Consider the following 456086-nt stretch of genomic DNA (forward strand, 5'->3'; position numbering starts at 1 on the left):
GAAACTCGGCAGGAATGAATGGTGGATGTTAATGGCGCAGCCATTGAAGGCGGCGCAAAATTCCGGGCTCAGGATTTGCATGTAACGCGCCAGCACCAACAAATCGATATGCTGTTCACGCACCAGCGTTTCGATATGCAATTCCTGAGCGCGCTTCGCTGCCTTATCGGGCATTGGCGGTAGCGCTGCGTGGTGGAAAGGCACACCGTAGTGGTCCGCCAATCCTGCACAGTCGGGGTGGTTGGAGACGACGCCCACAACATCCATCGGCAGCTGGCCCGCACGCCAACGAAACAGCAGATCGTTAAGGCAATGGGCTTGGCGGCTTACGGCGATCAGCACCCGCGCTCGGCGGGCAACAGCGTGGATAGCCGCGCGCATTGCAAAGCGCCGGCGAAGGTCACCAAAGAGCAGGTCCAATTTATCGGGCCCATCCAAATGCGGCGGCGCGGCAAAGTGCACCCGCATGAAAAAAAGACGCGTCGCAGGATCGCCAAACTGTTGTGAATCCAGGATGTTGCAACCAGCCTGGTACAACAACCCTGACACCGAGTAGACGATACCTTTGGTGTCTGCACAAGACAAAGTCAGCACGTAGTCATTGACAGCCGTAGTCATATTTCGCATCAGTCCCGCCCGACTTCAGGCCCATCGTCTTTCGTGCAGAGGATTTTAGACATCATGCCCGCCACCGCCACGCCGTTTCCCCCTGGTTCCAGGGTCGCATCGGTTCGAAGCTGCGCCAAGAGCCCGACTGACGCAGCAGCTTGGCTGGCTACCTGCGTCGCATCGACAAACCGAGACCGCCCTGGAAAGATCCCTGCCGCTTCCTTGCGAGGAACAACCTCTGCAGCAAGCGGATCCAATCGCACGGGTCAGAGCAAATTTGCGCCCCAGCGAACGAGCAACCGCGCAGCGCGAGTGCCTTGGCATCAATCTTCAGACACAAGGAGCCCATCATGCCCTATAAGCAGGCATTTCTAAAAACTGCTGCGGTTCTCGCCACAGCGTGCGCCCTTCCTTTATTCGCCGTGGCCGCAAAACCGGTCCATACCCAAGGCCCCATGTCCATCCAGTACCTTTGCGGGGGAGTTGGCGAGGGCTCACGGCAACAACTCCAGGCCCAAGCGACAAAGTTCAATCTTGGCTTTTGGATGGTCAAGGGGCCGCGCGGGGCATATCTCGCCGACGTTCCGGTCACCATCAAAAAAGGCAACCAAATTGTGGCCCAATTCACTGCCGAAGGGCCCCTGTGCTACCTCAAGGTCCCCGCTGGCGCCTACACGATCGAGGGGCGGCACGATGGTCAGGCCCGAACCATCAAGGTGCACACCGGAAGCAAGGCCTACTATCTGCGGTGGTAGATAAGGTAAGGGTGACCAGCCAACATTTAGCTATGGCGGATCCGCGCGACAACCGCGTCGGTAAAGTCCTTGGTGCTTGCCTTGCCGCCGAGATCGCCTGTGCGCACCCCGTCCGCATTCAGGGTCTCGGAGATCGCTTGGCGCAGGCGCTGCGCCTTGTCATGGAGGCGGACATGGTCGAGCATCAAGCCCCCTGCCAGCATCAATGCAATCGGGTTGGCAATGCCTTTGCCTGCTATGTCGGGTGCCGAGCCATGGACGGCCTCGAAAATTGCGGCGTCTTGTCCGATATTGGCCCCCGGGGCCATGCCTAGGCCGCCAACAAGCCCGGCGGCGAGGTCTGACAGTATGTCCCCGAACAGGTTGGTTGTGACCAACGTGTCGAACTGCCAGGGGTTGATCACAAGTTTCATGCAACAGGCGTCAACAATGACGTCGTCAAGGCCGATTTGCCCCGCGTATTTCTCCTTGTGCAACTGGTACGCGGTTTCCAGGAAAATCCCTGTGAGCGCCTTCATGATGTTGGCCTTGTGCACCACCGTCACCTTCTTGCGCCCCATGCTGATCGCGGTTTGAAACGCATAGTCAAGAATATGCCGCGCCCCCTGACGCGTATTGACGCCGGTCGCGATGGCCACTGCATGCGGGTCGTCGTCGATGGGGATGTAATGCTCATAGCCCATGTACAGGCCCTCCACGTTCTCGCGGAAAACCATCAGGTCGATGTTGTCGAAGCGGCCGCCCGGAATCAGAGTCTTGGCCGGACGCATGTTCGCGTAGAGCTTGAACGCTTCGCGCAATCGCACATTGCTCGATCGGTATCCACCGCCAGAAGGTGTTTCCAACGGGCCTTTGAGCGCCAGACGCGTCTTGCGAATGCTGTCCAGCGTGGCTTGCGGCAGCGGATCGCCTGCCGTGTTCACCCCACCGAGACCGGCGACTTGGGCATCCCAGTCAAACGGCGCCTGCAGCGCCTCGAGCACAGTCAGCGTGGCGGCCATGATTTCGGGACCAATGCCGTCGCCGGCGATCAGTGTGGCGGGGATGCGTGCGGTCATGCGTGGGCTCCAAAGGCTAAGTCACTGTCGCCGACTAATGCCGGCAATAGCAGCGAAGCATAAGCCGTGCGAGCTTTCCCTTGCCTGACGCTACCAGCGAGCGTCGCAAAAGAAGCGATTGAAATCGGCCTTCCCGGCACGATGCAACCCGCTTTGCAGGTGCTCAACTGTCGTAGACGGCGATCGGTTGGGCGGCTCTGCGCGATCGCTCTCTTGAGGTCCGGCATAAAACCCCTGCATATGCGAAAACTGCGCTCCACCGCGCGCAGCGCATGGCCTGCCATTGCAACGCGGGCTCCAGAGAGTTGGCGCAATTGCCTGGCGCGGCCAAACGGGTGCCGGTGTATCCGCGTAGGCAATGCGCCAATGCCGCGATGGCTGGCACCTTGCAGTCAGCGTGCCCTCTGCACAGCGCGCCGCCGGCCAACCGCAACAGATCCGTTTATGGGTCTGGCGCGCCCTAACCTGGCGGGTCCATGAAGCCGGTGGCGCGGTACGTCAGCACCAAAGTATCGCGCCAGCCCGAAGCGTCTGCATTAATCGGCGTGATGGGCGTTGTTTCGTGGATGACGCGCGTGTCATCCATCAGCAGAGCGCTCCAGGGCTGGTCAAGCGTAAAGCGCACTCCGTAGGGTCCGTCGAGCTCGAACACGCGCGTCTCCGCCCCGCGAATGCCGTGGCGCTGCACCAAGACAACGCCCACGAAATCCACGCCATCGCGATGCGCGCCCTCTGGTGTCGGGCGCCCGACGCCACCATGGGTATCGATACGGAACTGGTGCGCCTCGACGAACCACTGTCGAACGGGTCGCTGCCGGGCGAACACACGCCCCAAGCCCGTGACCAGCGCGCGGAAGCACGGCATGGCCACGAGTTGCCCATCCAATGGGGGGTACCACCGGACAAGACCACCGTGCAGCGCGTTGAAGGTGGAGGGCTGGTAATGGGCACGCTGCGGCATCTGTTCCAGATCCGGGGCAGCGCCCGAAGCATCCAGGTGTTGGATAAAACTGCCGTGGCGACGGCTACGGTAATGTCCACCATCCCTTAAATAGCCGTCAGGCGGCAACGCCTCCCAAAACGACGCAGCTGCCGCACACGCACCGGTTGGCACTTCACACAACTTCGCCAGCGCGTCCGGCTGCAACATGCAAAATCCCTGCTCGGACAGGCTTTGGCTAGCCATATCCGCCGCGCCCGCAGGCGACGAACAGCCCGCGGTGAGCTGCGCACCAAGCGTGCGGAGGCCGAGACGCGTCATGGCCAAGTGCAGGATCCGCGTAGCTTGCGCGCTCAGCCTGCGCGCCCGTCGCGCAGTGTTGTCGTGCGGTTAAACACAGCCCGCCCCGGCGCGTGGTCACGAAGGTCGGTCACGAAATAGCCATGCCGCTCGAACTGAAAGCTGGTACCGCAAGGCGCCTGCGCCGCGCTCGGCTCGACCCACCCAGAAACGACGCGCAGACTATCGGGATTGAGCACGCAGAGAAAGTCGCGTCCCCCAGCGTCAGGCTGCGGCTGAGTGAACAGTCGGCCGTACAAGCGCACCTGCGCTGGCGCAGCGTCGGCTGCGCCCACCCAGGTAACCACGCCCTTGACTTTCACCGCATTTGCCCCGGGTGTTCCGCTCTTGGTGTCGGGCACCAGCACGGCCTGGACTTCGGTGACCTGGCCATGCGCGTCGAAGGTCGCGCCGGTGCATTCGATGACATGGCCGTACTTGAGGCGCACCCGGTTACCAGGAAACAACCGGAAAAACCCCTTGGGCGGAATTTGCTCGAAATCCCCGCGTTCGATCCATACCTGGGGACCGAGCTTGAAGTGACGTTGACCCCATTCGGGGTGATGCGGGTGCACCGGAGCGTGGCAGTCATCGAGCACCCCGCTGCCCATGACGGCGTCCCAGTTGGTCAGGACAAGCTTGAGAGGATCCAGCACGGCCATGGCTCGCGGCGCCTGGGGATCGAGGTCGTCGCGCAGCGCGCCGTCAAGGGTCGTGTCATCGATCCACGAGTCGGATTTGCTCACGCCGATGCGCTCGGCGAAAAGACGAAGAGCACCCGGCGTGTAGCCGCGTCGTCGCAGCCCGGCAATTGTCGGTAAGCGCGGATCATCCCATCCGTCGACATAGCGCTCATTCACCAACTGAGCGAGCTTGCGTTTGCTGGTGACAACGTAGGTCAAATTCAGACGCGCGAATTCGTGCTGGTGCGGCAGCGGGCGGGCCAACAGGCCAAGGTCGGCAAGCTGGGCGAGCACCCAGTCGTAGAAAGGCCGCTGGTCCTCAAACTCCAGGGTGCAGATGCTGTGGGTGATGCGCTCCAGAGCGTCCTCAACGGGGTGCGCATAGGTATACATCGGGTAAATGCACCAGCGGTCGCCCGTGCGATGGTGGTGCGCGAACTTGATGCGATAAATGGCCGGGTCGCGCAAGTTGATGTTGGGCGCTGCCATATCGATCTTTGCGCGCAACACCATGCTGCCCTCGGCATGCTTGCCAGCGCGCATGGCCTCAAAGCGTTCCAGGCTTTCGCTCGCCGGCCGCTCGCGCCAGGGGCTGTTCACGCCGGGTTCGGTGAGCGTGCCACGATTTCGACGCATGTCCTCAGGCGACTGCTCGTCCACATAGGCCAACCCTGCCTTGATCAGCGCGCAGGCGCCGCGATACATGAAGTCGAAGTCATCGCTCGCAAAGTACTCATGATTGACGCCGCCGACCACCCAATCAAAGCCTAGCCATCGCACTGCATCGCGTATGGCCTGCACGTACTCCTCGTCCTCCTTCTCGGGATTCGTGTCGTCCAGGCGAAGATGACACACACCGCCATAGTCCTGTGCCAGCCCGAAATTCAGGCAGATGCTCTTGGCATGGCCAATGTGCAGGTAGCCGTTGGGCTCTGGCGGAAAACGCGTGCGAATGCGCGCCGTGTCCAGTGGGGCATCGGCGAGCTCTTGCGCATCACCTGGAGTGCCGGCGAAGCGCCGGCCGGCATCACGGCCGCTAGCCAAGTCGGCCTCGATGATCTGGCGTAGGAAGTTGGATGCTTTGGGGCTGGTGGAATCCGTGGGCTGCATGGGAACTGGGGCCAAACGCAGGCCGAGCACCTGCCCGGTCTGTGTGAAACGCCCTATTCTCCATCAAACGCATTCGCGCGGCGCAAGCCTGCTGTCGCTGCAGAAAGACCGGTGATGCCAAACGCGTGGCGCCGGGCACACCCTGCGGGCGCGTCGCGCGCGCAGCTTGCCCGCATGTCCACATGCCTGGTGCGCCGGCAGGTCGCTCGCCAGCATGCCAAAGCACACCGATTGTGCGGTCGCCGCCTCAATCACGGCGCGGCCTTCACGCGCTCGCTGAGATTTCCCTCGGATTGACGAAGAAGGCGCGGCCTGGTGATCCAGGCCACCGTTGCGCCCAGCGCGACCCCGGCCAGCACGTCGACAGCCACGTGCTGCCCGGTCGCAATGGTCGAGTAGGCAATGGCCGCGCACCAAAGTGCGTTGATGCGACGCATCCGGGTGCCAAAGCCCAACCCTGGGGCCATCCGATCGAGCCAAAATGCAGCGAATACGGCCGTGGCCACATGCAGTGACGGACAGGCGTTGCCGCCCGCGTCGACACCCTTGAGGATTGAAAAATCCGGATGCCGCGCAAAATTGATCGCCACGGGCGGAACCTTGGTCGGGCAGACATAGAACACCGCCAGACCAACCAGACACAAGGCGCCGATGCGCATGCCAAAACCGATGATGTCGCTTCGCGACGCCATCAAGGCAGGCGGCAAGGAAACATAAACCCACAACGACAAATAGATCGGCAAGGCCCACGGCTGGAACCCAATCCAGCGATCAACTGCCGTGAGGGGCATCGTCGTCACATGGCCGTCCGGATGTTTGAGCAAATAAAAGTAGACGACAAAAAATACCAGCATGAACGACGACGTTCCGACGGCTTTGAGCCAAAAATGAGACCGAAGAACTTTCAACGTCCTCAACATCAGTTCTGTTGCGCCGGGGGTCGCTGGTGACGCGCTCGAGTTCGACAACGGCATAAACGATTCCTCATCCCGTGTTTTATCGGCGGCTCATGGGCAGGCCATTGGTCCCATGGGGCTGCCATCTGGCGCAAGCGAACCGAACTGGGTACCGCCGGTTTGCATCCCTGCCACATCTTTAAAGGCGCGCCACGCAACACCGCTGGTCTCGACTGTTGCGCATGCGCGGCCATGATCACACCTGAGCACCACTTGCGCAGGCCCTGGACCAGCCGTCTCAATGATAGATTGCGCCTCGGTCATCGAACCCGATGCTCTTGTGAATGCGTTGAGCTTGTGGGCCAAGACCTTTGAAATCTCGCCGCGATGTTGCATTTAGTCACAGATACGTGGCAAGCACTGTCGGCTCCGCCCATCTCCATCCCGTTATGGACGCCATGTATGCAGTCTCATTTGGAGAAACCTCATGATCCGCACATTCTTGCTGGCCTTGGCCCTGTCGGCGTCTGCCGCCCTGGCGCCTTCCGCCCACGCGGATGGTGTCTATTGGTCGCTGGGCGTGGGCACGCCCGGAGTGGCGGCCAATTTTGGCAACGTCTACCCCGTGGCGCCGCCCCCGGTCTACGTGGCACCGCCCCCCGTGGTCTACGCTCCGCCTCCGGTGGTGTATGCGCCGCCGCGGGTCATCTATAACCCCGGCTATGTCACCTATGGCGGCTATATGCGCGACACGCGCCCCTATTGGGGTTACCGCCGCGCCTGGCATCGCCGTCACGATGATGATGACGATCGCTGAACAAACGGGGTAACGCTCACTCGGCCCAATTCCCGGAGTGAAGCTCGCGCCCGCTCCGGTGAATTTGACGCATGCGCAGCAGGGACTCGAAAGGCCTGGCTCCTTCAGAGAAGCCGCGCTGCGGTTCCAGGCTGAAATGGCGGAGCCGGGTGGTTCCTTTATCATCGCGGGGCTCATTGTGCATACTTTCCACGACTTATTGGCGCCATGCCCGTGCCACAAACACCTGCATTAACCAGCGAACCCGCGCTTCTACGCGATTTGGCGGGCTTGATTATCGAATCACTCAACCTCGAGGTGGCCCCCGCTGAGATCGACCCTGATGCACCGCTGTATGGCGATGGCCTGGGGCTGGATTCGATCGACATTCTTGAGCTTGCCTTGGTCGTGTCCAAGAATTTTGGCGTACAACTCCGAGCCGACGACGCGAACAACCAGCAGATTTTTAGTTCCCTGCGCAGCCTGGCCAATTACGTGGCCGCCCACCGGACACATTGACATGCGCTGGCGCGCTGTCATGCAAGGCGCCTTCATCGCCGCAGCAAGCGTGATCTATGCGGCGGCAAGCTATATTTGCGCCCGGTCGGCCCGCCCCACCCTGCTGGGTGCTGGACTCGCTTACGCGCCCTTGTTGTTGGGCGGCGCGTGGATGGCCCGGAAGTCGCTGCGTCGCATCCGTGCCCTTGCTTTCGTGGTGCTTGCGGCGCTGGTCCTGTGGTTTGCTCGCGATGGACTCCTCCAACACTACCGTTGGGGCTACCTGGTCCAAAGCGCCGGACCGATGACCCTGCTTGCCCTCCTCTTTGGCGGCAGCCTGCGGCGTGGCCATGTGGCCCTGATCACGCAACTTGCGCTCTTGGCGCACGATGGCCACATTTCCGTGCGCACATCGCGCTACACACATGGTCTGACATGGGCCTGGACTGTCTTTTTTGCCGTCATGGCGTTGGTGTCAACCGCCCTGTTTCTCATGGCCGCGCCAGCGGTATGGTCCTTGTTCGCCAACGTGCTGGTCGCGCCGCTTGTGGCCGCCATGTTCGTCGGCGAGTACGCCGTGCGGGTTCTGGCGCTTCCCGCGCACGAGCGCACCGGCCCCCTGCAGGCCGTGGCGGCCTTCATGCGCTATCGCAGACATGGCAGTGCCCCAACCGTGCCGTTACAGCCAGCCATCGGTCCGCAGACGCGCTGACCTGCGTTTTTCCACCCACGCACCCAAGCGTCGCAAGGCCTTGTGTGCCCCATCTTCGATTCTGATGCAACTGCCGCTCGTCTCCTGGCTGTCCACCGACGACATACTGGCTTGGCGCGACGGCCAGGCCGTGAAAGTGCGCGACTTCCTGCTTGACGTGCAATCCCTTGCAAGCCGCCTTCCGGCGAACGGCCATGTCCTCAACGTCTGCAAAGACCGCTACCGCTTTCTGGTGGGGTTCGGCGCCTCGGTCACCGCCGGCAAAATCAGCCTCCTGCCGTCAACACGCACGCCCGAATCGATCCGTCAGCTGCACAACCTTGCCCCCGATGCGTTCTGCCTGAGCGACCATGACGATGGCATCCAACTGCCGCGGGTCGCGTACGCCGATCGCGGCGCCGGTTGCGGAGTGACTGCCATGGTGAACATGCCGCACATCGAAGCCGACCGTGTGGTCGCGCACGTCTTCACCTCCGGATCCACCGCAGCCCCGGTGCCCCATCCAAAGACCTGGGGATCGCTTGCTGAGTGCGTGCAGGCCGGCGCCTTGCGCCTGGGCCTTCGCGACGGCCGCGCCCATGCTCTGGTGGGCACGGTTCCCCCTCAGCACATGTACGGTTTCGAGTCGACAGCGCTCATTGCACTGCATGGTTGCGTGGCCATGAGCGCCGAGCAGCCGTTCTATCCAGCCGATGTTGCCGCCGCACTAACGCGTATCCGCGCTCCGCGAATGCTGGTCACATCGCCCGTGCATCTGCGCGCACTGCTTGCGGCCCATGTGCACATCCCCCCCTTGAGCTTGGTTTTGTCAGCCACAGCCCCGCTGCCACGGGATCTGGCACAACAGGCCGAGAGCCACCTGAACGCCCCTCTTGTGGAGATCTACGGCTCCACCGAAACCGGTCAGATCGCCACCCGCCGCACGGCGCGCACCGACGTCTGGGAACTTTTCCCCAGTGTGCGCCTGGAGCCCGAACCGGACGGCCACGTACGAGTCACGGGTGGACATCTCGCCCAAGCACAGGTGCTGCACGACGTCATTGAAATCGTCGACGATCGGCGTTTTCTCTTGCACGGACGTGGCGCCGACATGATCAACATCGCCGGCAAGCGCAGCTCTCTGGCTCACCTCAACCATCAACTCACCAGCATCCCCGGTGTGCAAGACGGCGCGTTCTTCATGCCCGACGCTGGCGCGGGCGGGTCCGTCGCCCGACTGATGGCCTTCGTCGTCGCTCCCGCGATTGATCCCGCCGTAGTGCGCGACGCGCTGCGCGAACGCCTTGACCCGGCATTCATGCCGCGACCGCTGGTTTTTGTCGACACCTTGCCGCGCAATGCGACGGGCAAACTCCCTCGCGCCGCTTTGTCCGCGTTGGCCACACGTGCACCTGCACGACATCTCATCGACGATGACAGCCATGCCGACTGAATTGCTGACAGCACCGCCTGCCGAGCACCCTGTTTATGCGGGACACTTTCCCGGCAGTCCCATCACGCCGGGAGCAATGCTGCTCGACAGTGTCGTGCATGCCGTGTGCCTAGGCTGCGGCCTTGAAGAAAGCGCGTGGGACGTTGCATCGGTGAAGTTTTTCTCGCCCGTGGTACCCGGCGAGACGCTGGAACTGCGTCAAGACAGCGCGAGCTCGGGGCTCGTGACATTCAGCCTGCACGCCGGCACGCGTGTGGTCGCCCGCGGCCGCCTGCGCGTGGCCGATGGATCCGTTCGATGAGCACGCGCTTACCTCCACCCTCTGGGGAACAAGCTGGTGCCGCGCCAGGGCCACCCCCCGTTTCCGCGCCCGGCCGGCAGGCTCAATGGGTACAGAACCCCGAACGCAGCAACATGCTGATGCTGCGCATCATGACCTGGATTTCTCTGCGATTGGGGCGACGCGCGGCACGTGTCGTTCTGTCTGGCATCGCCGCGTACTTCCTGGTGTTCGCCCCCGCGGCGAGACGGGCTTCACGCCAATACCTCGCGCGTGCGCTCGGGCGTGCACCAGGCATAGGCGACAGTTTCCGCCAGTTTTTCAGCTTTGCCTCGACCATTCACGACCGGGTCTATCTGCTCAATGGTCGTCTCGACCTCTTCAGCATCCGTGTGCATGGGCAGGAGGTCATCGAGGCGGCACTGAACCGTGGTAAAGGCGTGTTCATGGTCGGGGCTCATTTCGGCAGTTTTGAGGTCCTGCGTGCCATTTCACACCAGCGCCCGGGCCTGCGTGTGTGCATGCTGATGTACGAGGGCAACGCGCGCAAGATCAATGCCGCCCTCAAGGCGATCAATCCCCTGGCCGAACATGACGTCATTGCGCTCGGCCACCCCGAGTCGATGCTTCGCCTGCGCGATGCACTCGATGATGGCGCAATCATCGGCATACTGGCCGACCGCTCGCTGCACGACGACGAAACCGTGTGCGTACCCTTCCTCGGCGAGCCCGCACGCTGGCCCGCTGGCCCCTGGCGCATCGCCGCTCTTCTGCGCAAACCTGTCGTCATGGCTCTCGGCGTCTACGGTGGAGGGAATCGCTACGACGTGCATTTCGAATCCTTAGCCGACTTCTCCAACACAGACCGGCGAGCCCGCAGCGAGGCCGAGCATGCAGCGCTTGCGACGTATGTACAACGCCTGCAGGCCCATTGCGAGCGCGAGCCCGACAACTGGTTCAATTTTTTCGACTTCTGGAGCGGCAGTGCGCAACCATCAGCGCCCCCCGCAAAGCCCGAAACGCCATGAAACTGCTATCCCTACTTAGCGTTTGCCTCCGCGCCGGCCTGGCTGGCGCAGCACTGTTGTGGGCGATTGGTGGACTGGCCGCCGGGTGGAATCTGCAGACGCTGATGCAGGCACTGGTCCAGCATCATGGTGGCCGCGCCGATTTCACGGAGACCAAGACCCTCGCCATGCTGAACAAGCCCATCGAGTCATCTGGCGAATTGCGATTCGCGGCACCGGACTTCCTGCAGGTGCGCACGCTCAAGCCCAGGCGGCAGACCTTGACCCTGATGGGCAATCAGCTCACGATGGAAGCAAGCGGACACTCGCAGCAGTTCGACCTGCGTGAACATCCCGACGTCGCCACCCTCATCGACGGCATCCGCGCCACACTCAACGGCGACCTTGACTCCCTGCAACGCCACTACGACCTGACCCTGGATGGCCAGGCCGCGCAATGGACCCTCACCCTGGTTCCGCGCGACGTCAAGGCGCATGAGCACATCAGTGACATCCGCATCAGCGGGATTGAAGGCATCGTGCAAACGGTCACCGTGGAGCAGGCCGACGGTGACCGCTCCGTCATGCACATCCACCCTGCCGCTTCGCCATGAACCGGCGCGCGGCTGTCCCCGTGCTGCTGTGGCTGGCCGTGCTGCTGGCCTGCGCGGTCGTCATCGTCAAGAGTCGATTCGCTGCGGACATGTCGGCCTTCCTGCCGCAGGCGCCCACGGCCCAGGAGCGTATCCTGGTGGACCAACTTCGCCGCGGCCTGGTCTCACGGCTCATCCTCGTCGGCATTGACGGGTCTGACGCCGCGACACGCGCTGATCTGTCGAAGTCGATGGCTGCACGCCTGCGCGCGGATCCCGCCTTCGTCGCCGTGGAGAACGGCCAACCCCTGAACGCACAACGCGACGAGCAATTGCTGTTCCAGTACCGTTACGTGTTGTCGCCCAATACTGCGTCTCAGTTCAGCGTCCAGGGGCTGCACCGCGGCATTACCAACAGTATCGATCGCCTGGCCTCGCCCATGGGGCAAAGCCTCAAAGCGCTTCTCCCCACGGACCCCACCGGCGCGCTGCTGGCCCTCGTGCAGGGTCTTTCGCCGGGCCAGGGGCCCAAGCGAGACCACGGCGTATGGGCCGCAGCTGGGGCGCCGCGCGCCTTGTTGCTGGTGCAAACCCGGGCGCAGGGCACCGACACCGATGCCATGCAAGAAGCCATGACGACCATCCGCGACGACTTCGCCAAGGCGCAGCGTCAGGGCGGTGCAGACGCGCGGCAGGCCACGCTGGTGATGAGCGGCCCGGGAGTGTTCGCTGTGCAGTCGCGAGCGCTGATCAAGCGCGCGGTGGAGCGCGTTTCGCTCCTCGGCGCCGTGCTCATCGTCGGCTTGTTGCTGCTCGTCTATCGTTCGCCGACGGTCTTGGCATTGGGTCTGCTCCCGGTGCTGTCGGGGGTGCTGGCCGGCATCGCCGCCGTCAGCCTTGGCTTCGGCGCGGTGCAGGGCGTGACCCTGGGTTTTGGCACAACGCTCATGGGCGAGGCGGTGGACTACGCGATCTACCTCTTTGTGCAGTCCACTCAGCCCTCCGTCGCCGATCGTACCCTCTGGCTTCAGAGCTTCTGGCCCACCATCCGTTTGGGCATGCTGACTTCGGTGTTTGGCTTTGCCACGCTGCTGATGTCGGGCTTCCCCGGTCTGGCTCAGCTTGGCCTGTATTCCATCGCGGGTCTGCTCGCCGCAGCGCTCGTCACGCGCTTTGTGCTGCCGCAATTGATGCCTGCGCGCCTGTCGATGCGCGAGCTCGCCCCGTTCGGCGCGTACCTGACAGCGCGGCTGCCAGGGCTGCGGCGCCTGCGCTGGTTGCTTGGCGTCACCGTGGTGATTGCCTGCGGCGTGCTCATCGTGCAACGCGATGCCCTGTGGAATACGCAACTCGCCGCGCTCAGCCCCGTGACCCCTGATGCACTGAAGCTGGATGCTCAGCTGCGCCGCCAGCTCGGCGCGCCCGATGCAGGCAACCTTGTGGTCGTCCAAGGTAGCAGTTCAGAAGCTGCGCTGACTGCGGCCGAGGCCCTGGGCCCGCGCCTGCAAAATCTGGTGGCCCGCGGCGTCATCACCGGCTTCGACAGCCCAGACCGGTACCTTCCGAGTGCAGCCACCCAGCGCCGCCGTCTTGCAGCGCTGCCCGATGCGGAAGTTCTGCAGCGCAGGCTGGAGCAGGCCATCGTCGGGCTGCCGGTCAGCGCCCGATTGTTCGCGCCATTTGTGCACGATGTGCAGGCTGCACGCGCGCAGGGCCTGCTCACGCGTAGGCAGCTGGCGCAGACCTCCTTTGCGCTGGCCCTCGATGGCATGCTGCTTCGCCAGACGGATGGACGCTGGCTGGCCGTGCTGCCGCTGCATGCCCAGGCCAACCGGAGCATCGATGGCGCGCAGGTGCGCGCTGCATTGGCTGGCACTCCAGCCAGCTACATCAACCTTGGCCAGCTCAGCAACAGCCTCTACGACAACTACCTGCACACTGCAGCCTGGCTATCGCTGACGGGCCTGGCGTGCATTGCTGCACTGCTCGTGGTCAGCCTGCGCTCCGCATCTCGCACGCTACGCGTGCTTGCTCCCCTCCTGAGCGCGGTACTTGTAGTCGGCGCCGGGCTGCTGCTGGGTGGACAGCAACTGACTTTGCTGCACCTCATTGGCCTCATGCTCATCGTCGCAGTCGGCTCGAACTACGCGCTGTTTTTCGATCAGGGCGCGCAACATGGCGGCATTGCGCCGCGCACGCTGGCCTCGCTCCTGGTTGCCAATCTCACCACTGTGCTCGGCTTCGGGCCGTTGGCCTTGTCCGGCGTGCCTGTTCTGCAAGCCCTGGGGATGACGGTAGGCCCCGGCGTGCTGCTGGCCCTGGTGTTTTCCGCCATACTGTCGGCCTCACCGTCCACCCCCACGCGGCCACCGGCTGCCGTCTAAGAGCAAACCCGCATGCCAGTGTCCAGCCCCGCACCTCAGCCGGCGACCGGCGCCGGCTGGCGGCCCGCGCCGCTCGTCGCGGGGTCCCTAATCCTGCACCCGCTCGTGCTCGGCGCCGTGGTCGTTCAGCCCACCCTATGGCCCTGGGGGCTGAGTATCCTGGCGGTCAACCACATGGTGCTCGCCGGCGCCGGGCTGTGGCCGCGCAGCAAACTTCTCGGCACCAACCACACACGTCTGCCCGACACAGCCGTGGCGCGCGGCGAAATCGCGCTGACGATCGATGACGGGCCCAACCCGCTCGTGACGCCAGGCGTGCTTGACATCCTTGACGCGCACAACGCCAAGGCCACATTTTTTTGCATCGGCGAGCGCGCCAGTGCCCACCCGGACTTGTGCCGTGACATCGTGCGGCGCGGCCACGCCGTGGAAAATCACAGTCACAGTCACCGCCACAGCTTCTCGTTGTCCGGTCCTCGCCGCATTCTCCGCGAGTTGCAGGCCGCCCAGGCCACGCTGGCTGGCATCACCGGACAGCCACCGGCCTTCTTCCGCGCTCCAGCCGGGCTGCGCAACCCCTTCCTCGACCTGGTTCTCAGCCGCCTCGGCCTTCAGCTGGCGAGCTGGACGCGGCGCGGCTTTGATACGCGCGAACGTGATCCAATGAGGGTTCTGCATCGCCTGCGGCATGGCATGCGCGCGGGCGATATCCTGCTGCTGCACGATGGCCATGCCGCGCGCACCGCATCGGGGCAACCCGTCATTCTCGAAGTGCTGCCTGGCCTGTTGGACTCCATCGCTAGCCTCGGGCTGCGCCCCGTCACCTTGCGTCAAGCCTTTTCATGCGCGTAAATCGATCCCTTTCCTATCCGCCCAGCGCCGGCCCTGCGTTCAATCGCATTGGCTTGCGCTTGGCTCGGCGCGTCGTCAGGTTTAGCCACCCAGGCAAGCTGGTCTTCGGCAGCCTGCGGCACGGCGGTCATCTTGTTCTCCAACCACCCATCCGAGGGCTGCTCTGCGCCCAGCGCCCCATGATCTCCCAAATGCCGCCCCCAAGGCGACTGCGCAGCGAAGGCGCCTTCGCCATATTGCATGAGTCTGCCGCTTTGCACGGTATTGAACTTCCTCGCATGGGCGACACGGAGCGCGTCCCTCGGGTCGGCCGCGTCAATGCGCCAAGCGCCGCTGTTGTCTTTGTTGCCCGCAAAGACCCGACCGCCACGGCATCTAGCGCCAGACAAGAGCGCGTTGCGCGGCGGCATTGGGCCGCAAGGGCAGAGGTCTGACCGCCATGTCCACCACGACACCGCCGACCATGGCGCTCATGCGCTACACGGTCAGTAGCTGCTTAGGGCATGGGTTGGCGCCCACGCTCGACGCCTTGCTTGGCACGCGCAGCGGGCTGCGCCCCGAAGGCTTCGACCTGTTCGACCTGCCAGCCTGGACCGGCGCCGTGCCAGACGTGGATGCAGTGCGCCTGCCGCAAGCCCTGCAAGATTACGATTGCCGCAACAACCGCTTGGCCGAACTCGGCCTGTATCAAGACGGATTCGCCGCAGCCGTGCAGCAAGCCGCGGCACGCGTGGGTCCGCACCGCGTGGGGGTCTTTATCGGCACCAGCACATCTGGAATTCTGCAGACCGAACGGGCCTACCGTGAGCGCGATGCCACAGGCGCCTTACCCGCCTCCTTCCGCTATGCCGAGACGCACAATCCGTATTCGGTCACTGCCTATGTGCGCGAGCGCCTCGGCCTGCGCGGGCCGGCCTACACGATTTCGTCGGCCTGCTCGTCCAGCGCGAAGGTTTTCGCCACGGCCCAGCGCCTGCTGGCTTGCGGCGCCATCGATGCCGCTGTCGTCGGCGGTGTCGACAGTCTGTGTTTGACCACGCTCTATGGCTTTAACTCACTGCAACTGATGTCCAGCGATCCCTGCCGTCCGTTTGACGCGCAACGCAATGGCTTGTCCATCGGCGAAGCGGCCGCCTTCGCCTTGTTGGAGCGCGTCGCACATCCCGTTGCTCCCGACACCGTATGGCTCCTCGGCGCAGGCGAATCCAGCGATGCCCACCACATGTCATCGCCCCATCCGGACGGGATGGGTGCGCGCATGGCAATGCAGCAGGCGCTTACCCAGGCGCACCTGAATCCCGGCGATATCGACTACATCAACTTGCACGGCACTGCGACAGCCAGCAATGACTTAGCCGAGGGCCGTGCCGTTGCTGCGTTGTTCGGCGCTGAAACGCCGTGTAGCTCAACCAAGGGTGCCACTGGCCATACCTTGGGCGCCGCGGGGGCGGTCGAGGCCGTGTTCTGCGCACTTGCCCTGCGCCATGGTTTCATGCCTGGAAGCGCTGGCACGCAGGTCCTGGACCCGGCAATCACGGCTGCCGCCGGCCCGCTCAATTACCTGCTGCAAACCCGCGCTCAGACACCGCACCGGGTGCTCAGCAACTCCTTCGGATTCGGCGGCACCAATTGCTGCCTGGTGTTCGGCGTGGGGGGACCGGCATGAGCCCCCGCGCGGCTGGGGAAAGGGTCGAACCCTTGCAAAGAATGGAGCAAAACACCGAGGGCCCGAGCGCAAGCCTTCGACATATCTGCTCGGCAGAGCGCGGCCATCTTCTTCACGTGAACCTGCAAAGCGCGAGGCAACTGCAATGAACCACGCCACGACACCCGCCGCCCTGCTTGAGGCATGGGTTGACGGCGTGGGGCTGCTCGGGCCTGGCCTTGCGGGCTGGCCACAGACGAGCTCCGTGCTGCGCGGGCAAGCCGCTTACACCCCGCAAAGGACGATGCTTCCCATGCCGCAAACCTTGCATGCGGCGGAACGGCGACGCGCAGCAGCGGTGGTCAAGCTTGCCTTGGCCGTCGGGCTCGAGGCGGCACAGGCTGCAGGGCTGGATCCGGCACAACTTGCCACGGTGTTCACCTCATCCGGGGGCGACAGTCACAATTGCCATGCCGTTTGTGCAGCTCTGGCGTCGAACGATCGGCTGCTCTCCCCCACGCGCTTTCACAATTCGGTGCACAACGCCGCATCCGGCTACTGGGGCATCGCCACGGGCGCCATGGCGCCTTCGACCGTGCTGTGCGCCTATGACGGTTGTTTTTCTGCCGGCCTGCTGGAGGCGCTCGCCCAGGTGGTATTGACGCAGGCGCCGGTGCTGCTGCTGGCCTACGACACGGACTATCCCGAGCCACTGCTTGCAGTACGCCCCATTCCGGACAGCTTGGGCGTCGCGCTTGTCCTGTCCCCGCATCCGGGTCCGGGTCCGCTAAGTCTCGGCCGCATTGCCATCGATGCGGCGGCGCCATGCAGCGACGCGGCTGCCGATACGCTGGACCTTCCGCTTCTCGAGACCATGCGCCAGACGATACCCGCCGCGCGCGTCCTGCCCCTTCTTCATGCACTGGCCCACCGTGCTGCTGGGTCCGTACACCTGGACTACTTGCCTGGCCAGACGCTGGCTACCGAGATCACGCCATGCTGAACGTTGCCACCTTGCATGGCCAGCAGCTCGACCATGACTGGATCGCTGGGCGCATTCCGCATCAGGGCACGATGTGCCTACTCGATAGGGTGCGCGCATGGGATGCGGGGCATGTTCTGTGCACCGCGCAAAGCCACCGCAGTCCCACCAACCCGCTGCGCCAATACGGCCGACTGGGCGCGGCCTGTGGAATCGAATATGCTGCCCAGGCCATGGCCGTGCATGGTGCGCTTCGTGCGTCCGGTGGGCCGGGTACCGGGCCGCATCCCGGCATGCTGATTAGCGCGCGTGACGTGCGTTGCCATGTGGCGCGACTCGACAACATTGCCATGGAGCTCCTGGTGCGCGCGACCTGCCATGCGGCCGATGCCGACCTGCTGCGCTATACGTTCGAATTGCGCGCCGAAGAACGCGTGCTGATCGAAGGCCAGGCCACGGTCATGCTCGATGTGCATGCACCCAACGTCGACGGACCTGGCCTGACAGCGTCCATCCCCGACGTCTGGACCACATCATGAGCAAACCCGCGTTCGCGCATTCCCGCCGTGCCCTGGTCACGGGCGGTAGCGGAGAGATCGGCGCCGCCATCTGCCGACGCTTGGCTGCTGACGGCTGCCACGTCATCGTGCATGCCAACCGCGGCATCGACCGTGCCGACGCCTTGGCCGCCGCGCTGCGTGAGCAGGGTTGCAGCGCGCAGGCCGTGTGCTTTGACCTCACCGATCCCAACGCCACGGCCGCCGCCATTGCCGACGTCCTTGCGCACGGCCCCATCCAGATTCTTGTAAACAACGCTGGAGTCCACGACGATGCCGTATTTCCTGGCATGAGCGCTGCGCAATGGCAGCATGTGATTGATGTCAGCCTCAACGGCTTTTTCCATGTCACCCAGCCCCTCATGCTCCCCATGATCCGTACCCGCTGGGGCCGCATCCTGAACATCACCTCGGTGGCTGCCATCACTGGCAACCGTGGCCAGGTCAACTATGCCGCGGCCAAAGGCGCGCTGCACGCGGCCACCAAGTCGCTCGCCCTCGAGGTGGCGAGCCGCGGCATCACGGTCAACGCCGTAGCCCCTGGCATCATCGCCACAGCCATGAGCGCCAGTGCTTTCGACACCGAGTCCATCGCGCGCATGGTCCCGATGAAGCGCGCTGGCCGACCCGAGGAGGTAGCCGACTTGGTGGGTTTTCTCGCCTCCGATCATGCCGCGTATATCAGTGGCCAAATCGTGTCCATCAACGGCGGGATCATCTGACATCCCGGGGCGCCCCAACGGATCTCTGCTGCACCTGCGCCGCAGCGCATGTGCGATGAGGCCGCGCGCCGTCTCAGCCATGCAGACCTTGGCGCCTCACCGCATGATCAATCGCCGCCACAGCAACAGCGGAAACCGCAGAAGGAAGCCCATCAAAAGCCGGGTGTGCATCCAGGTGAGAAGCGCGTTGTCGCGCAAATACTTGAAGTGTGAGACCCCGCCCTCCTCGGGGCGCAGGTAGCGCACCGGCGCGGGGAGGTTGATCGCTCGCACGCCGCGCCAACTCAGTCGCACCACAGCCTCAGGATCGAAGTCAAAGCGACGCATCCATGATTGATGGTGCATGATCCGGCGCAGGGGCTCGACCGGATAGACGCGAAACCCGTAGAGCGAATCCCCGATGCCGGCCCACAGAGTCTCCAGATTGGCCCAGGCATTTGATACCTTGCGCCCTTGCACACGCAGATTGGGCGCGCTGGAGTCGAACACCGGCACGCCCAACACCATGGCGTTCGGATGCTCCTGCGACGCGGCCATGAAACTGGCGATCCGGGCAGCGGGGTGCTGCCCGTCGCAGTCCATGGTCAGCGCATGCGTGTAGCCCGCAGCTGCGGCAGCGTCCAGGCCCTGCAGAACGGCGGCGCCCTTGCCTCGATTCCTGGGCAGGATCATCACACGCAACTGGGGATCGCCTGCAGCCAGCGTCTGCAGGCCTTCGGCGGTTCCGTCCGTGCTACCGTCCACGATCACCCAGACCGGCGCCCAGTGCGCGCGCGCCGCACGCACGGTGTCGTAAACCTTGGCGCCCGGGTTGTAGCTGGGAATGAGTACAAGATGCGTGGGCGAAGGTCCCGGCTGCTTGCCTTGCGTTGTCTCCAGCGATGTCTCAGTCATCGTCCTCGGCTCGCGTCGGCGATAAGGGCAGACCTGCGTCAGCCAGCGCACTGTCGAAATAGGCCTCGAGTTCGGCTACGAACTTTTGCACGTCCTGGGGGGCCGCAAACCTGCGCCCCAGGCGAAGGCGATAGGTAACGGGCATTCGAGGATGACGAAACAAGGGCCATCCCTTGGCAAGAAAAGGGGAATCCATCTCGATGAGCACGGTCTGCACCGGAACCTGCGCCTGCTTAGCAATAAGCCCGACGCTTCCGCGCACCGGTCCGATGGGCTGACGTGTGGAGCGCGTGCCCTCGGGAAAGAGAAGAAGGTGGTGGCCTTGGCGCAGGTCAGCCACGGCGAGCGTGATCATGTTGCGCAGTGAATCATTACGGATGTAGCGCGCCAGGCGCGCGCCAGCGCCCAGCGATGGGTTGTCGAGAATGCTTGCCTTCATGATGCACGCCAGTCCTGGCACGCGTGAGATGACAAGCACCGCATCGATCAGCGATGGATGGTTGGGCGCGATGATCATTGGCGGCTGCCCCCGCAATGCGTCCAGCGCCGAAAGATCGAAGCGGCAGGCACCGATGGCTGCGAGCGTGCGGAGGTAAAAGCGAAATGCGTGGTAGACAAGCGAGCGTCCGAGCGCAATCCCGAACCGGCGCGGCAGAATGTAATAAAGCGGCGCTGCAAGCAGCGACCACAGGAAACCCAGAACCCCGAGCATCCCCAGCCCGAAATACAGACGCAACGCATCCCGCACGGTCCGAAGGTATCCCTGCAACGGCATCGCGCGCATCACATCATCATTCATGACTCTCAACCATTTGTGACGATTGCCCCAGGATCCAGGCAATGCCGATACCCGCAGACAAATTGTGCTGCCGTCGCACCAGCGGGCTGTCGGCAAACACCGCACCGGACACATTGTCGTAGCGAGTGAACGCCCCTACCCAGAAGCCGGCGAAACGCTTGCTCAGGGCCAAAGTGAACTGACTGCCAGCATAACCACCGTGTGCGCTGTAGGCGGGCCGAATCGGCGTGGCATCGGATGGTGCCACGCCATAGAGGGTCTGGGTGTAGCTGCGGTCCGCGAAAATGGGTCCGGCCTGCGCTCCGAGGTTCCACCCCTGCATGCCAGCCACGTCGGCCAGGTCCAGATTCAGCACGGGCGCCAGCAGCCACCCGACTTCGCGTGGATGGGACTCTACGGTGAATACCGCGCGCAGCGGAACCCGAAAGTCAAGGCGCATGCCTCGCGCGGAAGACACCCACAAGTGCACCTTCAGCGCCGGGCCGAATTCGACCATGGGCTTGAGGTCGGCCATGCCGCTGCGTGCGCGGTTGTCGGTGCTGTTGACAGGCGGCGAGGCGCCAAGGCTGAGATATCCGTCGGCATGCACGCTGCCAAACAGTCGCGCCTGTACGCCATTGCGGTCAGCTCTGATGATCGGGCCACGGTAGACGAAATAGGGCACGGGCAGGATGTAGGTGTGCTGTTGGTCGGAGCCCACGTAATCGGGGAAGCTCAGCGCCCCGACACCCAGACCTGCCTCCCAGAGCGGCATTTGGGCCGCTTGGGCACACGCCGGCAAAGCGCCCAGTGCCAAACTGGTCAAAGCAGCAAGAATGCGACTATTGAACATGGATTTCGTATCAATATAAAAAGCGCCTCCGCGCACACGGTTGTCTTCCTGTCCCGGCCCGCGCCTCTGGACGAAGGCGCTGCGAACCAGCCTCTCCTTCCCACCTCCGACAAGGGCCATCCAACCCGCAGTGCGCCCGCTTTCTGTTGCGAGTCGCTCACAAGGCCATCGACAGCTAGGCAGTTTGACCACTTCTTGCGCCGGCGCTGCGCACGCTTCTGCGCGACGTTGCGGACGTTTCACATGAGGCTTACGTCGAAACTCTAGCGGGCCGAACGGGCCTTGGCCCAGCAACGATCGAGCGCGGTGATCGCGACATCTTATCCGTCCCCTCGTAAAACTCCGGCGTTCAGGCCTGAGATATAAAAGCGCCTTGTGTTGCTCAAACAAGACGCCGAAAGGGTCTGGTTGAATGAGGTCTCCAGTGTGGCGCTGCAGCAGTCGTTGCGTCACTTGGACAAAGGATTCGCCAATTTCTTCGCAGGACGCGCCAAATATCCGCGGTTCAAGTCCAAGCGTGACAGCGTGCAAGCTGCCAGCTACATGGCCAACGGCTTCACCCTGCGGGATGGCAATCTCACCCTGGCCAAGCACGACGCGCCGCTCGACGTGCGCTGGAGCCGACCACTGCCCGAAGATGTCAAGCCCACGAGTGTTACTGTCACACGCAACGCCGCAGGGCACTACCACGTGTCCATCCTGGTGGACGTCGACGTGCTCCCGCTGCCTGTGACTGAGAAGGTCGTGGGTATCGACATGGGTCTTGCACACCTGGCTGTCACCAGTGACAGACAGGCGATTGATAACCCCAGGCATCTGGCCCGAAAGCTCGCGCGCATTCAGCGCTGGCAACGCAAGCTCGCTCGCAAGCGCGAAGCGGCCAAGGCATCCATGGGCCTCAAGGGCAAGAGCGACCCGAAGGGCACGCGCATCCCGCGCTCGAACAACGCCTGGAAGGTCGCCAGACGCATTGCCAGAATTCACGCGTCGGTGCGAGACGCCCGGCGCGATCATCTACACAAGGTTTCCACCAAGCTCATTCGCGAAAACCAAGCGATCTGCGTGGAAGACCTTGCAGTCTCCAACATGGTGAAGAACCCGAACCTGGCCCGCGCCATTCAAGACGCGGGCTGGCGGGAACTGCGCTCCATGCTGGAGTACAAGGCAGCGCTCTATGCGCGTGCCTTCGAAGTCGTCAACCGATGGCTGCCGACTTCCAGGCGTTGCAGTTGCTGCGACTACACCCTGGAGTCTCTGCCGTTGAGCACGCGCTCTTGGACGTGCCCTGGCTGTGGCGCCGAGCATGACCGAGACGTCAATGCTGCCCGCAACATGCTTGCGGCCGGCATGGCGCAACTTCACAGTACCGCGGGGCTCGCGGGAATTCACGCCTGTCAGGTGCCGAAAGGTGCAACATGAACGCGGCCAGCAAGGACGTTCAGGGCAGGAACCTGGCTTCGCAAGAACTAGGAATCCCCAGCGTTCACGCTGGGGAGGATGTCAACGAACTGGATTGACATCCAGCCATGCAAAGTTTCTCCCGCCGCCTCGCGCCCGCACCCCCTTTTCTTCGCAGCACGCGTGCCGCAAAGGAACAGCGCAATCGCGCAGGACAGCCCAGCGCCTGCACAGCACAGCCGGCGTACGCGGCCCTGGCGGCGCGGCGCATCGCAGCTGGGGTCTTGAGCGCGCGACCCGAGCCTGACCTGGCCTCCATCGTGAGCCATCTGCCAGACGCGATCCCTGCATGGCAACCCTGCCCTCACGGTCCATGGTCACCTCGAGAAACGCTACATCGGCTGTCCTGACGCCGCCCCGATCAACACGGAACGCCCTCGTGCAGTCCAATTGAAAAGAGCGCTTGCCTGGCTGTATGCGCGTGCCATACCGCAAACGCACACGGCCGAACAGGCAACGGCAGTGCAGAATCGGAAGCTGTCGCGCCATAGACCCCGTGCAACAGGTCTTGTCGCCTCCCCAGGCCTTTCCAGCCCGCCGAAACCGTCATCGGTCGCCTGCACCCTTCAACGGCTGCGTGCAAATCTGGCGCCGACGTTGACGCGCTGCCCGCCATGTCCGGCCCGGACGGTGCAATGCAGAGAAGTAGAAGATGACCTTGAACCGGCGAAGAGCGTTCCAGATCGGCGTACTGCCAAAAATGTCACCAGCCAACATCGACAATAGCGCCTCCTTGACCCGCCAGATGTTGCGGGGTTCCATGAACATGTCGCGCATGGTGGGGTGGTTCACGCGGTAGATGAACCAGGAAAACGCATGCGGGCCAAAGCGGATCGCGCGATCGAACCGGAGCAAGGCTTGCTTCGCTCGCGAGGGCTGGCGCAAGCAGGTCTCCACCGTCTCTGCAGCAATAAAGCCGCCTTGCATGGCCAACATCACGCCGGAGGAAAACACCGGGTCGATGAAAGCGTAGGCGTCGCCAATGAGCAGGTAGCCCGCCCCATGTGTGCGTTCGCTGCTGTATGAGAAATTCCCAGTAGCCTCGACTTCGGACACCCGCGTCGCCGCCTTCAGTCGCTCGGACAGTTCGGGGGACATCGCAATGGTGTCGGCAAAGAACTGGTCAAGCGACGTGTCGCGCGTCCTGAGGTAATAGGGCCAGACGACAGCACCCACGCTGGTCGTACCGTCGGCCAGCGGAATAAACCAGAACCAGCCATGATCGAACCAGAAAATCGAGATGTTTCCCTGATCTTTGCCAGCGTGCCATTGCGCCCCGGTGAAATGGGCATAGAGTGCGGCGCTGTTGTGCCTCGGGTTACGACGCTTGAGTTTGAGGCGACTTGCCAAGAAGGTGTCGCGTCCCGAAGCGTCAATGACGTAGCGTGCGCTCCACTCCACTTGGCTTCCGCCCTCGTGCGCGACACTGACGATTGCGCGCTGTGCGTCCGCGGCAAACTGCACGTCGCGCACCTCGCAGCCCTCCATGACCTGTGCGCCCTTTCGTGCGGCGTTGCGAATCAGGATGTGGTCGAACTCCGATCGCCTGACCTGATAAGCCATCGGCATGGACTTGTTCCAGGCGTCGGCGAAGGCATACGTTTGCGATTTCTGCGCGTGCCACGGTGACACAAACTCCGCACCCCATTTTTCCATCGCAATTGCTTGAACTTCGTCGGCCACGCCAAGCCTATCCAGCAAGGGCAGATTGGCTGGAAGCAGGGATTCGCCGATATGAAAGCGCGGGTGCCGGGACTTCTCAATCAGAATCACCTGCAACCCTCGTTCGGCCAACAGGGCCGCGGCAGTCGATCCAGCCGGACCTCCGCCAATGATGAGGGCGTCAACCGACATTTGCGGCAGAGGCTTGCGGCTGCACGGCTGGATATCGGTCAACGCTTGCCACCCAGAAGGCTTCCTAAAACACCGCGGATGAGTTCGCGCCCGACGGTGCTGCCGATACTGCGAGCGGCTGACTTGGCTAGCGCTTCGAGCATCGAGTCCTTGCGGCCAGTGCCACGACCCAGGCTTCCCAGCCCACCAAGCCAGCCATCGGAAGCCTCACTTGGCTTGGGTGCCCGCGCAAGCCCCTGGCTTTCGGCTATGGACACCCGGCCCTTGAGCAATTCATAGGCTGATTCACGGTCCACCGGCTTTTCGTACACCCCCGCAACGAGAGACCCTTGCATCAGGGCACGACGCTCCTCCGGACTGATCGGCCCCATGCGGCTTCCAGGAGCAAGCATCCAAACCCGCTCCGTGGGCGAAGGCCGCCCCTTCTCGTCGAGCAGCGACACCAGCGCTTCACCCACAGCGAGCTCGGTGATGGCCTGGGCGACGTCCAAACCCGGCTTTGGGCGCATGGTTTCAGCCGCCGCTCTCACGGCCTTTTGGTCGCGCGGCGAATAGGCCCGCAGCGCATGCTGAACGCGGTTGCCGAGCTGGCCGAGCACGCGGTCGGGCATATCAAGGGGATTTTGCGTGATGAAAAAAATCCCGACACCCTTGGACCGGATCAGGCGCACGACCTGCTCAATCTTCTCCACGAGCGCCTGCGGGGCGTCCGTGAACAGCAGATGGGCCTCGTCGAAAAAAAACACGAGCTTGGGCTGATTCACATCGCCCACCTCGGGCAAACGCTCAAACAGTTCGGACAGCAGCCAAAGCAGAAATGTGGCATACAGGCGGGGCGACTGGTAAAGCCTTTCAGCAGCCAAGATGTTGATCATTCCACGACCGCTGCCGTCCCTCTGCATCAAGTCGTCGATGTCGAGCATGGGCTCACCGAAAAACTGTTCGGCGTTCTGCGACTGCAGTTGCAACAGGCCACGCTGGATGGCGCCGATGCTCGCGGCGCTGATGTTCCCATACTCCGTCGTGAACCGTGGTGCCTCGTCGCCCACATGCTTGAGCATGGCGCGCAGGTCTTTGAGGTCGAGCAGCAACAAGCCGCCGTCGTCGGCAATCTTGAAGACAAGATTGAGCACTCCGGCCTGCGTCTCATTGAGCTGAAGCAGTCGCGCGAGCAACAGCGGGCCCATATCCGAGATCGTCGCGCGCACCGGGTGACCCAGCTCGCCGAATACGTCCCAGAGTGTCACGGGGAAAGCGCGCCATTGTGGCTCGGGCAAACCCAGGCTTTTCAATCGCGCCTCCAGCTTGGGGGTCGGCAGCCCTGCTTGACTGATTCCCGCGAGATCGCCCTTCACGTCGGCCATGAACACAGGGGTCCCAATGCGAGAAAACGCCTCAGCCAGAACCTGCAGGCTCACCGTCTTGCCACTGCCGGTGGCACCGGTGATGAGGCCATGCCGGTTAGCCATGCTCGGGAGCAATTGGCATTGCACCGTGCCATGCTGTGCAATGAGTATGGGCTCGGCCATGCGCGATGTCTCCCGGTGAGGGCCGTAAAATGGCCCTTAAGACTTAAATTCCCTGGACGGCCAGTCTAACAACGCAAAAATTACCTGTAGAGCCGCCCCGGGTTCGGCGCGCCCTCTTTCGGGAGTGTGTGTCGATTGCAGTCTGTCTTCTGGGGATTCCACAAAATCGTTAAGGCGCTTCAGCGCCGGGAGAGATCATCTATGGCTGGCCATTCCAAATGGGCCAATATCCAACACCGCAAAGGCCGCCAGGACGAAAAGCGCGGCAAGGTGTGGACGAAGATCATCCGCGAAGTGACCGTCGCCGCCAAGCTTGGCGGGGGTGATCCGGCGGCCAATCCACGCCTGCGCATGGCATTGGACAAGGCGCGCGAAGCCAATATGCCGGCCGACAACCTCAAACGGGCGATTGACCGGGGCACCGGCAACCTCGACGGCGCACACTATGAAGAGATCCGCTACGAGGGGTATGGTCCTGGGGGAGCCGCTCTCATCATCGACTGCATGACGGACAACCGCGTGCGCACTGTGGCTGAGGTGCGCCATGCACTATCGAAGCTCGGCGGCAATCTGGGCACGGAAGGTTCGGTCGCATTCCAGTTCAAGCACTGTGGTCAGTTCCTTTTCGCGCCGGGTACCAGCGAGGACGCGGTGATGGAGGCTGCTCTGGATGCAGGCGCCGAGGACGTCAACGCACTTGACGACGGGTCCGTGGAAGTCATTTGCGAGCCGGGCGATTTCGAGGCCGTGCGCAAGGCCTTCGAGGCGGCCGCGCTAAAGCCGGAGCTGGCCGAGCTCGGCATGAAGCCAAGCGTGGAGGTGGAACTCACGGGCGATGACGCCGAGCGCATGCAAAAGCTCGTGGACGCGCTGGAGGACCTGGACGACGTCCAGCGCGTGGATCACAACGCCATCCTTCCTTGACTCCACCTTGCACCCCAGAACAACCATGAAAATCCTGGTCATCGGGTCCGGCGGGCGCGAGCATGCCCTGGCCTGGAAACTCGCACAGTCCCCGCGCGTCAAAAAAGTGTTTGTCGCACCTGGAAATGGTGGCACGGCGCGGGAAACGAGAGTGGAAAACCTGCCTCTCACCGACATTGCCCAGCTGGCGGATTTCTGTGTTGCCGAGGACATTCATTTGACGGTGGTCGGCCCCGAATCGCCGCTGGCAGCTGGAATCGTGGACCATTTCCGCATGCGCCGCCTGCGCATTTTCGGACCCACGCAGGGCGCGGCCCAACTCGAGAGCTCCAAAGCCTTCGCCAAGGCCTTTATGCAGCGCCACGCCATTCCAACCGCAGACCACCGCACCTTCAGCGACGCGCTCCAGGCTCATGCCTATATTGACGAGCGAGGCGGGCCACTCGTGGTCAAGGCAGATGGCCTCGCCGCAGGCAAGGGGGTCGTCGTTGCGCAAACGCCGGACGAGGCTCACGCTGCTGTCACTGACATGCTTGAGCGCAACACCTATGGCGTGCGGCACGGCGAGGGCGGCGCACGTGTCGTGATTGAAGACTTCCTCCAAGGCGAGGAAGCCAGCTTCATCGTGCTGGTGGATGGGTGCAATGTCGTCCCTCTTGCTTCAAGCCAGGATCACAAGCGACTGAAAGACGGCGACTTCGGTCCCAACACGGGCGGCATGGGCGCGTACTCCCCGGCGCCGGTGGTCACGCCCGAGGTGCACGCGCGTGTGATGCGCGAGATCATCCTGCCCACAGTACAGGCGATGGCCGCTGAAGGCCACCCCTATACGGGCTTTCTCTATGCAGGACTGATGATTGACGCGCAGGGCCGAGCCAAGACCTTGGAATTCAACTGCCGACTGGGTGATCCTGAAACGCAACCGATCCTGATGCGCCTGAAAAGCGACCTCGTCTCCGTGCTGGATGCCGCCATTGACGGCCGGCTCGACAAGCTGGAGTTGCAATGGGACAGGCGCACGGCGCTGGCCGTTGTCATGGCCGCCAGCGGCTACCCTGAAGCCCCAAGGTTGGGAGACCCCATCACCAGTATTCCCAAGCCGGAAGACGACCTCCGTGTCTTCCACGCAGGGACCGTGCTCGACCACGACGTCCTGCGCACAAGCGGCGGACGCGTATTGACGGTCACGGCGCTCGGGGACTCGGTGCGCATGGCGCAAGCCCGCGCCTATGCTGGGGTCAGGCAGATCGCGTTCGACGGAATGCAATTCCGGCAAGACATCGGCTATCGCGCCGTGAAACGCTAGGCGGCGCCGTGCCAGGGCTCGCCCAGACAGGCCATGGCGCCCGTCTCGGGCAAACACGGTTAGCGCGAGGATGGGCTGGCGCAATCGCCTAACACGCATCCAGCGGGCATGCGCTCAGATAACGCCGTCTTCACGCAGCGCCGCAATTTGTGCGCCGTCCAACCCCAACTCGCGCAGCACTTCATCGTTGTGCGCTCCGAGCTCGGGACCGAGCCAACGGGTGCCGCCGGGTGTCACCGACAGGCGCGGGGCAGGAGCCGGAATGTCCACCGGCTGGCCGTCCGCCAGCCGGTGGTGCTCGAACATGCCACGCGACTGAAATTGCGGGTCGGCGGCAATATCGGCAATGCTGTAAATGCGGCTGCTCGGCACGTCCGCGCTGCGCATGGCCTGCACGATTGCCTCGGCGTCTTGCAAGCCCGCCCAGCTTTGGATGGCTGCATCAATCGCCGCCGCCTGTTGCATTCGCCCCGGGTTGTTGGCCAACGCCGGGTCCTCGGCCATGTCCAGCCGGCCGATGGCTCGCATCAAACGCTTGAATATGGCATCCCCATTGCCTGAGATCTGCACCCACTCACCGCCTTTGCTTCGGTACACATTCGACGGCACGATGCCCGGAATGCTCGTTCCGGTGCGCTCGCGCACAATGCCCGCGGCACTGTACTCCATGAGCGTGCTTTCCATCATGTTGAACACGCTCTCGGTCAATGCCACATCCACCACTTGGCCAATTCCGCCCGCCCTGCCCGTGTGGCGACCGCCGGTGGCATCGCGGTGGCGCAGCCCCATGAGCGCGCCAATGACCGCATGCAAGGCGGCGATCGAATCGCCAAGCGATAGATTGGCGCGCATCGGCGGCCGGTCCAGGTCGCCCGTGACGTAACGCATGCCGCCCATGGCTTCGGCTATGGCGCCGAACCCCGGCTGGTTGCACATCGGCCCAGTCTGTCCGAAGCCTGAGATGCGCACCATCACGAGGCTGGGGTTGACGGCCCGCAAGTCATCCCAGCCCAGGCCCAGCTTTTCCAGCGCCCCGGGGCGCATGTTCTCAACCACCACGTCGGCCCGCTCCACAAGACGCCGTACGATGTCTCGCCCTCGTTGATCTTTGAGGTCAACGCTGATGCACCGCTTGTTCCGCGCCTGCGCACTCCACCAGAGCGATGTCCCCTGGTGGAGTTGGCGCCAAGTGCGCAGCGGATCGCCGCCGGGGTTCGAACCGCGTGGCGGGGGCTCGACCTTGATCACGTCCGCGCCAAATTCTGCCAAGATTCGCGTGGCAAAAGGCCCGGCGATAAGGCTGCCAAGCTCAACCACGCGCACACCGGCAAGCGGCCCTTGTGTGGTGCCTGCAACAGCTGCGGACTCAAGCATAGAACGGGGAAAACAACAGCGCGATGTTGACGGCCAGCGCGATTGACCACACCAACGAACGCAAACTTGCGTGATCGTTCACGTAAAGCCAGATGTAGAAGCAGCGCAGGATGATCCACGCCACCAGCAGGCCATTGATCGCGGTGAGATTTGCGTGGGCAAATAGCGCGAACAGCGCAGCCGCGAAGAGAAACGGCAGCGCTTCGAACGAATTGGACTGCGCCGCGTTCGCGCGCCTTCGTCGCGGGTCCGGGTTTTGTTCGAGCCAGACGCGTGGCTCGCGATTGTCATAGCGATGATCGCGGGCCCGGAATGCGCCAGACTTGGCGATCCCCGCTGCCAGGATCGGCAATTGCGAAGCAATGAGCAGCAAAGCAGCGGTCAGCAGCATGTGCGTGTCTCGGGCGGTGGCGACTTCGCGTTAGGGTTCCGCACGCCACGGACCGGCGATCCTGGTCCGTGGCGTGTGCATGCACACGTCCGCAACTACGACTACTTAGCCGACATAGTCGGCTGCAACAGTGGCATCCCGATCATTTGCCATGCCCACGACGCGAAGCGCAATGGTGGCCACGATCGCCACGGCAAAGTTGAGGATCAGCGCATACAGGCCGATATAGGCCGGAATGACCATGCCGGCAATGTGCAGCGCATAACCCGATTTCTGGAATCCGGTGAGCGAAGCAGCCCAAATGCCCCAAGCCAAGCCGCTCGCCCAACCCAGCAACAGCGCCTTCGGGTCGAACCAGCGCGTATAGATGCCCGAGACAATCGCCGGCAGGGTCTGCAGGATCAGTATCCCGCCCAGCAGTTGAAGCTGGATGGCGTAAGTCAGGGGCAGAAAGACGATAAACAGAAGCGCCCCGAACTTGACGATCAGCGACACCAGTTTGGCCATGTCGGTTTCCTTTTGAACCGAGCACTTCGGATTGATGTACGGCTTGTAGATATTGCGTGTGAACAGGTTGGCAGCTGCAATCGACATGATGGCTGCAGGCACCAGCGCGCCGATGGCCACTGCCGCGAAACCCACGCCGACAAACCAGCTCGGAAAGAAGTGCAGCAGCAGGCCCGGCATGGCAAACTGCGGGCCATACTGTTTGAAGTACGGCGCCAATTCAGGCAGCTTCGCGATGCCCGATGCATAAGCCACATAGCCCAGCATGGCAATGAGGCCGAGCATGAAGGAATACGCTGGCAGGAACACCCAGTTGCGCCGCAGCGTGTTGGGTCCTTTGGCAGCCAGCACCGCGGTCGTCGAGTGCGGGTACAGCATCAGCGCCAGCGCCGATCCAAAAGCCAGGGTGCCATAGAAGGAGACCAACCCGGTGTTTCCGTCCTTGATCGGCGGCAGCAGCAGATGCGCCTTTGGAATGGCGGCGAAAATGTTGCCAAAGCCGCCCAACTTGATCGGGACGACGATGATGAGCGCGATGACCGTGACATACACGAGCAAATCCTTCACCACCGCGATCGATGCCGGGGCGCGCAAACCGCTTGTGTAGGTGAACGCCGCCAGGATGACGAAGGCGATGACGAGTGGCACGTCGCCAAGCAGGCCATGCGCCGTTGGAAAACCCAGACCGCCGATCACCACCTGGATGCCCACGAGCTGCAGCGCAATGTACGGCATCGTGGCAACGATGCCCGTGAGGGCGACGGCCAGAGCCAGCCCTTGGCTGCCATAGCGGCCAGCCACGAAGTCCGACGCCGTGATGTAGTTGTGCTTGCGTGCCACGACCCACAGGCGCGGCAGAATGGCAAACACAAGGGGGTACACCACAACCGTGTAGGGCAGCGCGAAAAAGCCGAGGGCTCCTGCGCCAAACACGAGGGCCGGCACGGCGATGAAGGTGTAGGCGGTGTACAGATCGCCGCCAATCAGGAACCAGGTGATCCAGGTGCCGAAGCGGCGCCCACCCAGGCCCCACTCGTGCAAATGGCTCATGTCACCCTTGCGCCAGTGCGCCGAGATGAAGCCAATGACGGTGATGAAGACGAACAGCGCCACGAAAACGACGGTTGCGACAATGTTCATGGCTTCAGTCTCCGCTTCCGGGGGGCACAACCATCTTGTAAACAATGGCGATGAAGACTCCCGACACTGGCACCCAGATGAGTTGCCACCAGTAGAAGAACGGAATGCCGAAGAGGCTCGGCTCGAGCGTGTTGTAGAACGGCACGACGAGTACAGCAATGCATGGGATTGCCAGCAGAATGACCTGCAGCAACCCCAGCTTGCGCACTGGGCTTGGATTGGACATGGAAGCTGTCTCCGAAGTGAAAAGGTTGCGGGATCTTCCGCACAACCAACGTGTTTGGCGCAGCGATGCCGCAGCCGTGCAAGTTCGTCAAAGATTACCGGCGAAACCGACAAAACGAAGTGACACAACGTGTGGTATGTAACTATCAGTTACTGAATAAGGGTTTAACCGTATGAGCTTGCAGCCTCGACGCCACATTGTGGGGATTGGCTGGTGCCCGTTGGAGCCGAGTGGTGAATGGTCAATGCCCGAGGCTCGAGGCTCGAGGCCCGAGGCCCGAGGCTTGAGCCTCGCGCCATAGCACCCGCATGCACCCCAAGCTTGTCTTCCTAAGCGGCGCGCTGGCTCCAGGCTCTTTCGACGCGCTTGACCGAAACGGGTGCGGGAGTGCGCAACTCCTGCGCAAACAGTGCCACGCGCAACTCCTCCAGCATCCAGCGCAACTCCACGAGCTGGGCGTCGACAGGCGTACCTCCCTGTTGCGCCCGCTGCCACTCGCGCCTCAGGCGTGCCAGCAGCGGATCCATCTCGGCTTGGCGGGCTGCGTCTCGCGCAGGATCGACACGGAACTTGTCCAGACGCAGTTGCACCGCTTTGAGGTAACGCGGCAGGTGCGACCGCTTTTCCGGCGGCGTATCAAGCAGAAAGCGCTTGGGCACCAACGCCTGAAGTTGCGCCGTAATGTCCGCATACAAGGCTGCCTGCCCCTTGAAGGCCGCGAGCTTTTTGTTCGCCGCACTCCATTCGGCGAGGATGGTTGCGGCCAGGCGCCCCATTTCCTGCGCCAACAATTGCAGGCGCGGACGGCCCGCCGCGAGCCTCGTCGCGAACGCTTGCGCGTCATCGGGCAGTGGCTCCGCGAGAAACGCCAGATCCAAGGCCGCCTCGAGAATCTGTCGGCGCAAGTCCTCGGCCGTGCCCAGCGGCATATAGAGCATTGCTGCCTGCTGGAACCCAGGCAGATTCTTTTCCGCCGCCCTGAGCGGTTCACGCAGTTGCAGGGCGAAGAGGCGGCGCAAACCTTGGCGATGGACGGATGCTGCAGCCTCGGGCGTGTCAAACACGTCGAGCTGCACATGCTCACCCCGGTCAATCAGCGCAGGAAATCCCACGAGGGTCTGGTCGCCGCGCCGGATTTCAAGCAGCTCCGGGATGCTGTCGAATCCCCAGTCTGTATAACGCGCTTCCGACGGTGCCGTGCTCGGCTGCGGCAGCCCCGCTCGCGCAATCTCGGGCCCATCACGTGTGCCCACTTGCGGAATGGCCGGCGCCCGCGCAGGCTTGAGGCGCGTGTGCGCATCGGCCATGGTCTGTGCAAGCGCCGCCTGCAAGGCGCCCTGTCCCGTCGGCGCGCGCACCGCACTCTGGAACGCGGCGCGCGCCGCGTCAGCCAACTCGCTACGCAAGCGCGCCAGGCTGCGCCCCATTGCCAGCTGACGACCCTGCTCGTCGACAACCCTCAGGTTGAACAGCACGTGAGGGTCCAGCGCGTCCATTTTGAAGTCTTCCGGGCGCGGAATCAGCCCGGTGTGCTCGCGCACCAGCGCCCGCAGGGCGTCAAGCAACTCACCCTGCGCGTAGCGTTCCGGCGCGCTCAATGTGCCAGCGAACTCACGAGCCGTCTCGGGCAGGGGCACCAAACGCGAGCGTAGCTTTTGCGGAAGGCTCTTGAGCAGGGCCGCAAGCTTGGTGCTCAGCATTCCAGGCACCAACCATTGCAGCCGCGCTTCCGGAATTTGATTCAGCGCCGCCAGCGGCACGGTGGCTGTGACGCCGTCGCGCGTACCACCGGGGTCGAAACTGTAGGACAGCGGCAATTCGAGGCTGGCCACGCGAAGGTTGGAGGGAAAAGCTTCGGTGGTCACACCAGAGGCTTCGTGACGCATCAGGGCATCGCGCTCGAGAAAGAGCAAACGCGGCTGTTCCTTGCTCGCGCGTCGATACCAGGCATCAAAGCTTGCGCCGCTCACGACTTCCGAGGGGATAAACCGCTCATAGAAGGCTTCGATCAGCGCTGCGTCAACCAGTACGTCACGCCGCCGCGCCTTGTCTTCCAGCGCCTCCACCTCCGCGATGAGCCTGCGGTTGTGCGCGAAAAACGGCCAGCGGCAATCCCACTCGCCTTCCACCAGCGCGTGACGGATGAACAACTCGCGCGCCTCGACGGGATTCACGCGCCCATAGTCCACCCGACGCCGGTTGTAGACGACGAGCCCGTAAAGCGTGGCGCGCTCAAAGGCGCTGACCTGGGCGGGCTTCTTCTCCCAATGCGGCTCCAGTAAGGTCTTCTGCAACAGGTGGCTGCCAACGCGCTCGATCCACTGCGGCTCGATGCGAGCCACGCCACGCGCATACAGGCGCGTGGTTTCCACCAGTTCGGCAGCCATGATCCAGCGGCCTGCCTTGCGCCCGATCGGCGATGCCGGATGAATCAGAAACTTGATGCCTCGCGCGCCCAAATAGTGGGGTCCGTCGTCAGCCTTGCAGCCAACGTTCCCCAGCAGGCCAGCAAGCAGGCTCAAGTGAATCTGCTCGTCGCCAGCGGGCCCCGCGTTCATTTTCCAGCCCTGCTCGGCCACCACAGTCAAAAGCTGGCTGTGCACGTCGTGCCATTCGCGCATGCGCAGGGGCGAGAGGAATTCTGCGCGCAATTGCTCGTGCAGCTTGCGATTCGATTTCTTGTGCTCGACCAGCGCGTGATAGTGGCCCCACAGCTTCAACCAGCCTGCGAGCTCCGATGAACCCTCCACGAAACGCCTGTGCGCCATGTCGGCGGCTTCCTGCTTATCGGCCGGACGCTCGCGCGGGTCCTGCACGGCCAGGGCCGCGGCGATGATCAACACTTCTGCCAGCGCCCCCTGCTGGCGCGCCTCCAGAGTCATGCGACCGAGGCGCGGGTCCAGCGGCAGCCGGGCCAGTTCATGGCCGAGTGGCGTGAGTTGGCGCTGTGCGTCGACCGCGCCCAGCTCGGTGAGCAACAGGTAGCCGTCGGCGATGGCTTTCCGCGGTGGCTGATCGATAAAGGGAAACTCCTCGATACCTTCCAAGCCAAGCGCCTGCATGCGCAGGATCACCGCCGCAAGCGACGAGCGCAGAATCTCGGGGTCCGTGAAGCGCGGCCGCGCATGAAAGTCTGCCTCATCGTACAGACGGATGCAAATGCCATTGGCCACGCGCCCGCAACGCCCGGCGCGCTGGTTGGCCGCAGCCTGGCTGATTGGCTCGACCTGCAACTGCTCGACCTTTTGCCGGTAGCTGTAACGCTTCACACGCGCGGTTCCGGCATCGATGACGTAACGGATGCCAGGCACCGTGAGCGACGTCTCCGCCACATTGGTGGCCAGAACGACACGGCGGGCGCCGCCGCTTTCGAATACGCGGTCCTGCTCAGCCTGAGATAGCCGCGCGTACAGAGGCAGGATGTCTACGCCACGCCTTGAGGTTTCCATGTGGTGCTTGCGTAAAGCTTCGGTGGCTTCGCGAATTTCCCGCTCACCCGGCAGGAACACAAGGATGCCACCGCTGCCCTCTCGCCAAAGCTCGTCCACCGCATCGCAGATGGCAGCGAACAGATCACGCTCCTCGCGCTGGGCCTGCAAGCGGGGCTGTGCAGTGCTGATGGCCGTTTTGTCGAGTTCAGTTTTGCTGGAGGAATCGAGCCCCACGGGTCGCCAGCGCACCTCCACCGGATACAGCCGCCCCGAAACCTCGATAACCGGGGCAGGCCCACGCGCGCTCGCAAAATGCTGTGCGAAGCGGCCGGCATCAATCGTCGCCGACGTGATCACAACCTTCAGGTCAGGCCTGCGCGGCAGGATATTGCGAATGTAGCCCAGCAGGAAATCGATATTGAGGCTGCGCTCATGAGCCTCATCGATGATCAATGTGTCGTAGGCCCTCAGCAGCGGGTCCCCCTGGGTTTCCGCGAGCAAGATTCCGTCCGTCATCAGCTTGACCGACGCGCCCGGCTGGAAGCGGTCGGCGAAGCGCACCTTGTAGCCGACGTGCTCGCCCAACGGTGAGCCGAGTTCTTGCGCGATGCGTCGCGCCACCGTCACTGCTGCCAATCGACGGGGCTGGGTATGCCCGATGAGCCCAAGGCCGCCGGCTCCGAGGCCGCGCCCAAGCTCAAGCGCGATCTTGGGTAGCTGGGTGGTCTTGCCCGAGCCTGTTTCGCCGCAGACGATCACCACTGGGTGCTCGGCGATGGCGCGCGCGATGTCCATGCGCCGTGCGCACACGGGCAACTCGGCGGGAAAACGAATCGGCGGAACCTTGTTGGCAAGCTTCGGAAAATACGGCATGGGCATCGGGCAAAACGTGCATTCTCGGACATTCCCTGATAATTCCGATATGTCCATGGATCAATCGCAATTTGTGCAATGGCTTCGTTCCGTTGCGCCCTACATCCACGCTCACCGCGGCAAGACCTTTGTCGTGGCGATCGCCGGCGAACTCATTGCGGCAGGTCGGCTCAATGCCTTGGTCCAAGACGTCGCCCTCCTGGTGGCCATGGGTGTGCGGATCGTCCTGGTGCATGGATTTCGCCCGCAGGTGGAGGCCCAGCTCAAGGAAAAGGGCGTGGGCTCACGCTACTCGCACGGCATGCGCGTGACTGACGAAGTGGCACTGGACGCCGCCCAGGAAGCCGCCGGCCAGCTGCGCTTCGAGATTGAAGCCACCTTCTCGCAGGGCCTGCCGAACACCCCGATGGCCGGGGCCACGCTGCGCGTGGTGTCCGGCAATCTCATTACCGCCCGTCCGGTCGGCGTGATTGACGGGTTGGATTTCCAGCACACCGGGCTGGTGCGCAAGGTCGACGCCGCCACGATCCAACGCGCGCTGGAATATGGCGCCGTGGTGCTGATGTCGCCCTTTGGCTTTTCGCCAACCGGCGAGGCTTTCAATCTGAGCATGGAAGACGTGGCAAGCTCGGTGGCGGCAGCCATCAAGGCGCACAAGCTCGTGCTGGTGACCGAGGTGGACGGCGTGATCGGCGAAGATCAGCATCTCGTGCCCGAACTCACTGCAGCCCAGGCCGAAAGCCTGCTCGCTCGCCTGCCCGACCCACAGCAGCCGACTGATACGGCCTTTTATCTGCGCCACGCCGTCAAAGCCGTGCGCGGAGGCGTCGGGCGCGCCCACATCATTCCGTTCAAGCTCGACGGCTCGTTACTGCTGGAGCTATTCACGCATGACGGGGTGGGCACGATGATCGCTGACGAGCATCTGGAACACCTGCGTGAGGCAACGGCTGATGACGTGGGCGGCATCCTGCGCCTGATTGAGCCTCTTGAGGAGCAAGGTGTGCTGGTCAAGCGCAGCCGCACCGAGATTGAGCGCGACATCGCCAATTACACGGTGCTGGAGCATGATGGAGTGATCTTCGGCTGCGCAGCACTGTATCCGTATTGGGATCACAAGACCGGTGAGATGGCCGCGCTCACCGTGGCGCCCGAAACTCAAGGTCAGGGTGATGGCGAGCGCATCTTGAAGCGCATTGAACAGCAGGCACGCGCCGCCGGGCTGCAGAGCATTTTCGTGCTTACCACACGCACCATGCACTGGTTCATCAAACGCGGCTTCGTGCCCGTGGAGCGCGACTGGCTGCCGCAGTCCCGCCGTCTGCGCTATGACGACCAGCGCCGCTCCCGCGTCCTGATCAAGCGCCTGACCTGAGCGCACGAGCCTGACCGTCATTTTTTCAATTCACAAGAGGAATGTCTTATGAGCCGCATGGTGAAGTGCATCAAACTTGGCCGCGAAGCCGAAGGACTCGACTTTGCCCCGTATCCGGGCGAATTGGGTAAACGCATTTTTGAGCAGGTTTCCAAGGAGGCCTGGCAAGCTTGGCTCAAGCACCAAACGATGCTCGTCAACGAGAACCGCCTGAACCTCGCCGATGCGCGGGCCCGGCAGTACTTGGCACGGCAGATGGAGCGCTATTTTTTCGGTGAAGGCGCCGACGCGCCGGCGGGGTACGTGCCACCATCAGCAAGTTAAACGTCGGCGCCGAGCCGCGGCCCGCTCGCGCACCGCGCAGCGGGCGATGGTCCTGCATCTCCTGGGCCGCCGCGGGGCGCGGTCGTCCGTCGACCCAGACAGGCCTCAGCACGGATCGCACTTTTCATCCGCTACTACATCTATGCGCTGTCGTCAAGTGCGGCAAAACAGGATGTAACGTTTCGACAGGGATCTCTAGGATTCGTGGGTCGAAATACTGCTACTGAGATGCAGTATTTTGATGAGGTTCGCCGCCGCTCCCGCGAGCGTCGTTCTTTGCCACCAATCAACCGAGGACGGCCCCACCAGGGGAGACATACACCTATGGAATTGAAAAAACTTGCCGCCGCTTTATTCATCGCCGGCGTCGTCGCGCCAGGCGCCGCCTATGCCACCAATGGCTATTTTCAGCCCGGCCTGAGTGTGAAGTCCGTCGGCATGGGCGGTGCGGGAATCGCCTTTCCGCAAGACGCGCTGGCCGCCGCCGTCAATCCGGCCGGCATGGTCGACATCGGCAGCCGGCTCGATTTTGGCTTGAGCCTGTTTCAGCCGGATCGCAGTGTCAGCGCAACAGGCGCAGTGTATGGTCCGGGTGGCTCGGGCCCTTATCCGATTACGGGCAGCTATTCCGGTAACGACACCAAAAACTTCCTCATTCCCGAATTTGGCTACAACCGCATGATCAACCCGAACATGTCGGTCGGCGTCAGCGTTTATGGCAATGGCGGGCTGAACACGGGCTACTCGACCATCTTCCCCCCGTTCGCTCCTGGCATGGGCGTTGATATGCAGCAGCTGTTCATTGCGCCCACCTTTGCAATGAAGGTCAACCCATCGAATTCGATCGGGGTCACCTTGAACATTGTTCACCAGTCCTTCCGCGCAAATGGGTTGGGCGCTCTATGCCAGCAGTTGTCGGGGGATCCGAACAACTGCACCGACAATGGACACGACGATTCCAACGGCGTTGGCGTGCGCATCGGCTGGATTGGACAACTCACCCCGACCTTTTCCCTGGGCGTGACCTACCAGTCCGAGACCCATATGGGCGGCTTCAACAAGTACAGCGGACTTTTTGCCAATGCCGGGGAGTTCAACATTCCGGCGAACTACGGCATTGGCTTCGCGTGGAAAGCTACGCCTGCGCTCACCGTTGCCGGCGACGTCGTGCGCATCGATTATGGCAGCATCCCGGCAATTTCCAACGGCCCCAATCCTGGTGGACCACTGGGCGGCAGCCCGAACGGGCCGGGATTCTCATGGAACAGCATCAGCGTCTTCAAGCTTGGCGTTGCGTATGAATACAACCAGGACCTGACGCTGCGCGCAGGCTGGAATCATGGCGACAATCCGATCGGCACGAACAATGTGTTCTTCAACACGCTCGCCCCCGGCGTCGTCAAGGATCACCTGACGCTTGGCGCAACCTACGCGATCAACAAATCGACCGAGCTTTCCTTCGACTACGTGCATGCATTTGCGAACTCGGTGACGGGCCCGCTGCCCGCTCCTTATTTCGCGGCGGGGTCCACCGAGACACTCAGCATGAGCCAAAACGTGTTGGGGGTATCGGTTGGCTGGAAGTTTTGATTGATACTGTTGCAGCAAAAAAACCGCGGCCTCGGGCCGCGGTTTTTTTTCGCGTCAAACGATCAAACGGGAAGCACCACGCGGCCCCATGACTCGTTGATCACCTCGGCTCCAGCCAGATAGAACGCCAGAACGGCTGTCACCAGACCCAGATAGCCACCGAACACGGTGAGCCCACCGTTGCCCGTCAAAGCCCCCGCAGCGAGCAAGAAGAAAGTCGGCACAAGCGCCGTGAACACGAGCATCAGGACCTTGCCCTTCTTCCAAGTCGCGATCCACATGTAGGTCGTGAACACACCCCACAGCAGCAGATACCAGCCCACGAATGGGCCTTCGACACCCTTGGCAAAAAATTCCACAAAGAGCGCAAAGGTCCACCAGAATGCGCCGTAACCGCAGAAAGCCAGGAAGCCGAAGCTGTTGCCTGCCCCAGCCTCGAACAGGCCGGCAAAGAACTGGGCTGTACCACCAAAGGCAAAGGCACAGGCCAGCACCATGGGAACGTCTGCACCGCCAAACCATCCAGCGTTGACCATGCTGAGAAGCCAGGTGGTGAGGGCGAAGCCCGAGAGCCCCAGCGGGGCGGGGTTGATCCACTTTTTATCCATCGTTGTCTCCTACGGTCGATTGGAATGCCCCTTGCGTCACGGAACGATCAGCATGGGGTTTTCATGCATCGAACATCGCATTCGTGCACGGCAAGCAATGTCGTTGCGCCGGCTTACGGCCTGCCTACGTAGACAGCTTTCGTCATCCTTTTTACGTTTCGTTTCCTATGGAAAGACGCGCGCCTTTGACAGGTCGCATTTCTCGAACAACTGCTCACGAGACTGGCACAATTCATCACAGCTGACGACGGTCTCGTCCCGTATGCTGTGGGGACTATGGCAATCGAACATATTCTTCCTGCAGCCGCCGTGGTGCTTAGCGCAACACAACACGCCCTGGCTGTGATCTCAGGCTTCGCTGTGGGTTTCTCGCTTGGACTGATCGGCGGGGGCGGCTCCATTCTCGCGGTCCCACTTCTGCTGTACTTCGTCGGGTATCCCAACCCCCACGTGGTGATCGGCACCACAGCTCTGGCAGTATCCGCCAACGCCTACATCAACCTGATTCCGCATGCCCGGGCCGGCAATGTCCGCTGGAAGGAAGCGGTGCTTTTCGCCATTGTCGGCGCGGCAGCCGCGTTCATCGGCTCCAGTTTGGGCAAGGCCGTGGACGGCAAGAAGCTCCTGTTTCTGTTTGCCATTCTGATGTTGGTCATTGCGGGCTTGATGCTGCGCCCGCGCAAACCGACATCGGCGGAGGACGCCATCACCGATCATCCGTCCCACGCCAAGACACTCAAGCTCGTGATCGCCGCCGCCATCGTTGGCACATTGTCCGGTTTCTTCGGCATCGGCGGTGGCTTCCTGATCGTGCCTGGGCTCGTTTTGTCGACCGGCATGTCCATGATCTCGGCCATTGGCACCTCGCTCGTGTCGGTCGGCACCTTCGGTCTGACGACGGCCCTGAACTATGCCCGTTCGGGGCTCCTGGACTGGACTGTTGCCGGACTCTACATCGGCGGTGGCATCCTGGGCGGCTGGATTGGCACGCGCGTTGCCACGCATCTGGGCCGCAGCAGCAAAGGTGCGCTCAACCTGATCTTTGCCGTCCTCGTGGCCGTGGTCGCCCTTTACATGCTGTACAGAAATCTCTCAGCCTTCGGGATCCACCTCTGAGCGCGAACTCTGCGGTCTCGCTTGTTTGGGCAAGCGGCGCTAAAACCCGGCTGCCGAGTCGAAAGGCGTCACAACATGTCCGCCACCAGATCGTGGCCTTGTGTACCGGCCACGCGTACACGTACGAACGCCCCGGAAGCCTGCGCCAATCGCATGCGGGCGGAAGGCTTGGCGGGCTCCCGGATGAGCACCTTGCCGTCGATTTCAGGCGCATCGGCGTACGAGCGCGCCACCGCCCCGCTACGGCTGGCTGCATCCACGATGACGCGCAGTTCCTGGCCGATCCTGCGCTTGAGCTTTCGGATGGACACTTCCTCCGCCACTGCCATGAAACGTGCTTGGCGCTCCATGCGTACGGCCTCCGGTAGCGCCCCTGGCAGATCGTTCGCCGTGGCGCCTTGCACGGGAGAGTAAGCAAAGCATCCGACGCGATCAAGTTCGGCTTCGCGGATAAAGTCGAGCAGGGAGTCGAACTCAGCCTCGGTCTCGCCAGGAAAACCCGCAATAAAGGTGGAACGGATGACGATGTCCGGACAGGCCTCGCGCCAGCGTGCGATCCGCTCCAGAGTCCGCTCGCCGCTAGCTGGTCGCTTCATGCGCCTGAGAACATCGGGGTGGGCGTGCTGAAACGGCACGTCAAGGTAGGGCAGTACGCGGCCCTGCGCCATCAGCGCAAGCACCTCGTCGACATGGGGATAGGGGTAAACGTAGTGCAGGCGCACCCAGGCATCGTGCTGCTCGGCCAATTGTGCCAAGGCCTGCGTGAGTTCGGCAAAGCGCGTACGGATTGGACGCCCGTCCCAGAATCCGGTGCGATATTTCATATCGACGCCATAGGCTGATGTGTCCTGGCTTACGACGAGCAACTCCTTCACACCCGCCTCAAACAGAGCGCGCGCCTCGCCGAGCACGTCACCAATGGGCCGCGAAACCAGATCGCCTCGCATGCTCGGAATGATGCAGAAGGTGCAGCGGTGGTTGCAGCCTTCGGAAATCTTCAGGTAGGCGTAATGGCGCGGTGTGAGCTTGAGCCCGCCAGGCGGGAGCAGGTCGACAAAGGGATCATGCGGGCGCGGCAGTTGCGCATGCACATGCTCCAGAACCTCTTTGGTGGCGTGTGGGCCAGTCACCGCCAGCACTTTGGGGTGGATCTTGCGCACCAGATTTTCCCCGCCATCATCACTGCGCGCGCCAAGGCAACCGGTGACCACAACCTTGCCGTTGGCGTGCAAGGCCTCGCCAATGGCATCCAGGCTCTCCTGGACGGCCGCGTCAATGAAGCCGCAGGTGTTGACGATGACAAGATCGGCTCCGTCATAGCTCTTGCTTGTCTCGTAGCCTTCGGCCCGGAGTTGCGAGATGATGCGCTCGGAATCAACCAGGGCCTTGGGACAGCCAAGCGAGACAAACCCGATCTTTGGCGCGGAAACGGCCGCAACGGCCGCGAGGGTGGATGTTTCAGTCATAGCCCCTATTGTCGCCCAGGACCCGGCGCGGCACACAAGGCCGGGGGCAGTCGCCGGCAAGGCTACTTCTTGGCTGGTGGCTGAAACGCCCCCAGCATCTGTTTGGTTTGCTGCTGCATCTGCTCTTGCATCTGCATGTACAGATTCTTGCTTTGTTCCAGATAGTTACCCATCATCCCCTGCAGCATCGGTGCCTGGCCACTCAGAAATTGCGACCACATTTCCGGGCTAAAACTGCTGCTGTCATAAAGCCCGCGCGACTGTTCAGCCAGTTTTCCCTGAATGTCGATGAACGCTTGCACCGTTTTTTCGAGATAGGTGCCCATCATGCCCTGCATGGCATTGCCGTAGAACCGTATGAGTTGTTCCAGCATGGCCGTGCTCAGCATCGGCACGCCTCCAGCCTCCTCTTCGAGGATGATCTGAAGAAGAATACTGCGCGTCAGGTCTGTGCCCGTCTTGGCGTCCTGCACGACAAAACGCTCGCCTTCCATCACCAATGCCTTCACGTCGACCAAGGTGATGTAGGCGCTGGTTTCCGTGTCGTAAAGACGCCGATTCGGGTACTTCTTGATGACGCGAGCGGGAGTTTCGGAATGGGGCATGGTGGGGTGAGGCAAAAATGGCGGGATTGCGTTGGATTGGAGCACAAAAAAAGCGGCACGCTGCCGCTTTTTCGTGCAGACAAACCCGCAAGCACGTGCACGGGGTTTGCCGATCGGGCGTCGATCAGCTCATGTGCAGACCCCCATTGATGGACAATTCCGCCCCGGTCGTGAAGGCTCCATCCTCGCTCGCCAGCCACGTGACGAGAGATGCCACCTCTTCGGGTTTGCCCAAGCGCTTGACCGGAATGGTCGCCACGATCTTGTCGAGCACGTCCTGGCGAATGGACTTGACCATATCGGTCGCAATGTAGCCTGGCGCCACGGTGTTGACCGTCACGCCCTTCGACGCCACTTCCTGCGCCAAAGCCATGGTGAAGCCATGCATGCCAGCCTTCGCCGCAGAATAGTTGCTCTGTCCGAACTGTCCCTTCTCGCCATTGACCGAGGAGATATTGACGATGCGGCCCCAACCACGCTCGACCATGCCGTCGATCACCTGTTTGGTCACGTTGAACATCGAATACAGGTTGGTCTTCATCACGCGATCCCAGTCGTCATAGCTCATCTTGCGAAATACGGCGTCACGCGTGATACCGGCATTGTTCACCAGGATGTCAACCTGGCCATGCTCGGCAAAGACCTTCTGGAACGCGGCGCAAGTCGATTCCCACTCGGCGACGTTACCCTCCGAGGCGTACACGTCAAGGCCCTGCCCACGCATGGACTCGAGCCATGTGTCCTTCCGCGTCGAATTTGGACCACAGCCGGCAATGACCTTGTGCCCGGCTTCGCACAAACGCCGGCAGATCGCCGTGCCAATGCCCCCCATCCCGCCCGTGACGTAAGCCACTTTCTTACTCATCGCTCGTTCCTCCAAAGTTGTTGTGATGTAATGGTGCCGACCACGCGATCAGCGCTCGATGGCCAGGGCCACACCCATGCCACCGCCGATACACAGCGAGGCCAGGCCCTTTTTCGCGTCGCGCTTGCCCATTTCATGAAGCAGCGTGACCAGGATGCGGCAGCCGCTGGCGCCGATTGGATGTCCAATCGCAATCGCCCCTCCATTGACGTTGACCTTGCTTGTATCCCATCCCATTTGCTGGTTTACCGCAATTGCTTGGGCGGCGAAGGCCTCGTTGATCTCCATCAAATCCAGATCCTGAGCCTTCCAGCCTGCGCGCGACAGACAGCGCGTGGACGCCGGTACCGGCCCCATTCCCATGTAGGCTGGGTCGACTCCAGCGTTCGAATAGGCGCGGATGGTCCCGAGCGGTTTCAGGCCAAGGCTCGCCGCGCGCTTCGCCGACATCACCACCACCGCAGCCGCGCCGTCGTTCAATCCGGAGGCATTCCCCGCAGTGACCGAGCCCGCTTTGTCGAAAGCGGGCTTCAGACCCGCCAAGCTCTCGGCCGTTGCGCCATGACGCACGAATTCGTCGACGGCAAAGGCAATCGGATCACCCTTCCTCTGCGGCAACAGCACCGGCACAATCTCGTCGCCGAAACGCCCAGCCTTTTGTGCCGCCTCGGCCTTGTTCTGGCTGGCTGCCGCGAACGCGTCCTGCATCTCACGGGTGATGCCGTATTTCTTCGCGACATTCTCGGCCGTGGTTCCCATGTGATAGTGGTTGAACGCATCCCACAGGCCGTCGGTGATCATCGTGTCAATCAGATTCCAGTTGCCCATGCGCATGCCTTCGCGCGAGCCCGGGAGGACGTGGGGGGCAGCGCTCATGTTCTCCTGGCCGCCCGCCACCACGATCTCGGCGTCGCCATCGCGCACTGCCTGCGCCGCCAGCATCACCGCTTTCAGCCCTGAACCACACACCTTGTTAATGGTCATGGCGGGCACCATGTCGGGCAAACCCGCCTTGATACTGGCTTGGCGGGCCGGGTTCTGACCGCAACCCGCCTGCAACACCTGGCCCATGATGACCTCGGAGACCTGCCCCGGCTCGATGCCAGCGCGCGCCACGGCCGCTTTCACGACCAGTGCACCCAGATCGACTGCGGAGGTCTTGACGAGCGACCCTCCAAATTTACCGACGCCCGTGCGCACGGCCGAAACGATCACGATATCTTCGCTCATGAATGGATGTCCTTGGTTGACGATGAGGAAAAAAGGGAAAAATCAGGGGCACTGAACGCGAATCAGCACAGAGATCATGCCCGTACTTTGACATAACGGCCGGGAGCTGGCTCGATCGGCTTGTATCCTGCACCGCCATAGGCCTTGGGCGCCGCCTGCAGGGGGCCCGCCTGCCGGGCCAGCCATGCGGCCCAGTCGGGCCACCAGCTGCCCGGATGTTCAGTGGCCGACTCGAGCCATGCGTCCGCGCTTGCCGGCAGCGACGCCGCGCCCGCCACACGGCTGCCTCGAGCTGCCGCATCCAACCGCCAATGGCTACGCTTGCCTTTGGATGCCGGGTTGATCACGCCAGCAATATGACCACTGGCTCCCAGCACGAACCGCGTAGGCCCACCGAGCAGGAGTGCCGAAGCGTAGGCGGAATGCCAAGGCACGATATGGTCCTCGCGCGAGGCATAGACGTACGCCGGGATGGCGATGCGCCGAAAATTCACCGCCTTACCAGCCACCGTCACTGCATCTGGCTTTGCCAGCTTGTTCTCCAAATAGGTGTTGCGCAGATACCAGGCCAGCATGGGCCCTGGAAGGTTGGTGCTGTCTGCGTTCCAGTACAACAGATCGAACGGCGGTGGCGTCTCGCCCTTGAGATAGTTTCCCACCACGTAATTCCAGGTGAGATCGTTGGGGCGAAGGCTCGAGAATGCAGCAGCCAGCTCGGCTCCTGTGAGCAGGCCGCCCTTGCCGATAGTGGCCTCGCGCATTTGCACTTGCGCCTCGTCGACGAACACATCAAGGATGCCTGTGTCCGAAAAATCCAGCAGCGTGGTCAGGAACGTCGCGCTGTGCACAGGCTTGTTGCCTCGTTGCGCGAGCACCGCAAGGGCTGTACCCAGAAGGGTTCCGCCTACGCAAAAACCAAGCGCATTGATGGCGCCATCCTCCCGCAAGGGGGTCTTGCCCGAACTTTGCGATGCCGGCTTCGATGCCTTGTTGGGCTTTGGCCGAGTGGCGACGGCAATATCGCTTGCAACCTCGATGGCACGCAGCACACCGTGTTCAATGTAATCGTCCCACGTCCAATGCGCGCAGCTCGCATCCGGGTTGCGCCACGACATCAACAGCACGCGCTGGCCCTGTTCCAGCGCGTAGCGCACCAGCGAATTCGTCGGCTGCAGGTCCAGAATGTAAAACTTGTTGATGCACGGCGGCACCACCAGCAGCGGGCGCGCATGAACCTGCGCAACCAGCGGCTTGTAGTCGATGAGCTGAAACCACGGGTTTTCAAAAACGACCGCGCCTTCGCTCGTTGCCACGTTGCGACCGACCTCAAACTCGCTTTCATCCGTCTGCGTGAGCTTGCCGCGACGCAAGTCTGCCAGCAAATTGTCCATGCCACGGCGCAGGCTTTCACCGTGGGTCTTCATCGCGGTTTGCATCGCCTCAGGATTGAGAGCCCAAATATTGCTGGGCGCGGCCGCATCAACCCATTGCTGCACGGCGAACCGGATCTTCTGCTGCGTCTTGGCATCAGCCTGCACGGCTTCGACCAACTCCAGCAAGGCGCGCGCGTTGAGCAAGTACAGCGCCGCGGTGTAGGTCGAAAACCGGTTTTCGCGCCAGCTCTCGCTGGAAAAGCGGCGGTCCCTCACTTCGGGCGACTGCACGCTCCCGCTGAGAAGCCCGGACCACAGATCGACATACTCCTTGGCAAACCGCGCCTGAATCGCAGCGACGCGCGCGGGGTCCAGCTTGACAGCCTGCGCCTCCCCGGCCGTCTTCAGCGCCGCGACAAAGGCTTGCTGCAGACCTTGAGCAAAGGCTGCAGCCTGGCCACCGGGCTGCTCTGCGGGCCGGGTGGGTGCAGATGGGTTGGCTGCCATATCGGATCGTACTTTCAAGTTGGGGTGTCTGGGTCAGTATCTGCCAAGTGCCGATACCAGCGCTTGCAAAAGCAAGGCCGGCACGCAGATCAGTCAGCGTAGGAAAGAAGCATTCGGCAATCCCGGAAATGATGCAAACTGCTGGATGTGATGGCCGTTCCTTGATGTTTTCCGGCGGCAACCAGCGTTGACGCGTTCAAGCCATTCTTGAGCAACCGCAAGAAAGTGTCAACGCGGTCAGCCCTGCCTCTCCATGGTTATCCCTGGTGCAGCGATCCACACGAGCCCCGCCTGGCGGCCCGTGATACGGTCGTGGCGAAATGTGTAATACCCCTGGCGTTCGGACACTGTGCATACCCCGCCTCCGTGCACCAGGGCCGCGGACACGCCGGCCGCTTGCAGACGCAGGCGCGCAAGCATGAAGAGGTCCGCCATCCACTTTCCCGGACGGGTCATGCGAAATGCCGTCGCCGACTCAGCCTGCCGATCCACAAAGGCTTCCCGCACATCCTCTCCGACCTCGAAATGCAGCGGTCCTATGGCTGGGCCCAGCCATACTTGAACTGCTGATGGTTCGCATTGCGCCTTGCCGCAAAGGGCCTTCAGCGTGTTCTCCAGCACACCACCGGCAAGACCCCGCCAACCCGCATGCGCTGCAGCCACCGCCGTGCCACCAGGGGCAGCAAGCAGCACAGGCAGGCAATCGGCCACCAGCACACACGCTGCCAGACCGGGGGTCGTGGTGACCGCGGCATCGGCCTGGGGAACAGAACGTCGGTCCCAGGTATCGAGATCCGCCACCCCGGTGCCGTGGACTTGATCGAGATAAACCACCTGCAACCCCGGGGACAGCGCGCCAAGACGTGCCCGATTGGCAGCGACTGCCGCGGGGTCGTCGCCCACGTGGCTACCGAGGTTCATGCCGCCCGTGCGCGCGGCGATGGAGCCACCGCCCGCTCCGTAGGGTCCGACGCTGTTGCCTCCGTGCCTGCTCGTAAACACACCGCGCACCCGTGCATTGTCCGGCCAGGATGCGCAAATCCAGTATTCAGGCCACTCCATCGGATTCCCCCCAGTCGCGCGTGTCAAAGACCTCCGTGCCGCCCCCCAGTGCCTGCCACTGCGCGACGATGTCGGCTGCGACCGGTGACCCAAAGCGCAATGCCATCCTGCTCGTCGGATGCGTGAAACGCAGAACCGCGGCGTGCAAAGCTTGGCGCTGTAAAGATAGTGGGGGCGCGCCACGACGACCATACAGTGCGTCACCCAAAAGCGGCAGCCCAGCATGCTGTGCATGAACGCGAATCTGATGCGTGCGGCCTGTCTCCAGTCGGCAGCGAATCGAGGTGATGGGTCCAAGTGCCGAGTGCAGTACGGCCAATGGAATCAGGTGAGTCCGCGCCGGCTTGCCATTCGCGACGACAGCCATGCGCAGACGGTCGCGGGGATGGCGGCCGATGGGGGCGTCCACCGTCATGGGTCTCGCAAGTTCGCCCCAGCCAAGCGCCAGATATTGACGCCCCATGCTGCGCGCTTGCAACTGGCGCACGAGATCCGTTTGAGCCTCTAGCGTGCGAGCGACGACCAGCAGGCCACTTGTGTCCTTGTCCAATCGGTGAACAATGCCCGCACGCGGCACCCCGGCGGTTTCGGGATAGCGCGCCAACACGCCGTTGAGCAGGGTACCGGTCCAATTACCTGCCGCTGGATGCACCACCAACCCCGCGGGTTTATCGATCACGACCAGTTGCTCGTCCTCCCACACGACAACAAGCGGCACCGGCTCTGGCGAGAACGCCGCAGCTTCAAGATCAGGGGGCACCTGGAGGGCGACCACGGCCATGGCCCGCGCCTTGCTGCGTGGGGCCGCAGGCTTGCCGCCCATGTGCACCATGCCGGCTTCGCACCACGCTTTGAGGCGGTTGCGGGAGAACTGCGGGAACAGCTGAGCCAGCACCTTGTCCAAGCGAATGCCTGCGGCGCTTGCAGGAACATGCTCCTGCAAGATGGAGGCAGTCGTGTCCTGATCTCCCACGTCCGAATCAGGCAAGTCGGCGGACTCGCTACTCAAAGGGGTGCCTGGCACAACGGCAACGTTGGAAGCGGGTACTTGCATGGTGCCAGCATAGTGCAGCCGCCGTACTTGCAGAGATGCGCCCAGCGCCAGGTGAAGGCCGCCGACATCCCGCTTCCTATAATGCTCAGCTTGCCGCCACTACAACGAGTTGCCTTGTGAATCCCACATCATCATCCCCAGGCGTGCGCCTGACTTGGCGCGCCCTCGTTCTGCTGGTCGCGGCCCTGCTTGGCGCCTGCGCGTCCACTGCGGAGAAAGACGTCACAGCTGGATGGTCAGCGGCCAAGCTGTACAGCGAGGCCAAGGACGAGATGAGCAGTGGTGCGTACGATAAGGCCACCCAGTACTTCGAAAAGCTCGAGTCTCGCTATCCCTATGGCGTGCTGGCGCAGCAGGCATTGATGGAAACCGCTTACGGCTATTACAAGCAAGGCGAGCGCGCCCAAGCCTTGGCTGCCTGCGACCGGTTTCTCAAGATCTACCCGAATAACCCCTATGTCGACTACGTGCTTTACCTGAAGGGCCGCATCAACTTCTACGATAACGACAGCTGGTTCGCTGGTCTTTCCGACCAGAAGCTCTACGAACGTGACCAGCACGCGGCCAAGGAATCGTTCGAGGCATTCAAGGAACTGGTCTCCCGGTTTCCCAAGAGCAAATATGCGCCGGACGCGCTCCAGCGCATGGAGTACATCCGCAACTCCCTGGCCGACTACGATACGCATGTGGCGCTGTTCTATTACCGCCGCGGTGCTTACGTGGCAGCCGCCGATCGCGCCCAGGAAGCGATCAAGACTTATCCAGACACGCCCGCCACGCAGTTGGCTCTGGGGGTGCTCATGGACAGTTACGACAAACTCGGGCTGACGCAACTGCGCGACGATACCGAGCGCGTACTCAAACTCAATTACCCGCAAAGCCCCTACCTCAGTCAGGGCCTGCCGCCGCGAAACGAATCATGGTGGAGGCTCTGGTGAGACTTGGGTGCGTTTGTTGATGTGATCTTTAGCTGACATCGTCGCCACCGCACGCCTGCGGCTACCGCTTGCGCGGGAACGGCGCCCATTCTTGCGGCGCGATGCATGCGCGACCTCATGCACAGATTCTTGAACGCTCCCGCCGCTCAACGCGCGGTGTTGTAGCGGGGGTTTTCCACGTCAGCGCCCCAGGTCTGAGGGTATTTCCACCGCCACGGCCAACGGTGGTCTGCGTGGGCGTGACTTCGTCCTGTTCCGGTCCTTGTTGCTTCCGCAGGCGTATCGTGCGCTTGCGGTTCCCCTCTCTCCCGGCACTTGCCCGAGGGGACAAAATCCGCCCGGCGCTGCGCGATCACCTGGGATGCATTGGCGTGGGCGTCGTCCGTGGCCCCACAGCGCTGGCAGCCGAACACGAGGGCACCAGCCTTCACTCCTGTCTTTTCTAATCAGCTTCTGGCTTGTGACTGTGCGCAACCAGAAAATCCATCGCCTCCTCAACCGCCTGCACCCGCCCAAAAGGCTGCAGCGACGCCAACAGGCGCTTTCCCCAACCCGTGGTGACCAAGCGCTGGTCGCAGACGGCCAGCACGCCCCAGTCGCGCTCACTGCGCACCAACCGGCCGGCGCCCTGCTGCAGCGCAAGAGCGGCCTGCGGCAGTGAATAGTCCATGAAGCCGTTGCGCCCCGCCGCCTCCAGACGTTTAAGCCGGGCGGCCACCATGGGATCGTCGGGCGGCGCAAAAGGAAGCTTGTCGATCACCACCAGAGTGAGCTTGTCTCCAGGGAAATCAACCCCCTCCCAGAAACTGTGGCTACCCACCAGTACAGCCCTGGAGTCGATCGAGAACCGCTGCAGAAGCACTTGCTTTGACTCGCTCGCCTGTTCCAAAACGGTCCGCCCTGGTGGTAGCAATTCACGCAAGCGCTGGGCAATGCGGCCGATTGCGCGCAGCGTGGTCGTCAACACGAAGCTGCCGCCAGGATTGACCGCGATGAGCCGCGCAGCCAGATCGGCCACATGCAAGGCATGATCGGCGTCGGATGGATGAAAGCCTGTGCGTGGCACCAGCAAGCGGGTTTGCCGTGCGTAGTCGAACGGGCTTTCTACCCGCAACTCGCGCAGGCGGGGTGCTGAGACCCCCTCCATGGCATCCAGCGCGGGGCTACCCTCACCCAGTCCCAGCCGCGCGCGCGTGTAACGAAACCCGCCATCAAGCGTGAGCGTCGCCGACACCAGTACCCAGGCCTGGGGGCGCTGCGCCAGCAACGCCGAGAACGCCGCTCCTATCCCCAGTGGTGTGGCCAGCAGCCTCAGATGATGGCTGCCCACCTCAAGCCAGCGCACCGCCTCCTGCGCCGCGGGCGGCGCGGTGCTGACATCGGGCTCGATTGCGGTGTCGCGCTGCCAACTGGTGAGAAGCTCGCGCTGTTCACGGCAGCGTGCGATCAAACGCGCAAACTCGGGGGCCAGCGCGTCAAAAGGGTCGAGGGCGACTTCCAGTGCGGCCAGCTCCGCCTGCCACTGCCTCAGCGCATCACGCCAGCCCGGCAACGCCTGTGCTTGGCCCCAGTCCATTCGGTGCTGGCCCATCGGCGCGGTGAGGCGCTGGTCACGCACCGCCTTTTGCAGCCGACTGGACAAACTCTGCCAATCGGCAAGGCCCCGCGCCAACTGCGTTCCACAAGCGAGAATGTCGCGCGCCAGATCGTGCGCTTGTGCAGTACCAATGGCAGTGCCGAGAAATTGTGCACCGATATCAGAGAGCTGGTGGGCCTCGTCCAGCACCACAGTGGTTGCGCTGGGCAAGAGCTCGGCCACGCCTTCATCGCGCAGGGCCACGTTGGCGAAGAAAAGATGATGGTTGATGATCACGACGTCTGCGGCGAGCGCCTCGCGCCTGGCCCTCATCACAAAGCACTGTCGATAGTCGGGACAGTCCGAGCCGAGGCAGTTGTCGCGCGTGGACGTCACAAGAGGAATGATGGGCGAGTGCTCGTCGAGCCCTGATAACGCGGACAAGTCGCCGTCGACTGACGTGCCCGCAAAGCGGGCCACGCGTCGCAATTCCTGCACGGCACGACGCGTGTCCAGGAGGCCGTCACTTTGCGCGCGCTTGAGGCGGTAGTGGCACACATAATTTGCCCGACCCTTGAGAACGGCTGTGCGCACCTGCACGCCCAGCACCTCGCTTGCCAGCGGCAGGTCTTTGCGGGAAAGTTGATCCTGCAAGGCGCGTGTGGCCGTGGATACGATCACGCGCTCGCCATGCATCAGCGCTGGCACCAGATAGGCCAGTGTCTTGCCCGTGCCGGTACCCGCTTCGGCCAGAAGGATGCCGCGCTCGCCAATGGCGCGGGACACCGCCGCGGCAAGCTTGCGTTGACCCGGACGCTCGTGCCAACCCGGCAGCGCTGCCGCAAACAGACCGCGCTCACCCCACAAGGCGTCGGAGAGCACAAAATCATGGGAGCTCGGACTCGCCTCTGCCACATCCGCGCAGGAGGCAGCGCTGTTCTGCCTAAAATGCTCAGGCGCTTGTTCGAGAGGATTCAAGCGGGCTCATCCGGCTGCAAGGCCGATTCCAGGAGTGCGATGTGATCGCGAAGCTGCAGCCGCTTCTTCTTCAGCCTGCGCAACAGGAGTTCCTGATCGGGGGCATGGTGCGCGAGCCGGTCGATGGTGTCGTCCAGATCCGCATGCTCCATGCGCAGTTCGATCAATCGCCGGTTGGCAGAACGCAGGTTCTCTTCCATCGGTCTTACCGCATGCGTGCTTGGGAGGGCATGAGTCCATTGTATGAACCCAGGCCAACGCGCAAGGTAGAGCATCAGACAGTGATTGATTGATGAGTCCGACACATACCCGTCTTCAGTTGCAGGCTGCCACAGGCATCCACCGAGGCGACCGCCAGTATCAGCAGGACCGCATTGAAGTCTTCCCCCACGCACGCGTGCCAGGCTTGGTACTGGCGGTGGTGGCCGACGGTATGGGCGGGCGCAGTGGCGGACGCATGGCAGCTGACCAAGTCATGCTCACTGCACAGCAATTGTTTGACCGCTATGTGCCCAGCCAGGACGATCCGCGCAGCCTGCTGCAGAGCATCGTGCGCGAGAGCCATCTGATGATCAAGCTCAGCGCAATTTCTGCCGAGCAGGAGCCCCATTCCACAGTGGCATGCGCGCTTGTGGAGCCCAATGGAAGCTGCCACTGGGCGCATGTAGGTGACTCGCGCGTACACGTCTTTCGGGGCGGGAAGCTCGAGACCCGCACAAAGGACCACTCCTATGTGCAAGAACTGGTCGATGCAGGCGCGCTGAGCGAGACCATGGCACGCAACCACCCGATGAGCAATGTGCTCACGGCCAGCCTGGGGGCTGACGAGGAGCCACCCTTCAACTACGAAAGCATGCGGCTCAAACCCGGGGACGTGGTTTTGCTGTGCAGCGACGGATTGTGGCATTACTTTGTTGATGCCGAACTGGGCTCGGCACTCGATCGACTCGATCCGCGCGAATCCTGTGAGTTTCTCATCGCAAAGGCCAGGCAGCGGGCCGTCGGAGGAGGCGACAACCTTTCTCTGGCCGTGCTCAAGCTTCTGCGCAGCGATCCCCGATCAACATCCGCACCCCGCATCGCCAAATCCCGATAGGCATCTCGCGGCAACGGCTTGGTCTTCCCGCCGCCGTGCGGCAAGTGGCGCGCGTTCAATACCCGGGTGGTAAAGGAAGCGGGGGAGCCGGTGGCTTTTGCTGGGCGCGTCGGGCAGCGTCTCGTTGGCGGCGCTGGTAGTCGGCAAGTTTGGCCGCATAGGCAGACTCGGGCTGACTGGTATGTGCAGCGGGCGTTGGTACGCGGGGGCGAACCTTGCCATACGGCTTTGGACTGCGCTGCAGCCGCTTGGTGGCCTGCTCCTGCTTGGCTGCATAAGCCGCTTCATGAGCCGCCTCCCGTTCCTGGCGCTCGGCTTGGCGACGTTGCTTGTCGGCCTGTTCCTGCCCAAGTTCTGTAGGTTGCGTTTGGATGGGTTTCACGTTGGGCTGCTGGCGCTCGCGCACATTACGTTCAACCCGTGCTCGCTCGGCTGCAGCGCGCTGTTCGCGAGCGGCAAGATCGAGAGCATTGAGCTGCGCCTCCAACGACCCGGCCGCCGAGCGATAGCGTCGCGAGGCATCCTGCAAGCACTGGTTAACGAAGAACCGGCGCTGGCAGGCGGCCTGTTGGTGCGCGTATGCGGCGTCAAGATCGCGTCGCTGCTGCCGGATCTGCCTGCGCTCAGCGGCGCGTTCGGGTGCGCCATCCGTTGTCGGTGCGATGACTTGTGCGACCGGCAAGGCCGCTCCTGGCGACGAACCAGGCATGTCTGCGGCCGCCTGTGCTTTTCGGCCGCCGGCCATCAATGCGGCGAGCATCACCAAGCAGACCACCATCAGCGCAGCGCTCTGGCAGATGCCGCAGGCACGCTTGGGCGCGGCAAGCGCATGGCGCCAATCGGGCAAGCGGGTACGCATCAGGTGAGCGCGGTCTGGACCTCGCGCCGTCCCTTGGCGAGATAGGCCGATGTCTGCATTTCCAGCAGACGCGAGACCGTTCGCTCGAACTCGTACGCGAGAGGGCCCGACGGGTATAGCGCGGCCGGGTTGACTTCGGCCGAGAGCACGAGCTTGATGTTGCGGTCGTAAAGAACGTCCACTAACAACGTAAAGCGGCGCGCGGCACTGGCACGCTCGGGTGTCATGCGCGGCACGTCCGACACCAGAACGGTATGGAAGCGCGCGGCGATTTCAAGATAGTCGTTCTGCGAGCGCGGTGTATTGCACAGGGATTCAAAGTCGAACCAGATGACGCCCCCCGCCCTGCGCAGGGCAATGAGCTCGCGGAATTCAATGTGAAGCGTGGGATCATCCTCGGCCGCTTCCGCGAGACATTCAAAGGTTTGCTCCATCGCCGTGTCGGCCGCTGGCCCCAGGGGCATGTGGTACAGGCTCATGGCCCGCATGGCGCGGTGCCGATAGTCCCTGCCACCGTCCATGTGCTGCACGTCCATGTTCTTCTTGATCAGATCAATGGCTGGCAGGATACGGTCGCGGTGCAAGCCGTCTGGATACAGGGCATCCGGTTCGAAATTGCTGGTCGCCATCAGCATGACGCCGTCGTCGAACAAACCCTGGAGGAGGCGATGAAGGATCATCGCGTCCGTCACGTCACTGATGTGAAATTCGTCGAAGCAGATCAGGCGAAAACGCCGCGCGATGCGGCGCGACAGTTCCTGCAAGGGATCTTGCGTACCCTGCAGTATGGCCAGTTCGCGCTGCACCTCGCGCATGAACTCATGAAAGTGCAACCGCGTCTTGCGCACCACCGGCACGGTCACATAAAAGGCGTCCATCAGAAAACTCTTGCCTCGCCCCACGCCACCCCAGAGGTATACGCCGCGTGGAAGTTCGGGATGAATCAGCATGCGCCGCACCGCCGTGGAACGGCGCGACTTGTAGGCGACCCACTCGTCAAAGGCGCGCTGCAGACGAGCGATCGAAACACGTTGCGCAGCGTCGGGCTTGAAACCCCGCTCACCCAACGCCTGCAGGGCGTATTCCGTCACATCCATGAACAAGCTTAGAAATTCAGGCTCCGACCGTCCGTGGCGAGTGCAGCTTCCTTCAGCGCCTCTGACAGCGTGGGATGGGCGTGACAGATCCGGGCAATGTCTTCGGCCGCAGCCTTGAATTCCATGGCAACTGCCGCTTCAGCGATGAGCTCGGAAGCCATCGGCCCAATGATGTGCACGCCAAGAATGGTGTCCGTCTCGGCATCGCTCAGCACCTTGACGAACCCCGTTGTGTCACCCAGCGCGCGTGCCCGACCGTTGGCCAAGAAGGGAAAGCTCCCTGCCTTGTAGGCTCGGCCCGCGGCCTTGAGGGCCTGCTCTGTCTGCCCGACCCACGCGATTTCCGGACTGGTGTAGATAACCCAGGGCACGGTGTTGAAGTCCACATGTGGCTTTTGCCCACTGATACGCTCGGCCACCGCCACACCTTCCTCTTCGGCCTTGTGTGCCAGCATGGGCCCGCGCACGACGTCGCCCACTGCCCAAATCCCCGCAATCGAGGTCCGACACTCGTCGTCGACCGGAACAAAACCTCGCGCGTCGGGCTGCAGACCAACCGCCTCCAAGTTCAAACCATCGCTGTGTGGAACGCGCCCGATGGAGACGATAAGCCGATCCACCTCGAGTTCGTGGGCCGCACCCTGGGCATCGGCATACTGCAGTTTCACGCCTTGGGCCTGGGCTTTCACCTCGGTGAGCTTGACGCCGAGTTGGATGTCAAGACCCTGCTTCTTGAACTGCTTGAGGGCCTCCTTGGCCAGTTGAGCGTCGGCAGCCCCGAGAAAATCGGGAAGCGCTTCAAGCACCGTGACTTCAGCCCCCAGACGCCGCCACACGGAGCCCATTTCCAGGCCGATCACACCGGCGCCGACCACGCCAAGACGCTTGGGCACTTCCGTCAACGCCAGCGCTCCGGTATTGGACAAGACCCGTTCTTCGTCAAACGCAACCCCGGGCAGGGCACGGGGGCTGGAGCCTGTGGCGATCACCACCTGTTTGCCGGTATGCGTCTGCGGCGTGGGGCCATCGACCTGCACCTGGAAACCCCCTTCAACCTTGCCAACAAAGGACGCACGTCCATGTACGAACTGCACCTTGTTTTTCTTGAAGAGATAGAGGATGCCCTCGTTGTTCTGGCGCACCACCTGGTCCTTGCGCGCAATCATGCGGGCAAGGTCCAGGCCCAGCCCCTTGAGCTGGATCCCGTGGTCGGCAAAAGCGTGCCCGGCGTGCTCGTAATGTTCGGACGATTGCAATAGCGCCTTCGACGGAATACAGCCCACGTTGGTGCAGGTACCACCCGGAGCCGGCCCCCCCTTGGGGCCCGCCCAGGCGTCGATGCAAACCACCGACATACCGAGCTGCGCCGCGCGAATGGCTGCGATGTACCCGCCGGGGCCGGCGCCGATGACGATGAGGTCCACTGCTTGTGTCATGACCGTGCCCTCACAGGTTTAGCAACAGACGCGCCGGGTCTTCCAGCGCCTCCTTCATGGCGACCAGACCCAACACGGCTTCGCGCCCGTCAATAATGCGGTGGTCGTAACTGAGCGCGAGGTAATTGATCGGACGGATCACGACCTGCCCGTTTTCGACCACAGGTCTATCCTTCGTCGCGTGCACACCGAGAATGGCGGCCTGCGGTGGATTGATGATGGGCGTGGACAGCATCGAACCGAACACACCGCCATTGCTGATGGAGAAGGTGCCGCCAGTGAGATCCTCGATCGCCAGCTTGCCGTCGCGTGCCCGCACCCCGAATTCTGCGATCTGCTTCTCGATGTCCGCGAAACTCATCTGATCGGCATTTCGCAAGATGGGCACAACCAGTCCGCGCGGGCTGCCAACCGCAATGCCGATGTCAAAGTAGCCGTGGTAGATCACGTCGCTGCCATCCACCGAGGCATTGATGATTGGGTACTTGCGCAGCGCGTGCACTGCGGCCTTGACGAAAAAGCTCATGAACCCAAGCTTGACGCCATGCTCCTTCTCGAATCGGTCCTTGTGGGCGTTGCGCAAGTCCATCACGGGCTTCATGTTCACTTCATTGAAGGTCGTGAGGATGGCATTTTCAGCCTGCGACTGCACCAGGCGCTGCGCGATGCGCGCGCGCAGTCGACTCATGGGAACGCGCTGCTCCGGACGCTCTGCGTACGCCGAGAGGTCGATATCGGCGTCCACCGGCGGTAACGCCTGGGGTGCATTGAACGGCCCTGCCTGGGGAACCCGTGCCTGCGGCGCGACCGCCTGCGCGGGGGCTTTCGCCGAGCCCAGCACGTCGGCCTTGGTGATGCGCCCGCCGCGGCCCGTGCCGTCCACGTTCGCGGCATCGATTCCCTTCTCGGCCATGATCTTGGCAGCAGCGGGCATGACCGGCACCGTCGCTGCAGCGGCGGGCGTTGCCACGACCGGCGCTGCAGCGACGGACTGAACCGGCAGCGGGCTGACTTGCGGCTTGGCGTCGGTGTCGATCTTGGCGATCACCTCGTCGGCCACGACGGTTGCGCCGTCAGGCTTGACAATGTGTGCCATGACACCGGATGCCGGTGCCGGCACCTCCAGGACGACCTTGTCCGTCTCGATTTCGATCAGGATTTCATCCTGACTGACGGCCTCTCCTGGTTTTTTCTTCCACTGCAACAAAGTGGCCTCAGCCACGGATTCGGACAATTGGGGAACCTTGACATCGATCAGTGCCATGGTGGTATCTCGCTTGGGATGTGAACGGGTTGTCGCCCCGCGCGCAGCCAGTTGGGCCGACCTCAGGCCTGCCCGGACCGCGGCGCGGAGAGCCTTGGGCTATTTTGTCAGGATGAAGCCCTTGAGCTTGCCGAAGGCAGCTGCAAGGAGTTCCTTCTGCTGCTCGGCGTGTTTGGCGAAATAGCCTACGGCGGTGGATGCCGAGGCTGGCCGCCCGGCATAGCCTAGCCGCTGGCCATCTTGCAGATTCTCGTGAATGTGGTGCTGGATAAAAAACCAGGCCCCCTGGTTTTGTGGCTCATCCTGGCACCACACGAGATCGCGCAACTGCGGATAGCGCTTGAGTTCGGCGGCAAAGGCCTTGTGGGGGAAGGGGTACAACTGCTCGAAGCGCACGATGGCCACATCCTGCGCATCGCGCTGCGTGCGTTCGGCCAGCAGGTCGTAATACACCCGGCCCGTGCACACGATCATGCGCTTGACTTTCGAGGCATCGAGGTCGCTCTGCTCGCCCAGCACAGTGTGGAAGTGCCCGTTCGCCAAGTCGGCTAGCGTCGAGCGCGCCTGCTGGTGCCGCAGCAGGGATTTCGGCGTCATCACCACCAAGGGTTTACGGAATGGGCGAATCATCTGCCGGCGCAACAGGTGAAACATCTGCGCCGGGTTCGTCGGCTGGCAGACCTGAATGTTGGTCTCCGCGCACAGCTGCAGATAGCGCTCGAGCCGTGCTGAAGAATGCTCAGGCCCCTGCCCTTCGTAGCCATGCGGCAAGAAGAGCGTGAGGCCGGAGGCGCGGCCCCACTTCACCTCCGCCGCGGAGATGAACTGGTCGATCAGGACCTGGGCACCGTTGGCGAAGTCGCCAAACTGGGCTTCCCAGATCACCAAGGTGTTGGGGTCCGCGGTCGAATAGCCATACTCAAAACCGAGCACAGCCTCCTCGGACAGGATGGAGTCAATCACCACGAAGGGCGCCTGCCCCTCGGACACGTTCTGCAATGGCACATAGCTGCCTGCGTCCCAGCGCTCCCGGTTTTGGTCATGCAGCACTGCATGGCGATGGCTGAAGGTACCTCGCCCGCAATCCTCGCCCGACAGACGCACGGGGAATCCATTTGCCACCAGCGAAGCAAACGCGAGATGCTCACCCATGCCCCAGTCCAGCGACAGCTCCCCCCGCCCCATCTTGGCTCGGTCGGCGATGACTTTCTCCACCAGTGGATGCAGCTTCAGGTCCTGCGGCAACGTGGTGATGCGATCGGCCAGTCGCTTGATCTCGGCAAGTGGCAGCGCCGTGTCGGCGTTGTCCGTCCACTTGCGGTTCAGGAACGGAGTCCAGTCGACTGCGAATTTGCTTTTGTAATTCGAAAGCACGGGTTCGAGGGCGCGCTCGCCGTCTTCCATGGCTTGTCGATAGGCCTGCACCATGGCGTCGCCATCAGCCTCGCCGATGACGCCCTGGCTGGCCAGCCGGTCCGCATAAAGCTTGCGCGTGCCCGGATGAGCCGCGATTTTCTTGTACATGAGCGGCTGCGTGACAGCTGGTGTGTCCTGCTCGTTGTGGCCGAGCTTGCGGAAGCACACGATGTCGACCACGACGTCGTGGTTGAACTCGGTGCGAAAATCCACCGCAAGCTGATGGCAAAGTGCGACCGCCTCTGGATCGTCGCCATTGACGTGCAGAACGGGCGCTTCGATCATCTTGACGACATCAGTGCAATAGAGCGTGGAACGGGTGTCGCGCGGATCGGACGTCGTGAACCCGATCTGGTTATTGATCACGATATGCACCGTGCCGCCGGTGGAATAGCCCCGGGTTTGGGCCAACGCCAGCGTTTCCATCACGACGCCCTGGCCGGCGAAAGACGCATCGCCATGGACCTGCACGGGCAGAACCTGAACGCCCTTCTTGTCGCCACGGCGTTCCTGGCGCGCGCGCACCGAGCCCTCAACGACCGGATTCACAATTTCCAAATGCGAGGGATTGAATGCCAGCGAAAGGTGGACGGGCCCCGAAGGCGTGGAGACATCGCTTGAAAAGCCTTGGTGGTATTTCACATCGCCCGATGGCAGGTCGTGCGCGTGCCTTCCTTCGAATTCGTCGAACAGATCCTTGGGACGCTTGCCCAAGGTATTGACCAGGACATTCAAGCGCCCGCGATGGGCCATGCCGATGATGACCTCCTGCGCACCACGCTCGCCGCTGCGCTGAATGATTTCATCCATACCGACGATAAAGCTCTCGCCACCTTCGAGCGAAAACCGCTTTTGCCCCACATAACGCGTGGCCAAGAACCGCTCCAAACCTTCCGCCGCGGTGAGCTTGTCCAGGATCTCGCGCTTTTTGTCGGCGCTGAAACTCGGCCGGGTACGGATGCTTTCCAACCGCTGCTGCCACCAGCGCTTCTGGTTCTGATCGCTCAGGTACATGAACTCCACGCCGATGGAGCCGCAATACGTTTCATGCAGGTTGTTGATGAGCTCGCGAAGGCTCATGCTCTCCTTGCCGAAATAGGTGTTGCTCGTATTGAAAACCGTTTCCAGATCCGCATCGGTGAACCCATAGAAAGCAGGGTCAAGATCGGGAATTTCAGGCCGCTCGGTGCGCTTGAGTGGATCCAGGTCCGCCCAGCGCACGCCAACGTTGCGATAAGCGGCGATCAGTTGCTGCGCAGCAACACGTTTGCGCGACATGTCCGCGTCGGACGCAAGCGTGATCGGTCGCGCCGGACCGGTCTTGGCCCGTTGCGCAAAGGCCGACACCACGGGCGCGTGGGGAATATCGCGTGAATTGCTGCCGTCGACGGCCGGCACATGCTGCAAAGCGTCAAAATAGTCGCGCCAATGGTCCGGAACGGCACCAGGGTTTGCGAGATAAGTTTCGTACAGCTCCTCGACGTAAGGAGCGTTGCCGCCAAACAGGTAGGAGTTGGCGCGTAGCTGCTGGATAGTCATGGTGGGCTCACTGGTTCGCCGGGTATCCCGGCATAAAGTGGGTGAAACACCATGCGCCAGCGTGGGTACCCCATGGTGGCGCACAGCGGTCCGATGACGAAAGACCTATATCAACTGTACCAGCCGATTTGATGCAACGCAAAAATGCTTTCGTCTCCGCCCACCACCGCAAGTGGACCCACCGCCTTGCAACGGCGCAATGCCTCAGGCACCGAATGTGGGCTTTGCGCGGCGCCCATAACAAAAAACAGGCGGAAATTACTTCCAGCCTGTTTTTCGTCCGTGATGCAAGGCAAAAGCAACGCCAAGCGCAACAATCACATCTTGGCGTAATCCGCCAAGCCTGGATTTCCCTTGAGACCGATCAGCTTGGGCTCATTCGGCTTGAGCGGCTTAATGACCTTCTGGTGCTTGAGGTATTCCTCCACGATATCCCAGATTGGCGGATTGCTCGCATTTGCCGATGCCTGCTGCACTGGCGCCCAGCCTGCGACCTTGTAGGTCTTTTTCGGATCGAGGGGTTTGCCACCCAAACGCATATCCTGGATCCGGTTGCCAATCTTTTCATTCGGCGCACAGGTGTACTCCAGCGCCCCAACCCGGACCATATCGCCGCCTTGCTGGTAGTAGGGGTCCGGGTTAAACAGGTTGTCCCCCACATCTTCCATGACCGACTTGACGGTCTCCCCTGTCATATCGGTCAAGGTGCAGTACGGATAGGTGATGGCCAACTGGGTCATCATCGCTTCGCGGGTGATGGGTTCGCCCGGCAGCAGGCTGCCCCCCCAACGAAAGCCTGGCGAGAAGGCGAGGTCACCACCGCGCACGGCCAGCATGGCATCCACCACGAGCTGGTCCCAGGTGCCGTTGAAGTTGCCACGCCTGTACAGCACACCTTCCGTGTGGGCAAGCACCTCATTCATCTTGCTCTCGTAAGGTGCGCGGTGCTTTTTGATCAGCGCGTTCATGTCGGCGTCGGCAGGCAGGAGTTCCGAGAATACCGGCAGCAGGCGATATTTGTAGCTGACCATCTTTCCACCACGCACGTCGAAGTCCATCACGGCGAGGAACTTGCCGTGCGAGCCGGCGTTGGTCACCAGGGTCATGCCACCCGATGGGCGCCGAATTTCCACGGCCACGGCTTCGCCGTCGTGGGTGTGTCCACCAAAAATGCAGTCGATGCCCTCAACCAGCGAAGCCATCTTCCGGTCCACATCCATGCCGTTATGGGAGATCACGACCACCAGCTGGGCGCCCTTCTTCTTCACCTCGTTCACCGTTTTTTGCATATGCTCGGTGTCGATGCCGAAGGTCCAGTCGGGGATCAAGTAGCCAGGATTGGCAATTGGCGTGTAAGGAAATGCCTGGCCGATGATCGCCACCTGCACCCCATTCATCTGCTTCATCACGTAATTGGGAAACACCGGGTCCCCAAAATCCGCCGTCTTCACGTTCTGCGCAACGAAATCGATCTTGCCCTTGAAATCCTTATTGACGATTTCCTTGACGCGATCCTGGCCGTAGGTGAACTCCCAATGCGCAGTCATCACATCCACACCCAACTGCAACTGGGCGTCAACCATGTCCTGGCCTTTGGTCCACAACGACAGGCCCGTGCCTTGCCACGTGTCGCCCCCATCGAGCAGCAGCGCGCCAGGGCGGGAGGCCTTGAGTTTCTTGACCAGCGTGGCGATATGCGCATACCCGCCCATCTTGCCGTACTGCTTGCTGGCGCGTACAAAATCCAGATACGTCAACGCGTATGACTCGCGCGTGTTCGGCTGAAAGCCCACGCGCTTGAGGTAGTGCGCCCCCACCAAGTGGGGAAGGTGCCCCTCCATGGTCCCGATACCGATATTCACGCTCGGCTCGCGGAAATAGATCGGCTGCAGATGGGCATGACTGTCGGTCATGTGCAAAAAATGCACGTTTCCCGTCACGGGTGGGCTGTACAGCTTGTCCACCTCAGCTGCACTGGCTTCGCGCATCATCGGAAATCCGCTGACACCGGCAGCAGCCAAAACACTCAGAAACTCGCGGCGGGAAATGCTCATTGTCGATCCTTGAGAAAGAAAAAGCCCGCCAATCGGCAACGATGAGGCGGGCAGGTCAGACGCGGCTGATCGGCTGTCGACCAGCCTCGAAGCTTTGAGATTACTTGTTAACCGGAGAATTCGGGTCCATGAGCAGCGCCATCACATCCTTCATCTCCTGTTCGGTCAGGATCTGATGAGCGCCAAATGGGGGCATGTAACTGCAGGCATTAAAGGCCTGCGAGTCGTAAATGCGCGCCCAGGTGTACTTCAGAACGGCTTCGCTGTTGCCACGCAGCTTGGCATAGTGATACAGCTCGGGGCCGATGTTGCCTTGTGAAGGATCGTTCGCAATCATCTTGTGGCAAGCCAGACAGTTACCCCCATTGGGCGAGCCGGGCTTGTCGCTCCACTGCATGCCTTTACCGTTTTCGGCAATCTTCAGACCCGCCTTCCAGTCGCCGAGGTATTGGCCATCCTTCGGATAGACAACCTTGTCGGCGGCCATCTGTTCGAGCTTTTTCTGCAGGTCCGCTGGCATGGGCTGGCCGAGGTACGCGTATTTCGAGCACTCATATTGATGAGGCGTCTGCTTCAGACGAGCCACAGTCGCCTGCCCTTTGCTGACGAAGTCATTCTTGAGCACGCTTTGGAAGGACTCGGTCGCAAATGGATTGTCGCTGCCACCGGAGGCCGTCGTATTCATGCCCGCGCAGCCGCTCAGCAATGCGGCACCCGCTGCTGCAAGAGTAAAGGTCATTAATTTTTTCATGTCGTCTCCTCGATCAGCGCTTGAATGTGGGCGTGTGGAGCGTGGCGCCATTCGAATTCACCCCCATGTAAGTGATCAGATCGATGACAGCGCGGGAGGTAAATTTGGGAGCCGGCCACCGCTGCTGGCGCTCACACGCCAGCATGCGCCATTCGAGGGTGCGGGCGACACCTTGGGAATTCGGATACGCCGGCCACGTTGCATACGACACAGCGGCCTCCGCGTTCGTCAAATTCGGCAAGGCTGAGATTTTGATGCGCTTTCCACTCTCGGAATGGCAAGCGGCGCACGAGAAGTTGAACGGCCCTGCACGGTAGAAAAACAGCTTCTTGCCGTTCTCGTAGGACTGCTTTTCCAGCGCGTTGTCCTGGGGAATGGCGATCTTCATCCCATCGGACTCATGCGCCACATACATCGCAATGTTTTCCAGCGGCGAAGCGTTTCCACCTTCTTTGGCGAAGGGCGCCTTATCGGCGTCCTTGGCGCTGAAACCTTGCAGGGTTTCCATGCACGTGACCAGGCGCGATTCCAGATCCTGGACCTTGCCGGTATCGGCAAAATAACGCGGCAACTGGGCATACGCGCCCTTCACCACGCCGGGGCCGAGGCCCAGATTGCACTGTTCGAGAGAAACGTTCTTGGGGCCTCGCTTTTCACCCCAAAGCTTCTTGCCGTCGTCGATGTTGAAGTCGGCAGGATTCCCGCCCATTTCATTCATCAACTGAAGGTAAGCGTTGCCTTCTTGGGTTTCCGAAGCCGCCTGCGCTTGATTTACGCCGGCGCCGATCAGCATCAGGGCGGGAACGGTCATCCCGACCAGTGCGGCCATTTTTTTAAGTCGTAGTTTCATAGTCTCCTCGCGAACAGTGCGTACTGCGTCAAACAAGTTGCGAAAACTCAAACACCGATTGATCAGGATACGGTGGTGCTGTCAGTCTGGGTCTCGCCCTTGTTATCCAGCCAGGTCACGGCAACCTTGTCACCCGACTTGCCGCCCTTGAAGCGGAATTCCAGGAACGGATTCTTGGAAATTGCAGTACCCCAGTCACACTCCAGAACGGTCTTGCCATTGTTCGTGCAAGTCACTTTCTGAATGAAATGGGCAGGAATGATCTTGCCGTCTGGGCCCTTCAACAGGCCGGTCTCTTCGGGGTGAGACATCAGGACGCGGACAACCACCGCGTCGCCTTCAACGTTAGCGCGCATGCGCATTGGATTGGGCATTGTGAACTCCAATAAATAGTCTGATTAACCGAGTGGTGGAAAGCGGGGGTTCAGCCGCCGCAACCGCCGAGGGTGACCTTGATTTCCTTCTTGCTGTACAGAAGCTTGTCACCAGCCTTGGCGACGGCATAGACGTGGGATGTCTGCGCCATCTTGATGCGCGTGGCCACGTTCGGCTCGGTACCGTCCTTCATGTGGAAGGCGGCAACCATTGCGGTCGGATTCTTTTGCACCACGATCCCGACCATGGTGGTCCCAGCTGCCGACGACTTCACGCCCACGGGCACCACAGCACCGTTTTCAGCGATATCCGGGCCAACAATGGACACGTCCGTGCTTTCAGTCGGGGTGGCACCCAGGATCTTGGCCACTTCGTCCAGCGATTTGGCTTCGAACAGCTTGGGATCCCAGCCCGGGGCGTCGGCCGCTTGCGCGGTGACGGGCAGAAGACCGGCCGAGGCGGCCAGACCCACAACGGTCGCACCAGCACTGAGCTGCATGACCTGACGACGAGTTTGATTCATACCACTTGCTCCTCAAAATGAAAAATGCGTAAACAGAAAGCCTGGCCGCAAGGGCATAAACGCTTACTGCTTCGCTCCGTCTACAACCCAGTTCGCGACCATCTTGGCATCGGCTTCGCTGATACTCTGCGGTGGCATGGGCATACTCCCCCAAACCCCAGAACCACCTTTCATGATACGCGTGGTCAACTCGCCGACCATGTCGGTTTTACCCGCATACTTCTTGGCGATTTCCTGGTAGCCAGGCCCCACAAGCTTGTTGTCACCGAAGCTATGGCAAGCGATGCAGCCATTGGCCTTGATCAACGCCACGACCTTGGCATTTGGATCAGTGGCAGCAGCATTCTTGCTCTCCTCAGCCTTCTTCAACTCCGCCTTCGACAACGTGACCTGCCCGCGGATGGGGCCCCAGGGGCGGTTCTCGTCAGCCAGATTGCCCCAAGTGTTCATTGCATATTCGGGGATGAAGGTCTGGACGACCGGCTTGGGTGCGCAGTTTTTCATGCACTCAACATTATGGGTATCCGGGATACCCCCATTGCCCAGTTCCTTGCCTGGCCACATGCCGTGATTCCAGGTCATTCCGTTCCGGTTGGGCAGCATGTTCTGGACCTGCTGCACGTTGTCACGCGTGAGTGTGAAATTGGCGGGAACGACGTTGGCCAGGTTGAGCAGGTACGCAACCAGGGAATAGGTGTCGTTCCAGCTCAACGACAGCGGAGCATTCCATGGCATCGCGCGGTGGATGTAGTCGAACAGCGTCGAGAGTGTCGAGAGCTTCTCGATCGACGTACCGCCACCTTCCGTCACGTTGGCCAACTTGGCCACTCGGCCCGTGGCAATATCCTGCTTGGAAGCCTGATAGGCACCGACGATCGGCGGAAACACGGAGTTCGAATCGGCGAAATCACCATGACAGGAGGCGCATTTGGCTTCCCACAGCTTGGTACCCTCGGCAACGGTGCCCTGTCCGGCCGGCAGCCCCTGGAAGTCGGGGCGCACGTCGATATTCCATGCCTTGATCTCGTCCGACGTGGCCCCACGGCCAAGGGTGGACCCCAGATTGGCGCCCCAAGCGACTGAGAATGCCGCAGTGAGCGCCGCCGCGACGGCGGCCTTACGAATTCGCGAGTTGGACATTGCGAACATCTCCAGTTTCTTCAACTTGCCAGGTTTGGATTGCATTGTTGTGGTAGACCGAGCGGGTACCGCGGACTTTGCGAAGCTCTTGGTAGGTAGGCTGCACCATGCCGGTTTCGTCAACCGCGCGACTTTGCAGGAAAGCCGCCTTGCCGTTCCACACCCAGGGGATGTTGAACCGCGTAAGCGCCTTGTTTTGCACCGGCCCTTCGATGCGCGCCTGCTGCCAGCTGGACCCGCCGTCGAAAGACACATCAACCCGCTTGATTTTGCCCCGGCCAGACCACGCGATGCCGGTGACGTTGTAGACACCCTTGTCCATCAGGACCTGGCCGCCGGATGGCGACGTGATGACCGATTTGCACTCCATCACCGACGTGTACTGACGCAGCTTGCCGTCGGGCATGAGGTCAACGTAACCCAGGACTTCGTCTTTGGTCGCAAAGGGCGAGGTACCGAGCTTGATGCGGCGCAGATATTTGATCTGCGAGACACCCTCGACGCCGGGCACGACCAGTCGCATGGGATAGCCGTTCTCCGGGCGCAGCATTTCGCCATTCTGGCCATAAGCCACCAGCACCTCGCCAGAGAGCACGAGCGACATCGGAATGGTGCGATTTTCGTGCGATCCATCGGCACCTTCGGCCATGATGAAGCGAACACCGTTCAAGTTGGCGCCGCAGTCCTCCAGCAGCTTGATCAACGGCACCCCGGTAAATTCGCTGCACGACACCATGCCGTGCGTGTACTGCACGGTGGGCACAGCCACGTTGCCCCACTCCATTGCGGAGTTGGCGCCACATTCGATGAAGTGAATGCGCGACACGGGCTGCATGCGCATGATGTCGCCCACTGTATAGACCTTGGGGTTTTTCACCAGATCCTTCTCGCCCATCACCATGAGGCGATGCTGCGCAGGATCGATGTCATACCAGCCTTGGTGCGAGCGGTTGAAGTGCAGGCCCGACGGCGTGATGATGCCGAACATCCCCTGCAGCGGCGCAAACGCCACATTAGCCTGGTTGACGGCCGCAAGGCCAGGGCTTATGCGTCGCACCAGATTGGCTTCGTACTTCGAAGGCGTGCCATAGGGCGGCTCGTCGACTGGCTTGCCCAGCGTGGTTCCCCACTCGGGCTTGTCCAGAATGAACTTGCTGCCTTTGTCGCCAATCCAGTCCTTGCGCTCTTCAGCGGTGGCGCCGTAGGCGTTTGCCGCCCCTCCAGCTACCAACGTCGCGCTCGCTGCAGTGAACGCCCGACGCAAGAAGTCGCGCCGACCACCCTGAACCTGCGCGATCTGCTCGGCTGTCAGGAAGTTTTCCGGTGCTGGACGCAACCGGCCTAGCCTTTTGCTGTAGTCACTCATCCTCGTACTCGCTTGTTGAAAAGCTAAATGCGCCGAGCCAGGCGCTCTGTTTGGGAAACGGACTCTGGATCGTCCAGCTCGATGGCAATTTGGGTGCAGACTGTCCGGCAAAGCTGGACCGCCTTCTCACTCTGCACCCGGTAATAAACCTGGTTACCCACCCTCCGCTTGGCAACGATCCCTGCCTGATACAACACCTTCAGGTGCTGCGAAACATTGGGTTGCGTGGAATCGACGGCCACCATGATGTCGCCGACGCTTTTTTCCTGGTTGCAAATGGCGTTCAGGATGCGCAGACGCAGGGGCGTGGCCAACACACCAAACAACTCCGCCGCCGAGACAAAAACGCGCTCGGCGCTCTCGTCGTCGTCGGTTGCCGTGTCAAGCAGCGGCAATGGTGGTGAGATTGGCGTGGACATCGAATCTACGTATAAGCAAGAACTTATGAATTGTAGGGGACTCAGCCACCCCGTCCAGACCAGCCGCCTAGGATTTTCCCTAGTTATTGGTGAGCAATTGCTTCACGGATCTGCTCAAGCGCAAGCGGATCTTCCAATGTCGTGAGATCGCCCGGATCGCGTTGCTCGCACAAAGCCTGAATGGAACGCCGCAGCAGCTTGCCCGATCGGGTTTTGGGTAAGAGCGCGACGAAACGCACACGAGCCGGCCGCGCTAGCGCGCCGAGTTGGGTCTGCACCGTCTGCATGATGTCGGCTTCGAGACTAGCGCGACCCGCCGCATCGGCGATTTTGGAGGTCTCGCGGGGCACCACGAAAGCCATGGCAGACTGTCCTTTGACGGGGTCGGCAGCACCGACGACTGCAACTTCAGCCACCGCCGGATGGCTGGAGATGCTTTCTTCGATTTCCCGCGTCCCCAATCGGTGGCCCGCAACATTGATGACGTCGTCTGTGCGACCCAAAATTGTGATGTAGCCTTGCTCGTCGGCGACACCCCAGTCGAAGGTGGAGTACGCCTGCTGCCCGGGGAATGTGGACCAGTAGGTGCTCACGAATCGCTGGTCATCACCCCAGACCGTTTGCATACAGCCGGGTGGAAGCGGCCAACGGATGGCCACGACACCCTTCTCGCCGGGCGCAACGGGCTCACCTGTTGCCTCGTGCAAAATCTGGACGTCATAACCCGGCATGGCCACGCCAGGCGAGCCGAGCTTCGGGGGCAAGGCCTCGACGCCATTGGCGATACCCAGGATCGGCCAACCAGTCTCCGTCTGCCAATAGTTGTCCACGACCGGCTTGCCCAATGCTTGCGACGCCCAAGTGGACGTCGGCTCGTCGAGGGGTTCGCCAGCGAGGAAAAGACGCTGCAGCGACGACAGGTCGTATTTGCGCATGAACTCAGGATCGTATTTCTTGAGCACGCGCAGGGCTGTGGGCGAGGAAAACATCACGTTAACGCGATGTGTCTCGACGAGGCTCCAGAAGATCCCCGCGTCAGGGCGCAGTGGCGTGCCCTCATACATGAGCGTCGTCATGCCACGCAGCAGCGGCCCATACACGATATAACTATGGCCCACCACCCAGCCGATATCGCTGGTGCTGAAAAAGACACCACCCGGATCACCACAGAAAATGTCGCGCATGGAGGCCGCCAGGGCCACGGCGTGGCCACCGGTATCACGCTGCACACCCTTGGGCTTGCCCGTGGTGCCTGACGTGTAGAGGATATAGCTCGGGTGCGCGGCGTCGACCCACACGCAAGGCACAAGCGTATCGCCCACCGTCGCGCATGCAGCCGCGTAGTCGAGATCGCGCCCCGGCACGGGTTGATAGGCATAAAGCCCGCGATCGACCATCAATACCTTTTCCGGCTTATGGGCCGCGCGCCCGATGGCTTCATCGAGCAACGGCTTATAGGGAACCACACGGCCAGCGCGGGAGCCAGCATCGCTGCTGACCACCAGTTTGGGGCGTGCATCATCGATGCGCGTCGCCAGGCTCAGCGCCGCGAACCCTCCAAAAACCACGGAATGAATCGCACCCAGACGCACGCAGGCCAGCATCGCAAACACGGCCTCCGGGATCATCGGCATGTAAATGAGCACGCGGTCGCCCTGCTCCACGCCCTGCCCGCGCAGGATGGCCGCCATGCGCTGCACCTCGGTGTGCAGCTGCGCATAGGTGAGGGTCCGGCTTTGCCCCACTTCGGTCGACTCCCAGATCAAGGCTGGCTGGCTGGCACGCGCAGGCAAGTGACGGTCAACCGCGTTGTGGCACAGGTTGATCAGTCCCCCCGAAAACCAGCTGGCGAACGGACGCTGGCTGCCGTCCAGCACCTGGTTCCAAGGACGGTGCCAGTCGATCAACGCTGCCTGTTCGGCCCAGAAAGCCTCCGGTTGCGCGATCGAACGACGGTGGTATTCGGCGTATTTCATGCTTGGTCTCCTCTTTGTTATAACCCCTCACGTTAGGCAAGCGAGCTGACGCCCTGCTGACCTCAAACCTTTCGAAGCCGGTGAGCTTGTCCTGGGCCTGGGCGGGCGTGCCCGCTCCATCAGCGGGCGCGTCCAGCGCTCCTCGAACGCAGCCCCCTCAGATGGTCACCACCATGCGCCCACGGGACTGGCCGGCCATGATGCTGGCCGCGGCCTCCAACACCCCGTCCAGAGGCACGTCACGGGCCATGCGCTCGAGCTGATTTGCGTCGAGCTCGTCGGCCAGTGCGGCCCAGGCAGCGCGGCGTGCGGCCAACGGCTGCATGACGCTATCCACTCCGACCAGAGTCACGTTACGCAAGATGAAGGGGGCCACGGAACTCGGAAAATCCATGCCCTGGGCCAACCCGCATGCAGACACCACGCCGCCCCATTGAGTCTGCGCACAAGCGTTTGCGAGGATTTGACTTCCCGCCGTGTCCACGACGGCCGCCCAGCGCTCCTTCTGAAGGGGCTTGCCCGGAGCGCTCAAGGTGGCACGATCGATGATCTCGGATGCGCCCAATTCGTGCAAATACGATGCCTCATCCTGCTTACCCGTTGCCGCGACCACGCGGTATCCTCTGCGCGACAAAAGGCTCACTGCCATACTACCCACGCCACCCGTTGCACCCGTGACAAGCACGTCCCCGTCGGCAGGCTTGACGTCGTGGCGAGCGATGGCCTGAACGCAGAGCATGGCGGTATAGCCTGCAGTGCCTATGATCATCGCCTGTCGGGTGTCAAACCGCACCGGCAGGGGCACGAGCCAATCACCCTTGAGACTGGCACGCTCTGCGAGGCACCCCCAATGCGTCTCGCCAACCCCCCAGCCATTCAGTATCCAACTGTCTCCCGGCTTCCACGCGGCATGACGGCTCTCCAGAACCGTCCCGGCGCCATCAATGCCAGGCACCATCGGCCACTTGCGGACGACTGGCGCCTTGTTCGTCAGTGCTAAGGCGTCCTTGTAATTGAGGGTCGAGTGCTGAACTTGCACGAGAACATCGCCCTCGGGCAACTCACGCTCATCCACATCGCGCAGCTGTGCCTGAAACCCATCGTCACCCTTGCTCAATACCCAGGCCTTGAACATCGTCAGTCTCCACGTCGTTGTCGTTGATCGAACCCTATTGTTCCACCGCCGCGAACATTTGCGCGGCCCACGGTGCGAGGCACGTCGACCCAGTGGCGCTGGACCCAAGACTCGCCTCAACCCGAATCCGAACGCAGCGATTGGGCAACTTGAGGTTGACGGCACATGGGGTGACAGTTACATTTGCGCGACTATGGGGAAGAGACCAAGGTACGCACTGCTATGGACTGTTTCGCTCGCCATGTTGGCGTGCTCGGCTGCTGCACGCGCGCAACCCCCTTCCCCGACGACGCCTGACGCGAACGCCGCGCAAGTTTCTGACGCCAACCCGGGCAATGGCGACACGCTGCAGCAGTGGCTCACGCAGAGTGGCTTGGTTCGGCAAGTGTCCGGCCGCGCTTCCGATCTTGTCATTAACGCCTTGAGCTTCCTCGGCGTCAGCTACAAATATGGTGGCGATCATGCGTCCACCGGTTTCGATTGCTCCGGTTTCGTGCGCCATGTCTACCGGCAGACTCTCGGCCTCGTTCTGCCTCATAACGCTGCACAGCAAAGTCGTGAGGGCGAGAGGATCGCGGAAAATCAATTACGCCCGGGCGATCTCGTCTTTTTTAACACTCTGCGCCGCGCGTTTTCGCATGTAGGCATTTACATCGGCAATGGTGAGTTCATTCATGCGCCACGCCCCGGCCAAGAGGTGCAGATTGGCAGTCTCGACAGCCCTTACTGGGCACGGCGTTTCGACGGTGCGCGCCGGCTGATCAGCCGCGCCACCGATGCCGTGCCTGCAGCTCAGGCGACGGCAGTTGACGCGGCGCACACAGATCATTCAGCCCCAGGGGACGCACCCGATCACCGTTCCATCACGGATCGCTCCAGCCAATCGACCACTGCGCGGCCGGAAGCCGTCAATTCGACAGCTGTCGCTGAGTCCTCGCGCTGAAGGCAAAGCAACTGCTCTCGCCGCAGCAGCATGCGGAGAGAGCAGTGTCGCAATCCACGCTCAGCGCTTGGCAGGTGGCAAATCCGTACAAGAACCCTCTGCCACCTCGGCTGCTAAGCCGACCGATTCTCCCAACGTAGGATGGGGGTGGATCGTGCGCCCGATGTCTACGGCATCCGCGCCCATCTCAATGGCTAGTGCGACTTCGCCGATCAGGTCGCCCGCATGCGTGCCAACGATTCCACCGCCAACAATTCGGTGCGTGTCGGCGTCGAACAGCAGCTTGGTGTATCCCTCGTCCCGTCCGTTCGCGATGGCACGGCCCGATGCCGTCCAGGGGAACAGGCCCTTGGTCACCGCGATGCCCTGTGCCTTGGCCGAATCCTCGGTGAGACCGACCCAGGCAATTTCGGGATCGGTGTACGCCACGCTTGGGATCACGCGAGCATCGAATGCGCTGCGCGCAAGCGCCCCATCGCCCTTGAGCTCACCGGCGCAGACTTCTGCTGCCACGTGTCCTTCATGCACAGCCTTGTGCGCCAGCATCGGCTGGCCCACAACGTCGCCAATGGCATGGATATGCGGCACGTTCGTCCTCAGCTGCTGATCGACCGCAATGAAGCCTCGTTCGCTTACCGCCACGCCCGCCCTGTCTGCGCCAATCTTGCGGCCATTGGGTGACCGCCCCACGGCTTGCAACACCATGTCGTAACGCTGCGCCTCGGCCGGTGCGCCCTCTCCTTCGAAACGCACCCACACGCCATCGGGCTTGGCTTCCGCCCCCACCGTCTTCGTCTTCAGCATGATGCGGTCGAATCGGCGCGTATTGAGCTTTTGCCAGACGCGCACCAAATCGCGGTCAGCCCCCGGCATCAGCCCGTCCAGCATTTCCACGACGTCGAGCCGCGCGCCCAACGTCGAATACACAGTGCCCATTTCAAGCCCAATGATGCCGCCCCCAATGATGAGCATCGACTTCGGCATCTGAGCCAGCGCAAGCGCACCGGTGGAGTCAACGATGCGCGGATCGTCCGGAAGGAAAGGCAAGCGCACCGCTTGCGAGCCCACGGCAATGATCGCGCGCTTGAAGCGAACAACCTGGGTCACACCGGTCTTGTCCTGCGCAACACCTTCCGTAATCTCCACGGCCACATGATGCTCATCCACGAAACTACCGTAGCCGCGCACAATGGCGACCTTACGCATTCTGGCCATTGCGCCCAAACCTGCGGTGAGCTTACCCACCACCTTGGTCTTGTGCGCGGCAAGTTTCGTCCGATCCACAGTCGGTGTGCCAAATGTCACGCCCAAGTCGGCAAAATGCGCGGCCTCGTCCATGACTGCGGCCACGTGCAGGAGCGCCTTGCTTGGGATGCAACCGACATTCAGGCACACTCCGCCCAGATTTGCGTAACGCTCGACCAAGACGACTTTCAGGCCGAGGTCCGCCGCGCGGAACGCAGCGGAATAGCCCCCAGGGCCAGCGCCCAGTACCAACAGGTCACATTCATGATCCACGGCGCGAGCATCAATTGACGTGGGCGCGGGCGTGGGCGCCGTCACCAGCCGCTCGCTCGCCGAGGCAGCCGTTGCCGGCGTTTCGGGTGCCGCCACAGCGGCAGGCGCATCAGCCTCCAGCTCCAAAATCACCGAACCTTCGCTGACCTTGTCTCCAATCTTGACGCGAAGGCTCTTCACCACCCCCGCAGCCCCGCTTGGAATCTCCATGCTCGCCTTGTCGCTCTCCACCGTGATCAACGACTGCTCCAGCGCAATACGGTCCCCCGGCTTGACCAGTACCTCAATGATCTCCACATCCTTGAAATCCCCGATGTCCGGAACCTTCACTTCCATCACTGCCATGTTCTCGTCTCCAGTTGTGGCGGCATATCGTGTGCATTGCGCGCGTTACAGCAACACGCGACGCATGTCGGCGAGTAGCTCACCCAACAGGGTGGTGAAACGCGCAGCCATCGCACCGTCGATCACCCTGTGGTCGTACGACAGTGACATGGGTAACATCAGCCGTGGCTGAAAGGCCTTGCCATCCCAAATCGGCTTGATTTGCGATTTGGACATGCCCAGGATGGCCACCTCCGGGGCGTTGATAATCGGGGTGAAGGCCGTTCCGCCCACACCACCGAGGCTGGAAATCGTGAACGAGGCCCCCTGCATGTCTGATGGCTTGAGCTTGCCTTCACGCGCAGATGCCGCCAACTGCCCCATTTCGGACGCAATCTGGGAGAGCCCCTTTTTGTCCACATCCTTCAAGACGGGTACGACGAGCCCTTGCGGAGTGTCAGCGGCAAAACCCAGGTGCACATAGTCCTTCAGGACGAGGTTCTCGCCACTCTCGTCCAACGAGGCGTTGAACGCCGGCATTTGCTTGAGGGCCGAGACGCAAGCCTTCATGACGAAAGCCAGCATGGTGAGCTTCACGCCAGATTTGGTGAGGCGCTCATTGCTGACCTTGCGGAATTCTTCAAGTTCGGTAATGTCGGCCTCATCAAACTGCGTGACGTGAGGGATCATCGCCCAATTGCGGGCTAGATTCGGCCCAGAGATCTTCTTGATGCGCGATAACGGCTCCGTGCGAACGGGGCCGAACTTGGCAAAGTCCACCTTTGGCCAAGGCAGCAGACTTAGGCCAAGGCCCGCCTCCCCCCCTTTACGCGCCGCACCCACGCCTGCTGCAGCAGCAGCCTGGGTGATGGCCTTGCCTGCCATCACGGCCTTCACGAAGGCCTGAACGTCTTCAGAACTAATACGCCCTTTCGGGCCTGTGCCCTTGAGCTCAACCAATGGCACACCGAGTTCCCGCGCCAAGCGTCGCACCGTCGGTGAGGCGTGCGGCAAATGCGCTGCGGCAGGCCCCGGCACGACAGGCTCCAAGGCCACGGTAGGCGGCACATGCTTGATCGGCTCGGATGCGAAGCCCACGCCCACACTTGCAGGCGCCAATGCCGCGGCAACTGGAGCGGCTGCAGCCGCGGTGCTCGCCGAGGCAGCCGTTGCCGGCGTTTCGGGTGCCGCCACAGCGGCAGGCGCATCAGCTTCCAGCTCCAAAATCACCGAACCTTCGCTGACCTTGTCTCCAATCTTGACGCGAAGGCTCTTCACCACCCCCGCAGCCCCGCTTGGAATCTCCATGCTCGCCTTGTCGCTCTCCACCGTGATCAACGACTGCTCCAGCGCAATACGGTCCCCCGGCTTGACCAGTACCTCAATGATCTCCACATCCTTGAAATCCCCGATGTCCGGAACCTTCACTTCCATCACTGCCATGTTCTCGTCTCCAGTTGTCGTTCGCCCCGCGCATGCCGCGTCTGGCTCTTTCGAGGGGCGGCGGGCTCAGGCCAGCAAAGGGTTGATGCGATCGGGGTCAATGCCGTACTTCGCGATGGCCTCTGCCACCTTGACTTGCGGCAGCGCGCCTTCTTCAGCCAAGCTGCGCAGCGCAGCAAGCACGACAAAATGGCGGTCAACTTCGAAATGCCGGCGCAACTTGCTGCGCGTGTCGGATCGCCCAAAACCATCCGTGCCCAGCACCCGGTAGTTGCGACTCTTCGGCAGGTAGGGGCGGATCTGCTCGGCGAACAGGCGTACGTAATCGGTCGAAGCCACCACCGGGCCCGGATGCTTATCGAGCTGTTGCGCCACGAAGCTTTGACGTTGCGGCTGCGCGGGATGCAGAAGGTTCCAGCGTTCGGCATCCCGGCCATCGCGCGCCAGTTCGTTGAAACTCGGGCAGCTCCACACATTGGCGGCAACCCCCAGTCCTTTTCCAGCAAATCTGCGGCGGCCAAGACTTCGCGCAGAATCGAGCCCGAGCCCAGCAGCTGCACGCGGGGCGTCAGTTTGGGCCCCTCCTTGAGCAAATACATGCCTTTGAGAATTTCCTGCTCCGTGCCGGGTTTGAGCCCAGGTTGCGCATAGTTCTCGTTGAGCAGGGTGATATAGAAATAGACGTCCTCCTGACTCTCGACCATGCGCTTTAGCCCGCTATGCAGAATAACGGCCACCTCGTGGGCAAATGACGGGTCGTAGCTGATGCAATTGGGAATGTTGGCAGCCAGAATCTGGCTGTGGCCATCCTCATGCTGCAGGCCCTCCCCGTTGAGCGTGGTGCGCCCTGATGTGCCGCCAAGCAGGAAGCCACGCGCCAGCATGTCGCCCGCCGCCCATGCCAAGTCCCCGATGCGCTGAAAACCAAACATCGAGTAATAGATGTAGAAAGGAATCGTGATGCGATTGCTGTGCGAGTAGGACGTGGCCGAGGCAATCCACGAGCACATGCCTCCTGCCTCGGTAATCCCCTCCTGAAGAATCTGGCCAGCCTTGTCCTCGCGGTAGTACATCACCTCGCCGCGATCCACTGGCGTGTATTTCTGGCCCTCGGGCGCATAAATGCCAATCTGGCGATACAGGCCTTCCATACCGAAGGTGCGAGTCTCGTCGACGAGAATGGGCACCACGCGCGGGCCGAGGACCTTGTCGCGCAGAAGCTGGTTCAGGCAGCGCACATAGGCCTGAGTGGTCGAGATTTCGCGGCCTTCGGCGGTGGGTTCAAGGATCGGCTTGAAAATATCGGCCAAATCGGGGATCGGCAAATGCTCGTCGGCCTTTCTCCGGCGCTGGGGCAGATAGCCGCCCAGCGCCTTGCGACGAGCGTGCAGGTATTGCATCTCCGGGGTATCGTCGGCAGGCTTGAAGAATGGAAGGCCGGGCAATTCGTGATCAGGGATGGGGATGTTGAAGCGGTCACGAAACTCCCGAATGTCCTCATCCGTGAGTTTCTTGACCTGGTGCGCCACGTTGCGCGCTTCGGCCGCCTGGCCCATGCCGTAGCCCTTGATGGTCTTGACCAGCAGCACGCTGGGCTGACCCTGGTGATGGGCGGCGGAGTGGAACGCGGCGTAGACCTTTTGCGGATCGTGGCCGCCGCGGTTCAGGCGCCAGATGTCCTCATCACTCATGTTCTTGACCATCTCCAGAAGCTTGGGATGGCGGCCAAAGAAATGCTTACGCACGAACGCCCCATCGTTGGCCTTCATGGCTTGGTAATCGCCGTCAAGCACGTCCATCATGACCTGACGCAGGATGCCATCCTTATCCCGCGCTAGCAGCGGATCCCAGTATGAACCCCATATGAGCTTGATGACGTTCCAGCCGGACCCCCGGAACTCGGCTTCAAGCTCCTGAATGATCTTGCCATTGCCGCGCACCGGGCCGTCCAGGCGCTGGAGGTTGCAATTGACGACGAATACGAGGTTGTCGAGTTTTTCCCGCGCTGCCAGACCGATTGCGCCGAGCGATTCGGGCTCATCCATCTCGCCGTCGCCACAAAACACCCAGACCTTGCGCTTGGATGTATCAGCGATGCCGCGCGCGTGCAAGTACTTCAGGAAGCGCGCCTGATAGATGGCCATGATGGGCCCCAGGCCCATAGACACCGTGGAGAGCTGCCAGAAATCGGGCATCAGCTTGGGATGCGGATAGCTCGACAATCCCCTGCCATCCACCTCCTGGCGAAAATTGAGTAACTGGTCTTCGGTCAGCCGCCCTTCCATGAAGGCGCGCGCATAGATGCCAGGTGCGCTGTGTCCCTGGAAATAGACCAGGTCCCCACCGTGGTCTGCGGTGGGCGCATGCCAGAAGTGATTAAAACCGGCCCCCAGCATGGTCGCCAGCGAGGCAAAGGAGGCGATATGGCCGCCCAAGTCACCGCCGTCTGCCGGGTGCAGACGGTTGGCGCGCACCACCATGGCCATGGCGTTCCAGCGCATGTAGGCGCGAAGCCTTTCCTCGATTTCCACGTTGCCTGGGTTGCGCTCTTCGAGGTCGGGAGGAATGGTATTGACATAGGCCGTATTCGCCGAGAATGGCATATCCACACCATCCTGGCGCGCCTGGTCGATCAGGGACTCCAACAGAAAGTGGGCACGCTCACGCCCCTCGGCCGCGATCAGCGCCTGCAGCGCGTCAAGCCAGTCGCGGGTTTCCTGGGGGTCACTATCGTTGGCAGGGGAGAACGCGGGGTACTCGGGTACAGCGGACATGGGTTATCTCCTCGTTGATTTGGCGCGAGTATTACAGAGAATTTTTCAAATGGCAAACTCGTTTTTTATATTATGAAATATCATGCTTTTGCTTCGATCAATCCGACGTCACCATTGCATCGGCACGCGCCAACAATGCATGGTGACCATGATCGCGCAATTACCCGCAGCCTGATAGTGCGCTCGCTGCGGGCATACCCGTAGGCCTTCAGGCCGGCGCGGGCAAATCGTTGAAGTTACATAGACTGCGGGCGTGAACACACGTCGCCTTCTTTCCTTTCCGTCGCATCTGAACACTGCGCTCATGCGGTGGCGCCTTCGTGGCCAGTCGTTGCTGCGCACGCGCGGTGCAGACCGCCTGCTTCTCTTCGGGCCGCTGCTGTCGCTTGTCCTTTTCCTTGGCGCCGCCGCTGCGTTGGTGCGCTACACCCAGCAAACCGAACTGCAGCGTGAGCGCGACACACTCCAGCGCGACAGCGAATGGGCGCAACAGCGCATGGGGCTGGAAATGGCACTGATGCAGGAACAACTCCAGTCCATGGTCAACGCGCTGGAATCGTCGCCGCGCCAGCCTACCCGTTTCGAGTTCCTGGCTCACAGCTTCATTCACCAGCATGCAAGCGTCTTGATGGTGTATGCCACGGACGCAAAGGCCACCGTGAGGCAAGTCGCCGTCAGCCCTTCGCTCCCACATGACCTCAAACTGCTGCGATCTGGCGAACCTCTTGCGCTGGCTTTTTCCGAGAGTGCCTATGCGCAAGCGCAGGGCAGCCTGCATACCGCCTACACACTGCCTTACGCGTTACCCCGGGTTGGCTGGGTGGTCGAATCGGTCACGCCCGTACTCCAAAACCAGCAATTTGCCGGCACGGTCAGCGCGGTCTTTTCGGTGGATGGAATGCTTCGAGGCGCCGTGGCTCAGGAGCTAAGTACGCGCTATGCCGTAGCCCTCGTCAACAGCCAGCGGGACGTGCTGGCAAGCACGTCCTCAGCAAATACCGGCACCAAGCCACTGCAGTACCTGGTGGCCTTGCACCCGTTTGAACGTGGCCTGTTCATGCGCGTGAGCAGCTACCACACGGCGCCCGGCTGGGCGCAGCGAAGCCTGTACTGGGCCGTGTTCATGCTCTCGGCATTGATGCTGTGGATGCTTTGGGGAACTTGGCGCCAAATGCGTCAGCGCCTGCAAACCCAGGAAAGCCTGACACGTGAGACAGCCTTTCGAAGAGCGATGGAAAACTCCCTCTCCACTGGCATGCAGGCCATCGACCTGAAAGGGCGCATCAGCTACGTGAACGTTGCATTTTGCAAAATGACCGGCTTCTCCGAAGGGGAACTCGTCGGCCGAGCTCCGCCCCACCCTTACTGGCCGCCGAGGCGCTCGGCCGAGATGGCATTGGCGTTGCAGCAGACCATTGACGGCCTTGCGCCACCTTCGGGCTTTGCACTCAAGCTGCGCCGCAAGGATGGAAGCGAATTCGACGCTCGCATTTACGTGTCTGCGCTGATCGACGCGCGCGAGCGCCAGACTGGCTGGATCACGTCTGTCACCGACATCACCGAACCCACTCGCATCCGCCAGGAGCTGGCCGCCTCGCACGAGCGATTCGTCGCGGTATTGGAAGGCCTTGATGCAGCCGTGTCGGTGCTGGCCATCGACCGTGTCGAGCAGCTCTTCGCCAACAAGCTGTACCGCCAGTGGTTCGGAGCCTCGGCGCATGGACACCATCTCCTCAGCGGCCAGGATCCACCCGCATTCGCCGCGCAAGACAACCATGACGAGGTCGACGCCTTCGCTGGCCTGCCAGCCGGCGAGTTCATCAATCCACAAGCGCAGGCTCACGAAATCCACGTGCCCGCACTTGACCGCTGGTTCGACGTGCGCCAACGCTACATCCAATGGGTCGATGGCCGCGTCGTGCAGATGCTCATCGCCACCGACGTCACGGCGCGCCACCAAGCCGAAGAAGTTGCGCGCACACAGGAGGAAAAGGCGCAGATCACCAGCCGACTGATCGCCATGGGCGAAATGGCCTCGTCGCTGGCGCACGAACTCAACCAACCGCTGACGGCAATCAACAACTACTGCAGCGGAATGATTGCGCGCCTGAAGAATCAGTCGCTTCCGCCGCAAGATCTCAAGGCCACGCTGGAAAAGACGGCTCGCCAGGCACAACGCGCCGCCGCCGTCATCCGGCGCGTACGCGATTTCGTGAAAAAAAGCGAGCCGCACCGTGTACTGTGCCGCGTACAGGACATCGTGCACAACACGCTGGAACTGGCCGAGATCGAATTGCGGCGGCGCAACGTCCGTCTCTTCACGCATATTGCCGCGGGTATCCCGCCGCTCCAAGCCGACCCGATTCTGATCGAACAAGTTCTGCTCAACCTGCTGCGCAACGCCGCGGAGTCGGTGGACAAGGCCGAACGCACAGGCGTGGCCCGCAGCATCGAACTTGCCATTTCTGCTGACGCGCAGCAAGCCACGTTCATCGTGCGGGACAATGGCACCGGCGTGCCTGAAGACGTTATGAGTCACCTGTTTGAGGCGTTCTACACGACCAAGGCGGAGGGCCTTGGCATTGGGCTCAATATCTGCCGTTCCATCATCGAGTTCCACCAAGGCCGATTGTGGGCCGAGAACCAATACAATCACGACGTTTTGACAGGCTGCGTATTCGGATTCACGCTGCCGCTTGAACCGGTGCCGCGTATACCCGCAGGTGAGGGGCATGAAATGAGGCGCCAAGGATCTGAGTCAGGCAACAGCTGGACCGGGCCCGCCGGCGAAAAGTGACAAGCGATACGCAAGGCACCATGCACCGGGTGACAGCCACTAACACCATTGATCCTTCTGCACTTCAACACACGAGCCCATGAAACCTGCAAGCAAAGGGACGGTTTACGTCATTGACGACGATGAGGCAGTGCGCGACTCATTGCAATGGCTGCTCGAAGGCAACGACTACCGGGTGCGTTGTTTCGACTCTGCTGAGACCTTTCTGACGCGGTTTGACCCGCGCGAGGTCGCCTGCCTGATCGTCGACGTGCGCATGCCCGGCATGAGCGGCCTGGAGTTGCAGGACCGGCTGATCCAGCGCGGCGTAAACATGCCGCTGGCCTTTATTACCGGCCATGGAGACGTTCCCATGGCTGTGGCGACGATGAAAAAAGGCGCGATCGACTTCATCGAAAAGCCGTTCAACGAAAACCAGCTCCGCGACCTTGTCGACCGCATGCTCCAAAAGGCGCGTGTCGACCTCGAGGAACATGCCCAGAGCGCAAGCCGCGAAGCCCTGCTGGCGAAGCTGACCAGCCGGGAATCACAAGTTCTTGAGCGTATCGTGGCCGGGCGCCTGAACAAGCAGATCGCCGATGACCTCAACATCAGCATCAAGACCGTGGAAGCGCATCGCGCCAACATCATGGAGAAGCTCGGCGCCAATACCGTGGCCGATCTCCTGAAGATTGCCCTGGGCGCCAGCAAGTAGATCCGCCCGCGTCCTGCATCGCTTGGCGTTGCGGCGTCCTGTTCCCTAGGATACGAATTTCATGACCGCTCGACGCATTGATGGCAAGACCCTGTCCGCTCAAGTTCGCACCGAAGTGGCCGCACGCGCCGCTGCGCTGACTGCATCTGGGCGCCAGCCCGCATTGGCGGTCATTTTGGTGGGCGGCGATCCGGCGAGCCAAGTCTACGTTCGCAACAAGATTGCCGCCTGCAAGCAGGCCGGCATCCGATCCATCCATGAGACGTACGGCGCCGAACTGCGCGAAGGCGAACTTCTGGCGCGCATTCACGCGCTGAATCAGGACGATGGAGTGCACGGCATTCTCGTGCAACTTCCCCTGCCCCCGCATATCAATGCGCAACGTGTGATCGAGGCGATCTCGCCTCGAAAGGACGTCGATGGTTTTCACGTGGCCAACGCCGGCGCCCTGATGGTGGGCCAACCGGGCTTCCGACCCTGCACGCCGTTGGGCTGCATGCGCATGCTTGAGCATGTCGGAATGAGCAATCTTCGCGGCAAGCATGCTGTGGTCGTGGGTCGCTCCAACATCGTCGGCAAACCCATGGCGCTTATGCTGCTAGGAGCCGACGCCACAGTCACGATCGCCCACAGCGGTACGCCGGATCTGGCCGCCACCTGCCGGCAAGCCGACGTGTTGGTGGCGGCCGCGGGCAAGCCGCGGATGATTACAGGCAGCATGATCAAGCCGGGTGCCGTCGTCATTGACGTCGGCATCAACCGACTTCCGGACGGGACCCTGTGTGGAGACGTCGACTTCGCCTCGGCTGAAGGCGTGGCCGATTGGATCACGCCGGTGCCGGGTGGCGTGGGGCCGATGACCATCGCCATGCTGCTCGCCAACACCGTTCAAGCCTGTGAACAGTACTGAATACGCACCATGACGGCGAATCCTCATCCCCGAGACAATCCTCTCCTCGACTTCTCCGGGCTGCCTGCCTATGCCGAGGTGCGTCCCGAGCATGTCAAGGCAGCCATCACTGAACTCATCGCGCAGGCACGTGCTGCCCTGAAGCAAGTCACTGACCCTTCGACGCCCCCCACATGGGAAGCTGTCGTCGACCCGCTGAACCTGGGTACCGAACTCCTCAGCCGCGCCTGGAGCGTCGTGGGCCATCTCAATGCTGTTGCCGACACGCCCGAGCTGCGCGACGCCTTCAATGCCATGCTGCCCGAGGTCACCCAGTTCTGGACTGAACTGGGAGCCGACGAGCGGCTTTACGCCCAATACAAGCGATTGCGCGCTAGCGCGGCTTTTGCCGAACTTGGCGCGACGCGTCAACGCATCATCGAGCACGCATTGCGTGATTTCCGTTTGGGCGGAGCCGAGCTCCAGGGCGATGCCCGTGCGCGCTACGTACGCATCCAGGAACGTAGTGCCGAACTCGCGCAGACCTTCTCCGAACATCTCCTGGATTCCACCACCGCGTTCACGTTGTCAGCGGGCGAAGATGAGATCGCTGGCGTTCCAGATGACGTCCTGCACACCGCGCGCGACGAAGCAGCCAAGGCCGGCAAGAATGGCTATGTGTTCACGCTACACCAGCCAAGCTACTTTCCGGTGATGCAATATGCGCGTGACCGCGGCCTTCGTGAGCACATGTACCGCGCCTACGTAACCCGGGCGAGTGATCTGGGCGACCCCTTGCTCGATAACTCTCAGGTGATGGCCGAATTGCTCGCACTGCGGCACGAGGAGGCGCGGCTGCTGGGTTACACCACGTACGCCGAGCTTTCGCTTGAGCCCAAAATGGCGGACAGCCCTCCCCAAGTCGAGGGCTTCCTCCTTGATCTGGCACGCCGGGCGCGCCCCTATGCACAGCAAGACTTGGCGGATTTGCGTGCTTTCGCCGCGGAGCATCTGGACCTGCCCGGGTTGGCGCCATGGGACATCGCATATGCGTCCGAGCGCTTGCGTGAAGCCCGCTACGCCTACTCCGAACAGGAGGTCAAGCAGTACTTCACGGAACCGCAGGTGCTGACCGGGCTGTTCGAATTGGTGCAGACGCTATTTGGCGTGCGCATTCACGAAGACACCACTGGGCACGGCACGACGTGGCACCCCGAAGTTCAACTCTGGCGCGTGGAAACACCACAAGGCGGCTTGGTCGGGCAGTTCTACACGGATCTGCATGCACGACCGGGCAAACGCTCAGGTGCTTGGATGGATGATGCCCGGGCCCGCTGGCTACGCCCTGGCGGGCAACTTCAGTCACCTGTTGCGTTGCTGACATGCAACTTCGCCGCTGGCGTCGGTGGCAATCCAGCCTTGCTTACGCACGACGACGTGCAGACCCTGTTCCACGAGTTCGGACATGGACTGCACCACCTCCTGACCCAGGTGGACGATATTGCCGCCTCCGGCATTTCTGGGGTCGAATGGGATGCGGTGGAATTGCCCAGTCAGTTCATGGAAAATTTTTGCTGGGAATGGGATGTCCTGCACAAGCTCACTTGCCACATTGACAGCGGCGCGCCATTGCCGCGCGCGCTCTACAACCGCATGCTGGCCGCGCGCAACTTTCAGGCGGGGCTTCAGACCCTTCGCCAGGTTGAGTTCTCGCTGTTTGACCTGAGACTGCACCATGGCCTTTCAAGCTTTACGCCACAGGCCGTGGCAGACATTGCCGACGCCTTACGGCAAGAGGTATCGGTCGTGTTTCCGCCGGACTTCTACCGTTTCCAGCATAGTTTTTCGCATATCTTCGCCGGCGGCTATGCAGCGGGCTACTACAGCTACAAATGGGCCGAAGTCCTCTCGGCCGATGCCTATGCACAATTCGAGGAGCAAGGCGTGCTCGACGCCGGCATCGGTGCGCGCTTTCGCGACGAGATCCTCGCCCGCGGAAGCAGTCGCCCAGCGCTCGAGTCCTTCCGCGCGTTTCGCGGGCGCGATCCCAACATTGATGCCCTGCTGCGCCACCAAGGCATGATCGCATCGGCCTGACCCCAACCCGACCCCTGGAGACTCGCTGCCCATGCATCCACGCACCATTCCTCTCGCCACGGTTTTGGCCTTGCTGCTGGCGCCTTCAGCCTGGGCGGTGTACAAGGTGATCGGCCCGGACGGGCACGTGACGTTTACCGACATTCCACCGAGCCGCGCTGGAGAACAGGTCCAGCGCATCGGCATCCCCGCTCCGACACAACGCGGTCAGGGCGCAAGCGTCATTCCCACGGAACTTGCGCCCGTCGTGCGCCAATACCCGGTTGTGATCTACACGACACCCCAATGCCCCGCCTGTGACGACGGCGTCAAGTTCTTGCGCGCGCGAGGCGTGCCCTACACCGACAAGACCATCACCACCCCAGCCGATGTCACGGCATACAAGCGTGTGAGCCATGGCTCCGAAACACTGCCGCTTCTGACCGTGGCCGGTGTGCAATTGCGCGTGGGCTTCGACCCTGGAGCCTGGAGCCAAGCGCTCACGACCGCCGGCTATCCGCAGCGATCCATCCTGCCCGACGACTACACGTTCGCCGCACCCGAGCCACTGGCGCCGACCCCTGGTGCATCGCGCGCGGGCGCCAACAAGGCAGACAACGCAGACGCACTGCCTGCATCACCGGTTCAGCCTCCGCCGAACCCCAAAGCTCCACCCGGCTTCCAATTCTGACCTGTAGCGGGCGCCATTAGCGGAATGAGCGCTCCTCGACACCGCCGGCCGTGCCTACCAGCGCCAAGTCGGCACCACGGCGTGCGAACAGGCCCACGGTCACGACACCTGGGATCTGGTTGATTGTGTTCTCGACTTGGCGCGGCTCGGTGATGGCCAAGCCGTGCACATCGACAATGACGTTTCCGTTGTCGGTAACGTAGCCCTCACGAAGCTTGGGCTCGCCGCCCAGCGCCCGCAATCGTCTCACCACGAGTTCCCGCGCCATCGGCACCACCTCGACCGGGAGCGGGAACTTGCCCAGCACCGGGACCAGCTTGCTGGCATCGACAATGCACACGAACTGTGCAGCCACTTCGGCGATGATCTTCTCGCGTGTGAGCGCTCCGCCACCGCCCTTGATCATCGCGCCGTTTGCGTCGATCTCATCCGCGCCATCCACGTACACCGGGAGGTCATCCACCGCATTCAAATCCAGCACAGGGATACCGTAGGCCTTGAGGCGCTCTGTACTGCGCTCGGAGCTTGACACCGCGCCGCGCACCCGGTCTTTGAGCGTAGCCAAGGCGTCGATAAAAAAATTGACCGTCGATCCAGTCCCCACGCCGATGATTGCGCCATTTGGCACGTGGCGTAGCGCGGCTCGCGCCACGGCTTGTTTGAGTTCGTCCTGTGTCATGTTCTTGATTGTGAAAAGGGTGGCCGTATTATCGCCGCTCGCCTCGCCATGCACGGTGATCCGAAGACATCCTCCCGCCTCCGTCCACATGCTCCTGCCCTACGCGTTGGTCCGTCCGCTGCTGTTTCTCCTCGACCCCGAGGTGGCCCATACGTTGACGCTGCGCAGCCTGCGTCTGCTGCATGAGTCGGGGTTAGCACTGCTGTACGCACATGCGCGCGTGCACGACCCCGTGCATCTGCTTGGCATGCGATTCCCCAATCGCGTGGGTCTAGCCGCTGGACTGGATAAAAACGGCGAAGCCATCGATGCATTGGCGACCCTTGGTTTCGGTTTCGTTGAGGTCGGAACCGTTACACCTCGACCGCAGCCCGGAAACCCCAAGCCGCGCATGTTCCGGATACCCGAAGCGCAGGCACTGATCAATCGCATGGGTTTCAACAACGCGGGATTGCAGTCCTTTCTGAACCATGTCCGGCACAGCCGGCGAGAGGTCCCACTCGGCCTGAACATTGGCAAAAATGCAGCCACGCCGATTGAGGACGCTCTAGCCGATTACGTGGCCTGCCTGCGCGGCGTCTACGCCCATGCCGATTACGTGACGATCAACGTTTCCTCCCCCAATACCCGAGGCTTGCGACAATTGCAGACCGATGAGGCGCTGGAGGGTTTGCTTGACGGCTTGGCGGACGAACGTGAAAAACTCGCACAATTACACGGCAAGCACGTTCCGCTGCTCGTGAAAGTGGCGCCTGACTTGCAGCCCGAGCAAATCACCGCCTTGGCCGATGCGCTAATGCGCCATGGAATCGACGGCGTGATTGCCACCAATACGACCACCGCGCGCGAAGCTGTCGCCGGTCTTCCGCACGCGGATGAAGCCGGGGGCCTCAGCGGAGCACCATTACGTGCGCAATCCTCGCGCGTGATCACGCAACTGCGCACGCGCCTTGGCCCGACCTATCCGATTATCGGTGTGGGAGGCATCATGAAACCATCGGACGCCGTCGAAAAGATTGAGGCCGGCGCCAATCTTGTGCAAATCTACACGGGGCTGATCTACCATGGGCCAAAGCTCGTTGAAGGCTGCGCCAACGCGCTGGCCAAGCTAGCCTAAGCCCACCTGCTTGCGCAGCCGTTCAGTGGGTACAGTCCCAAGGCCATAGTCCCACGGTGCATCGAAAAACGGGGGTATCCGAACCGGCGCCGTCCGGGTTAGGGTAATGTTGGCCCCTTGCGTACACGCCATGAATGCGCACCGACGGCTGCCTTTGCCAGGCAACCGCCATGAGCCATTCCGTCTTGGCATGATCGCTGTGGCCACCCGGCAGGCAAGCGATGCCTGCCTTGGCAGGGTCCAGGGACAGCTTCAACAGGCTGCCCCCTTCACCAGCCCCAATCGGGGCCAAAAACCAAAGCTTATTTCTGTTTGAGCCGCGTCTTATTGGCGGTAATGTGCTCGTAGATTTCGCGGGAGCGCTGGGACAGTGGCCGACCGAAACCTTCGCGCCAAGGTGAGGAGACCTTGACTTGGGGGCGCTTGCGAAATGTCGAAGCCACTTCGGCAGCGTTTTCCATCATGAGATCCCAGGGATTGGCTTCCTTGGATGCCTGTGGCTTGTTGGCCAGAACATCGGTATCGGAGTCCACGGTTTTGCGCGTAGTAGTCGTTTTCGCCACGGCTCGCCCTCTAACGGAACTTGGGTCATCGAAACAATGATTAGCGGGTTCAAGTCGAACCGACCCGCTTGATCAACACATGTAATTGTAACCCAAAACGTCGCGAAGGCACAACATCAAGCGCGCTTAAGCGACCTATTTGTCCTAGACTCCGTTCGCCCTCAAGCGACGCTTGCCAGCCTATGCATCACGGTGTCGCGCGAGAATAGGGCCAGGACCGCGTCCAGGGAAGGCGTATGCAACCGCCCTGTGACGAGCAGGCGCAAAGGCATGGCTACCTGCGGCATCTTGAGTTGGTGAGTGCCAAGAATCTGTTTCATCGCTGCTGCGATGGCTGGCGCCTCCCAGACAGGCAAAGCCTGCAGTACCGAGCGCAGATCCAAAATTGCGGCGCGTGCAGCAGGGGTGAGATGCTGCAACAACAAGTCGGCGTCCGGCTCGGGTTCAGCATAAAACATGCCGCAGAGTTGTGCGACGTCCAAGAGCGTGTGCGCACGCTCGCGCAACAACGTCGCCGCGGCTGCCAGGTCAACCCCCTGCTCACGCAGTCCCAGGCGTTGCAGGAAGGGGCGCACCTGTTGGGCCAGATCCGCCGGTGCCAGGGCGCGCAGGTAATGGGCGTTCACCCATTTAAGCTTCTCGCCGTCGAACTGCGCGGCAGAACGACCCAGGTGCTCGAGATCGAACCACTGCACGAATTGTTCGCGCGTGAAGATTTCCGCATCACCGTGCGACCAGCCCAAGCGGGCAAGGTAATTCACCATTGCATCGGCGAGATACCCTTCATCACGGTACTGCAGCACACTCCTGGCACCGTTACGCTTCGACAACTTGTCGCCCTGCTCGTTGAGCACGGTCGGCAGATGCGCGTAAACAGGGGGCTCATGACCGAGCGCACGAAAGATATGGATTTGCCGCGGGGTGTTGTTGACATGGTCGTCTCCACGAATCACATGCGAAATGCGCATGTCAATGTCGTCGACCACAACACAGAAGTTGTAGGTTGGTGTGCCATCGGGACGCGCGATGACCAAGTCGTCGAGTTCATCGTTCGCGAAGTCAACGCGACCCTTGACTTTGTCATCCCAACCCACACTGCCCTGCGCAGGCGTGCGAAACCGCAGCACAGGCTGCACGCCTGCGGGCACCTCCGGCAATGCCTTGCCCGGCTCTGGCCGCCACGTACCGTCGTAGCGTGGCTTGAGTCCCCCGGCCATCTGCCGCTCGCGCAACGCGTCGAGCTCCGAGGTGCTCATGTAGCAGGGGTAGGCATGGCCGCCTTCCACGAGTTGATCCAGCACTGCGCGGTAGCGCTCCATGCGCTGCATCTGGTAATACGGGCCTTCGTCGTAATGCAGTCCCATCCAGTCCATGCTGTCAATGATGACCTTGACCGCCTCTTGCGTGGAGCGCTCCGTGTCGGTATCTTCGACACGCAGGATAAAAGTTCCACCATGATGCCGGGCAAAAGCCCACGGATAGAGAGCCGAACGGATATTGCCCAAGTGGATAAAACCCGTGGGGCTGGGCGCGAAACGGGTGCGAATGGGTGCAATGGTTGCGCTCATGCTGACATGGATTCGGAGTGTGGAAAAGGCTCAACGCAAGGTGCCGAGCCCGCGCGCAAGGTCAGCTTGGATATCGTCCGGGTGCTCAAGGCCGACGGCGATGCGGATCAGCCCCTGGCTGATGCCCGCCGCTTGGCGCTGCTGTTCGCTCAGACGACCATGCGAAGTACTGGCCGGGTGGGTGATCGTGGTTTTCGTGTCGCCCAAATTGGCCGTAATCGAACACAGCCGGGTCTGGTCGATGACATGAAAGGCACGCTCACGTGCCTGCTCGGGCGTGGCCGCTTGCACATCGAAAGACAGCACGGCACCGCCGTGCCCGGATTGCTGCGCCATGGCCAACGCGTGCTGGGGATGTGAAATCAAGCCGGGGTAATGCACCTTTCGTACGGCTGGCTGCGCCTGCAACCATTGCGCCAGGAGCAGGGCGCGCCTGCTATGTTCGTGCATGCGCAAGGAAAGCGTTTCCATACCCTTGAGCACCACCCAGGCATTGAAAGGCGACAGGCTGATGCCGGCACTGCGCTGTGCGGGCAGCAGCTTGCCCTCAATGAGATCGCGCGTCCCGCACACAGCTCCGGCAATGACTCGGCCTTGGCCGTCCAGGTATTTCGTTCCCGAATGGACAACAAGGTCGGCGCCGAACATCACCGGCCGTTGCAGCGCTGGTGAGCAAAAGCAGTTATCCACCGCGAGCAAGGCGTCCGCGCCATGCGCGAGATCGGCCAACGCGCGGATATCGCACACCTCGGTGAGCGGGTTGGTGGGTGTCTCCGCAAACAACAACTTGGTCACACCGGGACGGATTGCGCCCTTCCAGGCGTCCAGATCAGTCTGTGGCACGAAACTGCTGGCCACCCCGAATTTTCCGAATTCGCCGGCGATGAGCTTAATGGTTGCGCCAAACACCGACTGGGAACACACGATATGGTCGCCGGCTTTGAGCAAACCGAACAACAGCAGCAGGATGGCACCCATGCCACTCGCCGTGCCGATCGCATCCTCAGTGCCTTCGAGAGCAGCCAACCGGCGCTCCATGCTGTCCACAGTTGGATTGGAAAAGCGCGAGTAGATGTAGCCCTCTTCCTCTCCCGCAAAACGGGATGCGGCCGCTTGTGCGCTTGGCTGAACAAAACTGCTGGTTAGGAACAACGCCTCACTGTGCTCGCCGTACGCCGTGCGCTCGACGGCTTCTCGCACGGCCAAGGTATCGGGATGCCAATGCGGCGCTCCGGTGCAAGCGCGTGGCTCATCGGCATTCACGACTGTGGCTCCTCTTGTTCGGCACTTTGCAGGTTCAACCGGCTACTTGGGACCTCACCGGGAGCTGCAGCGAGCCCCGCTCTGAGCGCGGCGTCGACATCCCCGGTGATGTAAACGCCGTCAAAGCAGGATGCCTCGAATGTGGTGATGTCCTCTCGCACACGGCGCACGGCACGCTTCATGGCTTCAAGGTCCTGGTAGATCAGCGCATCGGCGCCAATGATGCTCCGCACCTGCTCAATGTCGCGCCCGTGCGCAACCAATTCGCCGCCGGTAGGCATGTCGATGCCATAGACATTCGGATACCGCACGGGAGGCGCTGCCGACGCCAAATACACCTTGCGTGCACCGGCCTCACGCGCCATTTGCACAATTTCACGCGAGGTCGTACCGCGCACGATCGAATCATCCACCAACAGGACGTTGCGGCCGGCAAATTCCTGGGAAATGGCATTGAGCTTCTGCCGCACGGATTTTTTGCGCACGGCCTGCCCCGGCATGATGAAGGTGCGCCCGACATAGCGGTTCTTGACGAAGCCCTCGCGGTAGGGTCGCCCGAGCTTCCACGCCAACTGCATGGCCGAAGGCCGGCTGGATTCGGGGACCGGGATCACCACGTCGATTTCGCTGGGCGGCATCGTGGAGATGACCCGTTGAGCAAGGGTCTCGCCCATGTTTAGCCGCGCTTGGTAAACAGAGATGCCATCAAGCACCGAGTCGGGCCTGGCAAGGTAGACGAACTCGAAGATGCATGGGTTTAACGTGGGATGCTCCGCGCATTGCTCACCGTGCATACGCCCCTGAAGGTCCACAAACAGGGCCTCACCCGGTGCAATGTCGCGCACCAACTTGAATCCGTTGCCTTCCAGCGCTACGGACTCGCTCGCCACCATGATGTCGCCGTCAGCCTCGTTTATGCCGAGGCATAGGGGGCGGATGCCATACGGGTCGCGAAAAGCCAAAAGTCCGTGCCCGGCAATGAGCGCGACGACGGCATACGAGCCGCGAACGCGCCGGTGCACTGCCCGCACGGCTCGAAACAGGTCGGCTGCCTTCAGTGGCAAACCATCTGAGGCAAGATCCAACTCACGTGCGAGCACATTGAGCAGAACCTCCGAATCCGAGCCGGTATTAATGTGCCTGTGGTCCCGGGTGGTCAACTCATCGCGCAGCACTTCCGTGTTGGTCAGGTTCCCGTTGTGCGCAAGCGCCAGGCCAAACGGTGCGTTGACGTAAAAGGGCTGAGCCTCTTCTTCGCTGTCAGCGCTGCCTGCGGTCGGGTAGCGCACCTGACCCAGTCCGTAATTCCCAGGCAATCCGCGCATATTGCGTGTGCGGAACACGTCTCGCACCATGCCGCGGGCCTTTTGCATATACAACTTGCCACCGTGCCCGGTGATGATGCCCGCCGCGTCCTGTCCGCGATGCTGCAGTAACAACAGAGCGTCGTAAATCAGCTGATTAACCGGCTGTTTGGAAACGATGCCAACAACTCCACACATGATGCGTGCACTCCAAGACTGAAACGCTGAATAGATGAATCCGGGACTATCGTTGTGGCAACGCCTGGGTTGCCGCCATGGGCAGCAACGGGAGCAACTCGGCGACGGCTGCCGTGGCCGGGGGGATGAGCAAGGAAGTCTTCCACATCGGGCTTTCGGGCAGGGCCGTATAGCGCGCCGCCAGCACCGCGAGCATCAAGAGTACGCCGCCGCGCAGCAACCCGAACACCGCACCCATGCTTCGGTCAAGTAGACCCAGACCTGTGGAGCGCAACAACAGCCGCATCACAGTGGCCATCAGTCCGACCACAAGGACCGTGAGTACGAAACAGGCGACCCATGCCACCCCATTGCGCAAGGATAGTGCGGCAATCCCGTGCAGATATCTGTCGGCCAGCCAGGGCGAGAACTGGCGTGCAACGACAAACGCCACCAGCCAGCCCGCCAAGGTGATCAGTTCGTAGGCTGCACCACGCAGCATGCCCACTAAAGCCGACAGCCCCAGGCCGGCGATCACGAGCCAGTCCAGCGTACTCACAGAGTTAGCACGACAGCGACCAAGCCCAGAGCCTTGATGCGAGCCAGCGCCTTGTCGGCCTCTTGGCGGCTGGCAAAGGGGCCAACACGCACGCGGATGCGCTTGCCGCCAGCCGTATCCACAACTTGAGTGTAGGTCTTGAACCCGGCGTGCTCGATCTTCTGCCGCACTTGGTGCGCGACACGCGTATCGGCATAAGCCCCCGCCTGAATGACGTATCGGGCGGAATTGGGTTCAGCCACAGCCCCGGCGGATTTCGCCAATGCCGCCTCCGCTTGCTGGGTCGAGATCTGATCGGGTTGCTTGCCCTCCAATGCTGCCAGAGCGACCCGGGCGCTGGCAATCTGGTGTTGCGTTTGCTGATGTTTGGTGGGCGCCGCGACAGCGCCAGCCGGCTGCACTCGCGCCAGCGCCTGCCTGGCCGCAGCTGAAGGTTTCGCGGCAGGCGCCTCTTGCGACTGGCTGGACGTCGCCCCCGCCTGAGACGCAGCCGTCGGTGCCTTCAACTGTTGCGCCGTACCCCCTGCCTTGGACTTTTCCTCGTCGCTGGGGATTGGGCTTGCCCGCTCTTTAGCTCGAGCGCCAAGGCCATGCGGCGCGCTGGCCATTTCGGCAGACGATTCGGCAATTGCGGCCGCGGCGCGCGCATCGGCCGCTGGTACCCGGGGCGCGGGCGCCGCCGCGATGCTTGCCTGACTTTGGGACGGAATAACCAGCGACATGGTCGACACCACAGGTTTAGGCTGCGTCTCAAAAATCAGAGGAAACACAACCACGCCGGTGAGCACGAGCACCACGGCGCCGATGAGGCGGCGCCTTGCACGTATGCGCAGGGTCTCTTCGCTTTGCGCCTGGGCGCCGGCCGCCGCGGCATTGGGCGCTCGGCTGGCATCCTTGCCGCGTTTTCCAGGGATTTTCATGAGGATGAATGCGTCAAGTGGGGGCCGTCAATGCGCGGCACACCTTGTGCCAACACGCCACCGACCGTGTAGAACGAGCCGAAAACCACAATTCTATCGGGCGCCTCGGCGACCGAGATGGCCTCGCCGAACGCGGCAGATGGATCCGCGTAGGACCCGACAACCCTTGCCGTTGGGGGTAAGCGTGGCTCAAGCACCTGTGCGATATGCGTGGCACGCGCGGCACGCGCCGTGGGTAGATCGCACACATACCAACGGTCCACCAAAGGTGCGATGCGTTCAATCATTTGCGCCACGTCCTTATCCGCCATCGCACCAAACACGGCATGGGTACAAGGGGCGAAGCCCATGGCATCGAGATTCTCGGCCAATACCGCGACGGCATGCGGGTTGTGCGCGACGTCCAGGACCACAGTCGGCTGGCCGGGAAGAATCTGAAAGCGCCCCGGCAATTCAGCCCGCGCCAGTCCCTGGCGGACATCTTGCGCGCTGGTGGGCAGGCGTTCCTGGAGCGCTTCCAGCGCTGCCAGTGCCGCGCTGGCATTCAGCAACTGGTTGACGCCGCGCATTACTGGGTAGGCCAAGCCTGAGCGCTTCAGCGTGGGCCCCTTATAGCTCCACTGCTGCTGCCCAGCGGCCGTGTAGCCAAATTCGTGCCCCATGCGCCACAGGTCGGCTCCGATGTCGCGTGCTTGGCGCAACACGGATTGGGGAGGATCCGGGTCAGCGACGATCGCCGCACGGCCCGGCCGCATGATCCCCGCCTTCTCAAAACCAATCGCCTCACGATCCGGACCGAGGAACTGGGTGTGGTCCAGCGCAATGCTCGTGACGATGGCGCAATCCGCGTCCACCACGTTGACCGCGTCCAGACGACCACCCATCCCGACTTCCAGCACCACTGCGTCCAGCCCCGACTCAGCAAGCAAGCGCAGGATCGCCAATGTGGTGAATTCGAAATAGGTCAGGTCTGGGGCCGGCTGCAAGCTGACCCTGGCTTGCTCGACGGCAAGGAAGTGCGGCAAAAGGGCGGCTTCTTCAACCATGCGGCCGCCGATGCGGCAGCGCTCTTCGAAATGCACCAAGTGCGGAGAGCCGTAGACACCGACACGATATCCCGCTGCCAGAAGGATGTGTTCGATAAACGCGCAGGTCGAACCCTTGCCGTTGGTTCCCGCCACCGTGAACACCGGGCATGAAAATCGCAGGTCGAGCACCGCCCGCACGCGCTCGACGCGTTCAAGACCAAGTTGGATGGCCTGCGCATGCAGCCTTTCGGCATGCGCCAGCCATTGCTGCAAATTCCAATGTTGCATGGGCACGTCGCCCGCGGCCCGGTGTGCCGTCACTCTGACTGCAAGCGGCTCTTGCGCTGTGGGATCAGCCGGCAACAGCATCAGCCGGTTGGCGCTGCAGCATTGCCAGGAGATGGGCCAACTCGTCGCGCAGCTCGCGCCGGTCGACAATACGGTCCACACCACCTTTTTGCAGCAAAAATTCGGCGCGCTGGAATCCTTCGGGAAGCTTTTCGCGCACCGTGTTTTCGATGACCCGTGGGCCGGCGAAACCGATCAAGGCTTTGGGCTCAGCCAGGACCACGTCCCCGACAAAGGCAAAGCTTGCCGACACACCGCCCATCGTGGGGTCGGTCAGGATGCTGATGTAGGGAATGCGCGCGCTCGCCAGCCGCGCCAGGGCAGCATTTGTCTTTGCCATTTGCATCAGGCTGAGCAAACCTTCTTGCATGCGCGCGCCGCCCGTGGCGGTGAAGCAAAGAAAAGGGACCTTTTGCTCCAGCGCCGTTTCGACGCCGCGCACGAAACGCTCGCCAACCACCGAGCCCATTGAGCCGCCCATGAACTCGAATTCGAAACAAGCCACAACCACAGCAATGCTCTGGATCGCGCCCCCATGACCACCAGGGCGTCGGTTTCCTGTGTATTTTCCAAGGCCTCCTTCAGGCGTTCGGAATATTTACGGCTGTCCTTGAACTTGAGTGAATCGACCGGCAGCACTTCTTGGCCAACCTCGTAGCGACCCTCGCCGTCCAGCAGCGCGTCCAGGCGCTGCCTGGCCCCGATACGCATGTGGTGTGCGCATTTCGGGCAAACGTACTGATTATGCTCCAGATCCGTCTTGTACAGGACCGTCTCGCATGAAGGGCATTTAATCCACAGGCCCTCGGGCATCTGGCGGCGGCTGCCAGATTCCGAATGCTGAATCTTTGGGGGAAGCAGTTTTTCAAGCCAACTCATGATGCACTCCAGTCTTGGTGCGCCTGCGTGGCGGCAACCGCCAACGCCGGCGTGTCGATCGCGATGCGAATCGTACGCACAAAATCGGCTGCAGCCTGCAGGCTCGCCGCGACGGGTTGGTTTTCCATCAACTCGATGATGCGCGAGCCGATCACGACGGCATCGGCGCAGGCTGCGACGGCCCGAGCGCTGTCCGCGTCCCGGATGCCAAACCCTACGCCCAGCGGAAGCTGCACATGCGTACGTATGGCCCGCAACCGCTCGCATACGGCGTGAGCGTCCAAGGTGGCTGCCCCAGTTACGCCCTTGAGCGACACATAGTAGACGTAGCCGCTGGCCAACCCACCGACCTGCTCCATGCGGTCTTCGGTGGAGGTGGGTGCGAGCAGGAAAATAGGGTCGACTCCCACCGCCCGCATCGCCACGGCAAAGTCAGCTGCCTCTTCGGGCGGATAGTCAACCACCAGGACACCGTCCACTCCCGCTTGCGCAGCGTCACGCACGAATGCTGCCACCCCGAAGCGTTCAATGGGGTTCGCATAACCCATGAGCACCAAGGGCGTACGGTCGTCCTGCACGCGAAACTCGCGCACCCAACCCAAAACCTGCGCCAAGTTCACACCGCGCGCCAGCGCTCGCTCGCTGGCGCGCTGGATGACCGGTCCGTCGGCCATGGGGTCGGAAAATGGGATACCCAGCTCAAGCACATCGGCGCCGGCCGCCACCAAGGCATGCAGCAGCGGCACGGTGGCCTCGGGAAGAGGGTCGCCTGCTGTCACATAGGGAATCAGCGCCTTACGCCCGGCAGCTGCGAGTTGCGCGAAAGTTGATGCGATGCGGCTCATCGTGCTGCTTCCTGACGGCATGATGGCCTGCAAAAGAACTGCGCGCCAGTGAGATCGGCGATGTTGCCAATATCCTTGTCACCGCGGCCAGAAAGATTCACCAGCAAGACCTGATCGCTGCGCATTTCAGGCGCCATCTTCATGGCCTGCGCCAGTGCGTGGCTGGATTCGAGCGCAGGGATTATGCCCTCGGTACGACACAACTTATGGAAAGCCGCCAGCGCCTCCGTATCGGTCACAGCAACATATTCGGCGCGCCCAATGTCCTTCAACCACGCATGCTCGGGACCCACGCCAGGATAGTCGAGCCCTGCCGATACGGAATGGGTCTCCATAATCTGTCCGCCCGCGTCCTGCAGCAGGTAGGTGCGATTGCCATGCAGCACCCCAGGTGTCCCCGCTGAGAGAGAAGCTGCATGCCTTCCGGTGGTTAGCCCCTCTCCGCCCGCCTCCACACCAATCAGGCGCACCTTCTCATGTTCGAGATAAGGGTAAAAAATGCCCATGGCATTGCTGCCCCCTCCCACGCAGGCCAACACGGCATCGGGCTGACGCCCGATCATCTCGGGCATTTGCAGGATGCACTCGTCGCCGATCACACGCTGGAAATCTCGCACCATCATCGGGTACGGATGCGGCCCGGCCACGGTGCCAATGATGTAGAACGTGTTTTCCACGTTGGTCACCCAGTCTCGCAGCGCCTCGTTGAGTGCATCCTTCAGGGTCCTGGAGCCGCTTTCGACAGGCACCACCTTGGCCCCCAGCAGGTGCATGCGGTAAACGTTCGGCGATTGGCGCTTGACGTCCTCTGAGCCCATGTACACGACGCATTCCATGCCGTAGCGGGCCGCCACCGTGGCGGATGCCACCCCATGTTGCCCGGCCCCGGTTTCGGCAATAACGCGCGGCTTGCCCATGCGCTTGGCAAGCATGGCTTGACCGATTGTGTTGTTGATTTTGTGCGCGCCGGTGTGGTTTAGATCTTCGCGCTTGAGGTAGATTTGCGCGCCGCCCAACTCGCGGCTCAGCCGCTCGGCGTGGTAGATCGGGCTTGGGCGGCCGACGAAATGCTTGAGATCACGCTGGAATTCGGCAATGAATTCAGGATCAGTGCGGTAATGTTCGTAGGCTTCTTTGAGCTCATCGAGCGCCTTGAACAGAGTTTCAGCGACAAAAGAGCCACCGTAAGGACCGAAGTGGCCACGGGCGTCAGGGTATGCGTAGTTCAACATTGGGGAATTCGTATGCCGGAACGGGGCGGCTTGCGCCGGAAAGTCGCGCGGAGACGGGTTCAGTCCCGCGCGGCAGCATCCGCATCGCGAACGGCCGCGACAAAGCGGCGCATGGCTGATGCGTCTTTCATGCCCTTGGACAGCTCGACTCCTGTTGAAACGTCAACCGCCCAAGGCCTGACCTGCGCAATGGCCTGCCCCACATTTGACGCATGCAACCCACCAGACAAAACGATGGGAAAGTTGGCGCTTTTTGGAATCAGTGACCAATCGAAAATCTCACCGCCACCGCCGTAGGCCTCGACATACGCGTCGAGCAACAAAGCTTGGGCATCCGTGAATCGAGCCTTGAAGTTTAACAAATCCAGGCCCGGACGCATGCGCGCGGCCCGGATGTACGGGTAGGCATAGCGGGAACACTCCGCCGGTTCTTCGTCACCGTGGAATTGCAGCAGACCGGGCCGCACTGCATCCATGACGGCGCGAACCTGCGTCTGCTGCGCATTCACGAACAGCGCCACTGTACTGACGAATGGCGGCAGAGCCCGGGCGATGCTCGTCGCCTGGCGCACCGTGACACATCGTGGGCTCGGGGGATAGAACACGAGCCCCACCGCATCGGCGCCAGCCTCCGCGGCCGCCAAGGCATCCTCAACGCGGGTGATACCGCAGATCTTGATTCGGGTGCGATGCATGGGGTTCCGTGGAGCTTGGGAAATCTAGGTCACCAGGATGGGCCGGTCGTCAGCGGGCTCTGGCAGCCCCCATTGTGACGGATAGCGTGGCCCAAGGAAGTACAGACCATCGGGCATAAAGGTCGGCGCGGCCAAGCTGCGCGTGCGTGAAATCAAAACATGCTGCAACCATTGCGGATCCCGAGAGCCGCTGCCTACAGCGATCAGGCAACCCATGATATTGCGCACCATATGGTGCAAAAAGGCGTTGGCTTCAAAGTCGACCATCCACATATCGCCCTGCCGCGCGATATCCACGGCAAGCAGGGTCTTGACGGGGGTTCTCGCTTGGCAGGAGCTGGCACGAAATGCCGAGAAATCATGGGTGCCAAGCAGGAGTGCCGCGCTGGCGCGCATGGCATCGGCATCGAGTGACAGGTGGGTCCAGCCCACCAGACCCTGAAGCAGCGCGGGACGCACGGCCGCTTGGTGCAAGACGTAACGGTAACGCCGCGATTGCGCGGACTTCTGGGCGTGAAATGCGCCTCCGACTTCTTGCGCCCAACGCACCGCGATGTCCGGGGGTAGGAAGGCATTGACCCCGCGCACCCAGGAAAACGGTTCGCGCACCACAGGGGAGTCGAAATGCACCACTTGCTGCAGCGCATGCACACCAGCGTCCGTGCGGCCCGCACAGGCCACGCGCAGCGGCGCGCCGATAAAGCGAGCCAGCGCGGCTTCAAGGCGATCCTGCACGGTGTGACCGCTTGGCTGGCTCTGCCACCCAAGATACGACAGGCCCCGATAGCTTAGCCCGAGGGCAATACGCATGGGCGCTGCGCCCGCCTCCAACGGCGACACATTGGGGTTAGCCGAGTTCGACCAACATCTTCTCGGCCCGCGCCTTGGCTTCACCGCCGCTTTCGGCGATGATTTCTCGCAGCAGATTGCGAGCCGTATCCAGGTCCCCCATGGCACGGCATTCCGCCACCAGGGCCAAGCGCGTGTCCAAGTCGTCCGCCGATTCGGGCATTGGCTCGGTGAGTGGCCCGGCGTGCGCGGCATCGCGACTCACTGGCGCAGCAGGTGGTGTTGAGGCACCACTAGCCGGGAGATCAAGCGACAGTGACCCAAGGTCAAACTCCAGCGGCTGTCGGCTCGGCGGATGCGCCTCCTCGGGTTCGGCAATGGATGCGCTCGCGTCCGCCGCATGAAAACTGGAGAAATCGAAATTCAAAGGCGCACCCGGATTTCCAGCCGCGGGCGCTGCAGGTGGCGCGCTCACCGGATCCGAGGCCCGGACGGGAGCAGCCGTTGCATCCACCCTCGGTGCCGTCGCGGATGATCCGACGAGGTCGAGATTGAGGTCCAGGCCAGAACCCTCGGGCTTGGCGCTCCCGGAGGCCGCGGAACCCATGATCGACGGCAGGCTGGTGAGCAACTCGGTGGCTGGCTGCGTCGCCGGTGATGTCAACCCTGACGACCCCGTAGGCGCAAAATCGCTCGCCGGTATTGTGGATTGAGCGTTGACGGTGCTCGGGGGCATCGTACTGTGATACAAGGGGTTGACCGGATCGAGATTGCGCCCGAGGTCTTGCGCCTTCTTCCAGTCGGGCCCGACGCCTTCAGTGAGCGCAAACACCTCAGCAGCCGTCATCTCGAAGGATCTCACATCCTTGCGTTTGGCGTAGATCTCCAGAAGCTTCAACCGGGCAGCGCTGCGATCCGGATGGTTTTTCAACGATTCCTTGAGAATTTCCTCTGCTTGCAGATCTCGCCCATAGGCCAGATACACATCGGCTTCGGCCACTGGATCCACGTCGCTGCTGTCGAGCTGGCTGGGCGAGTAGGCAACCGATGACCCCAGGGTGCTGTTGCGCGTGTCGACTCGCTCACCCCCAGTACCCCCAAAAAAGCTGTCTGCCGCACTCAGCCGACTGTCAAACACGGAGCTATCCCGCTGCGGTCTGGACTGCGCCCGGCGGCGCAGGAAAACCCCTGCCGCAAGCAACAGGGCAATGACCACTGCAGCCGGCGCGAACAGAGGATTGGCAAGAAGACTGGCAAGCCAGCCCCGCTCCGATCCGCTCGGCTGCTTGGCCGCCGGCCTGGGGGCCGCGATCGTCGGCGGAACTTGCAGTGCCGGCTTCGACACCGAGGCCACAGGTTTGGGCGTCGACGCAGGCGCAGCCCCGGAAAGGGCTGCAGGAACCTTCGCAGCGGGCGCCGATGCGGCAGCGGCTGCGGTTGGGGAGCTCGTTGCCGCCGCCTTCACAGCTGCGCTGGCGCTTGCCGCGAGTTGAGACAGCGCTGCGACGTTGGCCTTGGCCTCGCTCAGCTTCTTCGCAGTGGCTTCGGCTTGCCTTTGCGCTGCAATCAGGTTCGCCTGGGCCGCGAGGCCCTGAGCGGCACCGACTTTGGCCTGTCCCAATTTGAGTTGCGACTTGGGCATGGACGCCGCTGGTGTCGGCTCCTGCACTTCGGCCTGAATCTTGCCACTCGCCTGACGGGCGTTCGACTCCGCCTTGGGCGCGGCTTGTCCCGTCATTTCTGCCAGCCTGCGCCGATAGGCCTCAAAACTGCGGCTCTGGGCGATGATCACCTGTTGCGCCTGCTTCTGCGGAACGCTCTGTGCATCCTCGGCGCTCGGAATGCGCAGGACGGCACCCGCCCGCAGCAGATTCATATTGCGGTCGATGAAGGCACCGCTGTTGGCCCGGTAAAGCGCGGTGAGCATTTGGTCGAGTGACACCGTTTCGATACCCAGCCCGCGAGCGATGCTCGATAGCGTGTCACCCTTGCGCACCGTGTAGGTACGCTGCGCGGCGGGCGGCACAGCCGAAGCCGCCGCTGGTGCAGCCGTGGCCGGCTGCGCCAACCCCTCAGAGACCTGCGGCCCCGCCTGAGGCGCAATGGAGGTGGCAGGCTGCGGCTCCTGAAAATTCGGCGGGTCGAACAGCAGCGTGTAATCGCGCGTCAACTCGCCGTTGGCCCAATACGCGCGCAACAGCACATCAACGAAGGCGTCCTGGACCGGACGGGAACTGGTCAGACGCAAATAGGGCTGCCCGTCGGGCCTGCGCTCCAGCGTGACGGTGACGTCGGGCAGGATGCTGCTGTAGTTCAGATTTCGCGACTGAAAGGCCGACGCCGGCGCCACGCCCACCTTGAGCGAGGAGGCTTCGTCAGCCGTAATCTGGGTGATGTCAATGTCGGCGCGCAGGGGTTGACCCAACGCGGATTTGACCGTTGCATGGCCCAAGCCAAACGCATAGGCCTGCGAGATTGCCCCTGGCAAGGCCGCCAAACATACCAGGCCCACTGTTTGACGCCAATTGGCCACTTTGAACCCCCTGATTTGAGCTTTGGCTTTGTTCACGGCAGACTGCATTTTGATCGTTAAATCAACATAGCATCCGCTAGTTAGCCTGACAAGCTCGGCCAATCGCTGAACATGCCAAACGGCCTGAATTGTCGCGTTGAGGCCATATCGGAGGCTTCGCGGCGTGCCGTTGGCCCCTTCGCAGGTGAGGCCTGGAGGTGCGCCGGGTCAGGCCCCAAGGAGGATACGCAACATGCGGCGCAGTGGTTCCGCTGCACCCCATAAGAGCTGGTCACCGACCGTAAACGCGCCCAGGTACTGCGTGCCCATCGCAAGCTTGCGCAGCCGCCCGACGGGAATGGAAAGGGTGCCCGTTACGGCCACCGGAGTCAACTCCCGGATGCTGGCCTCGCGTGTATTGGGCACAACCTTCACCCAGGGATTGTCGCTGGCGATGATGGCCTCGATCTCAGTGAGCGGCACGTCGCGCTTGAGTTTGAACATGAGCGCTTGACTGTGGCAGCGCATGGCACCGATGCGCACGCACAAACCGTCCACCGGGATGGCTGCGCTGCCGGCATGCCCAAGTATCTTGTTGGTTTCGGCACCGCCCTTCCATTCCTCGCGCGACATCCCGTTGCCGAGATCCTTGTCGATCCATGGAATCAAGCTACCGGCCAGCGGCACCTCGAAGTGGCGGCTGGCATCGGGCGGCAGTGCACGCTGGGTGGCGATGACATCGCGGTCAATGTCCAGGATCGCGGAAGCCGGATCGTCGAGCATCGGCCTCACAGCAGCGTTCAGGGTGCCAAACTGGGCAAGCAGCTCACGCATGTGCTGCGCTCCCCCTCCAGACGCCGCCTGGTAGGTCATGCTGCTCATCCACTCCACGAGGCCAGCCTTGAACAGCGCGCCCACGCCCATGAGCATGCAGCTCACGGTGCAGTTTCCCCCAATCCAGTTCTTGCCGCCACGAGCAAGCGCGGCGTCGATGACCAAGCGGTTGACAGGGTCCAGAATGATGACCGCGTCATCGCGCATGCGTAAGGTGGAGGCCGCGTCGATCCAGTGCCCGCCCCACCCGCTGCCCCGCAGTTTGTCAAACACTGCGCTGGTGTAATCGCCACCTTGGGCCGTCACGATGATGTCGCAGGCACGTAACGCCTCCAGGTCATACGCGTCTTGCAGCGGGATGCTCGTCGAGGCCCAGTCCGGGGCACGCCCACCAGCATTGCTCGTCGAGAAAAATACGGGATCAATGTGGGCGAAATCACCCTCTTCGCGCATGCGCAGCATGAGCACGGACCCCACCATCCCGCGCCAGCCGATCAGTCCTACTCGCTTGTTTGCCATCTTCTTGCATCCGATTTGGATCTATTCATGGTGGGTCAGCCCAGGGCTGCCACCACTGCGTCGCCCATCGCCGCCGTACCTACGGTGCGCGTACCCGGCTCCGCAATGTCGGCCGTACGCATACCCTGCCGCAACACGGTCTGGACCGCCCTTTCGATGCGGGTCGCCGCCTCGGGCTCTCCAAGCGAGTAGCGCAGCATCATCGCTGCGCTCAGGATGGTGGCCAAAGGATTGGCCACCCCTTTTCCTGCGATGTCGGGCGCCGAACCGTGTGAGGGTTCGTACAAGCCGCGCCTTTCAGCATTCAGCGAGGCCGATGGGAGCATGCCAATGGAGCCCGTGAGCATTGCGGCCTCGTCGCTCAAGATGTCACCAAACATGTTCCCGGTCACGATCACATCGAACTTCTTCGGTTCGCGCACGAGCTGCATCGCTGCATTGTCCACGTACATATGCTCAAGCTGGACATCAGGGTACTGCGCGTGCACTTCAGTGACGACGTCCTTCCAGAACTGAAAGGTCTCCAGCACGTTGGCCTTGTCCACGCTTGTGACTTTCCCCGGGTGGCCGGCTGCCTTGCGAGCACGCGCCGCCTGGAAGGCCACCTCGGCAATACGCTCAATCTCCGGGCGACTGTAACGCATCGTGTCGAACGCCTCGTCGGCTCCCTGGAAAGCGCCATCGGGGCTTTTGCGCCTGCCGCGGGGCTGGCCGAAATAGATATCGCCGGTCAGCTCGCGCACGATGAGGATGTCGAGCCCGGCCACGATCTCGGGCTTCAGGCTCGATGCGCTTGCCAGCTCCGCGTACAACAGGGCCGGGCGCAGATTGGCGAACAGCCCCAGGTTCTTGCGCAGGCCCAGAATGGCCTGTTCGGGGCGAAGGTGGCGATCCAGCGTGTCGAAGCGCGGGTCCCCCACGGCACCGAAGAGCACGGCGTCCGCCGCCTTCGCCAGTTTCAGCGTGGCCTCTGGGAGCGGGCTGCCATGGCTGGCGTAGGCGTTGCCACCAACCGCACCCCACTCGAGCGTCAAGCGCAGTCCATCGGCTTCGAGCCGTTGGAGTACTTTGACGGCCTCGGCGACGATCTCCGGGCCGATCCCGTCACCGGGAAGAACAGCGATTTTCATGGGCATGGACGAGTCACAGGATACGGTGAGCGAGCCAAGGCATGCGCGCGATACGCTCGGCCTCAAAAACGCGAATCTTGTCGGCCTTTTGAAGCGTCAGGCCAATCTCATCGAGGCCTCCGACGAGGCAATGCTTGCGGAAGTCCGTGATGTCAAAAGGCAGCTCGCTGCCGTCGGGCTTGATGACCCGCTGACGCGGCAGATCCACGGTCAGTTGGTAACCAACGAAGGCGTAGACCTCGTCAAACATCCGTGCCACCTCGTGCTCCGGCAGCACGATGGGCAACAGTCCGGTCTTGAAGCTGTTGTTGAAGAAGATGTCCGCGAAACTTGGCGCGATGACCGCTCGAATCCCGTATTGTTCGATTGCCCAAGGCGCATGCTCGCGCGATGATCCACAGCCAAAGTTCTTGCGCGCAAGCATGATGCTCGCGCCCTGGTAGCGAGGTTGGTTGAGCACGAAATCCGGATTCGGCTTGCGGCTTCCGGGATCCTGCCCAGGTTCACCATGATCAAGATAGCGCCACTCGTCAAATAGATTCGGCCCGAAACCGGTGCGCCGGATGGACTTCAGGAACTGCTTCGGGATGATGGCATCGGTATCGACATTTTCACGGTCGATCGGCACGACCAACCCCTGGTGGACGGTAAATGCTTGCATAAACGGCTCGGTGTTCGGTGGACTGGGGTGTTGTGATGCAAGGAACGCTGGTGCGTGCGGCCGCTCCGGTCATCAGACGCCACGGACGTCCACAAAGTGGCCAGCGATGGCGGCTGCAGCAGCCATGGCAGGACTCACGAGGTGCGTGCGCCCTCCCTGACCCTGCCTGCCTTCGAAATTTCGGTTCGACGTCGAAGCGCAACGCTCACCAGGCTCGAGGCGATCGGCGTTCATGGCCAGGCACATCGAGCAACCGGGTTCGCGCCACTCGAAGCCAGCGGCCTTGAAAACCTTGTCCAGCCCCTCGCGCTCGGCCTGTGCCTTCACCAATCCAGACCCTGGCACAGCCAGTGCTAGCTTGATGTTGCCGGCCACGCGCTTGCCCACCAGCACGCGCGCCGCGTCACGCAGGTCTTCAATGCGTGAGTTGGTGCATGAACCGATGAACACCTTATCAACGTAGACATCCGCCAGCGGCTTTCCGGGCTCGAGGTTCATGTAGTGAAGGGCGCGTTCCATCGCCGCGCGCTTGACGGGATCCCTTTCTTTGTCGGGATCGGGCACGCATTCGTCGATACCAGCCACCATCTCCGGGGACGTGCCCCAAGTCACCTGGGGTCTGATACGGGAAGCATCAATCTCGACCACAAAGTCAAACTTGGCATCCGGATCGGAATGCAGAGTGCGCCAGTAGCCCTCGGCCTGTACCCACTCGACCTCGGTGGGAGCGAAGGGTCGTCCCTTGATGAAGCGCAGTGTCGTGTCATCGACGGCCACCAGTCCGGCCCGCGCACCCGCCTCGATGGCCATATTGCACAAGGTCATCCGGCCTTCCATGCTGAGATTGCGTACAACCGGTCCGCCGAACTCAATCGTCGTTCCCGTACCGCCGGCAGTCCCTATGGTTCTGATGATGGCCAGCGCCACATCCTTGGCTGTGCAGCCCGCTTGCAATTGGCCGCCAACGCGCACCAGCATGTTCTTCATCTTTCGCGCCAGCAAGGTCTGGGTGGCCAAAACATGCTCAACTTCGCTGGTGCCAATGCCAAAGGCCAGTGCGCCGAAAGCCCCGTGCGTACTCGTGTGCGAATCACCGCAGACCACGGTCATGCCGGGCAGGGTCGCCCCTTGCTCAGGGCCAATGACATGGACGATACCCTGACGGCGGTCGTTCATCTTGAACTGGGTGATTCCCAGCCCGTCGCAATATTTGTCCAGCGTGTCCACCTGCAGACGCGAGACGGGGTCGGCGATGCCGGCCGAGCGGTCCGTTGTCGGCACGTTATGATCGGACACCGCCAGGTTGGCGCTGACGCGCCACACTTTACGGTGGGCCAGCTCCAGGCCCTCGAAGGCTTGGGGGCTGGTGACTTCGTGCACCAGGTGCCGGTCGATGTACAAAAGCGCCGTGCCGTCGGATTCGACGTCGACCACATGTTCATCCCAGAGTTTGTCGTAAAGCGTACGTGCCATCAGCGCTCCAAAGGCTTGCGAAGGCAGAAGGCCCAAACGCGAACCCATGCCAAAATTGGTGCCAAACGTTAATGTTAAGGCCGCCGGCGAGAAAAAACCCGGCCGCAGCCGGGCTCAGTGCAGGGAGGATCGACTCAACCCCGCTGGGCCATGGGCAACACATCGCGTTTGATCGATCCGGTGAACAATTGCCGGGGGCGACCGATCTTGTACTCTGGATCGGAAATCATCTCGTTGAGTTGCGCAATCCAGCCGACGGTGCGAGCAAGCGCAAATACTGCGGTGAACAGCGACACCGGCACGCCAATGGCCTTCTGCACGATGCCCGAATAGAAGTCCACATTGGGGTAGAGCTTGCGCTGAATGAAGTAATCATCCTCCAGCGCAATCTTTTCCAAAGTCATGGCGAGCTTGAACAGCGGGTCATTCTGAAGGCCGAGCGCGTCGAGCACCTCGTGGCACGTCTCGCGCATGAGCTTGGCACGCGGATCGTAGTTCTTATATACACGGTGCCCGAAGCCCATGAGACGCACCGAGGAGTTTTTGTCCTTGACCTGATTGATGAATTCGCCGATTTTTGCCACACCGCCCTGCGCCTGGATGTCGTAGAGCATGTTCAGACAGGCCTCATTGGCCCCCCCATGGGCTGGCCCCCACAGGCAGGCCACCCCAGCGGCAATCGCCGCAAAGGGATTGGTACCGCTCGAAGCGCACAGACGCACAGTGGAAGTCGACGCATTCTGTTCATGATCGGCATGCAGAATGAAAATGCGGTCCAGCGCGCGCTCGATCACAGGGTTGGGCTCGAAGTCCTCGCAGGGTGTGGCCCACATCATGCGCATGAAATTGCCCGCATAGCTCAACTTGTTCTGCGGGTACATGTAGGGCTGGCCCATGTTGTACTTGTAGGCCATTGCCACCAGGGTGGGCATCTTGGCAATGAGACGGATGGCCGAGATGTCACGCTGCTCCGCGTCATGAAGATTGATTGAGTCGGGGTAGAAGGCGGACATTGCGCCGACCAGACCCGTGAGCACAGCCATTGGATGGGCGTCGCGCCGAAAGCCGCGCAGAAAAAACTGCATTTGCTCGTTGACCATGGTGTGTTGGGTCACACGCGACATGAAATCCTTTTTCTGGACAGCGTTGGGAAGTTCGCCGTAAAGGATCAGGTAGCAGGTTTCCATGTAGTCGCAATTGACGGCCAACTGCTCGATGGGATAGCCGCGATAGAGCAATTCGCCCTGGTCACCATCGATGTAGGTGATAGCGGAGCTGCACGATGCCGTCGAAAGAAAACCCGGGTCATAGGTGAACTTGCCCGTTTGTGCATAGAGCTTGCGGATGTCAATCACATCTGGACCAACCGTCCCCTTGTGGATCGGCAACTCGACACTCGGTGAACCGTCGGAGAAGGACAGCGTGGCTTTCACATCGGATGGGGTCATGATGAAATTCCGGGAGGGAGGGAGGTTGGTTGGACGTCTTGACCGCGCTGGGCGCCTTGAACAGCGCATCGATCGCTCGGATCAAGCAAGAATCACACCGCCCTGAGCAGGCGCAGCACGCGCAATTGCGCCGCGCCACTCAGTTCGGGTGGGGGTTCAGCGTGGCCCAACAGCAGCTCAAGCAGCGTGTTGTCATCCAGTTCAAGTAGATCCTGAAGACCCTTCCACTCGGCTGTGCTCAACGCCTGGGCGTAACGGGCGAAAAAGCGGCCGAGGATGAGATCGTTTTCCAGAAGGCCGCGACGCGCGCGCCAGAGCAGACGGCGCACCGCCACGGCATCCGGGCTTTCTGCATCGACGCTTGCAGGCTGCAGCATGCCTTAGACGGCTCGGCGCAACATCAGATCCTTGATGTTGCCGATGGCCTTGGTCGGGTTAAGCCCTTTGGGGCAGACGTCCACGCAATTCATGATGGAGTGGCAGCGGAACAGGCGGTAGGGATCCTCAAGGTTGTCCAATCGTTCGTTGGTGGCCTCGTCCCGGCTATCGGCGATAAACCGATAGGCCTGCAATAGCCCGGCGGGGCCAACGAACTTGTCCGGGTTCCACCAGAAACTCGGGCATGAGGTGGAACAGCTCGCGCACAGGATGCACTCATACAGACCGTCGAGCACCTCGCGCTGCTCGGGACTTTGAAGGCGTTCCCTTTCAGGCGGTGGGGTGTCGTTAATGAGATAGGGTTTGATGGAGTGGTACTGGTTGAAGAACTGCGTCATGTCCACAATCAGGTCGCGGACCACGGGCAGGCCGGGCAGCGGCTTCAGGACGACCGGCTCCTTGAGCGTGAGCAGGTTCGTCGTGCAACTCAACCCATTCTTGCCGTTGATGTTCATGCCATCCGAGCCGCACACACCTTCGCGGCAGGAACGGCGGAAGGCTACGGTCTCGTCGACATCAGCCTTGATGCGCATGAGCGCATCAAGCAACATTTTGTCGTTGTACTGCAACTCCACCTCATAGTCCTGCATGTACGGCTTGACGTCCTTGTCCGGGTCGTAGCGGTAGATGGAGAATTTCATCTTACGGGTCATGGCAATCTCCGGGCGGCCCGTTCAGAAGGTGCGCGCCTTGGGTTTAAAAGTGTCGACGCTTAGCGGTTTCATCTGAACCGGCCGGTACGCCAAGCGATTGTTCTCGCGGAACCACAGGCTGTGCTTAAGCCAGTTGACATCGTCGCGTTCCGGGTGATCACGATGCGAATGTGCGCCCCGGCTTTCCTGCCGCGCTTCGGCTGACACAATGGTCGCCTTGGCCGTCTCAATCAGGTTCTCCACCTCCAGCGCCTCGACGCGCGCTGTGTTGAACACCTTTGACTTGTCCTTGAGGTGAATGTGCCCCACGCGCTGCGCGATCTCGTCGATGGCGGCGACACCTTCGCGCAGAAGTTCGGCAGTGCGGAACACGCCACAATGCTTCTGCATGCTGCTGCGGATGGCGCCCGCCACGTCTTGGATGGCCTCGCCCGACGTTGACGCGTCAAGTCGGGCCAGGCGTGCCAGCGAGGCATCGGGAGCATCAGCAGGCAAAGGCTTGTGGCTATTCTTGAGCAGCTCGCTTGTGGCGATGTGATTGCCCGCGGCACGTCCAAAAACGACCAGGTCGAGTAACGAGTTCGTGCCCAACCGGTTCGCCCCATGCACGCTCACGCATGAGCATTCGCCAATCGCATAGAGGCCGCCGACCACGCGCTCGCTGCCGTCCGCGCCAACCGTCAGCACTTGGCTGTGAATATTTGCCGGCACGCCCCCCATCTGGTAGTGAATTGTCGGCACGACTGGGATGGGCTCCTTGGTGCAATCCACGTTGGCAAATTTCAGGGCAATGTCGGCAATCGACGGCAGGCGCTTTTGGATGGTTTCCGCGCCGAGATGGTCGAGTTTGAGCAGGACATAGTCCTTGTGAGGCCCGGCGCCGCGCCCTTCCTTGATTTCCTGATCCATTGATCGGGAGACAAAATCGCGGGGAGCAAGGTCCTTGTAGGTTGGGGCATAGCGCTCCATGAACCGCTCGCCATTCGCATTGAGCAGGATTCCACCCTCGCCTCTTACGCCCTCCGTGATCAGCACTCCCGCGCCGGCAACGCCAGTGGGGTGGAACTGCCAAAACTCCATGTCCTGCAGGGGAATACCGGCACGCGCGGCCATACCCAAGCCATCACCCGTGTTGATGTAGGCGTTGGTGGACGCCGCAAAAATGCGCCCCGCACCGCCCGTTGCCAGGACGGTTGCCTTCGCCTCCAGGATCGTCACCTCACCGGTTTCCATCTCCATGGCCACGACGCCGAGCACATCGCCATCGGCATCGCGAATCAGGTCCAATGCCATCCACTCCACGAAGAAATGTGTACGAGCGGCCACGTTCTGCTGATACAACGTGTGCAGGAGCGCGTGGCCCGTGCGGTCGGCCGCGGCGCAGGCGCGCTGCACCGGTTTTTCTCCAAGATTCGCTGTATGCCCGCCGAATGGACGCTGGTAGATCGTGCCGTCAGGATTGCGGTCAAAGGGCATGCCCATGTGCTCAAGCTCGTAGACCGCGCTGGGCGCCTCACGGCACATGAACTCGATCGCATCCTGGTCACCGAGGTAGTCGGAACCCTTGACCGTGTCGAACATGTGCCAGTACCAATTGTCTTCACTCATATTGCCCAGGGATGCACTGATGCCACCCTGCGCCGCAACCGTGTGCGAGCGCGTAGGAAACACCTTAGACAGCACTGCCACGTCCAGGCCAGAGCGTGCCAGTTGCAGGGCGCAGCGCAAGCCCGATCCTCCAGCGCCCACGATAACCACGTCGAATTTGCGTTTATTGACTTGCACGGCTTATACCCTCCACAACACTTGCACGGCCCACCCAGTGCAAGCGACGAGCCAGACGATGGTCAGCACCTGAAGCGACAGGCGAACCCACACAGGCTTGACGTAATCCATCCAGATATCACGCATGCCCACCCACACGTGGTAGAGCAAAGCCAGAAGCGCCACCAGGCTGAAGATCTTCATTGCCTCGTTTGAGAACAGGCCTTGCCAGCTCTCGTAACTGAGAGGGCCAGGCCCGACGAACCAGCCCAGCAGGAAGATGGTATAGACGGCCATGATGACGGCCGTCACACGCTGTGCCAGCCAGTCACGAAATCCATAATGCGCGCCAACCACCAAACGGTGCGCGCCGTAATTGGATGCGCTCATGTCAGGCCCCCAGGAAAAGATGCGCTGCGAAGGCGGCCGTGGCCAGGAGCGAGACAGCGAAGGTCGTCAACGCCAGCATGCGGCCCTGCTCCTTGCTCACCGCTTGAAAAATGTCCATCACCAGATGCCGCACGCCTGCGACAAGATGATGTGCAATCGCCCAGAACAGTCCGAGCACCAGCAGCTTGTAGGGCCACCACCCCAGGATCTGCGCGATATGCGCGTAGCCATCGCGGGAACGAAGGCTCGTGTCGAACAACCAAAGCACGAATGGCAGCAGCAGGAACATCACGGCTCCGCTGGCCCTGTGCAAGATCGAGACAAGCCCGGCCAGTGGGAGGCGGTACCTCGCAATCTGGGTGATACCGATATTGCGGTATTCGGGTCGTTTTCGTGTGTGAACGGTTTGCATGGCTGTTGGACCTCGACCTGTTTGTGATGCCAGTTTATTGCGTTGCAAAAACCTTGATACGGTGCGTCGTGCGGGTGCTCAGCTCAGCGTATTGCGGTAATGGTGCCTTGCTGTGGAATACAGGCCTCGGCGTAATTCGACCGGCTGATCGCCATAGCTGAATGACAGGCGCTCGACGGACAAGAGAGCTTGCCCCAGGGGAATTTTCAAGATTTCTGCTTCCTGCCGGCCGGCGTTGACTGCGCGGATTTTTTCTTCAGCTCGAACCATGCGCGTGCCGAACTCGGACTCAAATAGGGCATACAGAGGCCCCCTGTAACGCTCCAGACGCTCGGCTGTGAGGCTACGAAATGGAGCCCCCGGCAGGTAAATGTCCTCGTAGACGACGGGCTCACCTCCAATATGCAGCGTCCGCCGTATTTCAAGCACCATTTCGCCGCTCTTGATGCCCAGCAGCGAAGCGACGTCTGCCGCTGCGCGCACACGATGGCATTCCAGGAACTGCCGCTCCATGCGCAAAGCCTGGCTGGATCCGGCATCGGGCACCAGACGAAGAAAACGAAACTTGACCTGTTCCTCGTGATGTGTCGAGACGAACGTACCCCGGCCCTGTCGACGCATCAGCAGATTGTCCGCGGCGAGCTCGTCAATGGCCTTGCGCACGGTACCCTGGCTTACCCCATAGCGCGCAGCCAGTTCGGCCTCGCTGGGAATGAGTTCGCCGGGCTTCCATTCGCCACTCTGCAGGCTTCGCGTAATGAGCGCCTTGATCTGCTGATACAGCGGGCTGAACACCGGCGCGGCACCACCTGCGGCCGGGCCGACCGGCTGCGGTGAGGAGTGATGTGTGGGGGCGGCCATGCGCTGCATTGCAGCACAGTCACAGGCCCTTGTCCAGCATGACCTAATAGATGTCTTATATATGACATAAGTTTGTTGACGCGGCGCCCCGTCACCCCTAAACTGCTTGATGCGCTGCATCATGAACGGTCTAATGAAGCGCTCACGAAAACAACGGCGCGCAAGCTGCCGCGCCCAGCCCAAACGCCCATATTTCTCATCCGCACCCCTCTCACCGGAGTTCATCATGACCAAAGCCCCCATGCGTGTTGCCGTCACCGGCGCAGCCGGCCAGATCGGTTACGCCCTGTTGTTCCGCATTGCCTCTGGCGAAATGCTGGGCAAGGACCAGCCTGTGATCCTGCAACTTCTGGAGATTCCCGATGAAAAGGCCCAGAAGGGGCTCAAGGGCGTCATGATGGAACTGGAAGATTGCGCCTTTCCCCTGCTGGCCGGCATGAGTGCGCACGGCGACCCGAACACAGCGTTCAAGGACATCGATGCAGCGTTGCTCGTCGGCGCTCGCCCGCGCGGCCCCGGCATGGAGCGACGCGATCTGCTGTCGGCCAATGCACAGATCTTCACAGCGCAAGGACGCGCGCTGAATGCTGTGGCCAAGCGCGACGCACGCATTCTCGTGGTCGGCAATCCGGCGAACACCAATGCCTACATCGCCATGAAGTCCGCACCCGACTTGCCGAAAGGCAATTTCACCGCCATGCTGCGCCTGGACCACAACCGGGGGCTGTCTCAAATCGCGGCGAAGCTGGGCAAACCCGTATCGTCGATCGAGAAATTCTGCGTCTGGGGAAACCACTCGCCCACCATGTATGCCGACTACCGATTCGCCACTATCGAGGGGCAATCGGTGAAAGACATGATCAACGACGACGACTGGAATCGCAACGTGTTTTTGCCCACGGTCGGCAAGCGTGGGGCGGCTGTCATTGAGGCCCGCGGGCTCAGCTCGGCGGCGTCGGCGGCGAACTCGGCCATTGACCACATGCACGACTGGTTCCTCGGAACGGGCAATCGCTGGGTCACGATGGGCATTCCGTCTGACGGCTCCTACGGCATCCCGGAAGACATCATGTTCGGCGTCCCCGTGACCTGCGAGGGTGGCAAGTACAAGCGTGTCGAGGGCCTTCCCATCGACGCATTTTCGAAATCCTGCATCGACAAGACCCTGAACGAGTTGCTCGAAGAGCGGGAGGGTGTCAAGCACCTGTTGTAAGGTCCGCCGCGGCTCCGGCCGCGCGGCCACGCGCACGCTGCCCTGCGGCGAAAGCGCAAGGCACTGGCCCGATGTTTCCTGCAAACCTAGCGCAAATCACGGAGAAATGCCATGAACCCAACCCCACCGGGCCAGCGCCTGCGCGACGCGCAGCGCCAGGAACAACCCTTGCAGGTCGTCGGCGCCACCTGCGCTCAGCACGCATTGCTGGCCCAGCGCGCGGGCTTTCGGGCCATCTACCTTTCCGGTGGAGGCGTGGCTGCGGGCTCACTGGGCATGCCTGATTTGGGAATCAACACGCTGGATGACGTGCTCACCGACGTTCGCCGCATCACTGACGTCTGCGAGCTGCCACTTCTGGTGGATGTCGATACCGGCTTCGGTCCCAGCGCCTTCAATATCGCACGCACGGTCAAGAGCCTGGTGAAATTTGGCGCTGCTGGCATGCATATCGAAGACCAAGTCGGCGCCAAGCGCTGTGGCCACCGCCCGGGCAAGGAGATCGTCGGCACGGCCGAGATGGTTGACCGGGTCAAGGCCGCCGTGGATGCGCGCACGGACGACAGTTTCGTCATCATGGCCCGTACCGATGCGCTGGCGGTGCAAGGCTTGGATGCCGCCATCGAGCGCGCCATTGCCTGTGTCGAGGCAGGCGCCGACATGATTTTTCCGGAAGCCATCACCGAGTTGTCCATGTACAGGCGCATCGCTGACGTTGTGAAGGTGCCGATACTCGCCAACATCACGGAGTTTGGCAGCACGCCGCTGCTCACGGTGGATGAATTGCGCAGCGCCGGCGTGGGCTTGGCGCTGTACCCACTCTCGGCATTCCGCGCAATGAACAAGGCGGCGGAAAGCGTGTATGGCGCGATTCGCAAAGACGGTACGCAGAAAAACGTCATGGACCTGATGCAAACTCGCGCCGAGTTGTATGACGTTATCGGCTACCACGACTATGAGCGACGGCTTGACAGCCTGTTCCAACAAGGCAAGGCCAAGTAAGCCGTCAGCGTTGTCAAACAACCACCAATTCGAAGGAGACCGTCATGTCAGAAGCACAAGCCGCCGCCACTCCAAAGCCGAAGAAATCCGTCGCCCTCTCTGGCGTCGTCGCAGGCAACACTGCGCTGTGCACGGTGGGCCGCACCGGCAACGACCTGCACTACCGTGGCTACGACATTCTGGACATGGCGGACGTGTGCGAATTTGAGGAGGTCGCTTACCTTCTGGTGCACGACAAGCTGCCAAACAAATCGGAACTCGCCGCCTACAAGGCCCGACTCAGGGCCTTGCGCGGATTGCCCGCACAAGTGCGCCTGGTGCTCGAAGCCCTGCCCGCCTCAAGCCACCCCATGGACGTGATGCGCTCGGCCGTCTCTGCATTGGGTTGCATCTTGCCCGAGAAGGAGGACCACAATATCCCGGGCGCACGCGACATCGCCGACCGACTCATGGCAAGCTTGGGGTCGATGCTTCTCTATTGGTACCACTACAGCCATAACGGGCGCCGCATCGACGTCGAGACGGACGATGATTCCATCGCCGGGCATTTTCTCAACCTGCTGCATGGAAAACCGGCGCCAGAGTTGTGGGTGCGCGCGATGCACACCTCGCTCAACCTGTATGCCGAGCATGAATTCAATGCGTCGACGTTCGCCGCTCGCGTAATCGCCGGAACCGGAAGCGACTTCCACTCCTGCATTACCGGAGCCATTGGCGCGCTCCGTGGGCCAAAGCACGGTGGTGCCAATGAGGTCGCGTTTGAGATTCAGAATCGCTATGCAGACGCCGATGATGCAGAGAGCGACATCACGCGCCGCGTGGCCAACAAGGAAGTGATCATCGGTTTCGGCCACCCTGTCTACACCATTGCCGACCCCCGCAACCAGGTGATCAAAGGCGTGGCACACCGACTTGCCGTCGCGGCACACGACACAAAACTGTTCACCATCGCGGAGCGGCTGGAGACGGTGATGCGCCGGGAAAAGAACATGTTCCCGAACCTTGACTGGTTTAGTGCCGTCAGCTACTCGCTAATGGGCGTGCCCACCGCCATGTTTACGCCGCTCTTTGTCATCTCCCGCACCAGCGGCTGGAGTGCACATGTGATCGAGCAGCGGGTGGATAACAAAATCATTCGCCCGAGCGCGAATTACACTGGTCCAGACGACTTGTCATTTGTGCCGCTGGAGCAGCGCCCCTGAGTCTGCCGAGCGCGGCGAATCCTGCCCTTTTGCGTTTTGGAGACACGATCATGCTGCAAGGACTCATCACCTTCCGCCCCGCCCCGCTGCTGCTTGCCGCCTGTCTGGGCAGCGGCTTGTGCTTGGCTGCGGCCCAGGCGGCCAGCCCGCCAGACGGCGCCGCGCCCGCAGCACGCCACCAGTTGAAGGGGCATGAACTCTCAGCCAAGGCGGCTGCTGAGGATATCGCCGCAGCGGAGTCCAAACCCCTGCTGGACAGCAACGCTCCACCGACGCCCGAGCAACGGGCGGCGGCTGCCGCTGCCGAGCGACAGGCCGTGAACCCCATCTACCAGATGAAAATCGGGCGCATGCAATGCGGCTCGCATGAGTTCATGGACGTCAAACAAGAGGATGTGCACGACCAGTCCATCCTCGTCACCTGGAAAGGGCGGCACTACTTGCTTACGCGCAAGCCAACCACGACCGGCGCCTACCACTTTGACGATGCAAAGGCCGGTTTGGTCATGATCCAGATTCCCGCCAAGAGCATGCTCTTCGACAAGAAGCACATGACACGCCTGGCCGACGACTGCAATCCCATGGTCGCCAGCCGATAACTTCAACTCACTTTCTGCCTGCTCCAATGTCCGCCGCCATCTCCAACACCCGCCCTACGCCCGACCAGGTTCTGGCCGACATTGCCGACTACGTGCTCGGCCACCAACAGTTCCATGGTCTGGCTGTTGAAACGGCCCGCCTATGTCTGATTGACACCTTGGGCTGCGGGCTCGAGGCATTGGAGTATCCCGCCTGCACCAAGTTGCTCGGCCCGATTATTCCCGGCACGGTTGTGCCCCATGGGGCCAAGGTGCCGGGGACTCCCTATCAGCTCGACCCTGTGCAAGCAGCGTTCAACATTGGCGCGATGATCCGCTGGCTCGATTTCAACGACACATGGCTTGCTGCGGAATGGGGTCATCCGTCGGATAACCTAGGTGGCATCCTGGCTGCCGCTGACTGGCTCAGCCGATCGGCAGTGGCATGCGGCAAAGCACCGTTGCTCATGCGGGACGTCCTCAATGCCATGATCCAGGCTCACGAAATCCAGGGTGTCATCGCCCTGGAGAATTCGTTCAACAAGGTCGGTCTCGACCACGTCGTTCTGGTCAAGGTCGCCACCACGGCCGTGGTGGGCCGCCTGCTGGGCCTGACCCGCGATGAGCTCATCAATGCCATCTCGCTTGCCTGGGTGGACGGGCAAAGCCTGCGCACCTATCGCCACGCCCCGAACACAGGCAGCCGCAAGAGCTGGGCTGCCGGCGACGCAACCAGCCGCGGCGTCCGCCTGGCCCTTATTGCCCGGACCGGGGAGATGGGCTATCCGAGCGTCCTGACGGCCAAGACCTGGGGCTTCTACGACGTGTTGTTCAAGGGCGAACCCTTCCGTTTCCAGAGGACCTATGGGTCCTATGTCATGGAAAACGTGCTCTTCAAGATCAGCTTCCCTGCCGAATTTCACAGCCAAACAGCGGTCGAGGCTGCGATGCAACTTCATAGCCAACTCGCATCCATGGGCAAGGATGTGGATGACATCGCGTCCATCACCATCCGTACCCACGAAGCCTGCATCCGCATCATCGACAAGAAGGGACCTTTGAACAACCCGGCCGATCGTGACCATTGCATTCAGTACATGGTGGCCGTGCCGCTCATCTTCGGCCGCCTGACTGCGGGCGACTATGAGGACGCCGTTGCCGCCGATCCGCGCATCGACACCCTTCGGGCAAAGATCACCTGCGAGGAGGACCCGCAGTTCACGAGGGACTATCACGACCCTGAAAAGCGCTCCATCGCCAATGCCCTGACTGTGACCTTCAAGGATGGCAGCCATCTTCCCGAGGTGGAAGTGGAGTATCCAATCGGCCACAAGCGCCGGCGCGCCGACGGCATTCCGCTGCTTGAAGCCAAGTTTCGAACGAATCTGGCACGGCGATTTGCGGCCAAGCAACAGGAGCGCATCTTGCATGCCTCGCTCGACACCGCGCATCTGTCCGCCATGCCGGTTCATGAGTATGTCGACCTGTACTGCCAGGCCTGACACGCCAACGCGTTTCCCAAAGTTTCCGCGGCCCACGGCCGCTTTCCTCGACATTGCCACCGGAGTTCGCCATGGCCACTGCGACCAAGAAGCCCAAGACAGCCAAAGCCCCCAAACACGCGTTCGCAAGCGCGCTCAAATCCTTCAAAACTGCCAGCGGCAAGGCGGGAAAGTTCTACTCGATCCCGGCGCTCGGCAAGGCCTTGGGCGTGGATGTTTCGCGCCTGCCGGTGTCGATCCGCATCGTCCTGGAGTCCGTGCTGCGCAATTGCGATGGCAAGCGGGTGGGCGTCGAACATGTGAACCAACTGGCCCGTTGGAAGCCCAATGCCCCGCGCACGGATGAAATTCCCTTCGTCGTCGCCCGCGTGGTGTTGCAGGACTTCACCGGGGTTCCGTTACTGGCTGACCTCGCTGCCATGCGCAGCGTCGCGGCCAACATGGGCAAGAGCCCAAAGGCGATTGAGCCGCTGGTGCCCGTCGACCTCGTTGTCGACCATTCGGTCATGATCGACAACTATGGGACCAAGAAGGCGCTGGACCTGAACATGCAACTGGAATTTCAGCGCAACCGCGAGCGCTACCAGTTCATGAAATGGGGCATGCAGGCGTTTGACACCTTTGGCGTGGTTCCTCCCGGATTTGGCATCGTGCACCAGATCAACCTGGAATACTTGGCCCGTGGGGTGCACAAGGGCGCCCACGGCGTGTACTACCCGGACACCTTGGTCGGCACCGACAGCCACACCACCATGATCAACGGCGTGGGCGTGGTGGGCTGGGGCGTAGGCGGCATCGAGGCCGAGGCCGGCATGCTGGGCCAACCGGTGTACTTCCTTACTCCCGACGTGGTGGGTGTCGAACTCAAGGGTCAGCTGCGCGGCGGCGTTACCGCCACGGACCTCGTGCTCACCGTGACCGAAATGCTGCGCAAGGCCAAGGTCGTTGGCAAGTTTGTCGAGTTCTTTGGGGAAGGCACCGCATCGTTGAGTGTCCCCGACCGCGCGACCATCGCCAACATGGCTCCCGAATATGGCGCCACGATGGGCTTTTTCCCGGTTGACGATAAGACACTGGCTTATTTCAAGGGCACCGGTCGAAGCAAAGCCGAAATCGAGGCGCTGGAAGCCTACTTCAAAGCACAGAAGCTCTTTGGCATCCCGCGCGCCGGGCAGATCGATTACTCCACGACGCTGGCTCTGGATCTGTCCACTGTCGCCCCATCACTGGCCGGGCCCAAGCGCCCTCAGGACCGCATCGAACTTGGGGCGGTGAAGTCCACATTTACATCGCTATTTTCCGCGCCGATGGATCAGGGGGGATTTAGCCAGTCACCGCAACGCCTTGATGCGTCGGTCACCACCTCTGGGGGGATCGAGCTGCATGATGGCGACGTGCTGATCGCGGCCATCACCTCATGCACCAACACCTCCAACCCCAGCGTGCTGTTGGCAGCAGGACTGCTGGCCAAAAAGGCGGTAGAAGCCGGGCTTAAGGTGAAAAAGCACGTCAAGACGTCCCTAGCCCCTGGCTCGCGCGTGGTCACCGAATATCTGGAGCGGGCGGGCCTGCTGCCCTACCTGGAAAAGCTGGGCTTCTATCTGGCTGGCTACGGCTGCACCACCTGCATCGGCAACGCCGGCCCCTTGGCTGCAGATATCGACGCGGCAATCACCACCAACGATTTAGTGTGCGCGGCGGTACTTTCGGGAAACCGCAATTTCGAGGCACGTATCCACCCCAACATCAAGGCGAATTTCCTCGCCTCGCCCCCGCTCGTCGTGGCATACGCCATCGCAGGCACCGTCACGCGCGACCTCATGACAGAGCCCGTGGGTACGGGCAAGGGAGGCAAGCCGGTGTACCTGGGCGACATCTGGCCGAGCGCTGCTGAGGTGGACAAACTGCTGAAGGTGGCCCTGGATCCGAAGACCTACAAGGCCAACTATGCGCAGTTGCAAGACAAGCCAGGCAAACTGTGGAACCAGATTGCCAAGTCCGCGGGTCAGGTATACAACTGGCCCGAGAGCACCTACATCGCGCAGCCACCCTTCTTCCAGGACTTCAACATGAAGCCCGAGACGGCCGCCTCCAGCGTGCAAGGCGCGCGGGCCCTGGCGCTTTTCGCTGATTCGATCACAACCGATCACATCTCCCCGGCCGGTTCGATCAAGGAAACATCTCCTGCCGGGCAGTGGCTTCTGGCGCACGGAGTGCGCAAGGAAGATTTCAACTCCTATGGCTCGCGGCGCGGCAACCATGAGGTCATGATGCGCGGCACTTTCGCGAACGTGCGCATCAAAAACATGATGATCCCTCCCATGGCGGACGGTTCACGCGAGGAAGGCGGCGTGACGCTGTTCCAGCCCTCAGGCGAGAAGATGTTCATCTTCGATGCAGCAATGCGCTACATGTCCGAGGGTCGGCCAACCGTGATTCTGGCAGGCGAGGAATACGGCACCGGATCCAGCCGGGACTGGGCAGCCAAGGGCACGCAACTGTTGGGTGTCAAAGCAGTCGTGGCGCGCAGCTTCGAGCGCATCCACCGATCCAACCTTATCGGCATGGGCGTCCTTCCGCTCCAATTCTTGGGCAGCGACTCGTGGCAGTCCTTGGGCATTACTGGAGACGAAACGTTTGACGTGCTGCTTGGCGACAGCATCAGGCCGCAGCAAGACGCCACACTCGTCGTCCACCGCGAAGGCCAGCCCGACCAACAAGTCAAGGTCAAGCTGCGCATTGACACCCCGATCGAGGTGGACTACTACCACCATGGCGGCATCCTTCCGTACGTGCTTCGACAATTACTCGCCGCTTGACGGCAAGCGCCAACGGCGCAGTGCGAGGGGCCCGGGCTCTGCCCGGGCTTAGTTTTGCGGTTGTTCCAATGTCCTCAACAGCGAGCTGGTGTCGTCGTCTCCCATGCCGAGCGCCATAAGACGATCCAGCTGCGCATGCACGGCGCCGAGCGCCGGAAGGGCAAGACCAGCCTGCCGCGCGGCTTCCGCAGCGAGGCCGAAGTCCTTGGCATGGAGGCGGGCCGGGATGCCCGCGGCAAAGTCGCGTGCTGCCATTTTGGGGCCCATCAGATCTAGCATGCGGCTACCCGCAAAGCCCGCCGAGATGGCGTGGAGTACCCGATGCAAATCGGCACCCTCCGCTTGCGCGAAACGCATGGCCTCCGCGATGCCCTCGATGTTGATCACCTGGACGATCTGGTTGCAGAGCTTTGCAACCTGTCCACTGCCCGCCGGACCGACGTGAGTGATGGTTGAGCCCAATAGGGACAGCAGCTGCAGCGCTCTCGTGTAAGCCTCAGGTTCGCCTCCCACCATGATCGACAGGGTCGCCTCGCGCGCGCCCTTCTCCCCGCCAGACACCGGCGCGTCCAGAAAATGAATGCCAGCCTCGTCCAGAGCCGCGGCGATACGCCTGGCACCCGCAGGTGCAATCGTGCTGTGGTCAACGCAGATCGTCCCTGGGCTTGCACCAAGAGCAGCTCCTTCTGGCCCCAAAAGGACCTGCTCGACATCCGGCGTGGACGTCACGTTCGTGAAGACGAACGCCGCTCCCATCGCAGCCTCCGCCGGGCTGTCGCAGACCTGCATGCCGGCATGCGCAGCGCGCTCGCGCTTGACGCGATCTCGAGCAAAAACCCTTAGCCTATGGCCTGCGTGTTGCAGGTGGCCGCACATGGCCCACCCCATTGCACCCAAGCCGATAAAGCCAAGCGTAAGCAGGGGCTGGCGCGTGTCGGGTTCGGAAAGGAGCTTGGAATGCGAGGTGGCGCTTGCGTTCATGATCATGACCGTGGGGGCAATGTCCCCGATGCTATGGGCGCGTGCAACAGCGCCGCAAGTTCGATGTCCCGATCTGACGCTCTCAAGGGATAACCTTGCACTGGATAGAGCCTGCCTATGGGCGGGATTGAAAGGGTGAATTGGACAACGTCAAGTTCCCGTTCTAAATTGCATGCTGCCGCGTGCAGCGGCAAGATTGTGTTCCGCTTCTGCACCCTAGGAGAAAACGATGACCGCATTGAAAGGCTCGAAGACCGAGCAAAATTTGAAAGACGCCTTTGCCGGTGAGTCCATGGCCAACCGCCGCTACCTGTATTTCGCAAGCAAGGCCGACGTGGAAGGACAGAATGACGTGGCAGCGCTGTTCCGCTCTACTGCCGAAGGTGAAACCGGCCATGCGCACGGGCACCTGGAGTTTCTCGAAGCTGTAGGCGACCCGGCCACCGGCCTGCCCATCGGGCCGACCCGCGACAACCTGAAGTCGGCTGTGGCTGGGGAAACGCACGAGTACACCGACATGTATCCCGGTATGGCCAAAACGGCGCGCGACGAGGGCTTCGACGAAATCGCCGATTGGTTCTCCACTTTGGCCAAAGCTGAACGCTCACACGCCAACCGCTACCAAAAGGCGCTGGACGTGCTGGCAGACTGATCGCACCTGCCTCTCGGTCGCATGCGCCACGGCAGCCTCGCGCTGCCGTGGCGCATTGTGGCCTGGTGTTTTGCAAGCCGCCGCGAGCCGTTCTGCGCCCGTGGCGGCTGCGGATCCTGAATTCGACAAAGCAAAGGTCTACCTCCATGTCCACGCGCGAAGGCAATCTTGAGGCTCCAACCCGGCATCCGCTGGATTGGCTCAATCCAGCGTTCTATGACGAGCAGGAGTGCTTGCACGAGCTCGAGCGGATTTTCGACATCTGCCACGGATGCAGGCGCTGCGTATCGCTTTGTCAATCCTTCCCCACCTTGTTCGACCTGGTGGACGAAAGCAGCACTGGCGAAGTCGCCAGCGTGGACAAGCAAGACTTCTGGAAGGTTGTGGATCAGTGCTACATCTGCGACCTTTGCTACATGACCAAATGTCCCTATGTGCCGCCTCATCCGTGGAACCTGGACTTTCCGCACACCATGTTGCGTGCCAAGGCGATCCAGTTTAAGCAAGGCAAGGTCTCCAGAGCCAACGTGCTGCTAGCGTCGACCGACGTGCATGGCAAACTGGCTGGCATTCCCATCGTGGTGCAAGTGGCAAACGCGGCAAACAAGACGGCCCCAGTTCGCGCCCTGCTTGAAAGCACCCTCGGCATCGACCGCCATGCCTGGGTACCCGATCTTGCGAGCAAAAAATTCCGCTCTGCTGCCCCCCATGCAGGGGCGAAGCAGGCACCCGACGGCGAGCGCACGCCTGGACGCGTCGCCATATTCTCGACCTGCTACATCAACTACAACGAGCCCAAGATCGGGCTCGACCTCCTCAAGATACTCGACCATAACGGGATCGCCTACGAACTTGTGGACAAGGAGCAGTGCTGCGGTATGCCAAAGTTGGAAATCGGCGATCTGGATGCGGTGGCCCGAGCGAAGGAAGTGAACATCCCCGCGCTTGCGCGGTACGCCCGCGCCGGCTATGCCATCCTCACCGGTGTACCGTCGTGCACATTGATGTTCAAGCAGGAGATTCCCTTGATGTATCCCGAAGATGCCGACGTCAAGGCCGTCCAGGACGCGATCTGGGACCCGTTCGAGTATCTTGTGGCGCGTCATAAGGATGGCCTCCTCAAGACCGATTTCAAGCAATCGTTAGGCAAGGTCTCCTACCAAATCCCGTGTCATAGCCGCGTACAGAACATGGGGCGCAAAACCGAGGAGCTGTTCAAGCTCATCGCTCAGACTGTCGAGGTCCAACTCACCACGATTGAGCGCTGCTCGGGCCATGCGGGCACCTACGGGGTGAAGAAGGCGCATCACGCCGACGCAATGAAGATTGGCAAAGCGGTTTTCAAGTCGATGGACGCGCCGCAGCCCGACTACATCAGTTCAGACTGCCCGCTCGGCGGCCACCACATCGCCCAAGGCATTGCCGAGCAAGGCAGCTCGCATCCTCAACTCGAGCACCCGCTAAGCCTTCTGCGCATCGCCTACGGCATTTGAGATACACCTTTACTGTATACATCCTTCCGGAGATCCCACATGCCGCTGACCCGCGACAGCCTACTGACGCTCGAAGCCTATGCCAAGGCGCGCAAGCAGATGAAGGCCGAGATTATTCGCCATCGCCAGCTGCGCTCAGTGCAGCTCGGCGAGCACATGACCCTGCAATTTGAAGACGAACATACCATTCGCTACCAGATTCAGGAAATGCTGCGCATCGAAAAAATCTTCGAGGAACAGGGCATCCAGAATGAGATCGACACCTACTCCCCGCTCATTCCCGACGGCCGGAACTGGAAGGCGACGTTGTTGCTCGAGTTTCCCGATGTCGAGCAGCGCCGGCGCGAACTGACGCGCCTTATCGGCGTGGAAGACAAGGTGTACATCGAGGTGCCTGGCCACCCTCGCATCTACGCCATCGCCGATGAAGATCTGCCGCGCGAGAACTCCGAGAAGACTTCCGCTGTTCATTTTCTACGCTTTGAGTTCAGCCCATCGGTCATCGCCGCGATGCGTGCCGGCGCTGATACGGTCGTCGGTTGCGAGCACCCCCACTACGATATGCGCCACGTCATCCCGCCTGCTACGCGCCAAGCCTTGCTTGCGGATTTCGCGGCCATTTGAGGCCGCGGCGCGCCATGCCCCGCGCATCGCGCCTAACCGCTGAAACGGGGCGCGATTTCCCGCTTCTTATTGACCCACGCCCTGGGGCCTAAGGCCTCTTTGTCGCTCACGCCGCCATGCTGATTGTTCTTTCCCCCGCCAAGACCCTCGACTTCACCAGCGCGATCCCCGAACTCCCGGTCACCCAGCCGCGATTCATCCCTCAAGCGGCAGAATTGATCAAGATCCTGCGTGAGAAAAGCCCGGCCGAGCTCTCCAGTCTGATGCACATCTCTGACAAACTCTCGACGCTCAACGCACAACGCTATGCGCAATGGTCGCCGCGCTTCACGCCCGACAACAGCCGGCCCGCCATTCTCGCGTTCAACGGTGACGTCTACGAAGGACTGGACGCAGCCCATCTCAAGGGCAAAGACCTCCAATGGGCACAGGACCACATCGCCCTGCTCAGTGGTCTTTACGGTGTGCTGCGGCCCCTCGACCTCATGCAGCCGTACCGCCTGGAGATGGGTACGCTGCTCCCGAACCGTCAAGGCAAAGACCTCTACGCCTACTGGGGCAACCGCATCGCGCAGACCCTTCGCGAACAACTTCAAGGCCATACCCACCCGGTGCTCGTGAATCTGGCCTCAGACGAGTACTTTGGCGCCGTACGTATGGAAGCGCTCGGCCTCCCCGTCGTGCAACCTGTTTTCCAAGACGGCAATGCAGGTGTTTACAAGACAATCAGCTTTTATGCCAAGCGCGCGCGGGGCCTTATGGCTCGTTATGCAATCACCCGTCGCATAGCCGACCCAGATCGCCTCAAAGCCTTTGATCTTGAAGGTTACGGCTACAGTGCCGAAGCTTCGACCACCACCCGCTGGGTCTACCGCCGAGCCAAACCCCAAACAGCTCAGTTATGATTACGCACTGTTGGGGGGGTAGCTCAGCTGGGAGAGCGTCGCGTTCGCAATGCGAAGGTCGGGAGTTCGATCCTCCTCCTCTCCACCACCTACAAGATAAGTTGTTGATTTAACTGGTGAAAATAAGTTTTTCACCAGTTGATTGAGCGCGTTGTTGTACTTTTTGTTGTACAACTTGCTCGATTACAAAGGCTCTGCGACGTTGGTCCACCACGTCCCCGGAGCCTTTTTCATGGTCTATTTCACGCAGCAACGCGGCACCTATATCTTCCAGCTGCGCGTGCCGCGCAAAAATCAAGCCCAATTCGGCCAACTCATCCGCGTTCAGCTGGGCACCAGCGACCTTGCGGCCGCCAAGGTGCTGAGCATGCACTTGGCCGCCCAATGGCTGGCACGCTTCTCCGGCCTGGAGTTGCCAGCGACCTTCGTAGCTCAGCCACCGAGTGTCGACGACGCCGCGACGGGCGGCAACAGCTCGGGAAAGCCCGATACGGGTCCTGGCCTGAAGCCCGACATGGGCCTCCCGCCCGAGGCCCGCAAAGGCCCCGTCCCGCACGCGCAAACCTTTCTCGCCGTCTTTGAATACTGGCGGGACTTGAATCCGAGCCGCCCACTGCGCACCATCGTCGAGTTCGAAGCCGGCGCCGAAGCTTTCGACCGCTTCATTCAGCGACCCGTTGCACAACTCGACCGGCGCCTCGTCGCTGCGTACCGCGATGCGCTGCTCGCCCGCTCGCTGCACCCCAAGACGGTGACCAACAAGCTCAGTCACATCAGCGCCATGCTCCAAGCCGCGGTTGACGCTGGCCTGTAAGCAATGTCAAGCGTAAGCGTCCAGCGAACCCATCTTGACCCCTGCAGTAAGAGTCAGGTGCTGACGGCAGGGGTGTTGGCTTTGGCCCAGTTGTGCGGCAGCAATTCGCCCAAGCGGCTGTTGGGCCAGGTGGGTAGCTTCGTCAGCACGTCCTTGAGATAGGCCCAGGGGTCGACCTCGCACAGCTTGGCCGATTCGATCAGCGTCATGAGCACCGCGGCTCGGCTGCCGGCTTGGGGCGAGCCCACAAAGAGCCAGTTTTTGCGGCCCAGGGCGAGGGGACGAATGGCGTTTTCCACGGGGTTGTTATCGATGGGCACGCGCCCATCGCTGGCAAACACGCACAAGGCGCTCCAGCGGCCCAGCGCATAGTCGATGGCCCGCGCCGTGGCGTCCGCCTTGGCCAGGAGTGGGCGCTGGTCGAGCAGCCAGGCGTGCAAGGCATCCAGCAAGGGTTGGCTTTGGTGCTGGCGCATGACGGTGCGCGCATCGGGCGGATGCTCCCGAAGGGTCTGCTCGATGCCATACAAGGCCCCAATGCGCTCGAGTGCCTCCTGCGCGATGGCGCTGCCGGCCAGCTTGTGCGCCTCGAAGAACTTGCGCCGCACATGCGCCCAGCAACCCGCTTCGACGATCGAGTCCTGGGCATGGAGGGCGGCGTAGCCGCTGAACCCGTCGGTCAGCAAGGTCCCTGACCAGTCCTGCAGGAAGTCGCGCGCATGCGCACCGGCGCGGCTGGCGCAATAGTCAAACACCACGGCCGGGGTCAACGCGCTGCGGTAGACCCAGACATAGGCGCGGTGCGTCTTGCCGGTGCCCGGGGCCAGCTCGGCCACCGGGGTCTCATCAGCGTGCAGCACGGGCTGCGCCAACAGATGGTCTTTGAGTGCCTGGGCCAGCGGCTCCAGGCGCACGCCACAGATGCCCACCCACTGCGCCATGCTCGAGCGCGGGATGTGCACGCCGCTGCGACGATAGATCTCCTCCTGGCGGTACAGCGGCAGGTGATCGTCGTGCTTGGCCAGCACCACCTGCGCCAGCAGGCCGGGAGCGGGGATGCCCTTGTCGATGATCTGGGCCGGCATGGGCGCAGCCAACACCGTCTGGCAGCATGCGCAGGCGTACTTGCCGCGGATGTGCCGGTGCACGAAGAAACGCGTGGGCTCGCAGTCGAGCTGTTCGCTGATCTCCTCACCGATGCGGCGCAGGGCGTGGCCCTGCGGGCACTGCCCCGATTCGATCTCGTAGCGGTGTTCGATGCGCGGCAGTTGACTGGGCAGTGGTTGGCGTTTGGGGCGACGTTTGCCTGGGGCTGTGCGCTCCTCATCGGCTGCCCGGTCCTCGGCCTGTTCCTCGGCTTGCAGCAGCGCCTGCGTCTTGGCATCGAAGAGCTCGCCCTGGGTGTCCAGTGCCTCGCTCGATTGCCCAAAACGCCATTGCTTGAGGCGCGCCAGCTCGAAGCTCAGGGCCTCGATCTTCGTCTGCTTCAACTTCAGATCCGCCTGCATGCGGGCAATGACCGCACGCGCGTACTGCGCCGTCGGATCGTCCCCCAGGGCCTGCAGTCGGTCGGAATCGATGGCGTCGAGCATGGGCACATTCTCGCGCGCGTGAGCGCGCGCGAGCAGTGGGAGTTGTCCGGATCGACAACAACCCGGGTCTACACCACGGCAATGGCTGCTGCCGTGGCGTGCGCCGTCATCCGCTGCCACGGCAGCCCGGCCACCAGCCAGCGCCATTGCTGCTCGCTCAGGTGCAGCGCCTCACGATCGTCCTGCGGCCAGACGAACCGGCCTTCTTGCAGTCGGCGCGTGCACAGCCAGATCCCGGCGCCATCAAACACCAGCACCTTCAGCCTTGTCGCGCTGCGGTTGGCAAACACGTAGGCGTGGTGCCGTTGGGCCGAGCCAAACCGGGCCACAACCTGCCCCAGCAGGCTGTCCATGCCGCCGCGCAGATCACTGGCACCCACCGCCAGCCAGACGGCCTCAATGCGCAGCATGGCTCACCCCAGCCAGGCTCGCAGCCACTGCGCGCACTCCGCCGCATGGGCCACAGGCCAGTCGATCTGCGCCCGCCGAGCGCCAGCCACGCAGGTGATGCGCGCGTGGGCCGGCAGCGCATCGGCGGCCACCGCACCAGACCTCGGGCTGAGCCGGGCTTGCACGAACCCGCTCGCACGCGCAGGCACCTCCTGCCCTGCCAACTGCGCCCGCCAGCGCGGTGCGTGGGACAGCCAGCCCCGAAGCTGCCCGTAGCTGACGCCATGGCTTTGGGCAAAAACCTCGGCACGCCCACCGCTGGCCTTGAGTTCATCGAGGATCGCCAGAATCTCCCCAATCCTCTCCTCACTGAGCTTGTCTGATCGCATGCAGCCTCCCAAAACCCCAAGCTTCGCTCAGCCGTCCTTCACTGAAAAGATGGGTTCGCCAGACGCATACTGTCAAGCGCCGGATAGTCGCGCCCAGCGAGGGCTCGGGCCACCATATCACTCACGGCCTTGGAAGCCACCTGCAAGTCTTCCGCCGCCGGAAGGTCGTAATGCCTTGCATGCACGTCGATGGGTGCGTGGCCCATGAACATGCGGCGCTCATCAGCATCCACGGTGCAACGAAGTCGCCGCCGCCGCGCGGGCTCACCGCCAGGGCATCGAGCTTGCAATTGCGCGACGCCATCTACGAGCGGTCCCTGTTACTCGCAAACCGGTTTCGGGTCATTCGCACCCTCGACATCGTGGCGGCATGCTTCCCCGAGCGCCCATTCAAAGCGGCGCTGACAGCAGCGCAGCGGGCCGTGCGCGGCCTGGTCAAATCGGACCTGTTACGGCGTTACAGAACGGACCGCTTTCAAACGGTCTACGGCTTGAAACAGCGCGGTGTCGATTGGCTCGCGGACCATGGCCACGATGCGGTCTCCTCGGTCCGGCGCGTCAGCGACATGACCAACCCGGAGCCCTGCGCATCGTCGAACAACTCGCCGCGGAGGCTAACGAGAAGGTCCTCATGGAGGGCCGGCAGCACATCAGGAGGTACGGCGACGGCGTGTATGAGGTTTGGACTGCCATTCCATTCAAGCGCAAGGACGGCAGGACGGTGCTCGTCGATGAGCGCAGCCATGTCATCGTGCAAATGTTGCCGACGTGGCTGCCGAAAGTGCGGATTGATGCCAGCAATCGCTGGAGCTGTGACGGATGGTTCAACGACAACTACCTGCCCTACAAGCGGCCGCCGACAACGGGCGATGGGAGGTGCCGGTGTCGCCGTTGATGCCGGAGGATGGGAGGGGCTGCGACGACGCTGGATGACGGTCGCTACACGAAGAAGCGGCAATCATGCCGTTCATTCGAATGAGGACAAAACATGCAAGTATTCGGAACCCGCTCCTCGACAAAGGTGACTTCGTGAAGACGACCGGCAAGCTCAAGGTCGACTATTACTTATCGCGTGAGGGCAAACCGACAGGCACGCTGTTGATTTTGGCATTCGAGGCCACCAAGCTTGCTCGCCCGGCAAGTGCACTCGCCGCAGAGCAAGCCGCAGCGGCCCAGGAGGCTAACCGAGCCGACTGATTTTGCTTGATTTCATCGCCCCCGACCTCGGGCAAGGTGTTGAGCCAACGTGTTGATGATTCACCGACCACTCCAGCCGCAAACGCTGGGGTGGTGTTTTTGTGGCAGCCTCAGGCCTTGGCCGGCAACTCCTCAACCGCTAGAAGAGTTCGCTGTGCGACCCGGTTCGGATGAGCCTGAGCGAGCCGCCCTTGAGCGGCCCCCCTTTGTCGTAGATAAGAAGCCAGTCCGGTGCGACGTGGCACTCGCGGACGCCCGCATACTCGCCTGAGAGTTCATGGTCGCGATGCCTCGGGTCCAGCGGGCGGTCGTTCATCAATTCCTTCACGACATCGCGCATCTCCTCCCAGTCGTAACGACCGGAGCCCTTGATGCGCTTCTTGTCCCGCTTGAACTGACTGGTCTCGTCAAGCGTTCGCGGCACGCTCAGAAATCCTCAAGCGTCGTGCGCGTCGTCTTTCCGGCTTTGGCGTCCCGGATAGCGGCCAGAGTGACAGGATTGGCGCGGGGCAGGTCCATGGGAAGCCCGCCTTTCTCGACTACGCTGCGCAGGAACAAGCGAATGGCTGTGCTCACGTCCAAGCCGGAGGCCTTCAGGACCGCCGCAGCCTCACGCTTGAGCTCGGGCTCGACACGGGAACGAACATCAACGGTCAACATGGTGTACTCCTTCATCGGTAGCTTGAATAGTACCACAATGTAGCTACATTGTGGCGCCAACTCCGACGTTCGGTTCGGAAATCGTCCCGCAACATCAATACGAAATAGAAGCAGAGCCATGAATGCCCAATCTAGCGCCGGGCACCGGAAACCGCTGGCGAGAAATCGTGCCAGACCGCATTGCGGCGTAGAGCCCTGAAGACACAGGGTCATTCCACCAATGTGCCGCCGACGCCAACACGTTGGCTCAACGCCTTGGACCTTGGGGGCCTTTTCATGGGCACAGAAAAAAAAGGCCCGCCAAAATTGGCGGGCAAAGAAGTTCATCAGGCAGCCTGTTTCGCTGCCTCCAACGCGCGGCGCTGGCGGGCCGTGTGCAGCTTCATTTCCTGGAGCTGCGTATTTCAGCCCATCGTGGACGGTATTTCAGGCTGATCGTGGACGGGGTTTCAGCGTGATCGTGGACGGCATTTCAGTCTGATCGTGGACGCTGTTTCAGCGTGATCGTGGACGATTGGGGGGGGGCGGCAAGTGATTCCCTAAACGGGCATAGGCTGGTCGATTTTTGATCGAAGCCGATGCCAACAACAAGAATCACGATGCGCCAGATCCGAGAGACATTGCGCCTGCATCTGCAGGCTGGGCTGACCTACAGCGAGGTAGCCGGCGCGCTCAAGATATCCAAGAGCGTGGTGGGCAAGTACGTGTTGCTGGCCCGGGTGGCTGGTGTGGACTGGGCGGTGGCCCAGACCCTGAGCGACGCCGAGTTGGAGGGGCGGCTATACCGCCCGCCTGTGCCGCGCGCCAGCGATCAGCTGGCCCCCGATTTCGCCGCCATTCACCAAGAGCTCAAGCGCGCCGGCGTGACGCTGATGCTGCTGTGGGAGGAGTACGCCAGCGGCAACGCGTTGGCCTACAAGTACACGAGCTTTTGCATCAAGTACCGCGCGTGGGCACAGAGCCTCAAGCGCTCGATGCGGCAAGTGCATGTGGCAGGCGAGAAGCTGTTCGTCGACTACGCCGGGCAGACGGTGCCGATCACGGACCCGACCACCGGCGAGGTCAGCGCCGCGCAGATCTTCGTGGCCACGCTGGGGGCATCGACCTACACCTTCGCCTGCGCCACGCCGCGCCAGACCACCGCCGACTGGATTGGCGCGCAGGTGCAGGCGCTGGAATTCTTCGGCGGCGTGCCGCGGCTGATCGTGCCCGACCAGGCGCGCGCCCTGATCAAGCATCCCGACACCTACGACCCGCTACCCAACCGCACGTACGAGGAATTCGCCAGCCATTACGGATGCGCGCTGCTGGCCGCACGCCCAGCGCACCCGAGGGACAAGGCTTGGGCTGCACTTTGCACCTCATGTGGTTGATGGAGCGGCGATGAACCGGGCGGGCCGGCCACCGTGGCGGCCGCCAGCGCCACGAATGAGTTGACCACCAAGGGGCGGCTCGTACAAGCAGCGGTGGTTGTTGCCGTACAGGTGCCGTGCCAGCAGGCCCTGGCGACCGAGTTCGTGGATGGTGCTGGTTGACACCCCGAGCTGCTGTGCCATCTCGTCACCCGTGAGCATGCCGCGCTCGCGCAGCCGCTCGAAGCGGCTTCGCAGCTTGTACGCGACTCGCACAACGATGACCTTCTTCTGTGAGAACGACTCGCCCCGCCAATTGCGGTGCCCGAGTTCATTCAGTCGTGCTGCGACCTGCGTATCAGTGGATGAACCGAGCAATTCGTCGATGAGCTTGACCACATCCGGCGGCGTCTTGCGGATCAGCGCGATCGGCCGCGGCTTATCGACGCATAGGCTCTGGGTGCGCCCGCCACGCCAGCGTACATGTACCGCAATGCTTGTTCCGGCGACCAGGGTCACGTCCTCGATCAACATGGCCAGCATGCGCTTGCGCTCCAGCGCACTGGTCCTGCTGTCGCTCCACACGCGAGGGAAGTCGCGCGCCAGCTCGGTGATGCGTTGGCGCGCTGGCGCATCAAGCTGAGCCTGCTCGTCTTGCTGCTGGCGCTCGTGCTCGCGCTTCAGGTGGTCGAGTTCGCGCAGTCGCTGGTTCCAGTCCGCCTCCAAGGCATCGGCCACCAGCCGATTGTCCGGATCCACCTTGGCGTATCGGCGACGCGCCAACTCGGCCTCGTAGCTTGCGCGTTCGAGCTGAGCCTGCCGCCGCACCCCGGCCTGCTCAATGCGCTGGGCGATCTCGTCCTGCACAGCGAGCGCAACCTCGATGGCCGCCGGCGCGACGGTCTGTAGAAGCAGGGCTGCGACGGCCTCGTCGACCGCCAGCCCATGCACCCGCTGGCAAGGCTTGCCGGCCCGGCGCACAGCCTCTTCCGTGCAGCAGTAGTACGGTCGCAGCTGACCCGAGAGTTTCTCGTAGTGGACCCGCATGCGGCAGCCACACTTGCCGCACAGCAGCCGGCCCTGCAGCAAGGCGTTGCCCTCGCGCGGCATGCTGCCGCGCTCGCCCGCAGAGAAGCCCAGGTTCTGACGCAACTTGTGCTGGTTGCGTTCAAACTCCGCCCAGTCAATGTAGCCCTCGTGGGCGTCGCGGATCAGCACCGGCCAGTCCTGCTGCTTGACCTCACGCTGTACGGGGCGCAGTTGGGCGTTGAACGCGATCCGCGTTCTTCCGTAGGCGAAGGCACCTGCATAGCGCGGGTTGTGCAGAATCTGCAATGCGCGAGACACATCCAACGTACCCCACAGCAGATCACCCTTGCCGATGCCGCGCCGGACACGTCGAGGGAACATCACCTCCTGGATCTGCAGACGACGGACCACGGCGCTGGCCGAGCCGAGGTCGCGGAAGACCGCGAACAGCATCGCGACGCTGTCGCGCACCTGGCGGTCAGGATCCAGCACCACCCGGCCAGCGCCGTCGTAGACCAGGCCCACGGGCAGGGGCAATTCGAGCTCACCGCGGCGCGCCTTGTTCAAGATCCCGCCTTGCAGGCGTGACTTCAGGATGTGCAGCTCCGCTTCACTCATCGTGCCCTTCAGGCCCAGCAGCAGCCGGTCGTTGAAACTCGCTGGGTCGTAGACCCCGTCCTCGTCCAGAATCAGGGTGCTCGACATCGACGCCAGTTCGAGCAGCCGATGCCAGTCGGCGTTGTTGCGCGCCAGGCGCGACACCTCCAGTCCCAGCACGATACCGGCGTGCCCCAGCGCGACTTCGGTGACCAGATGCTGGAATCCATCGCGGTCGCGCGCCTGGGCCCCAGACAGGCCCAGGTCGCTGTCGATGACATGCACCCGCTCGATGGGCCAGCCCAGTGCGACAGCCCGTTCGCGCAACGCGTACTGACGCTTGGTGCTTTCGGTGTTCTCGAACACCTGGCGCAGCGACGACTGGCGCACGTACAGGAACGCATCGCGGCGAAGATGGTCGGCGCCAACCTTCAAGGCCGAGTCAGTGAGCATGATGGACCTCCAACTGGGTGGCCAGCACCATGTCGGCCAACAGGCGCACGAGCTGGCGATCGAGTGCGCTGGCAGGTGCCGCGGGCGATCCCAGCGACACGGTCGGTGGATGCGACGATGCAACCGTGGTGCTCGACAGCACCCGCAGGCCATGCCACATCCCGTGGAAGGCGAACGCACCCAGTGCCTCCGGTCGGGCCTGGCCGGCCAGCACCTCGGCCCGCACCCGCTCGTAGGCCTGGGTCGCATCTGCGCTCCAACCCGTGGCGGGTGTTGACGAAGGCGTCAGCGTTTTTTTTTGCGTGCCATCGCCCGCTCGATGCTGCGCGGGTGAACCGTGATCCCCAACTGTGCGCGCACGATCTTGGTCATCTCGCGGGCCTGCAAGGGCGCGCCGCTGAGGTGGTGCGCCTCGATCACGGCCATCACCTCGGGAGTGAGCTTGTGTGCCGACTTGGGGCCACGAGGCTGTGGCAGCAGGCCGGCTATGCCGTCGCGCTCGAAAGCGGCCTCGGCCTGGTAGTAGGTCGGCCGAGACAGGCCGAACAGGCTGGCAGCCTCGGCCTTGGTGACTCCGTCCTGCTGCGCGTGGCGAAGCATCTCGTACTTCACCTGGACCAGGTCGTTGGCGTCGAAGAAGCCGCCGGTCTGGAACCAGGCGGCCAGCACACGCTGCGGTCGGGGATTGAGCGTGCCGGCTTGGCGCAGGCGCTCGATCTTGGTCGTGAACTTGGACACGGTCTGATGGCTGTTCTTTATGCAAAGAACAATATGCCGCACATATCGCCTTGTCAAGCACAACTTGCCGCCATTCGCCAGCGCAATTAGAGCGCCGCACTAGACGTCGCAGATGAGTGGGCGCGCCGCCTGCGCACAGGGCGGCATAAATTGATTTACACATGCGGCGTAATTCTCTTGACACAGCGCTGTCCGCTCTTGTGTCCGCTCCTGACTTCGAAGACCAGCTCAACGAGCGTCAGAAGATCGTCGGCGCGCAGGTATGCGCGGCCAGCTGCCACCTGCGTGCGCGCGTCTGGTGGATCGATGTCAGTCCATGCGGCCGGCAGCGAGCGCACGCGACCCTGCTGGTCGAAGTACATGACGCGGTCCTCGCCCCAGTTTTGCTTGCGCGTGGCCAGCACGAATCGCTGGCCCTTGTCGGGGTGGAAGGGATGCGTGACTTCGACCTCTACGGTCGCTTCAGTCGCTGCACGACATGCAGTTCTGGATCTACTCGAAGCCGAAGGTCGAGGGCGCGGTGCTGCTGGTCGAGAGGTGGATCCTGGCGCGACTGCGCAATCGTCGCTTCTTCAGCTTGGTCGAAGTCAATGCGGCGATCGGCGCGCTCATTGCTGATCTGAACCTGCGCCCGTTCCAGAAGCTGCCCGGCTGCCGCCGCGACGCCTTCCTCTCGCTCGACGCTCCGGCGCTCTCGCCCCTGCCAGCCACGCGCTACACAGTCGGCAGCTGGAAGCAGGCCAAGGTCAACGTCGATTACCACGTCGAGTTCGAGGGCCATTACTACAGCGTGCCGCACCGCCTGGTGGGCAGCGCGGTGGAGATGCGCGCGGGCGCCGGGCTGCTGGAGGTCTTCCATGCCAACCAGCGCGTGGCCTGCCACGCCCTGGACGCCCGGCAAGGCAAGCACACGACCCTGCCCGAGCACATGCCGGCCTCGCACCGCGCGCACCTGGAATGGACCCCGGCCAAGCTCATCAAGTGGGGGAGCAGCATTGGCGTCGCCGCCGCCGGCGTCGTGACCTGGCAGCTTGAGAACCGCCCGCATCCCGAGCAGGGCTACCGCGCGTGCCTGGGCCTGAAGCGCCTTGCACGCGAGTACACCCCGGCGCGCCTGGAAGCGGCCTGCGCCCGCGCGATGGCGATTCGCTCGCCGACCTACCGCAGCGTGGCCTCGATCCTCAAGAGCGGGCTGGACCGCCAGCACGCCTCGACCCCCACGGAGGCGTCCACCACCTTGCCCGAGCACGAGAACGTGCGCGGCGCCGATTACTACCACTGACGGAGAAGAACGATGCTCAATGAACATACGCTCAACCAACTGCGCGAACTGCGCCTGGACGGCATGGTCCACGCCCTGACGGACCAGGCAAGCAGCACGGCAGCAACCGCCCTGGGCTTCGACGAGCGGCTCACGCTACTCGTGCAAAGCGAGATCGCCTGGCGCGACGACCGCCGTATGCAGCGCCTGCTCAAGGCCGCCAAACTCAAGGTCTCCGCGGCCTGCGTGGAGGACATCAACTGGCGCGCCAGCCGCGGCCTGGATCGCCACCTCGTCGCCAACCTGGCCGGCGGCGACTGGCTGCGCAGCGCGCAGAATTTACTCATCACGGGCGCCACCGGTTGCGGCAAGACGTGGCTGGGTTGCGCCCTGGCGCATCAGGCCGCGCGCTCGGGCTTCAGCGTGCTGTACACGCGCGCTGCGCGCCTGTTCGACGAGTTGCAGGTCGCACACGGCGACGGCAGCTATGCCCGGCGCATGACGCAACTGGCCAAGCTTGATTTGCTGCTAATCGACGACTTTGCGATCTCGCCGATGGGCGCTGCTGAGCGAAACGACCTGCTCGAACTGCTCGACGACCGCGTAGGCAGTCGCTCCACGCTGATCACCAGCCAGCTTCCGGTTAAGGCCTGGCATACCTACCTCGACGACCCCACGCTGGCCGACGCCATCCTCGATCGCATCGTGCACAGCAGCCACAAGATCGAACTCAAAGGCCAATCGCTGCGCGAGAAGGACAAGAACCAATGAGCACGCGAAACCACCCCGAGCACGTCGCCGAACACGCCTTATCCACCGCGGCGGCCGGTCCGTCGCAAGCGCCGTCCGCCACCGTGGATAAGGCTGCGCAGCGCCCCATCACGAAGCGCTTCGCGACAGCCGTTTCAGGCTGATCGTGGACGACTGACTAACATTGAACCCATCGCTTGCGCGCACCCCCGGCGCGTCCACGATCGCGCTGAAACGCCGTCCACGATCAGACTGAAACAGGCGTCCACGATCGCTGAAATGCGCATGGAGCTGTTCCCCGAATTGCTTTGGGTCGAGCTCGCCGTCCAAGAGCCTTCTTCCAGTCGCAGACTCATAGAGTTTGACGAGGCAAAAGCGGCTTTCGGGGCTGGCCTTGCGGAGCTCCGGGGTAAGCAGAGACCCCCACTGAGGGTCGTCCTCGATGCATCGCATCGCCGCTTCGACGGCCTTGGCTCTGAACGCCCCAACCTCAAAAAAATCCTCCGCTTTCAGTCGCCCCGACATCATCAGCACCGCCAACCGCGGCAGCCGCAGATAGACCGCGCACGCCTGCACAAAATCATCGGACACCTGGTCAACACGCCGCAGACCGGACATCAGCAAGTTGATATACGGATAGCTGTAACCCAGCGCCTCGGCGAGCTGGGTAATCGACTGCCCACGCTCTGCGGCACATCGCACCAGCGCTGCCATCAGCACGCCACCGGGGCGCTTGATTTGTTTCTCATCGACCGTGCCGCTCCATGCGTCACTGAAATGTGGTGTCTCGTTGGTCGACTCACCCGGAAGGTCCGTAACCGAGGCTCGCCATGCCGTTCGCCTGTGTAGTTTTGGGCAAGTTCAAGCGTCTCTGCCGCGACATGGCAGTCAACCAGCTGTTCAATGAACCAGAGAGGATGCCTGGGAGGTCGGGCGCAGCATCTGAGAGCTCGAGCTCGACCTCGACGTCGGGGAATGAGAAGTCATGACGTTCCTGCCAACCGATAAGCCAGTTTGCCAGCGCTACGCGCACGAGCAGCGCGTCACCCTCGCATTCGGCGCGGAACCTGTAGAACGTCCCTGCCGGTATTGAGTGCTGGTCCGCGCCAATTTTTGGGGCGAGGGGGGCTTTCGTGGGATTCATGTGCATTCCTTTTGTTGATGTTGTTGTGGTCGTCTTTTTCATGGGATTGATGGGTCTGCATTTGTGGTGCGAAGCGGCATCACCATGAACGACTACAACTTATACGTCTAGTTTATATGCGCGTCAATAAAGTAGACGTGTGGCACAATGAACCCATGGTCAACACGCAACTCCACCCATCCACGCCGTCGACGCTCGACCGCGCCAGTCATTGGGGCCAAGGCCGCCGGCTCGAATTCATCGACTTTCGCCTGCGCTGGGAGGGCCGCTTGAACCGGTCTGACCTCATGGAGTTCTTCAGCATCTCCACACCGAGGGCCTCCATGGACATCGGGCGGTACCTGGAACTGGCTCCGGGCAATGCCGTCTACGACCGCAGCTCACGCAGCTACCTGGCAGCCAGGGAGTTCAAACCGCTTTTTCCCGACAACAATCCCGAGCGCTATCTCAGCGAGTTGCTGGCACGTGAAGCTGGCGTCATGCCCAAGGGCCTCAGCTTCATCGGCTGGGTCCCGCCGCTGGCCATGATGCCGCGCCCCGCGCGCGTCGCGCGTGCGGATGTCTTTCTCCAGGTATTGGATGCCATCCGCGGCAACAAGGCCTTGACGGTGGTTTATCAATCAATGAGCACGCCACAGCCACGGGAGCGCGTCATTGCTCCGCACGCTCTTGCCCATGACGGGATGCGGTGGCACGTCCGTGCCTATTGCTCCCTGCGGGAGCGGTACATCGACTTCCAGTTGGGGCGCTTTCTCGAAGTGGGTCCAAGCCAACGCCCCGGTTCCGATGGGTCGGACGACGCTGCCTGGCATCGCATGGTTCCGCTGGTTCTGGCTCCGCATCCTGAGCTGAGCCCTGGGCAGCAGCACGCCATTGCCATGGACTACGGGATGGTGGACGGCTGCACAACCTTGCAGTGCCGCCAATCGATGCTCTTCTACACGCTTCGCTCACTGCGCTTGCTCAAAGAGGGCGTCGAGCCGCCGCAAGCGCAGCAAATCACGCTGAAGAACCGAGCGGCGATTGCGGAGTACCTCCCCAAGGAGGCGGCCCAGAGCTGACGGAGGTCGTTGGTGCGCGAGGCCACCAGCGACCTCTCGTCACCGGCAAGACCCTGGGCACATCTCTTGCAGCAAGCGAATGTGCGGAATCGCAAGGGCCTTTGTCGCTGGCAAATAGTTGCCAGCACACGTGCGGGCTGCAGGGCCTCGCGCGCAGGTCTACACGCCTGCCCCCGATATTGCGCCTGCTAGAACTCACCGCCCCGTCGTCCTTCATCGCTCTGAACGTGGAGCGAGGCCGCACCAAGCCCAGCGTGCCGCGAGAGGTCATTGCCTAACGCTACGGTTCTGCAAGGACTTGGCGACGATGCTCGCCGAACGTGCCGGCGAAAGGCCCGCGCTCGGTGCAGTTAAAGTTCCATCATCATGAAACTCCTCATCAAAGCCCTGGCGTTCGCCGCTGACAAGCACCGCAACCAACGCCGCAAAGATGTCGCGGCGTCACCGTACATCAATCACCCCATTGCATTGGTCGACGTGCTTGCCAACGAAGGCGGACTCGAGGATGAACGGCTCATGGTCGCCGCGGTCCTGCACGACACACTCGAGGACACCCAAACCACCGAACGGGAACTCGACAAGCTCTTCGGCAAGGAGCTGGTGGACCTCGTCAAGGAGGTCACCGACGACAAGGCCTTACCCGTTGCCGAGCGCAAGCGGCTTCAGATTACCCATGCCAAGACGCTCAGCCGTCGCGCCAAACTCGTGAAACTGGCCGACAAAATCTGCAATCTGCGCGACATGGCCCTCGCCCCACCGGCGGGTTGGGGTCTGGCGCGTCGGCAAGACTATTTCGACTGGGCCAAGCAAGTCATTGATGAAATCCGCGGCGTGCACCCCACGCTCGAGCGCATCTTCGATGAAGCCTACTCGCGGCGGCCGACGGCCGCGTCACCTGAACCGCATTGACCGATTCGGTCTGGCGTTCGGATAGCTGCATGCAAGAGCCGAATGGGCTGTTGAATCGTTCTCAAAGAAGACCCAGAACCGGACCATGACCCCAACGCTTCACGCCCATCCTGCCAAGGCACCCTCCAATCATCCATGAACAATCGACCCCTCCTGGGACAGGTTCTCACGTCGGACGCGCTGCGCGAGCTTGCGGATGAGCGCACCTTGGGGCGCGGCATGGACTACTTCAAGCGCAACCTCGTCACGCTCACCGATGTGATGGCCGGTGAGGTGGTGGCCGAAGTCGTTGGAGGCGACATTTACGAAGTGCGATTGTTCGTCGCCGAAGGCGGCCGTTTAGCCTATGCGTGCGATTGCCCAGTGGGCGACGATGGGGTGTTTTGCAAGCATGCCGTCGCTACTGCCTTGGCATGGTTCGCGCAAGGCGAGAAGGACGAGGCCGGCGACGGCTCGGCGCCGTCCGCCACCGCGAACGCAAGGGCGCGCCACCCTCATACACAGGTCGACGTCATATTTGGGTTCCTGCTCGAGCAGGACGAGAGCACGCTGCGCCAGCTTATCCTCGAAGGCTGCCAAATCAGCAAGCGCCTGCGCGAGAAGGTGCTGCTCATGGCACGCATGGACAAAGGCTCGGCTATCGGCGCGCTCAAGGCCGCCGTGCGCCAGGCCACACGCATCAGTGGCTTCCTCGACTGGCAGGATGCACACGGCTATGCCGAGCAGCTCGAAGACCTGGCCACGATGCTGAGCGCACGCATCGCAGATGGCGACAAGCGCTTGGTCGAAGTCCTCGAAATGGCCATTGCGCATGCTGAGAGTGCTCTTGAACATATCGATGATTCCAACGGCCATGTCTTCCCGGCCATCGAGGCATTGCAGAAAGTCCATCTGGAAGCCTGCCTCGCATTGCGGCCCGACCCGGTGGCGCTGGCCGAGCGCCTGCTGGCCTTCCAGATGGAAGGTCAGTGGGACACCTTTAGTGCCAATACTGTTCAGATAGAGTGTAATCAGCGATAATTCGTCCTCATTGAGACTTGGATGAGGGCGGGGCATGGCTAGAACACGCAAGACGCTTGCAGCGCAGGTGGATGTGGCGCACCTGATCAGCGCAGGCGTGCTCGCCAGCGTGTGTCCGCGGGCGCTGATTGAGGAAGTGCTGAGCGAGACAGGCCGAGCCAGTCAGCGTGAGCGTCTATTACCTGCACCGGCGGTGGTGTACTACGTGATGGCGTTGGCGCTGTGGCGCGAAGCGCCTTTGGAGGAAGTGCTGCGGGTGGTCTGCGAGGGCCTGCAATGGCTGGGTGGGGGTCGAGCCGGTGCGGTCCAAGCCAGCAAATCGGCGATTTCGCAGGCGCGCACGCGGCTGGGCGCCGAAGTCCTGCATCGGTTGGCCCAGCGGGTGTTGCGACCGCTCGCTCAGCCCGGGGCGCCGGGCGCCTGGTATCGCGGACTGCGCGTGATGGCCTTGGACGGAAGCTGCATGGATGTGGCCGACGAGGCGGCCAACGCCGACTATTTCGGCTATCCCGGTGCTGCCCGCGGCCAGAGCGCCTTTCCACAGGCGCGGCTGCTGGGCCTGGTGGAGTGTGGAACCCACGCGGTGGTGGCCGCCGACATTGCGCCCTATCACCAGAGCGAACGTGCCATGGCCAGCCAACTACTGCCTGGGAAGTTGACGCCAGACATGCTGGTGCTGGCCGACCGCGGCTTCTACGGATTCAAGCTCTGGAGCCTGGCGTGCGCCACCGGCGCCAAGCTGGCCTGGAGAGTGCGATCCACGATCAAACTGCCGATTGAAAAGACACTGCCCGACGGCTCCTATCTCAGCACGGTGTTCGACAGCGAGGATCGCCAGCGCGAGCGCGTCGGACACACCATCCGGGTCGTCGAGTACCTGTTGAGCAACTCCGCCACGCCGACGCAGGACAGCTACCGGTTGGTCACCAACATCCTGGACCCCGTGGATGCGCCGGCGCTCGAACTGGCGGCGCTCTACCACGAGCGTTGGGAGATCGAGAGCGTCTTCGCCGAATTCAAGACGCATCTGCGCTCCAACAGTACCGTCCTGCGCAGCAAGACGCCGGAGTTGGTGAGGCAGGAACTCTGGGGGTTGCTTCTGGCACACTTCGCCATTCGCCAGCTCATGGCGCAAGCCGCCTGGCCGCGCAGTCTCGATCCGGATCGCCTGAGCTTTACCCACGCGGTGCGTGTGATCAAGCGAAAAATGCCGCAAGCCGCGGCCATTCCCCCCTGAGCATCTGCCCCAGTGGCGCGACGCGCTGCTCGAGGAAATCGCCTGCGGCCGCTGCGTGAGCAGCCGAGGGCAAACCAATCCGCGCGGCGTCAAGCGCAAGATGAGCAACTACCCCTTGCGCCGTCGCGGCGAAACCCTCCATCAACGCCATCAGCCGCAACCGATCCTCCGTATCTGAACAGTATTGCCTTTAGTGCTGTCTTGCCCCAATACCGGACCGCGCTCGGCGCCGAGGGCCTGCGCCACTACGAAGCCTTGCTGCGCGAGCATTGGGATGCGCTACCGGTCCTGGGCAGCGAGGCCAAAGGGCAGTGGGATGCGGGCCGGTACAGTGTCGAGCAGGCGATGGAAGCGCTGGCGCGGACCACCGGAGATATCCACGCTGTGGCTGCGGTCCTCGAGAAGAACCTCTCCAATGCGACGCGCTTCCAGAAGTTGGTGCAGCTTCATCAAGAGCATGGGGACCTCGACCAGGCGCTGCATTGGGCCATGGCCGGGTTGGAAGCGTTCGGATACGCCCACACCACGGAGCTTGCCGATTTCGCCATCAACCTGCACATCCGGCGTGAGGACAAGGATGCTGCGCAGGCGGTGGCTTGGTCGCGTTTCGCGGCAGCACCAGGCCACCGCGCGTTTTATCAGCTGCTCGACACCGCCAAACGTCTTGGGCGCAAGCGCGAGCTTGAAAAACAAGCGCTGTGGTTGCTCGGCGACTGCATGCGGGTTGAGGAAGCCAAGGAGACGAAGCCCACGCCCTGGCAAACCCATTATCGGTCCGAGCTGTTGGCCATTGCCATCCAGAGCAAGCAAAGCGACCAAGCGTGGGAGCTGTTTCGCGGCGGCAAGACCGCAAAGCATTTGTGGGAGCCGCTGGCGGCGCTCAGGGCCCCATCACACCCCCAGGATGCACTGACGGTTTACCGCATCCTATTGCCCTTGCGGGTCGACGAGGGCCGGGGCAATGCGCGTTATGAGAGTGCGTTCGCCATCGTCAAGGCCATGCAGGCGGTTTACCGCCGCATCGGTCAGCTCAACAAGTTCCAGGACGAGCTGGTGGGCTGGAAAGGCCAGTGGCGCAGCAAACGCAACTTCATGAAACTGTTGGCGGCCTTGGGCTAGGCATCTCACGCCAATCCACGTGATTGAACACGAACACCGTGCAGATTCCAGGCAACCATGGCCGACGAATCGCAAGTCCAAATCACACCGCCATTCATCGCCTCGCTTTGTTGCTCGAGCCAGCCCAACCCCGCCACCCCGCTCACCGCCCGCGTCGCTGAAATCAAGGCTTGGCCTGGGCTTGATGGGGGGGCGAGCCAATGGTGTTTGGCGGCGGCGTGCTCCGCCGTTGAAGCCTAAGAGGCGAGGTGAAAGTAATGGGGCTGGCGGAACTCCGCCATGAGCCAGGTTAACTGGCCGCCAAGCCGTTCCAAGAGGCTGTCTGATGGACCCCTGTGGAGCGGTGGCTCAGGCGAATGCGCTTCGGCTATTCGATTGTTATTTCATCCCTCGAACCGGACCTTGTGCTAGAGTGAAAAGGTCGTGGAGTTTGTTGTACAAAGCCTTGTACCTTTGGAGTCAAAGAGGAAATTCTCTAGTCTAATCAACGTGTTAGAACGGCATTCTGGTCGAGCATCCTCCTCTCCACCATACACAAGGGCTCGGATAATCTCCGAGCCCTTTTTCTTGCCCGAAATCCCCGCGCCACGCGGGGTTCCGGCCAACTGTACTGCGGGTGGCCGCCAGCCGAAACGCCCGAAATCGACCTCTTTCTCGGCCAGAGTCGTCTCTATTCTCCGTTTGGCCTGCGGGTAGGCGCAGATTCGGCTCTTGCAAAATCAACAACTTACGCGCGCCGGTTCATCGTCAACCAAGGCCGCCGGTCAGGCATCGAACGGGATTCACGGTGTGGCAAACGTTCCCATCTTGCTCTATCATGAATCGTCAAGATGAATCATGATGGAGATGGCCATGACGACTGCTGTCCGCGAAAAGTTTTCCTCCCAGGCCGCGCCCGATGTGCTAGCGGCGCTGCGCCAGATCGCAGAAAGCCAAGGCCGCCAGTTCCAGGCGGTGCTCGATGACGCCCTGCGCGACTACATCGACCGGCAGCAGAAGGAGCGCCCCCGCCGCCACGTGATGGCCTCTTTCGCTTCCAGTCTGGATGAGTTTGACAGCCTCTACCGCGAACTGGCCAAGTAAACCGTGGCTCACGATTACCTGACCGTGGCCGATGTGCTGGGCATGCACACGGTGCTGATGCAGCGTTACGGCGGCGCGCCGGGCGTGCGTGACCCGGGGGCGCTGGAGGCCGCACTGTTCCGCCCGCAGACCGGCTATTACGACGACATTGTGGCTGAGGCTGCTGCCCTGCTGGAAAGCCTGGCAATCAACCACCCGTTTGTGGACGGAAACAAGCGCATCGCCTTTGCGGCGGCCGACGTGTTCCTGCGCATCAATGGCTGGCGCTTGCAGCGTGCGCCGATGCAGATCTATGCGGAGATGATGCAGATGTTCGAGTCGGGCACTTTTGATATCGCCCACATCGATCCCTGGATGCGCCGATTTGCAAGGGTCGAAGGGGAGTGAAGTGACCGACCAGAACGAATCAATGAACGGCTGGATTCGAATTGCGCTGCGGATGACACCCGAGCAGCGGGACTTGCTGCGCCGCGCGGCAGAAGTTGCAGGGATGCCCGTGTCGACTTTCGTTCTCCGCAGCGCCTGCCAGGAAGCAGACCTGCTTCTTAGCGAGCAGCAGCCCGGTGTACCTGTTTAACACGCGCAGATGTTCGGCAGGCGGTTTTGGGGGCATCGAGTGCGAAGAGCTTATTTGAGGGCTTATTGGCCGCCGACTATGAATGACACCATCAACAGGCTGCTGCTGATCACCGGCCATTCGCAGCTTGATGAGATTTCGTCTGCTAAAACCAATTAATCCGAGGAAATGATGAGCTCAAGTAAAAAAGGCCAAATTGAAAGTGCGAAGATTGTCATTGGCGAGGTGTTCTCGCGCTTCTGGTTTCGAATTCCGGATTACCAGCGTGCCTACGTCTGGGGCAAGGATGAAATTTCTGAGCTGATCGACGATGTGAACTACGCCAGCGAGCACAACCCCGAGGGGCAGTATTTCCTGGGCTCGATGGTTCTGCGCAAAGCGACGCGAACGATGGATGGCGTGGCCTTCGAGGAATATGAATTGCTCGATGGTCAGCAGCGGTTGACCACGCTGATGCTGATGCTGGCCTGCATTCGAGATCGGGTGACGGATGCCAAGCTCAAAGGCGCGTGCCGCGAGATGCTGTACCAGGAAGAGAACAAGTGGAAAAAAATCCCTGGGCGCAATCGCATCGTTTATGACATCCGCGACAACGTGGGTGCATTCATTGAACGCTACATCAAGGCAAACGACGGGTCGCGGAGCGTGGACTTGCCCGCCATCGCTTCCAGCAAAAACCTGTCGCTGGCGAATATGGCCGCAGGTATGCAGACCATCCACGCTAGTTTTGATGACGCCGAGCGCTTCCAGAGTGCGGGCGAATTTGACCGTTTTGTGGGCTACTTGCTGAACAATGCGCTGTTCATCTATGTGTCGACCGAGGATCTGGATGACGCCTTCCGGCTGTTCACCATTCTTAACGATCGGGGTATTCCTCTGTCGAACAGCGACATCCTCAAGGCTAAGAACCTGGGGGCGATCACTGGCGAGAAGGATCGCAGCAAGTGGGCGGAGTACTGGGAGGAGGTCGAGGGTGAGATGGGCCGCGATGAGTTCGACCGCTTCCTGTCTTTGGTGCGCACCATCTATGTGAAAGACAAAGCGCGCGAAGGTCTGCTCAAAGAGTTTGACGAACGCATCTATGGTTCCAAGCCGCCACTGCTGGCGCTGGGCAGTGATACCTTTGAAGCCGTCAAAGCTTACAAGGACGCATTTGATCAAGCCATTCAATTCGATGATCTGCCGACTGCACTGGGCAATGCGTATCGCAACCGCATCAACGTTATGCGCAAGGGGCTTCCGTCCACCGATTGGATTCCTCCGGTGCTTGCCTGGTATCGCAAGTTCAAGGCAGAAAAATTGCTCAATCTGATTGAATGCATCGACAACAAGTTTTCTGCTGACTGGATTCTTCAGCTCACACCCACTCAGCGCATCAGCAATATGAACGATGTGCTGAAGGCCATCGACGGTGCCAAAGTGCCAGCTGACGTGCTGGACAGCAAGGTTTTCGAGTTTGATGGCAAGCAACTGGCTGTCCTGCTGGACGGCGCGATCTATGGTCGCCGCTTTGCCAAGTACGTGTTGCTGCGGCTGGAATACCTGCTCGCCAGCCACGCAGCCCCGCTGAATCTGCCCGATGAAATTAGCGTTGAGCACATCTTGCCGCAGACACCTTCCGCGACAAGCCAATGGGTCAAGGATTTCACAGAGGATCAGAGGGACGCTTGGCTCCACCGCTTGGGCAACCTGATGCTTCTATCGCGTCGCAAGAACACATCCTTAGGGAATCTTGACTACGCCGACAAGCGGGTACGCTACTTTGAGGACCGCGTCGAAAGCTTACCGAACTCTCAGCGCTTGCTGGCCACAACAGCGTTTGCCCTACCTGACCTGGAGACACGGCACAAGGACCTCTTGGATCGCTTGGCGAACTCCTACGGAGCAAAGCTGTGATCAGCGATAAATGCAAGTGAGGGGCTGTGATGGTCAGCAGGAAAGTACCGCCGAATCTGACTAACAAAACAGAGGTTTCCCTCGTCCGCTCCTCGGCGGCCGAGTACCTGACGTTCATCGCAGCCAGCGGCCAGGGCGGCGTGGAAGCGGTGTACGCTGACGAGAATGTCTGGATCACGCAGAAAATGATGGCGCTGCTCTATGACGTTGACGTCCGAACCATCAACTACCACCTAAAGAAGGTTTTTTCCGATAGCGAACTGGAGGCTGATTCAGTTATCCGAAATTTTCGGATAACTGCCTCGGACGGCAAGAGCTACGACACCCAGCATTACAAGCTGCCGGCCATCATCGCGGTGGGCTACAAGGTGAATTCCGAGCGAGCTGTGCAGTTCCGCAAGTGGGCGACGGGCATCATCGAGCAGTTCACCATCAAGGCCTACGTGATGGACGATGAGCGCATCAAGGCTGGTGGTTCGGTCCTCACCGATCAGTATTTCGAAGAGCAACTGCAACGTGTCCGCGAGATCCGCATCTCGGAACGCAAGTTCTACCAGAAGATCACGGACATCTACGCCACGGCCATTGACTACGATGTGACGGCCCAGGCCACAAAGCGTTTCTTCGCCACCGTGCAGAACAAGCTGCACTGGGCCATCCACGGACAGACGGCAGCCGAGGTGGTCTACCACCGCGCCGATGCCGACCAGCCCAATATGGGCTTGACCACCTGGAAGGATGCGCCGGGCGGGAAGATTCAGAAGTTCGATGTCGTGGTCGCCAAGAACTACCTGACCGAGCCCGAAATGGCGCAACTCTCACGCCTGGTCAACGCCTATCTGGATGTGGCCGAGGACATGGCACAGCGCAAAATCCCGATGACCATGCAGGACTGGGAAACCCGCCTGAACCGCTTCATCGAGGCCACCGATCGCGAGGTCCTCCAGGATGCCGGCAAGGTGACGGCGGAAATCGCCAAGGCCCATGCCGAAAGCGAGTTTGAAAAATACCGCATCGTGCAGGATCGGCTGTTTGAGAGCGACTTTGACCGGCTGCTGAAACAGATCGAATCCGGTGATGCGCCCAACACGGGCAAGGACTGACCCGCATGGCAACGAAGAAACCCACAAGGGCTACACCGAGCTGGGGCGATGTCAAAACCAAGCTGGCCGACTTCGACCGCGCAGGTTTGCTGGGGCTGGTGCAAGACCTGTACGCTGCCAGCAAGGAGAACCAGGTATTTCTGCATGCACGCTTTGCGCTCGGCGACGACGTTCTGAAACCCTACAAGGTCACCATTGACCGTTGGCTGTGGCCGGATGTTTTCAAGAACCAGGACACCTCGGTCGCCAAGGCGAAGAAGGCGGTTTCGGATTACAAGAAAGCTGTTGGGCAACCCGACGGACTTGCGGAACTGATGGTGTTTTACTGTGAGCGTGCAGCCGGGTTCAGCAACGACATTGGCCTGCAGGATGAGGGTTACTTCGACGCACTAGTGCGAATGTTCGAACAAGCCTTGAAGGCGATTGCCGCATTGCCCGAGGCGGCGCGATCTACGTTCTGGGAACGTCTGGACGTGGTTCGCAACATCAGCCACAACTTTGGTTACGGTGTGGGCGACGATATGGATGAGTTGCTTTCTGAGTACGGGGTCGATGACTGAACGGACCGCTTATTCAACTCTGCAGGCCGAAAACGCCCGCCTGATCGCGATCCTTGAATCCCACGGCATTGAGTGGCGTATGCCGCAATCGGCCGTCGTCGTGGCGAGTGATCCGGAGCCTTCCCGGCTTTCCACCGCCGAGAAGGTAGCTCTGTTCCGACGCCTGTTTCGCGGGCGCACAGATGTATACCCGGTCCGCTGGGAAGGCAAGACCTCAGGCAAGTCAGGCTACGCGCCAGCCTGCGCCAACGAGTGGCGAGCCGGTGTTTGCGAAAAGCCCAGAGTCAAATGCGGCGATTGCAGCAACCGCCTGCTGATCCCGCTGTCCGACGCGGTGATCTACGACCATCTGGCTGGCGAGCACACCATTGGTGTCTATCCGCTGCTGGAAGATCACACCTGTTACTTCCTCGCTGCAGACTTTGACGAGGCCGACTGGCGTGACGACGCACGAGCCTTCATACAGTCCTGTGAGGAACTGGGTGTTCCAGCGGCGCTGGAAATCTCTCGGTCTGGGAATGGCGCCCACGCGTGGGTTTTCTTCGCCAGCCGTGTTTCTGCACGTGACGCCCGGCGCCTTGGCACCGCCATCATCAGCCACACCTGCTCGCGTACCCGGCAACTGAAGCTGGAATCCTACGACCGGCTGTTCCCGAACCAGGACACGATGCCCAAAGGCGGCTTCGGCAACCTGATCGCTTTGCCGCTGCAAAAGTCGCCTCGCGAGAGTGGCTGCAGCGTGTTCGTCGACGCTGACCTGCAACCTTATCCAGATCAGTGGGGATTCCTGGCGTCTATCCAGCCCATGCCGGTACACGACATCGAGCCGACCATCCTGCGTGCCACAGGTGGCGTCCATCCACTTGACGTCACCTTCATCGATGATGAAGACCTGGCCACACCCTGGAAGCGGCAGAGCACGGCGACCAATAAGCTGGCTGGGCAGATGCCCAAGTCGCTGACCGTGACGCTGGCCAATCTGGTTTATTTTGAGAAGGCCCAACTTCCGCAGGCACTGGCCAACCGCCTGATCCGTCTGGCAGCTTTCCAGAATCCCGAGTTCTACAAAGCCCAGGCCATGCGCATGTCGGTCTGGGACAAGCCCCGTGTCATCGGCAATGCGGAGAACTACCCGCAGCACATCGCCTTGCCTCGCGGTTGCCTCGATGCCGCGCTGGATCTGCTGCGGGTCACCGGCATCGCCTGTGACCTGCGCGATGAGTGCTTCGGCGGGGAACCCATCGACGTCTCCTTCGTCGGCTCTTTGCGTCTGGACCAGGAGGCTGCAGTTGCCGGAATGCTGCATCACGACACCGGCGTGCTGTGCGCTCCAACGGCCTTTGGCAAAACGGTCACTGCCGCCGCAATGATCGCTCGCCGTGGTGTAAACACACTGGTGCTGGTACATCGAACGGAACTGCTCAAGCAATGGCAGGAACGTCTGCAGGCTTTTCTGGGTGTTGGAAAGGGCGTGGTCGGCACCATCGGGGGTGGCAAAGCCAAACCTACTGGCAAGATCGACATTGCCGTGATGCAGTCCGTCTCCCGACAGGGCGAAGTGAACCCGTTGGTAGAAAACTATGGTCAGGTGATTGTGGACGAGTGCCACCACGTTGGCGCTGTGTCGTTTGATGCCATCTTGAAGCGGACCAGGGCCAAGTACGTGCTGGGCCTGACAGCGACACCCATCCGCCGTGATGGTCAGCAACCCATCATCTTCATGCAGTGCGGGCCGATCCGATACACGGCGGCCAGCCCCGCTGGCGCGCCACACGACCTGGAAGTGCTGCCTCGTTCACGCTTTACGCGTATCGACCTGCCCACCGATGCTGGCATCCAAGACGTGTTTCGACATCTCGCCAATGACCAGGCGAGGACGGAGTCCATCGCCGCCGAGGTGCGTGATGCAGTCGGTCAGGGACGCAAGGTGCTGGTCCTGACCGAGCGTACGGAACACCTCGATGCCATCAAGGCCGAGCTCGACGGCCTGCTACCGGTACCGTTCGTCTTGCATGGTCGAATGTCGAAGAAGCAGCGATCGGCGCTGGTTGCAGACCTTGATGCACTACCGCCCGATGCGCCGCGCGTTCTACTTTCGACTGGGAAGCTGGTTGGCGAGGGCTTCGATCACCCGCCGTTGGACACCCTGGTACTGGCTATGCCAGTTTCCTGGAAAGGCACCCTTCAGCAGTACGCCGGGCGCCTGCACCGTGAGCACGCCTGCAAGGCCGACGTGCGGATCATTGACTTCGTGGACACCGGCCACCCGGCGCTACTGCGGATGTGGGACAAGCGGCAGGCTGGTTACAAGGCGATGGGATACCGATTGGGTGGTGACGTGGCTGTGACTGAATGACATTCGCAAGTTCTCACTTAAGCCCAATACTGTTCAGATACGGAGGATCGGTTGCGGCTGATGGCGTTGATGGAGGGTTTCGCCGCGACGGCGCAAGGGGTAGTTGCTCATCTTGCGCTTGACGCCGCGCGGATTGGTTTGCCCTCGGCTGCTCACGCAGCGGCCGCAGGCGATTTCCTCGAGCAGCGCGTCGCGCCACTGGGGCAGATGCTCAGGGGGGAATGGCCGCGGCTTGCGGCATTTTTCGCTTGATCACACGCACCGCGTGGGTAAAGCTCAGGCGATCCGGATCGAGACTGCGCGGCCAGGCGGCTTGCGCCATGAGCTGGCGAATGGCGAAGTGTGCCAGAAGCAACCCCAGAGTTCCTGCCTCACCAACTCCGGCGTCTTGCTGCGCAGGACGGTACTGTTGGAGCGCAGATGCGTCTTGAATTCGGCGAAGACGCTCTCGATCTCCCAACGCTCGTGGTAGAGCGCCGCCAGTTCGAGCGCCGGCGCATCCACGGGGTCCAGGATGTTGGTGACCAACCGGTAGCTGTCCTGCGTCGGCGTGGCGGAGTTGCTCAACAGGTACTCGACGACCCGGATGGTGTGTCCGACGCGCTCGCGCTGGCGATCCTCGCTGTCGAACACCGTGCTGAGATAGGAGCCGTCGGGCAGTGTCTTTTCAATCGGCAGTTTGATCGTGGATCGCACTCTCCAGGCCAGCTTGGCGCCGGTGGCGCACGCCAGGCTCCAGAGCTTGAATCCGTAGAAGCCGCGGTCGGCCAGCACCAGCATGTCTGGCGTCAACTTCCCAGGCAGTAGTTGGCTGGCCATGGCACGTTCGCTCTGGTGATAGGGCGCAATGTCGGCGGCCACCACCGCGTGGGTTCCACACTCCACCAGGCCCAGCAGCCGCGCCTGTGGAAAGGCGCTCTGGCCGCGGGCAGCACCGGGATAGCCGAAATAGTCGGCGTTGGCCGCCTCGTCGGCCACATCCATGCAGCTTCCGTCCAAGGCCATCACGCGCAGTCCGCGATACCAGGCGCCCGGCGCCCCGGGCTGAGCGAGCGGTCGCAACACCCGCTGGGCCAACCGATGCAGGACTTCGGCGCCCAGCCGCGTGCGCGCCTGCGAAATCGCCGATTTGCTGGCTTGGACCGCACCGGCTCGACCCCCACCCAGCCATTGCAGGCCCTCGCAGACCACCCGCAGCACTTCCTCCAAAGGCGCTTCGCGCCACAGCGCCAACGCCATCACGTAGTACACCACCGCCGGTGCAGGTAATAGACGCTCACGCTGACTGGCTCGGCCTGTCTCGCTCAGCACTTCCTCAATCAGCGCCCGCGGACACACGCTGGCGAGCACGCCTGCGCTGATCAGGTGCGCCACATCCACCTGCGCTGCAAGCGTCTTGCGTGTTCTAGCCATGCCCCGCCCTCATCCAAGTCTCAATGAGGACGAATTATCGCTGATTACACTCTATCTGAACAGTATTGCACTTAAGCCCGCAGCAGCCCTCGCCAGTGCTCATAAGCTTGGGAGGCCAGTCAGCACATGGTCAACTGTCCGCCACCATACACAAGGGCTCGGAAAATCTCCGGGCCCTTTTCTTTTCCCGAAATTCCCGCGCCGCCCGGGATTCCGGCCATCCGTGCTGCGGGTGGCCACCTGCCGAAACGCCCCGAATCGGCTACTTTCTCGGCCAGCGCCGTCTCTTTTCTCCGTTTGGCCCTGCGGGTAGGCGCAGATGCTGGTCTTGCAAAATAAACAGCTTACGTGCGCCGGTTCAATGTCACCCAAGGCCACCGGGTACCAGCGCAACTAAACAGTGTATGTCACTTGTACTAACATTGCGGCAAATGATCTAACACAAGAGGTGCTGCCATGACTGCTGTTGCATCGTCGCCTTCCGCTCGCTCCGCCCGACTTGGGCTGCGCGCCACCCCCGAACAGGAGGTGGTGCTGCGCCGTGCAGCTGAAGTGGCCCACAAGTCGCTGACCGATTTCATCCTCGACAGCGCTTGCCTGGCCGCCGAGCAGACACTGCTCGATCAACGATTGTTCATGGTCTCGGGCAGCCAGTACCAGGCCCTGATGGATCTGCTGGAGCGCCCCGAACAGGCCAATGAGGGTTTGCGTGATCTGTTTGCCCGCAAGGCTCCCTGGGACGCGAAGTGACGTTGCGCGCACCGGAGCCCCTGGCCGCGCAACATCGGCTGGAAGGTTTTGATTGCGGCAAGCCCGCACTAAACGACTGGCTCTTCCGCCACTCGCGCCAAGCCCAGGGCAGTGGCTCGGCCAAGACCTTCGTCGTTGCCGAGGACGATGGCCGCGTGGCGGGCTACTTCAGCCTGACCGTGGGGCAGGTTGATTCGCTGGAAGCGCCGGAGCGTATCCGCAAGGGAATGGGGCAGTACCCCTTACCGGTGGTGATACTGGCGAGGCTCGCTGTCTCGGTGGTGGATCAGGGGCGAGGCATAGGCTTTGGCCTGCAGCAGGATGCGATTCGCCGCACGATGCTGATTGCCGAGCAGGCCGGCATCCGGGCCATGCTGACCCATCCCATCGATCAAGAAGCGGCGCGGTTCTACACCCGGTTCGGGTTCAACGCATCACCCCTGCGGGAACAGCAACTTCTCCTGCTGCTCAAGGATGCAAAGAAGGTCGTCTGATGATGCAATCGACAGCGTTGCCCAGCGCCGGCGATGACGAGCAAGTGAGCCTCAAGCCCGACCAGCGCGAGATGGCGGCTCCTACGCGTGAGGGCGTCGAGCGGGCGTTTGTCGACAGCCTTGCGCAGTTCGATGAGCTGTATCGTCAGCTGGCGCGTTGACAGCCAAGGGGTACTTGGACAGGCCAGGGTGGCGTGAATCAAATTCAGAGCATCACGCATCAAACCCCGCCACCACCGCCCGCTGTGCCACCCCGTTGGTTGGCAACGGTTCCCGCTGCGACCACCGCATGCCCATGCATCGGGGCTGCTGCCCGGTCAGGATGGACTGGATGATGATGGGATCCAGCAGCGTCAGTCGCAGGAATTCTTGATCCGCAGCATCCCGCACGAGCCCGATCTATTGCCATGGATCGCAGTGAGACCGGGTTCGCGGGGGCAACAAAACACCACCAACACCCGGTTCGCCAGTATTCATACGAGGTTGCAAAGTGAAGAAAGATCAAGGCCTTGCAGCTCTTTTCATGCCTTAGACGGTGGCAAATGGGCGGGGGTACAAGCCGCATAGGAAGGATGTCTTCTTGCCCCTGTGTGAAACCCTCGGACACCGCCAGTGACTGCCTTCCGCCGCCAGGGGCTTGCCGTGGTCCGATTGTGTGCTGATTGCAGCCTGGATTCGGTTGGTTACCCATTCCAAGCCAAAACCATACCTTCAGTCATTGCAAACTTTCGATACTCCCGGGAATACCGGAAGCCCACATGCGGTCAATGCATCCTGAAGCACAGCTACCGGAGCCGGCGTGACACAATCATTCCATTCTTACCTCACGGTTTCACGACTTCCCAATGACTGCAGACGATCTCAAAACCCAATTCCGCCAGCAATCCCAGTCTGCGCTCAGCCTGAACATTGCCTATATTGGCGTGGTCAACGGCTTGTTCAGCACCCTGCACAACCTTGGCACTGCATCTTCGGCTGCCCTTGCCGAAGCAGGCCAGCTTGACCCCGAGTACGTCCTGCGCTGGTGTGACGCGGCTTATGCGTTCGGCTACCTGGATGTCGACGGTGATGTATTCCGTCTTACGCCAATGGGCCAGGCCATGCGTCCTGAAGCGCCTGACACTCTCATGCCCATGGCCGTGCAATCTGTCCTGTCGGCACACATGGCCGAACGCGCCACCGGCCTCATGCGCACCGGTGAGCGCCCGGGCGAGCAGGTGCTGGCCGAATGCGAGACAGTTCTACCGTGGTTCGGCCCGATGCTCGAAGCCAGTTTCGCACCACTATTTGAGCGCACCATCTGCCCCGCAGTCCCTGCTTTCGCTGACGTCGATGCCCGTGGAGGATTGGCTGTGGATCTGGGCTGCGGCAATGGCTGGTATCTGCGGGCACTGGCGCGGCGCTGCGGCAAGCTGCGTGGTCTGGGTATTGACGGATTCCAGGAGAACATCAGCCAAGCCCAAGCCTTGGCGGCGCGGGAAGATCTGGGCGAGAGGCTGCGCTTCATCCACGGCGACATCCACGCGCTTACCCTGGACGAACCTGCCGACCTGATTGCAATGAACCGTGCACTGCATCATGTGTGGGAAAAGGATACTCCAGCGCTATTCGCCTGGCTGCGCGCCAACCTCAAACCGGGTGGCTACGTTGCCATCTGGGAGCCGGCTTGGCCGGTAGACCGCACAGCCTTGCGCGAGCCCAGCCGCAAGGCTTTGGCGTTTCAGAACCTGAGTGAGCATGTGCAAGGCAACCATTTCCTGCGACCTGATGAAATCCAGGAAGCTTTCACCCAGGCAGGCATGCATTCGCAGGTCTACCTGTTTGCACAGGGCAACGAAGCGGTGGTGGTGGCCCGGCGCTGAAAGCATGACGCATCACGCCACGTCGGGAACGGTGTTCTGCGCGCTCAACGTGTGAATGCTGCATGTGCACCAGCGTTGAGCGTCAACACAGCTCGCCTGCCTCTGCGCTGAGCGGGGCGATGGCAGGCCGGCCGAGCTGGCTGCCGTCCTTGGCCAAGCAGTGATGAGCGGGCAGGCAGCAAGTCCGCCAGCGGTAGGGGCTTGCACCACTCAATAAATAGTTGCGCGAACTTGCGCGATCATATACAAGTTGAGCATGTTTAAGAAGCTCGTCCCGATCCATGAAGCCGCCGAAGCGCTCGGCGTGTCGGCGCAGACCTTGCGCCGATGGGAGCGCGAAGGACGGCTCTTGCCTGACGAGCGCACGGCGGGCGGGCGTCGCCGCTATGACCTTGCGCGGCTCAAGCCGGAGATGTTTCGCGCGCAAGTCGATGCCGCACGCAAGACCGTGGCGTATGCGCGTGTGTCCAGCCACGACCAGAAGGACGATCTGGAGAGGCAGAAGCAGGTCTTGGAGATTTACTGCGCCCGGCAGGGCTGGACGTTCGAAGTCATTGCCGACCTCGGCACGGGCATGAACTACCACAAGAAAGGGCTCAAGCGCCTGCTGGACGCCATCATTGGCGGCGAAGTCGGGCGCTTGGTCATCACGCACAAAGACGGCCTGCTGCGCTTTGGCGCGGAACTCGTGTTCGCGATTTGCGAGGCCAAGGGCGTGGAAGTCGTCATTCTCAACCAAGGGGAGGACGCGACGTTCGAGGAAGATTTGGCGAAGGACGTTCTGGAGATCATCACCGTGTTTTCGGCGCGGCTGTATGGAAGCCGCTCGCGCAAGAACCAGAAGCTCATCGACGCCGTGCGCGGCGTTGTGGAAGGCACGGCACCATGATCCTCGCCCACAAGATCGCGCTCGATCCGAACAACGCGCAGGCGACCTACTTTGCCCGCGCATGTGGCGTTGCGCGCTTCGCCTACAACTGGGCGCTGGCGGAGTGGAAGAGGCAATATGAAGCGACCAAGGCCGATTCAGCCCTTCCGAAACCTTCGCAGATGTCGCTGCGCCGCCAGTTGAACGCCATCAAGCGCGAGCAGTTCCCGTGGATGCTCGAAGTCACGAAGAACGCGCCGCAAATGGCGATCATCCAGTTGGGCGAAGCGTTCAACAATTTTTTCAAGAAGCACGCCCGCTACCCGACGTTCCGACGCAAGGGCGTTCACGACCGCTTTACCCTGACCAACGACCAGTTCAGCGTCGAAGGCTCCCGTATTCGCATCCCGGCCCTTGGCTGGGTGCGCATGCGCGAACCCTTGCGCTTTGAAGGCAAGATCACCTCGGCGACCGTCTCCCGTGTCGCCGATCGCTGGTTCGCCTCCATCGCCGTCGAAACCCAAGATACTTCGCATCTGGCCCAAGCCGAAAACCAAGGCATGGTCGGTGTGGATTTGGGTATCCAGGCGCTGGCGACACTCTCAACGGGAGAAGTTGTTCACGGCCCCAAGGCCCTTGCCATGTTGCTGGCCCGGCTTCGGCGCACGTCCAGGTCTCTGAGCCGCAAGGTTAAGGGATCGGCCAATCGGCGCAAGGCAAGGGCAAAGCTGGCAAAGCTGCACGCGCGCATTGCCAACGTGCGGCAAGATGGGCTGCAGAAGCTCAGCGCCGATCTCACGCGTCGGTTCTCGACCATCGTGCTCGAAGACCTGAACGTGCGCGGCATGGTGCGAAACCGCCATCTGGCGCGTGCAGTCTCCGACATGGGCTTTGCGGAGTTTCGCCGTCAGGTCGAGTACAAGGCTGCGATGCGCGGCGGTGAAGTCATCCTCGCCGATCGCTTCTACCCGAGCAGCAAGACATGCTCGGGCTGCGGTCATGTGCTGGACGTGCTGCCGCTATCGGTGCGCGAATGGACGTGTCCGGCCTGTGGCGCGGCGCACGACCGCGATCACAACGCCGCCGTGAACCTCAAGAACCTGGCCGCAAGTTCTGCGGTTTCAGCCTGTGGAGAGGAAGGCTCTGGCGCGCGCCGCAAGGCTCGCGTGAAACCGGCTTCGACGAAGCAGGAAGTCAGCTTCGATCATGTTTGCGCATGATCGAGCAAGTCTGACGGAGCGGTAAGCGTTCATGCGCAAATTAGGCGGCGCCAACCGCCATCGTGCCTGGAATGCACTGCATTTGCGCCGGCACCCGATCATTGTCGAGAGGATTTACATCGATGTACCTTCCGAGGCATTTTGAGCAGACCGACCCTGCGGCGGTGCGCACACTCATCAGCAGCCATCCCTTGGCGACTTTGGTCACGTTGGGCAGCGAGGGCCTCGACGCGAATCTTGTCCCCTTCCTGCTCGTCGAGGAGGCAAGCAAGATTTACCTTCGTGGGCATGTAGCACGGGCGAACCCGGCGTGGAGGTGCACGCGGGACGGCAGCGAGGCGCTCGCCGTGTTCCGTGGGCCCGACGCTTACGTCAGCCCCAGTTGGTATCCGAGCAAAACCGAGACGCGCAAGGTCGTGCCAACGTGGGCCTACGTGGCGGTCCACGCACGAGGAGTGCTTTGCATCAAGGACGAAGGGCTCTGGGTGCGCCAGCTGGTCGAAGCCCTGACAATGCAGCATGAGGCCGGACGTACCCCACCCTGGGCGGTGGCAGACGCGCCTGCGGATTACATGGACGCCATGGTCAAGGCCGTAGTCGGCATTGAAATCGAGGTGTCGCATCTCCAAGGCAAATGGAAGCTTTGCCAGGACGATGGCCCACGTGATTGTGCGGGGGTGGCGGCTGGGCTACGGAATGGCGGCGCCAAGATCCCTGTCACTATGGCCGATCTCATCGAGCGAGGCACTTAGCCTCTTGACATCCTCACCGCCCTTGGCTGTCGCCACCGCTTGCGCGGAAAGGGCAGAGATTCCTACGGCGCTCACCCCTGCATCGAGCCGGGAAGAGTCGCTTCGGTGGGTTCCTGTTGCTGGCGGCCTAACTGCACCACGCACTTGGCAGGCGATCCGGGCGCGTCCCGCCATCATTGCAGGATAAATAGACAGCACAAGAGAACACCCGGCAAGTCTGACAAGGATGCCTGTGGCATCCGCGCTATCCTTCCCGTCCTGAACAGCGGGGCTTGTCGCGCATCGGGTCATCGCATACCGACTGCAGGCGCATCAGATCCGGCTGAGAGCCTCAGGCATGCGAACCTCGTGTTCAGGCACGCATCAGAGCTGGCGCGGGGCCCCGCGCTCATGCCGGAGCCCCACTCGCTCATCAGTCCTTGTTCGGACCCTCGACGCTGTTCTCCAAGACTGCGCCCGTCTTGGCGTCCACGCCGATTTCGTGCTCGGCCTGGCCGACTTTCACGTCAAACGAGTAGCGCAGACCGCTGCCACCCTTTTCATGCTCCAGTTCCTGGTCCGTGATGGTGGCGCCAGGAATGGCCTTCAGGGCGATGGCTCTGGCTTGCTCCAGCGTGACTTTGGCGTCCTTGGTGTATTGCTGGCCATCAAAGGCATGGGCGGTGACTGCAGTGCCCAATCCGAGGGCAATCGCGCTGGCGGCAAGGAAGGATTTGCTCAATTTCATGGTGATACTCCATCAATGGTGTTGAACGATGCCTCTGCGGAGAAACCGAGAGGCGGCGCATTTCAATTGCGTTGATGAGAGTGTCATGCCACAAACTTAGCTTATGCCGAGTGGAGTATTAGACATGGCTTAGCGCGCTGGAAATCCCGCGCCTTTCCCCGCGCATGCGCGGGGTCGCACTTGTGCTGGCTTGGTTTCAGCGGCAACCCCTAAACTGAGACCGCGTGCACCTCTTGCGGAGCGCGCCCAGTGACGTACCGACCATTGCGCGCCCTTGAATGGCGCGACAGGCTCTCATCGACCAGGACACTCGAATGCGCGCAGTCCGGACGGTGAAAGCCATCGTTTAACGGACCAAGACCGGGGGGATATGAGCTACATCAACCGCAATCTGCTTAGCAACGAGGACGTCATGTTTCGCGGTCACCTCAGCCGCGTCATCTTCATCTCTCCTTCCCTGATCGTGCTCCTGGGCCTCGCCGTCCTCGCTCTTGATGGCGATATCGCGTCCATCGGCGTCATTCTCCTGGCTGCCGGATTGGCGGGATTCCTCAGCGCCTTTGTCCGTTACCAGACGTCCGAGTTTGCAGTGACCAACAAGAGGGTCATCATGAAAGTCGGCCTCATTCGCAGGACGTCCGTGGAAATCGTCCTCAACAAAATAGAGAGCATCAAAGTCGACCAAGGGATTGCGGGAAGGATTTTCGACTACGGCTCGATTGCGATAGTCGGCACTGGTGGCACGCACGACCCGTTTCACAGGATTGCGGCTCCGCTGCAGTTCCGGCGGGCCGTGCAAGAGCAGTTGGCGGGATAGATCTCACCGCGACGCACAAGCCGCGAGGCAACAGCCAACCGCTGCTGCCGAACTCCGAGCCGATCTCCTTTGCTGCCCAACTCAGCGCCGACAACGCCAACATCTTCTGCAATTCCTGCGGCACCAGGATGGTCTGGCTCCCAAGGTCTGCTGCGACCTGGAAAGGCCGGACGAGTGCGACGGACTCTTTCACTTGGCCTCCTCTGTGTCGGAGGGGGGTCAGTTCTCAATGTCGCCTGACATGAGTTGCCTCCGAGAATCGTCTGCGAGCTCAATGGGATTCCGGCGCAGCGAGTATTGCAGCCGCATGGACCAGCGAGTCGCAACGCGACGCCTCTAACGCAGCCGCGCTTGGATCCTCGAGCGGGCGGCGACCATCGCATCAACATGGCGTGGATCGCGACTGCTGACAACGCCATCCCAACAACTGCCAGCATTGGCGCAACGCGGCAACCATTCGATATAGCTCCTTCGGGCTGAATTCAAGGGCGCAAAGCATTTGAAAGCACCATTTGCTGCAAAGCAACAACGTTGGTGTGCGCTCTTGAATCCTGTCGAGAAGCTGTTAGATTAGGGTTAACCCTAGTTTCTATGACAACACTCCTCACGAGGGAGAAGCACCATGGCCGCATTCAAGCAATTTCTTCAAAAAGTTTTTTCAGGCATTGAGTCGCAGGAGCAGCTTGACGAGGATTACCTCGCCCAATCTGTCGATACAGCAGACCTCGAGCGTCGTATCCACGACCTCGAGTACCGCGGCACGGCTCACGATAGTTTTCCGCTGCATGCCGCGCTCACGGGTCATGAAGGGCGGAGGTTTCTGTGGTAGCCGCCTACCCATCTGCCTATAGTCCAGCCTGCCCTCCAGCGCCGTGCGACGGGTTGGTGGGCATTGGCGACGGCGTGCCCTTTGCCTCGGCAGCCAAGGCGCTCTTGCGCGTGCCCTTTGATGCAATGCGTGAGCAGTACGCGAGCGCGGTCCGAGCTGGGCTCATCGAGCGCTCCCTGCTTGACTCAGCACGCTTTGAGCGTAAGCTTGGCAGTCTTGAACGTGCCACGCTAGGCCCTTGGGCACGGCGTGTTTGAGCGCTGCCGAACCGATAGCTTGACATGCCCGCTCTGAGGGGCGGCTGCTTGTGGCTGGTCCAAGTCAAGCCAAGACAGGCGCCAAATGACCTTCAACTGTGAGCCGCCCATGGATGCAGCCATTCTCGAATCAGTGTTGACCTGCCCGCACTGTGGCTTCGCCAAGCTGGAGACCATGCCCACGGACGCATGTCAGTTCTTCTACGAGTGTCAGCAGTGCAAGGCGGTTCTGCGACCACTGCCCGGCGACTGCTGCGTGTACTGCTCGTACGGGTCGGTTCCATGTCCGTCCGTGCAGCTGCAGCGGGCGAGTGCCGCCTGATGTTGCGCAGCATTTCGGTCTCGTCCAAAAACTCTGCGTCAATTGTCTTCGCGCCCGACCCGCGCGCCCCCTTGATCACCCACACTCATCACTTACCGTGTCGAGAATGGTCATCGTGATGCGCCGTCGGCGCTAGTGCGAAGACTGCTAAGCGCAAAGTCTGTCGGCCAAACGAACCGGCTCCATTCGGGGCAGCATAGCCACACCCCTGCAGGCGTCGCTGTTCGTGACTACCATGCGGTGGCTGGTCCGGTGCATGCATCGCAGGCATTGACCCAGGGCCGCTCGGCCCGTTCCTCGACAACCCTGCACAAAGGAGACATCATGGCTCAAGTCACACTCCACGGCTCCCATATTGAAGTCAACGGCCATTTACCGCAGCCAGGCAGTAAGGCGCCGGCGTTCAAGCTGACCAACAAGGAACTGGCTGACGTCGGGCTGGATGCATTCGCCGGCAAGCGCAAGGTCCTCAACATCGTGCCGTCGCTGGACACGCCAACCTGTGCACAGTCAACGCGACATTTCAATGCCGACGCGGGAAAGATGCACAACACGGTCGTGCTTGTGATTTCCGCTGACCTTCCGTTTGGCGCCAGCCGCTTTTGCAGCGTGGAGGGTCTGAATAACGTCATCACGCTTTCGACCTTCCGTCACCCTGAGTTCATGCAAGAGTATGGCGTCAAGATCGCCACCGGGCCACTCGTGGGCGTGACCGCGCGCGCAGTGGTGGTGCTCGATGAACACGACAAGGTTCTGCATTCGGAGCTCGTACCGGAAATCGGCAACGAGCCGAACTATGCTGCAGCGCTAGCAGCACTGCAGTAATCCGTCCGGGCCATACGCGGCCCCAAACTCGTAGCCCGGCACGGGTGCCGTGTCCCGCCCCAGAACTGCCTGCCTTTCTAGGGAGTTAGCGCTTTGCGCACAGCGTGCTCCCACTCCTGCATGCGCTGGCGCGCGCGCTCCACGCCAAGCTGGGGTAGAAAGCGACGTGCAGGTTTCCATAAGGCCTCAATCGCGTCGGACCCTGCGTATACACCACAGCTCAGCCCCGCGAGCATGGCCACACCCAGGGCGGTGGTCTCCAGCACCTGTGGGCGCACGACTGGGATGCCAAGAAGGTCCGCCTGGAATTGCATCAACAGGTCGTTGCTACTGGCGCCCCCATCCACGCGTAACTCGAGTACTTGGCGACCCCCCGCTGCCTGGGTATCCGCGTTCATCGACTCAAGCAAAGCCGCACTCTGAAATGCAATGCTCTCCAGTGCCGCGCGCGCGACGTGCGCGACCGTCGTGCCGCGGGTGAGCCCGGTGATGGTGCCAGTGGCGTCGGGCCGCCAATACGGTGCCCCCAAGCCCGTGAATGCAGGCACGAAAACCACGCCACCGCTGTCAGGCACGCTCTGGGCCAATTGCTCCACTTCTGCACTCGCGCTGATGGCGTGGAGCCCATCGCGCAGCCATTGCACCACCGCACCGCCCACGAACACGCTACCTTCAAGGGCATACTGCGGTCCCTGACCCGCAGCTTGGGCAGCTGCGGTCGTAAGCAGCCCATGCTGGCTTTCCTGCGCAACGTCTCCGGTATGGAGGAGTAAAAAACAGCCGGTGCCATATGTGTTTTTCGCCAATCCGGCCCGCACGCAAGCCTGGCCGAACAATGCGGCCTGCTGATCGCCTGCCATCGCGCCGATGGGCAGGCTGTCGGGTAACAGTCCTGGTGCTGTGTGTGCATAGCCATACCCGGACGTGTGCACCTGAGGCAATACTTCGCGCGGAATATCGAACGCGGCGAGCAAGACATCATCCCAATCTTGGGTGTGAATGTTCCACAACAGGGTACGGCTCGCATTGCTCACGTCAGTCGCGTGCACGGCCCGGGCCCGCGTGGCAGCGTCGGCGCCACCTGACAGCATCCAGAGTAGCCAGGAATCGATGGTCCCAAAGGCGAGCTCTCCCTTTAAAGCCTGCGCACGGGCGCCTGGGATGTTGTCAAAAAGCCACTTGAGCTTCGTGCCTGAGAAATAGGGATCGAGCAAAAGACCGGTGCGGGCATGCACCTCCGCCTCCAGCCCCTGCGTGCGCAATCCAGCACAAAGGTCCGCGGTACGCCGATCCTGCCAGACGATGGCGGGATACAGGGGCTCGCCGGTTGCACGGTTCCACAGCAGCGTGGTTTCACGTTGATTGGTCAGGCCCAACGCCATGACGCGCCGTGCACCCGCCCCCGCAAGCGCCTCACGCGCGGTGGCGCGCTGGTCGGCCCAGATGCGACGCGCATCATGTTCGACCCAACCAGGACGGGGGTAGCTTTGAGGGAGCTCGCGCTGGCTGTGCGCCAGTATGGCCCCTTCCTGGTCGAACAAGATGGCGCGCGTGCTGGAGGTCCCCTGATCCAGGGCGAGAATGGCGCATTGGGTATCCGGCATCAAACTCCTTCGACCGGCCGCAGGATCGCGCAGCACGTGGTCTTAGACATTGCAGCATAGCCAGTCGATTCGAACGCCACAAGCCACGTACGCATGCGCACGCACCCTAGCCGCTACAGTGAAGGTTTGCCATTTTCATTCCTTGACTCCTCCGGGCCTTACACATGTCCAGCCTGATCTGCGGCTCCCTCGCCTTTGACACCATCACCGACTTTCCCGGCCGCTTCTCCGAGCACATCCTGCCAGACAAGGTCCACATGCTCAACGTGGCCTTCCTCGTGCCCACGCTACGGCGTGAGTTTGGCGGCTGCGCAGGAAACATTGCCTATGGCATGAAGCTGCTCGGCGGTGAGCCCCGAATCGTCGCAGCGCTTGGTGCGGACGGACTTGACTATGAGGTGCGGCTGGACCGTCTGAACATTTCGCGCGAGCATGTGCACGTCGTACCGACGGCCCACACGGCGCAAGCACACATCATCACCGACCGCGACAACAATCAGATCACGGCGTTCCACCCTGGCGCGATGAGCCATGCGCACGAACAACCCGTGCCAACGAATATCGGTGCCCACATTGGCATCATCGCCCCGGACGGTCGCCAAGCCATGCTCGATCACGCGTCGCAGATGGCAGCATGCGGCATGCCCTTCGTTTTTGATCCCGGTCAGGGCCTGCCCATGTTCGACGGAACCGAGTTGCGCGATTTCATTGAGCAGGCGACCTGGGTCGCGGTGAATGACTACGAGGCTGCAATGCTCGTCGAGCGCACCGGCTGGAGCCTGCATGAGGTCGCCCAACGTGTACACAGCGTCGTGGTCACCAAGGGCGCTTTGGGCTGCGACGTGTATGAACAGGAAAAGCACATACACGTGCCGGGGCTGCAGGCCACCGCCGTCGTCGATCCAACAGGCTGCGGCGACGCATTCCGTGGAGGGCTGCTATGGGCGCTCGAGCAGGGATGGACCATGGCCGATGCCTGCAAATTGGGCAACGTCCTGGGCGCCTGCAAGATTGCCAGCGCCGGACCGCAGAATTACAGCCTCAATCGCGACGAGGCCCTGCGGCGGTTCCAGTCCGAGTACGGCACACCGCCCGCACAACGTCCGATGGATTAACTCGACCACCCGATCGGTTCGAACCCCCATATGGTTTGGTTTGCGGGCATGTCCGCGGCCTGGCCGAAGTGCCACGCCCCACCCGCCCTTTCTTCGCAGCGGCGCGTGCGAGTTGACACGCGGCACATCATGAAACACCGGCGTCGGGCCGCACTTGTGGCTGATGTACAGCGCACTGCCAGGGTTTGCGCGTCTGGGTCGTGTCCACGCAGGCGTGCGCAGCGACAGGCATGAGCGACCCTGCTCATGCCAAGCCGGCGCACGGCCTGGTCAACGTAGAAGCACCACGCTTGTTTTCCCGGCTTGAGCAAGAAAACGAGGGTGGTCGTAAAGTTTTGCCTGGCGCTGCCTCCTTGCAGCGCGCACCGCGCCCCCCCAGCCCCAACATGTCCACTCCGACCTCCGCGCTGGCTAGTCCAGCGTCTGCACCGCACAACACGCGCTACCGCGTATTGGGTGCAATCAGCTTTTCGCACATGCTCAACGACATGATGCAGTCGTTGATGATTGCCATCTACCCGTTGCTCAAGAATGGCCTGCATCTGAATTTTGCGCAGATTGGGCTTATTACCCTGACCTATCAGTGCACAGCCTCAATCCTGCAACCGATGGTGGGCCTGTACACGGACCGCAAACCGCAACCCTACTCACTCTCGGTTGGCATGGGCTTCACCTTCACGGGTCTGCTGCTTCTGTCGCGCGCCAACAGTTTCGCCCACGTCCTCCTGGCGGCCGCCTGCGTGGGTATGGGCTCATCGATCTTCCACCCCGAGTCCTCGCGGGTGGCGCGCATGGCATCGGGCGGCAAACACGGGCTTGCGCAATCCATCTTCCAGGTGGGCGGCAATGCGGGGAGCGCGCTGGGCCCCCTTCTTGCCGCAGCCATCATCATTCCGCATGGGCAGGCCAGCATCGCCTGGTTTTCCGCAGCTGCACTGCTCGCAATGATCGTCCTCGGCTTCGTCGGGCGTTGGTCCAGGCACCAGTTGCGCCCCGGAAAGCGCAAACCAGTGATGGTCACCACCCAGTCTCATCCGCCAGGGGTCGTGCGCAGAACGATGACGGTGCTTCTGGCCCTTGTGTTCTCCAAGTTCTTTTACCTGGCGTCCATCAACACCTATCTCATCTTTTTTCTGCAACATCGCTTCGGCATCAGCGTGCGCGACGGGCAGCTGCACCTGTTCATCTTCCTCGCCGCCGTCGCCACTGGGACCTTGCTTGGCGGGCCCATCGGCGACCGTATTGGCCGCAAACGCGTGATCTGGGCTTCCATTCTCGGTGTGGCGCCCTTCACGCTGGCGCTGCCTTATGCCAGTCTTGAGGTCTCAGCGTTCCTCACTGCCATTATTGGCTTCGTCCTGGCCTCTGCCTTTCCCGCCATGGTCGTGTACGCGCAAGAGCTCATGCCGGGGAAGGTGGGCGCGGTGTCCGGGCTCTTCTTCGGGTTGGCCTTCGGGCTTGGCGGGATCGGTGCTGCGGCGCTTGGGCAACTCGCCGACGTGGTGGGCATCGTCAATGTGTACAAGATCTGCTCCTTCCTTCCACTGATCGGACTGCTTGCAGCGTTCCTGCCCGATCTGCATGTGCCGAGACCGGCACATGCACCGACCGCCGCAACGCCTGAAGGCTGAGCGGCGTGGGTGATCAGCGTCGGGTGGTCATTGCGGGAGGCGGCATTGCCGGGGCATCCCTTGCCTACGTGTTGGCGCAGCGGCAGGGCGTGAGCATCACCCTGCTGGAGCGCGAGGCGCAATGTGGGGCGCATGCGACCGGCCGCTCCGCCGCGCTCTACATGCCCTCCTACGGGCCGCCGGGAATCCGCGCACTGACGATCGGTAGCGGCGCGTTTTACACCACACCTCCGGCAGGCTTCAGCGAACACGCGCTGCTGTCGCCGCGTGGCGCCCTGCATGTGGCTTGGTCGCGGGACGATCCGCTGGTGACCACTGCCGGCGCCAACGAAAAGCTTGATGCAGTGGAGCGTGACGCGCTGGCAAGCGGGGTTCACGTGCAGCGCCTTTCCGCCGCCCAGTGCTTGCGCATGTGCCCAGTGTTGCGAAGCACGGGACCAAGTCACGCTCTGGTAGGCGGCGTCTACGAACCTCACGCCCAGGACATGGACGTCGACGCAATCCTCCAGGGTTTCTTGCGCGGTGCGCGCAAAGCTGGAGCGACCATCGTGACAGGCGCCGAGGTCCTGGCGCTGGAGCGAGCTGCTGATGCATGGCAAGTGCGCACCAGCGCAGGCATCTGGCCCGCCGATGTGCTGGTCAACGCTGCCGGCGCCTGGGCCGACGCGCTGGGACAATGCGCAGGGGCACAGCCCATCGGCCTGCAGCCCAGACGCCGCAGCGCCTTCACCTTCGACGCTCCAGCAGGCATGGACTGCCATGCCTGGCCCTTGGTGATCGGAGTCGACGAGAGCTTTTACTTCAAGCCCTCAGGCGGCGCCCTGCTTGGTTCACCCGCCAATGCAGACGCCGTAGCCCCGCAGGATGTGCAGCCAGAGGAACTGGACATTGCCGCAGGCATCTGGGCCATTGAACAAGCGACCACGCTCACCATACGGCGCCCACGCAGCACCTGGGCTGGCTTGCGGAGCTTTGTCGTCGACGGCGAACCGGTATGCGGCTACGACCCCGGTGTTCCAGCGTTGTTCTGGCTCGCGGGCCAAGGTGGCTACGGCATCCAAAGCGCGCCCGGCCTGGCGCGTGCGGCGGCCGCTCTGCTGTTGGAGGACACGCTGCCCACTGATCTTCAGTCGCACGGCCTGCGACGTGCCATGCTCGACCCGCTGCGGCTGCGCAACACAGAAGCTTAGGCTTGGTGGTGCGCCTGAGGGCCAGGCATTGCGCACGGCAAGTTACACATGCGTTTGCCCGGTTGCCTGATCCGAAACGATATTGCCGTCGACCAGGTTCAGGATCCGGTCACAGCGCTGAGCAAGGCGAGGATCGTGGGTGACGACAAGTACGGCGCACCCGAACTCGCGGTTGAATCGGCGCAACAAGGCAAAGACGTCGTCGGCGCTGTGCGTATCGAGATTGCCCGTGGGCTCATCCGCCAGCACAAGGGGCGGGCGGGTCAGGAGGGCGCGTGCAATCGCGACGCGCTGCTGCTGCCCACCCGAGAGCTCGTTTGGCCGTTTGTGGGCGTGCGCAGCCAAGCCGACGGCATCGAGCAGGGCCAACCCCTGCCGTTCAAGTTCCTCGGTGCGGCGTGCGCCTTGCACCAGCGCAGGCATCAATACATTGTCCAGCACAGGAAAAGCCTGGATCAGATGGTGGAACTGAAACACGAAGCCGATGGATCGCCCACGCAATGCAGTGCGCTCGGCGTCCTCGAGCATGCGCGTGGGAGTTCCCTGCAGATACAGTTCCCCATCGGAGGGCGCGTCGAGCAGGCCGATGACGTTGAGCAGCGTGGTTTTCCCCGAACCCGATGGCCCCACCAGCGCCGCGAATTCGCCGCGCGCAAGCGCGAAACTGATCCCATGCAAAACCTCAGTCTGCAGCGGCGTCCCCACCTGGTAGGACTTGCGCAAAGCGTCCAGACGCAGCACTGGCTGGGCAGGTAATCCTTGCTGTGACGCGTCGACCCGCAAATGTTCCCCAGCGGAGCCAGGACGTCCTTGAGCAGCATCGAATTGACTATCAGACATAGCGAATCGCCACCACCGGATCAAGCCGGGCTGCGCGCATGGCCGGAAGCGCTGCCGCGACCACACCGGCAAACGTGGCCAGAACCACCGATTCGACAACAAGCGCGAAGGGCACAGGAACGTAGAACAGTGTGGGCCCGTAATTGTTGAAGACCCACACCATGCCAACCCCAGCTGCTGAACCGAGTACCGAGCCGGCGAAACCTACCGCGGCGCCTTCGAGCAGGAATACGGCGAGGATGCGCCGTCGCGTTGCCCCCATGGCTCGCAGGATGCCAATCTCGCGCGTACGCTGCACCACACTCACGGCCAGAACGCTGGCGATCCCGAATGCCACCGACAACGCGACGAAAAAGCGAATGAGGCCGCTGGAGAGGGATTGCGAACGAAGCGCGTTGAGCAACTGGCCATTGGTGGTCATCCAGCTTTCGGACTTCAGACCGGTAAGCCTGCTGATGCGCGCGGCGATGGACTCCGCATCGAAGATGTCATGCACGGTCAGATCGATTTCCGTCACGCCCCCGGGCAGGCCCAGAAGCGCCTGCGCTGGCTTGAGGCCCATGTAGAGGTAGCGCTGGTCGAGGTCGCGCACGCCGAGCGAAAAAATGCCCGCAATATCGAACACCTGAGAGCCGCCGGAGGCTCCTTGCACGCGTAGCTTATCGCCCACGCGCAGGCCGAGATCTTGCGCCAGGCGGTTACCGATGAGAATCTGGCTGGCGCCCACCTCAAATCGGCCCTGCACGATGTCCTTGTCGACCGGGATGACCCGCACATATTGCTGCGGCACGATGCCAATCACGGCGACAGCGCGCACGGCAGCGCCACGCTGCGCGAAAGCGGGACCTGTGATGATGGGCGAGGCCGCGGTCACACCGGCAAGGTGCCGCAGCACGTCCAACACGCCTGGCCAGTTGTTGACCGAGCGCAGGCGTTGCGGGCGGGCGTCGGCTGCGCGCAGGTCCACTGTGCCCGAAGGCACGGGCGAGACGAGAGGCTGCAGATCGGGACTGCTCACCACGATGTGTGCTTGCGTGCCCAGGGTGCGCTGCACAATGTTGCCTTGCAGCCCGTCGACCAGCGCGGTGATGAACACGATGACCGCCGCGCCGACTGCGACGCCAACGATGATCAGGATGGTCTGCGCGCGTCCGTCGCGCAGAAAGTTGTAGGCGATACGCCAGGTCAGTCCCATTGGCTGCTTTGCTCGGGGGACGCTAGCGGGAAGCGCCGGCGACTTCGTTGCGCGGGCTGCTGGCCGTATCGATTCCAGAACCTGCGGTGGAGGGCAGCCCCTGCAACGTGGCACGCACGCGCTGGTGTGGCTGCACGCTGCGCTCGGCGATGACCACGTCACCGGCATGCAGACCTTTGGTCACCTCGCTGGCCACCAAGCCCTGAAGGCCAAGAGTGATGTCCTGCGGCTGCGCGCGGCCTGCGCGCAACACTAAAACCTGGGCGTTGTTGCCGCGATGAGCCCTCAGCACGTCATTCGGCACGACCAGCGCTGCTGCGCGCTGGCCGGTGGTGATGTCGCATGAGGTGGTCATGTCCTGCCTCAGCCAGGAGGGTGGCTTTGCGACCGTCAGTCGCAGCTCGATGGTGCCGCTCGTGGTATCCACCGCCGGGGCGATGAATGTGAGCTCAGCACCAAAAGGCCGATTGGGAAAAGCGTCAGTCAGGCATTGCGCGCCCTGGCCAAGCGCCAGGTGCTCGAGGTTCTGTTCATCCACGGGCAGCGACACCTGTGTGGAGCCAGCGCGCGCCAGGGTGAACAGGACTTGTCCAGGCGTGATCGTATCGCCGACCTCCACGTTGCGCGTGAGCACCTGACCGGCCACCTCGGCGCGTATGAAGCTGCGCTGCTGCACTGCATTGGCCGCAGCGAGTGCGGCGCGCAGTTGCATTTCGGCCGCTCCACCCGGTTTGTCGGCATCCCAAGCGGCACGCGCACTGCGCACCTGGGCCTGCGCTGCGGCCAGCGCCTGCTGCGCCTGCTCCAGTGCCTGCTGCGAAACCGCGCCCTGCGCGACCTGCGCACGGGCGCGCGCCTCTTCGCTGCGCGCGAGTTTCTCCACCGATTCGGCGCTCACGAGCGTCTCGTGCGCCTGTGGTCGCGTTTGCCCAATCAACTGCTGCAGCGCGGCCTGGGCCTGATCGCGCTGTGCACGCGCCTGGTCACTGCGCAGTTCCAACAAGACCTTGCCGGGGCGTACCTCGTCACCCCGATCGACCAGGCGCTTGATCACGACCCCCGTGATCTCACTTGCCACGCTGATGCGCGAAGGCGTGATGATGCGGCCTGTGGCGACCACGTCCTGCACCAGCGGACGGCTCGCCACCCGGTAGGCCACGACCTGCGGCCCGCGCCACCAGTCAACCAGCCAAACTGCGGCCAGCACCAGCACAACAACGGCAGCGATCATCCAAAGGAAACGACGAGGCATAGGGGTAGAGCGGAAGGGAAATGCGCGACGGACGCATCATTGTCCGACAAGCGCACAGCAGCGCGCTCCTAAAAGGTCAAGCAAGCCCGCCGGAACGCCTTGCAACCAATCTGCCTTCGCGCAGGGCGACAATTTCGCCTTCGGCAAGGGCCTCCCAGTTGCCATCGCCCAGGGGCACACTGGCCAGCATGATCAAGGGATGATCGCCGGCGTGGCTGCTGCGCACCTGCATGCCCGCCGCTTCCTGAACATGTGATCGCGCCGCCTTGCGACGCAGCAGATGCAATCCGGGCGTGCGAACCACCCCATCGGCCTGGCGACGGCGGTGCGCATGGGCGAACAGCACGTCACCGTCCGTATAGAGAAAATTGGCGGGGCCGATGGGGCGCAAACCCTCGGCGAAGGTCGCCACGACATCGAGCCTCGCCTCGACGCTCGGAATCTCCCTCTGCCACAGAGGCGCAAGCATGCGCAGAAGCTGACAAAACACGTGCTCCGAATCGGTCTGCCCGATGGGCTTCCAACATCCGGGACCGAGCGGCCAGCGCGTCTGGATGTCAGGGAGGTCGCCGTTATGGGCAAACACGTGTCGACGCCCTGCCAACTCGCGCGAGAACGGTTGGGTGTTGGCAAGGGCAACCGGCCCGCGCGATGCGCGACGCACATGCGAGAGCACAAGCGTGCTGTGAAAGTCGTGATCTTCCAGCACGCGCACGAAGGCACTTTGCACCGCGGGCACGGGCTCGCGCAAGACATGGGCCTCGGCACCATCGAAATAGGCGGCGCCCCATCCGTCGGGATTGCCACCGTGGACATGCGCTCCGTGCAGCGCAAACTCGGCAAAGCGAAGTCGAACCCGCGCTGGGCGGGCACTATTGACAGCGAACAGTTCACACATGGCAATGGTCGGATCGGCACTCAGCGCTGCAGTTGCACAGAGCCCTGCACACTCACGGTCAGCGTGTACACACCAGCCTCAATGGGGACAGGCACCTCGGCAGGGCTGGCAGAGACCAGGGCGCGAAACATGGGTCGTGGCGCGGGAGTTAGCCCTTGCAGGTTCCCAATGCTGACGTCGCGCAGGGCGTAGTCCCGGTAACCAAACTCGTGCGCCGTGGCTTGGGCTCGGGCACGAAACTGTGCAATTGCCATTTTCGTGAGCTGCGTTTGTTCACGCGCCTGGAGATCGCCCGAGATCTCCGTACCAGTGCCATCAACTTGCAGGGTCTGCGCGAGCTGTGCGAGCAGGTGACCCAGCGCGACAAAGTCGGCCGATTTGAGGATCAACTGGGCACGTACCGTCCAGCCGTCCTGTTCGCTTTGACCGGAGACCGTCCGGTAGCGCGGCGTGGTCTGAAAACCTCCGGTCTGGACCGCCACCCCCGCTGTGGCATGCGCTGCCTCAACAGCCGCATCCAGCAACCTTGCGACCTCGACGTTGAGGGCTGCAGCGTCGGGACCCTGGCGCACGGCGGCCAGCGTCGCCACGGCGCGGTCGGGCTTGACTTCGCTGCGCGCCACAGCTTCGAGGTGCACGATGCCTGATGGCGCCGCGGGGCAGCACGGTGCAGCCCGCATGGGCGGCGTGGGCAATGATGACTGGGCCTGGCAGGCCAAAGACAGGAACGCAAACGGCACAGCGGCAAGCAGCCGCTGCATCAACGCTTTGGAAATAAAACGCGGCCTCATGTGCCAACTCCAGTGCGAGCAGTGCGTGCCACCATAACGCAGCGAGCTGTCCGGCAGCAAGCTGCAACAGAGAAAGCCGCGGGCGACCGGTGCAGGTCGCCACCGCTCCCAACCCTGAGAATCTGCGCTGCCTGTGAACTTAAGGCAGTCCTAAGCGGAGGAAAGGATCATTCAACACAAGCAAATTCGATCCCATCCGATCCATCCCGGAGGCACACGATGAAATCCAGAAAACTTTGGGCAGCCCTGGTTGCGGCCGGCATCATCGGCTCCAGCGGCTTTATGGCCTACCAGTTCAGCTATGCCGGCATGCCAGCGCATGTGGAGATGAACCACAAGGCGGTGCCCCTGTTCAACAATCCTCCAGCTGCGGCGATGCAGACTGCCGCCGTGGGCGGGCCGAATTTTTCCACGATCGTGAAGGAATTCGGCTCGACGGTGGTGCACATCAATGTGCGCGGCGAAACCAAGGCCACATCGGGGGCCGACATTTCGCAAATACCGCCGCAATTGCGCAATTCCCCGTTTTTCCAGTTCTTTCAGCAGTTTCAGAACCAGCAGCCCCATCAAGTTCCCACCGAGGGTCTGGGCTCGGGCTTCATCATCAGCTCCGACGGGCTCATCCTCACCAACGCCCACGTTGTCAAGGATGCCAAGTCGGTGACGGTGACACTCACCGACCATCGGACCTACAAAGCCAAGGTCCTGGGCTATGACACCAAGACCGATATCGCCGTCGTGAAAATCCCCGCGACCAACCTGCCTACGGTGCGCGTGGGCAATCCGGCCACCCTGCAGGCCGGCGACTGGGTTCTCGCCATCGGTTCGCCCTACGGCTTTTACAACACGGTGACCGCAGGCATCGTGAGCGCGAAGAGCCGATCATTGCCCGACGATGACATGGTGCCGTTTATCCAGACCGACGTGGCGGTCAACCCTGGGAACTCCGGTGGCCCGCTTTTTGACACAAAGGGCGAGGTCGTGGGCATCAATTCGCAAATTTTCACGCAGACCGGAGCGTTCGAAGGCCTGTCGTTCGCCATTCCGATCAATGTGGCCGAAGCCGTGGCCAAGCAGATCATCCAGAACGGCCACGTCGAACATGCCAAGCTGGGCATCGCCGTGCAAACCGTGTCGCAGCAACTCGCCAATTCCTTTGGGCTCCAGACCCCGCGCGGGGCCTTGGTGGCCGATGTATCCAAGGGCAGCCCCGCTGCAAAGGCCGGCATCAAGGCCGGGGACATCATTCTCAGTGTGAATGGCGAACCGGTGAATGACTCGGCGGACCTGCCGATGATGATCGGACTGATGCAGCCCGGCCAACCCGTCAAGCTCGGCGTGTGGAGCGACCACCACGAGAGCACAGTCACAGCCAGGCTGGGCAGCTTCAGCAACAACATGGTGTTGGCCGACGCGAGCACCTCCGAAGGTGGCCATGGCCTGGGTCTACAGGTGCGTCCGCTCAAGCCGACCGAGGAACAGCAAGCTGATGTGCGTCATGGCCTGCTGGTCGAAAACGTATCGGGTCCAGCCGCACAGGCCGGTGTGCAATCCGGTGACATTCTGCTGGCAGTTGACGGCAAGCCTGTGGACAACGTGGAGCAGGTTCGCTCCATCCTCAAGAGTTCGGGCAAAACCGTCGCCTTGCTCATCCAGCGCGGCAACAACCGGATTTTTGTGCCCGTGGAAATGGGCTGATCCCGGTCGGCGCGACACTCAACGGGGCCATTGCACACGCAACAAGAGGGGCCGAAATCCCGTGCGGGAGGGCACTCCCTCCGCGACGGACCTCGGTCAAAGCAGTCTTCAAGCGAGCGGCAGGAAGTTGAGGCGGGCGGGAACGATTCTCGCCCGCCACTTTTTTTCGAGCACGCCAGCGCAGGCTTCGACAAGCCGATGCCCGGATAAGCGCATCCGAAGACGTCCGCCGCCGACACTGGGATGCGAATGTCCGATGATCAGTTATGGAGCACTCACTGCTCGATGCTGATTTCCTGCGCCAGATTCCCGCCGCCCGGCCCATTCGGTTGGGTGAAACTTACTTCGACGCTTTGGCCATCGGCCAATGCGGTTCCCTGCGGCTTGATCGTTGCGCTGCCAATCTGGATCGGCACGTTGTTGTTGACCATGAAACCCGTCGCATTCAGGCCGAAGAGCGTTCCCTTGATTTCCAACGTCGGCGAAGAAGATCCGCCGTCTCCGCCATTTGCGGTGGATGCGGCGAGCCCCGAAAACGACACGCTGTAGGCCGTCAGCCCGCCAGCGGTGTTGGTCGCTTCGATCTCCACGCTTGCGCCATTGATCAGCTGCGACGCTGAGCCATTGCTGTACACCACGTTGGGCGCCAGAATGACGCTCGACGTATGCATTGCGCCCTCGCTTTGCCACGTCAGCGTAAATGTCCCCGCTGCCGCCGCATTGAGGTTGCTCACCGTACCCTGGTAATCCACGGTTTCGCCGTCGCCGGGGTTGGATTGCAGCGCTACGGTGCTGGCTGTCACCACGTTGCCACCGCCGCTAGCGACATTGCCGACGATATCGACAAAGACACCGTTGCTCAAGGATGCGGAGCTCCCGCCGGTAAAGACAACCCCCTGCCCGGAAGCATCGACAGGTACGCCCCGAACCAGGAAGCTGCTCGCGCTGACAAACCCCGTGATCGTGCCGCGCAACTCCACCTGCGAGGGATTGGCTGCGTAGCTTCGAATGCTGCGGGCCTTGACCACGCCGCTTGCGCCGTCGGCCTGCCCCTGCACGACGATATATTCACCCAGCGTCAGCCCTTGCACAGCTGACGCCAAGGATGCAGCGCTGGCATCCACCGGAATGCCGTCCACCTGAAAGCTGGCTCCAGATCGCGCGGAAACGAGCCCGCCCACCTGCACCGCTCCTGTCGTGCCTTGCAGGGTGCGGATACGAATGAGGTCTGCTGCAATCACGCTCCCCGATGGTTGCGCGCGGCTCCACACATTCACCAGCTGGCCGTTGGCAAGTGATGCCTGCGATGGCTCCACCGCGGTCGACGCTCCAACCTGCACGATGGTGCTACCGATCTGGAAGGTTCCTGTTGCTGGATTGAGCTTGGCCACCACCCCGGTGACGCGCACCACTGGATTCGTTGCTGGCAGCTGCTCAATGCGCGTGGCCTGGATATAGCCCTGTCCGCCAGCATCCACTCCATACGATCCGTGCACGCCAACTTGCATGCCGTTGCTCAATCCGGAATATCCGGATAACCCCGTGTAGTACGTCACCGGGCCCGCCGCAGGATTCGCATTGACCCGTACGGCAACGCCATTGACCGTGAAACCTGAGCCGGATGGATCAAAGTTTGCAACCGCCCCCATGAGTTGGGGCTCGATTATCACCGTTGAGGGGTTTCCCTGGCTGTCGAGTTGGACCCGCAGTTGGTCGCCCAGGTCCACGGCTGTCGACGGCGCCTGTGCCGCCTCGCTTTGGTCTGTACCGGCAAAGTAGTTCGGCGTGGCGCTGTTGTAGGACGTTCCATCGACAACCACGCTCCCGAATCCGGTCACCGTACCCATGGAAATCCCGGTTCCGCCCGTGCCCACACCACCGCTGGACGCAAATGTCCCACCCCCGCCGCAGGAGGTCAGCAAAATGCTCAGCAGCAGGGTGCACAGCGCGAGTGCAGCCCCAATCAGAGATCTATAGGTCTTCACGGTGTCCTCCCTGGGCCGCCGTATCGGTGGATGTTGAGTCTTCCGCGGAGTTCTGGGACCAGAAATACGTGCCAAAGCGGATGCGGCAGGTGGCGTCGTTGCGGTGGAGATCGGCATCGTAGCGACGGGTGGCCTCGGCGATCATCGCGCTGCGCGCGTCCGCCCAAAGTTTGCGCGCCAGCGCACCCAGCGCCTCGGCCGACTCCGCCGTGATGCCCTCGGCGAACACGCTTTGCTCCAGGCGCGGCCCCTGCCCCCGCAGGTTGCCCACCGCCGCCCAGGCGTGGTCCGCCAGATTGGCGCTGAACAGCTCCAGAATCTCGCGCGACCCCGGCGGTGGCACGAAACCGTCGCGATGCGGCACGACCATTTCCTGGCCCTTGACCACCTGCACCTGCACGAGCCCCAGCCGCAGCAGATCGCTCAGCACGCTGTACGGGTGCACGTCGCGCGTGACGCTGCGCGCCAGCGTGTCGAACGACGGCTGCGGCCCCAGCCGCGGCAGCGGGCGCGGCCGCTTGCGCCGGTCGCGGTACAGCGGATCCTGCACCCAGCGCGCGAACACCTGCGAGCTGATCGACAGCTCCTGCGCGATGCGGCCCCGCAGGCCGTTCTCGCGCCACTCCCGCACATCCTTGCGGTGCACGCCGCTGAGCGTGCTGAGGGCCGAATCGGTGTCCCTTTGTCCCGTGCGCAGCAACTCCACACGCGCCTGCTCGATGAACACCGGCTTGAGCTCGGCAGCCAGCCGCGTGTAGTCGATGCCCGCAGCCAGCAGCAACTGCACCAGCGGCGCCATCACCGGCGCCAGCGCGCGCAGCGCGTCGTCCGCCGCCGGCATCGGGTGCGCGGGCGTGTCGACAACGGGCAAAGGACTTGGGGGGCGCCCCATGGATCGGTGGATTGGCGAAGAGATGGCAGGAGTATATCGCAAAAAATCTCTTGAATGTTATTTTTTCCCAGCTATTATTGCCCCCAATCCCGCGTCTGCGGGGTGTGCGCTTCCCTCTCGATCCATCCTCTTGGAGTTCGCCATGAAACATCCGACCATCGCCCTGATCCGTCCGTGGACCCTGTTGCCTCTGGCTGCAGCCCTAGCCTTGAGTCTTTCCGCGTGTGGGGGCGGTGGTGGCGGAAGTGTGGGTTCGCTCACAGGCACGCCAACAGCAGGCAAAGCCACTCTCAGCGGTACGGCAATCGACGCGCCGATCGCCGGCGCTTCGATCACGATCACCGCTGGTGCTCCGCTGAACGATACGGGCGCGACAACCGCAGGCACGATCACGGCGGACGGCAACGGGCAGTTCACGATCACCGTCGCCCTGCCTGCCGGCAACGTGCCGATCTTCGCAAATGCTGTGGATCCGGCAAACCCCGGCGTCATCCTTACCAGCTATCTGGGCTCATCAAGCGCGCTCATTGCAGCCGGCACGCTCACGACATCCAATCTCCCCGATCTGGACATCAGCCCTGTGAGCACGGCAGCACTGGCGGTGTATGCGCAGACAAATGGCGGCAGCTATGCGGGCCTGACGCCGACGACTTATGCGTCCACCCTGCAGACGTATCGCAGCGATATCCTGGCCATTGCGGCGGCCATCAAAGCCGTGGGGGACAACCTCTGCACCCCAAGCCCTGTGCCAACCTCGACGACGAATCTCGCGGCAGAGATTGCAGCCGGCTCCAATCTGACCTCAGGCAACTCCTCAACCTACTCCACAACCCTCACCACGGCCGCAACCACTCTGGGCGGCAACTGCCCGACGGTCCTTGCCAGCCTTCCGCAGGAGATGGCAGCCGACCCGGATTTCGCGCCGGAGCTGGACTTGGGTGACGTGATTGATGCAGGGGTTCAAAGCGTGACTCCGGGCACCTATCAACTCCAGGGAGTCATTGCCGAGACGGGGATGACTAACGCAAGCGGCCCCTCAACCTCGCCCAACCCGGCCAGCGTATTCACGGACAACGCCATCACCGTCGACAGCAGTGGCAACGTCACTTCCGCAGACGGTAACGTCACGGGCACGCTCGTGGGCAATCTGATTAACTTGAGTGTCACCGACACTAGCACCAACGGCACACAGAGCTACAACCTGCGGGGCAAGATTGGTTCCATCCCGACCGCGCTGGTCAACGGAGGCCCGTCCTATTCCATTCAAAGTGGCGGAAGGAATACCTCGAACCAGACATTGACAAACTTCGAGGCGGTGCTGGTGCCCGCTGGAGCCGCACCCGTCTGGAATGGCATTGCAGCGCCTGCCAAGCCCCAAATGGATGGCGTATTTTGCTCGGCGGGCGCCTTCCCTGTGCGGCTGGATGCCTTTGGTGCTGTCATCGGCGGCGGCAGCGTGGGCGAGTGCATTACACCCACTGCAACGGGCTGGAACATGATGCCAGCGGGTCCAGGCGCTTCGTTCAACTTCGATGACGTCAAACCCAATCTGAATCCGCCGAGCCTGTCGAATTTGTTGGATCCGACAGCTCCCGCCGTCTGGACTGAGGTCTCAACCCCCGCATCGCCCTTCATCCTGACGGACTCCAATGTAAGTTTCTCGCGTAACGGGGTCACAACACCCGGCACGACGTATTACGTCATGGGCACGCAGGCTGTGGTGTTCGCCAGCGCGAACCGCAACAATTTGCTCAGTTTGCACGACACGCCCCTGACCCGACTCTCCGAGATGGCCACGAATGATGGAGGCGATTCGAGCAGCCAGCAACAGCAGGATCATTGAAACCGGTGTGTGTCCGACTTGATCGTCCCGCGTCCATTGCGGCGAACGTCGGCCTTCTCCAGGCACGATCCTGGCAGAAGATCGAGGGACGGACAGGCGGGCGCCCCAACTGCGTTTGACTCGCGCAGGGGTTCACGGAGCGCCCGGTGAAGGCGCTCCTGACCTTGGCGCGCCGGTGCCTGCATGACCGGGGCCATCGACGCAGGAAATGAAGCTGCCGTGTCAGTCAGCACCACCTGAAGACCCGTTCCTTGATCGGGTCGATGAGCGTGCCGGTCAAGCTTAGTGCCTGCCGCACAGCTAAGGGTGGGATAAGTGGCGCGGAGAATGATTCGTACCAGGCTCAACGCGGCATGGAAATGCGCGAGCACAGCATGGACTGAGGCTGACCACTAAACGGAGTTGAGAAATCATGATGCGTGAAACCATAATCAAAGGTCTATCTGGCGCAGCGTTTGCGCTTGCCCTGCTTCCTGCCGCGCACGCGGATGGCGACCCTTTCTGGTCGCTCGCGGTGGGCGTGCCCGGACTCGTGGCGAATCTTGGCAACGTCTACCCAGTCGCCGCGCAACCGGTATACGTCGCCCCACCGCCTGTGCAGTATGCCCCTGCCCCCGGTTATTACGTGGCCCAGCCATATGCACCGGCGCCGCCTTATTACTATGAGAGACGGCGTCATTGGCACGGCGACCACCACGAAGACCATGGCGACGAGGGCGACCGCTGAGGCCAGCGTTGCGCCTGCTTGAATCGCGCGCCGCAGACATCGCACTGGCACGCGAGGCGCAGTCCAGGTGGCTGACAAGCAGCGCTGGGCGCGCCATGGCTGCCTGCGCGGAACGACGTATCAGGCAGGGTCCTGCATTGCGCCCGGCCAATCCGGCCTGCCTCAGAGCTTGAAAGCACGACTCGATTGCCACGCTCTCGGTGCGTGAGACCCTTTGCAAGCGTCATGCGAGCGACGCAGGCACCCCCATGCGATTTTGTTCCGCCCCGGGTCGGCAGCCAGCCCTCCTCGACCGTTGTGCCATCTCAGCATGCGCACGACCCAATCTTTTCGGGACCGCCTGCTCTTGCCAAGCGTCCCCCGCTTCGTGCAAACGCGCCCAACGCCAGTCAGTGCCCCTGGACATAGCGGGGATTTCATCTCCCACGCATCCAATCCAAGATCACTGGCTTTGCCACGGATGGATCCAGTCCGTTAAGCTGCCACCGTATGGTTGCCCATTGCGCGCTGCGCGTGGTCACCACTCCAACGAAACCCCTTGAAGCAATTTCCTGAGTCACATGGCGCAATACGTCTTCACAATGAACCGCGTCGGCAAGATCGTTCCGCCGAAGCGACAAATTCTCAAAGATATATCCCTATCTTTTTTCCCTGGTGCCAAGATCGGCGTCCTGGGCCTTAACGGGTCGGGCAAGTCCACCCTGCTGCGCATCATGGCTGGGGTGGACAAGGACTTCGAAGGCGAAGCCGTGCCGCTGGCCGGCACGCGCATTGGCTACCTCCCTCAAGAACCGCAGATCGACGCGGGGCTGACTGTGCGCCAGGCCGTCGAGGAAGGGCTTGGCGGTGTGCTCGCCGCCAAGAAGCGGCTGGACGAGGTGTACGCGGCCTATGCTGAACCCGAGGCGGACTTCGACAAGCTGGCCGAGGAGCAAGCGCAACTGGAGGCCATCATTGCCACTGGTGAGGGCGACAATACCGACCTGCAGCTGGAGATCGCCGCCGATGCACTGCGCCTTCCACCCTGGGATTCCCTGATTGGGCCCCTGTCAGGTGGCGAGAAGCGCCGCGTCGCGCTGTGCCGCCTGCTGCTGTCGAAGCCCGACATGCTCTTGCTCGACGAACCGACAAACCACCTCGACGCCGAGAGCGTGGATTGGCTTGAGCAGTATCTGCACCGCTTTCCGGGAACGGTCGTGGCGGTCACGCACGACCGTTACTTCCTCGACAACGCAGCGGAGTGGATTCTGGAACTCGACCGGGGCCATGGCATCCCATTCAAGGGTAATTACACCAATTGGCTTGAGCAGAAAGAGGCCCGCCTGGAACAGGAAGCGCGCAGCGAAGCGGCCCATCTCAAGACCATGAAGCAGGAACTGGAGTGGGTGCGGCAAAACCCCAAGGGCCGCCAAGCCAAGAGCAAGGCGCGCATGACACGCTTTGAAGAGCTGGCTAGCATCGAATACCAGAAGCGCAATGAAACCAATGAGATCTTCATTCCCGTCGCTGACCGTCTGGGCAATGAGGTGATCGAGCTTCGTAACTTGCGCAAGACCCACGGCGACCGCCTGCTCGTCGACGATCTCAGCTTCAAGGTTCCGGCCGGTGCGATCGTCGGCGTGATCGGGCCGAATGGGGCAGGAAAATCCACGCTCTTTCGCATGATTGCCGGCCAGGACAAACCGGATGGCGGGGAAATCGTCGTGGGCCCCACGGTGAAGCTCGTCTATGAGGATCAAAGCCGCGAGGCGCTACCCGGCGATAAGACAGTTTGGGAAGCCTTGTCGGACGGGCACGACATCCTCACGGTGGGCAAATTCCAGATCGCGTCGCGCGCATACGCAGGACGATTCAATTTCAAGGGTGGTGACCAGCAAAAGTTGGTTGGCCAACTCTCGGGGGGTGAGCGCGGGCGCCTGCATTTGGCCAAAACCCTGGTGTCTGGAGGGAACGTTCTTCTCCTAGATGAGCCCTCCAACGACCTCGATGTGGAAACCTTGCGCGCCCTCGAAGACGCACTTCTGGAGTTCGCCGGAAGCGTCATGGTGAGTAGCCACGACCGTTGGTTCTTGGATCGCATCGCCACCCACATCCTGGCTGCCGAGGGCGATTCGCAGTGGACATTCTTTGCCGGCAACTACCAGGAATATGAAGCCGATAAGAAGAAGCGTCTGGGCGAGGAAGGCGCACGACCCCACCGCCTGCGCTTCAAACCCCTGCGCTGACGCTTGGAGCGTGTGCAGCGAGCCCCGTCGGGATGCGCGTGATGCAGCCCGCAAGTGAACCGTGCGCGGACCGCTTGATCGTTGCCTGCCTGTGCGCACAGTGGTGCAGCGTATGCAGGCAATGGAAGGCCGGCTTCGACAATCTCGCCATGCAATTTCCCCAGGCGAGCTGGATCTGGGTGGATGTGGAAGACAAGGTGGAAGTGCTTGGTGATTTCGAACCCGACAACTTCCCCGTGCTGGCCGTGCAGCGGGGGGCTCATCTGGTGTTTTGCGCCACGCTGCCGCAGCAAACAGGAATTTGGCAGCGTCTGATCGAGGAACTTGGGGCGCTCGATCAGACGCAGGCGCTCAAACAGGCTGAGCGCCTGCGCCGCACGAGCGCCGTGCCACTGGATCTTCGGCAGCTCACATCCGGTCTGTGATCGGGCTGTCTCTCAGCCGATCACAAAGCCACGCGGATCGTTCTCGACTTCGACGTCGACCACCGTGACAGCCGTCACTCGGCTGGCCGGCGACCCCTCCCACAGCCATCGGTGGATGTGCTCCACGGCTTGCGGGTCACCACAAGCAAGGACTTCGACGCGCCCATCGGGCAAGTTACGGGCGTAACCGGCAATGCCAAGACCCACCGCCTTGGAACGGGTGTGCGCGCGGAACGAAACCCCTTGCACCCAACCACTGACCACGAAACGCTTGCACACCCCGCCATCGTCCATGCCTACTCCCCCATGCGTTCGGGACTGACACGCCGTCGCTGCTCAAGCTGCGGCCGTGGCACGCTTGCCCAACGGCCGCTCGCCCATGGCATACACGAGACTGAGGGCGCCCCCGCAAGCGCAGCGCCCGCAACAATGATGCTGCCCTTGCCGCGGGACGCCGTGACGATGCATGCATGAACAACGCTTCGGATCACGGCCGACGTCGCTGACCATCGCACCTCGTCCCACCAGGCTCAGCGGCGGATGTGCAAATGGCACCAATTGCGGCCGCATTGAAGGGTAAACCTGGTACCCAGCCCATCAGGTCGTGGGCGCGAGCCTCGCGCAGCGCATGCTGCACCTTCACGTCTTCTCCCTCCCAACGGCCGTGCTGCGTGCGCCGAAAAGGGCTGTGCCTACGCGCACGATCGTCGCGCCCTCGAGCACGGCGGCTTCCAGATCGGCGCTCATGCCCATGGACAGGGTGTCGAGGGCGAAGCCCTGCCGGTTGAGTGCCTCCATCAGTGAATGCAGCTGCGCGAAGGGCGCGCGTTGCGCCTGTATGTCCTCGTTCGGAGCCGGGATGCACATGAGCCCACGCAACCGAAGGTTCGGCAGCGCGCCCACGGCCCTGGCCAAGTCCTCCAAGGCCTGCGGCGGCACACCGCTCTTGCTCGCCTCGCCGCTGACGTTAACCTGCAGGCAGATCTGGAGCGGCGCAAGCACATGACCGTCGCGCTCCACGGGACGCTGGGCCGAAAGCCGCTGAGCCACGTGCAGACGGTCCACACTGTGCACCCAGTCGAACTGTGCCGCCACCTCTCGCGTCTTGTTGCTCTGCAGCGGGCCGATGAAATGCCAGCGAAGCCGCGGATGCCTGGTGCGAAGGGCTGCAATCTTGCCCACGCCCTCCTGGACGTAGTTCTCGCCGAAGTCAAGCTGCCCGCAGGCGGCGAGCGCGGCCACGGCATCGGCCGAACATGTTTTCGAAACCGCCAGGAGGCATATCGAGGCCGAATCCCGCCCGGCAATGGCGGCTGCGCGGGCGATGCGGCTGCGCACATCACGCAAACGATTGGCTGGGGTGGATTGGGTCATGGGCAGGCCGGGCAAGGGAGCAAAGCTTTGATCGTTCCGTGGAAACAACACGCGGCACCACGCGATGGGACAAACCTGCGGTGAGGAGGCAGGCTGGCCCGTAATATAAGGAAATTGCCAATCTTGGGGGATTGCAGTGGACATCACGCAACTGCTGGCTTTCAGCGTGAAAAACAACGCATCGGATTTGCACCTGTCGGCCGGACTGCCGCCGATGATCCGGGTGCATGGAGACGTGCGTCGCATCAACGTTGAACCGCTCGAGCACAAAACCGTGCATGCGATGGTGTACGACATCATGAGCGACGTGCAGCGCAAACATTTCGAGGAATATTTCGAGGTTGATTTTTCGTTCGAAATCCCGGGCCTGGCGCGCTTTCGCGTCAATGCCTTCAACCAAAATCGCGGGGCTGGTGCGGTATTCCGGACCATTCCGAGCAAGATCCTTTCCCTGGAAGACCTCAACGCCCCGAAGATCTTCGGTGACCTGGCCTTGAAGCCTCGCGGTCTCGTTCTTGTGACGGGCCCTACAGGCTCGGGCAAGTCGACCACCCTCGCAGCCATGGTCAATCACCTCAATGAGAATGAGTACGCACACATTCTGACGATCGAGGACCCCATCGAGTTCGTGCATGAATCCAAGAAATGCCTCATCAACCAGCGCGAGGTTGGTCCCCACACCCTGAGTTTTTCCAACGCGTTGCGCTCGGCCTTGCGCGAAGACCCCGACTCCATTTTGGTGGGGGAGATGCGCGACCTGGAAACCATACGTCTGGCTCTCACCGCGTCTGAAACCGGGCACCTCGTGTTCGCCACGCTGCACACATCCTCCGCGCCCAAGACCATCGATCGCATCATCGATGTGTTCCCCGCAGCAGAGAAGGACATGGTGCGCGCCATGCTGTCGGAAGCGCTGGTGGCCGTCATCTCGCAGACGCTTTGCAAGGTCAAGGACGGTTCCGGTCGCGTCGCGGCACACGAGATCATGATTGGCACACCGGCCATCCGCAACCTCATTCGCGAAAACAAGGTTGCCCAGATGTACTCCATGATCCAGACGAGCCAAGCTCACGGGATGCAAACGCTGGATCAAAACCTCGCCGACCTGGTGCGCCGTAACGCCATTTCGGCAACGGAGGCACGCACGAAGGCCAAGCAGCCTGAGAATTTCCCCGGCACGTGATTTCTGCCCCACTAGAAAGCTCGCTTCATTTCCCAACCCACCAGCGCCCACGTTGATTCGGGCCCGTCGTTCGCAACCGACCACCATGAAAAAAGTCTTCGAGATGCTGCGCAGGAGTAAGACCGTCGAGCAAAACGGGGACGAAGGCGCGGAATCCCAGTTTTTCACCACGGGTTTCCAGGACGTGGACGATGCCACAGTACCTGTCGTGCACTGGGCCGAGCGCGCCAAGGCTACTGGCGCGCGCAAGTTGGCGCGTCCGGCGCCGGTCAAGCGTCTGAAGGATCTTTGGAGTCGTGACCGCTTCATGGCTGGACTGACCCCTGACGACTTGGAGAAGTGCGCCCGGTATTTCGAGTTCTACGCCGTCGATGCCAACAAGGACCTGATCGAGCAGAACGAGTACGGCGGCTTCATGCTGGTGATGTTGCACGGCGTCGTGGCCGTGGACCGCCAGCAGCCCTGGGGCGAGCGCCTCCGGTTGACGGAGGTCAGGGCTGGCAACGTGCTGGGTGAAATGTCGCTTCTGGATGCCGGCCCACGCTGGTCCTATTGCACGACGCTGAACCCCACAGAGGTTGCGGTACTCGAAGCAGGGGCGCTCGACACCATGATGGAACAGGATCCGGGCTCCGCGGCGCGCCTGATCGGCTCACTCGCGCGCCGTCTGTCTCTGCGCCTGCGCAAGCTCGGTGCAACCTCGCAACCCGCATGATGCACATCTTTCCACGCCGTCCCGATAAGGCCGCATTTGACCAGGGAGCCATCTGATGGAACGCGACCAAGCATCCAAGTTTGTGCAAGATCTGCTGCGTTTGATGGTCAGCCGCGGCGGCTCCGATTTATTCCTTACGGCCGACTTTCCCCCGGCCATCAAGGTCGACGGTCAAGTCAGCAAGATGTCGGCGCAGCCACTGACGCCGCAGCACACCCAGGCACTGGCGCGAGCCATCATGAACGATCGCCAGTCCTCCGACTTCGAACGCACGAAGGAATGCAACTTCGCGATCGCTCCGGCAGGCATTGGCCGGTTTCGCTGCAACGCGTTCATCCAGCAGGGCAACATCGGCTTGGTGCTTCGCCTGATCCCACAGACTCTGCCGACGATCGAAAGTACCGGCCTGCCCCGCGTGCTTGAGGAACTCGCGATGAGCAAGCGCGGCCTCATCATTTTCGTGGGCGCCACGGGCAGCGGCAAAAGCACCTCAATGGCGGCAATGCTGGATTGGCGCAATGAGCACTCCTATGGCCATATCGTCACGGTCGAGGACCCCATTGAATTCGTCCATGCGCACAAGAACTGCATCGTCACCCAGCGGGAGGTTGGCATCGATACGGACACGTGGGAGGCCGCGCTGAAGAACACCTTGCGCCAGGCACCGGACGTCATCCTGATGGGCGAAATCCGTGACCGCGAAACCATGGATCACGCCGTGGCGTTTGCCGAAACAGGGCACCTCGTCCTGGCCACGCTGCATGCAAACAATGCGAACCAGGCACTGGACCGCATCGTCAACTTCTTCCCCGAAGAGCGCCGCAATCAGTTGCTGATGGATTTGTCACTGAATCTCAGGGCCCTCATTTCCCAACGCCTTCTGCCTCGTCAGGACGGACGCGGTCGCATGGCGGCAGTGGAAATCATGATCAATTCCCCACTGATCGCCGATCACATCTTCAAGGGCGAGGTGGGTGAGATCAAGGATGTGATGAAGCGTTCGCGCGAACTCGGCATGCAGACTTTCGATCAAGCCCTCTTCGACCTTTACGAAGGCGGGCATATCAGCTACGAGGATGCTTTGCGCAATGCCGATTCGGTCAACGATCTGCGTCTGCGCATCAAGCTCGATAGCAAGCGCGACCAGCAGGATCCATCCAGCGGAACCGAACATCTGGCCATCGTCTGAAGTCGCATGGGATCGGCTACAAGCCGACCCGGGCAGACCCTTTTTGTCTTTTCTGATCTGAGGCGTACATGAAATTATTTTGGCCCCTGTTGCTCTGCTTGGGTCTTTGCACCACCGCACAGGCCGGCGATCCCGGCCTGACCGAGTCACAAATCCTGATTGGCCAGTCAGCACCGTTCACGGGGCCCGCTGCGCAGCTCGGCATCCGCCTTCGCATGGGCATCGAGGCCTACTTCAAGGCGGTCAATGCCGAAGGCGGGGTCGATGGCAGGCAGCTCAAGCTCGTGAGCCTGGATGACGGCTACGAGCCGACACGCGCCGTGGCCAACACCAAACAATTCATCGGGGGCGACAACCAGGTGTTTGCCCTGCTTGGCTACGTCGGCACACCCACGACCCTGGCGGCAAAGCCCATCATCGACGCGGCAAAGATCCCGCTTGTGGGTCCATTTACCGGAGCCATGGCGCTGCGCGCGCCTGTGGACCGCTACGTTTTCAACATCCGCGCCAGTTACAACGACGAGACCCGACGGATCGTCGACAACTTTCTGTTCCTCGGCCTGAAAAAGGTCGCCGTCTTCTATCAGGACGATGCGTTCGGCAAGGCGGGCCTGTCCGGTGTTGAAGCTGCGCTCGCAGCGCACGGCCTCAAGCCCGTGGCCACCGGCACGGTGCAGCGCAACACGGTGGATATCGCTGCCGCGCTGAAGTCGATTCTGCCCGCCAAGCCCGATCTCATCGTTGAAGTGGGTACCTATACGGAAGCGGCTGCCTTCATCAAGGCGTCGCGCGCGCAAGGCTACGGTGGACAGTTCGCGAACGTCAGCTTTGTTGGCTCCGAAGCCCTTGCCAAGGCGCTCGGCCCTGAGGGCGATGGGGTGATGATCACCCAGGTTGTGCCCTTCCCTTATTCCGGGGCCACCGCGATCGTGCGTGAGTACCAGGCTCGCATGATGACAGCGGGGCATAAAGACGACTACGACTTCACAAGCCTGGAAGGGTATATTGATGCCAAGGTGCTGGTCCAGGCCCTGCGTAAGGCCGGACATACGCCAACCCGCACCTCCTTCATCGATGCGCTCAACGCCATGAGCGCCGACGATCTGGGCGGCTTCATGGTGCACTTTTCCCCCACTGACCATGCCGGCTCAGCGTATGTGGATGTGACGAGCATCACCAAGAGCGGCACATTCAGGCATTGAACAAATGCCCGCGCATTCCCCTTCCTCGCCCGGCCCGACGCACAGCGTCGCTCAGGCGAAGCCGTCCGGGCAGGAGGAAATCAAGCGGGCGGGTTTCGCTTGTTGTTCCTCGCCAGGCTGGATAAAATAATGGGCTATCCATTTAGCTCCACAAGGCGGACAATGGTCAGATGTTTGATGTCAGCCCCGTAGCTGGTCGCGATTACCCGAAGACTTGGGTGCAATTTGAAGAGTGGTTCGCGACCGAAGACGCGTGTGTTGCCTACCTCGAGAAATTGAGGTGGCCGGGGGGATTTTGCTGCCCTGCATGCGGCGTGATGGACTCACCCGTTCGCGCGAGCCGGCGCCGATTGGTCTGCAGATCCTGTGCGCACCAGAGCAGTGTGACGGCGGGCACCATCTTTGACAAGACCCGCACGCCCCTGCGGGTTTGGTTCGCCGCCGCTTGGCACATCACGAGTCAGAAGCATGGCGTGAGCGCTCTCGGACTGCAGCGGGTGCTTGGCTTGAGCAGCTACCAGACGGCCTGGGCGATGTTGCACCGATTCCGGCGCGCGATGGTCCGCCCGCAACGCGACAAGCTCGCCGGAACGGTTGAAGTTGACGAGGCCTATCTGGCCCTGAGCCGAAACCCCCGCGTGAAGTCTGGCAAGGCGCGCTCCAAGGCGCACAAAACGTCCCATCTGGTCGCCATTGCGGTGGCCGTTGAAGTGCACGATCCCAAGGGCTTTGGCCGCATCCGGATTCACCGCGTGCAGGGTCCAACCATCGGCGCCTTGATCCCGTTCGTGCGCGAAAACGTCATGCCAGGCGCAACGATCCGCACTGACGGATCGGCGATCTACGGGCCACTTCAGGAAGGCGGATTCGCTCATGAACCGCTCGTCCAACTCGGCTCGAAGATCCCTGCGCACGTGTCCTTGCCGGGGGTCCATCGCGTCATTTCGTTGCTCAAACGCTGGTTGCTTGGCACCCATCAGGGAGCCGTCGATCCGCGACACGTGGACTATTACCTCGACGAATTTGCGTTCCGCTTCAACCGACGCTCATCACGATCACGAGGCATGATGTTCTACCGGCTATTGCAGCAATCGGCCGCCACAACGCCGGCGACCTACGTCAACATACGGGACAACGTGCACTCGGAACCGGCCGCCAACCGGTTTGCTCGACCTGTGGAGCTAAATGGATAGCCCATATAAAATACCAGTCTGAAACGGCGCAAAGTCACGCTCAAGCTGTATCCCAATGCCGCGCAGATGGCGCGGCTGGAGGCGCGGGCACGGCTGCACTGCGAGTTGTACAACGCGCCGCTCGAAGAGCGCATCGACGCCTGGCACAAGGCCAGGAAGTCCATCTCTTACGACGAGCAGCAGAACGTCCTGCCGCAGATCAAGGCGGATCGGCCTGAGCTCAACGAACTCGGCAGCCACGCCTTGCAGCAGACGCTGCGGCGGCTGGATCTCGCCTTCCAGTCGTTCTTTCGCCGGGTCAAAGCTGGTCAAACGCCTGGATTCCCGCGGTTCAAGGCCGCGAAGCGGTTCGCGGGCTTTGCCTATCCCGACCCGGCTGGCTGGAAGCTCATGCAGCACGGCGGTCGTGGTGCCACGCTGCGCATTGGCAGTGGCGAGGCTGCGATGTCCATTCGGGCGCGCGGCCGGCACCGCTTCGGCGATCAGGCAAAACCCAACGACATCACCCTCACGCGCAAAGGTGGTGGGTGGTTCGTGTCGGTGACGCTGCGCGTGCCCGAGTCGGCCTGTGCGCGGCAGCGCACCGCCGATCTACGCCGTGGCGTGGACTTCGGGATCAACGACTGGGCGACGTTCGATGATGGACGGACCATCGATAACCCGCGCTGGGTGCGCGAGGAACTGCCGCGCCTTGCCGCGCTGCAGCGGCAGCGCGCCAGGAAGAAGAACGGATCGTTGCGCTTCAAACGGCTCGGGCGTCGCATCGCACAACTGCACGACCGGATTTCCAATCTGCGCCGGGACTTCGTGCACAAGGAAACAACCAGGATGGTGCGGCAATGCGCCGTCCTGGCCACCGAACAACTCGCACCGAAGAACATGAGCCGCAGCACACGCGGCACGGTGGAGACACCGGGCCGTCGCGTGCGGCAGAAGGCCGGACTCAACCGGGAGATTCTCTCGGCGGGGTTCGGCATGGCGCATCCGATGCTCGCGTACAAAGCGGAAGAAGCTGGTACGCGACTGCATCTGAGCAATACGCGCCAGCTCAAACCGTCGCAGCGGTGCTCCGCCTGTTGGGAGATCGTGCCCAAGACGCTGAGCCAACGCATGCATGTGTGCCCGTGCGGGCACACGGCGCCGCGCGACCAGAACAGCGCAATGGTGGTTCTCATCGACGCGCACAACACGCGGGACACGCCTGGCACGGGCGTGGCGGCGAGACCCAAACCTCTGCCACGGCAACGGGGCAAGTCCAGGTCTGTGACCCGCGAAACCCCCGCTACAACGCCATGCGTTGAGCGGCGGGAGGGTTCATCACAAGCCCCCTCCGGAGCGGTTCGTTGATGCGATCAGCGGGCCAATGCGGTATGCCAAGACTCCAAAGGGCCACGTTGAGATCCGCGGACGCAGCCGATTATTGAGCCGCCCACTGCGCAACGTCCTGCTCTGCGTGAATGGGGATCGGAACTCCATGTCCTTGCATACACTTGCGCATGCCTGCGGCGCATCGGCAGACGCGCTGCGGCAGCTTCAAGAGCTAGGGCTGATCACCGCCGAGGACCAGTCGGCCGCTGCCACCAAGCCCGTTTGGAATTCGACAAAGGGGCAAAGCGAGCCTGCATCCGATGCGCAGGGCCCCGACACCCTGCGGCCGATCGAACTGGGCGCCGACACCCTGAGCGCCTCCAGCGATGACTACCTGCGCTTACATGCGCATATGGAGACGCCAGGCAGCAATCGTGCCCGTGAGCTGCTGCATGACCTCTCGGCTTGACGAAGCCGGGCAACAGCAGTGGCTCTCAACGGGTGCCGAAAAACCAAGTGCACACCGCGATCGACGCCACGATCCCGGCCAGGTCCGCCAGCAGCGCGCAGCCCACGGTGTGCCGCACCCGGCGGATGCCCACGGCGCCGTAATACACAGCCAGCACGTAGAACGTCGTCTCGGTGCTGCCCTGCATGGTGGCGGCGGTAAGAGCGGGGAAACTGTCGACTCCATAATGCTGCATCGTCTCGATGAGCATCGCGCGCGCGGCGCTTCCGGAAAGTGGCTTGACCAGCGCTGTGGGCAGTGCCGCGACGAAATCTGTATTGAGCCCCACGCCCTTCACTACCCAGCGGATGCCGTCAATCGCATAGCCCAGAGCCCCCGAGGCACGCAACACGCCAACGGCACACAGCATCGCCACGAGGTAGGGCAGCAAGTCACGCGCCACGTCGAATCCCTGCTTGGCACCCTCGATAAAGGCCTCATAAACCGGTACGCGCTTAATGGCCCCGGCGAGCAAGAAGACAATGATGACGCCAAACAGCGCCAAGTTGCCAACCAACGATGACGCGTTGGCAAGCGTCGCCGCCGATAGCGTGCCCAGAAACGCGAGCAGTCCTCCCAGCAGCAGCGCAACGGCAGCCATATAGGCCAGCGCCACCGGATCCCAAAGCTTGAGGCGCTGCATAAAGGCCACGCTTAGAAGCCCCACCAGAGTGGAGGCGCTGGTGGCCAGCAGAATGGGCAGGAACACCAACGTCGGGTCGGCCGCCCCCTGCTGCGCACGGTACATGAAGATGCTTACTGGCAGCAGCGTCAGGGACGAGGCGTTGAGCACCAGGAAAAGGATCTGTGCATTGCTCGCCGTGTCGCTACTGGGATTGAGCGTTTGGAGCTCGCGCATTGCACGCAGCCCGACCGGTGTGGCGGCGTTGTCAAGACCGAGCACGTTGGCGGCAAAGTTCAGCGTGATGAGGCCGATAGCCGGATGGCCATCGGGAACCTCAGGCATCAGACGCCTGAACAGCGGCCCAAGCGCACGCGCAAGTGCGGTGACGAGTCCGGCCCGCTCGGCAATGCGCAGAAGCCCCATCCAAAGCGTGAGCGTGCCGAACAACAGCAGCATCACATCAACCGAAAGTTTCGCCATCGAGAAAAGGCTCCCAACGATGGCCGCGAACACCGCCGGGTCGCCACCCAGCAACCAGCGGGCCAGAGCTGCCACCGCTGCCGCAAGAAAAAAGCCGAGCCAGAGACGGTTGAGCATAAAGGGGCGCGTGCCGATCAAAACGGGTCACGCCATGGTAGAGCTTCGCACTGCGCGAGGGTACCGCGAGCACTGGCCAAGCATGAAGACGATCGCTCCCCCGAGATCCCTCGCGGCGACGCACCGAGCCGACGGCCGCTCTCGCCTCGCCTGCATCAGCTTGGGATCATCGCAACCACACGCGTGGCCCCGCGTGTACCGCTTGCGCTCACCCGCTGGGGAGACCGAGGGGAAGCCTCAGCCCCGGGCCGATAACAGCCCGCCGCACCGATCCGCGACACCCCTGAAACGAAGGCTGCGTCCCACGCTGGCGAATGTTCCTTCTGGGTGTCGTCAATTGCCCTTTGCGGGTTAGCGACGTATCGGCTTGCGCTTGGGCGCAGCAGGCTTGGTGCTCCCCGCACGAGTGCTCGCACGCAGGGTCGGCCGCCCCGATCCCGCCACGGGTTTTGCGCGTGTGGCGCCCTCGACCGGAAGGGCCTTTGAACCCTCCCCGACTGCGCTGAGCTTCAGCTGGTGGCCCAGCACCCAGGTTTTCTGGAGGGTCCGCATGACATCCCGAGGCATGCCCGCGGGCAGATCCACAAGGCTGTATTGGTCGCGAATGGCGATATTGCCAATATGCTTGTTATCCAGCCCGGCCTCGTTGGCGATGGCGCCCACCAAATTGCGTACTTCCACGCCATGCGCTCGACCCACTTCCACGCGGTAGGTTTCGAAGGCCATCGCGCCAGGTATTGGCTTAGCTCGGCGTGGCGCAGGACGTGCGGCCCGGACATCGTCCGGCTCGTGCACCGCATGCGCCTTCTCAAGACGTGCCTCGAGCACTCGCTGTTCCAGTTCGCCGAGTGCTGCGTCGGCAATGTCGGTGAGACCCCGAGGCTTGGCGCGCGCTGGTTTGGGCTCGCGCGTTGGAAACCTCACACGATCGTCTCCATGCACCTCGCGCTCGAAGCTCTTCGTGTGTTGCGCACGCGCCGCTGGGCCTGCAGAGCGCTCCCGGGCGCGGGCGCCCATGCCTTCGCTGCTCAGGGCAGATGTGGATTCCGAGCCGGGCGCAAGCAGAAGCGGCTTGCCACCTTGCACCATGCGGGCAAGCGCCGCAGCGATCTCGATCGCCGGAACGTCATGCTCCTGTTCATAGCGCTCGATCAAGCTCTGAAACTGTTCAAGCCCTTCTTGTTCGCGCGCCTCGGTAATGCGATCCAGGAAACGGGCAATGCGCTTATTGTTGACATCCTGTGTGCTCGGCAACTGCATCGGAGTGATGGGCTGACGCGTTGCCCGCTCGATCGCGCTCAATAAATGCCGCTCGCGCGGCGTCACGAACAAGATGGCCTGCCCGCTGCGCCCGGCCCTTCCGGTGCGGCCAATGCGATGCACGTAGCTCTCCGTGTCTGTGGGAATGTCGTAATTCACCACATGGCTGATGCGATCCACATCCAATCCGCGCGCGGCCACGTCGGTGGCCACAAGAATGTCGATCTGCCCGTCCTTCAGGCGCTGCACGGTGCGCTCGCGCTGGGCCTGGAGAATATCGCCGTTGAGGGCCGCCGTCGAAAAACCGCGAGCCCCAAGCTTTTCGGCCAGTTCCTCGGTGGCCAGCTTGGTCCGGGCGAAAACGATCATGCCATCGAAGGTTTCGACCTCCAGAATGCGCGTGAGCGCGTCAAGCTTGTGCAGGCCGCTGACCATCCAATAACGCTGCTGGACCTGTGTGGCGGTACTCGTTTTGGCCTTGATCGTGATTTCCGCAGGCGTGCGCAAATGGGTGCTGGCAATGCGCCGGATCGCCTGCGGCATGGTCGCCGAGAACAGGGCCACTTGGCGCGTTGGCGGGGTCCGCTTCAGGATGGATTCAACGTCGTCGATGAAACCCATGCGCAGCATTTCGTCCGCTTCATCCAACACCATATGCGCCAAACCATCGAGCTTGAGCGTGCCGCGCTCCAAGTGGTCGATGATGCGCCCGGGCGTGCCCACCACCACGTGTGCACCCCGCTTGAGCGCGGCCAGTTGCGGCACATAGCTCTGGCCGCCATAGATTGGCAGAACATGAAAGCCTGGAAGGTGCGTGGCGTAGCTGGAAAACGCCTCGGCCACCTGGATGGCAAGTTCACGCGTCGGTGCCAGCACCAGCGCCTGCGGGTACTTGCGGGCGACATCAATGCGAGCAAGGATTGGAAGAGCGAACGCCGCTGTCTTTCCGGTTCCGGTCTGGGCCTGGCCGACCAGATCGCGGCCTTCCAGGAGGATCGGTATCGTGGCTGCCTGGATGGGCGATGGCGTCTCGTAACCCACGTCGCGGAGCGCCGCAAGGAGATACTCGGGGAGGCCCAAGTCGGCGAAGGATGCGGGCTGGCTTTCGGGTGCTGGGCTTGACATGGCTATGATGAATTTGGAGTCGGTTTCACGTTCGGAAACCCGCTGTGATGGGAATTGGGCTATGCCCCTGCCGCAATTGTGCGCCAGACCCGGTTGCCGTTGAACCTGCCTGACTGCGCTGGACCCTGCGTGGCCCCCAACCGCCCACTTTTTCCGCACAATAGCAGCTTATCGGCGCTTTGCATTGCCCTGAACGCACAAGCGCACCGTCCACGTTTCGTATTTCCGCACGAATGCAAAGGCACACCATGGACTCGCCATCTGTCTCCTCTTCGCTGCCTCGCGTCGTCATCGTTGGTGGCGGCGCGGGCGGGCTCGAACTCGCCACACGTTTGGGTAACACCCTGGGCCGGCACGGCCGTGCCGAAATTACGCTCATCGAGCGAGGACGCAGCCATCTTTGGAAGCCTCTGCTGCACCAGGCAGCCGCCGGAACACTGGACATTGACGACAACGAACTGAACTACCTTGCGCAGTCCACCTGGCATCATTTCAAGTACCGTCTGGGCGCAATGGAAGGCCTGGACCGGGCGGGCCGGCGCGTGTTGGTTGCACCGACCCTGGACGATGACGGACGCGAGATTGTGCCCCGGCGCAGCTTCGACTACGACATTCTGGTCATCGCTGTGGGAAGCCAGAACAATGACTTTGGCACCCCTGGCGCCGCGGAATACGCCATCGCACTCGACACACCGGAAGACGCACGACGGTTTCACAAGCGCCTCGTCAATGCCTGCATTGCGGCGAACACGCAGGATGGTCCGCTACGCCCGGAGCAGCTCAAAGTGGTCGCCATCGGCGCGGGCGCCACTGGCGTAGAACTGGTAGCCGAGCTCCACAATTCCACCCGGGTACTGGCCGCCTACGGGTTGGACCGCATCGATCCAGAGCGCGATGTCCGGCTGAGCCTGGTGGAGGCTGCCCCGCGTATCCTTCCGGCCTTGTCCGAGCGCCTGTCTGCGGCGGCGGCAGCTGAGCTTGCCAAGCTCGGGGTACAAATGCACACGGGCAAGCGCGTCACCGCAGTCACGGCAACCGGCGTGCACACGGCCGATGGAGACTTTCTGCCCGCCGAGCTGGTGGTATGGGCCGCGGGCGTCAAAGCCCCTGACTTCTTGCGCGATATCGATGGCCTGGAAACCAACCGCACCAACCAACTCATCGTATTGCCCACTTTGCAGACGACGCATGATGCCCGGATCTTTGCCATGGGCGACTGTGCAGCCTGCCCTTGGGAAGGGCATGCTGGCAACGTGCCCCCAAGAGCGCAGGCGGCGCACCAGCAGGCAAGTCTTCTCGTGCACCAGGTGCCTCGCCTATTAGCCGGCAAACCATTGCACGCTTTTCGTTACCGGGACTTTGGTTCGCTGGTTTCACTGGGCGAGCACAGCACTGTTGGAAGCCTCATGGGTGGATTGTCCAAGGGCAGCATGTTCATTGAAGGCCACTTTGCCCGGTTCATCTACTGGTTGCTCTACCGCATGCATTTGCATGCGCTCCATGGTTTCTGGAAGACGGTGTTTCTCACACTTGCGCGCATCATTTCGCGCACGACTGAGCCCAGGATCAAGTTGCACTAAGCCGTGGCAACGGACGATTTTGCGCTTGAGCTCCTGGCGTCGACCCCCTTTGACGATGCCGAGCCGGACCCGATCTCGAATGGGCACGATGCACGCGACGGGCAAAAAAATGCCAAGCAGAAGCTTGGCCAAGGGGGGAGGAGACAACAACCGGCACGTGACCGGCGAGATCATTCTTAATCTTTTTTCTCGCCTTCTTGTTTCGTCTTTTCCTGCGCTTTTTCGGGTGCGGAGGCACTGCTCTTGGCCCCCTGCTGAGCGACAGTTATGGCTTGTGCGGCAGTCTCGGCCGGCATCCCGGCGGCATGAGCCTGGCCCCACATCATGGAGGCAGCCAATAGCAGGGCGGCGCTCAGTCCAAATGCGAAAGTCCAGAGTTTCTTTGAGAAAGAAGGTTGCATGGGTTCGTCCTTTATCTTGGGCTATCTGATCCAGGATTGGAGGGATGGATCTTCCTGCGGCACCCTATACAAGCACATTGCGTGCCAGCCTTCTTTTTTTTGCAAAATCAATAACTTATTGACCTCTATGCGAGCCAACTGGCGTTAGTGCATTGCGAGATGCCATTTGAGCTCTCTGAACGTCGCCTCAACCCGACGCTTTGCGCCGACATTTCGCAAGCGACTGTTTTTGCAGGTCTATTTTGTCGCTTTTGAACGACATCGATGGCTTGCTATTCGCTGGTCTTGAACAGCGCCGGTGAAAGTGCGTGCTTTTGCAACAGCCGGTAGAACTCGGTACGGTTGCGCTGGGCAAGCCGCGCCGCCTCCGTGACCTGGCCGCCGGTCAGTTTCATCAGATTGACCAGATATTCACGCTCGAAACGGTCCTTGGCCTCTGCATAGCTCAGGATTTCCGTCGGCTTATTGCGCAGTGCGCGCGCCACGAGCGCCGCGGGAATGCGTACCGTGGTGCACAGCGCACAGCACTGCTCGACGACGTTCATCAACTGCCTGATGTTGCCTGGCCAGTCGGCGCGCATCAGCAGGTCCAGCGCCTCGGGCGCAAAGCCGACGATGCGACGTCCATGCTTGGGAGCCAGTTTTTCCACGAAGTGCTGCGCAAGCGGACCAATATCCTCGCGGCGTTCGCGCAAGGGGGGAATATGCAGGTTGACGACGTTGAGCCGGTAGTACAAGTCTTCGCGGAATTGCTGCTGCCGGATGGCCTCTTCCAGATCGCGGTGCGTGGCCGAGACAATGCGCACGTCCACGGCGACGGATTGGCCGGAGCCCACTGGTCGAACCTCACGCTCCTGCAGCACACGCAGCAGCTTGGCCTGCAGCGCCAGCGGCATGTCTCCGATTTCGTCCAAAAAGACCGTACCGCCCTGCGCCGTCTGGAACAAGCCCTTGCGCGCCGAATCAGCCCCGGTGAAGGCTCCCTTGGCATGACCAAAGAGCTCGGATTCGAGCAGCGCCTCAGGAATGGCGGCGCAATTGATGGCTACGAACGGTCCGCGCCTCCGTGGACTCGCCTGGTGCACAGCGCTCGCCAGCATCTCCTTGCCCGTTCCCGACTCGCCCTGAATCAACACACTGGCTTCGCTTGCCGCCACGAGCGCCACCTCGTCAAGCAGCGCGTTCATCAGCGGACTTGCGGTGACGATTTCTGGGAACCGCTGCTTCGCCGGCTTGCCCACCACGGGGCTACCGGTGCCGACCGCGCGCGCCAGCAAAGCAAGCAACTCGGAGGCTTCGAAGGGCTTGGTGAGGTAGCCAAAGACACCACTCTGGGCGGCTGCCACCGCGTCCGGAATGGTGCCGTGAGCGGTGAGAATGATGACGGGCAGTGACGGGTCTGTGGCGTGGATGCGCTCGAACAGCGCCATGCCGTCCATCCCCTGCATGCGCAGATCCGTGATGACAGCTCGTGGACGCGCCACAGCCAACCGAGCCAGCGCCTCCTCAGCACTGGCCACGGGCACAGGCTTGTAACCGGCCGACTGAAGCCGCATGCCCAGAAGGCGCAAAAGATCGGCGTCATCATCGACCACAAGAACGCTTGGGGCAGCCGTGCTCATGAGGCTTCGCGCTCAAGCCTGGGCGAAATCGCCCGGCCCGGATCCTGTTCGGAGGGCACTTTCTGGGCCCGAAAATCGCTCATTTCGTCTTTCCTGGCCTGCTTTGCGTTCGATCCTGCAATTCCACCTCCAAATTCTTGATCTGACCAATCTTGTCTTGAAGATCCGCCACCTGCTTGTTGGCGCGCGCGAGCTCCGTGCGCAACTGAGCCAACTCCAGGGTCTGCCGGCTCAGTCGCTGGATCACCCGAATAAACTGAATCGAGGCCGGGTCCTCGGTCTGCGCATCCAGCTTACGGAGCAAATCCTGTGCCTGAGTGGCCTCCTCAGTGGTGGGGGCAGCACGGGCTATCAGCAAATACGCCAATTTGAGCTTGTCGGCGGGAGTGCGCTGAGCACCGAGCGCCTGCAATCGCTGCATTTCCGCATTGGCTGCAGGCTGCGATTCGACGGCAATTTTCCGCAAAGTGTCGCCAATCCACGCCATGCTTAACGGTTCGGGCTTGAAGACGGACTGTAATGCCGTGATGGGCGAGGAAGTGGGCTGCGCTTTGGACGGCGCAGCGGGTACCGCGGCGCTTGCGTGCGGCGGATACGCGGCGTCAGGCCGGGCGGGCTGCTGCAATGGAGCGCAACCTGCCAGCGCGCCCAACGTGCTGACGAGCACAAGCCGCCTGAGCAGGAATTCGGTTGGATGTCTCATGACGCCTCGGTCAATAACATGTGCATCGGCCCCTCAGCTCTTGTCATCGGAGGGCTGTGTCGAAACCCAGTCGGAAGACGACTCGGGATCGCCCTCGAGTGCGCCGGCTGCTTCATTCTGGTCGGCATTCGCGGCACCCGCCACCGCATGCGCCTTGCTTTGCGCGGCACTCAGATCGGGGCGAAGCGGCAGGTGCACGCAAAAGCAAGCGCCACCATCCTCCTGGGTCCGACAAAGCTCAATGTCACCGCCATGCAATTGGGCATATTCCCGCGCAATGGCCAGGCCCAGACCACTACCGGGCGCGGCCGCGGGTGGCTGCCGGCTGCCCTGGAAAAAGGGCTTGAAGAGGTGAGCCCGATCCTCTTGGGCCACGCCCGGGCCTTGGTCGCACACAATCACCTCCACCGCCTGCTTTGCGCCCCGCACTGTGATGGCAATGACGCCGTTCACAGGACTGAAACGCATGGCGTTGATCAGCAGGTTTTCAAACAGGGTATCGAGCTTTCCACGGTCGGCTTGTAAAAGGGGGGCGCTGCCCTCACGCTGCACGCGAAGCCGCTTGGCTCGCCGCGCCAAGTCATTGCGCAGCACGAGCGCGTCAAGAAGCGCAGCCAGATCCACTCCCCCCGAGACCAGCGGATCAAGCTGTCGCTGTGCACGGCTGTAGCCGATGAGGTTCTCGATTCGCTGCTGAAGGTCCCGTGCGTTACCGCGCATGATTTGTGTAATTTCGCGCTGCTGCGCGGTCAGCTTTCCGCCCACGCCGTCGGCCAGCAGCTCCACGCCCTCGCGCAGAGATGCCAGCGGCGTCTTGAGCTCGTGCGAAACGTGGCGCAGGAAGCGCAGCTTCTGCTCATCCAGCTCGCGCAGGCGCAGGCGCAGCCAGTCAAGCTGCTGACCGAGAAATACAAGATCGACTGGGCCCTGCACGCGTGGCTGAGGCTGCAGGTCGCCAGCACCCAGCCGGCGAATGGCCTGGTCAATCTGCCGCACCGGACGTGACAACAACCAGGAAAAGAGTGCCGCAATCAAAACGGACAAGAGGACGGCGGCTGCCGCCTGACTGAGTAATACCGTGCGCAAGGTCTGGGCCCGGCGCGTGAGCGCGGCAACTTGGCTGTCCACCATGGCGTTGCCTGCTACCGTCACCTGATCGGCCAGGCGACTCAAGGCCGCAAATTCCGTCGCGAAGGAATCGAAACGCCGCAGACCGACATTGGTGGGGTCGTTCAATTGCGAATACAAGACCTTTTCCCTCTGGTCTATCGTATTGATCCGACTGCTGTTGGAAGGACCAAACGGCAATGCGCGTAGCGTCTGCAGCGCATGATCGACGGCCTCGTGCGCATCACGCATACCTGCACGCAATTGCGGATCCTGCAACACATAAAACTGGCCTGCTGCGCGCTGCAGTGTGGAGATGTCTTCGGCGAGTTGCCGTGTGGTGCGCGTCACCTGCACGGTAATCGCGATAGCTGAGCGCGTCTGTGCCGCCAAGCGCTCCTGAACGTAGGCGGTATAGCCCATGCCCAGCAAAAGCGGCAGCGTGACGAGCGCAAAACCCACCAGAAGCAGGCTGGAAAAGGAGCGCGGATAGGGCAGACGCATGGCAGCTGAATGGCGCGAGAAAGACGCAAATCGAAACTCGCCGCATTATGCTGCCACGTGGCGACGCAAGTTTGCATGCGTCAGATTGGCGTGCAGCACTGCATCCAGCCGTTGCTCGTTCCCACCTTCCGCCTCAGGACGCGACCCTCCTGCCCGCCTGGTGTGCGGGCAGGAGTTGGCCCACACGCAACGACTAGGGCGTAAATCCTTCCAGGACCGACTTCCCCGCTCCATCCTGCCCGAGCGCACGCGCCAGCCAAGGAAGCACGCTTTCCAGGCTCTTTTGCAAGCCGAAGGGTGGATTGATGACGAACATGCCACTGCCCATCAGGCCGTATCCATCTGCGCGTGGAGCGCTGGTGGTGAGTTGGGCATGCAGCCAACTGGCTGGCGCCATGGCCTTAAGACGCTTGGGCAAGCGGATGGCTTCAAGACTTTGCAGTTGCGGGTACCAAACGCAGTACACACCGGTAGCGAAGCGCATGACGGCGTCGCGCAAGGCGGCCACGAGTTGCCCGTAGTCGCTGTCGAGTTCATACGATGGATCAAACAGTACGACACCGCGCCGCGTAGGCGGGGGTAATAAAGCCTTGAGCCCAGAAAATCCGTCGCTGTTGCGAACTTCGACGTGGGGCTGCTGGCCCCACGTCGCGTTGAGCATACGAAAATCTGTTGTGTGCAACTCGAACAGCCGCATGCGATCTTGCGGGCGCAGCACCATGCTCGCCAATGCGGGCGACCCGGGATAAATGCGCAGGTCGCCGTCGGCATTGAACTCGCGGATGCGCTGCACATAGGCTGCAACGGGCCGTGGCAGATCCCTGCGGCCCCAAAGCAAACCAATGCCCGTCTGGTATTCGGCCAGTCGCTGCGCCATGCGCTCGGCAAGTTTGTAGCTTCCCGCCCCGGCATGGGTGTCGATGTACCAGTAGCCCTTTTCTTTTGCGCCCATGCGCTCAAGAACGCCAAGCAGGACAATGTGTTTGAGAACGTCGGCTGCGTTGCCGGCGTGGAAGGCGTGTCGATAGGCGAGCATCGCGAAGTTCGAGTGTGGGATCCCGAACTGTAGCGCGTGGGAATGTGCAACTGTCCGGCAAGGTCCAGCCAATCCCCACCTGCGCGGCGCGCCGTTAATTGCGTTGCGTCCCCTGGGGCTGGACGTCGAACGCCGCCACACGAAGCGTGTGGCGCGGGGATCCTACGCGCGCTGAGCCGAGGCCCGCAAAGGGCCGCGTGCCGACGACAGGCAGATCACGTTTCCAGCAATCGAAAAGTCGGAAAGGGGGCGGCGATGGGCTTTCTTGCCCTTGGCGAGCCGTACTCGGGCGCCTTGCGCACGCTGGCACATCGGCCTTTCGTCCCGTTCATCCGCACGTGGGACGAAAGCCCCCTCGTGGTTCGGTCGCTGCTGTGCGCTGCCTTCGCGTGCGGGGCCGCGCATCACGATCGTGGAAAGTCAAAGTCGCGCATGATCTCAGGCGCCGCGCCAACAATACCCTCATTTCCCAGGCGCCAGCGAACAGTGCCCGGCGTCGGGTGCCGGGCCGTTTCCGAGAGCCAGAGGGGGCGGTTCGGCAAATCGTTGGTGCGGGGCGCTCGTGCGCCAGTCCAGCACGATCAGCGCCAATAACACGGCCCATAGGGCACAGGCAGCCCATGATTTTTTGCACGGAAGTTTCATCGCGCGAACTGCCGTCAACCTTGGATGCTCAGACGCCTGCGCAGGCGCACACCCAGCACACTGCCGAGGAACGCGCAGCCAAACCAAACCCAGCCATGCAAGCTGCCGGTTGCGATCCCGGAGAAATAGGCCCCCACGTTGCAGCCAAAGGCGAGCCGCGAACTGTATCCAAGTGCCAACCCGGCCAACACGGAGGCGGCCCATGCTCGCGCTGTCAATCTCGCACGGGCGTAAGCCTTGCTCCTCCAGCGAGCGGCGATGAGCGCCCCCAGAAGCAGCCCAAGATCCGTGATGCTGGTGTTGTCGGCCAACACGCTGGCGTGGAGCTGTGCCTGTTGGGCTGGCAGACCCCAGAAGGCGTTGTGACGCAGATCCACACCGAGTGCCTGCACGATCTTGCCACCCCATAGCCCCAACCCGTAGACGATACCCCAGGGTTGACCTGCCACCACCAGATTGGCTGCACCCAAAAGACCTAATGCCACGGCCGCGACCCAAACCGCCCCACCCTGCCAACGCGATGGCTGACCTGAGCGCAACCGCCAGAGCAACGCCGCCAACGCGGCGAGCGCACTGAGTTGCACGGTCAAAGTTTGCCACACGCCCATCACCTTCACGAGATCCACCGGCGGTAGAGCGCCCAGAGCCAGCCAAGCTGGCAGCTGCGCTGCACCAAAGAAACTGCCAAACACGAAAGCCGGGAACACCGCGAGGCTTACTGGATGGCCCGCCCCCGCCTTGTACAGTGTGCCCGAGCCACAGCCATCGGCGACTTGCATGGCCGCGCCAAACACGAAGGCGCCGACCAAAAGACTGATGGAAAGCGGCCCATCGGCGCCTTGCAGCTCCGGGTGGGTGCCCAGCAGCGGCACGCTGAATACCATCGCAACGGCAATGCCCACGAACTGCGCCCACAGGCCCTTGGGGTCTCGATCGGTGATCCACACCCTCCAACCGGTGGTGAAACCAAACGCCGCGGCAGACAGCGCGAGTCCATACCCGACACCGATACACCACAGGAGTCCCTGACGCCAGCCAACCAGCCAGGTGGTGATGCCAAACCCTGCAAACGCTGCGCCCAGTAGCAGGACTCGCCGACCCCATGCGGACGCACTGGGCGCTTCATGCGCCCGACGGGGGAAATCGGCCGGGGAGCCCGTTTCGAAAGCCGTATTCAATGTGCTTGCCAAATCTGTCTGAGCTGTGCCCATAGCTGTTCGCTACGCGTGGGGACATGGACCATGGGCTCATCGGCGCGCGACCAGTCCACCATGGAGCCAGGGTAAAGCCTAACGTTCGGCACATGCAACAGCTGCGACAGGACGAACCAGTTTGTGGCAGCCCAGTGTCCTGTGTTGCAAAACGAGACGATCGGCTCGACACCCTCCGGCTGCGGCAAGCCGGCAGCAATGCGCTTCAGCACTGCCATGGGTGGAAGTTCGCCGGAGCCGCGTGGAAACCAGCGCGCATTGTCGAAATTCAATGCGCCAGGCAGGGTGCCAGGCTCAAGCGCTGCCGGCGCCTTGGCTTTACCGAGGTAAAACGCAGCCGGGCGCGCATCCAGCAACAGCACGCCGCGCGGATCATGCACCGCCTGCGCCACTTGTTTACGGCTGGCCAGAATCGATGAATCCAGGCGCGGGACAAACGCCGAGGGCGTCACTTGCGCAGCCTGGCGTGTGACGCCAAGACCGGCCCGCGTCCACGCAAGCATTCCGCCATTGAGGATCGCCAGATGCGACACTCCGAGCCATTTGAGCGTCCAGTACACGCGGGCCGGAGCGCCGAAGTCGCTCGGGCTGCCGCCGTCAGCCACCAGCACCACGCGAGTTCGCGAGTCGATGCCGAGCCGCCGCAGCAGCGCGGTGTAATCTGCGACCGCCAGCAACTGGCCCGGGTCATCCGCGGGACCGCGCCAAGAAGAATACGGCGCCCACAGCGCGCCCGAAATGTGGCCGGCAGCATAGGTCGATGAGCCGCCATCATCTTCGCGTATGTCCACCACACGCACCTGAGGCAGGACCGCATGCAGTTGAGCGGGCGTGAGTAGTGGGCCAAACGTGGCGCGGGCCGCCGGGATCGTGTCCAGACCAACGCCTGGTGAAGTCATGGCGCTCGCGCTTTGACTTAAGGCCCAAGCGGCCAGCAGCCAGAAGAGCACGATGCCAATCTTGAGACGTTCCCACAGTCTGCCAAACGCTTGGGCTGGACGGACGGAGGAGCGCAATGGGGCGCGGTGCTTCTTGCGAACTTCGGATGTTAGGGGGTTCATGGCCGCCATTGTGAGCAATGCCGGATCCCATCGGAAATACAGTTTCGCCATACGCATAGAACTGTCGGATATAAAGGGTCCGCCAACACCCACACCGCGCCTTACAAGCCACAACCAGCCCAGCGTGAAGCCTGAGCAGGCTGCGGCAAGGCGCAGCGCAAGCTCCCGCGCCACACCAGGGGCGGCAGCAACCAACGCAAGCCCACGCGACGCATCGAGGCGCCAGCACGAGAAAAGCGAACACTGGGACTTCGCGTACCCGCCCAGGCATGCCCTCGTTGCCAAACCGTGCCCGCTGCTCGACGTGAGCCGTCAGGGGCGCTGCGTGCTGCAAAGCTGTGGTCGCCGTCCCAGCGGATCGCACCGTGCAGGAATGTGCCGCATACGGGCAGTTTCACCCCGACAACCGCCGATCGGAGGATCGGTTTGTCTGCCAACGCTGCCGGCACATGCATCACCCCGACGCGAACGCCGCGCGCATCATGGCCAAGCGCGGCGTGGATCGGGTCCTGTCCGGCAGAAACAACGGCAAGCCGAGCAAGCGCACCATGCGCCTGCGATCCAAACGCGCCAAAGTGACACATGGGGCGTCGCGCGCAAGGCGCAGGGCTGGAAACAACACTGCGCTGCTGACGCGGAACCATGAAACCCCGACGGCAACCGCAACAGTGGTTTAGTGGCGGGAGGGTTGCTTCACCGCCGTGGCCGCCTGTGTTGAGCCCCAAAGGAACGCCTGTCGCACCTGTGCGGGTCTTGACGTCCGCAGGGGCGAGATTTGTCGCCCCTGCGGCTTAGTACCGCCTCGTTCCACCCGCCAATGCGATAAACAGTCGGGCCGCCAGCGCGACGAGCGGGCGTGTCCACCACGCAATGCGACGATGCAGGTGCAGGTCATCGATGGGCACGGCATGGGCCAATTCACCCTGCACATGCGCCGCCAGCGAACGCGCGAAACGCGCATCGCGAACCATGACGTTGGCCTCGCGGTTGACCAGAAGTGACAGCGGATCAATGTTGGAGCTGCCCACGGTTGCCCAAGCTTCATCCACTACTGCCACCTTGCCGTGCAGGTAGGCACGCTGGTATTCGCAGATGCGCACGCCCGCTTGGAGCAGTTCGCGGTAGAGCGCATGCGCAGCCCAGCCCGCGGCGCGGTAGTCAATGCGCCCCTGCAGCAGCAGCGTCACGCGCACGCCTCGCCCCGCAGCTCGCTTGAGACTTTCGCGGAACGCCTGACCAGGATAGAAGTATGGTGACATAAGAAGCACTTGCGCACGCGCATGGTCGATCGCGTGGATGTACGCTCGCTCGATCGCGCGGCGCTGCAGGAGGTTGTCCCTCACCACAAGAGCTGCACGCATGCCAGATCGACCATCGGAACAGACACGGTGCTGCCGGCCCTCACCCGAAAGCAATCGCTTTTGCGGCGCCTGGACCTCCTCGCGCGGTGGCGCCTCGCCACCCCAAGCAAGGAGTTCGTCCAGATAGCGCTTACGCGCGCTGCGTGAACCCAGCACATCAGGTCCGGGAGCCCTTCTCAGCTGGCGCTGCACACTGCCCGTTGCCACTGTACGCAGCCAGAGTCGACGCATGCTCCAGAGCGCCTGTTGAGCCACCAAGCCCCGCACCCGCACCGCGTAGTCCAGACGCGGCTGAGCGGTCCACCCATGATGGATATCCAGCCGATCGTCAATCAGGTTGATACCGCCAATGAAGGCTGTCTCGCCGTCAACGACGCACACCTTGCGGTGCAACCTGCGCCAGTGCCCACGTTGAATCAGATCCAGCCAGCGGCGCCACGGTCGGTAGACCATGAACTCCACACCGCTGCCATCAAAGAGCGCATCCAGCCTGGGCACACTTCGGGCCGAACCCAGACCATCCACCATCACCCGCACCTGCACGCCCCGCTGCGCTGCATCCACCAATGCCGCAGCAAGGTCGAGTGCCAAAGCATCGTCGTGAAAGATATAGGTTTCCAGCCAAATGCTGGTGTGCGCCTTCGCCCATGCGGCTTTGAGCGCAGGAAAGAGTGCCTTCCCATAAGGCAACAAGTCGACGCAATTGCCGGTGGACCACGCCGGCCCTAGCGCAGCATCCTCATCGCCATCCGGGTCCAGCCGAGCCCCAGCTCCCGGCTGCAGGCGCAGCCAGCGTGCCGCCTGCCAGGTCGCGCGCAGCCACGCTCGCACCCTGACGAATCGAGCGGCTCGCCGAGGAGTGCGTCGAAAAGCACTACGGGCACGTGCGGATGTGGCGAGCGGGGCAGGCATGCGCTGGGATGGGTCCAGTCCGTGACTCTGACATGACATTGCCCAATTGTGCCCGCCCTTGTGGCGGCTGAGCGAGAAACCAGTCGAACTTGAAAATCCAGGGGTCGATCAATAGGGCGGCTGCGCGGGCGTGCCGTGCGATGCTTGGTGCGCACCGGACGACAAAAGGCCATCGTGCTCGCGTTCGAGCTCAACCAGCAACGGTGCGTGGTCCGACAGCCGCGCCCAGCCCGCCCCCCATCCCAGGCTAACCAGTCGAGCGGCGTACCCGCGCGCATAGATGCGGTCCAACGGCATCAGTGGAAGCCGCGCAGGGTAGGTACGCACACGCTGACGCCAGCGGGGCTTGCGCGCATCGCGCCGCTGTGTGACCCTTGTGGACACATCGGTCAACTGAACGGCGCCGAGTTCAGCACCGAGCTGTCCGCGCCAGTCGTTGAAGTCTCCAGCCACAATCACGGGTTCGTCGGGCGGCACTTGGCTCGTGATGTAGTGAACCAGTCTCGCAATCTGGCGCTTGCGGCCACCGCCGAAGAGGCCAAAGTGCACGACGATCGCGTGCAGTGTCTGCTGTGCCGGCGTGGCCTCGGGCAACGGCACACACAGACGCACATGGAGCAGCCCGCGCTGCTCGAACCGGTGGTCCGATACGTCGTGATGCTTCACGCTCAGGATCGGGTAGCGCGACAGCAACGCGTTGCCGTGCTCGCCATGTCGGGTCACGGCATTGGTGTGATAGGCCGTGTGCATGCCCAGGCCTTCCCCGAGCAACTCATGCTGCGGCTGTTCAGGCCAATGCGCAAACCGCCGGGCGTGGCGCTGGTGGGCGAACTGCACCTCTTGGAGAAACACGAGGTCCGCATCAAGCTCGCGCAGCGCTCCCTGAAGGTCGTGAATGCTCAGTCGCTTGACCGGACCCAACCCCACAACTCCCTTGTGGATGTTGTACGACGCCACACGCAGGGCGCTGGACGCGGGAGGTGACGCTTGCGATGTCACTTTGAATTCCCCGGCATCAGGCGCCGCGGCAATTGCCGTATCGCCTCGGCGTTCGATGCTGAAAAACACTGCATTGCAGCCTCTTCCCAGGGAAGCCACACCTGCGCGCGATGCTCCCGCGGCGCCAGGGTCACCGATACTCGAGCCGGCACTTCCAGGCTAAAGACGTGCTCGGTGTTCTTCCATACGCCGGGCGCGTAGCGGTGGCGCCACAAGGGGTAAATGTCATAGACGTTCGACAGATGCCAATCGCGCAGCGCCGACCACGGCACTCCATCGCAGCCAATGCGAATGCCGGTCTCTTCCGCGACCTCGCGCGCGGCCGTGCCGCTGAGGACCTCACCCGGCGTATCCACACTACCCGTGACACTCTGCCAGAAGCCAGGTTGGCGGGCGCGCTCGATCAGAAGCACATCAAGCTGCCGCGTGTGTATCACGACCAGAACGGACACCGGGATCTTATAGATCTCGGCGTGCGTTGGAGAGATTGACGGGGAGTGAGAGGCTGACATGGTTGAGCAATAGGGGGAGTGCCTGCACGGCGCTGTAAGGCACCATGCTCATGTTAGATCCCCGTGGCACGTGCTGCCATGATTGCCCAACCCATGGCCTGAGTCTTGATGTGGGCGTTCGCTTACGTGGCGGCACGTCTGCTGCGCACTGCAGTCGCCAGTTCACGCAGCAGCGGCAACGTGTCGCCCCAGCCCAAGCAAGCGTCCGTGATAGAGATGCCGCTTTCAAGGGGCACTCCCGGGCGCAGCTCTTGGCGGCCTTCACGCAGATGGCTTTCAATCATCACCCCAATGATGCGCCGCTCACCCGCTGCGATGCGCGCCGCAATGTCGCGAGCCACTTCGACCTGCCGACGGGGCTGCTTGCCGGAGTTGGCGTGCGAACAGTCGATCATCACCTGCTCACGCCGGCCGGCACGACGCAGGGTCGCGCAAGCGTCGTCGACAGCCTGCGCATCGTAGTTCGGGACCTTACCTCCACGCAGGATCACGTGACAGTCAGCATTGCCGCGGGTCTCGAATATTGCGGCCACACCCATCTTGGTCATGCCCATGAAGGCATGGGCATTGTCTGCCGCGACGATGGCGTCGGCAGCCACCTGAACCCCGCCGTCCGTGCCGTTCTTGAATCCGACAGGGCAGCTGAGGCCCGACGCCAGCTGGCGGTGGCTCTGGCTTTCGGTGGTGCGGGCGCCAATGGCGCCCCAGGCAATGAGGTCACTGAAATACTGCGGCGAAAGCAGGTCCAGAAACTCGGTTCCGGCGGGCAGTCCGAGCGCGCCAATCTCCAGGAGCAACAACCGCGCTCGCCTCAAGCCCTCGTTGATGCGAAAGCTGCCATCAAGCCGTGGGTCGTTGATATACCCCTTCCAGCCGACTGTCGTGCGCGGCTTCTCGAAATACACACGCATCACCGGAACCAACGCGTCACCCAATTCCTCACTGACCGACGCGAGCAGACGGGCGTATGCCATGGCCTGCTCGTGGTCGTGAATCGAGCATGGTCCGACCACAACGACCAGTCGGTCATCCGCTCCTTGCAAAACCGCAGCGATATCGGCACGGCTACGCTCGACGACAGCCTCGACATGCGAAGTCACGGGCAGCTCTTCAAGCAGTAGCGCTGGCGACACCAGTGCGCGCACGGCCTTGATACGGGTGTCATCGATGCGGGTCGTGTCGAGGGTGGCGTCGGCACGGCCGGCCTCGTGATCATGAGAGGGGTCATCGATGCGTGGCATGTATCAATCCTTGGCGAACAAATCAGAGTCGATCCTGTTGATGCCCATCGTGGCCCGCCCAGCCAAGCGCAGGGTAAGCGTGAGCACCGCTTGGCCGTATGCGTGCCGCCGCTCGGCGGCACCTGTTCCCACGACAGCCGACGAGGGTGGCAAACACATTGCCCAGCATGAGCCGTTCTGCGAATGCCGACCGGCGGTTGGATCGCAAGCCCGAAGACGTCCCAACCTGGCTGGTGTTTGGCAATTTTGCCAGCGCTGCCTCACGTGCGCTGGCCTTTGCGCCGGCCTTCCCTCCTGCCGTGCGCAGCAAGAACGCCTTGCAAGCCCGAATTGGGCCTGGATGGCGCGAACTGCTATGGCGCCTCTGGTACGCCGGACATTGGTCGAGACCCAAAGCGGCTCGCGCATCGCCTGCCGAATGAAATGGGTGAGGGCAAAATCACTGCCCCTGGCCATTTCTCTCACTCCACTGCCTGCGCCTGCCGAAGGCGGATGTGCAGCTCCTTGAGTTGCTTTTCATCGACCGGGCTTGGCGCATTGGTCAGCAGACATTGCGCGCGCTGTGTCTTCGGAAAGGCAATCACGTCGCGAATGCTGGCTGCGCCCGTCATCATGGTCACGATACGGTCCAGGCCGAATGCGATGCCACCATGCGGCGGAGCCCCGTATTGAAGCGCGTCGAGCAGGAAGCCAAACTTGGCGCTTGCCTCCTCGGATCCGATGCCAAGTGCTGCAAACACCTTGCTTTGCATCTCAGCGCGGTGAATGCGCACCGACCCGCCACCGATTTCCCAGCCATTGAGCACCATGTCATATGCCTTGGCCAGACAACGCCCGGGGTCCGTGGCGAGGTAATCGACATGCTCGTCCTTGGGAGCCGTGAAGGGATGATGGCAGGCCACCCAGCGCTGTTCATCGTCGTCGAACTCAAACATGGGAAAATCGACCACCCACAGGGGCTTCCACGCGTCGTCAAACAATCCATGCGATTTGCCAAAGTCGCTGTGGCCGATCTTGACGCGAAGCGCGCCGAGCGCCGCGTTGACGACTTTGGCGCGGTCAGCGCCAAAGAAAATGAGATCCCCGTCCTGAGCGCCGCTGCGCTGCATGATCGCAGCGATGGCGGTGTCGTTCAAATTCTTGACAATGGGTGACTGCAAGCCTTCGCGGCCCTTGGCGACGTCGTTGACCTTGATCCATGCCAGACCTTTGGCGCCGTAGATTTTGACGAAATCGGTATAACCGTCAATCTCACTGCGGGTCATATCGCCGCCGCCCGGCACGCGCAGCGCCGCCACACGCCCGTCGGAAAGTTCAGCGGCCGCAGCAAACACCTTGAAATCCACGTCGCGCATGACGTCGGTGAGCTCGGTGAATGAGAGCTTCACGCGAAGATCTGGCTTGTCGGAACCGAAACGTGCCATGGCTTCGGCATAAGTCATCGAGGGGAAAGGGTCGGCCAACTGCACACCGAGCACGTCCTTGAACACCGTGCGGATCATTGCCTCGAACAGCGGGCGGATTTCATCTTCCCCGAGAAACGAGGTTTCGCAATCGATTTGCGTGAACTCGGGCTGGCGGTCGGCCCGCAAATCCTCGTCTCGAAAGCATTTGGTGATCTGGTAATAGCGGTCAAAACCGGCCACCATGAGCATCTGCTTGAATAACTGCGGCGACTGCGGCAATGCGAAGAAGTACCCGGCGTGGACACGACTCGGCACAAGGTAATCGCGCGCCCCCTCCGGTGTGCTCTTGGTCAGCATGGGGGTCTCGATATCGATGAATCCCTGCGCGTCCAGGTACTGCCGCACGGCCATGCTGACGCGGTAGCGCAGCTTGAGGTTGTGCTGCATCTGAGGGCGGCGCAGATCCAACACGCGGTGGGTTAATCGCGTGGTCTCGGAAAGATTGTCGTCATCGAGCTGAAAAGGTAACGCTGCAGACGGGTTCAATACCTGCAACGTATGGCACAGCACCTCGACTTTGCCCGAGGCAAGGTTCACGTTTTCGGTCCCTGCAGGACGCGAACGCACCACGCCGACCACCTGGACGCAGAATTCGTTGCGCAGATCTTCAGCTGCTGCAAACATCTCGGCGCGGTCGGGATCGCATACCACCTGCACGAGACCCTCGCGATCGCGCAAATCAATGAAGATGACCCCGCCATGGTCTCGCCGGCGCTGCACCCAGCCGCAGAGGCTGATGCTGTGTCCGAGCAGTGCTTCGGTAACGGCGCCGAGGGTATGGCTGCGTAGGCTCATGATGTGTGGGAGAGATAAAAAGGGTGGGCAAAAAGTCGGGAATTGCGAGAACACGCTGCGTGCCGTAGCTGCAGCAATCTCTCGCGCAGGTTCAATGCCCCGTGGTTGCGGGCGTGTGGATGTGGGGCGCGACGACACCCATGGATATCACGTACTTAAGCGCCTCATCCACGCTCATCGCCAGTGCCACCACCTCAGCACGCGGCACCATCAGGAAGAAACCCGACGTGGGGTTGGGCGTGGTTGGCACGTACACGCTGATGTGCTCGCTGGGCAGGTGTGCGGCGACCTCCCCGGCCGGGGAGCCGGTGACGAATGCGATGGTCCATGACCCAGCGCGCGGGTATTGCACCATGACAGCTTGACGGAAGGCCTGGCCACTGCTGGAAAACAGCGTATCCGACACCTGCTTGACACTGCTGTAAATGCTCTTGACGATGGGAATGCGCGCCATCAGCCCGTCCCAGCGTGCAAGCCACCATTGACCAACGATATTGGCGACGAGCAAGCCTGTGAGCACAATGGCCGCGAGCACAAGTACGACGCCCACGCCTGGAATGCTCACGAGCCGATCGAGCGCGGGCGCCGAGCTCGGGGCTACCGCGCTAAGTGCGCCGACGAGCGCGCGGAAGATGCCGTCAAACACCGATAACAGTTGCCACAGCACCCAGATCGTGATGGTCAGCGGCAGCCAGACCAGCAGGCCGGCCATAAAAAGATTCTTTAGGCGCATGCGGGCAGCCCGCTTTGCCGGCAGGCAAAGGCGAGCGTTGACATCATTGAGCGACGGTGCCGGCTGGGCGGCATCGCCGGAGGATAGGATCCACGCAATTCAGTGGCACGCGCAGGATGCCCCGCAGGGCGTGGCTGCAACCTCCGTCTTTGGCGCAGCATCTGGTTTGGCTGCGGTGGCGGCCGTAGCGCTGGTGCCCGCCCCCTTGAAGTCAGTCGCGTACCAGCCCGAGCCCTTGAGCTGGAATCCAGCGGCTGTAACTTGCTTGCTCAACGCATGCTTGCCGCAAGCGGGGCAAACCGTGAGCGGGGCATCAGACAGCTTTTGCAGCGCGTCCATGCTATGTCCGCAGGACTCGCACTTGTAAGCGTAAATGGGCATGACAAACTCCGGAAGGAGAGACTCGAATACAAAAGGAGATGGGTACGGCGCCGCGGGGTTCAAGGTCGGATGCATGTGCCATGCATGCATGAACCGCAGCAAAATCTGTGCCGATTATAAAAGCACCACTCCTGATCGGTCGCGTCGCCCCGGGTCCCCGTGCCCGTCAATCGCCTGGAATCGTCACTCGATGCTGGCCACTTCGCTGCGGAAAACCCGCCAATGCAGCGTCGGCCAGTTTTTGCGCAACCGGCGCGAGCCGCTGGTCATACGACCCGCTCACGGCGCTCGTACGGTAGACCAGGGTACCCGTGGACGTATCGCGGATCTCCAGCTCGAATACTCGTTCGTACCAAGGCGGTGGCCAAGACATTCCTGACCACCACCAAGGATAACCGCTGTAAATCCACGCGCCGTTTGGTAGCAGGATCGGGGCGCCAGGTGGCGGCCAAGCGCTCGGGAAGCTGGTTTCGAAGTCCACGTAACTACGGAAACTGTAGCGTGCCGTAAAGGGCGCCGGCTCGCCAAGCAGCGGGACCATGTGAGCGCGCGTCATCGCATCGGCGACAGCGGTCTGGAAGAGTGACGCCTCGGGGCTGTCCGCATTCGCAGGGGCAGCCTGCACCTGCACCTTGGCTCCAACCAGCGCTTGAGGTGCCGGCTTGGGCGTCACCACGTCGACGCGCACCGCAGTCAATGTGGCGCAGCCACCCAGAAGCAACAAGGCGCCTGTCACCAGCGCCTTGCCCAACCGCCAACGCAACCGCAGCGTTTGCAGGACCTTCCTGGTTCCCGGATTCGAATGCGGGCACAACTCGGTACCGCCTGTGGCAAAGGTTGCGTGCATGGGCGTGGCATCCTCGATCGGTTTGACCCGCCTATCCTATACGCGACGGGCAGAGGCTGTTTAGAGTCCCTTCTGCCATTGGACAGCTGCCACGCCATGGCGTTCCCCATTGCGATACGGCAGCGGGTCTGAACAGGTGGGCTCGTCAAACGCAATGTCTCCGTTGACGTCCGGCTGGCCGCTGGGGCGCAGACTGGCAAATGGGTACGCGTTGCGATCGAGCAGGTGTGAAGGAACCACCTTGCCGAGCGCGCCGAACATGGTCTGAAGGCGGCCGGGGTGGGATTTTTCCCACTCACGCAGCATGCCGGCCACCTGCTTGCGCTGGAGGTTTTCCTGGCTGCCGCAGAGCGTGCAGGGGATAATGGGAAAAGCGCGATGATCTGCCCAACGAGAGAGATCCTCCTCCTCCACATAGGCGAGAGGACGGATGACGATGTGGCTGCCATCGTCGCTCACAAGTTTCGGGGGCATGGCTTTGAGCTGGCCACCGTGGAAGAGATTGAGGAAAAAGGTCTGCAGGATGTCGTCGCGATGGTGGCCAAGTGCAATCTTGGTGGCGCCAAGCTCACTGGCCACCCGATATAGGGCCCCGCGGCGCAGGCGCGAGCAAAGGCTGCACATCGTCTTGCCCTCGGGGACCAGACGCTTGACGATGGAATAGGTGTCCTGTTGCTCGATGTGGAAATCCACGCCCCTGCTCGTCAGGTAATCGGGCAGCACATGGGAGGGGAAACCAGGCTGCTTTTGGTCAAGGTTGACCGCGACGACTTCGAAATCCACGGGCGCGCGCTTTTGCAGGCCGAGCAGGATGTCCAGCAGTGCATGGCTGTCCTTGCCGCCCGACATGCAGACCATGACCCTGTCGCCGGACTCGATCATTGCGAAGTCATCAATGGCTTGGCCCACAAGGCGGTGCAGGCGCTTCGATAATTTATTGATCTCCCGCGCCCTGCGTTGCGCTTGGGCGTGAGTATCCACCGCGGCCGCCTCGTCCACGAAGTGCGTGTTCACGATGCGCTCTCCTTGATGCGAAAGACCTCGACACCCACAGCCTGGCAGTCGGGATAGACGTCGGGCTTCTCGGTGGCAACGCGCACGGCGCGCACACCCGCGTGCTCCAGCATCAACGCAGCCACGTCGTCGCACAGGGTCTCCTGCAGGTGAATGTGGCCACGCGCCAAGCGCTCCGCAATGGTGCGGCGCATGAAGTCATAGTCCACGACCTCCTCAAGCTTGTCCTGCTTCGGGGTGGAATACGCATAAGGCACATACAGGTCCACGTTGATCACCACGCGCTGTTCGCCACGCTTCTCGAAGTCGTGCACGCCAATGTTGATGTGCACCTCATAGTTTTTCAGAAAAAGCCGGCGACAGTCGGCCAGAGCCGGATGATTGAGTGCACTGATCATGGAGTATTTCCGTGGCGATTGCGGAGGGCTCCGCGCGATTCACTCGGGTTGTATGCGGGCAAGAAAAGCAACGTCACGCGATTGAGGCGTGAGGTGCTGGCCACCGTCCACGACCAATGTGGTGCCGGTGACCGCCTTTGCGCTGAGCATATAGCGCACAGCCTGCGCCACATCCTCCACAGTGGAGGCGCGTCCCAGGGGAGTCAAGGTATGGGCGGTGGCAAATTCCGCTGCAGTCATCGTCCCGGATGGAAGGGTCACACCCGGTGCGACCCCAACCACGCGCAGTGTCGGCGCAAGCGCCTGCGCCAGCAGCGTCGTTGCCTCAAGCAGCGCCGCCTTACTCAAGGTGTAGGACAGATAGTCCGGATTCGGGTTCCAGAGCTTCTGGTCCAAAATGTTCACCACACAGCCCTGCCCGCGTCGCTCGCGCAAAAGTGCGTGCAGACCCTGCGCCAACAGCACGGGAGCCACGGTGTTGACGCGCCAGTGGCGCGCGGCGCATTCCCCGCTGAAGCCCGTAGCATCATCATATTCGAACAAAGACGCATTATTGACCACGGCGTCCAGTCGTCCGAAAGTCCCCGCCACGTGCTGGGGAAGCGCACGGACGGCATCCTCGTCGGCCAGATCAGCGGCGAACGCTTCAGCCCGAGCCCCGCACGCCGCGAGAGCAGAGCAGGTCTGCCGCGCCTCATCCGATGAGGCGCGGTGATGCACGGCCACATCCCACCCGGCCGTCGCCAGTTCCAATGCGATCGCTCGCCCCAGGCGGCGTGCCGCCCCCGTTACGAGCACGACGGGACGAACAGGCATGGATTCAGTGGCAAGGCGGGAAGAAGACATGAAACCTAAAATTGCAGCGATGAACAGGTTGCAGAGTCTATCGCCCGATGCCGCGCAGCAGCGGGCCCACGCATTGTTGTCGCATATCGAGCGGGCGATTGCCGAGGCGGGCGGCTGGATCCCATTCGATCGGTATATGGAATTGGCACTATACGCACCCGGCCTGGGTTATTACGCGGCCGACCCGGGTGTGCTGGGCGCTTGGGGCGGCACCAGCGATTTCGTCACCGCACCCGAGCTCACCCCTTTGTTCGCCGCCACGCTCGCGCGACAAGTCGCCGACGTGTCAAGGCTCGAGGATCTCGACACCATCGTCGAGTGCGGCGCGGGAAGCGGTCGCTTGGTCTGCGACCTTCTCGCTGCGCTCGATGTGCAGGGATGGCTGCCTCGGCAATATGCGATCGTCGAGGTGTCTGCCGCGATGCGCGCGCGCCAGCAGGACGCTGTGGCGGGGCTGCCTGAGCATCTGCGCGATCGCATCACATGGTGGGATGCGTTGCCCGACCGCTTTGACGGCGTGGTCATTGGCAACGAGGTGCTGGATGCAATGCCCGTGAAACTCGCCGTACGAACGACAGAGCGCTGGCTCGAGCGGGGGGTGACGTTTGCCCGCGACGCCCAGCAACCTCTGCGCTGGGTCGACCGTGCCACTGCGTTGGAACCGCGCCCGAGCATGCAAACGCTTCCCCCGGGTGCGGTCACCGAATTGCATTTGGCGTCCGACGCCTTCGTCGCCACTCTGGGTGAGCGCCTGGGCCGCGGCCTGCTCCTGTTCCTTGACTATGGCTTTCCGGCGCACGAATACGACCATCCACAGCGCGCATGCGGGACCCTGCGCTGCCACCGCGCCCACCGTGCGCATGACGACCCGTTGTGGCAACCTGGCACGTCGGACATCACAGCACACGTGAACTTCTCCAGCGTTGCGCAGGCTGCGGCAAGCGTGGGGCTCGACGTGCTGGGCTACACGTCGCAAGCGCGCTTCCTGCTCAATTGTGGTCTGCTTGACTTGCTCGGATCTGCGGTGGCTGCCGGGCAGGACGGCGTCATCGGCGCGCCAAGGAATCGTGCGGGACTGGCACAAACAGCTGCGGTACAGCGTCTGCTGTCGGAAGCGGAGATGGGGGAACTGTTCAAAGTCATCGCACTGGCACGCGGGCTGCGCGCGCCGCTGATGGGCTTCGTCCAAGGCGACCGTAGCGCAGCACTGCGTGCACACGTCGCACCGGAGGCGGCATACTGATGTGGCTGCTCCTGTTCATTCTCGCCTCCATCGTGTTCTCGGCGCTACTTCCCTACCTTGAGCGCTTCGGCTTCGGCCGCCTGCCGCTGGATCTGCGGCTTCGCGTCTTTGGACGCGAATGGTTGTTCCCCCTGGGCTCCACGTTCCTGCTGTCGCTGATCGCTTGGGGCTTGGCGCGGCTCTTGCGATAAAGCCCCTTGCGCGGCTATTGGGCAAGCGGCATGCGCGACCCGGTTCGCTGTGGATTGCTCTTGACTGGTTGAATATACAGCCACTCGGGCACCGCTTCAAGACCAATAAGCATGCCAGTGGCATCAGCGCTATCCGTCCTCCCCGTGAAAAGGGAGGTTTGCCGCGCAAATGATCAGTCTTGACCACATGGGCCCGGCGCAATGCACGCGAGCGGGGCATGTCGAAGCCGCGCCGCTCGCACGCGGTTCAATACACGGCGTCAAACAAATCGAGCGCAAGCCCCAAAGGGATGCCTGTGACGATCCCGCTACGCTCCACCGCCCCGAGGATGGGGATTGTCACGCAGAGGGTCAAGCGGCCCCTTCGCATCCCGCCTCCACGCATGCGGCGAGGGCGGTCGGGACTGCGGCCGCTGCGCCCAGACCTTCCAAGCCGCGGTGCCGATCGCCAATTGCATGAGCAAAACCAGCGTCACGCAGCCCGGCCAGCCTTCATGCTCCCAGACGAGGCTGGGGGCCAACGCCCCAACGCTTCCGCCGAGGTAGTAGCAAAGAACGTACAGCCCCACGGCCGATGAGCGTGCGCGCGTTGCGAAGGCCGGCACCTGCCCGGTGGCCATCGACTGCGCGATGAACACCCCTGCCGAACTCAGCGTGAGCCCCAGCACGATCGCAGGCAGTGCCGGAAGCAGCGTCAGCAGCATACCGCCGCTGGACAACACCATTGCTGAAGCAAACACGCGCCGCTGGCCGAAGCGCCAAGCCAGCCTCCCAGCCATGGGCGTGACAATCATGCCAACCAAATAGACCGCAAAAAGCAGGCTGAGTTGGCGCAGATCCAGCCGGTAAGGCGCCGCGGCCAGATAAAAGCTCACATAGGTGAACGTACACACCTGCGAGAACAGGATGCCGAACCCGATGGCATAGGTGCCCAAAAGCTTGGGGTTGCGCAGATGCAGCGGCAGGTCACCGATTGAGGCGCGCAGGCTGCTGCTTGCTCGAAAGTCCCGCGACGGCGCCAGACCCTGCGCGATGATCAAAAGGAAGACTGCGTTGATCGCCCCCAACACGATGAAAGCCACCTGCCAGTCCCAATGCGCCGTGACCATGCCCGCGATAAATCGGCCAAGAAAACCCCCTGCGACCGAGCCCGAAATGTACAAGGCGGTCACGGCAGGAGCTTCCCTCGCCGGCCATTCCTCGCCAATATAAGCCACAGTGGCAGTAAACACGCCGGGAATGAAGATGCCCTGAAGCAAGCGCCAAACCAGAAGACCGTCCAAACTATGGGCAGTTCCAGCCAGAGCCGTCGTGACGCTCAGACCGGCCAGGGACAAGAGCAACACCCGCTTGCGGCCGAAGCGATCCGACAGACTACCCGAAAGCGGCGCCGCAAGTGCAACGGCCAGCGTCGTGGCCGTGATCGTGAGGCTGAGTTGCGCCACGCTGGTGTGGAAGACGCTTTGCAGGGTCGGCAGCAGACCCTGGGTCACATACATGGTGAAAAACGCACACATGCCCGCCGCAACCACCGCCATACGGCTGCGCCAGCCAGGAACCCCCGCTATCGGCGTCGGGACCTGATCGGTTCGGTTGTGCATTGAGACGGGGGCGGCGGGCGCGTTGAAGACGGTCATCGTTCGAAGACGAGCATGCGGAGATCACCAAGCGTAGTAGGTCGCATTTCATATGGGAAATTGATTTTTCATAAGGTTCGATATCATTCCCATATGGAACTTCGCCATCTGCGTGCCTTTCTTGCCGTCTTTGAGGAGCGCAACTTCACGCGTGCCGCAGCGCGCCTGCACATCTCTCAACCGCCCCTTTCGCAGCAGATCCAGGCCCTGGAGGCCGAACTCGGAGTGCGTCTGTTTGAGCGCGGCCGGGGCGGAGCAGCCCCGACCGCGGCAGGGCAGAGCCTGATGCCACAGGCGCGCGCCATCTTGGACCAGATGCACCACGCGGCAGAGCAGGCGCGGCGTGCAGGACGCGGCGAAACCGGAAGCCTCGCCGTGGGTTTTGCCGGGTCCATGCCGTTTTCCGTGGTGATGCCGCAATTGCTTCGCGATTTCCGCGCGGCTTGGCCTGACGTGGCCCTGCAGTTGCGCGAGCAGCCTTCGCGTGCGCAGATTGACGATTTGCTTGCCGGGCGACTCGACGTCGGCTTCATCCGCCCCACATCGCACGAGCATTGGGACGCGATTCAAAGCCGGCTGATTCTGCGCGAGCCGTTGCTGCTCGCGCTCCATACCGAGCACCCTTCTGCCAGACACGAGCGCCTGAGCCTGAGCGCCTTGCGCGACGAACCCTTCATCCTGTACAGCGCCACGCTGGGATCGGGTCTGCGCGAGCAAACGCTTGCCCTGTGTCTTGCTGCCGGATTCGCGCCGCGTGTCGCCCAGGAAGTGCATGAGATGCCCACACTCATCAGCCTGGTGTCGGCGGGCATAGGCGTGGGTCTGGTGGCCGCATCGATGCAGCGCGCCCAAATGCCCTACGTCCGCTACCTGCCCCTGGAGGACGCCGGGGCGTATAGCGACATCTTGTTAGCCTTCAAACGCGATAACCCCTCAGCGCCGCTGCACAATTTCTTGGCGCTGCGCCCAGCGCAAAGCGACATCTAAATCGATCGCTCAGGCCTCCAGCGTTCGCGCGATGGCGTGTTCACGCGCGATCTGCACGGCTCGCGCGATGGCGCCGGCTTTGCCGCCGCCTTCCCCAACCTCGTGCGCCACGGCCCCTGCGTCCACGCCCAGCGCCGCCTTGAGCGCGGTTTCCAGGCGCGCGCGCTGTGGGTAGGGTTGACGTGGAAAATCACCTCCCCTGCCTCGATGGTCTGCCTCGCAGGCCAGCAGAACCAGGGCAAAGCGGGCCGGACGACGCAGCGCGTCGCAGCGCTGGAGCAGGCGCAGAAGTGCCTGGGGGCCGAGCTCCAGACTCTTGTGAATGTTGCCGTGCTCGGCTGCCACCACGGCAGCGAGCTCGGCGCAGTCGCTGGGTACGCGCAAGCGCTGCGCAACGGTGCGCGCCATGGCTACGCTACGCGCCTCATGCCCGAGGTGCCGGGGAAGCACAGCGGGATCCGTGGTGGCCTTGCCCAGGTCATGCATCAGGCACGCCCAGCGCGTGGGAAGGTCCGCACAAAGCTGTGCGGCGGCCTGCATCACCAGCATCTGGTGCTCGCCGCAATCCACTTCAGGGTGGTAGTCGGCGCGCTGCGGCACACCCCATAGCGCATCAACCTCCGGAAGGATGCGCGCCAGTGCCCTGCATTCGCGCAAGACCTCGAAAAAGCGCCGCGGATAAACCTCCATCAGTGCTCGCGCCAATTCCTGCCATACCCGTTCCGGGACCAAGGCGTCCACTTCGCCGGCTTCGACCATGTCGCGCATCAGCTGCAGGGTCTGCGGCGCCACAGTGAAATCGCCAAACCGTGCGGCAAAGCGAGCCAGGCGCAGAATGCGCACCGGATCCTCAGCAAAAGCCGGGCTAACGTGGCGCAGGACTTTGGCGTGCAGATCGCGCTGACCGCCATGGGGATCGATGATGTGCCCCTGCGCATCCTGCGCCATGGCATTGATTGTGAGATCGCGGCGGCGCAGATCGTCATCCAGCGTGACACCCGCACCGGCCTGCACCGCAAAACCCCGGTAGCCCGGCGCCGTCTTGCGCTCGGTGCGCGCCAGGGCGTACTCCTCATGGGTGAGCGGGTGCAGGAACACCGGGAAGTCGCGCCCAACGGGTGTGAAGCCCGCCTCCTGCATCTGCTGAGGCGTCGCGCCCACCACCACCCAATCGCGATCATGCACAGGCCGCCCCAGTAGCGCGTCGCGCACCGCTCCGCCGACCACGTACACGGTTCCTGGAATAGAGCCTTGCGCTGCCATCGAATCCCGCTTCGCGTCCATGCCGTGAGCATAGAGCAACACTTTGCGCGTCGGTGGCCGGATCCCGGCTGCAGCGCTTGCCGAGTCGACGCGCTCGGCTATAGTCGCGCCATGCCCTACGATCCGCCACGAGCCGATTTCCCCGCCGTATCGGACGTCGCGGCGGCGGCCGGGCCGTCCGGCCGTGCAGGCGCGTCGCCCGTTGGCCCCGAATCCATGCCGCAGTGGCTGGACGCTTTGCCTGCGCTGTTCGCCTATTTTGACGCTGAAGGCCGCCTGCGCCAATGCAACGCTGCCTATGCAAACTGGCTGGGCATGCCTGCTCTAGAGATCCTCGGCCTGCGCCTGGACCAGTTGCTGGGTCCCGAGGACATGGCTTTGGTGGCGCCCCATGTGCGCGCCGTATTGGCCGGCCGGCCGGCCCTCTATTCCCGCGAGCAGATCCATGAGCGCGACATCCGGTGGATGGAGGTGCGCCTGCAGCCCGCATGGGAGGCGAACGAGCAAAGCCAGCCACCGCGGGTTGTGGGCTTTTATTGCCTCGCGCTCGACCGATCGGCCAACAAACAGCAGGATGACCGCAGCGCACTGCTCAAACATGCAGCGGGTGTCACCTTCTGGACGCTCGATCTGCGACAGGGCGTGCTGCGCAGCGAACAAAACTGGCACGACCCGGCGCGTCTTGACGAGCCCGCCGAATTCACCATCGGGGAATTCCTTGCCATGGTGCCGCGTCCCGATCGGGACACCCTGATCCAGGCTGTCCAAGCGGTGATGCGAAGCGGCGAACAGGTCAGCCCCAGCGTGGATACGCGCATTCTCCGCAAGGATGGCAGCGTGGTGTGGACCCGTAACCAGGGCTTGGTCAGCCGCCGATCCGCGTCGGGTGAGCCGCTGGAGCTCATGGGCATCAGTCTGGACATCGGCGCTGCAAAACTCGCGTTGGATGATCTGCAGGCCAGCGAACAGCAGTTCCGCACCTTCGCCGAACTGTCGTCTGACTGGTTCTGGGAACTCGATGCAGCGGGCCGTTTCACCAGCGTGAGCGCCAGTTCCCTGCGCAACCGGCACGTGCAGCAGGTACGCGACGCCGTCATCGGTCGCGAATGGCGCAGCGTCAATGCGGCACTGGCCAGCTCGCCTCAATGGGTGGCCCTGAATACTCTCATGAAGCGCCAGCTCCCATTCCACGATCTTGTGCTGCCGTTTCGCAGCACGGGTTCGAGCACACGCTGGTGGAGCTTGAGCGGAACACCGGTATGGAATGCCAAGGGGCTGCTCGGCGGCTGGCGTGGTGCCGCGCGCGACATCACCGCACAACGGGAAGCAGAAGACAAGCTCTACGCCGCAGCCTACACGGATGCACTCACCGGCCTGTCCAACCGCGCCGGATTCGAGCGCCTTTTGCAAGCCGCTCTCGGTCAAACCCCAGAGCCCGGCGGTAGCCTTCTCTTTATCGACCTGGATCAGTTCAAACAGATCAACGATAGTCTGGGCCATGGCATGGGTGACCGCCTTCTGGCCGAGGCGGCGCAGCGCATCCAGGCGACCCGCCGCGCCGGTGACCTCACGGGCCGATTTGGTGGCGATGAATTTCTCGTGTATGCGCGCCGCACGGACGTGAATGCGCCGGAGGATCACCTCGCTTTGGCCGAGCAGCTTCGCGCGGATCTGGCGCGTGCCTACGACATGGACGGTCGCGTCCTGCATACCACGGTGAGCGTGGGGGTGGCCCATGTGCCGCGCGATGGACGCACGATTGTCGAACTGCTCAGCCACGCCGACGCCGCGTTGCACGAAGCCAAGGCGCTTGGCCGCAACCGGGTACAGGCCTTCACGCCAGAGTTGCAATCCCGCGTGCAGCGTCGCGCGCGGCTCGAGGCTGAACTGCACGCCACACTGGATGCCGATGGCTTTCAGATCGCTTTGCAACCGATCGCCCGGCTGATTGGCCACACCGCGCCCCACGCGCCGGCGCAAAGCCGCTATGCCATCGCGAGCTTCGAGGCGCTGGCCCGCTGGAGACGCCTCGACGGAGAAGTGGTCGGCCCCACCGAGTTCATCCCCATCATCCAGGATCTGGGCCTGATCTCCCTATTCGGCCGGCAAATCATCCACAAGAGTCTTCAGGCCCTGCGCCGCCTGCGCGACGAGTTCGGCTACGCAGGGAGCATGGCGGTGAACGTCTCACCCGCCCAGCTCAAGGGAGGCTGCGTGGAATGCCTGCGCGAGGAATTGGGCGCGGCGGCTATCGATCCTGCACTTCTCACCATCGAGCTGACGGAAAACCTGCAGATCATGGCCTGCGGCGACTGCCTGCACACCCTCAACGACATTCGCGCCTTGGGCGTGCACATATCGCTCGACGATTTCGGCGTGGGGTTTTCCAACCTGGAGTACCTCACCCGGCTTCCGGCCTCACAGATCAAGATCGACCGCGCTTTCACACACGGTGTGGCCGCCGATCGCTATAAGGCCGCCGTGGTCACCGCCACGCTGGCCATGGCAACCAGCCTTGGCCTGGACACCATTGCCGAAGGTGTGGAAGACGCGTGCGATCTGCAGTGGATCGAAAAGACTGGCTGTACGCAGGTCCAGGGCCTGGCGTTGTGGCCAGCGATGGATCTCGAAACCGCTGCCGCGCTACTGCAGCAAACCACCGAAACGATGATTTAGCCGGCAGCCATGCCGCCATCGCGCAGCGCGCGGCGCAAGATCTTGCCCACCGGGGTTTTGGGCAATTCCTCGCGGAACACGATCTGCTTGGGTCTCTTGTACCCGGTGAGCCGCTCCGCCATGAAGGCCTTGAGCGCGTCTTCAGTCAGTTGCACATCCTTGCGGACGACGAACAGCTTCACGGCCTCGCCCGAATTGGCATCAGGCATACCGACAGCTGCAGCCTCCAGCACTCCCGGGCACATCACTGCCACATCCTCCACCTCATTGGGATAGACGTTGAAGCCTGACACAAGGATCATGTCCTTCTTGCGGTCGACGATTTTCACGTAGCCCTGCGCGTCCATGATGCCGATGTCTCCGGTCTTGAAAAATCCATCGGCCGTGAATGCCTTGGCGGTTTCATCATCGCGCCCCCAGTAGCCGCGCATCACCTGCGGCCCGCGGACGGCGATCTCCCCCGCTTGACCGATGGGCAGAGGCCTGCCATCGTCGTCGACGACGGCGATTTCCGTCGATGGCAGCGGCATCCCGATCGTGCCCGAGAAATGGTCCGTGTCAGTCGGGTTGCAGCACACCGAGGGTGACGTCTCGGACAGCCCATAGCCCTCACAGATGGGGCATCCCGTGCGCTCCAGCCATTTGCGCGCCACGGCCTCCTGCACCGCCATGCCGCCGCCCAGCGAATTGATCAGGTGCGTCCAGTTGACCTTATCGAAATCGGGGTGGTGCAGCAACGCGTTGAAAAGCGTATTGACTGCCGGAAATGAGTGAATCTCATAGCGGGCCAGTTCTTTGAGTGTGCTGGTCAGGTCACGCGGGTTGGGGATAAGGATCATCATCCCCCCTTGCGCCGCAGACAACAGCATCACCACCGTGAATGCGAAGATGTGATACAGGGGCAGCGCGCACACCGTGTTGAGGTGCTCCAGACCCGGGGCCTTGCGCAGCGCTGGCTGGTTCCACGCATCGGACTGCAAGACGTTGGCGATGAGGTTGCGGTGAGTAAGCGTCGCGCCCTTGGAGACTCCAGTGGTGCCCCCTGTGTACTGCAGCACGGCCACGTCCTCCGCGGTCATGTCCGCGGGCGTGAAATGCATCCCGCTGCCCTCGTCCAGCGCTTTCTTGAATCGCACGTGGCCAGGCAAGGTATAGCGCGGCACCAGCCGCTTCTTGTGCCGCACCACGTAATTGACAACGGGTCCAAGCGGAAACCCAAGCATTTCACCCATGCTGGCCACGACCACCACGCGCAAGGCGGCGCGGTCCTCCACCTGTTCCAGCGTGTGGCCGAAATTTTCCAGGACGATCATCGCTGCGGCACCGCTGTCGCGCAACTGGTGCTCCAGTTCACGGGGCGTGTACAGCGGGTTGACATTGACCACCACCATCCCGGCACGCAGGATGGCCGCCACGGCGATCGGGTATTGAGGCACATTGGGCATCATCACTGCGACTCGATCGCCAGGCTTGAGCCCCTTGTGCTGCAGCCAAGCCGCAAAAGCCGTCGAGTGCGCCTCCCATTGCGCATATGTCGTGCGCCGACCCATGAAGGCAAAGGCCGGCTTGTCGGCGTACGCGGCAAAGCTGCGCTGCAGCAAGTGCGCAAGAGAGCGGTAGCTCCCGGGGTCGATATCGGCAGGCACCCCTTCGGGGTATTGCGCGAGCCAGGGGCGGTCCATCATGCTGTCTCCTTCCGTCGTCGGTGCTCGCCCCGTCAGGCGAGAGCCCGACGCCAAAAAGCGAACGACCGTTCGAAAATTTTCCGTAAGGATAACTGGCACATCGCGTTTTGAACAGACTGACTGACCGGCTACGCCCTGTGCAGGCGGCGATTTCAGGTTTCCGAGATCGTGATGCTCGGAAACTTGGCCGAATAGTCCTTCGCGCGCTGCGCCACCTTGACTGCCAGCTTGCGAGCGATGGATTTGTACTCCAGCGCGGCCATTCCCTCGGGATCAGCCACCACGCTGGGATGGCCGCTATCGGCCTGCTCGCGAATGCGCAGGTCCAGCGGCAGGCTGCCCAGCAACTCCACCCCGTAGTCCGCAGCCATCTTCGCTCCGCCGCCCGCGCCGAAGATATGGTCGCTGTGGCCGCAGTGAGGACACACGTACACAGCCATGTTCTCCACGATACCCAGCACCGGCACCTGCACCTTCTCGAACATCTTCAAACCCTTGCGTGCATCGAGCAAGGCGATGTCCTGCGGGGTGGTGACAATGACAGCGCCCGTCAGCGGGACGCGCTGTGACAGCGTGAGTTGGATGTCGCCGGTACCCGGGGGCATGTCGACGATGAGATAGTCCAGATCCTGCCAGTGCGTCTGACGCAGCAACTGTTCCAGGGCCTGCGTGGCCATTGGGCCACGCCAGATCATCGGGCTGTCGGCGTCCATCAGCAAGCCAATCGACATGACCTGCAGGCCATAGTTTTCCAGCGGTTCCATGGTCTGCCCGTCGCTGCTCTCCGGCCGACCGGAGAGCCCCATCATCATCTGCTGCGAAGGTCCGTAAATATCGGCATCGAGAAGCCCCACATGGGCGCCTTCGGCGGCGAGCGCCAGTGCCAGGTTCGCTGCGGTCGTGCTCTTGCCCACGCCGCCTTTGCCGGAGGCCACGGCAATGATATTTTTCACTCCAGGAAGCGTCTTGACGCCACGCTGGACGGCGTGCGCCTCAACCTTGGTGAGAACCTGCACCGAAACGTTTTCAACGCCAGGCACACCGCGGACTGCGGCGATCACAGCGCGGCGCAATTCGGCATGCTGGCTTTGCGCCGGGTAGCCGAGCTGCACGTCGAGCGACACGTTTCCGCCATCAACGCGCAAGTTCCTGATGGCTTTGGCCGCCGTGAGGCTCTGGCCGGTATTCGGGTCCGTGACAGTGGCGAGCGCGTCCTGGATTTGGTCTTGCGTGGGCATGGTGCAATTCGTGAAGTCATTGGGTACGAAGCGATGCAGTCTAGTTCGCGCGCGTTTTCCCTTCACGTGCCATGGAAGGGCACTGCCTACAATTCCAGTTTGGCCGGCCATCGCTGCGCTGGCTTCCAGCCACTCTATCTCGCATGAACACCCCCACCAAGCGCCGCCTTTTCGTCACGACCGCCCTGCCCTATGCCAACGGGGCTTTCCATATCGGTCACATCATGGAGTACATCCAGGCCGACATCTGGGTACGCCTGCAGCGCATGCTGGGCCATGAGGTGCATTTCGTCGGTGCAGATGATGCACACGGTGCGCCCATCATGATTGCCGCCGAAAAGGCCCGCAAAACGCCTCAGCAATTTGTGGCTGACATCGCCGCCACACGAGGCGCCTATCTCGACGGCTTTCACATTCGCTTCGACAACTGGCACAGTACCGACGCGCCGGAAAACCACGAGCTCGCGCAGGACATCTATCGCGCGCTGCGCAAGGCGGGATTGATCTACACACGTGAAATCGAGCAGTTCTACGACCCTGTCAAGGGCATGTTTCTGCCCGACCGCTACATCAAAGGCCATTGCCCGAAGTGCGGCGCGGCTGACCAGTACGGCGATGCTTGCGAGGTATGCGGTGCGGTATACGGGCCCACCGAACTCAAACAACCCTATTCGGTTCTCTCCGGTGCCACGCCTGAACTGCGCAAGAGCGAGCATTATTTTTTCCAGCTCTCGTCCCCGCGCTGTGCGGATTTCCTGCGCGATTGGACGCACAGCGCGAACGCGCAGGGTGCACCCCATCTGCAGCCCGAAGTGCTCAACAAGGTTCGCGAGTGGTTCACCGCCGACGAAGCGGGCCATGGCGGCCTGGCCGATTGGGATATCTCGCGCGACGCGCCCTATTTCGGGATCGAGATTCCCGACGCACCGGGCAAGTATTTCTATGTGTGGCTCGACGCGCCGATCGGTTACCTGGCCAGCTTGAAGAACCATTTCGACAAAGGCCAAGCCGCACGACATTGGCACGTGCCTTCGCGCACCGGCCAAAGCTTTGAGCAATTCATGGACGACCCGCAGGTCGAGCAGATCCATTTCATCGGCAAGGACATCATCTACTTCCACACCCTTTTCTGGCCTGCCACCCTGCAATTTTCCGGCCGCAAGACGCCAACTCAGGTCAACGTGCACGGCTTTGTCACGGTTGGCGGCGAAAAGATGAGCAAGAGCCGCGGCACCGGGATCTCTCCGCTGCGTTATCTGGAGTTGAATCTCAATCCCGAGTGGCTGCGCTACTACCTGGCCGCCAAGCTCAGCGGCCGGGTCGAAGACGTCGACTTCACGCCGGACGATTTCGTCGCCCGAGTCAATAGCGACCTCATCGGAAAGTATGTCAACATCGCCAGCCGCGCAGCGAAGTTCATCACGCAGTATTTCGACGGCCGGCTTGGTTATTTCGGTGCCACACGGGAATTGGAAGACTCCGCGCGCGCCCTGGCCAACGACGTGGCCGCCTCGCTCGATGCGCGGGACTATGCCCGCGCGCTGCGCGAGATCATGGCGCATGCCGATCGAATCAACACGGCATTCGACGCCGCTCAGCCCTGGCTCCTGGCGAAGGATGACCGCCGCCGGGGGGAACTGCAGGATGCCTCATCGCGCGCGCTGGCGGGATTTTGGTCAATCTCGGTCATGCTTGCGCCCATCCTGCCGGCTACCGCAAGTCGCGTGGCCCGTGAGTTGTTCGGCCTGGACCGCGATTTTCTCTGGGATGACGCAGCCACCCTGCCCCATCATGTGCGCCCCTACCAGCACCTCATGCAGCGCATCGACCCGAAGCAACTTGCGCGGTTATTCGAACCGGCCATGGCGCCCGCACCGGAGCCTGCGTCGGCTGCAACCCACAAAGCCACCTCGACGGCCGTGGCCCCGCCGAAGGGGCAAGCTGAACCTGCCACACCGACGGGCACGGTGAGCATCGACGATTTCGCGCGCATCGATCTGCGCATCGTGCGCATTGTCCACGCCGAGGCCGTGGAAGGCTCGACCAAGCTCTTGCGCCTGGCCCTTGACGCGGGCGAGACTGACGCTCACGGCCAGCCACGCCTGCGCAACGTGTTCTCCGGCATCGCCGCAGCCTACAAGCCCGAAGACTTGGTCGGACGCCTTACCGTCATGGTGGCCAACCTCGCCCCGCGCAAGATGAAATTCGGTGTCAGCGAGGGCATGGTTCTGGCTGCAAGCCACGACGACGAAAAGGCGCAGCCGGGCATCTACCTTCTTGACCCCTACCCTGGCGCACAGCCCGGCATGCGCGTGCGCTGACCGATACCGCAAGGAATACGCCATGTCGACACCTCAACCCGCCGACGCACTGCGCACGTTGCCCGACTCCAATTGGGACCGCGGTCCAAGCACTCACGTGGAGCATTTGGTTGAAGCCGGCCATGTGCTGCAGCTTCCAAACCTGCCCTTCACGCTGACGCACGATGAGCAACGCTTTCTCAGCCCGGCATGGAGCGACGGCAAATCGAAGAACATCAGCCTGCGCGGCGCCACCGAGTTGCGAGGAGCACAGGGCGGGAAAGATGATCTTGCCGCGCTGCAGGCCATGATCCGGCGCTTTGCGGCGCAGGCACAGGCGCTCGTGGATCGGCTGTTTCCGCAGTACCGCGGCAAGCTGCGCGCCGGCAATGCTTCGCTTCGCCCCTTTGCGGTGCAAGGGCGCGAGAGTTCCTGGCGCAAGGACGACACCAGGCTGCATGTCGATGCGTTCCCCTCCAACCCCACGCAAGGCGTGCGCTTGTTGCGCGTCTTCACCAATCTCAATCCTGCCGGCCAACCCCGAGTCTGGCGCGTCGGCCAGCCCTTTGCGGACTTTGCCAGCCACTTTGCCCCGCGTCTGCGCCGTCCCCTGCCGGCTTCGAGCAGGTTGCTGCATGCGTTACACATCACCAAATCACGTCGGACCCCTTACGACCATGCCATGCTTCAATTGCATGATTTGGCCAAGGCGGACCTGGATTTCCAGCGCGCGTCCCCGCAGCAGGAAGTTGCTTTTGCGCCGGGCACCACCTGGGTCGTGTTCTCCGACCAGGTCCTGCACGCGGTCATGGCCGGGCAGCACATGATGGAGCAAACCTTCTACCTGCGCCCCACGGATCAGCTCGCTCCGGAAACATCGCCCCTTCGCGTCTTGGAGCGCCTGCTCCACAGGCCTCTGGTCTAGTGCCCGATCGACGGCATCAAGCCGACGGCCTGATGTGCCACCCGTGCAGCAGGCAGTGCACTTTCGCCCCCCATCCCGGCACAACGCATGACCACCCTTCAACTCCCCTTGCGCTGGGGCTCCCCAGAACTGCCAAGTCTCCCGCGAAGCGTGCTCGTGGTCCAGATTTCCGCGATGGGCGATCAAGTGCAAACGCTGCCGGCCGTCTCGGACATCGCGGCACGCTGGCCAGGCATCGCCATCGACTGGGTGGTGGACGCGCGCTTTGCCGATATTCCACGGCTACACCCAGCCGTACGCAGCGTCTTTGCGCTGCCGCTCAAGGCCTTGCAACAGCGGCGCAGTGCCGCGGAGTTCCGCGCCCTGTGCGGCCAGGTCCGTGCCCTCCGCGCGCAACGCTACGACCTGATCTGGGACCCGCACAGTGTTCTCAAGAGCGCCCTTATCAGCCGGTTGGCTCGGGGCAAATTGCGCGTTGGCTACCGCGCTCAGGACTGCGGGGGCGAGCCACTGGCCGCCCACGCGTACCAACTGCATTTCGCGCGCCCACCGGGCATCCACGGAACGACGGGCCGGCGGATATTCGCCCAAGCGGTGCTCGACACCGACCCCACGCGGCCGGTCGAATATGCCATTCGGCAAGGCTTGCCAGCTCCTGACCTTGATACACCGTCTTATGCGCTGCTCGCCCATGGCGCGTCGAAATCGGAAAAGCTCTGGCCCCAGTCCAGTTGGCGTGCGCTAGGATCACGACTCATTGAGCTTGGCCTTCAGCTGGTGTTACCGTGGGGCAACGAAGCCGAACGCAAGCGTGCCGAGGAACTCGTGGCCGCGTGGCCCCACGGCGTTGCCCGACTAGCCGACCGCGGCGGCCTGCCCGAGATGGCCCGACTGATCGCTGGCGCTGCGCTGGTGGTTGGCCTTGACACGGGTTTCAGCCATTTGGCGGCCGCTTTGCGGCGTCCGCTGGTGGTGTTGTTCACCGACACCGGACCCGAGCTGTTCACGCCGGAGATTGCGGCGATCAGCCGCACACTTGGGGGCCACGGCAACATTCCGGATGCGCAGACTGCCGCCCATGCCGCGCAACAGGTACTCGCAGCGTGGGCAGCATCGCAGGCGCAATGAGCGCCCGCAAGCGAGCCCAGACGCCCCAGGGTCTAAGATTTTGTTTTTCACAGGAATGCCGACCATGCCACTCGCCGTCAAGCCCTACGTTTCCGAAGCCACACGTTTCCTGCAAAGCCTCAGGGTCCAGGATCCCGAGCTGGAAGCCAAACAAAAGCAGGGCCGTGCCCTGCTCTGGGACAAGCAGCCGGATTTCGAGCTCCGCCAGGCCTTTGACGCTGCGAAGGTGCCGCAAAAGCCCTACGTCTATGGCACGGAGTGATCCCCGCGCCCATTCATGCTGCGCGCCCCCGCACTGCGGGCATGCGCCCCGAGATGATGAGTGAGCCGGGCACTTTGGCCGTCGATACCGTGCCTGTCACGGTGGATGGCCTGGCTGTGGCCCGGCTTTATGGCCAGCCACTGTTTGAACTCCCGCAGGATCTGTATATCCCTCCCGATGCCCTGGAGGTGTTTCTCGAAGCTTTCGAGGGGCCGCTCGACTTGCTGCTGTATCTGATCCGCCGCCAGCACTTCAACATTCTCGACATTCCCATGGCGCAGGTCACCCGCCAGTACCTGGAATATGTCGAGCAGATTCGCCACAACAACCTGGAACTGGCGGCTGAATACCTGCTGATGGCCGCCATGCTGATCGAGATCAAATCGCGCATGCTGCTACCGCGCCCGCCCGCCGCGGAGGGCCAAGAGCCTGAGGATCCGCGCGCCGAGCTGGTTCGCCGGCTTCTGGAGTATGAGCGCATCAAACTCGCTGCGCAGGACATCGATGCTCTGCCGCAGGCTGGTCGCGATTTCTGGCGTGTGCAGGTCACTGTGGAGAAGTCTGCACGTTCCTTGTTGCCCGAAGTCAGTCTGGACGAATTGCGCGCCGCGTGGGCAGACGTCCTCAAACGCGCACGGCTCAACGCGCATCACACCATCACGCGCGAGCAAATCTCCGTGCGCGAGATCATGAGTCACGTCTTGCGCCGCCTTCAGGACCGCCGATTTGCCGAATTTCAGGAACTTTTCGAGACTGCAAGAGGCACGAGCCACGCCGTCGTCACCTTCATCGCGCTGCTTGAACTCACGCGCGAGGGGCTCGTGCAGATCACGCAGGCCGAGGCGTATGCACCGCTGTACGTACGCTTGGCGTACACGCCGAGTTGAGCGCGACGGCCGACTCACTGCCACTCGAAGGCCTGTTCGCTGCCGCCACCGGGATTGCTGCATTGCGGGCATAATGCGGCGGCCTTTCGAAAATCCGGTTCCACCGATCCATGTCAATCGACCCCCATCAACCAGTCTCACCCTACGGCACGCCGATTGCGACAGCAGCGCGCAAGCCCGTCACGCTGCACCGCCTGCGAGCAATGCGCGATGCGGGCGAGAAAATTGCGATGCTCACAGCCTACGACGCCACAAGCGCGCGCCTGCTGGACGATGCGGGGAGCGATTGCGTGCTGGTCGGGGATTCGCTCGGCATGGTGGTGCAGGGGCATGCATCGACCTTGCCGGTGACGCTGGAGCAGATGGTCTATCACACCACCTGCGTGGCGCGCGGCAACCGCAGTTCCTGGCTTGTCACGGACCTTCCCTTCGGGAGTTACCAGGGAACCGTGGAACAAGCCGTGCAAAGCGCTGTCATGCTCATGCAGGCCGGAGCGCAGATGGTCAAACTCGAAGGCGGCGGCTGGACGACGAGCGTGGTGGCCGCACTCGTGGAGCGCGGCATTCCCGTTTGCGCACATCTTGGACTCACGCCGCAGAGCGTGCATGCACTCGGCGGCTATCGCATCCAGGGACGTGATGCGATAGCCGCCGACAGGTTGCGCGCGCACGCGCGCAACCTGGGTCAGGCTGGCGCGGCGATGCTGGTTCTGGAACTTGTGCCCTCGGACCTTGCAGCGCAGATCACGGCAGACTACCCGGGTATGACGATCGGCATCGGCGCCGGGTGCCGAACCCATGGCCAAGTGCTGGTCCTGCAGGACATGCTGGATTTTTCTGCCGGCCCCAAGCCGCGCTTCGTGCGCAACTTCATGGCGGGATCTCCAAGCATTCTGGACGCTGTGCGCACCTACGTGCGCGACGTCAAGTCAGGCGTCTTTCCCGATGAATCGCTACATGGATACAGCTCCTGACGGATCGCGCCTGATGGCCCCGTGCCAGGAGTCTTGCCCGCCACAGTACAGCTTGACGGTTGTGGCGGGTCGGAGGCGAGACATTCATTTCGGTTTTTCCGCCTCCAGCCTGCCCCGCGGCCGAGTCGGTTTTGCGAGCACTCCCAATGCAAACCTTCCACACCCTCGCTGAGTTACGCGCCGCGCTGCATGATTTTCCCGCCCGCACACTCGTGCCAACGATGGGCAATTTGCATGCCGGGCACCTGGCGCTGGTGGCACGCGGGCGTGAGCTCGGTGCCCCCGTGGTCGCGAGCATCTTCGTCAACCGACTGCAATTTGGCCCCCACGAGGACTTCGATCGTTACCCTCGCACCCTGGAACGCGACACCGCGCTGCTGTCGCAGGCCGGGTGCAGCTTTCTTTTTGCACCTGATGAGGCGGAAATGTACCCCGAGCCGCAGACCTTCTGCGTGCGGCCGGACCCGGCCTTGGCCGGCATTCTGGACGGGGCAGCCCGGCCTGGGCACTTCGAGGGCGTTGCCACCGTGGTGATGAAGCTGTTCGCCATGGTGCAGCCGACTGCTGCGGTATTCGGCAAAAAGGACTATCAACAGTTGATGCTCATACGCCGCATGGTCGCGCAATTTGCGTTGCCCATTGCCATCGCAGGCCTGGACACGGTGCGCGATGCCGACGGGCTGGCCCTATCGTCGCGCAACGGTTACCTTACGCCCGCGCAGCGCGCCCAGGCACCACAACTGCAGGCGGCCTTGCATGCATTGGCCAAAGCGGCGCGCGGCGCGCATTTGCCCGAGGACGTGCTCGCGCTTGAGAGCCGGGCAATGCGAGACTTGACCGCGCAGGGGTGGACGCCCGATTATCTAACGGTACGCCGCCGCTGCGATTTGCTTGCGCCCGGCGCAGACGATCTGCGGGAGGGAGCGCCAATGGTTGCTCTTGCCGCCGCCCGCCTTGGGGCGACACGGCTGATCGACAATCTGGAGTGCTGACGCGGTTGACAAGCGTCGCGGGCACTGCCTATGTTTTGTAGCCCGGGTCGGTGCGGTCCAGCTTCCGGAGCATCGCCGGCCAGACAAAGCTTCCGCCCATGCCATCGGTCTGGACTTTCATGGCTTGGCCAACGCCAGCGATGATCTGGGGCGCCACTTGGGTGAGCCCCTCAGCACCCTGTTGCCCCGCCAGTGCGGCGACCTGGATCTGGCATGCACTTTCCAGGATGTACATGCTGAGAAAGGCGTCGGCGATACCGCGACCCACGGTGAGCAAGCCATGGTTGCGCAGGACCAGAAAATTCGCATGGCCCAAGTCTGCCTGCAGGCGTGGTTTCTCGTCCGAACGGAAAGCGACGCCTTCATAGTCGTGGTACGCCAGCGAGGCGAGCACGAACGTGCTTTGCTGGCTGATGGGCAAAACGCCGTGCTTTTGGCTGCTCACCGCCACGCCTGCGCGGGTATGGGTGTGCAGCACGCAGCCGGCCTCGGGGCGGGCCTCATGCACGGCGCTGTGGATCACGAAACCGGCAGGATTGACGGAGAAGGGACTGTCGTGCAGCTTGCGGCATTCCATGTCGACCTTCACGAGACTGGAGGCTGTGATTTCCTCGAACATCATCCCGTAGGGGTTGATCAGGAACTGGTGCGCCTCACCAGCAACGGAGGCCGGAAGCTTGGCACTGATATGGGTGAACACCAAGTCGCTCCAGCCGTAAAGGGCCACCAAGCGGTAGCACGCCGCCAGATCGCAGCGCAGCGCCCACTCCTGCGGGCTGACTGCATGTTGCAGTGAAGGGATCTCCACGGTTTGTCTCCATTTGGTTGGCATTGAGCAATGAACTCTCCCGCCGCTCAACGCATGGCGTTGTCGCGGGGGTTTCGCGGGTCACAGGCTTGGACTTGCCACGTTGCCGTGGCCGAGGTTTGGGTCTCGCCGCCACGCCCGTTCCATGCGTGTGTTGCGTATTGAACGCGTCGATGATGACCACCGATGCGCGGTTGCGGTCGCGTGGCATGACATGCCCGCAGTGCGGGCACACATGCATGCACTCGGCAAGGGTCTTGGGAACGATCTCCCAACAGGCGGAGCACCGCTGCGACGGTTTGAGTTGGCGCGTATTGCTCAGATGCAGCCTCGTACCAGCTTCTTCCGCTTTGTACGCGAGCATCGGATGCGCCATGCCGAACCCCGCCGAGAGGATCTCGCGGTTGAGTCCGGCCTTTTGCCGCACGCGACGGCCCGGTGCATCCACCGTGCCCTTCGCGCTGCGGCTCATGGTCTTCGGAGCCAGTTGCTCCGTGGCCAGGACGGCGCATTGCCGCACCAGCTTGGTTGTTTCCTTGCGCACGAAGTCCCGGCGCAGATTGGAAATCCGGTCGTGCAGCCGGGCGATGCGACGCCCGAGCCGTTTGAAGCGCAACGATCCGTTCTTCTTCCTGGCGCGCTGCCGCTGCAGCGCGGCAAGGCGCGGCAGTTCCTCGCGCACCCAGCGCGGGTTGTCGATAGCCCGTCCATCGTCGAACGTCGCCCAGTCGGTGATCCCGAAATCCACGCCACGCCGCATGCCGGCGGCGCGCTGCCGCGCACAGGCCGACTCGGGCACGCGCAGCGTCACCGACACGAACCACCCACCACCTTTGCGCGTGAGCGTGATGTCGTTGGGTTTTGCCTGATCGCCGAAGCGGTGCAGCCCGCGCGCCCGAATGGACATCGCAGCCTCACCACTGCCGATGCGCAGCGTGGCACCACGGCCGCCGTGCTGCATGAGCTTCCAGCCAGCCGGGTCGGGGTAGGCAAAGCCCGAGAACCGCTTGGCGGCCTTGAACCGCGGGAATCCGGGCGTTTGCCCCGCCTTGACGCGACGGAAGAAGGCGGCAAAGGCCAGATCGAGGCGGCGCAGCGTTTGCTGCAGCGCGTGGCTGCCGAGTTCGTTGAGCTCGGGCTGATCGGCCTTGATCTGCGGCAATGCGTTCTGCTGCGCGTAATCGCTGATGGATTTGCCCGCCTTGCGCCAGGCGTCGATGCGCTCTTCGAGCGGCGCGTTGTACAACTCGCAGTGCAGCCGCGTCCACGCCTCCAGCCGCGCCATCTGCGCGGCATTGGGATACAGCTTGAGCGTGACTTTGCGCCGTTGCATGCTGGTATTTTATCCAGCATGGCGAGGAACAACAAGCGAAAACCGCCCGCTTGACCCCCTCCTGCCCGGTCGGCTTCGCCTGAGCGACGCTGTGCGTCGGGCCGGGCGAGGAAGGGGAATGCGCGGGCATTTGTTCATTTTCCCTCCGGCGCGCCAACTTGTCGCGCCGCATCCCGGGGCGCCACGCTGCCTCCATCCAACATGGCCGATTGGGCCTGCGTTCAGAGCGCGGCACGATTCCAATGGACAATCTGGTTTGCGGCACGCTTCGAATTTCCTTCGGACCCCGAAACCCGAGTATTCACCATGCACCACTGCGACGTTCTCATCATCGGCGGCGGCTTGGCTGGTCTGGCCACAGCCTTGCATCTGGCCGAGCGTTTTCAAGTCACCATGCTTGCCAAGCGTGAATTGGAGGTTTCGTCCAGCCAATGGGCTCAAGGCGGTATCGCCGCGGTGTTGGGGAGCAAAGACAGCTTTGACGCCCATGTGCACGATACCCTCGTGGCTGGCGCCATGCTCAACGATCTGCCCGCCACGCGCTTTGTCATCGAGCATGGGCCGCAGGCCATCAGCTGGCTGCGTGAACAGGGGGTTCCATTCGACACGGAAGGCGGCGACTTGCACCTCACGCGCGAGGGTGGCCACAGCCAGCGCCGCATCGCCCATGTGGCCGACGCCACTGGCGCCGCCATTCAGCGCACACTTCTGGCGCGCGCGCGCGAACACCCGCGCATCACCCTGTTGGAAAACCACGTGGCGGTCGACTTGATTACCGACCGCCATATGAATTTCGCCAGCGACCGCCGTTGCTGGGGCGCATACGCGCTCAACATGGCCAGTTCGCGCGTGGAAACCTTCGCCGCCACCCACACGGTTCTCGCCACGGGCGGTGCAGGCAAGGTGTACCGCTACACGACCAACCCCGACACCGCCAGTGGCGACGGGCTTGCCATGGCCTGGCGTGCGGGCTGCCGTGTGGCAAACATGGAGTTCATTCAGTTTCATCCGACCTGCCTTTACCACCCGAAGGCCAAGAGCTTCCTCATTTCTGAAGCGGTGCGCGGCGAAGGTGGCGTGCTCCGGCTTCCTGATGGCACGCGCTTCATGCCGGCACACGATGAACGTGCAGAACTGGCGCCGCGCGACGTGGTCGCCCGTGCCATCGATTTTGAGATGAAGAAGCACGGCGTGGACTGTGTATACCTGGACATCACCCTCAAGGGCGAAGCATTCATACGTCAGCATTTCCCCACCATCTACCAGCGCTGCATGGATTTAGGCATCGACATGGCGCGGGAGCCCATCCCTGTGGTGCCTGCGGTGCATTTCACCTGCGGCGGCGTTCTCACCGATCTGTCGGGGCGCACCGACCTTCCGGGTCTGTATGCCGTTGGTGAAGTCGCCTACACGGGACTGCATGGCGCCAACCGCCTCGCCAGCAATTCACTTCTTGAGTGTGCCGTCTTCGGTACTGCCGCGGCGCAGGCCATCGGTGCGGCGGCACAGCCGCCAGTGCTGGCACCACGCCCTTGGGACGAGAGCCGCGTAAGTGACGCTGACGAGCTGGTTGTCATTAGCCATAACTGGGATGAACTACGCCGGCTCATGTGGAATTACGTGGGTATCGTACGCACGGACAAGCGTCTGGAGCGTGCTGCGCACCGCATCGCGCTGCTGCAATCCGAGGTCCAGGAGTTTTACGCCAACTTTCGCGTCAACCGCGACCTTCTTGAACTTCGCAACTTGCTGCAGGTGGCTGAACTGATTGTGCGTTCAGCCCAACTGCGTCATGAAAGCCGCGGCCTGCACTACAGCCTGGATTGGCCTCAGACGGCGGCCCCTGCCGCACCAACCATCCTTGTGCCCTAAGGCGCGCGCCCCCATCCCATGTCTCCCATGCCCGATCCCAGCCTCGCCGAAGTCGTCACGCTCTTGCACCGCGCGGCACGCGAGGAAATCCTCCCGCGATTTCAGCGCGTCCGCCGCGAGCTCAAGGCCGATGGGACCTGGGTCACCGCCGCAGACACTGCCATGCAGGCCCGTGTGCAACGCGAACTCGCTGATCGCTGGCCGCACATTGCTTTCCTTGGCGAAGAGATGCCCGCCTCGGAGCAACAAAACCTGATGCGCCACACGCAAACCGGCCTATGGGTTCTCGACCCGTTGGACGGTACGAGCAATTTTGCTGCCGGCTTACCGATATTCGGCCCCTCCCTCGCGCTGATTCGCAATGCGCGCATTGAACTCGGCGTCGTCATTGACGTGCCACGCGACGAGACATTCAGCGCAGCACTCGGCCATGGTGCCTGGCTGAACAACGTGCCGCTGTCCATGGCCAAATCGGCTCTGGCCTTGGCCAAGACCATTGCCTGCGTGGATTTCAAACGCCTCCCGGCGCCGCTCGCTGGACGCTTGGCCACGATGCCTCCATATGCCTCGCAGCGTTCCATCGGATCTGTGGCGCTGGACTGGTGCTGGGTCGCCGCCGGCCGCTTCCACCTCTACCTGCACGGAAGCCAAGGCCTGTGGGACTACTGTGCCGGCCACCTCATTCTCAGCGAAGCTGGCGGATACAGCACAACTCTCGATGGGCAAGTCGTGTTTGACGGCACCTTGAGCAAACGCTCAGCGCTGTGTGCCGGGGACGCTGAGCACTTCGCGCAATGGGTTGAGTGGTTGAACGAAAACCGATGACGCGGCATCTCGCACGGACTTTGCGCGCGCATCAACGCCATATCGCTACTGAAATGCCACTTCGTCGAAACTACGTAGCTTGCGGCTATGCAGTTGATCCATGCGTTGCTGGCGCAGGTTCTCCAGCGCGCGAATGCCGATGCGAAGATGCTGGTCGACGCGTTCACGGTAGAAGCGATCAGCCATACCGGGGAGTTTGAGGTCACCATGCAGGGGCCTGTCGCTCACGCATAGAAGCGTGCCGTAAGGCACCCGGAGACGCAAGCCGTTGGCTGCAATGGTCGCGCTTTCCATATCCAGAGCAATGGCACGGCTTTGGGAAAACCGGCGCTCAGGAGTATTCAGGACTCCGTGAAATGGCTGCAGTTCCCAATTTCGGTTGTCCGTGCTGGCTACGGTTCCGGTGCGCATCACGCGCTTGAGATCGTAACCGCGCAACTGGGTAATGGTGGCCACTGCCTCCTGGATGGCCACCTGGACCTCTGCCAAGGGCGGGATCGGCACCCACAGAGGCAGTTCCTCGTCCAGCACGTGGTCCTCGCGGACATAGCCGTGCGCAAGCACATAGTCGCCCAGCTGCTGGCTATTGCGCAACCCTGCACAGTGACCAAGCATGAGCCATGCATGGGGGCGAAGGACCGCAACGTGGTCGGTGATTGTCTTCGCGTTGGCCGGGCCCACGCCAATGTTCACGAGGCTGATGCCACTGCGGTCGCGCCGCAGCAGGTGGTAGGCGGGCATCTGCGGCATGCGGGCCGGGGGTTCGCCCAGTGCGTCGCTGGCTTCAGCCGATTGGCCGACCCGGCGGGTGACCACGTTGCCCGGCTCCACGAAAGCGATGTAGTCGTCCTGCGCATCGGCTGGACGTGCCATGAGTTCGCGCGCCACACGCACGAATTCGTCAATGTAGAACGCGTAGTTCGTGAACAGCACAAAGTTCTGCATGTGCTGGGGATCAGACCCGGTGTAGTGACGCAGGCGGTGCAGCGAGTAGTCGACTCGCGGTGCCGTAAAGAGAGCCAGCGGCAGAGGCTGACCGGGCATCGGCACAAACGTGCCGTTGGCGATGCCATCGTCCATTGCCGATAGGTCCGGCAAGTCAAACAGGGTGCGCAGGCGCGCGCGCTGCTCGAGGCTGAACTGTGCCTCCAGGGGTTCGTGATCCAAGAAGGTGAACGGCAGCGGGATGGGTGTCGCGCTGACACCCACCTCCAGCGGCTCGCCATGGTTGCGCAAAAGCAGGGCGAACTGTTCGCGGTAATAGTCGGCGAACAGTTCGGGCCGCGTGAGCGTGGCTTCGAATACACCTGCGCGCGACACGAACCCATAGCTCAGGCGGGAGTCCGCGTGTGCGCCGCTTCGGGTGCGCACGCGCACGAACGGATAGTACGCACGCACTGCTTCATCTTGCTCCGCGCCCGCGAGAAAACGGCGCAGCGCGTCGTGCAGGATGGCCACGCCCTGGCCATAAATGGCCGCGACATGGGCCAGCGCAGCGTTGGCGTCGGTATGGTTGCGGGTGGTGAGCGCGGATTCGGTCATGGCGTGCGGTTGCAGTCGCGGGCCTGGGCGCGTGACAGGTCCAGTCCTTCAGCGCGAATAAGGATAGCGCGAATGCCATGGGCATCCACTGGGGGCGTGGGCCCGGTTTGGTTGATGCTGTCTTTTGAACCTGCAAGCGAGGGTGGCCCACGCCCGCATCGCCCGTGAAGTGCGTGGAGCAGGCATCCCGCCAGCAGCAGTAACCCGCCGAAGCGGCTCAGCCGGGCTCGATGCCGGGGTGATCGCCGTCGCAATCCCCACGCTTGCCGCGCAAGCAGCGGCCGGGCCCAGGGCGCTGGGGATGTCAAAGAAACTGGACATCGCCGCGCAAATGTCGCGGCTGGCGCGACGTCGACGCTGCCGGGTGCGCCGGGCTTCAATCGGCCGTAGTCTGCATTGGGGCCTGCAACTGCTGCTGCAGCCATTGAACCAGCGCGATGACCTCGGGGCGGCGCGCTGCGTCCGTGCGCTGTGCGAGATGGTAAAAGTAGCCACTGCCCCGCATCGGTCCCAATGGCAACACAAGGCTGCCGTCGGCCAGGAGATGCTGCACCAACGCCATCTGCCCCATGGCCAGGCCCATGCCCGCCAGCGCTGCCTGCACGGCTTGGTGAGTGAAGTTCAGGTCCAGCCAACTCAGCGGTTTGACCGGCGCGTGTCCGATCGCGGCAAACCAACCGGGCCAGGACAGCGCGTCAATATGGCGAGCCAGCGACGGCGAACTGCCGTGGGATCCGACATCGGCGATCAGCGCCGCGCGCTTGAGATCCGCCGGTGTGCGCAACCCACCGCGCGCCTGCAGTTCGGCGAGCAGGCGCGGGCTGCACACAGGCGCGATACGCTCCTCAAACAGGACCCTGGTGCCAGGCACACGCGCCAGCGGGTTGTCGGGATGGACCAGCCGGATTGCCACGTCCTGACCCGACACATCCAGGTCGGCCAGGCGATCCGTCGCCTCCACCGCAATGTCCACGTCGGAATGGTCCGCCTGAAACAGCGGCAGCCTCGGCATCAGCCACAAGCTGGCAAAGGACGCAAACGTGGTGATGCGCACACGTGGGCGCTGGGTGATCTGACGCAGGTCTTCCACGGCGTCGTCAAGCGTGGCAAGCACGGGACGCAGTGCAGCTGCAAATCGCTCGCCAGCCTCGGCGAGCCGCACGCGCGGACCCTCGCGCAGGAATAGCGTCACGCCAACCTCTGCCTCCAATGCCTGGATCTGTCGGCTCAAAGCGGACTGGGTGACAAACAACTCATGCGCGGCGGCCGTGAAACTGCCAAGGCGCGCGGCAGCCTCAAACGCGCGCAGATTGCCGGCATCGATGCGGCGGGAAAAAGCTCTCGACGGCGATTTCACGACAGGCATGGCAACTCCTTAGCATGCAATAAACGCATGATTAAGATACCAAAAGACCGCTTTCTGAAACGACAAAGGCTGCCTATCATTTTCGCCATAAGCCATGGAATATGGGGCTCATGGGATGAAATCCCGTTCTATTGCCGCATTTGCGCGAAGGAGATAACCATGCATGATTGGAATACAAGACCATTGCAACTGCGTCGTGAGTCGATCAGTTTGCAGCCCGGCGACTCGGTGCTTGTGCGCGGGGCACGTGGCCTGCGCCTGGAGGCGATGGCGCCGCCATTCCCAGGGGGTCCGCTCCCCCTGCTATGGCTCACCGAGGAGGGCGAGTCGGACGATGTGTTTCTGCACCCGGGCGACTGCCATGTGGTGCGCGGAAACGGCCGCATGGTGGCCACCGCCTGGGGGCCCATCAGCCTGCGTGTGCTCGCGAGCGCGCGCATCGCGGCGCCTGTGATGGTACCGACTGCGGACCTGTCCGCGCCAACTCGGGCGCTTCCGGCGCAGCGATCGGGCGGGCCCGCCGACATGCATCGACCGGGGACGGTGCACCTGCCGCCAGCGTGCTGCGGCGCCTGAACCCGCAAGCTCGCACGGCTGCAACGCCCAACGTCCAGCACCGCGTGCTGATGCTTGGTGTCAACGGCCGCCGAGGTCCTGCAAGAGATCGAGCGCCGGCGCGGCGTGGTTCAGCGTATAGATGTGCAATCCTGGGGCACCGCCTGCAAGCAACTGGTCGCAGAGGTCAGCGACGACTTCGCGACCGAAGGCCAGGATGCTTGCACGGTCATCACCAAAGCTTTGCAGACGCAGGCGTATCCAGCGCGGCACCTCGGCACCACAGACGTCTGAGAAGCGCAACAACTGGCTGGCATTGGTGATGGGCATGATGCCGGGAACGATGGGCACGCTCATCCCGGCTGCGCCGACTTCGTCGATGAAGCGGAAATAGGCATCGCTATTGAAAAAATACTGGGTAATGGCCGAATCGGCGCCAGCGCGCATCTTTTCGATGAAATGTCGCAAGTCTTCCTGCGGGCTGCGCGCCTGCGGGTGGGTTTCGTGGTAGGCGGCGACCTCGATGTGGAACCAGTCGCCAGTTTCCGCGCGAATGAACTCCACGAGATCACGCGCGTGGTGGAACTCGCCTCCGATACCGTAGCCCGAAGGCAAGTCCCCACGCAGAGCAACGATGCGGCGAATGCCTTCAGCCCGGTAGCCCTGCAACAACGCGCGCACACTGTCATAACTAGCGCCGATGCACGACAGATGGGGCGCCGCAGCCATGCCCTCCGCGGCGATTTCCCTCACGGTCATCAAGGTACCCTCCTGGGTGGAGCCGCCTGCTCCGAAGGTAACCGAGCAAAACTTTGGGCGGTACGCATAGAGCTGCTGCCGAGCCGTGCGCAGCTTGACCGCGCCTTCAGGCGTCTTCGGCGGAAAAAATTCGAAACTCAGGTTCGGTATATCCATACGCACGTGTGTCTGGGGTATGGCGGCCGAGGGCTCAAGCCGCGAATGCAGCCAAGCCAACCGGGCTGCCGGGGCATTGCCCAGAACGGCCACCCCGCGGGTTTTCCGCAGGCTGGGCCGGTCCTGGTCTCGCAACGCTCTGAATGCCTTTAATAGCGGTAGTGGTCGGCCTTGTAGGGGCCGTCCTTCGGCACGCCGATATAGGTGGCTTGCTGGTCAGTCAGCTGCGTGAGCTGGGCGTTGAGCTTCTTGAGTTGCAGCCGTGCCACCTTCTCGTCCAGATGCTTGGGCAGGGTGTACACGCCGACCGGATATTGGGCGGTCTGGGTGTACAGCTCGATCTGCGCAATGGTCTGGTTCGCGAAACTCGATGACATCACGTAGCTCGGATGTCCGGTTCCGCAGCCCAGGTTCACCAGACGTCCCTTTGCCAACAGGATGATGCGCTTGCCATCCGGAAAAATGATGTGGTCAACCTGGGGCTTGATTTCCTCCCACCGGTACTGCTCGACGCCCGCGACGTCAATCTCGTTGTCGAAGTGCCCGATATTGCAAACAATGGCCTGGTCCTTCATGCGGGCCATGTGGTCATGGGTAATGACGTGATAATTGCCAGTCGCAGTAACGAAGATGTCAGCCTTGTCGGCGGCGTAATCCATCGTGACCACGCGGTAGCCCTCCATGGCCGCCTGCAGGGCGCAGATGGGGTCGATTTCGGTCACCCATACCTGGGCGGAAAGCGCGCGGAGTGCCTGTGCGCTTCCCTTACCGACGTCGCCATAGCCGGCGACCACCGCGATCTTGCCCGCCACCATCACGTCGGTGGCGCGCTTGATGCCATCAACCAAGCTCTCGCGGCAACCGTAAAGGTTGTCGAACTTGCTCTTGGTGACGCTGTCATTGACGTTGATCGCGGGAAACTTGAGCTCACCGCGTTGGTGCATCTGGTAAAGGCGATGCACGCCTGTGGTCGTTTCCTCGGTCACACCCTTGATGTGTGCCAGGCGGGTCGAATACCACGTTGGGCTGTTAGCGAGGCGCGCCTTGATGGCGGCGAAAAGAACCCGCTCCTCTTCACTGGTGGGGTGGTTGAGCACGGCCGCATCGGTTTCCGCGCGAGCGCCCAAGTGCAGCAGCAGCGTGGCGTCACCACCATCGTCCAGAATCATGTTCGAGTAACCTGCGTCGGTCCATTCGAAGATGCGATGGGTGAATTCCCAATAATCTTCCAGCGTCTCGCCTTTGATGGCAAACACCGGCGTACCGCTTGCTGCAATGGCTGCCGCTGCGTGGTCCTGCGTGGAGAAGATGTTGCACGAGGCCCAGCGCACCTGCGCCCCCAACGCCTGCAGTGTTTCAATCAGGACCGCAGTCTGGATGGTCATGTGCAGGCTGCCGGTGATGCGGGCGCCGCGCAGCGGCTGACGGGCCGCATATTCGTCGCGGATGGCCATGAGGCCTGGCATTTCCGTCTCGGCAATGCGAATTTCCCGCCGGCCCCAATCGGCCAAGGCCAAGTCAGCCACGCGGAAATCAGGGGATTGATTCAGGTCGACCACAGCGTTCATCAAACTCTCCATGAAACTGCGGCCGGGGCGGATGCTCACCGCATCCCGCGCCCGGCACGGGTTGGGCGAGCGCCGTTGACAGGAAGCCGCCCAAGGCAGCTTGCGATCAGGGTCCTGAGCCTGGCGACCGCCGGGGAGTGCCCGGCATTGGCGTTGCAACGCTCCTCAGGAATCGGTAATTGTAGGGTGACACGCCCTGGCCGGCTTGCCCCCGGCGACTGCAGGGGGTTCCGGGTTCGCCTCGACCGCGCCCAGTCAGCCGGCGTGGCTCGAGCGGACGACAGATCAGGCGCGTGTCGCCAGTGCCAAGCGCAGCCCCAGGCCGACAAACACAAGCCCCGTGGCACCACGCACCCAACGCCCCATGGCGGCAATCCTCCCAAGCCGGGCGTGGGCTCGCGCGGCGAGTACGGCCACAAGCAGGTTGAAGAGCGTACCGTTGACCGTAAACACCACACCCAGCAGCAGGAAAGCCCAGCCCTGACTACCCGTGGCTGGCCGCACGAATTGCGGCAGGAACGCAAGGAAAAACAAAATGATCTTGGGGTTGAGCAGATTGGTCAACATGCCCTGAAGCATCACCGCCCGTAGCACAGGCGCCCCAGACTCGGCAGGAACGCACAGTCCCGCTGCATCGTTGCGGCCCAGCCCTTGATCAGGCTGCGCACGGCGCACCAGCCCTCTGCGCACCAAGGTCAATCCAAGCCACACAAGGTAGGCTGCGCCCATCCACTTCACGACAGCGAAGGCCGTATCGGAAGCGGCAACCAGGGCCGACAGGCCAGCGGCGGCCGCGGTGACATGCACAAGACAACCTGCCCCCACCCCGAGCGCGGCCGCGGCGCCGGCGCGCGCACCCTTCGCCGTGGTGCGCGTGAGAATGAACAACATGTCCGCCCCAGGTGTGATGTTGAGCAGCAAGCCGGCCAACACAAACCAGGCGAGATCATGAATGCCGAGCATGGTGTGATGCGAAAAAGGGGGCTTGTGATACCGGCCGGAATGACGGGCAAGGCTGGCTGCCGCTCACCGGAACCCATACTGCGCGGCAGGCAGGCAGATCCGACGCCATCCGACTCAGGCCGCCACCGTCCCCGTGTGGCGCACATCGGGCAAGCCTGCGTCTGCGCGCAGGGCAGACGCCTTGTCCGTCGCTTCCCACGTGAAGTCAGGCTCGTCACGACCAAAGTGCCCGTACGCCGCTGTCTTGGCGTAGATCGGGCGCAACAGGTCGAGCATTTGCACGATGCCTTTGGGGCGCAGGTCGAAATGGCGGCGCACCAGTTGTTCGACCTGTGCGTCATCAATCACACCCGTGCCTTGGGTGGTGACCATGATGCTGGTGGGCTGAGCCACGCCAATCGCGTAGGAAATCTGCACCAGACACTTCTTTGCAAGGCCTGCAGCGACAATGTTCTTCGCCACATAGCGCGCAGCGTAGGCCGCAGAGCGATCAACCTTCGAGGGATCCTTGCCTGAAAATGCGCCACCGCCATGAGGTGCTGCACCGCCGTAGGTGTCAACGATGATCTTGCGCCCGGTCAGCCCGCAATCGCCCTGGGGACCACCCACAACGAAGCGGCCGGTCGGGTTGATGAGAAATTTCACGTCGCCACGCATGAACTGGGGCGGGAGCACCGGCTTGATGATGGACTCGATCACGGCTTCGCGCAGGTCGGCCATGGCGATGTCGGGCGCATGCTGGGTCGATAGCACGACCGTATCGATCGCCACCGGGCGGCCGCCCTCGTAACGAAAGGTGATCTGGCTCTTGGCATCCGGACGCAGCCATGGCAGGCGCCCGTCACGGCGCAGCTGACTCTGTCGCTCCACCAACCGGTGCGCGTAATAGATGGGCGCCGGCATCAGATCGGGCGTTTCATCGCAGGCGTAGCCAAACATCAGGCCCTGGTCACCCGCCCCCTGGTCGAGGTTGTCATCGTGCGCAGAATCCACACCCTGTGCAATATCGGGGCTCTGCTTGTCGTAAGCGACAAGCACGGCACAGCTCTTGTAGTCGATGCCAAAGTCAGCGTCGTCGTAGCCGATGCGCCTCAGGGTGTTGCGGGCGACCTGGATGTAATCGACCACTGCACCCGTCGTGATTTCGCCAGCCAACATGATGAGCCCGGTATTGGCCAGGGTCTCGGCTGCCACGCGAGAGCGGGGCTCCTGCGCGAGGATGGCATCGAGGATGGCGTCCGAGATCTGATCGGCTACCTTGTCCGGATGACCTTCGGACACGGATTCTGAAGTGAAGAGAAAAGTATCGGCCATGTGTGAGCTCCTGTTGGGCTGTTGCGGATCCGTCACCGCTTGAAGCTTCACACGGCGACGCTTTAGCGGTTTGGGTTCGGCGGCCAATCCTGCTGCGCCGCCAGTCGCCCCGCAAGTTGTCATTAACTCGGCGACCGTCCTAAATTGTAGGCTCATGGCGCTGCGGGCGCTGCTACGTAACATTACCGAGTTCGAGCGTCTTGCGAACCTGACGTGCAATCGCTGCGCGACGTGTTCCGTCCACCACCCCTTTCTCATTTCTCGCCCACACCATGCTGCGCCTGTTTCGTGCGCTGTCCCATTTGCCGCTCGGCCTGCTTCAGGCGATGGGTGCCTTGCTGGGGCTTGTCGTATATGCCACCTCGCCGACATACCGAAAGCGCCTGCGTGCCAACCTTGCGCAAGCTGGCTTCGCGCCACAGCGCTTGGCGCTGGCGGTGGCCAGTGGCACTGGGCGCATGCTGGGCGAGATGCCCTATGTCTGGTTCCGCTCAGGCCCAACCGCCGCAGTACGCCGGGTGCGCGTGGTCGGACGCGAATGGGTGGACAAGGCACGCAGCGAGGGTCGCGGCATTCTGTATCTCACGCCACATCTTGGCTGTTTTGAAGTGTCCGCCCAGACAGCCTCGGAATGGGGGCCGATCACTGTCCTTTATCGCCCGCCACGCAAGGCCTGGATTGCAAGCCTTGTCCAATCCAGGCCCCGTGGCCAGTTGCGCACGGCGCCGGCCACAATGGCCGGCATGCGCCCCCTGCTCCGCGCGTTGCGCAACGGCGAGGCCGTCGGCCTGCTTCCCGACCAGGCACCCGCGGCCGGCGAGGGCGTATGGGCGCCGTTCTTCGGGCGCCCTGCCTACACGATGACGCTTCCAGCACGACTTGCCCAACTCACTGGGGCGCAAATCATCCTTGTCTTCGTCGAGCGACTCAGTTTCGGACGCGGCTATGTCCAGCATTTCCTGCCCTTCGACCAAACGCTACCCGATGATCCGGTGCAAGCGGCCACACGGATCAACCAGGGGCTCGAGTCGTTGATCCGGATGCGCCCCGAGCAGTACCTTTGGGGTTACAACCGCTATAAGGCACCGCCAGGCTCGCTTTCGCAACCGGGCGCGCCGTCGGTTCAGCCCACGCAACAGGCCACGACATCATGACCCGCATCGCCCTAGGCTTGCTGTGGCTGCTCCATTTCCTGCCCTATCGCACCCTTGGCCGGATCGGAACCGGGCTTGGCTTCTTGCTGTGGCCGCTCGCTCGCAAGCGCCGCGCCATTGCGCTGCGCAACCTGGAACTGTGTTTTCCGCAATGGAGCGATGCCGAGCGCAGGCGCGTGGCACGTGAGCATTTCACGTGCGTCAGTCGTGCGTTTCTCGATCGGGTCGTGCTGTGGTGGGCAAGCCCCAAGCAACTCAAACGCATCCTGCATCTGCAAGGCCCCGTGGATGAAGCCCTCAACGGAGACGGGGCGGTGCTGCTGATGGGGCTGCATTTCGAGGGCATGGACGCGGCCTGGACGGCTCTAACCTTGGCCGCGAATCGACCTCTTTCGGGCATGTACACCCCACAGAAGGCCAAGGGACTCGATCGCTGGGTGCTGGCCGGGCGAAGCCGCTTTCATACCGAGCGCATCGTGTCGCGCCACGAAGGCGCCGGCGGCATGCTGCGGGCGCTGCGCCGCCACACTCCCTTTTACACGCTTCCCGACATGGATTTCGGTGCGCGGCATTCGCGCTTCATCCCGTTTTTCGGCGTGCCTGCCGCCACACTTGACGTGGTGCCGCGCCTCGCCGCATCGAGCAAGGCGCGCGTGTACCCCGTGGTCGCACGCATGTTGCCTGACTACGCCGGCTATGCCATCACGATCTACCCGGACCTGGACAACTTCCCGACGCTGCTCGATGGACGCCTGGCCGACATCGATGGGGACTTGCTGCGCATCAACCATTTCATCGAACAGCGCGTGATGGAAATGCCCGAGCAATATCATTGGGTTCACAAACGCTTCAAAACCCGGCCCCCGGGCGCCCCCTCGCTGTATTGAATCCAGCTGCCGCATGAAACTCCATTTCACCAAAATGCACGGCGCCGGCAACGACTTCGTGATGCTCGACGCAACACGGGAACCTCTGCAGCTGAGTCCACAGCAAATCCGCCTGCTGGCTGACCGGCATTTTGGCGTGGGAGCCGACCAGATCCTCGTGGTGGAGCCCTCTCCGGCACCGGATGTGGACTTTCGCTACCGCATCTTCAATGCCGATGGTGGCGAAGTCGAGCAATGCGGCAACGGCGCTCGCTGCTTCGTTGCCTTTGTGCGTCAGATCGGGCTCACCAATAAAACCTCGATCCGCGTGCTCACGCGCAGTGGCATCATTGAACCAAGCCTTGAGGCCGATGGCCGCGTGACGGTCAACATGGGTGCGCCACGCTTTGACCCGGCGCAGATCCCTTTTGATGTGACTGGCCTCGTCCCGCAGACCGTTGGTGATCTGATGCGCTGGCCGCTGGATCTGGGTGATGTCACCGTGTGGATCAGCGCCCTATCCATGGGCAATCCTCACGCGGTGCAACAGGTGGACGACGTGGACAATGCGCCTGTGACCACGCTCGGGCCACGCATTGAAGTTCACCCCCGGTTTGCCGCGCATGTGAATGCTGGCTTCATGCAGGTTCTGCATCCCCACGGCATCCGACTGCGCGTGTGGGAGCGCGGAGCCGGCGAAACCCTGGCCTGCGGCACCGGTGCCTGCGCTGCCGCCGTTGCCGGCATCCGTCATGGCTGGCTGCAAAGCCCGGTTGACGTGGACACGCGGGGCGGGCGCCTGACCATTGCGTGGGACGGCGCGGCGGGCCCCGTGCTGATGACTGGCCCCGTGGCCCATGTATTCGACGGTACGATCGAAATTTGACGCAACGCATCCCGAGTAACGACCGAAGAACACAACCAAGACCCGCCATGCAACTCACCGAACAGGACCTGGCCGCCTATCTGGCCCAACATCCCGATTTTTTCGAGCGTCACGCGGAGCTTCTCTCCACGGTGCAGTTGCAAAGTCCCCATGGCAATCGTGCCGTTTCGCTGCAGGAGCGGCAGATTGAGATGCTGCGGGACAAAATGCGTGTCCTTGAACACCGCTTGGCAGATCTGATGCGCAACGCCGCCGAGAATGAAGCCATATCGGGGAGGCTTCTGCGCTGGGTACGAGCGATGCTGCTCGAGCACGACATCAGCGCACTGCCGCACACCATGGTGCGCGAAATCGAGAACCAGTTTCAGTTGCCACAAGCGGCATTGAGAATGTGGAATCTTCAACCGGAATACGCCACGCGCGATTACGCCGCCGACGTGGGCACCGACATCCCCGTGCTGGCCAACAGCCTTGTCCAGCCGTACTGCGGTCCCAACGGCGGGTTTGAAGCGGCGCGTTGGCTCGGAACACAATTGCCGGTGCAGTCGCTGGCGATGATTGCGTTGCGCGCCAATGACGAGGCGCCAGCCTTTGGTCTTTTGGTCCTGGGCTCGCCGGCGGCGGACCGCTTCACGGCCGATATGGGAACCGAGTTTCTCACGCGGATTGGCCACCTGGCCTCGGCTTCATTGCAGCGCATGGTGCGCTCAGGCTAAAGCGCGCAGCGGCTGGCTCATTGCCATGGCCAAGTTTGACACAGACCCGCATGTTGGCGCGCCAGCAAAGGCTCGGGAGCCCGCATCCAACGCTCCGGCAGGGGACGTTGCCCTCACCTGCACAGCCTACCTCGACATGCTGCGGCATGTGCGCCGCCTGTCCGCGCGCACACTTGTAAATTACCAGCGCGATCTCAATGACCTGGAGCAGCGCACACGTCGCGCGGGAACAGACCTTCGCTCCATCACCGCGCAGGACATCCGCGCCTGGGCTGCGTCGCTCCACGCAGGCGGCATGACGCCGCGAGCGATTGCCGCGCGTCTGTCAGCCTGGCGCGGGCTTTTCGCCTGGCTCGGGCTGCACGGTCGTGTTGCAAGCAACCCGGTGCAGGACGTTCGGGCGCCGCGCGCGGCCCGACCCCTGCCTCGCGCGCTGAGCGTGGACCAGGCCGTGGCCCTGGCTGCCTACAGCGCGGCGCCTGACATCGTGAACGAAAAATCAGGGGCACGCGAGCACGTCGGCGCAAGGCTGCGTGACGCTCGCGGCCGGGCCATCGCCGAGCTCCTGTATTCCAGCGGCCTGCGCGTGTCCGAGCTCGTGGGACTGGATGTCCGCTACATGCGCACCAGTGAGCATGAATCGGCCGGCTGGGTGGATTGGGACGCGTGTGAGGTAGCCGTACTGGGAAAGGGCGGCAAGCGCCGCAGCGTGCCCGTGGGTCCACCTGCCATGCAAGCGCTGCGCGACTGGCTTGCACTGCGTCCGTCTCCAGCTCCCGGCGCTGGGGCCGCCGACCACGCAGCACTGTTCCTCGGCCCGCGTGCAAGACGCATCAGTGCGCAGAGGGTCTGGGTGGAACTGCGCGAACGGGCACACGCTGCGGGTTTGCCCACCGCGGTGCATCCGCATATGCTGCGACACTCCTTTGCCTCGCATTTGCTACAGTCCAGTGGCGACTTGCGTGGGGTGCAGGAGCTGCTCGGGCACGCAAGCATTGCCAGCACCCAGATCTACACGCGCCTGGACTTTCAGCACTTGGCTCAGGTCTATGACGCGGCTCATCCCCGTGCGAAAAAGCGCTAAGCGGGCCAAATTGGGTCTGTTTCGCAGTTGACAGCACGCCGGAAGCTCACGCCGTGCCGCTTTTTGCCACCTTCATACCGAATATTCCATGAAAGTCATCCGCCTGCACGAAGGCAAGGACCGCGCAGTCCTGCGCCGCCATCCATGGGTGTTCGCCGGAGCCATTGCTCGGGGCGGCGCCGACAAAGGTGAAACGGTGCGCGTGGATGCGGCTGATGGTCGTGTCCTGGGCTGGGCCGCATACAGCCCGAATTCCCAGATTCGCCTTCGCATGTGGAGCTTCGACCCCGACGCACGCATCGATCGCGCGCATTTCCGAGCCTGCCTGCAATCGGCCATCGCCCGTCGCGCACGGTTGGGCCTGCCCATGCAGGCCGTGCGCCTCGTGCATGGGGAGTCGGACGGCCTTCCCGGTTGCGTGATTGACCGCTACGGCGACATCGTCGTGCTGCAGGCTCTGGCTGCGGGCATCGAGCGGAACAAGACCACACTCGTGCAATTGCTGCGCGAGTTGCTGCCGGAGGTGCGCATCTACGAGCGTTCGGACGCCGGCGTGCGCGCGCTCGAGGGATTGCCCCCCATCAGCGGCTGGCTGCACGGCGACGGCTCGACCCGCACGGAAATCACCGAGCACGGCCTGCGTTACACCGTTGACGTAGCCACCGGCCACAAAACCGGCTTTTACCTGGATCAGCGCGACAGCCGTGGCCGCTTTGCGGCACTGGTACGCGACCGGGGTCTTCGCCGCGTTCTCAACTGCTATGGCTACACGGGCGGTTTTACATTGGCCGCGCTTGCTGGCGGAGCCGATCATGTGACAACCGTGGACTCTTCTGCGCCGGCGCTTGCCCAAGCTGACGCGCACGTGCGGCTCAATGGCTTCGATCCGGCCCGAAGCACGCTGCTGGATGCGGATGTGAATGCCACGCTTCGCGCACTGCGCGAACAGGGACGCCGTTTCGATGCCATCGTGCTTGACCCACCGAAACTGGCCCCTACGGCGGCGTCAGCGCCGCGCGCGGCGCGTGCCTACAAGGACATCAATCGTCTGGCTCTGGGCATGCTGGAGCCCGGGGGCTGGCTGTTCACGTTTTCGTGCTCCGGGGGCATCGAGGCACCTCTTTTTCAGAGCATTGTTGCCGGCGCGGCGGTGGACGCTGGCGTGGAGGCCGACATCGTGGCGCGCGCCATGGCGGGATCCGACCATCCATTGCTGTTGTCCTTCCCCGAGGGCGAGTATCTCAAGGGCTTGCTCCTGCAAGTCCGCTAAAAGACAGGGCTTGACAGCTGCTCCTACACTTGTGTGTTGTTCCCGTTTCTCCTGCACCCGCGTCACACGCTCACCATCCCATGTCCACGCCCCTGATCCCCTCCACCATCCTGACCGGCTTTCTTGGTAGTGGCAAAACCACCTTGCTCAAGCGCATTCTGCACGAGGCACATGGCTCGCGCATCGCAGTCATCGAGAATGAGTTTGGCGAGGAGAATATTGACAATGACATTCTGGTTCAGGAGTCCGGCGAGCAGATCGTGCAGATGTCCAATGGTTGCATCTGCTGCACCATCCGCGACGATCTGCGAGCCACGCTGTCAGATTTGGCTGCGCGGCGCCGCAAGGGCGAGCTGATGTTCGATCGCATCATCATTGAGACCACTGGCGTGGCCGATCCCGGCCCGGTGGCGCAGACATTTTTTATGGATGATGAGGTCGCGAGCCAATACCTTCTGGACTCCATCATCACGCTGGTGGACGCCAAGCACGCCGAGCAACAGCTCGACACACGACTGGAGGCGCAGCGTCAGGTGGGCTTTGCAGATCAGATTTTCATCTCGAAGGCCGATCTCGTCAGCGACGACGAATTGGCCGCACTGCAGCACCGCCTGGCTCACATCAATCCGCGTGCAAAACAACAGGTTACGCATTTCGGGAATGTGCCACTCAAGGACGTTCTGGATCTGCGCGGATTCAACCTTAATGCCAAACTGGACATCGACCCGGAGTTTCTCAAGGAAGACGAGCATGACCACGGGCACGATCACGGGCATGACCACGACCATAAACATGGTGAGCACTGTGACCATCCACACCATCACCACCATGATGATGACGTGAAATCCTTCGTGTTCCGCTCCGACAAGCCATTCGACCCGGCAAAGCTTGAAGATTTTCTAGGGGCGATCGTGCAGATCTACGGGCCACGCATGCTGCGCTACAAGGGTGTGCTGAGCATGAAGGGCATCGATCGCAAGGTCGTTTTTCAGGGCGTTCATCAGCTCATGGGCAGCGACTTGGCCAGCCCCTGGGGGCATGAGCCGCGCCAGAGCAAGCTCGTCTTTATCGGCATTGACCTGCCCCGCGACATCATTCTGCAAGGGCTCGAACAGTCCTTGGTCGCCTGACCCGCGCAAGCGCGCCATCGCCAGCGATTTTCGCTTTGTTGCGTGGCAGCCACAATGCGCCATGCTCATGCGTTTCAGGACGGTGAGCCACGGTCATCTGACTACAATCGGCCGGTTTCGGAAGCACGCCCGAGCATCCAGGCCATGACTCAAGAGCGCTGTGCGGCACGTCGTGCCATGACACACAAAGGCGCCCCTTGCACCGAAATGCTCAAACGGTGCCGAGCCCCATAGGCCGGCAGGCAGAACACGCGCATCTTCAGATTCCAGGAGGAACTGTGGTCAAGGCGGCAAAACCAGAACCCAGCCGGGCCGCGCGCCCGGCCAGCAAGACCGCAACGGCTCAGGGGCGAAAGCGACCACGGCTTCGGGGCAGCCCAAGCCCACACCCAAGCCCACGCCGAAGCACGCCGGATCGAATGTGGGCAAGGCGCCAGGCAAGGCTGTCCTTGAACGAGCGACTGCAGCACAGCCCAAGATTCACGCGCCAGCCGCTGGCGCCCGTGCACGAACGTCCGCAGCGCGCACGACTGCATCGCCTCCGGCGAGCCCAGCCCCGGCAAAATCCGCGGCCGCCGCGACGCGTGATCCGGTTCGGGCTACACTTCCGCCCGCCAAACCAGTTATGTCCGCCGCAACCACGGCGCCGAGGCCATTGGCCCATGCATCCACTTCAGTACCGAAACCCATGAGCAGTATTGCCCCCGCCTCCATCCCGACGAAGGTCGATCCCAAGCTGGCCAACGCCTGGAAAAGCAAGGCTCCCCAGGATTTGACCGATGCCGAAGTGCTTGCCATGCCCGAAAGCGAGTACATGAAGTCTGTGCAGCTGGACTTCTTCAAGCACCGGCTGAGCGCACTGCGCAACGAACTCATACGCAGCGCAGGCGAAACGACCGAGCATCTTCGCGAGGACACACTGCTGGTGCCCGACCCCGCGGACCGAGCCACGATCGAGGAAGAGCATGCGCTGGAGCTGCGCACGCGTGACCGCGAACGCAAGCTGTTGAAAAAGATCGAGCAAGCGCTGGCACTCATCGACAATGGCGAATATGGCTGGTGTGAAGAGACTGGCGAGCCCATCGGTATCGGGCGGCTGTTGGCCCGACCCACGGCCACGCTATCCCTGGAGGCGCAACAGCGCCGCGAGATGAAACAGAAGATGTACGGCGATTGAGTCACGTTGTACAGTCGCTTGCAGCACGAGCCTCGCAATGAGTGATTCCAAGCCACGCAGCTTCTGGGGCCGGGTCACGGAATTCGTCAAGAATCCAACCCAGGATTGGTCGCTCACGCGGCATGAAAACGCCCTGCGCGAGTTGCAGGAGCAGGAGCAGGTGCGGGCCAAGGAAGAGCAGCGAAAGCTTGATGCGTTCATCCGGCGCCGCGAGCTGGCCTCGCTGCGCCGCCTGCGCAAGCGCCAGGCCGATGGCCTGCCCATCGACGATGCGTACACGGATCTCCCCGACACCGGCACCGGCACGGGCCCTTCGGCACCAGAGCGCGAGGCCACGCTGCGCAAAATCAATGAGATTGAACAGGCGATGGTGGACGACGCCAAGCCAGGAGGCGCGGCTGCGCCTCGCGCCAAGTCAGCCGCGAATTCCCGGCTCAAGCACGAAGCGCAAGACGTCGCGCCTGACAACGTCATTCGCTTCGCCGGCGCCGCCGATGCCGCACCGGCGGCGCAGACGGCGAATGGGCAACCGCACGCATTGCCGTCCACTGATCGAGGCTTGCTCGGCGCATCCCGGGGCGCGTCGGGTCAACCAGGCATGCAGACGGGCCTCGCCCCCACCGTTGCGATGCCCACCGAATTGGCGCCAACGCAGATGGCCGCGACACAGGCAGCAGCCACCGTGATGGGTATGACGCTGTTCGCCACCGATCATCCACCAATGGACACGTGGATGAAGACGGGCGGCTATGTCTCTTCAGGGCCGATGGCGGTGGACGTGCAGGAAGGCGTGTCATCGAGTCCGCTTTTCGACCAGGCCTGCATCGATTTCGCCAATGGCCACGACGAAGCCGCTGAACGCGCCCTCCTCGATGCCATTTCCGGCTCCCCTGAGCGCGATCTCGAAAACGAGTTTTGGTTAGCCCTCTTCGACTTGTACCGAGCCGGAAACGACGCGACGAAATTCGAGGCCTTGGTGGCGGATTACGTCGAGCGCTTCCAATCTTCGGCACCATCGTGGGACGGGCCGACTGGCCACAAGCACCCGTCAAGCGCAGCGCCAGCACCGCATGCTGCCTTAGCGCCTGCGCAGGCCGCATCAACCACAGGACCCGCAGCCTTTACCGCTCTCGGAGAACTGGACGCGGCACAATCGCGCTCCCTGCTGCTCCTGGCGCGCAGCGGCGCCCGACAAGTGGCATTGGATTTCACGGCGCTGACATCCATGGCCCAGGGTGCGCAAACCTTTGCGGTTGAGGCCCTTAAGACCCTTAACGCGGCAGCTGGCTGCGTGATTGAACTCGTTGGTGTGGGCAATCTTCTCGAGGCCTGCGCTGCCGCTGCTCCGCCCATGCAGCGCAATGCCGATCCGGCGTGGTGGGGCCTTCGACTGGAGGCGCTGCGCCTGGCCGGAGAACAGGACGCATTCGAAAATGTCGCGCTCGATTATTGCGTCACGTACGAAATCTCCCCGCCAACCTGGGAGCGAAGCCACGCCAAGGTCCATACTGTCTGGGGCGACGCCGCTGGTCCATTCGGCAATCCCCCCTCCGTCCTCTCGCAGGGGCACGCGTCCAGCCTGTTCAACACACACTTTGGCAACACTGGTGCCGGCGTCGCATTTGCGTCGCTCAGCGGCGAGATCCAAGGTGGCAGCGAGGAATTTCTCAAGCCGCTGGATGCGGCAGCGTCGGGGCAGGGCGGCGTGGTGGTCAACCTCGCGGGCTTGCGCCGACTGGATTTTGCAAGCGCTGGCATCATGCTCAACTGGGTCATGACGCAAAGCAGCGCCGGACGCTCGGTCCAATTCCAGAACACGCACCGATTGATTGCCGGCCTATTCGTCATCCTGGGCATCAACTCCGTGGCGCAAATCGACTTACGCAAGTTCTAATTCTGATTTTGCGCGTCCCCTCTGATCGCGTATCACCTTGGCTATCTCATGCAGCAATATCACGGCACCACGATCCTCAGCGTGAGACGCGGCACGCAAGTTGCCCTCGGGGGCGACGGGCAGGTGACTCTGGGAAACATCGTCGTCAAAGCCACCGCGCGCAAGGTTCGGCGCCTGCACCAGGACAAGGTCCTGGCCGGTTTTGCCGGTGGCACGGCTGATGCGTTCACATTGTTCGAACGCTTTGAGGCCAAACTCGATGAACACCGCGGCCAGTTGCTGCGTGCGGCCGTCGAACTGGCGAAGGACTGGCGCACTGACCGCATGCTGCGACGCCTGGAGGCGATGTTGGCGGTGGCCGACACGACAGCCTCGCTCATCATTACCGGCAACGGCGACGTCCTGGAGCCCGAGCACGGTCTTCTGGCCATCGGCTCAGGTGGCGCCTACGCGCAGTCGGCAGCGCGTGCACTGCTGGACCATACCGAACTGGACGCGAGCGCCATCGTCGAGCGCTCGCTGCACATCGCGGCCGATCTCTGCATCTACACCAACCACGAATTGCGCATCGAGACCCTGGGCGCCTGACGCCCTTGCATCTCGCCCCGGCGCTGGATTCGCCGCAGCGCGGCGGGCAACCCGCGCAGATCACACCCACGCCCCATCATGAACATGACCCCGCGAGAAATCGTCTCCGAACTGGACCGCTATGTCATCGGCCAAACCGATGCCAAGCGCGCGGTTGCGGTGGCGCTGCGCAACCGCTGGCGCCGCCAGCAGGTGGCCGAGCCACTGCGCCATGAAATCACGCCTAAGAACATCCTGATGATTGGCCCGACGGGCGTGGGCAAAACCGAAATTGCCCGCCGCCTTGCCAAGCTTGCCAATGCGCCGTTCATCAAGATCGAAGCCACGAAATTCACGGAGGTTGGCTACGTGGGGCGCGACGTTGACACCATCATGCGCGACCTGGTGGATATTGCAATCAAGCAGGTACGGGAGCAGGCCATGCTGGCGCGGCGCGCCCAGGCGGAAGACGCTGCGGAGGATCGCATCCTTGACGTGCTGCTTCCTCGCCCACGTGACGCAGCTGGCCAAGCGCTTCCCACCTCGGACGCCAACACCCGCCAGATCTTCCGCAAGCGGCTGCGCGAAGGTCAGCTCGATGACAAGGAAATCGAGCTTGACTTGACCCAGCCACAGGCCAGCGTGGACATCATGACCCCACCGGGCATGGAAGACATGGCCGAGCAAATCAAGGGAATGTTCGCGGGCCTCGGCCAAGGCCGTACCCAACGCCGCAAGCTCAAGGTGCGCGAAGGCTTGCGCGTTTTGGTCGATGAGGAAGCAGCCAAGCTGGTCAATGAGGACGAAATCCGCAGCCTCGCCATGCAGCGCGTGGAGCAAAACGGCATTGTGTTCCTCGACGAGATTGACAAAATCGCTTCGCGTGGCGGTGCCCAAGGTGCCGATGTGTCGCGCCAGGGCGTGCAGCGCGACTTGCTTCCGCTGGTGGAAGGAACCACCGTCAGTACCAAATACGGCATGGTGCGCACCGACCATGTGCTCTTCATTGCGAGTGGTGCCTTTCATGTATCGAAACCTTCGGATCTGATCCCCGAGCTGCAGGGACGCTTTCCCATCCGCGTGGAACTTCAGAGCCTCTCGGTCGACGATTTCGTGGCCATCCTGACGGCCACGGATGCCAGCTTGGTGAAACAGTATGAGGCACTGCTTGGCACCGACGGTGTCATCCTCCAATTCGCACCTGACGGCATCCGTCGCCTCGCCGAAGTGGCCCATGCGGTCAACGGGAAAACAGAGAACATCGGAGCGCGTCGGCTGCACACCGTGATGGAGCGACTCCTGGAAGATGTTTCATTCCAGGCCGATGGTGGTAATCCGCAGACTTTGACTATCAACGCAGAGTTCGTCGATCAGCGCCTTGGCAAGATTGCGGCTGATGAGGATCTTTCACGTTTTGTCCTTTAGGTTTGCGCTGCAAGCTTTGGCGCGACACGGCGGCACCTTGGGCTCTAGTCAACCACGGCAATGCCGCTTCTTTTGTCGATCCGGTGTAACGCCAAGGGGCCGCTCCCCATCATCGCCCGAGCGATCGCGCAGACGAGACCCGCGCGCCGCATGCTGCGCTGGATTGCACACCTGACCCGCACACGACCAAGCGCGCCGGCGTCCGCCCCCAGGGGTCCCTCTACGACGGAGGGCGTTGGGTATCGGTCGCCTTGGTGCCGCACCGACGCAGCACATTGGCCGTCTCGGTACGCCACGATCCAAACCATCCGGGCCCGAGGCCGATGGTGTGCACAAATTTGTTCCCAAGGCAGACCGTCAAGCACCGTGAATAAGACCCCGCGTGCGGGCAATGCAGAGCAGGCCTTCGAAGACCAAATGCTCGATGGTTACATGCGGCAAGCCCAGCGCCAGTTCCAACTTTGGCGCGGCGCCCCCCGTCAGAAGGACGATGGGTGGTCGGCCCTCGAGCCTGCTCAGGCGCTCATGCATTTGACGGGCTGCACCCGAGATGGCAAGCGCCCCTCCTGTCATCAAAGCATCACTTGTATTGTTGGGGAATTCGCGTAACTCGCCTTCGGGCACGTTGAGACCCGCCGTGCCCATCTCCAAGGCCTTGAGCATCAATCCGAAGCCGGGCAGGATGACGCCGCCGAGAAATCGCCCGTCCGCCGCAAGGCAATCGACCGTGACTGCCGTGCCCACGCTGATGACGAGGACCGGCTCGGCCGCATGCCGCGCCCTTGCGCCGATCAGCGCTGCCCAGCGGTCCGTGCCGAGCAGGCCCGGCATGGTGTAGCCGTTGCGCACGCCACATTGCCGGATCGCGGAATGGATCCATTGGCAGTTCAGGCCCAGGATTGCGAGTTGCGCATCCACGCGTGCGGTGGCCATGGCGCCGGCCACCGCACAGCCAATCGCGGCATTCACGCGGCCGTGCTCTTCGAGCACTGCTGCCAGAGTCTCTATGGACTGCTGGGACATCGCTCCGTGGGCCAGCAAGTCCGGTTCGGGACCGGCGTGACCGCGTGCCCAGAGGCCCCATTTCAAGCGGGTGTTGCCAATATCAAGCAGAAGTAGCGCCATGATTTTTGTGCAGATTATTGTTTCAACATAGCAGAGGTCCGAGGCGCAACGGGCCTCCTGGCTTTGATCTGGCTCGCCTCAAGACGCAGGAGCCTGGTCCGGGGCGGTGGAAGCACCGACTACCCACCCAGCATGGTAGATATCAGATAGAGAAAGACGCGTTCGACCTGTGCCAAGTTGCGCCAAGCCATACAAGCCCGAAGGCCGGGGCCACCCGTCGCATAATGGCGGTCTGACGATTTCGCTTCCACGCCCATGCCATCCCCCGCCCCCATGCCAACGCAGCTAACGGTGCATCGCCAGTCCCGTAATCTGGAGATTGCCTTCGATGACGGAATGCAGTTTCGCATCCCGTTTGAGCTGATGCGCGTGTATTCGCCATCGGCCGAGGTACGCGGCCACGGCCCCGGGCAAGAGACCTTGCAGACGGGTAAGCGCGACGTCATCATTGACGCGTTGGAAGCCGTGGGTAATTATGCCGTACAGCCGACTTTTTCCGATGGGCACGACACCGGCATCTTCACCTGGGAATACCTTTACTTCCTTGGCAAGGAGCAGGATCGCCTCTGGAACGATTACTTGGCCCGCCTGGATGCGTCGCAACTCGACCGCGACGCATCGATGCCGGGGGCGTCCCCTTCTGGCAGTTCCTGCAGCCACGGGGGGCCGCATGAGCACTGATGGCAGCGAAGGCACCACCCACTTCGGCTTTGAGACGGTCCCCGAGCAGGAGAAATCGCAACGCGTGGCGCAGGTGTTCGACTCGGTCGCCCCACGCTACGACCTGATGAATGATTTGATGAGCGCGGGCCTGCACCGTGCATGGAAGGCATTCTGCGTCGCAGTCGCCGGCGTACGCCCCGGCCACCGCGTACTCGACATCGCCTCCGGCACAGGTGACTTGGCGCGAGCCTTCGCGCCCCAGGTCGAGCCCGGCGGCTTGGTTGTGGCCACCGACATCAACGCCTCCATGTTGGCTGAAGGCCGCAGGCGACTTGAAGATGCCGGGCTGTGTGTTCCTGCAGCGCTGTGCGATGCTGAAGCGCTGCCTTTCCCAAGTGCCAGCTTCGACCGCGTTAGCGTGGCTTTCGGCTTGCGCAACATGACGCACAAGGAACGGGCGCTGTCGGAGATGTACCGCGTGCTCAAGCCAGGAGGGAAGTTGCTTGTCCTGGAGTTCTCGCGGCCTTGGGAGCCGCTACGCGGTGCGTATGATTTTTATTCGTTTCAGATCTTGCCGCGCCTGGGCAAGATGGTCGCCGGTGATGCGGACAGCTACCGCTACCTGGCCGAGTCGATCCGTCAGCACCCCGACCAGCGCACCCTGAAAGGGATGATGGAGCAGGCGGGCTTTGCGAAGGTTGATTGGAACAATCTTTCCGCTGGTGTCGTGGCGTTGCATATCGGCCTCAAGGCGTGAGAAAGCCCACTTTTCAAGCGTCGGGATTGTTTCGACCTTTTGGTAACTAAATGTATAATTGGGCGACTGGATATAAACATGACGAAATTCTCGGCCCTTCCTCTTCTCATCATTACCCTCAGCCTCGTACTGGCCTCAAGCATCTTTACAGGTGACGCGCAGGCCAAGCGCTTGGGTGGTGGCAGGAGTCTGGGCACTCAGAGGAGCAGCCTGCCGACCCGGCCGCAGACTGTGCCGCCCGTGGCGACACGCCCGCCTGCAGCGGCAAACCCGGCGGCGCTGCAACCGCGCCCTGCAAGCCGCTGGGGCGGCCTGCTCGGAGGCTTGGCAGCCGGTATTGGCTTGGCTGCACTATTCCATGCGCTGGGGCTCGGTGCGGCGGGCGCGTCCATCATGACGGCACTTCTGATTGCGGGTCTGGCCGTATGGGTCTTGATGATGCTGCTGCGGTTCTCGCGCCGAAGTGCCACGCTGCGCCAGCCGCACCCGGCGGGGATGCCACTGGGCGCCTATGATGCAGGACAGCTTGGCCAGGAATCGTATCAGTCTGTCCAGCGCTTTGAAGACATGCGTCCGGCCTCAAGCGATCCAGCCAGGAGCGACGCTGGAATCCCCGATGGTTTCGACCAGCGTGCCTTCCTGAACAAGGCACGGGAGCACTATTACCTTTTGCAGCAGGCTTGGGATGCGGGCGATTTGCCGCGCATCGAGTCGTACACCACCTCGGAAATGTTTGCTCAACTGCGCAGCGAAATTGAGCGGCGAGGTGCGATACCCAACAAAACCGATGTTGTGACCCTTGAGGCGGTGCTGCTCGATTTGCATGAAGACGACGGCCAATATCTGGCGAGCGTGGAATTTTCTGGCCTGGTCCGCGAAGAGAGCTGGGGTGGCGCGCAGCCGGTGCGCGAGATCTGGAATCTGGTCAAACCGACGACAGGAACGTCTGGCTGGCTGCTCGCGGGAATTCAGCAACTGGCTTGAGCCAGCGCACGCTGGCCCAGGTATCTCCTGCGCGCCCGCGGCTGCGAAGGAACAAACCCAAGGTTTCGGGGCAAACCTAGAATGCGTTGGTCTTCGACGAGAAGCCCATGCCCCGTATCCAAGAACTTCCAGCATTCTCTTTGCCCACGGCGATCCAGCACGCCCTGCTGCCCCGCGTCGTTCGTGCAATCAACCATTTGATCGAACGGGAACCGCAGGCAAGTTCCCGCTTGCGGATGCACGCGGGCAAGCAGGTGATGCTGCGGGCGCCCTCGGTGCGGGTGATGTTGGCCGTGGCTCAGGATGGAGCTTTTGAAGTCCACCAAGCCGATGCGCATGATCAACCCCCAGCCTTGCGCCTGGACGTGGACGCCTCTGCGATGCTGGCGGCCAAGATGCGCGGCCAGCCTTTGGGACTGACAGGGGTGCATATCACGGGGGATGCCGAGTTCGCGCAGACCATGTCTTGGCTGATGGCAAACCTGCGCTGGGACGCAGAAGACGATCTGGCTGATCTGATCGGGGACGTAGGCGCTCATCGCGTCGCGCGCGCTGCGCGGGGCTTGATGGGCGAAGTTCGGCGCCTCCGCCACCAGTTGGAGGGCGACGCGCGCGACTGGGTGGCTGAGTCGCCGCGGGCGCTGGTGGGCCGTGGCGAATTCACGACCTGTAGCGCCCAGGTCGCGCAGTTGCGCGACGCCGTGGCGCGGCTGGACAAGCGCATCACCCTGTTAGCGCGCCATGCGCGCAGCCTGCAGAGCTAAACGCATGCGACGTCTGCTGCGCTTGTTGCGCATTACAACGGTCGCCCATCGGTATGGGCTCGACCAGCTCGTACTGAGTGGCTTTCGCCACCGCTGGCTGCGCGCGTTGGCGCGCGTGCTGGCCCTCGGCCGCAAGCTCGACGCTCCACGGGGCCAGCGCCTGCGCCTGGCGCTCGAGAATTTGGGCCCGATCTTTGTGAAATTCGGGCAGATGCTGTCGACCCGCCGAGACCTGCTACCGCTGGATATCGCCGACGAACTGGCGAAGCTGCAGGATCGGGTGCCCCCCTTCGATTCAGCACTTGCCGTGGCACAAATCGAAAAGGCTCTGGGCAAGCCGGTCGCCGAACTCTTTTCCAGCTTCAGCCGTACACCGGTGGCCAGCGCCTCCATTGCGCAAGTGCACTTCGCCGTCCTTCCGCCAGAACAAGGCGGCCACGAAGTGGCGGTGAAGGTGCTTCGGCTTGGCATGCGTGCAATCATCGACCAAGATCTTGACCTGATGCGCACGTTGGCTGCCTGGATCGAGCGCGCTTGGACGGACGGCAAGCGCCTGAAGCCACGTGAGGTGGTGGAGGAGTTCGACAAATACCTGCACGACGAACTCGACCTCGTGCGTGAAGCGGCCAACGCTGCACAACTGCGCCGCAATATGGACGGCTTGGGCCTGGTGCTAATCCCGCAAATGTACTGGGATCTATGCACGGAAAACGTCATCGTGATGGAACGCATGCACGGTGTGCCAATCAGCCAAATCGCCCGTTTGCGCACGGCCGGTGTGGACATCCGCAAACTGGCACAAAGTGGAGTGGAAATCTTTTTTACGCAGGTATTTCGCGATGGTTTTTTCCACGCCGATATGCACCCCGGCAACATCATGGTCAGTCTCGCCCCCGAGACGTTCGGCTGGTATATCGCGCTGGATTTCGGCATCATCGGCACCCTGTCTGAGTACGACAAGGACTATCTGGCGCAGAACTTCATCGCCTTTTTTCAACGCGATTACCGGCGTGTGGCCGAGTTGCATTTGGAGTCAGGCTGGGTTCCGGGGGAGGTGCGCGTCGAAGAGCTTGAAGCAGCCGTGCGTACCGTGTGTGAGCCGCAGTTCGAACGACCGCTGAAGGACATTTCACTGGGCCAAATCCTGATGCGTTTGTTCCAAGTCTCGCGCCGCTTCAAGGTCGAAATACAGCCCCAGCTCGTGCTGCTGCAAAAGACGCTGCTCAATGTGGAGGGTCTGGGGCGTCAGCTGGACCCCGAACTGGATCTGTGGAGCACCGCGCAGCCGTTTCTCCGGCGCTGGATGCAAAGCCAGGTGGGCTGGCGCGCCCTTCGCGATCACCTGCGAAAGGAGGCGCCGCGATTTGCCCAGTTTTTCCCTGCCCTGCCACGGCTCATCCACAATGCGCTGGAACAGGCACAGAAGCCGGCTGATCGCGACACGGCCCGCCAGCTGCTCCAAGAACAGCGCCGCACCAACGCCATGCTGCAGGGCCTGATCGGCTTCTTCGCCGGATTGCTTGTGTTCCTGATTTTGCTCGCCCTATGGAATGCGCGCGTTTGGCTCGGCGCCTGAGCATATGGACTACGTGGACCTTGCTTGCGGTGAACGGTGGCCGGCGCTCGGCCTCGGCACGTGGCACTTCGGCGAGGACGCCCGGCTCCAGGCGCAAGAGGCAGCTTGCGTGCGCGAAGCGCTGGACCTTGGCTATCGGGTGATTGACACCGCTGAGATGTATGGCGAGGGCGGAGCCGAGCGCATCGTGGGCAAAGCGCTGGCCGACGCCATGCGCGCTGGAGTTGTCAAGCGCGAAAAGGTTTTCATCGTCAGCAAAGTCTATCCGCACAACGCCAGCTTGCGTGGCGTGCAACTGGCGTGCGATCGAAGCCTACGCCGATTGGGATTGGACCATGTCGACCTGTACCTCCTGCATTGGCGAGGCAGCGTGCCGCTGGCTGAGACTGTCGATGGCTTCGCACAACTGGCTGCCGCGGGCAAGATTCGCCATTGGGGCGTGAGCAATTTCGATCTGGATGACCTGCGCGAATTGATGTGCACGTCGAATGGCACGCAGTGCACGGCGAACCAGGTCTATTACGCAGCCAGCAGCCGCGGCGTGGAGTTTGAACTTTTGCCATGGATGCGACAGCACGCGCTGCCCCTCATGGCCTATAGCCCGCTCGACTGTGGCAATCTTGCGCGGGACATGCGGCTGCAGGCGCTTGCCCAACCGCTCGGTTTGAGCGCTGCGCAACTCGCGCTGGCGTGGGTGTTGCGCCAGCCAGGCGTCATGGCCATCCCGAAGGCAGGCCGACCCGAGCACTTGCGCGAGAACCTCCGCGCAGCGGAGTTTGCGCTAGCCTCCTCGACCCTCGAAGCGATTGACCAGCTATTCCCTCCGCCCCGTGACAAGCAGACGTTGGCCATGATTTGAGGGCAGCGGCGCCATGGCACCGAGCTTCGCCCGCCAACCCGACATCGGCTTGACCGGGCGGTGTCGATCGCCTGCGCGCTCTCAGTCGCAACGCCGTGACTGCCCACAAGCGGGCCATGGCTCTGCGCAAAATGGCGATCACAGGGTTCCTACATGCTGCGCCTGTATTGGCCTCCGACTTCAAATAAGGCCGTCGTAATTTGTCCGAGGCTGCATACGCGCACGGCGTCCATGAGCACCGCGAATACGTTGCCATTGTCGATCACGGCCTGCTTGAGGGTCTGCAACATAGTCGGCCCATCCGCTGCGTGACGGGCACAGAAATCGGCCAAGCGCCCGAGTTGGGATTCCTTCTCCTGCGGGGTGGATCGGGCCAACTCCAGCTTTGTGGGAACTGGATCACCGTGCGGATTGATGAAGGTGTTGACGCCGACAATGGGAAGCTCTCCGGAGTGCTTGAGCATTTCATAATGCATGCTCTCCTCCTGAATTTTGCCGCGCTGATAGCCGGTTTCCATCGCTCCCAATACACCGCCACGTTCAGCGATGGCCTCGAATTCCTTGAGCACGGCTTCTTCGACCAGATCGGTCAATTCCTCAATGATGAACGCGCCCTGGTTGGGGTTTTCACACTTGGCCAGGCCCCACTCGCGGTTGATGATGAGTTGGATGGCCATCGCACGACGGACGCTCTCCTCCGTTGGTGTGGTGATGGCCTCATCGAACGCGTTGGTATGCAAGCTGTTGCAGTTGTCATAGATCGCAATGAGCGCTTGCAGCGTTGTGCGGATGTCATTGAAGTCAACCTCCTGCGCATGCAGACTGCGACCGCTCGTCTGCACGTGGTACTTGAGCTTCTGGCTTCGTTCGTTGGCGCCGTAGCGGTCGCGCATTGCCACGGCCCAGATGCGCCGCGCCACACGGCCAAGCACGCTGTACTCGGGATCCATCCCGTTGCTGAAGAAAAAGCTCAGATTGGGGGCAAAATCGTCAACATGCATGCCGCGAGCAAGGTAGGCCTCAACGAAGGTGAATCCGTTGCTCAAGGTGAACGCCAGCTGGCTGATCGGGTTTGCTCCGGCTTCGGCAATGTGATAGCCGGAAATGCTCACCGAATAAAAGTTGCGGACTTTGTGGTGGATGAAATACTCTTGGATGTCGCCCATGACCTTGAGCGAGAACTCCGTGGAGAAGATGCAGGTGTTTTGACCCTGGTCTTCCTTCAGGATATCGGCCTGCACCGTACCGCGGACGTTTTCCAGCACCCAGGCACGGATTTTCTGAGCCTCATCATCAGTGGGGTCTCGCCGGTTGTCCCGCACGAACTTGTCGAGTTGCTGGTCATTGGCCGCATTGAGAAACATTGCCAGGATGGTGGGGGCAGGACCGTTGATGGTCATACTCACCGACGTTGCGGGGTCGCACAGGTCGAAGCCATCGTAGAGCGCCTTCATGTCATCCAAGGTGGCGATCGACACTCCCGAGTTGCCAACCTTGCCATAAATGTCTGGCCGCCGGTCCGGGTCTGAGCCATACAGCGTGACTGAATCGAACGCCGTGGATAGTCGCTTTGCCGGCATCCCTTGCGACAAGAGCTTGAAGCGCCGGTTGGTCCGGAATGCATCACCCTCGCCTGCAAACATCCGGGTCGGGTCCTCGTTCTCACGCTTGAACGCAAAGGTTCCCGCCGTGTAGGGGAAACTACCCGGCACGTTGTCGAGCATCAGCCACCGCAGCAGTTCGCCGTGGTCGGACCAGCGCGGCAGCACCACCTTGCGGATGCGTGTTCCCGACAAGGTCGTGTGAGTCAGCTGGGTGCGGATTTCCTTATCCCGGATTTTCACCACGTACACGTCGTCCGCATAGGCCTGCTGCATTTGCGGCCACATGGCGAGCAGCTTGCGCGCCTGCGGAAGCATGCGCGCTTCGCGCTGCTCGGCCAGGTCGCTGACAGCCTGCACCGCCGCAGTTTTGTGCGGAATGGCCTCATGCAGCATGCGCCCCGACTCGCGCAATTGCTGTGCCTCGCGCGCGAGGCGCGTCTGCTCAGCAACGACACGGTGATAGCCGCGGACGGTGTCGGCGATTTCTGCCAAATAGCGGCTACGCGCCGGCGGCACGATCGGCGTCTGATGGGTGCTGTGGCGGGTCCCCACGCGCGGAAGCCGACCCTGCTGCAAGCGCATGCCCCGACTGTGCAGGCCCAGCACGATGGCTTGGTACAGGGCGGTCACCCCGTCATCATTGAACCGGCTCGCCATGGTGCCAAAGACGGGCATGTCCTCAGGCTTCGCGTTCCATGCCTCGCGGTTGCGCTGGACCTGCTTGGCCACATCGCGCAGCGCGTCCATCGCGCCCTTGCGGTCGAACTTGTTGATCGCGACGAAATCTGCGAAGTCCAGCATGTCGATTTTCTCGAGCTGACTGGCGGCACCGAATTCTGGAGTCATGACGTACAAGCTCAGGTCCACATGCGCCACGATGGCCGCGTCCCCTTGCCCGATCCCCGAGGTCTCGACAATGATCAAATCAAACCCCGCAGCTTTGCACGCGGCCACCGCCTCCGGCAGGGCTGTGCTGATTTCCTTGCCCGCTTCGCGCGTCGCCAGGCTGCGCACGTACACCCCAGCCGAGCCACTGCCGCCCGCGCGCGGCCATGGGCCAATGGCATTCATGCGGATGCGGTCGCCAAGCAGCGCGCCGCCGGACTTCCGCCGCGACGGATCGATGCTGATCACTGCAATGCGCAGGACGTCATCCTGATCGAGCCGTGCGCGCCGGATGATCTCATCTACCAGGCTACTCTTCCCAGCGCCACCAGTACCCGTCACGCCCAACACGATGCCGTGCGCCGCTTCTGCTTGCTCATGCAACGTGCGCACAAGCGCTGGATCGGCGACGCCCGCCTCCAACTCGGAGATCAAGCGCGCCAGCGCCTGCTCGTCGTGCCGGATCGCGTCTTGCAAAGTCCCAGAGGGCAGCGATGGCAGCGGCCTGTCGGCGCGCGCAAGCATGTCGCCAATCATGCCTTGCAAGCCAAGACGCTGCCCATCTTCCGGGCTGTAGATGCGCGCAACACCATAGGCCTGCAACGTGGCAATTTCATCGGGAACAATGACGCCGCCGCCACCTCCGAATACTTGTACGTGCGCCGCGCCAAGGGATCGGAGACGGTCGATCATGTACTGGAAGAACTCCACGTGGCCACCCTGGTAGCTGGAGATGGCAATCGCGTGCGCATCTTCCTGGATGGCTGCCGTGACAATTTCGTCCACGGAACGGTTGTGCCCGAGATGAATGACTTCGGCGCCCATGGCGATGAGGATGCGGCGCATGATGTTGATCGCCGCATCGTGACCGTCAAACAGCGACGCCGCGGTGACAAAGCGCAGACGCCGCTGCGGACGATAGGCAGCCAGGACTTTGGATTCGGAAAGGTCAGTCATGCTGGTCTCCATGGAGTGCCTTCGGCGTGGCGTCGCGTGCCATTGGAAAGGTAATGGCATTCAACGGTAGTCGCCAACCATTGACGTATACGTCAACATCCCAATGTAGCCGATCTGCCGTCGCAGGGCTACAGACTCAGCTCGCCTTGCTCGGCTGCGCCTTCCTGCGATATGGTCTGGCTCGTCGGCTCGCAGTTTCGCGCCACGCTTCCTCGCCACGCTCGGGTGCCTCGCGCGGCTGCGTCTCGCTTCGTTCGCTGTGGCCAACTGACGGCAGGACTTGCAGGCGCAACAAAAAAACCCGGGCCTAGCCCGGGTCAATTGCACACTCCCTAACACAATTTCTGAAACTCAGTTGATACATTATGATACGTTCGTTGCCATTTGTCTAGCCCCAGCCTTGTCCAATGGCAAAGGAGTCTGGACGGGGCGGCGTGATTCCAACGGCAAAGGAGTCTGAGCGGGAGTTTTAGGGGTCGATCATTGCGGGATGGTGATCGACATGAATACGACAAGGCTGGAGACGATCGGGCAAGTCCGGGAGTTCCTGGCAGGGATCTGCGACGTTGAGCTGCAGGTCGTTCAGGACGAGGCTGAGCGACGGCGGTTCGTGGAGCGCACGCTGCGTTGGTTCGGCTATTTTCGGCGGCCTCGCAGCGAGCGCGGCCTGCTGTTCGCCTATGTGCAGCGGGTCTCGGGCTACTCACGTGCCCACGTCATTCGGCTCATTGCGCAGTACCGTGAGAGCGGCACGCTCGAGCAGCGTGAGCGTGGCACGCGCACGCAATTCCCACGTCGCTACACGGACGAGGATGTCGCACTGCTGGCCGCATTGGACAGCCTGCACGACACGCTCTCGGGGGCGGCCACGCGAGCGCTGGCGCAGCGTGCCTGGCGGGTCTATGACGATGCGCGCTACGCACGCTTGGCGCAGATCTCGGTGTCGCATCTGTACAACCTGCGTGCAGGCCAGGCGTACCGCGAGCGGCGCCAGACCTGGACGAAGACGCGGCCCAGCCCGGTGGCGATCGCGGTGAGGAAGGCGCCGGCGCCCAACGGCCTGCCGGGCTACATCCGCATCGATACCGTCCACCAAGGCGATCTGGACGGGCTCAAGGGCGTCTACCACGTCAACGCGGTGGACATCGTCACCCAGTGGGAGGTCGTGGCCGCCGTCGAGCGCATCAGCGAGGCGTACCTGCTGCCGGTCATTCAGATGCTGCTGGAGAGCTTCCCCTTCGCGATACGGGGCTTTCATTCCGATGGCGGCAGCGAGTCCATCAACCGCGACGTGGCCCGCCTGCTCGAGAAGCTGCGCATCGAGTTCACCCGCTCGCGCCCGCGCCAGACCAACGACAACGCGCTGGCCGAATGCAAGAACGGCGCGGTGGTACGCAAAGTCATGGGTGATGGTCACATCCCGCAGAAGCACGCGACAGCGATCAACCGCTTCCACGAGGATGCACTCAATCCCGATCTGAACTTCCACCGGGCCTGCTACTTCGCGGTCGACACGGTGGATGCACGCGGGCGTATCCGCAAGACGTACCCGAGCGAGCCGATCATGACGCCGTGGGACCGGCTGCGCTCAATCCCGGACTTCGAGCAGTACCTCAAGCCCGGCATCACCGCCCAGGCAAGCTGCCTCTTCGCTCCGACGCTAGATGCAGTGCTAGCTCGCTAGCGTCCTCACGCACGGTGTCCAGCTGCAACAGCCGATACATCCCACATACGACTCGAAACAATCCCGGTGAACTGTCACGTTTACGATGCAACGAGCTAACCCGCAACGGAGATTCACGCCATGACCGCACCGCGCAACCCAAAGCGCATCGTCGCCCTCGCTTCGGGACTGGCCCTCGCTGCTTATCTGCCCACGGCACTGGCCGCAGCCAGCGCTGCAAATATCGCCACGCACGGCGCGGGCAGCGCAGTTCCTGCTTGCATGAGCTGCCACGGTGCGGCCGGCGAAGGCAACGCTGCCGCGGGCTTCCCGCGCTTGGCCGGGCTGCCGGCTGCCTACATCGCGGCGCAATTGCGCGCCTTTGCGCAAGGCACTCGCAGCAATAGCCTGATGAGCCCGATCGCCAAGGCCATGAGTGATGCACAAATCATCGCGGTGGCCAACTATTACGCCAAGCTGCCGAAGCCCGTGCAGACCTACGGCCCGATGCCCGCCGCCGCGGCGCTGGGCGAACGCCTGGCTGAACGCGGCGACTGGAGCACGGGCATCCCCTCGTGCTTTCGATGCCATGGCCCAGGCGGTATGGGCGTCAGCCCTGATTTTCCGCCCATCGTCGGCCAGCCGGCAAGCTATATCGAAAGCCAGATCAAAGCCTGGAAAGACGGCAGCCGGCACAACGATCCGATGGGGCTGATGCACACAGTGGCACTGCGCATGAGCGACGCCGCCACCCAGTCCGTGGCCGCTTGGCTGGCGGCAGAAAAGCCTGGCGAAGCAGCCAGGTCCGACAAAGCGACGCATTGATCGCGCCCCCGGAGATCGCCCATGACCATAAACATCTCACGCCGTCTACTGCACGCGCTGCTGCCTGGCGCCTTGGCCGTCGCCTTCCTGGCAACTTCCAAAGCCCACGCGGCGGAAGCCGGAGCGCTACCGCAATCGGAGCTCAATTCCGATGCACGAACCGGCGCCACGTTCGTGCCCCCAGAAGAATCGCAAATTCCCGAGAACGAGTTCGGCAAAATGGTTCGCCTCGGCCGTGACATCATGCTTGATACGCCCAAATATGCCAAGGCGTATGTTGGCAACACGCTGAGTTGCGTGAACTGCCACACCGACGCCGGACGCATGGCCGGCTCTGCGCCCCTTTGGGCAGCCTATGTCAGCTACCCAGCCTACCGAAGCAAAAACAAACGGGTCAACACCTACGAGGAACGGCTGCAAGGGTGCTTTCGCTTCAGCCAAAACGGCAAGGCCCCGCCGCTGGGCAGCAAGGTATTGGTTGCACTCGAAAGCTACTCTTACTGGTTGGCCAAAGGTTTGCCGACCGATGAGAGCGTCAAGGGCCGAGGTTACCCCGACGTCGCTGCGCCAGCCGAGGTTCCTAGCTACGCTCGCGGCAAGGCCGTTTATGAAGCCAAGTGCATGGTCTGCCACAACGCCGACGGGCAGGGGCGCGATGTCGACGGCACGACCGTGTTCCCGCCGCTGTGGGGTGACAGGTCGTTCAACTGGGGCGCAGGCATGGGTAGCTATAAAAACGCCGCAAAATTCATCTGGGCGAACATGCCATATAGTCAAAGCTACAGTCTGACGCCGCAGGAAGCTTGGGACGTAGCTTATTTCATGGACGCCCATGAGCGCACACAAGATCCACGTTGGCTCGGATCGGTAAGCGCAACCCGCGCCAAGTTTCACAATACCAAATTCAGCCTCTACGGCCAATCCGTCAACGGCAAGGTTTTGGGTGACACCGGACCACCCAAGAAGAAATAGTCACCTGCCGCATGCCTGCGCAAGGCGGGCACTGCGGTGTCCCGGCACTGAGTCGCGCAGACAACGCCCTTGCGCCAAGTCAGGGTAGCCGCGACGGAGATCTTCGATCAGATCGGCACGATGTTCTCGACGGGTTAGGAGCGCGCGTAACCGCCTCGCGTTTTTACACGGTCTGAGACTTTCGGAGGACAGTAAGCACTCGGCTGGGCGTCGGTTTCGGAAGCACCGTACTGCTGGGGCGACGCTCAGGCGGGCGGACGCAGTATCAAACGCCGCAGACCGCTGCTGAGGCGGTCGCGCAGCAGGCCGTGGTGCAGGCAGACACCGCCGAGCAGGCCGAACAGGGCACCGAGGACAGTGTCCAGCAGGCGCGCATGCAGCAGGGTTCCAGCCGGCACACCGGCCAAATTCGCAGCGTCGGCCAGCAAGATGGTCAGTGGGGTGATGAAAATCGCGGCGACGCCGTAATTGCGTACCACGATCGCCTCGACGATCACGGTCAGGACCATGACCGCCAGGGCGATGCCCCAGGGTCCCAGGGGCAGCAGCAGCGCCCAGGCGACTCCAACTCCGGCCGTGGTCCCGAGAATGCGTTGCAGCTGTTTGGTCCACACGGCGCGCAGCGAGGCACCCTGGATCACCGCCAGGCAACTGACCGGAACCCAATAGGGGCGCTGCATTTGCAACAGCTGCGCCAGACCCAGCGAAGCCCCGACGCAAAGGCCGATGACCACCGAGTCGTAGACCACGAAGTCGAAGCTCGGGGCGGGCAGGGCCGGCACGGGCTTCGGCGGCCGACGTCGCAGCGTGTGGACGCTGTAGGCAAAGGCGACGGCGCAGGCAACCAGGGTCCCGAGCGCGAACAGGCCGACGGCGTAGGGGAATTGATCCGGGGCCACCGGGGTATAGGCCCCGATTGCCGCCGCCATGATGAAGAACACGCCGCCTGGCGGTCCCACGCCATACAGGCGCAAAGTCATCATCACCAGAACGGCCATGAATGTCAGCGCCGGAAATCGCAACAGGGCCGAAAATTCGCTCGCCAGTCCGAGGGTGTAACAGGCCATCATCCCACTGGCACAGGCCATCAACCAGAGCATGCGATGCTGCATCGATGTCTCGGGCAGGTAAAGAAAAACCATGCCGCCCAAGGAGGAAATCAACCCGTAGCCGATGTGGCCGAAGTAGGCCCCGGCCAGAAGCGGCAGCCCCGAGGCCAAGGAGGCTGCCACCGGCATGGCCCACGGCCGGTCGCTCGGATGGATGGCACCGAGGTGGGAAAGCTCGGCACGCGCGATCCTCAGGAGGGCTCGCGCGGCGGACCCTGCCGAGGAGGCGCCGCTTGGCGGGCGTTGCAGCCGCATGAACTCTCCCGCCACTAAACCGCTTGCGCGGTTGTCGTGGGGGTTTCGCGGGTCACAGACTTGGACTTGTCCCGTTGCCGTGGCAGAGGTTTCGGTCTCGCCGCCACGCCCGTTCCAGGCGTGTTCGCGTCGATGAGCACCACCAACGCGCTGTTTTGGTCGCGTTGCATGACATGCCCGCAGTGCGGGCAGACATGCACGCGATCTGCGAGCGTCTTGGGCGCGATCTCCCAACACGCCGCGCAGCGCTGCGACGGTTTGAGCTGGCGCGTGTTGCTCAGGTGCAGTCGCGTACCAGCTTCTTCCGCTTTGTACGCCAGCATCGGATGCGCCATGCCGAACGCAGCCGAGAGGATCTCCCGGTTGAGTCCGGCCTTTTGCCTGACGCGCCGGCCCGGTGCATCCACCGTGCCGCGTGCGCTGCGGCTCATGTTCTTCGGTGCGAGTTGTTCGGTGGCCAGGACGGCGCATTGCCCCACCATCTTGGTTGTTTCCTTGTGCACGAAGTCCCGGCGCAGGTTGCCAATGCGATCGTGCAGCCGGGCAATGCGACGCCCGAGCCGTTTGAAGCGCAACGATCCCTTCTTCTTCCTGGCGCGCTGCCGCTGCAGCGCGGCAAGGCGCGGCAGTTCCTCGCGCAGCCAGCGCGGGTTCGCAATCGTCTGTCCGTCGTCGAACGTCGCCCAATCGTTGACGCCGAAGTCCACGCCTCGGCGCTGATCATCGGTGCGCTGCCCGCAGGCTTCTTCGGGCACGCGCAGCGTCACCGACACGAACCACTGGCCGTTTCTGCGCGTGAGGGTGATGTCATTGGGCTTGGCATCACCGCCAAAGCGATGCTGCCCGCGCGCCCGGATGGACAGGGCCGTGTCTCCACTGCCAATGCGCAGCGTGGCACCACGGCCGCCGTGCTGCATGAGCTTCCAGCCAGCCGGGTCGGGATAGGCAAAGCCCGAGAACCGCTTGGCGGATTTGAAGCGGGGGAATCCGGGCGTTTGACCAGCTTTGACCCGGCGAAAGAACGACTGGAAGGCGAGATCCAGCCGCCGCAGTGTCTGCTGCAAGGCATGACTGCCGAGCTTCACGAACTCAGGCCGATCCGCCTTGATCTGCGGCAGGACGTTTTGCTGGTCGTAGTAGCTGATCGACTTGCCGGCCCTGCGCCAGGCGTCGATGCGCTCTTCGAGCGCCGCGTTGTACAACTCGCAGTGCAGCCGCGTCCAAGCCTCAAGCCGCGCAGCTTGCGCGGCATTGGGATACAGCTTCAGCGTGACTTTGCGCCGTTGCATGCTGTTATTTTATCCAGCCTCGCAAGGAACAACAAGCGAAAACCGCCCGCTTGACCCCCTCCTGCCCGGTCGGCTTCGCCTGAGCGACGCTGTGCGTCGGGCCGGGCGAGGAAGGGGAATGCGCGGGCATTTGTTCAATTGTCGAACTGCTTGTTTGCCGTTTCGGCGATCAGCCGGCACCGAAAGTGGGAGCCGGCGAGGCCGACGCCGGTGCGCTGGCACTGACGTCCTGCCAGCTTGAGGATGGCCGCAAGCTGCCAAGGCATTCGCCGGAAATGCGGCGGCGCGCTGAAGGTGGTCGAGTCGCACAACCCAAGGTCGGCGGCCGAAACCACCCGGGCGAGCTGATCGAGCTTGACGTCAGCCGATTCGGAGATCTCGCTCGGGGCGGCTTCGGCGACGCGCTCAAGGTCAACACTGGCACCGATGCAACGGACGCCTTCGGTGACGGCTTTCGCCGTCGACTCGGTGTGGACGGCGCTCGAGTAATCAAGGATCAGGGCCTTGGACATGGCTGTATGGCTTGGACGGTGGACGGAGGGCGGCCTGGGACGGCCAAAGGTCCTCCCACCTCACACACCCCCTTATCCTACGCCCCTCATCGCCTTGGTCCGGCGGCCTCCTCAGCCCACTTTAGCCTCTGCAGCTCGACTGCGACGGAGGCGTTCCCGTTGCTGAGCCAGACCGCCCCATCCTGCACCAGGCATTGCAGTTTCATGGTTCGTTCGGTGAGCCCGGCCAAGGCCTGGCTGACGTCGGCGGGAAGGCGCAACACGCTCAGGTTTGTCAGGCGCGCCAGTTTGACCTCGATCTGTTTCCACCAGACCTCGGCGCTGCTTGCGTGACACACGACGACTACCTGCTCGGCGCGACCGCAGGCCTTGCGCAGGCGGCTCTCATCAGGCTGACCGACGTCGATCCACAGCTTGATCGCGCCAGTTAAGTCCTTGACCCAGATTTCAGGCTCGTCGACGTTGAACAAACCGCGCGTCAGGGCGATCCCTTCCTGCGCGTGAAGCGCGTACGTCAGCACCCGCACCATCATCCGCTCATCCGTCTCTGAAGGGTGGCGGGCGATCGTCAGCGCATGGTCTGCATAATGGTTCCGGTCCATGTCGGACACCTGCAGGTCGGCCTTGTAGATAATCGCCTTCAGCGCCATGGTTTGCATCATCCGGAAAGTAAACCGAGCATTGTGCGCGCAGCACGTTGACCCGATGCGCGACAGGCCCGGTCCTTCAGCGCGGGGAAGCAAAGCGCGGATGCCACAGGCATCCTTGTTTGGCTTGAAGTGGCGCCGCATAAGCTGCACATTAAACCAGTCATGCAGCGACTCCAGGCGTTCAAGTTCGAGCTTCGTCCGAACGGCCCGCAGCAGCGCCAGATGCGCCGCTTCGCGGGCTCGTGCCGGGTCGTGTTCAATGAGGCGCTGGCGTTGCAAAAGGCCCGCCACGAGCGGGGTGAGAAAAAGCTCGGCTACGCCGGGCTGTGCAAGGAACTCACGGCATGGCGCAACGGGGCACCGCTGCCTTCGGGGCGCGTTGCGCCATGGCTGGCCGAGGCACCGATCCACCCGTTGCAACAGGCGCTCAAGGATCTGGAACGCGCCTACACCAACTTCTTCGCCAGGCGCGCGGACTTTCCGTGCTTCAAGAAGAAGGGCCAGAGCGACAGCTTCCGCTACCCGGATCCGAAACAGATCAAGCTCGATCCGGGGAACAGCCGCATCGCTCTGCCCAAGCTGGGGTGGCTGCGCTATCGCAGCAGCCGGGATGTGCTCGGTGCGGTGCGCAACGTCACCGTGAGCGCATCCTGTGGCAAATGGTTCGTGTCGATCCAGACCGAGCGTGAAGTCGAGCAGCCGATCCCGAGCGCCATCCGCGCCATCGGGATCGACGTGGGCATTGCCCGCTTTGCCACGTTCAGCGACGGCACGTTCCTGGCACCGCTGAACAGCTTCAGGAAGCACGCGGTGCGGCTTGCGCGGTACCAGCGGGCGATGAGCCGCAAGGTGAAGTTCAGCAAGAACTGGCACAAGGCCAAACGGAGGGTTCAGACCCTTCACACCCGTATCGCCAATGCCCGGCGCGACGCCCTGCACAAGGCCACGACATCCATCAGCCAAAACCACGCGATGGTGTGTATCGAGGACTTGCAGGTACGGAACATGTCCAGGTCGAGCAGGGGTAGTGCCGAGGCACCGGGGACGAATGTCCGGGCCAAGAGCGGCCTGAACCGGTCGATCCTGGACCAGGGCTGGGCCGAGTTTCGCCGGCAACTGGACTACAAGCTCCAGTGGAGCGGCGGATGGCTCGTTGCGGTGCCGCCGCACAACACGAGCCGAACCTGCCCGTGCTGCGGCCACATCGCGGCGGACAATCGCCGCACGCAGGCCCAGTTCAGATGCGTGGCGTGTGGCTACGCGCATCACGCCGATGTGGTCGGCGCGATGAATATTCTGGCGCGGGGACACCGCGTTGCAGCCTGTGGAGAGGTGGCGCATTCGGGCCCCTCGGCGAAGCAGGAACCCACCGAAGCGACTGCGCACGAGGTCACGCATGCGTAGCGCCGCAGGAATCCCCGTCCTTCCCGCGCAAGCGGTGGCGAAAGCCAAGGGCGGGGAGGATGTCAACTTGCATTTGTGCATCGGGGCCGTTGCGCAGCTCGCGCATGCGCTACTGCCAGCAACGCGCGCTGCTGAACCAGGGGAAGGCGGAGTCGCGCCAGCGGCGCGCAATCCAATCGCGGCCGTGGGTCTGCCACAGGGTGCGCAGGACTCCGCGCCCCCTGCCGGGGCTGCGCAGACCTGACCTGGCATCTTTCCAGGAATCTGCTGGGAGTTAGCCTGCTGATTTGCCGGTTGTTTGTGGTGCCGCTTATCTGACTCGAACAGATGACCTACCGCTTACAAGGCGGTTGCTCTACCAACTGAGCTAAAGCGGCGCGATGGTGGCGCGAAGTCGTCAAAATCTCGCCCACAGCATCTGAACTGCAAGTCTATTTCACTCGCTTGAGGTGCGATCCCGATGGACGTGGAGGTGGCTCAGGCGGAGGTGTCTCTTCTTCGGCAGTTCCCTGCGCTGGAGTATCGGGCACGGCGTGCAAACGATTTGACGCCGAGGCATCCGATGACGAAGTCGCCCCAGCACCGGGTTGTCCATCATCACTCGCATCCTCAGCCAGCTCGGGCAAAGGAAACGCCATTCCCTGACCATTTTCACGGGCATAGATGGCAGTGACATGGCTGATTGGCACCATGATTTCGCGCGCCACTCCACCGAAACGCGCCTTGAACCGCACGTCCTCGTTGCTGATTTTAAGGCCGCCGGTGGCACCAAAACTGATGTTGAGCACGATTTCACCATTTTTCACGTGCTCGCGGGGCACCCTCACCTGACCGTCGACATGCACGGCGAGGAAAGGGGTGAAGCCATTGTCAGTGCACCACTCGTAAAGGGCACGCAACAGATAAGGCTTGGTCGAACTCGGGCTGTCAGCGGCGCTACTCATCGTTCTCAGCACAAGGCGGTTGTTTTATTTGCGCATGACCTTTTCGGAAGGGGTAAGCGCTTCGATATAGGCCGGTCGCTGGAAAATGCGCTCAGCGTACTTGGCCAAGGGCGCCGCGGATTTCGGCAGATCGATGCCATAGTGATCGAGGCGCCACAGCAGAGGCGCAATGGACACATCGAGCATGGAAAAGTCGTCACCGAGCATGAAGCGGTTCTTCGTGAAGATCGGGGCCAGTTGGGTCAGGCGATCACGAATGGCAGCGCGCGCCTTTTCCATGGCCTTTTCATTGGCTTTTGTCGCACGCGATTCGAGCGTCGACACATGCACGAACAGCTCCTTTTCAAAGTTAAAAAGGAACAGGCGCACACGCGCGCGCGCTACCGGGTCACCCGGCATGAGTTGCGGGTGCGGGAAGCGCTCGTCGATATATTCGTTGATGATGTTGGATTCATACAAAATCAGATCACGCTCGACCAAGATGGGAACTTGACCGTAGGGATTCATGACATTGACGTCCTCCGGCTTGTTGAAGAGGTCAACGTCGCGAATCTCGAAATCCATGCCCTTTTCGAAAAGGACGAATCGGCATCGCTGCGAGAAGGGGCAGGTCGTGCCAGAGTAAAGCACCATCATGAAGGGCGACTCCTGAAAAAGCGAAGGGAGTGAGAAGCCTCACCCCCGGGAAAGCCAACCGAAGCACGAAACCACGCGACCCGGCATGCACAACCAGGACGTAGGGACACAGCGACACCTACTTCACGTCTTTCCAGTATTCGGACTTGAGGCGCCACGTGATGAAAGTGAACACGGCCAAGAACAGCAGCACGATGACGCCCAGGCGTTTGCGTTCCAGTTGGTCGGGTTCGGCCATCCATTGCATGTAGGCCACAAGATCGGCAATTTGTGAATCATACTGCCTTGGCGAAATGCTGCCCGGAGTGAGCTGCTCGAATCCGACAAAAGTCTTGAGCTGCAGATCGGGATCCGCGGCGTCCTGCTTGAGCTCGAACTTTGCCGCACGCTGCCCCTGCAGGGGCCACAGCGGGTTGGGCATCGCCACGCTGGGTACGACCAAATTGTTCCAGCCGGTCGGCCTGCTGGTGTCACGGTAAAAGGTCAGCAAATAGGTGTAGAGAAAATCAGCTCCGGAGCCACGGTGCGAGGCCAGCGCGCGCTCAATTACGCTGAGATCGGGCGGAGCCGCGCCAAACCATGCCTGGGCCTGCGCGGATGTCATGGAGACTTTCATCGTGTCGCCGAGCCGGGGCGCACTGAACAGAAGGTTTTTCTCGACTTGGCCACTGGTGAGCCCGATGGAGCGCAGTTTTTCATAGCGCATGAACTCGGCAGCGTGGCAATTCAGGCAATAGTTCACGAAGAGCTTTGCACCGTTTTGCAGGGCGAGCAGATCATTGACCCGATAGGGAGCGTGCCGCAGGGGGATGCCCTGCTGCTCGGCTGCCGCGTGTGCAGACAGGCTGGCGCAGCCCAGTCCGAGGAGCAGGGCAATCCGCAGAAATGCACGATGGATAGGGGACATGGTCATGGTTCAGTGCGGGTGGTAGACCAGCCGCTCAGGCACGGGTTTGGGCTCGCCAAGACGGGTCCACCAAGGCATGAGCCAGAGAAAACCGAAGTAAATGAACGTACAGGTCACTGAAATCCAGTAGCCCACGGGCGATGGCTCCGAAATGCCGAAATATCCGAGCACAATGAAGGCGAACGCGAAGACGATAAGCATCCACAGATGCCACTTCGGACGATAGCGGATCGATTTGACTGGGGAATGATCCAGCCACGGCAGGAAAAACAGCGAGATCACCGCACCGCCCATCACGACCACGCCCCAGAACTTCGCATCCACGGTCGCCATGGCCCAAAGGAGCAACGCCATGACGGCGGCAAGGAGCGCCACATGCAGTGGTTTGCGGCGCAGGCGCCAGGCACCCCACAGGGCTGCGGACGCGAGTACCACCATCCAAATGTGAACCGAGGTGCTTGTGGTGGCCCGCAGCATCGAATAGAAGGGAGTGAAGTACCAAACCGGAGCGATGTGAGGAGGGGTTTTCAGCGGATTTGCCGGAATGAAGTTGTTGTGCTCCAGGAAATAGCCGCCGAACGTTGGCGCAAAGAACAACACGGCGCAGAAAATCGTGAGAAAGACGGACAACCCGAACAAATCATGCACGGTGTAGTAGGGGTGGAAAGCAATGCCGTCGCGCGGGTTGCCACGCGCGTCCTTGTTGGCCTTGATCTCGATCCCGTCGGGGTTGTTCGATCCCACCTGGTGCAGCGCAATGATGTGTGCGCCCACGAGACCAATGAGCAACAGCGGAATGGCAATGACGTGGAATGCGAAGAAACGGTTGAGCGTCGCGTCGCTGACGACGTAGTCCCCCCGTATCCACAGCGACAGGTCAGGACCGATGAATGGAATGGCCGAGAACAGGTTGACAATGACCTGCGCCCCCCAAAAGGACATCTGACCCCAGGGAAGCAGGTAGCCGAAGAAGGCCTCGCCCATGAGGCTCAGGAAAATCAGGCAACCGAAAATCCACACCAGCTCGCGCGGCTTGCGGTACGAACCGTAGAGCAGACCGCGAAACATGTGCATGTAAATGACGACGAAAAACGCCGAGGCACCGGTGGAGTGGATATAGCGAATCAGCCAGCCCCAGCTGACATCACGCATGATGTATTCGATGGAGCCGAAGGCCAGGACCGCGTCAGGCTTGTAGTGCATCACCAGGAAAATGCCACTGATGATCTGAATCGCGAAAACCACAATGGCCAGCGAGCCAAAGTAGTACCAGAAATTCAGGTTCTTGGGCGCGTAGTACTCCGTCAGGTGGGCAGCCCAGAGTGCGGAGAAAGGAAAGCGGTCGTCGATCCATTGACGCAGCCCGCCGCGCGGCACCCCGTCCGGTGCCGGCGCATCCGGCAAAGCGTGTTCAGCCATGGTTGTCTCCAATTGAGGCGCTCAGGCCTTGTACTCGCCGAGAAGAATCTTGCGCTCGTTGAGGAAGTGATACAGCGGCACTGGAAGGTTGTCCGGTGCCGGCATGTTCTTGAACACGCGAGCGGCAAGATCGAACTCGGAGCCATGGCATGGGCAAAGAAACCCCCCTTGCCAGTCGCTTGGCAGCGACGGTTGAGGACCTGGCGTAAAGCGGTTGACGGGCGAACAGCCGAGATGCGTGCAAATGCCGATGACGACGAGAAATTCGGGCTTGATCGAGCGCCATTGATTCTGTGCCCAGGGCGGTGTCGGAAAAGCCGTCCGCTTGGACAGGGGATCTGCCACCAGTGACTGGGTAAGGTTCAGCGAGGCGAGCATCTGCGGCGTGCGGCGCAGGAACCAAACGGGCTGCCCACGCCACAGCACCGTCATCTTCTCGCCAGGGCGGAGCTGGGAAATATCCACCTCGATCGGTCCGCCTTCAGCCCTGGCTTTTGCAGAAGGCTCCAGGGACTCAACAAAGGGCACTGCAGTCGCGCCCCCTGCAACGCAGGTCGCGGCACCTGCGGCAATCAACCAAGTTCGGCGTTGGGAATCCATTGTGTCGATGCGTTCGTCAGAGGAGCGTGGACCACCGGCTGCGGCGTGCGCACCACGGTCGAACCAGGAAATGCGGGGTAGCCCGTCAACTTCCTGGAGAGTGACCGAATTCTGGTCCCAGCGCGGCGAATTCGCATTAGGAAAACCATGTATAAGAGATCACTGATTTAGGGCCTCGGCATTGTGTTTCATCAATAAATATCGTGCTGCGCTGCAATATTCGATATGGATTCTGCAAAACGATCCACAAAATCGATGGATGAAAGCGCCAACTCCCGCCAACTTGCCTAAGACGGATGTCCCGAATTGCTTCAAGACACGCTACAGTCAAAGCCTTCGCAATCACCTTTACACGGGAGCCTGACCATGAGCTTTATGAGTGACTTCAAGGAATTTGCCGTCAAAGGCAACGTCGTTGATTTGGCCGTGGCCGTGATCATCGGAGGTGCATTCGGCAAGATCGTCGAGGCCCTCGTGGGTGACATCATCATGCCGGTGGTTGGAGCCATCATTGGCAAGATCGATTTTTCGAACTTTTTTATTCCGCTCGGCGCCGTGCCAGCCGGAACCGAAATGACTCTTGCGGCACTGAAGAAAGCCAATGTTCCCGTGTTGGCCTATGGTGACTTCATCACCATCGCCATCAATTTCCTGATTCTGGCCTTTGTGATCTTCCTCATGGTCAGGCTGATCAGCAAACTCAAGCGCGCGGCGCCCCCGGCCCCGGCCCCCGCAACACCGGAAGATGTCCTTCTGCTGCGCGAAATCCGCGACGCACTCAAACGCTGAGCGCATCCTCGTTGGCGCCAGCCAGCTTTCGCGCCAGTGTGATCGCACTGACGAGACTGGCTGGATCAGCCACACCCAAGCCGGCGATATCGAATGCCGTGCCATGGTCAGGGCTGGTGCGGACAAAGGGAAGACCCAAAGTGACATTCACCCCCGCATCAAGCCCGAGGTATTTGACGGGGATCAGCCCGTGGTCATGCAACATCGCCACCACCACGTCGTACGCGCCGGGATGCTGCGGGGTGTCGCGAGCCCGCATGAAAACCGTATCGGGCGGATGTGGACCGCTGGCCATGATGCCTTCTGCCTGCGCCTGAGCAAGTGCCGGGGCGATGACGCGCGACTCCTCGTCGCCGAACAAACCGCCCTCGCCCGCATGCGGATTGAGCCCGGCGACTGCGATACGCGGGCTTTGCACCCCCCAACGCCGCAGGGCGTTGTGCGTAATGCGAATCGTCTGAAGTACACCTTCAGTGCTGATGGCATCGATCGCCTGGCGCACGCTCACATGGATCGTCACCAGGACCGTCTTGAGCTCGTCATTGGCGAGCATCATGCGCACCGGCACGCCGCCACAAAGATGCTGAAGCAACTCGGTATGGCCAGGAAATGGCACGCCTGCCGCATGCAGGGCTTCCTTGTGGATGGGCGCCGTGACCACACCTGCCACCTCGCCGCGCAGCGCGGCCTGTGCCGCGTACACAATGGCCGCATGCGCGGCAGCGCCTGCCCGCGCATCGACGCGTCCGGGCGCCAGGCCTTGCAGAGAACCTGGTGCGATGCCTGGCGCCTGCAGTACGGGAATCGCACCGGGGGGAACGCGGCTGAGCTGGTCCAACGCGTCAACGCGTGCGATGCTCGGACGCAGCGTGTCGGGATCGAAGCGCAAGCTTGCGGCTGCGTGGGCAATCACGTGCGCATCGCCGACGACCACACAGCCCGGCGCCGCGCCCTTGGAGAATGCCTTGACGATCACCTCGGGCCCGATGCCAGCAGGATCGCCCATGGAAAGGGCCAGAGGCGCCAACGACCGCGATGTGTTCATGCTGGATTGTCGATGTCGAAAAAACGGTGATCAACGCCGAAGCTGCGCGCCAAGTGCTCGCCCAACGCCTGCACGCCATAACGTTCCGTGGCGTGGTGCCCACACGCAAGGTAGGCGACTCCCATCTCACGCGCAAAATGCGCGGTGGGCTCGGAAATCTCGCCACTCACATAGGTATTGGCCCCGGCCCCATGAGCCTGTTCAATCCAACTCTGGGCCGCTCCGGTACACCATGCCAGGCGCCCCACGGGCGTGGTGGGATCACCCACCAGCAGCGGCGCACGCCCCAATAGGTTGGTCAGTGCGTCGACCAAATCCCCCAGTGTGGACTGCGGCCCGGTGCCCAGGCAGGCCAGATCTTGCTTGCCAAACCGCGCCTCGATCTGCCAGCCCATACGGGCTGCCAGTTGCGCATTGTTGCCCACCAGAGGATGCGCGTCCAACGGAAGGTGGTACGCAAACAGATTCATGTTGGCTGCGAGCAAGGCTCGCAGCCGCTTATGCTTTTGTCCTACGATCCGCGGGTCTTCGGCTCGCCAAAACCAGCCATGGTGCACGAGAATCACATCCGCCTGCCACGCAGTCGCCTGCTCAATGAGCGCAAGATTGGCCGTCACGCCACTCGCAATACGTCGGACCCTGGGCGTTCCCTCAACCTGCAAACCGTTTGGTCCATAATCTTCAAAACCATCGGCACGCAGAAAATCGTGCAGGTAAACCGCCAACTGATCGCGGTTGATCGTGTTCATGAAAGGTGGATATGCGCAGGTTGTGGTTGATTTTCGCTCAGGCCACGACATTGGCCTTGGGCGTCGTGTTCGCCGTGCAGATGCTGGCACCCCAATGGCTGGAGCATACGGCTGCGCCGGGCGCCGGCCATTCCTCGCTGCATGGCCCATCCGGTCTACCCACGGCTGTCGGATCCTACGCCGCTGCCGCGTCGCGTGCCATGCCGGCGGTTGTTTCCGTCACAACGACACGGCTGAGCAGCCCGCGAGAGGGTTCACCCCTGGAGCAGTTTTTCGGCGGCTCCAGCGCACGCCGACCCACGGTTGGCCTTGGTTCGGGTGTGATCGTCAGCCCGAATGGCTATGTGCTCACCAATAACCATGTGGTCGACGGCGCCGAAGAAATCGAGGTCAAGCTTGCCGATGGACGCGAAGCAGCGGCCACGGTGGTGGGGCGGGACCCGGACACGGATCTCGCCGTACTCAAAATCAATCTTCGCCACCTCCCGACCCTGGCATTCGCCGACGACACGCAAGCACGCGTCGGCGACGTGGTGCTTGCCATCGGTTACCCCTTCGGCGTCGGGCAGACCGTGACCCAGGGCATCATCAGCGCCCTTGGGCGCACCCAGTTGGGCATCAACACCTTTGAGGACTTCATTCAGACCGATGCCGCAATCAACCCGGGCAACTCAGGCGGTGCGCTGGTGGACGTCCATGGCAATTTGCTCGGCATCAATACTGCCATCTTCTCACGCTCGGGTGGCTCGCTGGGCATCGGCTTCGCTGTGCCGGCCACCATTACGCGCAATGTGATGCAACAACTGATCGCGCACGGCCGGGTGGTGCGAGGATGGATCGGCGTGGAGCCTCAGGACATCACGCCGCAGCTGGCTCAGGCCTTGAACTTACCGGTGACCGAGGGGGTCATCGCCGCCGACGTGCTGCAGGGTGGACCCGCCGATCACGCGGGCATGCGTGCGGGCAATGTGGTGCTCGATATCGGCGGCCAGCCCGTGCACAACACAGGCCAGCTGCTCAATGCCGTGGCGGCACTCAAACCCGGTAGCACCGCAGCGATGCACATCCTCGCCCGCGGACACGAAAAGGTCTTGCAGGTCAGAATCGGAACACGCCCGCGATTGGCAGATGCTTCACGTGGAGATGGCGGCACGGACCCCTAGCGCGGGCCCAATGCACGCCGCCACGCGGGCCAAGCCCTGCCCGGCTTCTCGCGGATCACGCGGGCGGTGCGGAACCCTGGCCCTTATCGCTGTCTTCCTCGGGTGGTTGCGCGTACTTGCCAAGCATGCGCGACCCCACGATGCCCACCTCGTACAGCAAGATCATGGACACGGCCAGCGATGTCTGCGAAAACACGTCCGGTGGGGTAATGACGGCGGCAATGATGAAGGCCACGACGATGAAATACGCCCGCCACGCCTTGAGCTGCTCGATGGTCAAGACACCGAAGCGCACCAACAGGATGAGCACCACCGGCACTTCAAAGGCCGTACCAAACGCGAGAAAAAGGGTCAACACGAAACTCAGGTAGGACTCGATGTCGGGCGCCGCGGTGATGACCTTTGGCGCAACGTCCTGAATGAAGGTGAACAGGCGGCCCAGCACGATGAAATAGGCGAAAGCCACGCCGAGATAGAACAGAACGGTGCTGATGAAAATCAGCGGAACCACCAAACGCTTTTCATGCGTGTAGAGCCCCGGCGCAACGAAAGCCCAAAGCTGATACAGCACCACCGGTAACGCGACCATCAGCGCCACCAGCATCGTGAGTTTGAGCGGCACCAGGAATGGCGTGATCACCCCGATGGCGATCATCGTGGATCCATGCGGCAGATGCGCAATCAGAGGCTTGGCGAACAGGTCGAAAAGACCCGACGGGCCCGGATAGATGGCCAGCACGATGAATACAACGCCCACGGACGCGACCGCCCGAATCAGCCGATCTCTCAGCTCGACCAAATGGGTCACAAAGGGCTGCTCGGCTTCCGGATCTTGGGAGTCGGACGGCTTGGGATCGGTCACTGGAGAGACATGGAGTTATGTGGGCACGTCTTACACGCCTGAACGCGGGCGATGACGGGCCACGCGTGCAGCGCCGGACAGGGCGTGGGTGCGGATGCGCGCTTGCCGCCTGTACCACAGCGGGAGAGCCTGGCCCGTTGATTTCTTGAGGCGCTTGGGCTTGTAGCTTTCCGCCAGATGGGCTTCGCCACTGAAGGCAAGGGAGTCGGTTGAGCCTTGTGTAGCACCTTGAAGCCCGGCCGTGGCCTCCTTCCAGGCTGAATCGAATTCTTCGTTGACCTCACTGATATTTTTGGCCACTGTGCTATGAATGTCTTGCGCTGCGGACTCGACCGTCGCCTTCATGCTGCGCAGCTCCTCGAGCTCCATCTGCCGGTTGACTTCCGATTTGACATCGGCCATGTAGCGCTGCGCACGACCGAGCAGATTGCCGACTGTGCGCGCCACCTTCGGTAGCTTCTCGGGGCCAAGCACGATGAGCGCAACCACGCCGATCACCCCGAGCTCGGAAATGCCAATGTCGAACATGCTGGTTTGTCAGGCTGTGGATCTGGCGCGAACACAAAGACTGGCAAGAAAAAAGCCGGCAAAACGGCCGGCCCAGAGCCGCTGTGCGGGATTCAGGATTTTTCCTTGGCCTCGACGTCGATGGTGTCCTTCTTCGCAGCGCCCGCCTGACCGCCAATCTGCTTGTCAGTCGATGCGGGAGCTCCGGATGCAGCATCCGCGTCGCCGTCGCGCATGCCTTCCTTGAAGCCCTTGACCGCGGAGCCCAAGTCGGAACCAATATTTTTCAGCTTTTTCGTGCCGAACACCATCATCACGATGACCAGAACAATCAGCCAATGCCAGATACTCAATGAGCCCATTTCGATACTCCTTGGCGACTTCAGATCGTCGCGCGTTTCCAAGGGCGGGGGCCGCCCAAAACATGAATGTGCAGGTGGTAAACCTCCTGCCCGCCATTCGGCCCGGTGTTGATGACGGTCTTGAAGCCATCGCCACAGCCTTGCTGCTCGGCCAGTTGCGGAATCAACACCAGCATTTTACCGAGCAAGGAGCTGTCCCCCTCCTTCACATGTTGCAGTGTGGGGATATGGCGCTTGGGCAGGAGCAGAAAATGCACGGGCGATGCCGGGTTGATATCGAAAACGCCCAGGACATCGTCATCCTCGTAGAGCTTCTTGCTCGGGATTGTTCCCTGGATGATTTTGCAGAAAATGCAATTTGGATCATGCATGGTTTTGTGCGCTCGTGATCGCGCGAAGTCTGAGTGCAAGAATGGCCAACCTTGCGCTGGCGCATTACGTCCGGGTGCGGCTTGCGAATTCCTCGAGCCCCGAGAGTCCTTCGCGCCGCGCCAACTCGGCCAACACCTCGTGGGGGTGAATGTCGTGCACAGCAAGAGCGACAATCGTATGAAACCACAAATCGGCAGCCTCGTACACGATCTGCCCGCGCTGTCCGCCTTTGGCTGCGAGCACGAACTCGGTGGCCTCCTCGCCGACTTTCTTCAGTACGGCATCCTCGCCCTTGGCAAACAGCTTTGCGACATAGGATATCGACGGATCGGCCTGTTTGCGGCTTTCGATGACGGCTGCCAAACGCTCAAGAAACTCGGCTGCGTCTGCAGGTGCTGCGGTCTTCGCATTCATCGGTAGATCTGCTCAGGGTCCTTCAATACCGGCTCGACGCTCTGCCACCGTTCGCCCTGCAACTGGCGGAAAAAGCAGGAATGCCGACCGGTATGGCAGGCAATGCCGGGCTCATGGCCAAGTTGCCGCACAGTGAGCAAAATCACATCACCGTCACAGTCCAATCGGATCGATTCGACTTTTTGCACATGACCCGATTCCTCGCCCTTGTGCCAAAGGCGCTTGCGTGAACGTGACCAGTAAACGGCCTCGCCGAGCTCGCGCGTGCGCCTGAGTGCATCGCGGTTCATCCACGCCACCATCAGGACGTCCTTGCTGCCGGTCTCCTGCGCGATCGCCGGAACGAGCCCGTCCTTATCCCAGTGAATGTCATCGAGCCAGTTCATATGCCAAGTGTAGTGACGGCAGCGCAGGATGCACGCGCCGGTGGTTTGCCATTTATGCCAGCGCCGCTTCCAGCCTCATGGGAATACCCAGATTTGCCATGAACCGCTTCGCCTCACCCACCGTGTGCTGGCCATAGTGGAAGATGCTTGCAGCCAGCACAGCATCAGCGTGTCCCCGTGTAATGCCTTCGGCAAGGTGCTGCAGGCTACCGACGCCCCCGGACGCAATCACTGGCACCGGCACCGCATCCGCGACCGCCCGGGTCAGCTCGAGGTCGAAGCCAGCCTTGGTGCCGTCACGGTCCATGCTGGTCAGCAGAATCTCGCCGGCTCCAGCGCAGCTCATGCGCTGCGCCCAATCCACGGCGTCCAATCCGGTGTTGCGCCGCCCGCCATGCGTATAGACGTCCCACCCGGCGCCGCGCGCCAGAACTTCGTCGCCCGAGCGACGCTTGGCGTCGATCGCCACCACAATACATTGGGCCCCATACTTGCCCGACGCATCAACAATCACCTGCGGATTGGCGACTGCGGCAGAATTGAAACTGACCTTGTCAGCCCCGGCATTGAGCAGACGACGCACGTCTTCAACGGTGCGCACTCCACCGCCGACTGTCAGGGGAATAAAGACCTGCGCGGCCACTGCTTCGATCATGTGCAGCAGCAGGTCACGCTCGTCAGAGGTGGCGGTGATGTCCAGGAATGTCAGTTCGTCCGCGCCTTGCTCGTTGTAACGCGCGGCGATGTCCACGGGGTCGCCGGCATCGCGCAATCCGACAAAGTTCACGCCCTTGACGACGCGCCCACCTGTGACGTCAAGGCAGGGAATGATGCGTTTGAACAGCATGGTGAACGTCCGCCGCGTGCGCTGAAGTCAGGCTGCCGCATCGACGCGTGCAAGGGCCGCTTTGAAATCAAGAGCGCCCGTGTAAATGGCACGACCACAGATGACGCCCTCAATACCGCTACCTTCGACCTCGATCAGGCGTTCGATGTCCGCCATGCCCGCCAACCCCCCGGACGCGATGACGGGGATGGTCAGCGCCTCGGCCAAGCGCACGGTAGCCTCGATGTTCAGCCCGGTGAGCATACCGTCGCGCCCGATATCGGTGTAGATGACGCCCTCAACGCCGTAGTCCTCAAACTTGCGCGCAAGGTCGACCACCGCATGACCGGTGAGCTTGCTCCAGCCATCGGTCGCGACCTTACCGTCCCGCGCGTCCAGACCCACAATGATGTGGCCCCCGAAGGCGCTGCACGCCTCTTTCAGGAAGCCAGGATTCTTCACCGCAGCCGTGCCGATGATGACGAAGCTCAACCCATCGTCCAGATAGCGTTCGATGGTCTCCAGGTCGCGGATACCGCCGCCGAGCTGCACGGGAATGTCGTCACCCACCGCACGCAGGATGGCCCGGATGGCGGGTTCATTTTCCGGCTTGCCGGCGAAAGCGCCGTTGAGATCGACCAAATGAAGGCGGCGAGCGCCCTGGTTCACCCAGTGGCGCGCCATCTCGGCGGGCTCTGACGAGAACACGGTGGCGGCCTGCATTTCACCTTGCTCCAGGCGCACGCACTGGCCGTTTTTGAGATCGATCGCAGGGATCAGCAACATGGGATGAGAGGAGGACGAGTTCAGGGCATCCTGCCGGTTGTCCGGGTCAAGGATTCCAATCGAGGAAATTGCGGTAGAGCATCAAGCCCGCCGCGGCGCTTTTTTCAGGATGAAACTGTGTGGCAAAAATGGTATCCCGCGCAATGGCGCTTGCAAACGTCACTCCATACTCGGTGCGACCCGCGATGTCGCGTGCCTCGGACGGAAGGGCATAGAAACTATGGACGAAGTAAAACGCTGCGCCGTCTGCCACGCCTGCCCACAGCGGATGCGCCCTGCCCTCATGCACCTGCTGGCGCACCGCGTTCCAACCCATGTGTGGCACCTTGTAGCGGCTGCCATCCGGCTGGGTCTGCCCTTCAAGCGCGAACCGCCGCACCTCGCCACCGATTAGCCCAAGCCCGGGCGTCGGGCCCTCCGCGCTGCGATCGAGCAGCATTTGCATGCCCACGCACACACCGAAAAGCGGCTTGCCTGCGTCCACAGCCGCAAGTACCGCATCCTTCAGCCCTGAGTCCCGAAATTCGCGCATGCAGTCGGGCATCGCCCCTTGGCCGGGCAAGACGACGCGGTCAGCCTGCCGAACCTCGGACGCATCGGACGTGACGAGGACGCGCCAGCGCTGGCCCATGGCGACATGCTGAACGGCTTGTGACACCGAGCGCAGATTGCCCATGCCGTAATCGACGATGGCGACCGTTTTCATGCGGACGTCGGAAGGATCGATGGAAAGGTATGGCGAATCAGCAGGAGGCGAACGTCGTCGCCGACAACGCAGCCACGATCATAGTGAGCCCTTGGTCGAGGGAATCACCTGGCCCATACGAGGATCCGGTTCTGCAGCCATGCGCAATGCGCGACCGAATGCCTTGAAAACCGTCTCACACTGGTGATGCGCATTGTCGCCGCGCAGGTTGTCCACGTGCAGGGTGATGAAGGCGTGATTGACCAAACCCTGAAAAAACTCGTGCGCCAGATCCACGTCAAAGGCGCCGATCATCGAGCGCGTGAACGGCACCTGCCAGACCAGCCCAGGACGGCCCGAAAAATCCACGACCACGCGCGACAGCGCCTCATCCAACGGCACGTACGCATGTCCATAGCGGCGTATGCCCTTTTTGTCGCCGACACACTTGGCCAGCGCCTGGCCAATGGTGATCCCCACATCTTCCACGGTGTGGTGAGCGTCGATGTGCAAATCACCGTCGGCTTGGACCGTCAGATCGATCAGCCCGTGGCGTGCGATTTGATCCAGCATGTGATCGAAAAACCCGATACCCGTTGCAAGTTGGGAATGGCCGGTGCCATCGAGGCCAAGTTCGACGGCAATTCGGGTTTCAGCGGTTTGGCGAGTGACCTGGGCGGTGCGCATGCTGGGGATGAGGGAAAAGATGCGGGTCTGTGCTGCATCGTCATGCGATGTTAACTAAGAACCGCTGGCGTGCCCTGCACAATACCGGCCAAGGCTTGAAGCAATGCCTCGCATTGCGCATCGGTGCCGACGGTGATGCGCAGAAACGGCGCAATGCGCTCGGGTTGCCGGAAATTGCGCACCAAGATGCGCTGCTCGCGCAGCCTGGCAGCAAGTTCCGCGCCATCGCGCGTGGGGTGGCGCGCAAACACGAAGTTGGCAGCCGAGGGCAAGACCTGAAAGCCCAGCGCGCGCAACCCGGCGGTGAGCTGGTGACGGCTGGTGACGATGCGCTCGCGTGTATGCGCAAACCAGGTCTCATCCTGGATTGCAGCGATCGACCCGGCCATGGCCAAACGGTCCAGCGGGTAGGAGTTGAAGCTATCCTTGACGCGCGTGATTCCCTCGATGAGCTCCGCAGAGCCCAGCGCATATCCAACCCGCAGGCCAGCCAACGCGCGCGCCTTCGACAGCGTGCGTATGACGATCAAATTGGGGTGACGGTTGATCAGCGTCGCAGCGGTTTCGGCGCCAAAGTCCACATAGGCCTCATCGACCACAACGACAGCATCCGGGCACCCCGTGAGCAACCGAGCGACCTCTTCGAGCTCCAGCGCGATGCCTGTCGGTGCATTGGGATTGGGAAAAATGATGCCGCCCACGCGACCCTCGGCGCACACAGCAAGGTAATCGTCCACCACGACGCGAAACTGTGCATCCAGCGGCAGCTGGCGTGAAGAGATCCCGTACAGACGCGCGTACACAGGGTAGAAGCTATAGGTGATATCGGGGAACAGCAGCGGAGCCTCATGCTTGAGCAGCGCGTGGAATGCATGGGCCAGGACTTCATCGGAGCCGTTACCGACGAAAACCTGCTCCGGCTGCAGATGGTGGTGTGCGGCAATCGTCTCCTTCAGTGCCCGCGCATCAGGGTCCGGGTACAGCCGCAGGTCTTCGCCCGCAGCCTCGCGAATGGCCTGCAGCACGCGAAGGCTGGGGCCATATGGGCATTCGTTCGTGTTGAGTTTGATCAACCCCGTCAGCTTGGGCTGCTCCCCAGGAACATAGGGGGTGAGGCCATGCACGACGTCGCTCCAGTACTTGCTCATGGCTCGCCCGCTTGCGTCTGCTCATGATCGAGTCGCATTTCGGCTGCCCGGGCGTGCGCCTGTAGGCGTTCACCGCGTGCGAGCACCGATGCCACGCGCCCCAGCCGCTGCGCGCCCGCGTGGCTCACCTCGATAAGACTGGTCCGCTTGATGAAGTCGTACACCCCAAGTGGCGAGGAGAAGCGTGCAGTGCCCGAGGTGGGCAGCACATGGTTGGGCCCGGCGCAATAGTCGCCGAGTGACTCGGAGGTGTAGGCGCCAAGAAAGATCGCACCGGCGTGGCGAAGACGCTCGGCTACAGGATGGGGGTCAGCCGCCGACACTTCCAGATGCTCTGGGGCGATCCGGTCGGCCAGCTCACCCGCTTCCTCCAGGTTGCGCACGCGGATCAACGCTCCGCGTCCAGACAGCGAGGCCGTGATGATTTCGCGTCGGTCCATGCCAGGCAGAAGGCGGCGGATCTCATCAGCCACCATGTCGATGTACGCGGCATCCGGGCACAGCAGGATGCTTTGCGCAAGTTCGTCATGCTCGGCTTGGCTGAACAAGTCCATGGCTACCCATTCGGGCGGAGTCGTGCCATCGGCAATGACCAGGATTTCCGACGGTCCGGCGATCATGTCGATCCCGCAGACGCCGAATACACGGCGCTTGGCCGCAGCCACATAGGCATTGCCGGGCCCGGTGATCTTGTCCACCTTGGGAACCGTAGCCGTCCCAAACGCCAGCGCCCCAACCGCCTGTGCGCCACCAATCGCAAATGCGCGGCTTACACCGGCAATCGCAGCGGCAGCCAGCACCAGGGGGTTGCGCTCGCCACCCGGGGTTGGCACGACCATCACGATTTCCTGCACCCCAGCCACGTGCGCGGGAATCGCATTCATCAACACGGAAGAGGGATACGCTGCCTTGCCACCAGGCACATAGATGCCCACACGATCCAGCGGCGTGACCTTCTGGCCCAGAAGCGTCCCGTCTGCATCACGGTACTCCCAGCTTTGCCCCACGTGCTGCATCTGCCGCAGGTGGTAGTCACGCACGCGCTGTGCGGCATACTCCAGTGCTTCACGCTGCGCCGCGGGAATCTGCGCGAGTGCAGCCCGCAGTTCACCTTGCGAGATTTCAAGCGCGGCCATATCAGGCACATCGAGACGGTCGAAGCGACGTGTGTACTCGAGAACCGCAGCGTCGCCACGCTCCCGTACAGCAGCCAGAATGTCACCCGCGCGAGCGTCAATCTCGCCATTCTCTTCAGCCATGCGTGCGAAGAGCTCGGCATACTGCGCCTCAAAGTCCGGTGAACTGGTGTCCAGCCGGCGCAGCAATAGGTCGGATGCGGAGGTGTTCATGCGTGCGGGGATGCGTCGAGAATCGTGGCGGCTTCGCGCAAGCCGTCCACCAAAGGTTTAAGCGCGGCGGTCTTGGTCTTGAATGCTGCTTGGTTGACAATGAGCCGCGCCGAGATGTCCCGGATCGGCTCCACTTCGAGAAGCCCATTCGCCTTGAGGGTGCCACCGCTGGAGACGAGGTCGACGATGGCATCCGCCAGGCCAATGAGCGGCGCGAGCTCCATCGACCCATAAAGCTTGACCAGGTCCACATGCACGCCCTTTGCCGCAAAATGCTCACGCGCCAGATGTACGTATTTGGTTGCCACGCGCAGGCGTGCCCCCTGGCGCACAGCGTGGGCGTAGTCGTAGCCCTTCGGGACCGCGACGCTGAGGCGGCAGCGGGCGATGCCCAAATCCACTGGGCGGTACAGTCCGTCGCCTCCTTGAGCTGCGTCAGCCTCAAGCAGCACGTCCAACCCCGCCACGCCGAAGTCCGCTCCGCCATAGCGCACGTAAGTCGGCACGTCGCTTGCGCGAACCAGAACCACGCGCAAATCAGGACGGTTGGTGGAGAGAATCAGTTTGCGAGTGGACTCGGGGTCTTCGGCCACGGTGATCCCGGCACGTGCCAGCAGTGGCAGCGTGTCGTCGAAAATTCGTCCTTTGGACAGCGCAAGTGTGAGCATGATGACGAAAGATTACTGGATGCGGGCAGGTTTGCGCACAGCAGGGTGATGGCGGGCGATCGGGCCAGACCGCATTCAGCTGACGCGCGCGATGCGCGCGCCCAGAGCCGCCAGCTTATGCTCCATGCCCGCGTAACCCCGGTCAAGGTGATAGATACGCTCAATCACGGTCGTGCCTTCAGCCGCAAGCCCGGCAATCACCAAACCGGCGGAGGCGCGCAAGTCGGTGGCCATCACGGTTGCCCCTGAAAGCCGCTCGACTCCCTGCACCACGCAAGTATTGCCTTCGATGGCAATGTTTGCGCCAAGGCGCACCAGTTCCTGGACATGCATAAAGCGGTTTTCGAAAATGGTCTCGGTCAGATGTGCGGCCCCCATGGCCAGGCAATTCACGGCCATGAACTGCGCCTGCATGTCGGTGGGAAAGCCCGGGTATTCGGATGTACGCACCGAAACCGCCCGCGCACGGCCTCCAGGCATGGCGTCAGCCTGCACACGCACCCAGTTGGCACCGGTGGTGATCCTCGCCCCGGCCTCGCGCAATTTATCCAGCAGGGCGTCCAGATGCTCGGGCACGCAGCGCCTCAACGTGACATCCCCGCGCGTGGCCACTGCCGCACACAGAAACGTGCCAGCCTCAATGCGGTCAGGCACTGTCACATGCTCGGCGCCCCGCAGCCGCTCGACGCCCTGGATGCGAATGCGTGAGCTTCCGGCGCCTTCAATGCGCGCACCCATCTTCACCAGCATCGCTGCCAAGTCGGCCACCTCGGGTTCCTGCGCGGCATTTTCGATCACGGTTTCACCCTCAGCAAGGGCTGCGGCCATCATCAGGTTCTCGGTACCCGTGACCGTGATCATGTCAGTACTGATGCGCGCACCCTTCAATCGTCCGCGAGGCACGCTGGCAACGATGTCACCGTGCTCGACTTGCACCTGCGCGCCCATTAGCTGCAACCCCTTGATGTGCTGATCCACCGGACGAGCGCCGATTGCGCAGCCACCCGGAAGGCTCACACGGGCGTGACCAAAACGCGCCACCAGCGGCCCCAAGACAAGCACGCTGGCGCGCATCGTTTTCACGCGTTCGTAAGGCGCCTCGCACACCGTGATGCGGTCGGCTTGCAGGCGGATGCGTTCCTCGCCCCTGTCCACCTGCATACCCATGCCGGTCAATAATTGGCTCAGGGTTCGCACGTCCATGAGCTCCGGCGCATTGAGAAGCACCACCGGCTGGTCGGTCAGAAGGCTGGCGGCCATCAGCGGCAGCGCCGCGTTTTTTGCGCCGCTGATCTGCACGTCGCCATGAAGCGGGCGCTCGCCCTCAATGCGAAGTTTGTCCATGAGAATTGGGTTGGCTAGCCCGGCAAGGCCGGGCCAAAGCGGGCAATTTTAGGCGGCGTGCGACCAGCCGCTTATTGCTCCAGTGGTTCGTCGGGTGCCAGGGTGCGCATCGATAGCGCGTGAATTTCTGCGCGCATGCCTTCGCCCAATGCAGCGTACACGAGCCGGTGCCTGGCCACGCGCGAGAGCCCAGCAAAAGCCGGGCTGACGATCGTGGCGAAAAAATGGCGGCCATCTCCCTGCACCTCCAAATGCGTGCATGTCAGGCCAGCTGCGATCAAATCGCGCAGGTACTCAGGGGTGGGATGGGCCATGATGTCTACCATAACAATGGTGAATGCCAATGAATCAATTGCGCAATTTATACCCGCGATGAAGCCATGCCCAGGCGACGCCGCCACAGATCGCATTGCCTATCAGCGCCGCCGCCAGGCAGATCCAGGGTGAGATGTCGGATGCTCCGAAAAAACCGTAGCGGAAGCCATCGACCAGATAGAAAAAGGGGTTGAAGTGGGACACGCCCATCCAGAATGGCGGCAGGGACTTGACGGAGTAGAAAACGCCCGAGAGAAAAGTTGCCGGCACGATGATGAAATTCTGGAAGGCCGCCATCTGGTCAAACTTTTCCGCCCAAATACCGGCGATGATGCCCAGCGCTGCCAGCATGCTTGCGCCGAGAACGGCGAACACGACGACCCATTGCGGGTGGTGCCATTGCAACGGCACAAACCACATCGTCACCAGAAGAAGTCCCATGCCCACAGCCAGACCGCGCACCACAGACGCCCCGACATAGCCCACAAACAATTCCCATGACTTCAGCGGCGACAGCAGCACGAACACGAGGTTTCCGGTGATTTTGGACTGGATGAGCGAGGAGGACGTGTTGGCAAAGGCATTCTGCAGCACGCTCATCATGGCCAGGCCCGGGATGAGAAAGGCGGTGTAGGGAACGCGTCCAAACACCTTCACGTGCGCAGCCATCGCATGCGAGAAGATGAGCAAATACAGCAGACTGCTGAGGACAGGAGCCGCCACGGTCTGCAGACTGACTTTCCAAAAGCGCAACAGCTCCTTGCGAAACAGGGTGGACAGACCAGTCACGTTGAAGCCCCGAGCTGTGGAAGCTGATGCGGCCCAGCTCCATTCATGATCTGCATGAATGCATCTTCCAGATCTGCGCGGCGCACTTCGAGTTCGTCCACTGCACACCCCCCCGCGCGCAGCGCGGCGAGGATGCCTTCAACCTCTGCCGCGTCGTGGACCACACACCCCACACGGTTGCCATCGCGTTTGCAACGTACGGCCAACTCCGAAGGCAGGGCTCCGGCCACCAAGCGAAACAGCATCTGTGTCGAGGCGAAGCGCGACAGCAGCGCGGATGTGGAATCCAGCGCCACAATGCTGCCAAGCTTGAGCATTCCAATGCGGCTGCACAATGCTTCGGCCTCTTCCAGGTAGTGGGTCGTGAGCAGCACCGTGTGGCCCTGCCGGTTGAGCTTGGTGATGAACTGCCAGAGACTTTGGCGCAGCTCCACATCCACCCCGGCAGTTGGCTCGTCCAGCACAATGACCGGAGGCTTGTGGACCAGCGCCTGCGCCACCATGACCCGGCGCTTCATCCCCCCAGACAGCGCGCGCATGTTCTGCCCTGCTTGCGCAGTGAGACCAAGATGGTGCAGCAGCTCGTCAATCCAATCGTCATTGCTGGCGAGGTCAAAATAGCCCGATTGCAGTCGCAGTGTCTCGCGTACGCTGAAAAACGGATCGAACACCAGCTCCTGCGGCACCACGCCGAGCAAGCGCCGCGTGGTGATGGGATCGGCACCGACGTCGTGCCCAAGCACCTGGACTTGGCCTGCGCTCGGCCGCGCAAGCCCGGCAAGCATGCTGATCAGCGTTGTCTTGCCCGCGCCGTTGGCGCCCAGTAGCCCGAAGAACTCGCCCTGCTCGATCGACAGGCTCACCCCGTCGACCACGGCGCGGTTGGCATAACGCTTGACAATGGAATCAAAGCGGACTGCAGGGATCGTAGGGGAGATTGCAGGCAAGGCAGGATGACGACTGGGCTGGGAGGCAGATGTGGGTCGACCCCGGACGTGCGTGCGGGACGGCGCCGTGACGCCTCAGGGGCGCAATGGTTCGGTGGGTACGTTCGCGATTGGCTGGCTCTGGCCCAAAGCGAACTCCATGCCGTAGGCCACGGCAAGATGCTCGAGCCGCGGCGGCACCCGTCGCAGCTGCACAGGACGTGCCCCTGCATGTCGCCGCAACTCAAGCAGGACGGCGAGGCATGACGAATCAAAGGTCTGCAGCGCAGCGGCGTCGATGATCCAAGCCTCTGCCCCTTCACCGTTACCCAGGGCCGCAATCGCCGTGCGGGCAACCTCGCCCGCCTCCATCACGGTGACTTGGGGCGGCAATGCAAATGTGGTCACCACGCTCAACCCTGCCCTCGGCCACCTTGGGCCAATTGCTTGTTGCGCGTGTCCAGCGTCTGGATCAGGCCATTGATGCCTTTTTGCCCGATTTCCTGAGCGAACACGCCGCGGTAGTTATCCACCAACCAGATACCCATGACGTTGACGTCCGCAATCTTCCAGTCGCTGTCAAGCTTGACTAACCGGTAGTCAAGCTGAACAGGTTCGCCGTTGTTCATCACGCGGGTGCGCACCACGACGTTGGTGGCATCGGGCGAGGCGCGAAATGGCAGGTATTCGATATGCTGGTTCTTGATCTGGGTCACAGCACCTGAATAGGTGTGGATGAGCAGAAGCTTGAACTGCTGCTGAAGTTCCTTTTTCTGCTCGGGCGACGCTTGTCGCCAGTAGCGGCCAACCGCTGAAGCCGTCATGCGTTCGAAATCGACGAAGGGCAGAACCTTGGACTCCACCAGCTGCATCACCTTCTGCGGATCGCCAGACTTCAGCGCAGGGTCGTTGTTCACCGCATCCATGACGGACTCGGAAAGCTTTTGGATGACCTGCACAGGCGCCGGCGTCTCGGCGCGCGCAGCAGGCGCTGCCAACAAGCTCAAGGCGACAAGCGGAAACAGGAAAGCGGCTTTAATCGTTCGAATCATGGTGTTCTCCGGAATGCCCGACTCCATGGCTTTAACGGGCCAATGGGCCGAACGATGACAGGGTTCAGGGCCGCGCAGCCGAAGCGGCCGCATCCGGCCTCGATGCGGGGAGGCGCGCCTTCTGCGCGGCTTGGCTTGCTGTCGCAGGAGGCAGCACTCCCGAATCGGGCGCCGCGTCGCTACTTGCACTCTCGCCCCCGTTGGAATAGTCACCGCCTTCGTCCATCGGCCCCGGTGAAAGAACGCCCTCGCTGCGCACAGCCTTGACCTGCGCCTTACGCTGCTGAAGATACGCGTCACGAGTGAAGATATACGGGTCGAGCGCAATTTGCTCCAGCAAATCAGTCGTACTCAGCAGATTGGCGCGCGCATTGACCAGTTGCAGGACCGACGCCCCATTGCGCACGGCAACATCATTGGTGGTGTAGTTGAATGGGGCGTAGTAAATGCCCACGCCGACTCCGGCCGTATCGCGAATCGTGCTGGGGCCCAGCAGCGGAATAACGAAATATGGGCCGGAGCCAACGCCGTAGCGCGCCAGGGTCAACCCAAAGTCATTGGGCTGTTTGTACAAGCCCATTTCCGTCGAGATGTCGAGCACGCCAAAAAGCCCGAACACCGTGTTGACTCCGATGCGCATGAACCCGTTGAGCCCCTCGACAACATGACCCTGAGCGAAATCGTTCGCCATGGACCATACATCGCCCAGATTGCCAAAAAAGTTCGTCACGCCGCGGCGCATTGGCGTCGGCACAACGTTCTTGTAGCCTGTGGCTACCGGCTTGAGCACCACCTTGTCCACGTTCCGGTTGATGGTGAACATGGCCCGGTTGTAGGGTCTGAGCGGGTCCTGGGGGTTGTTCGCTGCGCAGCCGGCAAGCAGGCTGGCTGCCAGTGCAAAACCTAGCACGACACTCGTGCGTGACCGCGTCGACGTGGACAGGGCAGATGAACCAGTCGTCAATATGTGCTCCATGTTCTCATTTCGCGCCCGGGTTGCTGGTACCCGACGCCGCTTTGTTGTAGAGGAACTGCCCAATGAGATTTTCAAGCACAACCGCCGATTGCGTGTTTTGAATTACGCCGCCATTGTGTAGATTCTTTTCCGAGGCGCCTGGGTCGAGCCCGATATATTGGTCCCCGAGCAAACCGGATGTGAGAATCTTCGCCGAGGTATCGGTGGGGAACTTATAGCGCTGATCCAGCGCCAGCGTGACTTTGGCCTGGAATGTCTGGTTGTCGAACTCGACGTTGGCCACGCGCCCGACGACCACCCCCGCGCTTTTGACCGGCGCGTCGACCTTCAAGCCGCCGATGTTGTCGAACTGGGCGCTGACGTCATAAGTCGGCCCGAAATTCAGACTGAGCAGATTGCCGGCCTTCAGTGCCAGAAAAAGCAGGGCCACCGCGCCAATCAGCACGAACAAGCCTACCCATACGTCAATTTTCTTGCTTTCCATGCATGCTCCTATCGGTGTGCGCCAGGGTTTTGCAACAGCTCACACATATGCATTCAGGTGCTGAACATCAGCGCCGTCAAGATGAAATCCAGCCCGAGCACGACCAGCGATGCAACCACCACGGTACGCGTTGTGGCGCGTGAGACGCCCTCGGGAGTCGGCTGGGCGCGCCAGCCTTCGTAAAGGGCGACGAACGTAACAGCCACGCCGAACACCACACTTTTGATCACGCCGTTACCCACGTCGCTGAACACGTCCACGCCGCTTTGCATCTGCGACCAGAACGCCCCGGAATCGACACCGATCATCAGCACGCCGACGACGTAGCCTCCGACGACGCCCACCGCACTAAAGACGGACGCCAGCAGCGGCATCGTGAAAATGCCTCCGATGAAGCGCGGCGCCAACACCCTAGACAGCGGGTCAACTGCCATCATCTCCATTGCTGAAATCTGCTCCCCCGCCTTCATCAGCCCAATCTCGGCCGTGAGCGATGTACCTGCGCGACCTGCGAACAGCAGGGCTGTAACGACGGGGCCGAGCTCGCGCACGAGTGAAAGGGCGACAACCAAACCAAGCGAATTGGCCGCGCCGTAGCGCGACAAGGTGTAGTAACCCTGCAAGCCCAGCACGAACCCGACGAACAGACCCGATACAGCGATGATGGACAGTGAGTAGTTACCCAGGAAAAAAACCTGCTGAACAATGAGCTTCGGCCGCAGCAAAGCGCGCGGAAGCAGCACTGCAAGGCGCAGGAACAGGCGCAGCCCGTACCCAAGGTCTGCCAGCAGTCGCCGGGTACCTGCACCGATCGCGCCGAGGAAACCAAACACCGAGTTCATGGCCGAGCCGCCGATTGGCCAAGGAAATCCGCCTGCAGGGGCTGCGCAGGATAATGAAAGCTCACCGGCCCATCGGGCTCGCCCCCGACGAATTGATGCACCAGCGGGTCGTGGCTCGCACGCAGTTCATCCGGACTGCCCTGAGCGATGAGTGCTCCATTGCCGAGGATGAAGACCCTATCGGCAATCGCGAACGTTTCATCGACGTCGTGTGAGACCACAATGCTGGTGAGCCCCAGTGCATCGTTGAGAGTGCGGATGAGTCGCGCAGAAATGCCAAGCGAGATGGGGTCAAGACCAGCGAAAGGCTCGTCATACATGACGAGCGCAGGATCCAGCGCGATGGCGCGCGCAAGCGCCACCCGCCGCGCCATGCCGCCAGAGAGCTGCGCGGGGTAAAGATCGCGCGCGCCTCGTAGTCCCACCGCATTGAGTTTCATCAGGACCAAGTCCCGGATCATGCTTTCGGGTAGCCGGGTGTGCTCGCGCAGGGCGAAGGCAACGTTTTCAAACACGGTCTGGTCCGTGAACAGCGCCCCCATCTGGAACAACATGCCCATGCGCCGGCGCGCGGCGTAAAGTTTGGCATGGTTCATTGCGCCCACATCCTGACCGTCGAATCGCACCGAGCCGGCTGTGGCGCGAATCTGCCCGCCAATCAACCTGAGCAAGGTGGTCTTGCCGCCGCCTGAGGCGCCCATAACCGCGACGACTTCCCCTGGCATGACGCGCACGGAGACTTTGCGCAGCACAAGGCGCGCGTCGTACCCGAAATCGACAGCGTCAAGTTCGGCGAGGGGCTGCAAGGTGGTTGACGACATGGGTGAGAAAGGGTGAGTCCGGGATAACCCGGATCGAAGCGTGCATTCTATTGAGGTGTGGGCACGGCGTCAGGACACGCTTCTTTCCGCTCCGAGTCGGGCCCTTGAGGCGATGGCTCGCCGCTGAAGCGCTCGTCAGGGCACAATGCAGTCATTGATTGATGCGGACGCCCAATGGCTCCGCCTATGGTTGAAGGACGCGTCCCCTCATGGTTGGCCCTGATGTATCTTTTTGGCAACGCCTGTTCGAACAGCACACAACGCCGTGGGATCGAGGAGGGCCCAGCCCTCAACTGCGCGCGTGGCTGGAAAGCGCGGCGTTGCGGCCTTGTCGCATCCTGGTGCCTGGCTGCGGAAACGGCCACGAAGTGCTGCTCCTTGCGGCAGCAGGTTTTGAGGTCACGGCCCTGGACTACGCTCCGGCGGCTGTCGAGCATGTCAAGGGCCGCTTGTTGAAGGCGGGCTTGCAGGCCCGTGTCACCGCGGCCGACGTGCGCGAATGGATCCCGGACACCGCATTTGACGCGGTGTACGAGCAAACCTGCCTTTGCGCCCTGCACCCCGATGACTGGACGGTCTACGCAGCCCAGCTACACCGCTGGCTCGCCCCGGACGGGCAGCTGTTTGCCCTGTTCATGCAGGCGCTCAAGCCTGGCGCCGCCGGTGGATTGATTCAGGGGCCTCCCTACCATTGCGACATCCATGCCATGCGGGCCCTCTTTCCCGCCTCGCGCTGGCGCTGGCCGGCACCACCGTACCCGCGCGTGGATCATCCCTCGGACATCCATGAAATCGGGGTTATCCTCACACCCAGAAGCTGAACGAACTCTCCCGCCGCTCAACGCATAGCGTTGTCGCGGGAGTTTCGCGGGTCAAGGATCCAGAAATGAGCGGAGCAACAGGCGAAAACCGGCCGCTTGACACCGTCCTGCCCGGACGAGTTCGCCTCGGTGACGCTGCGCGTCGGGCCGGGCCAGGAAGGGGAATACGCGAGCCCATGTTCAACGCCAAATTTCAACAGGCTTGGCTACTCTGGGCGAGTTCTCTATTGCGTCGCTGCAACCTTACCGCCTCGGGCAGGATCGATGTGAACGCTTGCAGAGCGTGCGCGTCGGGAACCTCAATGCCCCCATACCGCAGGCGCAAAAGACCCAGACCCGATAGTCGCTGCAGCGCCTGATTGACGCGCTGACGGGACAGTCCGCATAAGGCGCCCAGCTCTTCCTGGGTAACGCGCAACAGCTGCCCGACGGCCGGGTATAAAACCGGGTGGAACATCGCGGCCAACGTATGTGCCACGCGTTCGTCGGACCCTGCGAGCCGGTCAACCCGCATCTGTTCGGTGATCTGATCCAATCGCTCGGTGAGCCGATTGACGATCGTGCGGTTGAATGCGAAGCTGCGATCAAGCAGCCAGAAAAAAGTCTCGGCTGGAAGCAGGCCGACATGACTTTTGCGCAGGGCGATGACGTCGCAGTTCCATAAGCCGCGCTTGAGCAAGGCGCCCTCACCAAACCAGCCACCGGGCGCCACACCGGTGCACGCGATCGTCTTGCCAGCCAGCGACACAGGGGCCATTTTCACCAGCCCGCTCAGCACACCGACCCAGTGCTCGGCTTGGTCGCCGCGCCGACACACGGCATGGCCAGCCTCAACGACCTGCACGCGCAAGTCCTCATGCACCCGTGAACGCTCGCTGTCCAGCAGATCCCCCATCCACTGGCAGGACTGGTTGAGTTCCGCGTAGTCCTTGGGCTTCATAGTTTTCGATTGTCGTTTTGGTGACAAATATGAGGCAAATTCCGCTTGAAATATCGTCACTATCTGTAAACAGTTCAAGCAAATGCCGCAAAAAGACAAACAATGAGGACAATCATGACGTTTATGGCAAAACTACCGGCAAGCCGCCAAACGGAGCACAATGCCTTCTCAGGCTGTAACCGAACGAAGCGAATCGCCTGCTCACATCCCGTGCGGGCGCCTCACAAACACCACGGGCCAATCACGCGGCAACCAGCTGCTGAGGCCAGCGCGGGTGCGATGGCTGCACGAAGAGGCAAGGCCTCTTGCGCACCCGCTCGCTGCCTCGACGCGCGAGAAATACACCGAACTCTCCCGCCGCTCAGCGCACGGCGTTTTCGCGGGGGTTTCGCGGCTCAAGAACTTCGTCTCGCCCCGTTGCCAGGCAAAGGTTTGGGTCTCGCCGCCACACCCGTTCCAGGCGTGTGCGCATCGATGAGAACCACCGGTGCGCTGCTCTGATCGCGCTGCATGTGTGCCCGCACGGCTTGAGCGCCTCGGGAGCGACTTCCCAGCACGCCGAGCGGCGTGGCGGTCGAGCTTGAGCCTGACTTTGCGGCGTTGCAGCGCTGTGAGTTGACCCAGCCAAGCGCGGAACAACAAGCGAAAGCCGCCCGCGTGCCCCCTCCTGCCCGGACGGCTTCGCCGGTGCGACGCTGTGCCCCGGGCCGGGCGAGGCAGGGGAATGCGCGGGCACATGTTCAGTGGTGCAGCAATGCCGACAACAGCTGGACCCTGCCGACGCATATCTCAGGAGGCAATAGGCGCCGCCTTGAGCGCGCTCCGTCTTGAGATCGCAGAGCAAGCCAGCAATCTGCCCGTCATCACGCCTGCCGCGAAAAAATGGCGCGGGCGCCACGGCAGTTCGAATCATGCGCACTCATCCGCCAATAAGGAAGTCTTCCCTACGCTTGCCTGCGCTCACTTCGCGTTGCAGCCACTTGGGCATCTTGCCACGACCCGTCCAAGTATCGCCCGTGCTTGGGTTGCGATACTTCGCGGCCACCCTCGTACCTTTGCTGCGTGAACCCCGCGCAGCAAATCCCAGATCGCTCAGGTTGATGCCGTATTCCTGCATCTTTGCGCGAATATCCGCGACAACATTCGCAATCTCCGCCTTGCGCTGAGATTCAGCTTGCTGTCGCAGCATTTCAATTTGTGAGAGCAACTCTTTATAGGACGACATGGTGCGACCTCATTTGGTTATGAACAAGAACAATAAAATACGCATGCATCCATGCTAATTGAAAACGCAGACAATAAAAAAGCCGCCCAATGGCGGCCTTTTCCTGGATCCCGACAGCTATTCGATGCCCTTTGTAATGTCTTCAATGACTTTTTTGGCATCACCAAACACCATCATCGTTTTATCCAGATAAAACAAATCATTATCCAGCCCTGCGTAACCCGTGGCCATGGATCGCTTGTTGACGATCACCGTCTTGGCCTTGTAGGCCTCGAGAATTGGCATGCCGGCAATCGGGGACTTGGGATCATTCTTCGCAGCCGGGTTCACCACGTCGTTGGCTCCAAGCACCACGGCGACATCGGCTTGGGCAAACTCGGGATTGATGTCATCCATCTCGAAGACCTGGTCATACGGCACTTCGGCCTCCGCCAGCAACACGTTCATGTGCCCCGGCATGCGCCCCGCCACAGGGTGAATCGCGTACTTCACGTTGACGCCCCGCTCGACCAACCTTTGCGCCAACTCCTTGAGCGCGTGCTGTGCACGGGCAACAGCCAAACCATATCCCGGCACGATGATCACGCTCTCGGCGTTGGACAGCAAGAACGCCGCATCGTCGGGGCTTCCCGACTTGACGGAACGCTGGGCCCCGCCAGCCGCCTGCGCCACGCTCACCTCACCGCCAAAGCCACCGAGGATGACGTTGAAGAACGATCGGTTCATCGCCTTGCACATAATGTAGGACAGGATCGCACCGGAGGATCCGACCAGGGAACCGGCGATGATGAGCATGCTGTTTTCCAGCGAGAATCCGATGCCTGCGGCCGCCCACCCTGAGTAGCTATTGAGCATGGACACGACGACGGGCATGTCGGCACCGCCGATGGGAATGATGATGAGCACACCAAGGGCAAAGGCCAGCACCAACATCAGCACAAAAGGCGTCCATTGGGCTGTCGCCCAAAATCCGAGTCCCAAGCCGACCGTCGCAATCGCAATGAGCAGATTGATCCAATGCTGCCCCGCAAAGCGCACCGGTGCCCCCTGAAACAGGCGAAACTTGTATTTTCCTGAGAGCTTGCCGAATGCGATGACGGAGCCGCTGAACGTGATGGCGCCAACGATCGCTCCGATGAACAGCTCGACGCGGTTGCCCAGGGGAAGGGCGTCACCCGCTGCGGCGACAATGCCAAATGCATGCGGCTCGGCCACTTCGGCCAAGGCAATGCACACCGCCGCCAGACCGATCATGCTGTGCATGAAGGCGACGAGTTCGGGCATCTTCGTCATCTCCACGCGCTTTGCCATCGTCGCACCGATTGCACCGCCGACAACGAGTGCCACCAGCACATAGGCCAGCCCTGCGGCTCCGGCTTCCCCACCAATCTTGACGATGAGGGCCACGGTCGTGAGCACGGCAATCGCCATGCCCGTCATGCCGAAGAGGTTGCCGCGCCGACTCGTTGCCGGGTGCGATAAGCCCTTCAGTGCCTGGATGAAGAAAACCGAGGCGACAAGGTAAAGGAGGGTGACCAGATTCATGCTGAGGGTCATGACAAATCCTTGGGCGTACTCGTGATGTGTGGGGTCGTCATCCGTGTCTCAGGCATCGTTCATTCCGCCTTCTTGACCGGAGCGCGCTCTTTCTTCTTGAACATCTCAAGCATGCGCCGCGTAACCAGGAAGCCCCCGAACACGTTGACGGAAGCCATTGCCACGGCCAGCATGCCCATGACTTTACCCAGGGGCGTGACGGTAAGCGCCGCAGCAAGCATGGCGCCAACGATGATGATGGCTGAGATGGCATTCGTCACCGACATGAGGGGCGTATGCAGAGCGGGCGTGACGGTCCACACAACGTGGTAGCCGACATAGATGGCCAGCACGAAGATCGTGAGATTGATCATGAATGGGGAAATATCGTGCATGCTCGGCTCCTTTAAGCTGACTTGCGCTTGACTTCGCCGCCTGTGGTCATCAGGCAGGCCGCAACGATGTCGTCGTCCAGATTGACCACGAAGCCTTTGTCCTTGTCGAGGACAAGCTTGAGAAAGTCGAGCACGTTGCGCGCATAGAGCTGCGACGCATCGGCGGCCACAAGGGCGGGGAGATTGGTCTCACCCACGATGGTCACGCCGTGCTTGACCACAGTTCGGTCCCGCTCGGTAAGCGGACAATTTCCGCCCTGGCTTGCAGCCATATCGACAATCACGGACCCTGGTTTCATGCCCATCACCATCTCCTCGCTCACGAGCACAGGCGCGCGCCGTCCGGGAATGAGGGCAGTGGTAATCACGATGTTGGCCTGCTTGACACGCTCGGCCACGAGCCGTGCCTGGCGATCCAGCCAAGCACGGGGCATGGGACGCGCGTAGCCGCCGACCCCCTGCGCGATCTCGCGCTCTTCGTCGGTCTCGAACGGCACGTCGATAAACTTCGCGCCGAGGGACTCCACCTGCTCCTTGGCTGCGGGGCGTACGTCCGAGGCTTCCACCACAGCGCCCAAGCGCTTTGCAGTGGCAATGGCCTGTAACCCGGCCACGCCAGCGCCGAGGACGACCAGGCGTGCAGCCTTGACCGTACCGGCTGCCGTCATCAGCATCGGCATGAAGCGGGGGTAGAGGTTTGCGGCGACGATCACGGCTTTATACCCGGCGATGTTTGCCTGGCTGGACAGAACGTCCAGACTCTGCGCGCGCGTCGTGCGAGGAGCGGCTTCCAGCGCGAAGGCGGTGAGGCCAGCTGCAGCCAATGCCTGCAGGCCTTCGGCGTTGAAGGGCTCGAGCATGCCAACGACGGCAGCCCCGGGCTTCATCAGCACGAGCTCGGATGCAGCAGGGCTGCGCACTTTGAGCACAAGCTCGGCACCCATTGCCTCCGCCGCGCCCCCGATCTGGGCGCCTGCTGCAACGTAGTCGGCATCCAGAGCCCCGGCCGACTGGCCGGCCCCGGTCTGCACCAAAACCGTGTGCCCTTGGCCCGCAAGCTTCTTGACCGTCTCAGGGGTCGCTGCCACGCGGGCTTCACCTGGCACAGTCTCAGCCGGTACGCCTATGCGCATGAGGTTCTCCTCAATGTGGGAAAGAATTGTGAACAATCAACGCTGCTATTGTCGCTGATGCTGATCATTTGCGCGGCAGACCTCCCCGTTCACGTGGAGCAAGGATAGCGCGGATGCCACAGGCATCCATCTTCTCTTGAAGTGGTGCCCGATTGGCTGTATATTCAACCAGCCATGGAGCGACTCCAGGCGTTCGAGTTCGAGCTGCGTCCGAATGGGCAGCAGCAGCGCCAGATGCGCCGCTTCGCGGGCGCGTGCCGGTTCGTGTTCAACAAGGCGCTGGCGTTGCAGAAGACGAACCACGAGGCGGGTGGACGATTCATCAGCTATGTCGACATGGCCAGGCATCTGACGCCCTGGCGCAATGGTGTGGAGACGCCATGGCTCAAGGATGCGCCAGTCCATTCACTGCAACACGCGCTCAAGGAGCTGGACCGCGCTTACACCAACTTCTTCGCCAGGCGCGCGGACTTCCCCGCTCCAAGAAGAAGGGCCAACACGACAGCTTGCGCGATCCCGACCCGAAGCAGATCAAGCTCGACCAGGGCAACAGCCGCATCTTTCTGCCCAAGCTGGGGTGGCTGCGCGACCGCAACGCCGGGATGTACTCGGCGCAATGAATATCCTGGCGTGGGGACACCGCGTTGCAGCCCGTGAAGAGGTGGCGCATTCAGGCCCCTCGATGAAGCAGGAATCCACCGAAGCGACTGCGCAGGACGTCACTCATGCGTAGCGGCTTAGGAATCCCTGTCCTTCCCGCGCAAGCGGTGGCCACAGGCCAAGGGCGGGATGGATGTCAAAATGCAACCCTTTGCAAGGAGTTCATGCATGCGTCAAGTCTGGAAGCCCAGTGTGACGGCGGCCGCCATCATTGAGCGCGACGGCCGTTTTTTGCTCGTCGAGGAACACACGCTCGAGGGTCTGCGTCTGAACAACCCGGCTGGGCATTTGGAGCCAGGTGAAAGTCCGATGCAGGCGGCGGTACGCGAAACCCTGGAAGAAACCTGCTGCCAGTTCACGCCCGACGCACTGGTCGGCGTTTATTTGTCGCGCTTCCAGCGTCCGGGCGAGGACGTGACCTATCTGCGCTTTGCCTTTCGCGGCAGTATCGGCAGTCCGATCGCGGGTTGTCGGCTCGACGACAACATCGTGCGCACCGTCTGGCTCACTCCTGGCGAAGTCCGCGAAAGCCAAGCTCGGCATCGCAGTCCACTTGTTTTGCAATGCGTGGAAGACCATCTGGCTGGCAAATGCTATCCGCTCGATCTCGTGACAACGCACCCCAGTGTTCAGGCGCTGCAGGGCGCGAACAGCCAGGCAGCCCTCTAAAATCCTCACCATGACATCTTCCAAGCTCCGCGTCGTCGTTGGCATGTCCGGCGGGGTTGATTCGTCCGTGTCAGCATGGCTGCTCAAACAGCAGGGCTTCGAGGTCATCGGCTTGTTCATGAAGAACTGGGAAGATGATGACGATGATGCTTACTGCTCGTCACGCCAGGACTGGCTTGACGCCGTGAGCGTTGCCGACACGATCGGCGTCGATATCGAAGCGGTCAATTTCGCAGCCGAATACAAAGATCGGGTTTTCGCGGAATTCCTGCGCGAATACTCGGCGGGACGCACACCGAACCCTGACGTCCTGTGCAACGCCGAGATCAAGTTCAGGGCTTTTCTCGATCACGCGATGCACTTGGGCGCTGACAAAATCGCCACAGGCCACTATGCCCGTGTACGGGAGAGCGCGCAGGGTTTCGAGCTCCTGCGCGGCCTCGATGCGACCAAGGACCAGAGTTATTTTCTGCACAGGCTGAACCAGGCGCAGCTCTCCCGCACGCTGTTCCCGGTGGGTGAATTGCCCAAAACCGAGGTTCGGCGCATCGCCGCCGCAATCGGCCTGCACAATGCCCGCAAGAAGGATTCCACGGGGATCTGCTTTATTGGGGAGCGGCCGTTCAGGGCTTTTCTCAACCGCTACCTTCCGACCCGACCCGGACCGATGAAAACCGCGGACGGCAGCGTTGTGGGCGAGCATGTCGGATTGGCCTTCTACACGCTGGGGCAGCGCAAGGGCATTGGCCTGGGAGGCAGCCGGGATGGCAGCGGCGAACCTTGGTTCGTGGCCCGCAAGGACATGCTTAGCAACACCTTGTACGTGGCTCAGGGGCACCATCATCCCTGGCTGCTCAGCCGCGCCTTGCGCGCCAGCAACACGAGCTGGGTGGCGGGACGCCCACCAGCCAGTGATCAGGTTCTTAGTGCCAAGACACGTTACCGGCAAACCGACAACGCCTGCCAAATCCATCGCATGGAACCGGGCGGCTTCACGCTGACCTTCGACACCCCGCAATGGGCCGTCACGCCAGGTCAATCGGCCGTCATTTACGCCGGAGAGGTCTGTCTCGGGGGCGGGGTGATCGATGAAGTCATCAATGCACCGGTGGATGCGGCGGCGTCGGTTCCGATCGCCTGAGACGGCTGCGACCCACGCTTGCCAAGCAATCGCGTCCTTTCGCGAAGCCCGGTTAAGTCATGCGCGCAAGAAGCGTTTCCATTTCTTCCATCATGGCATCGAGCCTGACTTTCTCGCCGGGGCCGCCGTCCATCCGCGAATCAAGCTCCTGCTCGATATAGCACACGGTCATGCGCACGAAAGTACTGTCCAGCGCCTTGCGTACAGCCGAAAGCTGTTGAGCCACCTTAAGGCAAGTCTCGCCCTCATCGATCATGCGCTGCACTCCGCGCAGCTGGCCTTCGGCACGCTTGAGCCGATTGAGAATGTCGGTTCGCGACGCCTCGTTGGTGAGAACGGACATGATTGGCTCTCCAAGATCCTGAGTTGTGGTCGAAATGCTGCGCTTGTTCATCGCGGCGATCACCTCATGATACCCAGCTGGATTCGCCTGCGCACGAGCGTGCGCAGGCTCCCGCGCCAACGAAACGCCGCCACCCGAGCGGCGACTGACGACCATGTTGGCCCAAGCGGTCAAAATTCGGGCATGCGCCAAGCCCACGGTCACGGCAGCAATCGTGCCGGGGCCGTGTATGAAAGTGATCAAGCGCGGCCGCTCCTTGGCCGGGCTCGTAAGCGACAAAGCATGGCCCCGCGTCACTCAAACAGCGCGCATGCTGATGGGATCCGAAGCGCCGCCGTGTCTGCGAAACGTGGCGCCCTTCCGCAGCTGCGCAGCCGATCAAACCTTGTCGCGCGCGCACTCCCTCCGCGGGCAGCCAACACAAATCATTCGGCGTCGGGATAGGGGCCATGGTGGGAATTGTCTTGTCGGGCGATCGCCCATCAAGTTGAACATCCCGCTCGGTCAACGCTTGGGGCTGTGCAGCGGAGCGCCCATCCGGATCGCACTCTCAGGCGCCGCAACTCAATTTGGACTCGGGAACCCCGAGCTTCTTGAGAATCAGCCCAAGCGGGCAGAAATTCGTAAAGCCAAATTGCAGCAAATTGGCGCCGACAAAGGCCGTGAGCAACAAAAACCATTCAGATACGAACAGGGGACTGCCCTGAACGCCGAGCAGCAGGGACAGCAGGATAAAAGTTCCCGCAAAGATTCGGATATAGCGTTCAACGGTCATGCAAGGCTCCATGTGGACGAATTCAAGAATTATCGACAAAATAGTGCAAACCCGCCGGAGTATCAAGAGCGGCTTGCCGCGGTGGGTCCTAGCTCAGTTCTGTTGTGCAGCCGGGGCCTTCACACGAATCTGCCAGATGTAGTACATCAGCGGGATCACGATCAGCGTGAGCATGGTTGAAATCAGCGTGCCGAAGATTAGGGACACGGCAAGTCCACCGAAAACCGGATCGGTGATCATGATGGCCGATCCGAAAATGATGGCAAGGGCGGTGAGAAGAATGGGACGCAGCCGCACAGCACCCGCCTGTGCCACCGACTCCTGCAAGCTGTAGCCGCGGGAGCGGTAATCCAGGATGAAATCGATCAGCAGCAGGGAGTTGCGCACCACGATACCTGCCAGCGCGATCACCCCGATCATGGATGTGGCCGTGAACGATTGGTGGGTGATCCAGTGGCCGGGAAACACGCCGATAAGCGTGAGGGGAATTGCCCCCATGACGATGACCGGCAATAGGAAGGATTTGTAGTACGCCACCAGAAGCAAGTAGATAAAGACCAGCGCCACCATGAAGGCCGAACCCAGGTCGCGGAACACGTCCAAAGTCAGGCGCATCTCGCCACCCCAGAGGAGCTGGTAGCCCTTGAGGTCAGAAGCAGGCGTCTCGGAAAAGCCGAGATTGCCTGTGCTGAATGTGGTGCCGTTGGCTAGCTTTTTCCCATCCAGCATGGAGTTCAGGCTCAGCGTTGCGTAAACAGGGCTGGAATGAATCATTTCCCCGCTCACATACACCACAGGATGCTGATCACGGCTGTAAATGGGCCTTGCCAGAGACGTCTTCTCGACCGTCGCAATGGCCGAAAGCGGAATGACCTTGCCCTGCGCATTTTGAATCGGCACGTCCAGCAGTTGCTGAGGGCCCTGGCGCTCGGTGCGCGGGATGCGCACAACGATGTTCACCGGCTCCAGCGCGTTCCGGTCATGCACAGCACCAACCTTGAGCCCCGAGACGTAATCATGAAGGAGCTGGATGATCTGTCCAGGGACGATACCTGACAATGCGGCCTTCTGCCGGTCCACCTTGATCCGATACTCGGATGTGGTCGCGGTAACGGAATTGTCCTGATTCATCAGGCCGTACACCCGATCGAACGCACCCAGCATGCCCTTCGCCGAACTGCGCAGCACATCGTAGTCAGGGCCATACAGCTCTGCCATGACCTGCGCGCGCACCGGTGGTCCGGGTGGGGTTTCGAACAACTTGATGATGGCGGCCGGGAAACGGGCCCGGACAGGGGCGAGCTGCGCGTACAGCTTCTGCACGATGGCGTGGGACGAGATGCTGCGCGCATCCTTGCCCACAAGGTTCACACGAATCTGGGCGAAGTTGTCGCCTCGCTTGAGCGGGTCGCCGCGCACCAACGCGGCAAAGTCAACTGGAGCCGCCTCGCCGACAAAGGTCTGATAGTCGAGCACGTCGGGATTGCCGCCCAGCACGTTACCCACAGCTCGTGCCACCTCGTCCGTGCCCTCCAAGGACGAACCTGCCGGAGTGTCCACTTGCACAAGAAATGTGTTGGTATTGTCGTTTGGCAGCATCTTGAGTTCCACACCCAGGCTGGAAAGCGGTCCGTTCATGCCCGCGGAGCGGATGAACTGCCAGGCAGGCATCAGCATGGCGCCAATGAGGAGAAGCAAGACCGCCAGCAGCATGACGTTGCGCTTGGTGCGGCTTTTCATCAGTGGAGTGAACAGGCGCAAATAGACCGTATGGAGCCGGTCTGCCTTGTGGGTGCCGTCGTCCTCAAGCGGCTCGGCACGGGCCAGCTCCTCGCGCGCTGCCTTTTTCGATAGCCACACCCGCGCGGCCCAAGGCACCACCATATAGGCAAGCAACAGTGAGGCAATCATGGCCACCGGCACATTGATCGGGATTGGGCGCATGAACGGCCCCATCATCCCGCTCACAAAGGCCATCGGGATGAAGGCGAGGATCACGGCCAGCGTGGCCATGTTGGTGGGGTTGCCGATCTCGTTGGTGGCGTCGATGACCGTGGCAACGAAATCGCGCTTGGCACCATTGTGCAGATGGCGGTGAATGTTCTCAATCACCACGATGGCGCCGTCGACGAGCAGGCCGAGCGACAGGATGAGCGCAAACAAGGTGATGCGGTTAATGCTTTGGCCAATGATGAGGTCGACCGTGAGCACGGCAAACAGTGTGAGCGGCACGGTCAGCGTCACGATGCCAGCCTCGCGCCATCCCAGGAACAACCACAGCAGCAGCGACACACTGAGGATGGCAATGCCCAAATGCTCCACGAGTGTGTTGACAGCCTCGTTGGCCTTGTGCCCGTCGTTGCGCGTAATGGTCGCATAGACGCCCTGCGGCAGGGCGTAGGCTTTGATCTCGTCGAGTTTCTTCAGGACATCGTTGACCACGACCACGGCGTTTGCACCCGATTTCTTGGCGATGGACAGCGTCACAGCGCTCATCTCCTGGCCACGTGGCTTGCCTTTGGCCGCTGCCCCCCAGGCAAAGTGGGAAAGATCGTCGGTCTCCTCGGGGCCTTCCTCGACGCGCGCCACGTCCTTCAGGTAAACCGGCTTGCCATTGGGTGCACCAATCATGATGTCCCCAACCTGCTGCGCGTTGCCCAGGAAGCTGTCCAGGCGTACTGGGGTGACATGATTGGCGTCCACCACGTTGCCGATGGGCGCCGCAACATTGCTGCCCTGCAAAATCTTGTCCAACTGCTCCAGTGGGATGCCCGCCGCAGCGAGCTTGGATGGTGAAATCCACACATTGACCGCGCGCGGTGCGCCGCCAATCACGTCCGTGAACGACACGCCGGGCACATTGCGCAGATGTGCCAAGACCTTCAAGCCCACGTCACGCAGCTGCACCCCGTTCATCGATGCCGACGACAGCGTAATGGTCAGGATCGGTACGTCGTCCACATTAATCGGTTTGACGATCGGCTGCATGGCCCCCGGGGGAATGCGGTCGAGGTTCTGCATGAGCTGGTTGTACATCTTGACGAGGCTCTTCTCCTGGTCCTCGCCCACCTTGAACTGCACCGTCACGACGCCAAAGTCATTGGTGGCGTAGCCATAGGTGTGGTCCACCCCGGACATTGAGGCCATGATGGCCTCAAGCGGTTTGACCACCAGGTTCTGAATCTCCTTGGGGCCAGCCCCCGGTTTCGCCACAATGATGTTGGCTGCCGGGACGACGATCTGGGGGTTGTACTCGCGCGGCGTAACCAGCAACGCCAAAACCCCGACCAAGGTGAGGGCCACCATGATCAAGGCCGTGATCTTCGACGAAATGAAGATGCGGGCAAGGTTGCCCGCGCTGTTCAAAGACGCGCGCTCAGCCACGATTGCCTCCGGCGATCTTCACACCGTTTTCGACCTCGGAAAGATTGCTGGTGACGATCTTGTCGCCCGGATTCAGGCCGGCCTGCACATCCACCATGCCGCCGGCCACCGCACCCAGGCGCACGAGCCGGAAGTGAGCAAGACCCTTTTCGTCGACGACAAACACGCCAATCATGCCCGCGCGATCGACCACTGCACGTTGCGGTATGCGCAGTTGCGGCGAGCTCCCAACGGCAAAGCCCACGCGCACAAAGCGCCCGCTCTCCAATCCGCTGGTGGCCGGCAGGTCGATTTTGACGGTGTGCGTGTGGCTCATGGGGTCGGCCACGGGCACTGCCTGTGCAATGGTTCCGGCAATGGCCTTGTCACCCGCGAAAACCTGCACCGTCTCACCAAGCTTGATGTCGTGGAAAACCGCGCCCGGGACCTGCGTTGCGGCCTGTAACCTGCCTTGACCTTCAATCACCAGGACGGGCCGGCCAGGCGTGGCCAAATCGCCGGCGTTCGCCAGCTTCTGCACGACGACGCCAGAAATGGGGGATGTGACCGAGGCGTAGCGCATTTGGGAACCAGCCGTGTTGTACCCGGCCCTGGCCGCGGCCACCTGCTCCTGGGCGACTTGGTACCGTAGCTGGATCTGCTCCCATTGTTGACGCGGGATAGCCTCCTCCTTGTACAGATTGCCAAAGCGCTCGTAGTCGGCCTTGGCGTTGGCCAGATTGGCCTGTGCCTGCGCAAGCCCGGCACGCGCCTGCGCCACCTGACCCTGGATGTCCGCCGGGTCAACGCGGAACAGCAGTTCGCCGGCCTTGACCGTCTGGCCTTCCTTCACGCGCAGCTCAGCGATGTACCCCATGAGGCGCGATGCGACTTGGACTTGGTTACTTGACACCACGGTGCCCGACAGCAGCGTGAGGTTTTGCTGGCTGCTGGGTGAGAGCGTGGACGTCTCGGCGGCAACCGTCCGCGGCGCTTGGGCGACAGTGGACGGCTGGTCGCTTTGATGGCTGCAGGCAGAGAGCAGTACAACAACTGCAAACAGAAGCGCTGCGGGATTGCGTGCGAGTCCGGGCTGGATGCGCGATGGAACGTGGGTCATGATGTTCTCGACTGAGTTGTCGGCCGTAGGAGGCGGAGGAATTCAGGGTTGGGCGAAAGGCGCTTTCGAACTCGGGCCAACGTGCACCGGGTCGCCGCTCGCAACACCCGGCGGCGCCGCGGTTGCAACCTCCACGCTGTCGAGCGTGAGCTTCCCCAGCGCCAACAGCAGTGCCGCACGCTCCATGTTGATCTGGTTGCGCGCCAAGAGAAGGTCCGCCCGCGCCTTGTCGATCTGCGCCTGCGCGCCCTGCATCTCGAGCAGGGTGCCAACACCATTGGCGTAGCGCTTGGTCACGATGCGGGCGGCCTCCTCGGTTTGCTGCACCGCAAGCTCGCGCGTGGTGAGCTGGCGCTCGGCATCCATGGCCTTACGGTAGCTATCCTGAATCTGCATGCCGAGTTCATTCTCGGCTGCCTGCAACTTGGCTTGCATTTGCATGCGTGCGGCGACCGCCTCATCCACTCCCTGGCGCGCCACGCCGCCGTCGAACAAGGTCCAGGTCAATTGCGCACCAACGGTGTAACTGTGAGCGTTGAAGCCCAGTGTGGGGTCGTTCGTGTCAAAGCGTGCGAGCGCCCCCACCTGCGGATACAGGTCCGCTCGCGCGACTTCCACCTTGCCGCTGGCCGCGTCGATCTGTTGACGCAGCGCCAGGATCTGCGGGTTGCGCTCCAGCGCCTGGCCGACCCAGACGCCTGGGGTGCCAGCAGGCATGCTCACCTTGACTTCGGGTCCGAGTTCGATCGGCTCGGCAAGCGGCGCCCCGAGCACCACGTGCAGCGCATCCATCGCTTTGGCCTCCATGTCCGCTGCCTGCTGTTTCTGCAACTTCACGTCTTCCAGATGCACTTCAGCCGAAAGCAGGTCACTCTTGATCACCACCCCCTGCTTGTAGAGGTTTTCCACGGTCCGCACCTGACTTTGCGCCGCCTCCAGCGCCTTGGCCGCCACGCCCTGGAAGGCGCGCGCCGTATAAACACCGTCGTAAGCTTGCAGTGTCTGGGCCGTGATTTGCTGTTGCGCCGCTTGGTCGCCCGATTGCGCTGCCAGCAGCATGGCCCGCGCTTGCTGCATATAACCTTGCAGCTTGCCACCCGTGTACAGCGGGATCTGGGCCTCGAGCCGGGTATTGAAATTGTTGACGGCGCCGGGATAGTTAAGGTTGTCGGGTGCAATGTTCAAAGCGCCCGGCAGGGCCGGATTGAACTGGCCGGCACCGAAGTCATTGAACGTTGCCTGGCGCTGCGCCAGCTTGATGCCGAAGACATTGAGCGGGTCGTTGGTGCGGGTAGCACCTGCCGTGGCTGTGATCTTGGGCAGGCGCGCACCTTCGGCTTGGGCCACGCCAGCTTTGGCCTGCGCAATTTGGGACCGCACGGCGAGCAGATCGGGATTCTGCCGCAAGGCAAGATCAACGGCCTGGCGAAAATCCAGGGTCACGGCACTGGCCCAAACGGGCCATGCAGCAACCAGAACCACAACCCCCATTCCAATTCGGCTTTTTGAGCGACGAGCCATTTGGGAACCCCTGTTTGGACGAATCGGCAAACGGACCTGCATTCCAGCCCGCTGCAGCCAGCCTGCTGCATGAGAGCTCTGACCAAGCATAGCCCTCCACGCGAGAGCTAGGTCTGCCGCCATATACTGCCGGTAGTATACAGATACTGCATGGAGTATGCAGGACAGCCAACGTCGTTCATGACTGCTCGGTCGCCAGCCCGGTTGCGGCGCCTCCCCAGGCGCGCCTGCGTCGGCCGACGAAGGTCGCTTCAAGCGCGCTTAAAGCGGCGCTTGTGGTTTGGTCGTGCCGGTGCCGCTTGCCCCAAGCCGCTGCGCCCCCTGCTTCAAAGCACGGTCAACAAAAGCCTGATAAAAGTCGGACTCTCCTGCCCCCACCAACCGATCCGCAACCTCTTGACCTTCGGGGCCGAAGAACAGCACGGTGGGAGCCAAACTCACCTTGTAATGCTGTGCCAGTGCTTTGCCGGTGGTCGCCTTGCCGCGGAAATCGAGCAAACGGTAGTCCGGCTCCATCTCAACTTGCAACACGACGTACCCATCCTTTGCCAACCATTGGTAGGTGCTTTTGCGCAGACGCTCACAGTAAGTGCACCCCGGCAGACTGAACATGACGACCAGAGGCTGGTGCTGCGCCGCGGTGCGCGCGACGCTTGCCTGCAAATCGCGTGCAGGGGCCAGGGGCGTGTCACCGCGTGACACGCCGGCCATCGAGAGCGACAGGCCGATTGTGGCCACCGTACCAAACAGCAAAGCGCGCAGGCGCCCGCGCAAGCCGGCGGCCGTGGAACGTGGTGCATTGAAATACGAGTGCAGCATGGCAATACCTCCGGCCGTGTCGATGCACGCATACACGGATAATGCTTCTATGCTAAATCCCTTTCGACACCCCGCACGACTTTGTGGCTGGCACAACCTTGTCGTGCTTCTGATCGCCGCAAGCAGCCTGGCTGCTTGTTCGCCAGCCCTCGATTGGCGCGACATTCGGCCCAAGGACATCGACATTTTGCTCACGTTCCCTTGCAAGCCGCAGCAGATCGCCCAGAATGTGCAGCTGGCCGGCAAAATCGTGCGGATGAGCATGACGGGTTGTGCCACGGATGGCATGACCTTTGCCCTAGCGCACGCGGACATGGGGGATCGCGCACTGGTTGGGCCTGCCATGGCAGCGCTGCACACGGTTGCGCTGCAAAACGTGGCCGGTCGCGTGGTGCACAGCCAACCCGCCGGGGTGGTGCACGCAGCGCACGACCTGCCCGACGCACTGGACCTGGAGATCGCGGGCAAATCGCCCAGCGGAAAGCCCTTGCGCGAACGCGTGGTGCTTTTTGCGCAGGGCACCCAAGTGTTCCAGATCACAACCTTCGCGCAGACCTCGCGCTATCGGGCCGACGCGGCGCAGACCTTTTCCAGCTCAGTCCGATTGCCCGCTCCAGGCTGACCCCGTCGGCCCAAGTGGATGTTGCAATGCAGCTAAACTGCCGCAACAAGCAAACAGGAGTTGCCCTGCATGCCCGGGATTCTCATCATCGCCCACACCCCGCTAGCCAGCGCCCTGCGTGACTGCGCGGCGCACGTGTACGCAAGCTGCCCCATCGGGCTGGAGGCGATCGACGTTCCCGCCGACGCGTCACCCGGAGCCATGCTGGCGCAAGCCAAGTTGGCGCTTGAACGTGTCGCCAGAGATGGTGCAGCGCTGGTGCTCGTGGATGCTGCCGGCGCAACCCCCTGCAACCTCGCCCAACGCCTTGCCGCCGCGCCGGGCACGTCTGCCGTACGGGTGGTGTCTGGCGTGAACCTGCCGATGCTGCTGCGCACCGTGTGCTACCAAAAGGAACCCCTGGATGCGCTGGTCACGCGCGCCCTGGACGGCGGGCAGCGCGGCATCACGGAGTTGAACCTCGACGGGGTGCCCGAGGCCCCAAGATGTTGAAGCGCGAGTTGATCATTGCCAACAAGCTGGGGCTGCATGCCCGGGCATCCGCCAAGCTCACCAAGCTCGCCTCAGAATTCGCCAGTGACGTTTGGCTGAGCAAAGGGTCGCGGCGCGTCAACGCCAAGAGCATCATGGGCGTGATGATGCTTGCAGCGGGCCAAGGGTCAAAGATCGCTGTTGAAGCCGATGGGGACGACGCACAGCAGGCGCTGGACCAAATCGCGCTTTTGGTCGACGACAAGTTTGGCGAGGGCGAATAGCCGGTGACCGCAGGGCACTAATTGCGCTTCTGAGGCTCTCGTAGCCGACCGCAGGTGCCGCTGCAACATTTCCACACACGCGTGGCAAACGCCTGCAAAACTCGGCGTGCATGATGCGGTGCATTGTCCCTTCGAGGGACGCACATGGAAAGATGATCATGTCCCAGAATGCCCCGACCTTCACGCTGCGCAAATATGCTGCCCCCTGGCGAATTGTGGGCGCGTTCGCGCTTGGGCTGTGCCTGCAGGAAGGCACAGCAATGGCGCAGAATACCCCTTCACCGCCGGAGGCGGCTACGGTGAGCCCCGCCGTCCCGTCGACAAGCACAGGCGTGATCAGGTGCCACTGGAGGGGACACGGCGTTGGCCCCCGCATGCAGGCTCTGCTGCACCGCGTGCACGCCACACCGGAACAACGGGAGCGCATCCGCGGGCTGCGGAACACCATGATGGAAAACAATCGACCGCTGATGCAGCAGATGCGCACGGTAAGGGGCGACCGCATGCGGCTTCTGGCCGCCCCCACCATCGACCGCGGCGCGCTGGAAACCATGCGCGGCAAGCAAATGCGCCTGTCCGACGAATTGTCCAAGAACATAAACCAGATGCAGTACGAGATTGCCGAGGTTCTCACCCCGGCGCAGCGTCAAGAGATCTATCGGCTGATTGACGAGCGCCAGCAACACTGCAAAAAGAATGGTGGCTATGGTCCGATGCGCCGTGGCGCTGGTTACCGGCAATAATCTCACACAGGTGCGCTCTGCGCCAAAGATGGCAAGCCAATGAACCCCCGCGTTCTGCTGATTGAAGACGATACCCGGCTCGGCCAGATGGTGGACGACTACCTCAGCGGCGCGGGCTGGCAAGTGCAGCGCGCTGCGACCTTGGCCCAGGCGCAGGCCGCGCTGCACCTGGGCGACGCGGTGGGTCACGGTCCTGGCTTCGATGCCATCGTGCTCGACCTCATGCTTCCCGATGGCGATGGGCTGGACTTCTGTCGAGACCTGCGTGCCGCGGGGAGCGATCTGCCCGTGCTCATGCTCACGGCGCGCGGAGATCCGCTAGACCGTGTGATTGGCCTGGAGCTCGGCGCTGATGACTACCTGCCCAAGCCGTTTGAGCCGCGCGAGTTGAAAGCCCGACTTCGCGCCATCGTGCGACGGCGTCAAGGTGCAGTGGAAACCTCGCAAGTGTTGAGATTTGGCAAACTGGAGGTGGATCCAGCCGCACGGCAGGTTCGGATCGACGGCGAGGTGCGGCCGCTCACCGGCTACCAGTTTGACCTGCTGCTTGCGCTGGCGCGCCATCCCGGACGCGTACTCTCGCGTGACTTCCTTCTCGACGCCGTGAAGACGAGCGACGCGCAGGATGTCTACGACCGCTCCATCGATGTGCACATCAGCCGCATTCGCGCAGCGCTCGAAGATGACCCGCGGCACCCGCGCCGCATTCTCACCCTGCGCGGTGCCGGTTATGTGTTCGCGCGCAGCCAGGATGTGGCGTAACGCTGCGTGCAAGATGCGCAGCCCGGCTTCAACCCCCTCGGCCCGCAAGGCTACCAAGTTGAGTCTGATGCAGCAAGACCAAAGCCAAGCGGCGAGCGCGCCGGCTGGTTTCGCTGTGCGCATGCCGCTGTGGGCGCGCATCGGTCTGGCTCTCGCGCTGGCGCTTCTGGTGCAGGCCTTGGTGTCGGCCATGGTGATGCACTGGCTGTTCTTTTCCGATCCCCAGGAGGTGGCGCTGCGGCATGAAATGTTTCGCGCGTTCATGCATGTTTATGGCATCCAGCCCTCGCCTTGGCGGCGACTGCTGCTGTCACCCCTGACCACGACCGTGCTCACGGCTGTCGTCGTCGGCGCCGTCACGTTCCCTCTGATGCGCCACCTCACGCGCAGGCTGCAACGCCTGCAACGCGGTGTGCAAGCGCTGGGCAACCTGGACCTGGGCGCGCGCATCCCTGTTGAAGGGCGCGATGAGGTTGCCGCCTTGGCGGTGGCGTTCAACCAAGCTGCCGGGCGCATCGAGACACTGGTGAACAGCCACAAATCTCTGCTTGCCTACACGTCGCATGAACTGCGCACTCCGCTTGCGCGTTTGAGCATGGCGCTGGAAACCCTGGGTCAGCCCGCGCTACACGACACGGCGCGTGAAGCCGCCTTCGATGAGGCCCGCCGCGATCTTGCCGAACTGGATGAACTTATCGGCACCATCCTCCTTTTCAGCAGGCTCGATGCCGCAGGCACGCGCGCGCTTGATGTGCGGGAGGTGGACGTGCTGGCTGTGGCCGCCGAGGAAGCGGCGCGGGAGAATATCGAGGTGCAGGGCGACTGGGTGCGGATCCAGGGCGATGAACGCCTCCTGCGCCACGCAATCCGCAACCTGCTGGATAACGCCCGCAAGCACGCGCCCGGGCACTTGGCCGAATTGACCGTGCAGCTCACAGCGCGTGGGGCACGCGTGACTGTCTGCGACCGTGGTCCGGGTGTGCCGCTGGCCGAGGTCGAGCGCATATTCGAGCCGTTCATTCGCCTCCACGGCCGCGGGGATGGCAGCGGCCTGGGTCTACCCCTCGTGCGACGCATTGCGCGGCTGCATGGTGGCGATGCGTACTATGAGCCAAATCCAAAAGGCGGCGCCTGCTTTGTGCTCGACGTGGCCAGCTTGGACCCCGCCCTGCGCCCCTAAAATTGTGCCGGCGTAAACGCGCCGTTCCGCGCGGCATCTACCATTGCGCCATGGCACTGCAAATCTTCGGTATTCCGGTTTCTCGGGGCATCGCCGTCGGGCGAGCGGTGCTGATGTCCTCGGCGCGTCTGGACGTTGCACATTATTTTGTCGACCCCGGCCACGAAGAGCAGGAAGTCAATCGCTTGCGCGCGGCGCGCCAGGCCATACGCGCTGAATTGGACGCACTGCAACTGGAGTTGCCGAGTGACGCCCCACCCGAACTCAGCGCCTTCATCGACGTGCACAAGATGCTGCTGGACGATCCGCAGATTGGCCGGGAAACGGCCACCTGGATCCGCAAGCGGCGTTACAACGCCGAGTGGGCGCTAACCGCGCAACTGGAAGTGATTGGGCGCAGCTTCGACGAGATGGACGACGCATACCTGCGCGAGCGCAAGGCCGACGTGGAGCAAGTCGTCGAGCGTTTGCTGCGTGCGCTGCGCGGCACCGGCGGCATGGCCCGCGGCACTGCCGGAGACGAAGACCTGGTGCTGGTGGCCCACGATATCGCCCCCGCCGACATGATGCAGTTCAAGCAGGGCGTATTCCGCGGGTTCGTCACCGATGTGGGCGGCAAGACCTCGCACACCGCCATCGTCGCGCGCAGTCTGGACATCCCGGCCGTGGTCGGCGCGCGTGAGGCCAGTCGCCTCATCCGTCAGGATGACTGGATCATCATCGATGGCGACAGCGGCCTGCTCATCGTCGACCCCTCGCCCATCATTCTCGAGGACTACCGCGTGCGCAAGCAGGAGTCCGAACTCGGCCGCCAGCGCCTCACGCGTCTGAAGAATACGCCGGCACGCACGTTGGACGGACAGATGGTGGAACTGCTCGCAAACATCGAGCTGCCCGATGATTGCGAAACGGCGCTCGCTGCGGGCGCTGCTGGAATTGGCTTGTTCCGGACCGAGTATCTGTTCATGAACCGCGCCCACGACCTGCCCGGCGAGGACGAACAGTATGAAGCCTACCGCCGCGTGGTGCAGGGCATGAACGGGCGTCCGGTCACCATACGCACGATCGACATCGGAGCTGACAAGCCCCTTGACGCCGAGGCGAACTACCGGGACGGCGAGTTTACCCACCTCAACCCTGCACTCGGCTTGCGCGCGATACGCTACAGCCTGTCCGACCCCGCCATGTTTCGGGTGCAGTTGCGTGCGCTGCTGCGTGCCGCAACCCATGGACCGCTGCGCATTCTCATCCCCATGCTGGCGCACGCCACCGAGGTTCACCAGACATTCATTCAGCTCGACATGGCCCGCGCCGAACTGGCGGCATCGAGTCGGCCGCACGGCGTGCCCGAGACCGGTGCCATGATCGAAGTGCCTGGCGCGGTGCTCATGTTGCCCCTGTTCCTCAAACACTTCGACTTCATCTCGGTCGGCACGAACGATTTAGTGCAATACACGCTGGCCATCGACCGTGCCGATGAGAGCGTGGCCGGCCTATACGATCCGCTGCATCCGGCCGTGCTGCAACTGTTGGCCCAGACCATTGCCCAAGCGCACGCGGCCGAGAGCTGGAAGGGACGTGCCGTCCACGTCAGCGTATGCGGGGAAATGGCGGGCGACCCAGCTCTCACCCGCTTGTTGCTGGGACTCGGCCTGCGGAGTTTTTCCATGCACCCGGCACAACTGCTGAGCGTCAAGCAAGAGGTGCTGCGCGCCGATTGCGCCAAGCTTGCCCCTTTGGCACGAGCCGTACTGGCCGAATACGAGCCCGAGGGCCAACAACGCGCACTTGCCGCGCTCATGAACTGAGGGCGGCAGCGCCGACCACGCCGCGCGCGGCACTTCACCTTTTCCGCCATGACCGAATCATCTTCTGCATCGCCGCGCCAAGGGCAGGCGCTACAACGGCCTTCCCGGCGCCGGTTTTTGCGCTGTGGCCTGTGCGGGTTTTCCTTGTTCCTGGGCGTCCAAGCGGACACCCGCGCAGCGGAGGATGAATCGATCGCAAGCCTACCGGCGTTGGGCGATGCGGCGCAAGGCTTGCTGTCGCCCGCCGTGGAAACCCGGCTCGGCCAGCGCATCATGTCGGAGATACGCCAGCAACCTCAATACCTTCACGACGTCCTATTGCGCGACTACCTCCAGGGCATCGTCGAACGGCTCACCCCGGCTGCCGACGCGGCCGCAGAGCCTGCTGCCCCGCACCACTTTGGCGTGTTCCTGCTGCGTGACGCCACCTTCAACGCCTTCGCTCTTCCCGGGGCAAGATCGGTGTTCACACCGGACTGGTGGTGGACGCGCAAGCCGAGGCGCAGCTGGCCGCGGTCTTCGCGCACGAGCTCTCGCACATCACCCAGCGGCATATCGCGCAGCGATTGGCGCAGGCGAGCACTGGCAACGTTCTGTCCATCGGCTCACTGGTGCTCGCCATCCTGGCCGGCGTCGCCGGCAGCGGACAGGCCGCCGAAGGGCTAGCGCTCGGTGGACAGGCGGCCGCGGTGGACCGCGCATTGCGCTTTTCGCGCAACAACGAGCGCGATGCCGATCGTGTCGGCACCGGGATACTGCGTGCTGCCGGCTATCCTCCCCAAGCAATGGCCAGCATGCTCGAGCGGTTGCAGAACTTGTCGCGTCTGGACAACGCCAGCGTCTTCGCATTCCTGCAAGACCACCCGCTGACAAGTGAACGCATCGCCGACGCACAGGCACGCGGCGGCAACCAGCCCCTCCCCCCAGACCGCAGTCTGCCCTTTTGGTTGATGAATGCGCGCGCCCGCGTGCTGACGTACCAGCGCGCGGACGACCTGCGTCGCCTCGCCGAGCAGCTGGCTCAGCCGTCGCCCGACCGGCCCCAGGACTTTCCAGCTCAGCGGGTCGCTTGGGCCTATGGCGAAGCGCTGGCATGGCTCGACGTCAAGCGGCTGCGCGCGGCGGACGCGGCTCTCGATGAGGCTACACGCCTTGCCGCGAGCTTCAGCGCCCCGGATCGCCTGCCGCTGGATCTGGCGCAAGGCGAGATCCTGCTCGCTCGCTCAAAGCCGCAGGCCGCAGTGGAGCTCGCGCACCGCTTGCGTACAGTGGACGCAACCTCGCGCGCCGTACTCCACCTGCAAGCACGCGCGCTACTCGCCTTGCCCGATAAACATGCAGCACGCGATTTCCTGCGTGAACAGACCGTGCTGCATCCGCGCGACGCGCGGATGTGGACCTGGCTTGCCCAGTCCTACGCTGCCACGGGCGAGTTTGCAGCCCAGCACCGAGCCACTGCCGAGGCGTATGCCCTGCAGGGCAATCTTGAAGCCGCTGTGCTTCAACTCAAGATCGCCCAGCGTACGCCGGGCGCCAACTACTTCGAGGCCTCCATCATTGACGCCCGCCTGGAGGCGCTGCAGCAGCAATTGAAACAGGACAAAAAGCTTGACAAACTTCTTCCGCAATGACGCGATCGCCTGACGCCCTGAACAGCAAGCCCGGCGCAAGCCCTGCTGAGCTCCTGCTGCTGCTCGCGCTTGCCCTTCCTTTCGTCTGGCCCTTCGACCCCGGCCCCACCGCCAAAGCTGGCAGCATGCTGCTTGCGGCAGGGTTATGGAGCTTGGTCGTTCTTGCCATGGCCGCAACAGGCTATGTCCCGCGCCGAGGCGCTGCTGTGTGGGGCTTCGTCGCGCTGGGCGCGGTGCTCGCCGCGCAAACACTGGGCGGCTACCTCGCCTATCCAGGGCAGGGCTGGCTCTCCGTGCTCCTCCTGTTCGGTGCAGCGCTGGTGGCCGGATTGGGCTTGGCTCTGTCGCGCGAGCCTTCCTGGTTGCGAATTGCATCAGCCGCCTTGCTTGCACAGGGGTTGGCGCAGGTGGCGATCGGGCTGGTGCAATTCTGCTTATGGCAGGCGCCTGCGCTCGGCCAATGGTTTAACGCACATGCTCCTTGGTTCTACCAGTTGATCAGCTTCCCCGGCAGTGGCCGGATTTATGGCAACCTGCGCCAACCCAATCATTACGCCACAGCCGTGGCCCTGGGCTACGCGGGGTTGGCCGGGTTGGCCCCGCGGTTGCGTGTACGGCACATCTGGATGGCTAGCGTGCTCATGGCATGGGCGCTTGTCGTCAGTGGCTCGCGCACGGGCACGGTGCATGTGGTCGCGGTCAGTCTACTGGTTCTGTTGGCTGTACCTGGCGCGTGGCGCAGCCCGCAGTGGCGGCCGCTGCTCGCCGCTCCACTCCTGTACGCGGCTTGGTGGTTCGTCCTGCACGAAGCTGACCATTTGGGTCTGATCAGCTATCTGGACGCGGTGACCCGTCAGCTTGACCAACCCGTGAACGCGCGCTCCATCATCTGGCGCAACGCATGGCAGGTTTTCCAGATGCACCCGCTCACCGGCTGGGGCTGGGGTCAAATTGGCTGGGGTCTGGAGCAAACCACATTGGCGGGCCATTTGCATCCCCTGCCGCTCGACAACATTGACAATGCGCACGACCTGATCCTGCAGCTCCTGGCTGAGACCGGGATTGCGGGCACGTTGCCCGTGATGCTGATCGCTGCCGTGTGGGTTTGGAAGGTGGTGCAGCCTTGGCGCGCAGGCACGGCCGGCGCAGCGCGACGCATTGCCCTGCTGCCCGGTTTGATGGCCGCAACCTTCATCGCCATGCACAGTCTGGTCGAATACCCGCTTTGGTATGTTTACTTCCTGCTCACCTTCGCCTTCGTGATGGGGTGGGCCGAAGGCGCTGCGATGCCTGTGCATCTCACGGCGTCGCAACGCAGCCGGGTTCCGCTGGGCGCGCGACGCATGGCGGGTGTTGTTGCCGGTGGATTGGCTTTCCTCCTGGTCATCAAGGCCGGAGCGGACTACGCGCGCACCTCGGATGTGTACGGCGCCGACCCCCGAGCCAGTCTGCAGGCGCGCAAGACGGCGCTACGCGACGACTGGTTTTTCCTGCCGCTGGCACAGTTTGCGCAGGCTGCTGCCGTGCTGCCTGCTCCGGGTGCGAGCCGCAGCGAACTGCTGGCTGACTTGGCCCTTCTCGATCGCTCGTCTCACGCCTGGGGTGACCCGGGTCTGCTCACGCGCCGCATGATTGTGCTGCTGCGCCTCGGCGAAACGGACAAGGCGCTGGAGCTCGCTCGCTATACCGCCCATGCGTTTTGGAGGTACGCCCCCCAGACGGCCATCAACTTCGGCACGCTTGCGGCCGCAAGCGGCCTGCAGGGCGACCCACGGGTGGCGCAAATCCAGGACATCTTGCGTCGCGCGCCTGTTCTGAGACGCATCGTGGTGCCACGGCGGTAGCCGCGCAGCGCTTGCAGGGGTTTTTGCCGCGGCGCAAAATAACGCCTATTGAAGGGCTGTTGCACCCCGCCGGTCGTACGCGTACACAGCCTGGATTCGCGTGCGAACCCACCCCACCACGGAGAGAGTTTTGTTGCCAACTCGCATCAGCCAGGTCCTGGCCAGCCCCGCTTTTCGCGAAGGCGCACGAGATATGCGCGCAGTCGGCCTCGGGGTGAGCGCCTGGGGTCTGGTGACCGGCGTGGCGATGGTCAAATCGGGCCTGAGCGTTGGACTGGCGCTGGTCATCAGCCTGACGGTGTTCGCTGGTAGCGCGCAACTTGCGGCGCTTCCCCTGATCGCAGCGGGGGCCCCATTGCTGCTGGTGCTCGGCGCGGCATTTTGCGTGAATCTTCGCTTTGTTGTCTTCAGTGCGCAGATGCGCCCTTACCTGGAGCGCCTCAGCCTGCGAAGACGGCTCGCCTATGGCTATTTGATCGGCGACGTCAACTTGGTCATGATGCTGCGCCGCCATCCCGTAGCCGACGGAAGCGCCACGCAGACGCAATACTTTCTTGGTGGTGGGTTGACCAACTGGGCGTTTTGGCAGGTGCCGTCGATCGTTGGCATTCTCCTCGCTGACCTGTTTCCGGATTCGTGGGGCGTGGCCTTTGCCGGAACGCTGGCGCTTTTGGCCATCGTGCTGGGGCTGATGGCCAACCGCGCGGTGGCCGGGATCATCATCATGGCTTCGGCACTGAGCACGGCGCTGTTCTGGCTGCCCCTCAAGCTCAACCTTGTGTTGGCCATCTTGCTGGCCCTGATGGTCGGCATGAGCTGGGATGCATGGGCCCAACGGCGCACGGGACTTGCGATCTAACAGGCGCCTCCCATGAGTTTCCTGAACGACACTGCCCTGGTGGTGGGCCTTACCACCGTGACCGTCATCTCGCGCGCGTTGTTTCTGATGCCACACAAGCCGTGGGACCTCCCCTCGCGCCTGCGCTTGGCGCTGCGGTACGCCCCCGCTGCAGCATTGGCGGCTGTGGTCGCGCCCGAGTTGCTGCTACACACCAGCTTGGGGCCCTCCTGGGTGAAGCTGGGTGCTGCGGCCGTCGCGAGCGGCTACTTTCTGTGGCGCCGCGGCATTCTTGGCACAATCCTGACCGGCATGCTGGCCTACTGGGTGTTGATGGGGCTTCAGCGCTGGCTGGGCTGAGTTGGCTCCACGGCTCGGGGCTGCGTCACCATATGCCGTCGCCTAAGCCGCGCTTGGGCGAGTGCGCCACTTTGACGGATGACCCCCGGTTGCTCTGCCGGGCGTCGTCGAGTCCGGCCCCCTGTCTCCCCGGCGATTGGAAACTCTTGTTTCCGGCGCACCCCGTGGGAACGCGCACGAGGGGCGACGGTGATGCCCGCATCTGCGCGTCGGGGATCCTGTGCCCGTCGCGAGCATCCGCTTCGCGTGAGCACTGCGCCGCCACCAAAGCGATTTCGCGCAAGATGGGCGAGGGGTGCCACGAACTGCCCTTGGCGTTACCCACATTGGGCGCCGGGGTCTTGGCTCGTGCGCATCGGAGTGGCGTGCGCCACATCAAAAATTGAGCGCAGCACGTCGGTCTTTTACACGAAACTGACGCGAAGTGGCCCTACACTGCAGAGCATTCATTCACGCCTCCTTCATTCCATGTCCCGCGCTACCAAAATCGTTGCCACCATTGGCCCGGCCAGTTCGTCTCCCGAAGTGCTTGAGCGCATCATCCGCGCCGGCGTGGACGTGGTGCGATTGAACTTCTCACACGGAAAGGCTCAGGACCACATCGATCGTGCGGCGCTGGTCCGCGAGACGGCGACCCGGTGCGGAAGGGAAGTGGCCATCATGGCGGATCTGCAAGGACCGAAAATCCGCGTGGGCAAATTTGAAAACGGCAAAGTTATGCTGGAAAACGGCAAGCGATTCACGCTTGATGCCGAGTGCGAACTGGGCAATCAGGATATCGCGGGCCTCGATTACAAGGATCTTCCTCGCGACGTGAAGCCGGGCGACCGCCTGCTCCTCAATGACGGGCTCATCGTGCTCGCGGTGGACGCGGTCGATGGCTCCAAGATCATCACCACGGTGGTCATCGGCGGAGAGCTGTCGAACAACAAAGGCATCAACAAGCAGGGCGGCGGGCTTTCAGCACCTGCGCTTACGGCGAAGGATATGGAAGACATCCGCACCGCCATGGCCTTCCGGGCTGATTACCTGGCCGTGTCGTTTCCCAAGAACGCCACCGACATGGAACTTGCCCGGCAACTCGCCAACGTCGCCGGGGATCCTCACGGTCACAGGCCAGGGCTCATCGCCAAGATCGAGCGCGCCGAAGCCATTCCGGCGCTGGCTGAGATCTTGCGCGCCTCCGACGGCATCATGGTCGCACGAGGCGACTTGGCCGTCGAAGTCGGCAATGCGGCGGTACCGGCACTACAAAAGCGGATGATCCGGATGGCCCGCGACATGGATCGAGTGGTGATCACGGCAACCCAGATGATGGAGTCGATGATCACCAACGCGGTGCCGACCCGCGCCGAGGTGTCGGATGTTGCCAATGCAGTACTCGATGGCACTGACGCGGTCATGCTCTCGGCCGAGACCGCCGCGGGCAAGTATCCGGTGGAGACTGTGGAGGCCATGGCAAGCATCTGCCTTGAGGCAGAACGTTTTGAAGAGATGAAGCTGGAGCATGACTTCATCGACAAACAGTTCACGCGCATTGACCAGTCCATTGCCATGGCAGCACTCTTCACTGCCCACCATTTGGGCTGCAAAGCCATCGTCGCTCTCACCGAATCCGGGTCGACCGCGCTATGGATGAGCCGCCACCGCGTGCGCATGCCGATTTACGCGCTGTCCCCCAAGGAAGGCTCGGTGCGCCGCATGGCCTTGTACCGCAATGTGCGGCCAGTGCTCATGCATTTTTCGAAAGATCGCGATGAAGCCCTGAAACAGGCGGAGACCCTTTTGGTCAGGAACCGCGCGCTGACCGGGGGGGACAGCTATGCGATCACTTGTGGAGAGCCCATCGGCACCGCCGGCGGTACCAACATGCTCAAGGTCATGCGCGTCGCACGCTGATCGCTGGATGATTCAGAGCCAGGGCGTGGACGACCGCGCTGGCGATGCAGGCTCGGCGTCTTCTCAGGCCGGCAGAATCTGCAGCCGCGTGCCGCCTGCCAGCTCAATGACGTCGCCCGCGGCGAGTACCGCAGGAACGAGTCCAAGCGCTCCACCATTGATGCGCACGCGCTGCTCACCTTCGACTTGGGAGAGTTCGTAACCACGCGGATTGCGCTGGATGGATACCACCATCACGCCATGCTGGCCGAACGTGGTTTGCGGCTTGCTCAGAGCCAACTCGGTACCCGCTGCAGGCCCGCTCACCACGCGGATCTTGAAGGTCGGTAGGCTCGGGTCGTTATATTGCGTGGGGCTGTAGCTGGAGGTCGCCGCGCCACGCGAGTTGCGAAAGCCGGAACTGGCTGCACCGGAGTTGCTGAAGCCAGTCGGGCCAAATCGCGAATTGCCAAAGCGCGAACCTGCGAAGGCCGACGCCTTCGAGTCCGACAGCAGGCGCAGCGTGTACTTGCCAATGTCGAGCGAATCCCCCTCATTAAAGGGCGCTCGCTTGATCGGCTTGCCATTGATGTATGAACCGTTCGTGCTGCCGAGGTCCTGCACCACATAGCCCTCACCCTCACGCAGCAGGACCGCATGCTCGCCGCTGACTGCCAGGTTGTCGATCACCACGTCGTTGTGCGGACGACGCCCCAGCGTAATGCGGTCCTTATTGAGGACCACTTCCTTAAGCACCTTGTCGTCGAGAAAGATGACCAGCTTGGCCATGGCGATTCTGCCTTGTGGTTGGGGTTGGAAGAAAACGTCAGTGGGAAATTACGCCGGGCTACGCTTGTTATGGCAATTATTCGTGGGAATGGTGATTCACCTGAACCATGATGACTGAAATATTATCGCGCCCGCCAGCCAGATTGGCTTCCTGCACAAGCCGTCGCGCCGCAGCCTCGGCGGCCCCATCGTAGTCGTTGAGTATCGTCTGCATCGTGTTGTCGGACAGCATATCGCTCAAACCGTCGGAGCAAAGCAGGATCTGGTCCCCGGGCAAAACCGGGTGCATGGTGATTTCAGGCTCCAGCGCAAGGTCAACACCCAGTGCGCGTGTCACCAGATTTTTCACGGCCTTGCCGCTGGGATCGCCCGCTCGGACAAGGCCCATGTCGATCTGCTCCTGGAGCAACGAGTGATCCTTGGTGATTTGCGACAGGCGCCGCTGTCGCAAAAGATAAGCGCGCGAATCGCCAGCATGTCCCAGCACCACCACATTGCCCGTGAAGGCGGCCACCACGAGCGTCGTTCCCATGCCTGTGTAGCGTGCGTCCTGCTTGGCGGAGCGGTAGATTTGGCTATTTGCGCGGCGGATTGCTTCGCTCATGGCCTGCGACAGATCCATGGCGCTGATGCGTGGATACTCGCCCTTTAATCGCGCCAAATCGGCACAAATCTGCGCCGCTGCCACCCCGCTGGCCACCTCACCGGCCGCGTAGCCGCCCATCCCGTCCGCCAACACTGCGATGCCTGACATCGGATCGCAGGCAATGGCATCCTCATTGTGCTCACGAATCCGGCCCTGGTCAGTGCAACTGACCATTTCCAGTCTTGCAACAGGCGGCGGTGCGGCGATGCGTTCCATGGTCATGCGCCCTCCGCGATCAGCATCCGACCACCGGCTGGCGATGGCGCTCGCGCATCCACCGCCCCACGCCCCATACCAACACCGCGCCCACGGCACCGGCAACTGCCGTTGCATGCTTGGCCCACGTTTGCTGCGTCCACGGCTCAGCCAGAGGGTCCGTGACAACCAGTCCCCCAGCGATCCAACCCAGCAGCATGGCGCCCAACGTGATGATGACAGGGAAACGAGCCATCAACTGGATGACCAACTGGCTGCCCCAGACGATGATGGGCACGCTGAGCGCGAGTCCGAAAATGACCAGGATCAGGCTGTGATCAGAACCCGCGTTCTGGGCCGCCCCGGCGATGGCGATCACGTTATCCAGGCTCATGACGAAATCAGCCACGATCACGGTCTTGACGGCAGACCAAAGCCTGTCTGGCGCATTGACAGCGCCATGCCCGCCATGGTCCTCTTCTTCAGGCTGCATGAGTTTGACACCGATCCAGAGCAGCAGCAGCGCACCCGCGATTTTCAGAAAAGGCAGCCTCAGCAGCGTGAGCGCGAAGAAGATCAGGACCACGCGCAACGCCACCGCGCCCACCGTACCCCAGATGATGGCTTTCCGGCGCTGCAGCGGTGGCAGTTTTCGACTCGCGAGTGCGATGACCACAGCGTTGTCACCACCCAGCAGGATGTCGATGAGGACGATTTGGCCCAGGGCAGCCCAGAAAACGGGAGTGAGAAAGGAATCCAGGGTCAAGGTGAAGCTCCGAATGCTCGCGGTGTGTGCAATGCGCAGGCGTGCGCACGTCACCGCAGCATAGCGGGAGACGACCGCGAACGAGCGGAGACAGGCCGTGTGGCTCTCGCCACTTGTGCGGACTGTGGCAGGATTCAGACGCGCGCCTGCACGCGCGCCCCGAGGTTCCTCAACCCAGTCGCTGCTTGATGAGCTTACCCATTTCCGAAGGATTGCGCGTCACGGTGAAGCCGCAAGCATCCATCACTTCGAGCTTGGCTTCGGCCGTATCGGCACCGCCGGAAATGAGCGCTCCGGCATGGCCCATGCGCTTGCCCGGTGGCGCGGTGACGCCCGCGATGAATCCGACGATGGGCTTGCGCATATGCTCCTTGGCCCATCGTGCGGCTTCGGCCTCGTCCGGTCCTCCGATCTCGCCGATCATGATCACGCCATCGGTATCCGGATCGTCATTGAACAACTTCAGGACGTCGATGTGCTTCAAACCGTTGATCGGATCGCCGCCGATGCCCACGGCGCTGCTCTGCCCCAATCCCAACTCCGTGACCTGACCCACCGCCTCGTAGGTAAGCGTACCGGAGCGCGAGACGACGCCGATGCGGCCCTTGCGGTGGATGTGCCCGGGCATGATCCCGATTTTGATTTCGTCGGGCGTAATGAGGCCCGGACAGTTCGGCCCAAGCAGCAGTGTCGGTTTTCCGCCCTGGGCTTCCCTGGCTCGCATCTTCGCGCGCACTTCCAGCATATCGCGCACCGGAATGCCCTCGGTGATGCAGATGACCAAGTCAAGGCCAGCCTCCACCGCCTCCCAGATGGCCGCGGCAGCGCCAGGGGGAGGGACGTAGATCACGGACACCGTGGCAGCCGTGGCGGCCCGCGCCTCGGCAACGGTTGCGTGAATCGGAATACCTTCGAAGTCTTCTCCAGCCTTCTTGGGGTTGACTCCAGCGACGAAGGCAGCGCGTCCATTTGCATACTCGCGGCACATGCGCGTATGGAACTGGCCTGTCTTTCCCGTGATGCCCTGGGTGATGACCTTGGTGTGTTTGTCGATGAGGATGGACATGAATATGGCTCCGATCGTGGCAAAGGATGCGTCGGCACATTCCGACGGCCCTTTGCCTAAGGGTTTTGTGGCTAGCGCAATGAGCTTGGGGCGGCCTTACGCCATTGCGTGAACAGGGAGAAGACGATCACCATCAAGCCGCTGCTGCAACGACCTTTTCAGCCGCTTCAGCCAGGGTTTCAGCACTGATGATCGGCAGACCTGACGCAGCCAGCATCTGCTTGCCCTGATCCTCATTGGTGCCCTTCATGCGCACCACCAGTGGCACCTTGAGTGACACCGCCTTGCTGGCGGCAATCAGCCCTTCGGCAATCACGTCGCAGCGCATGATTCCACCGAAAATGTTCACCAAGATGGCCTTGACATGCGGGTTGTGCAGCATGATCTTGAACGCTGCGGTGACCTTCTCGGCCGTTGCGCCACCACCCACGTCGAGAAAATTGGCCGGCTCGCCGCCGAACAGCTTGATGGTGTCCATCGTGGCCATGGCCAGGCCCGCACCGTTGACCAAGCAGGCGATGTTCCCGTCGAGTTGGATGTAGGACAGCTCGTGCTTCGACGCCTCGATCTCCGCGGGATCTTCCTCGTCCAGATCGCGCATGGCGACGAGTTCGCTGTGGCGGAACAACGCGTTGTCGTCGAAGTTGAACTTGGCGTCCAGCGCCTTGACGCCACCGTCACCTTGCAGGATGAGAGGATTGATCTCGGCCAGCGACGCATCCTTGTCCCAAAATGCACGGTATAAGCCCTGTAGCGCACGGGCACCTTCGGCTCGGCTGGCCTCCGGCAGGCCGATGCGCTCGCACAGCAGCAGCGCATCAGCGTCTTGCAACCCAGCCAGAGGGTCAACCCAGACCTTATGAATTTTCTCCGGTGTCTTGGCCGCCACCTCTTCGACGTCCATGCCCCCTTCGCTGGAGGCCATGACGACGATCCTCTGGGCTGCTCGGTCAATGACCAAACCGGCGTAAAACTCCTTTCGAATATCAGCGCCTTCCTCAATGAGCAACCGGCGCACCGTCTGGCCTTGGGGGCCGGTCTGGTGGGTAATGAGTTGCATGCCCAGCATCTGCCCAGCCAACTGGCGCACCTCGTCCACGGACCGGGCCAGCTTCACGCCCCCACCCTTTCCGCGGCCGCCGGCGTGAATCTGCGCCTTGACGACCCACACGGGGCCGCCCAGGTTCTGCGCCGCGTGCACAGCCTCGTCCACGGTGAAAGCCGGAGTACCACGCGGCACCGGCACGCCATATTCCTTCAGGATCTGTTTGCCTTGGTATTCGTGGATCTTCATTGTGGGGGGGTCTCCAGTGGTTGTTGGTGCCGTGCGCCGCGCGCGGCGCTCAGGTGGTGGATGGGGGTGAAATCTGGGGGTTCGCTTCAACGGCGGCTGCCCCTGCGACAGGCGGCTTCGACCAGCGTGGGTAGTAGCGCAGCACGGCGGGCCCATCGAGGCGAAGAGCGTGGCAACGGTCGAGCTGGAACGGCTGCCGGCTGTCTCCCGCTTCGGGTCGCACCACTTCTCCGGCGAAGGCTTGGATGGCTGCGGTGGGCAGGACACGCGTGAGCTCGGTGATGTGTGTGCAGCCGAGCACTCCATGCAGACACTGCTTGACGGCATGGGAGAAGCCTCGCAGCAGGTTCATCCCGATCAGGGCACGGTAGGCAGCGCCATAGTCTTCGCAGTAACCGGGATAGGGCGATGCGTGCGTTTTCGCCTCCGCGTCAACCACGTGGAAGGTGGTGTCGATGGTCAGGCGCAAATGCATGTGATGAATCGGTTCGCCCGCGCGGCGCAGCCCGGTAGCCAACTCAAAATCCCGTGCCTTGGTGTCAACGAGCTCAGCCTCGATATCCCACAGACCATCATCGCGCGCATAAATCTGCACATCGATGGCACGCTTGTGGACCAGGCGGCGGGTGGCAGGGCGAGCGGCGCGCGCGCGGCGATCAGCAGGGGGCGCGTGGGGGGAAGTCTCGGTGAGCGGCACGGGAATTGATGCAACGCAAAAAATTAAGTTTAGCAGCGCGTCGCATCAGGCATGCAAGCGGCCGGCTTGCACCGGCGCATGAGCGCGAATGCGGGCCATCAAAACCGCGCGCCCTTTCAACTCTCACCATCGGCGTCACCCGCAAGATGCGACGCATCGGCGCCGCGCTCCCCACGGATCGCCTGCATCACCACCTCGCGGCCGAAGCCCCGTGCCAGCAAGAAGCGCTGCTGTCGCGCACGCTCCTGGGCAGTCGCGGCGGGCTCCGGATATCGCCTGCGCAGGATGTGCTGCGCCCGAAGCAGCTCGGGCTCGCGCTGCGCACCCAAAACATGATCGACCAGATCACCGTCCAAACCATGGCTGCGGAGTTCAAGAGCGATCCGCTGGCGGCCATACTTGGCTTGGCGCCTGCGTGCCAATGACTCGGCGAAACGCTGCTCGTCGAGCAGCCCCAAGGTCTGCAGCTCGTCAAGCAACGCGGCAAGAGCCGCGAGATCGGGTGCAGATTCGTTCTCGCTGGGCTTGATCGTGCGTGCGAGTTTGCGCTCGAGCTCAATGCGACTGTACTCGCGCGTTGCCAACAGGCGCAGGGCACGGGCTCTGAGGCTTGGCGCCGGCGCAGCCATGACGAATTACCAACCGGGCAAGCGCGGGCAAGCGCCTCGACACACGCGGCCCTGGAGTGCTCCCTGGCGCTCCCTGCGAGCACCGAAGGGGATTTGCCAGGGCTGCGCACGACGCACAACAGCGGCAGACTTACTCATCCATCTGGGGCTCAACCGCCGGTTGCATGCCCGGAACGCCAAGTTGCTCCCGCACGGCATTCTCAATCTCACGGGCAATGGCTGGATTCTCCTTGAGAAACTCGCGGGCGTTGTCTTTGCCCTGACCGATCTTCTCGCCCTTGTATGCGTACCAGGCCCCGGACTTGTCCACGACTTTCGCCGTCACGCCGAGGTCGATGATCTCCCCCTCGCGGGAGATCCCTTCACCGTAGAGAATATCGAACTCGGCTTGTTTGAACGGCGGCGCAACCTTGTTCTTCACAACCTTGACCTTCGTCTCCGAGCCAATGACCTCTTCACCCTTCTTGATGGCACCGATGCGGCGTATATCCAGGCGTACCGAGGCGTAAAACTTCAGCGCGTTGCCACCCGTGGTGGTTTCCGGGTTGCCAAACATCACGCCGATTTTCATGCGGATCTGATTGATGAAAATGACCAGGCAGTTCGTGCGCTTGATGGTGCCGGTGAGCTTGCGCAGCGCCTGGCTCATGAGTCGCGCCTGCAAGCCGGGCAACGAGTCACCCATCTCGCCCTCGATCTCGGCCTTCGGCGTGAGGGCCGCAACCGAATCAATCACAATCAGATCCACCGAACCCGATCGCACCAGGGCGTCGGCGATTTCCAGCGCCTGCTCTCCGGTATCGGGCTGAGAGATGAGCAAGTCCTGCAGGTTCACACCCAGCTTTTGCGCGTACTGCGAATCCAGCGCGTGCTCAGCGTCGATGAAAGCGCACACACCGCCGAGTTTTTGCATCTCGGCGATGACTTGCAGGGTCAGCGTGGTCTTGCCCGATGACTCCGGCCCATAGATTTCCACCACGCGCCCACGCGGCAAGCCGCCCACGCCAAGCGCGATGTCCAGACCCAATGAGCCCGTGGAGACCACTTGAATGTCTTCAACCACCTCGCCTTCGCCCAGGCGCATGATTGACCCCTTGCCGAACTGCTTCTCGATCTGCGACAAGGCCGCTGCCAGCGCTTTTGACTTTTCTGCGTTCATCATGCCCTTGCCCTGTTCCATTTCTCAAGCCCCATTTGTTTCACGATAGGGCACAATTTACCATAACTGTATAAACCTACAGCCTCATTGCACGCACCCCGCCAAGCGGAGCTTTATGCCTGCCTTCGGAGACTGCGGCGCTCATTGTGCACACCTGCAAGCCGGCCGCGCAGGCACCGAGCATTGTGATGCCATGCCCACGAGCGAGCGAAGGCCTCAGCACGGTGCGCACGGTCCTGCGTTGACGGATGGGCCGACAGGTCGCGTGGCTGATCAGCGCACGCCGGTCCGGCGCACTGTCTGAGCATTGGGATTTCCTGGCCTCGCTCTGCCGTCGACGGATTGGGCGGGATGATGCTTACCATCAGCCCCGACCGCGGCCCAAAGCGCTGAGGTCAATGGTGAGCTGCGCCTTGACCGGGACAATGTCAGCTTTGAACTGCCGGATCGAACTCCACTGGGTGACTCAAGCCCAATCGTTGACCTGTTGATCGCCGTCATGGTGCCCAGCCGAACCCCGCCATGGCATGCAAGGTCGCAGCAGCGATGACTTGGTAGCCCGCAGGCGTCGGGTGCACTGTATCCGCAAACAGCCAACTCCCAAGATTGGAAGGGTTTGCTCCCGCAGCAGCGTTCGGCGTGTTCACGTTGCAAAGCAGGGAACTCGGCACGAGCTGCATGTTGCACCACGGCGTCGTGACATTGGTAAAGCCGAACTGCGCAGGCTGCGCGATTTCCTGATTGAACAGTGCATAGCCGTCGATCATTTTGACTGGCCTGCCCTGCAGTTGGTTCAGCAAGCGCTGGTTAAACACCTTGACGAGCCTGGACAGGATGTAGCAGGGTTGGGCGGGATCCTGATTGTTGCAGGTCGTGCCGCCCGACAGTGACTGCCCAAATGGGGAAAGTGAAGAGTTGGGCAAGGTGTACACCATGACGTACTGCCCCCCCATGGCAATGATCTTCTGAACCACCGCCGCAAGTTGATCCGCTGCTGCCGCCACAGTGGACTGCGCCACTGTCAGTGCGTGCAGCGTGGCCCTCTGCTGCACGGCAGCGACCTGGTCCTGCGTCAGCGGGGATCCTGCCTGGGCCGCCTCGGCCACCGCTTCGGTCACAGCGCTTTGCACCTGCGTGCTGAGATTGGCTAGCGCGGCAAAAACATCGTTGTTTCCGGCAAAGACGGTGATGAGCTGGCTTGGATTGAACGCTCCAAACTGGGCATGGTAATTTCGCACCTGCTGGGTCACCGGGATCGTCAGAGCTCCTTGAGCGTGCCCGATGCCGTCCGGGTTGCGAACCATGGAGCCGCCCTCGGCAAAGTCCGTGCACGAACCCTGCAAGGCGAAGGCGCAAAGTGCCTGAGTGACATTCGTCGTTACGCCAAACGGAGTCAGATAGACCGCCCCCTGCGGCGAACCATAGCCCACAAGATTCGGCGTCATACGCAACCCGAGGTCCTGGGCAAGGATGGTGGTCCAATTGCCGGAAGGCGCGCCGTTCACCGTGAATTGCCCCCCTTCGGGGTAAGGCAAGCCATCGAACGCGACGTTGTACGGCGCAACGCTATAAATGCTGACCGCAGCCAGCGTGTAAGCGCCATCATCGGACAAGCTGTCGCCAAACACCACCGTCTGCTTGAACCCACCATCTGGCGCCTGCGAGGGGGCCGTGCTGGCAGCATTGACACTCGAAACTGTGGACAGTCTGGGGTACTGCGGCCCCTCGTCGCCTCGGATGCCGGCCGCGTTGGCGCTCGAAACGGGGGAAAGGGAGGATGCGCCGCCGGAGTCCGCTCCCCAATAGCCGCCAAGGGCCAGGACGGTTGCGAGAGTTACGGCGGGCCAAGGTAGGTTACGCATGCTGATGCCTCCCAAATTTGACTTGACGGAGGTTCTGGCTGACGTCGGATCGGCAAGACAACCTCAACTCCGAGCACGAAATCAAGTGACCGTTCACGAACAGACTATCCGACGCAGCGCTTCGTGAGCAAGTCCGGATTACCCTGAGACGGATGGATTGTCGCCCTTAACACCTGCCAGCTACAGTGGCGCCACACCCGACCACATCGTCCGCGCTGCGTGTTCGACGCCCTGAAGCTTGACCGCCACGACCGGCGATTGGTGCCTGGGAACGCTGCGTTACGCCCCCTGCACGCGCGAGCCGTGGGAAGCGCGCTGCAGACGGTCGCGCACAGCATCCCAAGCCGGATCGGACGGCGGCATCTCAACCCAAATGGCGTCCAGGCCCCGCGTGTCCAACTCGCGCAAGGTGGCATAAAGCGCATGGGCGAATCCCGCAGCATCCGAAGGTAGCGCAAACCAAGTTCCCGACGCGTTGTCCCCTGGCTGGGGATGCACGGCGATGACACCGACCTGGCGCGCTGTAGACCAACGGGCATCAATCTCCGGGGCCGCGCGCAAAAAAAGTGGCGTTGCTGGCGCATAGTGCGCCGCCAGCGCTCCCGGGACTCGCGGTGAGATGTCAAATCTCCGGGCCCGTCGATCGTTTGCGGATTCCACAGCGAGCGCACCCCGGCTCGGCGCCTCGAGCTGGGTGGATCTCTGCAAACCCAGGAGGAGCGGGTCACACCCCAGAACGGTGGCAATAGCCTCGGCGGGGAGCCCGCCCGGGCGAAGGATGCGCGGAACGCCGCCACTTTGCACCTGCGAGCAGTCGACGATGGTGCTTTCGATGCCCACCGTACAAGCCCCGCCATCGAGCACCATGGCCACTGCGCTCCCCAATTCGGCGCGTACGTGCGCTGCCGTCGTCGGGCTGACGCGACCGAAGCGGTTGGCCGACGGTGCGGCCAAACCTCCTTCACCATGCCTGAAAATGGCCAGCACAGCTTGAGCCATCGAGTGAGCGGGACTGCGTAACGCGATCGTGTCCTGCCCACCGGCGCACGCCACGGCCATCCCGGAACGGCGTCGCAGGACAAGGGTGAGCGGGCCTGGCCAGAATGCATCAATGAGCCGGCGCGCCGCATCCGGCAGCCCGACGGCCCAGCGCTGAGGGTCCGCATCGCGGTGGAGATGGACAATGACCGGGTGATCCGCGGGACGCCCTTTGACGGCAAAGATTTTGCGCACAGCGTCCGCGTTGTCGGCGTCTGCCGCCAACCCATAGACGGTTTCGGTGGGCAAACCGATGAGTTCGCCGGCTTCCAGCAACCGGGCCGCCCGCGCGATCTCGGACGGGCGCATTGTGGGTTCGCTCACCACGTGAGGACCTTATCGTGGCGACTCAAAAGGGCGCCAAACCCAGTGCGGCGCACGCCTGCAGCGCGCTTGCCCGCGCAGCCTGGGGCGTGGCTGCGGTAAACGTCAGGTGGCCCATCTTGCGCCCGGCCCGCGCTTCACGCTTGCCATACAAGTGCAAATGCGCGCCGGACAGACCCAGCACGGCTGGCCAGTCGGGCTCGCGCCGGCTGCCTGCCGCGTCGAACCACAGATCTCCCATCAGATTGAGCATCACAGCCGGGCTATGCAACCGCGGCTGCGCCAGGGGCGCACCGACAAGAGCACGCACCTGAAGGTCAAATTGGGAGAAATCGCAGGAATCCAGCGTGTGATGCCCGGAGTTATGGGGCCGCGGCGCCATTTCGTTGGCCACGAGACCTCCGTCCTCCAGCAGGAAGAACTCCACGCACAGCACACCCACGTAATCCAGCCCCTCTGCAATGGCCAGCGCCGCCTGGACCGCGCGCTCGGCGGTGGCCGGGTCCAGTTCGGGCGCCGGGGCGAAGCTGGCGAACAAGATTCCAGACCGGTGCAGATTCTGTTGGGGTGGGAAATACACCATTTTTCCGTCTCTGGCCCGTGCCAAGATCACGGAGATCTCGAGGTGCAAATCAAGCTTGCGCTCCAGCACGCAAGGCACGCCGCCGAGCGCACGCCAAGCCGCAGGCAGCTCGGCAGCGCTTGTCACCCCAGCTTGGCCCTTGCCGTCGTAGCCCATGCGTGCGGTCTTCAATATGCCCGGCACGAGCCCATCGATCTGCGCGCCGCGCGCGGCCTCCTCGCTGTCAATCCGAACATGCGGCGCGCACGGCACGCCCAGACGGGTAAACAAGGCCTTCTCGGCGGCCCGGTCCTGGCAAGTGGCGACGGCTGGCGCATGTGGAGCCAGCTGCACATGTGCGTCCAGCCAGCGCAGTGCGGTGGCTGGCACGTTCTCGAACTCCACGGTGACGGCTGCAGCGCTGCGGGCTAGCTGGTGCAGGCCATCGGCGTCATCATAGGCAGCGTTGATATAAATCGGGGTGACTTGAGCTGCCGGTGCGTGGGCGTCGGGCTCCATGACTGCAACGCCATAGCCGGCGGCCTGCGCCGCTTGGGAGAACATGCGGCCAAGCTGGCCTCCACCGAGCACGCCAAGGGTGGCGCCTGGTGCGATGTAGGGGAAAGAGGCAGATTTCATTGATCCTTGGCGGCACCCGCCCTGTGCGACTGCGCGACGGCCGTGTGCGGCCGGATGGAATCGGGAGCGCGAAGGCTCAAAGCCCCACCTGCATGGCTTCAGCCTGCGCCGTCTGCTCGGCGCGGAACACGCCCAGGCGAGCCTCCAGGGCTGGATCGGATGCGGCAAGCATGGCCACGGCGAACAGTGCGGCATTGGCCGCTCCGGCCTCTCCGATGGCAAAGGTGGCTACGGGCACGCCTTTGGGCATTTGCACAATGGACAACAGGGAATCTTCACCGCGCAGGTACCTGCTCGGCACCGGCACGCCCAGGACGGGCACTGTGGTTTTGGCGGCCAGCATGCCGGGCAGATGCGCCGCGCCGCCCGCGCCGGCGATGATCGCACCGACGCCGCGGGCGCGTGCAGTCTCCGCATAGGCGAACATCGCGTCCGGCATGCGATGGGCCGACACAACGCGAGCCTCGAACGGGACATCGAAGCGCGCAAGAATCTCCGCCGCGTGTCGCATCACGTCCCAGTCAGAACTTGAACCCATCACCACGCCGATCAACGCCATGGACGCTCCCATCGAAACCCGACATTTTACGGGTACCGGTATGCTTTGCCCTGAAGCCCCACGCGCTGGAAATGTCGCGCCTTGGCCCCATATATCGAGTTTTGGAGCAACCATCATGATCGACGCAACCATTGCCAATTTTGAAACCGAGGTGGTTGAAACCTCAAGGACGATTCCCGTACTGGTGGATCTATGGGCGCCATGGTGCGGCCCTTGTCGCAGCCTCGGCCCCGTGCTGGAAAAGCTGGAAACCGCCTATTCCGGACGATTCAAACTCGTGAAGGTCAACACGGAGGAGGAGCAAGACCTCGCGGTCGCTTTTGGCGTGCGCAGCATCCCCATGGTGGTGTTGATGAAGGACGGCCAACCGGTCGACGGCTTTGTCGGTGCGCTGCCCGAAGCGCAGATCCGCCAGTTCCTCGACAAGCATGTGCCTGCAGCGGCCGAGCCGGAACCAGCCGAGGACGAGGCTCAAGCCCTCGAAACTCTCGCGAGCCAAGACCCGAATGCCGCGCTCGAGAAACTCCAACAAGCGCTGGCAACCAATCCAGCTAACGACACGGCTCGCGTGGACTACGTCAAGCTGCTTCTCCAGCAACAACGGGTGGACGATGCGCGCCGCGCTTTTGAGCCTCTTGAGGGCAAGGTGGTACTGGATCCGCGCGCAGCGGCACTCAAGCACTGGCTGGATGCCATCACCGCGGCCGCCGCTGCACCCGACGAGAGTGCGTTACTGGCGGCCATTGCCGCCAACAAGCGCGACTTCAGCGCGCGCTTTGCGCTCGCACAGCGCCATATGGCGGCGCAACGATGGACGATGGCAATGGATGATCTGCTCGAAATCCTGATGCGCGACAAGTCATGGAATGATGAGGCGGCACGCAAAACGTATTTGGCGATACTCGAGATCATCACGCCGCCCGCAGCCAGCCCCGCCGAAGGGAAGGCTCCTGCCACGGATCCGACGGTGGAAGGATACCGCCGCCGCTTGAGTATGGTGGTGCTGAGCTAAGGCACTGCTGGTGATGATCCAAGGGTGACCACACCCCATGCGGGGCAACGCGGGGTGGGCGTCCCAATAGAGCGCGTCAAAGACTGATCTGCGTGCCCAGCAGCTTGAGAAACTGCGCGATCCATGCTGGATGCGCCGGCCAGGCTGGTGCCGAGACAAGATTGCCCTCAGTCACGGCTGCATCGACCGGAATGTCCGCGTAACGGCCTCCTGCGGCGGTGACCTCGGGTCCGCACGCCGGGTAGGAGCAGCGTCTGGAAGGGAACCATGGTTTCATAGTCTTCGGCATAGTCACCGACCAGCATCAAAATGCTTTTCGCAGCCATTGAAGGTCTCCTGTATTTGAACCCGCCGGCCCATGCCGGGTCGCCCCATTTTGCATGGACGCGCTGCCCCCTTCAACCTCCGCGACAACAAACTTTCTAGGACGCCGCGGTAAGGCGCTCCAGCGCTTCACGGTATTTCGCCGCCGTACCTTCGATCACGGCTTGCGGCAACTCGGGTGCAGGTGCCTTCTTATTCCAGCCCGGCACGGCTTCCAGCCAGTCGCGCAGGAACTGCTTATCGAAGCTCGGAGGCGAGATGCCTTCGCGCCACTGGTCAGCAGGCCAGAACCGCGAGGAGTCCGGGGTAAGCGCCTCATCCATCCAGACCAGGCGACCTTGGGTGTCAAGGCCGAACTCAAACTTGGTGTCCGCCAGGATGATGCCCCGCTTCGCCGCGTGCGCGGCGGCTCGGCCGTAGATCTCCAGGCTGATATCGCGCACCTGGCCCGCGAGTTCCACGCCGACGAGGCGCACCATTCGACCGAAATCGATATTTTCGTCGTGCTCACCCAGATCCGCCTTCGTCGCGGGAGTAAAGATGGCATGCGGCAGTCGCGCCGCTTGAGGCAGACCACGGGGAAGATCCACACCACAAACCTTGCCACTGGCTTGATAGTCCTTCCAGCCGCTCCCGGCCAGATACCCACGCACAACGGCTTCGACCGGCAAGGGTTTCAGGCGCTTGACCACCAGCGCACGTCCACGCACTTGATCGCGCTCGTGCGTCGCAACGACCGACTCGGGGTCGACGTCGGTGAGATGGTTTGGTACGACGTCCTGAAGCAGCTCGAACCAGAAGCACGAAATGCGTGTGAGCATCTCGCCCTTTCCCGGTATGCCCTGCCCCATCACCACGTCAAACGCGGAGATGCGATCCGTGGCAACCATGAGCAACAAGTCGTCGCCCACCGCATAGTTGTCGCGAACCTTACCGCGCGACACCAACGGCAAGGAAGTGATGGACGTGGTCAGCAAGGCGGGTGGCATGCGTCTGGGCAATTGAGTATGGCAGGTCAGCAGACGATTGTAGGCGCCGACAGGCGCCAGCGCGATCGAGACTTAGACCGCGCGCACCTCAGGCAGATGCCCCACCTTGACCAATATGGTGCAGCCTTCGCGGCTGTAGGGCTCATGCTGGCTGTTGTGCGGACTGCGCAGCCAGGAACCCGCGGGATAATGGCCGTGCTCATCGGAAAACACACCGTCCAGAACGAAAATCTCCTCGCCGCCCCAATGCCGATGGCGGTTGAAATAGGTGTTCGGTGCCCAGCGCACCAGCGCCGTGTGTTCGCCACCGTACTCGGCCAGCGGCATGACGCGAAGGCCGTCCACCAACCCCGGCAGCCACGGCTGCACGGTGGTATCAATCACGATTCGTTCGTCGTCGCCAGGTGCGAAGTGCGAAAGCTTGACGAACAGTTCGCAGCCGAGCGCGCTGCGGGGTGCGTGGCTCGATGCGGGCGGGTTGCGCACATAGGTGCCTGCTCGGTAGCAACCATACTCATCTTCGAACGTGCCATTGAGCACGAAGATCTCTTCGCCCCGAGCATGCACATGCGCGGCGAAGGACGAACCCGGCGCGTACCGCACGACCGATGTCGCACGGCCGCTTTCAGCTCTCTCGCGCTCCAGGGGCTTGCGCCACACCCCAACCGCAGGTGACGGCGTCCAGTCCATCGCCATTGTTTGCACGCTGAGGCGTTGCTCAAAATCCAGATGCAGGTTCGTATCCATCCACCGAACTGTAAAAGCTCCCCGCGAGCCTTGCTGGCCCGAGGGTTTTGCCCATGCGCACAAACCCTCATCTTCGGCGAAATGCTTCGACACAGGCGATACACGGATGAAACATTTACTCTCCCCAGTATCCACTAGATTGCACAGCAGCCATGGCTTCCCTCCTCATTGACATGGTCAGGCGCGGCAGCTTCCCAGCCGGTTGCTGTCGCGCCGCCCACAATCCTGCGAACCCAAAGCAGCCATCGGGGCTCGGAAAAATCAAAGCTCCGATGGCTGTTTGCGAGGCATTCAAAGCGGCATCGCAACCGCAGGCGCCACGAGGAGGAGTGCCGGCCGGGCTACTGCACAAGATCCGGCATGGCGAAACGGTAATCGTGAATGCAGTCTGATCGATTTGAACCAAGGAGGAGTTGAGATGCAAATGAAACACCTGATGAGCGCCGGGCTACTGAGTCTGGGTCTTGCCGCTGCGCAAGGCGCTGTGGCCATGGATGTACCGGGGCCACTGGTCACGCCGCAATGGCTGCACGCCCACCTGAATGATGTGACGGTCGTGGATATCCGGGGCGGCGCCAGCATGAAGCGATTCACGGCTCAACCGCAATTGGGCAAGAATCACATGATCGAGAAAACGGGTGGCCATATCGCCGGCGCTGACTTGGTCAATTTCAACGACATTCGCCAGGACCGCACGGTGGACGGCGTAAAGCTCAAGGCCATGATGCCCACCGCCGCCTACTTCACGAAGGTGATGGACGAAGCCGGCCTGAATACGGGCAAGCCCATCGTCATCGTGCCTACGGGAAATGCGGTGTTCGCCATGGACCGCGGCACTCGCCTTTACTTTCAACTGCGTTATTTTGGCGTGCCGCACGGGCAACTCGCCATTCTCAACGGCGGCACCAATGCCTGGATCAACGCCGGCTACCCGGTGAGCGTTGAACCGGCACCCACCGCAATGGGTGACTGGAAGGCCACAGGTGAAGACAATGCCATTCTCGCCTCAATGCAGCAGGTCAAGGACGGCCTGAGGCAGGGCACGGAACAGTACATTGATGCCCGCCCCACAGCGCAGTTCCTCGGCATTGCGAAGAAGCCGATTAACAAGACCGCAGGCCACCTTGCCGGCGCCAAGTCGTTTCCCATTGATGCCATCGTGAAAAACGACCATGGCGCTGCCATGTTCATGACCGCGGCTGAGTACAAGAAAATCTTCCACGACTTCGATATCAGCCCGAACAAACCCACCACGACGTACTGCAACACTGGCCATCTGGCCTCGGGTGCCTGGTTCGTAGTCCACGAAATCCTGGGCAACAAGAACTCGAAGCTGTATGCGGGCTCCATGAATGAGTGGACCAACCTGGGCAACCCCACGGTGGGTCTGCCCAGCTGAAATCCTCACCGTGGCGAGCGAATTAATCGCCAGCCTGAATTTTTAGAGCTCGACCGGCGCCCCGCCCTGTGCGGGGCGCTTGCCTTGAATCATGGACTCAGGCAACGCTTGAAGCCTGCAAGCCCCCGCGCATTCGATCGCGTCCTTCTGGGTCAGTCAGCAATATGATGGACCAGCACGGCTAGGGCTGTAACGATGGTGGCAGCCACAATGGCGCCGGCCACGATCACGTGGTGCAGCCGCAGCATGGCGAAGTCTCGCTCGCGGTCCTGCCGCCGGCGCAGGCCCACCATCGCGGTGGCTACCGCCCCCAATGCGCGCAGCGTGCCGCGCAAAAAGCTGACCTTCGAGCCCGCCCTGGCTCGCTGCACAGCGGGCGTTTCGCCCGTCATTTGCGCTTGCGCCGCGCCTTCACTGCGGCGGCGAGCACTTCAATCAGGTCCACCGACGCATTCCAGGGCAGGCAGCCATCGGTGATGCTTTGCCCGTAGGTCAGATTGCCAGGGTCATCCTTGCCCGGCGTGAACTTCTGAGCTCCTCCGATCAAGTGACTCTCGGCCATCACCCCAAAGATGCAGCGCTCTCCACCAGCCAGTTGGGCAGCGATATCGCGTGCCACGTCAAGCTGGCGCTCAGGCCTCTTTTCGCTGTTGGCGTGAGAACAGTCAATCATGAGCCTGCAATCGAGCTTGGCGGCTTCCAATTCCTCGCAAGCAGCACGCACGCTTGCTGCGTCATAGTTCGGTGTCTTGCCTCCGCGCAGGATAACGTGGGTGTCCTTGTTGCCGCGCGTTTGCACAATGGCCACTTGACCACTTTTATGGACGGAGAGGAATGAATGTGGACGTCGCGCCGCTTGAATGGCATCGATGGCGATTCGCAGATTGCCATCGGTTCCGTTCTTGAATCCGACTGGTGCGGACAGCCCGGAGGCCAGTTCCCGATGCACCTGGCTTTCCGTGGTGCGTGCCCCGATGGCGCCCCATGAGATGAGGTCGCCGATGTACTGCGGCGAGATCACATCCAGGAACTCACCTCCCGCCGGCATCCCGATGCGGTTGATGTCGATGAGCAGCTCGCGCGCAATGCGCAGACCCTCATCGATACGAAAGCTCTGATCGAGATAGGGGTCATTGATCAACCCCTTCCAACCGACGGTCGTGCGCGGTTTTTCAAAATACACGCGCATCACAATCTCGAGCTCCCCCGCGTGCCTTTTGCGCTGCTCAAGAAGGCGCTCCGCATATTCTCGCGCCGCCTTTGGATCGTGGATCGAGCAAGGCCCAATCACGAGCAGCAACCTGTCGTCCTCGCCCTGCACGATCCGGTGCACGGCGCGGCGCGTATGCTGGATCAGCCGCTCCACCGGCGTTCCGGCGATCGGGAAAAACCGGATGAGATGTTCAGGCGGTGGCAGCGGCATGACGTCCTTAATGCGTTCGTCGTCTGTCGCCGAGGTTTTCTCGGGTTGGGCGGCGCGCCACTCAGGCAAAGCGCTCGACGACTTCGATGGCATGGCTGTGGCTCCTGTCGTGTTGGGTTGACCGGAAAATTCCCGAAACAATGGGTCGTCGTGGAACATGGCTGGCTTGCTCGTTGCTGAGTGCCACCCAATCCCGGCGAAAAAAAACCGCCGGACTTGGTCGGCGGTTTTTAGGGATTCGTTGATTCAGGCTGAACGCTGCCCTCTCCCTCCGCCGGCGCGGTGCGAGAACCAAAAATAAAAGCCAAACACGAAGCGGGACATGGCAGGTTTTTTGAGAAGGCGTCCTAGTGTAGCCTCGACTGCACGCCTAGAGCAAGCGCGGCACCAGTTGACGGCGTCTTTTCGCTTTGCTTTGACGCAACACCGCCACCGGCTTTGCACCAGTCCTTACCATGCATGCATATGGCCCCCTCGGGAGTTGTAATGGAAAGCCTAAGGAACCTACAGCAATTGGGATTCGCACCGGGAAGCCCTCCGGGACTAGAAACGCGCGCAACCGAGATCGATCTTCCGGAGTATCAGGGAAAAGACGGCGTCGAATCCGAGCTTGGGCAGTTGCGCGACACAATCGGCGAGTTGCAGGACCGCATGTTCACGCGCAAGGAACTTTCGCTGCTCGTGGTGCTGCAAGGCATGGACTCAGCCGGCAAGGACAGCACGACCAAGGCCGTGTTCACGGGCGTTAATCCGCTTGGCATCCATGCGGCCTCGTTCAGCTTCCCCACACCGCTGGAACAGCGGCACGATTTTCTCTGGCGCGTTCATGCGCACGTGCCGCCGCGCGGATGCATCGGTGTCTTTAACCGCAGCCATTATGAGGACCCCGTGATCGGGCTCGTCCATAAGCAGATCAACCACGCCACGTTCCGGCAGCACCTGACGCAGATCGTGGATTTTGAACGCATGCTCGCAGAGGATGGCACGACCGTCCTGAAGTGCTTCTTGCATATCGGGTTCAACGAGCAGCGCAAGCGACTGCAAGAACGCGTCGACAATCCCAAAAAACATTGGAAATTTGATCCCTCGGACCTGTCCGAGCGCAAGCTTTGGGGCGACTACCACAGGGCTTACGAATCAGCCCTGAGTCTGAGCAATGCTGGTCATGCACCGTGGTATGTCGTGCCCGCCGACCACAAACCCGTGCGCAATCTTCTTGTGGCGCGATTGGTCGTGCAGGCCCTTCAATCCATGCCCCTACGCGAACCCTCCCCCAAGCCGGAGCTGAAGGGCTTGAAGGTGATGTGAAACCAAAGCCCGCGCTTGGCCTGGCCTGGATGGGCGACAACCCTCGTGTTTGAGGGTGGTGAAGGCAAGCACGGATGCCACAGGCACCCGTGCTTCTTGGCGCAATTGGCGAACAGCGCGTTCAGTCGCAGGTTTTGCCGCGCGCGGCGTGGTCACCCGCAGCCTTGGCAGCAGCTTCGCTCATGTATTCGCCGTGCTTCGTCTTGCCGTAGTACTTGTCGCCGGGACAGTGGTAGACCTTGGTTGCCGTATTCACCCACACCTTGCCAGCGCCGCCGCCGGCTGCAGGGGCGGTGCCGGCCACGGATTTGGTCCCGGATTTTTTCGCCACTGCCTCCTTGGCACTTGGCGTCGTGGGTGCGGCGCCGGCAGCTGGCGCGGCTTTTGCCATGCACGATTTGAGGAATTCGGTGCGAGCCTTGCCCTTGAGCTTTTGCTCCTTTGCCTGCTTCTCACACTGCACCTTTTCCGCGTGGCCGGCGAGGATGCCGGCGGAGGCAGCGGCAGGGACGGAAAACGCCGCCGCCACAAATAGAGTGAGGATCCAGATGCGTTTCATCGAGTGGCCTTTCAAGCGAGTGAGGTACAACCCTACCAACAGCGAAGAATCCCGCTGCTTGTTGAAACGGGATTAGCAGCACCAATCCCGGCATGCCGGGCATGATTCAGTGTAACGCGCGACGCTGACCGACTGGAACGCATCGGCCACGTCCACGATCAACGCGATGACGACCACATGCGGCGTAGCAGTCCGTCACGCACGATGAAATGATGGTGCACGGCCGCCAGCACATGCAAAGCAATCAGCCCCAGCAGGGCGTAGGCGACGAGTTGGTGCACGTCGCCAAGTGGCCGGGCCCAGGCTGCGCCCTGCGCCGCCAGCGCAGGAAGGGGGACCCATCCGGCCCAATGCACGGTCCAGCCTCGGGCCGAGGCATTGGCCCAACCCAACAATGGCAACGCGATGAATCCGGCGTAAAGCAGCCCGTGGGTTAAGCGTGCAATGCGGTCCTGCCACGCGGGCGCCGGATGTGGGTCCGGGGCTCCGCTGACGCCCCGCCACAACAGTCGCAGCAGCATCAAGCTCAAGATGAACGTGCCTAGCCCCAAATGCCAAGCCACCAGCCCAACGGGCCGCGTGTCGCGGTGGATATCGGGCATCGTCCAGGCGATGGCAAACTCCAGTGCGATGAGTCCGAAAATGGCCCAATGGAGCCAGCGGGCGGGAAGGTTGTAGACAGCAGTTCTAGACATGACAACAGCCTCGTAAATGGCAACTTAACCGTATGCTAAAAGTGGCCACTTAGGTGGTACTGAGTGCGGATCGCGTGCACAAAGGCACGGGTGAGGTCGTCACGCCGGCGTACCGTGCGTGGACACCATCGCCCTATCCCGTTCCGCCCACTGTCATCTTGTCGATGCGCAGGGTGGGCTGGCCGACGCCAACAGGCACGCTCTGCCCCTCTTTGCCGCAGGTTCCCACCCCGGGGTCAAGTTGCAAATCACGCCCGATCATGCTCACGTGCGTGAGCACATCCGGGCCATTTCCGATGAGGGTGGCACCTTTCACCGGATAAAGAAGCTTGCCCTTTTCGACCCACCAGGCTTCGCTGGCGGAAAACACGAACTTGCCACTGGTGATGTCAACCTGGCCCCCGCCAAAGTTCACCGCATACAAACCACGGTCAAGGCTGGCGATGATTTCCTCGGGATCGGTGTCGCCAGCCAGCATGTAGGTATTGGTCATGCGCGGCATGGGCACATGTGCGTAGCTCTCACGCCTCGCGTTGCCTGTGGGCTTGCGCTTCATTAACCGTGCATTGAGCGTATCCTGCATGTAGTCCACCAGAATGCCGTCTTCGATCAGCACGGTGCGCTCGGTGGGGTTGCCCTCATCATCCACATTGAGTGAGCCACGGCGCTCGGCGAGCGTGCCGTCATCCAGCACGGTCACGCCCTTGGCGGCAACCCTTTGGCCGAGCTTGCCGGCGAATGCGCTTGAACCCTTGCGGTTGAAGTCGCCCTCCAAACCATGACCGATAGCCTCGTGCAGCAGGATGCCGGGCCAACCGCTTCCAAGCACGACGCTCATCTCGCCGGCAGGCGCCGGACGCGACTCGAGGTTGAGCAAGGCCTGGCGGACGGCTTCATCCACATGATGCCGCACAGCGGCCTCGGTAAATGCGCTCAGAGGATAGCGTCCGCCGCCTCCCGAGGAGCCCGTCTCGCGACGCCCGTTCTGTTCGGCAATGACGGTGACGTTGAACCGTACCAAGGGACGCACGTCAGCTGCAAGCATGCCGTCCGAACGCATGACCAAAACCACATCGTATTCACCCGCCAGACTGGCCATGACCTGACCCACGCGGGCATCCTTAGCACGGGCCATGGCGTCCGCAAGCTTCAAAAGATCGACCTTTGCAGCAGAGTCCAGTGCGGACAGCGGGTCAATAGGTTCATAAAGCGCATGCCCAGCGGTTGCGCGTGCATCGCCGCCCAGTTTCACCCGCCCCCGCCCTTGACGCGCGATGGCGCGCACGGTCTCAGCCGCCTCCATCAGCCTGGCCGCCGAAATATCGTCCGAGTACGCGAACGCCGTTTTGTCGCCCTCGATCGCGCGAATCCCGAAACCCTGCTCGATCCCGAAACTCCCGCTCTTGACCAAACCTTCCTCCAGGCTCCAGCCTTCCGAGCGCGTGTATTGCAGATAGACGTCTGCATAGTCGAGCCTGTGCTCGAAAGCGCGGGCCAGGGCGCCTTGCAATGTTGATTCGTCAATGCCATAGGGCGTCAGGAGCAAACGACGCGCTTCATCCAGGCGCAGCACAGTGGGTTCGATCAGCATATTCATAGGGACATTGTAGAAAGGGCCGCTTGCCCCCTCGGCTGGCGGGGGCAGCACAGGCGGCCAACCGGCGGGAATACAGCAATAGCCGCCAATTCAGGTGCCGAGAGCAAGATCTGCGCTCCGAGAAACCCACGCCGCGTGCCCGCAACCACTGGCGTCAGTCTACGGTTGCGGCCGCCTGCCATAGCCCGCTCTTGCCGCCCTGCTTTTCGAGCAGGCGCACATCCCCTATCACCATGCCGCGGTCCACCGCTTTGCACATGTCATAGATGGTCAGCAAGCCAACCTGCACGGCCGTGAGCGCTTCCATCTCGACGCCTGTACGGCCATGCGTTTCTGCACGAACCAAGCATTGCACCGAGTTCGTCGCCGAATCCGCGGTGAATTCGACCGCCACGCGCGTAAGCGCAATGGGATGGCAAAGCGGAATGAGATCCGCCGTGCGTTTGGATGCCATGATCGCCGCGATGCGCGCGACGCCCAGGACGTCCCCCTTCTTGGCGGTGCCCGACTGAATCAAGGCCAGAGTCTCGGGGCGCATGCGGATCGTTCCGGTGGCCACGGCCATGCGTGCGGTCTCATCCTTGGCCCCCACGTCCACCATATGTGCCTGACCGGTAGCGTCGAAATGCGTGAGCGGCGATGTCATATCAGGTTCAGACCGACAGATTTGGAGAATGAGGCATTGCAGGGCGCGGCTCAGGACGTTTGGGCAACCGCGATCGCTTCGCGCAATGCGGCAGCCTCGACGCGTGCTGCCGCGGCAAAGTCGGCGCCCGCACTGGCGTAGAGCACGCTTCGTGAGGCATTGATCAAGAAACGGTGGTGCGCGGCGTGCACCGTTGCAGGCAAGTCACCGCCCTGCGCGCCAATGCCGGGAATAAGCAATGGCGCCTCAGGGGCGATCGCCCGGATGCGGACGATGTCGTTGGGCCGTGTGGCACCCGTGACCAGGCCGATCTGCCCGCTTCGGTTCCACGGCCCGGTGGCCAAGCGCGCGACGCGCTCGAACACGCGCTCCGCGGCAAGATTCGGGCGCTCTGGTTCGGCCTGAATACGCAGTGCCTGGATGTCTTCGCCTCCAGGGTTGGAGGTACGGCACAGCACAAACAGGCCTCGGTCAGGGTGGCTTTGAACGTAGGGGTCGAGGGAATCGGCCCCCATGAAGGGTGACACCGTCAGCGCATCGGCACCGTATCGCTCAAACGCTTCCCGAGCGTAATGGCGCGCGGTCGAGCCGATATCCCCGCGCTTGGCATCAAGAATGACCGGCACTCCGGGCGCATTGCGGTGGATGTGGGCAATGAGCTTTTCAAGCTGACCTTCGGCGCCTACGGCGGCAAAATGAGCGATCTGCGGCTTGTAGGCACAAACAAGATCGGCCGTGGCATCGACGATCGCAGCGCAGAAATCAAACAGCCGCGTGGTGTCGCGGGTCCATGGCGCAGGGAGACGCTCTGGCTCCGGATCCAGGCCCACGCAAAGCGCGCTGCGATTGTGGCGCGCGGCCCTCTCCCACTGGTCGATGAAAGTCATGCGCGGTATTTTAGGAAGCTGCTGCAGAGTTCGTCGCCAAGGCCGCTGCAAGCTGCTCCCGTGCAAAGCACAGGTCTGCCCAAGCCTTGGCCTTATCCAATGGTGCGCGCAGCAGATAAGCGGGGTGATAGCTCACGACGACGGGAATGTCCCGGTAGTGAAACAACCGTTGCCGCAACCGGCCGATCGGATCAAGACTGCCGGTGAGGGTCTGCGCTGCGAAGCGCCCCAGCGCCAACAACAGGCGCGGACGCACAAGCGCAATCTGCCTTGCGAGAATCGGCTCGCATTGCGCGATCTCATCCATCTCGGGATTGCGGTTGCCCGGCGGGCGGCATTTGATGACGTTGGCGATGAACACCGCGTGCGCCTCATCGGCATCATTGCGCGCCAAGCCCACCGCGCGCAGCATATTGTCGAGCAGCCTTCCTGCAGCCCCGACAAAAGGCTCGCCCAGGCGGTCTTCCTCGGCCCCTGGCGCCTCCCCGATAACCATCACGTGCGCTCGGGGATGCCCAATGCCAAACACGGCTTGGTGGCGCAGACCACCAAGCTTGCAGGCGCGACAATCACGCGTGAAGGCAGCCAACTGCTCCAGGTCAAGCGTCGCAATGCTCTGCAGCCTCAGGGCAGGCGCCTGCGGAGCCCGCGTGGGCCCCGAGACCTGCTTGGGAGGCGGCATGGATGCAGGCGGCGCGCCGGTTGGGCTGCCCACTCGGCTCGGCGTATGCCCCGGGACACTGCGTTGATCGAGTGCAACCGGGCGACTCGCCCCCTTGCCGGGTTCCGCCTGCAATCCCGCCCCTGCAGCGGCCTGCGCCACCCCGGGAAGTTCAGGCAGCAAAGCGGCCGTTTCGGCGTCAGCGAGGATGCTGCGCCGCACGTAGATCATCGACACGCCAAGGGCCTGCAGGGACGCCAGGCGCACGGGATCAAACACCGACTGTGGCATGCGTCGTTTACTCATGCCACGCCGCGGCGTTCACGCAACTGATCAACTTGTGCCGACATGACGATGGCGTCCTCCTTGCACGGCTGGCCGTATCGATCAAGTGCTGGGTAGTAATTTCTGCGCTGGGCTACCGCATGGAACCCGTAGCGCTCGTAAAGGCGAATGGCGCGACGGTTGCTCGGCCGCACCTCAAGCCATAAGAGATGTGCGCCATGCATCACGGCAGCCAGCAGCACGGCATCGAGCAATTGCAGCCCCAGGCCCAGCCCCTGCTTCAATGGATCCACCGTGATGTTGAGAAGATGCATCTCCTCAACTCCCGGCATCGCGACAAAATAGCCGAGAACCGGGCCCTGCGGAACCGCAAGGACCTGGACCACATAGCGAGGATTGAGCGAGTCGGCAAAGTTGCCCTGACTCCAAGGAAAATCGTAGGCGCGGGTTTCAATGCTCATGACGCCGTGCAGATCGGCCTCCGTCATTTCGCGCAGCTCGAACTGGGGCGGTTGCGTGGATTGCTCAAGACGGGCGTTCATGCGCGCGTGTCTCCTGCACCAATGAACTCTCCCGCCGCTAAACGCATGGCGTTGTAGCTGGGGTTTCGCGGGTCACAGACCTGGACTTGCCGCGTTGCCGGGGCAGAGGTTTGGGTCTCGCCGCCACGCCCGTCCCAGGCGTGTCCTGCGTGTTGAATGCGTCGATGAGCACTACCAACGCGCTGTTTTGGTCGCGTTGCATGACATGCCCGCAGTGCGGGCAGACACGCATGCGGTCTGCGAGCGTCTTGGGCACAATCTCCCAGCACGCCGCGCAGCGTTGCGACGGCTTGAGCTGGCGCGTATTGCTCAGATGCAGCCGCGTACCAGCTTCTTCCGCTTTGTACGCCAGCATCGGATGCGCCATGCCGAACCCTGCCGAGAGAATCTCGCGGTTGAGTCCGGCCTTCTGCCGTACGCGCCGGCCCGGTGTCTCCGCCGTGCCTTTCGCGCTGCGACTCATGGTCTTCGGAGTCAGTTGCTCCGTGGCCAGGACGGCGCATTGCTGCACCAGCCTGGTTGTTGCCTTGTGCACGAAGTCCCGGCGCCGATTGGAAATCCCGTCATGCAGCCGCGCGATGCCATGGCCAAGCCGCTTGTGCCGCACGGAACCTTTGCGTTTGCGGGCGCGCTGGCGCTGCAGCGCTGCAAGGCGCGGCAGTTCCTCGCGCACCCAGCGCGGGTTCGCGATGGGCGGACCCTCGTCGAATGTCGCCCAGTCGTTGATCCCGAAATCCAGGCCACGCCGCATGTCGGCGGTGCGCTCGCGCGCACACGCCGCATCGGGCACGCGCAGCGTCACCGACACGAACCACCCACCACCTTTGCGCGTGAGGGTGATATCGTTGGGTTTTGCCTGATCGCCGAAGCGGTGCAGCCCGCGCGCCCGGACGGACAGGGCCGTGTCTCCACTGCCAATGCGCAGCGTGGCACCACGGCCGCCGTGCTGCATGAGCTTCCAGCCAGCCGGGTCGGGATAGGCAAAGCCGGAGAACCACTTGCCCGCCTTGAACCGCCGGAATCCGGGCGTCTGTCCCGCTTTGACGCGACGGAAGAACGACTGGAATGCGCGATCCGGCCGCCGCAGCGTCTGCTGCAAGGCGTGGCTGCCGAGCTCCACGAACTCTGGCCGATCGGCCTTGATCTGCGGCAGGATGTTTTGCTGGTCGAAGTCGCTGATCGACTTGCCCGCCTTGCGCCAGGCGACGACGCGCTCTTCCAGTGCCGCGTTGTACAACTCGCAGTGCAACCGTGTCCACGCCTCAAGCCGCGCAGCTCGCGCGGCATTGGGGTACAGCTTGAGCGTGACGTTGCGCCGTTGCATGCTGGTATTTTATCCAGCCAAAGACCGAACAACAAGCGAAAACCGCCCGCTTGACCCCCTCCTGCCCGGTCGGCTTCGCCTGAGCGACGCTGTGCGTCGGGCCGGGCGAGGAAGGGGAATGCGCGGGCACATGTTCATGTTGCCGCCTGTGATGCCGCCGCGCGCGCCTGCATGCGTTCCTCGCTGGTCAGCGCCACCTTATTGCGCACGTAAATCGGCTGCGCTTGCACAGCGGTCACGCTTTCACCACGTGCATGCGCGGCACGCGCGAGCCCAGCAATTGCGGCGGCTTCAGGCGCGACCGTCAGTGCCGAGGCCAAAATGTCTTGCCACCCTGCAGGCAGGACCACCCGCAGCGACGCGCCGTGCTCAGCCCACGCGTTTCCGCACAGAGCAAGCCCCGTTCGGGGCACGTCACCCAGTCGTTCGGTCCATGCCTGCGCCAATGCCGGCGGCGCATCGGCTCGGGCGTCGTCCTGCAGGTGCAAATCCCCTGCAGGGGTTCGCGAAGCTAAGGCCCAGTAGATTTCTCCCATACGCGCATCGTCGGCTGCAAGCACGAGGGGCGCGTCCGTGACGGCCGAAGCGGCCACAGCCAGCAACGTATGAACTGGCACGACCGGCAGATTGAGCCCAAATGCCAGTCCCTGGGCAGCGGCGCAGGCCGCCCTAAGCCCTGTGAACGCGCCGGGTCCCGCGCCAAATCCGATCAGCCCCACTTCGCGCAGGCCGATACCAGCCTCGGCCAAAACCTCTTGCACAAGCGGCAGCAAACGCTGCGAGGCACGCGCACCACCGGGTTCGCGCCGCGTCACAACGCGCGCCGCACCGAGGTCAAGCGCCACCGAAACCCATTCGGTGCTGCAGTCAAAAGCGAGGACGGGCAAGGGTGCGTGCATGCAAGCTGTGTGGGCGCCGAGCGGCTTGGAGGAAGATTGACGGCTGTAATGGCCCGAGTTTAGCCGCGGAATGGGCTTGCTCCGAATCGCCGCATCGGCAAAAGTCTCACACGATGCTGCAAGCTGCGGCATCTTTCGAATGGAGCGTGGGGCATCGAGAATCAGCCTGCCAGCAAATCAGGTGGTCGCACCACTGCCGGCATCCGACGTGTCGCCTCCTCGGCACTTGCGCCTGCCTTGGCGGCCGCACATCCGACCGGCAGGTTTTCCATGCATGGACGCCGCAATCCCTGCTGCGAGGCCGGTACGCGAAGCGTTGACGTCGCTGTCGCGCTCGGCGCAGCATCCGTATGCGTTCATCTGCGCGCCGAAACCGCAGCGACGCCCCTCGTGAGGCCCATGGAAATTTTGACGGCCAGTTGGCCTCCGACTTGCCTTAGCATGCGGCGCAGTCACCCACGCCATACAGCCGCCCACTGCACATGAATCCGAGCCGTCGCAATTTCTGCGCCCGAGTGGCCTTGGCCCCGCTTGCAGCGGGCACCGCTTTCACCGCACATGCACAGGGCTGGGCCAGCCGGCGCCTACCGGGCTCTATCGCTGCGGCTCTGCGCCAGGCTCGCATCCCCGAAACCTCCTGCAGTTTCATCATCCAGGCGCTGGACGACACGCGGCCACAACTATCCATCAACGCTGGGCAGGCCATGAATCCGGCCTCGGTCTTGAAGCTCGTCCCAACCTTTGTCGCACTCAACCTGCTCGGGCCGGCGTTTCGTTGGGAAACGCCGTTGTACGCCGTCGGGCCGCTCAACGACGGTGTGCTGTCCGGAGACTTGGCCTTTGTCGGCAGCGGTGACCCACATCTGATGGCCGACAACCTGTGGAGCGTGGCCCAGCGATTGCGCGACCTCGGATTGCGCACAATCGACGGTAACGTCCTCATCGACCGCAGCATCTACGCTCTGCCGCCGCATGACCCGGCTGTCTTTGATGAGGACGCCCTGGCCCCATATAACGTCGGGCCCGACGCGTTCCTGCTGAATTTCGGTGCCGTGCGCCTGGGCTTTCAGGCCGAGCCGCAATCCGATTCGGTTGGCATTACCACTGAGCCGCCACTCTCTGGCTTCACGGTGACCCAACGGCCCCAACTGACCGGCGGCGCCTGCGGGGCATGGAAGAGTCGCCTGCGAGCCAATTTCGCCGATCCGCTCACACCAGCCTTCGCCGGACAATACGCCGCCGCTTGCGACGACCAGACTTGGAACATTGCAGCACCCTTGCCGGCCGATCGCTTCGTGCAGGCCATCCTGGCCGCCATTTTTGCGCAAGTCGGCATCAAGTGGAACGGTCAGGTTGTATCGGGCCGCCTGCCCTCGACCGCCACGCCACTGACGACCTGGAAATCAGAACCGCTGGCCGTGATCGTGCGCGACATCAACAAGTACAGCAACAATGTGATGGCGCAACAGGTGTTCCTGCAACTTGCCGTGCAGACTTTTGGAGTGCCTGCTGATTTCGGCAAAGCCGCCCAGGCCACCGCGCAATGGCTTGACACGCACCAACTCGGCATGTCCGACCTTGTTCTTGACAACGGGTGTGGCCTATCGCGCACCGCGCGCATTTCCGCAAGCGACATCAACCGCCTGCTGCGCGCTGCGTGGGCCAGTCCGGTGATGCCCGAATTCGTATCCTCGCTGCCCTTGGCGGGCGAGGACGGCACGCTGAAACGCCGATTCGCCGGGAGTCCAGAAACCGGGCTGATCCACGCCAAGACCGGTAGCCTGCGCAATGTTCTGAGCATTGCGGGCTATGTGCAGACCCCTGCAGGCCGGCGCCTGAGCGTGACGGCGTTGATCAATGACCCGCGTGCCGCCGGCGGTTGGGGCGCAATTGAAGCGCTGCTCGACGAGGCACTGCGCAGCGCCTGACCTGCCCGCTAACCTTTGGCACGTCGAGGCCAGATGACAGCGGTTCCGGCTCCAAGTCGGCGATTCCTACAGCGAACATTGCGCCATCGAGCCGCAATGAGTCGCATCGATGGGTTCGTGCTCCGCGCGGCATTGCGGCACCACCCGCGTCACAGATGATGCAGGGTGATATTTACTAAACGTTTGTCGTGCCGCACATTATCTTGAAAATGCTTGCCAATTTGGTATTTTGTTTGTTTATAGAGACAGCCCAATTATTTACAATTAACAACTTACTCATCCCGGTCAACGAGTGCGCGGAAACAACTGCGAGGGCTCGTCCTTGTCCCCCCATGTCTTTTGGGACCGGATGACGGCTGCATCCCTGCCCACTTCATGAAGCCAGGCGTTTCACACGTTTCAATGCGCTCTGCCAAGGCTTTGGGATACAGATAGAGTCCCGCTCGCACCATGCCTTGCCATGCGCAAGGCGCCGACTCACTGGGCTGCCTCTTTGCTGCCCACGACCTTCGAAATGCCCTGATGGCTCTCGGCTGCGCCATCAGGGCCGGTGCAGTTGCCGCCGCGTGACGACCACCGCGCACAAATCCACGAAAGGGAAGATCCATGGTCTCCTGGTTGCAAACCCGCGTAGTTGGAAACACTTTGCTTGCCTGGCTTCTGGCCGCGCTCTGGCTGGTCCTGGCCATGCTGTTGACCGTCGCAGCCAAGCACATCATCGTCAAACGTCTGCGAGCGATCGCCACCCGCACATCGACGCATTGGGACGATGCGCTCGTCCATGCGATTGCCGGCACCTACGCCCTCCTGGTCGGAGCCATGGCGCTGTACCCTTTGGTGGAGAACCTGAATCTTCCACCCAAGGGTGCACGCTGGGCGGCGGCAATTGCCGCCATCGGCCTCTTCGTGCAGATCGGACTTTGGGCTGCTCGTTTCCTTGATTTCTGGATCAAATCATCACGTGACCGCGCGATGCAGCACGACCCGGAGACGGCGACGGGACTGGCAGCCATGAGCTTCTTAGCGCGTTTGATGTTGTGGTCACTGGTGGCGCTGCTGTTGCTGGACAATCTTGGGTTCAACGTGACGACCTTGCTTGCAGGGTTGGGTGTGGGCGGCATCGCGGTAGGCCTGGCGCTGCAGAACATCTTGGGGGATTTGTTCTCCAGTCTGTCCATCGTGCTAGACAAACCGTTCCAGATCGGGCATTTCGTCGTCATTGACGGCTTTTCGGGAACGGTTGACAACATTGGCCTGAAGACCACGCGTATCCGATCCATAAGCGGCGAGATGCTGGTGTTCTCCAACACCGACCTCACGAAGGCGCGCCTACGCAATTACAAGTTCATGCAAGAGCGGCGCATCCTGTTCACCATCGGCGTCACCTACAACACCGCTGCCGACATGCTCGAGCGCGTACCTGGCATAGTGCAGTCCATCATCGTCAGCCAAGAGCAAGCGCGCTTTGAGCGTGCCCACTTGAAGGATTTCGGCGACTCGAGCCTGAACTTCGAAGTCGTGTACTGGATGAAAACCTCGGACTATGGCGCCTACATGGATACGCAGCAGGCCATTAACCTGGGGCTGATGCGCGCTTTCGGCGCCATGGGCGTGGAGTTCGCCTTCCCGACCCGTACCGTGCAACTCCAACTGTCCGGACCCCTACCTGTGGCCTTGGCAGGCCTTGCAGGCAACCCACAGTGCGCTGAGACGAAATAGCGCATTGGCGCGGCGAGATGGCGCCCGCAAGCAGTTGCTGCCTAAAATCGTTGCAACCCAGCCTTCGATGCTGGCTCACAACGAGGAGACTGCGATGCGCATCCTGATCGCCGAAGACGACCAGGTTCTGGCCGATGGCCTGACCCGCTCGCTGCGTGCGAGCCACTACGCCGTGGACCAGGTCGGTGACGGCGCCTCGGCCGACAGCGCCCTGCAAACCAACGAATTCGATTTGCTGATCCTTGATCTTGGCCTACCCCGTCTGCCCGGCTTCGAGGTCCTTCGACGCCTGCGCAACCGCGGCAACTCTTTGCCTGTGCTGATCCTCACAGCGGCGGACAATGTCGAAGACAAGGTGCGCGGCCTGGATTTGGGCGCCGACGACTACATGGCCAAGCCGTTCGAGTTGGCCGAATTGGAGGCGCGTGTGCGGGCGCTCACCCGGCGCGGCATGGGCGGCGCCAGCTCCGTCATCCGACATGGTCCACTAAGCGTGGATCTTCCCGGTCGCGTCGTGATGCTCGACGACAAAGTCGTGGACCTTTCTGCGCGCGAACTCGCGCTGCTGGAGGTGCTTCTCCAACGAGCGGGCCGGCTGGTCAGCAAGGATCAGCTCGTCGATCATCTCTGCGTATGGGGAGAGGAAGTCAGCACCAACGCCATCGAGGTCTACATCCACCGCCTGCGCAAGAAAATCGAGGTGGGTCCAGTGCACATTGCCACGGTGCGGGGCCTAGGCTACTGTCTGGAAAAAATCCCCGGCCAGCCGCAGCACGCGGCATGACCCGGCGGCTTTGCGCACCCCAAACCGAGCGTGCCGGCGTGTCGTATCTTGTCTGATGCCCCCCACTCACTAGCCCAGCCGGATCGACGGCTCGGGGGAGATGACGCAGGCCGCGCCCAAACCGCAGCCGGATCGCCAGCGCAACCGGCCTCACCTGTGCCCAAACGCCGCCAGCGCTCGTTGTTCGGGGAAATTCTCGACTGGATGCTGGTGCCGCTACTGCTGGTGTGGCCGCTATCCATCGGCATTACCTATCTGGTGGCGCAAGCCATCGCCACCCGACCCTTCGACCAAGGCCTGGAGCGACGCATTGCCGTCTTGGCGGAGCTGGCCCAGCGTAGCCCTGGCACGGCCTTGCCGCTTCTTGGTCAGGCGCGCACCGATGCGCTTACAGGCGAGGACACTGTACTGATGCAGCTACGCGCGCCTTCGGGCCAAGTGTTGGGCGGCGACCCTGCCCTTCCACTACCCCCCGACGCAGCCTCGCCGTGGAGCGACGGACTGCACCTGCGCGACGCGATGGTGGGGGGAAAAAAGCTGCGTATCGCCTGGCGCTGGGTCCCCATTGGGGTACAAGCGGGCACTGGCCAAGCTGCACAACCGACAGCGCCGCCAAGGGGGCCTATGCCTCCGCACGCACTGCGCAGCGTGCACGCTGCCGATGGCAAACAGCCCGCATTGCTACTGGTCCAAGTCGCTGAAGGGCTGGCGAGCCGTACCGCGCTCGCACGCAATATCGTGCGGGGCGTCATCCTGCCGCAGTTCGTCATCGTGCCCATTTCCATCCTGCTCGTGTGGTTCGGGCTGGGCCAGGGCATTGTTCCCCTCAATGAATTGCAGGCGCGCATCCGCCGGCGCCGACCCGATGATCTGAGCCCGATCGATCAGCGCGAGGCGCCGGAGGAAATTGCCCCCCTCGTGGATTCGATCAACGGTCTCCTGGGGCGCCTGGAGCAGTCCATTCATACCCAGAAGCGATTCATCGCCGACGCTGCACACCAACTCAAGACGCCGCTTGCCGGACTACGCATGCAGGCCGAATTTGCAGCACGCCAGACCGACACACACGAGCTGAGGGCGAGTCTCAGGCAGATCGGCCTCTCGGTCGTGCGCACCACGCGTCTGGTCAACCAGCTCCTGTCGCTGGCGCGTGCGGAGAACCAGGGCGTCGCCTCGCAGGGCGCCTCCACCACGTTGGATCTGCGCACGCCGGTGCGCGACGCCGTGCAAGAGCTCGCGCCGATGGCTTTGGATAAGGGGCTTGACCTGGAGTTTGAGGCACCACCCGGGCCACTTTGGGTGCGCGGACACGCTCTGCTCCTGCACGAACTGACCAAGAACCTCCTGGATAACGCCATCGCCTATACGCCGCCTGGTGGAAGCGTGGCCGTGCGGCTGCAGGATGATCCGACCAATTGGCAATCCACCCTGAGTGTCGAAGACACCGGCGTGGGCATTGCCCCGTCGGAGCGGGAATTGGTTTTCCGTCCGTTTTATCGCGTGCTGGGGACCGGCCACGACGGCAGCGGGCTGGGGCTATCCATCGTGCAGGAAATTGCCCGCCAGCACGGAGCCACAGTGGAACTGGCCGACAACCCTGCGTGCAGCGCCAGCAACACGCCTGGGCTCGTCGTGCGCATCCACCTTGCAGAGGCCGAACCCCCACGCTGAATCCTGCAAGTCAGTCCATGGCAGGCATGGTGAATCCGGCCCGTAGCTTGGGCGCCCGGTCCTGAGCTGCGTGTTCGCAGCACCGGCCCCGGAATTCGCACCACCCTGCGCCGCCCGTCCTCACCCCGCAGTTGGCTCAACGCCGCAGCGCACGGAGTGGCAGCGCTGAGTGCCCGGCCGGATGTACGCCCCGGGGCGGCAAACCTCAGCCCGCGGCCTTGCGCTGCGGCGGCTTCCGCGACACCGCCTTGCGTGCTGCACCCTTGGAAGCCGGCGCGCCTGACTTCGCAGCCGCGCCCGGACGCGGGGCAAATTCAAAACCCACCTTTCCATCAGGCTGACGCACGAGATAAGCCTTGAATTTGCGCTTGGTACGCGCCGAGACAAAGCCGTCGAGCAAATCGGTGCGGCCGTCGGCCAGCAGCTTGCGCAATTGTGCCGCATCAATGGGCTGCTGCAAGATGATCTTGCCGGTGCGGAAGTCGCAGGTGGGAGCCGGACCCACGCTGTGTTCGCACACGTAGGCGCTGCCGCCGTCGTACACGGCACCACTGCACTTGGGACAAACACCCAGCGGCTCCTGGCCAGTAAAGTCCGGGGCTTCGGCACCTTCGCCACTGGTGGGTTGGCCGAAGTCGAACTCCAGTTTCCATTGACCCTGAGCCGCCTCACCGCCCTCACGAACAAGTCGAAGCTCGGCCGAGAACGGACGGCCCATCTTGCTGCGAAATCCGGTCAGCGGCCCAAGATGCTTGTCGCGCAGCAACTGCTCCACCTCGGCCCGCTCGAAACTCCTGCCGCCCGGGTGCTTGCCGATGGAAAAATCACACTGCGTGCAGGCGTATCGATGGTAATTCTCCTTTACAACGCCGCCGCAATTCGGACATGGTGTATCAAGCGTGGCATAGTCCCCCGGCACGCTGTCGCGATTGAATTCCTTTGCTCGCTTGACGATGGCCTCTGTCATCGCAGCGATCTCGCGCATGAAGGCGTCGCGTTCCATCTGCCCACGCTCCATCTGCGCCAGTTTGTGCTCCCACTCACCCGTCAACTCGGGTTTGGTGAGTTCCTCCACGCCCAGGCCACGCAAAAGGGTCACGAGCTGAAAGGCCTTCGCAGTGGGCACCAGTTCGCGCCCTTCCCGCAGCATGTACTGTTCGGCAAGCAGCCCTTCGATGATGCTCGAACGGGTCGCTGGAGTGCCGAGACCCTTGCCCGCCATGGCCTCGGCATAGTCTTCGTCGTCGACCATCTTGCCGGCGTTTTCCATTGCACTGAGCAGTGTCGCTTCCGTATAGCGTGCGGGTGGCTTGGTCTTGTTTTCCAACAGTTCCACGCTCTCGGCCAAGACCGCCTCTTCAGGCTGGACCAACGGGAGATTGGCGTCGTCTCCCTGCTGCGCGCGACCGTAGATTTCCAGCCATCCAGGGACAACTAGAATGCGCCCTTCGGTACGGAACTGATGCGTGCCAATGCGGCTCAGGCGCGTGGTCACGAGAAATTCAGCCGCGGGATAGAACACGGCGAGGAACCGGCGCGCGACCATGTCGTACAACTTGGCTTCCGCCTCGCTGAGCGCCTTGGGCACATGGTTGGTCGGAATAATTGCGAAATGGTCTGACACCTTCGCGTTGTCAAAGACCCGCTTGGTGGGCTTCACGTAACCGCGGTCCAAAGCTGCTCGGGCGTAGCCAGCCAACGGCGCGGCTGCGCCTTCACCCTGGCCCAGAACGTTGAGCGTGTCGCGAGCCACGGCCACATAGTCTTCGGGCAAATGGCGCGAGTCGGTACGCGGATAGGTCAGCGCCTTGTGCTTTTCGTATAGCGACTGTGCCAATGCCAGCGTCATCTTTGCTGAAAAACCAAAGCGCGAGTTGGCCTCGCGCTGCAGCGTGGTGAGATCAAACAGGGCTGGAGAGATCTGTGTAGCGGGCTTCGACTCATCATGCACCTCGGCGGTTTTACCCGCGCATGCAGCCACAATGGCTTCGGCTTGGGCACGATCCCAGATCCGGTCTGCCCGTCGGTCAGCATCATTCGCATCTTTCTTGAACGCAGGATCGAACCACTTGCCCACATAGCCTCCGGCAGCAGCGTGGAACTGTGCCTGCACCTCGAAATATGGTCGCGCAATGTGGCGGCGGATCTGCTCCTCACGCGCCACCACCACCGAGAGCGTGGGCGTTTGCACCCGGCCGACCGGGGTCAGGAAAAAGCCCCGTCACGCGAGTTGAAGGCCGTCATGGCACGGGTTCCGTTAATCCCGACCAACCAATCGGCCTCGCTGCGGCAGCGCGCTGCCGCAGCGAGCGGCTGCATCTCCGCATCACTGCGCAGGTGCGCAAAGCCGTCGCGAATGGCCTGCGGCGTCATCGACTGCAGCCACAGCCGCTGCACCGGCTGCTTGGCGCTGGCGTATTGCTGGATCAAACGGAAAATCAGTTCGCCCTCGCGCCCCGCGTCGCAGGCGTTGACAACGGAAGTGATGTCCTTGCGCTTGAGCAATTTGGCGATGGCCGACAGACGCGATCGGGTCTTCTCGATGGGCTTGAGGTCAAAGTGAGTTGGCACCACCGGCAAATTGGCGAAGCTCCACTTGCCCCGCTTGACCTCAAAAGCGTCGGGTGCGCCGATTTCCACCAAATGCCCCACGGCGGATGTGACCAGGTAGGTGTCACTTTCGAAATACTCGTCATGCTTCTCGAACTTGCCGGCAGTGGGTGTGAGCGCACGCACGATGTCCTGCGCGACGCTGGGCTTTTCAGCGATGATTAAAGTCTTGCTCATGGATGGCTGTATGGTGTCTTAGAGAAATTTGGCGATGCCAGCAATGTCTTCAGGAAACATCTCACCAGCTTCAGCCATCTTCACGCGGCCATCACGGCCAATCACGATGGTGACCGGGAGACCGGCGGGTTTAGGCAACTGGCGGGAAAGCTCAGCCGACAGCCAGGCTACGGGAAAACTCACGCCGTGCTTTTTAATATAGGCTGGCACCTCGGCAGCTTCCCGATCAACAGACAAACCGAGAACCACGAGGCCCTGCCCGCGCTGCTTTTTGTAAAGCTCCTCCAGATGGGGCATTTGGCGCGCGCAAAACGGGCACCATGTCGCCCAATATTCCAAGACCAACAGCTTGCCTTGAAGGTCCCGCGCATGCAACTCCTCACCATTCATGAGCGCAATGCCGGAGGGCAAGCCAAATGCACTGCCCACACTCGGAAGCGAAGCGGAGTTCTTCTGCTTGCCTCCCCCGATCGCCACGGCCTGCGTCATCGCTTGCCCCCGCACTACCGGGGCAAGCATGGCGGCCACGACCCCAGCGACAAAAGCTTTGAAATGGGTGCGCCGCTGCTCGTGCATGGTGGGTCTCCTTACAATTCCTTCGCTCGGAATATCGTCTTTGAGCGTGCATGGCGTGTTCTATGGCCGCCCCGAACTGCAGCCGGCGTGGAAGCATTCCGCGCGAGGCGCCAAGCTGGGTGGCGCACGCGCTTCTCTTTTTCTACTTTAACCAGTTTCCACCAAGCCTTGAAAACCGAGCACACAACATCCCTGTCAAAGGTTGGGCGCGCCGCGCCAGGTGTCGCACGCGTGAAGCCGCGTCAAACGGAGGTGCGAACGTCTCCGGTGCACGGCAAGGGTGTGTTCGCTCGCTTCACCATCGCGGCAGGCGACCGCATTTTGGAATACCGGGGCGAGCGCATCTCCTGGGATGAGGCCCAGCGCCGGCATCCGCACGACCCTTTGCAACCTACGCATACGTTTTACTTCTCACTCGATGACAGCCGCGTGATTGACGCGAATGTAGGCGGCAATAGCGCACGATGGATTAACCACGCATGCGACCCCAACTGCGAAGCACGGCAGCAAGGCGAGCGCGTATTCATTTATGCACTGCGCGACATCTCCGCGGGCGAGGAGCTTTTCTACGACTATCGCTTGAGTCTGGACGCGCGCTATACGTCCAGGGTTAAGCGCGAATATGCATGCCGTTGCGGCGCACCGACCTGCCGCGGCACCATGCTTGCTCCCAAGCGCTGACGCCCATGCGCTCCGACACGTTCCACTCCATCGACGCGCAGAAGGCACAAACCCTCGAGGGTCAACTTGCCGCGCAAAACCTCGCCTGCAGCGTGCGCTGGATGGAGCAGACGACATCGACCAATGCCGACCTGCTGCAGCGTGTGCGCGCAGGCGGTGGGGCGTTGAGCCCCCAACTTCTGGTGGTCGGCCACCAGACTGCAGGGCGTGGGCGCCAGGCGCGTGTCTGGCAGGACGCAGGCAACAGCTTGCTGACCTCGCTGGCTTGGCCCTTCGCCCCCGGTGCGGCCATTGCGGGGCTTAGTGTGGCAGTGGGGGTGTGGCTCACGCAAAGCCTGCGTGGCCTGGGGTCCCGGGAGGCGCGCCTGAAGTGGCCCAACGACGTATTGCTCCATGGGCGCAAGGTTGCAGGGGTTCTCGTGGAGTTGGCCGACACACCCCAGGCGCGCTGGGCCGTGATCGGCATCGGCCTGAACCTGCGCACGCCGCCCGACATGCCGCACGCAACGGGACTGGATGCCATCGGGAGCAATCCACCCGATCGCTGGGAGGTATTGCACAAGCTTGCGCCAGCCCTGCTTGCCGGTCTTCCCATCTTCGCGCAATCGGGCCTGGCCCCCTGGATCGATGCCTGGAATCATCTGCACGCATGGACGGGCCAGGCGGTGGCGGTTCTTGACCAAGGTGAGACACGTCATACGGGGATAGCCCTGGGCGTCGATGACTCCGGGTGCCTCTTGCTTGAAACGCCCCAAGGCTTGCGCCGGGTGTCAAGCGGCGATGTATCACTGCGTCTGGCTGGAGCTGGAGCTGGAGCCTCGTTAGGATCGCCCTGATTGCCCTTGCTCGCCTCGACCGACCCGCCACCTGCCGCCATGCTGCGCACCATCGTCTTGCTTCTGATTCTGGCCAACCTCGGGTTTTTTGCCTGGTCGCACGGATACCTGCGCGCGGCAGGTCTGGGGCCGACGACGGTCGGTGAACCGCAGCGCCTGCGGCAGCAAATCCATCCGGAGCGCCTGACCATTGCTGCGCGCACCGTCATGCCTGATGCGACGCCCGCATCGGCGCCTGAGCGTCGCGCGTCCACCGCTTCAATCCCTGCGGCCGCAGTGTCCGAGGCAAACCCGGCTCCACCCCCCGTTGGCTCCGCGCCGGCGGCTGCTGCATCTGGCGCGGAAACCGTCAAAAACCCCGTGTGCTTGCAACTCGGACCTTACCTGACGGCAAGCTCTGCCGTCGGCGCGGCCCTGCGCGCGGCCGGGTTTGCACCGGTGGAAAAGCAACGCCCACTTCCACCGCAATGGATGGTGCTGATGGGGCCATACCCGGACACTGACACACTCAAGCGCAAGCTCGGCGAGCTTCAACGTCTGGGACTGAAGGACGGCAGCTACGCTGCGGTACCCGACCGGCCGCGTTACATGCCAGGCATATCGCTCGGGGTGCTGAGCACCGAGGCAGCCGCGCAAGCGCAGCTCGCCAACATGCAAGCCAAGGGTGTGAGTAGCGCCCATGTGGTGCAACGCAACCTGGACATGCAGGCCACGACTTGGGTGCTCGATGGTCTGACCGAGGAGCAGGCAGCGAACCTTCACAAGCTCGGCGCCGCCGCGCTCAAAGGTAAGGCACCGGAAGCTTGCCCTGGCCGATGACGGCAAGGCGATGGGCCCAAAGCAGGCTGCCCGCGTCGACTGTGTTGATGGCTCGTACGGAACGGGGCCGGGTTTGCAAGGATCTCCGGATTTGGCTGTGGATGCCCAACGCGCCAGGTCTATCCCGGTTAACGGATCAGGGTCATGCCAGCAGTCCTCGCCGCAGCCGAGTCGAAGGTCATCGTCTGTGCACAACCTGCGGAAGCAGCCATGCGCTCGATCATGCAGTCAGCAAAGTCCGCGCTGCCCGCACTGAAGGCACGCAGCGCACGCACGACATGTTCGGCCTGGTCGACGACCAATTGTCTGGATCGGAGGATGACTTCCAGCGCTTGCGCAATTTGTGAGCGGTTCAGGTCGTAGCAGGACGACAGCACCCACACCAGCTCGACGACCGACACAAGGGTGATGAAGCCAGGTGCCGCCGCTGAAAGGCTCTCGATGAGCGTCGTGGCCTTGGCCGCCTGCCTGGCGTCGTCCTGCATGATGTAGCGGACCAGCACGTTGGTATCCAGACCGATCATCGCGCTGAGGCTCCGCGGGCGGCGATGACCGCGTTCATGTCCTCGATGGAGACGACCTTGGCCGGCTTGCCGAACATGCCCTTCAACTCCGTCACAGACCGATTCGCCGCCACGAACAGGAACTGTCCAGACTCGATCTGGACAAATTCCACCCGGTCCCCGGCGTCGACGGCGAGCGCATGGCGCACCTCGGCCGGAATCGTGATCTGGCCTTTGGATGTGATGGTTGCGGTTGTCATGCGGCGGCTCCTGCTATTCCTTACTTTAATGTAAGGCGCCGCAAATTGCAAGTCGAAAGCCCTTCGTTGCGTCGATGGGAAAATCCGGATTTCGTTGTGGGAAAACACAGCCAAATCCGGATACCCCTTTTATCCAAACACGGAACAGCAAGCGCAAACCGCCTGCTTGCCCCCTCCTGCCCGCTCGGCTACGTCTCGGTGACGCTGCGCGTCGGGCCGGGCGAGGGAGGGAGGGGAATGCGCGGCATCTGTTCAGAGCGGAACGCCCCTGTTGATTCCCAGACAACGGGGGCGCGCGACCGGGGGGTCCGCGTCGCCGGCAAAGCAGCACGTGTGATGTACCGGCCCCGCGCGCTCAGTCCTGCGCCAGCCAGCGTCGCGCGAGTTGAACCCAATAGCTGGCCCCCAGGGGGATGATCTCGTCGTTGAAATCGTAGCTCGCGTTGTGAAGCGTGCAGGGGCCGGCGCCATGGCCGGCGCTGCGGTGATCGCCGCCACCGTTACCGATAATGAGATAGGCGCCCGGCCGGGCCTGCAGCATGTACGCAAAGTCCTCCGCACCCATCGACGGCTCGAACCGGTGCACAGCGTCCTGACCTACGAGTTCAATCATCACGCTGCGAGCGAATTCGGTCTCGGCGGCATGGTTGATCGTGGGCGGATAGTTGCGCCGGAACGCGAAGTCGCACTGCACTCCGAACGCGGCGGCAATGTGCGTCGCGACCTCGCGCATGCGCGACTCGATCATGTCCAGCACCTCGTTGGTAAACGTGCGCACCGTACCCTGAACCTCGGCCGTGTCCGGCACGACATTGGTGGCCTCGCCGGCATGGATCATGGTGACGGAAATGACCGCAGCGTCTTGAGGGTTCTTGTTGCGCGTGAGAATCGTCTGAAAGGCCTGCACCATCTGGCATGCCACGGGCACCGGGTCCAGCCCAAGGTGGGGCATGGCTGCATGTGAACCCTTGCCACGCACGATGATGTGGAACTCATTGCTCGAGGCCATGACCGGACCGGCACGCAGCGCCATGTGCCCGGCGGGTATGCCTGGCCAATTGTGCATCCCGAACACGGCGTCAACAGGGAATCGATCGAAGAGGCCATCCTTGATCATCTCGCGCGCTCCCCCACCGCCCTCCTCCGCTGGCTGGAAAATGCAGACCACCCGGCCCGCGAAGTCACGGTGCCGGCTCAGGTGGTGCGCGGCCGCCAGAAGCATGGTCGTATGTCCGTCGTGGCCGCAGGCGTGCATCTTGCCTGGGTGGGCGCTGGCGTGGGGAAACGTGTTTTTTTCAGTGACGGGTAGCGCATCGATATCCGCACGCAATCCAATCGAACGGCCCTGCCCCAAACTGCCGTTGATCACCGCCACGACGCCCGTGCCCCCAGCCCGCGGTGCACCTCCAGGCCCCACTCAGCCAGGAGCGCGGCAATGGTGTCGCTCGTGCGGTGCTCCTCAAAGCACAGCTCCGGGTGCGCGTGAAGATCGCGCCGGATATCGCGAAAACGTGGTGCCTCGGCGACGATGGAGTCGATGATCTGCATGGACGTCTCCCGTGTATGGGTCAAGAATGCTGATGCATTTTCACCCAAACAGCGGCGGCCCGCCCAAAGCGCCGATCGAGGGCATGGGTGCGGCCTACACTTGGCGTTTGTCGCGCCGATCGCCCCACCACACTTTTGCCATGGCTGACCTTGCCCCCACTCAACGTCCCGCAATAACAGTGCGCGGCGCATGCCCACATGACTGCCCTGACACCTGTGCCCTCCTGGTGACGGTAGAAGACGGCGTAGCCACCGCTGTGCGTGGGGATCCGGATCATCCCACGACCCATGGTGCGCTTTGCACGAAGGTGTCGCGTTACACCGAGCGGACCTATCACTCCCAGCGCCTGCTGCATCCGCTCAAGAGAGTCGGTGCGAAGGGCAGCGGGCAATTTACACAGGTCAGCTGGGACGAGGCGCTCCATGACATTGCCGCGAAGCTGGGCACAATTGGTGCCCGCAACCCCGAAGCCATCTTGCCCTACAGCTACGCGGGAACCATGGGCCTGGTGCAGGGGGAAGCCATGGCTGCGCGGTTTTTTCACAAGCTGGGGGCAAGCAGACTCAATCGCACGATCTGCTCTGCCGCAGGAGGGGCGGGGCTGGATGCGGTCCTCGGAGGCAAAGTCGGCATGGATGTGGAGCAATTCGCGCACAGCCGGCTGATCCTGATTTGGGGCAGCAACAGCATCACCAGCAACCTGCATTTCTGGACCTATGCACAGCGCGCCAAGCGCGCCGGTGCCAAACTGGTGTGCATCGACCCCTGGCGCCATGAGACAGCCGACAAATGCCACGAGCACATTCAGCTGCGCCCAGGCACTGATGCTGCGCTGGCGTATGCGCTGATGCATGAGTTGATCGCCCATGGCTGGCTCGATCAGGACTACATCAACCGCTACACGCTGGGCTTTGAGGCACTGCGCGAGCGCGCACTGCAGTGGCCGCCCGAGCGTGCCGCGGCAGTGTGCGGCGTGCCAGCCGAGCAGATCCGAGAACTGGCATCGGACTATGGCACGCTGCGGCCGGCTGCCATTCGTGTCAATTACGGGCTGCAGCGCGTGCGCGGTGGTGGCAACGCGGTGCGCTCCATCGCCAGCTTGCCAGCCCTCATCGGTGCCTGGCGTGATCCGGCAGGGGGTGTCCTGCTGTCCAGCTCCAACCATTTCGCAGTCAACACCGAGGCGCTCGAACGCCCCGATCTGCTTGCCGGGCGTGCCCCCCGCGTAATCAACATGTCCACCATCGGCGATGATCTTCAACGCCCAACGAGCCAGGAATTTGGCCCCCGCATCGAAGCCATCATCGTCTACAACTCCAATCCCATGGCGGTCGCGCCCGACGGTGAAGCGGTGCGCAAGGGTTTCGCTCGTGAAGACCTGTTCACCGTGGTGCTTGAGCACTTCCAAACCGATACCGCTGACCTCGCAGACTATGTGCTGCCGGCAACGACCCAGCTAGAACACCTTGACGTGCATAAGGCCTACGGCCACCGCTACTGGCTGGCAAATAACCCAGCCATTGACCCGCTTGGCGAGGCCAAGCCCAACAGCCAGATATTCCGTGAGCTTGCCACTCGCATGGGTTTCACCGAAGCGTGCTTTGCCGAAACCGACGAACAGATTGCGGCGCAGGCCATTGCGGCTGACCCTTGCAATGGCGCCATCACCTTCAAGGCATTGCGTGAACAGGGGTGGATGAAGCTCACAGTGCCCGAAGCACCTTTTGCGCAAGGGGGCTTTCCGACCCCCTCTGGAAAATGCGAGTTTTGGTCCGGGCGTGAAGCTGCTGCCGGGCGCGACCCGCTGCCCGAAGTGTTGCTTCCCTACGAATCCGAGGCGACTGCTCCACAACTCGCAGCGCGATACCCACTGGCCCTGATCTCGCCGCCTGCGCGCAATTTTCTCAACTCCACATTCGTCAATGTGCCTTCCCTGCAAGCCAGCGAAGGCGAGCCAGTCATGCTGCTACACCCACAGGACGCGGCGTCGCGGGGCATTGCCGACGGGCAGATGGCGCGCGCATTCAATGATCGTGGCAGCTACGCCTGCCGCGTGCGGGTGAGTCCACGCACACGACCCGGGCAAGTGGTGGCCTTCGGCATCTGGTGGCGCAAGCTTTCAGTTGGAGCTGTCAACGTCAATGCACTGACCCACCAGCGCCTCACGGATCTCGGCGCTGGACCATGCTTCTACGATTGCCTCGTTGAGGTTTCCTAAGCAACCCCGGCTGCGGACTTGCGGGCGGTCGCCGCAAGCAATGCCGCAGCACGAATCCGTTCCAAGGTTCTGCGATCAAGAAATCGTCTTGGCTCGATTCGGTGCGCCAGGCGATCCTTCCGGAATCGGCCGGGGTCGGCGCCGAGCGCTAAACGCCCGCCCTTTGGAGTGAGGCGAGAAACGTCTTTGCATCCTCGAAGCCCACGACGCGTCCGACCTCCTTGCCGCCACTGAAAAAGATGATCCCCGGTGGGCCAAACAGATCGAAGCGCTTGAGCAACGCCTTGTCATCCGCATTATTTGCTGTCACGTCAGCCTGGACAAGGGTCACGGTTTGGAGCTTTCGCATCACTGCAGGATCCGTGAATGTGAAATGTTCCATTTCTTTGCACGAAACACACCAGTCAGCGTAAAAATCAAGCATGACAGGCCTGCTGCTCTGTGCAACAGTGCGATCAAGCTCGGCCACCGTTTTGACGCGAGAAAATCGCAGCGCCGTGACTTGTGCGGCCGCTGCGCCGCCGCGCTCGAGTCCACCCAGTGGCTGCAGGATATCGCGGCTTCCTGCAGCCAAACCGGCAACAAGTACAGCGCCAAGCATGGCCAGAACGACCCCAAAACCCTTGAACAGCCGGGCCCAGCCCGAGGCGTCATCCGGCAAGCGATCGAATGCGCGTAAGTATGTGGCGCTGACAATGAGCAGCGCTGCCCAAGCCAGCATAAGCAGCCAAGAAGGCAGTACCGGTGTGATCATGTACAGCGCCGTTGCAATGAGCAGCACGCCGAAGAAACTCTTCACACCGTCCATCCAGGCACCTGCCCGGGGCAAAAGCGTGCCAGCGCCCAGGCCGACGATGAGCAGCGGCACACTCATGCCGGCGGCGAGCGAAAACAACGCAACACCGCCGATGAAGGCGTTTCCGGTCTGACTGATGTACAGGAGGGCACCCGCCAGGGGAGCGGCTACGCAGGGTCCGACAATCAGTGCCGACAGGCCGCCCATGATGAAGACCCCGGCGAAATGCCCGCCTTGAAGCTTGCCCGACGTGTTCGACAGCCTGCTCTGCAGTTGGCTGGGTAGCTGCAGCTCATAAAAGCCGAACATTGACAGCGACAACACGACCAACAGCGCGGCGAATGCGGACAGCACCGCTGGATCCTGGAGCGCAGCCGCCAAGCCCTGCCCAAGGAGGCCCGCCGCGATGCCAAACGCCGTATAGACCAAGGCCATGCCTAACGAATACACGACGGCTAGGGCAAACCCGCGCCCTCGCGACACGCTCGCTCCATGGCCGACAATGATGCTCGACAGAATGGGAATCATCGGGAGCACACAGGGCGTAAATGCCAGCAGCAACCCGAAGAGCAGAAACATGGGAACGATCGACAGCAGCCTTCCGGTGGCCAACGCTGCCCCGATGCGTGATGTCTCGCCGGCGCCGACTTGGCCAGTCTCTGCGACCGTCGCCGTGCTTGGTGAGCTGGGCACGGCACCTGCGGAGGTTGCTGCAAGGCCGCTCGCCGCCGTCTTCCCCGGCGAGGACGCAGTGCCCGCCCCGCCGAACAATCCACGCAGAAGACCGCCCGCGGCGGCTGTGGCAGTCGTCTGGCCCGTATCGCCCTCGATGCTCGCAGTGCCCTGGCCTCCAAAGCCCTTCAGGCTGACGTCGACAGTCTTGTCGATCGGTGGATAGCACAACCCCTGATCTGAGCAGCCCTGATAGGTCACCTGCAACTTGAAGGCGCCCGGCGCCGCGTCCACGGGCAACGGGATCACGACCTGAGTGCGGTAATGCGCGACCTCGTGGCCAAGATTCTTGTCGAACTTCTTGTGCGCAGGCGGAAACGCCGGCTTACCCAGAACCACACCGGCAGTTTGCGCCTCAAAATGGAAACGTTCCTGGTAGAGGTAGTACCCCTTGGCGATGTCGAAGGTGAGCAAAAGTGCCTTCGGCTCTTGGGCGGCAGCCGAAAAGCGAAAAGCTTCATCTGGCGGCAAGAACTTGCCTTCCTGCGCATGCACGATGGGCACCAGGCAGAGTTGCAGGACAAACAACAGGCCCACCACGCCCACGAATACGCTGCGCAGCGTCGATTGGGGGCGCTTGGGCGACCCGAACTGCGCGGCACTTGTAAGGGACATCATCGATTCGTCTCCTGGCGGATTGACAGCAACCCGGGCGCGGAGCCCGGGTTGCGGTGGCATCCTAGCCACCGCAATCCTCGTTCGAAATATAAGCCAAGCTTGATATTCAAGCTTGGCCTGGGCCCATTCACGAAATTTAGGCGCAGCGGATGAACATCTGACTTGCCCGGGGACTCCAACCGGGACTTGTGCCCTGCATGCTCCATCACGCCGCAAATCGCCTGTGCGTCAGCTGCCGGGCGAGTAGCCATCCTCCCACCAAGTAAGCGAAAAGAACGCTCAAATGCAGCGCGGCATGCGCATCCCAGCGGCCAAAAAAGAGCGGGCGCACGAGCTGGACTGCCGCCTGTAGCGGTAGCACTTCAGCGAGCTTTTGCAACCACATGGGCATGGCCGACAGGGGAAAAAAGATGCCGGACAAAAAGCTCATCGGTGTCAGCACAAGGGTGAAATAGTAGGTGAAAAAATCATAGGATTTCGCCAGGGCGTTGACGATCAAACCAAGCGCAGAAAACAGCATGCCCACCAAGGCGAGCAACGGTAGTGCCAAAAGCAGCGAAGGGTGACGGCTGATGCCAAGAATCGCCACAACGAGCACAAGGGCGGCCCCGCTCATCAGTGCCTTGGTTGAAGCCCACAGGAGCTCACCGAGCAAAACATCATCCAGCGCGGTGGGCGTGAGCAGAATTGCGTCCCACGTCTTCTGCACGTGCATGCGCGAAAAGGCCGAGTACAGCGCCTCAAAGCTCGCCGAGTTCATGACGCTCATGCTCACCGTGCCCGAGGCAAGGAAGAGGATGTATGGCACGCCACCCACCGTGCCAACCAGCGAGCCAACGCCCCAGCCAAAGGCAGCCAGCGTCAGCAGCGGCTCGGCGATATTGCCGAGCAAGCTCGGCAGCGCAAGCTTGCGCCAAACGAGCGCGTTGCGCTGCCATACGGGCACAAATCGCCAGTGCGGGCCCCGCGGGCCTTCATCGGGCGCAGCGGCTTGTCCAACGGCGCGTTCGGAACGCAAAAAAGGGGGCATGGGGCGGACTCAGAGTATGGTCGGCGCGGATGGGAATCTGTCCTCAATCACGCAACTGCCGACCCGTCAGCTTGAGGAACACATCTTCAAGATTGGCCGAGCGGTGGAGGATGCGCAATCCGTTTGTCAGCGGCTGCATCGCTGCAACCAAGGCCGTGCCGTCGGCCGCGTACGCAAACAAGGTGTCACCGCTGCGTTCCATGCGTTGCGCGTACGCAGCAGCCAGGCTCTGAGCCTCGTCCACGCGCGCGCCATACATCTCGATCACGTCGGGTTCGACATGCCGCGCAATGAGTTCGAATGGCGCACCGTCATCCAAGCCGCGTCCATGATCCATGACCAGAACGCGCTGGCAAAGGCGCTCGGCCTCCTCCATGAAGTGCGTTGTGAGCAGGATGGATTTTCCCACGGCCAGGAGGGACTTGAGACGATCCCAGATGAGGTGCCGCGCCTGCGGGTCCAGCCCGGTCGTGGGTTCATCCAGAAAAATGATGGCCGGCTCGTGAATCAGCGCCCGCGCCAAGCTCAGGCGGCGCTTCATGCCACCCGACAACTCTGCAATCCGCGCATGCGCCTTGCCCTGCAGCCCCGCAAATTCGAGCAATCCAGCGATGCGGGGCCGTGTCTGCGCGTCGCGCAGTCCGAAATACCGGCCGTAGATCAAGAGATTCTCTTCAACCGTGAAATCCGGGTCCAGGCTGTCGAACTGCGTCACGACGCCCACGTGCATACGGGCCAGCCGGGCGTGCTCTGGCACGGCGTGGCCCATGAGCTCAATGCTGCCTGCATCCGGCTGCGCCAAGCCGAGACATAGGCGTATGGTGGTGGTCTTGCCGGCTCCGTTTGGGCCAATGATCCCAAAACATTCCCCAGGCCGGATCGCGAAGGTGAGGTCGCGCACGACATCCTCGCCAGCGTAGCGCTTGCGCAGGCCACGCACGTCCAGCAGGGCTTTGCCTTGCACTGTTCCTTCCATCGCAGTTGCTGCCATCGGGTATTGGGGGTCACCAGCTCGCCGCTGTTCCCCAACCATCGTCCTTGCCCGTGCCCCAAAAACAAAACCCGGCGCCGGCCTTCCAAGCAGGCCTGCGCCGGGCAATCGGCGTTGAGCGCGAACGCGCGGTGTGGAACCCGCGCGCCTTACTCGGCCGCCTTCCCTTCAGCGGGCGAAGCCTCGTCGGGGCGATCAACCAGTTCAACCAAGGCCATGGGGGCGTTATCACCCACGCGATAGCCGAATTTGAGAATGCGCGTGTACCCGCCCGGCCGCGTCTTGTAGCGTTCGCCAAGTTCACCAAACAGCTTGACCACGGAATCGCGGTCACGCAGTCGATCGAATGCCAAGCGGCGGTTCGCCAGCGAAGGCTTCTTGCCCAGCGTAATCAGGGGTTCGACGACCCGGCGCAATTCCTTGGCCTTGGGCAGGGTGGTCTTGATCGCCTCATGCGCGATCAGCGAGTTCGCCATGTTGCGCAACATGGCCAGCCTGTGGCTTGTGGTGCGGTTCAGTTTGCGCAGACCGTGTCCGTGGCGCATAGTGCTTTCCTTTCGTTATGTTGAAGCCAGCCGTATCAGGTACTGGCCTTGCACGATACCGTCTTGCGCATGACATGCATGCGGGTGCGGCGGTTCAAAATATGCCGCCCGGCTCCCGGGCGGCATCCAATCAGTTCGGGCGCGTTTCCAGCTCGGCCGGGGGCCAGCTTTCCAGCTTCATGCCCAGGGTCAGACCCCGGGCAGCCAGCACTTCCTTGATCTCGTTGAGCGATTTGCGTCCAAGATTAGGCGTCTTCAGCAGCTCCGTCTCACTGCGCTGGATCAGATCCCCGATGTAGTAGATGTTTTCAGCCTTGAGGCAATTGGCCGAACGCACGGTCAGCTCCAGGTCATCCACAGGACGCAAAAGGATGGGGTCGAATTGCTGGGCACTCGCCGAACCGCCCGCCTCCAGCGCCTTTTCCGCCCCTTCCAAGCTGGCAAACACGGACAACTGCTCCACGAGGATGCGAGCAGCGGTGCGAATGGCCTCTTCGGCGCTCGTCGACCCGTTCGTCTCAATTTCCATGACCAGCTTGTCCAGATCGGTGCGCTGCTCAACGCGCGCGTTCTCAACCGCGTAGCTGACGCGGCGCACGGGCGAGAACGAGGCATCCAGCACGATGCGGCCGATGATCTTGCCACCTTCGTCCGCATAGCGACGCAGGTTGCCGGGCACATAACCGCGGCCCTTCTCGACCTTGATCTGCATGTCCAGCTTCCCCTGCTGCGACAGGTGCGCAATCACGTGTTCGGGATTCACAATCTCCACGTCATGCGGCGTCTGGATGTCAGCCGCAGTGACTACCCCCTCACCTTCCTTGCGCAGCGACAGCGTGACTTCGTCGCGGTTATGAAGCTTGAACACCACGCCCTTGAGGTTGAGAAGAACGGCAATCACATCCTCCTGAAGGCCGTCGACCACCGAGTACTCGTGCAACACGCCGTTAATACTCACCTCGGTCGGGGCGTACCCCACCAGCGATGACAGCAATACGCGGCGCAGCGCGTTGCCGAGCGTATGGCCATAGCCGCGCTCAAACGGCTCCAGGGTCACCTTGGCGCGCAACGGGCCCAGGGCTTCAACTTGGATGGATTTCGGACGAAGCAATGCGGTTTGCATGAATTTCCTTTCAATACCCTCCGCTCGTTACACGGATAAGGCTGACGACTACGAAACAAAGGCGCGACAGCGCCCCAGCAACCCCGAAGCGAGCCCGTGAGGGTTCCTCACCGGCTCGCTGCACGCACAGTGCAGATCAACGGGAATAAAGTTCGACAATCAGCGACTCGTTGATGTCGCTTGCGAATTCGTCACGGTCTGGCGTTTTCTTGAACACGGCTTCCATCTTGCTCGGGTCGACTTGGACCCAGGCCGGGAACCCGTTGCCCTCGGCAAGCTTCAGTGCATCGGCAATCCGCAGTTGCTTCTTTGCCTTTTCGCGAACGGCCACGGTCTGGCCGGGCATGACGCGCGCCGACGGAATATCGAGCACGGTCCCGTCAACCACGATGCCTCGATGGCTCACGAGCTGGCGCGCCTCTGCTCGCGTGGAGGCAAAACCCATGCGGTAGACCACCGTATCCAGACGCGACTCAAGCAGCGTCAGCAGATTCACGCCGGTGTTGCCGCGCAAGCTCTGGGCCTTTTCATAGGTCCGGTGAAACTGCTTTTCCAGCAAGCCATACATCCGCTTGACCTTCTGCTTTTCGCGCAGTTGCGTTGCGTAATCCGACTGCCGTGAGCCGGACGTACGTCCGTGCTGGCCGGGCTTCGTGTCGAATTTGGCCTTGGATTCGATGCCACGGCGCGCACTCTTCAGAAAGAGATCGGAGCCTTCGCGGCGGGAGAGTTTGGCCTTGGGCCGAGATAACGTGCCACTTGCTATTTCCTTTAAATCAACTGCCGCAGACTGTGCTGCGGGAGCTTGGGTCGCAAGACCCAAGCAGTGGGCTTGGCGGCGCGAGCACCGCGTTGTATTGATCCTGACCGGGCGCGCTCAGATGCGACGACGCTTGGGCGGGCGGCAACCGTTGTGGGGCACAGGGGTGACATCAGCAATCTGGATCACCTTGATACCCAAGCCATTCAACGCACGTACTGCGGACTCGCGCCCTGGGCCGGGACCCTTGATACGCACTTCGAGTTGCTTGATGCCGCACTCAATGGCTTGGCGTCCTGCATTTTCCGCCGCCACCTGCGCTGCAAACGGGGTGGATTTGCGCGAACCCTTGAAACCTTGACCACCGGAGGACGCCCAGGACAACGCGTTGCCCTGGCGATCCGTAATGGTGATGATGGTGTTGTTGAAGGAGGCGTGCACGTGCGCAATCCCGTCCGCCACATTCTTGCGAACCTTCTTGCGCGTGCGCTGCGCCGAACCCTGCGTTGAACCTTTAGCCATGACTTCGTCCTTGTATGCTTATTTCTTCAGCGCTGCAGCGCCCTTGCGCGGGCCCTTGCGGGTGCGGGCGTTTGTGCGTGTGCGCTGACCGCGAACCGGCAGGCCGCGGCGATGGCGCATGCCACGATAGCAGCCCAGGTCCATCAGGCGCTTGATGTTGATTGAGACCTCGCGGCGCAGGTCACCTTCGATGACGAATTGGCCAACCTGCTCTCGCACCTTCTCGAGTTCGGCATCGGTGATGTCTTTCACCTTTGTCGAATAGGCGACGCCCGCAGCGTCGCAAATCTTGCGCGCCGTGGTTCGGCCAATGCCATAGATCGCAGTCAGACCGATTTCAGCGTGCTGATGCGGGGGAATATTGATACCAGCAATACGGGCCATTGGATTCCTCGATTCAAATAAGGCCGGTTAACCCTGACGCTGCTTATGGCGGGGGTCGGTACAGATCACACGCACCACGCCCTTGCGGCGGATGATCTTGCAGTTTCTGCACATCTTCTTGATGGACGCACTAACTTTCATGATTTACCTCGTTTATTTGGCACGAAATACGATCCGCGCGCGCGTCAGATCGTAGGGCGTGAGTTCAACAGTGACCTTGTCGCCGGGCAAGATGCGGATGTAATGCATCCGCATCTTGCCGGAAATGTGGCCGAGGACGACGTGGCCGTTTTCCAGCTTGACCCGGAAGGTTGCATTGGGAAGATTTTCAAGAATCTCCCCTTGCATTTGAATGGCATCATCCTTAGACATAGAAAAGTTCGGGCCTCAGCGCAACGTCATGCCACTTTTGAAATTCGCACGCTTGAGCAACGCATCGTATTGATGCGACATCGCGTAAGCCTGCACCTGTGCCATGAAATCCATGGTCACCACCACAATGATCAGCAGCGACGTCCCGCCAAAATTAAATGGCACATTATATTTGAGCACCAAAAACTCGGGAAGCAGGCAAACCAGTGTGATGTAAAGCGCGCCCGCCAGGGTCAGGCGCATGAGTATTTTGTCGATATACCGTGCCGTCTGCTCACCCGGGCGGATACCCGGGATGAATGCGCCACTCTTCTTTAGATTATCAGCCGTCTCACGGCTATTGAAAACAAGCGCCGTATAGAAAAACGTAAAGAATATGATCGCCCCGGCATACAGAGCGATGTAAATCGGCTGCCCAGGAGAAAGGAGTGCGGCGGCATCCTTGAGCCAACTCATGCCGGCTCCGGCTCCGAACCAACTCACCACTGTTGCAGGCAACAGAATGATTGACGATGCGAAGATCGGTGGAATGACGCCAGACATATTCAGTTTCAGCGGCAGATGGGACGACTGACCTCCATACACCTTGTTTCCGACCTGCCGGCGCGCGTAGTTGACCAGGATTTTGCGCTGGCCACGCTCCACAAATACCACGAAATATGTCACCGCGACGACGATTGCCAGCACGAAGATGGACACGAGAATGCTCATCGCACCCGTACGGACCAATTCAAGCAAACCACCCAGCGCCGTGGGCAATCCAGACGCGATGCCTGCAAAGATAATGATCGAAATACCATTACCCAAGCCGCGTTCCGTGATCTGCTCGCCCAGCCACATCAGGAACATGGTTCCCGCCGTGAGGCTTACGACAGCGGTGAGCTTGAAGCCAATGCCCGGATCAAGAACCAGCCCATGCGCAGAGCTCAGTGCCACCGAAATACCGAGCGACTGGAAAATCGCCAGCACAAGCGTGAAATAGCGTGTGTACTGGGTGATCTTCCGGCGACCCGCCTCGCCTTCCTTTTTCAGCGCTTCCATCGAGGGCAGCACGTAGGTCAGCAATTGCATGATGATCGATGCCGAAATGTACGGCATGATTCCCAGCGCAAAGACCGTAAAGCGCGACAGGGCGCCGCCCGAGAACATGTTGAACAGCCCGAGGATGCCTCCCGAATTGTTCTGGAACAGCTGCTGCAACTGCTGCGGATTGATACCAGGCACGGGAATGTGCGCGCCAATGCGGAACACAATCAATGCGCCCAGCAGAAAAAGGAGGCGCTTGGTCAAGTCCCCATATTTCCCGCTACCGAGTGCGCTTGATTGTGTGGCCATGGCAGGTCCCGTGCTTAGCTTAGTCTTGCGGCGCAGCCACCGTACCGCCGGCGGCCTCGATCGCCACGCGTGCCCCGCGGGTCACCGCAACGCCGGTCACGGTGAACCCGCGATCCACGCCACCGGAGGCGAAGATCTTCGCCGATAGCGCCTGATCAGAAATGAGGCCCGCCGCCTTCAGCGTCAGCAAGTCGACCTGATCGCCCTTGATTGCAGACAACTCGGACAGGCGGACTTCCGCCTTGAACTTCGCCGTCGGCGACTTGAATCCACGCTTGGGCAAGCGGCGTTGCAGCGGCATCTGGCCGCCTTCAAAACCGACCTTATGATAGCCGCCCGAGCGTGACTTCTGGCCCTTGTGGCCTCGCCCGGCAGTCTTCCCCAAGCCTGACCCAATGCCGCGACCCACGCGCTTATTGCTATGGGTCGCGCCTTCGGCGGGCTGAATGGTATTGAGTTGCATGCTGAATCTCACAAATGAGGGTAGACCATGCCCAATCAGGCGATGACCTTCACCAGATAATCGACTTTGCGAATCATGCCGCGAACTGACGGCGTGTCTTCCAGGGTGCGCTCGTCGTTGATATGACGCAGGCCCAACCCGCGAACCGTATCGCGATGGTCCGAGCGCGTGCCGATCACACTACGCACCAACTTCACTCTGACTTCTTTCTTGTCTTGCATGGCAGACCTCAGCCGAGGATTTCTTCGACGCTCTTGCCGCGCTTCATGGCGATTTCAGAAGGCGTATTGGCCTTCGTGAGACCGTCCAGCGTGGCACGAACCATGTTGTAGGGGTTGGTGGAGCCATGACTCTTCGCAACCACATCCGTGATGCCGACCACCTCAAAGATGGCGCGCATCGGGCCGCCCGCAATGATGCCCGTGCCTTGCGGCGCGGGGGACATCATGACGTCGGAGGCGGCGTGACTCCCGTACACCTGATGGTGCAAGGTGCCATTCTTGAGCTTGACCTTGACCATGTTGCGCCGTGCCTGGTCCATGGCTTTTTGCACGGCAACAGGCACTTCACGCGCTTTGCCCTTGCCCATGCCGATGCGCCCGTCGCCGTCGCCCACCACGGCAAGAGCGGCGAAACCAAGAATACGGCCACCCTTGACCACCTTGGTGACGCGGTTCACCGCGATCATCTTCTCCCGCAGACCGTCATCACGGGCTTCGGTGTTCATCTTTGCTTGGATTTTGGCCATCTCAACCTCAGAATTTCAAACCAGCTTCGCGGGCAGCTTCAGCCAACGCCTTGACGCGGCCGTGATACTGAAAGCCGGAGCGATCGAAGGCGACTTGTTCAATGCCTGCGGCCCGCGCCTTCTCGGCGATGCGCTTGCCAACGATTTGCGCTGCACCGACATTGCCCCCCGACCCCTGGAGCTGTTGCCGCACTTCGGGCTCAGCTGTCGATGCTGTCATCAGCACCCGCGCCCCGTCATCGGAGATGATGCTTGCATAGATATGCGCGTTCGAACGATGCACCGCCAGGCGCGTCACATCCAAGCGGGCAATATGGGCGCGCGTTGACTTGGCGCGGCGCAGACGGGCTTGTTTCTTATTCAACATTTCACAACCCCTTATTTCTTCTTGGTTTCCTTGATCACCACGACCTCATTGGCGTAGCGAACCCCTTTGCCCTTGTAGGGCTCGGGCGGACGAATGGCACGGATATCGGCAGCCACCTGACCGACGAGCTGCTTATCCACACCCTTGAGCACGATCTCCGTCGGGGTGGGCGTCTCCACCTTGATGCCCTCTGGCATGTCACGCACGACGGGATGGGAAAAACCAAGAGCGAGGTTCAGCTTGGCCCCCTGGACCTGAGCCTTGTAGCCAACGCCAATGAGCGTCAGCTTTTTCTCGAAGCCCTTGTCCACGCCGGCAACCATTCCCGCGACCAAGGCGCGGAATGTCCCGGAGAGCGCATGGGCCTCACGGCTCTCGTCCGACGGGGCGAACGTCAGCGCGCCATTCTCGAACTCGACCTTCACCAGCGGATTCAGCGGGCGGTCCAGACGACCGAGCCCACCCTTAACGGCAATTTGTTCGGGCGACAGGGAGACTTCCACGCCCTTGGGCACAACAATGGGATTCTTGGCGACTCGCGACATGGCCAGCCCTCAATTAGGCAACATAACAAAGGACCTCGCCGCCGACGCCGACCTGGCGCGCCTTGCGGTCGGTCATCACACCCTTCGGCGTGGAGACGATGGCGACACCCAGTCCGTTCAGGACCTGGGGAATGGCGTGTCGCCCACGATAGATACGCAAGCCGGGGCGACTGACGCGCTCGATGCGCTCGATCACCGGGCGCCCTGCGTAGTACTTCAGCGCAATCTGCAGATCAGCCTTGGCACCATCACGCACCAGCTCATAGCCGTCAATGTAGCCTTCATCCTGAAGCACTTGGGCGATAGCCGCCTTGAGCTTCGACGCTGGCATCTTCACGCTAGCCTTCTCGACCATCTGCGCATTGCGGATGCGCGTCAGCATGTCGGCAATGGGATCACTCATGCTCATAAAAATGTTCTCCGGTGACTTCCGATAGCCGCATTACCAGCTGGACTTGGTGACGCCGGGGATTTCCCCACGAAACGCCAATTCACGAATCTTGTTGCGGGCAAGTCCGAACTTGCGAAACGTCCCGCGCGGACGCCCCGTCAGCGCACAACGATTGCGCAGGCGCGTGGGGTTTGCGTTCCGGGGCAACTGCTGCAGCGCCAGTCGGGCCTGGAGATGCTCCTCATGCGATTTGCTCGAATCAGCGATGACAGCCTCAAGCGCAGCACGCTTCGCAGCGAACTTCTGCACGAGCTTTTCGCGCTTATCTTGCCGATTGATCAGTGAAAGCTTGGCCATGGCAATCTCAATTCTTAAAGGGAAAGCGGAACGCGGACAGCAGCGCCTTGCATTCGTCGTCCGACTTCGCGGTCGTCGTGATGCTGATATTCAGTCCACGCAGCGCGTCGACCTTGTCATACTCGACCTCAGGGAAAATAATCTGCTCTTTCACCCCGATGTTGTAGTTGCCGCGACCGTCAAACGCGCGCGACGACACACCGCGGAAGTCGCGCACGCGCGGCAGCGCCACCGTGATCAAGCGATCGAGAAACTCATACATGCGCCCACCGCGCAGCGTGACTGAGCACCCGATCGGCATGCCCTCGCGCACCTTGAAGGCCGCAATGGCCTTGCGCGCCTTGGTCACCACAGGCTTCTGCCCGGCAATCTTGGTCATGTCGCCCACTGCATGCTCGATGACCTTCTTGTCTGCAACCGCCTCGGATACGCCCATGTTGAGCGTGATCTTGGTGATGCGCGGAACCTCCATGACCGACTTGTAGCCGAACTGCTTTTGCAGATCAGGCACGACTTGGCCCTTGTAAAACTCTTGCAAGCGCGACATAACGCCCCCAGTTAAACCTTGATTTGCTCGCCACTCGAACGGAACACGCGAACCTTGTTGCCGTCAGAGAGGGAACTAATGCCGACACGATCTGCCTTGCCGGACGCCGGATTAAAAATCGCCACATTGCTTTGATGAATGGGCATTTCCTTGGACACGACGCCGCCGGGCTGGTTTTGCATTGGGTTCGGACGCGTATGACGCTTCACGAGATTCACACCCTCAACGATCAGATGCTCCGCCCCATGGCGCGCAAGCACCTTGGCACGCCGCCCTTTGTCGGCTCCGGCGATGACGACGACTTCGTCGCCCCTGTGGATTTTGTTCATGGTCGACCTCTTACAGCACTTCGGGTGCGAGGGAAACAATCTTCATGAAACGCTCGGTGCGAAGCTCGCGCGTGACCGGCCCGAAAATGCGGGTCCCAATCGGCTCCAGCTTGGCATTCAGAAGGACCGCCGCGTTCGTATCGAACTTGATCAACGAACCATCGGCGCGGCGCACGCCCTTGGCGGTGCGCACGACAACAGCGTTGAACACTTCGCCCTTTTTCACACGCCCACGCGGCGCGGCTTCCTTGATGCTGACCTTGATGACGTCGCCGATGCCGGCATAGCGACGCTTGGACCCGCCGAGCACCTTGATGCACATAACGGTCTTCGCGCCAGTGTTGTCAGCAACATCCAGCCTTGATTGCATCTGAATCATGTGGAATCCTGAAATTCTTTCCCAACTTGGCGGCATCAAGCAGCATGCCGACAGTCTTGGGCCCAGCGAGTGGGATTGTGAAGCGCAAAAGCGCAGAACTAGATATTTTTACTTGAACGAACCCAAATGTCAAGGTCCGCTCGAGATTTTTGAGCGCTGCGGCACATGTCCGAGGCGATTTTGCTGCGGGGCACGGTCCCGGCGGGGCCAAACCCCGCACCGACTCCCCGCTGCAACGCCCGAATCAAAGCGCCTCAGACCAACCTGGACTTTTCAACCAGACGCGTCACCACCCAGGATTTGGTCTTGGAAATGGGGCGCGACTCGGCAATCTCCACCAGGTCGCCCAGGTGAAATTGCCCTTCCTCATCGTGTGCACTGTACTTCTTGGAGCGCACGATGTATTTGCCATACAGTTCGTGCTGGACGCGACGCTCGACCAAAACGGTAACCGTCTTGGTGCGTTTGTCGCTGACCACCCGCCCCGTCAGCACACGGGTCAATCCTTCCGCTGTCGACATCATGACTCCTGCGTGACTGTTTGACGAATCAGCGTCCGAACGCGCGCGATGTCACGCCGCACTTTCATCAGCTGGCTGGTGTTTTGCAACTGCTGCGTCGCCTTTTGCATGCGCAAACCCATATGCGCCTTGAGCAGTGCGTTCAATTCATTTTGCAAACCGGTCTGATCCAGTTTGCGCATTTCTTCCAGATTCATCATCTCACCTCAAAGGCCAAAACGGCGACCGACGAAGACGGTACGGAATGGCAGCTTGGCAGCTGCAAGCTCAAACGCTTCGCGGGCCAGCTGCTCAGGTACGCCATCGATTTCATACAGGACCTTACCGGGCGTGATTTCCGACACGTAATACTCGGGGTTGCCCTTGCCGTTACCCATGCGGACTTCAGCAGGCTTGATCGAAATGGGTTTATCCGGAAACACGCGAATCCAGATACGCCCACCGCGCTTGACGTGGCGCGAAATGGCACGCCGAGCCGACTCGATTTGGCGCGCCGTCAGACGCCCGCGAGTCGTGGCTTTGAGCCCATATTCGCCAAAAGCCACAGAGGCTCCACGCGTTGCCACACCCTTGTTGCGGCCCTTTTGCTCCTTGCGGTATTTGCGACGCGCAGGTTGCATCATGACGATTCTCCTTGCTTGCTCGGCACGGCAGCCGCTGCCTCGGGCTTGCTGACTTTCCGTACGCGCTTTTCAGTGGGCGCCGCGGGCGCGGCTGCGGTGGCCGTGTGCGCATCGCCGCGACCGGCATCGGGCCGGCGGTTGCGACGTGCGCCAGACTTGTCATCGCGGCGGGGACGACGCTCAGGCTCGGCGGTCTCGGCAGCCTTCTGCGCCAGAGCGCCACGACCCAGCGTATCGCCCTTGTAGACCCAGACCTTCACACCAATCACGCCATACGTGGTTTTGGCTTCGGAAAAGCCATAGTCGATGTCCGCACGCAGCGTCTGCAACGGCACGCGACCCTCCCGGTACCATTCCGTACGGGCAATTTCAATCCCGTTGAGGCGCCCGGACGACATAATCTTGATGCCCTGCGCGCCAAGGCGCATTGCATTTTGCATCGCACGCTTCATCGCGCGCCGGAACATGATGCGCTTTTCGAGCTGTTGCGTGATTGAGTCCGCAATCAGCTTGGCATCAATCTCGGGCTTGCGCACTTCCTCGATGTCCACGGCCACGGGCACCCCAAGTCGCTTCGTCAACTCGGACTTGAGCGCTTCGATATCTTCGCCCTTCTTGCCAATGACCACACCAGGCCGCGCGCTAAAAATCGTAATCCGTGCATTTTTCGCCGGACGCTCAATGATGATGCGCGACACTGAGGCAGCTTTCAGCTTTTTGGCCAGGAACTCGCGCACCGCGATGTCTTCGTTGAGCATCTTGGCAAACTGGGCGCCGCTGGCGTACCAACGCGAGGACCAATCGTGCGTGACCGCCAGTCTAAAACCGGTTGGGTTGATTTTCTGTCCCATCTCGAGTCCTTAGTTTCCAACGGTGATGTAGATGTGGCAGGTGGGCTTGACAATGCGATTGCCACGCCCCTTCGCACGCGCCGAGAAGCGCTTGAGCGAAGCACCACGCTCCACCATGATGGACTTGACCTTCAGTTCGTCAATGTCCGCACCATCGTTGTGCTCGGCGTTGGCGATGGCCGACTCCAGCACTTTCTTGATGATCTGCGCCGACTTCTTCGGAGTGAACGCCAGGGTGTTGAGGGCGTGGTCAACTTTCTTGCCGCGAATCAGATCAGCCACCAACCGGCCCTTCTGCTCGGACAGCCGAACACCGCGCAATACTGCTCGTGTTTCCATGGTTCTTACCTCTTGGCCGCTTTCTTGTCCGCAGGATGACCCTTGAACGTGCGGGTCAGCGCAAACTCACCGAGTTTGTGGCCGACCATCTGATCCGTGATGTACACGGGCACATGTTGCCGGCCGTTGTGCACGGCAATCGTCACACCGATGAACTCGGGCAGCACCGTGGAGCGGCGTGACCAGGTCTTGATCGGCTTCTTGTCTTTGGTGGCCACAGCGCTTTCGATCTTGCGCATCAGGTGCAGATCGCAAAACGGGCCTTTTTTGAGAGAACGTGTCATATCTGGGCCTCTAGCTTACTTTTTACGGCGCGAGACGATCATGCCCTGCGTGCGCTTGTTCTGACGCGTGCGGTAACCCTTGGTCGGGGTACCCCACGGGCTGACCGGCGTACGACCTTCGCCCGTCCGTCCTTCGCCACCGCCATGCGGGTGATCAATTGGGTTCATAGCCACACCGCGCACGGTCGGGCGGATGCCCTTCCAGCGCTTGGCACCAGCTTTACCATACTGCCGCAAACTGTTTTCTTCGTTGCTGACTTCGCCGATGGTGGCGCGGCACTCGACGTGAATCTTGCGCACTTCGCCCGAGCGCAGGCGAACCTGCGCGTAGACACCCTCCCGGGCCATCAACACCGCTGAAGACCCCGCGGAGCGGATCATTTGCGCACCCTTGCCCGCCAGCAGCTCGATGCAATGGATTGTCGAACCCACCGGGATGCTGCGGATGGGCAGGCAATTTCCCACCTTGATCGGCGCCTCGGACCCACTCACGACCGAGCTGCCGACTTCGATACCGCGCGGAGCGATGATGTAGCGACGCTCACCATCCGCATAGCAAAGCAAGGCGATGTGCGCCGTGCGGTTGGGGTCGTATTCGATACGCTCCACCTTCGCCGGAATCCCGTCCTTGTCGCGCCGGAAATCCACCACGCGGTAGTGCTGCTTGTTACCGCCGCCGCGATGGCGCACCGTGATGTGGCCGTTGTTGTTACGGCCGGCATTTTGCTTTTGCGGCTCGAGCAGGCTCTTCTCGGGCTCACCCTTGTGCAGATGCTTGTGCACCACCTTCACCACAGCCCGACGACCGGCTGAAGTCGGCTTCACCTTGACGACTGCCATGTTAGACACCCTCCTGGGCGAAATTCAGTTCCTGTCCGGCCGCCAAGCTGACGTAGGCTTTGCGAACATTATTGCGATGACCCACGCCACGCGACGTGCGCTTGACCTTGCCCTTCTGGTTCAGCACCTGGACGCAGGTCACCTGCACCTTGAAAAAGGCCTCGACCGCAGCCTTGATCTCGTCCTTGCTTGCATCCTGGCGCACACGAAACGCAACCTGGTTGCGCTTGTCCGCGAGCATGGTCGCCTTCTCGGAAATGATGGGCGCGAGCAGCACCTGCATCAAACGTTGTTCTCGTGTCTGTTGCTGGCTCATGACAGCATCTCCTGCAGCTTAACGAACGCGCCCTTGGCAATCAGGATCTTCTTGTAATAGATCAGCGACAGAGGGTCCATGTAACGCGGCTCGACCAGCAACACATTCGGCAAGTTGCGCGCCGCAAGCATCAGCTTCTCGTCGATTGAATCAGCGATGTACAGCACCGAATCCAGGCCCATGGACCTGAGCTTTGTCGCCAGCAATTTCGTCTTCGGCGCGTCGACCGCGAGCTCGTCCACGACGACAACCCGCCCTTCGCGCGCCAGCTGCGACAAAATGGAACGCATCCCGGCGCGATACATCTTCTTGTTGATCTTCTGCGTGAAATTCTCATCCGCAGCATTCGGGAAAATCCGACCGCCCCCACGCCACAGCGGGGAGCTGGTCATGCCCGCACGGGCCCGACCTGTACCCTTCTGGCGCCACGGCTTGCGCGTTGAGTGCTTGACTTCGGCGCGATCCTTTTGCGCACGCGTGCCAGCACGGGCGTTCGCCTGGTAGGCAATCACGATCTGGTGGATCAGGGCCTCGTTGTACTCGCGCCCGAAAATGGTGTCGGGGGCGTCAAAGGCGACTCCGGGAGCACCATCGGCTGCGACGTAATGCAATTGGGTCATGACTGAACTCCAGCTTTCTTGACCGCGGGACGCAAGGTTACACACCCTGAATCCGCGCCAGGGATTGAGCCCTTGACCATGATCAGATCCCGCTCCGCGTCAACCCGGACCACCTCCAGATTCTGGATCGTCACATTGGTCCCGCCCAAACGGCCAGACATGCGCTTGCCCGGGAACACACGCCCCGGGTCCTGCGCCATACCGATGGAACCCGGCGCACGCGTCGTGACCGAGTTGCCATGGGAGGCCCGGTTCGAGGAGAAGTGGTGGCGCTTGATGGCACCGGCGTAGCCCTTGCCGATGGTCAGGCCACGCACGTCCACGTACTGGCCGACGGCAAACAGGGAAGCCGACAGGGCAGCGCCCGGCTGATAGGCGGCGGCCACATCGGCGGGGACGCGGAATTCGCAAAGCAATTTGGCAGGCTCAATTGCAGCCTTGGCCAAGTGGCCGGCTTCCGCTTTGGTTAACGAGGAAGGCTTCGTCGCGCCGAAGGCAACCTGGACGGCGCTATAGCCATCCTTGTCGGCCTGGCGGACTTGCGCCACGGCGTTGCGAGAAACGTCCAGAACGGTCACGGGAATCGACACCCCGTCATCCGTGAAGACTCGCATCATGCCGACCTTGCGCGCAACAAGGCCGAGTGCTTGCGTACTCATTGTTTTCTCCATGCCAGCTGCGATTGGCTGGCGTCATTGGCAGACTGGGCTGCGATTTGACACACACAACACCGGGCACAGGCCCGGACATTGCTTGCCCTGAAATGCGCGTGCACATCCAAGGGCAACGTTGAAAAGCACGCCAGTATAGCGAACTGGCTTACGACTGACTAGCCTTTACTGCAACTTAATTTCCACATCCACACCAGCCGGCAGATCCAGCTTCATCAACGCATCCACCGTCTTGTCCGTGGGATCGACGATATCCATCAGCCGCTGATGCGTGCGAATCTCGAACTGATCGCGGGAACTCTTGTTCACATGTGGCGATCGCAGGACGTCGAAACGCTGCAGGCGGGTTGGAAGCGGAACCGGCCCCTTCACAATGGCACCGGTGCGCTTGGCGGTATCAACGATCTCAAGCGCGGACTGGTCGATGAGCCGATAGTCGAATGCCTTGAGGCGAATGCGGATTTTTTGACTTTGCATTGCTGTTCCAAAGAGCGGGAAATGTGAGGCGAGCCTCTGCTTTACTCGAGAATTTTTGCGACGACGCCGGCACCGACGGTGCGGCCACCTTCGCGGATGGCGAAGCGCAGGCCTTCTTCCATGGCGATGGGGGCGATGAGTTTGACGGTGATGCTGACATTATCGCCGGGCATGACCATTTCCTTGCCCTCGGGCAATTCGATGGCGCCGGTGACGTCGGTGGTGCGGAAGTAGAACTGCGGGCGGTAGTTGTTGAAGAACGGGGTGTGACGCCCGCCCTCGTCCTTCGACAGCACGTACACCTCAGCCGTGAAGTGGGTGTGGGGCTTGATGGAGCCGGGCTTGCACAGCACCTGGCCGCGCTCGACTTCCTCGCGCTTGGTGCCGCGCAGCAAAATCCCCACGTTGTCCCCCGCCTGGCCCTGGTCGAGCAGCTTGCGGAACATCTCCACGCCCGTGCAGGTCGTCTTCAGCGTGGGCTTGAGACCGACGATCTCGATTTCCTCGCCCACCTTGATCACGCCCCGCTCCACACGCCCGGTGACCACCGTGCCGCGCCCGGAGATCGAAAACACGTCCTCCACAGGCATCAGGAACGCCCCGTCCACCGCGCGCTCCGGCGTCGGAATGTACGTGTCCAGCGCATCGGCCAGCTTCAGAATGGCCTGCTCCCCCAGCTCGCCCTTGTCGCCCTCGAGCGCCAGCTTGGCCGAACCCTTGATGATCGGCGTGTCGTCGCCGGGAAAGTCATACTTCGACAGCAGCTCGCGCACCTCCATCTCCACCAGCTCGAGCAGCTCGGCGTCATCCACCATGTCGCACTTGTTCAAAAACACGATGATGTACGGCACCCCCACCTGGCGGGCCAGCAAAATGTGCTCGCGCGTTTGCGGCATCGGGCCGTCGGCCGCCGACACCACCAAAATCGCCCCGTCCATCTGCGCCGCACCCGTGATCATGTTCTTCACGTAGTCCGCGTGCCCCGGACAGTCCACGTGCGCATAGTGCCGGTTCGCCGTCTCGTACTCCACGTGCGCCGTGTTGATCGTGATGCCCCGCGCCTTCTCCTCCGGCGCCGCATCAATCTGGTCATACGCCTTGGCCTCGCCGCCGAACTTCTTCGACAGCACCGTCGTGATGGCCGCCGTCAGCGTGGTCTTGCCATGATCCACGTGACCAATCGTCCCCACGTTCACGTGTGGCTTGGTCCGCTCAAATTTGCTCTTCGCCATGATGAATGCCTCTAGAACTCGGTAGAAATTGGATAACTGTTACTTGCTGGAACGCGCGCTGACAATGGCCTCGGCAACGTTACGCGGAGCCTCCGCGTAGTGCTTGAACTCCATCGTGTAGGTCGCACGACCCTGGGACATGGAGCGCAGCGTGGTGGAGTAGCCGAACATCTCCGACAGCGGCACTTCGGCTCGAATGACCTTGCCGCCGGTGACGATGTCGTCCATCCCCTGGACCATGCCACGCCTGGAGGACAGATCACCCATGACATTGCCAGCGTAGTCTTCCGGTGTCTCCACCTCAACTGCCATCATGGGCTCGAGGATGACGGGGCTGGCCTTGCGGCAACCATCCTTGAAGCCGATCGAGGCCGCCATTTTGAAGGCCTGCTCCGAGGAGTCGACTTCGTGGTAGGAGCCGAAATGCAGCGTGACCTTCACATCGACCACGGGATACCCGGCCAACACGCCGGAATTGAGCGATTCCTCGACACCCTTCTGGACGGCAGGAATGTATTCGCGCGGCACGACGCCACCCTTGATCGCATCAACGAACTGAAAGCCCTTGCCAGGCTCGCTGGGCTCGATCTTCAGCACGACGTGACCGTACTGACCCTTACCGCCCGACTGGCGCACAAACTTGCCCTCGGCGTTGTCAACGGTCTTGCGGATGGTCTCGCGGTAGGCAACCTGCGGCTTGCCGACGTTGGCCTCCACGCCGAACTCGCGCCGCATGCGGTCGACGATGATCTCCAGGTGCAGTTCCCCCATGCCGGAAATGATGGTCTGACCGGACTCTTCATCGGTCTTGACCCGGAACGACGGATCCTCCTGGGCAAGCCGCTGCAGGGCGATGCCCATCTTTTCCTGATCGGCCTTCGTCTTCGGCTCAACGGCCTGGGAAATCACAGGCTCCGGGAAAATCATCTTCTCCAGGGTGATGATGGACTCCGGATCGCAAAGCGTTTCGCCGGTCGTCACTTCACGCAACCCCACGCATGCCGCGATATCGCCGGCGCGCACTTCCTTGATCTCATCGCGCTGGTTGGCGTGCATCTGCAGCAGCCGCCCGATGCGCTCCTTCTTGCCCTTGATCGGGTTGTACACGGTATCCCCAGACGCCAGGACGCCCGAATACACGCGGATGAAGGTCAACTGACCCACATAGGGGTCCGTCATCAGCTTGAACGCCAAAGCCGAAAACTTCTCGTCATCGCTGGCGCGGCGAGCCGTATCGTGCTCGTCGTCATCCGTGCCGTGCACGGGCGGGATATCAACCGGCGACGGCAGGAAATCGATGACCGCGTCAAGCATGCGCTGCACGCCCTTGTTCTTGAAGGCGGTACCGCAGAGCATCGGCTGAATTTCGCCGGCAATCGTGCGCGCACGCAGGCCTTGCTTGATTTCGGCCTCGCTCAATTCCCCCGTTTCGAGGTAGCGATTCATCAGTTCTTCATTCGCCTCGGCGGCAGCCTCGATCATGCTTGAGCGCCACTTCTCCACCTCGCCAAGCAGCGCGGACGGAATTTCCTCGTACTGGAATTTCATGCCCTGGGAGGCCTCATCCCAGATGATCGCTTTCATCTTCAAGAGATCAACCACGCCAGTGAAATGCTCCTCGGCGCCGATCGGATAGACGACGGGCACCGGATTGGCCTTCAAGCGACCCTTCATCTGGTCGTAGACCTTGAAAAAGTTTGCGCCCGTGCGATCCATCTTGTTGACAAAGGCCAGGCGTGGCACCTTGTACTTGTTGGCTTGGCGCCAAACGGTTTCCGATTGGGGCTGCACGCCACCGACCGCGCAATAGACCATGCAGGCGCCGTCGAGCACGCGCATGGAGCGCTCCACCTCGATCGTGAAGTCGACGTGGCCCGGGGTGTCGATGATGTTGATGCGATGTTCCGGCAGCGAAAGATCCATGCCCTTCCAAAAGCAGGTCGTCGCCGCGGAGGTGATGGTGATGCCACGCTCCTGCTCCTGCTCCATCCAGTCCATCGTCGCGGCGCCATCGTGCACCTCGCCGATTTTGTGGTTGACACCGGTATAGAACAGAATGCGCTCGGTCGTCGTGGTCTTTCCGGCATCGATATGCGCCGAAATCCCGATATTCCGATAGCGCTCGATTGGAGTCTTTCTTGCCATGATGGATCCCGGAAATTAAAACCTGAAATGCGAGAAAGCCTTGTTGGCCTCTGCCATGCGGTGAACCTCGTCGCGCCGCTTCATTGCTGCGCCTCGCCCCTCAGAGGCCTCCATCAGCTCGTTGGCCAGGCGCTGTGCCATGGACTTTTCCCCGCGCTTCTTGGCTGCTTCGCGCAGCCAGCGCATGGCCAGCGCAGCGCGCCGCTGCGGGCGCACTTCCACGGGAACTTGGTAATTTGCGCCCCCGACCCGGCGCGACTTGACTTCAACCACCGGCTTGACATTGCTCAGCGCCTGGCTGAACACTTCCACCGGGTCCTTTCCAGTCTTTGTCTGGATGGTCTCGAATGCGCCGTAGACAATGCTCTCGGCGATGGCCTTCTTGCCAGAAAGCATGACCACATTCATGAATTTTGCAACGTCGAGATTGCCGAATTTTGGATCGGGGAGAATCTCGCGCTTGGCGATGACACGACGACGTGACATATCAGTTCCTTATTTTCAGTCGGGCAATGCCCAAGCTCCGCAAAGGCGGAGCACTTACTCAGCTCACCAATGAGCCGGCCAGGAGAAAAAACGGTAATTTGCTTCTTCGGATTACTTCTTCGGACGCTTGGCGCCGTACTTGGAGCGGGACTGCTTGCGGTCCTTGACACCCTGCAGATCAAGCGAACCGCGCACGATGTGATAGCGCACGCCCGGAAGATCCTTCACACGCCCACCGCGCACGAGAACCACGGAGTGCTCCTGCAGGTTATGGCCTTCGCCACCAATGTAGGAAATCACCTCAAATCCGTTGGTCAGACGTACCTTGGCCACCTTGCGAAGGGCTGAATTCGGCTTCTTCGGAGTCGTCGTGTACACCCGGGTACACACACCTCGGCGCTGCGGCGAATTTTCCATGGCCGGGCTTTTGGATTTGAGCGTTTCCGCGACACGCCCTTGGCGAACCAACTGATTGATGGTTGGCATAGTGGTTCCTTGTAGGAGGTACGTCTAGAAATGATGCATGAAAACATGACAAAAGCCCGGCCATGGTGATGGCCGGGCTGGGAGGGGTGCCTGACGATGTCCTACTTTCACACGCGAATGCGCACTATCATCGGCGCTGAGGTGTTTCACGGTCCTGTTCGGGATGGGAAGGGGTGGGACCACCTCGCTATGGTCATCAGGCGTAACTTGTTGGCGCAGGCCTGGGGCGTGCACCCAATTCGAGAAGCTGACTGCGATTGCGTCAATGCTAGATCAAAGTTATAGGATCAAGCCTCACGGGCAATTAGTACTGGTTAGCTCAACGCATTACTGCGCTTCCACACCCAGCCTATCAACGTTGTAGTCTTCAACGACCCTTCAGGGAGATCGAGTCTCCAGGGAAGCCTAATCTTGAGGCGAGTTTCCCGCTTAGATGCTTTCAGCGGTTATCTCTTCCGCACATAGCTACCCGGCGATGCCACTGGCGTGACAACCGGTACACCAGGGGTGCGTCCACTCCGGTCCTCTCGTACTAGGAGCAGCCCCTCTCAAGCTTCCAGCGCCCACGGAAGATAGGGACAAAACTGTCTCACGACGTTTTAAACCCAGCTCACGTACCTCTTTAAATGGCGAACAGCCATACCCTTGGGACCGGCTACAGCCCCAGGATGAGATGAGCCGACATCGAGGTGCCAAACACCGCCGTCGATATGAACTCTTGGGCGGTATCAGCCTGTTATCCCCAGAGTACCTTTTATCCGTTGAGCGATGGCCCTTCCATACAGAACCACCGGATCACTATGTCCTGCTTTCGCATCTGCTCGACTTGTCAGTCTCGCAGTTAAGCACGCTTATGCCATTGCACTATCAGCACGATTTCCGACCGTACCTAGCGTACCTTCGAACTCCTCCGTTACGCTTTAGGAGGAGACCGCCCCAGTCAAACTGCCCACCATGCACTGTCCCCAGTCCTGATTCAAGGACCAAGGTTAGAACCTCAAACACACCAGGGTGGTATTTCAAGGTTGGCTCCACCGGAACTAGCATTCCGGCTTCAAAGCCTCCCACCTATCCTACACAGATCTGTTCAAAGTCCAATGCAAAGCTACAGTAAAGGTTCATGGGGTCTTTCCGTCTTTCCGCGGGGAGATTGCATCATCACAAACATTTCAACTTCGCTGAGTCTCGGGAGGAGACAGTGTGGCCATCGTTACGCCATTCGTGCAGGTCGGAACTTACCCGACAAGGAATTTCGCTACCTTAGGACCGTTATAGTTACGGCCGCCGTTTACCGGGGCTTCGATCAAGAGCTTGCACCCCATCACTTAACCTTCCGGCACCGGGCAGGCGTCACACCCTATACGTCCACTTTCGTGTTTGCAGAGTGCTGTGTTTTTAATAAACAGTCGCAGCCACCTTTTCACTGCGGCCCCCTTCTGCTCGGCCTGTACGGCTTCACATACCAGGGGCGTACCTTATCCCGAAGTTACGGTACAAATTTGCCGAGTTCCTTCTCCCGAGTTCTCTCAAGCGCCTGAGAATACTCATCTCGCGCACCAGTGTCGGTTTGCGGTACGGTCATGTCCAGCTGAAGCTTAGTGGCTTTTCTTGGAAGCAGAGTATCAGTGACTTCAGCGGCAAGCCGCCTCGTCGTCGCATCTCAGCTCAGCCCCCCGGGTTTGCCTAAGGGGCACGCCTACGTGCTTGAACCGGGACATCCAACACCCGGATCACCTAACTTTCTCCGTCCCCACATCGCACTGGACAGTGGTACAGGAATATTAACCTGTTTCCCATCAGCTACGCATTTCTGCCTCGCCTTAGGGGCCGACTCACCCTACGCCGATGAACGTTGCGTAGGAAACCTTGCGCTTTCGGCGAGGGGGCTTTTCACCCCCTTTAACGCTACTCATGTCAGCATTCGCACTTCCGATACCTCCAGCATCCCTTTCAGAACACCTTCACAGGCTTACGGAACGCTCCTCTACCATGTGCTTGACGCACATCCGCAGCTTCGGTATATGGCTTAGCCCCGTTACATCTTCCGCGCAGGACGACTCGATCAGTGAGCTATTACGCTTTCTTTAAAGGATGGCTGCTTCTAAGCCAACTTCCTGACTGTCAAAGCCTTCCCACTTCGTTTCCCACTTAGCCATATTTAGGGACCTTAGCTGGCGGTCTGGGTTGTTTCCCTCTTGAGTCCGGACGTTAGCACCCGGTGCTCTGTCTCCCGTGCTCACACTCTTCGGTATTCGGAGTTTGCCTTGGTTTGGTAAGTCGCCATGACCCCCTAGCCAAAACAGTGCTCTACCCCCGAAGGTGATACACGAGGCACTACCTAAATAGTTTTCGAGGAGAACCAGCTATTTCCGGATTTGTTTAGCCTTTCACCCCTATCCACAGCTCATCCGCTAATTTTGCAACACTAGTCGGTTCGGACCTCCAGCTGGTGTTACCCAGCCTTCATCCTGGCCATGGATAGATCATCCGGTTTCGGGTCTACACCCAGCGACTCAACGCCCTGTTCGGACTCGGTTTCCCTACGCCTTCCCTATGCGGTTAAGCTTGCCACTGAATGTAAGTCGCTGACCCATTATACAAAAGGTACGCCGTCACCCTTGCGGGCTCCGACTTTTTGTATGCATACGGTTTCAGGATCTATTTCACTCCCCTCCCGGGGTTCTTTTCACCTTTCCCTCACGGTACTTGTTCACTATCGGTCGACTACGAGTATTTAGCCTTGGAGGATGGTCCCCCCATGTTCAGACAGGATTACACGTGTCCCGCCCTACTTGTCGTACGCCTAGTTCCACACCGAAATTTTCAGGTACGGGGCTATCACCCACTGCGGCCGCCCTTTCCAAAGCGTTCCCCTGATCTCGATGCTAAAACGTACAGGCTGGTCCGATTTCGCTCGCCACTACTTTCGGAATCTCGGTTGATTTCTGTTCCTCGAGTTACTTAGATGTTTCAGTTCACTCGGTTCGCCTCCCCTGCCTATGTATTCAGCAGGGGATACCCTTGCGGGTGGGTTTCCCCATTCGGACATCTACGGATCAAAGCTTGATTGCCAGCTCCCCGCAGCTTAACGCAGGCTTCCACGTCCTTCATCGCCTGTAGTCGCCAAGGCATCCACCGTATGCACTTAGTCGCTTGATCCTATAACTTTGACCTAGGCCAAAGCATAGTTCTCGTTGATAAAGTTTTGATGCAATCGCATATGCATAAATCAATATGCAATTGTCAGCTTTCGAATTGTTAAAGAACGCAGCCTATCTTTTGATCGGAATCAAACGTCAACGCACACACTCGCGTGCGTACCCTGGCGTTTGATCCAGCTTCCCCCGTGTCTTGATCGTCTGTGGTGGAGGTGAACGGGATCGAACCGATGACCCCCTGCTTGCAAAGCAGGTGCTCTCCCAGCTGAGCTACACCCCCAGATCCTGCCACGCCCCCTTGACGCCTTCGCGCCAGGCTGGTGGGTCTGGTTGGGCTCGAACCAACGACCCCCGCCTTATCAAGACGGTGCTCTAACCAACTGAGCTACAGACCCCCATGAGGACTGCAATCTAGCCACCAACGTCTGCAACTTGCGTTGCAGGCTGCCAGCCGATAAGCGTGAGCGCTTGACCATCAAGCGTTTCCAGAAAGGAGGTGATCCAGCCGCACCTTCCGATACGGCTACCTTGTTACGACTTCACCCCAGTCATGAAGCCTACCGTGGTAATCGCCCCCTTGCGGTTAGGCTAACTACTTCTGGTAAACCCCACTCCCATGGTGTGACGGGCGGTGTGTACAAGACCCGGGAACGTATTCACCGCGGCAAGCTGATCCGCGATTACTAGCGATTCCGACTTCATGCAGTCGAGTTGCAGACTGCAATCCGGACTACGAACGGTTTTCTGGGATTGGCTCCCCCTCGCGGGTTGGCTGCCCTCTGTACCGTCCATTGTATGACGTGTGTAGCCCTACCCATAAGGGCCATGATGACTTGACGTCATCCCCACCTTCCTCCGGTTTGTCACCGGCAGTCTCATTAGAGTGCCCTTTCGTAGCAACTAATGACAAGGGTTGCGCTCGTTGCGGGACTTAACCCAACATCTCACGACACGAGCTGACGACAGCCATGCAGCACCTGTGTTCTGGCTCTCTTTCGAGCACTCCCAAATCTCTTCAGGATTCCAGACATGTCAAGGGTAGGTAAGGTTTTTCGCGTTGCATCGAATTAAACCACATCATCCACCGCTTGTGCGGGTCCCCGTCAATTCCTTTGAGTTTTAACCTTGCGGCCGTACTCCCCAGGCGGTCGACTTCACGCGTTAGCTTCGTTACTGAACAGTTTCCCGTCCAACAACCAGTCGACATCGTTTAGGGCGTGGACTACCAGGGTATCTAATCCTGTTTGCTCCCCACGCTTTCGTGCATGAGCGTCAGTACAGGTCCAGGGAGCTGCCTTCGCCATCGGTGTTCCTCCGCATATCTACGCATTTCACTGCTACACGCGGAATTCCACTCCCCTCTACCGTACTCCAGTCGGGCAGTCATAAATGCAATTCCTAGGTTAAGCCCAGGGATTTCACACCTATCTTTCCCAACCGCCTGCGCACGCTTTACGCCCAGTAATTCCGATTAACGCTCGCACCCTACGTATTACCGCGGCTGCTGGCACGTAGTTAGCCGGTGCTTATTCTGCAGGTACCGTCATCAACCCGTGGTATTCACACAGGCCATTTCTTCCCTGCCAAAAGTGGTTTACAACCCGAAGGCCTTCTTCCCACACGCGGCATTGCTGGATCAGGGTTGCCCCCATTGTCCAAGATTCCCCACTGCTGCCTCCCGTAGGAGTCTGGGCCGTGTCTCAGTCCCAGTGTGGCTGGTCGTCCTCTCAGACCAGCTACGGATCGTCGCCTTGGTGAGCCTTTACCTCACCAACTAGCTAATCCGACATCGGCCGCTCCATCGACGCAAGGCCTTGCGGTCCCCTGCTTTCACCCGTAGGTCGTATGCGGTATTAGCAACGCTTTCGCGCAGTTATCCCCCATCGTTGGGCACGTTCCGATGCATTACTCACCCGTTCGCCACTCGCCACCAGGGTTGCCCCCGTGCTGCCGTTCGACTTGCATGTGTAAGGCATGCCGCTAGCGTTCAATCTGAGCCAGGATCAAACTCTACAGTTCAATCTCGGTTTTGCCTTGAAGGCTACTCAATCGAAATCACGGATTTCTCCGTACTTCTTCATGAGCATTCAACTATCTCTTTTGCAAGACAGTCAAACGCCCACACTTATCGGCTGCTTCTTGTTAAGGATCCTGCCCTCCGCACCCTCAGGCGCTTCCGGCAGCTGCTGCATTTGCAGCGAAGAAAGAGATTCTTGCACAGACTAAAACAGGTGTCAAGCGTCAGGTTTAAATTTCGCTCAACCGGGTCCGAATCGTGCTTGAATCCGCCTCGCTTCAGTCGCACTCCTGAACGAGTGCGACGAAAAAGAAGCGAAGACAGAAATTATGCGTGATGGTCTGGGTCTTGTCAACAACACCTCATCGAATCCCGCACGGGTGCGCTCCCGCATGATCGGCCCACCCGAAGTTGTGCGGACCACAACCTCACCCATCGTGTGTGCGCGGCCCGTAGCGTCGGTGCTCAAGCTGGCTCACCAGGTCCCGGTGCCTGGGGTCGACGGGCAGCCCGCAACGCGCGCGCTCGGAAAGCCAGGCCCGGAGGGTGGTGCCCGCAAGGCGTGCTGGATTGGCGGCTCGCGCTTGAGCCCAGGCGTCTGCCATGCCCTGCGGATGACCCTGGAGTGCCAGGCTCATCCATTGGCGCCGTGCTTGCGCCAGGCGCCAGCGGACAAGGGCGCTGCGGAGGCCAAACAATGCGCCAAGCAGCAGCGCACTACCGGCGATGCCGATCACCATGCGCATCAACCGCGGATCGCTAACGCGCAGAGCACCCCAGGACGCCGTGGCCAAGCGCGGCGCCTGAAGCTCGGGGTCGAGATACGGCATGCGCAGGCGTGGATAGGCAATGGTTCCGCCTGCGACAGCGCGGAATGGCCAATCCACTTGCCAAGTCTGATCCAGTGCAGGGCCTCCATCCTCGATCATCTGCACGCGGGGCGCATACATCTTGAGACCTCGGGCGACAGGAATCGATGCGAAAAACCCCTCAAGGGCTTGCCTGCCAATGGCAGGAATGTGCAATCGCGCGCGCAGCACACCCGTTTGACCGACTTGCAAATCCCTGGGCGGCGCAAACACTCGCCAGCGCGCCGGCCCCACCGCAAGGGTGGCGGGCCAGTAAGCAGGCATGCGACGCACTGGAACGACAAGATTGGGCCCCGGATAAATCATCAACTGCCCGAACCGGGTGCCCCTCAGGTGTTCGAAACGCACCTCGAGACGGCCTGCCGTCAAGGGCAATACAGCCCATGTGTGTCTCTGGACCGCAATCGCGGCGCCGTCGACGAGCGCGCTCGCATCAAGCGTCGAGATCTCCCGCACCGTCGCGTTGGCTGCGCTCATGATGACGGGGCTCCAAGTCATTCCGCCCGGACCGCCGACGTCAAGCTCGATTCGTACGGGTTGCCCCACCATGGGCTGCGGTGGCTCAATGCGGGTCCGGATGAACAAGCCCTCCTCACCTGGCGGATGAAGCGCAACTGCGACACCTTGGCCCGGACACCGAAGATCACCCACGGCAATGGGCGGCAGACGCAAGGCACCGGAGCGCATCGGGTAAAGCGTGATGCGCAACGACTCGGCCTGGCGCCCTTTGCCGTCTCGAGATTGCGAGCTGCTTTGCGCATGCAGCAACCAGTCCCTGCCGAAATCATCCTGACGCAGGGCCGGCAACCCCTGGGAAAGACCCACGCCGCGAATGTCCCAATGGAGCGGCTGCCCAAGCCCGAGTTTCGGGGGCTCGACCCTGCACACCAAACTCCCGGCCGCAGCCTCGCCACCAAGCGCACCTGCCAAGACGGCGACTGCCGCCGCAACCAAGCCGTTGACAATTCTCATGGCCGGGTCTCCACCGCCAACAGCGCCTGCTTGTTGTCGCGCGCCAGCAGATCCGCGATGAGCTGGGCGTCACGGTCGCGCAGCAACTCCACCTTGCGCCGGGCGGCCGCCTCATCTGCCGGGCCCAGCTCGGGAAATGCCGCATTGCCCGATTCGCCCGCCGCTTGTCGCTCCAGATTGCCGCCGCGCGGCAAGATCTGCTCGGATTGCACGGATCGCGCCCCTCGTGGCGCCTTGTGAGCCATTTGGGAAGGCGAAAGATCGTTCCCCGGCCCGAAAACGGCTTGGTGCGATGCCGGCCCGCGCTTGCGGATACCGACCAGCGCCGCCTCGGGGTGCTCCGCCGCCCACTGAGCCTGGGCCAAATGCAAATTGCGCACCGCTGACGGGTTGCCCGGAACCAGAGCCAAGCTTGCTGCATAGGCATCAACGGCCTCGCGCAACCCGCCTTCGAGGTGAAAGGCCGTGTTACCCAGGTTGAATAGCGCTTGCGCGCGCTCGGCGTCGGTTGGTGCATCGAGCATGGCGCGACGAAACGCGGCGCGTGCCTGCGGATAGGCTCGAAGACGATAGGCGCTATCGCCTTCACCCATGCGCGCGTCGAAGCCCGGGAGCTGCGCGTAGATTCGCCAAGCCCTTGCGTATTGCCCCAGGCGCCAAGCCTGCCAGGCCTGCCACGCCTGGGCGTTGGAGCCATGAGCCCACGCTGTGCCTGGGCTTGCGCTCAGACCCGAAAGCGCCAGAACCAGGAGCGCGGCAACGGCAGCCACAGCCATCGGCTGGCGACGCACGGCAGGCTTGGTCCGCACCAGCAGTACCAGCAGGAGCACGACCATGGCGCCCAAGAGCGGCACGCCGTAGAGCTCGCGCCACACCACCACGCTTGCCGCGGGCGCACCGTTCGAAGGTAGCCGCTCGATGCCGCGTGCGTAGAGTTCCTGCCAGGGATCGGCGCCCAGCCAGCCCACGCCACCGCCAGTGCTGGCCGCCAAAGTCAATACCCCTTCGCCGTCGTGCCGCAGGAACCCCGCGTCGGCCAGACCCGACCGCCGCTTCAGAAGCAGCACGAATACGGGAATCCGATCGTTGCGCAGTTGCCGGGCCTGCTCATGCAGGGCATCGGCCAGCGCTGCGGTAGACCCGGCGGGATCCGGCTCGGTAACGAGCAGCAACGTCCGCGATCGGCCCGGCGTGGACAGCAGTTCGTGCCGCGCCAGCGCTAGCGCCCCAGGCAAGCCAGCGCTGCGGGGCTGCTGCAACAGGTCAGACCGCGCCCGCTGCAGAAAATGCGCAAAAACACCCATGTCGTCGGTGCAGGGCAGCAATAGGCCAGCGCCAGCGCCGAAAACGGTCAAGCCGAGGCGCTCGCCGTGCAGCTTCGGGATCAGGTCCTCAAGGGCGACGCGCGCACGCTGCGTGTCGGTCATGCCGGATGCGTGCGTGGCGTGCGCAACGTCGAGCACCACCATCACGTTGACCGCGTGGCGCACCCGGGGCTGGCCCGACGCGCTGACAGCCTGCGGCTGGCGCGGACCGGCGAGGCTGGCCAGGAGCAACACCCACAGCAAGGCCTCGGCACCGAGACGCCAACCCGCCGCCCGGGTCGACTGCGCTCGCGTGGCGCTCGGGAGCAAGTGGAGATCGGCGTATTGCAGCGCATCACGCTGCGCAGCGCCCCAGGCCGAGGCGCGCCAAAGGGCGAGCAACAGTGGCGCCGCGAGCAACCACCATGCCCACGGACGTGCCCATTGCAGATCAGCGGGCCACACGCTCATCGCGATGACTCCCGAGCGCTGAGGCGCTGCGCACGTGCGGCGCTCCTTGCGCGGCGCGGGCTTCGCGGCGAGCGCTGCCATTGCGCCAGCAGCCACAAGACGATACCGAGACCCAGCGGCCATGCGTAGAGTTCTTGTGTGCGCCTGTGCTGCGCCGGCGGCTGGAGAGTGGGAGCAAGACGGCCAATGGCCTCGATGGCCGCCTTTTGCGCACCACCATCAGCGGCGTAAAAATACTGGCCACCCGTGAGCTGCGCAATGGCGCGCAAGTCGGGCTGCGGCCCAAGGTAGGCAGGCACGGTATACGGCTTGCCGCTTGCCGGCGTGTCGCCCACCTGCACGGTGAAGATACGAATGCCCAAGGCATGCGCCAAAGCCGCTGCCTGCGCCGGACTGATCTGCCCTGTGTTGCTCACGCCGTTGTCGGAATACACGATGAGCACGGGCTTGAGCCGACCCTGCGCCCGCACCTGACGCAGCGCAAGGCCAATGGCATCCCCCAATGCGGTGTCATCGCCCAGCATCCCGATGCGCGCACGCTCGAGCATGGCGCCGGCGAGTTGGCGGTCGAAGGTTGGCGGAAGCAGCGTGGCTGCATGGCTACCGAAAGCAATAATGCCGAAACGATCACCCTCCCGCGCGTGCACGAAACGCTCGAATACCCGCTTGACCACCGCCAGCCGCTCAGCCGGCTTGCCGTTCCAGCGCAGGTCAGTGATGCTCATGGTCAAGGATGTATCCAGCAGCACGACGACGTCTCGACCCTGCCGCGGCGGCTGCACCCAAGCGCCGAGGCGCTGTGGCTCGGCCAGTGCCAGCACCCAGCAGGCCAAAGCAAGCGCTGGAAGCAGGCGGCGCATCGAGGAATGCCGGGCGTGCGCCGGCACCGCCCGCAACAGGCCGTGCAGATCGGGATGCAACAACGCGATGCGAGGCCGCGCTCGCTCAGGCACCCCGCCTCGCCGCAGAAGCAACCAGCCCAGGAGGGCGACGGCGGGCAGGAGCGCGAACGCCAGCGGGCGATCCCAGTGCAGATTGCTTGCGATCGCGTGCTGCAAATCCTGCCAGGGCATGGACCATGCGCGGATCATCGCCCAGCCTCGTTCTTTGGCGGAGGTGCGTGCCCCCGGACGCAGCGCGCGCACCCACCATCCCCCGCCAGATCTGCCAGCGAAGTGCCGTACGCAACGCATGCAGCAGTTCGGGCAAGGCGCCAGGGTCGGCGCCAGGGTCGAAACGCAGGGTGTCGGCCATGGCGCGCACAACCGCAGGAAGGACAGCCGACGGTACGCCAGCTGCCGCGCTGCAGGCCAGGGCGGCACTGGCTAGACGAGATGCATCGGCAGCATTCGCACAAACCATTGCCTGCGCCCGGATGCGCCGCAAGGCGCGCAGGCCACGCAGCGGCTTGCGCGCTCGCCCGATAACCCAAGTGGCGGCGACTGCCGCCACAAGCATTGCCGTGACAAGAAGCACGCCCCATGGCCCCTGCCACCACGACGCCGCGGCCGGCGGCGGGAATGGACGTGGTGGCACGATGTCCGCCAGCGCGGATAGACGATCGATCATGAATGCCGCCGGGACGCCCCAATTTCGGCTGCGTGCGGGCGTGAAGGCCATGCCTCTTTGGGCGCTTCACCCTCCCTGCCTGATCTCCGTGCCGCCGTCGTGCGGCCGCCTGCGGCGACCCTCGCGCCCAGCGCGGCACCGAGGGCGTGCAGCATGGATGCACCGTCGTCAGTGGTGTGCAATTCAACCAGCCGCGCCCCGGCGGCCTCAAGCTGATGCAAGCGAGCGGCGGCAGATTGCTGCGCAGCCTGCGCATAGTGCCCTCGCAGCCGCTCATCCGTTTGCAGCCAACCAACCGCTCCAGTGGCCAGGTCCTCGAACCACGCCTGCCCCATCGAGTCAAGCGTGATTTCTGCCGGGTCGCGGATGAACAGCACCAGCACTTCGGCCGCCACGCCCAAGCTCCACAAGGATGAGGCAGCGGATGCGTCGAACCAGGACCAGTCACCCGCCATGACGATCCGTGTGGGCCGAGGGTTGCTGCTGCCCAAGCGCTTCGCCCACGCGGCGAACTGCATCTGGGATTGCCGTGGCGCAGCTCGTGCAAAAGGTGCAGGGGTCGCCAGCAGCGTCTCAACCATCAACCAGTTTGCCAGCCGCCGCACCGCTGGCACGCCGCGGCCAAAGCCTCGCACGTGCAGCCCATCATCCTTCCAAAGACTGCAGGTAATCGCCGTCTGCGCCGACTGCTTGGCCTGCATGCCTGCGGCCAGCTGTACCGCACGCGCGGCTTGCTGTGCCTTGGTTCGCACGCGCGTGCCGAAGGCCATGCTCCCGCGCAAGTCGATCAACCCGTGCCAGGCGCCGGCGTGCTCCTCGTGGTGCAGCTTCACATGGGGCTTGCCGGTACGGGCCATCAATGTCCAGTGCATGCTGCGCAGGTCGTCGCCCGCTTGGTAGGCTCGGCTTTCGACGTAGTCCATCCCGCGCCCGGTAAACACCGACCCTCCCTCGCCCGGGTTACGCCGCCGGGTCGCCAGACTCGGTGGCGCCACTTTCGGGCCCTTGCCTAGCAAGGCGGCGAGCTCGACCCAGTCCTGGGCGCTGAGCAGCGTGAGGGGGCCCGACGCAGGCACCGAGGGCTGTCCCAAGATGTCCCGCAGGGTGCCCAGCGCTTTGCGCAGATTAAGCGGCCTGCCGTGCATGACCGAGGATCAGGCTAGGGTACCGGGATCGCTTGCAGGAGCGCGGCGACCAGATCGTCGGTGCTGAGGCCCTGCAAATCGGCCTCGAGCGCAAGCACGATGCGATGGCGCAACACATCGGGCGCAAGCTCTTGAATGTCGTCGGGCAGTACAAAATCGCGGCCGCGCAAGTAGGCCAGCGCCTGCGCGGCGTGGGCCAGGGCCAAAACGGCGCGCGGAGAGGCGCCAGCCTCGACCATCCCCTGCAGTCGCGGCACATGGGCGCCCGGGGTGCGCGTCGCACGGACCAGTTCGACGATGTAGTGGCGCAGGATCGGGGCCAGATGCACCCGGCGCACGGCATGCCGTGCATCCAGTACAGCAGCCGCGGACACCACTGTCGGCGGAGCCACCGCGTTCGCGGTGGGCGCTAGGTCGCGCGCCATGGACATGTCCAGAATTCGCAGCTCTTCGTCAGCTTGCGGATAGTCCAACACCACGTGCAGCAAGAACCGATCGAGTTGGGCTTCGGGCAGCGGATAGGTGCCTGACTGCTCGAGCGGATTTTGGGTCGCCATCACCAAGAAAAGTGCGGGCAAAGCCCGCGTGACGCCGCCCACGGTGACCTGCCGCTCCTGCATCGCCTCCAGCAGCGCCGACTGCACCTTGGCTGGCGCCCGGTTGATTTCGTCCGCCAGCACAATGTCGTGGAACAGCGGCCCCGGAACGAAGCGCATTGCACCCTCCCCGGGCAAATACACGTCGGTCCCTGTCAGGTCGCCAGGCAGCAGGTCGGGGGTGAACTGGACACGCTGGAATCCCGCGTGAACCGCCTCGGCAAGCGCCTTCACAGCCGTGGTCTTCGCCAGCCCCGGCAACCCCTCCACAAGCAGATGCCCACCCGTCAGGAGCGCGATGACCAAGCGGTCGAGCAGCGCCTGTTGGCCAACGATGGTCTGCGCAAGCTGCGCGCGCAGTGCCGCGATGGCGGCTGGGTCGTGGGGCGTGTTGGTGGCGTGAGCAGACATGGTGAGGGCGAGATGGCCAGAAAACGTCGGTTTTCAGGCGATTTGTCGCCCGACCGGTTGCGCAGATTGGCAGTTTTTACATCATCCGTAAACGATCCAGCCAGCGAATGCGCCGGCAAGCACCACCATCCAAGGAGGAGTCTTCCAGAACGCCAGGGCAGCGAATAGCCCTAGCGCCAGCGCAAAGTCCTGCCGCGTCAATACTGCATTGACCCAAACCGGATCGTAGAGCGCCGCCAGAAGCAGGCCGACCACCGCAGCGTTTAGCCCGGCCAACGCGCCGCGCGCGTACGTGCTGTGGCGCAGACGCTGCCAATAGGGCAGCACCGCGACCACCAGCAAGAATGCGGGCAAAAATATTGCAACCAGCGCCACCGTGGCGCCGACCCAGCCTTGCGGCGGGCGCTGCATGACCGCACCGAGAAATGCGGCGAAACTGAACAAGGGTCCGGGCAGCGCTTGCGCGGCACCGTAGCCCGCAAGGAAATGGGCCTGCGAGACCCATCCGGGCCGCACGATCGCCGTTTGCAACAGGGGCAAAACGACATGCCCGCCACCGAACACAAGCGAAGACACGCGGTCGAAGGCGGCGGCCACTCGCAACACCGGACTGTCCAGGGCCTGCGCCAGTGCCGGCAAGCCCACGAGCAAGGCGAAAAACCCGCCGAGCGCTGCAAGCGCCATGCGATGGCCAAGCGTGCTGTGCACTGCATCCTCGTCACCACCCCGGGCGCCGGCAATTGGAGCGCCGCGAAGCAGAACCAAGCCCATCACGCCGGCGATGATGATCCCGCCGAGCTGGACCCAAGCCCCAGGCTCCAGCAAAACCCAAAGGGCGAAAACCATGGCGATGCCTATGCGCAGCGAATCTGTGCAAAAGCTCTTCGCCATGCCCCACACGGCCTGCGCCACCACGGCCACCGCCACCAGTTTGAGGCCATGCCCAATCCCCAGCGGCACGCTCATGTCCGGGTCATGCAACACAAACGCGAATCCCCACATCAGCAGCGCCGAAGGCAGCGTGAAGCCCAGCCACGCGGCGAGACCGCCCGGCAGGCCGGCGCGCAACAGCCCGATACCGATACCCACCTGGCTACTGGACGGGCCCGGCAGGAACTGACACACCGCCACCAAATCGGCGTAAGCATGCTCGCTCAACCAGCGTCGGCGCGTGACAAACTCCTGTCGAAAATATCCCAAATGCGCGATCGGCCCGCCAAAAGACGACAGTCCCAATCGAAGGAACACCTGAAGAATCGTCCAAGCGGAGGTGCGGTCTCGTGAAATGGTGGTGGCGGTCATTGGCGCACGGATCGGGCCCATCTAGCGGGCTACGCGAATGTTAGCCGCCTTGACTGCTCCCCGGCCTGAAGGCCGAAGATTCCCACTTCACAGAGCCCTGCCCATGCCGCTTTACAGCAACACGGGACTGACAGTCTCTCCATGGGCTGCTACCGCAAGTCCTGCGGCCAATACATTGCGCGCTGCGTTCACGTCGCGATCGTGGCGCGTGCCGCACTCCGGGCACGTCCATTCGCGCACGCTGAGCGGCATCCTGCCTTGCACATGGCCGCAGGCCGAGCAGGTCTTGCTGCTCGGGTACCAGCGGTCAATGCCAATCAGCGTGCGCCCATTCCACTGCGCCTTGTACTCAAGCTGCCTGACGAACTCTGACCAGCCTGCATCGCTGATCGACTTCGCCAAGCAGTGGTTGCGCTGCATGTTCGATACGGACAGCGTCTCGACGGCGATCACTGGGTTTTCGCTGATCAGTCGGGTCGAGAGCTTGTGCAGGAAGTCCCTGCGCGCGTCCGTGATATGCGCATGCAGCGCAGCAACTTTCAACTTCAACTTCGCCCGGTTCTTCGAGCCGAGCTTGGCTCGCGCCAGCCGGCGCTGGCGCACGGCCAGTCGCGCTTCGCAGCGGCGAAAGGCCTTGGGGGATGCGACCTTCTCGCCACTGGAGAGGACCGCGAAGTGGGTGAGCCCCAGGTCGATGCCGACCTGGCCGGATGCAGCCTTCCTGGACGTGACCACGTCGTCGCACAGCAGCGCGGCGAAGTACCGCCCCGCAGTGTCGCGCGAGATGGTCACGGTCGTGAGCTTGGCCGCCTGGGGCAAGGTGCGCGACCAGCGGATGTCCAGCGGCGCGTCCATCTTCGCCAGACGCAACTCGCGCCGGCCCGCGTCCCACCGGAATGCGCTGGTGGTGTACTCGGCCGCCTGCGGCCCGTCCTTGCGCTTGAAGGACGGGTACTGGGCTCGCTTGGCGAAGAAGTTCGAGAACGCGGTGTTCAGGTGCCGCAGCGCCTGCTGCACGGGCACGCTGCTGACTTCGTTCAGCCACGCATGCTCGGGCGTCTTCTTGAGCATGGTCAGCGCGGCGGAGGTTTCGTGGTAGCCCACGCGTCCTGGCGCTGCATCCAGGCGTCGCTGCGCAGGCGCAGCATGTGGTTGTAAGCGAAGCGTGCGCACCCGAAGGTTCGAGCCAGTGCGTCAACTTGCTCGGGCGTCGGGTAGAAGCGAAAGCGATAGGCGCGCTTGGCGGCCCGAATGACCGGAGCGAACTACAACACGACGGCGACCATGGGGTGCGATGTCAGCGCCATGTACAGCGCATCGAGTTGGACGCGACTCGTGGCCCGGATCGTGCATGTACAGCTGAGATAATTGCGCCCGCTCGAGGGTCGCAATTCCATGCTCGAGGGGTCGAAATCGGGTGCATGCTTCAGCACCACCGCGGCCACCGCGTCGGCGAAACCATCGGCGTTGCGCCCCATCACCTTGATGGGAAAGTCGCACGGGTAATGGATCAAACTGTCGCCATCCTGAGCGGATGCAGGCAGGGAGGCGGACTTGAGCTTGGACATGATGGCAATGGGCAGGCTCGAACGAGAGTCCGGAGCATGCGCAAGAGAGAATGTTCGAATTGTCCCCCAGATGGCGACTTGGCGCACCGCAGCGTTCGCATCCCCCGGCGTGTGCCGCCGCGGCAAGGTTCCTGCCTAAGAGGAGTGCAGTTCGGCCCGCTTGGCTGACTGATAGGCGGCGTACAGCGCGGCATACACCGGCCCGGGCAACCCCGCGCCCACCGGTCGGTCGTCAAGCAGGGTCACGGCCAGCACCTCTTTCGTCGCTGACGTGAGGAGGATCTCGTCGGCGCAACGCAGCTCCCACTCCGCCACTGGCCGGCGACGCACCGCCACGCCGCTTGATGCAGCGAGCTCATCCATGAGCGCCACGCGGATGCCCTCAAGCTTGAGGTGATCCATCGGCGGACTCAGAAGTTGGCCGTGTCGCACGACCCAGACATTGGAAGACGATGCCTCGGTGAGCCAACCGTCGCGGATCAGAATGGTTTCCTGTGCGCCCACCTCAGCGGATGCCTGGCGCGCCAAGACACTGCCCAGAAGCGAGATGCTTTTGACGTGCGCGCTCAGCCAGCGCATGTCGGGCAGGGTGACGGCGGATGCACCCTTTTCGCGCAGCCCCGCCTGGACATGCGGGAAGGGAAAACTGTAGGCGAACACGGTGGGCACCGTGTTCGCAGGAAAGGCGTGGTCACGCCGAGCCACGCCGCGCGTCACCTGTATGTAAATGCACTGATCAGCCGGATCGTTGTCGGCGAGCAGTCGCTCCAGCAGCGCGGCCCATTGGTTGCAATCCAGCGGATTTTCCAATCCGACAGCGCCCAGGGAGCGCCCCAGACGGGCAAGGTGCGCGTCCAGGCGAAACGGCCGGCGCGCGTAGGCGGGCACCACCTCGTAGACCCCGTCGCCGAAAATGAATCCACGGTCCAACACGGACACCCGCGCTTCGTCCAGCGGCACAAAGGCGCCGTTGAGATAACACTGCGACGGGCGCATGCCTATGGCGACGGAAAAGCCGGAACGGGAAGGTGATTCAGCGCACCAGGCCGCGACGCGCCGCTTCCAGCGCCGCCTCGGCTCGCGAGGAAATATCAAGCTTGCGGTAAATCTGCTTGACGTAATCGGCCACCGTATGGCGTGAAAGTCCAAGCTGCTGCGCGATTTCCGGCAACGTGTAGCCCTTTCCAACCCGTTGCAGCACTTCGGTTTCGCGATCGGTGAGCACCACTTCGGGCTCCTCAACCATGCCAGGGCGTGCATGACTCTGTGGGCTTAGATAGCGGGCCAAGTCTTGCGTGTCTGCAGGTGGGGCGCCTCCCACGTCCGTCACGCGACGCCCCCACTTCACATCGCCGGAGGCCTGCGCACCGGGCGCTGTTGCCTGGCCGCGGATGGCGGCAAAATGCTGCAGCATGCGGCGAGCCACTGTAGAACTCAGCGGCGGCTCCCCCTCCTGGATGCGCCGCAGCTGCGCCACCAGCTCGATTTCAGGCCGGTCTTTCAACACGTAGCCAAAAGCGCCGGCTTGCAACGCAGGGAACAAGTGGGCGTCGTCGTCAAACATGGTGACAACCACTGCGCGCGCCTGCGGCTGCGCAAGATGCAGTGTGCGCAGCACGTCAAGCCCGCTGCCGTCCGGAAGCCCGAAGTCGATCAGCGCCAACTCGACCGTGCGCGTCCGAATCAGCTTCTCGGCTTGCGCACGAGTGCTGGCCTCACACACAGGGAGCTCAGGCAAGACTTGGCTCAGCAGGCGGGCCATCGCCGTGCGAGACTCGGCGCTGTGTTCGACGATGAGGGTGCAGCGCGGGGCGTGTGTCATGAGGTTGAAGAAGGGCCTGGGGCACAAACCGCTTTCAGACGTATCGCGGGCTGAATTTGTCAACCCGCATTGTAGGGGTCAGCCGGGGCCACCGCCCCGTGCATCGCGATTGAGCCGCATGACGCACAATCACGGATGTGGCGGCCAGCCCGGCGTCAGCCCCCTTTTATGCGGACAGTCTTTGATTCTCAAACACGATTTCTCGCCTGCAGACAATGTGCGCCTCGCCCATCTCTGCGGGCCGCTGGACGAAAACCTGCGGCAGATCGAGATTGCCTTCGATATCGCCATTCGTCGCCGTGCCCAGAATTTCACGCTCGAAGGCGCGCGTGCGCGCTCCGCGCTTGCATTGCTGCAGGCTCTGTGGCTGCGTGCTGATCAAACCCTGAGCCTGGATGACATCCAACTCGAACTGACCCAGGCTGCCCAGGGCCAGGAGCCGAGTCTTCAACCCGCAGCCAACGAGCCGGTGTTGCACACCCGCCGGGCCGGTTTGCACGGCCGCACGGCCCATCAGGCTGAATACATCCGCAACATCCTCGGCCATGACCTGAGCCTGGGTCTGGGGCCTGCCGGCACGGGCAAGACCTTTCTCGCCGTGGCCTGCGCCGTCGATGCGCTGGAGCGCAACGCTGTCGAGCGGCTGGTGCTCACCCGCCCTGCCGTGGAAGCGGGTGAGCGCCTGGGCTTCCTGCCAGGGGACCTGGCGCAGAAGATCGACCCCTATCTGCGACCGCTGTACGACGCGCTCTATGACCTGCTCGGTTTCGAAAGCACGCAAAAGCTGTTTGAGCGCGGCACCATCGAGATCGCCCCGCTGGCTTTCATGCGCGGAAGAACGCTGAACAATGCCTTCATCATCCTTGATGAGGCGCAGAACACGACGCCCGAGCAGATGAAGATGTTCCTGACCCGCATCGGATTCGGCTCGCGGGCAGTCATCACCGGCGATCTGAGCCAGGTCGACCTGCCGCGCGGCGCACAAAGCGGTCTTACACAGGCGGAGCGCATCCTTGACGGCGTGCGTGGCGTAGCCATCACGCGATTTACCACGGTGGACGTGGTGCGCCACCCACTGGTGGCGCGCATCGTTGAAGCGTACGAAAAGGCAGAGGCCAAACCTGCGCAGGTGAGCGCGGCAACAACACCTCCAAAGCGCAGGTCTGCGGCGCGCCGCAGCGCACCGGAGTAACCGCTCGCCATGCGCGCCACAGCCCTCCCATTGCAACTTTCGGTGCAATTTGCAACCCCTGTGCACCGCCCCCTGCTACCCCGCCCGATGCTGCGGCGCTGGGTACGCGCGGCCCTTGGGTGCGGGCCTGATGATGCCACGCTGCGCGAAAGCGCAGGCGCCTTGCCCGCATCGGCGCAGATCACGCTGCGCTTCGTGGATGCAGACGAAGGCCGTGAGTTGAACCGCACCTACCGGCACAAGGATTACGCGACCAACGTACTCACCTTTGACTACCAGCACTGGCCTCCTGCCGCCGACGTAATTCTGTGCGCCGACGTGGTGGCGCGCGAAGCAGCCGCGCAGGGCAAGACGTTGCAGGCGCACTACGCCCATCTGGTGGTGCATGGCGTGCTCCATGCCCTGGGTTGGGATCATGAGCGCCCAACTGACGCCGACCGCATGGAAGGGGCTGAGCGCAAAGCGCTTGCCCTCCTCGGCTTCCCAGATCCCTATGCCACAGCCGATGAGCCGACGGGCGTGGCCGCGGCCACGGGCCGCACCCGCATAAAGAGGGGCAATGCCCAGTGCGGCCTTGCGTCGGGCTCGGCAATCATCGCCGCGACGTGTGAGCCGCGTGGCGACCCGCAGGCGAGCAAAAAGACGCGCAAGCCAAAACCCCCCACCGCCGATGCGTAAGTTGCCCCTGCGACGCGTCGCCACCCTCCTGCTGCCGCTGCTCCTTGGTGCCGCCTTGGCGCAGACCTTTGGCCGTCCCCAGTACGGCTCCTTTTCTGTCGTGATTGTGGCCATTTTCGCGGCACTGCTATGGCGCACGCCGCAGAGCTCCATGCGCGCCCGTGCCAAGCGCGGTGCCTTGATGGGCCTGCTGTTCGGGCTGGGCTGGTTCGCCGGCGGATTATGGTGGCTGTACATCAGCATGGCCGTGTACGGAGGCATGGCGGCGCCGTTGGCCGCGTCCGCCGTGGTGCTGTTTTCGGCGTATCTGGCCCTCTACCCGCTGCTCGCCGGCGCACTGGCTGCTGCGCTTGCGCCACCCGCAACGTCACGCCCTTGGCATGCGGCGCGCGGCGTGGGCGCCGCGCTGGCGTTCGCCGGAGCGTGGACCTTGGCCGAAGTCCTGCGAGGCACCGTATTCACCGGATTCCCCTGGCTGGCGCTGGGCTACGCCCAAGTGGGCAATCCGTTAGCCGGGTATGCGCCGATACTCGGCATGTACGGGGTTGATTTTGCTGCTGCGCTAACCGCCGCACTTTTGGCTGCGCTCACCCAGGTGAGCCTGCGCGGAGCGGCGCTGGCAGCAGGCCTGCTGATCATTCTGGCCGTGGCCGGGCAACAGCTCGCAAACGTGCGCTGGACCCATCCCACGGGACCCCAGTTCACCGTGGCACTTTTGCAAGGCGACGTGCCACAAGGCGAGAAATTCCGCCCCGAGCGTCTGGCCCCGACCCTGAGCCTCTATGGCAACTGGCTCACCACTTTGCGCGCTGACCTCATCGTCACCCCCGAGACCGGGGTGCCCGTTCTTCCTGAAGATTTGCCACCGAGCTATCTTCACACGATTGCCACCGCCCTTAGGTCGCATCACGCCCAGGCCTTGCTCGGCATTCCACTGACGCGCGGGGCCAATCAATACACCAACAGCGTGCTCGGCATTGGCGCCGCGGCCCCGTACCGCTACGACAAGGCGCATCTCGTGCCCTTCGGCGAATTCATCCCCTATGGGTTTCACTGGTTCGTTCGCCTGATGCACATTCCCCTTGGCGATTTTGCGCGCGGCACGTTCCACCAGCCGTCCTTCGCGGTTGACGGCGCCAGGGTGGCGCCCACAATCTGCTACGAGGATCTGTTTGGTGAGCAGTTGGCACAGCGCTTTCGCAACCCTGCGCACGCGCCGAACGTCATCGCCAACCTGACGAATCTTGCGTGGTTCGGCGACACCATTGTGATCCCGCAGCATCTGGAGATCGCCCGTATGCGCTCGCTGGAGTTTCAGCTGCCGACCATCCGCGCGACCAACACGGGAGCAACGGCCATCATCGCCGCAAACGGCCGCGTGCAGGCAATGCTGCCCCCGTTCACTGTGGGTGTTCTCACAGGCCATGTACAGGCGTACGCGGGTCTTACGCCATTCGCCTGGGCTGCGTCGCAATTCGGCTACGCGCCCATCGTGCTCGTATGCCTGCTGGCTCTCGGCGTGGCGATTGCATTGGCCCGAACCCGGGCGCGGTGATCCCCGGCGCGTTGCGTGCTGCGGATCAGACCGATGCTCCTGGGCCGGGGGCCGTGGCTTTCTACAATTCGGGTTTTTCCAGGCGCCATCCATGCCCACCTTCCAACACATCATCCTCACGCTGCAGACGTACTGGGCAAACCAGGGCTGTGCATTGCTGCAACCATACGACATGGAAGTCGGCGCGGGAACCAGCCATACGGCGACGTTTCTGCGCGCCATCGGCCCCGAGCCCTGGAGTGCTGCCTATGTGCAGCCCAGCCGAAGGCCAAAGGACGGTCGTTATGGCGACAACCCCAATCGCCTCCAGCACTACTACCAGTTCCAGGTCGTGCTCAAGCCGGCGCCAAGCAACATCCTCGACCTGTATCTCGGCAGTCTGCAGGCACTGGGGTTTGATTTGAAGGTCAACGATGTCCGCTTCGTCGAGGACGATTGGGAGAACCCCACGCTCGGCGCCTGGGGCCTCGGCTGGGAAGTGTGGCTGAACGGGATGGAGGTCACGCAATTCACCTACTTCCAGCAAGTTGGCGGCATCGACTGCAAGCCGATCACAGGCGAAATTACGTATGGCCTGGAGCGCCTGGCCATGTACCTCCAGGGAGTGCAAAGCGTGTATGACCTGGTATGGACGGAGACCACGGTCGCGGGCGACAACCAGGTGCTGCGCTATGGCGACGTGTTTCACCAAAACGAGGTGGAGCAAAGCACGTACAACTTCGAGCAAAGCGATGTGGCCTTCTTGCTCCAGGCGTTCACTGCGCACGAGAGGCAAGCCCAGCACCTGATGGGCCAGCAACTGGCGCTGCCCGCCTATGAGCAGGTGCTCAAATGCGCCCATACCTTCAATCTTCTTGACGCACGCGGATCCATTTCGGTGACTGAACGCGCGGCGTACATCGGCCGGATCCGCCACCTCGCGCGCGGGGTGGCGCAGGAGTATTTGGGCAGCCGCGCTCGGCTGGGTTTTCCGCTGGCGCCGCGCAACTGGGCGGAAGAAACCGTGAGCGCTCTGGCCCAGAAAAAGGCCGCGTGAGGCGCTGGTCTTGCGCCCCGCGTACCCACATCTGCATGCACGGCATGAAACTGCAAAGCACCCTATGGGAAGGTTTCGCCGCCGCGCACCGTCGGGCCGCGGGCTGCATGGGTCTGCATCGGGGCGTGTCCCAAGTCACGGCGATCATGACTTGGCAAGGCGGCTTAAATGTGCCGGGTGCGCACGCTCACGAAAGGCAAACAGAGCTCCGCAATGCAACGGCCTGCTGCATTCGCGACGACGGGCTCCGGTGATGGCCAGTGCCGCGCCGGACTTCACCAGCCCACCCGCCGTGCGGGCCCTGGACGCCGCCGCCCGTGCATGGCGCTGCGCATTCGTGATCGAATTCCCCTGGCGCGACAACGCTTTGAACGCTAACGCCCACGGCTTGGGCTTTCCACATTGACTCCATGACCCTCCCCAACCTACTCGTCGAGCTTTTTGTCGAAGAACTCCCGCCCAAAGCCCTGTCAGCGCTCGGCACGTCCTTTTGCCGCACCCTCACCGACAGTCTCCAGGCGCAAGGCTTGGCCGAAATCGATGCCGAAGCGACACCTTACAGCAGCCCACGCCGCCTCGCCGCACTCGTGCACCGCGTCCTGCCCAAAGCGCCGGGCAAGATTCTGACGCAAAAGCTCATGCCAGCGTCGGTGGGCCTGGACAGTGTCGGCAAGCCGACTGCAGCTTTGCTGAAAAAGCTTGCCGCCCTGGGTCTTGCCGATGATGCGGTGACGCGTGTTCAGCGCGAAGGCACTGGCAAGGCCGAGACGTTGTTCATCGAAATCTCGACACCGGGCGTGGCACTGGCCGAGGGTCTGCAAAAGGCACTGCTTGAGGCCATCGCGAAGCTTCCCATCCCCAAGATGATGGGCTACCAACTGGCCGACGGCTGGACGACCGTGAAATTCGTCCGACCAGCCCACGGGCTCGTGGCGCTGTACGGCACGCAGGTGGTGCCGGTCCAGGCCTTGGGTTTGCATGCGGGCCGGGAAACGCACGGCCATCGCTTTGAGGCGACCGTCGATCCGATCGTGCTGGCCGATGCCGAAAGCTACGCCACACAGTTGCGCGAGCAAGGCGCCGTGATCGCCAGTTTCGCCGAACGCCGCGATGAGATTGCGCGCCAGCTCCGCGTTTGCGCGCAATCCGCCGGCGACGGGCTTCGCCCCATCGAGGACGCTGCGCTGCTTGACGAAGTCACGGCCCTGGTTGAGCGCCCCAACGTCGTGGTTTGCCAGTTTGAACGCGAGTTTCTCGAAGTGCCGCAGGAATGCCTGATTCTCACAATGAAGGCGAACCAGAAGTACTTTCCATTGCTGGACGGGAGTGGAAAACTGACACACCGGTTCCTCGTCGTCAGCAACATCAGTCCAGCCGATGCGAGCGCTGTGATTCAGGGCAACGAGCGTGTCGTTCGCCCACGCCTGGCCGACGCCAAGTTCTTCTACGACCAGGATCGGAAGAAGCGTCTGGCCGACCGGGCGCAAGCGCTTGGCACGGTGGTGTACCACGCCAAGCTCGGCTCACAGGGCCAGCGGGTGGAACGTGTGAGGGCCATCGTCCGGGGCATCGCAAACCTGCTGCGTTGGCCCGCTGAGCGCAGTGCGCTCGCCGACCGGGCGGCGTTCCTCGCCAAAGCGGACCTTCTCACGGACATGGTGGGCGAATTCCCCGAGCTGCAAGGCATCATGGGCCGCTATTACGCCTTGCATGACAACGAGCCGCCGCTTGTGGCTCAGGCCATCGAAGATCATTACAAACCGCGATTCGCCGGCGATGACTTGCCACGCAGTGAGGTGGGGCTGTGCGTGGCGCTTGCCGACAAGCTGGAGACCCTGGCCGGACTGTTCGGAATCGGCGAGAAACCCAGCGGAGACAAGGATCCGTTCGCACTGCGGCGGCATGCTCTGGGGGTCATTCGCATGTTGACCGAGGGCGGAACGGGCTTTTCTGACTTGGCGCTGCCGGCACTCGTGTCTGTGGCGGTGCAAACGTTTCAGGGCATGCCGGGCTACGCCGATGTGACATCGGACATCGTCGACTTTGTCTACGAACGTTATGCGCAGGCCCTGAAGGACCGCGGCTGCACGACGCAGGAGATCGATTCCGTGTTCTCGCTTCGCGTTCCTCGGTTGCTCGACATTCAGACGCGCATCGAAGCCGTTCGCGCGTTCTGGTCCCTTCCCGAAGCTTCCGAGCTCGCCTCTGCGAACAAGCGCGTCGCCAACATTCTCAAAAAGGCATCCAACGTCGAAAGCCTCGAGGCGAGGCGGCAACATATGTCCGAACCAGCCGAGATTGCTCTGGCCAATGCCCTCGACGATATCGGCCCCAAGGCTGAGGCGGCCTATCGGCGTGGCGACTACAAGCAGGCCCTGCTGATTCTGGCAGGTCTGAAAGCGCCGATTGATGCGTTTTTCGAACATGTGATGGTCAACGTCGAGGATGAAACCACGCGCAACAATCGCATCGCCCTTTTGATGCAACTGCGCGGCGCGATGAACCACGTGGCCGACATCGCACGCTTGGCGTCCTGACTCGTTGCGAGACAATGCAAGCATGAAACTCGTCATCCTCGACCGCGACGGCGTGATCAACGAAGATCGCGACGATTACATCAAGTCCCCGGACGAATGGGTCCCGATCCCAGGCAGTCTGGAAGCCATCGCGCGGCTGCATCGGGAAGGCTGGCGTGTGGCCATCGCGAGCAACCAGTCGGGGATCGGGCGCGGGTTGTTCGACATGGCAACGTTAAACGCCATCCACCTCAAGATGGTCAAGGCGTTGGCCGCCGTGGGTGGGCGTATCGATGCGCTTTTTTTCTGCCCGCATGCGCCCGAGGACCATTGCAGCTGCCGCAAACCCAAGCCCGGCCTGTTCGAAGACATCGCCGCGCGCTATGGACTGGCTGACCTGCGGGATGTGCCCGCTGTGGGTGACACCCTGCGCGACCTCCAGGCGGCTGAACCTCTGGGTTGCACGCTGCATCTGGTGCGCAGCGGCAAAGGTGAGCGTACGCTGGCAGCTGAGACCCTGCCCGAGGGCACGCGCGTGCACGACGACCTCACCGCCTTCGCGCAGTGGTTGCTTGCCCAACCCGCCAAGGTCATGCCATGAGCCGAACCGCATGAAATCACCCGAGCCCGCTTCCGGGCAAACCCCCGCTGATGCGGGCCTGCAGCGGCTCACGCCAGCCCTGTGGCTGCGTTCTGCGGCCTATATGGCATGGCTCATCGGCACGGTGGTGCCCTACGGCACGGCGGCCGTGCTTCTGTCATTGTTCGTGCGCGGCACGCCGCTTTACCGCTTCTGCGTCGGCTGGGTACGCATGGCCTTATGGGGATCGCGCGCCATTTGCGGCATCCGCTCGCGCGTGCAAGGCATGGAAAACCTGCCCGATGGTCCCGTTATCTTGCTGGTCAAGCACCAGTCAGCGTGGGAAACGCTGGCGCTGCCGGTGATGATGCCGCACCCGCTGAGCTTTGTCTTCAAGCGGGAACTGCTCTACGTGCCCTTTTTCGGCTGGGCCCTCGGACGGCTGGACATGGTGCACATCGACCGCAACAAGCGCACCGAGGCATTTGGCCGCGTCGAGCAGCAGGGGGCTGACCTGCTGGCGCGCGGAAACTGGATCATCATGTTTCCCGAAGGCACGCGTACAGCACGCGGCCATCAGGGGAAGTACAAGGCAGGTGGCAGCAAGCTGGCCGTCGTCACCGGCACACCCGTGGTGCCAATCGCCATCACCTCAGGAAAGTGCTGGCCGCGCCAGGCCTTCATCAAGCGCCCGGGCGTCATCGACGTATCCATTGGCCTGCCGATCAGCCCGGTCGGCCGCACCCCGGCTAACCTCATGGCCGAAGTGGAAGCCTGGATTGAGGCCGAAATGCGCAGGCTCGACCCGCAGGCGTACGGCGCAAGCCGTCATGCCGCGCCGAAGACACGCGCGCAACCCTGACTACGCATGACCGACAAGACCGAACCCTTGCGGCAACTGAGCCTGTTTGACGGGGTGGATCTTTTCATCCCGACGCTTGAGCCCGCACAGCCACACCTCCTTGACATAGCCACTGCGCAACCCACGGAGCCACGACCCGTTGCGATTCGGCCAGACGATCGGGGACCAAGCGCAATCGAGCCCGCACCTCCGCCGCTTCGACGCTACGACGACGGCACGCACCGATTCGACTATGTCTTGCGTCGCGCGAGCCGCCGCTCGATCGGTATCCGCATTGACGACCAGGGTATCGTCGTCAGCGCGCCACGCTGGGTGGGCATGGGCCAGGTCCAGGCCATGCTGGCTGACAAAGCCAGTTGGGTCGTGCGCCAGCACGGCTTGCGCGAACAGCGCCGCCATGCTCAGCAGGCTGCGCGCATCGACTGGCGTGACGGCGGCCGCCTGCCCTACCTTGGGCGCTCCCTCACGCTGCGCCTGGGCGCAGAAGGCGGCGACCCTGCACTTTCAGCCTGTGGCTCCGACCTGTGCCTTCCCCTTCCTGCGGATGCCGCTGCGCAGCGCGTGCGCGACACGGTACAAGCGTGGATGCAGCGCGAAGCCATCACCCTGTTCCAGCAACGGGCCATCCATTTCGCCACACGCCTGGGCGTCGAGGTGCAGGCGATCAAGCTGACCTCCGCGTCCACCCGATGGGGAAGCGCCACGGCTTGCGGCGTTTTGCGCCTGCACTGGCGGCTTCTGCACTTCTCCCCGGCCATTGTGGACTACGTCGTGGCCCATGAGGTTGCCCACCTGCGCGAAATGAACCACAGCGCGCGTTTCTGGCAAACCGTGGACGATCTGTTCCCAACGTGGCGGGAAGCGCGCAGCGCGCTTCGCCATAGTTTGCTGCCGCCCTGGTAGCGCCCCCGTGAGCGGCGTTCTGCAACCCGTGCCGCATTTGCCGACAATGTGAGTTTTCCCCGCTGGCGCGCCGCGCCGGCACAACCGGAATTTGCACATGCGTATCCTGCACACCATGCTGCGCGTCGGCGACATGCAGCGCTCCATCGACTTTTACACCCGCGTGCTCGGTATGAAGCTCCTGCGTACGACAGAGCGGCCCGAGCAGAAGTACAGCCTGGCCTTCGTGGGCTATGAGTCCAATCCTCAGCAGGCTGAGATCGAACTGACCTACAACCACGGTGTTCACAACTACGAACTGGGCACGGCCTACGGCCATATTGCGCTTGGCGTGGACGACGCCTATGCAGCGTGCGAGCGCATCAAGGCCTCGGGCGGCAAGGTCACGCGCGAAGCCGGACCAGTGGCAGGCGGCAAGACCGTCATTGCCTTCGTGGAGGACCCCGACGGGTACAAGATTGAACTGATTCAACACGGCACTCACTGATCGTGGGCTCCATCATCGACGCATGGCGCGTTTGCGGGGTGCGAAGTCAACGCAAACGCGCCCCAGGCCCGCACTGGCGAGTGCACGCGATCCAGCGCTCGGGATGCCCGAACAGGCCCGGTGGCTCTGACGCAACCGTGCGATGCTCATGCCTTCCGCGCCGCCGATCATTTGATCAAGTGCGCGAAGGTCACACCGCATTTTGTGCGCGATGAAACCGTCCAATGATGACGACTCCCATGTCCGCCTCGACAAATGGCTGTGGGCCTCGCGCTGGTACAAGACTCGCGCCCTCGCCGCCGAGGCGTGCAACCGCAACCAGGTCTGGCTGCAGGGAGGGCCTGCCAAGCCCTCGCGGGAACCCCACGTGGGGGATCTGCTTGAGCTGCGCCATGAACGGGGGCGATTCACAATCGAAGTGCTTCATCTCTCCAAGCAGCGTCAGTCAGCAAGCGTGGCCCAGACGCTATGGCGCGAAACGCCGGAAAGCCTGCTCGCGCGCGAGCAGGCCGCCGATCTGCGCCGGCTGGGTCCCGAGCCCGAGCATGACCGCCACGGCCGCCCGACCAAGCATGACAGGCGCCAGCTGGACAGACTGCGGGGACACGGTGAACCCTAAGGATGCCAAGCTCCGCATGATGCCGGGGCCCACGCGCCCGTTTCGCCTCCTTGCACAATGATCTCTCGCGCCAGATTGCCCATCAAGCCTGCCCACGCAGCACGGTTCAAACCCCTGACTGGCGTGCGGGTACTGAGCATCGCCCTGAATCTTCCGGGACCGATGGCCCTGGCCCGGCTACGCGCCTTGGGGGCGGAAGTGGACAAAATCGAACCCCCGGCAGGCGATCCCATGCGCAGCATGTGCGCCCCGCTGTATCGCGCAATGCACCAGGGTGTTGTCGTGCATGCGCTGGATCTCAAGAGCGCATCGGGGCAGGCTGGCTTGCAGACGCTGCTTCGACCGAGCGACCTGCTGATTACATCTTTTCGCCCGGCTGCACTTGCCCGTTTGGGCATGGGCACCCGGCATCTGGCGAAGGCGTACCCCCGGCTATCGGTGGTCTCCATCGTCGGCCAAGGCGGACACCAGGCACATGTGCCGGGACACGATTTGACGTACCAAGCCCAAGCCAACCTGCTGGACGGTGCACGGCTTCCCGCCACGCTCCTGGCTGACATGACCGGCGCGCTGCTGACGGTGGAGGCTGCAATGGGCGCGGTCCTGCAATCGCGGCGCGATGGGCGCGGAGTTCGTCTGCAAGTGGCGCTCGCCGACGCAGCCGCCTACGCTGCTGTGCCCCGTCATGCGGGGCTCACGTCCCCGGGCGGCATCCTGGGAGGCGCCCTGCCGGGCTACGCCGTGTATGCCTGTCGCGATGGCTTGGTGGCGATCGCTGCACTGGAGCCTCATTTTGCCGCTGCCTTGGCCCAGACTGCGGGAGGTTCAACGCGCAAGGCGATCGCCCGCTGGTGCAGGGCTCACAATGCGTCCGAGCTTCAAGCCATGGCCATGGCGCGGGACTTGCCGCTCCACGCATGGGTGCACGCCGCGCCTTAATGCATGAACTCTCGCGACATCCGCGTCATCCTTCCACGCTCTCAAGCACGCGGCTTGTCGCGCATCTGGTCAAATGCGCCTTCAGGTCTCGGCGCCGGAACCCGCCTGTGTCGACTGGGCTTGACGGGGACCAAGATTTGCGACAATGCGGGTTTGTGCAAAACCTTGCGCACGCCATAGCGCTCGCGCTTTTCACAATCTCACTTTGAACGGAAGACTCCATGAATCTGATTTCTATCGCGCACGCTCAGGGCGCTGCGGCACAGGCGGGCCCCGAATCCACACTGGTGAGCCTGCTCCCTATCGTGGTGATGTTCGTCATCCTGTATTTCGTGATGATCCGCCCACAGATGAAGCGCCAGAAAGACGTCAAGGCCATGATTGAGGCGCTTGCCAAAGGCGACGAAGTGGTCACAACCGGCGGATTGGTGGGGCGCGTGACGAAAGTTGGTGACAACTACATTAGCCTTGAAGTGGCCGACAAGCTGGAAGTTCAGGTGCAGCGCTCCGCAGTCAGCACCGTCCTACCCAAAGGCAGCGTCAAGCTTGCCTGAAACGGCGACATCGCGCGCTGATTTCACCTGCGTAGCGTGCATCGCGCCCGGCGCAGCTGCCTGCTGCCATTCCACTGATGCCATCACGGCTGGCCTCGGCCGCCTGAGTCCGACATGAACCGTTACCCGCTTTGGAAATACCTCATCATGGCCGCCGTGCTCGTGGTGGGGTTCGTGTATGCGCTGCCCAATTTCTATGGCGAGGCTCCGGCCGTGCAGATCACGTCTGCCCACCCAGGGCGCGACTTGCCAAATGCCACGTTGCTCAACCAAGGCACGCAGGCGCTGAAGGTGGCTGGCATCGAGCCCGTGCGGGGCTTCATCAGCGACTCCACGCTGAATTTCAGCTTCGCGACGACTGAAATACAGCTCAAGGCACGTGACGTCCTGGCCCATGCACTCAATCCCAACCGCGACAACCCGAACTACATCGTGGCGGTCAACCTGCTGAGCCTGTCGCCGGCCTGGCTAACCGGTCTGCACGCATTTCCCATGTACCTGGGCTTGGACCTTCGCGGGGGGGTCCACTTTCTATTGCAGGTGGACATGCAGGCGGCCATCCAGAAAAAGCTGGACTCCATCGATGGCGAGCTGAAGTCCGCGTTGCGCGACAAGGACGTGCGATACACCGAGTTGCACCGCGTTGGCGACACGGTGCAACTCGACTTCCGCGACCCCGAAATGTTTCGCGCGGCGCAGCCCATCGTGAAGGCAGTCGCAGGGGACTCCATCATCACCAGCGAGCCATCGGCAGCCGGCGGCGGCAGCTTCAGCATCAAGCTCAGCCCCCAAACCATCCAGCAAACCGAAACCTACGCCATCAAGCAAAACATCACCACGCTGCACAACCGCATCAATGAACTGGGTGTTGCGGAGCCTGTGATCCAGCAACAGGGATCCGACCGCGTGGTGGTGGAACTGCCTGGCATCCAGGACACGGCGCGCGCGAAGGACATCCTGGGCCGCACCGCGTCACTCGAAGTGCGGATGGTGGACGACAGCCCCGAAGCGCAGGCTGCCCTGGTCAGCGGCGGGCCGGCGCCCGCGGGCGACCAGAAACTCTACGATCGTTCCGGTAACGCACTGATGGTCAAGAAGGACGTGCTGCTCACCGGACAGAACCTCACGGACGCGCAAACCGGCTTTGACCCGCAAAACAACCAGCCCGCCGTGTTTCTCACGCTGGATTCTCGGGGCTCGCGCATCTTCCGTGACGTCACCCGAGCCAACATCGGCAAGCGCACGGCCATGGTGCTGATCGACCGCCACCGCGCGGAGGTTGTGACGGCTCCAGTCATCCGTAGCGAAATCGCTGGCGGCCGCGTGCAGATCTCCGGCAGCATGACAGTGCCCGAAGCCAATGACATTGCGCTGCTGCTGCGCGCCGGTGCTTTGGCCGCGCCCATGCAGATCATCGAGGAGCGCACCGTCGGCCCCAGTCTTGGCCAGCAGAATATCGCGCAAGGCTTCCACTCGGTGACGTGGGGTTTCCTCGCGATCGTCGCGTTCATGTGTGTGTATTACATGCTCTTTGGAGCGGTGTCCTCGATCGCGCTGGCGGTTAATCTCATGCTGCTCATCGCGCTGCTGTCAATGCTGCAGGCCACCCTCACGCTACCAGGCATCGCAGCCATGGCACTGGCGCTGGGCATGGCCATTGACTCGAACGTCTTGATCAACGAGCGCATCCGCGAAGAGTTGCGCAACGGCGCGAACCCTCAGGCGGCCATTGCCACGGGCTATGAGCGGGCCTGGGCGACCATTCTCGACTCCAACGTGACCACGCTGATCGCTGGTCTTGCCCTGCTCATCTTCGGCTCTGGCGCAGTGCGTGGCTTTGCCGTCGTGCACGTCCTGGGCATCCTGACCTCGATGTTCTCGGCCGTGTTCTTCTCGCGCGGATTGGTCAACCTGTGGTACGGACGCAAGCGCAGATTGCAGGCGGTGTCGATCGGGCAGATCTGGAAGCCTGAGGCCGTCGCAGTCAAATCTTCAGCCAAGCGCTGAGCGCCACCACCTGGAGCCACTGATGGAATTTTTCCGCATCCGGCGCGACATCCCGTTTATGCGCTTTGCGCCGGTGTTTAACATCGTCTCGGCGCTGATGTTCGTCGCTGCCGTCTTCTTCATCTTCAACCGTGGGCTGCACCTGTCCATCGAATTCACCGGCGGCACTGTGATGGAGGTTGGCTACCCACAAGCTGCCAATCTCGACAGCATCCGCGGCGACGTGTCGAAACTCGGCTACGGCGACGTTCAGGTGCAAACCTTTGGCAACGCACAGGACGTGGTCATCCGCCTTCCGCTGCGCGAAGGCCAGACGAGCGTGCAGCAAAGCGACAAGGTCCTTGCCGCGCTCAAGTCGACGAATCCGCAAGTGCTGCTGCGCCGGACGGAATTCGTGGGCCCGCAGGTGGGCTCCGAGCTCGCCACGGACGGACTGAAGGCGCTGGCCTTCGTCATCGTCGGCATCATGCTTTACTTGGCCATGCGCTTCGAGTGGAAGTTCTCCGTGGCCGCCATCATCGCCAATCTGCACGACGTGATCATCGTGCTTGGCTTCTTCGCGCTATTCCAATGGGAATTCTCGCTGCCCGTACTCGCTGCAGTGCTGGCCGTGCTCGGCTATTCCGTGAACGAGTCAGTGGTGATATTCGATCGTGTGCGCGAGAACTTCCGCAAATATCGCAAGCACACCACCGTGCAGGTCATCGACAGTGCCATCACCAACACGATCAGCCGGACCATCATCACCCACGGGTCGACTTTGGCCATGGCGTTTTCCATGTTCTTTTTCGGCGGACCGGCGCTGCACTTCTTTGCGCTGGCGCTGATCATCGGCATTTCCATGAGCATCTACAGCTCCGTATTCGTTGCGGCAGCCATCGCCATGTGGCTGGGCGTCAAACGCGAAGACATGCTCAAGTCTGGCCCAGGCCGCCCGAAGAATCCGAACGATCCGAACGCCGGCGCTGTCGTGTAGCACCGGGCAAGCCTTGCTGGGCATGTTCGCGGTAACGATCTCGCTGCAGCGTGCCACAGTGCGCCGTCCTCCTGCCTGAACGGGATGGCGCGCGCCAACACCGGCTTGCAAGTGCCCGCGGTTGTGGGCCCCCGCTGTGCATCATGAACACATGCTCGCGCATTCCCTTTCCTCGCCCGGCCCGACGCGCAGCGTCGCTCAGGCGAAGCCGTCCGTGCAGGAGGGGGTCAAGCGGGCGGTTTTCGCTTGTTGTTCCTCGCCATGCTGGATAAAATACCAGCATGCAACGGCGCAAAGTCACGCTCAAGCTGTATCCCAATGCCGCGCAGATGGCGCGGCTGGAGGCGTGGACGCGGCTGCACTGCGAGTTGTACAACGCGGCGCTCGAAGAACGCATCGATGCCTGGCGCAAGGCCGGCAAGCATGTCTCCTACTACGACCAACAAAACGTCCTACCGCAGATCAAGGCAGATCGGCCTGAGTTCGTGGAGCTCGGCAGTCATGCCTTGCAGCAGACGCTGCGCCGCCTCGACTTGGCCTTCCAGGCGTTCTTTCGCCGCGTCAAAGCGGGGCAGACGCCCGGATTCCCACGGTTCAAGTCAGCGAAGCGGTTCTCGGGCTTTGCCTATCCTGATCCCGCGGGCTGGAAGCTCATGCAGCACGGCGGCCGTGGCGCGACGCTGCGCATCGGCAGTGGCGAGGCTGCCCTGTCCATCCGGGCGCGCGGGCGGCACCGCTTCGGGCCGGATGCCAAGCCCAACGACATCACGCTCACACGCCGCAACAGCCAGTGGTTCGTGTCGGTGACGCTGCGCGTGCCGGACGCCGCCTGTGCACGCCAGCGCACCGAGGAGCAGCGCCGGGGTGTGGACTTCGGCGTCACCGACTGGGCCACGTTCGACGATGGACAGACCATCGCCAACCCACGATGGGTGCGCGAGGAACTGCCGCGCCTTGCCGCCTTGCAGCGCGAACGCGCCAGAAAGCGCAAAGGATCGCTGCGTCACCGCCGCCTTGGCGAGAGCATCGCCCGGCTGCACGATCGCATTGGCAATCTGCGCCGGGACTTCGTGCACAAGGAGACGACCAGGATGGTGCAGCAATACGCGGTCCTGGCAACGGAGCAAATGGCCCCGAAAAATATGAGTCGCAGCGCGAAGGGCACGGTGGAAGCACCGGGCCGCCGCGTGAGGCAGAAGGCCGGGCTCAACCGAGAAATGCTCTCGGCAGCGTTCGGCATGGTGCATCAGATGCTCGCGTACAAAGCGGAAGAAGCTGGCACGCGATTGCATCTGAGCAACACGCGCCAGATCAAACCGTCGCAACGCTGCGCGGCGTGTTGGGAGATCGTGCCCAAGACGTTGGCGCAGCGTGTGCATGTGTGCCCGCACTGCGGGCACACGGCGCCGCGCGACCAGAACAGCGCGTTGGTGGTGCTCATCGACGCAAACACGCCTGGAACGGGCGTGGCGGCGAGACCCAAACCTCTGCCACGGCAACGTGGCAAGTCCAGGTCCTTGACCCGCGAAACCCCCGCGACAACGCCATGCGTTTAGCGGCGGGAGAGTTCATGCACCTGCCAATCAACCTGGCTAAGTCCTTGATGCCGTGATTGGTGGCGCCTTGGAAAGTATCCGGAATCCAGTGCCTGATTCCAGGCGCCCTCTTTTGTCAGCGAACATAATGCGTGGCGTCAGTAGAACGTGAACGTCAGTGAAGAGTTGTTGATGACGTTGTAAGCGTTCGTGTAATCGCCTTGCACATTCGACGCCGTAAGGTTCCACGTCAACAGGTTGTTGGCATTCGGGTCGTCAGTCGACGCCGGCGCAGCGACAAGGTACTCTTGCACGCCCTTCAGCGCCTTGTCGTACGCGTCACCCGCAACCGGGGCGGCGTTGATGTTCAACCCGCCCAGCTGGAATTCGGCCGCAACCTTGGTGGACGCCGCTGCATAGTTCGCCAGCGTCAGACCGCTATTGGGCGTGATCATGGCCGTGGCTATGGTCGTCAGCGGCGTGACCACCGCGTCAACCGTGCCGCCACCACCAATGTTGACCAAGGCTTGCAGACTCGCGTTGGTGCTGGTGAGGTTGGCCAGCGATGCCGTGCCGCTCGCCACATTGGGATAGGTTCCCCCTGTGACCTGAATCAGTACGGGGCCGTAAAAACTCGTCAGATTGACGGAAAAATTGCCGTTCGCATCCGTGGGAATGCAACTGCTCGTCAACAGGGTCCCCGTGTTGGTCGCCGGCGAAATGGTGGTGTTGAGAGGATTGCCCAATCCGCCTGTGACGGCGTAGAGACACACGTTACCCGTGCCATTGCCGTTCACCGGCTGGGCCGCGCCCATCAACACATGGCCGCTCAGGATGGACCCCTCATAGCTGGTGCTGGTCCCACCCCCGCCGCATGCGGCGAGCAGAAGGGTTAGGGGAAGCGCCGCGCCCAAGGCAGCGCGGCTGTATTTCCGAGGCATGAGGTATTTCTCCAGGGGCAGCTGAGATGTACACAAGGCCGTAAGGCAAGCCGGTCCTTGTGCGTACGGGTGCGAGTCAGTGAACCACGCGGTCGTCGGCCTCGACGAAGAGTTCATCGAGAATGAGCGCATCGGGTTCTTCGTCGAGGCGCCAAAAGACCATCAGGACGATGGTCTTAAGCTGCTCCAGTGGCAATTGCTTGATCCCGGTGGCAAGCGCACGCTCCACCACGATTTCGCGAAGGTGAGGCTTGAGCGTGCCAGCGGACTCCAGGAAATTCAAATATCCCACCGCGTCCACGCCAAGGCAATCCAGCTCTTGCGCCGCGTACAGCCGGATGGAGTTTTCACTGGGCGTGCCGACCGTGTAGCTTCCCGCCACCGATTGCTCCAAGCCACGCAGCCAATCGAGGGCGTCACTGATCTCCTCGGTTTCAAAGCCAGCCGCACTCAACTTGCGCGAGAGCTGGCCAAGCTCCGGGCAGGCCTCCGGATGCCAATAGGTTTCGTACACGTACATGAGGATATCGAACATGGTTTCATTTTATGCACAAGACTGTGCCCGGCGCGCCAACAGGACCAATTGGGCCAAATCCGCAGCCTATCCACAACGCATCGACCGTGATGCAAGCAGGCCAAACCGTGCGGCCGTCGGGGCACGAGCACCCAAGCGCGCGCCCCTGGACCGGCCCGGCAGGCCGCGAGCTTTCTGCGCGGCTGGATGGTCATGCCGGCAGGTCGCGATCGCGCAATGCACGGAAATGGGGAAGAGATTGGCGGCCCTGTCGGGCTTCCCCGCGTGCAGAGACTTGACCCGGTGCGCAATGAACTCTCCCGCCACTAAGCGCCTGACGGCGCTGTAGTGGGGGTTTCGCGGGTCACAGACCTGGACTTGCCCCGTTGCCGGGGCCGAGGTTTGGGTCTCGCCGCCACGCCCGTCCCAGGCGTGTCCTGCGTATTGAACGCGTCGATGAGCACCACCAACGCGCTGTTGCGGTCGCGCGGGGCCGTGTGCCCGCAGTGCGGGCACACATGCACACGCTGCGCCAACGTCTTGGGAACGAGTTCCCAGCACGCCGAGCAGCGCTGCGACGGTTTGAGCTGGCGCGTATGGCTCAGATGCAGGCGCGTACCAGCTTCTTCCGCTTTGTACGCCAGCATCGCATGCGCCATGCCGAACCCCGCCGAGAGCATCTCGCGGTTGAGTCCGGCCTTCTGCCGCACACGACGGCCCGGCGCATCCACCGTGCCCTTCGCGCTGCGACTCATGGTCTTCGGAGCCAGTTGCTCCGTGGCGATCACGGCGCAACTTTGCACCATCTTGGTTGTTTCCTTGTGCACGAAGTCCCGGCGCAGATTGACGATGCGATCATGCAGCACCGCGATGCCGCGGCTCAATCGCTTGTATCGCACGGAGCCCTTGCGTTTGCGTGCACGCTCGCGCTGCAACGCGGCCAAGCGAGGCAGTTCGGTGCGCACCCAGCGCGGGTTCGCGATGGGCGGACCCGCGTCAAATGTGGCCCAGTCGTTGATCCCGAAATCCACGCCACGCCGCATGTCAGCGGTGCGCTCGCGCGCACAGGCCGCATCGGGCACGCGCAGCGTCACCGACACAAACCACTGACCGTTGCGGCGTGTCAGGGTGATGTCGTTGGGCTTGGCCTCACCCCCGAAGCGGTGCCGTCCGCGCGCCCGGATGGACAGGGCCGCATCGCCACTGCCGATGCGCAGGGTTGCGCCACGGCCGCCATGCTGCATGAGCTTCCAGCCAGCCGGATCGGGATAGGCGAAGCCGGAGAACCGCATGCTGGATTTGAATCGCGGAAAGCCGGGCGTCTGCCCCGCCTTGACGCGACGAAAGAATGCGGCAAAGGCCAGATCGAGCCGCCGCAGCGTCTGCTGCAAGGCATGACTGCCAAGCGCGATGAACTCGGGCCGATCGACCTTGATCTGAGGCAGGACGTTCTGCTGCTCGTAGTAGGAGATCGATTTACCCGCCTTGCGCCAGGCGTCGATGCGCTCTTCGAGCGCCGCGTTGTACAGCTCGCAGTGCAGTCGCGTCCACGCATCCAGCTGCGCCATCTGCGCGGCATTGGGATACAGCTTGAGCGTGACCTTGCGCCGTTGCATGCTGGCATTTTATCCAGCCAAAGACGGGACAACAAGTGCAAACCGCCCGCTTGACCCCCTCCTGCCCGGACGGCTTCGCCTGGGTGACGCTGCGCGTCAGGCCGGGCCAGGAAGGGAAATGCGCGGGCATGTGTTCAGGCACCCTTGCGAAGCAGCAACCCACCGAAGCGACTGCGCCCGAGGTCACGCATGCGCAGCGCCGCAGCAATCCCCGTGCTTCCCGCGCAAGCCGTGGCCGCAATGGCCGTGCAAGCGGGCGGTGCGGGCGCTGCCGCGCCGGCAACCAGTACGCGAGCGCGGCACCGCCAATTGCCAGATGACTGGTCGGTCAGGGTGACGTGACGTGGTCGGCTACCGCCACGGGCTCACTCGACGCCAGCACCAAGCCATACGCCACGTGATGGAAGGTGCGAAAGACCATTAAAAGGCCAACGCGCCGCGCGGGAATTTCGATCATCGGCTTACCTTCGACTGTGGTGTCCCGCACTTCGCGCGGCGCTTGCAGAATGGCAAGCACGTCGCCCCGCTCCAATCCATCCTCGGCACCGCGGTTGAGCGCCACCACACTGTTTTTGCCCGCCAGCTGCAAATCGCCGTAGATGGAAACAATCTGCGCGTCCATGGGCTTGGCGGGCGCGTGCGGCGTGAAGTTGAGGTATTGACGCGGGGGCGTGGCGATGAGCCGGTCGCCGACGCCCATCTCGCGGATGGTCGAGAGCACGCGTACCGTGGCCACCCCATCCTTGCCCTGTGGCGGACGAATCAACTCGACCGAGCCCAGATAATCGGACTCGTAGGCGATGATTTTCTTGGTGGCGGGGTCATGCAGCGGCCGCCCGGGGCGGTAGACGTCGAAGCGTTCGGTCGCACCCAGAGGGCCGCGCACGTAGGCACGATCCCCGGGTGAGAGCATGACGTGGCCCGGCGCCACCGCCACGATCCGCGGCGACTGCTCGAGCTCATCGGGTTCGACGATCAGGGGGCGCGTGAGGAAAGGGCCGATCAGCGCAGGGTCCAGGGCGGGGATGCCCGAGGGTGGCAGCTTCTCGCTGATCACGCCGGGCTCAAGCTTGACGGTCGGCATGCCGCCTTCGCCTTGCCCGTTGTCCAAACCAAGCCGCGCACGGCCATTCTCGACTGTCAGCACCAGCACCTGGCCAGGAAAAATCCAGTGCGGGTTGCGGATCTGGGCCATGTTCATGCCCCAGAGTTGCGGCCAATTCCATGGCCTTTTCAAATACATCCCGGAGATTCCCCACAGCGTGTCGCCACGCTTGATCGTGTAGCGCTGCGGCGCACCGGCCGCCAGTTCGGACGCTGGCACGCCCTGCTGCGCAGCCAATTCGGCCTGTGCGCGCTGCGGCGACGCCACCGGATAGTTCGGCAACCCCTTGATGGAAGGTGCAGAAGCCGCCGGCTGCACGACCCCGGTCTGCGCCAGCGCCGCCCCCGCCCACAGCAGAAGACCTGCTGCGGCAAGGTGGTTGATGAGCTTGCATTGCATGAATCCGCCCCCAAGAAGAAAATATTGGTAATCGCAAACGACGTGGCTGGCAAACTGCGGCTTCATCGCCGAAGCTTCTGAATCGCGATGAAGGATCTTGGCACTGCGCAAGACTTCAAAGCCTTGTTACATTGTCTCCACAAGGTTGTGTTGCCGCAATGAAAAATGCTGTTTGCCCGCCGATGCAGTTGCATGAATGCTGCGCATGGCCCCTTAAGCACCCATAACGGGGCCTGGCGCTGCACGGAGTCCTCAATGCCCCAACTTGCCATTCTTCAATATCCCGACCCGCGCCTTTACAAGGTGGCCAAACCCGTCTCCGAGGTGGATGATCGCGTGCGCGCGCTGTTGGCGGATCTGTTCGAAACCATGTATGCAGCCAAGGGCGTCGGCCTCGCGGCCACCCAGGCCGATATCCACGAGCGCATCATCGTGGCCGACGTCTCGGAAGAGCGCAATCAGCCTCTCGTGCTGATCAACCCGGAACTCATCGAGCGCAGTAGCGACCGCAAGGAATGGGAAGAGGGCTGCCTGTCTTTGCCCGGCATCTACGACAAGGTCACGCGTCCCGACCGCATCCGTGTGCGCGCGCTCAACGCCCAAGGCGAAGTGTTTGAGCTGGAAGCTGATGGATTGCTCGCGGTGTGCATCCAGCATGAGATGGATCACCTTACCGGGAAGGTCTTCGTCGACTACCTCTCGCCGCTCAAGCGCAACCGCATCAAATCACGCATGCTCAAGCGCCAACGCGAAGCGGCCTGAGCAGGACAGCCCCTTTGCAAGGCTCCAGCTTGCACCCCGCCCCCTCCCTCGCGGCGCCGCCGCTGTCCATCGGGGTCGCGTTCGCGGGCACCCCGGACTTCGCTGCAGTCGCACTGCGCGCGCTGCTGGCCGCAGGGGTGAACGTGCCCCTCGTTTTGACCCAGCCTGACCGGCCCGCAGGCCGGGGCCTGCATCTGCAGCCCAGCAGCGTCAAACAGGTTGCCCTGGATCATGGCTTGTCCGTTGCACAGCCGCGCGGACTGCGCCTGGACGGGCGCTGGCCCGAGGATGCGGCCTTGGCCCGCGCTGCCTTGGAGCAAGCGGCACCCGACGTGCTGGTGGTGGCCGCCTACGGGCTCATCCTTCCGCAGTGGGTGTTGGACCTGCCGCGCCTTGGCTGCGTCAACATCCACGCCTCGCTGCTGCCGCGCTGGCGCGGTGCGGCGCCCATCCACCGCGCGATTGAAGCGGGCGACGCCACCACAGGCATCAGCATCATGCGCATGGATGCGGGGCTGGATACGGGGCCGATTTACCGCATGCAGGAGTTGCCCATCGCCGCAACGGAAACCACCGCCAGCCTGCATGACAAGCTGGCCGCACTAGGCAGCGAGCTGTTGCTGCAAACCCTGGCAGCTCTGCAAGCGGACATCGCCGAGCCCACCTCGCAGGCCGTGGAGGACATCACTTACGCCGCGAAGATCGACAAGGCCGAATCCTGGCTTGACTGGGCGCGGCCGGCTACCGAGCTTGAACGCCGCATCCGCGCGTTTCAGCCCACGCCGGGCACACAGTCCCGGCTGGGTGCGCTGACACTGAAAATTCTTGCAGCACGCCTGGGCAGCGCTGCGCAAGCCGGGCAGCCAGCGGGAACCATCCTGGCTGTCGGCCCCGCAGGGGTCGAGGTGGCCTGCGGCGAGGGAACCCTGGTGTTGACCCGCCTGCAAAGGCCAGGAGGAAAACCGCTGGACATCGGACCCTTTGTGCTCAGCCACCCCCTGTTGCCAGGCCAACGCCTTGATTCAGGCCCCCCTGCCAAAGCAATTGCCTGAAGCTGCCGCAAAGCGGCGCGCTTGAACTTTTGACAACTGGCACAATCTACTGATTGTTTCAAGACGTAAACAGGAGGCCGGTGTGTTCAATTTGCTCAAGACCGCTGTGTTGATGGCAGCGATTACTGCGCTGTTCATGGTGATCGGCTCGTTCATTGGCGGCAGGCAAGGGATGATGCTGGCCCTGTTGTTCGCGCTGGCGATGAATTTCTTCAGTTACTGGTTCTCGGACAAACTCGTGCTGCGCATGTACAACGCGCAGGAAGTGGACGAGCACAGTGCACCGCAGTTCTTTCGCATGGTGCAGGAACTGGCCCAGCGCGCTGGACTGCCGATGCCGCGCGTGTACGTCATCCAAGAAGACGCCCCCAATGCCTTCGCGACCGGGCGCAACCCTGAACACGCTGCCGTGGCAGCCACCACCGGCATCATGCGCGTTCTGTCCGAGCGCGAATTGCGTGGCGTCATGGCCCATGAACTCACGCACGTCAAGCACCGCGACATCCTCATCTCGACCATCAGCGCCACAATGGCCGGCGCGATTTCAGCGCTCGCCAATTTCGCCATGTTCTTTGGCGGGCGTGATGAAAACGGGCGCCCGGTGAGCCCGCTCGCAGGCATTGCGCTGGCGCTTCTGGCGCCGCTGGCAGCCAGCCTGATTCAGATGGCCATCTCGCGTGCCCGCGAATTTGAGGCAGACCGTGGCGGCGCCGAAATCTCCGGTGACCCCGAAGCTCTGGCCTCGGCGCTTCGCAAGATCGAGGCGGTGGTTCGCGGCGTCACGTTCCAGACTGCCGAGGAACACCCGGCCACGGCGCAGATGATGATCCTCAATCCGCTGCACGCCGGCGGCATCGGAAAGCTGTTCTCCACGCATCCGCCGACCGAGGAACGCGTGCTGCAGCTTGAGCATATTGCACAGAGCATGCGGAGCGGACAATACCCAAAACCGGGTCTTTGAAGCTTGGCCCAGGCACTGCGGCGGCCGCAGTCGCCTGCAGCCATGCAACGCAGGGATGAACTCTCCCGCCACTAAGCGCCTGACGGCGCTGTAGTGGGGGTTTCGCGGGTCACGGACCTGGACTTGCCCGTTGCCGGGTCAGAGGTTTGGGTCTCGCCGCCACGCCCGTCCCAGGCGTGTCTTGCGTGTTGAATGCGTCGATGAGCACCACCAACGCGCTGTTGCGGTCGCGGGGGGCCGTGTGCCCGCAGTGCGGGCAGACATGCATGCGGTCTGCGAGCGTCTTGGGCGCGATCTCCCAACACGCCGCGCAGCGCTGCGACGGTTTGAGTTGGCGCGTGTTGCTCAGGTGCAGTCGCGTACCAGCTTCTTCCGCTTTGTACGTGAGCATCTGATGCGCCATGCCGAACCCCGCCGAGAGAATCTCCCGATTGAGCCCGGCCTTCTGCCGCACACGACGGCCCGGCGCTTCCACCGTGCCTTTCGCGCTGCGACTCATGGTCTTCGGAGTCAGTTGCTCCGTGGCCAGGACGGCGCATTGCTGCACCAGCCTGGTTGTTGCCTTGTGCACGAAGTCCCGGCGCAGATTGGAAATCCCGTCATGCAGCCGCGCGATGCCATGGCCAAGCCGCTTGTGCCGCACGGAACCTTTGCGTTTGCGGGCGCGCTGGCGCTGCAGCGCTGCAAGGCGGGGCAGTTCCTCGCGCACCCAGCGCGGGTTCGCGATGGGCGGACCCGCATCGAATGTGGCCCAGTCGTTGATCCCGAAATCCACGCCACGGCGCATGTCGGCGGTTCGCTCGCGCGCACACGCCGCGTCGGGTACGCACAGCGTCACCGACACAAACCACTGACCGTTCCTGCGCGTGAGCGTGATGTCGTTGGGTTTGGCATCCGGCCCGAAGCGGTGCCGTCCGCGCGCCCGGATGGACAGGGCGGCCTCGCCACTGCCGATGCGCAGGGTTGCGCCGCTGCCGCCATGCTGCATGAGCTTCCAGCCAGCCGGATCGGGATAGGCGAAGCCGGAGAACCGCATGCTGGATTTGAATCGCGGAAAGCCGGGCGTCTGCCCCGCCTTGACGCGACGAAAGAATGCGGCAAAGGCCAGATCGAGCCGCCGCAGCGTCTGCTGCAAGGCATGACTGCCAAGCGCGATGAACTCGGGCCGATCGACCTTGATCTGAGGCAGGACGTTCTGCTGGTCGTAGTAGCTGATCGACTTGCCGGCCTTGCGCCAGGCGTCGATGCGCTCTTCCAGTGCCGCGTTGTACAACTCGCAGTGCAGTCGTGTCCATGTCTCAAGCTTTTGGGCTTGAGCGGCATTGGGATACAGCTTGAGCGTGACTTTGCGCCGTTGCATGCTGGTATTTTATCCAGCTATCGACGGAACAACAAGCGAAACCCGCCCGCTTGACCCCCTCCTGCCCGGACGGCTTCGCCTAAGCGACGCTGTGCGTCGGGCCGGGCTAGGAAGGGGAATGCGCGAGCATATGTTCAGCGACGCCGGGGAAAGGCGCCCTCAAGCGCGCTGTCGATGATCAGCCCCGCGGCGCTATACAGCAGCGAGCCGATGATCGCCGCGCCGAAATTGCGCACGTGAAAGCCATCGCTCAGGCCTGACGCGGCATAGAACATCAATGCGTTGATGATGAAAAAGAAAAACCCGAGCGTAAGCACCGTGATCGGCAAGGTGAGAATGAACAGCACCGGACGCACCAAGGCATTGAGCAAGCCAATGATCAATGCTGCCCACATCGCCGCCGCGAACCCCGCCACCTGCACGCCACTGTAGAGGTACGTCAGCGCCATCAGGGCTGTGGCTGACAGAAGCCATTTTGCAAGAAGCTTCAGCATTGCGTGCCAGGCCTCAGATACGTCGCGCCAACTCGGCTGCCTTGCCCGTGTAGCTGCCAGGCGTGAGCTCCAAAAGCCGCGTCTTGTCGGCTTCGGGAAGGGGCAAGGTCGCGATAAATTCGCGCAGAACTTGGCGCGTGATCGGCTTGCCCCGGGTCAGATCCTTCAACTGTTCATAGGGGTTAGGCAGTCCGTAGCGGCGCATCACGGTCTGCACAGGCTCGGCCAGCACTTCCCACGCCGCCTCCAGATCCTCGGCCAGGCGCTGCGGGTTTGGTTCAAGCTTGTCCAGTCCGCGTTGCAAGCTGTCATAGGCCAGCAGGCCGTAGCCCAGCGCGACGCCCATATTGCGCAGCACGGTGGAGTCGGTGAGATCACGCTGGAAGCGTGACAGGGGAAGTTTGTCACTCAGATGGCGCAGCAGGGCATTGGCCAAGCCAAGGTTGCCTTCGGAATTTTCGAAGTCGATGGGGTTGACCTTGTGCGGCATGGTCGAGGAGCCAATCTCACCGGCTTTGGTGCGCTGTTTGAAATAGCCCCAGGAGATGTAGCCCCAGATGTCGCGGTTCAGGTCCAGCAGCACGGTATTGGCGCGCGCAACGGCATCGAAGAGTTCAGCCATCGCGTCGTGCGGCTCGATCTGAATGGTGTAGGGATTGAAGCGAAGGCGCAGCTGCTGCTCCACGACACGACGCGCAATCGCCTCCCAGTCCACGTCCGGATACGCCGCCAGGTGGGCGTTGTAGTTGCCCACCGCGCCGTTCATCTTTGCCGTCAGCTCCACTGCCGCAATTTGCGCGATGGCGCGTTCCAGCCGCGCGGCCACGTTGGCCATTTCCTTGCCCAGCGTGGTTGGGCTGGCATTCTGCCCGTGAGTGCGCGACAGCATGGACGCGTCGGCCAGTTCATGCGCCAGCGATTTCAGGCGCGCGAGGATCGCGCGCAGCGCCGGCAGCACGACCTGTTCGCGCGCACCGCTGAGCATCAGTCCATGCGCGGTGTTGTTGATGTCTTCCGACGTGCACGCAAAGTGCACAAATTCACTCGAACGCGCGAGCTCGGGCCAAGCGTTCAGCCGCTCCTTGATCCAATACTCCACGGCCTTGACGTCGTGGTTGGTCACGCGTTCGATCGCTTTGATGGCCTGCGCATCGACCTCGGTAAAACCGTGGGCCACCGCACGCAGCTCGCTCTGGATGGCTGGTGCAATCGGCGGCAGCTCGGGCAACCCGGCCTGCGACAACGCGATCAGCCATTCGATTTCCACCTCGACACGGCAGCGCATCAGCGCCGCTTCGGACAGATGCTGGCGCAAGGCGTCCACCTTGGCAGCGTAACGCCCGTCAAGCGGCGACAGCGCTGAAAGCATGGAGGGGCTGGGCGGCGTGGAAGACATGGATTCGGTTTGCATGGCTACATTGTAGGAAGCCCATGCACTGCCCTTGCTCGGGCGCGTGGCGGATCGCCCGCAACACAGCCTCGCCTTATACTCATTCGGCAAATTGCCTACTTCCATGGTCATGAAACTCATCGGTTCGCCCACCAGCCCTTATGTGCGCAAGGTTCGCGTCGTCCTGGCGGAAAAGAAGATCGAATACAAATTCGTCGAGGACAACGTCTGGGGCGCCGGCACGCAAATCCAGAACTTCAATCCGCTCGGCAAGGTTCCCTGCCTGGTCATGGAGGATGGCAGCGTGATTTATGACTCGCGCGTCATCGTGGAGTACCTCGACACATTAACCCCTGTGGGCAAGCTGATTCCCGGCACCGGCCGTGAGCGTGCCGAGGTGCGAACGTGGGAAGCGCTGGCTGACGGCATGATGGATGCGACGGCAACTGCGCGCCTGGAGCAGACGTGGCCTGGACGCATGGAGGCTGAGCGCAGCCAGGCCTGGATCGACCGCCAGCTCGGCAAAGTCCACGCAGCCCTCAAGGCAGCGTCGGTCGGTTTGGGCGATGCGCCCTGGTTATGCGGCACCCACCTGACGCTTGCCGACATCGCGGTGGCCTCCGCCCTTGGCTATGTGGAGTTTCGCTACCCGGATATTGCCTGGAAGCAGGATTACCCGAACCTGTCCAAGCTGTACGACAAGCTCATGCAACGCGCCTCCTTCAAGGACACCGTGCCGCCAGCGGCATGAACCAGTCCTCGGGGCATGGCCGCATTGCCCCGCGCCCTGAGCTGCGGGGCGATCCCCCACATCGCCCGGAGAATCGGCGCAGCGCTGCTCGCTGAGGCCGGCGCCGACTTGCGTATCCCCTCGCTTGGGCCGTGATGGGCAAAGGAAAGGGCGTTCCTGGAGCCGCCTTCCGGCACACTTATGGTTTGAGCGCGCCCAGCCTCAACTGCATACCTGCCAGGGCATGATGGGCCGCGGCCATGCGCACGGCCTGCCGGTCCCCGGGCCAGACCACGGATTCGGCTTCGCCGTGCACGCCCTGCCCCTGGCGCCAGGCCCAGCCGAACCAGACAAGGCCAACCGGCTTATCAGGCGAGCCGCCGCCCGGGCCGGCAATGCCCGTAACGGCCAGCGCCGCTTGCACGGGCGCATGGGCAAGCACGCCCTGCGCCATGGCCAGCGCCACTTCGCGGCTGACGGCCCCATGCGCGGCAAGCAGGGCTTCGGGCACCCCCAGCAACTCGGTTTTTGATTGGTTGCTGTAGGTCACGAAACCGCGCTCAAACCACTCGCTCGAGCCCGCGATGCTGGTCATTGCGGCCGCGACCAGACCGCCGGTGCACGACTCGGCGCAGCCGAGCATCCAGCCGCGGCCAAGGAGGTTGCCTCGCAGCGCCACGGCGCTGCTGACCAGATCTTGCCACGCAGGCTCAGCCGCGATGTCTGCCGGTCTCATGGCAACAGCCGCAGGGCACCGAGCACTACGGCCAGAGTCAGCAGTGCAGCAACCAGATCGTCAACCATGATGCCCAGGCCACCTTTGACATGCCGATCGGCCCAACCCACGGGTCCGCGCTTGACGGCGTCGAAGACGCGGAACAGGGCGAAACCAAGGGCCTGCACCCACCACGCGGCGGGCGTGTGGGGCGCAGGCTGCAGCATCCAAAGCACCAGCCAGATCGCGACAATCTCGTCCCACACCACGGGCGACGGATCATCGGTCTGCAAGGCGCGCGCCGTGCGCCCGCACACCCAGATGCCCAAAAGAAAACTGGCCAACAGCACCAACCCCCAGGCTTGCGGCGGCAACAGTCGCGCCAGGACCAGGTAGCTCGCCCATCCGAAAACGCTTCCTGCCGTGCCTGGCGCAACGGGCGAGAGCCCCGAGCCGAAACCCAGAGCGATGAGATGCACGGGATTGCGCAGCGCAAAGCGCCAGTCGCAGCGGTGCGCGGTCGGTTGAGGCGTCGTGGTGTTCATGGCGAGCGGAAATGGTCAAATGCAGCGTAATGCGCGGCAACCACCCGACCCTGCGCATCGTGCAGGGCCAAGCCATGCGCGGCGGTGATCTGACCAATGCATGCCACAGGGGTGTGCGCCGCTTGGGCTGCGGCTAGCACGGCTTCGCGCTGCTGCGCTGGCGCGGTAAACAGCAACTCGTAATCGTCCCCGCCCGCGAGCTGGCACATCCGGCGACGCTCGACGGGCTGCGCACGCAACGCGGGGCTTGCGGGAACGTCATCCACGGCGATGTGGGCGCCCACGCGGCTTGCATGAAGCACATGCCCTAGGTCGCCAAGCAATCCGTCCGAGACATCGATCGCGGCACGCGCAATCCCGCGCAGCGCAAGCCCCAGGGCCACGCGTGGTGAGGGTCGGTCCAAACGGGCGCGCACCCTGTCGAAGTCCTTGGCTGCCAAGTGCCACTCGCCCCGGATGCTTCCCAGGGCCAGCCGCGCGTCACCGGGCGTCCCCGAAACCCAGATCGAATCGCCCTCACGCGCCGCATCGCGCCGCAGAGCGCTGGGCGGCGGCACCAAACCCATCACCGTGAGGCACAGATTCAGCGGGCCCTTGGTGGTATCGCCGCCAACGAGCTCGATGCCGTGCGTGTCGGCCAGCGCCAGCAATCCCGCGCTGAACGCCCCAAGCCAGGCTGCGTCGGCCTTGGGCAGCGCCAAGGCCAGGGTGAACGCCAGGGGCTCGGCGCCCATGGCGGCCAGGTCCGAAAGGTTCACGGCCAGCGCCTTATGGCCCAGATCCCGGGGGTCCGCGCCAGGCAAGAAATGGCGGCCTTCGACCAACATGTCGGTGGACACGGCAAGCTGCTGGCCCGCTGGGACGTCAAGCAGGGCGCAGTCGTCACCCACACCGAGGGCTGCGCGCACCGGCGGACGCGTGAAGTAGCGCGCAATGAGATCGAATTCGCCGAGGCTTGTGCTCATGTATCTATTGTCGCTGGGGTGCGGCGCACCGGGTTTGCGCGCGCAATGCGCATGGAAGTTCGACCAAGTGAGAAGGCGATTGCCCGACGATTACGGCCTAGAATCGTTTGCCATCTGTCAAGAAATCTTCCGGTTTTTGGAGCCCCCCCCATGTCCACCCCTGATGCCAAGGCCGAACTTCGCCGTGCGGCTTTGGAGTATCACGAATTCCCGCATCCTGGGAAAATCAGCGTCACCCCGACCAAACAGCTATCAAACCAGCGCGACCTGGCGCTGGCGTACTCGCCGGGAGTGGCAGCCGCCTGCGAGGACATCGTAAGTGACCCCAGCTGCGCCGCGCGCTTTACCGCGCGCAGCAATCTGGTTGGCGTGATCACCAATGGCACGGCGGTTTTGGGCCTCGGCGACATTGGCCCGCTTGCAGCCAAGCCGGTGATGGAAGGCAAGGCCGTGCTGTTCAAGAAGTTCGCCAACATCGACGTGTTCGATATTGAGGTCAACGAGAAGGATCCGTCCAAGCTCGTGGACATCGTCGCGGCCCTCGAGCCGACGTTCGGCGGCATCAACCTGGAAGACATCAAGGCCCCGGAATGCTTCCAGGTCGAGCGTGAGTTGCGCAAGCGCATGCGCATTCCCGTGTTTCACGACGACCAGCACGGCACGGCCATCATCGTGGGAGCGGCGGTGCTCAATGGCCTGCAAGTTCTGGGCAAGCGCATTGAAAATGTGAAATTCGTGTGCTCGGGCGCGGGTGCGGCGGCATTGGCCTGCCTGCGCCTGCTGGAGCACCTGGGCTTGCCGCGCGAGCATATCTGGGTGAGCGACCTCGGAGGCGTGGTGTGGGCGGGCCGCACCGAGCTGATGGACCCGGACAAGGCCCGCTACGCGCAGGACACCCGGGCGCGCAGCCTGGGCGAGATCATCGACGACGCCGACATCTTCCTTGGGCTGTCGGCAGGCGGCGTCCTCAAGCCGGAGATGGTGGCGCGCATGGCGGCCAAGCCCCTGATTCTGGCCCTGGCCAACCCGACGCCGGAGATCCTGCCCGAGGAGATCAGAGCGGTGCGCAACGATGCGGTCATTGCCACGGGCCGCTCGGACTACCCGAACCAGGTCAACAACGTCCTTTGTTTCCCGTACATCTTCCGTGGGGCACTCGATTGCGGGGCCACCACCATCACCACGGACATGGAAGTGGCCGCCGTGCGTGCCATCGCCGAGCTGGCCCAGATGGAGCAAAGCGATGTGGTCGCCGCCGCCTATGGCGGCCAGGAAATCAGCTTCGGGGCGAACTACCTGATCCCCATGCCTTTTGACCCGCGCCTGATCCTTCACATCGCCCCCGCCGTGGCCCAGGCTGCGGCCGACAGCGGAGTGGCAGCACGACCCATCGGCGACCTGGAGGCGTACCGGGAACAACTGCAGCAGTTCGTCTACCAGTCCGGGGTGGTCATGCGACCCATCTTTTCCATCGCCCGGCATGCCCAGAAAAAGCGCATCGTTTATGCCGAAGGGGAGGAAGAGCGCGTGCTGCGCGCTGTGCGTACGGTCGTGGACGAGCAGCTCGCGCGTCCAATCCTCGTGGGTCGCCCGGCAGTCATCGCGCAGCGCATCGAGCGTTTCGGACTGCGGCTGCAGGAAGGTCAAGATTACGAGGTGGTCAACACCGACCGCGACGATCGTTACCGCGACTTCTGGCAGACCTACCAGCAAATCGCCGCACGCAAGGGCATCACGCCGCCCTTTGCCAAGATCGAGATGCGCCGGCGCCTCACCCTGATCTCCAGCATGATGGTCCACAAGGGGGAGGCCGACGGCCTGATCTGCGGAACCTGGGGCAACACGCACCTGCACCTGCATTACATCGACCAGGTGATCGGCAAGAGCCCTGGCTCCAAGGTGTACGCGGCGATGAGCGGACTGATTCTTCCTGGCCGCCAGGTGATGCTGGTGGACACCCATATCAACGTCGACCCACGCGCCGAGGACATCGCGGAGATCACGCTGATGGCGGCGGAGGAAATGCGCCGGTTCGGCATCACCCCCAAAGTGGCGCTGCTGTCGCACTCGAACTTCGGCTCGAGCAACGCGCCAAGCGCGCTGAAAATGCGCGAAGCGCTGGAGCTGCTGCATGAACGCGATCCCGGTCTTGAGGTGGATGGTGAGATGCACGGCGACTGCGCGTTCGACCCCGCCCTGCGCACCAGCCTGCTTCCCCAGACCACGCTGGCGGGCGAGGCCAATCTCCTGGTCTTTCCAAACCTGGACGCCGCCAACATTGCCTACAACCTGCTCAAGACCACCGCGGCGAACAACGTCGTGATCGGCCCGGTACTCCTGGGCGTGGCCAAACCGGCGAATATCCTCACCGCGGCGAGCACGGTGCGGCGCATCGTCAACGTGACGGCCCTCACCGTGATGGAGGCGAACACCGCGCGTTGAATGGCGCCTGGCGCGCCAGGCCCGCGAATCACGCGCGACTGACCGCGCCAGCCGCTGGGCCAGGCGCATGCACGGCCGGCAAAATCCTCCGGGACATCAAGACCCGGCTGCCTCGCCATGCAGGTTGTGCACAATTTGCACCCGGCGTCACCGCATCGCCGCACGCGGCGGGAGCGCCTTGTTGCACAAAAAATAGGCGCATTTCTTGCTTTCAGCAGGCAATTCCAATACGATTCGGCTTTGGCGTGCAGCGTTGTCAACCGATTAAACGCGTAATACGGGGCTTGGCTAGCATTGCTCGGGCTGGAATTGAGCCTTGCGTGTGTCATTACGCGGTTGTATATCGCGCAACAGGTCGGCTTTGCTGAACGTCTTTTGCTTCATTCGCCCCTTTGACGAACTTTTCATTGGGATCAGCAGAGTCGCCGAAATTGAATTCCGTGCTCAGGCTCACCGCCCGTATCGATCGATTCATCAAATCGAGATCGCAATCCACCCGGCATCGGGTGCTCGGTGCGATCCTGGCGGTGGTGTCAACGGCTGGCTTCGCAAGTCCGTCAGTCATGGGGTGGAACCAGGCCCAGACACGCGAGCAATGGGTGCGGCCAGCCAATGCGCCGCAGGCGCTCCCGGTTCGGCAACTTCCCCGTGAAGCCCAGCACACACTCGTGTTAATTCGGCAGGGCGGCCCATTTCCCTATGCCAAAGACGGCATCGTCTTCGGCAACTATGAGAAGCTTTTACCGCAGCGGCACCGCGGCTATTACCACGAATACACGGTGCAAACCCCGAGAAGCCGCAATCGGGGAGCACGACGGATTATCTGCGGGGGACCCAAGCGCACCCCCGACCTTTGTTACTACACCCATGATCACTACGCAAGTTTCCAACCCATCGCTCAGTGAGGCCGAGGGCGGAGTCAATCTCAAAGCCCTGCGACCGAATATCGTGCAGTCGATTCGCGCTTATCGCGTGCCCGCCCTCATGGCCGCGGCCCAGGATCTTGGGCAGCATTTCCTTTACGCCAATCTGGCCGAGGGCACGACGAAGCAAGAGGTCCTTGAGACCGTTGCCCGCTCCTTCCTGTTTCCGAAGCATTTTGGCAAAAACTTCGACGCCCTGCGCGACTGCCTCACGGACATGATTGCCGGGGCCGGACCCCAACCAGGGTTTGTCATCGTGCTGGAGCAACTCCCGGTGACCCAGCGCTTCGACAAAGAGGCGCGCGAAACGCTGCTTGATGTATTCCGTGACGCGGCCGATTTCTGGTACGAGCAGGGCGTGGAGTTTCGGGTTTTCTATTCTTTTCTGTAACCCGCATGCCTGCCCGGGGGCATCGCGGGGCGAAGATGAACCGGGTTTTCCAGTGAGGAGCAAGGCCGTCTGCGCGCGGCCCGCGCCTTGGTACGGGGTGTGGTTCGCCGAAGCGGCATAGCGCAGCGCCCCGACAACAAGTGCCCAGACGCGCGGCTCATACTGCGGGCGGTTCGTTCGCCGCGACGTCCAGAGCCAACTGCACGTACTCGTCCACGCCGACTTCCTCGGCACGACGTTGCATGTCAAAATGACCGCCGTAGCCGCGTGCCGCCAGCCATGGCTCCAGGCTGTGGCGCAGCAGCTTGCGACGCTGGGCAAACGCGGCGGCCGTCACGGCCTGCAGCCGCTCGGGTGCGAGGCCGCGCAGTTCACCCGCTGCGCGCGGCAGCATGCGGACCACGGCCGAATGGACGCGTGGCGGCGGTGAAAAGGCCTGCGGGCCAACGTGCAGGATATCCCACATGCGGTAGCGCCACTGCAGCATCACGGACATGCGGCCATAGTCGGCACATGCAGGCTGCGCCACCATCCGTGCCACAACCTCCTGTTGCAGCATGAAATGCTGATCAAGGACCCGTTCAGCCGCGCTCAACAGGTGGAACAGCAGGGGGCTGGAAATGTTGTAGGGCAAGTTGCCAAACACGCGCAATTCCGCACCCAGCGTGGTGAAGTCCAGCGCCAGCGCGTCCGACTCGATCACCCGCACCCGCTGCGCCTCGCGCGCGCGCCAGCGCGCTGCCAAATCACGGTCAAGTTCGACCACCGTCAGGTGCTGCGCGCGGTCAAGCACCGGCCATGTAAGGGCGCCCAGCCCAGGGCCGATTTCCACGAGCTGCTGGCCAGGGCGGGGGTCCAGCGCGGCCATGATCGCGTCGATCACCCCGGGATCAGTCAGAAAATGCTGGCCAAAGCGCTTGCGTGCCGTATGGCCCGCAATCCGGGTGGGCCCGCCACCGGGGCGACGCGAAGTGGATGACATGGGCGAGTGCGTCACAGGGGCTGCGCGCCAATCACGAGTCCTCGCCGGGTATGCGCACGTACGTGCGCGCGCGCACGTCCCTGACCAGGTTATCAAAGTCCTTGGCTTGCTTCTGCTGCAGCAGGATGTTGCGCGCCACGGCGCGCTCCTGCCCCTTCCCCAGAGCATGCTCGCGCCGATCAACGAGTTGCAGGAGCACAACCTGACCTGGCAGCGCAATCGGCTCAGACACTTGGCCGGGGTTGAGCCGGTTCAGCGCGGCATCCAACGCCGGCGCCAACTGACCGGGCAGCACCCAACCAAGGTCGCCGCCACTTTTCGCCGTGGCCAGATTTTGCGAAAGTTCACGTGCCTTTTCGGTGAATTGCACCTTGCCTGCATCGACCGCGTCGCGAATGCTGGAGAGTTCCTTCATGGCGGCCTCGCGGGACTTGCCGCCGTCGGTATCCAGCACGATCTCTCGCACATGGGCCTGCATCGCGCTGGTCTCGGGGCTCTGGGCGCCTTGTTCGGCGACCAACTGAAGAATGTGGAAACCCGCGGGACTGCGGATCACCCCGCTGATCTGCCCTGGCTGCAGACCCTGGATCGCGTCCATGAACAGGCGAGGCCACTGCCCGGCCGGACGCACGCCCAGGTTGCCCCCGTCCTTGGCTTCGGGTCCCTGAGAATACTCCGCAGCAATCTGCGCGAACTTGCGTCCCTGGCGCAGCTTGGCCAGTGCCTCGTCGATGCGGGCCTTGGCGCCTTGGACCTGCTCGGCACTGGGTTTGTCCGGCAGCGGGACGAAGATCTGCGCGAGCTGCACCTGCGTCTGCGCCCCGAGGCCCTGCTTGCCACGGCTGGCGAGGTATTCGTCCACGTCCTGGTCGCTGATCGTGATGTGCGCAGTCACCTCACGCTCTCGCAGCCTGCCGATCAGGATCTCCCGCTTGACCTGCTCCTTGTAGTCGTCCCAGCCCAGGCCTTCTGCTTCGATCTGTTTGCGGAACTGCGCCGGCGTGAGTTTGTAGCCGGCCGCCACTTGGGCAATCGCCCGGTCAACCGTGTCGGGTCCGACAGTAATGCCGCTGTCGGTGGCGAACTGCGCGAGCGCCAGCTGGTCGATCAGTTGATTCAGCAATTCGGCGCGCAATTGCTGTGGTGGCGGCACGCGTGCGCCCTGCTGCGCAATCTGCTGCTCGGCCGCGCGCATGCGCAAATTCAAGTCATACTGGGTGATGACCTGGTTACCGACGACCGCGGCGATGCCGTCCGCATCGGACGCGCTGGGCTGCGGCAGCGCCGCTGCGGGCGTCGCAGGCAGTTGCGGCGTTTGCAGCAGCATCGAGGATCCCTGCCCGGCTGGACCAGGCCCCGTTCTCAGTCCCAGGCCCTGGGCCCAAGCGGCACTGCTGCTCAGCGCCGCAGCAGCGATGACTGCACCGCACAGAATGCGTTTACTCATAGTTTGCATAACGGCTTGGTGGAGCCGTGGGTTGGTTCAGCAGTTGGTAACCAGGGATATTTTGCTGGAGTGCCGAAATTGGATTGTTGCCCAGGCGTGAGAAACCCGAGAGTTCAAGCTGGAACAGCAGTCGCGTGGCCGCTGTGGCCGTGGTGATGGAACTACGTTGCACCACGATACGCCCAACCCAGCAGCCCCCGTCATACTCGAAGCCCACCAAGCCGTCATTAAAGCGCTTGTCACGAATGCTGTAGTTGACTTGCCCGACGGAGTACCAGCGGCTGGACAACTGCCACTGCCAGGCGGTGTTCATGTATTTGAGCGGGATCTGCGTGGCCGTTGCGCTTTGAATCTGGTAGGACAGGCTCACGGTCTTGAACGGCCGAGGATGCCACTGCGCCGTCAGCGCGCCCTGCACCAGTTGCCGGCCCCGCAAGTTGTAATCCACGCCTGACGTGGCACTCCAGTTTGGCGAAATCGCCAAGCTTGCCAGTGCGTAGGTGTCGTTCAGGCCAGCGGCGACCGGATTGCCCGTCAGCGTCACCCGTTGCTCCCGCAGGAGCACCCGTTGCGCCAGCGTCAGGCGTGCGTACTCCGTGCCATTCTGGGGATCGAGAAATCGGGTGCTGACCCCACCGGTCACGTTGTTCGCATCCGCAATGCGGTCGCTGCCGGAAAATACGTTGTCCGTATAGATTGTGGACAGGTTCAGGCCGAGAGGCGCACTGTCAAAATTCGGCAGGTCCTGTTGATTGCGGTAGGGCGTGTAGACGTAATACAGACGCGGCTCGAGGGTCTGAACGAGGCTGCGCCCGAACAGGCGCGTGTTGCGCTCGAAGACCAACCCTGAGTCCAGGCTGAACGTGGGCACGTCGCGCACGCTCGAGCTGGCGCCGTCGGCCATGGGCGAGTCGGTCTTGTAGTAGGTGCTGTTGAAGGCAAGCTTGGGCGTGACGAAGCCCTGGGGGGCGATGAAGGGTCGGGAGATGCTCGGGTTGATATACAGCCTGTCGCCTGATAGCAGGCCCGGTGTGGAGTTCGTGAACCGTGCGGCCTCGGTGGCAATCTGCCACTGCAGTCCCGTGTAATTCGGACTGTGCCACGTGCCGTACAGGCGCGGCTGAACGTTGTACGGCACGCCGATCGGAGACACGTCACTTTGCAGGGTCTGCCAGCTGTTGAAGCTCGCTTGCAACGATCCGTTGTCCTGGCTCCAGGTGATCTGGCCCTGCTGCGGAAGCGTGCGGTTTGCAGCGATGACGGGATCCACGCCACCAAAGTCCCGCCACCAGTTGTTGTCGGACACACGCTGCAGATTCAGCCCGTAGCTGACCCTGGGTGCGAGCGTGCCGCCTTGCTGAAACACCGCCGCCCAGCGCTGCGCTCCGCCCGTGTTGCTGTCCGAGGGCATGTAGTCGAGGTAACTGGTGCCGGCAAAGCTCGGCTGCAGCCACCGCACTTCGGCACTGCCCATGAACCCGCGGCGCAGCAGCAGGTGCGGGGTGAGGGTCGCGTCATAGTTGGGCGCAATGTTCCAGTAATAGGGCTGCGCGTAATCCAATCCATTCTGGCTGTCGATGCCGATGGTTGGAGGCAGGAACCCCGATTTGCGTGCGTCCGTGAGCGGGAAGCTGGCGTAAGGAAGCGGCAAGATGGTGGCCCCCTTGAACACCACGCGCCCGTTCCGCGCCACACCCGTGTTGTCACCGAGATCCAGGTTGAGATGCGTGGCCTGCACGAACCAGTCGGCGGGGCTTGCCGTGCAGGTAGTGTAGGTCGCGTTCTCGGCGCTGACGACGTTGCGGCTGAGAAAGGTCACCACGTCGGCTTGGCCATGGCCCTGGGTACGATTGAAGTAATAGTGCGCATCGGGCATCTGCCCGGCGTAGGTATCCAGGTTGAACCGCAAACTCGGTCCGCTGAACACATTGCCGTCACGGATGATGCGAACGTTGCCTTGCGCGTCAATGGTGTTGCGCACCAGGTCATCGTGCAACCGGTCAGCCTTGAGAACCACGCTGTGCTTGCGCAATTCCACCTTGCCGTGAGCACTGACTTCGATATCGGTCTGCCCCGTGAGCTGGTCAGCCCAGATGAAAACCGGCTCGCGCATTTGCGCCTCGGGTGAGAGGCGCTCAGCCAGGATTGGGGTGGGCACCAGTTGCAGATGTTCAGCCGACGCGGGCTCGCCTTGCTGCGCCCGTGCCGGCGCCATCTCCGCCAGCGCCATGCTCAACGCCACCACGATCAGCCGCGGTCGCAGCCGCGTGCGGCACAGCAGGCGGGTCGGGGTCGACGAAACGATGGGCACTGGGAAGGCGATAGAAACGGCGAGGGCGGGCCGATAGTGGGAAAATGCGGCGGGGCGCGGATGCTGCAGGGCTCACAACAAATCCGCAGGCCCGCGGCGCGAACCTGCCCGAATCATCACGGCCGGCTGCAGGACCCGAGCATGCTGCCGCAGCCTAAAATTCCTGCCGATTATAGGAAGCCCACCCCAACGGC

General features: G+C 62.3%; 431 protein-coding genes, 4 tRNA genes, 3 rRNA genes, 9 pseudogenes and 1 riboswitch (1 of these 448 running past the window's edge). Of the genes and pseudogenes, 176 read left to right on the forward strand and 271 right to left on the reverse strand.

The genetic code is table 11. The features are described from left to right. Positions 1 to 618, reverse strand: the 5' portion of a protein-coding gene (gene purU / locus CD04_RS0114920; protein WP_031408171.1) for a formyltetrahydrofolate deformylase. 258 nt of this gene lie to the left of the window's left edge; the window shows 618 of its 876 coding nt (coding positions 1–618); its start codon is at positions 616 to 618; the stop codon falls past the left edge of the window. A gap of 341 nt (positions 619 to 959) precedes the next feature. Here purU and CD04_RS0114930 point away from each other — a divergent pair, with 341 nt between their 5' ends. Then, positions 960 to 1364, forward strand: coding sequence for a hypothetical protein (locus tag CD04_RS0114930; protein ID WP_038168438.1), 405 nt, complete (start codon positions 960 to 962; stop codon positions 1362 to 1364). A 26-nt stretch (positions 1365 to 1390) separates the two neighbouring features. Here CD04_RS0114930 and CD04_RS0114935 read toward each other — a convergent pair whose 3' ends face one another. The 4 genes from CD04_RS0114935 to CD04_RS0114950 all read right to left on the reverse strand — a co-directional run bounded on the left by CD04_RS0114935 (position 1391) and on the right by CD04_RS0114950 (position 6348). Continuing rightward, positions 1391 to 2422, reverse strand: coding sequence for an isocitrate/isopropylmalate dehydrogenase family protein (locus CD04_RS0114935; protein WP_031408178.1), 1032 nt, complete (start codon positions 2420 to 2422; stop codon positions 1391 to 1393). A 460-nt stretch (positions 2423 to 2882) separates the two neighbouring features. Beyond that, positions 2883 to 3683: a 2OG-Fe dioxygenase family protein gene (locus CD04_RS0114940; protein ID WP_231480654.1), complete on the reverse strand. Its 801-nt coding sequence runs from the start codon at positions 3681 to 3683 to the stop codon at positions 2883 to 2885. A 32-nt stretch (positions 3684 to 3715) separates the two neighbouring features. Next, positions 3716 to 5494: a glutamine--tRNA ligase/YqeY domain fusion protein gene (locus tag CD04_RS0114945; RefSeq protein WP_031408181.1), complete on the reverse strand. Its 1779-nt coding sequence runs from the start codon at positions 5492 to 5494 to the stop codon at positions 3716 to 3718. 251 nt (positions 5495 to 5745) lie between these two features. Continuing rightward, positions 5746 to 6348, reverse strand: coding sequence for a phosphatase PAP2 family protein (locus CD04_RS0114950; RefSeq protein ID WP_231480655.1), 603 nt, complete (start codon positions 6346 to 6348; stop codon positions 5746 to 5748). A 529-nt stretch (positions 6349 to 6877) separates the two neighbouring features. Between CD04_RS0114950 and CD04_RS24850 the strand changes: the two genes are divergently transcribed. From CD04_RS24850 to CD04_RS0115000, 9 genes are all read left to right on the forward strand, one after another. Beyond that, on the forward strand, positions 6878 to 7207 hold the full coding sequence (locus CD04_RS24850; RefSeq protein WP_038168443.1) for a hypothetical protein: 330 nt from the start codon (positions 6878 to 6880) through the stop codon (positions 7205 to 7207). Positions 7208 to 7414: 207 nt separating this feature from the next. Continuing rightward, positions 7415 to 7705, forward strand: coding sequence for a phosphopantetheine-binding protein (locus CD04_RS0114970; RefSeq protein WP_031408189.1), 291 nt, complete (start codon positions 7415 to 7417; stop codon positions 7703 to 7705). A 1-nt stretch (position 7706) separates the two neighbouring features. Continuing rightward, positions 7707 to 8396, forward strand: coding sequence for a hypothetical protein (locus tag CD04_RS22070; protein WP_051849322.1), 690 nt, complete (start codon positions 7707 to 7709; stop codon positions 8394 to 8396). Positions 8397 to 8460: 64 nt separating this feature from the next. After that, a complete protein-coding gene (locus tag CD04_RS22075; RefSeq protein WP_369792844.1) occupies positions 8461 to 9828 on the forward strand; it encodes an AMP-binding protein in 1368 nt (455 codons plus the stop codon). Beyond that, entirely contained in the window at positions 9818 to 10129 is a 312-nt protein-coding gene (locus tag CD04_RS25340) for a hypothetical protein (RefSeq protein ID WP_038168444.1), read from the forward strand. The genes CD04_RS22075 and CD04_RS25340 overlap by 11 nt, the downstream gene beginning before the upstream one ends. Then, a complete protein-coding gene (locus tag CD04_RS0114985) occupies positions 10126 to 11136 on the forward strand; it encodes an acyl-CoA synthetase (protein WP_051849323.1) in 1011 nt (336 codons plus the stop codon). The genes CD04_RS25340 and CD04_RS0114985 overlap by 4 nt, the downstream gene beginning before the upstream one ends. Then, entirely contained in the window at positions 11133 to 11729 is a 597-nt protein-coding gene (locus CD04_RS0114990) for a LolA-related protein (protein ID WP_031408195.1), read from the forward strand. The genes CD04_RS0114985 and CD04_RS0114990 overlap by 4 nt, the downstream gene beginning before the upstream one ends. Further along, entirely contained in the window at positions 11726 to 14092 is a 2367-nt protein-coding gene (locus tag CD04_RS0114995) for an MMPL family transporter (protein WP_031408197.1), read from the forward strand. The genes CD04_RS0114990 and CD04_RS0114995 overlap by 4 nt, the downstream gene beginning before the upstream one ends. A gap of 12 nt (positions 14093 to 14104) precedes the next feature. After that, the gene (locus CD04_RS0115000) at positions 14105 to 14944 is read left to right on the forward strand and encodes a polysaccharide deacetylase family protein (RefSeq protein WP_081858040.1); all 840 of its coding nucleotides are present in this window, start codon (positions 14105 to 14107) and stop codon (positions 14942 to 14944) included. Here the strand turns inward: CD04_RS0115000 and CD04_RS0115005 are convergent. After that, positions 14923 to 15204: a hypothetical protein gene (locus tag CD04_RS0115005; RefSeq protein WP_231480656.1), complete on the reverse strand. Its 282-nt coding sequence runs from the start codon at positions 15202 to 15204 to the stop codon at positions 14923 to 14925. The genes CD04_RS0115000 and CD04_RS0115005 overlap by 22 nt on opposite strands. Positions 15205 to 15383: 179 nt before the next feature. On the opposite strand from CD04_RS0115005, the gene CD04_RS0115010 reads away from it, so the two are divergent. From CD04_RS0115010 to fabG, 4 genes are all read left to right on the forward strand, one after another. Next, entirely contained in the window at positions 15384 to 16610 is a 1227-nt protein-coding gene (locus CD04_RS0115010; protein WP_031408203.1) for a beta-ketoacyl-[acyl-carrier-protein] synthase family protein, read from the forward strand. Between the two features lie 145 nt (positions 16611 to 16755). Next, positions 16756 to 17592 (forward strand): beta-ketoacyl synthase chain length factor, encoded by an 837-nt coding sequence (locus CD04_RS0115015; protein ID WP_031408205.1) that lies wholly within the window; start codon positions 16756 to 16758, stop codon positions 17590 to 17592. After that, complete coding sequence (locus tag CD04_RS0115020) at positions 17586 to 18110, forward strand: hypothetical protein (protein WP_031408206.1); 525 nt, start codon at positions 17586 to 17588, stop codon at positions 18108 to 18110. Before CD04_RS0115015 ends, CD04_RS0115020 begins: the two co-directional genes overlap by 7 nt. Further along, positions 18107 to 18850, forward strand: a complete 744-nt coding sequence (gene fabG / locus CD04_RS0115025) for a 3-oxoacyl-ACP reductase FabG (RefSeq protein WP_031408208.1) — start codon at positions 18107 to 18109, stop codon at positions 18848 to 18850. The genes CD04_RS0115020 and fabG overlap by 4 nt, the downstream gene beginning before the upstream one ends. A gap of 96 nt (positions 18851 to 18946) precedes the next feature. Here fabG and CD04_RS0115030 read toward each other — a convergent pair whose 3' ends face one another. The 3 genes from CD04_RS0115030 to CD04_RS0115040 are packed head-to-tail and all read right to left on the reverse strand — an operon-like array spanning position 18947 to position 21375. Continuing rightward, the gene (locus CD04_RS0115030) at positions 18947 to 19744 is read right to left on the reverse strand and encodes a glycosyltransferase family 2 protein (RefSeq protein WP_051849324.1); all 798 of its coding nucleotides are present in this window, start codon (positions 19742 to 19744) and stop codon (positions 18947 to 18949) included. Continuing rightward, entirely contained in the window at positions 19737 to 20543 is an 807-nt protein-coding gene (locus CD04_RS0115035) for a 1-acyl-sn-glycerol-3-phosphate acyltransferase (RefSeq protein ID WP_031408212.1), read from the reverse strand. The genes CD04_RS0115030 and CD04_RS0115035 overlap by 8 nt, the downstream gene beginning before the upstream one ends. Next, positions 20536 to 21375: a MipA/OmpV family protein gene (locus tag CD04_RS0115040; RefSeq protein WP_031408214.1), complete on the reverse strand. Its 840-nt coding sequence runs from the start codon at positions 21373 to 21375 to the stop codon at positions 20536 to 20538. Before CD04_RS0115040 ends, CD04_RS0115035 begins: the two co-directional genes overlap by 8 nt. Positions 21376 to 21750: 375 nt before the next feature. Here CD04_RS0115040 and CD04_RS0115045 point away from each other — a divergent pair, with 375 nt between their 5' ends. Beyond that, complete coding sequence (locus CD04_RS0115045) at positions 21751 to 22794, forward strand: RNA-guided endonuclease TnpB family protein (protein WP_051849325.1); 1044 nt, start codon at positions 21751 to 21753, stop codon at positions 22792 to 22794. A gap of 585 nt (positions 22795 to 23379) precedes the next feature. Here the strand turns inward: CD04_RS0115045 and CD04_RS0115055 are convergent. Next, positions 23380 to 24687 carry an NAD(P)/FAD-dependent oxidoreductase gene (locus CD04_RS0115055; RefSeq protein ID WP_051849500.1) on the reverse strand — a complete coding sequence of 436 codons (1308 nt, stop codon included), beginning with the start codon at positions 24685 to 24687 and terminating at the stop codon, positions 23380 to 23382. A 38-nt stretch (positions 24688 to 24725) separates the two neighbouring features. Continuing rightward, on the reverse strand, positions 24726 to 26216 hold the full coding sequence (locus CD04_RS0115060) for a helicase HerA-like domain-containing protein (protein ID WP_031408220.1): 1491 nt from the start codon (positions 26214 to 26216) through the stop codon (positions 24726 to 24728). A 201-nt stretch (positions 26217 to 26417) separates the two neighbouring features. Between CD04_RS0115060 and CD04_RS0115065 the strand changes: the two genes are divergently transcribed. Both CD04_RS0115065 and purD read left to right on the forward strand, forming a co-directional pair. Beyond that, positions 26418 to 27140: a YebC/PmpR family DNA-binding transcriptional regulator gene (locus CD04_RS0115065; RefSeq protein ID WP_031408223.1), complete on the forward strand. Its 723-nt coding sequence runs from the start codon at positions 26418 to 26420 to the stop codon at positions 27138 to 27140. 25 nt (positions 27141 to 27165) lie between these two features. Next, a complete protein-coding gene (gene purD, locus CD04_RS0115070; protein ID WP_031408225.1) occupies positions 27166 to 28446 on the forward strand; it encodes a phosphoribosylamine--glycine ligase in 1281 nt (426 codons plus the stop codon). Positions 28447 to 28560: 114 nt separating this feature from the next. On the opposite strand, the gene CD04_RS0115075 is transcribed toward purD, so the two are convergent. The 5 genes from CD04_RS0115075 to hrpA form a co-directional block, all read right to left on the reverse strand. Then, positions 28561 to 29820, reverse strand: a complete 1260-nt coding sequence (locus CD04_RS0115075; RefSeq protein ID WP_031408227.1) for a CaiB/BaiF CoA-transferase family protein — start codon at positions 29818 to 29820, stop codon at positions 28561 to 28563. After that, positions 29813 to 30211 carry an MAPEG family protein gene (locus tag CD04_RS0115080; RefSeq protein ID WP_031408229.1) on the reverse strand — a complete coding sequence of 133 codons (399 nt, stop codon included), beginning with the start codon at positions 30209 to 30211 and terminating at the stop codon, positions 29813 to 29815. Before CD04_RS0115080 ends, CD04_RS0115075 begins: the two co-directional genes overlap by 8 nt. A 105-nt stretch (positions 30212 to 30316) precedes the next feature. Then, complete coding sequence (mctP, locus tag CD04_RS0115085; RefSeq protein ID WP_031408231.1) at positions 30317 to 31858, reverse strand: monocarboxylate uptake permease MctP; 1542 nt, start codon at positions 31856 to 31858, stop codon at positions 30317 to 30319. 4 nt (positions 31859 to 31862) lie between these two features. Then, a complete protein-coding gene (locus CD04_RS0115090) occupies positions 31863 to 32084 on the reverse strand; it encodes a DUF3311 domain-containing protein (RefSeq protein ID WP_038168445.1) in 222 nt (73 codons plus the stop codon). Between the two features lie 329 nt (positions 32085 to 32413). Next, on the reverse strand, positions 32414 to 36388 hold the full coding sequence (gene hrpA, locus CD04_RS0115095) for an ATP-dependent RNA helicase HrpA (RefSeq protein WP_038168685.1): 3975 nt from the start codon (positions 36386 to 36388) through the stop codon (positions 32414 to 32416). Between the two features lie 49 nt (positions 36389 to 36437). Here hrpA and argA point away from each other — a divergent pair, with 49 nt between their 5' ends. The 3 genes from argA (at position 36438) to CD04_RS0115110 (ending at position 39677) form a co-directional block, all read left to right on the forward strand. Beyond that, positions 36438 to 37763, forward strand: coding sequence for an amino-acid N-acetyltransferase (gene argA / locus CD04_RS0115100; RefSeq protein WP_031408236.1), 1326 nt, complete (start codon positions 36438 to 36440; stop codon positions 37761 to 37763). A 48-nt stretch (positions 37764 to 37811) separates the two neighbouring features. Continuing rightward, positions 37812 to 38087 carry an oxidative damage protection protein gene (locus tag CD04_RS0115105; RefSeq protein WP_031408238.1) on the forward strand — a complete coding sequence of 92 codons (276 nt, stop codon included), beginning with the start codon at positions 37812 to 37814 and terminating at the stop codon, positions 38085 to 38087. A gap of 324 nt (positions 38088 to 38411) precedes the next feature. Further along, the gene (locus CD04_RS0115110; protein WP_031408240.1) at positions 38412 to 39677 is read left to right on the forward strand and encodes an OmpP1/FadL family transporter; all 1266 of its coding nucleotides are present in this window, start codon (positions 38412 to 38414) and stop codon (positions 39675 to 39677) included. Positions 39678 to 39739: 62 nt separating this feature from the next. Here the strand turns inward: CD04_RS0115110 and CD04_RS0115115 are convergent, their stop codons facing one another. After that, entirely contained in the window at positions 39740 to 40285 is a 546-nt protein-coding gene (locus tag CD04_RS0115115) for an acetate uptake transporter family protein (protein WP_031408242.1), read from the reverse strand. A 276-nt stretch (positions 40286 to 40561) separates the two neighbouring features. Here CD04_RS0115115 and CD04_RS0115120 point away from each other — a divergent pair, with 276 nt between their 5' ends. Beyond that, positions 40562 to 41401: a sulfite exporter TauE/SafE family protein gene (locus tag CD04_RS0115120; RefSeq protein WP_051849326.1), complete on the forward strand. Its 840-nt coding sequence runs from the start codon at positions 40562 to 40564 to the stop codon at positions 41399 to 41401. Between the two features lie 68 nt (positions 41402 to 41469). Here CD04_RS0115120 and rimO read toward each other — a convergent pair whose 3' ends face one another. The 7 genes from rimO to CD04_RS0115155 form a co-directional block, all read right to left on the reverse strand. Next, positions 41470 to 42867 (reverse strand): 30S ribosomal protein S12 methylthiotransferase RimO, encoded by a 1398-nt coding sequence (gene rimO / locus CD04_RS0115125; RefSeq protein ID WP_031408246.1) that lies wholly within the window; start codon positions 42865 to 42867, stop codon positions 41470 to 41472. 62 nt (positions 42868 to 42929) lie between these two features. After that, on the reverse strand, positions 42930 to 43472 hold the full coding sequence (gene phaR, locus CD04_RS0115130; protein WP_031408248.1) for a polyhydroxyalkanoate synthesis repressor PhaR: 543 nt from the start codon (positions 43470 to 43472) through the stop codon (positions 42930 to 42932). Between the two features lie 124 nt (positions 43473 to 43596). Then, positions 43597 to 44337 carry an acetoacetyl-CoA reductase gene (gene phbB, locus CD04_RS0115135; RefSeq protein WP_031408250.1) on the reverse strand — a complete coding sequence of 247 codons (741 nt, stop codon included), beginning with the start codon at positions 44335 to 44337 and terminating at the stop codon, positions 43597 to 43599. 48 nt (positions 44338 to 44385) lie between these two features. Then, positions 44386 to 45567 (reverse strand): acetyl-CoA C-acetyltransferase, encoded by a 1182-nt coding sequence (locus CD04_RS0115140; RefSeq protein ID WP_031408252.1) that lies wholly within the window; start codon positions 45565 to 45567, stop codon positions 44386 to 44388. Positions 45568 to 45641: 74 nt separating this feature from the next. After that, complete coding sequence (locus tag CD04_RS0115145) at positions 45642 to 47447, reverse strand: alpha/beta fold hydrolase (RefSeq protein WP_038168446.1); 1806 nt, start codon at positions 47445 to 47447, stop codon at positions 45642 to 45644. Positions 47448 to 47684: 237 nt separating this feature from the next. After that, positions 47685 to 48509, reverse strand: coding sequence for a peptidoglycan editing factor PgeF (pgeF, locus tag CD04_RS0115150; protein WP_031408256.1), 825 nt, complete (start codon positions 48507 to 48509; stop codon positions 47685 to 47687). Continuing rightward, on the reverse strand, positions 48496 to 49563 hold the full coding sequence (locus tag CD04_RS0115155; RefSeq protein ID WP_051849327.1) for an RluA family pseudouridine synthase: 1068 nt from the start codon (positions 49561 to 49563) through the stop codon (positions 48496 to 48498). The genes pgeF and CD04_RS0115155 overlap by 14 nt, the downstream gene beginning before the upstream one ends. A 116-nt stretch (positions 49564 to 49679) precedes the next feature. Between CD04_RS0115155 and CD04_RS0115160 the strand changes: the two genes are divergently transcribed. After that, positions 49680 to 50501: an outer membrane protein assembly factor BamD gene (locus tag CD04_RS0115160; RefSeq protein WP_369792846.1), complete on the forward strand. Its 822-nt coding sequence runs from the start codon at positions 49680 to 49682 to the stop codon at positions 50499 to 50501. A gap of 442 nt (positions 50502 to 50943) precedes the next feature. On the opposite strand, the gene CD04_RS0115165 is transcribed toward CD04_RS0115160, so the two are convergent. Together CD04_RS0115165 and CD04_RS0115170 are read right to left on the reverse strand one after the other, a co-directional pair. Beyond that, positions 50944 to 52959: an ATP-dependent DNA helicase gene (locus CD04_RS0115165; protein WP_231480657.1), complete on the reverse strand. Its 2016-nt coding sequence runs from the start codon at positions 52957 to 52959 to the stop codon at positions 50944 to 50946. A 92-nt stretch (positions 52960 to 53051) separates the two neighbouring features. Next, positions 53052 to 53255 carry a DUF465 domain-containing protein gene (locus tag CD04_RS0115170; RefSeq protein ID WP_031408263.1) on the reverse strand — a complete coding sequence of 68 codons (204 nt, stop codon included), beginning with the start codon at positions 53253 to 53255 and terminating at the stop codon, positions 53052 to 53054. 92 nt (positions 53256 to 53347) lie between these two features. On the opposite strand from CD04_RS0115170, the gene CD04_RS0115175 reads away from it, so the two are divergent. Then, a complete protein-coding gene (locus CD04_RS0115175) occupies positions 53348 to 54151 on the forward strand; it encodes a PP2C family serine/threonine-protein phosphatase (RefSeq protein ID WP_031408265.1) in 804 nt (267 codons plus the stop codon). A 55-nt stretch (positions 54152 to 54206) separates the two neighbouring features. On the opposite strand, the gene CD04_RS0115180 is transcribed toward CD04_RS0115175, so the two are convergent. The 15 genes from CD04_RS0115180 to CD04_RS0115255 form a co-directional block, all read right to left on the reverse strand. Then, positions 54207 to 55010, reverse strand: coding sequence for a hypothetical protein (locus tag CD04_RS0115180; RefSeq protein ID WP_031408267.1), 804 nt, complete (start codon positions 55008 to 55010; stop codon positions 54207 to 54209). Further along, complete coding sequence (gene zapE, locus CD04_RS0115185; RefSeq protein ID WP_031408269.1) at positions 55010 to 56107, reverse strand: cell division protein ZapE; 1098 nt, start codon at positions 56105 to 56107, stop codon at positions 55010 to 55012. The genes CD04_RS0115180 and zapE overlap by 1 nt, the downstream gene beginning before the upstream one ends. A gap of 8 nt (positions 56108 to 56115) precedes the next feature. After that, entirely contained in the window at positions 56116 to 57543 is a 1428-nt protein-coding gene (gene lpdA / locus CD04_RS0115190; RefSeq protein ID WP_031408271.1) for a dihydrolipoyl dehydrogenase, read from the reverse strand. A gap of 10 nt (positions 57544 to 57553) precedes the next feature. After that, complete coding sequence (gene odhB, locus CD04_RS0115195) at positions 57554 to 58807, reverse strand: 2-oxoglutarate dehydrogenase complex dihydrolipoyllysine-residue succinyltransferase (protein ID WP_031408273.1); 1254 nt, start codon at positions 58805 to 58807, stop codon at positions 57554 to 57556. 99 nt (positions 58808 to 58906) lie between these two features. After that, positions 58907 to 61762, reverse strand: a complete 2856-nt coding sequence (locus CD04_RS0115200; protein WP_031408275.1) for a 2-oxoglutarate dehydrogenase E1 component — start codon at positions 61760 to 61762, stop codon at positions 58907 to 58909. A gap of 317 nt (positions 61763 to 62079) precedes the next feature. Beyond that, positions 62080 to 63816 (reverse strand): thiosulfohydrolase SoxB, encoded by a 1737-nt coding sequence (soxB, locus tag CD04_RS0115210; RefSeq protein WP_031408279.1) that lies wholly within the window; start codon positions 63814 to 63816, stop codon positions 62080 to 62082. Positions 63817 to 63916: 100 nt separating this feature from the next. After that, positions 63917 to 64567 (reverse strand): sulfur oxidation c-type cytochrome SoxX, encoded by a 651-nt coding sequence (soxX, locus tag CD04_RS0115215; RefSeq protein WP_031408281.1) that lies wholly within the window; start codon positions 64565 to 64567, stop codon positions 63917 to 63919. Positions 64568 to 64580: 13 nt separating this feature from the next. Next, positions 64581 to 65417 carry a sulfur oxidation c-type cytochrome SoxA gene (gene soxA, locus CD04_RS0115220; RefSeq protein WP_031408283.1) on the reverse strand — a complete coding sequence of 279 codons (837 nt, stop codon included), beginning with the start codon at positions 65415 to 65417 and terminating at the stop codon, positions 64581 to 64583. Positions 65418 to 65479: 62 nt separating this feature from the next. Further along, positions 65480 to 65791, reverse strand: coding sequence for a thiosulfate oxidation carrier complex protein SoxZ (gene soxZ / locus CD04_RS0115225; RefSeq protein ID WP_031408285.1), 312 nt, complete (start codon positions 65789 to 65791; stop codon positions 65480 to 65482). 50 nt (positions 65792 to 65841) lie between these two features. Continuing rightward, entirely contained in the window at positions 65842 to 66315 is a 474-nt protein-coding gene (gene soxY, locus CD04_RS0115230; protein ID WP_031408286.1) for a thiosulfate oxidation carrier protein SoxY, read from the reverse strand. Positions 66316 to 66378: 63 nt separating this feature from the next. Further along, positions 66379 to 67455, reverse strand: a complete 1077-nt coding sequence (locus CD04_RS0115235) for a c-type cytochrome (RefSeq protein WP_031408289.1) — start codon at positions 67453 to 67455, stop codon at positions 66379 to 66381. Next, positions 67433 to 68821, reverse strand: coding sequence for a sulfite dehydrogenase (gene soxC / locus CD04_RS0115240; protein ID WP_031408291.1), 1389 nt, complete (start codon positions 68819 to 68821; stop codon positions 67433 to 67435). Before soxC ends, CD04_RS0115235 begins: the two co-directional genes overlap by 23 nt. 23 nt (positions 68822 to 68844) lie before the next feature. After that, complete coding sequence (locus tag CD04_RS0115245) at positions 68845 to 69240, reverse strand: helix-turn-helix transcriptional regulator (RefSeq protein ID WP_031408293.1); 396 nt, start codon at positions 69238 to 69240, stop codon at positions 68845 to 68847. 83 nt (positions 69241 to 69323) lie between these two features. Then, on the reverse strand, positions 69324 to 71216 hold the full coding sequence (locus CD04_RS0115250; RefSeq protein WP_031408294.1) for a propionate--CoA ligase: 1893 nt from the start codon (positions 71214 to 71216) through the stop codon (positions 69324 to 69326). 157 nt (positions 71217 to 71373) lie between these two features. Further along, positions 71374 to 72351 (reverse strand): MDR family oxidoreductase, encoded by a 978-nt coding sequence (locus CD04_RS0115255; RefSeq protein ID WP_031408296.1) that lies wholly within the window; start codon positions 72349 to 72351, stop codon positions 71374 to 71376. A 193-nt stretch (positions 72352 to 72544) separates the two neighbouring features. On the opposite strand from CD04_RS0115255, the gene CD04_RS23320 reads away from it, so the two are divergent. Beyond that, positions 72545 to 73294, forward strand: a complete 750-nt coding sequence (locus tag CD04_RS23320) for a C40 family peptidase (RefSeq protein ID WP_081858043.1) — start codon at positions 72545 to 72547, stop codon at positions 73292 to 73294. Positions 73295 to 73354: 60 nt separating this feature from the next. On the opposite strand, the gene lpdA (CD04_RS0115265) is transcribed toward CD04_RS23320, so the two are convergent. The 3 genes and pseudogenes from lpdA (CD04_RS0115265) to aceE all read right to left on the reverse strand — a co-directional run bounded on the left by lpdA (CD04_RS0115265) (position 73355) and on the right by aceE (position 79353). Further along, the gene (lpdA, locus tag CD04_RS0115265) at positions 73355 to 75157 is read right to left on the reverse strand and encodes a dihydrolipoyl dehydrogenase (RefSeq protein WP_031408300.1); all 1803 of its coding nucleotides are present in this window, start codon (positions 75155 to 75157) and stop codon (positions 73355 to 73357) included. A 45-nt stretch (positions 75158 to 75202) separates the two neighbouring features. Continuing rightward, positions 75203 to 76579: a dihydrolipoyllysine-residue acetyltransferase gene (gene aceF / locus CD04_RS0115270; protein ID WP_051849328.1), complete on the reverse strand. Its 1377-nt coding sequence runs from the start codon at positions 76577 to 76579 to the stop codon at positions 75203 to 75205. Positions 76580 to 76645: 66 nt separating this feature from the next. After that, a pseudogene (gene aceE / locus CD04_RS22085) lies at positions 76646 to 79353 on the reverse strand (pyruvate dehydrogenase (acetyl-transferring), homodimeric type). Positions 79354 to 79657: 304 nt separating this feature from the next. Between aceE and CD04_RS0115280 the strand changes: the two are divergent. The 5 genes from CD04_RS0115280 to CD04_RS0115300 all read left to right on the forward strand — a co-directional run bounded on the left by CD04_RS0115280 (position 79658) and on the right by CD04_RS0115300 (position 86500). After that, the gene (locus CD04_RS0115280) at positions 79658 to 82150 is read left to right on the forward strand and encodes a PAS domain S-box protein (protein WP_051849329.1); all 2493 of its coding nucleotides are present in this window, start codon (positions 79658 to 79660) and stop codon (positions 82148 to 82150) included. Between the two features lie 79 nt (positions 82151 to 82229). Beyond that, a complete protein-coding gene (locus CD04_RS0115285) occupies positions 82230 to 82844 on the forward strand; it encodes a response regulator transcription factor (RefSeq protein ID WP_031408306.1) in 615 nt (204 codons plus the stop codon). A 61-nt stretch (positions 82845 to 82905) separates the two neighbouring features. After that, complete coding sequence (folD, locus tag CD04_RS0115290) at positions 82906 to 83754, forward strand: bifunctional methylenetetrahydrofolate dehydrogenase/methenyltetrahydrofolate cyclohydrolase FolD (RefSeq protein WP_031408307.1); 849 nt, start codon at positions 82906 to 82908, stop codon at positions 83752 to 83754. A 9-nt stretch (positions 83755 to 83763) separates the two neighbouring features. After that, on the forward strand, positions 83764 to 85830 hold the full coding sequence (locus CD04_RS0115295) for a M3 family metallopeptidase (protein ID WP_031408309.1): 2067 nt from the start codon (positions 83764 to 83766) through the stop codon (positions 85828 to 85830). A gap of 31 nt (positions 85831 to 85861) precedes the next feature. Then, a complete protein-coding gene (locus CD04_RS0115300; RefSeq protein WP_038168448.1) occupies positions 85862 to 86500 on the forward strand; it encodes a glutaredoxin family protein in 639 nt (212 codons plus the stop codon). Positions 86501 to 86516: 16 nt separating this feature from the next. Here CD04_RS0115300 and rpiA read toward each other — a convergent pair whose 3' ends face one another. Continuing rightward, a complete protein-coding gene (rpiA, locus tag CD04_RS0115305; protein ID WP_031408313.1) occupies positions 86517 to 87179 on the reverse strand; it encodes a ribose-5-phosphate isomerase RpiA in 663 nt (220 codons plus the stop codon). Positions 87180 to 87267: 88 nt separating this feature from the next. Here rpiA and CD04_RS0115310 point away from each other — a divergent pair, with 88 nt between their 5' ends. After that, positions 87268 to 88296, forward strand: a complete 1029-nt coding sequence (locus tag CD04_RS0115310) for a quinone-dependent dihydroorotate dehydrogenase (protein ID WP_031408315.1) — start codon at positions 87268 to 87270, stop codon at positions 88294 to 88296. A gap of 302 nt (positions 88297 to 88598) precedes the next feature. On the opposite strand, the gene CD04_RS0115315 is transcribed toward CD04_RS0115310, so the two are convergent. From CD04_RS0115315 to CD04_RS0115430, 24 genes and pseudogenes are all read right to left on the reverse strand, one after another. Continuing rightward, a complete protein-coding gene (locus tag CD04_RS0115315; RefSeq protein ID WP_031408317.1) occupies positions 88599 to 88859 on the reverse strand; it encodes a hypothetical protein in 261 nt (86 codons plus the stop codon). Positions 88860 to 89020: 161 nt separating this feature from the next. After that, on the reverse strand, positions 89021 to 90427 hold the full coding sequence (gltX, locus tag CD04_RS0115320; RefSeq protein ID WP_031408319.1) for a glutamate--tRNA ligase: 1407 nt from the start codon (positions 90425 to 90427) through the stop codon (positions 89021 to 89023). Between the two features lie 30 nt (positions 90428 to 90457). After that, a complete protein-coding gene (locus CD04_RS0115325; RefSeq protein ID WP_051849331.1) occupies positions 90458 to 91690 on the reverse strand; it encodes an O-succinylhomoserine sulfhydrylase in 1233 nt (410 codons plus the stop codon). After that, on the reverse strand, positions 91687 to 93192 hold the full coding sequence (gene purF / locus CD04_RS0115330) for an amidophosphoribosyltransferase (protein WP_031408323.1): 1506 nt from the start codon (positions 93190 to 93192) through the stop codon (positions 91687 to 91689). The genes CD04_RS0115325 and purF overlap by 4 nt, the downstream gene beginning before the upstream one ends. Before the next feature lie 46 nt (positions 93193 to 93238). After that, positions 93239 to 93730 (reverse strand): CvpA family protein, encoded by a 492-nt coding sequence (locus tag CD04_RS0115335; protein ID WP_031408325.1) that lies wholly within the window; start codon positions 93728 to 93730, stop codon positions 93239 to 93241. Next, positions 93727 to 94650 carry an SPOR domain-containing protein gene (locus tag CD04_RS0115340; protein ID WP_038168450.1) on the reverse strand — a complete coding sequence of 308 codons (924 nt, stop codon included), beginning with the start codon at positions 94648 to 94650 and terminating at the stop codon, positions 93727 to 93729. The genes CD04_RS0115335 and CD04_RS0115340 overlap by 4 nt, the downstream gene beginning before the upstream one ends. Then, the gene (gene folC, locus CD04_RS0115345) at positions 94647 to 95966 is read right to left on the reverse strand and encodes a bifunctional tetrahydrofolate synthase/dihydrofolate synthase (protein WP_031408329.1); all 1320 of its coding nucleotides are present in this window, start codon (positions 95964 to 95966) and stop codon (positions 94647 to 94649) included. The genes CD04_RS0115340 and folC overlap by 4 nt, the downstream gene beginning before the upstream one ends. Positions 95967 to 96030: 64 nt before the next feature. Beyond that, a pseudogene (accD, locus tag CD04_RS22090) lies at positions 96031 to 96905 on the reverse strand (acetyl-CoA carboxylase, carboxyltransferase subunit beta). Next, a complete protein-coding gene (gene trpA, locus CD04_RS0115355; protein ID WP_038168452.1) occupies positions 96902 to 97750 on the reverse strand; it encodes a tryptophan synthase subunit alpha in 849 nt (282 codons plus the stop codon). The pseudogene accD and the gene trpA overlap by 4 nt, the downstream one beginning before the upstream one ends. Further along, complete coding sequence (trpB, locus tag CD04_RS0115360) at positions 97747 to 98982, reverse strand: tryptophan synthase subunit beta (protein WP_031408333.1); 1236 nt, start codon at positions 98980 to 98982, stop codon at positions 97747 to 97749. The genes trpA and trpB overlap by 4 nt, the downstream gene beginning before the upstream one ends. Before the next feature lie 59 nt (positions 98983 to 99041). Next, entirely contained in the window at positions 99042 to 99677 is a 636-nt protein-coding gene (locus tag CD04_RS0115365) for a phosphoribosylanthranilate isomerase (RefSeq protein WP_031408335.1), read from the reverse strand. A gap of 24 nt (positions 99678 to 99701) precedes the next feature. Beyond that, entirely contained in the window at positions 99702 to 100487 is a 786-nt protein-coding gene (gene truA / locus CD04_RS0115370) for a tRNA pseudouridine(38-40) synthase TruA (protein WP_031408337.1), read from the reverse strand. Between the two features lie 37 nt (positions 100488 to 100524). Beyond that, positions 100525 to 103035 (reverse strand): FimV/HubP family polar landmark protein, encoded by a 2511-nt coding sequence (locus CD04_RS0115375; RefSeq protein ID WP_197033142.1) that lies wholly within the window; start codon positions 103033 to 103035, stop codon positions 100525 to 100527. Between the two features lie 171 nt (positions 103036 to 103206). Continuing rightward, positions 103207 to 104331 carry an aspartate-semialdehyde dehydrogenase gene (gene asd, locus CD04_RS0115380; RefSeq protein ID WP_031408342.1) on the reverse strand — a complete coding sequence of 375 codons (1125 nt, stop codon included), beginning with the start codon at positions 104329 to 104331 and terminating at the stop codon, positions 103207 to 103209. Positions 104332 to 104366: 35 nt separating this feature from the next. Further along, the gene (leuB, locus tag CD04_RS0115385) at positions 104367 to 105461 is read right to left on the reverse strand and encodes a 3-isopropylmalate dehydrogenase (RefSeq protein ID WP_031408344.1); all 1095 of its coding nucleotides are present in this window, start codon (positions 105459 to 105461) and stop codon (positions 104367 to 104369) included. A 13-nt stretch (positions 105462 to 105474) separates the two neighbouring features. Continuing rightward, positions 105475 to 106122: a 3-isopropylmalate dehydratase small subunit gene (gene leuD / locus CD04_RS0115390; RefSeq protein ID WP_031408346.1), complete on the reverse strand. Its 648-nt coding sequence runs from the start codon at positions 106120 to 106122 to the stop codon at positions 105475 to 105477. Positions 106123 to 106194: 72 nt separating this feature from the next. Then, on the reverse strand, positions 106195 to 107595 hold the full coding sequence (gene leuC / locus CD04_RS0115395) for a 3-isopropylmalate dehydratase large subunit (RefSeq protein WP_031408348.1): 1401 nt from the start codon (positions 107593 to 107595) through the stop codon (positions 106195 to 106197). Between the two features lie 134 nt (positions 107596 to 107729). Next, the gene (gltA, locus tag CD04_RS0115400; protein WP_031408350.1) at positions 107730 to 109043 is read right to left on the reverse strand and encodes a citrate synthase; all 1314 of its coding nucleotides are present in this window, start codon (positions 109041 to 109043) and stop codon (positions 107730 to 107732) included. A 92-nt stretch (positions 109044 to 109135) separates the two neighbouring features. Then, positions 109136 to 109420 (reverse strand): succinate dehydrogenase assembly factor 2, encoded by a 285-nt coding sequence (locus CD04_RS0115405; RefSeq protein WP_038168455.1) that lies wholly within the window; start codon positions 109418 to 109420, stop codon positions 109136 to 109138. Positions 109421 to 109423: 3 nt separating this feature from the next. Then, on the reverse strand, positions 109424 to 110134 hold the full coding sequence (locus CD04_RS0115410; protein WP_197033143.1) for a succinate dehydrogenase iron-sulfur subunit: 711 nt from the start codon (positions 110132 to 110134) through the stop codon (positions 109424 to 109426). Between the two features lie 21 nt (positions 110135 to 110155). Next, the gene (gene sdhA / locus CD04_RS0115415; protein WP_031408355.1) at positions 110156 to 111919 is read right to left on the reverse strand and encodes a succinate dehydrogenase flavoprotein subunit; all 1764 of its coding nucleotides are present in this window, start codon (positions 111917 to 111919) and stop codon (positions 110156 to 110158) included. 3 nt (positions 111920 to 111922) lie between these two features. Next, positions 111923 to 112288 carry a succinate dehydrogenase, hydrophobic membrane anchor protein gene (gene sdhD / locus CD04_RS23875; RefSeq protein WP_031408357.1) on the reverse strand — a complete coding sequence of 122 codons (366 nt, stop codon included), beginning with the start codon at positions 112286 to 112288 and terminating at the stop codon, positions 111923 to 111925. A gap of 1 nt (position 112289) precedes the next feature. Next, positions 112290 to 112700 (reverse strand): succinate dehydrogenase, cytochrome b556 subunit, encoded by a 411-nt coding sequence (sdhC, locus tag CD04_RS0115425; protein WP_031408359.1) that lies wholly within the window; start codon positions 112698 to 112700, stop codon positions 112290 to 112292. Positions 112701 to 112778: 78 nt separating this feature from the next. Beyond that, a complete protein-coding gene (locus CD04_RS0115430) occupies positions 112779 to 113561 on the reverse strand; it encodes a GntR family transcriptional regulator (RefSeq protein WP_197033144.1) in 783 nt (260 codons plus the stop codon). A gap of 226 nt (positions 113562 to 113787) precedes the next feature. On the opposite strand from CD04_RS0115430, the gene CD04_RS0115435 reads away from it, so the two are divergent. The 6 genes from CD04_RS0115435 to acnA all read left to right on the forward strand — a co-directional run bounded on the left by CD04_RS0115435 (position 113788) and on the right by acnA (position 121877). Then, entirely contained in the window at positions 113788 to 114774 is a 987-nt protein-coding gene (locus CD04_RS0115435) for a malate dehydrogenase (protein WP_031408364.1), read from the forward strand. 111 nt (positions 114775 to 114885) lie between these two features. After that, positions 114886 to 115776: a methylisocitrate lyase gene (prpB, locus tag CD04_RS0115440; protein ID WP_031408366.1), complete on the forward strand. Its 891-nt coding sequence runs from the start codon at positions 114886 to 114888 to the stop codon at positions 115774 to 115776. 44 nt (positions 115777 to 115820) lie between these two features. Continuing rightward, entirely contained in the window at positions 115821 to 116978 is a 1158-nt protein-coding gene (prpC, locus tag CD04_RS0115445) for a 2-methylcitrate synthase (RefSeq protein WP_031408368.1), read from the forward strand. Between the two features lie 50 nt (positions 116979 to 117028). Next, a complete protein-coding gene (locus CD04_RS22745; protein ID WP_051849333.1) occupies positions 117029 to 117577 on the forward strand; it encodes a hypothetical protein in 549 nt (182 codons plus the stop codon). A 26-nt stretch (positions 117578 to 117603) separates the two neighbouring features. Beyond that, on the forward strand, positions 117604 to 119058 hold the full coding sequence (locus CD04_RS0115455) for a bifunctional 2-methylcitrate dehydratase/aconitate hydratase (protein ID WP_031408372.1): 1455 nt from the start codon (positions 117604 to 117606) through the stop codon (positions 119056 to 119058). Positions 119059 to 119129: 71 nt separating this feature from the next. Then, complete coding sequence (gene acnA, locus CD04_RS0115460; RefSeq protein ID WP_031408374.1) at positions 119130 to 121877, forward strand: aconitate hydratase AcnA; 2748 nt, start codon at positions 119130 to 119132, stop codon at positions 121875 to 121877. Between the two features lie 48 nt (positions 121878 to 121925). Here the strand turns inward: acnA and CD04_RS0115465 are convergent, their stop codons facing one another. Continuing rightward, positions 121926 to 122798, reverse strand: coding sequence for an NAD(P)-dependent oxidoreductase (locus tag CD04_RS0115465; protein WP_038168694.1), 873 nt, complete (start codon positions 122796 to 122798; stop codon positions 121926 to 121928). A 289-nt stretch (positions 122799 to 123087) separates the two neighbouring features. Here CD04_RS0115465 and CD04_RS0115470 point away from each other — a divergent pair, with 289 nt between their 5' ends. The 6 genes from CD04_RS0115470 (at position 123088) to CD04_RS0115495 (ending at position 127346) form a co-directional block, all read left to right on the forward strand. Further along, entirely contained in the window at positions 123088 to 123510 is a 423-nt protein-coding gene (locus CD04_RS0115470) for a rubrerythrin family protein (protein WP_031408378.1), read from the forward strand. Positions 123511 to 123656: 146 nt separating this feature from the next. Further along, positions 123657 to 125003 (forward strand): heterodisulfide reductase-related iron-sulfur binding cluster, encoded by a 1347-nt coding sequence (locus CD04_RS0115475; protein WP_031408379.1) that lies wholly within the window; start codon positions 123657 to 123659, stop codon positions 125001 to 125003. Between the two features lie 39 nt (positions 125004 to 125042). Continuing rightward, on the forward strand, positions 125043 to 125627 hold the full coding sequence (locus tag CD04_RS0115480; protein WP_031408381.1) for a DUF3501 family protein: 585 nt from the start codon (positions 125043 to 125045) through the stop codon (positions 125625 to 125627). 116 nt (positions 125628 to 125743) lie between these two features. Then, the gene (yaaA, locus tag CD04_RS0115485; RefSeq protein ID WP_031408383.1) at positions 125744 to 126532 is read left to right on the forward strand and encodes a peroxide stress protein YaaA; all 789 of its coding nucleotides are present in this window, start codon (positions 125744 to 125746) and stop codon (positions 126530 to 126532) included. Positions 126533 to 126544: 12 nt separating this feature from the next. Then, a tRNA-Ala gene (locus CD04_RS0115490) sits at positions 126545 to 126620 on the forward strand. 66 nt (positions 126621 to 126686) lie between these two features. After that, positions 126687 to 127346, forward strand: coding sequence for a DUF6538 domain-containing protein (locus tag CD04_RS0115495; protein ID WP_156030305.1), 660 nt, complete (start codon positions 126687 to 126689; stop codon positions 127344 to 127346). A gap of 53 nt (positions 127347 to 127399) precedes the next feature. Here the strand turns inward: CD04_RS0115495 and CD04_RS0115500 are convergent, their stop codons facing one another. The 4 genes from CD04_RS0115500 to CD04_RS23880 all read right to left on the reverse strand — a co-directional run bounded on the left by CD04_RS0115500 (position 127400) and on the right by CD04_RS23880 (position 129929). After that, the gene (locus tag CD04_RS0115500) at positions 127400 to 128938 is read right to left on the reverse strand and encodes an IS66 family transposase (RefSeq protein WP_031404102.1); all 1539 of its coding nucleotides are present in this window, start codon (positions 128936 to 128938) and stop codon (positions 127400 to 127402) included. A gap of 68 nt (positions 128939 to 129006) precedes the next feature. Beyond that, positions 129007 to 129348: an IS66 family insertion sequence element accessory protein TnpB gene (gene tnpB / locus CD04_RS0115505; protein ID WP_031404101.1), complete on the reverse strand. Its 342-nt coding sequence runs from the start codon at positions 129346 to 129348 to the stop codon at positions 129007 to 129009. A gap of 3 nt (positions 129349 to 129351) precedes the next feature. Then, positions 129352 to 129717, reverse strand: coding sequence for a hypothetical protein (locus CD04_RS0115510; RefSeq protein WP_031404100.1), 366 nt, complete (start codon positions 129715 to 129717; stop codon positions 129352 to 129354). A 38-nt stretch (positions 129718 to 129755) separates the two neighbouring features. Then, entirely contained in the window at positions 129756 to 129929 is a 174-nt protein-coding gene (locus CD04_RS23880) for a hypothetical protein (RefSeq protein ID WP_156030306.1), read from the reverse strand. Positions 129930 to 130348: 419 nt separating this feature from the next. Between CD04_RS23880 and CD04_RS24855 the strand changes: the two genes are divergently transcribed. Together CD04_RS24855 and CD04_RS0115525 are read left to right on the forward strand one after the other, a co-directional pair. After that, the gene (locus tag CD04_RS24855) at positions 130349 to 130612 is read left to right on the forward strand and encodes a hypothetical protein (RefSeq protein WP_231480659.1); all 264 of its coding nucleotides are present in this window, start codon (positions 130349 to 130351) and stop codon (positions 130610 to 130612) included. Positions 130613 to 130746: 134 nt separating this feature from the next. Further along, a complete protein-coding gene (locus tag CD04_RS0115525) occupies positions 130747 to 130914 on the forward strand; it encodes a hypothetical protein (protein ID WP_231480660.1) in 168 nt (55 codons plus the stop codon). A 139-nt stretch (positions 130915 to 131053) separates the two neighbouring features. On the opposite strand, the gene CD04_RS0115530 is transcribed toward CD04_RS0115525, so the two are convergent. Both CD04_RS0115530 and CD04_RS24210 read right to left on the reverse strand, forming a co-directional pair. After that, on the reverse strand, positions 131054 to 131338 hold the full coding sequence (locus CD04_RS0115530; RefSeq protein ID WP_031408393.1) for a type II toxin-antitoxin system YafQ family toxin: 285 nt from the start codon (positions 131336 to 131338) through the stop codon (positions 131054 to 131056). A gap of 2 nt (positions 131339 to 131340) precedes the next feature. Further along, entirely contained in the window at positions 131341 to 131574 is a 234-nt protein-coding gene (locus CD04_RS24210; RefSeq protein ID WP_038168695.1) for a type II toxin-antitoxin system RelB/DinJ family antitoxin, read from the reverse strand. A gap of 578 nt (positions 131575 to 132152) precedes the next feature. Here CD04_RS24210 and istA point away from each other — a divergent pair. Then, positions 132153 to 132947: an IS21 family transposase gene (gene istA / locus CD04_RS0115545; protein WP_231480661.1), complete on the forward strand. Its 795-nt coding sequence runs from the start codon at positions 132153 to 132155 to the stop codon at positions 132945 to 132947. Here the strand turns inward: istA and CD04_RS0115550 are convergent. The 4 genes and pseudogenes from CD04_RS0115550 to CD04_RS0115565 form a co-directional block, all read right to left on the reverse strand. Then, entirely contained in the window at positions 132936 to 135005 is a 2070-nt protein-coding gene (locus tag CD04_RS0115550; protein ID WP_031408399.1) for a recombinase family protein, read from the reverse strand. The two genes, istA and CD04_RS0115550, sit on opposite strands and share 12 nt — an antisense overlap. After that, positions 134995 to 135231: a hypothetical protein gene (locus CD04_RS0115555; RefSeq protein WP_038168457.1), complete on the reverse strand. Its 237-nt coding sequence runs from the start codon at positions 135229 to 135231 to the stop codon at positions 134995 to 134997. The genes CD04_RS0115550 and CD04_RS0115555 overlap by 11 nt, the downstream gene beginning before the upstream one ends. Before the next feature lie 59 nt (positions 135232 to 135290). Further along, on the reverse strand, positions 135291 to 135743 hold the full coding sequence (locus CD04_RS0115560) for a helix-turn-helix domain-containing protein (RefSeq protein ID WP_031408401.1): 453 nt from the start codon (positions 135741 to 135743) through the stop codon (positions 135291 to 135293). A gap of 155 nt (positions 135744 to 135898) precedes the next feature. Beyond that, positions 135899 to 136174: pseudogene (locus tag CD04_RS0115565) on the reverse strand (DUF5372 family protein); the annotation flags it as partial. Positions 136175 to 136221: 47 nt separating this feature from the next. Between CD04_RS0115565 and CD04_RS0115570 the strand changes: the two are divergent. Both CD04_RS0115570 and istB read left to right on the forward strand, forming a co-directional pair. Next, positions 136222 to 137025 (forward strand): hypothetical protein, encoded by an 804-nt coding sequence (locus tag CD04_RS0115570; protein ID WP_369792849.1) that lies wholly within the window; start codon positions 136222 to 136224, stop codon positions 137023 to 137025. A gap of 12 nt (positions 137026 to 137037) precedes the next feature. Beyond that, a complete protein-coding gene (gene istB / locus CD04_RS0115575) occupies positions 137038 to 137775 on the forward strand; it encodes an IS21-like element helper ATPase IstB (RefSeq protein WP_031408407.1) in 738 nt (245 codons plus the stop codon). 108 nt (positions 137776 to 137883) lie between these two features. On the opposite strand, the gene CD04_RS0115580 is transcribed toward istB, so the two are convergent. Together CD04_RS0115580 and CD04_RS0115585 are read right to left on the reverse strand one after the other, a co-directional pair. Continuing rightward, positions 137884 to 138468, reverse strand: a complete 585-nt coding sequence (locus CD04_RS0115580; RefSeq protein WP_051849335.1) for a hypothetical protein — start codon at positions 138466 to 138468, stop codon at positions 137884 to 137886. Positions 138469 to 138553: 85 nt separating this feature from the next. Then, a complete protein-coding gene (locus tag CD04_RS0115585; protein WP_156030307.1) occupies positions 138554 to 138940 on the reverse strand; it encodes a hypothetical protein in 387 nt (128 codons plus the stop codon). Positions 138941 to 139053: 113 nt separating this feature from the next. Between CD04_RS0115585 and CD04_RS0115590 the strand changes: the two genes are divergently transcribed. The 12 genes from CD04_RS0115590 (at position 139054) to CD04_RS0115655 (ending at position 151819) form a co-directional block, all read left to right on the forward strand. Further along, the gene (locus tag CD04_RS0115590; RefSeq protein WP_231480662.1) at positions 139054 to 139959 is read left to right on the forward strand and encodes a WYL domain-containing protein; all 906 of its coding nucleotides are present in this window, start codon (positions 139054 to 139056) and stop codon (positions 139957 to 139959) included. 366 nt (positions 139960 to 140325) lie between these two features. After that, the gene (locus CD04_RS0115595) at positions 140326 to 140868 is read left to right on the forward strand and encodes an HD domain-containing protein (RefSeq protein WP_031408415.1); all 543 of its coding nucleotides are present in this window, start codon (positions 140326 to 140328) and stop codon (positions 140866 to 140868) included. Between the two features lie 135 nt (positions 140869 to 141003). Next, positions 141004 to 141888: an SWIM zinc finger domain-containing protein gene (locus tag CD04_RS0115600; protein WP_051849336.1), complete on the forward strand. Its 885-nt coding sequence runs from the start codon at positions 141004 to 141006 to the stop codon at positions 141886 to 141888. A 34-nt stretch (positions 141889 to 141922) separates the two neighbouring features. Then, a complete protein-coding gene (locus CD04_RS0115605) occupies positions 141923 to 143125 on the forward strand; it encodes an IS4 family transposase (protein WP_031406857.1) in 1203 nt (400 codons plus the stop codon). Positions 143126 to 143326: 201 nt separating this feature from the next. Beyond that, positions 143327 to 144244 carry a hypothetical protein gene (locus CD04_RS0115610; RefSeq protein ID WP_051849337.1) on the forward strand — a complete coding sequence of 306 codons (918 nt, stop codon included), beginning with the start codon at positions 143327 to 143329 and terminating at the stop codon, positions 144242 to 144244. Positions 144245 to 145096: 852 nt separating this feature from the next. Continuing rightward, positions 145097 to 145327 carry a hypothetical protein gene (locus tag CD04_RS0115620; protein ID WP_031408424.1) on the forward strand — a complete coding sequence of 77 codons (231 nt, stop codon included), beginning with the start codon at positions 145097 to 145099 and terminating at the stop codon, positions 145325 to 145327. Positions 145328 to 145330: 3 nt separating this feature from the next. Beyond that, positions 145331 to 145714 (forward strand): type II toxin-antitoxin system death-on-curing family toxin, encoded by a 384-nt coding sequence (locus CD04_RS0115625; RefSeq protein ID WP_031408426.1) that lies wholly within the window; start codon positions 145331 to 145333, stop codon positions 145712 to 145714. Between the two features lies 1 nt (position 145715). Further along, positions 145716 to 145904 (forward strand): DUF1778 domain-containing protein, encoded by a 189-nt coding sequence (locus CD04_RS0115630; RefSeq protein WP_031408428.1) that lies wholly within the window; start codon positions 145716 to 145718, stop codon positions 145902 to 145904. Positions 145905 to 146075: 171 nt separating this feature from the next. Then, the gene (locus tag CD04_RS0115640; RefSeq protein ID WP_031408430.1) at positions 146076 to 147800 is read left to right on the forward strand and encodes a DUF262 domain-containing protein; all 1725 of its coding nucleotides are present in this window, start codon (positions 146076 to 146078) and stop codon (positions 147798 to 147800) included. Positions 147801 to 147829: 29 nt separating this feature from the next. After that, entirely contained in the window at positions 147830 to 148903 is a 1074-nt protein-coding gene (locus CD04_RS0115645) for a virulence RhuM family protein (RefSeq protein WP_051849338.1), read from the forward strand. 5 nt (positions 148904 to 148908) lie between these two features. After that, positions 148909 to 149463 (forward strand): hypothetical protein, encoded by a 555-nt coding sequence (locus CD04_RS0115650; protein ID WP_031408434.1) that lies wholly within the window; start codon positions 148909 to 148911, stop codon positions 149461 to 149463. Next, the gene (locus CD04_RS0115655; RefSeq protein WP_031408436.1) at positions 149456 to 151819 is read left to right on the forward strand and encodes a DEAD/DEAH box helicase family protein; all 2364 of its coding nucleotides are present in this window, start codon (positions 149456 to 149458) and stop codon (positions 151817 to 151819) included. The genes CD04_RS0115650 and CD04_RS0115655 overlap by 8 nt, the downstream gene beginning before the upstream one ends. Positions 151820 to 152030: 211 nt before the next feature. Here CD04_RS0115655 and CD04_RS22100 read toward each other — a convergent pair. Beyond that, positions 152031 to 153232 (reverse strand): annotated as a pseudogene (locus tag CD04_RS22100) (IS4 family transposase). Between the two features lie 456 nt (positions 153233 to 153688). Between CD04_RS22100 and CD04_RS0115670 the strand changes: the two are divergent. The 3 genes from CD04_RS0115670 to CD04_RS23890 are packed head-to-tail and all read left to right on the forward strand — an operon-like array spanning position 153689 to position 154637. Beyond that, positions 153689 to 153982 (forward strand): DUF1778 domain-containing protein, encoded by a 294-nt coding sequence (locus CD04_RS0115670; protein WP_031408440.1) that lies wholly within the window; start codon positions 153689 to 153691, stop codon positions 153980 to 153982. Beyond that, on the forward strand, positions 153979 to 154476 hold the full coding sequence (locus CD04_RS0115675) for a GNAT family N-acetyltransferase (RefSeq protein WP_031408442.1): 498 nt from the start codon (positions 153979 to 153981) through the stop codon (positions 154474 to 154476). Before CD04_RS0115670 ends, CD04_RS0115675 begins: the two co-directional genes overlap by 4 nt. Beyond that, positions 154476 to 154637 (forward strand): hypothetical protein, encoded by a 162-nt coding sequence (locus tag CD04_RS23890; RefSeq protein ID WP_156030308.1) that lies wholly within the window; start codon positions 154476 to 154478, stop codon positions 154635 to 154637. Before CD04_RS0115675 ends, CD04_RS23890 begins: the two co-directional genes overlap by 1 nt. Before the next feature lie 52 nt (positions 154638 to 154689). On the opposite strand, the gene CD04_RS24215 is transcribed toward CD04_RS23890, so the two are convergent. After that, positions 154690 to 154866, reverse strand: coding sequence for a hypothetical protein (locus tag CD04_RS24215; RefSeq protein ID WP_197033146.1), 177 nt, complete (start codon positions 154864 to 154866; stop codon positions 154690 to 154692). A 455-nt stretch (positions 154867 to 155321) separates the two neighbouring features. On the opposite strand from CD04_RS24215, the gene CD04_RS0115690 reads away from it, so the two are divergent. From CD04_RS0115690 to CD04_RS0115705, 4 genes are all read left to right on the forward strand, one after another. Continuing rightward, on the forward strand, positions 155322 to 156338 hold the full coding sequence (locus CD04_RS0115690; protein ID WP_031408444.1) for a trans-aconitate 2-methyltransferase: 1017 nt from the start codon (positions 155322 to 155324) through the stop codon (positions 156336 to 156338). Between the two features lie 256 nt (positions 156339 to 156594). Beyond that, positions 156595 to 157227, forward strand: a complete 633-nt coding sequence (locus CD04_RS0115695) for an IS607 family transposase (protein ID WP_031408445.1) — start codon at positions 156595 to 156597, stop codon at positions 157225 to 157227. Beyond that, entirely contained in the window at positions 157224 to 158426 is a 1203-nt protein-coding gene (locus tag CD04_RS0115700; RefSeq protein WP_031408447.1) for an RNA-guided endonuclease TnpB family protein, read from the forward strand. The genes CD04_RS0115695 and CD04_RS0115700 overlap by 4 nt, the downstream gene beginning before the upstream one ends. 122 nt (positions 158427 to 158548) lie before the next feature. Then, on the forward strand, positions 158549 to 159178 hold the full coding sequence (locus CD04_RS0115705; RefSeq protein ID WP_031408449.1) for an FMN-binding negative transcriptional regulator: 630 nt from the start codon (positions 158549 to 158551) through the stop codon (positions 159176 to 159178). Between the two features lie 412 nt (positions 159179 to 159590). Here the strand turns inward: CD04_RS0115705 and CD04_RS0115710 are convergent, their stop codons facing one another. After that, positions 159591 to 159905: a PepSY domain-containing protein gene (locus CD04_RS0115710; RefSeq protein ID WP_031408451.1), complete on the reverse strand. Its 315-nt coding sequence runs from the start codon at positions 159903 to 159905 to the stop codon at positions 159591 to 159593. A gap of 370 nt (positions 159906 to 160275) precedes the next feature. Here CD04_RS0115710 and CD04_RS0115715 point away from each other — a divergent pair, with 370 nt between their 5' ends. The 5 genes from CD04_RS0115715 to tpx all read left to right on the forward strand — a co-directional run bounded on the left by CD04_RS0115715 (position 160276) and on the right by tpx (position 162955). Further along, entirely contained in the window at positions 160276 to 160722 is a 447-nt protein-coding gene (locus CD04_RS0115715) for a PH domain-containing protein (protein WP_031408452.1), read from the forward strand. 622 nt (positions 160723 to 161344) lie between these two features. Beyond that, positions 161345 to 161551 (forward strand): DUF3563 family protein, encoded by a 207-nt coding sequence (locus CD04_RS22105; RefSeq protein WP_038168460.1) that lies wholly within the window; start codon positions 161345 to 161347, stop codon positions 161549 to 161551. Further along, positions 161545 to 161808, forward strand: coding sequence for a hypothetical protein (locus CD04_RS22110; protein WP_081858045.1), 264 nt, complete (start codon positions 161545 to 161547; stop codon positions 161806 to 161808). The genes CD04_RS22105 and CD04_RS22110 overlap by 7 nt, the downstream gene beginning before the upstream one ends. 109 nt (positions 161809 to 161917) lie before the next feature. Then, positions 161918 to 162130, forward strand: a complete 213-nt coding sequence (locus tag CD04_RS24860) for a GDCCVxC domain-containing (seleno)protein (RefSeq protein ID WP_031408453.1) — start codon at positions 161918 to 161920, stop codon at positions 162128 to 162130. A gap of 324 nt (positions 162131 to 162454) precedes the next feature. Next, on the forward strand, positions 162455 to 162955 hold the full coding sequence (gene tpx / locus CD04_RS0115735; protein WP_031408455.1) for a thiol peroxidase: 501 nt from the start codon (positions 162455 to 162457) through the stop codon (positions 162953 to 162955). Positions 162956 to 163032: 77 nt separating this feature from the next. Here the strand turns inward: tpx and glpK are convergent, their stop codons facing one another. Continuing rightward, complete coding sequence (gene glpK / locus CD04_RS0115740) at positions 163033 to 164559, reverse strand: glycerol kinase GlpK (RefSeq protein WP_031408457.1); 1527 nt, start codon at positions 164557 to 164559, stop codon at positions 163033 to 163035. Positions 164560 to 164723: 164 nt separating this feature from the next. On the opposite strand from glpK, the gene CD04_RS0115745 reads away from it, so the two are divergent. The 3 genes from CD04_RS0115745 to CD04_RS0115755 all read left to right on the forward strand — a co-directional run bounded on the left by CD04_RS0115745 (position 164724) and on the right by CD04_RS0115755 (position 168495). Next, complete coding sequence (locus CD04_RS0115745; protein ID WP_031408459.1) at positions 164724 to 165674, forward strand: carbohydrate kinase family protein; 951 nt, start codon at positions 164724 to 164726, stop codon at positions 165672 to 165674. A 386-nt stretch (positions 165675 to 166060) separates the two neighbouring features. Continuing rightward, positions 166061 to 167305 (forward strand): MFS transporter, encoded by a 1245-nt coding sequence (locus CD04_RS0115750; RefSeq protein WP_031408461.1) that lies wholly within the window; start codon positions 166061 to 166063, stop codon positions 167303 to 167305. A gap of 5 nt (positions 167306 to 167310) precedes the next feature. Next, on the forward strand, positions 167311 to 168495 hold the full coding sequence (locus tag CD04_RS0115755; protein WP_031408463.1) for an FAD-binding oxidoreductase: 1185 nt from the start codon (positions 167311 to 167313) through the stop codon (positions 168493 to 168495). Between the two features lie 42 nt (positions 168496 to 168537). Here CD04_RS0115755 and CD04_RS0115760 read toward each other — a convergent pair whose 3' ends face one another. The 5 genes from CD04_RS0115760 to CD04_RS0115780 form a co-directional block, all read right to left on the reverse strand. Further along, positions 168538 to 169335: an ABC transporter ATP-binding protein gene (locus tag CD04_RS0115760; RefSeq protein ID WP_081858046.1), complete on the reverse strand. Its 798-nt coding sequence runs from the start codon at positions 169333 to 169335 to the stop codon at positions 168538 to 168540. Next, positions 169328 to 170530: an ABC transporter permease gene (locus CD04_RS0115765; protein ID WP_031408467.1), complete on the reverse strand. Its 1203-nt coding sequence runs from the start codon at positions 170528 to 170530 to the stop codon at positions 169328 to 169330. The genes CD04_RS0115760 and CD04_RS0115765 overlap by 8 nt, the downstream gene beginning before the upstream one ends. Positions 170531 to 170552: 22 nt before the next feature. After that, positions 170553 to 171782, reverse strand: coding sequence for an efflux RND transporter periplasmic adaptor subunit (locus tag CD04_RS0115770; RefSeq protein WP_031408469.1), 1230 nt, complete (start codon positions 171780 to 171782; stop codon positions 170553 to 170555). Between the two features lie 76 nt (positions 171783 to 171858). Then, complete coding sequence (locus CD04_RS0115775) at positions 171859 to 172680, reverse strand: class II glutamine amidotransferase (RefSeq protein WP_031408471.1); 822 nt, start codon at positions 172678 to 172680, stop codon at positions 171859 to 171861. 20 nt (positions 172681 to 172700) lie between these two features. After that, positions 172701 to 173471 carry an SIMPL domain-containing protein gene (locus tag CD04_RS0115780; RefSeq protein WP_156030309.1) on the reverse strand — a complete coding sequence of 257 codons (771 nt, stop codon included), beginning with the start codon at positions 173469 to 173471 and terminating at the stop codon, positions 172701 to 172703. Between the two features lie 219 nt (positions 173472 to 173690). On the opposite strand from CD04_RS0115780, the gene CD04_RS0115785 reads away from it, so the two are divergent. Beyond that, a complete protein-coding gene (locus tag CD04_RS0115785) occupies positions 173691 to 175169 on the forward strand; it encodes a Do family serine endopeptidase (RefSeq protein ID WP_031408476.1) in 1479 nt (492 codons plus the stop codon). A 275-nt stretch (positions 175170 to 175444) separates the two neighbouring features. On the opposite strand, the gene CD04_RS0115790 is transcribed toward CD04_RS0115785, so the two are convergent. Beyond that, entirely contained in the window at positions 175445 to 177154 is a 1710-nt protein-coding gene (locus CD04_RS0115790; protein WP_031408478.1) for a DUF5666 domain-containing protein, read from the reverse strand. Continuing rightward, positions 177141 to 178025, reverse strand: a complete 885-nt coding sequence (locus CD04_RS0115795) for a DUF6502 family protein (protein WP_231480663.1) — start codon at positions 178023 to 178025, stop codon at positions 177141 to 177143. Before CD04_RS0115795 ends, CD04_RS0115790 begins: the two co-directional genes overlap by 14 nt. A 163-nt stretch (positions 178026 to 178188) precedes the next feature. Between CD04_RS0115795 and CD04_RS0115800 the strand changes: the two genes are divergently transcribed. The 4 genes from CD04_RS0115800 to CD04_RS0115815 all read left to right on the forward strand — a co-directional run bounded on the left by CD04_RS0115800 (position 178189) and on the right by CD04_RS0115815 (position 183266). Beyond that, positions 178189 to 179889 (forward strand): hypothetical protein, encoded by a 1701-nt coding sequence (locus CD04_RS0115800; RefSeq protein WP_051849341.1) that lies wholly within the window; start codon positions 178189 to 178191, stop codon positions 179887 to 179889. A gap of 412 nt (positions 179890 to 180301) precedes the next feature. Further along, positions 180302 to 180616 (forward strand): hypothetical protein, encoded by a 315-nt coding sequence (locus tag CD04_RS0115805; protein ID WP_051849342.1) that lies wholly within the window; start codon positions 180302 to 180304, stop codon positions 180614 to 180616. 560 nt (positions 180617 to 181176) lie between these two features. Continuing rightward, positions 181177 to 182841, forward strand: coding sequence for an energy-dependent translational throttle protein EttA (gene ettA, locus CD04_RS0115810; protein WP_031408486.1), 1665 nt, complete (start codon positions 181177 to 181179; stop codon positions 182839 to 182841). A gap of 149 nt (positions 182842 to 182990) precedes the next feature. After that, a complete protein-coding gene (locus tag CD04_RS0115815; protein ID WP_231480664.1) occupies positions 182991 to 183266 on the forward strand; it encodes a hypothetical protein in 276 nt (91 codons plus the stop codon). A 12-nt stretch (positions 183267 to 183278) separates the two neighbouring features. Here CD04_RS0115815 and CD04_RS0115820 read toward each other — a convergent pair whose 3' ends face one another. Together CD04_RS0115820 and CD04_RS0115825 are read right to left on the reverse strand one after the other, a co-directional pair. Next, positions 183279 to 183560, reverse strand: a complete 282-nt coding sequence (locus CD04_RS0115820) for an acylphosphatase (RefSeq protein WP_031408490.1) — start codon at positions 183558 to 183560, stop codon at positions 183279 to 183281. A 345-nt stretch (positions 183561 to 183905) separates the two neighbouring features. Further along, the gene (locus CD04_RS0115825) at positions 183906 to 184640 is read right to left on the reverse strand and encodes a YggS family pyridoxal phosphate-dependent enzyme (RefSeq protein ID WP_031408491.1); all 735 of its coding nucleotides are present in this window, start codon (positions 184638 to 184640) and stop codon (positions 183906 to 183908) included. 136 nt (positions 184641 to 184776) lie between these two features. Here CD04_RS0115825 and CD04_RS0115830 point away from each other — a divergent pair, with 136 nt between their 5' ends. The 7 genes from CD04_RS0115830 to CD04_RS22750 all read left to right on the forward strand — a co-directional run bounded on the left by CD04_RS0115830 (position 184777) and on the right by CD04_RS22750 (position 191899). Then, positions 184777 to 185823, forward strand: coding sequence for a type IV pilus twitching motility protein PilT (locus tag CD04_RS0115830; RefSeq protein WP_031408493.1), 1047 nt, complete (start codon positions 184777 to 184779; stop codon positions 185821 to 185823). An 85-nt stretch (positions 185824 to 185908) separates the two neighbouring features. Beyond that, positions 185909 to 186538 carry a cyclic nucleotide-binding domain-containing protein gene (locus CD04_RS0115835; RefSeq protein WP_031408496.1) on the forward strand — a complete coding sequence of 210 codons (630 nt, stop codon included), beginning with the start codon at positions 185909 to 185911 and terminating at the stop codon, positions 186536 to 186538. A 55-nt stretch (positions 186539 to 186593) separates the two neighbouring features. Further along, complete coding sequence (locus CD04_RS0115840; protein WP_031408497.1) at positions 186594 to 187727, forward strand: PilT/PilU family type 4a pilus ATPase; 1134 nt, start codon at positions 186594 to 186596, stop codon at positions 187725 to 187727. A gap of 68 nt (positions 187728 to 187795) precedes the next feature. Then, positions 187796 to 188929 (forward strand): ABC transporter substrate-binding protein, encoded by a 1134-nt coding sequence (locus tag CD04_RS0115845; RefSeq protein ID WP_031408499.1) that lies wholly within the window; start codon positions 187796 to 187798, stop codon positions 188927 to 188929. A 170-nt stretch (positions 188930 to 189099) separates the two neighbouring features. Beyond that, entirely contained in the window at positions 189100 to 190122 is a 1023-nt protein-coding gene (locus tag CD04_RS0115850) for an IS1595 family transposase (RefSeq protein ID WP_051849343.1), read from the forward strand. 18 nt (positions 190123 to 190140) lie between these two features. Next, a complete protein-coding gene (locus CD04_RS0115855; protein ID WP_051849344.1) occupies positions 190141 to 191469 on the forward strand; it encodes an RNA-guided endonuclease TnpB family protein in 1329 nt (442 codons plus the stop codon). A gap of 127 nt (positions 191470 to 191596) precedes the next feature. Further along, positions 191597 to 191899, forward strand: a complete 303-nt coding sequence (locus tag CD04_RS22750) for a hypothetical protein (protein ID WP_156030310.1) — start codon at positions 191597 to 191599, stop codon at positions 191897 to 191899. Between the two features lie 25 nt (positions 191900 to 191924). On the opposite strand, the gene CD04_RS0115865 is transcribed toward CD04_RS22750, so the two are convergent. Together CD04_RS0115865 and CD04_RS0115870 are read right to left on the reverse strand one after the other, a co-directional pair. Further along, on the reverse strand, positions 191925 to 193160 hold the full coding sequence (locus CD04_RS0115865) for a nucleoside recognition domain-containing protein (RefSeq protein WP_031408508.1): 1236 nt from the start codon (positions 193158 to 193160) through the stop codon (positions 191925 to 191927). A 351-nt stretch (positions 193161 to 193511) separates the two neighbouring features. After that, positions 193512 to 195545: a DEAD/DEAH box helicase gene (locus CD04_RS0115870; RefSeq protein WP_031408510.1), complete on the reverse strand. Its 2034-nt coding sequence runs from the start codon at positions 195543 to 195545 to the stop codon at positions 193512 to 193514. A 248-nt stretch (positions 195546 to 195793) separates the two neighbouring features. On the opposite strand from CD04_RS0115870, the gene CD04_RS0115875 reads away from it, so the two are divergent. Next, entirely contained in the window at positions 195794 to 197125 is a 1332-nt protein-coding gene (locus tag CD04_RS0115875; protein WP_031408512.1) for an NAD(P)/FAD-dependent oxidoreductase, read from the forward strand. Between the two features lie 176 nt (positions 197126 to 197301). Here CD04_RS0115875 and CD04_RS0115880 read toward each other — a convergent pair whose 3' ends face one another. The 7 genes from CD04_RS0115880 to CD04_RS0115920 form a co-directional block, all read right to left on the reverse strand. Beyond that, on the reverse strand, positions 197302 to 197526 hold the full coding sequence (locus tag CD04_RS0115880) for a hypothetical protein (protein WP_031408514.1): 225 nt from the start codon (positions 197524 to 197526) through the stop codon (positions 197302 to 197304). A gap of 272 nt (positions 197527 to 197798) precedes the next feature. After that, positions 197799 to 199148: a sigma 54-interacting transcriptional regulator gene (locus CD04_RS0115885; protein ID WP_031408516.1), complete on the reverse strand. Its 1350-nt coding sequence runs from the start codon at positions 199146 to 199148 to the stop codon at positions 197799 to 197801. Between the two features lie 79 nt (positions 199149 to 199227). Then, positions 199228 to 199851: a hypothetical protein gene (locus tag CD04_RS24220; RefSeq protein ID WP_031408517.1), complete on the reverse strand. Its 624-nt coding sequence runs from the start codon at positions 199849 to 199851 to the stop codon at positions 199228 to 199230. A gap of 33 nt (positions 199852 to 199884) precedes the next feature. After that, on the reverse strand, positions 199885 to 201462 hold the full coding sequence (locus CD04_RS0115895) for a HAMP domain-containing sensor histidine kinase (RefSeq protein ID WP_051849345.1): 1578 nt from the start codon (positions 201460 to 201462) through the stop codon (positions 199885 to 199887). Positions 201463 to 201655: 193 nt separating this feature from the next. Continuing rightward, positions 201656 to 202498 (reverse strand): 23S rRNA (adenine(2030)-N(6))-methyltransferase RlmJ, encoded by an 843-nt coding sequence (locus CD04_RS0115900; RefSeq protein ID WP_031408521.1) that lies wholly within the window; start codon positions 202496 to 202498, stop codon positions 201656 to 201658. Positions 202499 to 203157: 659 nt separating this feature from the next. Further along, positions 203158 to 204321 carry a YeeE/YedE thiosulfate transporter family protein gene (locus CD04_RS0115915; protein ID WP_231480666.1) on the reverse strand — a complete coding sequence of 388 codons (1164 nt, stop codon included), beginning with the start codon at positions 204319 to 204321 and terminating at the stop codon, positions 203158 to 203160. After that, positions 204318 to 205415: a sulfurtransferase gene (locus CD04_RS0115920; RefSeq protein ID WP_081858128.1), complete on the reverse strand. Its 1098-nt coding sequence runs from the start codon at positions 205413 to 205415 to the stop codon at positions 204318 to 204320. Before CD04_RS0115920 ends, CD04_RS0115915 begins: the two co-directional genes overlap by 4 nt. Before the next feature lie 338 nt (positions 205416 to 205753). Between CD04_RS0115920 and CD04_RS25345 the strand changes: the two genes are divergently transcribed. Beyond that, positions 205754 to 206092 (forward strand): zinc ribbon domain-containing protein, encoded by a 339-nt coding sequence (locus CD04_RS25345; RefSeq protein WP_156030311.1) that lies wholly within the window; start codon positions 205754 to 205756, stop codon positions 206090 to 206092. 114 nt (positions 206093 to 206206) lie between these two features. Here the strand turns inward: CD04_RS25345 and clsB are convergent, their stop codons facing one another. From clsB to CD04_RS0115950, 4 genes are all read right to left on the reverse strand, one after another. Beyond that, positions 206207 to 207688, reverse strand: a complete 1482-nt coding sequence (gene clsB, locus CD04_RS0115935; protein ID WP_051849346.1) for a cardiolipin synthase ClsB — start codon at positions 207686 to 207688, stop codon at positions 206207 to 206209. 108 nt (positions 207689 to 207796) lie between these two features. Further along, positions 207797 to 208687 (reverse strand): endonuclease/exonuclease/phosphatase family protein, encoded by an 891-nt coding sequence (locus CD04_RS0115940; RefSeq protein WP_051849347.1) that lies wholly within the window; start codon positions 208685 to 208687, stop codon positions 207797 to 207799. Then, complete coding sequence (gene nudB / locus CD04_RS0115945) at positions 208684 to 209199, reverse strand: dihydroneopterin triphosphate diphosphatase (RefSeq protein ID WP_051849348.1); 516 nt, start codon at positions 209197 to 209199, stop codon at positions 208684 to 208686. Before nudB ends, CD04_RS0115940 begins: the two co-directional genes overlap by 4 nt. A 122-nt stretch (positions 209200 to 209321) precedes the next feature. Further along, complete coding sequence (locus CD04_RS0115950; RefSeq protein WP_031408539.1) at positions 209322 to 210440, reverse strand: 3-deoxy-7-phosphoheptulonate synthase; 1119 nt, start codon at positions 210438 to 210440, stop codon at positions 209322 to 209324. 167 nt (positions 210441 to 210607) lie between these two features. On the opposite strand from CD04_RS0115950, the gene CD04_RS0115960 reads away from it, so the two are divergent. Continuing rightward, complete coding sequence (locus CD04_RS0115960) at positions 210608 to 210862, forward strand: hypothetical protein (RefSeq protein ID WP_031408541.1); 255 nt, start codon at positions 210608 to 210610, stop codon at positions 210860 to 210862. Positions 210863 to 210901: 39 nt separating this feature from the next. Here CD04_RS0115960 and aspS read toward each other — a convergent pair whose 3' ends face one another. The 7 genes from aspS to CD04_RS0115995 form a co-directional block, all read right to left on the reverse strand. Then, positions 210902 to 212701, reverse strand: coding sequence for an aspartate--tRNA ligase (aspS, locus tag CD04_RS0115965; protein ID WP_031408543.1), 1800 nt, complete (start codon positions 212699 to 212701; stop codon positions 210902 to 210904). Between the two features lie 91 nt (positions 212702 to 212792). Further along, positions 212793 to 213434, reverse strand: coding sequence for a DUF502 domain-containing protein (locus CD04_RS0115970; protein ID WP_031408545.1), 642 nt, complete (start codon positions 213432 to 213434; stop codon positions 212793 to 212795). Between the two features lie 99 nt (positions 213435 to 213533). Further along, positions 213534 to 213815 carry an FmdB family zinc ribbon protein gene (locus CD04_RS0115975; protein WP_031408547.1) on the reverse strand — a complete coding sequence of 94 codons (282 nt, stop codon included), beginning with the start codon at positions 213813 to 213815 and terminating at the stop codon, positions 213534 to 213536. A gap of 166 nt (positions 213816 to 213981) precedes the next feature. Further along, positions 213982 to 214662 carry a DUF4136 domain-containing protein gene (locus CD04_RS0115980; protein WP_156030312.1) on the reverse strand — a complete coding sequence of 227 codons (681 nt, stop codon included), beginning with the start codon at positions 214660 to 214662 and terminating at the stop codon, positions 213982 to 213984. A gap of 60 nt (positions 214663 to 214722) precedes the next feature. Further along, positions 214723 to 215661 (reverse strand): tRNA 2-thiocytidine(32) synthetase TtcA, encoded by a 939-nt coding sequence (gene ttcA, locus CD04_RS0115985; RefSeq protein WP_197033189.1) that lies wholly within the window; start codon positions 215659 to 215661, stop codon positions 214723 to 214725. 11 nt (positions 215662 to 215672) lie between these two features. Next, the gene (locus CD04_RS0115990) at positions 215673 to 216074 is read right to left on the reverse strand and encodes a dihydroneopterin aldolase (RefSeq protein WP_031408553.1); all 402 of its coding nucleotides are present in this window, start codon (positions 216072 to 216074) and stop codon (positions 215673 to 215675) included. 39 nt (positions 216075 to 216113) lie between these two features. Next, the gene (locus CD04_RS0115995; protein WP_031408554.1) at positions 216114 to 216890 is read right to left on the reverse strand and encodes an SDR family oxidoreductase; all 777 of its coding nucleotides are present in this window, start codon (positions 216888 to 216890) and stop codon (positions 216114 to 216116) included. Between the two features lie 28 nt (positions 216891 to 216918). Here CD04_RS0115995 and CD04_RS0116000 point away from each other — a divergent pair, with 28 nt between their 5' ends. Together CD04_RS0116000 and CD04_RS0116005 are read left to right on the forward strand one after the other, a co-directional pair. Then, positions 216919 to 218163: a class I SAM-dependent methyltransferase gene (locus CD04_RS0116000; RefSeq protein WP_231480667.1), complete on the forward strand. Its 1245-nt coding sequence runs from the start codon at positions 216919 to 216921 to the stop codon at positions 218161 to 218163. After that, positions 218163 to 218354 (forward strand): DUF2905 domain-containing protein, encoded by a 192-nt coding sequence (locus CD04_RS0116005; RefSeq protein WP_197033148.1) that lies wholly within the window; start codon positions 218163 to 218165, stop codon positions 218352 to 218354. The genes CD04_RS0116000 and CD04_RS0116005 overlap by 1 nt, the downstream gene beginning before the upstream one ends. Before the next feature lie 308 nt (positions 218355 to 218662). On the opposite strand, the gene CD04_RS0116015 is transcribed toward CD04_RS0116005, so the two are convergent. Then, positions 218663 to 219955, reverse strand: coding sequence for an MFS transporter (locus CD04_RS0116015; RefSeq protein WP_081858130.1), 1293 nt, complete (start codon positions 219953 to 219955; stop codon positions 218663 to 218665). A gap of 129 nt (positions 219956 to 220084) precedes the next feature. On the opposite strand from CD04_RS0116015, the gene CD04_RS0116020 reads away from it, so the two are divergent. Further along, a complete protein-coding gene (locus CD04_RS0116020) occupies positions 220085 to 220978 on the forward strand; it encodes a LysR family transcriptional regulator (protein WP_031408562.1) in 894 nt (297 codons plus the stop codon). Positions 220979 to 220987: 9 nt separating this feature from the next. Here the strand turns inward: CD04_RS0116020 and CD04_RS0116025 are convergent, their stop codons facing one another. Next, positions 220988 to 222262, reverse strand: a complete 1275-nt coding sequence (locus CD04_RS0116025; protein ID WP_231480668.1) for a multifunctional CCA addition/repair protein — start codon at positions 222260 to 222262, stop codon at positions 220988 to 220990. A gap of 90 nt (positions 222263 to 222352) precedes the next feature. Between CD04_RS0116025 and CD04_RS0116030 the strand changes: the two genes are divergently transcribed. After that, positions 222353 to 224917, forward strand: a complete 2565-nt coding sequence (locus tag CD04_RS0116030; RefSeq protein ID WP_051849351.1) for an EAL domain-containing protein — start codon at positions 222353 to 222355, stop codon at positions 224915 to 224917. Here CD04_RS0116030 and CD04_RS0116035 read toward each other — a convergent pair. Both CD04_RS0116035 and apbC read right to left on the reverse strand, forming a co-directional pair. Continuing rightward, entirely contained in the window at positions 224914 to 226602 is a 1689-nt protein-coding gene (locus CD04_RS0116035) for a long-chain-fatty-acid--CoA ligase (RefSeq protein ID WP_031408568.1), read from the reverse strand. The genes CD04_RS0116030 and CD04_RS0116035 overlap by 4 nt on opposite strands. A 152-nt stretch (positions 226603 to 226754) precedes the next feature. Further along, entirely contained in the window at positions 226755 to 227840 is a 1086-nt protein-coding gene (gene apbC / locus CD04_RS0116040; protein ID WP_031408570.1) for an iron-sulfur cluster carrier protein ApbC, read from the reverse strand. A 143-nt stretch (positions 227841 to 227983) separates the two neighbouring features. Here apbC and metG point away from each other — a divergent pair, with 143 nt between their 5' ends. The 7 genes from metG to panC all read left to right on the forward strand — a co-directional run bounded on the left by metG (position 227984) and on the right by panC (position 235308). After that, positions 227984 to 230161, forward strand: a complete 2178-nt coding sequence (gene metG / locus CD04_RS0116045) for a methionine--tRNA ligase (protein ID WP_031408572.1) — start codon at positions 227984 to 227986, stop codon at positions 230159 to 230161. A 22-nt stretch (positions 230162 to 230183) separates the two neighbouring features. Then, a complete protein-coding gene (locus tag CD04_RS0116050; protein WP_031408574.1) occupies positions 230184 to 231065 on the forward strand; it encodes a Kdo hydroxylase family protein in 882 nt (293 codons plus the stop codon). Between the two features lie 87 nt (positions 231066 to 231152). After that, on the forward strand, positions 231153 to 232193 hold the full coding sequence (gene waaC / locus CD04_RS0116055) for a lipopolysaccharide heptosyltransferase I (protein ID WP_031408576.1): 1041 nt from the start codon (positions 231153 to 231155) through the stop codon (positions 232191 to 232193). 64 nt (positions 232194 to 232257) lie between these two features. Then, a complete protein-coding gene (locus CD04_RS0116060) occupies positions 232258 to 232455 on the forward strand; it encodes a DUF3460 family protein (RefSeq protein WP_031408578.1) in 198 nt (65 codons plus the stop codon). A 41-nt stretch (positions 232456 to 232496) separates the two neighbouring features. Next, positions 232497 to 233342: a ScpA family protein gene (locus CD04_RS0116065; RefSeq protein ID WP_156030313.1), complete on the forward strand. Its 846-nt coding sequence runs from the start codon at positions 232497 to 232499 to the stop codon at positions 233340 to 233342. 110 nt (positions 233343 to 233452) lie between these two features. Then, entirely contained in the window at positions 233453 to 234316 is an 864-nt protein-coding gene (panB, locus tag CD04_RS0116070) for a 3-methyl-2-oxobutanoate hydroxymethyltransferase (RefSeq protein ID WP_031408581.1), read from the forward strand. 146 nt (positions 234317 to 234462) lie between these two features. Next, entirely contained in the window at positions 234463 to 235308 is an 846-nt protein-coding gene (gene panC, locus CD04_RS0116075; RefSeq protein WP_031408583.1) for a pantoate--beta-alanine ligase, read from the forward strand. Between the two features lie 28 nt (positions 235309 to 235336). Here panC and CD04_RS0116080 read toward each other — a convergent pair whose 3' ends face one another. Beyond that, positions 235337 to 236068 (reverse strand): class II aldolase/adducin family protein, encoded by a 732-nt coding sequence (locus CD04_RS0116080; RefSeq protein ID WP_231480718.1) that lies wholly within the window; start codon positions 236066 to 236068, stop codon positions 235337 to 235339. Further along, a complete protein-coding gene (locus tag CD04_RS23335; RefSeq protein ID WP_031408588.1) occupies positions 235962 to 237449 on the reverse strand; it encodes an RNA-guided endonuclease TnpB family protein in 1488 nt (495 codons plus the stop codon). Before CD04_RS23335 ends, CD04_RS0116080 begins: the two co-directional genes overlap by 107 nt. 306 nt (positions 237450 to 237755) lie before the next feature. Here CD04_RS23335 and nadB point away from each other — a divergent pair, with 306 nt between their 5' ends. Next, a complete protein-coding gene (gene nadB / locus CD04_RS0116090; protein ID WP_031408591.1) occupies positions 237756 to 239321 on the forward strand; it encodes an L-aspartate oxidase in 1566 nt (521 codons plus the stop codon). A gap of 27 nt (positions 239322 to 239348) precedes the next feature. Further along, a complete protein-coding gene (locus CD04_RS0116095; RefSeq protein WP_038168465.1) occupies positions 239349 to 240146 on the forward strand; it encodes an inositol monophosphatase family protein in 798 nt (265 codons plus the stop codon). A 45-nt stretch (positions 240147 to 240191) separates the two neighbouring features. On the opposite strand, the gene CD04_RS0116100 is transcribed toward CD04_RS0116095, so the two are convergent. Both CD04_RS0116100 and CD04_RS0116105 read right to left on the reverse strand, forming a co-directional pair. After that, positions 240192 to 241688, reverse strand: coding sequence for an AMP nucleosidase (locus tag CD04_RS0116100; protein ID WP_031408595.1), 1497 nt, complete (start codon positions 241686 to 241688; stop codon positions 240192 to 240194). A gap of 376 nt (positions 241689 to 242064) precedes the next feature. Continuing rightward, complete coding sequence (locus CD04_RS0116105; RefSeq protein ID WP_031408597.1) at positions 242065 to 243054, reverse strand: LysR substrate-binding domain-containing protein; 990 nt, start codon at positions 243052 to 243054, stop codon at positions 242065 to 242067. A gap of 159 nt (positions 243055 to 243213) precedes the next feature. Here CD04_RS0116105 and CD04_RS24225 point away from each other — a divergent pair, with 159 nt between their 5' ends. Beyond that, positions 243214 to 243630 (forward strand): DUF2917 domain-containing protein, encoded by a 417-nt coding sequence (locus CD04_RS24225; protein WP_051849352.1) that lies wholly within the window; start codon positions 243214 to 243216, stop codon positions 243628 to 243630. A 60-nt stretch (positions 243631 to 243690) separates the two neighbouring features. Here the strand turns inward: CD04_RS24225 and metF are convergent, their stop codons facing one another. The 4 genes from metF to metK form a co-directional block, all read right to left on the reverse strand. Next, positions 243691 to 244524 (reverse strand): methylenetetrahydrofolate reductase [NAD(P)H], encoded by an 834-nt coding sequence (gene metF, locus CD04_RS0116115; protein ID WP_031408601.1) that lies wholly within the window; start codon positions 244522 to 244524, stop codon positions 243691 to 243693. A 149-nt stretch (positions 244525 to 244673) separates the two neighbouring features. Further along, positions 244674 to 246092, reverse strand: a complete 1419-nt coding sequence (gene ahcY / locus CD04_RS0116120; protein WP_031408603.1) for an adenosylhomocysteinase — start codon at positions 246090 to 246092, stop codon at positions 244674 to 244676. A gap of 60 nt (positions 246093 to 246152) precedes the next feature. Next, a riboswitch (S-adenosyl-L-homocysteine riboswitch) is annotated at positions 246153 to 246265 on the reverse strand. Positions 246266 to 246377: 112 nt separating this feature from the next. Continuing rightward, complete coding sequence (locus tag CD04_RS0116125) at positions 246378 to 247055, reverse strand: LysE family translocator (protein WP_031408605.1); 678 nt, start codon at positions 247053 to 247055, stop codon at positions 246378 to 246380. Positions 247056 to 247169: 114 nt separating this feature from the next. After that, on the reverse strand, positions 247170 to 248369 hold the full coding sequence (gene metK, locus CD04_RS0116130) for a methionine adenosyltransferase (protein ID WP_031408607.1): 1200 nt from the start codon (positions 248367 to 248369) through the stop codon (positions 247170 to 247172). Positions 248370 to 248641: 272 nt separating this feature from the next. On the opposite strand from metK, the gene CD04_RS0116135 reads away from it, so the two are divergent. From CD04_RS0116135 to hslU, 11 genes are all read left to right on the forward strand, one after another. Continuing rightward, on the forward strand, positions 248642 to 249523 hold the full coding sequence (locus CD04_RS0116135) for a lysophospholipid acyltransferase family protein (protein WP_031408609.1): 882 nt from the start codon (positions 248642 to 248644) through the stop codon (positions 249521 to 249523). Beyond that, the gene (locus tag CD04_RS0116140) at positions 249520 to 250410 is read left to right on the forward strand and encodes a lipid A biosynthesis acyltransferase (protein ID WP_031408611.1); all 891 of its coding nucleotides are present in this window, start codon (positions 249520 to 249522) and stop codon (positions 250408 to 250410) included. The genes CD04_RS0116135 and CD04_RS0116140 overlap by 4 nt, the downstream gene beginning before the upstream one ends. Before the next feature lie 13 nt (positions 250411 to 250423). Further along, positions 250424 to 251275 carry a diaminopimelate epimerase gene (gene dapF / locus CD04_RS0116145; RefSeq protein WP_031408613.1) on the forward strand — a complete coding sequence of 284 codons (852 nt, stop codon included), beginning with the start codon at positions 250424 to 250426 and terminating at the stop codon, positions 251273 to 251275. A gap of 47 nt (positions 251276 to 251322) precedes the next feature. Continuing rightward, the gene (locus CD04_RS0116150; RefSeq protein WP_031408615.1) at positions 251323 to 251991 is read left to right on the forward strand and encodes a DUF484 family protein; all 669 of its coding nucleotides are present in this window, start codon (positions 251323 to 251325) and stop codon (positions 251989 to 251991) included. Between the two features lie 25 nt (positions 251992 to 252016). After that, positions 252017 to 253075 carry a tyrosine recombinase XerC gene (locus CD04_RS0116155; protein WP_038168466.1) on the forward strand — a complete coding sequence of 353 codons (1059 nt, stop codon included), beginning with the start codon at positions 252017 to 252019 and terminating at the stop codon, positions 253073 to 253075. An 88-nt stretch (positions 253076 to 253163) separates the two neighbouring features. Next, positions 253164 to 254345 (forward strand): class I SAM-dependent rRNA methyltransferase, encoded by a 1182-nt coding sequence (locus tag CD04_RS0116160; protein ID WP_031408619.1) that lies wholly within the window; start codon positions 253164 to 253166, stop codon positions 254343 to 254345. 80 nt (positions 254346 to 254425) lie between these two features. After that, positions 254426 to 255475 carry a GTP-binding protein gene (locus tag CD04_RS0116165; protein ID WP_031408621.1) on the forward strand — a complete coding sequence of 350 codons (1050 nt, stop codon included), beginning with the start codon at positions 254426 to 254428 and terminating at the stop codon, positions 255473 to 255475. A gap of 688 nt (positions 255476 to 256163) precedes the next feature. Then, on the forward strand, positions 256164 to 256652 hold the full coding sequence (dksA, locus tag CD04_RS25350; RefSeq protein WP_031408624.1) for an RNA polymerase-binding protein DksA: 489 nt from the start codon (positions 256164 to 256166) through the stop codon (positions 256650 to 256652). A gap of 37 nt (positions 256653 to 256689) precedes the next feature. Then, entirely contained in the window at positions 256690 to 258546 is a 1857-nt protein-coding gene (locus CD04_RS0116180) for an STAS domain-containing protein (RefSeq protein WP_031408626.1), read from the forward strand. Between the two features lie 48 nt (positions 258547 to 258594). Then, positions 258595 to 259134, forward strand: coding sequence for an ATP-dependent protease subunit HslV (hslV, locus tag CD04_RS0116185; RefSeq protein WP_031408628.1), 540 nt, complete (start codon positions 258595 to 258597; stop codon positions 259132 to 259134). 84 nt (positions 259135 to 259218) lie between these two features. Beyond that, the gene (gene hslU, locus CD04_RS0116190) at positions 259219 to 260538 is read left to right on the forward strand and encodes an ATP-dependent protease ATPase subunit HslU (protein ID WP_031408629.1); all 1320 of its coding nucleotides are present in this window, start codon (positions 259219 to 259221) and stop codon (positions 260536 to 260538) included. Positions 260539 to 260895: 357 nt separating this feature from the next. Here hslU and CD04_RS0116200 read toward each other — a convergent pair whose 3' ends face one another. Further along, positions 260896 to 261663, reverse strand: coding sequence for a type III pantothenate kinase (locus CD04_RS0116200; RefSeq protein WP_031408633.1), 768 nt, complete (start codon positions 261661 to 261663; stop codon positions 260896 to 260898). Positions 261664 to 261936: 273 nt separating this feature from the next. Here CD04_RS0116200 and CD04_RS0116205 point away from each other — a divergent pair, with 273 nt between their 5' ends. The 6 genes from CD04_RS0116205 to CD04_RS0116230 all read left to right on the forward strand — a co-directional run bounded on the left by CD04_RS0116205 (position 261937) and on the right by CD04_RS0116230 (position 267266). Further along, positions 261937 to 262344 carry a gamma-butyrobetaine hydroxylase-like domain-containing protein gene (locus CD04_RS0116205; protein ID WP_231480670.1) on the forward strand — a complete coding sequence of 136 codons (408 nt, stop codon included), beginning with the start codon at positions 261937 to 261939 and terminating at the stop codon, positions 262342 to 262344. Next, on the forward strand, positions 262334 to 263083 hold the full coding sequence (gene ubiE / locus CD04_RS0116210) for a bifunctional demethylmenaquinone methyltransferase/2-methoxy-6-polyprenyl-1,4-benzoquinol methylase UbiE (RefSeq protein ID WP_031408637.1): 750 nt from the start codon (positions 262334 to 262336) through the stop codon (positions 263081 to 263083). The genes CD04_RS0116205 and ubiE overlap by 11 nt, the downstream gene beginning before the upstream one ends. A 78-nt stretch (positions 263084 to 263161) precedes the next feature. Further along, complete coding sequence (locus CD04_RS0116215; RefSeq protein WP_031408639.1) at positions 263162 to 264067, forward strand: Tim44 domain-containing protein; 906 nt, start codon at positions 263162 to 263164, stop codon at positions 264065 to 264067. A 107-nt stretch (positions 264068 to 264174) separates the two neighbouring features. Next, a complete protein-coding gene (locus CD04_RS0116220; RefSeq protein ID WP_038168721.1) occupies positions 264175 to 264831 on the forward strand; it encodes an SCP2 domain-containing protein in 657 nt (218 codons plus the stop codon). A 4-nt stretch (positions 264832 to 264835) separates the two neighbouring features. Then, complete coding sequence (gene ubiB, locus CD04_RS0116225; RefSeq protein WP_031408643.1) at positions 264836 to 266407, forward strand: ubiquinone biosynthesis regulatory protein kinase UbiB; 1572 nt, start codon at positions 264836 to 264838, stop codon at positions 266405 to 266407. Between the two features lie 4 nt (positions 266408 to 266411). Continuing rightward, entirely contained in the window at positions 266412 to 267266 is an 855-nt protein-coding gene (locus CD04_RS0116230) for an aldo/keto reductase (RefSeq protein WP_031408645.1), read from the forward strand. Between the two features lie 149 nt (positions 267267 to 267415). Here the strand turns inward: CD04_RS0116230 and icmF are convergent, their stop codons facing one another. Then, positions 267416 to 270712: a fused isobutyryl-CoA mutase/GTPase IcmF gene (icmF, locus tag CD04_RS0116235; RefSeq protein ID WP_031408648.1), complete on the reverse strand. Its 3297-nt coding sequence runs from the start codon at positions 270710 to 270712 to the stop codon at positions 267416 to 267418. A 502-nt stretch (positions 270713 to 271214) separates the two neighbouring features. On the opposite strand from icmF, the gene CD04_RS0116240 reads away from it, so the two are divergent. The 3 genes from CD04_RS0116240 (at position 271215) to CD04_RS0116250 (ending at position 274172) form a co-directional block, all read left to right on the forward strand. After that, positions 271215 to 272396, forward strand: coding sequence for a DDE-type integrase/transposase/recombinase (locus tag CD04_RS0116240; RefSeq protein ID WP_197033149.1), 1182 nt, complete (start codon positions 271215 to 271217; stop codon positions 272394 to 272396). A gap of 120 nt (positions 272397 to 272516) precedes the next feature. Beyond that, positions 272517 to 273200, forward strand: coding sequence for a c-type cytochrome (locus CD04_RS0116245; RefSeq protein ID WP_051849355.1), 684 nt, complete (start codon positions 272517 to 272519; stop codon positions 273198 to 273200). Positions 273201 to 273233: 33 nt separating this feature from the next. After that, positions 273234 to 274172: a c-type cytochrome gene (locus CD04_RS0116250; RefSeq protein WP_369792864.1), complete on the forward strand. Its 939-nt coding sequence runs from the start codon at positions 273234 to 273236 to the stop codon at positions 274170 to 274172. Between the two features lie 245 nt (positions 274173 to 274417). On the opposite strand, the gene CD04_RS0116255 is transcribed toward CD04_RS0116250, so the two are convergent. The 4 genes from CD04_RS0116255 to CD04_RS0116270 all read right to left on the reverse strand — a co-directional run bounded on the left by CD04_RS0116255 (position 274418) and on the right by CD04_RS0116270 (position 277987). Further along, entirely contained in the window at positions 274418 to 275536 is a 1119-nt protein-coding gene (locus tag CD04_RS0116255; RefSeq protein ID WP_051849356.1) for an FUSC family protein, read from the reverse strand. A gap of 14 nt (positions 275537 to 275550) precedes the next feature. Beyond that, the gene (locus tag CD04_RS0116260; RefSeq protein WP_031408657.1) at positions 275551 to 276825 is read right to left on the reverse strand and encodes an RNA-guided endonuclease TnpB family protein; all 1275 of its coding nucleotides are present in this window, start codon (positions 276823 to 276825) and stop codon (positions 275551 to 275553) included. Between the two features lie 134 nt (positions 276826 to 276959). Beyond that, complete coding sequence (locus CD04_RS0116265) at positions 276960 to 277337, reverse strand: hypothetical protein (RefSeq protein WP_051849357.1); 378 nt, start codon at positions 277335 to 277337, stop codon at positions 276960 to 276962. Between the two features lie 86 nt (positions 277338 to 277423). Next, positions 277424 to 277987 carry a YaeQ family protein gene (locus tag CD04_RS0116270; protein WP_031408661.1) on the reverse strand — a complete coding sequence of 188 codons (564 nt, stop codon included), beginning with the start codon at positions 277985 to 277987 and terminating at the stop codon, positions 277424 to 277426. 162 nt (positions 277988 to 278149) lie between these two features. On the opposite strand from CD04_RS0116270, the gene CD04_RS0116275 reads away from it, so the two are divergent. Next, on the forward strand, positions 278150 to 279391 hold the full coding sequence (locus tag CD04_RS0116275; RefSeq protein WP_038168724.1) for an RNA-guided endonuclease TnpB family protein: 1242 nt from the start codon (positions 278150 to 278152) through the stop codon (positions 279389 to 279391). After that, entirely contained in the window at positions 279384 to 279635 is a 252-nt protein-coding gene (locus CD04_RS0116280) for a hypothetical protein (protein WP_156030315.1), read from the forward strand. The genes CD04_RS0116275 and CD04_RS0116280 overlap by 8 nt, the downstream gene beginning before the upstream one ends. Before the next feature lie 57 nt (positions 279636 to 279692). Here CD04_RS0116280 and CD04_RS0116285 read toward each other — a convergent pair. From CD04_RS0116285 to petA, 6 genes are all read right to left on the reverse strand, one after another. Further along, positions 279693 to 279768: transfer RNA gene (locus CD04_RS0116285), tRNA-Thr, on the reverse strand. A gap of 54 nt (positions 279769 to 279822) precedes the next feature. Further along, positions 279823 to 280335 (reverse strand): ClpXP protease specificity-enhancing factor, encoded by a 513-nt coding sequence (locus tag CD04_RS0116290; protein ID WP_031408667.1) that lies wholly within the window; start codon positions 280333 to 280335, stop codon positions 279823 to 279825. 24 nt (positions 280336 to 280359) lie between these two features. Beyond that, a complete protein-coding gene (locus CD04_RS0116295) occupies positions 280360 to 280971 on the reverse strand; it encodes a glutathione S-transferase N-terminal domain-containing protein (protein ID WP_031408669.1) in 612 nt (203 codons plus the stop codon). A gap of 118 nt (positions 280972 to 281089) precedes the next feature. Next, a complete protein-coding gene (locus CD04_RS0116300) occupies positions 281090 to 281878 on the reverse strand; it encodes a cytochrome c1 (RefSeq protein WP_031408671.1) in 789 nt (262 codons plus the stop codon). Between the two features lie 9 nt (positions 281879 to 281887). Next, on the reverse strand, positions 281888 to 283297 hold the full coding sequence (locus CD04_RS0116305) for a cytochrome bc complex cytochrome b subunit (RefSeq protein WP_031408673.1): 1410 nt from the start codon (positions 283295 to 283297) through the stop codon (positions 281888 to 281890). Positions 283298 to 283318: 21 nt separating this feature from the next. After that, positions 283319 to 283897 carry a ubiquinol-cytochrome c reductase iron-sulfur subunit gene (gene petA / locus CD04_RS0116310; protein WP_031408674.1) on the reverse strand — a complete coding sequence of 193 codons (579 nt, stop codon included), beginning with the start codon at positions 283895 to 283897 and terminating at the stop codon, positions 283319 to 283321. Between the two features lie 366 nt (positions 283898 to 284263). Here petA and mscL point away from each other — a divergent pair, with 366 nt between their 5' ends. Next, complete coding sequence (mscL, locus tag CD04_RS0116315) at positions 284264 to 284686, forward strand: large conductance mechanosensitive channel protein MscL (protein ID WP_031408676.1); 423 nt, start codon at positions 284264 to 284266, stop codon at positions 284684 to 284686. On the opposite strand, the gene pdxA is transcribed toward mscL, so the two are convergent. Further along, positions 284676 to 285731 carry a 4-hydroxythreonine-4-phosphate dehydrogenase PdxA gene (gene pdxA / locus CD04_RS0116320; protein WP_031408677.1) on the reverse strand — a complete coding sequence of 352 codons (1056 nt, stop codon included), beginning with the start codon at positions 285729 to 285731 and terminating at the stop codon, positions 284676 to 284678. The two genes, mscL and pdxA, sit on opposite strands and share 11 nt — an antisense overlap. Beyond that, positions 285728 to 286480: a Nif3-like dinuclear metal center hexameric protein gene (locus tag CD04_RS0116325; RefSeq protein WP_031408679.1), complete on the reverse strand. Its 753-nt coding sequence runs from the start codon at positions 286478 to 286480 to the stop codon at positions 285728 to 285730. The genes pdxA and CD04_RS0116325 overlap by 4 nt, the downstream gene beginning before the upstream one ends. 11 nt (positions 286481 to 286491) lie before the next feature. On the opposite strand from CD04_RS0116325, the gene CD04_RS0116330 reads away from it, so the two are divergent. Then, positions 286492 to 287643 carry a S1C family serine protease gene (locus CD04_RS0116330; RefSeq protein WP_031408681.1) on the forward strand — a complete coding sequence of 384 codons (1152 nt, stop codon included), beginning with the start codon at positions 286492 to 286494 and terminating at the stop codon, positions 287641 to 287643. A 55-nt stretch (positions 287644 to 287698) separates the two neighbouring features. On the opposite strand, the gene tatC is transcribed toward CD04_RS0116330, so the two are convergent. The 23 genes from tatC to CD04_RS0116445 form a co-directional block, all read right to left on the reverse strand. Further along, complete coding sequence (gene tatC / locus CD04_RS0116335; protein WP_031408683.1) at positions 287699 to 288505, reverse strand: twin-arginine translocase subunit TatC; 807 nt, start codon at positions 288503 to 288505, stop codon at positions 287699 to 287701. Positions 288506 to 288535: 30 nt separating this feature from the next. Next, positions 288536 to 289033, reverse strand: coding sequence for a Sec-independent protein translocase protein TatB (gene tatB / locus CD04_RS0116340; RefSeq protein WP_031408686.1), 498 nt, complete (start codon positions 289031 to 289033; stop codon positions 288536 to 288538). 92 nt (positions 289034 to 289125) lie between these two features. Beyond that, positions 289126 to 289374 (reverse strand): Sec-independent protein translocase subunit TatA, encoded by a 249-nt coding sequence (tatA, locus tag CD04_RS0116345; protein ID WP_031408688.1) that lies wholly within the window; start codon positions 289372 to 289374, stop codon positions 289126 to 289128. Positions 289375 to 289394: 20 nt separating this feature from the next. After that, positions 289395 to 289745, reverse strand: coding sequence for a histidine triad nucleotide-binding protein (locus CD04_RS0116350; protein WP_031408690.1), 351 nt, complete (start codon positions 289743 to 289745; stop codon positions 289395 to 289397). Between the two features lie 64 nt (positions 289746 to 289809). Continuing rightward, positions 289810 to 290160, reverse strand: a complete 351-nt coding sequence (locus tag CD04_RS0116355; RefSeq protein ID WP_031408692.1) for a phosphoribosyl-ATP diphosphatase — start codon at positions 290158 to 290160, stop codon at positions 289810 to 289812. Beyond that, on the reverse strand, positions 290157 to 290546 hold the full coding sequence (hisI, locus tag CD04_RS0116360) for a phosphoribosyl-AMP cyclohydrolase (RefSeq protein ID WP_031408694.1): 390 nt from the start codon (positions 290544 to 290546) through the stop codon (positions 290157 to 290159). The genes CD04_RS0116355 and hisI overlap by 4 nt, the downstream gene beginning before the upstream one ends. A 52-nt stretch (positions 290547 to 290598) precedes the next feature. Then, on the reverse strand, positions 290599 to 291393 hold the full coding sequence (hisF, locus tag CD04_RS0116365; RefSeq protein WP_031408696.1) for an imidazole glycerol phosphate synthase subunit HisF: 795 nt from the start codon (positions 291391 to 291393) through the stop codon (positions 290599 to 290601). A gap of 27 nt (positions 291394 to 291420) precedes the next feature. Beyond that, positions 291421 to 292158: a 1-(5-phosphoribosyl)-5-[(5-phosphoribosylamino)methylideneamino]imidazole-4-carboxamide isomerase gene (gene hisA / locus CD04_RS0116370; protein ID WP_031408697.1), complete on the reverse strand. Its 738-nt coding sequence runs from the start codon at positions 292156 to 292158 to the stop codon at positions 291421 to 291423. Between the two features lie 46 nt (positions 292159 to 292204). Continuing rightward, complete coding sequence (gene hisH / locus CD04_RS0116375) at positions 292205 to 292864, reverse strand: imidazole glycerol phosphate synthase subunit HisH (RefSeq protein ID WP_031408700.1); 660 nt, start codon at positions 292862 to 292864, stop codon at positions 292205 to 292207. 78 nt (positions 292865 to 292942) lie between these two features. Continuing rightward, the gene (hisB, locus tag CD04_RS0116380) at positions 292943 to 293530 is read right to left on the reverse strand and encodes an imidazoleglycerol-phosphate dehydratase HisB (RefSeq protein WP_197033150.1); all 588 of its coding nucleotides are present in this window, start codon (positions 293528 to 293530) and stop codon (positions 292943 to 292945) included. A 50-nt stretch (positions 293531 to 293580) separates the two neighbouring features. Continuing rightward, on the reverse strand, positions 293581 to 294678 hold the full coding sequence (gene hisC / locus CD04_RS0116385; protein WP_031408705.1) for a histidinol-phosphate transaminase: 1098 nt from the start codon (positions 294676 to 294678) through the stop codon (positions 293581 to 293583). After that, positions 294675 to 296027, reverse strand: coding sequence for a histidinol dehydrogenase (hisD, locus tag CD04_RS0116390; protein WP_031408707.1), 1353 nt, complete (start codon positions 296025 to 296027; stop codon positions 294675 to 294677). The genes hisC and hisD overlap by 4 nt, the downstream gene beginning before the upstream one ends. After that, positions 296024 to 296695 (reverse strand): ATP phosphoribosyltransferase, encoded by a 672-nt coding sequence (gene hisG, locus CD04_RS0116395; protein ID WP_031408708.1) that lies wholly within the window; start codon positions 296693 to 296695, stop codon positions 296024 to 296026. Before hisG ends, hisD begins: the two co-directional genes overlap by 4 nt. 75 nt (positions 296696 to 296770) lie before the next feature. Then, positions 296771 to 298039 carry a UDP-N-acetylglucosamine 1-carboxyvinyltransferase gene (murA, locus tag CD04_RS0116400; RefSeq protein ID WP_031408710.1) on the reverse strand — a complete coding sequence of 423 codons (1269 nt, stop codon included), beginning with the start codon at positions 298037 to 298039 and terminating at the stop codon, positions 296771 to 296773. Positions 298040 to 298110: 71 nt separating this feature from the next. Then, positions 298111 to 298353, reverse strand: coding sequence for a BolA family protein (locus tag CD04_RS0116405; RefSeq protein WP_031408712.1), 243 nt, complete (start codon positions 298351 to 298353; stop codon positions 298111 to 298113). A gap of 34 nt (positions 298354 to 298387) precedes the next feature. Continuing rightward, positions 298388 to 299143, reverse strand: a complete 756-nt coding sequence (locus CD04_RS0116410; RefSeq protein WP_031408713.1) for an ABC transporter permease — start codon at positions 299141 to 299143, stop codon at positions 298388 to 298390. Further along, positions 299140 to 300069 (reverse strand): ABC transporter ATP-binding protein, encoded by a 930-nt coding sequence (locus CD04_RS0116415; protein WP_031408715.1) that lies wholly within the window; start codon positions 300067 to 300069, stop codon positions 299140 to 299142. Before CD04_RS0116415 ends, CD04_RS0116410 begins: the two co-directional genes overlap by 4 nt. Positions 300070 to 300165: 96 nt before the next feature. After that, on the reverse strand, positions 300166 to 300477 hold the full coding sequence (locus CD04_RS0116420) for a lipid asymmetry maintenance protein MlaB (protein ID WP_156030365.1): 312 nt from the start codon (positions 300475 to 300477) through the stop codon (positions 300166 to 300168). Positions 300478 to 300482: 5 nt separating this feature from the next. Then, positions 300483 to 301121: a phospholipid-binding protein MlaC gene (locus CD04_RS0116425; protein WP_031408718.1), complete on the reverse strand. Its 639-nt coding sequence runs from the start codon at positions 301119 to 301121 to the stop codon at positions 300483 to 300485. A 64-nt stretch (positions 301122 to 301185) separates the two neighbouring features. Beyond that, positions 301186 to 302097, reverse strand: a complete 912-nt coding sequence (locus tag CD04_RS22130) for a VacJ family lipoprotein (RefSeq protein ID WP_081858051.1) — start codon at positions 302095 to 302097, stop codon at positions 301186 to 301188. Positions 302098 to 302101: 4 nt separating this feature from the next. Further along, a complete protein-coding gene (mlaD, locus tag CD04_RS0116435) occupies positions 302102 to 302581 on the reverse strand; it encodes an outer membrane lipid asymmetry maintenance protein MlaD (protein WP_031408721.1) in 480 nt (159 codons plus the stop codon). A gap of 53 nt (positions 302582 to 302634) precedes the next feature. Then, on the reverse strand, positions 302635 to 303423 hold the full coding sequence (mlaE, locus tag CD04_RS0116440) for a lipid asymmetry maintenance ABC transporter permease subunit MlaE (protein WP_031408723.1): 789 nt from the start codon (positions 303421 to 303423) through the stop codon (positions 302635 to 302637). Further along, positions 303420 to 304244 carry an ABC transporter ATP-binding protein gene (locus CD04_RS0116445; protein WP_031408725.1) on the reverse strand — a complete coding sequence of 275 codons (825 nt, stop codon included), beginning with the start codon at positions 304242 to 304244 and terminating at the stop codon, positions 303420 to 303422. The genes mlaE and CD04_RS0116445 overlap by 4 nt, the downstream gene beginning before the upstream one ends. Positions 304245 to 304453: 209 nt before the next feature. Here CD04_RS0116445 and CD04_RS0116450 point away from each other — a divergent pair, with 209 nt between their 5' ends. Next, positions 304454 to 305065, forward strand: coding sequence for a cyclopropane-fatty-acyl-phospholipid synthase family protein (locus tag CD04_RS0116450; RefSeq protein WP_031408727.1), 612 nt, complete (start codon positions 304454 to 304456; stop codon positions 305063 to 305065). Positions 305066 to 305258: 193 nt separating this feature from the next. Here the strand turns inward: CD04_RS0116450 and CD04_RS0116455 are convergent, their stop codons facing one another. From CD04_RS0116455 to CD04_RS0116475, 5 genes are all read right to left on the reverse strand, one after another. Further along, a complete protein-coding gene (locus CD04_RS0116455) occupies positions 305259 to 306005 on the reverse strand; it encodes a Crp/Fnr family transcriptional regulator (protein ID WP_081858052.1) in 747 nt (248 codons plus the stop codon). 919 nt (positions 306006 to 306924) lie between these two features. Further along, a complete protein-coding gene (locus tag CD04_RS0116460) occupies positions 306925 to 307230 on the reverse strand; it encodes an H-NS family nucleoid-associated regulatory protein (protein WP_031408731.1) in 306 nt (101 codons plus the stop codon). Positions 307231 to 307347: 117 nt separating this feature from the next. Then, on the reverse strand, positions 307348 to 308775 hold the full coding sequence (locus tag CD04_RS0116465) for an NAD(P)(+) transhydrogenase (Re/Si-specific) subunit beta (protein ID WP_031408733.1): 1428 nt from the start codon (positions 308773 to 308775) through the stop codon (positions 307348 to 307350). A 71-nt stretch (positions 308776 to 308846) separates the two neighbouring features. Further along, positions 308847 to 309161 (reverse strand): NAD(P) transhydrogenase subunit alpha, encoded by a 315-nt coding sequence (locus CD04_RS0116470; protein ID WP_031408735.1) that lies wholly within the window; start codon positions 309159 to 309161, stop codon positions 308847 to 308849. Between the two features lie 11 nt (positions 309162 to 309172). After that, on the reverse strand, positions 309173 to 310294 hold the full coding sequence (locus CD04_RS0116475; RefSeq protein WP_031408737.1) for a Re/Si-specific NAD(P)(+) transhydrogenase subunit alpha: 1122 nt from the start codon (positions 310292 to 310294) through the stop codon (positions 309173 to 309175). Between the two features lie 380 nt (positions 310295 to 310674). Between CD04_RS0116475 and CD04_RS25355 the strand changes: the two genes are divergently transcribed. From CD04_RS25355 to mnmA, 3 genes are all read left to right on the forward strand, one after another. Next, the gene (locus tag CD04_RS25355) at positions 310675 to 310914 is read left to right on the forward strand and encodes a hypothetical protein (RefSeq protein ID WP_031408741.1); all 240 of its coding nucleotides are present in this window, start codon (positions 310675 to 310677) and stop codon (positions 310912 to 310914) included. Between the two features lie 208 nt (positions 310915 to 311122). Continuing rightward, complete coding sequence (locus CD04_RS0116490; protein WP_031408743.1) at positions 311123 to 311623, forward strand: NUDIX hydrolase; 501 nt, start codon at positions 311123 to 311125, stop codon at positions 311621 to 311623. Positions 311624 to 311633: 10 nt separating this feature from the next. Continuing rightward, positions 311634 to 312764: a tRNA 2-thiouridine(34) synthase MnmA gene (mnmA, locus tag CD04_RS0116495; protein ID WP_051849358.1), complete on the forward strand. Its 1131-nt coding sequence runs from the start codon at positions 311634 to 311636 to the stop codon at positions 312762 to 312764. Between the two features lie 52 nt (positions 312765 to 312816). Here mnmA and CD04_RS25360 read toward each other — a convergent pair whose 3' ends face one another. The 6 genes from CD04_RS25360 to CD04_RS22135 all read right to left on the reverse strand — a co-directional run bounded on the left by CD04_RS25360 (position 312817) and on the right by CD04_RS22135 (position 320705). Then, the gene (locus CD04_RS25360; protein WP_369792853.1) at positions 312817 to 313350 is read right to left on the reverse strand and encodes a metal-sensing transcriptional repressor; all 534 of its coding nucleotides are present in this window, start codon (positions 313348 to 313350) and stop codon (positions 312817 to 312819) included. Between the two features lie 307 nt (positions 313351 to 313657). Then, a complete protein-coding gene (locus CD04_RS0116505) occupies positions 313658 to 313882 on the reverse strand; it encodes a DUF2892 domain-containing protein (protein WP_031408750.1) in 225 nt (74 codons plus the stop codon). A 93-nt stretch (positions 313883 to 313975) separates the two neighbouring features. Continuing rightward, positions 313976 to 317266 (reverse strand): efflux RND transporter permease subunit, encoded by a 3291-nt coding sequence (locus tag CD04_RS0116510; protein ID WP_031408752.1) that lies wholly within the window; start codon positions 317264 to 317266, stop codon positions 313976 to 313978. After that, the gene (locus CD04_RS0116515; RefSeq protein ID WP_031408755.1) at positions 317259 to 318365 is read right to left on the reverse strand and encodes an efflux RND transporter periplasmic adaptor subunit; all 1107 of its coding nucleotides are present in this window, start codon (positions 318363 to 318365) and stop codon (positions 317259 to 317261) included. Before CD04_RS0116515 ends, CD04_RS0116510 begins: the two co-directional genes overlap by 8 nt. Positions 318366 to 318407: 42 nt before the next feature. Beyond that, complete coding sequence (locus tag CD04_RS0116520; RefSeq protein ID WP_051849359.1) at positions 318408 to 319856, reverse strand: TolC family protein; 1449 nt, start codon at positions 319854 to 319856, stop codon at positions 318408 to 318410. A 291-nt stretch (positions 319857 to 320147) separates the two neighbouring features. Further along, positions 320148 to 320705 carry a thioredoxin fold domain-containing protein gene (locus CD04_RS22135; protein ID WP_197033151.1) on the reverse strand — a complete coding sequence of 186 codons (558 nt, stop codon included), beginning with the start codon at positions 320703 to 320705 and terminating at the stop codon, positions 320148 to 320150. Between the two features lie 49 nt (positions 320706 to 320754). Between CD04_RS22135 and CD04_RS0116530 the strand changes: the two genes are divergently transcribed. The 12 genes from CD04_RS0116530 (at position 320755) to pyk (ending at position 333147) form a co-directional block, all read left to right on the forward strand. After that, on the forward strand, positions 320755 to 321327 hold the full coding sequence (locus CD04_RS0116530) for a hypothetical protein (RefSeq protein ID WP_031408761.1): 573 nt from the start codon (positions 320755 to 320757) through the stop codon (positions 321325 to 321327). Positions 321328 to 321396: 69 nt separating this feature from the next. Further along, positions 321397 to 321819, forward strand: a complete 423-nt coding sequence (locus CD04_RS0116535; RefSeq protein WP_051849361.1) for a PTS sugar transporter subunit IIA — start codon at positions 321397 to 321399, stop codon at positions 321817 to 321819. Beyond that, a complete protein-coding gene (locus tag CD04_RS0116540) occupies positions 321813 to 322082 on the forward strand; it encodes an HPr family phosphocarrier protein (RefSeq protein WP_031408765.1) in 270 nt (89 codons plus the stop codon). Before CD04_RS0116535 ends, CD04_RS0116540 begins: the two co-directional genes overlap by 7 nt. 158 nt (positions 322083 to 322240) lie before the next feature. Next, positions 322241 to 322825: a Spy/CpxP family protein refolding chaperone gene (locus CD04_RS22755; RefSeq protein WP_197033152.1), complete on the forward strand. Its 585-nt coding sequence runs from the start codon at positions 322241 to 322243 to the stop codon at positions 322823 to 322825. Positions 322826 to 322864: 39 nt separating this feature from the next. Beyond that, positions 322865 to 323587 (forward strand): winged helix-turn-helix domain-containing protein, encoded by a 723-nt coding sequence (locus CD04_RS0116550; RefSeq protein WP_031408770.1) that lies wholly within the window; start codon positions 322865 to 322867, stop codon positions 323585 to 323587. A 67-nt stretch (positions 323588 to 323654) separates the two neighbouring features. Next, positions 323655 to 324767 carry a HAMP domain-containing sensor histidine kinase gene (locus CD04_RS0116555; RefSeq protein WP_038168737.1) on the forward strand — a complete coding sequence of 371 codons (1113 nt, stop codon included), beginning with the start codon at positions 323655 to 323657 and terminating at the stop codon, positions 324765 to 324767. A 50-nt stretch (positions 324768 to 324817) separates the two neighbouring features. Then, on the forward strand, positions 324818 to 326575 hold the full coding sequence (gene ptsP / locus CD04_RS0116560; protein WP_031408773.1) for a phosphoenolpyruvate--protein phosphotransferase: 1758 nt from the start codon (positions 324818 to 324820) through the stop codon (positions 326573 to 326575). 479 nt (positions 326576 to 327054) lie between these two features. After that, positions 327055 to 328206 (forward strand): M48 family metalloprotease, encoded by a 1152-nt coding sequence (locus tag CD04_RS22140; RefSeq protein WP_051849363.1) that lies wholly within the window; start codon positions 327055 to 327057, stop codon positions 328204 to 328206. Next, positions 328203 to 330050: a PglL family O-oligosaccharyltransferase gene (locus CD04_RS0116570; protein ID WP_231480671.1), complete on the forward strand. Its 1848-nt coding sequence runs from the start codon at positions 328203 to 328205 to the stop codon at positions 330048 to 330050. The genes CD04_RS22140 and CD04_RS0116570 overlap by 4 nt, the downstream gene beginning before the upstream one ends. A 133-nt stretch (positions 330051 to 330183) precedes the next feature. Continuing rightward, on the forward strand, positions 330184 to 330909 hold the full coding sequence (locus CD04_RS0116575; protein WP_031408778.1) for an AzlC family ABC transporter permease: 726 nt from the start codon (positions 330184 to 330186) through the stop codon (positions 330907 to 330909). A gap of 12 nt (positions 330910 to 330921) precedes the next feature. Beyond that, the gene (locus CD04_RS0116580) at positions 330922 to 331248 is read left to right on the forward strand and encodes an AzlD domain-containing protein (protein WP_031408780.1); all 327 of its coding nucleotides are present in this window, start codon (positions 330922 to 330924) and stop codon (positions 331246 to 331248) included. Between the two features lie 468 nt (positions 331249 to 331716). Then, positions 331717 to 333147, forward strand: a complete 1431-nt coding sequence (pyk, locus tag CD04_RS0116585; protein ID WP_031408782.1) for a pyruvate kinase — start codon at positions 331717 to 331719, stop codon at positions 333145 to 333147. A gap of 63 nt (positions 333148 to 333210) precedes the next feature. Here pyk and CD04_RS0116590 read toward each other — a convergent pair whose 3' ends face one another. The 12 genes from CD04_RS0116590 to purE form a co-directional block, all read right to left on the reverse strand. Further along, positions 333211 to 333915 (reverse strand): FHA domain-containing protein, encoded by a 705-nt coding sequence (locus CD04_RS0116590; RefSeq protein ID WP_031408784.1) that lies wholly within the window; start codon positions 333913 to 333915, stop codon positions 333211 to 333213. A gap of 76 nt (positions 333916 to 333991) precedes the next feature. Continuing rightward, positions 333992 to 334783, reverse strand: coding sequence for a Stp1/IreP family PP2C-type Ser/Thr phosphatase (locus CD04_RS0116595; protein WP_369792854.1), 792 nt, complete (start codon positions 334781 to 334783; stop codon positions 333992 to 333994). Positions 334784 to 334796: 13 nt separating this feature from the next. Continuing rightward, entirely contained in the window at positions 334797 to 335516 is a 720-nt protein-coding gene (locus CD04_RS0116600) for a TerC family protein (RefSeq protein ID WP_031408788.1), read from the reverse strand. A 175-nt stretch (positions 335517 to 335691) separates the two neighbouring features. Then, on the reverse strand, positions 335692 to 336588 hold the full coding sequence (sucD, locus tag CD04_RS0116605; protein WP_031408790.1) for a succinate--CoA ligase subunit alpha: 897 nt from the start codon (positions 336586 to 336588) through the stop codon (positions 335692 to 335694). A gap of 133 nt (positions 336589 to 336721) precedes the next feature. Then, the gene (sucC, locus tag CD04_RS0116610) at positions 336722 to 337882 is read right to left on the reverse strand and encodes an ADP-forming succinate--CoA ligase subunit beta (protein WP_031408791.1); all 1161 of its coding nucleotides are present in this window, start codon (positions 337880 to 337882) and stop codon (positions 336722 to 336724) included. Between the two features lie 49 nt (positions 337883 to 337931). Next, positions 337932 to 338579, reverse strand: a complete 648-nt coding sequence (locus CD04_RS0116615; RefSeq protein WP_051849364.1) for a DUF2889 domain-containing protein — start codon at positions 338577 to 338579, stop codon at positions 337932 to 337934. Positions 338580 to 338695: 116 nt separating this feature from the next. Then, positions 338696 to 339208 (reverse strand): regulatory protein RecX, encoded by a 513-nt coding sequence (locus tag CD04_RS0116620; protein ID WP_031408795.1) that lies wholly within the window; start codon positions 339206 to 339208, stop codon positions 338696 to 338698. 130 nt (positions 339209 to 339338) lie between these two features. After that, positions 339339 to 340388, reverse strand: a complete 1050-nt coding sequence (gene recA / locus CD04_RS0116625) for a recombinase RecA (protein WP_031408797.1) — start codon at positions 340386 to 340388, stop codon at positions 339339 to 339341. A 476-nt stretch (positions 340389 to 340864) separates the two neighbouring features. After that, positions 340865 to 342229, reverse strand: a complete 1365-nt coding sequence (locus CD04_RS0116630) for an SGNH/GDSL hydrolase family protein (RefSeq protein ID WP_031408799.1) — start codon at positions 342227 to 342229, stop codon at positions 340865 to 340867. A gap of 279 nt (positions 342230 to 342508) precedes the next feature. After that, positions 342509 to 343591 carry an L-threonylcarbamoyladenylate synthase gene (locus CD04_RS0116635; RefSeq protein WP_369792855.1) on the reverse strand — a complete coding sequence of 361 codons (1083 nt, stop codon included), beginning with the start codon at positions 343589 to 343591 and terminating at the stop codon, positions 342509 to 342511. Between the two features lie 25 nt (positions 343592 to 343616). Further along, the gene (locus CD04_RS0116640; RefSeq protein ID WP_031408803.1) at positions 343617 to 344792 is read right to left on the reverse strand and encodes a 5-(carboxyamino)imidazole ribonucleotide synthase; all 1176 of its coding nucleotides are present in this window, start codon (positions 344790 to 344792) and stop codon (positions 343617 to 343619) included. Positions 344793 to 344868: 76 nt separating this feature from the next. Further along, positions 344869 to 345351 carry a 5-(carboxyamino)imidazole ribonucleotide mutase gene (gene purE / locus CD04_RS0116645; RefSeq protein WP_038168475.1) on the reverse strand — a complete coding sequence of 161 codons (483 nt, stop codon included), beginning with the start codon at positions 345349 to 345351 and terminating at the stop codon, positions 344869 to 344871. A 115-nt stretch (positions 345352 to 345466) separates the two neighbouring features. On the opposite strand from purE, the gene trxA reads away from it, so the two are divergent. Beyond that, positions 345467 to 346363 carry a thioredoxin gene (trxA, locus tag CD04_RS0116650; RefSeq protein ID WP_031408808.1) on the forward strand — a complete coding sequence of 299 codons (897 nt, stop codon included), beginning with the start codon at positions 345467 to 345469 and terminating at the stop codon, positions 346361 to 346363. Positions 346364 to 346439: 76 nt separating this feature from the next. Here the strand turns inward: trxA and CD04_RS0116655 are convergent. From CD04_RS0116655 to CD04_RS0116665, 3 genes and pseudogenes are all read right to left on the reverse strand, one after another. Further along, positions 346440 to 346619, reverse strand: a pseudogene (locus CD04_RS0116655) (protease); the annotation flags it as partial. A 166-nt stretch (positions 346620 to 346785) separates the two neighbouring features. Further along, positions 346786 to 347676: a phosphoribosylaminoimidazolesuccinocarboxamide synthase gene (locus tag CD04_RS0116660; protein WP_031408812.1), complete on the reverse strand. Its 891-nt coding sequence runs from the start codon at positions 347674 to 347676 to the stop codon at positions 346786 to 346788. A 72-nt stretch (positions 347677 to 347748) separates the two neighbouring features. Then, on the reverse strand, positions 347749 to 348423 hold the full coding sequence (locus CD04_RS0116665; RefSeq protein WP_031408814.1) for a cupin domain-containing protein: 675 nt from the start codon (positions 348421 to 348423) through the stop codon (positions 347749 to 347751). A 418-nt stretch (positions 348424 to 348841) separates the two neighbouring features. On the opposite strand from CD04_RS0116665, the gene CD04_RS0116670 reads away from it, so the two are divergent. After that, positions 348842 to 349822, forward strand: coding sequence for a sulfurtransferase (locus CD04_RS0116670; RefSeq protein ID WP_031408816.1), 981 nt, complete (start codon positions 348842 to 348844; stop codon positions 349820 to 349822). A 152-nt stretch (positions 349823 to 349974) separates the two neighbouring features. Here the strand turns inward: CD04_RS0116670 and CD04_RS0116675 are convergent, their stop codons facing one another. Together CD04_RS0116675 and CD04_RS0116680 are read right to left on the reverse strand one after the other, a co-directional pair. After that, a complete protein-coding gene (locus CD04_RS0116675; RefSeq protein ID WP_031408819.1) occupies positions 349975 to 350214 on the reverse strand; it encodes a DUF2970 domain-containing protein in 240 nt (79 codons plus the stop codon). Then, the gene (locus CD04_RS0116680) at positions 350211 to 351338 is read right to left on the reverse strand and encodes a 3-deoxy-7-phosphoheptulonate synthase (protein ID WP_031408821.1); all 1128 of its coding nucleotides are present in this window, start codon (positions 351336 to 351338) and stop codon (positions 350211 to 350213) included. Before CD04_RS0116680 ends, CD04_RS0116675 begins: the two co-directional genes overlap by 4 nt. A gap of 393 nt (positions 351339 to 351731) precedes the next feature. On the opposite strand from CD04_RS0116680, the gene CD04_RS0116685 reads away from it, so the two are divergent. Beyond that, entirely contained in the window at positions 351732 to 352553 is an 822-nt protein-coding gene (locus CD04_RS0116685) for a PPK2 family polyphosphate kinase (RefSeq protein WP_038168478.1), read from the forward strand. Positions 352554 to 352674: 121 nt separating this feature from the next. Here CD04_RS0116685 and CD04_RS0116690 read toward each other — a convergent pair whose 3' ends face one another. The 9 genes from CD04_RS0116690 to tsaB all read right to left on the reverse strand — a co-directional run bounded on the left by CD04_RS0116690 (position 352675) and on the right by tsaB (position 360648). After that, a complete protein-coding gene (locus tag CD04_RS0116690) occupies positions 352675 to 353112 on the reverse strand; it encodes a PsiF family protein (RefSeq protein ID WP_031408826.1) in 438 nt (145 codons plus the stop codon). A gap of 158 nt (positions 353113 to 353270) precedes the next feature. Then, the gene (locus CD04_RS0116695) at positions 353271 to 353807 is read right to left on the reverse strand and encodes a cytochrome b (RefSeq protein ID WP_031408828.1); all 537 of its coding nucleotides are present in this window, start codon (positions 353805 to 353807) and stop codon (positions 353271 to 353273) included. Between the two features lie 133 nt (positions 353808 to 353940). Further along, positions 353941 to 355398, reverse strand: a complete 1458-nt coding sequence (tldD, locus tag CD04_RS0116700) for a metalloprotease TldD (RefSeq protein ID WP_038168743.1) — start codon at positions 355396 to 355398, stop codon at positions 353941 to 353943. Between the two features lie 160 nt (positions 355399 to 355558). Then, a complete protein-coding gene (moaC, locus tag CD04_RS0116705) occupies positions 355559 to 356050 on the reverse strand; it encodes a cyclic pyranopterin monophosphate synthase MoaC (RefSeq protein ID WP_031408832.1) in 492 nt (163 codons plus the stop codon). Between the two features lie 50 nt (positions 356051 to 356100). Further along, on the reverse strand, positions 356101 to 356937 hold the full coding sequence (pyrF, locus tag CD04_RS0116710) for an orotidine-5'-phosphate decarboxylase (RefSeq protein WP_031408834.1): 837 nt from the start codon (positions 356935 to 356937) through the stop codon (positions 356101 to 356103). 10 nt (positions 356938 to 356947) lie between these two features. Further along, positions 356948 to 357904, reverse strand: a complete 957-nt coding sequence (locus tag CD04_RS0116715; protein WP_231480673.1) for a uracil-DNA glycosylase — start codon at positions 357902 to 357904, stop codon at positions 356948 to 356950. Continuing rightward, positions 357901 to 358425, reverse strand: coding sequence for a ribosomal protein S18-alanine N-acetyltransferase (rimI, locus tag CD04_RS0116720; RefSeq protein ID WP_031408838.1), 525 nt, complete (start codon positions 358423 to 358425; stop codon positions 357901 to 357903). The genes CD04_RS0116715 and rimI overlap by 4 nt, the downstream gene beginning before the upstream one ends. Positions 358426 to 358462: 37 nt before the next feature. Further along, complete coding sequence (locus CD04_RS0116725; protein ID WP_038168480.1) at positions 358463 to 359749, reverse strand: RNA-guided endonuclease TnpB family protein; 1287 nt, start codon at positions 359747 to 359749, stop codon at positions 358463 to 358465. Between the two features lie 134 nt (positions 359750 to 359883). Further along, complete coding sequence (gene tsaB / locus CD04_RS0116730; RefSeq protein WP_031408843.1) at positions 359884 to 360648, reverse strand: tRNA (adenosine(37)-N6)-threonylcarbamoyltransferase complex dimerization subunit type 1 TsaB; 765 nt, start codon at positions 360646 to 360648, stop codon at positions 359884 to 359886. 482 nt (positions 360649 to 361130) lie between these two features. Between tsaB and dacB the strand changes: the two genes are divergently transcribed. The 4 genes from dacB (at position 361131) to CD04_RS0116760 (ending at position 366750) form a co-directional block, all read left to right on the forward strand. Beyond that, positions 361131 to 362576 carry a D-alanyl-D-alanine carboxypeptidase/D-alanyl-D-alanine-endopeptidase gene (gene dacB, locus CD04_RS0116740; protein WP_031408844.1) on the forward strand — a complete coding sequence of 482 codons (1446 nt, stop codon included), beginning with the start codon at positions 361131 to 361133 and terminating at the stop codon, positions 362574 to 362576. 606 nt (positions 362577 to 363182) lie between these two features. Continuing rightward, entirely contained in the window at positions 363183 to 364295 is a 1113-nt protein-coding gene (locus tag CD04_RS0116750; RefSeq protein WP_031408847.1) for a mechanosensitive ion channel family protein, read from the forward strand. Between the two features lie 94 nt (positions 364296 to 364389). Beyond that, positions 364390 to 365079 (forward strand): response regulator transcription factor, encoded by a 690-nt coding sequence (locus CD04_RS0116755; RefSeq protein WP_031408849.1) that lies wholly within the window; start codon positions 364390 to 364392, stop codon positions 365077 to 365079. 156 nt (positions 365080 to 365235) lie between these two features. Continuing rightward, the gene (locus tag CD04_RS0116760; protein WP_051849367.1) at positions 365236 to 366750 is read left to right on the forward strand and encodes a sensor histidine kinase; all 1515 of its coding nucleotides are present in this window, start codon (positions 365236 to 365238) and stop codon (positions 366748 to 366750) included. Between the two features lie 205 nt (positions 366751 to 366955). On the opposite strand, the pseudogene CD04_RS22145 reads toward CD04_RS0116760, so the two are convergent. Continuing rightward, positions 366956 to 369537 (reverse strand): annotated as a pseudogene (locus tag CD04_RS22145) (DNA topoisomerase III). 18 nt (positions 369538 to 369555) lie between these two features. Then, complete coding sequence (locus tag CD04_RS0116770; RefSeq protein ID WP_231480674.1) at positions 369556 to 370026, reverse strand: TlpA disulfide reductase family protein; 471 nt, start codon at positions 370024 to 370026, stop codon at positions 369556 to 369558. Positions 370027 to 370344: 318 nt separating this feature from the next. Between CD04_RS0116770 and CD04_RS23345 the strand changes: the two genes are divergently transcribed. The 3 genes from CD04_RS23345 to CD04_RS0116785 are packed head-to-tail and all read left to right on the forward strand — an operon-like array spanning position 370345 to position 372449. After that, positions 370345 to 370794 (forward strand): SET domain-containing protein, encoded by a 450-nt coding sequence (locus CD04_RS23345; protein ID WP_051849508.1) that lies wholly within the window; start codon positions 370345 to 370347, stop codon positions 370792 to 370794. Between the two features lie 5 nt (positions 370795 to 370799). After that, positions 370800 to 371630: a biotin--[acetyl-CoA-carboxylase] ligase gene (locus tag CD04_RS0116780; protein WP_051849368.1), complete on the forward strand. Its 831-nt coding sequence runs from the start codon at positions 370800 to 370802 to the stop codon at positions 371628 to 371630. Between the two features lie 6 nt (positions 371631 to 371636). Next, on the forward strand, positions 371637 to 372449 hold the full coding sequence (locus tag CD04_RS0116785) for a sporulation protein (RefSeq protein WP_156030318.1): 813 nt from the start codon (positions 371637 to 371639) through the stop codon (positions 372447 to 372449). Between the two features lie 128 nt (positions 372450 to 372577). On the opposite strand, the gene CD04_RS0116790 is transcribed toward CD04_RS0116785, so the two are convergent. From CD04_RS0116790 to CD04_RS22150, 3 genes and pseudogenes are all read right to left on the reverse strand, one after another. Beyond that, positions 372578 to 372973, reverse strand: a complete 396-nt coding sequence (locus tag CD04_RS0116790; protein ID WP_031408863.1) for a PIN domain-containing protein — start codon at positions 372971 to 372973, stop codon at positions 372578 to 372580. Beyond that, a complete protein-coding gene (locus tag CD04_RS0116795; RefSeq protein ID WP_031408865.1) occupies positions 372970 to 373212 on the reverse strand; it encodes an AbrB/MazE/SpoVT family DNA-binding domain-containing protein in 243 nt (80 codons plus the stop codon). Before CD04_RS0116795 ends, CD04_RS0116790 begins: the two co-directional genes overlap by 4 nt. 355 nt (positions 373213 to 373567) lie before the next feature. Beyond that, positions 373568 to 374760 (reverse strand): annotated as a pseudogene (locus tag CD04_RS22150) (M20 aminoacylase family protein). A gap of 140 nt (positions 374761 to 374900) precedes the next feature. Between CD04_RS22150 and CD04_RS0116805 the strand changes: the two are divergent. Beyond that, entirely contained in the window at positions 374901 to 376979 is a 2079-nt protein-coding gene (locus CD04_RS0116805) for a molybdopterin-dependent oxidoreductase (protein WP_031408867.1), read from the forward strand. Between the two features lie 148 nt (positions 376980 to 377127). On the opposite strand, the gene dsbD is transcribed toward CD04_RS0116805, so the two are convergent. From dsbD to CD04_RS0117065, 52 genes and pseudogenes are all read right to left on the reverse strand, one after another. After that, the gene (gene dsbD / locus CD04_RS0116810) at positions 377128 to 379125 is read right to left on the reverse strand and encodes a protein-disulfide reductase DsbD (RefSeq protein ID WP_231480675.1); all 1998 of its coding nucleotides are present in this window, start codon (positions 379123 to 379125) and stop codon (positions 377128 to 377130) included. A gap of 205 nt (positions 379126 to 379330) precedes the next feature. After that, complete coding sequence (locus CD04_RS0116815; protein ID WP_081858058.1) at positions 379331 to 380155, reverse strand: ABC transporter permease; 825 nt, start codon at positions 380153 to 380155, stop codon at positions 379331 to 379333. Between the two features lie 43 nt (positions 380156 to 380198). Then, complete coding sequence (locus CD04_RS0116820) at positions 380199 to 381146, reverse strand: ATP-binding cassette domain-containing protein (RefSeq protein WP_197033153.1); 948 nt, start codon at positions 381144 to 381146, stop codon at positions 380199 to 380201. A 149-nt stretch (positions 381147 to 381295) separates the two neighbouring features. Then, on the reverse strand, positions 381296 to 381691 hold the full coding sequence (gene rplQ, locus CD04_RS0116825) for a 50S ribosomal protein L17 (protein WP_031408875.1): 396 nt from the start codon (positions 381689 to 381691) through the stop codon (positions 381296 to 381298). A gap of 130 nt (positions 381692 to 381821) precedes the next feature. Next, complete coding sequence (gene rpoA / locus CD04_RS0116830) at positions 381822 to 382814, reverse strand: DNA-directed RNA polymerase subunit alpha (RefSeq protein ID WP_031408877.1); 993 nt, start codon at positions 382812 to 382814, stop codon at positions 381822 to 381824. A 136-nt stretch (positions 382815 to 382950) separates the two neighbouring features. Continuing rightward, a pseudogene (gene rpsD, locus CD04_RS0116835) lies at positions 382951 to 383573 on the reverse strand (30S ribosomal protein S4). Positions 383574 to 383691: 118 nt separating this feature from the next. Continuing rightward, the gene (gene rpsK, locus CD04_RS0116840) at positions 383692 to 384096 is read right to left on the reverse strand and encodes a 30S ribosomal protein S11 (protein WP_031408881.1); all 405 of its coding nucleotides are present in this window, start codon (positions 384094 to 384096) and stop codon (positions 383692 to 383694) included. An 18-nt stretch (positions 384097 to 384114) separates the two neighbouring features. Further along, positions 384115 to 384480 (reverse strand): 30S ribosomal protein S13, encoded by a 366-nt coding sequence (gene rpsM / locus CD04_RS0116845; RefSeq protein WP_031408883.1) that lies wholly within the window; start codon positions 384478 to 384480, stop codon positions 384115 to 384117. Between the two features lie 27 nt (positions 384481 to 384507). Next, positions 384508 to 384621, reverse strand: coding sequence for a 50S ribosomal protein L36 (gene rpmJ / locus CD04_RS23350; protein ID WP_081858059.1), 114 nt, complete (start codon positions 384619 to 384621; stop codon positions 384508 to 384510). A 12-nt stretch (positions 384622 to 384633) separates the two neighbouring features. Next, the gene (gene infA, locus CD04_RS0116850; protein WP_031408885.1) at positions 384634 to 384852 is read right to left on the reverse strand and encodes a translation initiation factor IF-1; all 219 of its coding nucleotides are present in this window, start codon (positions 384850 to 384852) and stop codon (positions 384634 to 384636) included. Between the two features lie 15 nt (positions 384853 to 384867). Then, positions 384868 to 386187, reverse strand: coding sequence for a preprotein translocase subunit SecY (secY, locus tag CD04_RS0116855; RefSeq protein ID WP_031408886.1), 1320 nt, complete (start codon positions 386185 to 386187; stop codon positions 384868 to 384870). Positions 386188 to 386206: 19 nt separating this feature from the next. Further along, positions 386207 to 386650, reverse strand: a complete 444-nt coding sequence (gene rplO, locus CD04_RS0116860) for a 50S ribosomal protein L15 (protein ID WP_031408888.1) — start codon at positions 386648 to 386650, stop codon at positions 386207 to 386209. Positions 386651 to 386685: 35 nt separating this feature from the next. Continuing rightward, positions 386686 to 386871 carry a 50S ribosomal protein L30 gene (rpmD, locus tag CD04_RS0116865; RefSeq protein WP_031408890.1) on the reverse strand — a complete coding sequence of 62 codons (186 nt, stop codon included), beginning with the start codon at positions 386869 to 386871 and terminating at the stop codon, positions 386686 to 386688. 8 nt (positions 386872 to 386879) lie between these two features. Next, positions 386880 to 387398: a 30S ribosomal protein S5 gene (gene rpsE / locus CD04_RS0116870; protein ID WP_038168483.1), complete on the reverse strand. Its 519-nt coding sequence runs from the start codon at positions 387396 to 387398 to the stop codon at positions 386880 to 386882. A gap of 7 nt (positions 387399 to 387405) precedes the next feature. Next, the gene (rplR, locus tag CD04_RS0116875; protein ID WP_031408894.1) at positions 387406 to 387762 is read right to left on the reverse strand and encodes a 50S ribosomal protein L18; all 357 of its coding nucleotides are present in this window, start codon (positions 387760 to 387762) and stop codon (positions 387406 to 387408) included. Positions 387763 to 387776: 14 nt separating this feature from the next. Further along, a complete protein-coding gene (gene rplF / locus CD04_RS0116880) occupies positions 387777 to 388310 on the reverse strand; it encodes a 50S ribosomal protein L6 (protein ID WP_031408896.1) in 534 nt (177 codons plus the stop codon). A gap of 13 nt (positions 388311 to 388323) precedes the next feature. Then, the gene (rpsH, locus tag CD04_RS0116885; RefSeq protein WP_031408897.1) at positions 388324 to 388719 is read right to left on the reverse strand and encodes a 30S ribosomal protein S8; all 396 of its coding nucleotides are present in this window, start codon (positions 388717 to 388719) and stop codon (positions 388324 to 388326) included. 33 nt (positions 388720 to 388752) lie between these two features. Then, positions 388753 to 389058 (reverse strand): 30S ribosomal protein S14, encoded by a 306-nt coding sequence (rpsN, locus tag CD04_RS0116890; protein ID WP_031408899.1) that lies wholly within the window; start codon positions 389056 to 389058, stop codon positions 388753 to 388755. Positions 389059 to 389065: 7 nt separating this feature from the next. Continuing rightward, positions 389066 to 389605 carry a 50S ribosomal protein L5 gene (rplE, locus tag CD04_RS0116895; protein WP_031408901.1) on the reverse strand — a complete coding sequence of 180 codons (540 nt, stop codon included), beginning with the start codon at positions 389603 to 389605 and terminating at the stop codon, positions 389066 to 389068. A gap of 11 nt (positions 389606 to 389616) precedes the next feature. Further along, positions 389617 to 389934 carry a 50S ribosomal protein L24 gene (gene rplX / locus CD04_RS0116900; protein WP_031408903.1) on the reverse strand — a complete coding sequence of 106 codons (318 nt, stop codon included), beginning with the start codon at positions 389932 to 389934 and terminating at the stop codon, positions 389617 to 389619. 10 nt (positions 389935 to 389944) lie between these two features. Then, positions 389945 to 390313, reverse strand: coding sequence for a 50S ribosomal protein L14 (gene rplN, locus CD04_RS0116905; protein ID WP_031408905.1), 369 nt, complete (start codon positions 390311 to 390313; stop codon positions 389945 to 389947). A 254-nt stretch (positions 390314 to 390567) separates the two neighbouring features. Then, positions 390568 to 390837, reverse strand: coding sequence for a 30S ribosomal protein S17 (gene rpsQ / locus CD04_RS0116910; protein ID WP_038168489.1), 270 nt, complete (start codon positions 390835 to 390837; stop codon positions 390568 to 390570). Continuing rightward, positions 390834 to 391031, reverse strand: a complete 198-nt coding sequence (gene rpmC / locus CD04_RS0116915; protein WP_031408909.1) for a 50S ribosomal protein L29 — start codon at positions 391029 to 391031, stop codon at positions 390834 to 390836. Before rpmC ends, rpsQ begins: the two co-directional genes overlap by 4 nt. Before the next feature lie 9 nt (positions 391032 to 391040). Continuing rightward, positions 391041 to 391457, reverse strand: coding sequence for a 50S ribosomal protein L16 (gene rplP, locus CD04_RS0116920; protein WP_031408911.1), 417 nt, complete (start codon positions 391455 to 391457; stop codon positions 391041 to 391043). After that, positions 391454 to 392308, reverse strand: coding sequence for a 30S ribosomal protein S3 (rpsC, locus tag CD04_RS0116925; protein WP_031408913.1), 855 nt, complete (start codon positions 392306 to 392308; stop codon positions 391454 to 391456). The genes rplP and rpsC overlap by 4 nt, the downstream gene beginning before the upstream one ends. A 9-nt stretch (positions 392309 to 392317) precedes the next feature. Continuing rightward, the gene (gene rplV, locus CD04_RS0116930) at positions 392318 to 392647 is read right to left on the reverse strand and encodes a 50S ribosomal protein L22 (RefSeq protein WP_031408915.1); all 330 of its coding nucleotides are present in this window, start codon (positions 392645 to 392647) and stop codon (positions 392318 to 392320) included. A gap of 5 nt (positions 392648 to 392652) precedes the next feature. Then, entirely contained in the window at positions 392653 to 392931 is a 279-nt protein-coding gene (gene rpsS, locus CD04_RS0116935) for a 30S ribosomal protein S19 (RefSeq protein ID WP_031408917.1), read from the reverse strand. A 15-nt stretch (positions 392932 to 392946) separates the two neighbouring features. Then, positions 392947 to 393771 carry a 50S ribosomal protein L2 gene (gene rplB, locus CD04_RS0116940; RefSeq protein WP_031408918.1) on the reverse strand — a complete coding sequence of 275 codons (825 nt, stop codon included), beginning with the start codon at positions 393769 to 393771 and terminating at the stop codon, positions 392947 to 392949. Position 393772: 1 nt separating this feature from the next. Further along, a complete protein-coding gene (gene rplW, locus CD04_RS0116945; RefSeq protein WP_031408920.1) occupies positions 393773 to 394087 on the reverse strand; it encodes a 50S ribosomal protein L23 in 315 nt (104 codons plus the stop codon). Further along, complete coding sequence (gene rplD / locus CD04_RS0116950) at positions 394084 to 394707, reverse strand: 50S ribosomal protein L4 (RefSeq protein WP_031408922.1); 624 nt, start codon at positions 394705 to 394707, stop codon at positions 394084 to 394086. The genes rplW and rplD overlap by 4 nt, the downstream gene beginning before the upstream one ends. Continuing rightward, complete coding sequence (gene rplC, locus CD04_RS0116955; protein WP_031408924.1) at positions 394704 to 395378, reverse strand: 50S ribosomal protein L3; 675 nt, start codon at positions 395376 to 395378, stop codon at positions 394704 to 394706. The genes rplD and rplC overlap by 4 nt, the downstream gene beginning before the upstream one ends. 165 nt (positions 395379 to 395543) lie before the next feature. After that, on the reverse strand, positions 395544 to 395855 hold the full coding sequence (gene rpsJ / locus CD04_RS0116960; RefSeq protein ID WP_031408925.1) for a 30S ribosomal protein S10: 312 nt from the start codon (positions 395853 to 395855) through the stop codon (positions 395544 to 395546). A gap of 41 nt (positions 395856 to 395896) precedes the next feature. Further along, on the reverse strand, positions 395897 to 397087 hold the full coding sequence (tuf, locus tag CD04_RS0116965) for an elongation factor Tu (RefSeq protein ID WP_031407240.1): 1191 nt from the start codon (positions 397085 to 397087) through the stop codon (positions 395897 to 395899). Between the two features lie 39 nt (positions 397088 to 397126). Continuing rightward, a complete protein-coding gene (gene fusA, locus CD04_RS0116970; protein ID WP_031408927.1) occupies positions 397127 to 399232 on the reverse strand; it encodes an elongation factor G in 2106 nt (701 codons plus the stop codon). 15 nt (positions 399233 to 399247) lie between these two features. Next, the gene (rpsG, locus tag CD04_RS0116975; protein WP_031408929.1) at positions 399248 to 399718 is read right to left on the reverse strand and encodes a 30S ribosomal protein S7; all 471 of its coding nucleotides are present in this window, start codon (positions 399716 to 399718) and stop codon (positions 399248 to 399250) included. 111 nt (positions 399719 to 399829) lie between these two features. Continuing rightward, entirely contained in the window at positions 399830 to 400204 is a 375-nt protein-coding gene (gene rpsL, locus CD04_RS0116980) for a 30S ribosomal protein S12 (RefSeq protein WP_031408931.1), read from the reverse strand. An 88-nt stretch (positions 400205 to 400292) separates the two neighbouring features. Further along, a 5S ribosomal RNA gene (gene rrf, locus CD04_RS0116985) occupies positions 400293 to 400405 on the reverse strand. Between the two features lie 82 nt (positions 400406 to 400487). Further along, positions 400488 to 403363 (reverse strand): 23S ribosomal RNA (locus tag CD04_RS0116990). Between the two features lie 203 nt (positions 403364 to 403566). Beyond that, positions 403567 to 403642: transfer RNA gene (locus tag CD04_RS0116995), tRNA-Ala, on the reverse strand. Positions 403643 to 403680: 38 nt separating this feature from the next. Continuing rightward, a tRNA-Ile gene (locus CD04_RS0117000) sits at positions 403681 to 403757 on the reverse strand. Positions 403758 to 403851: 94 nt separating this feature from the next. Then, positions 403852 to 405381, reverse strand: a 16S ribosomal RNA gene (locus CD04_RS22155). The 16S, 23S and 5S rRNA genes sit together here with 2 tRNA genes alongside, the layout of an rRNA operon. Positions 405382 to 405807: 426 nt before the next feature. Continuing rightward, positions 405808 to 407220: a hypothetical protein gene (locus CD04_RS0117015; RefSeq protein WP_031408934.1), complete on the reverse strand. Its 1413-nt coding sequence runs from the start codon at positions 407218 to 407220 to the stop codon at positions 405808 to 405810. Beyond that, positions 407217 to 408995 carry a hypothetical protein gene (locus CD04_RS0117020; RefSeq protein WP_156030319.1) on the reverse strand — a complete coding sequence of 593 codons (1779 nt, stop codon included), beginning with the start codon at positions 408993 to 408995 and terminating at the stop codon, positions 407217 to 407219. The genes CD04_RS0117015 and CD04_RS0117020 overlap by 4 nt, the downstream gene beginning before the upstream one ends. Continuing rightward, on the reverse strand, positions 408992 to 410068 hold the full coding sequence (locus tag CD04_RS22160; protein WP_081858061.1) for a VWA domain-containing protein: 1077 nt from the start codon (positions 410066 to 410068) through the stop codon (positions 408992 to 408994). The genes CD04_RS0117020 and CD04_RS22160 overlap by 4 nt, the downstream gene beginning before the upstream one ends. Positions 410069 to 410560: 492 nt before the next feature. Beyond that, positions 410561 to 411709 (reverse strand): DUF58 domain-containing protein, encoded by a 1149-nt coding sequence (locus tag CD04_RS22760; protein ID WP_051849370.1) that lies wholly within the window; start codon positions 411707 to 411709, stop codon positions 410561 to 410563. A 14-nt stretch (positions 411710 to 411723) separates the two neighbouring features. Next, positions 411724 to 412716 carry a MoxR family ATPase gene (locus CD04_RS0117040; RefSeq protein ID WP_051849371.1) on the reverse strand — a complete coding sequence of 331 codons (993 nt, stop codon included), beginning with the start codon at positions 412714 to 412716 and terminating at the stop codon, positions 411724 to 411726. Positions 412717 to 412797: 81 nt separating this feature from the next. Next, positions 412798 to 414018 (reverse strand): chromate efflux transporter, encoded by a 1221-nt coding sequence (gene chrA, locus CD04_RS0117045; RefSeq protein ID WP_031408946.1) that lies wholly within the window; start codon positions 414016 to 414018, stop codon positions 412798 to 412800. Positions 414019 to 414129: 111 nt separating this feature from the next. Beyond that, on the reverse strand, positions 414130 to 415089 hold the full coding sequence (locus CD04_RS22170; protein WP_231480722.1) for a transposase: 960 nt from the start codon (positions 415087 to 415089) through the stop codon (positions 414130 to 414132). Between the two features lie 2 nt (positions 415090 to 415091). Continuing rightward, complete coding sequence (locus CD04_RS24870) at positions 415092 to 415271, reverse strand: helix-turn-helix domain-containing protein (protein WP_369792865.1); 180 nt, start codon at positions 415269 to 415271, stop codon at positions 415092 to 415094. A 12-nt stretch (positions 415272 to 415283) separates the two neighbouring features. Next, positions 415284 to 415586, reverse strand: coding sequence for a YbeD family protein (locus CD04_RS0117055; protein WP_051849372.1), 303 nt, complete (start codon positions 415584 to 415586; stop codon positions 415284 to 415286). Between the two features lie 135 nt (positions 415587 to 415721). Further along, the gene (locus CD04_RS0117060) at positions 415722 to 416582 is read right to left on the reverse strand and encodes a D-amino acid aminotransferase (RefSeq protein ID WP_031408950.1); all 861 of its coding nucleotides are present in this window, start codon (positions 416580 to 416582) and stop codon (positions 415722 to 415724) included. A gap of 37 nt (positions 416583 to 416619) precedes the next feature. Continuing rightward, the gene (locus CD04_RS0117065; RefSeq protein ID WP_031408952.1) at positions 416620 to 417408 is read right to left on the reverse strand and encodes a response regulator transcription factor; all 789 of its coding nucleotides are present in this window, start codon (positions 417406 to 417408) and stop codon (positions 416620 to 416622) included. A 181-nt stretch (positions 417409 to 417589) separates the two neighbouring features. Here CD04_RS0117065 and CD04_RS0117070 point away from each other — a divergent pair, with 181 nt between their 5' ends. The 15 genes and pseudogenes from CD04_RS0117070 (at position 417590) to CD04_RS0117155 (ending at position 433868) form a co-directional block, all read left to right on the forward strand. Beyond that, positions 417590 to 418600: a PhoH family protein gene (locus tag CD04_RS0117070; RefSeq protein ID WP_031408954.1), complete on the forward strand. Its 1011-nt coding sequence runs from the start codon at positions 417590 to 417592 to the stop codon at positions 418598 to 418600. Between the two features lie 9 nt (positions 418601 to 418609). Beyond that, a pseudogene (gene ybeY / locus CD04_RS0117075) lies at positions 418610 to 419098 on the forward strand (rRNA maturation RNase YbeY); the annotation flags it as partial. A 172-nt stretch (positions 419099 to 419270) separates the two neighbouring features. Next, positions 419271 to 420833 carry an apolipoprotein N-acyltransferase gene (lnt, locus tag CD04_RS0117080; protein WP_051849373.1) on the forward strand — a complete coding sequence of 521 codons (1563 nt, stop codon included), beginning with the start codon at positions 419271 to 419273 and terminating at the stop codon, positions 420831 to 420833. Positions 420834 to 420924: 91 nt separating this feature from the next. Further along, a complete protein-coding gene (gene glyQ / locus CD04_RS0117085) occupies positions 420925 to 421869 on the forward strand; it encodes a glycine--tRNA ligase subunit alpha (RefSeq protein WP_031408960.1) in 945 nt (314 codons plus the stop codon). 410 nt (positions 421870 to 422279) lie between these two features. Continuing rightward, positions 422280 to 424406: a glycine--tRNA ligase subunit beta gene (glyS, locus tag CD04_RS0117100; protein WP_031408964.1), complete on the forward strand. Its 2127-nt coding sequence runs from the start codon at positions 422280 to 422282 to the stop codon at positions 424404 to 424406. A 22-nt stretch (positions 424407 to 424428) separates the two neighbouring features. Beyond that, complete coding sequence (gene gmhB, locus CD04_RS0117105; protein ID WP_031408966.1) at positions 424429 to 424986, forward strand: D-glycero-beta-D-manno-heptose 1,7-bisphosphate 7-phosphatase; 558 nt, start codon at positions 424429 to 424431, stop codon at positions 424984 to 424986. 103 nt (positions 424987 to 425089) lie between these two features. After that, a complete protein-coding gene (locus CD04_RS0117110; RefSeq protein ID WP_031408968.1) occupies positions 425090 to 425827 on the forward strand; it encodes a 1-acyl-sn-glycerol-3-phosphate acyltransferase in 738 nt (245 codons plus the stop codon). 6 nt (positions 425828 to 425833) lie between these two features. Continuing rightward, entirely contained in the window at positions 425834 to 426730 is an 897-nt protein-coding gene (locus CD04_RS0117115) for a M48 family metallopeptidase (protein ID WP_081858065.1), read from the forward strand. Positions 426731 to 426827: 97 nt separating this feature from the next. After that, the gene (gene gloA / locus CD04_RS0117120; RefSeq protein WP_031408972.1) at positions 426828 to 427217 is read left to right on the forward strand and encodes a lactoylglutathione lyase; all 390 of its coding nucleotides are present in this window, start codon (positions 426828 to 426830) and stop codon (positions 427215 to 427217) included. A 211-nt stretch (positions 427218 to 427428) separates the two neighbouring features. Then, positions 427429 to 427836 (forward strand): RNA-binding S4 domain-containing protein, encoded by a 408-nt coding sequence (locus CD04_RS0117130; RefSeq protein ID WP_031408975.1) that lies wholly within the window; start codon positions 427429 to 427431, stop codon positions 427834 to 427836. A 57-nt stretch (positions 427837 to 427893) separates the two neighbouring features. Beyond that, positions 427894 to 428775, forward strand: coding sequence for a CoA transferase (locus CD04_RS0117135; RefSeq protein ID WP_038168492.1), 882 nt, complete (start codon positions 427894 to 427896; stop codon positions 428773 to 428775). Positions 428776 to 428996: 221 nt separating this feature from the next. Next, positions 428997 to 429329: a preprotein translocase subunit YajC gene (yajC, locus tag CD04_RS0117140; protein ID WP_031408978.1), complete on the forward strand. Its 333-nt coding sequence runs from the start codon at positions 428997 to 428999 to the stop codon at positions 429327 to 429329. A 114-nt stretch (positions 429330 to 429443) separates the two neighbouring features. Next, complete coding sequence (secD, locus tag CD04_RS0117145) at positions 429444 to 431336, forward strand: protein translocase subunit SecD (protein ID WP_031408980.1); 1893 nt, start codon at positions 429444 to 429446, stop codon at positions 431334 to 431336. A gap of 22 nt (positions 431337 to 431358) precedes the next feature. After that, on the forward strand, positions 431359 to 432312 hold the full coding sequence (gene secF / locus CD04_RS0117150; protein WP_031408982.1) for a protein translocase subunit SecF: 954 nt from the start codon (positions 431359 to 431361) through the stop codon (positions 432310 to 432312). Positions 432313 to 432593: 281 nt separating this feature from the next. Beyond that, on the forward strand, positions 432594 to 433868 hold the full coding sequence (locus CD04_RS0117155; protein ID WP_031408985.1) for an RNA-guided endonuclease TnpB family protein: 1275 nt from the start codon (positions 432594 to 432596) through the stop codon (positions 433866 to 433868). Positions 433869 to 434005: 137 nt separating this feature from the next. Here the strand turns inward: CD04_RS0117155 and CD04_RS0117160 are convergent, their stop codons facing one another. The 4 genes from CD04_RS0117160 to CD04_RS0117180 all read right to left on the reverse strand — a co-directional run bounded on the left by CD04_RS0117160 (position 434006) and on the right by CD04_RS0117180 (position 438488). After that, complete coding sequence (locus tag CD04_RS0117160; protein ID WP_031408987.1) at positions 434006 to 434788, reverse strand: hypothetical protein; 783 nt, start codon at positions 434786 to 434788, stop codon at positions 434006 to 434008. Positions 434789 to 434864: 76 nt separating this feature from the next. Then, positions 434865 to 435323, reverse strand: coding sequence for a DUF494 domain-containing protein (locus CD04_RS0117165; protein WP_031408989.1), 459 nt, complete (start codon positions 435321 to 435323; stop codon positions 434865 to 434867). A 305-nt stretch (positions 435324 to 435628) separates the two neighbouring features. Continuing rightward, positions 435629 to 436918: an RNA-guided endonuclease TnpB family protein gene (locus CD04_RS0117170; protein ID WP_031408993.1), complete on the reverse strand. Its 1290-nt coding sequence runs from the start codon at positions 436916 to 436918 to the stop codon at positions 435629 to 435631. A gap of 328 nt (positions 436919 to 437246) precedes the next feature. Beyond that, positions 437247 to 438488: a LysM peptidoglycan-binding domain-containing protein gene (locus CD04_RS0117180; RefSeq protein WP_231480676.1), complete on the reverse strand. Its 1242-nt coding sequence runs from the start codon at positions 438486 to 438488 to the stop codon at positions 437247 to 437249. A 189-nt stretch (positions 438489 to 438677) separates the two neighbouring features. On the opposite strand from CD04_RS0117180, the gene def reads away from it, so the two are divergent. From def to htpX, 3 genes are all read left to right on the forward strand, one after another. Further along, the gene (gene def / locus CD04_RS0117185) at positions 438678 to 439184 is read left to right on the forward strand and encodes a peptide deformylase (RefSeq protein ID WP_031408999.1); all 507 of its coding nucleotides are present in this window, start codon (positions 438678 to 438680) and stop codon (positions 439182 to 439184) included. Between the two features lie 68 nt (positions 439185 to 439252). Beyond that, entirely contained in the window at positions 439253 to 440236 is a 984-nt protein-coding gene (fmt, locus tag CD04_RS0117190; RefSeq protein ID WP_031409001.1) for a methionyl-tRNA formyltransferase, read from the forward strand. An 82-nt stretch (positions 440237 to 440318) separates the two neighbouring features. Beyond that, entirely contained in the window at positions 440319 to 441197 is an 879-nt protein-coding gene (gene htpX / locus CD04_RS0117195; protein ID WP_031409003.1) for a zinc metalloprotease HtpX, read from the forward strand. Between the two features lie 109 nt (positions 441198 to 441306). Here htpX and CD04_RS0117200 read toward each other — a convergent pair whose 3' ends face one another. The 3 genes from CD04_RS0117200 to purB form a co-directional block, all read right to left on the reverse strand. Then, positions 441307 to 442557 (reverse strand): RNA-guided endonuclease TnpB family protein, encoded by a 1251-nt coding sequence (locus CD04_RS0117200; protein ID WP_038168493.1) that lies wholly within the window; start codon positions 442555 to 442557, stop codon positions 441307 to 441309. A gap of 134 nt (positions 442558 to 442691) precedes the next feature. Beyond that, positions 442692 to 443051, reverse strand: coding sequence for a phage holin family protein (locus CD04_RS0117205; protein ID WP_031409006.1), 360 nt, complete (start codon positions 443049 to 443051; stop codon positions 442692 to 442694). Positions 443052 to 443064: 13 nt separating this feature from the next. Continuing rightward, a complete protein-coding gene (purB, locus tag CD04_RS0117210) occupies positions 443065 to 444447 on the reverse strand; it encodes an adenylosuccinate lyase (protein ID WP_031409008.1) in 1383 nt (460 codons plus the stop codon). A 124-nt stretch (positions 444448 to 444571) separates the two neighbouring features. Here purB and CD04_RS0117215 point away from each other — a divergent pair, with 124 nt between their 5' ends. Then, the gene (locus tag CD04_RS0117215) at positions 444572 to 445192 is read left to right on the forward strand and encodes a glutathione S-transferase N-terminal domain-containing protein (RefSeq protein WP_031409010.1); all 621 of its coding nucleotides are present in this window, start codon (positions 444572 to 444574) and stop codon (positions 445190 to 445192) included. A 178-nt stretch (positions 445193 to 445370) separates the two neighbouring features. Here CD04_RS0117215 and CD04_RS0117225 read toward each other — a convergent pair whose 3' ends face one another. From CD04_RS0117225 to thiL, 3 genes are read right to left on the reverse strand one after another with little or no spacing between them, the layout of a single operon-like run. Continuing rightward, positions 445371 to 445907 (reverse strand): CinA family protein, encoded by a 537-nt coding sequence (locus CD04_RS0117225; protein WP_051849374.1) that lies wholly within the window; start codon positions 445905 to 445907, stop codon positions 445371 to 445373. Further along, positions 445904 to 446431 (reverse strand): phosphatidylglycerophosphatase A, encoded by a 528-nt coding sequence (locus tag CD04_RS0117230; RefSeq protein WP_031409015.1) that lies wholly within the window; start codon positions 446429 to 446431, stop codon positions 445904 to 445906. The genes CD04_RS0117225 and CD04_RS0117230 overlap by 4 nt, the downstream gene beginning before the upstream one ends. Next, complete coding sequence (thiL, locus tag CD04_RS0117235; protein WP_031409017.1) at positions 446428 to 447396, reverse strand: thiamine-phosphate kinase; 969 nt, start codon at positions 447394 to 447396, stop codon at positions 446428 to 446430. The genes CD04_RS0117230 and thiL overlap by 4 nt, the downstream gene beginning before the upstream one ends. 150 nt (positions 447397 to 447546) lie before the next feature. On the opposite strand from thiL, the gene CD04_RS0117240 reads away from it, so the two are divergent. From CD04_RS0117240 to CD04_RS0117250, 3 genes are all read left to right on the forward strand, one after another. Beyond that, positions 447547 to 449838, forward strand: a complete 2292-nt coding sequence (locus tag CD04_RS0117240) for an NADP-dependent malic enzyme (RefSeq protein ID WP_031409019.1) — start codon at positions 447547 to 447549, stop codon at positions 449836 to 449838. Positions 449839 to 450278: 440 nt separating this feature from the next. Then, positions 450279 to 450743 (forward strand): ribonuclease, encoded by a 465-nt coding sequence (locus CD04_RS23355; RefSeq protein ID WP_369792856.1) that lies wholly within the window; start codon positions 450279 to 450281, stop codon positions 450741 to 450743. Further along, a complete protein-coding gene (locus tag CD04_RS0117250; protein WP_369792866.1) occupies positions 450640 to 451152 on the forward strand; it encodes a barstar family protein in 513 nt (170 codons plus the stop codon). The genes CD04_RS23355 and CD04_RS0117250 overlap by 104 nt, the downstream gene beginning before the upstream one ends. Positions 451153 to 451309: 157 nt before the next feature. Here CD04_RS0117250 and rsmA read toward each other — a convergent pair whose 3' ends face one another. Genes rsmA through CD04_RS0117265 form a run of 3 tightly spaced genes read right to left on the reverse strand, consistent with a single transcriptional unit; the run spans position 451310 to position 455892 of the window. Further along, on the reverse strand, positions 451310 to 452134 hold the full coding sequence (rsmA, locus tag CD04_RS0117255) for a 16S rRNA (adenine(1518)-N(6)/adenine(1519)-N(6))-dimethyltransferase RsmA (RefSeq protein ID WP_051849376.1): 825 nt from the start codon (positions 452132 to 452134) through the stop codon (positions 451310 to 451312). A gap of 31 nt (positions 452135 to 452165) precedes the next feature. Further along, positions 452166 to 453581, reverse strand: coding sequence for a peptidylprolyl isomerase (locus CD04_RS0117260; RefSeq protein ID WP_038168495.1), 1416 nt, complete (start codon positions 453579 to 453581; stop codon positions 452166 to 452168). Further along, complete coding sequence (locus CD04_RS0117265; RefSeq protein ID WP_231480678.1) at positions 453574 to 455892, reverse strand: LPS-assembly protein LptD; 2319 nt, start codon at positions 455890 to 455892, stop codon at positions 453574 to 453576. The genes CD04_RS0117260 and CD04_RS0117265 overlap by 8 nt, the downstream gene beginning before the upstream one ends. Positions 455893 to 456086 lie beyond the last annotated feature (194 nt).

Origin of the sequence: Thiomonas sp. FB-Cd (assembly GCF_000733775.1) — a bacterium.
Lineage (GTDB): Bacteria > Pseudomonadota > Gammaproteobacteria > Burkholderiales > Burkholderiaceae_C > Thiomonas_A.

Coding starts and splice junctions, on each gene's coding strand:
- tatB (WP_031408686.1), bottom strand. CDS start 289,033: ATGTTCGACATTGGCATTTCCGAGCTCGGGGTGATCGGCGTGGTTGCG.
- rpsG (WP_031408929.1), bottom strand. CDS start 399,718: ATGTCACGTCGTCGTGTCATCGCCAAGCGCGAGATTCTCCCCGATCCA.
- moaC (WP_031408832.1), bottom strand. CDS start 356,050: ATGACATCGCCGCTCACGCATTTCGACGCTACCGGTCAGGCACATATG.
- CD04_RS0115845 (WP_031408499.1), top strand. CDS start 187,796: ATGAAATTATTTTGGCCCCTGTTGCTCTGCTTGGGTCTTTGCACCACC.
- panC (WP_031408583.1), top strand. CDS start 234,463: ATGCAAACCTTCCACACCCTCGCTGAGTTACGCGCCGCGCTGCATGAT.
- CD04_RS0117165 (WP_031408989.1), bottom strand. CDS start 435,323: ATGTTCGATATCCTCATGTACGTGTACGAAACCTATTGGCATCCGGAG.
- CD04_RS0115080 (WP_031408229.1), bottom strand. CDS start 30,211: ATGCTGCTGACCGCTGCTTTGCTGCTCATTGCTTCGCAATTGCCGATC.
- pgeF (WP_031408256.1), bottom strand. CDS start 48,509: ATGGAGTGGCCTGAATACTGGATTTGCGCATCCTGGCCGGACAATGCA.
- CD04_RS0115480 (WP_031408381.1), top strand. CDS start 125,043: ATGCCGCTGACCCGCGACAGCCTACTGACGCTCGAAGCCTATGCCAAG.
- CD04_RS0115620 (WP_031408424.1), top strand. CDS start 145,097: ATGACGACTGCTGTCCGCGAAAAGTTTTCCTCCCAGGCCGCGCCCGAT.
- tpx (WP_031408455.1), top strand. CDS start 162,455: ATGGCTCAAGTCACACTCCACGGCTCCCATATTGAAGTCAACGGCCAT.
- CD04_RS0116025 (WP_231480668.1), bottom strand. CDS start 222,262: ATGGACGCGAAGCGGGATTCGATGGCAGCGCAAGGCTCTATTCCAGGA.
- CD04_RS0115780 (WP_156030309.1), bottom strand. CDS start 173,471: ATGAGGCCGCGTTTTATTTCCAAAGCGTTGATGCAGCGGCTGCTTGCC.
- CD04_RS0116520 (WP_051849359.1), bottom strand. CDS start 319,856: ATGGGGGTTGTGGTTCTGGTTGCTGCATGGCCCGTTTGGGCCAGTGCC.
- CD04_RS22745 (WP_051849333.1), top strand. CDS start 117,029: ATGCTGCAAGGACTCATCACCTTCCGCCCCGCCCCGCTGCTGCTTGCC.
- CD04_RS0114995 (WP_031408197.1), top strand. CDS start 11,726: ATGAACCGGCGCGCGGCTGTCCCCGTGCTGCTGTGGCTGGCCGTGCTG.
- CD04_RS0116240 (WP_197033149.1), top strand. CDS start 271,215: ATGAATACGACAAGGCTGGAGACGATCGGGCAAGTCCGGGAGTTCCTG.
- thiL (WP_031409017.1), bottom strand. CDS start 447,396: ATGAGCACAAGCCTCGGCGAATTCGATCTCATTGCGCGCTACTTCACG.
- rpmJ (WP_081858059.1), bottom strand. CDS start 384,621: ATGAAAGTTAGTGCGTCCATCAAGAAGATGTGCAGAAACTGCAAGATC.
- rpsM (WP_031408883.1), bottom strand. CDS start 384,480: ATGGCCCGTATTGCTGGTATCAATATTCCCCCGCATCAGCACGCTGAA.
- fusA (WP_031408927.1), bottom strand. CDS start 399,232: ATGGCAAGAAAGACTCCAATCGAGCGCTATCGGAATATCGGGATTTCG.
- CD04_RS0115765 (WP_031408467.1), bottom strand. CDS start 170,530: ATGGGACTGACCTGGCGTATCGCCTACAACTTTCTGCGCGACGGACGC.
- CD04_RS0116715 (WP_231480673.1), bottom strand. CDS start 357,904: ATGAGTAAACGACGCATGCCACAGTCGGTGTTTGATCCCGTGCGCCTG.
- CD04_RS0116100 (WP_031408595.1), bottom strand. CDS start 241,688: ATGACCGAATCCGCGCTCACCACCCGCAACCATACCGACGCCAACGCT.
- rplO (WP_031408888.1), bottom strand. CDS start 386,650: ATGCAACTCAATACCATTCAGCCCGCCGAAGGCGCGACCCATAGCAAT.
- CD04_RS0115065 (WP_031408223.1), top strand. CDS start 26,418: ATGGCTGGCCATTCCAAATGGGCCAATATCCAACACCGCAAAGGCCGC.
- CD04_RS0116325 (WP_031408679.1), bottom strand. CDS start 286,480: ATGAACACGATCAACCGCGATCAGTTGGCGGTTTACCTGCACGATTTT.
- CD04_RS0115805 (WP_051849342.1), top strand. CDS start 180,302: ATGATGCGTGAAACCATAATCAAAGGTCTATCTGGCGCAGCGTTTGCG.
- CD04_RS0117135 (WP_038168492.1), top strand. CDS start 427,894: ATGATCTCTCGCGCCAGATTGCCCATCAAGCCTGCCCACGCAGCACGG.
- CD04_RS0116160 (WP_031408619.1), top strand. CDS start 253,164: ATGAAAGTCATCCGCCTGCACGAAGGCAAGGACCGCGCAGTCCTGCGC.
- CD04_RS0116020 (WP_031408562.1), top strand. CDS start 220,085: ATGGAACTTCGCCATCTGCGTGCCTTTCTTGCCGTCTTTGAGGAGCGC.
- CD04_RS0116665 (WP_031408814.1), bottom strand. CDS start 348,423: ATGGATACGAACCTGCATCTGGATTTTGAGCAACGCCTCAGCGTGCAA.
- soxA (WP_031408283.1), bottom strand. CDS start 65,417: ATGAAACTACGACTTAAAAAAATGGCCGCACTGGTCGGGATGACCGTT.
- rpsN (WP_031408899.1), bottom strand. CDS start 389,058: ATGGCCAAGCTTTCACTGATCAATCGGCAAGATAAGCGCGAAAAGCTC.
- trpB (WP_031408333.1), bottom strand. CDS start 98,982: ATGTTGAACTACGCATACCCTGACGCCCGTGGCCACTTCGGTCCTTAC.
- CD04_RS0114940 (WP_231480654.1), bottom strand. CDS start 3,683: ATGACGCGTCTCGGCCTCCGCACGCTTGGTGCGCAGCTCACCGCGGGC.
- CD04_RS0116595 (WP_369792854.1), bottom strand. CDS start 334,783: ATGACCATGGAACGCATCGCCGCACCGCCGCCTGTTGCAAGACTGGAA.
- rpsK (WP_031408881.1), bottom strand. CDS start 384,096: ATGGCTAAAGGTTCAACGCAGGGTTCGGCGCAGCGCACGCGCAAGAAG.
- CD04_RS25340 (WP_038168444.1), top strand. CDS start 9,818: ATGCCGACTGAATTGCTGACAGCACCGCCTGCCGAGCACCCTGTTTAT.
- CD04_RS0117020 (WP_156030319.1), bottom strand. CDS start 408,995: ATGAGCGTGTGGCCCGCTGATCTGCAATGGGCACGTCCGTGGGCATGG.
- CD04_RS0117065 (WP_031408952.1), bottom strand. CDS start 417,408: ATGACACACGCCCCGCGCTGCACCCTCATCGTCGAACACAGCGCCGAG.
- CD04_RS0115715 (WP_031408452.1), top strand. CDS start 160,276: ATGAGCTACATCAACCGCAATCTGCTTAGCAACGAGGACGTCATGTTT.
- leuC (WP_031408348.1), bottom strand. CDS start 107,595: ATGGCACGTACGCTTTACGACAAACTCTGGGATGAACATGTGGTCGAC.
- CD04_RS0116165 (WP_031408621.1), top strand. CDS start 254,426: ATGTCCACGCCCCTGATCCCCTCCACCATCCTGACCGGCTTTCTTGGT.
- CD04_RS0116215 (WP_031408639.1), top strand. CDS start 263,162: ATGACGAAATTCTCGGCCCTTCCTCTTCTCATCATTACCCTCAGCCTC.
- rpsC (WP_031408913.1), bottom strand. CDS start 392,308: ATGGGACAGAAAATCAACCCAACCGGTTTTAGACTGGCGGTCACGCAC.
- purF (WP_031408323.1), bottom strand. CDS start 93,192: ATGTGTGGAGTTGTTGGCATCGTTTCCAAACAGCCGGTTAATCAGCTG.
- CD04_RS22105 (WP_038168460.1), top strand. CDS start 161,345: ATGGCCGCATTCAAGCAATTTCTTCAAAAAGTTTTTTCAGGCATTGAG.
- CD04_RS0115700 (WP_031408447.1), top strand. CDS start 157,224: ATGATCCTCGCCCACAAGATCGCGCTCGATCCGAACAACGCGCAGGCG.
- CD04_RS0115250 (WP_031408294.1), bottom strand. CDS start 71,216: ATGAAATACGCCGAATACCACCGTCGTTCGATCGCGCAACCGGAGGCT.
- panB (WP_031408581.1), top strand. CDS start 233,453: ATGTCAATCGACCCCCATCAACCAGTCTCACCCTACGGCACGCCGATT.
- pyrF (WP_031408834.1), bottom strand. CDS start 356,937: ATGACTTTCATCGACCAGTGGGAGAGGGCCGCGCGCCACAATCGCAGC.
- CD04_RS0116555 (WP_038168737.1), top strand. CDS start 323,655: ATGCAGCAAGACCAAAGCCAAGCGGCGAGCGCGCCGGCTGGTTTCGCT.
- CD04_RS0116060 (WP_031408578.1), top strand. CDS start 232,258: ATGCCACTCGCCGTCAAGCCCTACGTTTCCGAAGCCACACGTTTCCTG.
- CD04_RS0115090 (WP_038168445.1), bottom strand. CDS start 32,084: ATGTCCAATCCAAGCCCAGTGCGCAAGCTGGGGTTGCTGCAGGTCATT.
- CD04_RS0115010 (WP_031408203.1), top strand. CDS start 15,384: ATGTCCACCACGACACCGCCGACCATGGCGCTCATGCGCTACACGGTC.
- trpA (WP_038168452.1), bottom strand. CDS start 97,750: ATGAGCCGCATCGCATCAACTTTCGCGCAACTCGCAGCTGCCGGGCGT.
- CD04_RS24850 (WP_038168443.1), top strand. CDS start 6,878: ATGATCCGCACATTCTTGCTGGCCTTGGCCCTGTCGGCGTCTGCCGCC.
- rpmC (WP_031408909.1), bottom strand. CDS start 391,031: ATGAATCTGGAAGAAATGCGCAAACTGGATCAGACCGGTTTGCAAAAT.
- CD04_RS0116450 (WP_031408727.1), top strand. CDS start 304,454: ATGGTTGGCCCTGATGTATCTTTTTGGCAACGCCTGTTCGAACAGCAC.
- chrA (WP_031408946.1), bottom strand. CDS start 414,018: ATGACCGCCACCACCATTTCACGAGACCGCACCTCCGCTTGGACGATT.
- soxZ (WP_031408285.1), bottom strand. CDS start 65,791: ATGCCCAATCCAATGCGCATGCGCGCTAACGTTGAAGGCGACGCGGTG.
- CD04_RS0115245 (WP_031408293.1), bottom strand. CDS start 69,240: ATGTCCACGCCAATCTCACCACCATTGCCGCTGCTTGACACGGCAACC.
- CD04_RS0115600 (WP_051849336.1), top strand. CDS start 141,004: ATGAACAATCGACCCCTCCTGGGACAGGTTCTCACGTCGGACGCGCTG.
- CD04_RS0115900 (WP_031408521.1), bottom strand. CDS start 202,498: ATGCTCGCCTATCGACACGCCTTCCACGCCGGCAACGCAGCCGACGTT.
- CD04_RS0115670 (WP_031408440.1), top strand. CDS start 153,689: ATGACTGCTGTTGCATCGTCGCCTTCCGCTCGCTCCGCCCGACTTGGG.
- hisI (WP_031408694.1), bottom strand. CDS start 290,546: ATGAACTGGCTCGATGACATTCACTGGGATAAGGACGGGCTCGTTCCG.
- tldD (WP_038168743.1), bottom strand. CDS start 355,398: ATGCTGATCGAACCCACTGTGCTGCGCCTGGATGAAGCGCGTCGTTTG.
- CD04_RS0115105 (WP_031408238.1), top strand. CDS start 37,812: ATGAGCCGCATGGTGAAGTGCATCAAACTTGGCCGCGAAGCCGAAGGA.
- CD04_RS0117055 (WP_051849372.1), bottom strand. CDS start 415,586: ATGTCCAAGCTCAAGTCCGCCTCCCTGCCTGCATCCGCTCAGGATGGC.
- CD04_RS0115880 (WP_031408514.1), bottom strand. CDS start 197,526: ATGCAACCTTCTTTCTCAAAGAAACTCTGGACTTTCGCATTTGGACTG.
- CD04_RS0116260 (WP_031408657.1), bottom strand. CDS start 276,825: ATGCAACGGCGCAAAGTCACGCTGAAGCTGTATCCCAATGCCGCGCAA.
- CD04_RS0116795 (WP_031408865.1), bottom strand. CDS start 373,212: ATGACAACCGCAACCATCACATCCAAAGGCCAGATCACGATTCCGGCC.
- CD04_RS0117060 (WP_031408950.1), bottom strand. CDS start 416,582: ATGCGCCCGTCGCAGTGTTATCTCAACGGCGCCTTTGTGCCGCTGGAC.
- CD04_RS0116455 (WP_081858052.1), bottom strand. CDS start 306,005: ATGAAGCCCAAGGACTACGCGGAACTCAACCAGTCCTGCCAGTGGATG.
- dacB (WP_031408844.1), top strand. CDS start 361,131: ATGAATCCGAGCCGTCGCAATTTCTGCGCCCGAGTGGCCTTGGCCCCG.
- CD04_RS0116270 (WP_031408661.1), bottom strand. CDS start 277,987: ATGGCGCTGAAGGCGATTATCTACAAGGCCGACCTGCAGGTGTCCGAC.
- CD04_RS0115310 (WP_031408315.1), top strand. CDS start 87,268: ATGCTCCTGCCCTACGCGTTGGTCCGTCCGCTGCTGTTTCTCCTCGAC.
- yajC (WP_031408978.1), top strand. CDS start 428,997: ATGAATCTGATTTCTATCGCGCACGCTCAGGGCGCTGCGGCACAGGCG.
- CD04_RS22750 (WP_156030310.1), top strand. CDS start 191,597: ATGTCCTTGCATACACTTGCGCATGCCTGCGGCGCATCGGCAGACGCG.
- CD04_RS22170 (WP_231480722.1), bottom strand. CDS start 415,089: ATGCTCAAGAAGACGCCCGAGCATGCGTGGCTGAACGAAGTCAGCAGC.
- CD04_RS0116065 (WP_156030313.1), top strand. CDS start 232,497: ATGCGCCCCGAGATGATGAGTGAGCCGGGCACTTTGGCCGTCGATACC.
- CD04_RS0115580 (WP_051849335.1), bottom strand. CDS start 138,468: ATGGCAGCGCTGGTGCGATGTGCCGCAGAGCGTGGGCAGTCGATTACC.
- CD04_RS23335 (WP_031408588.1), bottom strand. CDS start 237,449: ATGCAACGGCGCAAAGTCACGCTCAAGCTGTATCCCAATGCCGCGCAG.
- gltA (WP_031408350.1), bottom strand. CDS start 109,043: ATGACCCCATCCGATGTGAAAGCCACGCTGTCCTTCTCCGACGGTTCA.
- CD04_RS0115120 (WP_051849326.1), top strand. CDS start 40,562: ATGGCAATCGAACATATTCTTCCTGCAGCCGCCGTGGTGCTTAGCGCA.
- hslV (WP_031408628.1), top strand. CDS start 258,595: ATGCAGCAATATCACGGCACCACGATCCTCAGCGTGAGACGCGGCACG.
- sucC (WP_031408791.1), bottom strand. CDS start 337,882: ATGAAGATCCACGAATACCAAGGCAAACAGATCCTGAAGGAATATGGC.
- CD04_RS0115115 (WP_031408242.1), bottom strand. CDS start 40,285: ATGGATAAAAAGTGGATCAACCCCGCCCCGCTGGGGCTCTCGGGCTTC.
- metF (WP_031408601.1), bottom strand. CDS start 244,524: ATGGATATACCGAACCTGAGTTTCGAATTTTTTCCGCCGAAGACGCCT.
- CD04_RS0116475 (WP_031408737.1), bottom strand. CDS start 310,294: ATGCGCATAGGCGTACCGGCTGAGACTGTGCCAGGTGAAGCCCGCGTG.
- phbB (WP_031408250.1), bottom strand. CDS start 44,337: ATGAGTAAGAAAGTGGCTTACGTCACGGGCGGGATGGGGGGCATTGGC.
- secY (WP_031408886.1), bottom strand. CDS start 386,187: ATGGCCACACAATCAAGCGCACTCGGTAGCGGGAAATATGGGGACTTG.
- CD04_RS24220 (WP_031408517.1), bottom strand. CDS start 199,851: ATGAGACATCCAACCGAATTCCTGCTCAGGCGGCTTGTGCTCGTCAGC.
- CD04_RS22075 (WP_369792844.1), top strand. CDS start 8,461: ATGCAACTGCCGCTCGTCTCCTGGCTGTCCACCGACGACATACTGGCT.
- rplB (WP_031408918.1), bottom strand. CDS start 393,771: ATGGCAGTCGTCAAGGTGAAGCCGACTTCAGCCGGTCGTCGGGCTGTG.
- CD04_RS0116570 (WP_231480671.1), top strand. CDS start 328,203: ATGACGCGATCGCCTGACGCCCTGAACAGCAAGCCCGGCGCAAGCCCT.
- hisG (WP_031408708.1), bottom strand. CDS start 296,695: ATGCTCACACTTGCGCTGTCCAAAGGACGAATTTTCGACGACACGCTG.
- CD04_RS0115060 (WP_031408220.1), bottom strand. CDS start 26,216: ATGGCCGAGCCCATACTCATTGCACAGCATGGCACGGTGCAATGCCAA.
- CD04_RS0116630 (WP_031408799.1), bottom strand. CDS start 342,229: ATGCGTAACCTACCTTGGCCCGCCGTAACTCTCGCAACCGTCCTGGCC.
- CD04_RS0115785 (WP_031408476.1), top strand. CDS start 173,691: ATGAAATCCAGAAAACTTTGGGCAGCCCTGGTTGCGGCCGGCATCATC.
- CD04_RS0114930 (WP_038168438.1), top strand. CDS start 960: ATGCCCTATAAGCAGGCATTTCTAAAAACTGCTGCGGTTCTCGCCACA.
- CD04_RS0115430 (WP_197033144.1), bottom strand. CDS start 113,561: ATGGCCGCCCCCACACATCACTCCTCACCGCAGCCGGTCGGCCCGGCC.
- rpiA (WP_031408313.1), bottom strand. CDS start 87,179: ATGACACAGGACGAACTCAAACAAGCCGTGGCGCGAGCCGCGCTACGC.
- CD04_RS0115870 (WP_031408510.1), bottom strand. CDS start 195,545: ATGTCAAGCCCAGCACCCGAAAGCCAGCCCGCATCCTTCGCCGACTTG.
- CD04_RS0116205 (WP_231480670.1), top strand. CDS start 261,937: ATGCCAACGCAGCTAACGGTGCATCGCCAGTCCCGTAATCTGGAGATT.
- dapF (WP_031408613.1), top strand. CDS start 250,424: ATGAAACTCCATTTCACCAAAATGCACGGCGCCGGCAACGACTTCGTG.
- CD04_RS0115175 (WP_031408265.1), top strand. CDS start 53,348: ATGAGTCCGACACATACCCGTCTTCAGTTGCAGGCTGCCACAGGCATC.
- CD04_RS0116470 (WP_031408735.1), bottom strand. CDS start 309,161: ATGCACGATATTTCCCCATTCATGATCAATCTCACGATCTTCGTGCTG.
- CD04_RS0117230 (WP_031409015.1), bottom strand. CDS start 446,431: ATGAACACCACGACGCCTCAACCGACCGCGCACCGCTGCGACTGGCGC.
- CD04_RS0115750 (WP_031408461.1), top strand. CDS start 166,061: ATGTCCACTCCGACCTCCGCGCTGGCTAGTCCAGCGTCTGCACCGCAC.
- CD04_RS0116005 (WP_197033148.1), top strand. CDS start 218,163: ATGTGGCTGCTCCTGTTCATTCTCGCCTCCATCGTGTTCTCGGCGCTA.
- CD04_RS0115640 (WP_031408430.1), top strand. CDS start 146,076: ATGAGCTCAAGTAAAAAAGGCCAAATTGAAAGTGCGAAGATTGTCATT.
- ettA (WP_031408486.1), top strand. CDS start 181,177: ATGGCGCAATACGTCTTCACAATGAACCGCGTCGGCAAGATCGTTCCG.
- CD04_RS0117040 (WP_051849371.1), bottom strand. CDS start 412,716: ATGTCTGCTCACGCCACCAACACGCCCCACGACCCAGCCGCCATCGCG.
- mnmA (WP_051849358.1), top strand. CDS start 311,634: ATGACATCTTCCAAGCTCCGCGTCGTCGTTGGCATGTCCGGCGGGGTT.
- odhB (WP_031408273.1), bottom strand. CDS start 58,807: ATGGCACTGATCGATGTCAAGGTTCCCCAATTGTCCGAATCCGTGGCT.
- CD04_RS0116550 (WP_031408770.1), top strand. CDS start 322,865: ATGAACCCCCGCGTTCTGCTGATTGAAGACGATACCCGGCTCGGCCAG.
- CD04_RS0115835 (WP_031408496.1), top strand. CDS start 185,909: ATGAAAAAAGTCTTCGAGATGCTGCGCAGGAGTAAGACCGTCGAGCAA.
- CD04_RS0115110 (WP_031408240.1), top strand. CDS start 38,412: ATGGAATTGAAAAAACTTGCCGCCGCTTTATTCATCGCCGGCGTCGTC.
- CD04_RS0116465 (WP_031408733.1), bottom strand. CDS start 308,775: ATGAATCTGGTCACCCTCCTTTACCTTGTCGCCTCGGTTTTCTTCATC.
- CD04_RS0115705 (WP_031408449.1), top strand. CDS start 158,549: ATGTACCTTCCGAGGCATTTTGAGCAGACCGACCCTGCGGCGGTGCGC.
- CD04_RS0116280 (WP_156030315.1), top strand. CDS start 279,384: ATGCGTAGCGCCGCAGGAATCCCCGTCCTTCCCGCGCAAGCGGTGGCG.
- CD04_RS0116265 (WP_051849357.1), bottom strand. CDS start 277,337: ATGTCCAAGGCCCTGATCCTTGATTACTCGAGCGCCGTCCACACCGAG.
- CD04_RS0115035 (WP_031408212.1), bottom strand. CDS start 20,543: ATGAATGATGATGTGATGCGCGCGATGCCGTTGCAGGGATACCTTCGG.
- CD04_RS0115895 (WP_051849345.1), bottom strand. CDS start 201,462: ATGCGTCTGCCCTATCCGCGCTCCTTTTCCAGCCTGCTTCTGGTGGGT.
- CD04_RS0115595 (WP_031408415.1), top strand. CDS start 140,326: ATGAAACTCCTCATCAAAGCCCTGGCGTTCGCCGCTGACAAGCACCGC.
- CD04_RS0116350 (WP_031408690.1), bottom strand. CDS start 289,745: ATGCATGATCCAAATTGCATTTTCTGCAAAATCATCCAGGGAACAATC.
- CD04_RS22135 (WP_197033151.1), bottom strand. CDS start 320,705: ATGCTGCACTCGTATTTCAATGCACCACGTTCCACGGCCGCCGGCTTG.
- CD04_RS0115775 (WP_031408471.1), bottom strand. CDS start 172,680: ATGTGTGAACTGTTCGCTGTCAATAGTGCCCGCCCAGCGCGGGTTCGA.
- rplN (WP_031408905.1), bottom strand. CDS start 390,313: ATGATTCAGATGCAATCAAGGCTGGATGTTGCTGACAACACTGGCGCG.
- sucD (WP_031408790.1), bottom strand. CDS start 336,588: ATGTCCATCCTCATCGACAAACACACCAAGGTCATCACCCAGGGCATC.
- CD04_RS0116490 (WP_031408743.1), top strand. CDS start 311,123: ATGCGTCAAGTCTGGAAGCCCAGTGTGACGGCGGCCGCCATCATTGAG.
- rplC (WP_031408924.1), bottom strand. CDS start 395,378: ATGGAGAAAACAATGAGTACGCAAGCACTCGGCCTTGTTGCGCGCAAG.
- CD04_RS0116675 (WP_031408819.1), bottom strand. CDS start 350,214: ATGACGGGCGAAACGCCCGCTGTGCAGCGAGCCAGGGCGGGCTCGAAG.
- CD04_RS0116660 (WP_031408812.1), bottom strand. CDS start 347,676: ATGCCACCCGCCTTGCTGACCACGTCCATCACTTCCTTGCCGTTGGTG.
- CD04_RS0115405 (WP_038168455.1), bottom strand. CDS start 109,420: ATGCTGCAGCCTGCAAGCGTCGATGCAGAAAGCCCGGATGCCGTGGCG.
- ubiB (WP_031408643.1), top strand. CDS start 264,836: ATGCGACGTCTGCTGCGCTTGTTGCGCATTACAACGGTCGCCCATCGG.
- CD04_RS0116150 (WP_031408615.1), top strand. CDS start 251,323: ATGCAACTCACCGAACAGGACCTGGCCGCCTATCTGGCCCAACATCCC.
- yaaA (WP_031408383.1), top strand. CDS start 125,744: ATGCTGATTGTTCTTTCCCCCGCCAAGACCCTCGACTTCACCAGCGCG.
- CD04_RS0116200 (WP_031408633.1), bottom strand. CDS start 261,663: ATGGCGCTACTTCTGCTTGATATTGGCAACACCCGCTTGAAATGGGGC.
- CD04_RS0116030 (WP_051849351.1), top strand. CDS start 222,353: ATGCCCTACGATCCGCCACGAGCCGATTTCCCCGCCGTATCGGACGTC.
- CD04_RS0115255 (WP_031408296.1), bottom strand. CDS start 72,351: ATGTTCAAGGCCTGGGTATTGAGCAAGGGTGACGATGGGTTTCAGGCA.
- rplF (WP_031408896.1), bottom strand. CDS start 388,310: ATGTCGCGAGTCGCCAAGAATCCCATTGTTGTGCCCAAGGGCGTGGAA.
- CD04_RS0115510 (WP_031404100.1), bottom strand. CDS start 129,717: ATGCGATCAGACAAGCTCAGTGAGGAGAGGATTGGGGAGATTCTGGCG.
- CD04_RS0117240 (WP_031409019.1), top strand. CDS start 447,547: ATGTCCACCCCTGATGCCAAGGCCGAACTTCGCCGTGCGGCTTTGGAG.
- CD04_RS0115990 (WP_031408553.1), bottom strand. CDS start 216,074: ATGATCAGTGCACTCAATCATCCGGCTCTGGCCGACTGTCGCCGGCTT.
- CD04_RS0116505 (WP_031408750.1), bottom strand. CDS start 313,882: ATGACCGTTGAACGCTATATCCGAATCTTTGCGGGAACTTTTATCCTG.
- CD04_RS0115920 (WP_081858128.1), bottom strand. CDS start 205,415: ATGAACCCCCTAACATCCGAAGTTCGCAAGAAGCACCGCGCCCCATTG.
- CD04_RS0116155 (WP_038168466.1), top strand. CDS start 252,017: ATGGCCAAGTTTGACACAGACCCGCATGTTGGCGCGCCAGCAAAGGCT.
- hisA (WP_031408697.1), bottom strand. CDS start 292,158: ATGTTGCTGATCCCTGCGATCGATCTCAAAAACGGCCAGTGCGTGCGC.
- CD04_RS0116670 (WP_031408816.1), top strand. CDS start 348,842: ATGCAAATGAAACACCTGATGAGCGCCGGGCTACTGAGTCTGGGTCTT.
- CD04_RS0117225 (WP_051849374.1), bottom strand. CDS start 445,907: ATGAGACCGGCAGACATCGCGGCTGAGCCTGCGTGGCAAGATCTGGTC.
- sdhC (WP_031408359.1), bottom strand. CDS start 112,700: ATGCAAACCGTTCACACACGAAAACGACCCGAATACCGCAATATCGGT.
- CD04_RS0116690 (WP_031408826.1), bottom strand. CDS start 353,112: ATGAAACGCATCTGGATCCTCACTCTATTTGTGGCGGCGGCGTTTTCC.
- zapE (WP_031408269.1), bottom strand. CDS start 56,107: ATGGATGTGACGGAATACGCCCTGCAGGCGTTGGGTGAGCGGGGTTTC.
- CD04_RS0115825 (WP_031408491.1), bottom strand. CDS start 184,640: ATGACCCAATCCACCCCAGCCAATCGTTTGCGTGATGTGCGCAGCCGC.
- CD04_RS0114950 (WP_231480655.1), bottom strand. CDS start 6,348: ATGCTGGTATTTTTTGTCGTCTACTTTTATTTGCTCAAACATCCGGAC.
- lpdA (WP_031408271.1), bottom strand. CDS start 57,543: ATGACACAAGCAGTGGACCTCATCGTCATCGGCGCCGGCCCCGGCGGG.
- hisD (WP_031408707.1), bottom strand. CDS start 296,027: ATGAACACCTCCGCATCCGACCTATTGCTGCGCCGGCTGGACACCAGT.
- CD04_RS0115865 (WP_031408508.1), bottom strand. CDS start 193,160: ATGCTCAACCGTCTCTGGCTCGGCTTTTTTCTTGCGGCAGCGGTGGCA.
- rplP (WP_031408911.1), bottom strand. CDS start 391,457: ATGATGCAACCTGCGCGTCGCAAATACCGCAAGGAGCAAAAGGGCCGC.
- mlaD (WP_031408721.1), bottom strand. CDS start 302,581: ATGGAAAGCAAGAAAATTGACGTATGGGTAGGCTTGTTCGTGCTGATT.
- phaR (WP_031408248.1), bottom strand. CDS start 43,472: ATGCCCCATTCCGAAACTCCCGCTCGCGTCATCAAGAAGTACCCGAAT.
- CD04_RS0116805 (WP_031408867.1), top strand. CDS start 374,901: ATGGCTGACCTTGCCCCCACTCAACGTCCCGCAATAACAGTGCGCGGC.
- CD04_RS0116515 (WP_031408755.1), bottom strand. CDS start 318,365: ATGACCCACGTTCCATCGCGCATCCAGCCCGGACTCGCACGCAATCCC.
- nadB (WP_031408591.1), top strand. CDS start 237,756: ATGCACCACTGCGACGTTCTCATCATCGGCGGCGGCTTGGCTGGTCTG.
- CD04_RS0117170 (WP_031408993.1), bottom strand. CDS start 436,918: ATGCAACGGCGCAAGGTCACGCTCAAGCTGTATCCCAATGCCGCGCAG.
- CD04_RS0116530 (WP_031408761.1), top strand. CDS start 320,755: ATGCTAAATCCCTTTCGACACCCCGCACGACTTTGTGGCTGGCACAAC.
- CD04_RS0116540 (WP_031408765.1), top strand. CDS start 321,813: ATGTTGAAGCGCGAGTTGATCATTGCCAACAAGCTGGGGCTGCATGCC.
- mctP (WP_031408231.1), bottom strand. CDS start 31,858: ATGAACATTGTCGCAACCGTCGTTTTCGTGGCGCTGTTCGTCTTCATC.
- rimO (WP_031408246.1), bottom strand. CDS start 42,867: ATGACTGAAACATCCACCCTCGCGGCCGTTGCGGCCGTTTCCGCGCCA.
- CD04_RS0115340 (WP_038168450.1), bottom strand. CDS start 94,650: ATGAAAATCCCTGGAAAACGCGGCAAGGATGCCAGCCGAGCGCCCAAT.
- CD04_RS0117200 (WP_038168493.1), bottom strand. CDS start 442,557: ATGCAACGGCGCAAAGTCACGCTCAAGCTGTATCCCAATGCCGCTCAA.
- CD04_RS0116135 (WP_031408609.1), top strand. CDS start 248,642: ATGCTGCGCCTGTTTCGTGCGCTGTCCCATTTGCCGCTCGGCCTGCTT.
- CD04_RS0114990 (WP_031408195.1), top strand. CDS start 11,133: ATGAAACTGCTATCCCTACTTAGCGTTTGCCTCCGCGCCGGCCTGGCT.
- acnA (WP_031408374.1), top strand. CDS start 119,130: ATGGCCACTGCGACCAAGAAGCCCAAGACAGCCAAAGCCCCCAAACAC.
- trxA (WP_031408808.1), top strand. CDS start 345,467: ATGATCGACGCAACCATTGCCAATTTTGAAACCGAGGTGGTTGAAACC.
- nudB (WP_051849348.1), bottom strand. CDS start 209,199: ATGTCAGCCTCTCACTCCCCGTCAATCTCTCCAACGCACGCCGAGATC.
- tuf (WP_031407240.1), bottom strand. CDS start 397,087: ATGGCGAAGAGCAAATTTGAGCGGACCAAGCCACACGTGAACGTGGGG.
- CD04_RS22760 (WP_051849370.1), bottom strand. CDS start 411,709: ATGCACGGCAGGCCGCTTAATCTGCGCAAAGCGCTGGGCACCCTGCGG.
- CD04_RS22130 (WP_081858051.1), bottom strand. CDS start 302,097: ATGGAGCACATATTGACGACTGGTTCATCTGCCCTGTCCACGTCGACG.
- soxY (WP_031408286.1), bottom strand. CDS start 66,315: ATGAATCAAACTCGTCGTCAGGTCATGCAGCTCAGTGCTGGTGCGACC.
- CD04_RS23320 (WP_081858043.1), top strand. CDS start 72,545: ATGGGGAAGAGACCAAGGTACGCACTGCTATGGACTGTTTCGCTCGCC.
- CD04_RS0116770 (WP_231480674.1), bottom strand. CDS start 370,026: ATGACGCAGGCCGTGGCGATCGGGGGAGGCAAGCAGAAGAACTCCGCT.
- secF (WP_031408982.1), top strand. CDS start 431,359: ATGGAATTTTTCCGCATCCGGCGCGACATCCCGTTTATGCGCTTTGCG.
- CD04_RS0115745 (WP_031408459.1), top strand. CDS start 164,724: ATGTCCAGCCTGATCTGCGGCTCCCTCGCCTTTGACACCATCACCGAC.
- CD04_RS0116275 (WP_038168724.1), top strand. CDS start 278,150: ATGCAGCGACTCCAGGCGTTCAAGTTCGAGCTTCGTCCGAACGGCCCG.
- CD04_RS0115655 (WP_031408436.1), top strand. CDS start 149,456: ATGACTGAACGGACCGCTTATTCAACTCTGCAGGCCGAAAACGCCCGC.
- CD04_RS0115820 (WP_031408490.1), bottom strand. CDS start 183,560: ATGGACGATGGCGGGGTGTGCAAGCGTTTCGTGGTCAGTGGTTGGGTG.
- apbC (WP_031408570.1), bottom strand. CDS start 227,840: ATGCCCACGCAAGACCAAATCCAGGACGCGCTCGCCACTGTCACGGAC.
- ubiE (WP_031408637.1), top strand. CDS start 262,334: ATGAGCACTGATGGCAGCGAAGGCACCACCCACTTCGGCTTTGAGACG.
- CD04_RS0115055 (WP_051849500.1), bottom strand. CDS start 24,687: ATGTCGGTTGACGCCCTCATCATTGGCGGAGGTCCGGCTGGATCGACT.
- CD04_RS0115975 (WP_031408547.1), bottom strand. CDS start 213,815: ATGCCCATTTACGCTTACAAGTGCGAGTCCTGCGGACATAGCATGGAC.
- aceF (WP_051849328.1), bottom strand. CDS start 76,579: ATGGCAGTGATGGAAGTGAAGGTTCCGGACATCGGGGATTTCAAGGAT.
- CD04_RS0115000 (WP_081858040.1), top strand. CDS start 14,105: ATGCCAGTGTCCAGCCCCGCACCTCAGCCGGCGACCGGCGCCGGCTGG.
- CD04_RS22755 (WP_197033152.1), top strand. CDS start 322,241: ATGTCCCAGAATGCCCCGACCTTCACGCTGCGCAAATATGCTGCCCCC.
- gmhB (WP_031408966.1), top strand. CDS start 424,429: ATGAAACTCGTCATCCTCGACCGCGACGGCGTGATCAACGAAGATCGC.
- CD04_RS0116300 (WP_031408671.1), bottom strand. CDS start 281,878: ATGTCCCCTATCCATCGTGCATTTCTGCGGATTGCCCTGCTCCTCGGA.
- lnt (WP_051849373.1), top strand. CDS start 419,271: ATGCGTAAGTTGCCCCTGCGACGCGTCGCCACCCTCCTGCTGCCGCTG.
- CD04_RS0116640 (WP_031408803.1), bottom strand. CDS start 344,792: ATGAAATCTGCCTCTTTCCCCTACATCGCACCAGGCGCCACCCTTGGC.
- CD04_RS0116750 (WP_031408847.1), top strand. CDS start 363,183: ATGGTCTCCTGGTTGCAAACCCGCGTAGTTGGAAACACTTTGCTTGCC.
- truA (WP_031408337.1), bottom strand. CDS start 100,487: ATGCGTATTGCCCTCGGGCTAAGCTATCGGGGCCTGTCGTATCTTGGG.
- hslU (WP_031408629.1), top strand. CDS start 259,219: ATGACCCCGCGAGAAATCGTCTCCGAACTGGACCGCTATGTCATCGGC.
- CD04_RS0115570 (WP_369792849.1), top strand. CDS start 136,222: ATGCAGTTCTGGATCTACTCGAAGCCGAAGGTCGAGGGCGCGGTGCTG.
- CD04_RS0117115 (WP_081858065.1), top strand. CDS start 425,834: ATGACCGACAAGACCGAACCCTTGCGGCAACTGAGCCTGTTTGACGGG.
- CD04_RS0116425 (WP_031408718.1), bottom strand. CDS start 301,121: ATGATTCGAACGATTAAAGCCGCTTTCCTGTTTCCGCTTGTCGCCTTG.
- hisH (WP_031408700.1), bottom strand. CDS start 292,864: ATGAAAACGGTCGCCATCGTCGATTACGGCATGGGCAATCTGCGCTCG.
- CD04_RS0116015 (WP_081858130.1), bottom strand. CDS start 219,955: ATGCACAACCGAACCGATCAGGTCCCGACGCCGATAGCGGGGGTTCCT.
- CD04_RS0114935 (WP_031408178.1), bottom strand. CDS start 2,422: ATGACCGCACGCATCCCCGCCACACTGATCGCCGGCGACGGCATTGGT.
- glyS (WP_031408964.1), top strand. CDS start 422,280: ATGACCCTCCCCAACCTACTCGTCGAGCTTTTTGTCGAAGAACTCCCG.
- lpdA (WP_031408300.1), bottom strand. CDS start 75,157: ATGGCAGTGATGGAAGTGAAGGTTCCGGACATCGGGGATTTCAAGGAT.
- glyQ (WP_031408960.1), top strand. CDS start 420,925: ATGCCCACCTTCCAACACATCATCCTCACGCTGCAGACGTACTGGGCA.
- mlaE (WP_031408723.1), bottom strand. CDS start 303,423: ATGAACTCGGTGTTTGGTTTCCTCGGCGCGATCGGTGCAGGTACCCGG.
- CD04_RS0116035 (WP_031408568.1), bottom strand. CDS start 226,602: ATGATGGACCGCCCCTGGCTCGCGCAATACCCCGAAGGGGTGCCTGCC.
- CD04_RS24855 (WP_231480659.1), top strand. CDS start 130,349: ATGGAGGGCCGGCAGCACATCAGGAGGTACGGCGACGGCGTGTATGAG.
- CD04_RS0115500 (WP_031404102.1), bottom strand. CDS start 128,938: ATGCTCGACGCCATCGATTCCGACCGACTGCAGGCCCTGGGGGACGAT.
- rimI (WP_031408838.1), bottom strand. CDS start 358,425: ATGAACGCCCGTCTTGAGCAATCCACGCAACCGCCCCAGTTCGAGCTG.
- CD04_RS0115995 (WP_031408554.1), bottom strand. CDS start 216,890: ATGCCTGTTCGTCCCGTCGTGCTCGTAACGGGGGCGGCACGCCGCCTG.
- infA (WP_031408885.1), bottom strand. CDS start 384,852: ATGTCTAAGGATGATGCCATTCAAATGCAAGGGGAGATTCTTGAAAAT.
- CD04_RS24860 (WP_031408453.1), top strand. CDS start 161,918: ATGGATGCAGCCATTCTCGAATCAGTGTTGACCTGCCCGCACTGTGGC.
- sdhD (WP_031408357.1), bottom strand. CDS start 112,288: ATGAGCGCATCCAATTACGGCGCGCACCGTTTGGTGGTTGGCGCGCAT.
- tsaB (WP_031408843.1), bottom strand. CDS start 360,648: ATGCACGCACCCTTGCCCGTCCTCGCTTTTGACTGCAGCACCGAATGG.
- prpC (WP_031408368.1), top strand. CDS start 115,821: ATGTCAGAAGCACAAGCCGCCGCCACTCCAAAGCCGAAGAAATCCGTC.
- soxB (WP_031408279.1), bottom strand. CDS start 63,816: ATGAGCATTTCCCGCCGCGAGTTTCTGAGTGTTTTGGCTGCTGCCGGT.
- CD04_RS0115645 (WP_051849338.1), top strand. CDS start 147,830: ATGGTCAGCAGGAAAGTACCGCCGAATCTGACTAACAAAACAGAGGTT.
- CD04_RS0117015 (WP_031408934.1), bottom strand. CDS start 407,220: ATGAGAATTGTCAACGGCTTGGTTGCGGCGGCAGTCGCCGTCTTGGCA.
- istA (WP_231480661.1), top strand. CDS start 132,153: ATGCCAACAACAAGAATCACGATGCGCCAGATCCGAGAGACATTGCGC.
- CD04_RS0115020 (WP_031408206.1), top strand. CDS start 17,586: ATGCTGAACGTTGCCACCTTGCATGGCCAGCAGCTCGACCATGACTGG.
- rpsL (WP_031408931.1), bottom strand. CDS start 400,204: ATGCCAACCATCAATCAGTTGGTTCGCCAAGGGCGTGTCGCGGAAACG.
- murA (WP_031408710.1), bottom strand. CDS start 298,039: ATGGACAAACTTCGCATTGAGGGCGAGCGCCCGCTTCATGGCGACGTG.
- CD04_RS0116695 (WP_031408828.1), bottom strand. CDS start 353,807: ATGTCTAGAACTGCTGTCTACAACCTTCCCGCCCGCTGGCTCCATTGG.
- CD04_RS0115015 (WP_031408205.1), top strand. CDS start 16,756: ATGAACCACGCCACGACACCCGCCGCCCTGCTTGAGGCATGGGTTGAC.
- secD (WP_031408980.1), top strand. CDS start 429,444: ATGAACCGTTACCCGCTTTGGAAATACCTCATCATGGCCGCCGTGCTC.
- leuB (WP_031408344.1), bottom strand. CDS start 105,461: ATGAAAATCGCTGTTCTTCCCGGTGACGGGATCGGCCCGGAGATCGTC.
- CD04_RS0115180 (WP_031408267.1), bottom strand. CDS start 55,010: ATGCGTACCCGCTTGCCCGATTGGCGCCATGCGCTTGCCGCGCCCAAG.
- CD04_RS0115285 (WP_031408306.1), top strand. CDS start 82,230: ATGAAACCTGCAAGCAAAGGGACGGTTTACGTCATTGACGACGATGAG.
- rsmA (WP_051849376.1), bottom strand. CDS start 452,134: ATGTCATCCACTTCGCGTCGCCCCGGTGGCGGGCCCACCCGGATTGCG.
- CD04_RS25355 (WP_031408741.1), top strand. CDS start 310,675: ATGGCTCAAGGATGCGCCAGTCCATTCACTGCAACACGCGCTCAAGGA.
- CD04_RS0116180 (WP_031408626.1), top strand. CDS start 256,690: ATGAGTGATTCCAAGCCACGCAGCTTCTGGGGCCGGGTCACGGAATTC.
- rpmD (WP_031408890.1), bottom strand. CDS start 386,871: ATGCAAGACAAGAAAGAAGTCAGAGTGAAGTTGGTGCGTAGTGTGATC.
- rplQ (WP_031408875.1), bottom strand. CDS start 381,691: ATGCGCCACGGACACGGTCTGCGCAAACTGAACCGCACCACAAGCCAC.
- CD04_RS0117110 (WP_031408968.1), top strand. CDS start 425,090: ATGGCATGGCTCATCGGCACGGTGGTGCCCTACGGCACGGCGGCCGTG.
- def (WP_031408999.1), top strand. CDS start 438,678: ATGCCCCAACTTGCCATTCTTCAATATCCCGACCCGCGCCTTTACAAG.
- dsbD (WP_231480675.1), bottom strand. CDS start 379,125: ATGATGTCCCTTACAAGTGCCGCGCAGTTCGGGTCGCCCAAGCGCCCC.
- petA (WP_031408674.1), bottom strand. CDS start 283,897: ATGGATTCCCAACGCCGAACTTGGTTGATTGCCGCAGGTGCCGCGACC.
- purD (WP_031408225.1), top strand. CDS start 27,166: ATGAAAATCCTGGTCATCGGGTCCGGCGGGCGCGAGCATGCCCTGGCC.
- CD04_RS0115365 (WP_031408335.1), bottom strand. CDS start 99,677: ATGCATCGCACCCGAATCAAGATCTGCGGTATCACCCGCGTTGAGGAT.
- rpsE (WP_038168483.1), bottom strand. CDS start 387,398: ATGGCCAAAATCCAAGCAAAGATGAACACCGAAGCCCGTGATGACGGT.
- CD04_RS0115950 (WP_031408539.1), bottom strand. CDS start 210,440: ATGCCACGCATCGATGACCCCTCTCATGATCACGAGGCCGGCCGTGCC.
- gloA (WP_031408972.1), top strand. CDS start 426,828: ATGCGTATCCTGCACACCATGCTGCGCGTCGGCGACATGCAGCGCTCC.
- CD04_RS0116755 (WP_031408849.1), top strand. CDS start 364,390: ATGCGCATCCTGATCGCCGAAGACGACCAGGTTCTGGCCGATGGCCTG.
- CD04_RS0115585 (WP_156030307.1), bottom strand. CDS start 138,940: ATGAAAAAGACGACCACAACAACATCAACAAAAGGAATGCACATGAAT.
- CD04_RS0117205 (WP_031409006.1), bottom strand. CDS start 443,051: ATGCTGAAGCTTCTTGCAAAATGGCTTCTGTCAGCCACAGCCCTGATG.
- CD04_RS0115470 (WP_031408378.1), top strand. CDS start 123,088: ATGACCGCATTGAAAGGCTCGAAGACCGAGCAAAATTTGAAAGACGCC.
- ahcY (WP_031408603.1), bottom strand. CDS start 246,092: ATGAACGCTGTGGTCGACCTGAATCAATCCCCTGATTTCCGCGTGGCT.
- CD04_RS0115475 (WP_031408379.1), top strand. CDS start 123,657: ATGTCCACGCGCGAAGGCAATCTTGAGGCTCCAACCCGGCATCCGCTG.
- CD04_RS0115295 (WP_031408309.1), top strand. CDS start 83,764: ATGACGGCGAATCCTCATCCCCGAGACAATCCTCTCCTCGACTTCTCC.
- hisF (WP_031408696.1), bottom strand. CDS start 291,393: ATGCTGTTCAAACGCATCATTCCCTGCCTTGACGTCACAGGTGGGCGC.
- CD04_RS0116790 (WP_031408863.1), bottom strand. CDS start 372,973: ATGATCGGTCTGGATACCAACGTGCTGGTCCGCTACATCATGCAGGAC.
- hisC (WP_031408705.1), bottom strand. CDS start 294,678: ATGAGCAAGTACTGGAGCGACGTCGTGCATGGCCTCACCCCCTATGTT.
- CD04_RS0116245 (WP_051849355.1), top strand. CDS start 272,517: ATGACCGCACCGCGCAACCCAAAGCGCATCGTCGCCCTCGCTTCGGGA.
- CD04_RS0116535 (WP_051849361.1), top strand. CDS start 321,397: ATGCCCGGGATTCTCATCATCGCCCACACCCCGCTAGCCAGCGCCCTG.
- CD04_RS0117155 (WP_031408985.1), top strand. CDS start 432,594: ATGCAACGGCGCAAAGTCACGCTCAAGCTGTATCCCAATGCCGCGCAG.
- hisB (WP_197033150.1), bottom strand. CDS start 293,530: ATGCGCACCGCCCAGGTCACTCGCCAAACCGCTGAAACCCGAATTGCC.
- istB (WP_031408407.1), top strand. CDS start 137,038: ATGCTCAATGAACATACGCTCAACCAACTGCGCGAACTGCGCCTGGAC.
- CD04_RS0115040 (WP_031408214.1), bottom strand. CDS start 21,375: ATGTTCAATAGTCGCATTCTTGCTGCTTTGACCAGTTTGGCACTGGGC.
- CD04_RS0116725 (WP_038168480.1), bottom strand. CDS start 359,749: ATGCAACGGCGCAACGTCACGCTCAAGCTGTACCCCAATGCCGCGCGA.
- CD04_RS0116815 (WP_081858058.1), bottom strand. CDS start 380,155: ATGCCCCCTTTTTTGCGTTCCGAACGCGCCGTTGGACAAGCCGCTGCG.
- CD04_RS0115885 (WP_031408516.1), bottom strand. CDS start 199,148: ATGAGCACGGCTGCCCCAAGCGTTCTTGTGGTCGATGATGACGCCGAT.
- CD04_RS0115840 (WP_031408497.1), top strand. CDS start 186,594: ATGGAACGCGACCAAGCATCCAAGTTTGTGCAAGATCTGCTGCGTTTG.
- pyk (WP_031408782.1), top strand. CDS start 331,717: ATGTCCCGCGCTACCAAAATCGTTGCCACCATTGGCCCGGCCAGTTCG.
- rpsJ (WP_031408925.1), bottom strand. CDS start 395,855: ATGCAAAGTCAAAAAATCCGCATTCGCCTCAAGGCATTCGACTATCGG.
- CD04_RS0115030 (WP_051849324.1), bottom strand. CDS start 19,744: ATGACTGAGACATCGCTGGAGACAACGCAAGGCAAGCAGCCGGGACCT.
- CD04_RS0117180 (WP_231480676.1), bottom strand. CDS start 438,488: ATGAAGCCGCAGTTTGCCAGCCACGTCGTTTGCGATTACCAATATTTT.
- CD04_RS0116295 (WP_031408669.1), bottom strand. CDS start 280,971: ATGATGGTGCTTTACTCTGGCACGACCTGCCCCTTCTCGCAGCGATGC.
- CD04_RS0115155 (WP_051849327.1), bottom strand. CDS start 49,563: ATGCAAGTACCCGCTTCCAACGTTGCCGTTGTGCCAGGCACCCCTTTG.
- CD04_RS0116000 (WP_231480667.1), top strand. CDS start 216,919: ATGAAACCTAAAATTGCAGCGATGAACAGGTTGCAGAGTCTATCGCCC.
- CD04_RS0115760 (WP_081858046.1), bottom strand. CDS start 169,335: ATGTCTGATAGTCAATTCGATGCTGCTCAAGGACGTCCTGGCTCCGCT.
- CD04_RS0116330 (WP_031408681.1), top strand. CDS start 286,492: ATGCGCAGGTTGTGGTTGATTTTCGCTCAGGCCACGACATTGGCCTTG.
- fabG (WP_031408208.1), top strand. CDS start 18,107: ATGAGCAAACCCGCGTTCGCGCATTCCCGCCGTGCCCTGGTCACGGGC.
- folC (WP_031408329.1), bottom strand. CDS start 95,966: ATGCAACATTGGAATTTGCAGCAATGGCTGGCGCATGCCGAAAGGCTG.
- CD04_RS0115695 (WP_031408445.1), top strand. CDS start 156,595: ATGTTTAAGAAGCTCGTCCCGATCCATGAAGCCGCCGAAGCGCTCGGC.
- CD04_RS0115875 (WP_031408512.1), top strand. CDS start 195,794: ATGGACTCGCCATCTGTCTCCTCTTCGCTGCCTCGCGTCGTCATCGTT.
- CD04_RS0115690 (WP_031408444.1), top strand. CDS start 155,322: ATGACTGCAGACGATCTCAAAACCCAATTCCGCCAGCAATCCCAGTCT.
- recA (WP_031408797.1), bottom strand. CDS start 340,388: ATGGAACAGGGCAAGGGCATGATGAACGCAGAAAAGTCAAAAGCGCTG.
- asd (WP_031408342.1), bottom strand. CDS start 104,331: ATGGCAAACAAGCGAGTAGGACTGATCGGCTGGCGCGGGATGGTGGGG.
- CD04_RS0115980 (WP_156030312.1), bottom strand. CDS start 214,662: ATGCACGCAACCTTTGCCACAGGCGGTACCGAGTTGTGCCCGCATTCG.
- CD04_RS0116680 (WP_031408821.1), bottom strand. CDS start 351,338: ATGCCATCGAAGTCGTCGAGCGCTTTGCCTGAGTGGCGCGCCGCCCAA.
- rplW (WP_031408920.1), bottom strand. CDS start 394,087: ATGAGCCAGCAACAGACACGAGAACAACGTTTGATGCAGGTGCTGCTC.
- CD04_RS0116255 (WP_051849356.1), bottom strand. CDS start 275,536: ATGCGGCTGCAACGCCCGCCAAGCGGCGCCTCCTCGGCAGGGTCCGCC.
- soxC (WP_031408291.1), bottom strand. CDS start 68,821: ATGAGTGACTACAGCAAAAGGCTAGGCCGGTTGCGTCCAGCACCGGAA.
- argA (WP_031408236.1), top strand. CDS start 36,438: ATGTCCATGGATCAATCGCAATTTGTGCAATGGCTTCGTTCCGTTGCG.
- rplV (WP_031408915.1), bottom strand. CDS start 392,647: ATGGAAACACGAGCAGTATTGCGCGGTGTTCGGCTGTCCGAGCAGAAG.
- icmF (WP_031408648.1), bottom strand. CDS start 270,712: ATGACTGACCTTTCCGAATCCAAAGTCCTGGCTGCCTATCGTCCGCAG.
- CD04_RS0115075 (WP_031408227.1), bottom strand. CDS start 29,820: ATGCTTGAGTCCGCAGCTGTTGCAGGCACCACACAAGGGCCGCTTGCC.
- waaC (WP_031408576.1), top strand. CDS start 231,153: ATGACCACCCTTCAACTCCCCTTGCGCTGGGGCTCCCCAGAACTGCCA.
- CD04_RS0115455 (WP_031408372.1), top strand. CDS start 117,604: ATGTCCGCCGCCATCTCCAACACCCGCCCTACGCCCGACCAGGTTCTG.
- CD04_RS0114985 (WP_051849323.1), top strand. CDS start 10,126: ATGAGCACGCGCTTACCTCCACCCTCTGGGGAACAAGCTGGTGCCGCG.
- CD04_RS0115960 (WP_031408541.1), top strand. CDS start 210,608: ATGAGCCGTTCTGCGAATGCCGACCGGCGGTTGGATCGCAAGCCCGAA.
- CD04_RS0116460 (WP_031408731.1), bottom strand. CDS start 307,230: ATGTCGTCCTATAAAGAGTTGCTCTCACAAATTGAAATGCTGCGACAG.
- CD04_RS0115410 (WP_197033143.1), bottom strand. CDS start 110,134: ATGACCCGTAAGATGAAATTCTCCATCTACCGCTACGACCCGGACAAG.
- tatA (WP_031408688.1), bottom strand. CDS start 289,374: ATGGGCTCATTGAGTATCTGGCATTGGCTGATTGTTCTGGTCATCGTG.
- CD04_RS0115140 (WP_031408252.1), bottom strand. CDS start 45,567: ATGAGCGAAGATATCGTGATCGTTTCGGCCGTGCGCACGGGCGTCGGT.
- CD04_RS0116305 (WP_031408673.1), bottom strand. CDS start 283,297: ATGGCTGAACACGCTTTGCCGGATGCGCCGGCACCGGACGGGGTGCCG.
- CD04_RS0117260 (WP_038168495.1), bottom strand. CDS start 453,581: ATGAGTAAACGCATTCTGTGCGGTGCAGTCATCGCTGCTGCGGCGCTG.
- CD04_RS0116125 (WP_031408605.1), bottom strand. CDS start 247,055: ATGCTCGGCATTCATGATCTCGCCTGGTTTGTGTTGGCCGGCTTGCTG.
- CD04_RS0115815 (WP_231480664.1), top strand. CDS start 182,991: ATGCAATTTCCCCAGGCGAGCTGGATCTGGGTGGATGTGGAAGACAAG.
- prpB (WP_031408366.1), top strand. CDS start 114,886: ATGAACCCAACCCCACCGGGCCAGCGCCTGCGCGACGCGCAGCGCCAG.
- CD04_RS0115200 (WP_031408275.1), bottom strand. CDS start 61,762: ATGACTATCCAGCAGCTACGCGCCAACTCCTACCTGTTTGGCGGCAAC.
- CD04_RS0115770 (WP_031408469.1), bottom strand. CDS start 171,782: ATGCCTCGTCGTTTCCTTTGGATGATCGCTGCCGTTGTTGTGCTGGTG.
- rpsQ (WP_038168489.1), bottom strand. CDS start 390,837: ATGATGTCGACAGCGGAAGGATTGACCCGTGTGCTGACGGGGCGGGTG.
- CD04_RS0116095 (WP_038168465.1), top strand. CDS start 239,349: ATGCCCGATCCCAGCCTCGCCGAAGTCGTCACGCTCTTGCACCGCGCG.
- metG (WP_031408572.1), top strand. CDS start 227,984: ATGAACACCCCCACCAAGCGCCGCCTTTTCGTCACGACCGCCCTGCCC.
- CD04_RS0116105 (WP_031408597.1), bottom strand. CDS start 243,054: ATGCCTGTCGTGAAATCGCCGTCGAGAGCTTTTTCCCGCCGCATCGAT.
- CD04_RS0116620 (WP_031408795.1), bottom strand. CDS start 339,208: ATGGCTGCGCCGGCGCCAAGCCTCAGAGCCCGTGCCCTGCGCCTGTTG.
- rpoA (WP_031408877.1), bottom strand. CDS start 382,814: ATGCAAACCGCATTGCTTCGTCCGAAATCCATCCAAGTTGAAGCCCTG.
- glpK (WP_031408457.1), bottom strand. CDS start 164,559: ATGCCGGATACCCAATGCGCCATTCTCGCCCTGGATCAGGGGACCTCC.
- CD04_RS0116230 (WP_031408645.1), top strand. CDS start 266,412: ATGGACTACGTGGACCTTGCTTGCGGTGAACGGTGGCCGGCGCTCGGC.
- leuD (WP_031408346.1), bottom strand. CDS start 106,122: ATGCAAGCATTTACCGTCCACCAGGGGTTGGTCGTGCCGATCGACCGT.
- aspS (WP_031408543.1), bottom strand. CDS start 212,701: ATGAGCCTACGCAGCCATACCCTCGGCGCCGTTACCGAAGCACTGCTC.
- CD04_RS0115550 (WP_031408399.1), bottom strand. CDS start 135,005: ATGCTCACTGACTCGGCCTTGAAGGTTGGCGCCGACCATCTTCGCCGC.
- folD (WP_031408307.1), top strand. CDS start 82,906: ATGACCGCTCGACGCATTGATGGCAAGACCCTGTCCGCTCAAGTTCGC.
- CD04_RS0115650 (WP_031408434.1), top strand. CDS start 148,909: ATGGCAACGAAGAAACCCACAAGGGCTACACCGAGCTGGGGCGATGTC.
- pdxA (WP_031408677.1), bottom strand. CDS start 285,731: ATGAACACATCGCGGTCGTTGGCGCCTCTGGCCCTTTCCATGGGCGAT.
- CD04_RS0115145 (WP_038168446.1), bottom strand. CDS start 47,447: ATGGCAGCCAACCCATCTGCACCCACCCGGCCCGCAGAGCAGCCCGGT.
- CD04_RS0115590 (WP_231480662.1), top strand. CDS start 139,054: ATGGTCAACACGCAACTCCACCCATCCACGCCGTCGACGCTCGACCGC.
- purE (WP_038168475.1), bottom strand. CDS start 345,351: ATGGCGTTGATCGGCGTGGTGATGGGTTCAAGTTCTGACTGGGACGTG.
- CD04_RS24210 (WP_038168695.1), bottom strand. CDS start 131,574: ATGTTGACCGTTGATGTTCGTTCCCGTGTCGAGCCCGAGCTCAAGCGT.
- CD04_RS0117130 (WP_031408975.1), top strand. CDS start 427,429: ATGAAACCGTCCAATGATGACGACTCCCATGTCCGCCTCGACAAATGG.
- CD04_RS22070 (WP_051849322.1), top strand. CDS start 7,707: ATGCGCTGGCGCGCTGTCATGCAAGGCGCCTTCATCGCCGCAGCAAGC.
- CD04_RS0116405 (WP_031408712.1), bottom strand. CDS start 298,353: ATGGCCCATCCCACCCCTGAGTACCTGCGCGATTTGATCGCAGCTGGC.
- CD04_RS0116355 (WP_031408692.1), bottom strand. CDS start 290,160: ATGAATGCGAAGACCGCAGCACCTGCAGACGCAGCCGAGTTTCTTGAG.
- CD04_RS0115170 (WP_031408263.1), bottom strand. CDS start 53,255: ATGGAAGAGAACCTGCGTTCTGCCAACCGGCGATTGATCGAACTGCGC.
- CD04_RS0116050 (WP_031408574.1), top strand. CDS start 230,184: ATGTCGACACCTCAACCCGCCGACGCACTGCGCACGTTGCCCGACTCC.
- CD04_RS0116580 (WP_031408780.1), top strand. CDS start 330,922: ATGAGTTTCCTGAACGACACTGCCCTGGTGGTGGGCCTTACCACCGTG.
- ptsP (WP_031408773.1), top strand. CDS start 324,818: ATGGCACTGCAAATCTTCGGTATTCCGGTTTCTCGGGGCATCGCCGTC.
- CD04_RS0115710 (WP_031408451.1), bottom strand. CDS start 159,905: ATGAAATTGAGCAAATCCTTCCTTGCCGCCAGCGCGATTGCCCTCGGA.
- CD04_RS0115800 (WP_051849341.1), top strand. CDS start 178,189: ATGAAACATCCGACCATCGCCCTGATCCGTCCGTGGACCCTGTTGCCT.
- CD04_RS0116820 (WP_197033153.1), bottom strand. CDS start 381,146: ATGGCAGCAACTGCGATGGAAGGAACAGTGCAAGGCAAAGCCCTGCTG.
- rplD (WP_031408922.1), bottom strand. CDS start 394,707: ATGACCCAATTGCATTACGTCGCAGCCGATGGTGCTCCCGGAGTCGCC.
- CD04_RS0115280 (WP_051849329.1), top strand. CDS start 79,658: ATGCGGTGGCGCCTTCGTGGCCAGTCGTTGCTGCGCACGCGCGGTGCA.
- gltX (WP_031408319.1), bottom strand. CDS start 90,427: ATGAGCGCAACCATTGCACCCATTCGCACCCGTTTCGCGCCCAGCCCC.
- CD04_RS22160 (WP_081858061.1), bottom strand. CDS start 410,068: ATGCCCTGGCAGGATTTGCAGCACGCGATCGCAAGCAATCTGCACTGG.
- CD04_RS0117160 (WP_031408987.1), bottom strand. CDS start 434,788: ATGCCTCGGAAATACAGCCGCGCTGCCTTGGGCGCGGCGCTTCCCCTA.
- CD04_RS0116590 (WP_031408784.1), bottom strand. CDS start 333,915: ATGGCCAAGCTGGTCATCTTTCTCGACGACAAGGTGCTTAAGGAAGTG.
- CD04_RS0115850 (WP_051849343.1), top strand. CDS start 189,100: ATGTTTGATGTCAGCCCCGTAGCTGGTCGCGATTACCCGAAGACTTGG.
- rpsH (WP_031408897.1), bottom strand. CDS start 388,719: ATGAGCATGAGTGATCCCATTGCCGACATGCTGACGCGCATCCGCAAT.
- rplX (WP_031408903.1), bottom strand. CDS start 389,934: ATGAACAAAATCCACAGGGGCGACGAAGTCGTCGTCATCGCCGGAGCC.
- CD04_RS0116445 (WP_031408725.1), bottom strand. CDS start 304,244: ATGTCGTCAACCACCTTGCAGCCCCTCGCCGAACTTGACGCTGTCGAT.
- CD04_RS24225 (WP_051849352.1), top strand. CDS start 243,214: ATGCATGATTGGAATACAAGACCATTGCAACTGCGTCGTGAGTCGATC.
- CD04_RS0115605 (WP_031406857.1), top strand. CDS start 141,923: ATGGCTAGAACACGCAAGACGCTTGCAGCGCAGGTGGATGTGGCGCAC.
- CD04_RS0116140 (WP_031408611.1), top strand. CDS start 249,520: ATGACCCGCATCGCCCTAGGCTTGCTGTGGCTGCTCCATTTCCTGCCC.
- rpsS (WP_031408917.1), bottom strand. CDS start 392,931: ATGACACGTTCTCTCAAAAAAGGCCCGTTTTGCGATCTGCACCTGATG.
- CD04_RS23890 (WP_156030308.1), top strand. CDS start 154,476: ATGATGCAATCGACAGCGTTGCCCAGCGCCGGCGATGACGAGCAAGTG.
- tnpB (WP_031404101.1), bottom strand. CDS start 129,348: ATGCTGCGCATTGAGGCCGTCTGGCTGGCGGTGGGTGCCAGTGATCTG.
- CD04_RS0114945 (WP_031408181.1), bottom strand. CDS start 5,494: ATGCAGCCCACGGATTCCACCAGCCCCAAAGCATCCAACTTCCTACGC.
- CD04_RS0115970 (WP_031408545.1), bottom strand. CDS start 213,434: ATGCGCCTAAAGAATCTTTTTATGGCCGGCCTGCTGGTCTGGCTGCCG.
- purB (WP_031409008.1), bottom strand. CDS start 444,447: ATGTCTTCCACGCCGCCCAGCCCCTCCATGCTTTCAGCGCTGTCGCCG.
- CD04_RS0116685 (WP_038168478.1), top strand. CDS start 351,732: ATGGAAAGCCTAAGGAACCTACAGCAATTGGGATTCGCACCGGGAAGC.
- CD04_RS0115235 (WP_031408289.1), bottom strand. CDS start 67,455: ATGTCCAACTCGCGAATTCGTAAGGCCGCCGTCGCGGCGGCGCTCACT.
- CD04_RS23880 (WP_156030306.1), bottom strand. CDS start 129,929: ATGTTCATGGGCCACGCACCCATCGACGTGCATGCAAGGCATTACGAC.
- dksA (WP_031408624.1), top strand. CDS start 256,164: ATGAGCAGTATTGCCCCCGCCTCCATCCCGACGAAGGTCGATCCCAAG.
- CD04_RS0117215 (WP_031409010.1), top strand. CDS start 444,572: ATGAAACTCATCGGTTCGCCCACCAGCCCTTATGTGCGCAAGGTTCGC.
- CD04_RS0116220 (WP_038168721.1), top strand. CDS start 264,175: ATGCCCCGTATCCAAGAACTTCCAGCATTCTCTTTGCCCACGGCGATC.
- CD04_RS0115435 (WP_031408364.1), top strand. CDS start 113,788: ATGACCAAAGCCCCCATGCGTGTTGCCGTCACCGGCGCAGCCGGCCAG.
- rplE (WP_031408901.1), bottom strand. CDS start 389,605: ATGTCGCGCTTGCAAGAGTTTTACAAGGGCCAAGTCGTGCCTGATCTG.
- clsB (WP_051849346.1), bottom strand. CDS start 207,688: ATGCCTGCCCCGCTCGCCACATCCGCACGTGCCCGTAGTGCTTTTCGA.
- CD04_RS0116780 (WP_051849368.1), top strand. CDS start 370,800: ATGCGCTCCGACACGTTCCACTCCATCGACGCGCAGAAGGCACAAACC.
- CD04_RS0114970 (WP_031408189.1), top strand. CDS start 7,415: ATGCCCGTGCCACAAACACCTGCATTAACCAGCGAACCCGCGCTTCTA.
- hrpA (WP_038168685.1), bottom strand. CDS start 36,388: ATGCCGTATTTTCCGAAGCTTGCCAACAAGGTTCCGCCGATTCGTTTT.
- metK (WP_031408607.1), bottom strand. CDS start 248,369: ATGGCCGATACTTTTCTCTTCACTTCAGAATCCGTGTCCGAAGGTCAT.
- CD04_RS0116290 (WP_031408667.1), bottom strand. CDS start 280,335: ATGAGTAGCGCCGCTGACAGCCCGAGTTCGACCAAGCCTTATCTGTTG.
- soxX (WP_031408281.1), bottom strand. CDS start 64,567: ATGAAAAAATTAATGACCTTTACTCTTGCAGCAGCGGGTGCCGCATTG.
- CD04_RS0115300 (WP_038168448.1), top strand. CDS start 85,862: ATGCATCCACGCACCATTCCTCTCGCCACGGTTTTGGCCTTGCTGCTG.
- mscL (WP_031408676.1), top strand. CDS start 284,264: ATGAGCTTTATGAGTGACTTCAAGGAATTTGCCGTCAAAGGCAACGTC.